The sequence below is a fragment of the Mycobacterium sp. NGS41 genome (genome assembly GCF_059812725.1).
Genome location: NZ_JCALDF010000001.1, coordinates 57,672 through 480,695, shown reverse-complemented (window position 1 = coordinate 480,695; position 423,024 = coordinate 57,672). Strand labels below are relative to the sequence as shown.

At 65.4% G+C, this 423,024-nt stretch carries 365 protein-coding genes, 2 tRNA genes, 3 rRNA genes, 9 pseudogenes and 1 riboswitch (1 of these 380 cut by a window edge); of the genes and pseudogenes, 169 read left to right on the top strand and 210 right to left on the bottom strand.

Annotated features, from left to right (window positions below; genetic code table 11):
• The coding region (locus AC5Y21_RS02165; protein WP_499908964.1) for a hypothetical protein at positions 1-207 on the bottom strand (207 nt) is incomplete at its 3' end.
• Between AC5Y21_RS02165 and AC5Y21_RS02160 the strand changes: the two genes are divergently transcribed.
• The 3 genes from AC5Y21_RS02160 (at position 143) to AC5Y21_RS02150 (ending at position 3,161) form a co-directional block, all read left to right on the top strand.
• Positions 143-370 (top strand): hypothetical protein, encoded by a 228-nt coding sequence (locus AC5Y21_RS02160; protein ID WP_499908966.1) that lies wholly within the window; start codon positions 143-145, stop codon positions 368-370. The genes AC5Y21_RS02165 and AC5Y21_RS02160 overlap by 65 nt on opposite strands.
• A gap of 290 nt (positions 371-660) precedes the next feature.
• Complete coding sequence (locus tag AC5Y21_RS02155; protein ID WP_499908891.1) at positions 661-1,053, top strand: anti-sigma factor antagonist; 393 nt, start codon at positions 661-663, stop codon at positions 1,051-1,053.
• A 146-nt stretch (positions 1,054-1,199) separates the two neighbouring features.
• Positions 1,200-3,161 carry a SpoIIE family protein phosphatase gene (locus tag AC5Y21_RS02150; RefSeq protein ID WP_499908890.1) on the top strand — a complete coding sequence of 654 codons (1,962 nt, stop codon included), beginning with the start codon at positions 1,200-1,202 and terminating at the stop codon, positions 3,159-3,161.
• Between the two features lie 6 nt (positions 3,162-3,167).
• On the opposite strand, the gene AC5Y21_RS02145 is transcribed toward AC5Y21_RS02150, so the two are convergent.
• The 3 genes from AC5Y21_RS02145 to AC5Y21_RS02135 all read right to left on the bottom strand — a co-directional run bounded on the left by AC5Y21_RS02145 (position 3,168) and on the right by AC5Y21_RS02135 (position 6,736).
• Positions 3,168-4,406 carry an acyl-CoA dehydrogenase family protein gene (locus tag AC5Y21_RS02145; protein ID WP_499908888.1) on the bottom strand — a complete coding sequence of 413 codons (1,239 nt, stop codon included), beginning with the start codon at positions 4,404-4,406 and terminating at the stop codon, positions 3,168-3,170.
• Positions 4,403-5,554: an acyl-CoA dehydrogenase family protein gene (locus tag AC5Y21_RS02140; protein ID WP_499908886.1), complete on the bottom strand. Its 1,152-nt coding sequence runs from the start codon at positions 5,552-5,554 to the stop codon at positions 4,403-4,405. Before AC5Y21_RS02140 ends, AC5Y21_RS02145 begins: the two co-directional genes overlap by 4 nt.
• Positions 5,555-5,776: 222 nt before the next feature.
• On the bottom strand, positions 5,777-6,736 hold the full coding sequence (locus tag AC5Y21_RS02135) for an alpha/beta hydrolase (RefSeq protein ID WP_499908884.1): 960 nt from the start codon (positions 6,734-6,736) through the stop codon (positions 5,777-5,779).
• A 279-nt stretch (positions 6,737-7,015) separates the two neighbouring features.
• On the opposite strand from AC5Y21_RS02135, the gene AC5Y21_RS02130 reads away from it, so the two are divergent.
• Together AC5Y21_RS02130 and AC5Y21_RS02125 are read left to right on the top strand one after the other, a co-directional pair.
• A complete protein-coding gene (locus tag AC5Y21_RS02130) occupies positions 7,016-8,251 on the top strand; it encodes a cytochrome P450 (RefSeq protein ID WP_499908882.1) in 1,236 nt (411 codons plus the stop codon).
• On the top strand, positions 8,248-9,405 hold the full coding sequence (locus tag AC5Y21_RS02125; protein ID WP_499908880.1) for a Zn-dependent alcohol dehydrogenase: 1,158 nt from the start codon (positions 8,248-8,250) through the stop codon (positions 9,403-9,405). Before AC5Y21_RS02130 ends, AC5Y21_RS02125 begins: the two co-directional genes overlap by 4 nt.
• A 2-nt stretch (positions 9,406-9,407) precedes the next feature.
• Here the strand turns inward: AC5Y21_RS02125 and AC5Y21_RS02120 are convergent, their stop codons facing one another.
• The 3 genes from AC5Y21_RS02120 to AC5Y21_RS02110 form a co-directional block, all read right to left on the bottom strand.
• A complete protein-coding gene (locus AC5Y21_RS02120) occupies positions 9,408-10,235 on the bottom strand; it encodes an SDR family NAD(P)-dependent oxidoreductase (protein WP_499908962.1) in 828 nt (275 codons plus the stop codon).
• Positions 10,236-10,320: 85 nt separating this feature from the next.
• Entirely contained in the window at positions 10,321-11,556 is a 1,236-nt protein-coding gene (locus AC5Y21_RS02115) for a cytochrome P450 (protein WP_499908878.1), read from the bottom strand.
• Positions 11,553-12,575, bottom strand: coding sequence for an LLM class F420-dependent oxidoreductase (locus tag AC5Y21_RS02110; protein ID WP_499908960.1), 1,023 nt, complete (start codon positions 12,573-12,575; stop codon positions 11,553-11,555). The genes AC5Y21_RS02115 and AC5Y21_RS02110 overlap by 4 nt, the downstream gene beginning before the upstream one ends.
• A 169-nt stretch (positions 12,576-12,744) precedes the next feature.
• Between AC5Y21_RS02110 and AC5Y21_RS02105 the strand changes: the two genes are divergently transcribed.
• Positions 12,745-14,253, top strand: a complete 1,509-nt coding sequence (locus AC5Y21_RS02105) for an acyl-CoA carboxylase subunit beta (protein ID WP_499908876.1) — start codon at positions 12,745-12,747, stop codon at positions 14,251-14,253.
• A gap of 85 nt (positions 14,254-14,338) precedes the next feature.
• On the opposite strand, the gene AC5Y21_RS02100 is transcribed toward AC5Y21_RS02105, so the two are convergent.
• The 4 genes from AC5Y21_RS02100 to AC5Y21_RS02085 are packed head-to-tail and all read right to left on the bottom strand — an operon-like array spanning position 14,339 to position 18,547.
• A complete protein-coding gene (locus AC5Y21_RS02100; protein ID WP_499908874.1) occupies positions 14,339-15,382 on the bottom strand; it encodes a TIGR03857 family LLM class F420-dependent oxidoreductase in 1,044 nt (347 codons plus the stop codon).
• A complete protein-coding gene (locus tag AC5Y21_RS02095; RefSeq protein WP_499908873.1) occupies positions 15,379-15,759 on the bottom strand; it encodes a nuclear transport factor 2 family protein in 381 nt (126 codons plus the stop codon). Before AC5Y21_RS02095 ends, AC5Y21_RS02100 begins: the two co-directional genes overlap by 4 nt.
• Positions 15,759-16,898 (bottom strand): alpha/beta hydrolase, encoded by a 1,140-nt coding sequence (locus AC5Y21_RS02090; RefSeq protein WP_499908871.1) that lies wholly within the window; start codon positions 16,896-16,898, stop codon positions 15,759-15,761. The genes AC5Y21_RS02095 and AC5Y21_RS02090 overlap by 1 nt, the downstream gene beginning before the upstream one ends.
• A 20-nt stretch (positions 16,899-16,918) precedes the next feature.
• Positions 16,919-18,547 carry a flavin-containing monooxygenase gene (locus AC5Y21_RS02085; RefSeq protein WP_499908869.1) on the bottom strand — a complete coding sequence of 543 codons (1,629 nt, stop codon included), beginning with the start codon at positions 18,545-18,547 and terminating at the stop codon, positions 16,919-16,921.
• A 187-nt stretch (positions 18,548-18,734) separates the two neighbouring features.
• On the opposite strand from AC5Y21_RS02085, the gene AC5Y21_RS02080 reads away from it, so the two are divergent.
• From AC5Y21_RS02080 to AC5Y21_RS02050, 7 genes are all read left to right on the top strand, one after another.
• Entirely contained in the window at positions 18,735-19,754 is a 1,020-nt protein-coding gene (locus tag AC5Y21_RS02080; protein WP_499908867.1) for a Rieske 2Fe-2S domain-containing protein, read from the top strand.
• Positions 19,751-20,371 carry a cysteine hydrolase family protein gene (locus AC5Y21_RS02075; RefSeq protein ID WP_499908865.1) on the top strand — a complete coding sequence of 207 codons (621 nt, stop codon included), beginning with the start codon at positions 19,751-19,753 and terminating at the stop codon, positions 20,369-20,371. The genes AC5Y21_RS02080 and AC5Y21_RS02075 overlap by 4 nt, the downstream gene beginning before the upstream one ends.
• Complete coding sequence (locus AC5Y21_RS02070; RefSeq protein ID WP_499908863.1) at positions 20,368-20,985, top strand: PaaI family thioesterase; 618 nt, start codon at positions 20,368-20,370, stop codon at positions 20,983-20,985. The genes AC5Y21_RS02075 and AC5Y21_RS02070 overlap by 4 nt, the downstream gene beginning before the upstream one ends.
• A 94-nt stretch (positions 20,986-21,079) precedes the next feature.
• Positions 21,080-22,726, top strand: coding sequence for an acyl-CoA synthetase (locus tag AC5Y21_RS02065; protein WP_499908861.1), 1,647 nt, complete (start codon positions 21,080-21,082; stop codon positions 22,724-22,726).
• Positions 22,727-22,986: 260 nt separating this feature from the next.
• Positions 22,987-24,195 (top strand): cytochrome P450, encoded by a 1,209-nt coding sequence (locus AC5Y21_RS02060; protein ID WP_499908859.1) that lies wholly within the window; start codon positions 22,987-22,989, stop codon positions 24,193-24,195.
• Positions 24,196-24,220: 25 nt separating this feature from the next.
• Entirely contained in the window at positions 24,221-25,435 is a 1,215-nt protein-coding gene (locus AC5Y21_RS02055) for a CaiB/BaiF CoA transferase family protein (RefSeq protein WP_499908958.1), read from the top strand.
• Positions 25,432-26,577, top strand: coding sequence for a thiolase family protein (locus AC5Y21_RS02050; protein ID WP_499908857.1), 1,146 nt, complete (start codon positions 25,432-25,434; stop codon positions 26,575-26,577). The genes AC5Y21_RS02055 and AC5Y21_RS02050 overlap by 4 nt, the downstream gene beginning before the upstream one ends.
• 22 nt (positions 26,578-26,599) lie before the next feature.
• On the opposite strand, the gene AC5Y21_RS02045 is transcribed toward AC5Y21_RS02050, so the two are convergent.
• From AC5Y21_RS02045 to AC5Y21_RS02010, 8 genes and pseudogenes are all read right to left on the bottom strand, one after another.
• Entirely contained in the window at positions 26,600-27,781 is a 1,182-nt protein-coding gene (locus AC5Y21_RS02045) for an acyl-CoA dehydrogenase family protein (protein WP_499908855.1), read from the bottom strand.
• Between the two features lie 15 nt (positions 27,782-27,796).
• A complete protein-coding gene (locus AC5Y21_RS02040) occupies positions 27,797-28,861 on the bottom strand; it encodes an acyl-CoA dehydrogenase family protein (RefSeq protein ID WP_499908853.1) in 1,065 nt (354 codons plus the stop codon).
• A 2-nt stretch (positions 28,862-28,863) separates the two neighbouring features.
• The gene (locus AC5Y21_RS02035) at positions 28,864-29,694 is read right to left on the bottom strand and encodes an amidohydrolase family protein (protein WP_499908851.1); all 831 of its coding nucleotides are present in this window, start codon (positions 29,692-29,694) and stop codon (positions 28,864-28,866) included.
• Positions 29,691-31,310 carry an acyl-CoA synthetase gene (locus tag AC5Y21_RS02030; RefSeq protein WP_499908849.1) on the bottom strand — a complete coding sequence of 540 codons (1,620 nt, stop codon included), beginning with the start codon at positions 31,308-31,310 and terminating at the stop codon, positions 29,691-29,693. Before AC5Y21_RS02030 ends, AC5Y21_RS02035 begins: the two co-directional genes overlap by 4 nt.
• Before the next feature lie 12 nt (positions 31,311-31,322).
• Complete coding sequence (locus AC5Y21_RS02025) at positions 31,323-32,525, bottom strand: amidohydrolase family protein (RefSeq protein ID WP_499908847.1); 1,203 nt, start codon at positions 32,523-32,525, stop codon at positions 31,323-31,325.
• Positions 32,526-32,546: 21 nt separating this feature from the next.
• Entirely contained in the window at positions 32,547-33,401 is an 855-nt protein-coding gene (locus AC5Y21_RS02020; protein WP_499908845.1) for an enoyl-CoA hydratase, read from the bottom strand.
• 173 nt (positions 33,402-33,574) lie between these two features.
• Positions 33,575-34,579: a dihydrodipicolinate synthase family protein gene (locus AC5Y21_RS02015; protein WP_499908843.1), complete on the bottom strand. Its 1,005-nt coding sequence runs from the start codon at positions 34,577-34,579 to the stop codon at positions 33,575-33,577.
• A 49-nt stretch (positions 34,580-34,628) separates the two neighbouring features.
• Positions 34,629-34,833: pseudogene (locus tag AC5Y21_RS02010) on the bottom strand (SDR family oxidoreductase); the annotation flags it as partial.
• Between the two features lie 177 nt (positions 34,834-35,010).
• Here AC5Y21_RS02010 and AC5Y21_RS02005 point away from each other — a divergent pair.
• Entirely contained in the window at positions 35,011-35,817 is an 807-nt protein-coding gene (locus AC5Y21_RS02005) for a TetR/AcrR family transcriptional regulator (RefSeq protein WP_499908841.1), read from the top strand.
• Positions 35,818-36,027: 210 nt separating this feature from the next.
• Here the strand turns inward: AC5Y21_RS02005 and AC5Y21_RS02000 are convergent, their stop codons facing one another.
• Entirely contained in the window at positions 36,028-36,930 is a 903-nt protein-coding gene (locus AC5Y21_RS02000) for an enoyl-CoA hydratase/isomerase family protein (RefSeq protein ID WP_499908839.1), read from the bottom strand.
• Positions 36,927-37,598: a hypothetical protein gene (locus AC5Y21_RS01995; protein WP_499908837.1), complete on the bottom strand. Its 672-nt coding sequence runs from the start codon at positions 37,596-37,598 to the stop codon at positions 36,927-36,929. The genes AC5Y21_RS02000 and AC5Y21_RS01995 overlap by 4 nt, the downstream gene beginning before the upstream one ends.
• 135 nt (positions 37,599-37,733) lie before the next feature.
• Between AC5Y21_RS01995 and AC5Y21_RS01990 the strand changes: the two genes are divergently transcribed.
• From AC5Y21_RS01990 to AC5Y21_RS01965, 6 genes are read left to right on the top strand one after another with little or no spacing between them, the layout of a single operon-like run.
• Positions 37,734-38,555, top strand: a complete 822-nt coding sequence (locus tag AC5Y21_RS01990; protein ID WP_499908835.1) for an enoyl-CoA hydratase/isomerase family protein — start codon at positions 37,734-37,736, stop codon at positions 38,553-38,555.
• A gap of 21 nt (positions 38,556-38,576) precedes the next feature.
• Complete coding sequence (locus AC5Y21_RS01985; protein ID WP_499908833.1) at positions 38,577-39,389, top strand: enoyl-CoA hydratase/isomerase family protein; 813 nt, start codon at positions 38,577-38,579, stop codon at positions 39,387-39,389.
• Between the two features lie 20 nt (positions 39,390-39,409).
• Positions 39,410-40,204: an enoyl-CoA hydratase/isomerase family protein gene (locus tag AC5Y21_RS01980; RefSeq protein WP_499908831.1), complete on the top strand. Its 795-nt coding sequence runs from the start codon at positions 39,410-39,412 to the stop codon at positions 40,202-40,204.
• A complete protein-coding gene (locus AC5Y21_RS01975) occupies positions 40,201-41,682 on the top strand; it encodes a class I adenylate-forming enzyme family protein (RefSeq protein WP_499908829.1) in 1,482 nt (493 codons plus the stop codon). The genes AC5Y21_RS01980 and AC5Y21_RS01975 overlap by 4 nt, the downstream gene beginning before the upstream one ends.
• Positions 41,672-43,237 (top strand): class I adenylate-forming enzyme family protein, encoded by a 1,566-nt coding sequence (locus AC5Y21_RS01970; RefSeq protein ID WP_499908827.1) that lies wholly within the window; start codon positions 41,672-41,674, stop codon positions 43,235-43,237. The genes AC5Y21_RS01975 and AC5Y21_RS01970 overlap by 11 nt, the downstream gene beginning before the upstream one ends.
• Complete coding sequence (locus tag AC5Y21_RS01965) at positions 43,230-44,756, top strand: class I adenylate-forming enzyme family protein (RefSeq protein ID WP_499908825.1); 1,527 nt, start codon at positions 43,230-43,232, stop codon at positions 44,754-44,756. The genes AC5Y21_RS01970 and AC5Y21_RS01965 overlap by 8 nt, the downstream gene beginning before the upstream one ends.
• 40 nt (positions 44,757-44,796) lie before the next feature.
• Here AC5Y21_RS01965 and AC5Y21_RS01960 read toward each other — a convergent pair whose 3' ends face one another.
• The 6 genes from AC5Y21_RS01960 to fabG form a co-directional block, all read right to left on the bottom strand.
• Positions 44,797-45,363 (bottom strand): hypothetical protein, encoded by a 567-nt coding sequence (locus AC5Y21_RS01960; RefSeq protein WP_499908823.1) that lies wholly within the window; start codon positions 45,361-45,363, stop codon positions 44,797-44,799.
• Between the two features lie 100 nt (positions 45,364-45,463).
• Positions 45,464-46,168 carry a GntR family transcriptional regulator gene (locus AC5Y21_RS01955; RefSeq protein ID WP_499908821.1) on the bottom strand — a complete coding sequence of 235 codons (705 nt, stop codon included), beginning with the start codon at positions 46,166-46,168 and terminating at the stop codon, positions 45,464-45,466.
• 4 nt (positions 46,169-46,172) lie between these two features.
• Entirely contained in the window at positions 46,173-47,366 is a 1,194-nt protein-coding gene (locus AC5Y21_RS01950; RefSeq protein ID WP_499908819.1) for an acyl-CoA dehydrogenase family protein, read from the bottom strand.
• On the bottom strand, positions 47,363-48,559 hold the full coding sequence (locus AC5Y21_RS01945) for a CoA transferase (protein WP_499908817.1): 1,197 nt from the start codon (positions 48,557-48,559) through the stop codon (positions 47,363-47,365). The genes AC5Y21_RS01950 and AC5Y21_RS01945 overlap by 4 nt, the downstream gene beginning before the upstream one ends.
• A complete protein-coding gene (locus AC5Y21_RS01940) occupies positions 48,556-49,773 on the bottom strand; it encodes an acetyl-CoA C-acetyltransferase (protein WP_499908815.1) in 1,218 nt (405 codons plus the stop codon). The genes AC5Y21_RS01945 and AC5Y21_RS01940 overlap by 4 nt, the downstream gene beginning before the upstream one ends.
• A gap of 87 nt (positions 49,774-49,860) precedes the next feature.
• A complete protein-coding gene (fabG, locus tag AC5Y21_RS01935) occupies positions 49,861-50,601 on the bottom strand; it encodes a 3-oxoacyl-ACP reductase FabG (protein WP_499908813.1) in 741 nt (246 codons plus the stop codon).
• A 114-nt stretch (positions 50,602-50,715) separates the two neighbouring features.
• Here fabG and AC5Y21_RS01930 point away from each other — a divergent pair, with 114 nt between their 5' ends.
• Together AC5Y21_RS01930 and AC5Y21_RS01925 are read left to right on the top strand one after the other, a co-directional pair.
• Positions 50,716-51,888: an acyl-CoA dehydrogenase family protein gene (locus tag AC5Y21_RS01930; protein WP_499908811.1), complete on the top strand. Its 1,173-nt coding sequence runs from the start codon at positions 50,716-50,718 to the stop codon at positions 51,886-51,888.
• A 101-nt stretch (positions 51,889-51,989) separates the two neighbouring features.
• Positions 51,990-55,240, top strand: a pseudogene (locus AC5Y21_RS01925) (helix-turn-helix transcriptional regulator).
• A gap of 2 nt (positions 55,241-55,242) precedes the next feature.
• Here the strand turns inward: AC5Y21_RS01925 and AC5Y21_RS01920 are convergent.
• The 3 genes from AC5Y21_RS01920 to AC5Y21_RS01910 all read right to left on the bottom strand — a co-directional run bounded on the left by AC5Y21_RS01920 (position 55,243) and on the right by AC5Y21_RS01910 (position 57,537).
• Complete coding sequence (locus AC5Y21_RS01920; RefSeq protein WP_499908809.1) at positions 55,243-56,304, bottom strand: phosphotransferase family protein; 1,062 nt, start codon at positions 56,302-56,304, stop codon at positions 55,243-55,245.
• A gap of 547 nt (positions 56,305-56,851) precedes the next feature.
• Positions 56,852-57,208 carry a hypothetical protein gene (locus tag AC5Y21_RS01915; protein WP_499908807.1) on the bottom strand — a complete coding sequence of 119 codons (357 nt, stop codon included), beginning with the start codon at positions 57,206-57,208 and terminating at the stop codon, positions 56,852-56,854.
• A 245-nt stretch (positions 57,209-57,453) separates the two neighbouring features.
• A tRNA-Leu gene (locus AC5Y21_RS01910) sits at positions 57,454-57,537 on the bottom strand.
• A 61-nt stretch (positions 57,538-57,598) separates the two neighbouring features.
• On the opposite strand from AC5Y21_RS01910, the gene AC5Y21_RS01905 reads away from it, so the two are divergent.
• Both AC5Y21_RS01905 and AC5Y21_RS01900 read left to right on the top strand, forming a co-directional pair.
• Positions 57,599-57,979, top strand: a complete 381-nt coding sequence (locus AC5Y21_RS01905) for a hypothetical protein (RefSeq protein ID WP_499908805.1) — start codon at positions 57,599-57,601, stop codon at positions 57,977-57,979.
• Positions 57,976-58,326 (top strand): DUF3817 domain-containing protein, encoded by a 351-nt coding sequence (locus tag AC5Y21_RS01900; RefSeq protein WP_499908803.1) that lies wholly within the window; start codon positions 57,976-57,978, stop codon positions 58,324-58,326. The genes AC5Y21_RS01905 and AC5Y21_RS01900 overlap by 4 nt, the downstream gene beginning before the upstream one ends.
• A 182-nt stretch (positions 58,327-58,508) precedes the next feature.
• Here AC5Y21_RS01900 and rdgB read toward each other — a convergent pair whose 3' ends face one another.
• The 8 genes from rdgB to clpS form a co-directional block, all read right to left on the bottom strand.
• Positions 58,509-59,120, bottom strand: coding sequence for an RdgB/HAM1 family non-canonical purine NTP pyrophosphatase (gene rdgB, locus AC5Y21_RS01895; protein WP_499908956.1), 612 nt, complete (start codon positions 59,118-59,120; stop codon positions 58,509-58,511).
• Positions 59,117-59,896: a ribonuclease PH gene (gene rph / locus AC5Y21_RS01890; protein WP_499908801.1), complete on the bottom strand. Its 780-nt coding sequence runs from the start codon at positions 59,894-59,896 to the stop codon at positions 59,117-59,119. The genes rdgB and rph overlap by 4 nt, the downstream gene beginning before the upstream one ends.
• A 60-nt stretch (positions 59,897-59,956) precedes the next feature.
• Positions 59,957-60,733 carry a cyclic nucleotide-degrading phosphodiesterase gene (locus tag AC5Y21_RS01885; protein ID WP_499908799.1) on the bottom strand — a complete coding sequence of 259 codons (777 nt, stop codon included), beginning with the start codon at positions 60,731-60,733 and terminating at the stop codon, positions 59,957-59,959.
• Positions 60,734-60,805: 72 nt separating this feature from the next.
• Entirely contained in the window at positions 60,806-61,621 is an 816-nt protein-coding gene (gene murI, locus AC5Y21_RS01880; RefSeq protein WP_499908797.1) for a glutamate racemase, read from the bottom strand.
• On the bottom strand, positions 61,618-62,274 hold the full coding sequence (locus tag AC5Y21_RS01875) for a rhomboid family intramembrane serine protease (RefSeq protein WP_499908954.1): 657 nt from the start codon (positions 62,272-62,274) through the stop codon (positions 61,618-61,620). The genes murI and AC5Y21_RS01875 overlap by 4 nt, the downstream gene beginning before the upstream one ends.
• Positions 62,275-62,342: 68 nt before the next feature.
• Positions 62,343-63,365 carry a P1 family peptidase gene (locus AC5Y21_RS01870; protein WP_499908795.1) on the bottom strand — a complete coding sequence of 341 codons (1,023 nt, stop codon included), beginning with the start codon at positions 63,363-63,365 and terminating at the stop codon, positions 62,343-62,345.
• Positions 63,362-63,949: an oxidative stress transcriptional regulator AosR gene (gene aosR / locus AC5Y21_RS01865; protein WP_499908793.1), complete on the bottom strand. Its 588-nt coding sequence runs from the start codon at positions 63,947-63,949 to the stop codon at positions 63,362-63,364. Before aosR ends, AC5Y21_RS01870 begins: the two co-directional genes overlap by 4 nt.
• A gap of 25 nt (positions 63,950-63,974) precedes the next feature.
• A complete protein-coding gene (gene clpS / locus AC5Y21_RS01860) occupies positions 63,975-64,280 on the bottom strand; it encodes an ATP-dependent Clp protease adapter ClpS (RefSeq protein WP_499908791.1) in 306 nt (101 codons plus the stop codon).
• Between the two features lie 66 nt (positions 64,281-64,346).
• Between clpS and AC5Y21_RS01855 the strand changes: the two genes are divergently transcribed.
• Together AC5Y21_RS01855 and AC5Y21_RS01850 are read left to right on the top strand one after the other, a co-directional pair.
• Complete coding sequence (locus AC5Y21_RS01855) at positions 64,347-65,645, top strand: nicotinate phosphoribosyltransferase (RefSeq protein WP_499908789.1); 1,299 nt, start codon at positions 64,347-64,349, stop codon at positions 65,643-65,645.
• Positions 65,646-65,664: 19 nt separating this feature from the next.
• Positions 65,665-67,650: an ATP-dependent DNA helicase gene (locus tag AC5Y21_RS01850; RefSeq protein WP_499908787.1), complete on the top strand. Its 1,986-nt coding sequence runs from the start codon at positions 65,665-65,667 to the stop codon at positions 67,648-67,650.
• Between the two features lie 14 nt (positions 67,651-67,664).
• On the opposite strand, the gene AC5Y21_RS01845 is transcribed toward AC5Y21_RS01850, so the two are convergent.
• Together AC5Y21_RS01845 and glgP are read right to left on the bottom strand one after the other, a co-directional pair.
• On the bottom strand, positions 67,665-68,249 hold the full coding sequence (locus tag AC5Y21_RS01845; RefSeq protein ID WP_499908785.1) for a TetR/AcrR family transcriptional regulator: 585 nt from the start codon (positions 68,247-68,249) through the stop codon (positions 67,665-67,667).
• A gap of 457 nt (positions 68,250-68,706) precedes the next feature.
• The gene (gene glgP / locus AC5Y21_RS01840) at positions 68,707-71,319 is read right to left on the bottom strand and encodes an alpha-glucan family phosphorylase (RefSeq protein ID WP_499908783.1); all 2,613 of its coding nucleotides are present in this window, start codon (positions 71,317-71,319) and stop codon (positions 68,707-68,709) included.
• 188 nt (positions 71,320-71,507) lie between these two features.
• Between glgP and AC5Y21_RS01835 the strand changes: the two genes are divergently transcribed.
• On the top strand, positions 71,508-73,595 hold the full coding sequence (locus AC5Y21_RS01835; protein ID WP_499908781.1) for an alpha-1,4-glucan--maltose-1-phosphate maltosyltransferase: 2,088 nt from the start codon (positions 71,508-71,510) through the stop codon (positions 73,593-73,595).
• 6 nt (positions 73,596-73,601) lie between these two features.
• Positions 73,602-75,797, top strand: a complete 2,196-nt coding sequence (gene glgB, locus AC5Y21_RS01830; protein WP_499908779.1) for a 1,4-alpha-glucan branching protein GlgB — start codon at positions 73,602-73,604, stop codon at positions 75,795-75,797.
• Positions 75,798-75,859: 62 nt separating this feature from the next.
• Here the strand turns inward: glgB and AC5Y21_RS01825 are convergent, their stop codons facing one another.
• Positions 75,860-76,783 carry a tetratricopeptide repeat protein gene (locus AC5Y21_RS01825; RefSeq protein ID WP_499908777.1) on the bottom strand — a complete coding sequence of 308 codons (924 nt, stop codon included), beginning with the start codon at positions 76,781-76,783 and terminating at the stop codon, positions 75,860-75,862.
• Positions 76,784-76,965: 182 nt separating this feature from the next.
• Positions 76,966-78,147 carry an acetyl-CoA C-acetyltransferase gene (locus AC5Y21_RS01820; RefSeq protein ID WP_499908775.1) on the bottom strand — a complete coding sequence of 394 codons (1,182 nt, stop codon included), beginning with the start codon at positions 78,145-78,147 and terminating at the stop codon, positions 76,966-76,968.
• Between the two features lie 78 nt (positions 78,148-78,225).
• Between AC5Y21_RS01820 and mce the strand changes: the two genes are divergently transcribed.
• Positions 78,226-78,684 (top strand): methylmalonyl-CoA epimerase, encoded by a 459-nt coding sequence (gene mce / locus AC5Y21_RS01815; RefSeq protein WP_499908773.1) that lies wholly within the window; start codon positions 78,226-78,228, stop codon positions 78,682-78,684.
• Here the strand turns inward: mce and AC5Y21_RS01810 are convergent.
• Positions 78,681-78,971 (bottom strand): Rv1322 family protein, encoded by a 291-nt coding sequence (locus tag AC5Y21_RS01810; RefSeq protein ID WP_499908771.1) that lies wholly within the window; start codon positions 78,969-78,971, stop codon positions 78,681-78,683. The genes mce and AC5Y21_RS01810 overlap by 4 nt on opposite strands.
• A 24-nt stretch (positions 78,972-78,995) precedes the next feature.
• Positions 78,996-79,667 carry an endonuclease NucS gene (gene nucS / locus AC5Y21_RS01805; protein ID WP_499908769.1) on the bottom strand — a complete coding sequence of 224 codons (672 nt, stop codon included), beginning with the start codon at positions 79,665-79,667 and terminating at the stop codon, positions 78,996-78,998.
• 45 nt (positions 79,668-79,712) lie between these two features.
• Between nucS and AC5Y21_RS01800 the strand changes: the two genes are divergently transcribed.
• The 3 genes from AC5Y21_RS01800 (at position 79,713) to AC5Y21_RS01790 (ending at position 82,293) form a co-directional block, all read left to right on the top strand.
• Complete coding sequence (locus AC5Y21_RS01800; RefSeq protein WP_499908767.1) at positions 79,713-81,350, top strand: adenylate/guanylate cyclase domain-containing protein; 1,638 nt, start codon at positions 79,713-79,715, stop codon at positions 81,348-81,350.
• 187 nt (positions 81,351-81,537) lie between these two features.
• Positions 81,538-82,029: a SpoIIAA family protein gene (locus tag AC5Y21_RS01795; protein WP_499908765.1), complete on the top strand. Its 492-nt coding sequence runs from the start codon at positions 81,538-81,540 to the stop codon at positions 82,027-82,029.
• A 57-nt stretch (positions 82,030-82,086) separates the two neighbouring features.
• Complete coding sequence (locus AC5Y21_RS01790; RefSeq protein WP_499908763.1) at positions 82,087-82,293, top strand: FAD-dependent oxidoreductase; 207 nt, start codon at positions 82,087-82,089, stop codon at positions 82,291-82,293.
• 18 nt (positions 82,294-82,311) lie between these two features.
• On the opposite strand, the gene AC5Y21_RS01785 is transcribed toward AC5Y21_RS01790, so the two are convergent.
• Both AC5Y21_RS01785 and AC5Y21_RS01780 read right to left on the bottom strand, forming a co-directional pair.
• On the bottom strand, positions 82,312-83,466 hold the full coding sequence (locus AC5Y21_RS01785; RefSeq protein WP_499908761.1) for an acyl-CoA dehydrogenase family protein: 1,155 nt from the start codon (positions 83,464-83,466) through the stop codon (positions 82,312-82,314).
• The gene (locus AC5Y21_RS01780) at positions 83,463-84,956 is read right to left on the bottom strand and encodes a carotenoid oxygenase family protein (protein ID WP_499908759.1); all 1,494 of its coding nucleotides are present in this window, start codon (positions 84,954-84,956) and stop codon (positions 83,463-83,465) included. The genes AC5Y21_RS01785 and AC5Y21_RS01780 overlap by 4 nt, the downstream gene beginning before the upstream one ends.
• A 23-nt stretch (positions 84,957-84,979) precedes the next feature.
• On the opposite strand from AC5Y21_RS01780, the gene AC5Y21_RS01775 reads away from it, so the two are divergent.
• The 3 genes from AC5Y21_RS01775 to AC5Y21_RS01765 all read left to right on the top strand — a co-directional run bounded on the left by AC5Y21_RS01775 (position 84,980) and on the right by AC5Y21_RS01765 (position 87,830).
• Positions 84,980-85,717: a FadR/GntR family transcriptional regulator gene (locus AC5Y21_RS01775; protein WP_499908757.1), complete on the top strand. Its 738-nt coding sequence runs from the start codon at positions 84,980-84,982 to the stop codon at positions 85,715-85,717.
• 102 nt (positions 85,718-85,819) lie between these two features.
• The gene (locus AC5Y21_RS01770; RefSeq protein ID WP_499908755.1) at positions 85,820-87,313 is read left to right on the top strand and encodes an AlkA N-terminal domain-containing protein; all 1,494 of its coding nucleotides are present in this window, start codon (positions 85,820-85,822) and stop codon (positions 87,311-87,313) included.
• A gap of 19 nt (positions 87,314-87,332) precedes the next feature.
• Positions 87,333-87,830, top strand: coding sequence for a methylated-DNA--[protein]-cysteine S-methyltransferase (locus AC5Y21_RS01765; protein WP_499908753.1), 498 nt, complete (start codon positions 87,333-87,335; stop codon positions 87,828-87,830).
• A gap of 81 nt (positions 87,831-87,911) precedes the next feature.
• Here AC5Y21_RS01765 and rrf read toward each other — a convergent pair.
• From rrf to murA, 4 genes are all read right to left on the bottom strand, one after another.
• A 5S ribosomal RNA gene (rrf, locus tag AC5Y21_RS01760) occupies positions 87,912-88,025 on the bottom strand.
• Positions 88,026-88,120: 95 nt separating this feature from the next.
• Positions 88,121-91,224: ribosomal RNA gene (locus AC5Y21_RS01755) — 23S ribosomal RNA — on the bottom strand.
• A 268-nt stretch (positions 91,225-91,492) separates the two neighbouring features.
• Positions 91,493-93,012 (bottom strand): 16S ribosomal RNA (locus tag AC5Y21_RS01750).
• Together the 16S, 23S and 5S rRNA genes form the textbook arrangement of a ribosomal RNA operon.
• 299 nt (positions 93,013-93,311) lie before the next feature.
• Positions 93,312-94,565: a UDP-N-acetylglucosamine 1-carboxyvinyltransferase gene (murA, locus tag AC5Y21_RS01745; RefSeq protein WP_499908751.1), complete on the bottom strand. Its 1,254-nt coding sequence runs from the start codon at positions 94,563-94,565 to the stop codon at positions 93,312-93,314.
• A gap of 70 nt (positions 94,566-94,635) precedes the next feature.
• Between murA and AC5Y21_RS01740 the strand changes: the two genes are divergently transcribed.
• Entirely contained in the window at positions 94,636-95,208 is a 573-nt protein-coding gene (locus AC5Y21_RS01740) for a cob(I)yrinic acid a,c-diamide adenosyltransferase (RefSeq protein ID WP_499908749.1), read from the top strand.
• Positions 95,209-95,277: 69 nt separating this feature from the next.
• Here the strand turns inward: AC5Y21_RS01740 and AC5Y21_RS01735 are convergent, their stop codons facing one another.
• The 22 genes from AC5Y21_RS01735 to argS form a co-directional block, all read right to left on the bottom strand.
• Complete coding sequence (locus tag AC5Y21_RS01735; protein ID WP_499908747.1) at positions 95,278-95,721, bottom strand: DUF2550 domain-containing protein; 444 nt, start codon at positions 95,719-95,721, stop codon at positions 95,278-95,280.
• 17 nt (positions 95,722-95,738) lie between these two features.
• A complete protein-coding gene (locus AC5Y21_RS01730; protein ID WP_499908745.1) occupies positions 95,739-96,104 on the bottom strand; it encodes a F0F1 ATP synthase subunit epsilon in 366 nt (121 codons plus the stop codon).
• Positions 96,105-96,140: 36 nt separating this feature from the next.
• The gene (atpD, locus tag AC5Y21_RS01725; RefSeq protein WP_499908743.1) at positions 96,141-97,610 is read right to left on the bottom strand and encodes a F0F1 ATP synthase subunit beta; all 1,470 of its coding nucleotides are present in this window, start codon (positions 97,608-97,610) and stop codon (positions 96,141-96,143) included.
• Positions 97,611-97,633: 23 nt separating this feature from the next.
• On the bottom strand, positions 97,634-98,557 hold the full coding sequence (locus AC5Y21_RS01720; RefSeq protein WP_499908741.1) for a F0F1 ATP synthase subunit gamma: 924 nt from the start codon (positions 98,555-98,557) through the stop codon (positions 97,634-97,636).
• 6 nt (positions 98,558-98,563) lie between these two features.
• Positions 98,564-100,264, bottom strand: coding sequence for a F0F1 ATP synthase subunit alpha (atpA, locus tag AC5Y21_RS01715; protein ID WP_499908739.1), 1,701 nt, complete (start codon positions 100,262-100,264; stop codon positions 98,564-98,566).
• Between the two features lie 56 nt (positions 100,265-100,320).
• The gene (locus AC5Y21_RS01710) at positions 100,321-101,661 is read right to left on the bottom strand and encodes a F0F1 ATP synthase subunit B/delta (protein ID WP_499908737.1); all 1,341 of its coding nucleotides are present in this window, start codon (positions 101,659-101,661) and stop codon (positions 100,321-100,323) included.
• Positions 101,662-101,667: 6 nt separating this feature from the next.
• Positions 101,668-102,171, bottom strand: a complete 504-nt coding sequence (locus tag AC5Y21_RS01705) for a F0F1 ATP synthase subunit B (RefSeq protein WP_499908735.1) — start codon at positions 102,169-102,171, stop codon at positions 101,668-101,670.
• 20 nt (positions 102,172-102,191) lie between these two features.
• Positions 102,192-102,437, bottom strand: a complete 246-nt coding sequence (locus AC5Y21_RS01700; RefSeq protein WP_499908952.1) for a F0F1 ATP synthase subunit C — start codon at positions 102,435-102,437, stop codon at positions 102,192-102,194.
• Between the two features lie 93 nt (positions 102,438-102,530).
• Positions 102,531-103,289, bottom strand: coding sequence for a F0F1 ATP synthase subunit A (atpB, locus tag AC5Y21_RS01695; RefSeq protein WP_499908733.1), 759 nt, complete (start codon positions 103,287-103,289; stop codon positions 102,531-102,533).
• The gene (locus tag AC5Y21_RS01690; protein WP_499908731.1) at positions 103,282-103,743 is read right to left on the bottom strand and encodes an ATP synthase subunit I; all 462 of its coding nucleotides are present in this window, start codon (positions 103,741-103,743) and stop codon (positions 103,282-103,284) included. The genes atpB and AC5Y21_RS01690 overlap by 8 nt, the downstream gene beginning before the upstream one ends.
• Before the next feature lie 227 nt (positions 103,744-103,970).
• Positions 103,971-105,209 (bottom strand): UDP-N-acetylglucosamine--decaprenyl-phosphate N-acetylglucosaminephosphotransferase, encoded by a 1,239-nt coding sequence (gene rfe / locus AC5Y21_RS01685; RefSeq protein ID WP_499908729.1) that lies wholly within the window; start codon positions 105,207-105,209, stop codon positions 103,971-103,973.
• Between the two features lie 22 nt (positions 105,210-105,231).
• Positions 105,232-105,885, bottom strand: a complete 654-nt coding sequence (locus tag AC5Y21_RS01680) for an L-threonylcarbamoyladenylate synthase (protein WP_499908728.1) — start codon at positions 105,883-105,885, stop codon at positions 105,232-105,234.
• Complete coding sequence (prmC, locus tag AC5Y21_RS01675; protein ID WP_499908727.1) at positions 105,878-106,747, bottom strand: peptide chain release factor N(5)-glutamine methyltransferase; 870 nt, start codon at positions 106,745-106,747, stop codon at positions 105,878-105,880. The genes AC5Y21_RS01680 and prmC overlap by 8 nt, the downstream gene beginning before the upstream one ends.
• On the bottom strand, positions 106,744-107,820 hold the full coding sequence (gene prfA, locus AC5Y21_RS01670) for a peptide chain release factor 1 (protein WP_499908726.1): 1,077 nt from the start codon (positions 107,818-107,820) through the stop codon (positions 106,744-106,746). Before prfA ends, prmC begins: the two co-directional genes overlap by 4 nt.
• Positions 107,821-107,906: 86 nt before the next feature.
• Positions 107,907-108,143, bottom strand: coding sequence for a 50S ribosomal protein L31 (rpmE, locus tag AC5Y21_RS01665; RefSeq protein WP_499908725.1), 237 nt, complete (start codon positions 108,141-108,143; stop codon positions 107,907-107,909).
• Between the two features lie 165 nt (positions 108,144-108,308).
• Complete coding sequence (gene fadD1 / locus AC5Y21_RS01660) at positions 108,309-109,883, bottom strand: fatty-acid--CoA ligase FadD1 (RefSeq protein ID WP_499908723.1); 1,575 nt, start codon at positions 109,881-109,883, stop codon at positions 108,309-108,311.
• Positions 109,884-109,903: 20 nt separating this feature from the next.
• Complete coding sequence (gene rho, locus AC5Y21_RS01655) at positions 109,904-111,748, bottom strand: transcription termination factor Rho (RefSeq protein WP_499908721.1); 1,845 nt, start codon at positions 111,746-111,748, stop codon at positions 109,904-109,906.
• Positions 111,749-112,015: 267 nt separating this feature from the next.
• Positions 112,016-112,948 carry a homoserine kinase gene (gene thrB, locus AC5Y21_RS01650; RefSeq protein WP_499908950.1) on the bottom strand — a complete coding sequence of 311 codons (933 nt, stop codon included), beginning with the start codon at positions 112,946-112,948 and terminating at the stop codon, positions 112,016-112,018.
• Positions 112,949-113,193: 245 nt separating this feature from the next.
• Complete coding sequence (gene thrC / locus AC5Y21_RS01645; RefSeq protein ID WP_499908719.1) at positions 113,194-114,285, bottom strand: threonine synthase; 1,092 nt, start codon at positions 114,283-114,285, stop codon at positions 113,194-113,196.
• Positions 114,282-115,607: a homoserine dehydrogenase gene (locus tag AC5Y21_RS01640; protein WP_499908718.1), complete on the bottom strand. Its 1,326-nt coding sequence runs from the start codon at positions 115,605-115,607 to the stop codon at positions 114,282-114,284. Before AC5Y21_RS01640 ends, thrC begins: the two co-directional genes overlap by 4 nt.
• Positions 115,608-115,610: 3 nt before the next feature.
• Positions 115,611-117,029 (bottom strand): diaminopimelate decarboxylase, encoded by a 1,419-nt coding sequence (gene lysA, locus AC5Y21_RS01635; protein ID WP_499908716.1) that lies wholly within the window; start codon positions 117,027-117,029, stop codon positions 115,611-115,613.
• Positions 117,026-118,678 carry an arginine--tRNA ligase gene (argS, locus tag AC5Y21_RS01630; RefSeq protein WP_499908714.1) on the bottom strand — a complete coding sequence of 551 codons (1,653 nt, stop codon included), beginning with the start codon at positions 118,676-118,678 and terminating at the stop codon, positions 117,026-117,028. The genes lysA and argS overlap by 4 nt, the downstream gene beginning before the upstream one ends.
• Positions 118,679-118,792: 114 nt before the next feature.
• On the opposite strand from argS, the gene AC5Y21_RS01625 reads away from it, so the two are divergent.
• Positions 118,793-118,865, top strand: a tRNA-Arg gene (locus tag AC5Y21_RS01625).
• A gap of 392 nt (positions 118,866-119,257) precedes the next feature.
• Here AC5Y21_RS01625 and AC5Y21_RS01620 read toward each other — a convergent pair.
• A complete protein-coding gene (locus AC5Y21_RS01620; RefSeq protein WP_499908712.1) occupies positions 119,258-119,437 on the bottom strand; it encodes a hypothetical protein in 180 nt (59 codons plus the stop codon).
• A gap of 653 nt (positions 119,438-120,090) precedes the next feature.
• Positions 120,091-121,059 carry a 2-hydroxyacid dehydrogenase gene (locus AC5Y21_RS01615; RefSeq protein WP_499908710.1) on the bottom strand — a complete coding sequence of 323 codons (969 nt, stop codon included), beginning with the start codon at positions 121,057-121,059 and terminating at the stop codon, positions 120,091-120,093.
• A gap of 80 nt (positions 121,060-121,139) precedes the next feature.
• Between AC5Y21_RS01615 and AC5Y21_RS01610 the strand changes: the two genes are divergently transcribed.
• Positions 121,140-121,493 carry a VOC family protein gene (locus AC5Y21_RS01610; RefSeq protein ID WP_499908708.1) on the top strand — a complete coding sequence of 118 codons (354 nt, stop codon included), beginning with the start codon at positions 121,140-121,142 and terminating at the stop codon, positions 121,491-121,493.
• A gap of 23 nt (positions 121,494-121,516) precedes the next feature.
• On the opposite strand, the gene AC5Y21_RS01605 is transcribed toward AC5Y21_RS01610, so the two are convergent.
• The gene (locus tag AC5Y21_RS01605; RefSeq protein WP_499908706.1) at positions 121,517-122,323 is read right to left on the bottom strand and encodes an alpha/beta hydrolase; all 807 of its coding nucleotides are present in this window, start codon (positions 122,321-122,323) and stop codon (positions 121,517-121,519) included.
• Between the two features lie 196 nt (positions 122,324-122,519).
• On the opposite strand from AC5Y21_RS01605, the gene AC5Y21_RS01600 reads away from it, so the two are divergent.
• The 4 genes from AC5Y21_RS01600 to AC5Y21_RS01585 all read left to right on the top strand — a co-directional run bounded on the left by AC5Y21_RS01600 (position 122,520) and on the right by AC5Y21_RS01585 (position 129,673).
• The gene (locus AC5Y21_RS01600) at positions 122,520-124,334 is read left to right on the top strand and encodes a fatty acyl-AMP ligase (protein WP_499908704.1); all 1,815 of its coding nucleotides are present in this window, start codon (positions 122,520-122,522) and stop codon (positions 124,332-124,334) included.
• A gap of 23 nt (positions 124,335-124,357) precedes the next feature.
• Positions 124,358-124,630, top strand: a complete 273-nt coding sequence (locus AC5Y21_RS01595) for an acyl carrier protein (protein ID WP_499908702.1) — start codon at positions 124,358-124,360, stop codon at positions 124,628-124,630.
• The gene (locus AC5Y21_RS01590; RefSeq protein WP_499908700.1) at positions 124,627-128,895 is read left to right on the top strand and encodes a type I polyketide synthase; all 4,269 of its coding nucleotides are present in this window, start codon (positions 124,627-124,629) and stop codon (positions 128,893-128,895) included. The genes AC5Y21_RS01595 and AC5Y21_RS01590 overlap by 4 nt, the downstream gene beginning before the upstream one ends.
• Before the next feature lie 97 nt (positions 128,896-128,992).
• Entirely contained in the window at positions 128,993-129,673 is a 681-nt protein-coding gene (locus AC5Y21_RS01585) for a thioesterase II family protein (RefSeq protein ID WP_499908698.1), read from the top strand.
• A gap of 159 nt (positions 129,674-129,832) precedes the next feature.
• On the opposite strand, the gene AC5Y21_RS01580 is transcribed toward AC5Y21_RS01585, so the two are convergent.
• Both AC5Y21_RS01580 and AC5Y21_RS01575 read right to left on the bottom strand, forming a co-directional pair.
• Complete coding sequence (locus AC5Y21_RS01580; RefSeq protein ID WP_499908948.1) at positions 129,833-130,315, bottom strand: Rv2253 family sensor-like surface protein; 483 nt, start codon at positions 130,313-130,315, stop codon at positions 129,833-129,835.
• An 83-nt stretch (positions 130,316-130,398) separates the two neighbouring features.
• The gene (locus AC5Y21_RS01575; protein ID WP_499908696.1) at positions 130,399-130,929 is read right to left on the bottom strand and encodes a pyridoxamine 5'-phosphate oxidase family protein; all 531 of its coding nucleotides are present in this window, start codon (positions 130,927-130,929) and stop codon (positions 130,399-130,401) included.
• A gap of 178 nt (positions 130,930-131,107) precedes the next feature.
• Between AC5Y21_RS01575 and AC5Y21_RS01570 the strand changes: the two genes are divergently transcribed.
• Positions 131,108-132,811, top strand: a complete 1,704-nt coding sequence (locus tag AC5Y21_RS01570) for an NAD-binding protein (protein WP_499908694.1) — start codon at positions 131,108-131,110, stop codon at positions 132,809-132,811.
• Here AC5Y21_RS01570 and AC5Y21_RS01565 read toward each other — a convergent pair.
• The gene (locus AC5Y21_RS01565) at positions 132,808-133,686 is read right to left on the bottom strand and encodes an LLM class flavin-dependent oxidoreductase (protein WP_499908946.1); all 879 of its coding nucleotides are present in this window, start codon (positions 133,684-133,686) and stop codon (positions 132,808-132,810) included. The two genes, AC5Y21_RS01570 and AC5Y21_RS01565, sit on opposite strands and share 4 nt — an antisense overlap.
• Before the next feature lie 38 nt (positions 133,687-133,724).
• Between AC5Y21_RS01565 and AC5Y21_RS01560 the strand changes: the two genes are divergently transcribed.
• Together AC5Y21_RS01560 and AC5Y21_RS01555 are read left to right on the top strand one after the other, a co-directional pair.
• Positions 133,725-134,138 (top strand): VOC family protein, encoded by a 414-nt coding sequence (locus AC5Y21_RS01560; RefSeq protein ID WP_499908692.1) that lies wholly within the window; start codon positions 133,725-133,727, stop codon positions 134,136-134,138.
• Positions 134,139-134,225: 87 nt separating this feature from the next.
• Positions 134,226-134,615, top strand: coding sequence for a VOC family protein (locus AC5Y21_RS01555; RefSeq protein WP_499908690.1), 390 nt, complete (start codon positions 134,226-134,228; stop codon positions 134,613-134,615).
• A 95-nt stretch (positions 134,616-134,710) separates the two neighbouring features.
• Here the strand turns inward: AC5Y21_RS01555 and AC5Y21_RS01550 are convergent, their stop codons facing one another.
• The 4 genes and pseudogenes from AC5Y21_RS01550 to cysD (AC5Y21_RS01535) all read right to left on the bottom strand — a co-directional run bounded on the left by AC5Y21_RS01550 (position 134,711) and on the right by cysD (AC5Y21_RS01535) (position 138,819).
• Positions 134,711-135,196 (bottom strand): Rrf2 family transcriptional regulator, encoded by a 486-nt coding sequence (locus AC5Y21_RS01550; RefSeq protein ID WP_499908688.1) that lies wholly within the window; start codon positions 135,194-135,196, stop codon positions 134,711-134,713.
• Positions 135,197-135,213: 17 nt separating this feature from the next.
• Positions 135,214-135,942 carry a 3'(2'),5'-bisphosphate nucleotidase CysQ gene (locus AC5Y21_RS01545; protein ID WP_499908686.1) on the bottom strand — a complete coding sequence of 243 codons (729 nt, stop codon included), beginning with the start codon at positions 135,940-135,942 and terminating at the stop codon, positions 135,214-135,216.
• Positions 135,939-137,792, bottom strand: a complete 1,854-nt coding sequence (gene cysN / locus AC5Y21_RS01540; RefSeq protein ID WP_499908684.1) for a sulfate adenylyltransferase subunit CysN — start codon at positions 137,790-137,792, stop codon at positions 135,939-135,941. The genes AC5Y21_RS01545 and cysN overlap by 4 nt, the downstream gene beginning before the upstream one ends.
• Positions 137,792-138,819, bottom strand: a pseudogene (cysD, locus tag AC5Y21_RS01535) (sulfate adenylyltransferase subunit CysD). The gene cysN and the pseudogene cysD (AC5Y21_RS01535) overlap by 1 nt, the downstream one beginning before the upstream one ends.
• 133 nt (positions 138,820-138,952) lie before the next feature.
• Here cysD (AC5Y21_RS01535) and AC5Y21_RS01530 point away from each other — a divergent pair.
• Positions 138,953-139,366: a PaaI family thioesterase gene (locus AC5Y21_RS01530; RefSeq protein WP_499908682.1), complete on the top strand. Its 414-nt coding sequence runs from the start codon at positions 138,953-138,955 to the stop codon at positions 139,364-139,366.
• An 89-nt stretch (positions 139,367-139,455) separates the two neighbouring features.
• Here the strand turns inward: AC5Y21_RS01530 and AC5Y21_RS01525 are convergent, their stop codons facing one another.
• Positions 139,456-139,947 (bottom strand): beta-class carbonic anhydrase, encoded by a 492-nt coding sequence (locus AC5Y21_RS01525; RefSeq protein ID WP_499908680.1) that lies wholly within the window; start codon positions 139,945-139,947, stop codon positions 139,456-139,458.
• Positions 139,948-140,074: 127 nt separating this feature from the next.
• Here AC5Y21_RS01525 and AC5Y21_RS01520 point away from each other — a divergent pair.
• The 5 genes and pseudogenes from AC5Y21_RS01520 to AC5Y21_RS01500 all read left to right on the top strand — a co-directional run.
• A pseudogene (locus AC5Y21_RS01520) lies at positions 140,075-140,174 on the top strand (hypothetical protein); the annotation flags it as partial.
• 149 nt (positions 140,175-140,323) lie between these two features.
• A complete protein-coding gene (locus AC5Y21_RS01515; RefSeq protein WP_499908678.1) occupies positions 140,324-141,301 on the top strand; it encodes an ABC transporter permease in 978 nt (325 codons plus the stop codon).
• Positions 141,298-142,224 carry an ABC transporter permease gene (locus AC5Y21_RS01510; protein ID WP_499908676.1) on the top strand — a complete coding sequence of 309 codons (927 nt, stop codon included), beginning with the start codon at positions 141,298-141,300 and terminating at the stop codon, positions 142,222-142,224. Before AC5Y21_RS01515 ends, AC5Y21_RS01510 begins: the two co-directional genes overlap by 4 nt.
• Complete coding sequence (locus tag AC5Y21_RS01505; protein WP_499908674.1) at positions 142,221-144,071, top strand: dipeptide ABC transporter ATP-binding protein; 1,851 nt, start codon at positions 142,221-142,223, stop codon at positions 144,069-144,071. The genes AC5Y21_RS01510 and AC5Y21_RS01505 overlap by 4 nt, the downstream gene beginning before the upstream one ends.
• Before the next feature lie 10 nt (positions 144,072-144,081).
• Positions 144,082-145,746 carry an ABC transporter family substrate-binding protein gene (locus AC5Y21_RS01500; RefSeq protein WP_499908672.1) on the top strand — a complete coding sequence of 555 codons (1,665 nt, stop codon included), beginning with the start codon at positions 144,082-144,084 and terminating at the stop codon, positions 145,744-145,746.
• A 26-nt stretch (positions 145,747-145,772) separates the two neighbouring features.
• Here AC5Y21_RS01500 and AC5Y21_RS01495 read toward each other — a convergent pair whose 3' ends face one another.
• From AC5Y21_RS01495 to AC5Y21_RS01480, 4 genes are all read right to left on the bottom strand, one after another.
• On the bottom strand, positions 145,773-147,032 hold the full coding sequence (locus tag AC5Y21_RS01495; RefSeq protein ID WP_499908670.1) for an alpha/beta fold hydrolase: 1,260 nt from the start codon (positions 147,030-147,032) through the stop codon (positions 145,773-145,775).
• A gap of 85 nt (positions 147,033-147,117) precedes the next feature.
• Positions 147,118-148,707, bottom strand: a complete 1,590-nt coding sequence (locus AC5Y21_RS01490; RefSeq protein ID WP_499908668.1) for a GMC family oxidoreductase — start codon at positions 148,705-148,707, stop codon at positions 147,118-147,120.
• A 53-nt stretch (positions 148,708-148,760) separates the two neighbouring features.
• Positions 148,761-151,388: an AAA family ATPase gene (locus AC5Y21_RS01485; protein ID WP_499908666.1), complete on the bottom strand. Its 2,628-nt coding sequence runs from the start codon at positions 151,386-151,388 to the stop codon at positions 148,761-148,763.
• Positions 151,385-152,530 (bottom strand): metallophosphoesterase family protein, encoded by a 1,146-nt coding sequence (locus AC5Y21_RS01480; RefSeq protein ID WP_499908664.1) that lies wholly within the window; start codon positions 152,528-152,530, stop codon positions 151,385-151,387. The genes AC5Y21_RS01485 and AC5Y21_RS01480 overlap by 4 nt, the downstream gene beginning before the upstream one ends.
• A 267-nt stretch (positions 152,531-152,797) precedes the next feature.
• Between AC5Y21_RS01480 and AC5Y21_RS01475 the strand changes: the two genes are divergently transcribed.
• Positions 152,798-154,165: a 13E12 repeat family protein gene (locus tag AC5Y21_RS01475; RefSeq protein ID WP_499908662.1), complete on the top strand. Its 1,368-nt coding sequence runs from the start codon at positions 152,798-152,800 to the stop codon at positions 154,163-154,165.
• Positions 154,166-154,199: 34 nt separating this feature from the next.
• Complete coding sequence (locus AC5Y21_RS01470; protein ID WP_499908944.1) at positions 154,200-154,706, top strand: SixA phosphatase family protein; 507 nt, start codon at positions 154,200-154,202, stop codon at positions 154,704-154,706.
• On the opposite strand, the gene AC5Y21_RS01465 is transcribed toward AC5Y21_RS01470, so the two are convergent.
• Both AC5Y21_RS01465 and AC5Y21_RS01460 read right to left on the bottom strand, forming a co-directional pair.
• Positions 154,703-155,275: a DUF3558 domain-containing protein gene (locus AC5Y21_RS01465; protein ID WP_499908660.1), complete on the bottom strand. Its 573-nt coding sequence runs from the start codon at positions 155,273-155,275 to the stop codon at positions 154,703-154,705. The two genes, AC5Y21_RS01470 and AC5Y21_RS01465, sit on opposite strands and share 4 nt — an antisense overlap.
• Positions 155,275-155,829 (bottom strand): DUF3558 domain-containing protein, encoded by a 555-nt coding sequence (locus AC5Y21_RS01460; protein ID WP_499908658.1) that lies wholly within the window; start codon positions 155,827-155,829, stop codon positions 155,275-155,277. Before AC5Y21_RS01460 ends, AC5Y21_RS01465 begins: the two co-directional genes overlap by 1 nt.
• 196 nt (positions 155,830-156,025) lie before the next feature.
• Here AC5Y21_RS01460 and AC5Y21_RS01455 point away from each other — a divergent pair, with 196 nt between their 5' ends.
• From AC5Y21_RS01455 to AC5Y21_RS01405, 11 genes are all read left to right on the top strand, one after another.
• A complete protein-coding gene (locus tag AC5Y21_RS01455) occupies positions 156,026-157,813 on the top strand; it encodes an ABC transporter ATP-binding protein (protein WP_499908656.1) in 1,788 nt (595 codons plus the stop codon).
• On the top strand, positions 157,810-159,726 hold the full coding sequence (locus AC5Y21_RS01450; protein WP_499908654.1) for an ABC transporter ATP-binding protein: 1,917 nt from the start codon (positions 157,810-157,812) through the stop codon (positions 159,724-159,726). Before AC5Y21_RS01455 ends, AC5Y21_RS01450 begins: the two co-directional genes overlap by 4 nt.
• Before the next feature lie 140 nt (positions 159,727-159,866).
• The gene (locus AC5Y21_RS01445; RefSeq protein ID WP_499908652.1) at positions 159,867-160,601 is read left to right on the top strand and encodes an LppX_LprAFG lipoprotein; all 735 of its coding nucleotides are present in this window, start codon (positions 159,867-159,869) and stop codon (positions 160,599-160,601) included.
• A 78-nt stretch (positions 160,602-160,679) separates the two neighbouring features.
• Entirely contained in the window at positions 160,680-161,057 is a 378-nt protein-coding gene (locus AC5Y21_RS01440) for a DUF4189 domain-containing protein (protein ID WP_499908650.1), read from the top strand.
• A gap of 292 nt (positions 161,058-161,349) precedes the next feature.
• On the top strand, positions 161,350-162,057 hold the full coding sequence (locus AC5Y21_RS01435; RefSeq protein WP_499908648.1) for a C39 family peptidase: 708 nt from the start codon (positions 161,350-161,352) through the stop codon (positions 162,055-162,057).
• Between the two features lie 419 nt (positions 162,058-162,476).
• Entirely contained in the window at positions 162,477-163,646 is a 1,170-nt protein-coding gene (gene embR / locus AC5Y21_RS01430) for an ATPase/transcriptional regulator EmbR (RefSeq protein ID WP_499908646.1), read from the top strand.
• A gap of 178 nt (positions 163,647-163,824) precedes the next feature.
• Positions 163,825-165,588, top strand: a complete 1,764-nt coding sequence (locus AC5Y21_RS01425) for a serine/threonine-protein kinase (RefSeq protein ID WP_499908644.1) — start codon at positions 163,825-163,827, stop codon at positions 165,586-165,588.
• A gap of 191 nt (positions 165,589-165,779) precedes the next feature.
• A complete protein-coding gene (locus tag AC5Y21_RS01420) occupies positions 165,780-167,537 on the top strand; it encodes a serine/threonine-protein kinase (RefSeq protein WP_499908642.1) in 1,758 nt (585 codons plus the stop codon).
• Between the two features lie 42 nt (positions 167,538-167,579).
• The gene (locus AC5Y21_RS01415) at positions 167,580-170,252 is read left to right on the top strand and encodes an FHA domain-containing protein (RefSeq protein ID WP_499908640.1); all 2,673 of its coding nucleotides are present in this window, start codon (positions 167,580-167,582) and stop codon (positions 170,250-170,252) included.
• 14 nt (positions 170,253-170,266) lie between these two features.
• Positions 170,267-170,695, top strand: a complete 429-nt coding sequence (locus AC5Y21_RS01410) for a DUF6636 domain-containing protein (RefSeq protein ID WP_499908638.1) — start codon at positions 170,267-170,269, stop codon at positions 170,693-170,695.
• Positions 170,696-170,827: 132 nt separating this feature from the next.
• Positions 170,828-172,780, top strand: coding sequence for a serine/threonine-protein kinase PknH/PknJ (locus AC5Y21_RS01405; RefSeq protein WP_499908636.1), 1,953 nt, complete (start codon positions 170,828-170,830; stop codon positions 172,778-172,780).
• Between the two features lie 11 nt (positions 172,781-172,791).
• Here the strand turns inward: AC5Y21_RS01405 and abmR are convergent, their stop codons facing one another.
• From abmR to AC5Y21_RS01385, 4 genes and pseudogenes are all read right to left on the bottom strand, one after another.
• Entirely contained in the window at positions 172,792-173,364 is a 573-nt protein-coding gene (abmR, locus tag AC5Y21_RS01400) for an ATP-binding transcription factor AbmR (protein WP_499908634.1), read from the bottom strand.
• Positions 173,365-173,442: 78 nt separating this feature from the next.
• Positions 173,443-174,576, bottom strand: coding sequence for an adenylate/guanylate cyclase domain-containing protein (locus AC5Y21_RS01395; RefSeq protein ID WP_499908632.1), 1,134 nt, complete (start codon positions 174,574-174,576; stop codon positions 173,443-173,445).
• A 29-nt stretch (positions 174,577-174,605) separates the two neighbouring features.
• A pseudogene (locus AC5Y21_RS01390) lies at positions 174,606-176,918 on the bottom strand (GH92 family glycosyl hydrolase); the annotation flags it as partial.
• A 30-nt stretch (positions 176,919-176,948) separates the two neighbouring features.
• Positions 176,949-178,631, bottom strand: a complete 1,683-nt coding sequence (locus AC5Y21_RS01385) for a sulfatase-like hydrolase/transferase (RefSeq protein ID WP_499908630.1) — start codon at positions 178,629-178,631, stop codon at positions 176,949-176,951.
• An 80-nt stretch (positions 178,632-178,711) separates the two neighbouring features.
• On the opposite strand from AC5Y21_RS01385, the gene AC5Y21_RS01380 reads away from it, so the two are divergent.
• Together AC5Y21_RS01380 and AC5Y21_RS01375 are read left to right on the top strand one after the other, a co-directional pair.
• Positions 178,712-180,460, top strand: coding sequence for an ABC transporter ATP-binding protein (locus tag AC5Y21_RS01380; RefSeq protein ID WP_499908628.1), 1,749 nt, complete (start codon positions 178,712-178,714; stop codon positions 180,458-180,460).
• On the top strand, positions 180,457-182,421 hold the full coding sequence (locus AC5Y21_RS01375) for an ABC transporter ATP-binding protein (RefSeq protein ID WP_499908626.1): 1,965 nt from the start codon (positions 180,457-180,459) through the stop codon (positions 182,419-182,421). The genes AC5Y21_RS01380 and AC5Y21_RS01375 overlap by 4 nt, the downstream gene beginning before the upstream one ends.
• 18 nt (positions 182,422-182,439) lie before the next feature.
• Here the strand turns inward: AC5Y21_RS01375 and AC5Y21_RS01370 are convergent, their stop codons facing one another.
• A complete protein-coding gene (locus tag AC5Y21_RS01370; RefSeq protein ID WP_499908624.1) occupies positions 182,440-182,970 on the bottom strand; it encodes a hypothetical protein in 531 nt (176 codons plus the stop codon).
• A 52-nt stretch (positions 182,971-183,022) separates the two neighbouring features.
• Between AC5Y21_RS01370 and AC5Y21_RS01365 the strand changes: the two genes are divergently transcribed.
• The gene (locus tag AC5Y21_RS01365) at positions 183,023-183,523 is read left to right on the top strand and encodes a DNA-deoxyinosine glycosylase (RefSeq protein ID WP_499908622.1); all 501 of its coding nucleotides are present in this window, start codon (positions 183,023-183,025) and stop codon (positions 183,521-183,523) included.
• On the opposite strand, the gene AC5Y21_RS01360 is transcribed toward AC5Y21_RS01365, so the two are convergent.
• Positions 183,518-184,906: an amidase gene (locus AC5Y21_RS01360; RefSeq protein ID WP_499908620.1), complete on the bottom strand. Its 1,389-nt coding sequence runs from the start codon at positions 184,904-184,906 to the stop codon at positions 183,518-183,520. The genes AC5Y21_RS01365 and AC5Y21_RS01360 overlap by 6 nt on opposite strands.
• A gap of 72 nt (positions 184,907-184,978) precedes the next feature.
• On the opposite strand from AC5Y21_RS01360, the gene AC5Y21_RS01355 reads away from it, so the two are divergent.
• The 3 genes and pseudogenes from AC5Y21_RS01355 to AC5Y21_RS01345 all read left to right on the top strand — a co-directional run bounded on the left by AC5Y21_RS01355 (position 184,979) and on the right by AC5Y21_RS01345 (position 189,983).
• Positions 184,979-185,395, top strand: coding sequence for an HIT family protein (locus AC5Y21_RS01355; RefSeq protein WP_499908618.1), 417 nt, complete (start codon positions 184,979-184,981; stop codon positions 185,393-185,395).
• A gap of 21 nt (positions 185,396-185,416) precedes the next feature.
• Positions 185,417-185,863 carry a nitroreductase family deazaflavin-dependent oxidoreductase gene (locus AC5Y21_RS01350; protein ID WP_499908616.1) on the top strand — a complete coding sequence of 149 codons (447 nt, stop codon included), beginning with the start codon at positions 185,417-185,419 and terminating at the stop codon, positions 185,861-185,863.
• A 164-nt stretch (positions 185,864-186,027) separates the two neighbouring features.
• Positions 186,028-189,983 (top strand): annotated as a pseudogene (locus AC5Y21_RS01345) (diguanylate cyclase domain-containing protein).
• Here AC5Y21_RS01345 and AC5Y21_RS01340 read toward each other — a convergent pair.
• The 3 genes from AC5Y21_RS01340 to AC5Y21_RS01330 all read right to left on the bottom strand — a co-directional run bounded on the left by AC5Y21_RS01340 (position 189,960) and on the right by AC5Y21_RS01330 (position 193,257).
• A complete protein-coding gene (locus tag AC5Y21_RS01340; RefSeq protein ID WP_499908943.1) occupies positions 189,960-190,991 on the bottom strand; it encodes an LLM class flavin-dependent oxidoreductase in 1,032 nt (343 codons plus the stop codon). The pseudogene AC5Y21_RS01345 and the gene AC5Y21_RS01340 overlap by 24 nt on opposite strands.
• Positions 190,992-191,282: 291 nt before the next feature.
• A complete protein-coding gene (locus AC5Y21_RS01335) occupies positions 191,283-192,422 on the bottom strand; it encodes an FAD-binding protein (protein ID WP_499908614.1) in 1,140 nt (379 codons plus the stop codon).
• Between the two features lie 7 nt (positions 192,423-192,429).
• Positions 192,430-193,257 (bottom strand): uracil-DNA glycosylase, encoded by an 828-nt coding sequence (locus AC5Y21_RS01330; RefSeq protein WP_499908612.1) that lies wholly within the window; start codon positions 193,255-193,257, stop codon positions 192,430-192,432.
• Positions 193,258-193,328: 71 nt separating this feature from the next.
• Here AC5Y21_RS01330 and tap point away from each other — a divergent pair.
• The 4 genes and pseudogenes from tap to AC5Y21_RS01310 all read left to right on the top strand — a co-directional run.
• Positions 193,329-194,587 (top strand): annotated as a pseudogene (tap, locus tag AC5Y21_RS01325) (multidrug efflux MFS transporter Tap); the annotation flags it as partial.
• Between the two features lie 40 nt (positions 194,588-194,627).
• A complete protein-coding gene (locus AC5Y21_RS01320; RefSeq protein ID WP_499908941.1) occupies positions 194,628-195,947 on the top strand; it encodes an FAD-binding oxidoreductase in 1,320 nt (439 codons plus the stop codon).
• Between the two features lie 253 nt (positions 195,948-196,200).
• Complete coding sequence (locus AC5Y21_RS01315; RefSeq protein ID WP_499908610.1) at positions 196,201-197,442, top strand: cytochrome P450; 1,242 nt, start codon at positions 196,201-196,203, stop codon at positions 197,440-197,442.
• On the top strand, positions 197,442-198,023 hold the full coding sequence (locus tag AC5Y21_RS01310; RefSeq protein ID WP_499908608.1) for a TetR/AcrR family transcriptional regulator: 582 nt from the start codon (positions 197,442-197,444) through the stop codon (positions 198,021-198,023). Before AC5Y21_RS01315 ends, AC5Y21_RS01310 begins: the two co-directional genes overlap by 1 nt.
• Positions 198,024-198,034: 11 nt before the next feature.
• Here AC5Y21_RS01310 and AC5Y21_RS01305 read toward each other — a convergent pair whose 3' ends face one another.
• The 3 genes from AC5Y21_RS01305 to AC5Y21_RS01295 form a co-directional block, all read right to left on the bottom strand.
• Positions 198,035-198,751: a siderophore-interacting protein gene (locus tag AC5Y21_RS01305; RefSeq protein WP_499908606.1), complete on the bottom strand. Its 717-nt coding sequence runs from the start codon at positions 198,749-198,751 to the stop codon at positions 198,035-198,037.
• Positions 198,752-198,824: 73 nt separating this feature from the next.
• Positions 198,825-199,976, bottom strand: a complete 1,152-nt coding sequence (locus AC5Y21_RS01300) for an acyltransferase family protein (RefSeq protein WP_499908604.1) — start codon at positions 199,974-199,976, stop codon at positions 198,825-198,827.
• Positions 199,973-201,697, bottom strand: a complete 1,725-nt coding sequence (locus tag AC5Y21_RS01295) for a DEAD/DEAH box helicase (protein ID WP_499908602.1) — start codon at positions 201,695-201,697, stop codon at positions 199,973-199,975. Before AC5Y21_RS01295 ends, AC5Y21_RS01300 begins: the two co-directional genes overlap by 4 nt.
• Before the next feature lie 135 nt (positions 201,698-201,832).
• Here AC5Y21_RS01295 and AC5Y21_RS01290 point away from each other — a divergent pair, with 135 nt between their 5' ends.
• Positions 201,833-202,429: an LppP/LprE family lipoprotein gene (locus tag AC5Y21_RS01290; RefSeq protein ID WP_499908600.1), complete on the top strand. Its 597-nt coding sequence runs from the start codon at positions 201,833-201,835 to the stop codon at positions 202,427-202,429.
• A gap of 65 nt (positions 202,430-202,494) precedes the next feature.
• Positions 202,495-205,905, top strand: coding sequence for a TM0106 family RecB-like putative nuclease (locus tag AC5Y21_RS01285; RefSeq protein WP_499908939.1), 3,411 nt, complete (start codon positions 202,495-202,497; stop codon positions 205,903-205,905).
• Between the two features lie 17 nt (positions 205,906-205,922).
• On the opposite strand, the gene AC5Y21_RS01280 is transcribed toward AC5Y21_RS01285, so the two are convergent.
• Positions 205,923-207,626, bottom strand: coding sequence for an MFS transporter (locus AC5Y21_RS01280; RefSeq protein WP_499908937.1), 1,704 nt, complete (start codon positions 207,624-207,626; stop codon positions 205,923-205,925).
• A gap of 358 nt (positions 207,627-207,984) precedes the next feature.
• Between AC5Y21_RS01280 and AC5Y21_RS01275 the strand changes: the two genes are divergently transcribed.
• From AC5Y21_RS01275 to AC5Y21_RS01265, 3 genes are all read left to right on the top strand, one after another.
• Positions 207,985-208,740, top strand: a complete 756-nt coding sequence (locus AC5Y21_RS01275) for a hypothetical protein (protein WP_499908598.1) — start codon at positions 207,985-207,987, stop codon at positions 208,738-208,740.
• A gap of 175 nt (positions 208,741-208,915) precedes the next feature.
• Positions 208,916-212,683: a multifunctional oxoglutarate decarboxylase/oxoglutarate dehydrogenase thiamine pyrophosphate-binding subunit/dihydrolipoyllysine-residue succinyltransferase subunit gene (locus AC5Y21_RS01270; RefSeq protein WP_499908596.1), complete on the top strand. Its 3,768-nt coding sequence runs from the start codon at positions 208,916-208,918 to the stop codon at positions 212,681-212,683.
• A gap of 90 nt (positions 212,684-212,773) precedes the next feature.
• Positions 212,774-213,613, top strand: a complete 840-nt coding sequence (locus tag AC5Y21_RS01265) for an SDR family NAD(P)-dependent oxidoreductase (protein ID WP_499908595.1) — start codon at positions 212,774-212,776, stop codon at positions 213,611-213,613.
• Between the two features lie 95 nt (positions 213,614-213,708).
• On the opposite strand, the gene AC5Y21_RS01260 is transcribed toward AC5Y21_RS01265, so the two are convergent.
• From AC5Y21_RS01260 to AC5Y21_RS01250, 3 genes are read right to left on the bottom strand one after another with little or no spacing between them, the layout of a single operon-like run.
• Positions 213,709-214,563 carry a glycine betaine ABC transporter substrate-binding protein gene (locus AC5Y21_RS01260; RefSeq protein ID WP_499908593.1) on the bottom strand — a complete coding sequence of 285 codons (855 nt, stop codon included), beginning with the start codon at positions 214,561-214,563 and terminating at the stop codon, positions 213,709-213,711.
• A gap of 11 nt (positions 214,564-214,574) precedes the next feature.
• Positions 214,575-215,753, bottom strand: coding sequence for an NAD(P)-dependent malic enzyme (locus AC5Y21_RS01255; protein WP_499908591.1), 1,179 nt, complete (start codon positions 215,751-215,753; stop codon positions 214,575-214,577).
• A 43-nt stretch (positions 215,754-215,796) separates the two neighbouring features.
• Positions 215,797-216,786: a malate dehydrogenase gene (locus AC5Y21_RS01250; RefSeq protein ID WP_499908589.1), complete on the bottom strand. Its 990-nt coding sequence runs from the start codon at positions 216,784-216,786 to the stop codon at positions 215,797-215,799.
• Between the two features lie 186 nt (positions 216,787-216,972).
• On the opposite strand from AC5Y21_RS01250, the gene corA reads away from it, so the two are divergent.
• Complete coding sequence (gene corA / locus AC5Y21_RS01245) at positions 216,973-218,073, top strand: magnesium/cobalt transporter CorA (protein WP_499908587.1); 1,101 nt, start codon at positions 216,973-216,975, stop codon at positions 218,071-218,073.
• Positions 218,074-218,113: 40 nt separating this feature from the next.
• Here the strand turns inward: corA and AC5Y21_RS01240 are convergent, their stop codons facing one another.
• The 5 genes from AC5Y21_RS01240 to AC5Y21_RS01220 are packed head-to-tail and all read right to left on the bottom strand — an operon-like array spanning position 218,114 to position 222,968.
• A complete protein-coding gene (locus AC5Y21_RS01240) occupies positions 218,114-219,304 on the bottom strand; it encodes an ABC transporter ATP-binding protein (RefSeq protein WP_499908585.1) in 1,191 nt (396 codons plus the stop codon).
• Positions 219,305-219,308: 4 nt separating this feature from the next.
• Positions 219,309-220,133, bottom strand: coding sequence for a carbohydrate ABC transporter permease (locus AC5Y21_RS01235; protein ID WP_499908935.1), 825 nt, complete (start codon positions 220,131-220,133; stop codon positions 219,309-219,311).
• Positions 220,134-220,148: 15 nt separating this feature from the next.
• Positions 220,149-221,045: a carbohydrate ABC transporter permease gene (locus AC5Y21_RS01230; protein ID WP_499908583.1), complete on the bottom strand. Its 897-nt coding sequence runs from the start codon at positions 221,043-221,045 to the stop codon at positions 220,149-220,151.
• Positions 221,042-222,439: an extracellular solute-binding protein gene (locus AC5Y21_RS01225; protein WP_499908581.1), complete on the bottom strand. Its 1,398-nt coding sequence runs from the start codon at positions 222,437-222,439 to the stop codon at positions 221,042-221,044. Before AC5Y21_RS01225 ends, AC5Y21_RS01230 begins: the two co-directional genes overlap by 4 nt.
• A 1-nt stretch (position 222,440) precedes the next feature.
• Positions 222,441-222,968, bottom strand: a complete 528-nt coding sequence (locus tag AC5Y21_RS01220; RefSeq protein WP_499908579.1) for a YflT domain-containing protein — start codon at positions 222,966-222,968, stop codon at positions 222,441-222,443.
• 177 nt (positions 222,969-223,145) lie between these two features.
• On the opposite strand from AC5Y21_RS01220, the gene AC5Y21_RS01215 reads away from it, so the two are divergent.
• The 5 genes from AC5Y21_RS01215 (at position 223,146) to AC5Y21_RS01195 (ending at position 228,434) form a co-directional block, all read left to right on the top strand.
• Positions 223,146-223,679, top strand: a complete 534-nt coding sequence (locus AC5Y21_RS01215; RefSeq protein WP_499908577.1) for a DUF4190 domain-containing protein — start codon at positions 223,146-223,148, stop codon at positions 223,677-223,679.
• 59 nt (positions 223,680-223,738) lie between these two features.
• Positions 223,739-225,061 (top strand): magnesium transporter MgtE N-terminal domain-containing protein, encoded by a 1,323-nt coding sequence (locus AC5Y21_RS01210; RefSeq protein WP_499908575.1) that lies wholly within the window; start codon positions 223,739-223,741, stop codon positions 225,059-225,061.
• Entirely contained in the window at positions 225,058-225,594 is a 537-nt protein-coding gene (locus AC5Y21_RS01205; RefSeq protein WP_499908573.1) for a DUF1003 domain-containing protein, read from the top strand. Before AC5Y21_RS01210 ends, AC5Y21_RS01205 begins: the two co-directional genes overlap by 4 nt.
• A gap of 137 nt (positions 225,595-225,731) precedes the next feature.
• Positions 225,732-227,213 (top strand): lytic transglycosylase domain-containing protein, encoded by a 1,482-nt coding sequence (locus AC5Y21_RS01200; protein WP_499908571.1) that lies wholly within the window; start codon positions 225,732-225,734, stop codon positions 227,211-227,213.
• Between the two features lie 63 nt (positions 227,214-227,276).
• Positions 227,277-228,434: an Mrp/NBP35 family ATP-binding protein gene (locus AC5Y21_RS01195; protein WP_499908569.1), complete on the top strand. Its 1,158-nt coding sequence runs from the start codon at positions 227,277-227,279 to the stop codon at positions 228,432-228,434.
• A 259-nt stretch (positions 228,435-228,693) separates the two neighbouring features.
• Here AC5Y21_RS01195 and tatB read toward each other — a convergent pair whose 3' ends face one another.
• The 4 genes from tatB to sigE all read right to left on the bottom strand — a co-directional run bounded on the left by tatB (position 228,694) and on the right by sigE (position 232,130).
• Positions 228,694-229,089, bottom strand: coding sequence for a Sec-independent protein translocase protein TatB (gene tatB / locus AC5Y21_RS01190; RefSeq protein ID WP_499908567.1), 396 nt, complete (start codon positions 229,087-229,089; stop codon positions 228,694-228,696).
• Positions 229,090-230,604 carry a serine protease HtrA gene (gene htrA, locus AC5Y21_RS01185; protein WP_499908565.1) on the bottom strand — a complete coding sequence of 505 codons (1,515 nt, stop codon included), beginning with the start codon at positions 230,602-230,604 and terminating at the stop codon, positions 229,090-229,092.
• 185 nt (positions 230,605-230,789) lie between these two features.
• Positions 230,790-231,203 (bottom strand): anti-sigma E factor RseA, encoded by a 414-nt coding sequence (gene rseA / locus AC5Y21_RS01180; RefSeq protein ID WP_499908563.1) that lies wholly within the window; start codon positions 231,201-231,203, stop codon positions 230,790-230,792.
• Between the two features lie 141 nt (positions 231,204-231,344).
• Positions 231,345-232,130, bottom strand: coding sequence for an RNA polymerase sigma factor SigE (gene sigE, locus AC5Y21_RS01175; RefSeq protein ID WP_499908561.1), 786 nt, complete (start codon positions 232,128-232,130; stop codon positions 231,345-231,347).
• Positions 232,131-232,333: 203 nt separating this feature from the next.
• On the opposite strand from sigE, the gene AC5Y21_RS01170 reads away from it, so the two are divergent.
• The 10 genes and pseudogenes from AC5Y21_RS01170 (at position 232,334) to AC5Y21_RS01125 (ending at position 240,364) form a co-directional block, all read left to right on the top strand.
• A complete protein-coding gene (locus AC5Y21_RS01170; protein WP_499908559.1) occupies positions 232,334-233,008 on the top strand; it encodes an O-methyltransferase in 675 nt (224 codons plus the stop codon).
• Positions 233,009-233,094: 86 nt separating this feature from the next.
• Positions 233,095-233,826: pseudogene (locus tag AC5Y21_RS01165) on the top strand (BadF/BadG/BcrA/BcrD ATPase family protein); the annotation flags it as partial.
• Between the two features lie 102 nt (positions 233,827-233,928).
• Positions 233,929-234,804: an N-acetylmuramic acid 6-phosphate etherase gene (locus AC5Y21_RS01160; RefSeq protein WP_499908933.1), complete on the top strand. Its 876-nt coding sequence runs from the start codon at positions 233,929-233,931 to the stop codon at positions 234,802-234,804.
• Between the two features lie 42 nt (positions 234,805-234,846).
• Complete coding sequence (locus AC5Y21_RS01155; RefSeq protein WP_499908557.1) at positions 234,847-235,107, top strand: type II toxin-antitoxin system Phd/YefM family antitoxin; 261 nt, start codon at positions 234,847-234,849, stop codon at positions 235,105-235,107.
• Positions 235,104-235,502: a type II toxin-antitoxin system VapC family toxin gene (locus tag AC5Y21_RS01150; RefSeq protein WP_499908555.1), complete on the top strand. Its 399-nt coding sequence runs from the start codon at positions 235,104-235,106 to the stop codon at positions 235,500-235,502. The genes AC5Y21_RS01155 and AC5Y21_RS01150 overlap by 4 nt, the downstream gene beginning before the upstream one ends.
• Positions 235,503-235,712: 210 nt before the next feature.
• A complete protein-coding gene (locus AC5Y21_RS01145; RefSeq protein WP_499908553.1) occupies positions 235,713-236,351 on the top strand; it encodes a TetR/AcrR family transcriptional regulator in 639 nt (212 codons plus the stop codon).
• Positions 236,341-237,270 carry an ABC transporter ATP-binding protein gene (locus AC5Y21_RS01140; RefSeq protein WP_499908551.1) on the top strand — a complete coding sequence of 310 codons (930 nt, stop codon included), beginning with the start codon at positions 236,341-236,343 and terminating at the stop codon, positions 237,268-237,270. The genes AC5Y21_RS01145 and AC5Y21_RS01140 overlap by 11 nt, the downstream gene beginning before the upstream one ends.
• Positions 237,267-238,910, top strand: coding sequence for an ABC transporter permease (locus AC5Y21_RS01135; RefSeq protein ID WP_499908549.1), 1,644 nt, complete (start codon positions 237,267-237,269; stop codon positions 238,908-238,910). Before AC5Y21_RS01140 ends, AC5Y21_RS01135 begins: the two co-directional genes overlap by 4 nt.
• A gap of 87 nt (positions 238,911-238,997) precedes the next feature.
• Positions 238,998-239,672, top strand: coding sequence for a methyltransferase family protein (locus AC5Y21_RS01130; protein ID WP_499908547.1), 675 nt, complete (start codon positions 238,998-239,000; stop codon positions 239,670-239,672).
• Positions 239,673-239,689: 17 nt separating this feature from the next.
• Positions 239,690-240,364 carry a methyltransferase family protein gene (locus AC5Y21_RS01125; RefSeq protein WP_499908545.1) on the top strand — a complete coding sequence of 225 codons (675 nt, stop codon included), beginning with the start codon at positions 239,690-239,692 and terminating at the stop codon, positions 240,362-240,364.
• A 34-nt stretch (positions 240,365-240,398) separates the two neighbouring features.
• Here AC5Y21_RS01125 and glgC read toward each other — a convergent pair whose 3' ends face one another.
• A complete protein-coding gene (gene glgC / locus AC5Y21_RS01120) occupies positions 240,399-241,613 on the bottom strand; it encodes a glucose-1-phosphate adenylyltransferase (protein WP_499908543.1) in 1,215 nt (404 codons plus the stop codon).
• A 301-nt stretch (positions 241,614-241,914) separates the two neighbouring features.
• On the opposite strand from glgC, the gene glgA reads away from it, so the two are divergent.
• Positions 241,915-243,078 (top strand): glycogen synthase, encoded by a 1,164-nt coding sequence (gene glgA / locus AC5Y21_RS01115; protein WP_499908541.1) that lies wholly within the window; start codon positions 241,915-241,917, stop codon positions 243,076-243,078.
• Positions 243,079-243,105: 27 nt separating this feature from the next.
• Here the strand turns inward: glgA and AC5Y21_RS01110 are convergent, their stop codons facing one another.
• The 7 genes from AC5Y21_RS01110 to log form a co-directional block, all read right to left on the bottom strand.
• The gene (locus AC5Y21_RS01110; RefSeq protein ID WP_003406247.1) at positions 243,106-243,273 is read right to left on the bottom strand and encodes a DUF3117 domain-containing protein; all 168 of its coding nucleotides are present in this window, start codon (positions 243,271-243,273) and stop codon (positions 243,106-243,108) included.
• Between the two features lie 166 nt (positions 243,274-243,439).
• Complete coding sequence (locus AC5Y21_RS01105; RefSeq protein ID WP_499908931.1) at positions 243,440-244,021, bottom strand: DNA-3-methyladenine glycosylase I; 582 nt, start codon at positions 244,019-244,021, stop codon at positions 243,440-243,442.
• 5 nt (positions 244,022-244,026) lie between these two features.
• On the bottom strand, positions 244,027-244,407 hold the full coding sequence (locus tag AC5Y21_RS01100) for a DivIVA domain-containing protein (RefSeq protein WP_499908539.1): 381 nt from the start codon (positions 244,405-244,407) through the stop codon (positions 244,027-244,029).
• A 70-nt stretch (positions 244,408-244,477) separates the two neighbouring features.
• Entirely contained in the window at positions 244,478-245,500 is a 1,023-nt protein-coding gene (locus AC5Y21_RS01095; protein WP_499908537.1) for a glucosyl-3-phosphoglycerate synthase, read from the bottom strand.
• Positions 245,497-246,321, bottom strand: a complete 825-nt coding sequence (gene folP / locus AC5Y21_RS01090; protein WP_499908929.1) for a dihydropteroate synthase — start codon at positions 246,319-246,321, stop codon at positions 245,497-245,499. Before folP ends, AC5Y21_RS01095 begins: the two co-directional genes overlap by 4 nt.
• Before the next feature lie 244 nt (positions 246,322-246,565).
• Entirely contained in the window at positions 246,566-248,359 is a 1,794-nt protein-coding gene (gene fadD6 / locus AC5Y21_RS01085; RefSeq protein WP_499908535.1) for a long-chain-acyl-CoA synthetase FadD6, read from the bottom strand.
• Between the two features lie 35 nt (positions 248,360-248,394).
• Complete coding sequence (log, locus tag AC5Y21_RS01080; RefSeq protein WP_499908533.1) at positions 248,395-248,967, bottom strand: cytokinin riboside 5'-monophosphate phosphoribohydrolase; 573 nt, start codon at positions 248,965-248,967, stop codon at positions 248,395-248,397.
• 153 nt (positions 248,968-249,120) lie between these two features.
• Here log and AC5Y21_RS01075 point away from each other — a divergent pair, with 153 nt between their 5' ends.
• Positions 249,121-251,304, top strand: coding sequence for an ATP-binding protein (locus tag AC5Y21_RS01075; RefSeq protein WP_499908531.1), 2,184 nt, complete (start codon positions 249,121-249,123; stop codon positions 251,302-251,304).
• Positions 251,305-251,331: 27 nt separating this feature from the next.
• Here the strand turns inward: AC5Y21_RS01075 and dapE are convergent, their stop codons facing one another.
• A complete protein-coding gene (dapE, locus tag AC5Y21_RS01070; RefSeq protein WP_499908529.1) occupies positions 251,332-252,396 on the bottom strand; it encodes a succinyl-diaminopimelate desuccinylase in 1,065 nt (354 codons plus the stop codon).
• Positions 252,397-252,476: 80 nt separating this feature from the next.
• On the opposite strand from dapE, the gene dapD reads away from it, so the two are divergent.
• A complete protein-coding gene (gene dapD, locus AC5Y21_RS01065; RefSeq protein ID WP_499908927.1) occupies positions 252,477-253,460 on the top strand; it encodes a 2,3,4,5-tetrahydropyridine-2,6-dicarboxylate N-succinyltransferase in 984 nt (327 codons plus the stop codon).
• A 7-nt stretch (positions 253,461-253,467) separates the two neighbouring features.
• Here the strand turns inward: dapD and AC5Y21_RS01060 are convergent, their stop codons facing one another.
• From AC5Y21_RS01060 to AC5Y21_RS01035, 6 genes are all read right to left on the bottom strand, one after another.
• Positions 253,468-254,733 carry an MFS transporter gene (locus AC5Y21_RS01060; protein WP_499908926.1) on the bottom strand — a complete coding sequence of 422 codons (1,266 nt, stop codon included), beginning with the start codon at positions 254,731-254,733 and terminating at the stop codon, positions 253,468-253,470.
• Between the two features lie 150 nt (positions 254,734-254,883).
• On the bottom strand, positions 254,884-256,287 hold the full coding sequence (locus AC5Y21_RS01055; RefSeq protein ID WP_499908528.1) for an acyl-CoA synthetase: 1,404 nt from the start codon (positions 256,285-256,287) through the stop codon (positions 254,884-254,886).
• Positions 256,288-256,592: 305 nt separating this feature from the next.
• Positions 256,593-257,426 carry an esterase/lipase family protein gene (locus AC5Y21_RS01050; protein ID WP_499908526.1) on the bottom strand — a complete coding sequence of 278 codons (834 nt, stop codon included), beginning with the start codon at positions 257,424-257,426 and terminating at the stop codon, positions 256,593-256,595.
• 40 nt (positions 257,427-257,466) lie between these two features.
• The gene (locus AC5Y21_RS01045) at positions 257,467-258,375 is read right to left on the bottom strand and encodes an alpha/beta fold hydrolase (RefSeq protein ID WP_499908525.1); all 909 of its coding nucleotides are present in this window, start codon (positions 258,373-258,375) and stop codon (positions 257,467-257,469) included.
• 99 nt (positions 258,376-258,474) lie between these two features.
• Complete coding sequence (locus AC5Y21_RS01040) at positions 258,475-260,757, bottom strand: CaiB/BaiF CoA transferase family protein (RefSeq protein WP_499908523.1); 2,283 nt, start codon at positions 260,755-260,757, stop codon at positions 258,475-258,477.
• A complete protein-coding gene (locus AC5Y21_RS01035; protein WP_499908925.1) occupies positions 260,754-262,241 on the bottom strand; it encodes an aldehyde dehydrogenase family protein in 1,488 nt (495 codons plus the stop codon). The genes AC5Y21_RS01040 and AC5Y21_RS01035 overlap by 4 nt, the downstream gene beginning before the upstream one ends.
• A 202-nt stretch (positions 262,242-262,443) precedes the next feature.
• Between AC5Y21_RS01035 and AC5Y21_RS01030 the strand changes: the two genes are divergently transcribed.
• The 11 genes and pseudogenes from AC5Y21_RS01030 (at position 262,444) to AC5Y21_RS00980 (ending at position 272,308) form a co-directional block, all read left to right on the top strand.
• Entirely contained in the window at positions 262,444-263,619 is a 1,176-nt protein-coding gene (locus tag AC5Y21_RS01030; RefSeq protein WP_499908521.1) for a cytochrome P450, read from the top strand.
• A 3-nt stretch (positions 263,620-263,622) separates the two neighbouring features.
• Positions 263,623-264,819 carry an acyl-CoA dehydrogenase family protein gene (locus AC5Y21_RS01025; RefSeq protein WP_499908520.1) on the top strand — a complete coding sequence of 399 codons (1,197 nt, stop codon included), beginning with the start codon at positions 263,623-263,625 and terminating at the stop codon, positions 264,817-264,819.
• 29 nt (positions 264,820-264,848) lie between these two features.
• Complete coding sequence (locus AC5Y21_RS01020) at positions 264,849-265,394, top strand: FAS1-like dehydratase domain-containing protein (protein WP_499908518.1); 546 nt, start codon at positions 264,849-264,851, stop codon at positions 265,392-265,394.
• Complete coding sequence (locus tag AC5Y21_RS01015; protein WP_499908516.1) at positions 265,394-265,804, top strand: Zn-ribbon domain-containing OB-fold protein; 411 nt, start codon at positions 265,394-265,396, stop codon at positions 265,802-265,804. The genes AC5Y21_RS01020 and AC5Y21_RS01015 overlap by 1 nt, the downstream gene beginning before the upstream one ends.
• 6 nt (positions 265,805-265,810) lie before the next feature.
• A complete protein-coding gene (locus AC5Y21_RS01010) occupies positions 265,811-266,929 on the top strand; it encodes an acyl-CoA dehydrogenase family protein (protein ID WP_499908514.1) in 1,119 nt (372 codons plus the stop codon).
• Complete coding sequence (locus AC5Y21_RS01005) at positions 266,926-267,405, top strand: MaoC family dehydratase (protein ID WP_499908512.1); 480 nt, start codon at positions 266,926-266,928, stop codon at positions 267,403-267,405. The genes AC5Y21_RS01010 and AC5Y21_RS01005 overlap by 4 nt, the downstream gene beginning before the upstream one ends.
• Positions 267,402-268,571, top strand: a complete 1,170-nt coding sequence (locus AC5Y21_RS01000; RefSeq protein WP_499908510.1) for a lipid-transfer protein — start codon at positions 267,402-267,404, stop codon at positions 268,569-268,571. The genes AC5Y21_RS01005 and AC5Y21_RS01000 overlap by 4 nt, the downstream gene beginning before the upstream one ends.
• Before the next feature lie 10 nt (positions 268,572-268,581).
• The gene (locus AC5Y21_RS00995; protein WP_499908508.1) at positions 268,582-269,652 is read left to right on the top strand and encodes a zinc-binding dehydrogenase; all 1,071 of its coding nucleotides are present in this window, start codon (positions 268,582-268,584) and stop codon (positions 269,650-269,652) included.
• On the top strand, positions 269,652-270,257 hold the full coding sequence (locus tag AC5Y21_RS00990; RefSeq protein ID WP_499908506.1) for a TetR/AcrR family transcriptional regulator: 606 nt from the start codon (positions 269,652-269,654) through the stop codon (positions 270,255-270,257). Before AC5Y21_RS00995 ends, AC5Y21_RS00990 begins: the two co-directional genes overlap by 1 nt.
• Positions 270,254-270,766: a GNAT family N-acetyltransferase gene (locus AC5Y21_RS00985; protein ID WP_499908504.1), complete on the top strand. Its 513-nt coding sequence runs from the start codon at positions 270,254-270,256 to the stop codon at positions 270,764-270,766. Before AC5Y21_RS00990 ends, AC5Y21_RS00985 begins: the two co-directional genes overlap by 4 nt.
• A 181-nt stretch (positions 270,767-270,947) precedes the next feature.
• Positions 270,948-272,308, top strand: a pseudogene (locus tag AC5Y21_RS00980) (HNH endonuclease signature motif containing protein).
• 15 nt (positions 272,309-272,323) lie between these two features.
• Here the strand turns inward: AC5Y21_RS00980 and AC5Y21_RS00975 are convergent.
• Together AC5Y21_RS00975 and pruA are read right to left on the bottom strand one after the other, a co-directional pair.
• Positions 272,324-273,286 (bottom strand): proline dehydrogenase family protein, encoded by a 963-nt coding sequence (locus AC5Y21_RS00975; protein WP_499908502.1) that lies wholly within the window; start codon positions 273,284-273,286, stop codon positions 272,324-272,326.
• Positions 273,286-274,926 carry an L-glutamate gamma-semialdehyde dehydrogenase gene (gene pruA, locus AC5Y21_RS00970; RefSeq protein WP_499908500.1) on the bottom strand — a complete coding sequence of 547 codons (1,641 nt, stop codon included), beginning with the start codon at positions 274,924-274,926 and terminating at the stop codon, positions 273,286-273,288. The genes AC5Y21_RS00975 and pruA overlap by 1 nt, the downstream gene beginning before the upstream one ends.
• An 84-nt stretch (positions 274,927-275,010) precedes the next feature.
• Here pruA and AC5Y21_RS00965 point away from each other — a divergent pair, with 84 nt between their 5' ends.
• The 8 genes from AC5Y21_RS00965 to cysC all read left to right on the top strand — a co-directional run bounded on the left by AC5Y21_RS00965 (position 275,011) and on the right by cysC (position 286,909).
• Complete coding sequence (locus AC5Y21_RS00965) at positions 275,011-276,609, top strand: PucR family transcriptional regulator (RefSeq protein WP_499908498.1); 1,599 nt, start codon at positions 275,011-275,013, stop codon at positions 276,607-276,609.
• 90 nt (positions 276,610-276,699) lie between these two features.
• Positions 276,700-278,685, top strand: a complete 1,986-nt coding sequence (locus AC5Y21_RS00960) for a serine/threonine-protein kinase (protein ID WP_499908496.1) — start codon at positions 276,700-276,702, stop codon at positions 278,683-278,685.
• A 74-nt stretch (positions 278,686-278,759) separates the two neighbouring features.
• Positions 278,760-280,304: an adenylate/guanylate cyclase domain-containing protein gene (locus AC5Y21_RS00955; protein WP_499908494.1), complete on the top strand. Its 1,545-nt coding sequence runs from the start codon at positions 278,760-278,762 to the stop codon at positions 280,302-280,304.
• Between the two features lie 65 nt (positions 280,305-280,369).
• Positions 280,370-281,131 (top strand): class I SAM-dependent methyltransferase, encoded by a 762-nt coding sequence (locus AC5Y21_RS00950; protein ID WP_499908492.1) that lies wholly within the window; start codon positions 280,370-280,372, stop codon positions 281,129-281,131.
• A 70-nt stretch (positions 281,132-281,201) separates the two neighbouring features.
• Entirely contained in the window at positions 281,202-283,127 is a 1,926-nt protein-coding gene (locus AC5Y21_RS00945) for a protein kinase domain-containing protein (RefSeq protein ID WP_499908490.1), read from the top strand.
• A 118-nt stretch (positions 283,128-283,245) separates the two neighbouring features.
• Positions 283,246-284,058, top strand: coding sequence for a trehalose 2-sulfotransferase (gene stf0, locus AC5Y21_RS00940; protein ID WP_499908489.1), 813 nt, complete (start codon positions 283,246-283,248; stop codon positions 284,056-284,058).
• Positions 284,055-284,978: a sulfate adenylyltransferase subunit CysD gene (cysD, locus tag AC5Y21_RS00935; protein ID WP_499908487.1), complete on the top strand. Its 924-nt coding sequence runs from the start codon at positions 284,055-284,057 to the stop codon at positions 284,976-284,978. Before stf0 ends, cysD (AC5Y21_RS00935) begins: the two co-directional genes overlap by 4 nt.
• Positions 284,979-285,001: 23 nt before the next feature.
• A complete protein-coding gene (gene cysC / locus AC5Y21_RS00930; protein WP_499908923.1) occupies positions 285,002-286,909 on the top strand; it encodes an adenylyl-sulfate kinase in 1,908 nt (635 codons plus the stop codon).
• Positions 286,910-286,931: 22 nt separating this feature from the next.
• Here the strand turns inward: cysC and AC5Y21_RS00925 are convergent, their stop codons facing one another.
• The 4 genes from AC5Y21_RS00925 to fdxA form a co-directional block, all read right to left on the bottom strand.
• A complete protein-coding gene (locus tag AC5Y21_RS00925; protein WP_499908485.1) occupies positions 286,932-288,194 on the bottom strand; it encodes an alpha/beta hydrolase fold domain-containing protein in 1,263 nt (420 codons plus the stop codon).
• A 73-nt stretch (positions 288,195-288,267) separates the two neighbouring features.
• Positions 288,268-290,655 (bottom strand): amino acid permease, encoded by a 2,388-nt coding sequence (locus tag AC5Y21_RS00920; protein ID WP_499908921.1) that lies wholly within the window; start codon positions 290,653-290,655, stop codon positions 288,268-288,270.
• 73 nt (positions 290,656-290,728) lie between these two features.
• Positions 290,729-291,823, bottom strand: coding sequence for a succinyldiaminopimelate transaminase (gene dapC, locus AC5Y21_RS00915; RefSeq protein WP_499908919.1), 1,095 nt, complete (start codon positions 291,821-291,823; stop codon positions 290,729-290,731).
• A 41-nt stretch (positions 291,824-291,864) separates the two neighbouring features.
• Positions 291,865-292,191 carry a ferredoxin gene (fdxA, locus tag AC5Y21_RS00910; RefSeq protein WP_067257596.1) on the bottom strand — a complete coding sequence of 109 codons (327 nt, stop codon included), beginning with the start codon at positions 292,189-292,191 and terminating at the stop codon, positions 291,865-291,867.
• Positions 292,192-292,411: 220 nt separating this feature from the next.
• On the opposite strand from fdxA, the gene AC5Y21_RS00905 reads away from it, so the two are divergent.
• From AC5Y21_RS00905 to AC5Y21_RS00895, 3 genes are all read left to right on the top strand, one after another.
• A complete protein-coding gene (locus AC5Y21_RS00905; protein WP_499908483.1) occupies positions 292,412-292,981 on the top strand; it encodes a PadR family transcriptional regulator in 570 nt (189 codons plus the stop codon).
• Positions 292,978-294,999, top strand: a complete 2,022-nt coding sequence (locus AC5Y21_RS00900) for an FAD-dependent oxidoreductase (protein WP_499908481.1) — start codon at positions 292,978-292,980, stop codon at positions 294,997-294,999. The genes AC5Y21_RS00905 and AC5Y21_RS00900 overlap by 4 nt, the downstream gene beginning before the upstream one ends.
• A gap of 204 nt (positions 295,000-295,203) precedes the next feature.
• Positions 295,204-295,521, top strand: a complete 318-nt coding sequence (locus AC5Y21_RS00895; RefSeq protein ID WP_499908917.1) for a hemophore-related protein — start codon at positions 295,204-295,206, stop codon at positions 295,519-295,521.
• A 4-nt stretch (positions 295,522-295,525) separates the two neighbouring features.
• On the opposite strand, the gene AC5Y21_RS00890 is transcribed toward AC5Y21_RS00895, so the two are convergent.
• From AC5Y21_RS00890 to mshB, 4 genes are all read right to left on the bottom strand, one after another.
• Entirely contained in the window at positions 295,526-296,284 is a 759-nt protein-coding gene (locus AC5Y21_RS00890; protein WP_499908479.1) for a maleylpyruvate isomerase N-terminal domain-containing protein, read from the bottom strand.
• A gap of 98 nt (positions 296,285-296,382) precedes the next feature.
• Complete coding sequence (locus AC5Y21_RS00885) at positions 296,383-298,968, bottom strand: bifunctional FO biosynthesis protein CofGH (protein ID WP_499908477.1); 2,586 nt, start codon at positions 298,966-298,968, stop codon at positions 296,383-296,385.
• A gap of 81 nt (positions 298,969-299,049) precedes the next feature.
• Positions 299,050-299,511 carry a hypothetical protein gene (locus AC5Y21_RS00880; protein WP_499908475.1) on the bottom strand — a complete coding sequence of 154 codons (462 nt, stop codon included), beginning with the start codon at positions 299,509-299,511 and terminating at the stop codon, positions 299,050-299,052.
• A 113-nt stretch (positions 299,512-299,624) separates the two neighbouring features.
• The gene (gene mshB, locus AC5Y21_RS00875) at positions 299,625-300,530 is read right to left on the bottom strand and encodes an N-acetyl-1-D-myo-inositol-2-amino-2-deoxy-alpha-D-glucopyranoside deacetylase (protein WP_499908473.1); all 906 of its coding nucleotides are present in this window, start codon (positions 300,528-300,530) and stop codon (positions 299,625-299,627) included.
• Positions 300,531-300,596: 66 nt separating this feature from the next.
• On the opposite strand from mshB, the gene AC5Y21_RS00870 reads away from it, so the two are divergent.
• Entirely contained in the window at positions 300,597-301,211 is a 615-nt protein-coding gene (locus tag AC5Y21_RS00870) for a TetR/AcrR family transcriptional regulator (protein ID WP_499908471.1), read from the top strand.
• Between the two features lie 6 nt (positions 301,212-301,217).
• Here the strand turns inward: AC5Y21_RS00870 and AC5Y21_RS00865 are convergent, their stop codons facing one another.
• The 8 genes from AC5Y21_RS00865 to AC5Y21_RS00830 form a co-directional block, all read right to left on the bottom strand.
• Positions 301,218-303,101 (bottom strand): ABC transporter family substrate-binding protein, encoded by a 1,884-nt coding sequence (locus AC5Y21_RS00865; protein ID WP_499908915.1) that lies wholly within the window; start codon positions 303,099-303,101, stop codon positions 301,218-301,220.
• 50 nt (positions 303,102-303,151) lie between these two features.
• On the bottom strand, positions 303,152-305,038 hold the full coding sequence (typA, locus tag AC5Y21_RS00860; protein WP_499908469.1) for a translational GTPase TypA: 1,887 nt from the start codon (positions 305,036-305,038) through the stop codon (positions 303,152-303,154).
• Between the two features lie 152 nt (positions 305,039-305,190).
• Positions 305,191-305,919: a respiratory nitrate reductase subunit gamma gene (gene narI, locus AC5Y21_RS00855; RefSeq protein WP_499908467.1), complete on the bottom strand. Its 729-nt coding sequence runs from the start codon at positions 305,917-305,919 to the stop codon at positions 305,191-305,193.
• Between the two features lie 23 nt (positions 305,920-305,942).
• Entirely contained in the window at positions 305,943-306,608 is a 666-nt protein-coding gene (narJ, locus tag AC5Y21_RS00850; protein ID WP_499908465.1) for a nitrate reductase molybdenum cofactor assembly chaperone, read from the bottom strand.
• The gene (gene narH, locus AC5Y21_RS00845; RefSeq protein WP_499908463.1) at positions 306,605-308,284 is read right to left on the bottom strand and encodes a nitrate reductase subunit beta; all 1,680 of its coding nucleotides are present in this window, start codon (positions 308,282-308,284) and stop codon (positions 306,605-306,607) included. The genes narJ and narH overlap by 4 nt, the downstream gene beginning before the upstream one ends.
• Before the next feature lie 38 nt (positions 308,285-308,322).
• The gene (locus AC5Y21_RS00840; protein ID WP_499908461.1) at positions 308,323-312,018 is read right to left on the bottom strand and encodes a nitrate reductase subunit alpha; all 3,696 of its coding nucleotides are present in this window, start codon (positions 312,016-312,018) and stop codon (positions 308,323-308,325) included.
• 291 nt (positions 312,019-312,309) lie between these two features.
• Positions 312,310-312,702, bottom strand: a complete 393-nt coding sequence (locus AC5Y21_RS00835; protein ID WP_499908459.1) for a (deoxy)nucleoside triphosphate pyrophosphohydrolase — start codon at positions 312,700-312,702, stop codon at positions 312,310-312,312.
• A 45-nt stretch (positions 312,703-312,747) separates the two neighbouring features.
• The gene (locus tag AC5Y21_RS00830) at positions 312,748-315,915 is read right to left on the bottom strand and encodes an adenylate/guanylate cyclase domain-containing protein (RefSeq protein ID WP_499908457.1); all 3,168 of its coding nucleotides are present in this window, start codon (positions 315,913-315,915) and stop codon (positions 312,748-312,750) included.
• Between the two features lie 131 nt (positions 315,916-316,046).
• Here AC5Y21_RS00830 and AC5Y21_RS00825 point away from each other — a divergent pair, with 131 nt between their 5' ends.
• Positions 316,047-316,331: a 4a-hydroxytetrahydrobiopterin dehydratase gene (locus AC5Y21_RS00825; protein ID WP_499908456.1), complete on the top strand. Its 285-nt coding sequence runs from the start codon at positions 316,047-316,049 to the stop codon at positions 316,329-316,331.
• Here the strand turns inward: AC5Y21_RS00825 and AC5Y21_RS00820 are convergent.
• Positions 316,328-317,638 carry a mannosyltransferase gene (locus AC5Y21_RS00820; protein WP_499908454.1) on the bottom strand — a complete coding sequence of 437 codons (1,311 nt, stop codon included), beginning with the start codon at positions 317,636-317,638 and terminating at the stop codon, positions 316,328-316,330. The genes AC5Y21_RS00825 and AC5Y21_RS00820 overlap by 4 nt on opposite strands.
• Positions 317,639-317,815: 177 nt before the next feature.
• On the opposite strand from AC5Y21_RS00820, the gene AC5Y21_RS00815 reads away from it, so the two are divergent.
• Positions 317,816-318,601 carry a hypothetical protein gene (locus AC5Y21_RS00815; protein ID WP_499908453.1) on the top strand — a complete coding sequence of 262 codons (786 nt, stop codon included), beginning with the start codon at positions 317,816-317,818 and terminating at the stop codon, positions 318,599-318,601.
• A gap of 7 nt (positions 318,602-318,608) precedes the next feature.
• Positions 318,609-319,766 (top strand): Rv1157c family protein, encoded by a 1,158-nt coding sequence (locus AC5Y21_RS00810; RefSeq protein ID WP_499908451.1) that lies wholly within the window; start codon positions 318,609-318,611, stop codon positions 319,764-319,766.
• Between the two features lie 53 nt (positions 319,767-319,819).
• On the opposite strand, the gene AC5Y21_RS00805 is transcribed toward AC5Y21_RS00810, so the two are convergent.
• The 5 genes from AC5Y21_RS00805 to AC5Y21_RS00785 form a co-directional block, all read right to left on the bottom strand.
• Complete coding sequence (locus AC5Y21_RS00805) at positions 319,820-319,966, bottom strand: DUF1059 domain-containing protein (RefSeq protein WP_499908449.1); 147 nt, start codon at positions 319,964-319,966, stop codon at positions 319,820-319,822.
• A gap of 51 nt (positions 319,967-320,017) precedes the next feature.
• Positions 320,018-320,602 (bottom strand): HhH-GPD-type base excision DNA repair protein, encoded by a 585-nt coding sequence (locus AC5Y21_RS00800; RefSeq protein WP_499908447.1) that lies wholly within the window; start codon positions 320,600-320,602, stop codon positions 320,018-320,020.
• 503 nt (positions 320,603-321,105) lie between these two features.
• The gene (locus tag AC5Y21_RS00795) at positions 321,106-321,432 is read right to left on the bottom strand and encodes a hypothetical protein (RefSeq protein WP_499908445.1); all 327 of its coding nucleotides are present in this window, start codon (positions 321,430-321,432) and stop codon (positions 321,106-321,108) included.
• 208 nt (positions 321,433-321,640) lie between these two features.
• Entirely contained in the window at positions 321,641-321,814 is a 174-nt protein-coding gene (locus AC5Y21_RS00790) for a DUF5302 domain-containing protein (RefSeq protein ID WP_499908443.1), read from the bottom strand.
• A gap of 22 nt (positions 321,815-321,836) precedes the next feature.
• A complete protein-coding gene (locus tag AC5Y21_RS00785) occupies positions 321,837-322,280 on the bottom strand; it encodes a PPOX class F420-dependent oxidoreductase (protein WP_499908441.1) in 444 nt (147 codons plus the stop codon).
• A 55-nt stretch (positions 322,281-322,335) separates the two neighbouring features.
• On the opposite strand from AC5Y21_RS00785, the gene AC5Y21_RS00780 reads away from it, so the two are divergent.
• Both AC5Y21_RS00780 and AC5Y21_RS00775 read left to right on the top strand, forming a co-directional pair.
• On the top strand, positions 322,336-322,860 hold the full coding sequence (locus AC5Y21_RS00780; RefSeq protein WP_499908440.1) for a DUF1697 domain-containing protein: 525 nt from the start codon (positions 322,336-322,338) through the stop codon (positions 322,858-322,860).
• Positions 322,857-323,690 (top strand): class I SAM-dependent methyltransferase, encoded by an 834-nt coding sequence (locus tag AC5Y21_RS00775; RefSeq protein ID WP_499908438.1) that lies wholly within the window; start codon positions 322,857-322,859, stop codon positions 323,688-323,690. Before AC5Y21_RS00780 ends, AC5Y21_RS00775 begins: the two co-directional genes overlap by 4 nt.
• Positions 323,691-323,698: 8 nt before the next feature.
• Here the strand turns inward: AC5Y21_RS00775 and AC5Y21_RS00770 are convergent, their stop codons facing one another.
• Positions 323,699-324,064 (bottom strand): Rv1152 family transcriptional regulator, encoded by a 366-nt coding sequence (locus tag AC5Y21_RS00770; RefSeq protein WP_499908437.1) that lies wholly within the window; start codon positions 324,062-324,064, stop codon positions 323,699-323,701.
• A gap of 37 nt (positions 324,065-324,101) precedes the next feature.
• On the opposite strand from AC5Y21_RS00770, the gene AC5Y21_RS00765 reads away from it, so the two are divergent.
• Positions 324,102-324,815 (top strand): SIR2 family NAD-dependent protein deacylase, encoded by a 714-nt coding sequence (locus AC5Y21_RS00765; RefSeq protein WP_499908435.1) that lies wholly within the window; start codon positions 324,102-324,104, stop codon positions 324,813-324,815.
• Between the two features lie 36 nt (positions 324,816-324,851).
• Here AC5Y21_RS00765 and AC5Y21_RS00760 read toward each other — a convergent pair whose 3' ends face one another.
• Together AC5Y21_RS00760 and AC5Y21_RS00755 are read right to left on the bottom strand one after the other, a co-directional pair.
• On the bottom strand, positions 324,852-325,493 hold the full coding sequence (locus tag AC5Y21_RS00760) for a class I SAM-dependent methyltransferase (RefSeq protein ID WP_499908434.1): 642 nt from the start codon (positions 325,491-325,493) through the stop codon (positions 324,852-324,854).
• A gap of 38 nt (positions 325,494-325,531) precedes the next feature.
• Positions 325,532-327,895 carry an MMPL family transporter gene (locus tag AC5Y21_RS00755; RefSeq protein ID WP_499908432.1) on the bottom strand — a complete coding sequence of 788 codons (2,364 nt, stop codon included), beginning with the start codon at positions 327,893-327,895 and terminating at the stop codon, positions 325,532-325,534.
• Between the two features lie 248 nt (positions 327,896-328,143).
• On the opposite strand from AC5Y21_RS00755, the gene AC5Y21_RS00750 reads away from it, so the two are divergent.
• Positions 328,144-328,275, top strand: coding sequence for a hypothetical protein (locus tag AC5Y21_RS00750; RefSeq protein WP_499908430.1), 132 nt, complete (start codon positions 328,144-328,146; stop codon positions 328,273-328,275).
• Positions 328,276-328,420: 145 nt separating this feature from the next.
• On the opposite strand, the gene AC5Y21_RS00745 is transcribed toward AC5Y21_RS00750, so the two are convergent.
• Complete coding sequence (locus AC5Y21_RS00745; protein WP_499908428.1) at positions 328,421-329,173, bottom strand: 3-hydroxyacyl-CoA dehydrogenase; 753 nt, start codon at positions 329,171-329,173, stop codon at positions 328,421-328,423.
• 65 nt (positions 329,174-329,238) lie between these two features.
• Entirely contained in the window at positions 329,239-330,324 is a 1,086-nt protein-coding gene (locus tag AC5Y21_RS00740; protein ID WP_499908427.1) for a CaiB/BaiF CoA transferase family protein, read from the bottom strand.
• Between the two features lie 124 nt (positions 330,325-330,448).
• Here AC5Y21_RS00740 and AC5Y21_RS00735 point away from each other — a divergent pair, with 124 nt between their 5' ends.
• Positions 330,449-331,261 carry an enoyl-CoA hydratase gene (locus AC5Y21_RS00735; RefSeq protein WP_499908425.1) on the top strand — a complete coding sequence of 271 codons (813 nt, stop codon included), beginning with the start codon at positions 330,449-330,451 and terminating at the stop codon, positions 331,259-331,261.
• 76 nt (positions 331,262-331,337) lie between these two features.
• Positions 331,338-332,714, top strand: a complete 1,377-nt coding sequence (locus AC5Y21_RS00730; protein WP_499908423.1) for a DUF2867 domain-containing protein — start codon at positions 331,338-331,340, stop codon at positions 332,712-332,714.
• Here the strand turns inward: AC5Y21_RS00730 and AC5Y21_RS00725 are convergent, their stop codons facing one another.
• Positions 332,715-333,437, bottom strand: coding sequence for a CPBP family intramembrane glutamic endopeptidase (locus tag AC5Y21_RS00725; RefSeq protein ID WP_499908421.1), 723 nt, complete (start codon positions 333,435-333,437; stop codon positions 332,715-332,717). It lies immediately after the preceding gene.
• Entirely contained in the window at positions 333,434-334,579 is a 1,146-nt protein-coding gene (locus AC5Y21_RS00720) for an NAD(P)H-binding protein (RefSeq protein WP_499908419.1), read from the bottom strand. Before AC5Y21_RS00720 ends, AC5Y21_RS00725 begins: the two co-directional genes overlap by 4 nt.
• Positions 334,580-334,765: 186 nt before the next feature.
• Between AC5Y21_RS00720 and AC5Y21_RS00715 the strand changes: the two genes are divergently transcribed.
• Positions 334,766-335,266, top strand: coding sequence for an isoprenylcysteine carboxyl methyltransferase family protein (locus AC5Y21_RS00715; protein ID WP_499908417.1), 501 nt, complete (start codon positions 334,766-334,768; stop codon positions 335,264-335,266).
• Positions 335,263-336,276 carry an NAD(P)/FAD-dependent oxidoreductase gene (locus AC5Y21_RS00710; RefSeq protein WP_499908415.1) on the top strand — a complete coding sequence of 338 codons (1,014 nt, stop codon included), beginning with the start codon at positions 335,263-335,265 and terminating at the stop codon, positions 336,274-336,276. Before AC5Y21_RS00715 ends, AC5Y21_RS00710 begins: the two co-directional genes overlap by 4 nt.
• Positions 336,277-336,306: 30 nt before the next feature.
• On the opposite strand, the gene AC5Y21_RS00705 is transcribed toward AC5Y21_RS00710, so the two are convergent.
• From AC5Y21_RS00705 to AC5Y21_RS00665, 9 genes are all read right to left on the bottom strand, one after another.
• Complete coding sequence (locus AC5Y21_RS00705; protein WP_499908413.1) at positions 336,307-337,101, bottom strand: crotonase/enoyl-CoA hydratase family protein; 795 nt, start codon at positions 337,099-337,101, stop codon at positions 336,307-336,309.
• A complete protein-coding gene (locus AC5Y21_RS00700; protein ID WP_499908411.1) occupies positions 337,098-338,246 on the bottom strand; it encodes a thiolase family protein in 1,149 nt (382 codons plus the stop codon). Before AC5Y21_RS00700 ends, AC5Y21_RS00705 begins: the two co-directional genes overlap by 4 nt.
• Before the next feature lie 116 nt (positions 338,247-338,362).
• Positions 338,363-339,847 (bottom strand): aldehyde dehydrogenase family protein, encoded by a 1,485-nt coding sequence (locus AC5Y21_RS00695; protein WP_499908409.1) that lies wholly within the window; start codon positions 339,845-339,847, stop codon positions 338,363-338,365.
• A 143-nt stretch (positions 339,848-339,990) separates the two neighbouring features.
• Positions 339,991-341,208: a cytochrome P450 gene (locus tag AC5Y21_RS00690; RefSeq protein ID WP_499908407.1), complete on the bottom strand. Its 1,218-nt coding sequence runs from the start codon at positions 341,206-341,208 to the stop codon at positions 339,991-339,993.
• A 10-nt stretch (positions 341,209-341,218) separates the two neighbouring features.
• Positions 341,219-342,190: an SDR family oxidoreductase gene (locus AC5Y21_RS00685; RefSeq protein WP_499908405.1), complete on the bottom strand. Its 972-nt coding sequence runs from the start codon at positions 342,188-342,190 to the stop codon at positions 341,219-341,221.
• A complete protein-coding gene (locus AC5Y21_RS00680; RefSeq protein ID WP_499908403.1) occupies positions 342,183-343,325 on the bottom strand; it encodes a spirocyclase AveC family protein in 1,143 nt (380 codons plus the stop codon). Before AC5Y21_RS00680 ends, AC5Y21_RS00685 begins: the two co-directional genes overlap by 8 nt.
• A 3-nt stretch (positions 343,326-343,328) precedes the next feature.
• Positions 343,329-344,447 carry an ABC transporter substrate-binding protein gene (locus AC5Y21_RS00675; protein WP_499908401.1) on the bottom strand — a complete coding sequence of 373 codons (1,119 nt, stop codon included), beginning with the start codon at positions 344,445-344,447 and terminating at the stop codon, positions 343,329-343,331.
• A gap of 59 nt (positions 344,448-344,506) precedes the next feature.
• On the bottom strand, positions 344,507-345,361 hold the full coding sequence (locus AC5Y21_RS00670) for a CbbQ/NirQ/NorQ/GpvN family protein (protein ID WP_499908399.1): 855 nt from the start codon (positions 345,359-345,361) through the stop codon (positions 344,507-344,509).
• A gap of 152 nt (positions 345,362-345,513) precedes the next feature.
• On the bottom strand, positions 345,514-347,214 hold the full coding sequence (locus AC5Y21_RS00665; protein ID WP_499908397.1) for a nitric oxide reductase activation protein NorD: 1,701 nt from the start codon (positions 347,212-347,214) through the stop codon (positions 345,514-345,516).
• Between the two features lie 94 nt (positions 347,215-347,308).
• On the opposite strand from AC5Y21_RS00665, the gene AC5Y21_RS00660 reads away from it, so the two are divergent.
• The 7 genes from AC5Y21_RS00660 (at position 347,309) to AC5Y21_RS00630 (ending at position 354,153) form a co-directional block, all read left to right on the top strand.
• On the top strand, positions 347,309-348,451 hold the full coding sequence (locus AC5Y21_RS00660; protein WP_499908395.1) for an acyl-CoA dehydrogenase family protein: 1,143 nt from the start codon (positions 347,309-347,311) through the stop codon (positions 348,449-348,451).
• Positions 348,448-349,557, top strand: a complete 1,110-nt coding sequence (locus AC5Y21_RS00655) for an acyl-CoA dehydrogenase family protein (protein ID WP_499908394.1) — start codon at positions 348,448-348,450, stop codon at positions 349,555-349,557. The genes AC5Y21_RS00660 and AC5Y21_RS00655 overlap by 4 nt, the downstream gene beginning before the upstream one ends.
• Entirely contained in the window at positions 349,554-350,483 is a 930-nt protein-coding gene (locus AC5Y21_RS00650; protein WP_499908392.1) for an SDR family NAD(P)-dependent oxidoreductase, read from the top strand. The genes AC5Y21_RS00655 and AC5Y21_RS00650 overlap by 4 nt, the downstream gene beginning before the upstream one ends.
• A 2-nt stretch (positions 350,484-350,485) precedes the next feature.
• On the top strand, positions 350,486-351,133 hold the full coding sequence (locus tag AC5Y21_RS00645) for a nitroreductase family protein (RefSeq protein WP_499908390.1): 648 nt from the start codon (positions 350,486-350,488) through the stop codon (positions 351,131-351,133).
• 137 nt (positions 351,134-351,270) lie between these two features.
• A complete protein-coding gene (locus AC5Y21_RS00640) occupies positions 351,271-352,548 on the top strand; it encodes a TetR/AcrR family transcriptional regulator (RefSeq protein WP_499908388.1) in 1,278 nt (425 codons plus the stop codon).
• Between the two features lie 111 nt (positions 352,549-352,659).
• Entirely contained in the window at positions 352,660-353,499 is an 840-nt protein-coding gene (locus AC5Y21_RS00635) for an SDR family oxidoreductase (protein WP_499908386.1), read from the top strand.
• A gap of 24 nt (positions 353,500-353,523) precedes the next feature.
• Positions 353,524-354,153, top strand: a complete 630-nt coding sequence (locus AC5Y21_RS00630) for an SDR family oxidoreductase (protein ID WP_499908913.1) — start codon at positions 353,524-353,526, stop codon at positions 354,151-354,153.
• Here the strand turns inward: AC5Y21_RS00630 and AC5Y21_RS00625 are convergent.
• A complete protein-coding gene (locus AC5Y21_RS00625) occupies positions 354,142-354,975 on the bottom strand; it encodes an alpha/beta fold hydrolase (protein ID WP_499908384.1) in 834 nt (277 codons plus the stop codon). The genes AC5Y21_RS00630 and AC5Y21_RS00625 overlap by 12 nt on opposite strands.
• Positions 354,976-355,085: 110 nt before the next feature.
• Positions 355,086-355,291: riboswitch (cobalamin riboswitch) on the top strand.
• A gap of 143 nt (positions 355,292-355,434) precedes the next feature.
• On the opposite strand from AC5Y21_RS00625, the gene metE reads away from it, so the two are divergent.
• A complete protein-coding gene (gene metE / locus AC5Y21_RS00620; RefSeq protein ID WP_499908382.1) occupies positions 355,435-357,705 on the top strand; it encodes a 5-methyltetrahydropteroyltriglutamate--homocysteine S-methyltransferase in 2,271 nt (756 codons plus the stop codon).
• A 16-nt stretch (positions 357,706-357,721) separates the two neighbouring features.
• On the opposite strand, the gene AC5Y21_RS00615 is transcribed toward metE, so the two are convergent.
• Positions 357,722-359,449 (bottom strand): DUF3556 domain-containing protein, encoded by a 1,728-nt coding sequence (locus AC5Y21_RS00615; RefSeq protein WP_499908380.1) that lies wholly within the window; start codon positions 359,447-359,449, stop codon positions 357,722-357,724.
• A 79-nt stretch (positions 359,450-359,528) separates the two neighbouring features.
• Between AC5Y21_RS00615 and AC5Y21_RS00610 the strand changes: the two genes are divergently transcribed.
• Positions 359,529-359,747, top strand: a complete 219-nt coding sequence (locus AC5Y21_RS00610; RefSeq protein ID WP_499908378.1) for a hypothetical protein — start codon at positions 359,529-359,531, stop codon at positions 359,745-359,747.
• Between the two features lie 14 nt (positions 359,748-359,761).
• Here the strand turns inward: AC5Y21_RS00610 and AC5Y21_RS00605 are convergent, their stop codons facing one another.
• The 3 genes from AC5Y21_RS00605 to prpD are packed head-to-tail and all read right to left on the bottom strand — an operon-like array spanning position 359,762 to position 363,314.
• On the bottom strand, positions 359,762-360,895 hold the full coding sequence (locus AC5Y21_RS00605; RefSeq protein ID WP_499908376.1) for a bifunctional 2-methylcitrate synthase/citrate synthase: 1,134 nt from the start codon (positions 360,893-360,895) through the stop codon (positions 359,762-359,764).
• Positions 360,892-361,809 (bottom strand): methylisocitrate lyase, encoded by a 918-nt coding sequence (gene prpB / locus AC5Y21_RS00600; protein WP_499908374.1) that lies wholly within the window; start codon positions 361,807-361,809, stop codon positions 360,892-360,894. The genes AC5Y21_RS00605 and prpB overlap by 4 nt, the downstream gene beginning before the upstream one ends.
• Positions 361,809-363,314, bottom strand: a complete 1,506-nt coding sequence (gene prpD / locus AC5Y21_RS00595; RefSeq protein ID WP_499908372.1) for a 2-methylcitrate dehydratase PrpD — start codon at positions 363,312-363,314, stop codon at positions 361,809-361,811. Before prpD ends, prpB begins: the two co-directional genes overlap by 1 nt.
• Positions 363,315-363,424: 110 nt before the next feature.
• Between prpD and AC5Y21_RS00590 the strand changes: the two genes are divergently transcribed.
• Positions 363,425-364,882 carry a short-chain fatty acyl-CoA regulator family protein gene (locus AC5Y21_RS00590; protein WP_499908370.1) on the top strand — a complete coding sequence of 486 codons (1,458 nt, stop codon included), beginning with the start codon at positions 363,425-363,427 and terminating at the stop codon, positions 364,880-364,882.
• 376 nt (positions 364,883-365,258) lie between these two features.
• On the opposite strand, the gene AC5Y21_RS00585 is transcribed toward AC5Y21_RS00590, so the two are convergent.
• Genes AC5Y21_RS00585 through AC5Y21_RS00575 form a run of 3 tightly spaced genes read right to left on the bottom strand, consistent with a single transcriptional unit; the run spans position 365,259 to position 367,980 of the window.
• The gene (locus AC5Y21_RS00585) at positions 365,259-365,783 is read right to left on the bottom strand and encodes a DoxX family protein (protein ID WP_499908368.1); all 525 of its coding nucleotides are present in this window, start codon (positions 365,781-365,783) and stop codon (positions 365,259-365,261) included.
• A 15-nt stretch (positions 365,784-365,798) separates the two neighbouring features.
• Complete coding sequence (locus AC5Y21_RS00580; protein ID WP_499908366.1) at positions 365,799-367,043, bottom strand: WS/DGAT domain-containing protein; 1,245 nt, start codon at positions 367,041-367,043, stop codon at positions 365,799-365,801.
• Between the two features lie 28 nt (positions 367,044-367,071).
• A complete protein-coding gene (locus tag AC5Y21_RS00575; protein ID WP_499908364.1) occupies positions 367,072-367,980 on the bottom strand; it encodes an alpha/beta fold hydrolase in 909 nt (302 codons plus the stop codon).
• A 106-nt stretch (positions 367,981-368,086) separates the two neighbouring features.
• On the opposite strand from AC5Y21_RS00575, the gene AC5Y21_RS00570 reads away from it, so the two are divergent.
• Positions 368,087-368,677 carry a TetR/AcrR family transcriptional regulator gene (locus tag AC5Y21_RS00570; protein WP_499908362.1) on the top strand — a complete coding sequence of 197 codons (591 nt, stop codon included), beginning with the start codon at positions 368,087-368,089 and terminating at the stop codon, positions 368,675-368,677.
• Here the strand turns inward: AC5Y21_RS00570 and AC5Y21_RS00565 are convergent.
• Positions 368,667-369,143 (bottom strand): VOC family protein, encoded by a 477-nt coding sequence (locus tag AC5Y21_RS00565; RefSeq protein ID WP_499908360.1) that lies wholly within the window; start codon positions 369,141-369,143, stop codon positions 368,667-368,669. The two genes, AC5Y21_RS00570 and AC5Y21_RS00565, sit on opposite strands and share 11 nt — an antisense overlap.
• Positions 369,144-369,263: 120 nt before the next feature.
• Here AC5Y21_RS00565 and AC5Y21_RS00560 point away from each other — a divergent pair, with 120 nt between their 5' ends.
• Together AC5Y21_RS00560 and AC5Y21_RS00555 are read left to right on the top strand one after the other, a co-directional pair.
• On the top strand, positions 369,264-370,397 hold the full coding sequence (locus AC5Y21_RS00560) for an amidohydrolase family protein (RefSeq protein ID WP_499908358.1): 1,134 nt from the start codon (positions 369,264-369,266) through the stop codon (positions 370,395-370,397).
• 22 nt (positions 370,398-370,419) lie between these two features.
• Complete coding sequence (locus AC5Y21_RS00555; protein WP_499908357.1) at positions 370,420-371,292, top strand: alpha/beta fold hydrolase; 873 nt, start codon at positions 370,420-370,422, stop codon at positions 371,290-371,292.
• A gap of 22 nt (positions 371,293-371,314) precedes the next feature.
• Here AC5Y21_RS00555 and gnd read toward each other — a convergent pair whose 3' ends face one another.
• Both gnd and AC5Y21_RS00545 read right to left on the bottom strand, forming a co-directional pair.
• Positions 371,315-372,337: a phosphogluconate dehydrogenase (NAD(+)-dependent, decarboxylating) gene (gnd, locus tag AC5Y21_RS00550; protein WP_499908355.1), complete on the bottom strand. Its 1,023-nt coding sequence runs from the start codon at positions 372,335-372,337 to the stop codon at positions 371,315-371,317.
• Positions 372,338-372,351: 14 nt separating this feature from the next.
• A complete protein-coding gene (locus tag AC5Y21_RS00545; protein ID WP_499908353.1) occupies positions 372,352-373,761 on the bottom strand; it encodes a glucose-6-phosphate dehydrogenase in 1,410 nt (469 codons plus the stop codon).
• A 129-nt stretch (positions 373,762-373,890) separates the two neighbouring features.
• On the opposite strand from AC5Y21_RS00545, the gene AC5Y21_RS00540 reads away from it, so the two are divergent.
• Positions 373,891-374,733: an adenylate/guanylate cyclase domain-containing protein gene (locus AC5Y21_RS00540; RefSeq protein ID WP_499908351.1), complete on the top strand. Its 843-nt coding sequence runs from the start codon at positions 373,891-373,893 to the stop codon at positions 374,731-374,733.
• Between the two features lies 1 nt (position 374,734).
• Here the strand turns inward: AC5Y21_RS00540 and AC5Y21_RS00535 are convergent, their stop codons facing one another.
• Positions 374,735-374,908: a hypothetical protein gene (locus AC5Y21_RS00535; protein WP_499908349.1), complete on the bottom strand. Its 174-nt coding sequence runs from the start codon at positions 374,906-374,908 to the stop codon at positions 374,735-374,737.
• A 66-nt stretch (positions 374,909-374,974) separates the two neighbouring features.
• Between AC5Y21_RS00535 and AC5Y21_RS00530 the strand changes: the two genes are divergently transcribed.
• The 3 genes from AC5Y21_RS00530 to AC5Y21_RS00520 are packed head-to-tail and all read left to right on the top strand — an operon-like array spanning position 374,975 to position 376,866.
• Positions 374,975-375,772, top strand: coding sequence for an SDR family oxidoreductase (locus AC5Y21_RS00530; protein ID WP_499908347.1), 798 nt, complete (start codon positions 374,975-374,977; stop codon positions 375,770-375,772).
• A gap of 23 nt (positions 375,773-375,795) precedes the next feature.
• Complete coding sequence (locus AC5Y21_RS00525; protein WP_499908345.1) at positions 375,796-376,164, top strand: carboxymuconolactone decarboxylase family protein; 369 nt, start codon at positions 375,796-375,798, stop codon at positions 376,162-376,164.
• Positions 376,165-376,170: 6 nt separating this feature from the next.
• Positions 376,171-376,866, top strand: a complete 696-nt coding sequence (locus AC5Y21_RS00520; RefSeq protein ID WP_499908343.1) for a guanylate cyclase — start codon at positions 376,171-376,173, stop codon at positions 376,864-376,866.
• Here the strand turns inward: AC5Y21_RS00520 and AC5Y21_RS00515 are convergent.
• The 5 genes from AC5Y21_RS00515 to AC5Y21_RS00495 form a co-directional block, all read right to left on the bottom strand.
• Entirely contained in the window at positions 376,863-377,186 is a 324-nt protein-coding gene (locus tag AC5Y21_RS00515) for a putative quinol monooxygenase (protein WP_499908341.1), read from the bottom strand. The two genes, AC5Y21_RS00520 and AC5Y21_RS00515, sit on opposite strands and share 4 nt — an antisense overlap.
• 20 nt (positions 377,187-377,206) lie before the next feature.
• Positions 377,207-377,728 carry an OsmC family protein gene (locus AC5Y21_RS00510; protein WP_499908339.1) on the bottom strand — a complete coding sequence of 174 codons (522 nt, stop codon included), beginning with the start codon at positions 377,726-377,728 and terminating at the stop codon, positions 377,207-377,209.
• A gap of 326 nt (positions 377,729-378,054) precedes the next feature.
• Positions 378,055-378,669, bottom strand: a complete 615-nt coding sequence (locus AC5Y21_RS00505; protein WP_499908911.1) for a peptidoglycan endopeptidase — start codon at positions 378,667-378,669, stop codon at positions 378,055-378,057.
• 79 nt (positions 378,670-378,748) lie between these two features.
• A complete protein-coding gene (locus AC5Y21_RS00500; protein WP_499908338.1) occupies positions 378,749-379,147 on the bottom strand; it encodes a VOC family protein in 399 nt (132 codons plus the stop codon).
• A gap of 26 nt (positions 379,148-379,173) precedes the next feature.
• Complete coding sequence (locus AC5Y21_RS00495; protein WP_499908336.1) at positions 379,174-379,809, bottom strand: TIGR03086 family metal-binding protein; 636 nt, start codon at positions 379,807-379,809, stop codon at positions 379,174-379,176.
• A 51-nt stretch (positions 379,810-379,860) separates the two neighbouring features.
• Between AC5Y21_RS00495 and AC5Y21_RS00490 the strand changes: the two genes are divergently transcribed.
• Complete coding sequence (locus AC5Y21_RS00490; RefSeq protein ID WP_499908334.1) at positions 379,861-380,286, top strand: MarR family winged helix-turn-helix transcriptional regulator; 426 nt, start codon at positions 379,861-379,863, stop codon at positions 380,284-380,286.
• Here the strand turns inward: AC5Y21_RS00490 and AC5Y21_RS00485 are convergent.
• The 4 genes from AC5Y21_RS00485 to ychF all read right to left on the bottom strand — a co-directional run bounded on the left by AC5Y21_RS00485 (position 380,283) and on the right by ychF (position 382,795).
• Positions 380,283-380,669, bottom strand: a complete 387-nt coding sequence (locus AC5Y21_RS00485) for an Mtp family mycobacterial-type pilin (RefSeq protein WP_499908332.1) — start codon at positions 380,667-380,669, stop codon at positions 380,283-380,285. The genes AC5Y21_RS00490 and AC5Y21_RS00485 overlap by 4 nt on opposite strands.
• A gap of 162 nt (positions 380,670-380,831) precedes the next feature.
• Positions 380,832-381,248, bottom strand: coding sequence for a limonene-1,2-epoxide hydrolase family protein (locus AC5Y21_RS00480; RefSeq protein ID WP_499908330.1), 417 nt, complete (start codon positions 381,246-381,248; stop codon positions 380,832-380,834).
• 126 nt (positions 381,249-381,374) lie between these two features.
• Entirely contained in the window at positions 381,375-381,572 is a 198-nt protein-coding gene (locus AC5Y21_RS00475; RefSeq protein WP_499908909.1) for a type II toxin-antitoxin system VapB family antitoxin, read from the bottom strand.
• 131 nt (positions 381,573-381,703) lie between these two features.
• Positions 381,704-382,795 (bottom strand): redox-regulated ATPase YchF, encoded by a 1,092-nt coding sequence (ychF, locus tag AC5Y21_RS00470; protein ID WP_499908328.1) that lies wholly within the window; start codon positions 382,793-382,795, stop codon positions 381,704-381,706.
• Positions 382,796-382,923: 128 nt separating this feature from the next.
• On the opposite strand from ychF, the gene AC5Y21_RS00465 reads away from it, so the two are divergent.
• The gene (locus tag AC5Y21_RS00465; RefSeq protein ID WP_499908326.1) at positions 382,924-383,991 is read left to right on the top strand and encodes a DUF6542 domain-containing protein; all 1,068 of its coding nucleotides are present in this window, start codon (positions 382,924-382,926) and stop codon (positions 383,989-383,991) included.
• Position 383,992: 1 nt separating this feature from the next.
• On the opposite strand, the gene AC5Y21_RS00460 is transcribed toward AC5Y21_RS00465, so the two are convergent.
• Positions 383,993-384,991 carry a 4-hydroxy-3-methylbut-2-enyl diphosphate reductase gene (locus AC5Y21_RS00460; RefSeq protein ID WP_499908324.1) on the bottom strand — a complete coding sequence of 333 codons (999 nt, stop codon included), beginning with the start codon at positions 384,989-384,991 and terminating at the stop codon, positions 383,993-383,995.
• A gap of 71 nt (positions 384,992-385,062) precedes the next feature.
• Between AC5Y21_RS00460 and AC5Y21_RS00455 the strand changes: the two genes are divergently transcribed.
• The 5 genes from AC5Y21_RS00455 to AC5Y21_RS00435 all read left to right on the top strand — a co-directional run bounded on the left by AC5Y21_RS00455 (position 385,063) and on the right by AC5Y21_RS00435 (position 389,884).
• Positions 385,063-386,577: an HNH endonuclease signature motif containing protein gene (locus AC5Y21_RS00455; RefSeq protein ID WP_499908322.1), complete on the top strand. Its 1,515-nt coding sequence runs from the start codon at positions 385,063-385,065 to the stop codon at positions 386,575-386,577.
• 64 nt (positions 386,578-386,641) lie between these two features.
• Positions 386,642-387,241 carry a lipid droplet-associated protein gene (locus tag AC5Y21_RS00450; protein WP_499908320.1) on the top strand — a complete coding sequence of 200 codons (600 nt, stop codon included), beginning with the start codon at positions 386,642-386,644 and terminating at the stop codon, positions 387,239-387,241.
• Complete coding sequence (gene xseA / locus AC5Y21_RS00445) at positions 387,238-388,470, top strand: exodeoxyribonuclease VII large subunit (RefSeq protein WP_499908318.1); 1,233 nt, start codon at positions 387,238-387,240, stop codon at positions 388,468-388,470. The genes AC5Y21_RS00450 and xseA overlap by 4 nt, the downstream gene beginning before the upstream one ends.
• Entirely contained in the window at positions 388,463-388,708 is a 246-nt protein-coding gene (locus AC5Y21_RS00440; RefSeq protein ID WP_499908316.1) for an exodeoxyribonuclease VII small subunit, read from the top strand. Before xseA ends, AC5Y21_RS00440 begins: the two co-directional genes overlap by 8 nt.
• A gap of 66 nt (positions 388,709-388,774) precedes the next feature.
• The gene (locus AC5Y21_RS00435) at positions 388,775-389,884 is read left to right on the top strand and encodes a 3-beta-hydroxysteroid dehydrogenase (RefSeq protein ID WP_499908314.1); all 1,110 of its coding nucleotides are present in this window, start codon (positions 388,775-388,777) and stop codon (positions 389,882-389,884) included.
• Between the two features lie 7 nt (positions 389,885-389,891).
• On the opposite strand, the gene AC5Y21_RS00430 is transcribed toward AC5Y21_RS00435, so the two are convergent.
• Both AC5Y21_RS00430 and AC5Y21_RS00425 read right to left on the bottom strand, forming a co-directional pair.
• Positions 389,892-390,689, bottom strand: a complete 798-nt coding sequence (locus AC5Y21_RS00430) for a dienelactone hydrolase family protein (protein WP_499908312.1) — start codon at positions 390,687-390,689, stop codon at positions 389,892-389,894.
• A gap of 13 nt (positions 390,690-390,702) precedes the next feature.
• Positions 390,703-391,365 (bottom strand): DUF4245 domain-containing protein, encoded by a 663-nt coding sequence (locus tag AC5Y21_RS00425; protein WP_499908310.1) that lies wholly within the window; start codon positions 391,363-391,365, stop codon positions 390,703-390,705.
• 75 nt (positions 391,366-391,440) lie between these two features.
• On the opposite strand from AC5Y21_RS00425, the gene glpX reads away from it, so the two are divergent.
• Genes glpX through AC5Y21_RS00410 form a run of 3 tightly spaced genes read left to right on the top strand, consistent with a single transcriptional unit; the run spans position 391,441 to position 394,982 of the window.
• Positions 391,441-392,544, top strand: a complete 1,104-nt coding sequence (glpX, locus tag AC5Y21_RS00420) for a class II fructose-bisphosphatase (protein WP_499908308.1) — start codon at positions 391,441-391,443, stop codon at positions 392,542-392,544.
• 33 nt (positions 392,545-392,577) lie between these two features.
• Positions 392,578-393,978, top strand: coding sequence for a class II fumarate hydratase (locus tag AC5Y21_RS00415; RefSeq protein ID WP_499908306.1), 1,401 nt, complete (start codon positions 392,578-392,580; stop codon positions 393,976-393,978).
• A 29-nt stretch (positions 393,979-394,007) separates the two neighbouring features.
• Positions 394,008-394,982 (top strand): hypothetical protein, encoded by a 975-nt coding sequence (locus tag AC5Y21_RS00410; protein ID WP_499908304.1) that lies wholly within the window; start codon positions 394,008-394,010, stop codon positions 394,980-394,982.
• Between the two features lie 14 nt (positions 394,983-394,996).
• Here AC5Y21_RS00410 and AC5Y21_RS00405 read toward each other — a convergent pair whose 3' ends face one another.
• The 5 genes from AC5Y21_RS00405 to glyA form a co-directional block, all read right to left on the bottom strand.
• On the bottom strand, positions 394,997-396,433 hold the full coding sequence (locus AC5Y21_RS00405) for an adenylate/guanylate cyclase domain-containing protein (protein WP_499908907.1): 1,437 nt from the start codon (positions 396,431-396,433) through the stop codon (positions 394,997-394,999).
• 103 nt (positions 396,434-396,536) lie between these two features.
• Complete coding sequence (locus AC5Y21_RS00400) at positions 396,537-397,412, bottom strand: polysaccharide deacetylase family protein (RefSeq protein WP_499908303.1); 876 nt, start codon at positions 397,410-397,412, stop codon at positions 396,537-396,539.
• Positions 397,413-397,653: 241 nt separating this feature from the next.
• Positions 397,654-398,955, bottom strand: coding sequence for an RNA 5'-3' helicase PhoH2 (phoH2, locus tag AC5Y21_RS00395; RefSeq protein ID WP_499908301.1), 1,302 nt, complete (start codon positions 398,953-398,955; stop codon positions 397,654-397,656).
• Between the two features lie 188 nt (positions 398,956-399,143).
• Positions 399,144-399,971, bottom strand: coding sequence for an acyl-ACP desaturase (locus tag AC5Y21_RS00390; protein WP_499908299.1), 828 nt, complete (start codon positions 399,969-399,971; stop codon positions 399,144-399,146).
• A gap of 77 nt (positions 399,972-400,048) precedes the next feature.
• Positions 400,049-401,326: a serine hydroxymethyltransferase gene (gene glyA / locus AC5Y21_RS00385; protein WP_499908905.1), complete on the bottom strand. Its 1,278-nt coding sequence runs from the start codon at positions 401,324-401,326 to the stop codon at positions 400,049-400,051.
• A 173-nt stretch (positions 401,327-401,499) separates the two neighbouring features.
• Here glyA and coaA point away from each other — a divergent pair, with 173 nt between their 5' ends.
• Positions 401,500-402,438, top strand: a complete 939-nt coding sequence (gene coaA / locus AC5Y21_RS00380; protein ID WP_499908298.1) for a type I pantothenate kinase — start codon at positions 401,500-401,502, stop codon at positions 402,436-402,438.
• Between the two features lie 78 nt (positions 402,439-402,516).
• Here coaA and AC5Y21_RS00375 read toward each other — a convergent pair whose 3' ends face one another.
• The 3 genes from AC5Y21_RS00375 to AC5Y21_RS00365 form a co-directional block, all read right to left on the bottom strand.
• Positions 402,517-402,924: a hypothetical protein gene (locus tag AC5Y21_RS00375; protein ID WP_499908296.1), complete on the bottom strand. Its 408-nt coding sequence runs from the start codon at positions 402,922-402,924 to the stop codon at positions 402,517-402,519.
• A gap of 176 nt (positions 402,925-403,100) precedes the next feature.
• Positions 403,101-404,465: a hypothetical protein gene (locus AC5Y21_RS00370; protein ID WP_499908294.1), complete on the bottom strand. Its 1,365-nt coding sequence runs from the start codon at positions 404,463-404,465 to the stop codon at positions 403,101-403,103.
• 46 nt (positions 404,466-404,511) lie between these two features.
• Positions 404,512-405,300 (bottom strand): (2Z,6E)-farnesyl diphosphate synthase, encoded by a 789-nt coding sequence (locus AC5Y21_RS00365; RefSeq protein WP_499908292.1) that lies wholly within the window; start codon positions 405,298-405,300, stop codon positions 404,512-404,514.
• Positions 405,301-405,316: 16 nt separating this feature from the next.
• Between AC5Y21_RS00365 and trhA the strand changes: the two genes are divergently transcribed.
• Positions 405,317-406,096 (top strand): PAQR family membrane homeostasis protein TrhA, encoded by a 780-nt coding sequence (gene trhA / locus AC5Y21_RS00360; RefSeq protein WP_499908291.1) that lies wholly within the window; start codon positions 405,317-405,319, stop codon positions 406,094-406,096.
• On the opposite strand, the gene AC5Y21_RS00355 is transcribed toward trhA, so the two are convergent.
• The 3 genes from AC5Y21_RS00355 to mca are packed head-to-tail and all read right to left on the bottom strand — an operon-like array spanning position 406,093 to position 409,242.
• Positions 406,093-408,099, bottom strand: a complete 2,007-nt coding sequence (locus AC5Y21_RS00355) for a thioredoxin domain-containing protein (RefSeq protein WP_499908289.1) — start codon at positions 408,097-408,099, stop codon at positions 406,093-406,095. The genes trhA and AC5Y21_RS00355 overlap by 4 nt on opposite strands.
• Entirely contained in the window at positions 408,086-408,373 is a 288-nt protein-coding gene (locus AC5Y21_RS00350) for a hypothetical protein (protein WP_499908287.1), read from the bottom strand. Before AC5Y21_RS00350 ends, AC5Y21_RS00355 begins: the two co-directional genes overlap by 14 nt.
• Complete coding sequence (gene mca, locus AC5Y21_RS00345; protein WP_499908285.1) at positions 408,370-409,242, bottom strand: mycothiol conjugate amidase Mca; 873 nt, start codon at positions 409,240-409,242, stop codon at positions 408,370-408,372. The genes AC5Y21_RS00350 and mca overlap by 4 nt, the downstream gene beginning before the upstream one ends.
• Positions 409,243-409,319: 77 nt before the next feature.
• Here mca and AC5Y21_RS00340 point away from each other — a divergent pair, with 77 nt between their 5' ends.
• Together AC5Y21_RS00340 and greA are read left to right on the top strand one after the other, a co-directional pair.
• Positions 409,320-409,778: a DUF4307 domain-containing protein gene (locus AC5Y21_RS00340; RefSeq protein ID WP_499908284.1), complete on the top strand. Its 459-nt coding sequence runs from the start codon at positions 409,320-409,322 to the stop codon at positions 409,776-409,778.
• A gap of 237 nt (positions 409,779-410,015) precedes the next feature.
• Positions 410,016-410,510: a transcription elongation factor GreA gene (gene greA / locus AC5Y21_RS00335; RefSeq protein ID WP_499908282.1), complete on the top strand. Its 495-nt coding sequence runs from the start codon at positions 410,016-410,018 to the stop codon at positions 410,508-410,510.
• 6 nt (positions 410,511-410,516) lie between these two features.
• On the opposite strand, the gene AC5Y21_RS00330 is transcribed toward greA, so the two are convergent.
• The 4 genes from AC5Y21_RS00330 to AC5Y21_RS00315 all read right to left on the bottom strand — a co-directional run bounded on the left by AC5Y21_RS00330 (position 410,517) and on the right by AC5Y21_RS00315 (position 414,919).
• Positions 410,517-411,674, bottom strand: a complete 1,158-nt coding sequence (locus AC5Y21_RS00330; protein ID WP_499908280.1) for a cystathionine gamma-synthase — start codon at positions 411,672-411,674, stop codon at positions 410,517-410,519.
• Positions 411,675-411,682: 8 nt separating this feature from the next.
• A complete protein-coding gene (locus tag AC5Y21_RS00325) occupies positions 411,683-412,294 on the bottom strand; it encodes an RDD family protein (RefSeq protein ID WP_499908278.1) in 612 nt (203 codons plus the stop codon).
• An 87-nt stretch (positions 412,295-412,381) separates the two neighbouring features.
• Complete coding sequence (locus tag AC5Y21_RS00320) at positions 412,382-413,776, bottom strand: cystathionine beta-synthase (RefSeq protein ID WP_499908277.1); 1,395 nt, start codon at positions 413,774-413,776, stop codon at positions 412,382-412,384.
• Between the two features lie 75 nt (positions 413,777-413,851).
• The gene (locus AC5Y21_RS00315) at positions 413,852-414,919 is read right to left on the bottom strand and encodes an alpha/beta hydrolase (RefSeq protein WP_499908276.1); all 1,068 of its coding nucleotides are present in this window, start codon (positions 414,917-414,919) and stop codon (positions 413,852-413,854) included.
• 245 nt (positions 414,920-415,164) lie between these two features.
• On the opposite strand from AC5Y21_RS00315, the gene AC5Y21_RS00310 reads away from it, so the two are divergent.
• The 3 genes from AC5Y21_RS00310 (at position 415,165) to AC5Y21_RS00300 (ending at position 418,219) form a co-directional block, all read left to right on the top strand.
• A complete protein-coding gene (locus tag AC5Y21_RS00310; RefSeq protein WP_499908903.1) occupies positions 415,165-416,142 on the top strand; it encodes an SGNH/GDSL hydrolase family protein in 978 nt (325 codons plus the stop codon).
• Positions 416,143-416,196: 54 nt separating this feature from the next.
• The gene (locus tag AC5Y21_RS00305) at positions 416,197-417,414 is read left to right on the top strand and encodes an acetyl-CoA C-acetyltransferase (RefSeq protein ID WP_499908274.1); all 1,218 of its coding nucleotides are present in this window, start codon (positions 416,197-416,199) and stop codon (positions 417,412-417,414) included.
• Positions 417,415-417,481: 67 nt separating this feature from the next.
• Complete coding sequence (locus AC5Y21_RS00300) at positions 417,482-418,219, top strand: class I SAM-dependent methyltransferase (RefSeq protein WP_499908901.1); 738 nt, start codon at positions 417,482-417,484, stop codon at positions 418,217-418,219.
• Positions 418,220-418,278: 59 nt separating this feature from the next.
• On the opposite strand, the gene AC5Y21_RS00295 is transcribed toward AC5Y21_RS00300, so the two are convergent.
• Positions 418,279-419,127 carry a Bax inhibitor-1/YccA family protein gene (locus tag AC5Y21_RS00295; protein ID WP_499908273.1) on the bottom strand — a complete coding sequence of 283 codons (849 nt, stop codon included), beginning with the start codon at positions 419,125-419,127 and terminating at the stop codon, positions 418,279-418,281.
• Positions 419,128-419,353: 226 nt separating this feature from the next.
• Between AC5Y21_RS00295 and AC5Y21_RS00290 the strand changes: the two genes are divergently transcribed.
• The 3 genes from AC5Y21_RS00290 to AC5Y21_RS00280 are packed head-to-tail and all read left to right on the top strand — an operon-like array spanning position 419,354 to position 422,943.
• On the top strand, positions 419,354-420,400 hold the full coding sequence (locus AC5Y21_RS00290; RefSeq protein WP_499908899.1) for an enoyl-CoA hydratase/isomerase family protein: 1,047 nt from the start codon (positions 419,354-419,356) through the stop codon (positions 420,398-420,400).
• A 3-nt stretch (positions 420,401-420,403) separates the two neighbouring features.
• Complete coding sequence (locus AC5Y21_RS00285; RefSeq protein ID WP_499908271.1) at positions 420,404-421,177, top strand: enoyl-CoA hydratase; 774 nt, start codon at positions 420,404-420,406, stop codon at positions 421,175-421,177.
• The gene (locus AC5Y21_RS00280) at positions 421,174-422,943 is read left to right on the top strand and encodes an alpha/beta hydrolase (protein WP_499908270.1); all 1,770 of its coding nucleotides are present in this window, start codon (positions 421,174-421,176) and stop codon (positions 422,941-422,943) included. Before AC5Y21_RS00285 ends, AC5Y21_RS00280 begins: the two co-directional genes overlap by 4 nt.
• Here the strand turns inward: AC5Y21_RS00280 and AC5Y21_RS00275 are convergent.
• On the bottom strand, positions 422,905-423,024 hold the 3' portion of the coding sequence (locus AC5Y21_RS00275) for a rhodanese-like domain-containing protein (RefSeq protein WP_499908268.1). It continues 291 nt past the right edge of the window; 120 of the gene's 411 nt are visible here — the last part of the coding sequence; the start codon falls outside the window, past its right edge — the gene reads right to left on this strand; it ends in the stop codon at positions 422,905-422,907. The genes AC5Y21_RS00280 and AC5Y21_RS00275 overlap by 39 nt on opposite strands.

Sequence of the window (423,024 nt, the reverse complement as noted above, 5' to 3'; positions counted from 1 at the left end):
GTGTGCCAGTGCTGCACCGACTCCGGCTTCTGCGACAATTACGCGAGAACGCGCTTGAGTTGTCCGCGGTCTTGCCGTTCTTATCCGGTGTCTTGTCGTCTTTTTCGGAAGTGGGACGTCCTGGTGCGGGAGCGGGTTGCTGGTGCCCTGCAACACCGTGGCGGCCAACCGGATCGCCGGAGTGGCCGTGGCCCAGCTCGGCGGCACCGATAACGCCCCCACCGTGCCCGCATTCCCGACACCCGCCGATATCGCGGACCCCTCTGCCGCCAATACGCCCGTCTCGCCGCTGAGTGATGTTGCCTGGTCGTTTATGGTCCGTGCGGCTGCCACTAAGCCCAAGGCGGGGAGTTTCCGTGCCGATACATGAATTCCGCATAAAGCTGCGACGGATTTGGGCGCTCTGGCTTCGCCATGCGCGGACTTCCGAGGAAAGCGCCGGCTGCGAAGGCGGCCAGCACTGCGTTGGAGACGGAACCAGGCTGGTCGAAAGCCTGGCCTGGGGCGCCGCGGCATGCTAAAAGAAGAGGCATTCGCTACGGCGAAAATGCGTCTTCAAATATGCAGGACAGGCATCCATCGCTGCCTCAGACAGCAAGACGGGAGTGCGTCATCGACCTGGCTTCAGTGCAGCATTCCCATCCAGCTCCCCTCCCGGTGATGTTGAGTACCCGGCTGATCTCGGAGCTAGGCGATCCGCACAGCACCTTGCGGGCTACCACGCAGCGCAGCGGCCCGGCGGTGATAGTTCGCGCGGGCGGCGAGATCGATGCTGCCAATGAGCACACCTGGCTGCAGCTGGTCAGCGAAGCGTCGGCGGTCGCCACCCCACCGGGTCCATTTGTCGTCGACGTCAACGACGTTGCCTTCATGGGTTGCTGCGCGTTCGCGGTCTTGGCCGACGAGGCGGAGCGGTGTCACGGTCGCGGCGTTGCACTGCGCCTGGTGAGCGGAAACCCTGGCATTGCCCGGATCGTCGAAGCGTGTGGGCTAGATGGCGTGCTGCCGGTCCATCCGACTACCGACTCCGCCCTGGCGGAGGCGGTGGCCTAAGTTCGCCGCAGCACAGAAGACACGCGGTTTCCCCTGGAGAACTGGTGCCTCGAACAGCTCACATGCGTTGCTAATCTGGAAACGGCGCGAGCCAGATTGTCGCTGCGCCTGAAGTTCGGCCCGGCGAGGCTTCGCAGGAAGGATAAATGGCGGCCGAGAAAGACTGGGACAGAGCGGTCGGGAAGGCCGATGATGCACGACGCATCTTCGAGAGCATCCCGGCGATGGTGGTTGGCCTGGAGGGGCCAGACCATCGTTTCATCGCGGCCAATGCGGCTTACCGTGCGCTGAGCCCCGACCGCTACCCGGTGGGGCTGTCGGCGCGAGACGTCTATCCCGAGCTGGAGAGCCAGCAGATTTACGAGATGTTCGATCGGGTGTACCAAACCGGTGACCCGCAATCGGGAGCCGAGTGGCGGCTGCAGATTGATTTCGGTTCGGGCCTTGAGGAGCGGTTCTTCGACTTCACGGTCACCCCGAGGCGTCGCGCAGACGGATCCATCGAGGGCGTGCAGCTCCTCTTCGAGGACGTCACCGGCCGGGTGCAGGCCCGGATGGCCGCCGAAGCGCGGTTGGAGGAGTTGTCTGAGCGGTACCGCAACGTCCGCGATTCGGCCACCGTTATGCAGCAGGCGTTACTCGCCCCCTGTGTTCCCGTCGTCCCAGGAGCCGACATCACGGCCGAGTACCTGGTCGCCACGGAGGACACCGCAGCCGGCGGGGACTGGTTCGATGCGATGCCGCTCGGGAATCGGCTGGTGCTCATTGTCGGTGACGTCGTCGGTCATGGCGTCAAAGCCGCCGCCGTGATGTCGCAATTGCGCACCGCGGTGAGGATGCAGATCTCAGGCGGCCACAGCATCGCCGAAACTCTCGAGGCGGTGGACCGGTTCCATGAAGAGGTGCCCGGATCGAAGTCGGCCACCATCTGCATCGGCTCGCTCGACTTCGCCACGGGTGAATTCCAGTACTGCACCGCAGGACACCCACCGCCGCTGCTGGTAACCGCCGACGGGCACTCGCGGTACGTAGAACCATCGGGCGCGGGGCCGCTGGGAAGCGGCGCCGGATTTCCGCTGCGCACAGAGGTGCTCGACATCGGGGACTCGATCCTGCTGTACACCGACGGGCTGATCGAACGCCCGGGCCGGCCGGTGCAGGCGAGCACAGCGGAATTCGCCGAGCTGGCCGCGAACATCGTCAGTGGCGGCAAGGGCTTCGTCATCGAAACCCCGGGGCGGCCCATCGACCGACTCTGCTCTCAGACACTCGAATTTCTGCTCCGGTCGACCGGCTACAGCGACGACGTCACAATGCTTGCCGCGCAACGACGTACGCCCACCGCGCCGCTACACTTAACGCTCGATGCGACGGTCCACGCGGCGCGCACGGTCCGCGCCCGGCTTCGGGAATGGCTGGTCGACATCGGCGCCGGTTCCTCCGACATCTGCGATCTGGTACACGCGATTTCCGAGTTTGTCGAGAATGCGGTCGAACACGGTTACGCCACCGAGGTTTCCGACGGCATCGCCGTGGAGGCGACGCTGCACGGCGATGGCTACCTCCGCGCATCGGTGATCGACCGTGGCCAGTGGAAGGACTACCACGAGGGCGAGCAGGGCCGCGGGCGCGGACTCGCGATGGCCGAAGCACTGGTGTCGCACACTCACGTCGCGCACGACGAGAGCGGCACCACCGCCACGGTGACGCATTGCCTTTCGCGGCCGGCCAATTTCGTCACCGACTCGATGGTCAGCCGGGCAACCTACCGGCGGGCGATCGACAGCGAATTCGCCTCCCTTGTCCACGACACCGGGTGGATCGTCGTCAGCGGTGATGTCGACTCGATTACGGCGTCCACCCTAGATCGCCAGATAGCAGTCGAAAGCCGTTCCGGTATAGCGCCTTTGACGATTGACCTGAGCGCGGTCACCCACCTCGGATCGGCCGGTGTCAGCGCGCTGGCCGCCGCCCGTGACCGGGCGCGCCAACAGGGCGGCGACTGTGTGCTGGTCGCACCGCCGGGCAGCACCGCGCACCACGTGCTGACGCTGGTACAGCTACCGGTTGTCAGTGGCGAACCAGAGGCCGCTTTCGTCGCGGAGTAGTTCGGGTCAACGGGCTTGACCGTGCCGCACCTGATTGAACGGCACCCCACGGTCGGCGACGTATTCGCGGGGAAAGTTCAGCACCCGCTCCCCTATGACGTTGCGCGCCATCTCCGTGGTGCCGCCGCCGATGGCGACCGACTGCCGCGACAGGTACCGGAACCCGGTCTGCAAACCCTGACCCGCTTCCCCGACGACACCCGCTGCTCCAGCAATCGACAGCGCGGTGTCGATCTCCAGGCTCACGGTCTCGGCGTGGAAGAGTCTGATCAGCGTTCCGCCGGCCGGTGGCAAAATGCCGTCCCGGACACTGCGATAGACGTGGTCATTCAGCTGCTCGGCTACCGCACGGTGCACCAATGCCCGCCCGGCCCGCTCTTGCACCCGATCGCTGTCAGCCTGACCGGTCTTGCGGGCGAGGTCGGCGTAGTCGACCGGCATGGTGTGGCCGCCCTCGCTGCCACTGCCGCTCGAGAACTCCGAGCCCTGGCCGACCGCGCGGCGTTCGTGATACAGCTGCCGGGATGCCACCGCCCAGCCCTTGTCGACCTCGCCGACCACGGCGTCGTCGCCGACGTCCACGCCGTCGAGGAACTCCTCGCAGAACTCGGATCCCCCGTTGACCTGAGTGATGCGCCGCAACGTGATCCCCGGATGGTCGATGGGCACCAGGAACATGGTCAGGCCGTCGTGCTTGGGCACATCCCAGTTGGTGCGCGCCAGGCATAGTCCGTAGTCGGCGGCGAAAGCGCTGGTGCTCCACGTCTTTGCGCCATTGAGTACCCAGCGGTCGCCCTGTCGTTCGGCGCGGGTGATCACGCCGGCCAGATCCGATCCGCCACTTGGTTCAGACAACAGCTGCACCAATATCTCGTCGCCACGCAGCGCGGCGGCGATGTGCTGCTTCTGTTCCTCGCTGCCGAGGTCGAGCAATGTGGCGCAACAGATTGTGAATGTGGGGACGTTGAGAATCAACGGCATCTCGTAGCACAGCGATTCCTCGTCGAACGCCCGCTGGTATTCGTAGTCCAGGCCCAGACCGCCGTACTCGCGAGGAAAGCAGATACCCGCGAAACCGCCTTCGTAGAGCCGCTTTTGCAATTCCTTGGCCCGTTGCCAGCTCCGTTCATCGTCGCGGGGAGCGGCCGGCGGCGACTGCGGGTCGATGAGCGGCATGTTGTCGGCCAGCCATGCCCGGGCCCGGGCGGCGAACTCGGCGACGGATTCGGTTGTCTCAGTTTTCATCGGGCTGTTTTCGCGCTGGCATGCCGGGCGTACACCCAGCGGTTGTGTTCCTCCGGCGTGCCGAACATGGCGCGGTACAACGTAACTCGCCTCAGGTAGAGGTGCAGGTCGTGTTCCCAGGTGACCCCGATACCACCGTGCATCTGCACACAACCCTGGACGATCTGGCCGGCCATCTCCCCGACATACGACTTGGCGATGCTGGCCGACAGGCCCGCTTCCGGTGAGCCGGCGGCGACGTCGGCGACCGCCGCAGACGTGGTCGCCCGGCAGGCCTCCAACCACATCTTCATATCGGCGAACGCGTGTTTGAGCGCCTGATACGACGCCAGCGGACGACCGAACGTGTACCGGTCCAGCGCCCATTGGACGGTGAAGTCGAACACCGTTTGCAGGATGCCAACTACCTCGGCACATTGCAGCAGCTGGGCGATCTGACTCTGCCGGTCGATCAGCGCGGCGGTCTCGGCGGTGCTGCCGACGGCCGCGGACGGCTCCACCAGCGCACCGTCGAAGTCCACTCGCGCGTATTGCTTGACCAAATCAATTGACTGCTGGGGCGTAATCCGCACGCCGGGCGCGTCCGTCGGGACCAGGAACTGGCGTACCTCGTCGGCACTTCCGCCGCAACGGGCCACCACCAGCAGCACATCACTCTGGGCGGCGGCCTCGACGCGATCCTTGGTGCCGTCGATGCGGTAGCCACCCTCGGTCGGCGTAGCCGTCACCGAAGGATCCTGCGGCGCCCAGCCCCGTCCCGGTTCGGAAACCGCCCACGCTGCCACCGTCTCACCGGACATCAGCGATTCGATGGTGGAGGCGTGGGCCTGCCACTCGGCGCAGTGGACCAGTCCGGTGAGCACGGTGCTTACCGGATATAGGGGTCCGGGCGCCACCGTCTTACCGAGCTGTTCGGCGACCATCGCCAGATCGGCGATTCCGTTGCCCGAGACGCTGCCACCGCCAAGCTCTTCCGGAACCAGCAGAGCCGCCCACCCCAGCTCGGCGGCCCGTCGCCACCATGCCGGGTCGAAGGACACACCCGCGGCATGCAGCTCCCGAACGTAGCGCAGCGGTGCTTCCTTTTGCAGGAATGCTTGGGTGGTCGAGGTGAAGAGTGCCTTTTCGGGAGAGTCGACTGCGGTCATGATGCCGACACGTGGTGGGGAAAGTATGGGTGGATGATCATCCGCCTGATCGGTCCTAGTGGGAATTCGCGGGCGACTCCGATGGTAGCAATGGGCAATACAGTAAGAGATACCGGAGTTCACTCGACAAGGATCTCGCCCCCGCCAAGTCGCATCTCAGCGGCGATATTCCCGTCGTAGCAACTGGCTGGTCACCAAGTTCAGCCGGGTTGAGCCGTGCTGTTACATAGCGAACGCCCGACGCAGGCTCTGCGCGTGCAGAGCCCGGTTTTCTTGGGAGACAACCCAACCCGGGACCACTGAATCGAAGCCGTTGAATGTCGCTGCGACAACGTGTAACTCGGTATGGACGTAGGCATGCAGCAACCGATTCGCATAGTCGATGGCCTCGTCTCGGCACGGATCGATCTCCGAGCAGCTGACCAAAGTGGGCGGCAGCCCCTCGAAGTTCGCCCGGTGTGCGGGCACATGATGACCGCTCGCCGTGGCGTGCCCCAGGTAGTGCCCCCAAGCCCGACTCACCGCCGGGCCGTTGAGACCCGGGGTGCGCTGGAATTCGCGCCGCGACGGCGTCGCATCCGAGTCGAGCATCGGCTGGTGCAGGATCTGCATCAGAATCGACGGGCCCTCGTTGTCGAACATCCGTTGGGCCAGACACGCGACCAGCGCCGCACCCGCATCGCGACCCATCAACGCGACCCGGCCGGCATCTACGTTCCATTCCGCGCTGTTCTCAACGACGTGGCGCAGGGCGCGTTCGATGTCGTCCAGGGCGGCGGGACACGGATCTTCGGGAGCGAGGCGGTAGTCAACCGACACGATCAGACATCCCGCAGCACGGGCCAACTCGACGCACTCCGCATGATCGGTATCCAGGTTCCCGGTCACGAACCCGCCCCCATGGGCGTACAGCACCAGCGGGGCCGCTGACCCAGCCAGGCCCCGATAGATCCGAAGGTTCAGCTGTCCTCCATCCGGGCCTGCGATTGAGCGTGACTCGACGTCGACGCCGGCGGTGTCCACCGCCGCGGCCCGTTCGGCGGCCGCCCGGTTGGCGTTCTCGCGCTCGGCCGGCAGCGTCTCGACGCGGAATTCGGCCACGCCCAGCCCGGCCGCAGCGTCGCGCAGCGCCGGGTCGATACGGCTAAGGCCTTGTGGCCGCGTGAGATTCGTTTGCGTCATGCTCTCTTATCTTCCGGCTCATGGACAAAGCTTTCTTCAAGGTAGACCTGTGACTCTATGTGGTGGTAGATGCAGTACTTCCCACCACGTGCCGCGAGCAGCCCGGATACCCAGGCGCGACGGCGCCGACGTCCGCGTGAAGCGGCTTGGCCATCTTCGTCCCACTGCCACCGGACTAGATACTGTGTCCGTTACGGTAACCGCAACAAGCCGTTGGGCCTTCGTTGCTATCTATATTATGATAGCGATATTCCACGGTTGCTCAGGAGGGAGCGCTGAATGACGCTCAGCACCGAACACGCCGACTCTGGGGGCCAGCCCGTCACCCTCGATCTCACCGGTGAAACCAGTCCGTATCCGTTCTTCGAGTACATGAGGCGTACCGACCCGGTCTGGCACGGCACCCTTTCGGACCCGTCTCAGCTGCCCGAAGAGCTGCGACCGAACGACGAATGGGTCTTGTTCGGGTACGACGAGGTGTTCCAGGCTTTCCGCGACGACCGGGTGTTCACGTCGGCTGCCTACGACAAAACCATCGGCTTGGTGATGGGCCACACCATCCTGGCGATGGGCGGCAAAGAACACCACGACCATCGCAACTTGGTGGCCAAAGCCTTCCGTGCCACCGCGCTGGAACGCTGGGAACCTTCGGTCATCGGGCCCGTCTGCGATCAACTCGTCGACGAAATCAAGAACGACGGTCACGCCGACCTGGTCAAGGCAGTGACATTCGAGTTCCCGACCCGGATCATCTCCACGCTGCTTGGACTGCCCCCGGAGGATCTCGACTTGTTCCGGCGACTGTCCCTCGACCTCATCTCGATCCCGACCGACATCATGGCGGGGTTGACCGCGGCGGCAGAGTTGCACGGCTACTTCCTCAACCAGGTCGAACAGCGGCGCCGCAAACCCACCGACGACATCATCGGCGACCTGGTCTCCGCCGAGATCGATGGCGAGCGGCTCAGCGACGAGGCCATCATCGCGTTCTTGCGCCTGCTGCTGCCCGCCGGGCTGGAGACGACCTATCGTTCGTCGGGCAATCTGCTCTACCTGCTGCTGACCCACCCGGAGCAACTCGCGATGGTCCACCAGGACCGTTCGCTGTTGCCGATGGCGATCGAAGAGGGCCTGCGGTTCGAAACCCCGCTGACCATGGTCACGCGGACTACCACCGAAGAAGTCGAAATAGGCGGCAAGACAATCCCTCCCGACGCACAGATCGACATGTGTATGGGTTCGGCCAACCGCGACGAGAGTCGCTGGACCGACCCCAAAACGTTCGACATCCGACGGCCGCGCCAGGCCCACATCGCCTTCGCCGGCGGCATCCACATGTGCCTCGGCATGCATCTGGCCCGGATGGAAACACGAGTGATGCTGAACAGCCTGTTCGACCGCGTCAGCAATTTGGCGTTCGTCGCCGACGACGGCACCGGTGAGGAATCCAGAATCGTCGGCCTCACCTTCCGCTCACCCAACAAACTCCCCGTCACCTTCAGCCCGGCCGCATGAGAAGCCGCGCTGCGATCCTGCACGACGTCGGCGGGCCGTGGTCGGTCGAGGAATTCGAACTCGACGCGCCACGCGCGGGCGAGGCTCTGGTCCAAGTGGCAGCCGCCGGGCTGTGCCACTCCGACGACCACATCCTCAAGGGCGACATGTCGGCGCCCAACGAGGTGTTGCAGTCCCTCGGGCTACCCACCATGTTCCCGATGGTCGGCGGACACGAGGGGTCGGGGATCATTCGTGAAGTCGGCGACGGTGTCACCGATTTCGCCGTCGGTGACCACGTGGTGATGACGTTTGTCGCCGTGTGCGGCCAGTGCCGATGGTGCGCCACCGGTATGGAGTACCTCTGCGACAAGGGCATCGGTACCTTGACCCCGGGAATGCCGACCGACGGAACATTCCGTCATCACACCGTCGACGGTCGGCCGCTGGGCCATCTGGCCAAGGTCGGGGCATTCGCCGAACACACTGTGGTATCGGTGGATTCGCTCATCAAGATCGAGCCCCAACTGCCGCTGGTGCCGAGCGCGCTACTGTCCTGCGCCATTCCGACCGGTTATGGTTCGGCCGCGAATCGGGCCGGTGTGCGCGGCGGAGACGTCGTCGTGGTCATAGGTGCCGGCGGCATCGGCACCGGCGCAATCCAGGGCGCCCGGATCAACGGCGCCGCACAGATCGTCGCCGTCGACCCGGTGGACTTCAAACAAAAGTCGGCCCGGCTCTTCGGCGCAACGCACAGTGTCGCATCGGTGGCCGAAGCGCTGGACCTGGTTCGCGACCTCACCTATGGCGTCATGGCCGACGCCGTGGTGGTCTCCCCTTCGCTGATCACTGCCGACGATGTCCACGACGCGTTGCAACTCACCCGCAAGGGCGGCACCTGTGTGCTGACCGGCATGACGTCGCAGCTGACCCGATCGGTCAATGTCGACCTGCAGGACTTCATCCTGATGAACAAGACGTTGGCGGGCACCATCTTTGGCTCGTGCAACGCCAAGGCCGACATCTCCCGGCTGGTCAGGCTCTACCAGGCCGGACAACTACATCTCGAAGAGATGATCACCAGGCGTTATCGCCTCGACGAAATCAACGACGCCTACGCCGACCTACTCAACGGCGAAATCATCAGAGGTGTAATCGATTACGGAATCGCCTGAAACTAGGTCGTGATCCTCGCCAGCGTGCTCTCCCACAACTCGCGGGCAAGCCGAGCGTTCTTGGCCAAGCGGTTGGATCTCGCGATCTTGTGTCGCGAATAGTATTCGCCGGACGTCCAATCCACGCCGGACTTGCTTGATGCCAGCCAGACCAGCTGCTCGGCACCCTCCTGCGAGCTTGCCGTAAATCGTCCTATCGGTGTGTATTTATTCATGAGCTCCAAAGACCGCCATCCCGACGCGGGCCCGAAGTTGGAATCGACATAGCCGGGGTGCACCGTCGCGACCGAGAGGCCGTCCCCGTGGAATCGCCGATGTAATTCTTTGGTGAACAAGACGATAGCCAGCTTGGACAGAGCGTAGGCGGTGGCGGGACTGCGGCTGACGGTGTTCTGCAGATCGTTGACGCCGGCCCGGAAGATCAGCAGGTGCGACGAGCTGGTCGTGTTGACGATGGTGGCGCGAGACTCCACCAGCAGATCAATCAACTGGGTAGTGAGCAGAAACGGCGCCAGATAGTTGACCTGATACGTGTGTTCGTAGCCGTCGGGTGTCAGGTGAATCTTGGTGCTCATGCCGCCGGCGTTGTTGAGCAGTACGTCGATGTGCGGATACTGCGAACTGAGTTTCTGCGCCAATGCCCGCACCTGCGACAGGTCCGCGAAATCGACAACGAAATGGTCGGCGTCGAGTTCCGCGGCCACCGCCGCCGTCTTATTGGCCGACCGGCCGATCACGACAACGTCGTGGCCGCGCTGGTGCAACCGCCGCGCCGCCGCGGCGCCGATGCCGTCACTGGCGCCGGTAATGACAATCGTCTTACGCGTCATATCGATGATGTCCTCCACGGGGAGTGTATCGACCCCGTCCAGATCGGTTGCCCGACTGGTGACTGGGCCACGCAGCACCCATGGCTCAGATGAATGAGTAGCGCACCGGCAGGTGTTTGAGGCCGCCCACGAATGTCGTGGCAGTGAATTGCGGGTCACCCGTCAGCTCGATGGATTTCAGCCGGGGCAGCAGTTCGGAGAAGAAGCTGTTCACCTCCATGCGGGCCAGCGCGGCACCCATGCAGAAATGCACGCCATAGCCGAACGCCAGATGTTTGTTGGGATCGCGCCCGACATCGAAGCGAAACGGGTCGTCGAAGACGTCCTCGTCGCGGTTGGCGGAAACATACGACAGCAGAACGGATTCGCCTGCGGCGATGGGCGTTCCGCGCACGACGGTGTCTTCGGCAGCGGTGCGCATGAACTGTTTGACGGGGGTGACCCAGCGGATCATCTCTTCGGTGGCCCGCGGCATCAGGCCCAGATCGTCGCGCAGCCGGGTCATTTGGTCCGGATTCTCGATGAGCGCGTGCAGCCCGCCGGAGATGGTGGCGCTGGTGGTGTCGTGACCTGCCGTGGCCACGATCAGGTAGTAGGACACGGTGTCGATGTCGGACAGCGGCTCGCCGTCGACGCGTGCGTTGGCGATCGCCGAGGCGAGATCCTCGGTCGGATGTTCGCGACGTGACGCGGTCACCGCGTTGAAATACTGAAACATGTCGAGCAGCGCCGGCAGCTGTTCTTCGGTGGTGGCGCCGCGCTTGAATTCGGTGTCGTCGCTGCCGAACAACTCCTGGGTCAGCTTGAGCATGCGCGGAAAGTCGTCTTCCGGCAGGCCCAGCAGCGACAGGATCACATACAGCGGGTAATTCACCGCGACCTGCTGGGCGAAGTCGCACTCGGGCCCGGCGGCCATCATCTTGTCGACATAGATCTTGGCCAGCTCGTCGACACGAACCTTCAACGCCCGCATCGCCTTAGGGCGAAACCAGTCGGCGCCAATGGCGCGCACCACCCGGTGCTGCGGGTCGTCGAGGTGGATCAGCGTGCGTACTCCGATGGCGGCCGCCTGATCGTCACCCTCGGCGGTGGTCAGGACCGGGCGCGGCCAGTTGGTGAACAGCATGTTGTTGCGTTCGATGTCCATGATGTCTGCGTGTTTGGTGATCGCCCAGAACGGACGGTAATTCGGCACTTCGACCCACGACACCGGAGCGCTGGCTCGCAGGTGAGTCAGCGCGGCATGCAGCCGCGGCTCGTCGGTGTACGTCAACGGATCTGCCAATAGCCGGGCGGCTTCGTCCACCGTCGGTGCACTCATTGACGAAACTCCTTCAGTGCGGCGGTAATACAATCCTGAGAGGCAGCGTAAAAGATCGGTTGCACGCGGTCGACCAAGCCCACACAGCGATCGCGCAGTCCGGCGGCGACTTCCTCGACCGGGCCGACCACCGCGAAGGCCCGCAGCACCTCGTCGTCGACGAGCGAGGCCATGGTGTCCCACTCGCCTTCCTTGGAGAGCCGATTCAGGTCGGTATGCAGGTCGCCCCAACCGTGCAAGTCGAGGACCGTGCGATAGGCGGGGGTGGACCCGTAGAACGCGATCTGCTTGCGGGTGGCGGCAATTGCGGTGGCCAGATCGTCGTCGTCGGCACCGGTTGCCACCATCACCTCGGCCGACACCTCGAAGTCGCCGCGACCGCGACCGGAGCGCTGCAGACCGCGTAGCAGCACCGGCATCGTCACCTCGGACAGGTAGCGCTTCGAGATCATCGGATGACCGAGGTGGCCGTCGGCGACCTCGCCGCACATTTCCGTCATCGCCTCGCCCACGGCCGCCAGGAAAATCTTCGGAGCGGGGTAAGGCTGGGGTTCCGGCGTGAACATCGGCGTCATGATCTTGTGGGTGTAGAACTCGCCTTCGAAACGAAGTTTGGTGCCGTCCTGCCACGCGGACCAGATCGCATGCAGCGCAGCGACGAACTCGCGCATCCGGCGTGCGGGGTGGCTCCAAGGCATGCTGAATCGTTTCTCGATGTGGGGCTGAATCTGCGTTCCCAAACCAAGGAGGAAAAGGCCCTGTGAGTACGCCTGCAGGTCCCAACCGATATTGGCGACGATCATCGGATTGCGCGCAAACGCCACCGCGATGTTGGTGCCGAGTTCCAGTCGCGAAGTGTGTTCGGCGGCCAGCAGCAACGGCAGGAACGGGTCGTGACTGGTTTCGGCGGTCCAGCCGCCGTCATAGCCTTGGTTCTCCAGGGCTTTGGCCGCTTCGGCCGCCGTGGCGACTGTGTTGGGAATGTTGCGGTCGATCTTGAGACCGGAGGCGGCGCTCATCTGCGGGCGCTCCTGCGCAGCACTGGGCACCCACGCACCATGGGGGAAAACTTACAGTAAGCGATTCGGTAGGGTCAACGTCCGCGCCGGTGGTCGCCAGCCTGTCGCAGACGCTACAGTAAGCAATTCAGTATGTATCGACAGCCGGTGCCGAGTGAGGACGGAAGCAATGGCCAAACCCCCGGATTGGGAGGAAACGCTCGCGGATCTCGCCCGCCGCCGTCAGCACGCGCAGGGCATGGGCGGCCCCGAGCGGCTCGACAAACACCGCGGCAAGGGCAAGCTGGACGCCCGCGCGCGCATCGAACGGCTCCTCGATCCGGGCACGTTCCGCGAACTCGGCACACTCGTCGGCGGCGAGATCGCGGCCGATGCGATCGTCACCGGATCCGGCCGCATCAACGGAGTCCCGGTGATGGTGGGCGCCGAAGATTTCACGACCCTTGCGGGCAGCATCGGGCCGGGGGGCAACTCCAAGCGCTACCGCCTCGCCGAGCTGGCGGTGCGCGACAGAATTCCACTGGTGATGCTGCTCGACGGCGCCGGTTTTCGTCCGACGGGCGGGCACTATGGGCGCAGCCCAACCGATCTGCTCGCGCAGACACAATGCTCGGGGCGGGTCCCGACCGTTGCCGCGGTGCTCGGACCCTCGGCCGGACATGGCGCACTCGTCGCCCCGGTGTGCGACTTTCGAATCATGAGCGCGAACGGCACCATCTTCACCGCCGGGCCCCCCGTCGTGAAAGAGTCCACCGGCGAGGAGATCTCGAAAGAGGATCTGGGCGGGCCGGACGTCGCGATACCCAGCGGGGTGATCCACAATTTCGCTGAGGACGACGAAGCCGTACTCGACGACATCCGGCGCTATTTGTCTTATTTCCCGCCGAGCGCCTGGTCGTACCCGCCGTCGCGGCCCGCTTCCGGGCCCGCGGATGCGACGATCGGTCCGCGGCCGACGCCGGAGTTGCTGGAGATCGTCTCGCGCGACAACCGGCGCGTCTACGACATGCGCAGGGTGCTCGACGTGGTCTTCGACGATCCTGACTGGTTTGAGGTGCAGTCACGGTTCGGCAAGGCGATCATCTGCGCTCTGGCGCATCTGGGTGGGCATCCCGTCGCGGTGGTGGCCAACCAGCCGCAGGTGCTGGCCGGGTCCATCGACGCCGCCGCCGCTGACAAGGCGGCGCACTTCATCACGGTTGCCGACTCGTTCCACCTTCCGATCGTCTTTCTTGCCGACAACCCTGGCATGCTGCCCGGCAGCCGCTCCGAACGCGAAGGCGTATTGCGCAGCGGTGGACGGATGTTCGCCGCCCAGACCGCGGCCACGACGATCAAGCTGCATGTGACGCTGCGCAAGGCGTATGGCTTTGGCTCCATGGTCATGTCGCTGCTCGGGTTCGACCAGCAGACAGCGACGTTCGCTTACCCGGGCGCCACCATGGGGGCGATGAGTGCAGCGGCGCTCAGTCGCGCGTCGCACGCCGGTGAGGATCTCTCCGCCAAGCTGCGCAACGCCGAGCTGCAAGCGTCGTATCGATCGGCCGAGCACATGGGATTCGATGAGCTCATCGATCCCCGCGAAACACGTGATGCCCTGCTGGCTGCGCTGCAACGAGGCCTGTCCAGCCGGCAGGCCGCCGCCGAGCCGGTGACCCGCACCGTCATCATGCCGTGACGGGTCCTGCACCCCCCCCGCTCGCGAGCGCGCGTGTTTGTACACGACACGCCGCGATGATGCGTCAGTTTGCGCACGCTCGCGACTATCTGGTTGCGCGATATGCCGCCACAACGGGCTCGAGCTCATCCGGTGTCGCACCGTGCATGATCAATGCGTCGGCGCCGTAGTCGAATTCTTTGCGGATCCGCTCCACGCATTGCCGGGCCGATCCCGTCGCCGACGGCTCGAGCCACTCGTCGGGAATCAACGTCGCGATGTGCTCGATCTGCTCGGCCGTCGCCTTGTGATCGATCCCGCCGGCGATTGACGTCACCACCTGATCTTCCCGAAACCGTTGCAGGACAGCGGGATCCCAGTTATTGGTCTGCACCATCAGATCGCCATACCCCTGCAGATAGGTGGCCAGCCGCGCGACGGTCTTCTTCAGCCGCAACTGTTCGGGAAGATGATCGCCGACGGTGGCGAAACACGACCACACCCGCACGCTGTCCGGATCGCGGCCGGCTTTCTCCGCTGCGGTCTTGACGGTCTCGACGCAGCGCCGCAACGTCTCTGGAGTGAAGTAGGTGTGCAGTATCACGTCGTCGAACACCCGGCCGCCGAGCGCCAGCGTGTTGGGCCCGAAAGCCACCAGCGCCAACCGAATGTCTTCGTTGAAATCCCGATCCAGAAACAGGACCGGATATTTGCCCATCGGGCCGTCGTGATTGAAGATCACCTCGCCGTGCCACAGCCGGCGCATCACCTGGGCCCAATCCTCCATTTGCGCGGTCGTTACAGCAGGTATGCCGAACGCGCCATAAATCGCAGCGATGCCGCGGCCGATGCCCAGTGTGAACCGGCCGCCGGAGAGCCGGTGCATGGTGGTTGCCCACGATCCGGTGATCAGCGGATGGCGGGTGTTGTGATTGGTTGCGGCAGTGGCGATCTGCATTCGGCTGGTCACCGCGCAGGCGGCGCCGACGAGCGAGGATGCTTCCTTGACATTCCACCGCTCGGAGATGAATGCGGTACCGAAGCCCAATTCCTCGCCACGACGGGCCTCGTCCATCAAGGTCGCGGGGCCCTCTCCCCCGGCGCCGGCCAGCAGGTAGTACCCCAACTCGTCGAGCGTCCGATCACTCAATTCCAAACTCCTTGCTTGTAGCCGCAATTCCAGACCTCGGTGATCTTGCCGTCCACGACGCGGAACACCTCGATGCTGGCGACGTTGGTCTTACTGCCATCGCTGGTGGTCATCGTCGAGTCGTAGACGATCGCGACATGCTCGCCGTCGTCACCATCAACGACGATGTTCAGGTCGAAGCGCAATGCGTCGAAGAGTTGCCACACGTCCGCTATCCGTTGGACCGCCTGAGCGTGGGTCAGCGTGTGCGCCTCACCGACCTCATGCCGGATGACGGTGTCGGCGAACAACTCCCCGGCTAAATCCAGATTGCGCTCGTTCCACACCACGAGGTTGTAAAGTTCGACGACTTCGCGCGCTGTCCAGGTCGCTGTCATCACATCTCCGCTTCGTCCGCTTCCCGGGCGACCCGCCGCAGGAACCGCTCGGTGACCTTCTGCACACGGCGAGAGAACACGTGGCCGACATGGCCGCCGTCATACCAGTACAGCTCGCCGCCGATGCGGTCGTGCAACGCAATTGCCGGTTCCCGCATTGCCATCCGGTCATGCCACGCCCCGACGATCAGCCGGCGATGCGGCGGCGGAGCAGGGTCCACCTTCAGTGGGTCGATCACTGAGGTCAGCTGCGAAACCACCGAAGACTCCAGCAGTTCCCGGTACCCATAGCGTGACGTTCCCCAACGATCCAAGTGACGCGCAATCATCGCGTTAAGTCCCAGGATCGGCGTGTACAGGGCTACAGCGTCGACCTCACGCTCCAGGTGTGAAACCAGCGCGGCCACCGGGGTGCCCATCGAAATACCGGCTACCACAACGGCACTGGCCTGCGGCTGTGCCCATTGCACGACGGCGCGAACCTCCGACACCGCTCGCATCATGCCGGCGACATTGCCCAGCGGGTCCATGTCCGGATATCGCGGCCACTGCCCGCGCCGACTCCCGTGCCCGGGCTGTACCGGCATCGCGACGTTGTATCCCAGGACGCGATGCACCCGCCCGATTCGACTCAGCAGCAGGTCTTCTGGGCCGCCCTGACCGGCGCCATGCACCCATACCAGCCACGGCCGCGGCCCGTCGAGGTGCCGGCACAAGTGCACCACCGCCCGCGCCGGTCCACCAAGGCGTTCGGCTGACAGCGTTTCCGGCAGTGCCGGGTCATGCTCGAACGTCATCCGTTCGTATGCCAGCCCGCCGACCCGCCGCCGTCGTACCGAACGCACCCGCAGCGGCGCCGGACTGCCATGCGCGCCGTCGATGCCCAGCCTCGCAAGTTCCTCGGCCGCCGCGGCGCACTCGCTCAGCGGCCGCAACGCTGCGGGACGCCCACCCAGCACCGAAAAGCCGGTCAGGACAAGCTCGTCCAGCATGACCTCGCCGAACTGCCGAACCCCGCGCGGCGACACCGGAGCCCAGCCGGTCGATTCGTTGAGGCCGGCCAGCGTGCGCGGCACCACTCGGCTCATCTCGCGGCTCAGATCGCGCGCGATGTCCGGAGCCCTTGTCACCCATGACATGTCACCCTCCTTCGAGACCCCTACGCGAGCTTGAAGCCGGTGTAGCCGCCGGCGGCGATTTCATCGCAGCGGCGCCGGTATTCCGGGATTCCACCGACATAACCCATGTACATCCGTTTCTTGCCGGGCACATTGCCACCGTTGTACCAAGAGTTGCAGGTCGGATGAACCAGCACCGTCTGCGCTACGAGCTCGGCGGCGTGGTCGATCCACTCCTGTTGAGCGGTTGCCAGCGCTTCAATAGTGCGGATTCCGTTGTCACGCAGATACACGATGCAGTCGGCGATCCACTCCACATGCTGCTCGAGTGCGGCGATGAAGTTGGTCGCGGCGCTGGGGCTGCCGGGGCCCTGGATCGTGAACAGGTTCGGAAAGCCGGCGACCGCCAACCCGAGATAGGACAGTGGTCCTTCGCCGGCCCAGAACTCGCTGAGCGACATAGCGTCACGGCCGCGGATATCGATGCGGCTCAACGCGCCCGTCATCGCATCGAACCCGGTGGCGTAGACGATGACGTCGAGATCGTAGAAGTCGCGCTCCGTGCGGATGCCTGCCGATGTCACCTCACGGATCGGCGCCTTACGCAGGTCGACGAGCGTGACGTTGTCGCGGTTGAAAGTGTCGTAGTAGCCCTGGTCGATGATGGGACGCTTGCACGCGAAGGGATGATCGGGCACCAAAGCCGCCGCCGTCTCGGGGTCTTTGACGATGCGGGCCACTGCCTCGCCATACAGCTTGGCGGCCATCCGATTGGCCTCTATGTCGAAGAAGACGTCACTCCAGTTCAGCGCACCGAGCACCCCGTTGTCCTCGATGGCACGCAACTGTTCATCGCGCGTCGTCGACTTCAGCGCCGGCCTGCCGAGCATCTCCAGCATTACCGAGAAGGCGCTCAACCGCGCAGCGCCGATCGGGTGTGCACGCTGAGCGGCTCGGATTTCGGAGTAACGGGCCTTCATCTCGTCCAGCTCGCCGGGCTCGAACGCCCGCACGCGCCAAGGCAGCGTGTATGCGGGCGAACGCTGGAACACATAGAGCTGCAACGCTTCCCGAGCCACGACGGGTATGAGCTGGACTCCGGTGGAGCCGGTTCCGATGACGCCGATCCGCTTTCCGGTGAGGTCTGAAATCCCGCCGCCCCGCTTCGGCCAGCGGCTGGTGAACAACGACGTTCCGGCGAAGGTGGCCATTCCGCGTATGTCGGGTTCCAGCGGCACGGACAGGATTCCCGACGCGGCGACCACGAACGACGCCGTCAATGTCAGACCCGATTCGGTGCGCACCAGCCACCGGACGGCATCCTCGTCGAAGCTCATGGCGACGACCTTGGCACCGAACTCGATGTCGCGGCGAAGGTCGAGCCGGTCGGCGACGAAGTTCAGGTAAGCCTCGATCTCGGGCTGGGCGGGCACCGTCTCCGTCCAAACCCACTCCTGCTGAATCTCTTCGGAAAAGCTGTAGGAGTACTCGATGCTTTCGATATCGCAGCGGGCGCCTGGGTAGCGGTTGAACAGCCAGGTACCGCCGACGTTTTCAGCCATCTCGAGCACTCGGGCCCGCAGTCCGAGCTGCCGCAACCGATGCAGCATGTACAGGCCGGAGAATCCGGCGCCTACTACCAGAACATCGAAGTCCGCTTCAGGAGCCACCGCTCACCTTCAGGATGGTGCGGGTCAGATGTACGCCCGGCATCTCACGTCCGTCGCCGAAGATGAGCAGCTCCTCGGCCGCCCGCACATCGTCCCCGGTCATAGAACTCCCTGCGGTAAGGTGGATGGCCAGCTGAAATCTATACTGTAACGGATTTAGTATCAGCCTAACGATGGAGGCGCCGGCGTGAAAGTCCCGTTCACCTGGAAGGTCACCGGGTGGTTCATGGTCGGATGGTCGCCGGAGTTTCCAGTCGGCGAGGTCCGCCCTCTGCGGTACTTCGGCGAAGACCTGGTCGCCTACCGCGACGAGTCCGGCGCACTGCACGTCCTGGAGGCGCACTGCAAGCACCTCGGTGCGCACATCGGCCACGGCGGCAAGGTCGTCGGCGACTGCGTCGAATGCCCGTTCCACGGTTGGCGCTGGGGCCCCGACGGCACTAACCGGTACATCCCTTACCAGCCGGACCGGCCCAACCGCGCCCTGACGCTGCGGGTATTCCCGGTCCGCGAGCAGTACGACTGCGTGTTCATCTGGCATCAGCCGGACGGCGCGGAGCCGCAGTGGGAGATGCCCGACATCTTTCACAAATTTCCGCAGTTCGAGACCGATCCGGCGGCCTACTACCGGGCTTATCCGGAGTTCTCCCGGCGAGCGGAGCGCGAACCGGTGCATCCACAGATCGTGGCGGAGAACGCGCCCGACAGCGCCCATTTCGAGTACGTGCATCACGCCACGGTGACGCCGAGGGTGCTGGACTGGAAGATCGTTGACCACGAATGGCAGTTCATCGCCGGTTGGCCGGACGCAGGTAGCGACAACCCCGACGATCTCGCGTTGCGGTTCCACAGCCACTTGTTCGGTCTCGGCGGAGCGATCAGCGTTTTCGAGGGCGCGCAGAATCATCGACTGATTTTCACTTGCACGCCGGTCGACGATGAGTGTTCGGACCTGTTCTACTCGATCTGGTGGCCACGAACCCCGGGCGACACCTCCGACGTGCCCAGCGGCAAGCTGCGCGAGCTCATCGAAAGGCAGTTTCTGTCCACCGTCTTCGACGACCTGGAAATCTGGCGCTACCAGAAGTATGTGGAACGCCCTCCGCTATCCAAGGTGGACGCGAAAGGGTATATGGCGCTGCGTAAATGGGCCACGCAGTTTTACGATGTCCCGCCCGAAGCAGTATTGGTCTCCGGGTCCGCATGAGGACATCACTCGCCGACCTGGCCGCGCCCGAACACACCGCGATCGTCACCCAGGAATGCCAGGGCGCTGTTATCGGACCGCATGCCGGGCTGGCACTGCTGGCCGAAGAGGCACGCCGCACAGCCCTGCCCAACATCGCGCGGCTGCTGCCGGTGGCGCGAGCAGCAGGGGTGCGGATTGTGCACTGCTTGGTGCAGCGACGACCCGATGGGCTCGGGTCCAACCACAATGCCAAGATCTTCGCCCTCGGACGCGGTGATGTCGACATCGCCCCCGGCACGCCCGGCGCGGCCCTGCTGCCCGAATTGGGTCCTGAGCCAACCGATCTGGTGCTGAGCAGATGGCACGGGGTCGGGCCGATGGGGGGTACCGACCTTGATGCGGTGCTGCGGAACCTCGGGGTGTCCACCGTTGTCGTGGTGGGTGTTTCGCTGAATATTGCGATCCCGAATTTCGTGATGGACGCGGTCAATGCGGCCTATCGCGTGATCGTGCCCCAAGACGCCGTTGCCGGCATACCGGCAGAGTACGGTGCTGCGGTGATCGCCAATACGCTGTCGCTGCTGGCCACCATCACCACTACCGACGATCTGCTTCAGGTATGGAAGGCGCCATGACCGACACAGCACGCGACATCCCCGGCGGGTTCCCACTAATCGAACCCATGGCGGCACCCCCCGAGCTGGGCCGGTTCGTTGCGGCCATGCGCCGGTTGCAGGATCTGACCGTCTCCACCAACCCGGACGGCTCGATCTGGGCTACCGCCGCCCGCCACATCGAAGACGCATGCGCGTTACTCGACGGCCACCAGGTTCCGGATATCCAGGTGCCCGCCGGCCGGGTCCTCGACATGCCCGGGCTGGGTCATCCCCTGCTGCCGCCGTGGACCGTCACCGATTCCGGGCCCGACGGCGTGACGATGCACGGACACTTCACCCGATCCCACGTGGGCGGCAACCACGCGGTACATGGCGGAATGATCCCCCTGTTCTACGACTGGCTCTTCGGCATGGTGGTTTCCAGTGCGGACATTCGGCCCACCCGCACGGCGTACCTGCATGTCGACTATCGCAGCATTACCCCGATCGACGAGCCGCTCACCGCGCGGGGCAACATCACCAAGATCGACGGCCGGAAGATCTTCATCGACGCGGCCATGACCGCGGCCGACGGCACGCTGCTCACCGAAGCCAATGGCCTGATGGTCCGCCTGCTACCCCACCAACCGTAATGTGGCCGGCAGACGCAGAATCGCACTGCGCGAGTCGTGCAGGTGCGATTCTGTGTCTGCTCGCCGGCAAGTAGGGCGACTCGAAAGGAAAACTGTGCCTGAGAACGAATTCACGGTCCCTGCTGTGGCTTCGGCTATTGCGGCCAAGATCGGCGACCGGGAACTGGTGATCCAGGGTGAACGACGCTTCAGTTATGCGCAGATCCTGGAGCGCTCTAACCGTCTCGCTGCGTACCTGCGTTCGCGTGGGCTTGGCTGCCACACCGAGCGGTCCGATCTTGCCGGCCACGAGGTGGGCCAGGACCTGCTCGGCCTTTATGCCTACAACGGAAACGAATTCGTGGAGGCGCTGCTCGGTGCCTTCGGCGCACGCGTTGCCCCGTTCAACGTCAACTTCCGCTACGTCAAGAACGAACTGCAATATCTGCTGGCGGATTCCGGCGCGACCGCACTGATTTACCACGCGGCGTTCGCGCCGCGAGTGGCCGAAGTACTGCCGGATCTTCCGCGACTGCGCGTGCTGATTCAGATCGCCGACGACTCGGGCAACGACTTGGTCTACGGCGCCGTCGATTACGAGACCGCGCTGGCTTCCCGCTCACCGGCACCGCCGCTAGCGCAGCACTCACCCGATGACTTGTATGTCCTCTACACCGGCGGCACGACGGGGATGCCCAAGGGCGTGCTGTGGCGCCAGCACGACATCTTCATGACGTCTTTCGGTGGCCGCAACCTCTATACGGGCGAGCCCGCGGGCTCTCTCGACGAGATTGTGGCGGCGGCAGCGTCGGGGCCCGGCACCAAGTTGATGGTGCTGCCGCCGCTGATCCACGGTGCGGCCCAGTGGGCGGTGATGACCGGACTGACGACAGGCCAGTCCATCGTATTTCCCTCGGTCGTCGATCATCTGGATGCCGACGAGGTGGTGCGCACCATCGAGCGTGAGCGGGTGATGGCGGTGACGGTGGTCGGAGATGCGATGGCGCGTCCCCTGGTCGCGGCAGTCGAGAAAGGTATCGCCGACCTGTCGTCGCTGGCGGTGGTTGCCAACGGTGGGGCCCCGCTGACCCCGTACGTCAAGCAACGCTTGATCGAAGTCCTACCGCACGCCGTCGTCGCCGATGGCGTGGGATCTTCGGAAACGGGGGCACAGATGCACCACCTGTCGACGTCAGGGGCAGTGTCGACCGGAACGTTCAACGCCGGCCCGGACACCTTCGTCGCCAGCGAGGATCTGACCTCGATCCTGCCGCCGGGTCACGACGGCAACGGCTGGCTGGCTCAACGCGGCTATGTCCCACTCGGGTACAAGGGCGACGCAGTCAAGACCGCCGCCACCTTCCCGGTCGTCGACGGCGTGCGGTACGCCATCCCCGGCGACCGGGCGCGTCACCTGGCGGACGGTCGCGTCGAGTTGCTGGGCCGCGACTCGGTGACCATCAACTCCGGCGGGGAGAAGATCTTCGCCGAAGAGGTCGAAAGCGCACTGGCGTCACATCCCGCCGTCGCCGATGTCGTGGTCGCCGGACGACCGAGCGAGCGTTGGGGGCAGGAAGTCGTCGCCGTCGTCGCGCTCGCCGACGGTGCAGACGCCGAGGCTGACGAGTTGGTCGCCCATGCGGCAAAGTCGTTGGCTCGCTATAAGCTTCCCAAAGCGGTGGTGTTCCGTACGGTCATCGAGCGCAGCCCGTCGGGTAAGGCCGACTACCGGTGGGCACGCGAACAGGCGGTGAATGGCTAGCAATTCTGCTGGGCTTGCCGCTTCCACTCGTCTCCATCGCGTTCCTCGAGTCGCAGCCCGACCGCATACCAGTTGCGCAGCACTCCTTGGTTTTTCGTGTACACCGCGGCCAGTCGTTCACACCAGATCAGAGTGCCAAGTTGCGGTCTGGGCTGTAGCGACGCCTGGGCTGCGAGCCTTGTCCAACGTCTATCATTGCCAATGTTGCCTACTGTAAGAATTACAGTACGATCTTACGCAACGACTGCCCTGGAGATTTGGTGACGACCCACGCTCATATCACCGCCGACACCGGCGACCAGCCCGTTAGCCTGCGTGATCCCTACCCGTTCTTTGCCCACAAACGCCGCAAGTCCGGTGTGTTCGAGGGCACCGTCATGGACTATTCCAAGACGCCGGAGAACTTTCGGCCCAGGTGCGAATTCTCGGCGATGTCGTTCGATGCGGTCAACACGGTGTTTCGCAACAACCGGGTGTTCACCTCCAAGCTCTACGACAAGACGATCGGGCTGTTCATGGGGCCGACCATTCTCGCGATGGACGGAAAGGAGCATCGCGAACATCGCAACCTGGTGTCCGCGGCGTTCAAGTCCAAGGCACTGGCGCTATGGGAACCCACGATTGTCCGCCCCACCTGCAATGCATTGATCGACGAATTCATCGAGTCGGGCCGGGCCGACCTGGTGCGGGATTTCACCTTCGAATTCCCCACCCGGATCATTGCCCAGCTGCTGGGTCTGCCGGCTGAAGACCTCCCGATGTTTCGCAAGCGCGCGGTAGAGGTGATCAGCTACCACGTCAACTACGAACGCGCCTTCGAGGCCTCGGCAGCGCTGAAGGACTACTTCCTCGAACAGATCGAGAAGCGCAAATCCAGGCCCACTGAGGACATCATCGGCGATCTGGTCGCCGCGGAGATCGACGGCGAAAAGCTCAGCGACGAAGCGATCTATTCCTTCCTGCGGTTGCTGCTGCCCGCAGGCCTGGAAACCACCTACCGGTCCTCGGGCAATCTGCTGTTTCTGCTTCTCACCCATCCCGACCAGTTCGCGGCGCTGCAGGCCGACCGCGGCCTGATCGGCCAGGCGATCGAAGAGGGGCTGCGCTTCGAAACCCCGCTGACCACCGTGCAGCGGTACACCACCGAAGACACCGAGTTGGAAGGGGTTGCGATTCCGGCGCGCGCAATGATCAGCGTGTGCATTGGCTCGGCGAATCGCGACGAGCGGCGTTGGGAACGTTCAGAAGAATTCGACATCTTCCGCGCCCACATGCCGCACATCTCCTTTGCCGCCGGCGAACATACCTGTCTCGGTCTCCACCTGGCGCGGCTGGAAACCCGCGTCGCGCTTGAGTGCCTGCTGAATCGGTTGACCGACATCGAGTTGATTACCGATGACGACCCGCACATCCACGGTCAGCCGTTCCGCTCCCCGACCGCGATTCCGGTGACCTTCGCCGCCAAATAGCTAGGGTCTTGAAATGGTCAAAGTAATGACGGGCTTTCGGGTCCTGGAGGTTGCGCAGTTCACCTTTGTCCCTGCGGCGGGAGCCATCCTCGCCGACTGGGGCGCCGACGTCATCAAGGTCGAGCATCCACTGCGCGGTGACACCCAACGAGGTTTCCTCAACATGGGTGGCATCCAGGTCGATCCGCAGCGGCATCCACTCATGGAGCATCCCAATCGGGGCAAGCGCAGCATCGGGATCGACGTCTCCACGCCGGGCGGCCAGGAAGTCCTCTATGAACTGGCCAAGTCTTCCGACGTGTTCCTCACCAACTACATGCCCGCCCAGCGGCAGAAGAACAAGTTCGACGTGGAACACATCCGGGCGGTCAACCCCAAAATCGTTTACGCCCGCGGTACGGCGTACGGCGACAAGGGCGCCGAACGCGACGTCGGTGGCTATGACGGGACGGCATTCTGGACGCGCAGCGGCATAGGCTACGCGTTGACGCCCGAAGAGCTGGGTGGTGCACTGACACAAGGCATTCCCGCCTTCGGTGACTCCATCGGCGGCATGAACATCGCCGGCGGCATCTCGGCCGCGCTGCTACATCGCGAGCGGACCGGCGAAGCCCTCGAGGTCGACGTGTCGTTACTGAGCACGGCCTGGTGGGCGGCGGGCGCCAGCGTAACGCAGGGCATGGAGAGCGGCGAGGTCATGCGCGTCGGGATGCCGGGATCGGCTGAGCCGTCGGTCAATCCATTCATGGGTAACTACCAAACCTCTGACGGCGGCACCATCAACCTGTGCATCATCAGCCCGACGGGCCTTATCCGCGACACCTTCGAACACCTCGGAATCCCCGAGGCGGCGGACGATCCGCGCTTCGCCGAGGTGCTGCCGTTGATACGGAATGCCGATGCGGCGGTCGAGTTGATCGCGAAGGCCTTCGCCGGCAAGCCGTTTGACTACTGGCGTCAGCACTTAAAGACGATGAAAGGCCAGTGGGCACCGTTTCAGAGTCTTCTGGACCTCGCCGGCGACCAACAGGCCATTGCCAACGACATGGTTGCCGAAGTCGAGCTCGCAACCGGCGGCGAGCCGTTTCGCGTCGTGCGCGGGCCGGTCCAGTTCAACCATGAGCCACTGGTAACAAGCAGAGCGCCGCAGGCCTCTGAGCACACCGAAATTGTTCTGATGGAACTCGGCATGGATTGGGACCGCATCGCCGAACTGAAGGAGTCGGGAGCCATAGCATGAATGACGTTGCCATCATCGGCGTGGGTCTGCATCCGTTCGGCCGCTTCGAGGGTAAGTCGGCGATGGAGATGGCCGCCGACGCCATCCACCTCGCCCTCGGCGACGCCGGCATCGAATGGAAGGACATCCAGTTCGCGGTCGGCGGCAGTTGGACGGTGGCGAACCCGGATGCGATCGTCGGCATGGTGGGGCTCACCGGTATCCCGTTCACCGATGTGTTCAACGCCTGTGCGACGGCGGCCAGCGCGACCAAGTTGTGCGCCGACGGTATCCGGTTGGGCGACTACGACATTGGCATCGCAGTGGGCATGGACAAGCACCCCCGCGGGGCCTTCACGGAAGACCCTGCGCTGGTTGGAATGCCGAGCTGGTACGCGGAGAACGGGCAATACCTCACCACCAAATTCTTCGGCATGAAGGCCAACCGGTACCTGCACGAGCATGGCGTCTCAGTCGGCACGCTGGCCAAGGTCGCTGCCAAGAACTTCCGCAACGGGTCGTTGAACCCCAATGCCTTTCGCCGCAAGCCGATGTCCGAGGAGGCGATCCTCAACTCGCCGGTGTTGAACTATCCGCTGACGCAGTACATGTTCTGTGCGCCGGACGAAGGCGCGGCCGCGGCAATCATGTGCCGTGCCGACATCGCCCACCGATTCACTGCCAAACCCGTGTACGTACGCGCGGTCGAGGTCCGCACCCGCCGCTACGGCGCCTACGAGGTGAACACCACCTACGCGCCGGTCGAGGAGGACGTATCGCCGACTGTCTATGCGGCCAAGGCCGCATTCGAGAAGGCCGGCATCGCACCGGAAGACGTCGGCGTCATCCAGCTACAGGACACGGACGCGGGCGCGGAGCTGATTCACATGGCCGAGGCCGGATTCTGCGCCGACGGGGAGCAGGAGAAGCTGTTGGCCGACGGGGCCACCGAGATCACCGGAGCGATGCCGGTCAACACCGACGGCGGGTTGATCGCCAACGGCGAACCGATCGGGGCGTCCGGCCTGCGGCAGGTACACGAGCTGGTGCGCCAGTTGCGTGGCCAGTCGGGTGACCGTCAGGTTCCGGGAAGTCCGCGTGCCGGATTCGCACAGGTTTACGGGGCGCCAGGGACCGCCGCCGCGACGATCCTGACGACCTGACCCTGCCGAGCAGACGCGCTACTTACTTCGGCGGTGAATAGTTGGGCTTGCCGAGACCGAGCGAGTACTGGCCGATCATGTTGCGGAACACTTCCAGCGTTCCGCCGTAGATCCCGACCAACGGGGCGAACCGATAGGCGTACTCGGCGCTGCCGTCATCGGCTGCCCCATCGGTCCCGTAGGGAAGAGTTGATGCGGCTCCGAGTAAATCCATGAGGTCGAGGGAGATGTCTCGCATCGTCTGCGCGATAGCCACCCGGCCGAATATGTTCGGGGCCGATAACGCCGCTTCCAGCCTCGCCACGCTGCGCCCCAGTCGATACGCGACCGACTGATCGTCGAGCAGGCGACGCCCGCTGAAGTCCGGCCGCGTCACCTGCTCCGCAGCCTTGTCCACCGCTGCTGCCATCGATCCCGCTTGGTGCATCATGATCGAGTTGTCCTGCAAGCCATCTGGCGCGGCTGCGACCGCGCCGTGCTCGGCGTTGAGCGGCTCGCGCAGCACTGTCCAGCCGGCGTTTACCTCACCCAGGCGGTACTTGTCGTCGACCCGCACATCGCTGTAGTAGACGATGTTGGTCCGATCGCCGTCCACAGTCCGGATGCCTTGGATTTCGATGCCCGGCGAGTTCAGCGGAACCAGGAACATGGTCAGGCTCTTGTGTTTTGGCGCCTCAGGTGCCGTGTTGGTGATCAGGAATACGTACTGGCAATTGTGCGCACCGGTGGTGAACATCTTGGATCCGTTGATGACCCAGCCCTCACCGTCGCGCACCGCGCGCGTCTTGCAGGTCGCGACGTCGGAGCCGCCCTCAGGTTCGGTATAGCCGAGGCACAGCCTGATGTGGCCGCTGAACACTCCCGGCATCACCTCGTCCTGCAGTTCGGGTGAGCCGAACTTCACCACCGACCGCGCCACCATGGCGGTAGTCCCCCAGGTCACCCACGGCACATGCGCCCGCCGCTTCTCCAGCTCCCAGATGCGACGGCGCACCCGGCTGAAGCCGCCGTCGGCCGCCGGTTTCCACTCTCCGGCCAGATAGCCTGCGGCGCCGAACGCCAAGTGCAGGCCTTCGTCGAAGTTGTCGCCCGTCTCGCGGTCGCGCCGCCTGACCTCTTCGGTCATATGGGTGGCCAGAAAGCTTCGCGCCTCGTCGTAAAACATGTTGTCCTCGTCGGAAAGCTGGACACGGGAGAAATCCATTGTCTCGCTCCTGTCCTAGACTCGCGCGGCCTGCCGCGCACCGTCGCGGGCGGCCACCAGCTCGGCGACCCGCTGGGCAGTCGCGCCTGGATCGCCGGCCGCCAAGGGCCAGCCCCTGGCTCGCACCAGATACGCCGATGCGGCAGCTTCCGCCGAAACTCCAAGGCCGCCTTGGATGTGGACCGCCATCGTCGCCGCCTTTGCGGCTTCCTCCGCCATGAAGACAAATGCCGACGGCGCCAGCTCGGGTCGTTCGTCGGGTTCGTTGTCCATAAACCAGGCAGCTCGCCGGGCCAGGTTTCGTCCACCCTGGACGGTGATGGCCATGTTCGCCAGCGGATGCGAAATGCCCTGCAATGTAGAAATAGGCACGCCCAGCGTGTAGCGGGTCTTGGCGAACTCGGCCGCGATGGTCATCGTCTCGTCGACCAGACCCACCAGGGCCGCCGCGGTAAGCAATCGCCACTCATCCAGCGCCCGTTGGTAACTCGCCAGCGCATCGACCCCTTGGGCCACCACGGTACGGGTGTCGGCGGCGGCCGGATCCACCCAGGCCATCGGTAGCCGGCCGATGTTGTCGACCTTCGCCGGCCGGGTGCCGAAGGTCAGGCGCACAATATCTTCGCCGTCACGGACGAGGATGTGATCGGCAACCGAGCCCGTCGGAATCAGCCGGGGCCCCTGCCCGCTGTCGAGTCGCGGATCGAGGGCAGCGAGTTGTTCTCCCTCGGCAATCCCGGCTGTTTCGGCGCCCAGTGCGCCGAGGCGTGCCAAGAGGCGCGCCGCGCAGACATGATCGATCCACGGAACCGGCGCCAGCACCCGCCCGATCTCTTCGGCCACCAGGGTGAGATCGACCAGCGTCGCACCGTCACCTCCGCAGGACTCGGGTAGCGCCATTGTCGATGCGCCCATCGCGCACAACCGCTCCCACAGATTCTTGTCGAAGCCGGAAGGCTCTGCAGCGCGGACGGTTTCGATTGAACAGTGGGTCTTGAAGAACTGCTTGTAGGCAGTTTGCAGATCGACGTGGTGTTCGGACAGGCTGTAGTCCTGCCTGCGCAGTTCGAAGCGATCCATCGTCAGTGCTCCTGTCCGAAGAAGAATTCCTGGGCGTTGTTGTAGAGATAGTTGTCGAGAACCTCGGCGGGTAGATCCAGCGCACGGGCTTCAGGTATCACCCGTCGCATCCGCAGTACCGGCCAGTCCGAGGCGAAAATCACCTTGTGCGGACCGCGCGTCCGCATGTAGTGCAGCAGGCTTTCCGGCAGCCGCTTGGGCGACCACGCCGACGTCATCAGACGCAGGTTCGCGTATTTGAGCATTAACCGGATCGCGACGTCCCACCACGGATCGGCTCCGTGGATCATGCACAGTCGCAGCTCGGGAAACCGGACACATACCCGGTCGAGATGCATGGGGTGTTGCACCTCACCGGGGATCGGCGGTCCGGGGATACCGGTGTTGATGCACAGCGGGAGGTCCAGTTCCGCACACTTGGCGTAGAGCGGATAGTAAACGGCATCGCTGGGCGGATACTGCCCGTCACCCCAAAAGCTCGGTCCCACTACGGCATACGCGACCGGCAGGTCACGCACGATCGCGCCCAGTTCCCGCAGCGGCCGCACCGGGCGCAGCAGGTTGAACCCGCCCATCGCCAGTGCGAACCGGTCCGGCTTGGCATCGACGAACTTTCGCGCCGTGGTGGACGGGCTGACAAGCGAGTCCATCAGGATCGCCTTCTGCACACCCTGTTCGTCCATCTCCTCGAGCAGTCCGGACAGGTCGACTGGCGCGAACATCGACTCCGGGCCCTTGAAGTAGTCGTCGCGGACCTTGAGCATCCAGCTGGGCTGCGACTCGGCTTCGCCGAAGTGCACGTTGATCAGGCAGTCAATCGCTTTTCCCGTCATACCGGAATCTCCTGTACGGCAGCTTGTTTAGCCCACCGGTAGTTCGGCTTGCCATTGCCGAGTCGCTGAATCTGCTCAACGAAGAGAATCGCCTTGGGCGCTTTGAAGTGGGCCAGCTCCGACTTGCAGAGGGTGGCGAGTTCGGCTCCCTCGACGACGCCCGAGCCGGGTAGCAGCGCGACCAGCGCGACGACTTCTTGGCCCCACCGCTCACTGGGTCGTCCGACGACCAATGCATCCGCGACGCCGGGGTGGGTACGCAGTACTTCTTCGACCTCCTCGACGAAGACCTTTTCGCCGCCGGTGTTCACCACCAACGAATCTCGTCCGTACAGGCGCAGGGTGCCATCCTTTTCGATGCTTGCGCGGTCACCGGGCATCACCACCCGCCTCCCGTCGATCTCCGGAAAGGTGCGTTGAGTGGCGTCGGCGTCGTCGAAGTAGCCCAGCGGAATCCGGCCGCTTCTGGCCACCCAGCCGATCTCGGTATCGCCAGGCTGCAGGAACCTGCTGCGATCTTCCGAAACCACCGCACCTCCTTCGCGGAGTTGGAAGGTCTCGCTCTGCTTGCCGCGTTGACTGTGCCCGAACCCCATGTTCCCGGACTCCGACGAGCCGTACCCGTCGATGATCGTGACCCGCGGGAGCTTTTCCATCAGTGCGCGCTTGAACTTCGGATTGGTTGCGGCCCCGCCGGTCCCGATCGCGTTCAAGGACGACAAATCGTACGAACCTCGTTGCAACTCGGCGACCAACGGGCCGGCATACGCGTCACCCACCATCGTCATCAGGCCGACCTTTTCACGCTCGGCGGTTTCCCACACCGAGCGCACGTCCAGCTTGCCGCGCCCGTCATAGAGCACCACCGTCAACCCGTGCATGATCGCCGAGAAGGCGGTCCACATCCCCGCGGCATGCATCAGCGGCGAGACCGCGAACCACGGCTGTCCCCCGCCGCGCACCTTGGCGTGGATCTCGTCGACGCTTGCGTGGTCGGCACCGACCATCGACGCCACGTACATGTCGCTTTGACGCCACAGCACTCCCTTGGGACGGCCGGTCGTGCCGCCGGTGCACATCATGATCAAGTCGTCCGGCGAACCCTGCTTCGGATTACCGGAACTACCCTGTGCCAGCGCTTCATCCAGTGACACCGCGCCCGGCAGTTCGGCGGCGCCACTGCCATCGTCGATCGAGATCAGCAGCTCTGCACCACCCGTCGGCAGCACCTCGGCGAAACGCGCACCGAGCGACCGGTGATAAACAATGCCGCGCGGCCGGATGTAGGCGAGCAACTCGGCAATCTCCCGCGGCGAGTAACTATAGTTCACGTTGACCGGCACTGTTCGCGCCTTGAGGCACCCGATCACCGCATCGGGGTACAGGTCGTTGTACATGATGAGGGCGATCCGGTCCTGACCGCATTCCCAGCGGTTCAGCGTGTTCCGCTCGCGGTGTGCCCCTAAGCCATTGACGTTCAAGAAGTTTGCCAACCGGGCGGTTCGCAGCGCGGATTCCCCGAACGTGCTGCGCCGGTCTCCGCATACTGTCATAAGCCGGTCGGGAATGACATCGGCGATGGCATCGAGCACCGACCCGACGGTCCATTCGGTCACGGTCCGGGCCGCCTAGGCTGACACTGTGGCTTTGACGCCGAGGAGATCCAAAGCGTTGTCGCGCATAATCTTACGAATGTCCGCTTCGCTGAACTCCGTGAGTTCCTCGGTGAACGACACCGGCGACTCGAGCCCCTCTCCGTGCGGCCAGTCCGAACCGAACAAGATCTTGTCGACGCCGATGACATCGGCCAGCGCGCGCAAATCGTCCTCGTAGTATGGGGCGATCCACACGTTGTTGCGGAGTTGTTCCACCGGATCCTCGGGGAACAGCCGCGGGTGGTTGTTGGCAGCCTTCTTCAGACGCTTGACCAGTCGGTAGACGAAGTACGAACCGTTTTCGATGCTGACCGCCTTGAGTTTCGGATGGCGAGTGAACACCCCATGCGCGATCATCGACGCCATCGTGTCGTGGATCGCGCGGTCGTCGACCAGGATCTGGTCCAACGGATCCGATCCGCCGAACGCCTCGAAAGTCGACTTGCCGCCCCACATCCCCGCCACCTGCAGGTAGCCGCTGTCGCTCAGATGGAATCCCACCGGCACGCCGGCTTCTGCCAACCGGGCCCAGACCGGATCGTGGCTCGGATCGCCGAGCGAGCGCGGCTTGACGGCGCCCGGCACCGGCGCCGGGCGCACCAGAACAAGTCTGGCGCCGTGTCCCAACGCGTACTCGAGCTCGTCGACGGCCTTGGCCGGATCGGCCAACGAGATGATCGGCGCGGCGATGATTCGGTGATCCGGACGGTCGAACCCCCAGTCCTCGTCCAGCCACAGGTTGAACGCGTGCACCGAGGCCATCGTCGCGTCGATATCGAGCTTGAGGGCTTCCTCGACACCGCAGCCGAAGGTCGGCAACATGAATACGGTCTCGATGCCCTGGGTGTCCATCACCCGCACGCGGGCGTCTCGGTCCTGATACTCCGGGTGCTCCCCCAACCGCTCCACCTTCATCAGGGAAGCCGGATCGACGCCCTCGGGAATCTCGCCGCGGAACAGCAAGTCCAGACAGCCCGGAACGATGATCGGATCGAAAGTCGGGTTGGGGATGAATCGGTTGACCCGGTCGCCGATGATCGCCTGGGTGTGCTTACCGTCGCTGTACATCTGGACGCCACGCCTGCGAAACTTCTTGTCCAGATGCCGGGTAAAGGCGTCCAACGGTTCGTAGTAGTGGTTGTCGACGTCGATGGCCTGGTAGCTCAAGTCACTCATGATGGTCCTTTCTGATACCCACTATGCGTCCGAGGGGGTGAGCGACGGAAACTGCGGCGGTCGCTTCTGCAGGAAACTCGTGATCCCCTCGATGACATCCGGCCGCGGCATGGCCTCGTGCAGCAAGACTTCGGCACGCGAAGTCGCTTGCCCGACATCGTGATTGGCGTCGGCATAGACCTGCTGCTTGATCACCGCCAGCGAGGCCGGCGAGCAGTTTTGAGCGATGTCCTCCGCATACTCCAGGGCACGCTTCATTAGGTTTTCGGGCGGCACGACTTCCTTGACCACGCCTAGGCCGGCAGCCTCCTCGGCGAGAAACGTGCGGCCGCTGAGCAACAGGTCGAGCGCGACGCCCCAACTGGTGAGCCGCGGAAGGATCCACGAAATGCCGAACTCGGCGATCAGTCCGCGACGCGCGAACACCGCGGCGAACTTGGCCCCGGCAGCGGCGAACCGGACATCGCACATCAGCGCCTGGGTAAGACCAATTCCGACGCAGGACCCGTTGATGGCCGCGATGATGGGCTTGCGCAATGTGGTCACAAAGTGGGGCGGACGTTCGCCGACCAAGTCGGACAGGTTCGTCTGCTCCGCTTTCTCCATGGTCTCGCCGAGCTTGCCTGCCGAGTCAGGCGCGCCCAGATACGCACCCGCGCAAAATCCCTTGCCCCGCCCGGTCAGCACGATCACCCGGATGTCGGGGTCTTGTTCGGCACGGTCAATACCGGCATAAAAGCCGGCGGCGATGTCGGGGCCCCAAGCGTTGAGGCGCTCCGGACGATTGAGCGTGAGGATTGCGACACCGGTGGGCGTGGCTTCGTAGCGCACGGCGTCTTCGGAAGCGCCGTCCGATGAGCCTTGGCTGCCGGACATCTGCTACGCCGCCTCCTCACCCGCGACTACCGGATCCAGGTTACTTTGTACGCATACTGTATACCTATCGGTACAGCATTCCACAACTGCCGTCTAAGGCCCGCGGAGCAGGGCAAACCGCTGGATTTCCAGGCCTCGAACCGGCGCTTCAAATGACCTGGGCGACCGGCGCGCTAGGCGTCGATCAGACCCAGCCGGCGATAGGCGTTCTCGATCTGCAGCTTGGCCTCGGGCGGCAACTCCGCTTGCGGCGGCCGGGAGTGCGGATACGCCCCTATCGGCAGGCCCAGCAGCGAGGCCGCGTACTTGAACGCACCACCCCAGTGCGTGAAGTAATCCGCGCGCCCCGGGTAGCAGGTCCACCAAGATCCGATGTCGAGGTCGAACTGGTCCAGCCCCGAGTCTCGCCCGTAGTCCATCGCCTCGAGCAACTTGTCGCCCAGCACCAGATCCCAGTACCCGGAGAACAGCCGCCGCTGCGGTGTCTCGAAAAGGTACCCGGCCGTGCCCAATTGCGCCGGACAGACGATTCCTGCACGCAGCCATCCGGCGCGGTACACCGTACGGTCGCACTCCCACAGCACCAAGCCCGGAGCCAATTCGTGCAACCGCCGGCTGCTCTCCGGCCGGAAGGCACCCTCCTTGGTAGCGCACACCGCGGGCACCTCGTCGTAGATCCGCGCGCTTTCAGCCGCGGTCAGCACGTAGCCCGAGGACGGGGAATTGAACATACCCAGCGCGATGTCGGTGCGCGCCGCGATGTACTTGAAGAATCTCAGCACTCCTTCCCCGCCGTGCACCTCCATCATCGGCGTCTGGATGTAGGCGATGTCGGCGCCCACCTCCTGGGCGTGCAGCGTCAGATCTAAGCAGTCCTTGGCCGTGATGGCCGAGGTGCACGCCTGTATGACGACATCGGGATTGGCGCTTCGCGCCTCCTCGATTGCCAACTCTAGCAAGCGCTTTCGCTCCTCCAGGGTCAGCGACCAGAACTCGGCGATGCCGCTGGTGCACCACAGCATCGGGTGGCCGAGATCGCGGACGCAGTAGCGCACCAGCGTGCGGTAGGCGTCCCAGTCGATGTCGTCGCCGTCCTCGCCGCAGAACGGCGTGTAGAGGGAGTCGCCAATTCCCCGTAGCGCGCCGCGTGCCCAGCTACGCGCTTCACTGGCCTTCATAGTTCACCGCCATCGTCTACTCCTCTTGCCAGCCAACTTATTTCAAGAATCAGGTGAAGTCCGACCCGCCGTCGACGTTGATGTTGGCTCCGGTCATGTAGGAGTTGCGCTGCGACGCAAGGAACGCGACGACGGGCCCGATTTGCTTCCGGTAGCCCGGCTCGCGGCATGTGCGCCGGATGTCCGAAATGCTTGGCGATGGCTTCCATCAGGCGATGGGGGTCGTTGCCGTCGACACCGACCGGCCAGACCCATACCGCTGTGGCATTTGCCAGCCCTAGATCCATGCTTCACCCGACGGCTCCAGCCGGTTCGTCCGTCCAGCTGTATTTACCAAAATGCCTACGATAGGTATTACAGTAGCAGACAGACAAACGCACGAATCGCTGTCGGCGGCAAAGGCGCGGACGGCATACGCAGGACAAAACTTGATGGAGGTGCCCGTAGTGGCGAAGCAGGCAACCGCCGACAAGCGTCAGCGACGTGAACGGGGATCCATCAATCCCGACGACATCATCAGCGGTGCATTCGAACTGGCGGAGCAGGTATCGATCGACAACCTCAGCATGCCCCTGCTTGGCAAACACCTTGGCGTGGGTGTCACCAGCATCTACTGGTACTTCCGCAAGAAGGACGATCTGCTCAACGCGATGACCGACCGCGCCTTGAGCAAGTACGTGTTCGCCACCCCTTATGTGGAAGCCAGCGACTGGCGCGAGACATTGCGCAACCATGCGCGGTTGATGCGTAAGACGTTCATGGGCAATCCAATTCTGTGCGACCTGATTCTGATTCGCGCCGCGCTCAGTCCCAAAGCGGCTCGGCTGGGCGCGCAGGAGATGGAGCGCGCAATCGCCAATCTGGTGGAGGCAGGCCTGTCGCCCGAGGACGCCTTCGACACCTACTCGGCGGTTTCGCTGCACGTCCGCGGATCGGTCGTGTTGCAGCGGCTCTACGAAAAGAACCAGACCCCGGACAGTGGACCGCGCTCCATCGAAGACGCGGTGGCCATCGATCCGCAGACCACCCCGCTCATCGCTCAAGTGACCGGGAAGGGGCATCGCATCGGGGCGCCCGACGAAACGAATTTCGAGTACGGGCTCGATTGCATACTGGACCACGCGGGCCGGTTGATCGAAGAATCCCAAAAGTTCGCGAAGTCGCCACCATCTCGGCAGCGCAAGTCAGCCAAGCCGGCGGCCACCCGGTCGCGGACCAAGACAACCGCAGCGCGCTGAATCCCGAAGAAATGCTGTAATTTCAGAGGGCCGCTGACGATGTCGTCACATCCGCCACTCGCGCATCAAAAAGGCTGGCCATGTTGTGGCTGATAACGCGGTAGCGCCGGCGATATCAAGTTGCAGAATCACTGGCCAAGCTTCGTAGGGATGGCTGTGGCCGGTGTGATGTGCTTTGAGCCAAGTTAAGGCGACTGCGCGCGAAACCTATTATGGGGCTTGCGGTTCCGGTGGCTCCGGCACATGGAAGTGCTCATCGCGCAGCCGGAACGCTTCCTTCGTTCCATGTTGGGCGCGAGTTTTGACAAAGTTGAACTCGCCCGCCGCGAACTGCAGGTTGGTGCCGAAAGCATGGAACAGGTAACTCGCAACTTCCTCACCGTGGTATGCCTGAGTCTGCTCGACAAGGCGGAAGGCTTCCTTGGCGATGACGACTCCGTCGGCGGGCATCTTCGCGGCCTTCTCGGCCCAGTACCGGGCGCGTGCCGCAACCGAACCCGGATCGCATGTATCGGTGAAGATTCCTAGGTGTTCGATCGCGCCGGCTTCGACGACGTCACCGGTCAGCAGCAGGCGCCGGGCCAGCACCGGCCCCAGCCGATGGAAGAACAGGTGCAGGCTGCCGAGTGCGGGCCCGAGGAAACGTGTTGCCGGCATGCCGATTTTCGTGTCGCGCGCAATGACCGAGATGTCGGTCATCAGCGCCATCTCGAAGCCACCGCCGAGGGCGAAGCCGGCGATCTCCCCCACCGTCACCTTGGGGAAGCCCATGAAGTTGTGGTAGAAGCTAAATGACTTGCGGTCCACCGTAAGTCGCCGGCGCTGGCTGGGTCGCCGGTTGGCCTCTCGCTCCTCGGCACCGGACGGACCGTACCAGCCATAGGCGTTGTTCATATCGGCGCCGGTGGAGAAAACTCCGCCGGCGCCGCGCAGCAGAACCACGGTGAGATCGTCGTCTTCGGCAACGCGATCCAGGCAGCGTGCGACGTCGTCGCGCATCGCGGCGTCGTAGGAGTTGCGTTGCTTCGCGTTGTTGAGCGTGATGGTGGCGATTCGCTTGTCGGGATCCACGTCGAAAAGCACGCGATCATCAGAAGCGCCGGGGGCGGTCATGCGCTGGACTCCTTTCGCCGCCTGGCGAACTTGAATGCGGACAGCTTCTCCGGCGGAGACGACAGCGTGCTGACCTCGCCCGTGCACAGCACCTCGCCGTCGAGCAGCAGCCGCGCTGTAGAGGTGATGCCGCGGTCGATTTGCGTCCGCGCGATGTCGAAACGCAGCTCGGTCAATAGCGGCGTCGGACGACGGAATGTCACGACCAGTGAACGGGTCTTGCCGGACAAGCCCGTGACGCAACTGTGATGCTGGATGATGCAGTCGAAGAACACGCCGAGGAAACCGCCGTGCACCAGCCCCGGCGGCCCTTCGTAGACCAGCGGGAACACTACCCGGCCGCCGGCTTTCTCAGCATCGAGCTGATCGAACCGGTACTCGGGGAAGCAGGGATTGTAGGCACCGATGTCGGTGGCGTGGTTGAGATAGATCCGCCGGGAATCGCCGGGAATCTCACCGATTCTGGGCGCACTGTCACGCGGCGCCACGCCGGCCAGCTCGCTTTCCCACTCAGCGAACTTCGCGATCATCGTGTCCACCGTCGGGTGTTCGTGTTCCAGCGAAAGCAACAAGGACCCCAGGCGGCGCAGGGCGCCTGCGGCGGCCACGGTTTGGGCAAGGGGCGCCTCGCCGAATCTGGCGTCACCTGAAGTTGTGCCCTGGCCCATTAGGCGACACTCCTCGTTCGCCGGGTTTCACCCGGTTGTTCCGTCACCAGCGTTTCCTTGCTAACTTATACAGCGTAGCAATCGTATTGCCTACTGTATGGGTAACCGTATCGGCGAGAAAGGCCGGGTTCGACCGTGAGTCACGAGGCCGACGCCGCCGATGCCGAAGGTTCGGTGACGGCATCCCGGGACGGTGCGGTGTTGCGGATCACGCTCGACCGCCCGAACCGGCGTAATTCGTTGACTCGGTTGATGATCGAGCAGCTGATCGGTGCATTGACCGATGCCGCCACCGACGACGCATTGCGCGCGATTCACATCCGTAGTAGCGGAGACGACTTCTGCGCCGGCGCCGACTGGGTAGCCACCAACAGCGCCGGCGGGCAGCGTCCCCGGACCGGCGACCTCGTTCGGCGGGTACCGCACGCCGCCCATCGCGTGATCGGGCTTGTGCACAGCATCCAGCTGCCGGTGGTCTGTTCCGTGCAGGGGCGGGCCGTCGGCATTGGCTGCAATCTCGCGCTGGCTGCCGACTTCACCGTGGCCGCCGACGACGCGGTGTTCTGGGAGCCATTCATGGAGCGTGGGTTCAGCCCCGATTCGGGCGCCAGCTGGCTACTGCCCCGGCTGATCGGTGTGGCGCGCGCCAAGCGGATGCTGCTGCTGGGTGAGAAAGTGAACGCATCGGATGCGGCCGAGTGGGGACTGATTCATCAGGCAGTGAACGGGTCCGAGCTCGACAAGTCGGTCGAGGACCTGCTGGCACGGCTGGCTTCGGGCCCGACGGTGGCGATTGGGCTGGCCAAGCAGGCACTGAGCTTCAGCCAGCACGCGACGCTGGATCAGGCCATGACTCAAGAGCTCTACAACTTGGAACTATCCTGTCGAACAAGCGATTTCAAAGAGGGCCTGGAAGCCTTCCGGCAGCGCCGAGCGCCGAAGTTCAATGGCCGATGACCCGCTACGAAGGGAACCCGGATGGCTACTGACTCGTTCGACACGATCAACTACGAAGTCGACGGGCATACCGCCACCATCACGCTGAACCGTCCGGATGCCCTCAACGCCCTTAGCCCGCACATGATCGCCGAGCTCCGGGCCGCCTACGACGAAGCCGAGAGCGACGACAAAGTCTGGCTGCTCATCGTCACCGGCACCGGTCGGGCGTTCTGCACCGGCGCCGACGTCAAGGCCATTCCCGAAGACGGCAAGGTAATCTACGAACGGCCGTACCTCTCGACGTACGAGCAGTGGGAGGCGCCGCAGGAAGGCACGCCGCCGTTTCGCGCCATGGCCAAGCCGGTGCTGACCGCCGTCAACGGACTGTGCTGTGGCGCCGGCCTGGATTGGGTGACCACGACGGACATCGTCATCGCTTCCGACCAGGCAACTTTCTTCGATCCACACGTCAGCATCGGACTGGTGGCCGGACGCGAGTTGGTGCGGGTATCCAGGGTGCTGCCCCGCTCGATCGCGCTGCGGATGGCCTTGATGGGCAAGCACGAGCGGATGAGCGCCCAACGCGCCTACGATCTCGGCTTGGTCAGCGAGATAGTCGAGCACGACCGACTATTGGACCGGGCCCGCGAGATCGCCGACATCGTCAACTCCAATGCGCCGCTCGCCGTCCGGGGAACCCGGCTGGCCATCCTCAAGGGCCTGAATGTGCCGCTGCACGAAGCGGAGATCCTCGCCGAAACATTCCGCGAACGCGTGCTGCGCACAGAGGATGCGCAGGAAGGCCCCAGGGCCTTTGTCGAGAAACGCCAACCGAATTGGCAATGCAGATGACGAGGCTTTGAGTATCCGAGATGAGCGTCACCTTCGAAACCATCCTGCTCGAGGTCGATCCCGCGGACCACGTCGCGACCATCACGCTGAATCGGCCCGAGCAGCTCAATACGTTCAACCGCACCATGTGCGAGGAGATGGCGCGGGCCTGGCGCATAGTCAAACTCGACGAGTCGGTACATGCGGTGGTGCTGCGGGCGGCCGGCACCCGGGCATTCAGCGCCGGATTGGATATCAAGACGCCATACGGTCAGCCCGAAAATGTCTGGAACCACGAGGATCCTGGCGAGGCACTCAGCCCTAAATGGCAGAAGATGTGGAAGCCGGTGGTGTGCGCGGTTCAGGGCATCTGCACAGCCGGCGCGTTCTACTTCGTCAACGAATCCGATGTCGTTGTCTGTTCAACGGACGCAACATTTTTCGACTCACATGTCTCCGCGGGCCTAGTCTGCGCGCTGGAGCCGGTGGGACTGATGCGGCGCATCGGGTTGGGCGAGACGTTGCGGATGGCACTGATGGGCAACGACGAACGCGTCAGCGCCGATACCGCGCTGCGGATCGGGCTGGTCTCCGAGGTGATGGAACCGGACCAGCTGTGGAGCCGGGCTCATGAGATCGCGGCGGCGATTGCGGCCAAGCCACCCTCGGCGACTCAGGGTACGGTGAAGGCGATCTGGGAGTCGCTGGACAAGCCCTACCGCGCCGCCTTGGAGCAGGGGCTGATCTACACCCGGCTGGGTAACCCGCTGGGTAAGGCCGAGCTGGCCGCCCAGGATAGAGCCGGGGGCGTCCGGAAGGAGCCGAAAATCCGGTGACGGCCGATCACCCGCTCAGTCGACGTATCGCGCAGGTGCTGGATCTGCAGCCCGATGCGCACGCGATCGAGTATGGCGGTCAATGGATCTCATGGCGGCAGGTCGGCGAAATGGCGCGACGCATCGCCGCATTGGTGGCCGAAGACCGTCCGATCGGGATGCTGCTGCGCAACCGGCCCGGTCAGGTTGCCGCGTTCCTCGGTGTGCTGTTGGGTGGCGGAACCGTGGTCACCATCAACCCGTCCCGCGGCGACGAACGGACCAGGGCTGACATCACCGCGCTGCGACTGCCGCTCGTCATCGGCGAGCCGCACGACTTGACCGCGCTCGTCACGGCGGCGCCCGGCACCACGACCGTTCCAATCCCGGCTATCCTCGACGAGCGCGTCGACCCGTCGATGCCGACCCTCGGCACTGGATCTCCTGTGCGGCCAGGCGTCGCGGTACGCATGCTGACGAGCGGCACGACCGGGCCGCCCAAACGCATCGACCTCAGCTACGACATGCTGGCGCACAGCGTGATGGGACGCGAGCCGCACCGCGCGCCGGCGCCCAGCGAGCTGCGACGTGGCGTGGCGATCGTCAACTCCCCGCTGGTCCATATCGGCGGTGTGTTCCGCGTGCTGCAATGCGTCGCCGAGGCGAGATCCTTTGTGCTGCTGGACCGGTTCGAACTCGACGCCTGGGCCGCGGCGGTGCGCAAACACCGCCCCCGCACGGTATCTCTGGTGCCGGCCGCGCTGCGGACAGTGTTGCACTCCGGCCTACCCCGTGCGGACCTGGAAAGCATCCGCGCCGTGACCTGCGGCACCGCTGCGCTGTCCGCCGACGATGCCGACGCCTTCACCGAGAAGTACGGCATCCCCGTCCTGACATCTTATGCCGCAACCGAATTCGGCGGTGGGGTAGCCGGTTGGACCCTGGCCGACTATCAGCGGCACTGGCAAGCCAAGCGCGGTAGTGTGGGCCGGGCGAACCCGGGGTTCGCGCTGCGGGTGGTCGACGAGCGCGGCACACCACTCGGACCCGATCAGGTCGGTCTGCTGGAGGTCAAGGCGGGCCAATTGGGGCCGTCGGCACGGTGGATGCGGACCACAGATTTGGCGCGTATCGATAAGGATGGCTTTGTCTGGATCGTCGGACGCGCCGATCAGGCCATCGTCCGCGGCGGATTCAAAGTAATGCCCGACGACGTGCGCATCGCGCTGGAGTGCCATCCCGCGGTGGCGGGCGCGGCCGTCGTCGCGCGATCAGACGACCGACTGGGACAGACGCCCGTCGCCATGGTGGAACTGCGCGCATCGATATCCACCGACGAGCTAGTGGAATTCCTGCGGAACCGATTGGCTCGCTATGAAATTCCCACCGACATCGCGATCGTCGACGCTATCCCGCGGACTCCGTCAGGCAAGGCCGACCTGAATGCGGTGCGCAGCTTTTTCAGTGATACCCCTGCCCGCAGCGACCATGGCCGGTGACTCGCCGACGGTCGGGGCGATCCTGCGACAGCAAGCGCGCTCGCGGCCAGATCACCCGTTGTTGGTTTGCGACGGCGAGCGCATCAGCTACAGCCAAGCCGACGACCGGTCGGCGCAGCTGGCCCGCGGCCTGATCGCGCTCAGCGCCGGCAAAGGAACGCATATCGGACTGCTGTACCCGAACGGCATCGAGTTCGTTGTCGGAATGCTGGCAGCGGCACGAATCGGCGCGGTCGTGGTCCCGTTTTCCACCTTCGCCACGGCCCGGGAGCTGCGTGAGCAGCTGGTCGACAGCGACGTCGGAATCCTCTTGAGTGCAGCATCTTTCCGCTCGCACGATTACACTCAACGGCTCGGCGAGGTGTTGTCGGACCCCGACTTCGATTCCGGCCAGCAGTTGTTTGCCACCACCGCAACGCAATTGCGGTACGTCGCGAACATCGGGCGGGTGGCTCAGCTCGGCGAGACCAGCGACCCCGCGCTGCTGTACGCGATCGAGGACGACGTGGACGGCTCAGATTCACTCGCCATCATCTACACGTCCGGCTCCACCAGCACCCCCAAGGGTGTGGTGCACACGCATGCGGCTCTGCTGGGACATCAACAGAACCTGAACGAGATCCGTGGCTTGACTACAGCGGACAAGCTGTTCTGCAATTCACCGTTCTTCTGGATCGGCGGGTTCGCGTTCGGTCTGCTTGCCACGTTGGTCGCCGGGTCGACACTGATGTGCTCCAACGCCGTCGATGCGGCGGAGACCCTCGACTTGCTGGAAACCGAAAAGCCCACCATGACCAACGGTTTCGCCGCCGCCGTCGCGCACCTGGCCGCCCACCCCAGCTTTCCCCGACGAGACCTGTCGTCTATACGAAGAGGTAATCTGTACCCGATCATGGCCCCCGACGCCCGGCCGGCAGACCCGGAGTTGCGGCACAACATGCTGGGGCTGACCGAAGCCGGCAGCGTCGTACTGATCAGCGGCGACGAATCCGACCAGGCCGAAGAGCGGCGCGGATCGTTCGGCAAGCCCGCACCCGGTTTTCAGGCAATGATCATCGAGCCTGACACGGGCCGGGTCTGCGGCGTCGGCGAGGTCGGCGAACTGCGCATCCGCGGACCGTATCTGATGCAGGGATACTACAAACGCAGTCGAGAAGAGTGCTTCGACGCCGACGGCTGGTTCCACACAGGCGATTTAGTGCGCGCCGACGCTGACGGATACATGTACTTCGTCGGCCGGCTCAGCGCGATGATCAAAACGGCGGGTGCCAACGTTTCGGCTAGCGAGGTGGAGAAGGCCATCGCCAAACTCGGCGTGGTGGCGCATGTCGTGGGTATTCCCGACGCCGAGCGCGGAGAGCTGGTGGCGGCGATCGTGGTCTTGCCGGACGGAGTCAGCGCTTTCGACCAAGTGGCACTGCGTGAGCAGCTCAAGGCGGAGCTGTCAGCCTACAAAATCCCCCAGCACTACCTCGCCGTATCCAGCGCGGACATACCGCTGCTGTCCAGTGGAAAGGTAGACACTCGGCGACTGAAGAAGCTGTTCAATGCCTGACACCATCGACCGATTGGTGCGGTTACGGGCAGCCCAGCACGGCTCGAAGCCGATGGTGATAGATCCCGCCGACCGCGTCACTTACGCCGAACTCGACGAAACCACAATGGATTTGGCCGCGTGCTTCGTTGACGCAGGCGTCGGCAAGGGCAGTCGGGTCGGGTTGATCATGCCAAACAGCGCTCGCTGGGTGCAGATCGCAATCGCGCTGACACGCATCGGTGCCGTACTGGTTCCGTTGAGCACCCTACTGCAGGCCGGCGAACTCATCGCCCAGCTACGGACGGCTGCCGTGCAATTCCTGGTAAGTGTCGAAGAATTCCGTGGGCACCGTTACCTGGATGACGTCGCGTCGGCCTCGAAGTCCGAACTGCCTGCCTTACGACATGTTTGGTCGCTCCAGCAGATTGCCCGCCTTACTGCCGGCGAGCGGGTACGCGGGATCGTCGACGCCATGACCCGGACGGTAACCCCAGCCGACCCGCTGGCCATCATGTTCACCTCGGGTAGCAGCGGAGCGCCCAAAGGCGTCCTGCATTCGCATGGCAACGCCTTGGGCGCCGTGCAATCGGGCCTCGCGGCACGCTGCATCACGGCGGATACCCGGCTGTACCTGCCGATGCCGTTCTTCTGGGTGGGCGGTTTCGGCAGTGGAATTCTGTCCACGCTGCTGGCCGGGGCTACCTTGGTGACCGAGGAGCTGCCGCGTCCCGAAACGACCCTGCAGCTACTGGAAACTGAGCGGGTCACCCTCTTTCGCGGCTGGCCGGATCAGGCCGAAACGCTCGCACGCCACGCGGGCAGTGCAGATCTCTCCACACTGGGGCCGGGCAGTCTGGAAGCTCTGCTACCGCCTGACCAACGCTCGCAGCCCGGAGCGCGAGCCAAACTGTTCGGCATGACGGAGGCGTTCGGGCCCTACTGCGGTTACGCCGCGGACACCGATATGCCGCGCACGGCGTGGGGTAGCTGCGGCAAACCGTTCCCCGGCATGGAAGTTCGCGTTGTCGACGATGACAACAGGCGCGTGCCGGCGGGAAGCGTTGGGATGATCCAGATCCGGGGACCCCACACCTTGCGCGGAATCTGCCGCCGCAGCCGGGAAGAACTTTTCACGGTCGACGGCTTCTACCCCACCGGTGACCTCGGACACCTCGACGAGCACGGATTCCTCTTCTACCACGGCAGATCCGACGACATGTTCAAAGTCAGCGGTGCGACCGTCTATCCAGGCGAGGTCGAACGCGCGTTGCGCGCGATCGACGGAGTCGACAATGCCTTTGTCACCAACGTGCCCGGCAATTCCGGCGACCGGGTGGGGGCAGCGGTTGTGTGCAGTGACTCGCTCACCGCCGAACAGTTACACGCTTCCGCCCGCAAGTTGCTGAGCGCCTTCAAAGTTCCGACGGTCTGGCTGCTGTTGCAGTCCGACGACGATGTCCCGCGCGGCGCCACCGGAAAGGTCGACATCCATCGGTTGCGCCAACTGCTGGTCGAGACGGCTGCGAGGCATATCTGATTAGCTACACGATCCAATATCGGCTGGACTCGCTGCGTTTCTATTGCCCGTATGCAATCAATTCGAAAGACTGGGTGGTCGACACAGGTGCTGAACCGTTTGGCGGAGTGACTGAGATATTGATTGTGTAAGTTCCCGGGATTTTGGGGTTTATCCATTCGCCACCGCCAGTCGACCCGCTGCATTGCGCGCTTCGTCGGCGTTCGTTGAAGTTCTGTGGACCGGTTACGGCAACGACGACCGTGCAACCGTCACCTTTCACGTCACCATTCTCGCCTTTCGACGTCCACGCGAGACTCAGTTCGATACCCGTATTCTTCAGGGTCTGTTGGAACTTGTCGGGTCCGACTTGCTTACCCACACAACAACTCAAGTGCTCGGTCACCGTGACCGACCCGATGGTGGCGGACGACGTGGTCGCCGATGTCGTCGTCGCGTTTGAACTGCTTGTGGGCGTGGCGGTAACGGTCGATATCGACGTTTCGGTGCGCGTCACAGTCACCGTGGACGGACTGCTCTTCATTCCGCCACCACAGGCCCCAAGTACGGCGGCCAACAAGACAATTGCGGCGATCCTCAGCCTGGTGACCGAGTGGCTGACCTTCACAGACCTCTCCTTATTAGAAACTAGACGACTGGGTGTCGATATGACTCGGACTACTCACCGGGAGAGCCGGATTTATGACCCCTCCCCAGCAGGGCAGACACTAACATTCATACTCACCCACATGTGGCCGGGCTGCTCCGGCAACCACCCCGCGCTGGACAAGATGATCGATCAACGGTGCCGCGCCGGCCGCCAGATGCTCCGACATCGCAACGCGGGCAAGCTTCTCGTCATGGCTCTCCAACGCGGACATGACCAGCCGATGGTCCTTGATCGACTGGTCAGGCCAACCCTCGATCGCCGGGAACACCGATTCGGGTGCATAGCGGGTGATTTGGGACATCAGCTGGGCCAGCTTGGGCGAATTCGCGGCAACGTTGATGGCCCGGTGAAACTCGTGGTTGAGCCGCACTGTCCGTTCGTCATCGCCCCCGGCGTAGGCATCCTCCAGCTGGGCTTGGATCTGTTTCAGGTCGCGCAGCTGGCCGTCGGTGATGTTGACGGCAGCCCGCGCGGCGAGCTCGCCGCCGACATGGGCCTGCACGTTGGCGACGTCGGCGAGGTCTTGCTCGGTGACCGGCAGCACCACAAAGCCCCGGTGTGGCTGTTGGTCGATCAAGCCTTCGGCACGCAGCGCGAACAACGCTTCGCGCACCGGCGTGACACTGATCCCCAATTCCGCGGCCAATTGGTCCAGCCGGATGTACTGTCCCGCACCATAGGTGCCGTCGAAGACCCGGTTGCGGACAAAGCGCGCCACGTCCTCGGAAAGTTGAGGCCGCGCAGCGAAATCCGGGGCAGTCATCGCCTCACACCCGATACTCGGCGAGCAAACGCTTGCTGATGATCTGCTTCTGGATTTCGCTGGTTCCCTCGCCGATGAGCAGGAACGGTGCGTCGCGCATCAGCCGCTCGATCTCGTACTCCTTGGAATAGCCGTACCCGCCGTGAATCCGGAAGCTCTGCTGGGTGACCTCCGAACAATATTCACTGGCAAGGTATTTGGCCATGCCGGCCGCGAGGTCGTTGCGTTCTCCCGAATCCTTCAGCCGCGCGGCGTTGACCATCATGAGGTGTGCCGCTTCGACTTTCGTCGCCATCTCGGCCAGCTGGAAGGCGATGGCCTGGTGCTCGGCGATCGGCTTGCCGAAGGTGTGGCGCTGCTGGGCGTAACGCACTGCGAGTTCGAAGGCGCGAATGCCGATCCCGCACGCTCTGGCCGACACGTTGACCCGGCCGACCTCGATACCGTCCATCATCTGGAAGAAGCCCTGACCCGGAACACCACCGAGGATATCGTCGGCGCCCGCCTGATAACCGTCGAAGATGAGTTCGGTGGTATCGATCCCCTTGTAGCCCAGCTTGTCGATCTTGCCGGGGATCAGCAGACCCGGTGCCACTTCGCCGAATCCCGTTGGCTTCTCGATGAGGAACGCGGTCAGGTTGCGATGCGGTTTGTCTGACCCTTCGTCGGTGCGCACCAGCACGGCCACCAACGTCGAACTGCCGCCGTTGGTCAGCCACATCTTCTGGCCGTTGATGGTGTAACTCCCGTCGGGGTTCCGTCCGGCGCGGGTCCGGATCGCCGCGACGTCGGAACCCAATTCCGGTTCCGACATCGAAAACGCCCCGCGGCATTCGCCGGTCGCCATCTGCGGCAGCAGGCGCTGCTTCTGGGCGTCGGTGCCGTGCTGGCGCAGCATGTACGCCACGATGAAGTGCGTGTTGATCACGCCGGAGATGCTCATCCAGCCGCGCGCCAGCTCCTCGACGCATAGGGCGTAGGTCAGCAGCGACTCCCCCAGGCCGCCGTACTCCTGGGGAATCATCAGTCCGAACAAGCCCATTTCCCGCATCTGATCCACGATGCCCTGCGGGTAGGTGTCGTGCCGTTCGAGCTCCGGCGCGTTGGGAATGACCTCCTTGTCGACGAATTGCCTTACCGTAGCGATGATCTCGGTTTGGAAGTCGGTCAGGCCAATTGTCTGGGCGAGTTTGGTCATGCGGTGCCGTTTCCTATCGTTCTTGCGCTGGCCAGGCGCTCGATGTCGGCGGCCGCCAAACCCAGATGCTCTGTCAGGACGTCAGCGGTGTCTTGCCCCAGAGCAGGCGCGGGTGCGCCCGCGGGGTGAACGCCGTCGAAGGCGGTCGGCATGCCGGGTGCCAGGTACTCGCCGATGCCGGGTTGATGCAGTCGGGAGAAAAGCGGATTGGCGGTCACCCGAGGGTCTTCCGCGACCTGAGCAAAAGTGCGATACCGCTCGAACAGGACAGTGGTGTTGGACAGTGCCGCAGTGATCTCGTCCGCTGTGTGATCGGCGAACCACGTCGCGAACAAACCGGAAAGCACGTCGCGGTACCGGTAGCGGTCGCCCTCGGTGCCGAAGTCCACGCCCAGCGCCTCCGCGAGGGCCGACACCGCCGCCCCGGTTCCGGTCACCTCGACCAGATCCCGAAAGTGCCTGCTTGTCAACGTGACAACCATGAACGCGACTCCATCGCGACTACTGAAGTCCTGGCCGTACTGGCCGTAGATGGAGTTTCCCAGCCGTTCGCGTTGCGTCCCGTTGACCTGAGGCTCGGTCAGCAAGCCCAGGTTTCCCGCGGTGGCCAACGCGACGTCCTCCAGGGCCAGGCTGACGCACGCCCCCGCCCCGGTCTGGTCGCGGCGGCGAACGGCCGCGACGACGGCCAGCGCGGCATACAGGCCGCAGCACACATCCCAAGCCGGCAACACATGGTTGATCGGCCCGGCGTGGTTGGCCGGTCCGGTGACAAGTGGATACCCGGTGCCCGCGTTGACGGTGTAGTCCACCCCGGTGGACCCGTCGCCGCGGCCGAGCAACTGCACGTGGATGACGTCGGAACGCTTGGCGGCCAGCAGATCATGGCTCAGCCACGGCAGGACGGCATTGGTCACCACGATGCCGTCACCTTCGACGATCAGCCGCTGAACCAGCTCCTGCCCTTCGAGGGAGCGCAAATTGATGGTGGCCGACCGCTTTCCCTTGTTCAGGCCGGTCCAGTAGATCGAGGTGCCGGTTGCCGACAAAGGCCAACGCTGTACGTCGGAGGCCCCCCCGATCGGGTCGATGCGGAGCACCTGGGCACCGAGTTGGCTCAGGGTCATGCCGCACAGCGGCGCGGCGACGAAGCTGGATACCTCGACGACACTGATGCCGGCCAGCGGGTTCATGACGATGAGACTCGTTCGAAGACTGCGGCGAGACCCTGGCCGCCGCCGATGCACATGGTTTCCAAGCCGTACCGCGCCTGGCGGCGATCGAGCTCTCGGGCCAACGTGGCGAGCATCCTGCCCCCGGTCGCCCCCACCGGATGCCCCAGCGAGATTCCCGAGCCGTGCACGTTGGTTCGGTCATGGTCGCCCGCGCCGAAGTTCCATTCCCGCATCACCGCAAGCGCTTGAGCGGCAAAGGCTTCGTTGAGTTCGATCAGATCGATGTCGCTTAACCGCAGACCCGCTTTGGCGAGGGCGACCTCGGTGGCGGGCACCGGGCCGATGCCCATGATGTTGGGCGCTACCCCAGCCGATCCCCACGAGACCATGCGGACCAGCGGCTTCAGGCCGTGCTGGTCGGCCGTCTCCGGCGTGGTCACCACGCACATCGATGCCGCGTCGTTCTGTCCGCTGGCATTGCCGGCGGTGACCGTCGCCTCCGGATCCTGGGCCAGCAGAACTGGTTTGAGCTTGCTCAGTGACTCCACCGACGTATCGGCGCGCGGATGCTCGTCGGTGTCGACGATCTCCTCGCCCTGCTTGGTGTGCAGCGTGACAGCGACGATTTCCTGGGCCAGGATGCCGTCCTTTTGCGCGGCCACCGCACGCTGATGCGACCGCACTGCGAGCTCGTCTTGCTCGAGCCGTGAAATGCCGTACTGGCGGCGCAGATTCTCGGCCGTCTCCAGCATTCCGCCCGGCACCGGGTAGTTGCGACCGCCGGCGGTGGTCCGTCCACGAGCCAGACCGTCGTGCACGCGGACACCGGAACGGGCTCCGCCCCACCGCATGTCGGTGGAGTAGAACGTCACGTTGCTCATGCTTTCGCAGCCGCCGGCGACGACCAAGTCGTTGTTGCCGGTGCTTACCTGCAAGCAGGCTTGGATCACTGCCTGCAGGCCCGAGCCGCAGCGTCGGTCGACCTGCATGCCGGGCACCGTCACCGGCAGACCGGCGTCCAGCGCGACCACGCGCCCGATCGCCGGCGCCTCACTGCTCGGGTAGCAGTGCCCGAGAATCACATCCTGCACCGCATCCGGCGCCAGACCGGTCCGTTCCAGCAGCCCCTTCAAGGCCGCGACGCCGAGGTCGACGGCAGTCTGCGACTTGAACATTCCGCCATAGCGGCCGATCGGCGTCCGTACGGGTTCACAGATGACGGCTTCACGCATGGCGACTCCCGTTTCGATGCCGACAAGACGCAAAAGCACCCCAATTCGGCCCGAATTGGGTGCTTCTGCGTCTGCTCGCGCTGGTGCTCATATGTGTCGGCCGCCGGTGACATCCATGACGGTGCCCGTCATGTACGAAGACAGGTCTGATGCCAAAAACAAGGCGACACTGGCGACTTCGCTGGGTTCGCCGGCTCGGCCCATCGGCACCTCTGCGACCTTAGAGTCCCAAATGCGTTGCGGCATAGCTTCTGTCATCGCGGATCGAATCAGGCCCGGCGCAATCGCATTCACCCGCACACCCAGATAGGCAAGCTCTTTGGCGGCGGCTTTGGTCATGCCGACAATTCCAGCTTTGGCTGCCGAATAGTTGGTCTGACCGACCATGCCGACCTTGCCCGACACCGACGACATATTCACGATCGCGCCACGCTTGTTTTCCCGCATGATCGCGGCGGCCAGCCGGGTGCCGTTCCACGTCCCCTTCAGGTGGACGTCGATGACCTGGTCGAATTGCTCTTCGGTCATCTTGCGCATCGTCGCGTCGCGGGTGATTCCGGCGTTGTTGACCATGATGTCCAGGCTTCCGAAACGATCGATAGCGGTCTTGATCAGAGCGTCGACCTCGTCGGCTTTGGTCACATCGCATCGAACGGCGACGGCGACGTCGTCACCGCCCAGTTGCTTCGCGGCGACCTCAGTCGCCTCGAGATTCACGTCGCCGAGCACCACCCGCGCGCCCTCGGCGATGAACCGCTCCGCGATGGCATAGCCCAGTCCTTGCGCTCCACCTGTGACCACCGCGGTCTGACCGCTCAATAACGACATCTGGATCCGCACCCCTAACTGTCTTGGTTCCCGGCGGGCACCCTCAGTTCGAATATCGTATTTGATATACGATCCTGAACGGCAACCGCCTGCCGAAGTCTGGAGCATCTGCGAATGGACACTGCCGAACGCCCCGAAGTATCCGATGAAGATTTCCAGGAGATCCTGGCTCAAACTCGTCACTTCGTCCGGGACGTCGTAGTCCCGCGTGAGCAGGAGATCCTGGCCGACGATCGGGTGCCCGACGATCTGCGCGACCACGCAAAGCAGATGGGTTTGTTCGGCTACGCGATTCCACAGCGGTGGGGCGGCCTGGGCCTGAATCTCATGCAAGACGTCGAGCTCGCGATGGAGTTGGGTTACACCTCGCTGGCGCTGCGCTCGATGTTCGGTACCAACAACGGCATCGCCGGGCAGGTTCTCGTCGGGTTCGGCACTGACGAGCAGAAAAGCCGTTGGCTGGAGCGCATAGCCTCGGGCGATGTCGTCGCCTCCTTCGCGCTGACCGAGCCGGGCGCGGGGTCGAACCCAGCTGGGTTGCGTACCAAAGCTGTTCGTGATCAAGACGATTGGGTGATCTCCGGACAGAAACGCTTTATCACCAATGCGCCCGTCGCGGGACTGTTCGTGGTCTTCGCCCGCACCCGGCCCGCCGACGACCGGGGTTCCGGCATCGCGGTTTTCCTGGTACCCGGCGAAGCCGAGGGCGTCGCGGTAGCTGCCAAAGACGCCAAGATGGGCCAAGAGGGCGCCTGGACCGCCGACGTCAGTTTCGACGATGTACGGGTCGGAAACGACGCGCTTATCGGCGGCAGCGAAGACATCGGTTACCGAGCGGCGATGACCGCGTTGGCGCGCGGCCGAGCCCACATCGCCGCGATCGCGGTGGGCGCCGCCCAGCGCGCGCTCGACGAGTCGGTGACCTACGCCGCCACCGCGACACAGGGTGGCTCTCCGATCGGAAGTTTCCAGTTGGTCCAGGCCATGCTGGCTGATCAGCAGACCGGCGTGCTGGCCGGCCGCGCGCTCGTCCGTGACGTCGCGCGGAAGTGGGTTACCGGCGAGGATCGCCGGATCGCGCCGTCGGCGGCCAAGCTCTTCTGCACCGAGATGGCCGGAAAGGTCGCAGACCTCGCGGTGCAGATCCACGGTGGAAGTGGCTACATGCGTGGGGTGCCCGTGGAGCGCATATATCGCGACGTTCGTCTACTGCGGCTGTATGAGGGCACCAGCGAGATACAGCGGCTGATCATCGGGTCGAACCTCATCAGGGGCCAGAGCGCGTAGCAATCTACGCGCAAACGCCGATGTTTTCCGGTAGTGGCCGCCGCATGCTGGCTAACATGAGCGAGATCGATCCACGGGCCTTCGACTGGAGCGACGCGGCGATGAACGAGCCCCTGCCCACCGGGACTGTGACATTGCTGTTGGCTGACGTTCAAGGTTCGACGCAACTGTGGAATTCGCGACCCGAAGAGATGACAGCGGCGATCGCGAACCTGGACCGAATACTGGCCGATTTGGTCAGCACCCACGACGGGGTCCGCCCAGTCGAGCAGGGTGAAGGCGATAGCTTCGTCGTCGCGTTCACCCGGGCGTCCAATGCGGTGGCGTGCGCGCTCGCGTTACAGCGAGCGCCGTTGGCGCCGTTGAGCTTGCGCATTGGACTGCATACCGGCGAGGTGCAGCTGCGCGACGAGAATAACTACGTCGGACCGGCCATCAACCGGACTGCACGACTACGCGAGCTCGCCCATGGCGGCCAGACCGTACTTTCTGGCACCACAAGCGATTTGGTTGCCGACACGTTGCCCGATGACACGTGGCTGACCGACCTGGGCATCCATCAGCTGCGGGATCTGCCCCGACCGGAACGGGTGGTGCAGCTATGTCATTCCGATCTGCGCAATGACTTCCCGCCCCTTCGCGAGCGCGAATACCTTGTCGGCCAGCACCTTCCGGCGCAGCTCACCAGCTTCGTGGGTCGCGGCGCGGAGATGGCCGAGGTGCGTGACCTGCTTGCTGAGAACCGGCTGGTGACGTTGACCGGTGCCGGAGGTGTGGGGAAGACGCGGCTGGCCGTGCACGTCGCGGTGGCCGTCGCCGAAAGCTACGGTGACGGAGCATGGTACGTCGACCTGGCGCCGATTACCGACCCGGACCTGGTACCGATCACCGTGGCCCGGGCACTCGGCCTGCCCGATCAGCCGGGACGTTCGCCGCAAGGCGCCCTGCTGCAGTTCATTGGGGCACGGCAAATGCTGCTGGTGCTAGACAATTGCGAGCACCTGCTGGACGCCAGTGCCGAGGTGATCGCGGCGCTGTTAGGTGCCTGCCCCCGGCTGACTTTGTTGGCGACCAGTCGCGAGCCGATCGGGGTGGCCGGGGAGGTGACATGGCGGGTCCCATCGCTGTCGCTGGCCGGTGACGCTGTGCGGCTGTTCGGTGACCGCGCAGGCAATGCCCGGCCGGGCTTCACCATCGACGACAACGCCTCCGCGGTAGAGGAGATCTGCCGTCGCCTCGACGGCATGCCATTGGCGATCGAGCTGGCGGCGGCACGGGTGCGCGCATTGTCACCACAGGAGATTCTCGCCGGCCTGCAGGACCGCTTCCGATTGCTGACGGGCGGGTCACGGACCGCGGTGCGTCGTCAGCAGACGTTGCAGGCGTCGGTGGATTGGTCTCATGCATTGCTGACCGAGCCGGAGCGAATCCTGTTCCGCCGGCTGGGGGTATTCGTCGGCGGATTCGATCTGAAAGCCTGCCAAACGGTGGCCTGCTACGAGGACTTAGCGCACCACCAGGTGCTTGACGTATTAGCCCTGCTCGTCGACAAATCGTTGGTGATAGCCGAAACAGCTGGGGGCGCAACGCGATACCTGCTACTGGAGACGATTCGCCAGTATGCGCAGGAAAAGCTCGGCGAAGCCGCTGATGCCATCGCCGTACGAGACCGGCATCGTGACTACTACACCGCCATGGCAGTGGCACTGGACGCCACGACGAACAGCGACATGGAGTTGCTGCTCGACCGGGCAGAGAACGAAATCGACAATCTGCGTGCCGCATTCGCATGGAGCCGAGAAAACCACGATACTGACAACGCATTGCGGCTCGCCGCTTCGCTGCGGCTGTGGCTGACGCGCGGCCTCCTCAAAGAAGGATCGGACTGGCTCGACCTGGCATTGGCCGACGCCGAGCTCGCGGATGCAGATGTGACGCCGACGGCGCTGGCGCAGGCCTTGGCCGACAAAGCATTCGTGGACAACATGCGTTCACCGGAAAGCTTGCCGCGAGCACAACGTTCACTGGAAATCGCGCGCGAACTCGACGATCCCGCACTGCTGACGCGGACTCTGATCGCCTGCGGCCGGGTCGCCGGCTGGGACGCCAAACTCGCCCGACTCTACCTATCGGAGGCGACCGACTTGGCCCGGGCTTTGGGCGATCGGTGGAGGCTGACCCAGGTCCTCTACACCCAGGCATTCTCCGCATGGGTCGGCGCCGGCGACATCGACGCCGTAGTTGCGGCCGGAACGGAGGGCCACGACCTCGCTGAGGAGATCGGCGATCGGTTGTTCGGGTGGGGGTGCCGCTGGTGTCTGAATGGGGCCCGATGGGTGACCGGGGATCTCCCTGCGGCCGAAGCGCAGGGCCGCGAATTGATCACCGAGGTGGACGCGGCACACGCTCTGATCTGGCAGGTGAGCACTCGAACCGGCCTGTGTCTGGTGCTGGCCCACCACGGACAAGCCGACGCAGGACGCACGATTGCCCTCGAGGCGCTCGATGGCGCCGCTGAGATCGGCCAGTATATGGAAGGCACGGTGTATGCGGTGCTGGCTTTCGCGGAGCTGGCCGGTGGCGATGTCGACGCGGCCTTCAAAGCCAGCGAGACGGCGCGCGAGCGATTCGCCGACTTGGGGCGCATGCTGGCGACCACGACGACCAAGCCTGCGGCCCAAGTCGCGCTCGCCCGTGGTGATCTGAACTCGGCACGTCGCCTAGCAGACGAGGACGTTGCGGTCGCGAAGGGCTGGTTCACGGTGCAGGCGCAGCTGACCCGCTCGCGAGTAGCTCTGGCGCAGAACGAGATCGGGCAAGCAGAACGTGATGCGCACGAGGCGCTCATGCGTGCTGCCGAGATGAAGGCGCACCTCTTCGTACCAGACCTTTTGGAATGTCTTGCGTGTTTGGCCGGTGACGCGGGCAACCACTTGGAGGCGGCGCGGCTATTCGGAGCGGCGCAGGCAGTCCGACAGCGCACCGGCGTAGTCCGCTTCAAGGTCTACGACGCCGACTACGAGGATTTGGTAGAGCTCGTTCGTAAGGCATTGGGAGATGCCGAGTTGACGCCGCATGGCAGGCTGGCCTGGAGCTGTCCACCGACGATGCGATCGCCTACGCCCAGCGGGGCCGCGGCGAACGCAAAAGGCCATCCAGCGGCTGGGACTCGTTGACTCCCACCGAGATTGACGTCGTTCGTCTGGTCAGCGAGGGTCTCGGCAACAAAGACATCGGTGCCCGGCTGTTCATCTCTCCGCGTACCGTGCAGACGCATCTCACTCACGTTTACGCGAAACTAGGCCTCGCCTCGCGCGTGCAGTTGGTTCACGAAGCGGCCCGTCGCGATTGAACTCATCCGATCAGCTCCAGCGTCCCCAGATCGCGGATCGCCTGGCAGCCCCGCGCGAGCATGGTCAGCACCATATCGTCGCCGCGCTCGGTGGCAGCGGCGAAGGCGAATCCCAGCGCCGAGATGAGGACGGTCTGCGGCATCCCGAGTCGGTAATCGCGCCAACAAGTTTCACGGTCATAGTCGGTGACGCCGTAGCCGATCAGCGCTTGATGATAGGCGTCGACGAGGTCTTCTTCAATCGTCAGGCGCAGTTCTGAATTCAGACTTGTCGCGGTGAAGTAGGCGAGGTCGCGTGCGGGCAGGCCGGTACCGAGCGTCTGCCAATCGACCACGGCGACACGGGTGCGTTCGGGGTCGAACAACAGGTTGTCAAGACGATAATCGCCATGCAGCAGCGCGAACCTGTCCGGCGCTTCAAGAAGCCAGGGTGTCACCAAACCCATTGCCGCAGTGAATGTCTCGCGATCTTCGCCGCTCATTCGGCCACCGAGCTTGTCCAGCGTGATGTCGGCGCTCAACTTCGCCACATCTCCAAGGCCCTTGGCCGCGGCCTCATCCGGACGGGGAAACGCGACACCGGGCAGGTCAAGCCAGAAAGGATCAGACCAGCTGGGGCCGTGCAATCCTGCCAACGCGGTGACGGCCAGCCGCGCCTCCTGCTCGCCACAGCCCGCGATCTGATCCCCCTGCACAGCGGGTGCCTGATCGGCCAGCAACAGAGCGAATTCGAAAGCGTCTTCGCTGATCTGGCAGTGGAAGCATCGCGGTGTGGGCACCTGCACGCGAGCGGCCACGGTGCTGTAGAACGCGCATTCGCTGCGATAACCGATGACGACCCGGTCGCGCACGGTGTCGTCCTGGGCCGGCAGTTTGATGACGAAGGTCTGCGGCAAATCGCCCGGATCTGCGGCATATTTGGCCGACACCCGATACGTCGCTCCGGTCTGTCCGGTGCCGATCGCGACGACTTCGACATCGGACACGTCGATGCTGAGTGCCGCTGACAGCCACTCAGGCGTGACATCGCCGGGGTATCGCGGAATCGCCACCGTCGTGGACAACGTGCCTCCCAGTCTTGATCCGACGGACGATCAGGTCCGACTGACTGGTCAACTGTAAGGCATACGGCAACCGCCGCCGCTTAGTGCTTGGCGTCGCAATTGAAGCCCGCGGGAAAGTCACCGCACAGGGGCCGGTTCACGTCGACCCAGCCCTGGTTTGTGCAAATCGTGTAGGTCCCGTCGTCATGAGGGCCGATGGTTGCCAGACGGGCACATTCTCCGTGCGGCTTAAGTGGCTCGTCGACGTGAACCCACCCAGCCCCCGTACAGAGCGAATAGCCGGCGGCTTCCGGCACCACCGTGCCCACCGAACCCCTTTCGCATGGTCCCGAAGGCGTCGCACCTGCCGACGGTGAAGCGACGAAGGCAGCCGCGATGAAGAGTGGTGCCAGTGCGACGGTTCGTAGCGTGATGCTCGGCATTACGTACTCCCTGGTCAGCAACAAACGGACGTTTGCTGTTGAAAGTACGTCGTTAGCCGAAGCCGCGTCATTACATTGATGCGTGCGGAGGCACTCGACCCCTATCCAGGTTGTCCGTGCACGGATTAGTCGTCGTCGGGAAGTCGCTCCGTGGCGGCAATTTCACGCTCGACTTCGGCATCTTCCCGCCGGTCACCGGCTTTAAGACGCTCCACGTGTTGGTCTGCGCGTTGCACTCGCTCGCGCTCTCGCTCTTCAGCCGTACCCTCGCGTGCGTCTGCCCGCAGCTCTCGTTCGTCTGCCAACTCCTCGCGGGCGTTTGCGATTCGGTCCCGCTCATCAGCGACCCGGTCTCGTTCGTCGGCGAGCCACTCCCGTCGGTCCAACTCGGCCTCGCGATGCGTGAGAGCGTTCTCGTGCCCATCGAACGCCGCTGCCCGGCGATTAGGCTCACCGGGAGTTGTTGTCGGGGTCTCAGGCACCACGGCTCATCTTACAGCTACGACAGGGTAGACATCGCCCCACGGATGCTGACACTTTTGGCGAAGCCGCCCCCGGCGTCGACGCGCGTACAGACGTCGTGCTGTCATTGCCGCTCTCAATATCGTTGTGCTTCAACCAAATTAAGGCGTAGACTTCGCGTGAACCTTGAGTGAAGTGTGTTGTAGGGCAGCCCGCGGTGGCTTTGAGACGGGCGCACGGTCTAGGCGTGCCCTACCAGCAAAGGTGCGGGCGGAGGGACTCGAACCCTCAAGCTCGTAAGAGCACCGGCACCTAAAGCCGGCATGTTTGCCAATTTCATCACGCCCGCGGCGTTGCCGATCGTACCGCTCTGCGCACTGACGAACTTCCCCAGGCGGTACGGTCGTGAAGTGTCCACTATCCACCGTCGCAGGCCCGCAATGATCGCTTTGGTGATCGTCGCGGCCTGCGGCTGCCTGGCGCTGGGCTGGTGGCAGTGGACCAGATATCAGTCGGCCTCGGGCACCTTCCAGAACCTCGGCTACGCGCTGCAGTGGCCGCTATTTGCCTGGTTTTGCGTTTACGCGTACCGCAAGTTCGTTCGCTACGAAGAGGTGGCTCCGGAACCAGGGAAGCCTGGCGCCGTCACCGAAATACCTGCCGGACTCCTGCCCGAACGTCCGAAGCCGATGCAACCACCCATCGACGATCCCGCCCTGCGGGAGTACAACGCCTACCTGGCCGAGCTCGCGAAGAACGACGCCGAAAAGCAGAACAGGACCACCGCATGACCACGCCGGAGACACCGGAATCGCAAGCGCCCGCTTTCCCCGCCGACAAGATTCGTCCCGCGCTGCTCGGTTACCGAATCATGGCGTGGACGACGGGTATCTGGCTGATCGCACTGTGCTACGAAATCGTCTCGCACCTGGTTTTCCACCACGAAATCCGGTGGATCGAAGTGGTGCACGGGTGGGTCTATTTCGTCTACGTATTGGCCGCCTTCAACCTCGCGATCAAGGTCAGATGGCCGATCGGCAAGACCATTGGTGTGCTGCTCGCCGGCACCATTCCGCTGCTGGGCATCATCGTCGAGCATTTCCAGACCAGGAGCGTCAAGGCGCGCTTCGGCCTGTAGAGCGTCACGCCCCGTCGTCACATCCGCCACACGAGCCGCTAGAGGCGGCAGCGCACTTTTTGTCCAGCTTCGAGCGACAATTCGGTTGTGAGATAACAGTTTTGGCGGCACCAGCCGAACTGTCGCTCGGAGCCGGACAGACCGACCGGCGCCTCTGAGAGAGGCCAGTGTGGCTGGTGTGATTAGGCTTCGACACCGGCCAGAGCGCGCAGCGCCGGCAGCAGCAGCGCCAGTGCCCGACCCCGATGCGATATCGAATCCTTCTCCGCCGGACTCAGCTGCGCGGCCGTGCAGTCGTAGCCCTCCGGAATGAAAACGGGGTCATATCCGAACCCCCCGTCGCCCGACGCCTCCCGGGCAATCGACCCCGGCCACTCCCCGCGCACCACGACCTCGCCGGACCCCGAAACCAGCGCGCAGGCCGACACAAACGCCGCACCGCGCCGCGAGTCGGGCACATCGCGCAACTGCGCCAACAGCAACTCGGTGTTGCGTAAGTCGTCGCCGTGGTGACCCGACCAGCGGGCCGAAAGCACGCCGGGCATGCCGTTCAAAGCGGCCACCGCCAAACCGGAATCGTCGGCCACGCTTGCCAAGCCCGTCGCGGCGAATGCGTCACGCGCCTTGGCCCGCGCGTTGTCCTCAAAGGTCGCACCAATTTCCGGCGCTTCGTCGAAGGGCTCCACATCGCTGAGTGACACCAGCGTCAACCCCGACAGGCCCGCAGCGTCGAGCACCCGGCGTAACTCAGCCAGCTTCTTGATGTTGCGGCTGGCGACCAGCAGGCGGGTCAGGTTCCGAACGCCTTCGGCGGTGGCGGTCCCTCCGGCAGCGCACCCGGGTAGGGCAGCTCCAAGGCCTCGCGCTGTGCGGCGAACAACTTGTCGCAGGCACCCAACGCCATGTCGAGCATCTTGTCCAGAGTCGACCGCGGAAACGTCGCGCCCTCACCGGTTCCCTGGATCTCCACCAAGGTCCCGGTGTCGGTGGCGACGACGTTCATGTCGACCTCGGCACGCGAATCCTCTTCGTAGGGCAGGTCGACGCGAATCCGGCCGTCGACCACACCGACGCTGACCGCCGCGATGGCGCACGACAGCGGCCTGGGATCGGACAGCTTGCCGGCCGCCGACAGGTAGGTCACCGCGTCGGACAACGCTACATAGGCGCCCGTGATGGCGGCGGTGCGAGTGCCGCCGTCAGCCTGCAGCACGTCGCAGTCGACGGCGACCGTGTTCTCTCCCAGCGCCGCCAGGTCGATGCACGCCCGCAGCGACCGGCCGACCAGCCGGCTGATCTCCTGGGTGCGACCGCTCACCCGGCCTTTCACCGATTCGCGGTCTGAGCGGGTGTGGGTGGCCGACGGGAGCATTGCGTACTCCGCGGTCAGCCACCCCAATCCCGACCCCTTGCGCCAGCGCGGCACTCCCTCGGTGACGCTGGCGGTGCACATGACCTTGGTGTGACCAAATTCGACCAGTACCGAACCCGCCGGATGATGGGTGAAACCACGCGTGATGACCACGGGGCGAAGCTCGTCGTCAAGCCGCCCATCTTCTCGTTTGGACACGACGCCAACCCTAGCTGTCGAAGGAACCCATTCTTAGGGCGCGCAAACTCTGGACGCCTATCAAATACGGGGGATATCGAACGTCTCGCCGCACACCACAGCGTGCACCGGACCGTCGAACTCGGCCTTGGCCTCGCTGATCACGTCCTCCCGCGAAGTCCACGGCGGGATGTGCGTCAGCAGCAGCTCGCCAACGCCCGCCTCCGCGGCGGCCCGGCCCGCCTCAGTGCCCGACAGATGCAGCGCGGGCGGGCGATCGTTCGGTGCGTGCGTCCAGGATGCCTCGCACAGGAAAACGTCTGCGCCACGCGCTAATTCGACGATCTGCTGGCACGCGCCGGTGTCGCCGCTGTAGACGAACGATGCGCCGCTGGGATCGGTGATCCGCAAACCGTACGACTCAGTCGGGTGAGCCACCACCCGCGGTACTACCGTCAGGGCCCCCAGGGCCACCGGCTCACCGTCCACCCAGTGGTGAATCTCGAAGATGTCCGAGCAATCGTCGATCTCACCGCCGTAGGGTGAGGACGCGGCGCCCAGTCGCGACCAGGTGTCGCTCGGGCCATACAGCAACGCCTTGCCGACCGGCTTCGACGGGTGGTAGCGACGCCACACGAACAGCCCCGGCATATCCAAACAGTGGTCGGCGTGTAGGTGGGTCAACAGCACATGTACCGACCCCGGGTCGGTATACCGTTGCAGCGCACCGAGCACTCCCCCGCCGAAGTCGAGCACAAACGGAGGCGTGTCCGGTGCCCTGACCAGATATCCCGACGCAGGCGAATCCGGACCGACGACGCTACCCGAGCAGCCCAGCACGGTTATTCGCACGGTCACTACTGTGCCATGCCCGATACCAGGATGAGGAATACATCGCCCATTCGGTGGTCAGAATCTGTCCGCATCGGCTCAGCGAACGCGTACGTGGTGAACAGGTTGCACACCCGTCACGGCGGGACCCAGGAATCGCGCCGCCAGTTTGGTGAACGCCTCGGGATCACCCGTGGCTTCGAACACCCGGGTGGCGGGCGGCGCGTCATGCGGACGCAGTAAATCCCGCTCGGTGAGAACCCGAAGCACTTCCTTGGCGGTCTCCTCGGCGCTGGAGACCAGCGTGACGTTGTCGCCCATCGCCAGTTGAATCAATCCGGACAGCAGCGGGTAGTGCGTGCAACCCAGCACCAGCGTGTCGACCTCGGCACGCTGCAGGGGCTCCAGATAACCCTCGGCCAGCCCGAGGACCTGCCGCCCGCTGGTAACCCCGCGCTCCACGAAGTCGACGAACCGCGCGCAGGCCACCGCGGTGATCTCGGTGTCGCGGGCCGCGGCGAACGCGTCCTGGTAGGCGTGCGAGGTGATCGTGGCCCGCGTGCCGATCACGCCGATGCGGCCGTTGCGGGTAGCGGCGACCGCACGGCGCACCGCCGGCAGGATCACTTCGACGACGGGCACGTCGTAACGTTCACGCGCGTCCCGCAGACAGGCGGCCGACGCCGAGTTGCACGCGATCACCAGCGCCTTGACACCGCGGCTGACCAGATCGTCGCCGATGGCCAGCGCGTGCGCACGGATCTCGGGAATGGTGAGCGGCCCGTAGGGCCCGTTGCCGGTGTCGCCGACGTAGACGATGTCCTCGTCGGGCAGTTGATCGATGATCGCCCGCGCGACCGTCAATCCTCCCACGCCGGAGTCGAAGATCCCGACGGGCGCTAACGGCGAACTCAACGGCCGGCCTTTTTCTGGGCGCGGGCCTTACGTTCCGGAGCGGACAACAGATACGCCGCGACGACGCCGGCGATCGCCCCGCACAGATGGCCCTGCCACGACACTCCGGGAGTGCCGGGCAGCACGCCGAGCAGGACGCCGCCATAGATGAACAACACGATGATGCCGACGACGACCTGCCACAGCTTGCGGGTAAAGAACCCGAACACGATCAGGAACGCCAGCCAACCGAAGATGAGGCCCGACGCGCCGATGTGGTTGGTCTCGCAGCGCACGCCGACGTACGGGCAGTGCGCACCGACATTGCCGATCAGCCACGTGCCGAAGCCACCGAGAATCCAGACGATGGCGGTGGCGAAGATAAACCGTGACAAACCCGCGAGCGTCATCAGGAAACCGAGCACCAGCGCCGGAACGGTGTTGGCGATCAGGTGATCCCAGTTCGCGTGGAGCAGCGGCGCGACGAGGATGCCCCAGAGCCCGTCGGTCTCAAGCGGCCGGATGCCGTTGGAGTCCAGGCGATGATTGGTCAGGTTGTCCCATAGCTCGACGAGCCACAGCAGCACGACGAAGCTGACGATCGTGGTCCCGCCGACAACCCATTGGGGCCGCCTCTGATCCTGCTTCACCGGCAAGTTGCCCGATCGCTTCATATGGCGCCGCTCCTTCTCATCGCTGCGCCCTGCATCCATCCAGGTTACCGGCATGGACGCAGCCGGAGTCAGATCCCAAACGCTCCCGGCAGCACACCGCGATAGGTCGGTATTCCGGCTACCGACTCGGCGGCCAGCACACCGGCCAGCACAGCGCGGGCCAGACAATCGGCCGCCGCCGCGCCGACCGCGGTAACCAGCGCGGTCTCCGGCGACAGTGCAGCGGGCGTGTCGGCCGCGGGCGGCACCTCGATCGCGCCGGTGGCCAGCGCGAACACCGTGTCGCCGTCCAGCGGGGTGTGCGCCGGCCGAATGGCTCGGGCCAGGCCGTCGTGGGCGGCGATGGCGACGCGCCGGCAGGCCGCCGGGCTCAGGGCGGCATCTGTGGCAACAACCGCGATCGTGGTGTTGAGCGGGCTCAACGGGGACGGCAGCTCGGCGAAGGCCGCGATCTGCTGGGCAGGCGGCGGCGTCAGCCCGAATTCGCCGGTCAGGTCTGCCATCCAGGGCAGACCGGTGGTGCGGTCGGCGACATCGCCCGCCGCGTTCGCCACCGCGATCGCGCCGACCGTCACACCCGACGACAGAGTTGTCGAGGCCGTTCCCACGCCGCCCTTCAATACACCGGCCCGCGCACCCACCCCCGCGCCGACGGTCCCGACGGCCACGGTCTCAGCGGCAGCCTGCGCGGCGGCGTAACCGAAGTCAGCCGTCGGCCTGCAGTCCCAGCCGCCGACCGGCAGGTCGAAAACCACCGCACCCGGCACGATAGGCACCACACCGGCACCCATGGCCACGCCCCGCTGGTGTTCCTCGAGCCAGCGCATGACGCCGTCGGCTGCCGCCAGGCCGTAGGCGCTGCCACCGGCAAGCAGCACCGCGTCGACGTAGCGCACGGTGTTGACCGGATCCAAGAGATCGGTCTCCCGGGTCCCTGGCGCACCGCCCCGGCAATCGACCGCACCGACCGTGCCCGGCGGTGTCAGAACGACGGTGGCGCCGCACGCCCAACCCGTGCCGAGCGACGCGTCCGGATCCAGCTTCTGGTAGTGACCGACCTGGATGCCCCCGACGTCGGTAATGGCGTTCATCGGGCCGGCTTCCCCATCAGGACCAGAACCAGGTACTCCTGCAAGACCGTCAGCCATTGGTAAACGTCGAGGTGCCCGGCCAGCGGATGGTCGTCCGGCAGCTGCTCCGGTCCCTGCGGGCCGATCTCGAGCAGGACGCCCAGCGTCAGCCGAAGGTCGTTGACCGCGGCGATCCAGGCATTCGCGACCTCCTCAGTCAGCTCCAGCCGGCCGCCGTTGTCCGGAACAGTATCCAACAACTTTTGTGCCGCAACGCGTTTAGCGTCGATGATCTCCGGCTCATGCAAACTGCGCAGCGCGGCGTTGAGGCTGTCGCAGTTATCGGGCTCCGAGGAGTCCGCGTCATCTCGCTTGTAAAAATCCGGCAGCAACCGGCGCAGCATCGGGTCCGGTGGACGCTCTGCATTGCCGGTCTTGATGCCGGTGATCTCCTGCAGTTCGTCTGAGGGCGAGGACGACTCACGCTCGTCGAGCAGGTCGATCATCGCCGTGACGAGGTTCTTGAGCAGCGCCGCCTCGTGCAGGTCCAAGGCGGACCGAAAACGGGGACCGTCGGCGGTCTCGACGCGCTTCCATTTGCGCACAGGGAATCCCGAATACCCTCGAAACTCACCGGTCGTGCTGCATCGTCGCCCACAAACCGGCAGCATGCAGCTTGGACACGTCGACTTCCATGGACTCTCGACTACCCGCCGAAACCACAGCCTTGCCTTCGTTGTGCACCTGCAGCATCAGCTTGGTGGCATGCGGCTCGCTGTAGCCGAACAACTTCTGGAACACATACGTCACATAGGTCATCAGGTTGACCGGGTCGTCCCACACGATCGTGACCCATGGGCTGTCGGTGACGGCTACCGGCGAGGACTCGCGTTGTCCGGTAGTGCCCGGCTTGGTGGGAGCTGAGGCAGCAACCATGGCCCCTAGGATACCGAGACGCCGGACGTGAGGACGCGAGCCGATACCCCCGGATAACGTTGCCCTGTGAATGAGCCGCCCTTGGCCGGCCTGCTGACCGACAAGTATGAGCTGACCATGCTGGCCGCGGCGCTGCGTGACGGGACTGCCGATCGTCGGACCACGTTCGAAGTGTTCGCCCGCCGCCTGCCCGCCGGCCGCCGGTACGGGGTGGTCGCCGGGACCGGCCGCCTGCTGGAAATCTTGCCGCAGTTCAGGTTCGACGACGACGCGTGTCAGCTGCTGGCGCAATTCCTCGATCCGGACACAGTGCGCTACCTGCGTGATTTCCGGTTCAGCGGCGATATCGACGGCTACGCCGAGGGCGAGCTGTACTTCCCCGGCTCTCCCGTGCTTTCGGTGCATGGCAGCTTCGCCGAGTGCGTGGTGCTCGAAACACTGGTGCTGTCGATCTTCAATCACGACACCGCGATCGCGTCCGCGGCGGCGCGCATGGTCAGCGCCGCAGCAGAACGCCCGCTGATCGAGATGGGATCCCGGCGAACGCATGAGCGTGCCGCGGCGGCCGCCGCGCGGGCGGCCTACATCGCCGGCTTCACCGCGTCATCGAACCTGGAGGCCCAGCGCCGATACGGAATACCCGCCGAGGGCACCGCCGCGCACGCCTTCACCATGCTGCACACCAGCAATGACGGACCGGACGAGCTTGGCGCGTTTCGCGCCCAGGTCGACGCGCTGGGCACCGGGACGACGCTGCTGGTGGACACCTATGACGTGACGACCGGCGTGGCCAATGCCGTGGCCGCGGCCGGAGCCACGCTCGGTGCGGTGCGCATCGACTCCGGCGAGCTGGGAGTGCTGGCCCGGCAGGTGCGTCAGCAGCTCGACCAGTTGGGGGCCACCCATACCCGCATCATCGTGTCCGGCGATCTTGACGAGTTCTCCATCGCGGCATTACAAGCCGCGCCGGTGGACAGCTACGGTGTCGGGACGTCGCTGGTCACCGGCTCGGGCGCGCCGACCGCGAATATGGTCTACAAACTGGTCGAGGTCGACGGCATTCCGGTGCAAAAGCGCAGCAGCCACAAGCAATCCCCCGGCGGCGGCAAGGAGGCGCTGCGGTTGTCCCGCGCGACGGGCACGGTGACCGAGGAGATCGTGTATCCGGCGGGACGGCTGCCGGCCAGCGCCGAGCCGTGCCGGGTGTTGACGACAGCGCTGGTCCGCGGCGGGCACGTGGTGGCCGATACCGACCTGGACTCGGCACGTCAGCTGGTGGCATCCGGACTGCGCAGCCTGCCGTGGGAGGGGCTGAAATTGGCGCCCGGCGAGCCGGCGATTCCGACGACGACGATCACGGCCTGACTCGGCTACGGTCGACGACGTGACTAGGTCCGCGTCCCGGTCCGTGGCCGAGCTGCTGGCCATCGCGGTGGCCGCGCTCGGTGGGAGCGAGCGCAGCGGCCAGCAGCAGATGGCCACCGCGGTCGCACAGGCCTTCGAGACCGGTGAGCACCTCGTCGTGCAGGCCGGAACGGGTACCGGCAAGTCGCTGGCGTATCTAATTCCCGCGATCGTCCGCGCCGTCAAGGACGACAAACCGGTGGTGGTGTCGACGGCGACAATCGCACTGCAACGCCAACTCGTGGATCGCGACCTGCCCCGGCTGGCCGACTCGCTCGCCGATGCGCTGCCGCGCCGCCCCCAGTTCGCGTTGCTCAAAGGGCGCCGAAATTACTTGTGCCTGAACAAGGTTCACGGTGGCGGGGCGGCCGCTGAAGACGACGGGCCGCAGGAAGAACTTTTCGACCCCATAGCGGTCAGCGCGCTGGGGCGCGATGTGCAACGGCTCACGACATGGGCATCGACCACCGAGTCCGGTGACCGCGACGACCTCAAGCCCGGTGTGCCGGACCGATCCTGGTCTCAGGTCAGCGTTTCCGCGCGGGAATGCATCGGCGTCGCCCGGTGCCCGTTCGGCTCGGAGTGCTTTTCCGAGCGGGCGCGCAGCCGCGCCGGCCGGGTCGACGTCGTTGTCACCAACCACGCGCTGCTGGCCATCGACGCCGTTACCGAATCGGCGGTGCTGCCGGAACACGCGCTGTTGGTGGTCGACGAAGCACACGAGCTTGTCGACCGGGTGACGTCGGTGGCCACCGCGGAGCTGACGTCGGCAACGCTCGGTGCGGCCTCGCGACGGATCACCCGATTGGTCGGCCCGGAACTGCTCCAGCGGCTGGAGGCGGCGTCGACGAATTTCGCCGCGGCCATTCACGACGGGACACCGGGCCGCATTGATTACCTCGACGAAGAGATGGCGACCTATCTTTCCGCGCTGCGTGACGCAGCCAGTGCGGCACAGTCGGCCATCGACACCACCAGCGACGCCAAGGCGGCATCGGCACGCGCCGAAGCTGCCGCTGCGCTGAGCGAGATCTCCGATACCGCGTCGCGGATCCTCACATCGTTCACCCCCGCTATCCCCGATCGCACCGACGTGGTCTGGCTGGAGCACGAGGACAACCGGGGCGTGGCGCGCGCCGTTATGCGGGTCGCGCCGCTGGGGGTGGCGGACCTGCTTGCCACGCAAGTGTTCTCCCGTTCGACAACGGTGTTGACGTCGGCGACGCTGACGGTCGGCGGTTCCTTCGACGCGATGGCGACCGCGTGGGGACTGGCAGATGGGTGGCGTGGCCTGGACGTCGGATCGCCTTTCCACCACGCCAAAGCCGGGATACTTTACATCGCCGCCCATCTGCCGCCGCCGGGCCGCGACGGCACCGGGTCGGCCGAGCAGCTGACCGAAATCGCCGAACTCATCACCGCGGCCGGCGGACGCACGCTGGGGCTGTTCTCGTCGATGCGGGCCGCGCGGGCGGCCGCCGAGGCCATGCGCGACCGGCTGTCGACGCCGGTGTTGTGTCAGGGCGACGACAGCACCTCGACGCTGGTCGAGCAGTTCAGCGCCGATGCGGCGACGTCGTTGTTCGGCACGCTGTCGCTGTGGCAGGGCGTCGACGTGCCAGGACCGTCGCTGTCCTTGGTGCTGATCGATCGCATCCCGTTCCCCCGGCCGGACGATCCGATGTTAAGCGCCCGGCAGCGGGCGGTGGCCGCGCGCGGCGGGAATGGTTTCATGGCCGTCGCCGCCAGCCACGCCGCGTTGCTGCTGGCGCAGGGATCCGGCCGGTTGCTGCGCCGCGTCACCGACCGCGGTGTTATCGCGTTGCTGGACTCCCGGATGGTCACCGCACGCTATAGCGACTACCTGCTGGCGTCGCTGCCACCGTTCTGGCGGACGACCAACGCCGCTCAGGTCCGGGCGGCGCTGGAGCGGCTGTGCGGTCCACCCGACAGTCTTTCCGCCTGAAGATCCCGGAAGCGTCAGCTTTTCTTGCGGAGGGCCCGGCCCATCACTTGATCGAAGGTTTCGGCGAGGCGCGCGCTTATCCGCTCGGGCAGTCGATCATCGTGCAGCGGGTCGTAGTTAGCCGGCAAATACTGGCGGTCGATGTAGAGGCCGGCCGCGATCGCCGACCACATTTTGACGGCGCGCTGCACCCGCCGGCTCTGCGGATCGATTCGCATACGTTCAGCGAGCGCGCGTGCCAGTACCTGCTTGCGGGCAGCCGATGCCTGCTGTTGCAAATCCCGATTTGAGGTGACGATGCAGGCCATCGCCAGCATTCGGTCACTCGTCATGACGCCGCAGCCGTTGGTGATGGCGGTCAGCATCTCCGTGGTCGCGATCGACAGCGCCTCGGTCGGGTCGATGTCTGTCTCAACATGGGCAAGTGCGACGACGGTGGCATGCAGCACGTCTTCGACGAGCGACATGATCACCGCATTCTTGGACGCGAAGTAACGCGTGAAGTCACGTGGCGATACGCCGGCGGCAGCGGCGATCTGGTCGACGGTCGTGCGGTCATACCCCTGCCGGACACAAAGATTCACCGTCGCGATGATCAACCATTCGCGGCAGCGCCGTTCCTCGGTCGACAACTCGTCCCACTGGCTCGCCTGACCCTCAGAACCCGCGATGTCGCACTGTCCGCCTGGGGCGATTTCCCGACGGCCGAAGCCGCCCTTCTCGGGCCGCACTGATACAGAACTGTTTGCAGCCACGGGTTCCCCTTTTCTCGCACTGACCCACCCGATGCGAGGAGCCGTACCCTTTGCTGGCAGCAAATATTATGCCATGATCGACGAGAAGTCGATACCCCTCTAGCCGTATTCGTCATGTGACTAGTTATCCCAGGTAGTTGACTCCAGTCGTTAGCTGCAGCCGCTGATTTCGCTCGGTACTACGTGGGCGTCAATGCGACCCCAGCAAACATCGCTCACCTGCTTCTGAGGCGGTGCGAATATGTCGGTGGGCATTGGCCGTGCCAGCAGTCCGCTGTATAGCCCGTTATCGTCGCGGTGACTAAGCCAGCGTGACCAGGCCGAGCTCGTTGCTGTTGGCAAGCATCGGATGGTTCGGCAGCACCCGCACTGTGTACCCGACCGCCCCGGCTACCGGCAGCGGCGTTGTCGTCGAGAAGACCTGGCTGCCTCCTTCGGCGCTGCCGGTGTACGACATCTCGACGGTGATCGGATCCACCAGCGCGTCGCCGGCATCCACCGTGCCCAACACCGCCTGCACCGTCACCTCGTCGGGAGCCAGGCCGGCCAGCTGCACCGTGGCGGTCAGGGTCAGCTTGGACCCCAGCAGCGGAGTGTCCGGCAGGCCGGTGCTGTCGACATCGGTGATGTTGATCTTCGGCCACGCTTCCTGCGCCCGCCGGCGATAGGCGGCGAGCTCTCGAGCCTCGGCGAACTCGGGTTCCCCTGCTTCGGCGCCGTCAGCGCCAAAAACCGTCCGGCGCAACGACTGCGCCGCCGGCAGATAGTAATGCTCGACGTAGTCGCGAACCATGCGCGACGCCAACACTTTTGGCCCAAGCGTCTGCAGGGTGTGCCGCACCATCTCGATCCATCGAGGCGGCACGCCGTCGTCGTCGCGTTCGTAGAACTTCGGCACCACCGCGTGTTCGAGTAGGTCGTACAGCGCGCTGGACTCCAGGTCGTCGCGACGCGTCTCGTCGACCACGCCGTTGGCAGACGGTATCTCCCAACCGTTTTCACCGTCGTACCACTCATCCCACCAGCCGTCGCGGATGGACAGGTTCAGCCCGCCGTTGAGCGCGCTCTTCATCCCCGAGGTGCCGCACGCTTCCAGCGGCCGCAGCGGGTTGTTCAGCCAGACGTCGCAGCCCCAATACAACAGCCGGGCCATCGACATGTCGTAGTTAGGCAGAAAGGCGATGCGGTGGCGCACCTGCGGCCGGTCGGCGAAGCGGACTATCTGCTGGATCAGCGCCTTGCCGCCGTCGTCGGCGGGATGGGACTTCCCCGCAACGATCAGCTGGATCGGCATGTCGTCGTTGAGCAGCAGCCGTTCCAGTCGATCCGGATCACGCAGCATCAGCGTCAGCCGCTTGTACGTCGGCACCCGCCGAGCGAATCCGACGGTGAGCACATTCGGATCGAATGCCGTTGCGATCCAACCCAGTTCGGCGTCCGACGCGCCCCGCTCCAGCCAAGACTGGCGCAGCCGCACCCGCACGTCGTCAACCAGCAGCGCGCGCAGCTGCGAGCGGATCCCCCACAGGTGACCGGGGTCGACCTGTTGCAACCGCAGCCAGACGCCGGGCTCAGCAAACGAGTCCGACCCCGCCAGTTCCCGACCCAGCTGCAACCACTGCGGCGCCGCCCAGGTGCGCGCATGTACGCCGTTGGTGATCGATCCGATCGGCACCTCGCCGGGGTCGAATCCCGCCCACAGCTCGCTGAACATGACCCGGCTGACGCGACCGTGCAGCAACGACACACCGTTGGCCCGCTGCGCCAGCCGCAGACCCATGTGGGCCATGTTGAATTTGGTCAGGTCGTCCTCCGACCCCAGGGCAAGGATTCGATCCGTTGACACCCCCGGCAACAGCGTGGGCGCGCCGTTACCGTCGTCGTCGAAGTAGCGCTGCACCATCTCGAGTGGGAACCGGTCGATGCCGGCGGGCACCGGTGTGTGAGTGGTGAACAGAGTGCTGGACCGGACGACCGTCAACGCGGTGTCGAAGTCCAATCCCGCCTCGGTGATCAGCTCACGGATCCGCTCCGCTCCAAGGAATCCGGCGTGGCCCTCGTTCATGTGGAATACCTCGGGCGCGGGCAGTCCTTCCAGGGCGGTGTAGGCGCGGATGGCCCGCACCCCACCGATACCGGCCAGAATCTCCTGCCGAATGCGATGCTCCTGGTCGCCGCCGTATAACCGGTCGGTGACGCTGCGCAGGTCGTGCTCGTTTTCCGGCACGTCGGAATCCAGCAGTAGCAAAGGCACGCGACCTACTTGCGCGACCCACACCCGGGCGCGCAGTTGCGCGTCGTCCGGCAGGCTCAGCTCGACCAGAACCGGATCGCCGCCGGCGTCGGTGAGCAGCCGCAGCGGGAGTCCTTGCGGGTCCAGCGCCGGGTAGGTCTCCTGTTGCCAACCATCCGCAGTCAGTGACTGCCGGAAGTACCCGGAGCGGTAGTAGAGACCTACCGCAATCAGCGGGACCCCCAAATCGGACGCGGACTTCAGGTGGTCGCCGGCCAAAATCCCAAGGCCGCCTGAGTAATTCGGCAACACCTCGGCAACGCCGAACTCCATCGAGAAGTACGCAATGCCCGTCGGCAGGGGTGACCCGGTTCCGCCATCCGCCTGCTGCTGATACCACAACGGACAGTTCAGGTAGTCGTCTAATTCGGCCGCCAGCGCGTCGAGCCGGCCGAGGAAGCCCTCGTCGAGCGCCAATTCGTCGAGCCGCGCGGGTTTGACCGCGCCCAGCAGCGCCACCGGATCGTGGCCGCAATTCAGCCACAGCTTCGAGTCGATGGTCGCGAACAGGTCCTGCGTCGGCTTGTCCCAAGACCATCGGAGGTTGGTGGACAACTGTTCGAGGGCAGCGAGCCGCTCGGGTAGGTGAGCACGGACCGTAAACCGGCGGAGGGCTTTCACCGTCATTAGCTTACTGAGAATCGACGCGTGTGCAGCGCGACTAAGCCACCATTTACCTGGGGGTGTGTGGCCGAACACTAGGGTGGGTATCGGGTAGGTATTGGGGCGCAACGAAGCTTCCCGGTGCAAGCAAATTCCCTGATGAGGGGAAATTCCCAACGACGCCCGACAGGCGAACGGAGTGATGGGTGCCCGGTCGTGTCGAGATCGATAACGTCCAGCCCGTCGTCTCGTGTGGCGCGTACCCCGCCAAGGCGGTGGTCGGCGAGGTGGTCCCGGTCAGCGCCGCGGTATGGCGGGAAGGTCACGAGGCGGTAGCGGCGACGCTGGTCGTGCGCTACCACGGGTTGCGCTATCCGCAAGGGGCCGAAGTGCGCCGGATCAAGGCGGTGCAGGCTCCCGAGGCAAGTGTTGAAGCCACCGCCACCGCGACGCCGCGGGTCAAGCCGCTGCTGATTCCCATGACCATGGGACAGGAGCCCTACGTGTTCCACGGTCAGTTCACTCCCGACAGCGTCGGCTTGTGGACTTTCCGGGTCGACGGCTGGGGTGACCCGATCCACACCTGGCGCCATGGTCTGGTGGCCAAGCTGGAAGCCGGCCAAGGCGAAAAGGAGCTGTCCAACGACCTGCTGATCGGTGCCGCGCTGTTCGAGCGTGCTGCGACCGGTGTGCCGCGCGCGCAGCGCTGGCCGCTGATGGAAGCCGCGGCGGCATTGCGGAAGCCCGGGGATCCGGTGACCCGCTCGGCGCCGGCGCTGGCATCCGACGTCGAGGAGATCCTGACCGACTATCCGCTGCGTGACCTGGTCACCCGAGGCGAGCAGTTCGGCGTCTGGGTGGATCGCCCGGCGGCCCGGTTCGGCGCGTGGTACGAGATTTTTCCCCGTTCGACGGGCGGGTGGGACGCCGACGGCAAACCGGTGCACGGTACCTTCGCCACCGCGGCCGCCGCGCTGCCCCGCATCGCCGAGATGGGTTTCGACGTGGTGTATCTGCCGCCAATCCATCCCATCGGCAAGGTGCACCGCAAGGGACGCAACAACAACCCCACCGCCGAGCCGGGAGACGTCGGATCGCCGTGGGCCATCGGTAGCGACGAGGGTGGGCACGACGCCGTTCATCCGGATCTGGGCACCATCGACGACTTCGACGACTTCGTCGCCGCAGCCCGCGACCTGGGTATGGAGGTGGCCCTGGACCTGGCCCTGCAATGCGCACCCGACCATCCCTGGGCCCGGGAGCACCGGCACTGGTTCACCGAGTTACCCGACGGCACCATCGCCTACGCCGAGAACCCACCGAAGAAATACCAGGACATCTACCCGCTCAATTTCGACAACGATCCCGCGGGCCTCTACGACGAAGTCCTACGCGTGGTTCGACACTGGGTTGACCACGGCGTCAAGTTCTTTCGCGTCGACAACCCGCACACCAAGCCGCCCGACTTCTGGGCCTGGCTGATCGGTCAGGTGAAAGCCACCGATCCCGATGTGCTCTTTCTGTCCGAAGCCTTCACGCCGCCGGCGCGCCAGTACGGGCTGGCCAAGCTCGGCTTCACGCAGTCCTACAGCTACTTCACCTGGCGGACCGCCAAATGGGAGCTCACCGAATTCGGCAACGACATCGCCGCGCTGGCCGACTACCGCCGGCCGAATCTGTTCGTCAACACCCCCGACATTCTGCACGCCGTGCTTCAGCACAACGGCCCGGGCATGTTCGCCATCCGTGCGGTGCTGGCGGCGACCATGAGTCCGGCGTGGGGAGTGTATTCCGGCTATGAACTCTTCGAACACCGCGCGGTGCGCGAAGGCAGCGAGGAATACCTGGACTCGGAGAAGTACGAACTACGCCCCCGCGATTTTGCCGGCGCGCTGGCCGAAGGCAAGTCGCTGGAGCCATTTATCAGTAGGCTCAACGCAATTCGCCGACTACATCCGGCACTGCAGCAGTTGCGCACCATCCACTTCCACGGCGTGGACAATGATGCATTGCTGGCTTACAGCAAGTTCGATCCGGTCACCGGCGACTGCGTGCTAGTGGTCGTGACCCTGAATTCTTTCGGGCCCGAAGAAGCGACGCTGTGGTTAGACATGGTGGCATTGGGTATGGAGCCCTACGACCGGTTCTGGGTGCGCGACGAGATAACCGGCGAGGAATACCAATGGGGACAGGCAAATTACATTCGTATCGACCCTGGGCGGGCAGTCGCCCACATCATCAACATGCCATCGGTTCCCGACGAATCCCGAGTCACGCTGCTGCGCAGGAGGTGAGGGAGCATGAGCAGGACTGACCAACTCCCCGGAACGCACCTGGCCCCCGAGCCGGCCGACCTGGCGCGGCTGGTGGCAGGCGCCCACCACAACCCGCATGGCATTCTGGGCGCCCACGAGTACGGCGACCACACCGTCATCCGGGCTTACCGACCGCACGCGGCCGACGTCGTCGCTGTCGTCGGTGACGACCGATTCCCGTTGCAGCACATCGAATCCGGCCTGTTCGCCGTGGCGCTGCCGTTCGTCGACCTCATCGACTACCGACTCGAAGTGCGCTATAGCGACTCCGACGTCTACACGATCGCCGATGCCTACCGCTTTCTGCCCACCCTGGGCGAGATCGACCTCCATCTGTTCGCCGAGGGCCGCCACGAACGCCTCTGGGAAGTTCTCGGCGCCCACCCCCGCTCGTTCAAGACGGCCGACGGCGTGGTCGACGGCGTCTCGTTCGCAGTGTGGGCGCCCAACGCCAAGGGCGTCAGCCTGGTTGGCGACTTCAACGGCTGGACCGGCAACGACGCGCCCATGCGGGTGCTGGGCTCATCCGGAGTCTGGGAGTTGTTCTGGCCCGGGTTCCCTGTCGGCGGCCTTTACAAGTTCCGGGTACACGGCGCCGACGGCGTCATCACCGATCGGGCCGATCCGTTCGCCTTCGGCACCGAGGTACCGCCGCAGACGGCATCGCGGGTGACGTCGAGCGACTACACCTGGGCCGACAACGACTGGATGGTGCGGCGCGCGCAACTCAATGCGGTGTTCGAGCCGATGAGCACCTACGAAGTCCACCTCGGCTCGTGGCGCCCCGGTCTCAGCTACCGCCAGCTTGCCCGCGAGCTGACCGAATATGTTGTGGCGCATCGGTTTACCCATGTCGAGCTGCTACCCGTCGCCGAACATCCGTTTGCCGGATCGTGGGGATATCAGGTCACCTCCTACTATGCGCCGACGTCGCGGTTCGGCACACCCGACGACTTCCGCGCGCTTGTCGACGCCCTGCATCAGGCCGGCATCGGCGTCATCGTGGATTGGGTGCCGGCACACTTTCCGAAGGACGCATGGGCGCTGGGCCGCTTCGACGGCACCCCGCTGTATGAGCACTCTGATCCCAAGCGCGGCGAGCAATTGGACTGGGGCACTTACGTGTTCGACTTCGGTCGACCGGAGGTGCGCAACTTCTTGGTGGCCAACGCCTTGTACTGGCTGGAAGAGTTTCACATCGACGGTCTGCGGGTGGATGCGGTGGCGTCGATGCTTTATCTCGACTACTCGCGGCCCGCGGACGGCTGGACCCCCAACGTCTACGGCGGGCGGGAGAACCTGGAAGCGGTGCAATTCCTGCAGGAGATGAACGCGACCGCCCACAAGGCGGCGCCGGGCATTGTTACCATCGCCGAGGAGTCAACGTCGTGGCCCGGGGTTACGCGCCCGACCAGCCTTGGCGGCCTTGGCTTCTCGATGAAGTGGAACATGGGCTGGATGCACGACACGCTGAACTACGTCAGCCACGACCCGGTGTACCGCAGTTACCACCACCACGAGATGACGTTCTCGATGCTGTACGCATTCAGCGAGAACTATGTGCTGCCACTCAGTCACGACGAGGTGGTGCACGGCAAAGGCACGCTGTGGGGGCGGATGCCGGGCAACAACCACGCCAAGGCGGCCGGTTTGCGCAGCCTGCTGGCCTACCAGTGGGCGCACCCCGGCAAGCAATTGCTGTTCATGGGCCAGGAATTCGGCCAGCGCGCCGAGTGGTCCGAACAGGGTGGTCTGGACTGGTGGCAACTCGACGAGCAGGGCTTCTCCAACGGTGTTCTGCGTCTGGTGCGCGACATCAACGACATCTACCGCGGCCACCCGGCGCTGTGGAGTCAGGACACCACCCCCGAGGGCTACTCCTGGATCGACGCCAACGATTCCGCCAACAACGTGCTGAGCTTCCTCCGATACGGCAGCGACAGCTCGGTGATGGCGTGCGTATTCAATTTCGCGGGTTCAGAGCACAGCGGCTACCGGCTCGGCCTGCCGCTCGCCGGCCGTTGGCGCGAGGTGCTCAACACCGACGCGACCGTGTACAACGGCTCCGGGATCGGAAACCTCGGCGGTGTCGAGGCCACCGACGACCCGTGGCATGGCCGTCCGGCATCGGCGGTACTGGTGCTGCCCCCGACGTCGGCTTTGTGGCTGGAGCCTGAGTAGCGCGAGCAGACGCAAAAGCCCCCTAAAACCATAGGTTTTGGGGGCTTTTGCGTCTGCTCACCCTAATAAAGTGCGTTGGCCAGGTTGCGGCGCCCGACGACGACTTCAGGGTCCGCGGGATCGAACAGCTCGAACAGCTCGATCAGCCGGGTCCGGACGACGGTCCGATCATCTCCAGATGTGCTGCGCACCAAGGTAATCAAACGATCGAACGCCGCGCTCACATCCTGATTGAGGATCTGTACGTCGGCCGCAGCTAGCGCGGATTCGACGTCGTTCGGCGCGGCGTCCGCGACCGCGACGGCGTCTGGACGTTGTTTGGTTGCGCGCGTAAGGAATTCGATCTGCCGGATCGCGGCCTTCGCTTCGACGCTGCCCGGATTGACATCGAGGATGGCCTGATATGACTGTCGGGCGGCTTCGAAGTCGCCGGCCTCAAGCTGTTGGCGGGCCTGCGCAACCTGCGGGTCGACTTCCGGTGCCTCCCCGGAACCACTTGCTCCCCTGAGCTTTCCGGCTGTCGCCGAGAGCAGAGAATCCAGCCAGCGCCGTAACTGATCGGCGGGCTGCGAACCCTGGAAACTTGAGACGGGCTGCCCAGCGGCCAACGCCACCACGGTCGGCACCGCCTCAATGCCGAATATCCGGGCCACCCTGGGTGCCACGTCGACGTTGACCGTCGCCAGTGACCACGTGCCATTGTCCTCAGCGGCCAGGCCGGACAACGCGTCAACCAGCTCTATGCACACATCGCTGCGCGGTGACCACAGCACCACCACAACCGGAACTTCGTCCGACCGGACCAGCACTTCGTCTTCGAAATTGGCTTCGGTGACCTCAGTGGTCTGCGGACCACCCGGTTGCGCTGACGATGCGCGGCCCGCAGGGCCAGTTGCCGAAGCGTTCTGTTGGGCTCGCTGCTTGAGACCCGACAGATCGACCGCACCGGCCATCGCAGGTCCGATAGAGGGTCGGGGACGCGTCACGTCATCAAGTTTGGCACGCCGCTTCGGTCATCGATCGATCCGGTCGCACCGACGACCGTACGGGACCAGGACCGGCACGAAATCGCTGCTTAACGGTGCTCGCGATCCACCAGCTATGACAGAAATCACACAGATTCCCGCGCGCTTAGCTGCAGCAAAGTTACCGGTCAGTTGTGGATTGTTTATCCGGCCCGCAGAATCAGCGCGTCACCTTGGCCACCGGCACCACACAGGGCCGCGACGCCGTAGCCCGATCCGCGCCGTGCCAACTCGAGCGCCACGTGCAGCGTGATTCTGGCCCCCGACATGCCGATCGGATGACCCACGGCAATTGCGCCGCCGTTGACGTTGACGATTTCGGGATCCACACCGAGTTCGCGCGTGGAGGCCAGCGCGACCGCCGCGAAGGCCTCGTTGATCTCCACGACATCGAGCTGCTCAACCGAGATTCCTTCGCGGTCGAGCGCCTTCTTTATCGCGTTGGCCGGCTGAGACTGCAGCGTCGAATCCGGTCCGGCGACTACGCCGTGTGAACCAATTTCGACGAGCCACTTCAGCCCCATTTCCTGGGCTTTTTCCTTGTTCATCACCACAACGGCGGCCGCCCCGTCGGAGATCTGGGAGGCCGAGCCGGCGGTGATGGTGCCGTCCTTGCGGAACGCGGGCTTGAGACCGGCCAACGACTCGGCGGTGGTGTTGGCGCGAATTCCCTCGTCTTCGGTGAACTGCAGCGGATCGCCCTTGCGCTGCGGGATATCCACCGGCACCACCTCGTCGTTGAAGACGCCGTCCTTCCACGCCGCGGCCGCTTTCTGGTGCGACCCGGCAGCGTATTCGTCCTGCTCCTGCCGGGTGAACTTGTCGACGTCGTTGCGCTGTTCGGTAAGCGCGCCCATCGGCTGGTCGGTGAACACGTCGTGTAGCCCGTCGTAGGCCATGTGATCCAAAACCGTGACGTCGCCGTACTTGTAGCCCGAGCGACTGTCCATCAACAGGTGCGGCGCCTTGGTCATGGACTCCTGGCCGCCGGCGACCACCACATCGAACTCTCCGGCGCGAATGAGCTGGTCAGCAAGCGCGATCGAGTCGATCCCGGACAGGCACATCTTGTTGATGGTCAGGGCCGGTACATCCCAGCCGATACCGGCCGCAACCGCTGCCTGCCGGGCCGGCATCTGACCGGCCCCGGCGGTCAAGACCTGGCCCATGATCACGTACTCCACCGCAGCGGCCGGCACCCGGGCCTTTTCCACCGCCGCGGCGATCGCGATGGCGCCCAGATCGCTGGCGCTGAAATCCTTCAGGGAGCCCATCAATTTCCCTATCGGGGTGCGGGCTCCAGCAACGATCACCGACGTCGTCATTAGTACCTCCTAAAGGGCCTGGGAAGCCCGATTCGACCTACCGGAGAAGCGCAATCTCAATCGCCAGGTTACCGTTGTGTGATGACGACCGATCAAGTTGACGCCCGTCAGGTATTGGCCGCCTCGTTGGTGACAGGCCTCGATCATGTCGGCATCGCGGTCGCCGACCTGGACGCTTCGATCGAGTGGTACAACGACCACCTCGGCATGATCCTGGTCCATGAGGAAGTCAACGACGACCAGGGCATCCGCGAGGCGATGCTGTCGGTGCCCGGCACCACGGCGCAAATCCAGTTGATGGCCCCGCTCAACGAGTCGTCGGTGATAGCAAAGTTCTTGGACAAGCGCGGACCGGGCATCCAGCAGCTGGCTTGCCGGGTCAGCGATCTGGACGCGCTGTGCGGGCGACTGCGGTCCCAGGGCGTACGGCTGGTCTACGAATCGGCCAGGCGCGGTACGGCGAATTCACGGATCAACTTCATCCATCCCAAAGACGCCGGCGGGGTGCTGATCGAGTTGGTCGAGCCGGCGAGCTAAGACCACTTTCGGGTAGGGCCGCGGTTGGCGCGGTTCTTCCAGCACGGGGTGTGCCAGTGCCGCCGATCCTCGGCTCCGGCCACCACTGAGTCAGTCGGCCACACCACCACATGCGCAGTGCCGGAACGAATCTCATGATCGCATCCGGGACACCGATAGGTCTTGACGGCACGGGCCGCGGCGATCGGTCGCACTTCGTACTCGTAGCCGTCGGGACCGGTTTCCACTCGGCGCAGCCCAGCCGATAGCGGTGGCTGCCCGCGTGGCGGTTTACGGCGCCGGGCCATTCGGCCAGCTTAGTCGCACAAACGTCAGAACAGCCGGTACTCGTCGCTGTCCATTCCGCGCATCTGATCGTAATCCAGTGTCAGGCAACGGATCCCGCGGTCAACAGCCAGAGTGCGAGCCTGCGGCTTGATCTGCTGGGCGGCGAACACCCCCTTGACCGGCGCGAGAACACTGTCGCGATTGAGCAATTCGAGATACCGGGTGAGCTGCTCGACGCCGTCAATCTCGCCGCGCCGCTTGATCTCGACTGCGACACAGCCACCGTGCTCGTCGCGGCACAACAGGTCGACGGGCCCGATCGCGGTCATGTATTCCCGGCGGACCAGCGTGTATCCCTCGCCCAGCAGGTGCACGTGCTCGGCCAGCAACGCTTGCAGGTGGGCTTCCACGCCGTCTTTGACCAGTCCCGGGTCCACACCCAGGTCGTGGCTGGAATCATGCTCGATCTGCTCGACGGTGATCCGCAGCTGCTCGCCCGCCTTGTTGGTGACTACCCACACCGGCGCGGCCTCGCCGGGCTCTTCGGTCACCCAGCACGGCGGGCTCATCCAGTTCAACGGCTTATAGGCGCGGTCGTCGGCGTGCACGCTGACCGACCCGTCGGCCTTGAACAGCAACAACCTGCGGGCTGAGGGCAGGTGCGCGGTGAGCCGGCCAACGTAGTCGACGGTGCATTGAGCGATCACTAGACGCACCCGACTCACCTTAGAGCGTGGTCAACGAATTAGGCTGGCGCCACCATGTCCGGCAAGAAGGCCACCAACAAAAGCGTTGGGCAACGCTTGGGCCGGGTGCTCGAGACGCTGACTCGGCAGAGCGGCCGACTGCCCGATACCCCTGCGTACGGCTCTTGGCTGCTCGGGCGGGTGTCAGAGAGCCAACAGCGCCGGCGGGTACGCATCCAGGTCATCATGACCGTCCTCATCGTGGCGGCAAATCTCATTGGTATCGCCGCCAACATCCTGTTGGTGACGGTCGCCATTCCCCAACCGAGCGTGTTCCACGACGCACCCAAGTGGCTCACGTTCGGCGTCGTGCCGGGCTACATCACCTTTGCGTTGGCGGTGGGCGCGTATTGGATTACCCGACGAACGGTGATTGCGCTGCGCTGGGCGATCGAAGAACGCACACCGACCCACGACGACGAGCTCAACACCTTCGTGGCCGCGTGGCGTGTTGCGCTCGGCGACCTCGTCTTGTGGGGCATTGGCGCAGTGCTGCTGACCACGCTCTACGGAACGATCAATCACCAGTTCATCCCACGGTTCCTGATCACGGTCGCGTTCTGCGGCCTGATGGTCTCCACCGGCAGCTACCTGCTCACCGAGTTCGCGTTGCGCCCAGTGGCCGCCCAGGCGCTGCAGGCGGGGCCACCGCCTCGGCGCCTGGAGCAGGGCATCATGGGCCGAACCATGATGGTGTGGCTGATGGGTTCGGGCGTTCCCACCGTCGGCATTGCCCTGCTCGCCATTTTCCAGATCACGATGCGGAATCTGACCGAGACCGAGTTCGCGGTCGGAGTGCTGATCGTGGCCGCGGCGACATTGATATTCGGCTTCATCCTGATGTGGATCATGGCCTGGCTGACGGCGACCCCGGTGCGGGTGGTCCGTGCGGCGCTCCGGCGCGTCGAGCGCGGCGATCTCCGCGGGGACCTGGTGGTATTCGACGGGACCGAGCTCGGCGAGCTGCAGCGCGGCTTCAACGCGATGGTCGACGGCCTGCGCGAACGCGAACGCGTGCGCGACCTGTTCGGCCGGCACGTCGGGCGAGAGGTCGCCGCCGCCGCCGAACGCGAGCGACCGAAACTGGGTGGCGAAGAACGTCACGTCGCGGTGGTATTCATCGACATCATCGGCTCCACCAAGCTGGTGACCAGCCAACCTCCAGGCGATGTGGTCAAGCTGCTGAATCGGTTCTTCACGATCATCGTCGAAGAGGTCGACCGCCATTGTGGTCTGGTCAACAAATTCGAAGGCGACGCCTCACTGGCCATCTTCGGCGCGCCGAATACGCTGGACAGCCCCGAAGATGCGGCACTGGCCGCCGCACGCGCCATGGCCAACCGATTGTGCGAGGAAATGCCCGACTGCCAGGCCGGCATCGGCGTGGCGGCCGGACAGGTCGTCGCCGGCAATGTGGGGACCAAAGAGCGGTTTGAGTACACCGTGATCGGGGAGCCGGTCAACGAGGCGGCCCGGTTGTGCGAACTGGCCAAATCGCGCCCCGGCAAATTGCTGGCTTCGTCGCAGACGCTGGAGGGCGCGAGCGAAAGTGAGTGCGAGCATTGGTCGTTGGGCAGGCATGTGAAGCTTCGGGGCCACGATCAGCGCACCCAGCTGGCGTCGCCCATCGAGCCGGCCAAGCCACGCAAATAGCCGAGGGTCTGCGGCCGTAGGTCCGGATCGTCGTGCGGGTACGTGGCCCGATCGCGCCGACTCGACTACCATAGCCCTATGCAATAGTTGCCTTAGGAAGTGGAGATAGGGTCGTCCATTTCTGCGGCCGCGACGTGCTGAGAACGGAAAGGTACGTCGATGTCACCATCGGTATTGGAGAAGCGTTGTGCTGAAAGAACTTATGGGCTTGCCAGTCGACATTCAGGCCCTCGAAGCCGTGGGGACGGTAACGACAGACGATTACGAGCGCGCCTTCGCGCCGCTGGTGTATCAGGCGCGACGAACAGGAAGCCGACTGCGGCTGCTTTACCAATTCGGTCCGGGCTTCGAACGCATCACTGCGGGTGCGCTGTGGGCGGATGCCCGACTTGGAGCGGGTTACGTGCGGTTGCTCGATGGCTGCGCTGTCGTGAGTGACATCGCGTGGATCCGCGAGACCACCCGCGGCATCGGCGCGTGGATGCCCTGTCCGGTGCGCGTGTATCACAACGACGAACGTGACGACGCCATCGCGTGGCTCAGAGGCGTGCCCCAAGGTGTTGACGTGTCAGCCCGGGACATCACCAAGGCTTACGTCGGTGGATCAGCCGCCGCGGTCGGAACCCTAGGTCGCCTTGTCGTCTCCAAGGGCACGGCGAACTGGCACAAGACTGGCTGATCGAGGCTATCTGCTGGATCGCAACGGCTCACACGGGTCTGGGGAGGGAAGGGGCAAATGAAGGCGTACCGCCTGACCTGCGGCACATACGCGCATCTGCCACCGAGCCGATTCACCCAGTTCCGCCGATCGTTGCCACACCGTCATGGCCGTGTGCACTTCGCCGGCGCCGAACGCAGCAGCTGGCCAATCCACATGGAAGGCGCCGTGGAAAGCGGCGAACAAGCAGCACCGTCCGTCTCCGCAACCGGACGACTCAACTGACCACGGGCGCCGCAGCTCTCAGTATGACCTGGGCAGTCCGAGGCTGTGTTGGGCGATGTGATTGAGAACCATTGCGCGTGTGATCGGCACGGTCTTGAACAGCCGCACGAACTCATACATGTTGGCCAGAGCCACTTCTCGGGTGAATCCGCTACCTCCATGGACCTCGATTGCCTGGTCGACGCAACGTGTCGCGGCCTCTGCCGCCAAGAATTTCGCCATATTGCTCGCCTCTGCGGCATCTGCGCCGGAGTCGACACCGGCCGCAGCGTGCCGCGTCATCAGCCGGGCGGCTTCGAGCGCGATCTTGGCTTCGGCCAATGGATGCGCGACACCCTGGTGGGCGCCGATCGGCACCGTCCACACGCATCGTTCACGCGCGTACGCGACGGCCTTGTCCATCGCGTATCGGGCGACGCCATTGCAGATCGACGCGATGATCACCCGCTCAGGGTTCATCCCGTCGAATGCGACGCGAAGGCCGTTGCCCTCACCGCCGATGATGCGATCGCGGCTCACCGCAACGTTGTCGAAGAAGACGGTGAACGACTTGTCGGTGATCTCGAAGGTCATCGGAATGCGGTGCATGTCAATGCCGGGTGCCTCGCGATCTACCATTAATAACGAAAGCTGCGCTCTGCCTTGGGAATCGGTGCCGGTGCGAGCGACCACGAGCACCGCGTCAGCTTGGTCGATCGCGGTGATGAAGGTCTTCTGTCCGGTGATGTAGTACGTGTCACCGTCGCGTCTGGCGGTGGTGGTGATGTGATGGGAGTTCGACCCCGCGTCGGGTTCGGTAATCGCAAAAGCGATCTTGCACGTTCCGGCCGCCATGGGCCGCAGCCAGCGCTCCTTCTGCTCATCGGTGGCGTGGCGGGCCAGCAGACTGCCGACGATTCCCGGGGAGATCATCAGCATGATCTCCGGGCACCCTGCCGCGGCCGCTTCCTCGGCGACGATGCTCAAGGCGGTCAATCCCATTCCGCCGCCGCCGTATTCCTCGGCCAGGTTCACTCCGACAAATCCGCCGGCGGCCAGCGCGTTCCACAGTTCGGTGGGATGCTCCAGTGTCTCGCTGCAGCGAGTGAAGTAGTCGTTGCCGAACTTCGCCACGATTCCATATACCGATGTGCGCAGCTCGGCCTCTTCGGCTGCGCTAAGCGCCGCGGTCATCGAAAGTCCATCCAGTGTCCATGCGGAGTGAAACCCAGCAGGAACGGGATTTCGATGCGGCACACCGGCCCGGCAGTGATGTCGTAGGTGTCGAATATTACATATTCGCCGAGGTTTTCGGTCCAGCGCGACACCGGCACCATCAGGTACCCGTCACCTTCTGCAGCGTCCGGTGTTCGTGGCACGAAGGTCGGTTCCATAACCAGCGAAGGGCGCTCGTGACGCAGGCGGTAGTCCTGCTCACTGCCCGTGTCCAGGTCCCGCACGACCAGGCTGTGCATCCGCATTCCGTTGCCTTTGGCGTCGCCACCGATCAGGTATCCCCAGCGGTGGCCCCGGCCGTAATACCGTTCGTCGACCTTCGGCAGCTCGCACGGACGGTCGCTGAGCAACTCGGACTTCACTGCTCCGGTGTTCAGGTCCACCGTCCAGCGGCCAAGCGTGCTGCGGGCCAGGTTGAAGAACAGCGCGACATCGTCGCCCTCGAATCGGTCGATGTCCAGCGGGAATGGTGGACGCTCAAAGACCGGTGCGTCGAGCGTGAGCGTGTCGCCGGCAGCACCGGCCGACAGGGTATGCATGACGTATTGCGGCTCAATTTCAGCGGTGATCCAGCGGATTTCACCGTCGGCGATGTCGTCGCGCGGAACCAGCGCGAGCATGATCGGAAGTTCAGGATTCCAACCCTGCACCGATTGGCCACCTGCGACACGGTTGGGATCGAACGCAAAGCCCTGGAACGGCAACACAATCCAGTCCGGCGTTAACCACATGTCGTGCACTTCGGAGCAATACGGCGCGTCGGACAGCGCGCGAGACAGCACAGCCCCGTCGGGCCGCACAACATGGATGGTCACGTAGGGGGCGCGGTTCGCATACGACCAGCCATACAACGTTCCGGTCGCGGTGTCCCACTTGGGATGTGCGGTAAACGCCGCGTCGCCGAAGCCGGCTGGTTCGAAGATGCCGCGCGACAATTGTGGCGACCAGCCCACGATGCCGCGGGTTTCAAGCGTCATCGGGTCCAATGCCACCGGCGGGCTGCCCTGCTCGCCGGAGGCCAGAATCTCCCCACCGAACGGAAAGCAGTTGATGTTGTTGGTGCCCTGGGGCACTCCACGGGTCAACTCGTCGTGCAGCGCCGGACCGAATCCGATGTTGCGCCAATCGGTCCACTGACCGTCGGCCCAGCAGAACATGGCGCGCCCGTGTCGTTCCTCGAGCAGAAACTTCGGAGTGCGAATCCAGCGGTTTCGGAAATCTGCCCGGCCGTTGTCGAACGTGAGCCCCTGAACCATCCCGTCCATGGCCAGCAGGCCGTTGCCGCCTTGCCGCGTAGGGCGTTTGAATGTCGGCCCAACGCGATAAAACCCGCCGGACAGCTCTGGCGGGATCTCACCGAACGTCGTCACGCAGTCCTCGACGGTCGCTTCGAAACGCATCGGCCGGAAAGCGCCGCTCAGAACCGCGGCGGGCGGAATGGTCACCATGCGGACATAGTATACTAAGTATTATGACGACCGCCAGGCCCGCCCGGGCGCCCGAAATCGTGGCCGGCGCTCTGCGCCGAAGAATCCTGAGCGGCGAACTGGCGGCGGGAGAATCGTTGCCCGCCGAAGCCGACCTCATCGCCCAGCTCGGCGTCAGCCGCGAAACGGTACGTCTGGCGCTGCGGCTCCTTGGCGCCGAAGGTCTGACCGAAACCAGTCAAGGTCGCAGCGGTGTGCGCATCCGCCATCCAGAACCCGAACGGGTGGCCCGGTCGCTGGTGCAGCTGCTCACGCTGACCGGCGCAACCTGGGGCGACTTGTTGGAGTTCCGGCGCATGCTCGAACCCGCCGCCGTCGCGCATGTTGCCCAACGTGCCAGCGCAGCAGAGCGGACGGCGATCGCCACCGTCGCGCAAGGCGGTATAGCGCCCGACGGGGCCGGGTATCACGAATTCCACGACATGGTCGCGCGGGCGAGCGGCAACCCCATCCTGATCACTGTTCTCGCCGCCATCGAGCAGGCGGTGCGGTGGGCGGCGGCCACACAGGACATCAGCCAATACGACCGGGAGGAGGCCGCAAAATCGCATCGTGCGATCGCCACGGCCATCACCGAACGAAATCCACGCCAGGCCGAGCAGCGGATGCGACGGCACCTGGACGCCGCCCTGCGCCACGTCGAAGCATCCGGGTTGCGCTGCGAGCCGATGATTCCACCGTCGCGCTGGAGAGGCGGGGACACCGACCTGCCATGGCGCTAACGCCGGCAGCTACGACTTCACAGCTGCGACGGTTACCACCGGCCCGACATTGATGTCGTTTTTCCGCCAGTTTTGTCGGTGGGTGGGTGTAACTGTGGAAGCGTGCATGAAGATTTCGAACGCTGCTACCGGGCCGTCCAGTCCAAGGACGCACGGTTCGACGGTTGGTTTGTCATCGCCGTGCTGACGACCCGGATCTACTGCCGTCCCAGTTGCCCGGTGCGGCCGCCGTTCGCCCGCAATGTACGGTTCCTGCCGACCGCGGCGGCCGCGCAACGGGAGGGCTTCCGGGCCTGCAAGCGGTGCCGTCCCGACGCATCGCCGGGTTCGCCCGAATGGAACGTGCGCGGCGACGTGGTTGCGCGGGCGATGCGGCTCATCGCCGACGGCACGGTAGACCGCGAGGGCGTCGGCGGCCTCGCGACCCGCGTCGGCTACACCACGCGCCAGCTGGAGCGGCTTCTGCAGGCCGAGGTCGGTGCCGGCCCGCTCGCGCTGGCCCGTGCACAACGGACGCAGACCGCCCGGGTATTGATCGAGACCACCGACCTGGCGTTCGGCGACGTCGCATTCGCCGCTGGGTTTTCCAGCATCCGGCAGTTCAACGACACGGTGCGTCTGGTCTTCGAAAACACGCCGTCGGCGTTGCGCAAGCGCGCTGCCACCAGTTTCGGGACTTTGAAAGCCGGAGCCGCGTCGCCGGGAGCCCTGTCGGTTCGACTGCCGGTGCGCACCCCGTTCGCCTATGACGGCGTCTTCGGTCACCTGGCCGCCGGCGCCGTGCCCGGTTGCGAGGAGGTCCGCGACGGTGCTTACCGGCGCAGCCTGCGGCTTCCCTGCGGCAACGCGGTGGTCACCCTGACCCCGGCCGTCGATCATGTCGGCTGCCAGCTGGTGCTCGACGACTTCCGCGACCTCACCACCGCGATTGCCCGGTGCCGACGACTGCTGGACCTCGACGCCGACCCCGAAGCGGTCGTCGAAGCGCTCAGCGCTGACCTGGACCTGGCTCCTGTGGTGGCCAAGGCGCCCGGACAACGCATCCCCCGCACCGTCGACGAGACGGAACTCGCCCTGCGTGCGGTGCTGGGGCAGCAGGTGTCGACCAAAGCCGCGCGAACCCACCTGGCCAGACTGGTCGCCGCCTACGGGCAGCCGGTCCACGATCCCGCGGGCACGTTGACCCATACCTTCCCGTCGGTCGAACAGCTTGCCGACATCGATCCCGTCCATCTGGCCGTCCCCAAGGCCCGGCAACGAACGGTGAGCGCCCTGGTCGCCGGACTTGCCGATGGAAGCGTCGTCGTGGACGCCGGGTGCGACTGGGACAGGGCACGGGAGCAACTGCTGAACCTTCCGGGCGTCGGGCCCTGGACGGCGGAGGTGATCGCGATGCGCGGCCTGGGCGACCCAGACGCCTTCCCGGCCGGCGACCTCGGCCTTAAGCTGGCGGCCGAGCAGTTGGGCCTGCCCACCGCGCAACGAACGCTGATCGAGCACAGCGCGCGCTGGCGGCCCTGGCGCTCCTACGCCGCCCAGCATCTGTGGACCACCCTCGAGCATCCGGTAAACCGATGGCCAGTAGAAGGCCACTGAAACCCCAAGGGGAAATTGCATGATTCACTACCGCACCATCGAGAGCCCAATCGGGCCGTTGACCCTGGCCGGCCGTGGCTCTGTACTGACGAATCTGAGGATGGTCGACCAGACCTATGAACCGAGCCGCGCCGACTGGGCGCTCGATCATGGCGCGTTCGCGGAAGCGGTCGAGCAACTCGAGGCCTATTTCGCCGGCGAGCTCACCGAATTCGATATCGAAATGGACATGCGCGGCAGCGAATTCCAGCGTCGGGTCTGGCAGGCGCTGATGACCATCCCGTACGGCCAGACGCGCTCCTACGGAGCAATCGCCACGCAGATCGGCGCACCCGGTGCCGCACGCGCGGTCGGACTGGCCAACGGCCACAATCCCATCGCGATTATCGTTCCGTGCCATCGGGTAATCGGCGCCAGCGGAAAACTCACCGGCTACGGCGGCGGGCTCGACCGGAAGCAGACACTGCTGGACTTGGAGAAGAGCCGGGCGCCGGCGGAACTGACGCTGTTCGAGTAGGCATACGCCGCGAGCGCCACGCTCGCGATGCCTACAATTAAAAGCAAAAACACCCCCTTTGCAGGGGGTGTTTTTGTATATGTTCGGCGGTGTCCTACTTTTCCACCCGAATTGGGCAGTATCATCGGCGCTGACAGGCTTAGCTTCCGGGTTCGGGATGGGACCGGGCGTTTCCCTATCGCTGTGGCCGCCGTAACTCTATTACTTTACCTCTATTGTGTTGGTTGTATTGATGGGGGGTGTGGTGCCGCGACAATTGTCGTGGGTACCGATTAGTGGTTGCGATGTGTGTTGGTAAGTTTTCGGCCGGTTAGTGCCAGTTCCCTGCACCCATTGCTGAGCTTCCAGGTCTGGCCTATCGATCCCGTGTTCTGCGGGGGGCCTTATCCCACCAAGTGGGTGAGAAGCCTGATCTTGGAGAAGGTTTCCCGCTTAGATGCTTTCAGCGGTTATCCTGTCCGAACGTAGCTATCCAGCGGTGCCCCTGGTGGGACAACTGGTGCACTAGAGGTTCGTCCGTCCCGGTCCTCTCGTACTAGGGACAGGTTTCCTCAAGCTTCTGACGCGCGCGGCGGATAGAGACCGAACTGTCTCACGACGTTCTAAACCCAGCTCGCGTGCCGCTTTAATGGGCGAACAGCCCAACCCTTGGGACCTGCTCCAGCCCCAGGATGCGACGAGCCGACATCGAGGTGCCAAACCATCCCGTCGATATGGACTCTTGGGGAAGATCAGCCTGTTATCCCCGGGGTACCTTTTATCCGTTGAGCGACACCCCTTCCACTCGGGGGTGCCGGATCACTAATCCCGACTTTCGTCCCTGCTTGACGTGTAGGTCTCGCAGTCAAGCTCCCTTGTGCATTTACACTCGCCACCTGATTGCCGTCCAGGTTGAGGGAACCTTTGGGCGCCTCCGTTACATTTTAGGAGGCAACCGCCCCAGTTAAACTACCCGCCAGGCACTGTCCGTGAACCGGATATACGGTTCGACGTTAGGTATCCAATACGATCAGAGTGGTATTTCAACAACGACTCCACCTCAACTAGCGTCGAAGCTTCACAGTCTCCCACCTATCCTACACAAACCGTACCGAACACCAATACCAAGTTGTAGTGAAGGTCCCGGGGTCTTTTCGTCCTGCCGCGCGTAACGAGCATCTTTACTCGTAATGCAATTTCGCCGAGTCTATGGTTGAGACAGTTGAGAAGTCGTTACGCCATTCGTGCAGGTCGGAACTTACCCGACAAGGAATTTCGCTACCTTAGGATGGTTATAGTTACCACCGCCGTTTACTGGGGCTTAAATTCTCCGCTTCACCCTTACGAGTTAACGGGTCCTCTTAACCTTCCAGCACCGGGCAGGCGTCAGTCCGTATACATCGTCTTGCGACTTCGCACGGACCTGTGTTTTTAGTAAACAGTCGCTTCTCACTGGTTTCTGCGACCGGATCCCGCTCCCACCGCAGGGTGTTCACGGTATTCCGGTCCCCCTTCTCCCGAAGTTACGGGGGCATTTTGCCGAGTTCCTTAACCATAGTTATCTCGTACGCCTTGGTATGCTCTACCTGACCACCTGTGTCGGTTTGGGGTACGGGCCGTGTATGTGCTCGCTAGAGGCTTTTCTTGGCAGCAGAGGCTCACCGAATTCGCCTCAATCGGCTATGCATCACCTCTCGGGATTAATGAGCGACGGATTTGCCTATCGCTCTCCCTACAGGCTTGCCCCAGTATTACCACTGACTGGTACGGCTACCTTCCTGCGTCACCCCATCGCTTGACTACTACCAGCGAAGTTTCCACGCAGCCCCGAAACTCCACGCCCCCGAAGGGGAATGATCGATCCGGTTTTGGGTGGTTAGTACCGCTGATTCATCACGGGCGCTCATACACGGGTACGGGAATATCAACCCGTTGTCCATCGACTACGCCTGTCGGCCTCGCCTTAGGTCCCGACTCACCCTGGGCGGACTGGCCTGGCCCAGGAACCCTTGGTCTTACGGCGGGCAAGGTTCTCACTTGCCTTATCGCTACTCATGCCTGCATTCTCACTCCCCCATCCTCCACCACCGGTCACCCGGTGGCTTCGCGGAATGAGGGACGCTCCCCTACCCAACCTTGCGGTTGCCGCGGCTTCGGCGGTGTGCTTGAGCCCCGCTACATTATCGGCGCACAATCACTTGACCAGTGAGCTATTACGCACTCTTTCAAGGGTGGCTGCTTCTAAGCCAACCTCCTGGTTGTCTTTGCGACTGCACATCCTTTTCCACTTAGCACACGCTTAGGGGCCTTAGCCGGCGATCTGGGCTGTTTCCCTTTCGACGTACGGAGCTTATCCCCCGCCGTCTCACTGCCACGCTATACACCACGGCATTCGGAGTTTGGCTGACGTCAGTAACCTAGTAGGGCCCATCGGCCATCCAGTAGCTCTACCTCCGTGGTGAAACACGTAACGCTGCACCTAAATGCATTTCGGGGAGAACCAGCTATCACGGAGTTTGATTGGCCTTTCACCCCTACCCACAACTCATCCCCTCAGTCTTCAACCTAAGTGGGTTCGGGCCTCCACGCGGTCTTACCCGCGCTTCACCCTGGCCATGGGTAGATCACTCCGCTTCGGGTCCAGAACACGCCACTACACCCCAAAAGGGGATACGCCCTATTCAGACTCGCTTTCGCTGCGGCTACCCCACACGGGTTAACCTCGCGACATGTCCCTGACTCGCAGGCTCATTCTTCAAAAGGCACGCCATCACCCCACGAAGAGGCTCTGACGGATTGTAGGCACACGGTTTCAGGTACTCTTTCACTCCCCTCCCGGGGTACTTTTCACCATTCCCTCACGGTACTAATCCGCTATCGGTCATCGAGTAGTATTTAGGCTTACCGGGTGGTCCCGGCAGATTCACAGCAGATTCCACGGGCCCGCTGCTACTCGGGAGTTGATACAAGGTAGGTGTCGGGTTTTCGCGTACCGGGCTCTCACCGTCTACGGCAGACCATCCCAGGCCACTTCCGCTAACTACGACACTTTCTGACTACCCCTCAGCCAGGTAGAGCTGAGACGTATCAATCCCACAACCCCGCACACACAACCCCTACCCGGTTACCCATGCGTGCGGTTTAGCCATGTTCCGCGTTCGCTCGCCACTACTAGCGGAATCACAATTGTTTTCTTCTCCTACGGGTACTGAGATGTTTCACTTCCCCGCGTTCCCTCTCGCACCCTATATATTCAGATGCGAGTAACACGACATCACTCGTGCTGGGTTTCCCCATTCGGAAATCCTCGGATCAAAGCTCGGTTGACAGCTCCCCGAGGCATATCGCAGCCTCCCACGTCCTTCATCGGCTCTCGATGCCAAGGCATCCACCATGCGCCCTTAGTCACTTACTTACACACAAAAAACCAAAGAAGAAATTACATTTATGAACACGCCACCATTAGGGCAGCGCATCCATTAGATGCTCGCAACCACTATCCAATACTCAAACACCACACCCCACCACCAAGATGGTGGGACAACACCTGAGTGTTGCCTCAGGACCCAATAGTGTGTCTGGCAGTCGTTTGCTGTTGTGCACCCGGCCCTCGCCCACTACAGGCGAGAACCCCTCACGGCTCACACTCCACCAATTGGAGTGTTTTTCGTGGTGCTCCTTAGAAAGGAGGTGATCCAGCCGCACCTTCCGGTACGGCTACCTTGTTACGACTTCGTCCCAATCGCCGATCCCACCTTCGACAGCTCCCTCCCAAAGGGTTAGGCCACTGGCTTCGGGTGTTACCGACTTTCATGACGTGACGGGCGGTGTGTACAAGGCCCGGGAACGTATTCACCGCAGCGTTGCTGATCTGCGATTACTAGCGACTCCGACTTCACGGGGTCGAGTTGCAGACCCCGATCCGAACTGAGACCGGCTTTGAAAGGATTCGCTTAACCTTGCGGTATCGCAGCCCTTTGTACCGGCCATTGTAGCATGTGTGAAGCCCTGGACATAAGGGGCATGATGACTTGACGTCATCCCCACCTTCCTCCGAGTTGACCCCGGCAGTCTCTCACGAGTCCCCGGCATTACCCGCTGGCAACATGAGACAAGGGTTGCGCTCGTTGCGGGACTTAACCCAACATCTCACGACACGAGCTGACGACAGCCATGCACCACCTGCACACAGGCCACAAGGGAACGCCTATCTCTAGACGCGTCCTGTGCATGTCAAACCCAGGTAAGGTTCTTCGCGTTGCATCGAATTAATCCACATGCTCCGCCGCTTGTGCGGGCCCCCGTCAATTCCTTTGAGTTTTAGCCTTGCGGCCGTACTCCCCAGGCGGGGTACTTAATGCGTTAGCTACGGCACGGATCCCAAGGAAGGAAACCCACACCTAGTACCCACCGTTTACGGCGTGGACTACCAGGGTATCTAATCCTGTTCGCTCCCCACGCTTTCGCTCCTCAGCGTCAGTTACTGCCCAGAGACCCGCCTTCGCCACCGGTGTTCCTCCTGATATCTGCGCATTCCACCGCTACACCAGGAATTCCAGTCTCCCCTGCAGTACTCCAGTCTGCCCGTATCGCCCGCACGCTCACAGTTAAGCCGTGAGATTTCACGAACAACGCGACAAACCACCTACGAGCTCTTTACGCCCAGTAATTCCGGACAACGCTCGCACCCTACGTATTACCGCGGCTGCTGGCACGTAGTTGGCCGGTGCTTCTTCTGCAGGTACCGTCACTTGCGCTTCGTCCCTGCTGAAAGAGGTTTACAACCCGAAGGCCGTCATCCCCCACGCGGCGTCGCTGCATCAGGCTTGCGCCCATTGTGCAATATTCCCCACTGCTGCCTCCCGTAGGAGTCTGGGCCGTATCTCAGTCCCAGTGTGGCCGGACACCCTCTCAGGCCGGCTACCCGTCGTCGCCTTGGTAGGCCGTCACCCCACCAACAAGCTGATAGGCCGCGGGCCCATCCCACACCGCAAAAGCTTTCCACCACAAGACATGCGTCCCGTGGTCATATTCGGTATTAGACCCAGTTTCCCAGGCTTATCCCGATGTGCAGGGCAGATTACCCACGTGTTACTCACCCGTTCGCCACTCGAGTATCTCCGAAGAGACCTTTCCGTTCGACTTGCATGTGTTAAGCACGCCGCCAGCGTTCGTCCTGAGCCAGGATCAAACTCTCCAAACAAAAACTCCTCGATAAAACGAGGTGAATTCACAATCAGAGAAAATCTGACCTAACAAAAAGACACCAAATCAACTGGCATCAAAAGACGACCATACCCACACACGGGGGGTGCAAGATATGGTCAAAAAAACAACAACAAAAATATGAAACCACCAAACACACTATTGAGTTCTCAAACAACACTCTTGCTTGTTTTGCCCGATTCCGGGCAACCCTGCCAGCTTAATACAGCTCTGGTAGAGGAGTCAAGCCCCGGTTTTCGGCCATCCTGGGCGGCGACCGAGCCTGTCGGGCGGTATCTACTCTACCCTCTCGATCTCAGCACCCAAACTCGCCAGGTTCTCCACGAATAGCGGGTAGCCGCGATCGATGTGGAAGACGTCGTGGACCTCGGTGTCTCCGTCGGCGACCAGGCCCGCCAGCACCAAACCGGCGCCGGCCCGGATGTCGGAGCACCAGACCGGCGCGCTCGAGAGCTGCGGAAGACCCCGCACGACGGCGTGGTGGCCGTCCGTGCGGGCATCGGCGCCGAGCCGGATCATCTCCTCAACGAACCGGAACCGTGCCTCGAACACGTTTTCCGTGATCATCGACGTGCCGTCGGCTATCGACGCCAGCGCGATCGCCATCGGCTGCAGGTCGGTCGGAAAGCCGGGAAACGGCAACGTCGCGACATTGACGGCCTTGGGCCGCTCGTACTGGCCCACCCGGAAACTGTCGTCCGTCTGGGTGACGGTGGCACCCGCGTCGTGCAACTTGTGCAGCACCAGCTGAAGGTGCGCGGGATCGACGCCGGACACCGTGATGTCACCGCGGGTCATGGCCGCTGCGATGCCCCACGTGGCGGCCACGATGCGATCGCCGATGACGCGGTGTTCGGTCGGATACAGCCGCGGGACGCCGGTGATCGTCATGGTCGGTGAACCCGCGCCTTCGACCTGCGCGCCCATCTGGTTCAACATCGTGCACAGGTCGACCACGTCGGGCTCCCGCGCGGCGTTGTGGATTGTGGTGACGCCCTCAGCCAGGACGGCTGCCATCAGGATGTTCTCGGTAGCTCCCACAGAGGGGAATTCCAACTGAATCTCTGCGCCGCGCAACGTTTCTGCTTGAGCAACCACGCAGCCGTGCTCGATGTTGCAGCGCGCGCCCAGCTGTCGGAGACCGGCCTGGTGCATATCCAGCGGGCGCGATCCGATCGCGTCACCACCCGGAAGCGCAACCCTGGCCCGCTTGCACCGGCCGACCAGCGGGCCCAGCACACAGACCGAGGCCCGGAACTGCCGAACCGCGGCGAAGTCGGCGTCGTACTTGGGTTCGTCGGGCGAGGTGATCCGGGCGACGTCGCCGTCGAGCTCGACGGTGGCACCCAGGCCGCGCAGCACCTCCGCCATCAGCGGCACATCGAGAATGTCCGGACAGTTGGTGATGGTGCTGGTGCCTTCGGCCAGCAATGTCGCGGCCATGAGCTTGAGCACGCTGTTCTTGGCGCCGCCGACTGTGACCCGGCCGGACAACCGGTTACCGCCGGTCACCACGAAACGCTCAGCCACCCGGGTCAGTCTAGTGAAGCCGTATCGGCTTGTCAGTCAGCTAAGACGTCAGCCCGGTACCGTTTTGGCTATGGCAGTACACCTCACCCGCATCTACACGCGAACCGGCGACGACGGGACCACGGGACTGAGCGATTTCTCGCGGGTCTCGAAGAATGACGCCCGTCTGGTGGCATATGCGGATTGCGACGAGGCCAACTCCGCGATCGGTGTCGCAATCGCGGCGGGGCGGCCTGAACCGGAAATCGCGGACGTGCTGCGTCAGATTCAAAACGACTTGTTCGACGCGGGCGCGGATCTGTCGACCCCTGTGGTGGAAAACCCCAAGCACCCGCCGCTACGAGTCAGCCAACCGTACATCGATCGCCTCGAAGGTTGGTGCGACCGCTACAACGAGAACCTGCCGGCGCTGAATTCCTTTGTGCTGCCCGGTGGTTCGCCGTTGTCTGCGCTATTGCACGTCGCCCGTACGGTGGTTCGTCGCGCAGAGCGGTCGGCATGGGCCGCGATCGATGCGCACCCGGACGGTGTCAGCGTGCTGCCGGCGAAATACCTCAACCGGCTGTCGGATCTGCTCTTCATCCTGTCGCGGGTGGCCAACGCGGGCGACGACGTGCTGTGGCGACCGGGCGGCGGCAGCTAACGCGAGCAGACGCAGAATCGCCCAAAATAAGGGCATTTTGGGCGATTCTGCGGCTGCTCGCCACGTAAGTCACACGCTGCGGCGGCGGGCACGCGGTGAAGGCCGGGACTCCAGCCAGGACAAGAACGCCGTCAATGCACCCTGGTCGAGTGCGAGCTCGTAGCCCGAGCGGCGGTCCTGTGTGGTGTCGCGCAGTTCGAGCACGACGATCTCGTCGGTCATGATGTCGTACTCGTCGCCGCGCGGCCCGCGCCTGGCGATGATCTCCACGCCGCGCCGGCTGAGCCGCCGATCCGGCCACAGGCGCAAACTGGACAACCGGTAGAACGCGGCTTCGCCACCGCGGTAACGGATTACGCCATGCCGCCACCCGTGGCCGCCGATGGCGGGGATATCCCGCATGATCCCCGCTGTTCCGCCCTGCCGCAGCTTCCACAACCGATAGCTCAGCGCGAGGACCGCCACTCCCAACACGACGACGAGCACGGCCATGCCGATCATGGGCGCGCTCATCTTCTTGCCCGAGGCGGCTAGTCGATCGCGCCGACGGCACGCAATCTGGCGCGCCCCCTGGCCGCGATCTTCGGATCGTCGGACTCGGAATCCTGCTTGGCAGCGCTTTCGTCGATGTCCTTCTCGAACTCGGCTGTTTCGGCGAGGATGATGACCCCCTCCTCGGTCACCGACAGGAAACCGCCGTCCACCGCTATCCGCAGGTCGCCGTCGCCTTCCCGCTCCACACGCACCATGGCGTCGTCGACCAACTGCGCTACCAACGGGATGTGGTGGGGCAGGATGCCGATCTCGCCGACGGTAGTGCGGGTGAACAGGAACGTGGCCTCGCCCGACCAGATCTTTCGGTCGACCGCGACGATCTCAACGTTCATTTCCGCCATGCCACACCACCTTTCGCCACAGTCGCAAGCCTTCGATCACAGCTTGACGTCGTAGCTCTCGGCCTTCTTGGCCAGGTCATCGAGTCCACCGATCAGGAAAAAGGCTTGCTCGGGCACGTGGTCGAAGTCGCCCTTCGCCAGCTTGTCGAATGCCTCGATGGTTTCCTTCACCGGTACCGTCGACCCAGGCTGACCGGTGAACTGCTCGGCCGCCATCATGTTCTGCGAGAGGAAGCGCTCAATGCGCCTGGCGCGGTTCACCAACTGCTTGTCCTCTTCAGACAGCTCGTCGATACCCAGAATCGCGATGATGTCCTGAAGGTCCTTGTACCGCTGCAGGATTCGGATGACTTCCTGGGCCACGCGGTAGTGCTCGTCGCCGACGACGCTGGGGTCCAGAATGGTCGAGCTCGACGCCAGCGGGTCCACCGCGGGGAAGATGCCCTTCGAGAACACCGAACGCGACAGCTCGGTCGTGGCGTCCAGGTGCGCGAACGTCGTCGCGGGGGCCGGGTCGGTGTAGTCGTCGGCGGGCACGTAGACCGCCTGCATCGAGGTAATCGACCGGCCGCGCGTCGAGGTGATGCGCTCCTGCAGCTCACCCATCTCGTCGGCCAGCGTTGGTTGGTACCCCACCGCGGACGGCATCCGGCCGAGCAGCGTCGACACCTCCGAGCCGGCCTGGGTGAACCGGAAGATGTTGTCGATGAACAACAGTACGTCCTGGCCAGCCTCGTCACGGAACCATTCCGCCATTGTCAGCGCGGACAGCGCCACGCGCATACGGGTGCCGGGCGGCTCGTCCATCTGACCGAATACCAGCGCGGTGTCCTTGAGCACGTCGGCTTCCTTGAGCTCGACCCACAGGTCGTTGCCCTCGCGAGTGCGCTCGCCGACGCCGGCGAACACCGAGGTACCGCCGAAGTTGCGGGCGATGCGGTTGATCATCTCCTGGATGAGTACCGTCTTACCCACGCCGGCACCGCCGAACAGGGCGATCTTGCCGCCACGCACGTACGGGGTCAGCAGGTCGACGACCTTGAGGCCGGTTTCCAGCATCTCGGTGCGGGGTTCGAGGTCCTCGAACGCCGGCGGCTTACGGTGAATCGACCAGTGGTCGAAATCTTCTCCGTATCCCGGCTCGTCCAGGCAGTACCCCAGCGCGTTGAAGACATGGCCCTTGACCTCTTCACCTACCGGCACCGAGATCGACTTACCGGTGTCGGTCACCTCGACGCCGCGCACCAGGCCGTCGGTGGGCTGCAACGAGATCGTGCGCACCAGGTTGTCGCCGAGGTGCTGGGCAACCTCCAACGTCAGGGTCTTGGCGAGCGACTCGAAGCCGATCTCGGCGTGCAGGGCGTTGAACAGCTCCGGGACGGAGCCCCGCGGGAACTCGACGTCGACGACCGGCCCGGTCACCCGTACCACGCGGCCGCTGGTATCGGAGTTCCCTGACTTTTCGGACTTGTCGGTCTTTGTAGTCGTTCCCGATGTAGCGCTCATATCCTTTTCGCTTCCTTGTGGGGCTAGTTGGCGGCCGCGTCGGCGAGCGCGTTTGCGCCACCGACGATTTCGCTGATTTCCTGGGTGATCTCGGCCTGCCGCTGGCGGTTGGCCTCCAAAGTGAGCTCTTTGATGAGGTCGTCGGCGTTGTCGGTCGCCGACTTCATTGCCCGCTGGCGCGACGCCAGTTCCGACGCCGCCGATTCCAGCAGCGCCGCGTACACGCGGGTGGTCAGGTACCGGGGCAGCAGCGCATCGAACAGTGTCGTCGCGTCCGGCTCGAAGGAGTACAGGGTGTGTAGTCCCTCGTCTTCCTCGACGTACTCCACCACCAGCGGAGCGATGCGGTGAGCCACCGCGGTTTGCGACATCATCGACTTGAACTCCGAGTAGACGATGTGCAGTTCGTCGACGCTCTGCTCGTCTTCAGACTGCTCGTCCTCGTCGTCGCCGGTGCCCTTCATGAACGCATCGACCAAGGTCGAACCGATCTCTGCGGCGTTTTCGTATTGGGGTTGCTCGGAAAAGCCCGTCCACGATTCGGCGATGTCCCAGTTGCGGAACTTGAAGTAGTTCAGCGCCTTACGGCCCACCGTAAACAGAACCGGCTGCTTTCCTTCGTCTCTCAGCAGCGAGAACAGCTCCTCGGAGCGGCGGAAGATGCTGGAGTTGTACGCGCCGCACAAACCACGGTCAGAAGAGACCACCAGGACACCGGCCCGCTTCGGTTCCGTGCGCTCGACGAGCAGCGGATGGTCCAGAGCGGCTTCGGCGGACAGGGTGAGCAGCATAGACGTGATCTGGAATGCGTAGGGCCGCGCGGATTCCAGCCGGGCCTGTGCCTTTCCGATGCGCGATGTGGCAATCAGCTCCTGGGCCTTGGTGATCTTTTTGATCGACCCGGCCGAACGGATCCTCCCGCGCAATTCGCGAAGTGTGGCAGCCATCGTTAGCTACTTCTTGTCCTTCTTAACGGATTCCTTCTTGCCGGAGTCCTTCTTGGAGTCCTTCTGCTCCTTGGGTTTTTCCTTCTTGACTTGCACCGACTCCTTTTCGAGGTCCTCTTCGTCCATCGCGTCGACGTGCTCGTCGGGTACCACCGATCCGCCGCCCGTGGCCGCGAAGCCCTTCTTGAAGTGCTTGATGATCTCGGTCAGCTGGTCTTCTTCTTCCTCGCTGATCTTCTGACTGGAGCGGATGCCTTCGAGGAACTTCTCCTCCGACGCCCGCATGTGATCCAGAAGTTCGGCCTCGAACCGCTTGACGTCCTCCACCGGCACCGAGTCCAGGTGGCCGCCGGTGCCCAGGAAGATCGAAACCACTTGCTCCTCAACGGGCATCGGCTGGAACTGCGGCTGCTTGAGCAACTCGACCAGCCGCTCGCCGCGCTCCAACTGCGCCTTCGAGGTGGCGTCCAGGTCAGACGCGAAGGCGGCGAAGGCTTCCAACTCGCGGTACTGCGACAAGTCCAGGCGGAGGCTTCCTGCCACTTCTTTCATCGCCTTGATCTGTGCCGCGCCGCCGACTCGCGACACCGAGACACCGACGTTGATGGCCGGGCGGACACCCTGGTTGAACAGGTCGGTCTCCAGGAAGCACTGGCCGTCGGTGATCGAGATGACGTTGGTGGGGATGTAGGCCGAGATGTCGTTGGCCTTGGTCTCGATGATCGGCAGACCTGTCAGCGAACCGCCACCGCGGTCGTCGGACAATTTGGCGCAGCGCTCAAGAAGTCGCGAGTGCAGATAGAACACGTCGCCGGGGTAGGCCTCGCGACCGGGCGGGCGGCGCAGCAGCAGCGAGATGGCGCGGTATGCCTCGGCCTGCTTGGTCAGGTCGTCGAAGACGATCAGCACATGCTTGCCTTGGTACATCCAGTGCTGGGCGATCGCCGAACCCGTATACGGCGCAAGCCATTTGAAGCCGGCGGAGTCTGAAGCCGGAGCCGCAACGATGGTGGTGTAGTCCATCGCGCCGCCCTCTTCCAGCGCGCGACGGACAGAGGCGATCGTGGTGCCCTTCTGTCCGATGGCCACGTAGACGCACCGCACCTGCTTCTGCTCGTCGTCGCTTTCCCAGTTCTGCCGCTGGTTGAGGATGGTGTCGACGCAGACGGCCGTCTTGCCCGTCTTACGGTCACCGATGATCAGCTGGCGCTGACCGCGGCCGATCGGGGTCATCGCGTCGATAGCCTTGATGCCGGTCTGCAGCGGCTCCTTCACTCCTTGCCGCTCCACCACCGACGGCGCCTGCAGCTCCAGCGCGCGCCGGTCGTCGGTCTCGATGTCTCCTTGCCCGTCGATCGGCTGGCCGAGCGGGTTGACAACCCGCCCCAGGAACGCGTCGCCGACGGGAACCGACAGGACATCGCCGGTGCGCTTGACCTGTTGACCTTCTTCGATCTTGTCGAAGTCACCGAGGATCACGGTTCCGACGCTGTGCTCGTCCAAGTTGAGTGCGACGCCGAGGATTCCGCCGGGAAACTCGAGCAGCTCCTGGGTCATGACCGACGGCAGCCCTTCGACGTGCGCGATGCCGTCCCCGGCATCCACGACGGTCCCGACTTCCTCGCGTGAGGTGTCGGCGGTGAAGGAACTTACGTACTCCTCGATCGCGCTCTGGATGTCATCAGCGGAAATTGTCAAGTCGGCCATGGCTTTTCGTCTTCCTACTTGTTTCGTCTTGCACGTGGGTGATGACTAGTTGGTGTTCAGTCCGGTAGCTGAGCCCGCGCCGCGGTCAGGCGAGACGAGAGCGTACCGTCGATCACCTCGTCGCCCACGGAAATCAAGAGCCCACCTAACAATTCGGCATCGATCTGCAGTTGCACCGTCACCGAATGACCGTAGATCCGGCTCAGCACTTCGGTGAGACGCGTGCGTTGGGCATCGCTGAGCTCGGCGGCCGCACCGACTTGCGCGACGATTTCGCCACGGCGCGCGACTGCTACTTGGCTCAAAAACGTCACTGCTTCTTCGGCCGCCTGGCCCCGCAACAGCTCGACGGTCTGGGACAGCAGTGCGGTCGTGATCCGGTATACCCGGCCGCTCGCGCTGTCGAGCACCTTGCGCAGCAACCTGATACGGTCTTCGGCCGGTGCAGCGTAGTCGCCCAAGAGGATGGCAAGCCGGGGCTGCGCGTCGAGCACCCGGGAAAACCGAAACAATTGGTCTTCGAGTTCGCCGACCTTGTCCTCGCGTTCGGCGACGGTCAGCAACGCTTGCCGCGACACGTGTTCGATGGCATCGACCAAGTCGGAGTTGGTCGACCACCGCTGCGACACGGCTGCCCGCAGTACCTCCAGCGCGGGATCCCCGACTTTGTCGGATACCAGCCGCTCGATCAACCGGACCCGGGGCGCCGCGTCTTCTGAGGGCACGGTCAGATACCTGGTCACGACGAGTTCGCGGTCCAGCATCTTGGCCACCGACACCAGCTCGCCGGCGAGCTTGGACAGGCCTTGATCGCTGAGATCCTTTGCGATGGTGTCGAACCGGTCCACCAGGTCGCTCATCGCCTGTCGGCTGGCCGAGCGCATCTTTGCCATCAGGGGATACTCGACATCGGCCGTCTCCGGCGCCATCGCATCGAGCTCGTCCAGGAAGCGATCCACGGTGGCCGACTGCTGCTTCGGATCGCTCACGTAGTTGCGCACCAATTCCCCTGCCTGGCGCACTGATTCGTGGCCGAGCTCGAGGCGAAGCTGACGGGTCAGCTGGGCCCGCAGGAGCTCGGCCTGGCGGGCGCCTTGTGTTCTGATGCGCTCCGCGTCGACCTCGGACTGGGCCCGCAACTGTTCCGCAATGCGTTCGGAGTCTTCTTTGGCCTCTTCGACGACCCGCTTGGCCTCCTCCTTAGCGGATTCCACTGCCTTGGTATGGGCGGTGGACGATTCGCTGAGGCGTTCGGCGGCCGCGAGGGAGTCTTTGAGTTGCTGGCGGACCGTCTCCTGCCGGGCAGTCATCAAGCGGCGCACCGGCGGCACGGCAAAACGCACCACTATGAACACGATGACCGCGAACCCGATCAGTTGCGAAACGAAAGTCAGCATCGGTAATTACCTCGTCGCGGTTGAGGGAGTGACGTCGACGCCCAGAATTCGACTCGCCAGGGTCGCCGACATGTTTGCGACATTGGTTCGCAAATCCAACTCCACGGTGTCCCTCTCCCGCTTCAGTTGCTCGTTGGCCAGCGCTAACGTCGATGCCACTTCCTGTTCGGCACCCGCGCGGGCCTCGTCGACGGCCTTACGACCCTGGGCCCGGGCATCGTCGCGCAACGACGACGCCTTAATTCGCGCATCCTTCATGGCTTCTTCGTAGTCGGACTGGGCAGCGGCGAATTGCTCGGATGCCTTCTTGTTGTCGGACATGGTCTTGTGAACCATGGCATCGCGGTCCCGCAACACCTTAAGGATCGGCGGCACCACCCAAGTGCCGATGACACCAAGCACCACCAGGAAGATCGCCAGCACAAAGAAAAAGGTGCCGTTGGGAACGAGGAAGTTGTTACCTCCCTCGGCCTGGTTTGCGGCCAGAGCAGTAAGAGTCACGTCACTCATTACCCCCATCACCAGCGGTGTTACTTGACGGGGGTTGCGAAGACGAACAAGGCCATGAACGCCAGGTTGATGAAGTAGGCCGCCTCAACCAGACCGACGGTGATGAAGAACGGAGTGAACAGCCGTCCCTGCGCCTCGGGCTGCCGGGCGATGCCCGAAACCAGTGCGTTACCCGCAATACCGTCACCAATACCGGCGCCGATCGCGCCGCCGGCCATGATCAGTCCGCCGCCGATGAGTGCACCGGCAGCGATTTGGGGATCCATTGGCATTCTTTTCCTCCTTTATCGGATGGCTATCTGTTAGCGATCTACGCGGCTTCTGTAATGGCTTGTGAGTCGGGCCAATTGATGGCGGATTCAGTCATGATCCTCCTCGAGCTCCATCGCTTGGCTGAAGTACAAGATGGTCAGGATAGAGAAAATGAACGCCTGGATGGCGCCGACAAATAAGTCGAATGACTTCCAGATCGCGTTTGGCACCCACATGATGTAAACCGGGATGAGCGCGGCGATCAGGGTCACCAAAATGCCACCGGCGAAGATATTCCCAAAAAGTCGGAGCGACAACGAGATCGGCTTGGCGAGCTCCTCGACCAAGTTGATCGGCGCCAAGAAGACCACGTGCCCCTTGAGCAACTTGACCGGGTGTCCGATGATGCCACGGCGCCAGATCCCCGCGCCGTGATAGCAGACAAATACGAAAAGGGCCAGTGCCAGAACATAGTTGATGTCACCGGCCGCCGACTTGAGCAATTCGCTGGCGTGCCCGCTTTTGTTTTTGTATTGCAGCGGGAGGACCGACAGCCAGTTGGAGATCAGGATGAAGACGAAGATGGTGACCGCCAGCGGCAGCACGAACGGCGCGATCCGCATACCGATGGCAGCCTCGATCTGGCCGCGCATCTGGATGGTGATTGCCTCCCAGAAAAGTTGCACGCCACCAGGAACGCCCGTCGAAGTCACCTTGGAGCGCAGATAGAAGGCCAGCGCGATCACGATCACCGCGGCGATCGCGGTCGAAAGCACCGTGTCGACGTTGACGGTCAGCCCAAGCCACTTCGCCTTGTCGTGGTCCCCGACCTCGATTTGGGCTTCGGCCAGAAACGTCTCAATCATCGCTGGAAGTCCTCCCCTCGGTCGCGTCCGAAGTCATGGCCGAATCCCCGGCGCGCAGCTTCTTCACGATCGGCAGCGCGGTCGAAAACACCAGTAGTACCTGGAAAAGGGCCAGCCCAAACACGGCGCCCAGTCCATCAGGCCGGACGAGGGCCGCGACAATGAGGGCAAGCACGGTGATGATCGCCAGTCGTGCTGCTGAGTTGACCGCCATCGATCGTTTCAGCGGATGCTCTTGGGCGGTGATCGCTCCGACCGAACGCCGCACCAGCAGGGCGTTGAGCAAACCCAGGAGCAGTCCAACACCGAAGTAAACGCCAAGCATCAAGTGACCGATATAAGCGGCCGCCAACGTCGCACCGGCGGCGAGCACAACGCAGATGACGAAAAGGCGAATCGGGCGGAAAGCAACAGCGGGAAACACCAACGGCGCGTCCTGCGCTGGTGTCGTCACTGCAGCACCTCAATCCAGGGTTGGTGGAGCCGGTACCTGCCGACCGACCGATCGGTGGCCCGCAGAGCGTATCGCAGTCGTCCTGCTGGAAACACCCATGGGGTACCTCCTGGTGTCGGTCGTGAATCGGCTCGATCGGATTAGCACCCGATAGGCCGGGTGGCCGGCGACCCGCGAGGTGCATTTCGGGCCTCTAGCTGCACCGTACCATAAAGCGGAGCCACCTACTACTCCGTGTCGTAGTCTCCGCGGCGGTCGTCGTCGTAGTCGTCGTAATCGTCGCGGCGGCGCAGCAGTGGTATCACCGTCGCGATGCCGGCGACGACGATCGCGCCCAGCATTACCGCCGCGGTGTGGCGGGGGTTGAAGAAGATCGTGCTCGCGGCGCCGAAGGCAACGATGCCGACCCAGAGATAGATCAGCAGCACCACGCGCCGATGTGAATGACCGATCTGCAGCAGCCGGTGGTGCAGGTGCATCTTGTCGGGGCTGAACGCGCTGCGGCCCGCGCGGGTGCGGCGGACGATCGCCAACAGAAGGTCGAGCATCGGCACGAACATCACCGCGACCACCAGCAGGAAGGGTGACAGCAGAGCAAACACGTCGCGAGCACCGTAAGCGTTCTGCGAGATGGGTCCGGCGGCGGTCGTGGAGGCCGCGGCGAGCATCAGGCCGATCAGCATCGAACCCGAGTCGCCCATGAAGATCCTGGCCCGGTGGAAGTTGTGCGGCAGAAAGCCCAGACAAGCCCCCGCAAGAACCACAGATATCACGGCGGGCGGATAGAACAGCACGTCACCGCCGTGGTCGCGGAGCAAACCAACCGAGAAGATGCAGATGGCCAACGCCGTGATGAGTCCCAACCCGGCTGCCAACCCGTCGAGGCCGTCGACGAAGTTCATCGCGTTGACGATCGACACCGTCAGCGCCAGGGTGAGCAGGATCGACGAAGCCTGGTCCAAGACGATGGTGCCGACACCGCCGATCGGGATGTACAGCACGCTCCAGGCGACACCCATGGTGACCAGCACGCTTGCCGCGGTGATCTGACCGGCGAACTTCGTCAGCGCGTCCAGGCCCCAGCGGTCGTCGATCAGCCCGATACCCATGATCACCGCCCCTGCCACCAGCACCGCGGGCATGCCGGTGGAGTAGACGAAGCCGCGGGTCAGCGCGGGAAGCTGAGAGGCCAGAAAGACCGCGGCGACGACGCCCAGAAACATCGCCAGTCCGCCCATCCGTGGGGTGGGCGTCACGTGCACGTCGCGTTCGCGCGGATAGGCGACGGCGCCCAATCGGGTGGCCAGCACCCGGACCGGCCCGGTCGCGAAGTAGGTGATGATCGCTGCGGTCAGGCCGACCAGCGCTAGCTCGCGCAGCGGGACACCGGCGCCGCGATCGGCCAGGGCGAGCAAACCACCGGCAAGGCTGGTTACATCGCTGGACACCTCGAGACCGTACTGCACCAACCTGAGACCTGCGCTTCGGCTAGACGGTCAGGGTTGCGGGATCCACGCCTAAAACCTCGGCGATCCGCTCGGTGCTCACCGGCCCCGGTCGCAGGACGCGAGGCGTGTCGCCGGTCAGGTCGACGATCGTCGACGCAGCCTGCTGCGCCGACGGACCCGCGTCCAGGTAGACGTGGACCAGATCGCCGAGCTGGTTGCGCGCGTCGTCGGCGTCGACGGCGGGTGCGCGGCCAGAGACGTTGGCACTCGACACCGCCATCGGCCCGACCTCGCGGAGCAGCTCAATGGCGACCGGGTGCAACGGCATTCGCAGCATCACGGTGCCGCGGGCATCGCCCAGATCCCACTGCAACGACGGGGCTTGCGGCACCACCAGGCTTAGCGCGCCGGGCCAGAATGCGCGGATCAGTTCCCGGGCTCCGTCTGGCACGGAGTAGACCAGACCCTCGATCGTGTGCCACGAGCCGACCAGGACACCCACGGGCATATCGCGTCCACGGCCCTTCGCCGACAGCAGGGCGGCCACGGCATCGCGGTCGAAGGCGTCAGCGCCGATGCCGTAGACAGTGTCCGTCGGCATGACAACCAGTCGTCCGGCCTTGAGCGTTTCTACCGCCGAGGCGATTCCGCGCGCACGCTGGTCGGGGTCAGCACACTGGTAAATCTCAGGCATCGGCGCCAATCCTCCGGCCTGTCACGAATCTTGGCCGGCCGGCCAAATCCTTGCGGGCCACGATGTTATCGAACAGCCTTGTGTCCGACAATAATTCGACGGTCGGTGACGACGTGGTGTCGTCATGCTCGATGGCCAGCAGACCACCGGGACGCAGCCAGCGTCCAGCGTGGTCAACGACGGCGGCTATCACCGCCATCCCGTCCGGCCCGCCGAACACCGCGTGCGGCGGATCATGCTGGGCTACTTCGGGTTCCAGCGTCACGTGATCGGGAACGTAAGGCGGGTTGGCCACCACCAGATCCACCCGCCCGTCGAGTTCGGAAAGCAGGCGCGGTTGAGCAAAAGACTCAGTGATGTCGGCGTGCACGAGCTCAACCGCGGTGCCTTCGACATTGCGGCGCGCGTACTCGAGAGCTGCCTCGGAGTCGTCGATGCCGATCACCCGTGCTGCGGGCCAGCGCTGGGCCAGTGCGACAGCCAGTGCGCCGGATCCCGTACACAGGTCAACGATCACGGGGCGTGTTCCAAGCCGCTGCGCGACGGCCCACTCCACTATGCACTCGGTCTCTGGGCGCGGTATGAACACTCCCGGCCCCACCTGCAGTTCAACCGACCCGAACGCGACCGTCCCGATGATGTGCTGCAAGGGAATTCGGCGCGAACGGGCGGTGACGACGTCGTGGTACCGCCCGAAGAACTCCTCGTCGGGCAGCTCGAGCAACGGTAGCCGGCCGCGATCGGTGCCGGCCAGGTGAGCGGCCAACAGTTCGGCGTCGTAACGGGCCGAGTCGATGCCCGCGTCGGCCAGTAGTGCCGCAGCGGAGTCGATCGCGCGCCGCAGCTTGGACTGGACTGTCATGACGGTTGCTGCAGCCGGGACTGCTTGTCAGCGGCGCTCAGCGCGTCGAACATCGCATCCAGATCTCCGTCGAGCACCTGATCGAGATTGTGTGACTTGTAACCGATTCGGTGATCGGTGATGCGGTTCTCCGGGAAGTTGTAGGTGCGGATCCGTTCGCTGCGGTCCACGGTGCGGATCTGGCTGGCTCGGTCCGCAGACGCGTCGGCCAGCGCTTGTTCCTCGGCGAGCGCTTGCAGTCGTGCCGCCAGCACCTGCAATGCTCGCGTCTTGTTCTGCAGCTGCGACCGTTCGTTTTGGCAGGTGACCACGATCCCGGTGGGCAGATGAGTGATCCGCACCGCCGAGTCGGTGGTGTTCACACCTTGGCCGCCCTTCCCGGAGGAGCGGTAGACGTCGACACGCAGATCCGACTCGTCGATCTGGACCTCGCCGACTTCTTCCGGTTCCGGATACACCAGCACGCCGGCCGCCGAAGTATGCACTCGCCCTTGGGATTCCGTCACCGGGACGCGCTGGACCCGATGCACGCCGCCCTCGAACTTCAGCCGCGACCAGACGCCGTCGGCGGTGTCGCCTTTACTCGCGATGGCCAGCGTGGCGTCCTTGTAACCGCCCAGATCCGAAGTGGTTTCGTCCAGCACCGACACGTTCCAGCCGTGCCGCTCGGCATAGCGGATGTACATACGGGCCAAGTCGGCGGCGAACAAGGCGGACTCTTCGCCTCCCTCACCGGATTTGACCTCGAGCAGGATGTCGTCGGCGTCGTGCGGGTCGCGCGGTGCCAGCATGTCGGTGAGTTGGGTGTCCAGCTCGGCCACCCGCGATTCCAATTCGGTGACCTCTTCGGCGAATGACTCGTCATCGGCGGACAGCTCGCGTGCGGTCTCCAGGTCGTCGCGCGCGGCCACCAGCTTGCGGTGAGTGGCGACGATCGGGGCGAGTCGGGCGAACCGGCGTCCGGCCTTGCGCGCCTCATCGGGCTTGCTGTGCAGTTCGGGGTTTGCCAGCGCACGCTCGAGCTCGGCGTGCTCGGCGAGCAGCACATCAATCGCCTGTACCGGCTGCGTCATCTCTCACCTCCTTGCACAACCACCGCAAACGCGAACCGACGCCCGGCCTGTGCTATTTCCACACAGTTCGGGCGTCGGTGAGCCAGCTATTTGTCGGTTGAAGCAGCGTCGCCCTTGGCGCGCTTGCCGTAGCGCTTTTCGAAGCGGGCCACCCGGCCGCCGCTGTCCAGGATCTTCTGCTTTCCGGTGTAAAACGGGTGGCACTGCGCGCAAACTTCGACGACGATGCGGCCCCCGGGCTTGGTGCTGCGTGTCTCGAAGGTGTTGCCACATCCGCAGACGACCGTGGTCGCCTCGTAGGCCGGATGAATGTCTGATTTCATGCTGTCCTCTTCGATCGTTGGCCGCCCGGCGCCGTCGTGTTCGATCGGCGATCGGGCTCGAACTCCGCCGAACCTGAGCTGGTTCTGGGGTGGTCGACCGTCGATTATGCCAGGTCAACCGTTATCAGCCCAAACACCGAGAAGCGGCCGCGCATTCCCGGCGGACTAGCAGCGGGTGTACGTCTTACTTTTCCCCTCGCGCGTCCAGAGCACACCGCCATCGGGCCGCGCGCCGCGCGCGGAGAGCTCCCGTTTGAGGACCTTGTTGGTCGCCGTGGCGGGCAGGCGATCGGTGAGCCAGACGCGTCGGGGCCATGCCTTGGGCGACAGGTCGGGCTGGCCGGCCAGGAATTCGCCGAACTCGTCGGGCGTCAGATCGGCGTCGTCGGCCAACACGATCGCGGCCATGACCTGGTCGCCGACGTGTTCGTCGGGCACCGCGTACACCGCGACCTGGCTGATCGGCGTCAACCGCTGCAGGATCCGCTCTATCGGCGCCGTTGTCATGTTCTCTCCGTCGACGCGCAGCCAGTCACCGCTGCGCCCGGCGAAGTAGATCCAACCGTTGGCGTCCCGATAGGCGAGGTCTCCAGACCAGTACATGCCGTTTCGAAGTCGCGCACTGGTGGCGTCCGGATCGTTGTAGTAACCGGAGAACAGCCCGGCACCTGTGGTGTTGACCAACTCCCCGATCGCCTCGTCGGCGTTGGTCAGGGCACCGTCGGCGCCGAACACAGCCGGTGGGCACTCGGCGAGCGTCTCGGGATCGTAGATGGCGACACCTGGAAAACCCCGACCGAGCGACCCCGGTGGGCAGCCGTCTTCCCGGGTGATGATGATGGCGCCCTCGGTGGCGCCGAAGCCGTCCCACACCGTGCAGTCGAACCTTCGACTGAACTCGGCGATATCGCGCTCGCTTGCCTCGTTCCCGAACGCGACCCGCAGCGGGTTGTCGTGGTCGTCGGGTTGCTCGGGCGTGGCCAGGACGTAGGCGAGCGGCTTGCCCACGTAGTTCAAGTACGTGACTCCGTATCGCCGCAGGTCGGACAGCAGGCCGGACGCCGAAAACGCCGCGGGAACCATGGCCGAGCCGGAACCGACCGCCACGCTCCAGCCGGCCAGCAGCGCGTTGGAGTGAAACAGCGGCATCGACAGATAGCAGACGTCGGAGTCAGCGATGTCGAACCGCCCTATCAGGTTCATTCCGGCAAACAGCACGGTCAGATGGGCTATTTGCACAGCCTTCGGCTCACCACTGGTCCCCGAGGTGAAGATCATCATGAACGTATCGGTGGCTGCGACCTCGCGATACGGGTCCAGCTTTCCTGCATCGGCCAGCCGGGCCGCCCAGGACTCGCCGGTGACGTCGATTACCTGCACGCCGGGCAGGTCGAGACCGTCCAGTAGCTGTCGATGCACCGGATCGGTGAGCAGGATCTGGCAGTCGGCACGCGCGATATCTCTGACCAGCGCGGCGCCGCGGCGCGTGCCGTTGATCCCGCACAGGACGTATCCGCCAAGCGCGGCCGATGCCATGGCGGTGAGCATCTCCGGGGTGTTGCCCAGCAAGGCGCCGACATGCAGCGGCCGGTCGGGATCGGCGGCGCGAATCAGGGCCGCGGCGGTGGAGCTGGCGTCGGCGAGATGTTCGCGCCAGGTCCACACCCGCTCGCCGTATTTGAGCGCCGGCGTGTCCTGGTCGAGCCGTTCACGAAGCAGTTGCTGAAGCGTCTCCGCCACGGCTCAGGAGGATAGTCGTGTTAGTCGTTGTCCATTGATCCCGGTGTCGTCTTGGACACCTGAACCAGAAACTCGTAGTTGGTCTTCGTCTTCCGCAACTGCGACATCAGCAGGTCGATGGCCTGATGGGAGTCCAGACCCGACAACACGCGGCGCAGCTTGTGCACGATGCCGAACTCGTCGGGTGACAGCAACAGCTCGTCCTTGCGGGTACCCGAAGGGTTCACGTCGACCGCGGGGAAGACCCGGCGCTCAGAGATCTTGCGGTCCAGCTTGAGTTCGGCGTTACCGGTGCCCTTGAACTCTTCGAAGATGACCGTGTCACCGGTGGAACCGGTCTCGACCATCGCGGTGGCGATGATGGTCAGCGATCCGCCTTCTTCGATGTTGCGGGCGGCGCCGAGGAACCGCTTGGGCGGATAGAGCGCGGTGGAGTCGACACCACCCGAGAGGATGCGCCCTGACGCCGGCGACGCGTTGTTGTAGGCGCGACCCAGACGGGTGATCGAGTCGAGCAGCACCACGACGTCCTTGCCCTGCTCAACGAGCCGCTTGGCGCGCTCGATGGCCAACTCGGCGACCGAGGTGTGATCTGACGGCGGCCGGTCGAACGTCGAGGCGATGACCTCGCCTTTGACCGAACGAGTCATGTCGGTGACCTCTTCAGGCCGCTCGTCGACAAGCACGACCATGAGGTGGCATTCGGGGTTGTTCCTGGTGATCGCGTTGGCGATGTCCTGCAGGATTGTCGTCTTGCCCGCCTTGGGCGGCGACACGATCAGTGCGCGCTGCCCCTTACCGATCGGCATGATCAGGTCGATGACCCGCGTGGTCAGCCGATCCGGGGTGGTTTCCAGACGCAGCCGCTGGTTGGGATACAGGGGCGTCAGCTTGGAGAAATCGGGCCGCTTCTTGGCGTCTTCGACCGATCCGCCGTTGATGGTGTCGAGGCGCACCAGCGGGTTGAACTTCTGCCGCTGGTTGGGCTGCTCACCTTCCTTCGGCACCCGAACCGCGCCAGTCACCGCGTCACCGCGGCGCAAGCCGTTCTTGCGCACCATATTCATCGACACGTAGACGTCGTGCGGACCGGCCAGATAACCCGAGGTGCGCACGAACGCGTAGTTGTCGAGAACATCGAGGATGCCGGCGACCGGTTGGACGACATCGTCCTCACGCAGCTCGGTGTCGCCGCCTTCGCCTGAGCGTTCGCCGCGGCGCCTGCGATCCCGGAACCGGCGTCCCCTCCGGCCCTGACGGCCCTCACCGTCGTCATCTTGCTGATTCGAGCCGCGAGCCTGCTGCCCACCCGAGCTTTGCTGGTCTCCGCTTTGGTCGCTACCGGTTTCCGATCCGCTGTCCTCCGACTTGGTATCCCGCCGGCCGTCCCGGCGCTTGTCATCCTCGTCGGTGGTGGTGCTTTCGCGATCCTGTTGTGCGCCAGTGCGAGAAGCCGATCCAGGCTCACGAGAGGCGTTGCGGCGCTCGCGGCGCGGCCCCTCGGCCGATGAATCGCTCTGTTGGTCTTGGGCGGCTGGAGCCTCGGCTTTGGCCTCCGGCTCAGCAGTCCCGGAAGTGCCGCTGTCTTCCGTCGACGGGGTTGACGGGGCTGACGGGCCGGCGGATGCCCCGTTGGCCTTTCCCCTACTTTCCTTGATCGCGGCGATGAGTTCGTTCTTACGCATACCCGACGTCCCCTTGACGCCGGCTTGATTAGCCAGCGCGCGCAATTCGGGCAGCACCATGGTGGATAGGGAGCCGGCCGACGCAGCGGTCTTGACGTCTGAAGTATCTGTGGTCACGGCATTCGACGGCGTGTCACCGTCGGTGCTTTCGCCAGCCGTGATGAGGTCCGTATCAGTCACGGATTTCCTTTCTTCCCCCGCCGATCAGTTTTGTGCGGGGGTTCCATGCATTCAGCTAAATTGCCGAGTGCGCCCAATCATCGACTCTGCAACGGTGATCGCCAGGATTGGCGGTTGAGACGGCGAACCTCGTTCACGAGAAGAATTGGTAGTTGTCCTAGCGGCAAGGCAGTTTTTTGCAGATGCAGATGCTGCGATTGCTGGACGGCTCCGAGGATAGCCCGCTTCCCTGCCTGAAGCAAGCAAACCCACCGGCAAGTGTCTGGATCAACTGGTGACTGTAACCCCCGGGCTCCAGCGAACTCCTTCGCCGGCGCTCATCTTGGTGATGCGAAATCCATTTGCAGAGCCATACTGCAACGCTTCGGCCGGCAACTGGGGTTCCGTACTCAGTGCGATGACCGCAGGTCCCGCGCCAGAAAGCGTCGCTGCCACGTTATGACGCCGCAGCAGCCTGAGATATTCCGCGGAAGCCGGCATCGCCGGCGCGCGTTGCGGCTGATGCAGTACGTCTTCGGTAGCCGCTATCAGCAGGTCGGGCCGTTCGGTTAACGCCACTACCAGCAATGCAGCACGGCTGAGATTGAACCGCGCGTCCTCGTGGCTGACCTGTTCCGGCAGCAGCACCCGGGTCTCCGCGGTCGACGAGCGCTCCTGCGGAATCGCCAGGAAAAGTTGGATGTCGGGGTGCAGCCGCAGGTGCACCGCCGAGTAGACGGGCTCCACACCGGTGCGGTCGATCCACGACACCACCGCACCGCCCATTACGGCAGCCCCGGCGTTGTCCGGATGACCCTCGAACTCTGAGGCCAGTTGGATCAGCTGGGTTTCGCTCAACGGTGCCGAATCTAGTTGTGCGACAAGACCGTTTACCGCCGCCAGCCCGCCCACCACGGCAGCCGCGGACGAGCCGAGACCGCGCGAGTGCGGGATTGCGTTGCGGCAGCGCACTGCCAGGCCGGCGGCGCTGGCGCCCATCGCCTGCAGTCCACGAGTGACGGCGCGCACCACCAGGTGATCGGGACCCAACGGGACCTGGTCGGAGCCCTCGCCCTCGACCTGCACAACTAAGCCGGAATCCGTTGTCTCGACTACGATCTCGTCGCACAGGTTCAATGCCAAGCCAAGGCTGTCGAAGCCCGGGCCGAGGTTGGCGCTGGACGCCGAAACCACGGCGCTTCCGACCAGCCCGGCCGGCAGTGCGAGGCCCGCCGCGCGGCGACCCGACGCGTGGCGACCCGCCGCGCCCGACTCCGCCGCGCTTGCGATCGCCACGGGGTCAAATGGGCGGCGACCCGCCGCGCCCGACTCCGCCGCGCTTGCGATCGCCACGGGGTCAAATGGGCGGCGACCCGCCGCGCCCGACTCCGCGGCGCTTGCGATCGCCACGGGGTCAAATGGGCGGCGACCCGCCGCGCCCGGCTCCGCCGCGCTTGCGATCGCCACTAGACCAGCCCTAACTGCTCGACGACGGCCACGGAATCTACCGGCAGCGGCGACACACTCGGCATATCCTTCAGCGCCGTGTCGGGATCCTTCAGACCATTGCCGGTCACCGTGCACACCACCGTCGACCCGCGGGCCACCCAACCGTCGTCGACGGCTTTGAGCAGGCCAGCGATGCTGGCCGCCGACGCGGGTTCCACGAAGACGCCCTCGGTACCGGCGACCAGGTGGTATGCGGCCAGGATCTCCTCGTCGGTAGCGGCCAGGAAGCGTCCGTTGGACTGCTGTTGAGCCGCTACGGCCGCGGTCCACGACGCCGGTGCGCCGATGCGGATCGCCGTCGCGATGGTCTCCGGATGGCGCACCGGTTCGCCGAGCACCAGGGGCGCCGCGCCTGCGGCCTGGGTGCCCAGCATTCGCGGCAACTTGTCGATCACACCGTCGCGGTGATACTCGGTGTAGCCCTTCCAGTACGCAGTGATGTTCCCCGCGTTGCCGACCGGAAGAGCATGCACGTCCGGCGCGGTGCCCAGCGCGTCCACGATCTCGAACGCCGCCGTTTTCTGACCCTCGATTCGCACCGGGTTGACCGAGTTGACCAAGGAGATCGTCGGAAAGTCGGTAGCCAGCTTGCGGGCCAACTCCAGGCAGTCGTCGAAGTTGCCGTCGATCTGGATGATCTTGGCGCCGTGCATAACCGCCTGCGCAAGCTTGCCCATCGCGATCTTGCCCTGCGGTATCAACACCGCGCACGTGATGCCGGCGCGGGCAGCATATGCGGCCGCCGAGGCCGAGGTGTTTCCGGTCGATGCGCACAGCACGACCTGCTGCCCGCGGGCAACCGCATCGGTGACTGCCATCGTCATGCCCCGGTCTTTGAAGGAACCGGTGGGGTTGAGGCCCTCGACCTTGAGATGGACGGTGCAGCCGGTCTTTTCGGAGAGCCGGGTGGCGGCGATCAGTGGGGTGCCACCCTCGAGCAGCGTCACTGGCGCCCAATCATCGCCAACCGGTAGCCGGTCGCGGTACGCCGCGATCACCCCCAGCCAGGGTTGGTGAGTGGCCGTCTGGGTTATCCGGGGCGCGCTCATAGGCTGGTTCCTTCCAATCGCAGCACGCTTGCGACACTCTGCACGACGTCCAAGTCCGCCAGCGCCTCGACGGTTTCGGAGAGCGCAGCCTCGGTCGCGTGGTGGGTGACGACCACGATGCGGGCTCCCACCCGTCGTCCACCCTCGTCCACCACACCTTCCTGGCGGACCTCGGCAATGCTCACCTCGCGTTTGGCGAATTCCGCTGCCACCGACGACAAGACACCGGTTTTGTCGGCGACATTCATGCTCACGTAGTACCGCGTAGAGATGAAACCCATTGGCGCGACCGGAAGTTGAGCATACCTGGACTCGCGCGGCGCGCGGCTGCCCAGCACCCGGTTGCGTGCGGCCATCACCAGGTCACCGGTCACCGCCGAGGCGGTGGGCGCGCCGCCGGCGCCCTGGCCGTAGAACATCAGCCGACCCGCTGCCTCGGCCTCGACCACCACCGCGTTGAACGCTCCGTTGACGGAGGCGAGCGGATGCGACAACGGAACCAGTGCCGGATAGACCCGAGCCGAAAGCCGTTGCTGGTCTTCGTCTGTGGTGATGCGTTCGCAGATCGACAGCAGCTTGATGGTGCACCCCAGCGCCCGTGCGGACACGAAGTCGGCTGGGCTGATCTTGGTGATGCCCTCGCGATACACGTCGGCTGCGGTCACCCGGGTGTGGAAAGCGATGGAGGCCAAGATCGCGGCCTTCGCGGCGGCGTCGTAGCCTTCGACGTCGGCAGTAGGGTCGGCCTCGGCGTAACCCAGTGCGCTGGCGTCGGCCAGCGCACTGTCGTAGTCGGCGCCGGTGCTGTCCATCGCCGAGAGGATGTAGTTGGTGGTGCCGTTGACGATGCCGGCCACCCGCAGCACGGTGTCTCCGGCCAGAGACTGGGTCAGCGGACGGATGACCGGGATGGCGCCCGCGACAGCCGCCTCGAAATACAGGTCGACATGCGCGTTTTCAGCGGCTTGCGCCAATTCGCCGGTGGATATCGACAGCAACGCCTTGTTCGCCGTGACGACAGACTTGCCGTGCTCCATCGCGCCCAGGATGGCCCTGCGGGCAGGTTCTAACGGCCCCATCAGTTCGACGACGATGTCGACGTCGTCGCGCGAGACGAGTTCGTCGATGTCGTCGGTGAGCATGCTGACCGGCACTCCGCGGTCGGCGGCGACGCGGCGCACACCGATACCGCGCAGCACCAATGGGGCACCGACGCGGGCTGCGAGATCGTCAGCGCTGTCCTCGATGATGCGGACAACTTCGCTGCCCACATTCCCAAACCCGAGTACCGCTACACCGACGGGCTTTTGGTCACCGGGCACGGTTCACCTCACTTCCAGACTCAGCAGATCGTCGACCGTCTCGCGGCGCAGGATAAGGCGGGCTTGTCCAGCGCGCACCGCCACCACAGCGGGCCGACTGATCATGTTGTAACGGCTCGACAACGAATAACAGTAAGCACCGGTTGCCGCGACCCCAAGCAGGTCACCGGGCTGTAGGTCATCGGGCACCCACGTGTCGCGCACAACGATATCGCCGCTCTCACAGTGCTTTCCAACAATGCGCGCCGGCGCCGATGGCGCTTCGCTGAGCCGCGAGACCAACCGGGCGTCGTACTGTGCGTCATACAGCGCGGTGCGGATGTTGTCGCTCATGCCGCCGTCGACGCTGATGTAGCGGCGGTTGGCCGTGGCGCTGACGTCGACGTCCTTGACGGTGCCGACTTCATACAGCGTGATGGTGCCGGGTCCGGCGATTGCGCGGCCAGGCTCGACCACCAGCTTGGGTGCCGGCAACGCGACGGCCGCTGATTCCTTGCTCACGATGGCGCTGAGCTTGGCGGCCAGCTCGGCTATCGGCGGCGGATCATCGGCGGGCAGATACGAGATACCCAGGCCGCCACCGAGATCGACCGTCGACAGCTGCGCGGTCTTTTCGGGCCCGAATTCGCCCACCACCTCGCGCAGCAGGCCGATGACTCGATGTGCGGCGAGCTCAAAGCCGGCGACGTCGAAGATCTGCGAGCCGATATGGCTGTGCAGACCGACCAGTCGCAGGTGGTCGGTGGCGAACACGCGTCGGACTGCCGCCATGGCAGCGCCGCCGGCGACCGACAGCCCGAACTTCTGGTCTTCGTGCGCGGTCGAGATGAACTCGTGGGTATGCGCTTCCACGCCGACGGTGAGACGCACCAGCACATCCTGGACGATGCCCGCCTCACCCGCGATGGTGTCGAGACGTTCGATCTCGATCATCGAGTCCAAAACGACATGGCCGACACCGGCTTTGACAGCCGCGGTCAACTCCGCGACCGACTTGTTGTTGCCGTGCAGTGTGATCCGCTCGGGCGGAAAGCCGGCGTGCAGCGCGACGGCCAGCTCGCCGCCGGTGCACACGTCGAGCGACAGACCCTCTTCGTCGATCCATCGCGCTATCTCGCTGCACAGGAAGGCTTTTGCGGCATAGTGCACATTGGCTCCGCCGCCGAATGCCGCGGCGATCTCTTGACAGCGAGAGCGGAAGTCGTCCTCGTCGATGACGAACAGCGGAGTCCCGTACTCGGCCGCGAGGTCGGTCAGTCTGATCCCTGCGATGCGGGCCACTCCGGTCTCGTCGCGAGTGGTGTTGCGCGGCCAGACGTTCGGAGCCAGCCGCAGCAGCTCGTCGGCCGACTGGGGCCGCGGCGGGCCGCTGGCCGGACGGGTTTCTTCGGCGTGCCGGGGACCGGCGGGATGGACGTTCACATGCGCTCCGGAGCGGTGACGCCGAGTATCGCCAACCCGTTGGCAATGACCTGGCGGGTGGCCTGGCACAGCGCCAGGCGCGCGGTATGCAGGTCGGTAGGCTGCTCGTCGCCCTGGGGCAGCACGCGACACGAGTCATAGAACCGGTGATAGTCGCCGGCGAGGTCTTCCAGGTAGCGGCATATCCGGTGTGGTTCCCGCAGGGACGCAGCGGTTTCGAGCACCCGGGGGAATTCGCCGAGGGTGCGCAGCAGCGTGCCCTCTTTGTCGTGATTGAGCAGTTCGAGGTGTCCGGTGTCGGGAATCAGACCGAGTTCGGCGGCATTGCGGGCCAGCGCCGACAACCGGGCATGCGCGTATTGCACGTAATACACCGGGTTTTCATTGGACGCCGAGGACCACAGCGCCAAATCGATGTCTATCGGGGTGTCCACCGACGAGCGAATCAAGCTGTAACGTGCGGCGTCGACGCCGATTGCCTCGACCAGGTCGTCGAGCGTGATCACGGTGCCGGCCCTCTTGCTCATCCGAACCGGCTGGCCGTCGCGGACCAGGTTGACCATCTGTCCGATCAGCACTTCGACGGTGTCGGGATCGTCGCCGAATGCGGCGGCCGCGGCCTTGAGTCGGGCGATGTATCCGTGGTGGTCGGCACCGAACATGTAGATGCACAAGTCGAAGCCGCGTTCCCGCTTGTCGAGGTAGTAGGCGAGGTCGCCGGCGACGTAGGCCGGCTTGCCGTCGCTCTTGATCACGACCCGGTCCTTATCGTCACCAAAAGCGCTGCTGCGCAACCAGGTTGCGCCGTCTTTTTCGTAGATGTTCCCGGTTTCGCGAAGCTTCGCGATGGCATGCTCGACGCGGCCGCTGGTGTGCATCGAGTCTTCGTGAGTGTAAACGTCGAAATCGGTGCCGAATTCGTGCAAGGACTCTTTGATGTGGGCGAACATCAGGTCGACACCGATTTCACGGAAGGTTTCCCGCATCTTGGGGTCGGGCATGCTCAGCGCGTCGGGCGCCTTCTGCACCACCTGCTCGGCGATGTCGCCGATATAGGTGCCCGCGTAGCCATCCACAGGAGCGGGCTCGCCTTTAGCGGCTGCGACCAGAGAGGCGGCGAATCGGTCGATCTGGGCACCGTGATCGTTGAAGTAGTACTCGCGCACCACCTCGGCGCCCTGCGTCGACAACAGCCGGCCCAGAGCATCACCCACCGCTGCCCAGCGGGTGCCCCCGATGTGGATCGGTCCGGTCGGGTTGGCCGAGACGAATTCGAGGTTGATCTTGCGCCCGCCCAAGACATCGGAGTGGCCGTACGCCGAGGCGGCGTCGATGACGTCATTGACTATCTTGGCTTGCGCAGACGTTTCGAGGCGCAGGTTGATGAACCCCGGTCCGGCTACTTCGGCGGAGGCGATGCCGTCGACCTGGGTCAGCGCGTCGGCAAGCCAACCGGCCAGGTCGCGCGGGTTTGCCCCGACTTTCTTGGCGAGCTGAAGTGCCAGGTTGCTGGCGTAATCGCCGTGCTCGGGGTTGCGTGGCCGTTCCACCGTCACCGTTTGCGGTAACACGGACACATCGAGGGCATGCTCGGCCAGCACCGCGGCGGCGGTGATTTTGAGCAGCTCAGCGAGGTCAGCGGGGGTCACGAAGGTCCATCCTATGGTCTGAGGTGCTTGCGCCCCGAATCGATTGCGGTGGGCAGGTGGTCATTCCGATGCGTTAGTCTGTTCGAGCCCAATGGTGCAGCCTGGTGTTGGTGCGCCCCCGTAGCTCAGGGGATAGAGCGTCTGCCTCCGGAGCAGAAGGCCGCAGGTTCGAATCCTGCCGGGGGCACCGTCTGACCTGTACTAATCGTAATCTCGGTAGCACCCAAACAATTCGAACGGCCAACGTCTGGCAGAAACTTTACGTCCGCTCACCGGCCGCGATTGCCCGCTATCGTTGTGATATGCCGGACTCAGCACGCGATCGCGAGGCCGCAAGTGATCGGGCAGCGCAACTGAACGAGCAGGTGGCTGAGGGTCACGAGTGGGCCGCGCGGGCAAAGCCCAGCGGTAGCCCCGAATTGCATAGCGACGCTGCCATTCAAAAGCGGCGGACCGCCGGAAAGGGTCGCTCCAAAGCCGAAGCGGCCAGGAATGAAGCGGATGAGCAAACGGACTAAGGCTCACCGGATTTTCTCTTAACCTCCGGCCGTGGTCGTGGTACTTGCGGCGGTCGGTCGACTACAGGGGCAACGGTGCGGCCGATGTGGGTGGAACTGTCGGCCGCGGCGGCTGATCCACCCGTGGCTGATCGGTCAAGACCATGGCCAGCGCAATCATGGCAACGAGCACCATGCACGCCGCGATAATGGTCGCGACGGTGGTCACGGCCGCTATATAGACGTCGCGGCGCTTACCCATCACTTCAGATCCGTCGGGTCGGGCAGGGGGCTGATTCCGGAGGGCACTTCGCAATCTCCTCCTTCTTGGGGTGCCTGGCTGCGCAGTTTGCGCGTGCTTCAGCCGGACATCCCTGGCGGCTGCATCTACCAGCTGGAAACGCTGTCGGTAGCCGCTTCATGACTACTCAGAGCTAGACCTCGCGAGCAGTGCCGGACTGCCGCGCCTGATACACCGCCTACCCGTCTCCATTCCAGCGAAACTGGGAACATCATGGCGCTGGAAAGCCGTACTCGGACCGTTGACGTTCACGTACCGCTGCTGAACCTATGCGTTGCTTCGCAGTTCACGCACCGGAATGTGCGCTCGCCGCGGAACGCGCGACAGCGAGGGTGCGTGTCGACCACGAAACGCGCAGTCAGCGTCTAAGGCGATACCTCAGCTCACCGCTGTCGGAGTCAACGACGCGCCCGCCATCGCGAATGCGAAACAGTAGCTGGGTCCTGTCGGCATCAACAATCCGGCTCTCATCGCGAATACGAAAGGCTAACTGGCTGGTCTTGACGTCAACAATCCGCGGACCGCGTACTCGAAAGACGATCTGCCGAGAGCTCGCATCGACCATGCGGTAGCCGTCGTACCGTCCGTCGTTCACGGCTCCAAGCCTAAGGCCGCTAGCGGCTGATAATCGGCAATACGGGTGTCACCAGCTCACCGGTGCTGAGATAACTGTCGAGGTTGCGGATCGCCAGCAGCGCCATCGCGCGGCGGGTCCGGGTCGTTGCGCTGCCAATATGCGGAAACAGCACGACGTTGTCCATGGTGAACAGCTCGGCGGGCACATTCGGCTCATCGGCAAAGACATCCAGCCCCGCTCCGCCCAGTCCGCCGCCGGCCAGCAACTCCATTAGTGCGTCCTGGTCGACGACGCTGCCGCGCGCAATGTTGATCAGGTAACCCTCGGGGCCCAGTGCCTCGAGCACTGCGCGGTCGACGAGTTTGCGCGTCCCGTGGTCGCCGGTCGTCGCAACGACCAGGACATCGACCGACTCAGCCAACTCGACGGGCGACTCCGCATATCGGTATGGCGACCCCTCGATGCGGTGACGGTTGTGATAGGCGATGGCACAGTCGAATCCGAGCAGTCGGGTCGCGATAGCCGAACCGATACGCCCCAAACCCAGAATCCCGACCTGCAGGCCGCTGACATCCCGGGCGTAAGGAAACGGCCCATCGCGCAGCCAGTTACCCGCCCGCACGTAACGATCGGCGGCGCCGAAACGGCGCAGCGTCATCAGGATCAGCCCCAGCGCGGTATCGGCAACGGTGTCCGACAACACGTCCGGAGTGTTGCTGACGCCGATACCGCGGCGCTTCGCCGCCTGCAGATCGATTGCATCCACGCCGGCGCCGTTGTTGACGATCACTTCCAGGTTGGGCAGCGCTGCGATCGTTTCCGCGTCGACCCCGGGACGGCCCCACGTCACCACTACGCGAACGTCGGCTGCGTGTTCCGTCAGAAACTCGGACCGTTGCGGACCGTCTGGAAGTCTCGGAATTTCGTAGCGCGCCGACAGTTCGGCATCGAATATCGGCTCGAACTCGCCGATGCGCAGCACGTCGTTGGTCTTCTTCACTGTCACGCTGCCATCATCTCCCACGCCCCGCGACGAGGTGGCTGGCTGCTATTACCGTTGGATGCAAGCGATCCACGGAGGCACCAATGAGCGAGCATGACGTACGGATGATCGTTTTATCGACCGACGACCTGGAAGAATCGATCCGGTTCTACAGCGAGGCACTGGGGATGTCGCTGAAGTTCCGCGACGGAGCCCATTTCGCCGCCCTCGATGGCGGGTCGCTCACTCTCGCACTCGCGACCGCGGTGGACCATCCCATACCCGGGCAGGTAGTCGTCGGCATCAAGACCTCTGACGTCGACGCCGCGGCGAAGGCAGTCGAGGCCAGCGGTGGTGGCATCGTGAAAGGCCCGTACGACGATGCGCACGAGCGCCGCGCCGTAGTCTACGACAACCAAGGCAACGGCTTGGTCTTCTACAGCCCGCTGACACGCTGAAAGACGCACCGGCACACCAAGTCTCAGGTGAGTAGTCGGCGGTCGTAAGCCTTGGCTTTCAGCCAGCTTTCCATTCGTTCGGCCACTGCCTGCCATCCCGGCTCAAGCATCATGTCGTGGGCCATGTCAGCGAAGATTTCCACCTCGGCGCCGTATACCGCAGCCGTGCGGCGGATTTGGCGCTGCGTGACGATCGTGTCGTGTTCGGCGCCCAGTACCAGCATCGGGACGCGGTTCACGCGTTTGGTCCGGACCAGATCAAAGGCGACCATGTCGAGATAGGCCCGAAATGACTCGTCTTGGAGTCGCTGTTGATAAGAGTTGACCTGCGAATCCGGCATTGACGCGGAGAAGAACAGATCTCGCGCCAGTTCAGGAGTGGCAACAGCCGGCGCCAGGCTCATAGTCACATTGGCTTTGACAAGTACCCGAGGATAATGGCGCGCGAAATAGCCGGTCACGCGGAGTGCACCGTTAGGCGGAATGGGTGCGACGAGAATGGCGCCGGCCGTAGTGCGGCGTGCCAGGTATTGCTGAACTATGAAGCCACCCATCGAATGCCCAACCAGCACCGGCAGAGACGGTAGTTGCGCCACTATCGCGGCGACGTCGTCGACATAGTCCTGAATGCGTGTCCAGCGCAAACGCTCTGCGCCGGAACTTTGCCCATGACCACGCAGGCTCAACGCGACGACGCGGTGTCCACGGGCGGCGAAGAAATCGAGGAAATGCTCATCCCAGCACCATGCAGCATGCCAAGAACCGTGAACAAAAAGCAGCGGCACCGGGTTCTCGTCGGTGCAACGGCCTTTGTCAATCACTTCCAGCATGCGACTTCTCCTTCGATCCCGAGATCAGCGCTAGCCATTTTCGCAGCTAACACGCCGGAACGTTCTCGAATTTGTGGTTTCGGAGGCCCATGTCAGACGTCCGGTGCCGAGCGCTCCAAGAATCCTTTGAGAATCCAGAAAGGGCGCCGGGTGATGGTCATAAGCGCCACCAACCCACACGGATTCGGACAGACGGATGACCGCCCTACCAGCCGACACCCGCACGATCGACGCGACGCCCCAGTTTGCCCACGAAAACCTCGTTGCACACCTTCGGTCGCAGTTCGAGGTCTACGGCGACACCCGGAGCTACACCTACCTCCGCGAATTCGGACGTGGACTCGTCGAGGAAGTGACCTCATTCCGCGACCTGGACCGCGGTGCCCGCGAGGTCGCCGCTTGGCTCAGCTCACAGCCACGAACCAACAGACCTGTGGTGCTCTTGTTCGATCCCGGCATTGAATTCTGGCGAGCCTTCCTCGGCTGCCTGTATGCCGGGGTCATCGCTGTGCCGGCGCCGCTCCCCCACGATCAGCGCAGCTTGAAGCGCGTCGCCGGAATCCTGCGCGACGCCGGCAGCCGGCTGGTGCTGACCAGCACCAATCTGTTCGACACCATCGCCGCGGGCATCCAGGGACTCAGCCTGGCGCAGCCGGTCGAGTGCGTCTCGGCCAATGTTGCGCACGCCGACGCAGCCTGGTGGACGATGCCCCACCTCACCGCCAAGACCATCGCCTTTCTGCAGTACACCTCGGGATCGACAGGCGACCCCAAAGGCGTCGCCGTGACCCACGGCAATATGCTGCACAACGAATTCGCGATTACGCAGTTTCTCGACTTCGACGACAACTCGAAACTGGTCGGCTGGATTCCGCACTTTCACGACATGGGATTGATCAGCCAGATCACGTGCTTCTACGCCGGCATGGACATGGTGATCATGTCGCCGCTGGCCTTTTTGAAGCAGCCGATCCGCCTGCTTCAAGCAATCAGCACGTACCAGGCCACGGTAACCGCGGCACCCAACTTCTCCTACGACCTGATCGCTCGTCGCGTATCGCCGGAGCAGCTGGACGGACTCGACCTGTCCTCAGTGCGGGTCGCCTTCAATGGCGCGGAGCCGATCCGCCGCCGCACCATCGAGGCGATCAACGACCTCCTGGGGCCGGCCGGCTTTCGTCCCTCCGCCATGCGACCCGCTTACGGGATGGCCGAGGTAACCCTGTTCGCGACGGCTACCCCGGAAGCGGCGGCCTTTGTCTGCTTGGACGCCGACGCCGCCGCGCTCGAGCGCAACGAATTCGCGCCGCCGGTGGACCGGGCGGTCAGCCTGGTCAGCTCGGGAATTCCCGGTCCCGGCATCGACGTCCGCATCGTCGACCCGGAGAGCCGCCAGCCGTTGGCCGACGGCCAGGTCGGCGAGATATGGCTGCGCGGCGCCAGTGTCGCCAGCGGCTACTACAACCGCGCAGCGGAAAGCGAGGAGCGCTTCGGCGGTCAGACGGCCGACGGCGAGGACGTTGAGGGCCCTTTCCTGCGTACCGGCGACCTGGGACTGATCAAGGATCGGCACCTCTTCGTGACCGGCCGCCGCAAAGACCTCCTTATCGTCAACGGCCGCAATCTGTACCCGCAGGACATCGAGGAGCTCGTGCAGGACGTACACCCGGCCTTCGCCGCGCGCGGTGTCGCGGTCGCTGTCGACGGACAGGACAGCGAACGTCTCGTCGTCATCCAGACCGTCAAGACCGACATGCTCGACGGAACGTCGCTCGCGCAGCTCGCGAGCGCAATCAAAGTGACCGTAGCTCGCGGCTTCGAGATTCCCGCCCCGAGCGTGGTGCTGGTGGGCCGCCGCGGAATTCACCTCACCACCAGCGGGAAGGTGCAGCGCGCTTCGATGCGGGCGGCTTTCCTGCAGCAGGAACTCAGCGACGTCCTCCACGAGAGCGTCGACCCGGCCGTCGCCACGGCTCGCCCTGGCCAACTCGCACTATTCGAAATCGCGTAATCCACAAGGAACAAGGAGCTTTCATGCACGCGCACCGATCGGCCCGCAATGTGCTCGGCTGGCTTACCTCCCGGCTAGCCTGCCACCTCGAGGTTTCGTCGCACGCCATCGACCCGACGCTGCCGCTCGCCGAAATGGGTGTCGACTCGGTCCGCGCGCTCGGCCTCGTCGGCGATATCGAGGCGCACTGGGACATCGACGTCGACCCGACGTTGGTCTTCGACTACCCGACCCTCACGCATATCGCGGACTTCATCTCCGACGCCGTCGGCCCTCGGGAACTGGTGACGGCATGACCTCTAGCGACATCGCCATCGTCGGGATCGACTGCCGGTTCCCGAAGGCGCCCGACGCGGCGGCTTTATGGGATCTGCTGATGAGCGGCGACGAAGGGATCGCCGAGGTGCCCGAGGACCGGTGGGACGCCGCGCAGTTCTACGACGCTGCCGGTAAACCAGGCGCGATCAATCACCGCACCGGCGGATTCATCAGTGACGCAGACGCTTTCGACCACGAGTTCTTCGGCATCACGCCGCGCGAGGCGCAGACCATGGACCCGCAGCAACGCCTGCTGCTGCAGGCGGCGTGGCGCGCGCTCGAGGACGCCACCCTCGACCCGCGATCACAGGCGGGCACGAACACCGGCGTCTTCGTCGGCGTGATGGCCAACGAATGGGCGCATCAGCACATGCGCGACTTCTCGCAGATCACGGCGCAGGCAGGCTCGGGCAACGGCTATTTCATGACGGCCAACCGGTTGTCCTACCAGCTCGACCTCAAGGGCCCCAGCCTCGCCGTCGACACCGCCTGCTCGTCGTCGCTGGTCGCCGTGCACGTCGCGGCGGCCGCGCTGCGTGCCGGGGAATGCGACCAGGCGCTGGCCGCGGGTGTGAACATCATCATCACCCCGGCGCTGAACGTGTTCTACACCCAAGCCGGCCTCTCCGCGCCCGACGGCCGGTGCAAGCCGTTCAGCGGGTCGGCGGACGGCATCGGCCGCGGCGAAGGTGTCGCCGTCGTCGTACTACGACGACTGGACGACGCCCTGGCCGACGGGCTTCCCGTGTACGCGGTGATCAAAGGCAGCGCCGTCAACAACGACGGGCGCAGCAACGGCATCACCGCGCCGAACCGCTGGGCTCAGGAAAAAGTCGTGGAAACCGCGAACCGGGTGGCCGGCCTCGCACCGGAGCAGATCGACTTTCTCGAAGCGCACGGCACCGGAACACTTCTCGGCGACATGATCGAGGTGAAGGCTTTGGCCTCCGCCCACCGCCGCCGGCGAGGCGAGCCCTGCGCGGTCGGGTCGATCAAAGGCAACCTCGGCCACACCGAAGGTGCCGCGGGCGTCGCGGGTCTCATCAAGGCCGTGCTGAGCCTGCACCACCGCGTCGTCCCGCCGTCGCGTTTCGCCGATCAGGAGAATCCACAGCTGCGACTGGCCGCGAGTGGTCTGCGCTTGGTCACCGAACCGATGCCCCTTTCCGCGGAGACCGCGTACGCGGGTGTATCCAGCTTCGGGATCGGCGGCACCAACTGCCACGTCGTGCTGGCGAGTGCTCCGGCGCGTGAAGATGCTCCCGTCGTATCGGGCGGCGGCGTACTCACCCTGTCGTCGAACAGCCGCGAAGGCCTGTACCTCAACGCATCCCGCCTGGCGGACGACATCGCCTGCAGCTCAGCGCCTCTCGCGCAGCTGTGTTGGTCGAGCAATCGAATCAAGTCCACCGGCAAGGCGAGGCTGGCGATCTCCGTCCACGACCGCGACGAGGCGGTGAAGCGTCTGCGCATGCTGGCGCACCCCGCGGGCGGCCTTGCGGCCGTGTCGGGTACCGCGCAGGGCATTGCGGCGGGATGGCTGTTCAGCGGGCAAGGCACGCAGTATCCGGGGATGTCGCGTCGCCTGCATGACAGCAGCGACGCCTACCGTGCCGCGCTTTCCGCTGTGGAAGCTGCCCTGCTGCCCTACCTCGGCCAGCCCATTCGTGACGTCCTGTTCGGCGCGGACGACCGGATCAATCGCACCGAATTCGCCCAACCGGCAATCTTTTCCGTGCAGTACGCGCTCGCCAGCGCACTGATGGAGCTGGGCGCTGAGCCGGCCTGGGTGCTAGGACACAGCATCGGCGAATTCGCCGCCGCTGTGATCGCCGGCGTCGTCAGCCTCGACGATGCGTGCCGGCTGGTCGCCGCGCGTGGCCGGCTGATGCAGCGACTGCCGCATGCCGGCAAAATGCTCGCCGTTCGCGCAACGGCCGACGACGTCGCGGAATTGGTCGAGGCAGATCCGTCGCTCGCCATCGCGGCGGTGAACGGGCCCAGTGAACTGGTGCTGTCCGGCGCCGCCGACTCGATCGACCGGGCCGCCGTCGCACTGCACGAGATCGGTGCGTCCGTCCGCGAACTCACCGTCTCGCACGCATTCCATTCGCCGCTCATGGAGCCGATGCTCGAAGAATTCGCGGCCGTGGCGGCCACGTGCACGTTCGCCCAGCCAAGTATTCCGGTCTATTCCACGCTGCGCGGCCGGTTGCTCGAAGACAGCGAGTCGATGGACGCCGCCTACTGGGTGGCCCACGCCGCTGGAACCGTCCGGTTCGCCGACGCGGCATCCGCGGCGCTGCAAGCCGAACCAACCCATCTCGTCGAGCTCGGTCCGAAGCGCACACTCACTCCGATGATCGCGCGGGCACACTCGGAGACGGTATTCAAAGCGCTGACACCGCTTCCCGGTCCGGACGCCAGTGGTTTGGAGCTCACCGAAACCGTCGCTGCACTCTATCGGGACGGCCTCAACCCCAAGTGGGACAACCTTTATCCGCAGCACGCGCGAGTCCCCCAGCGGCTCAGCGGCTATCGCTTCGTGACGACGCACCGCTCCTGGATCAAACCGGTCGAGCCGGTCATCGCGCCGCTCCCGGAGACCGCAGAGCCTATTCCCTTGACGGGGGAACCGCCGATGGTCAAGCACGAAACAACGATGGACAATCTCATTGCATTGTTTCGGGAGCAGGCCGAGGTACTTGCCTCGCTTGCGGAGGGGGGCGCGGCCACCCCGCAGCCCGCGGATCGTGCAGTCGACGATGTCGCGTCCGTCGTGCGTGCCGAAGTGGCCCGGGTCAGTGGCTTCCCCGAAAGTTCGTTGCGCCAAGCCCAAACCATCGCCGGAGACCTCGGTTTCGACTCGATCATGGTCACCGACCTGTTCAGCGGAATGGCCCGCAAGCTGCCCGGGCTGGTGGCCGATCCGGGCTGGTTCGGGCCTACGACGACGATCGGCGACGTCATCGCTCACGTCGGCGGCACGCCGGTGGCTGACGTCGACGCGACCACGGACACGTCGGTGCCGGCGGTACCGCCGGAGTACCGGATCGCCCAATTTCCGGAGGTCGTCGCCTTCGCCGAACGGCTGAAGCTCCCCGCCGAACTGGGCGTCGACAATCCGTTCTTCGTGGTCAACGACGGGATAACGAGGGACACCTCGATCGTGAATGGCGAACCGGTAGTTAACTTCTCGAGCTTCAACTACCTCGGCATGTCCGGACACCCGGGCGTTGCCACCGCGGTCTTGAATGCCGTCGTGCGTTACGGCAGCTCGTCGTCGGCCTCACGGCTGCTCTCGGGCGAAAAGCCTGTGCACCTCGAACTCGAGCGCGAGTTGGCTGACCTGATCGGCACCGAGGACGCGATGGTTCTCAACAGCGGTCACGCGACGAACGTCACGGTGATAGGTCACCTGCTCGGCGAAGGTGACCTGGTCATCCACGACAGTCTCGCCCACGACAGTATTGTCCAGGGTTGCAAGCTATCTGGCGCGACGAGGCGACCGTTTCCGCACAACGATCACGCGGCACTGGACGACATCCTCACCACTGTTCGCCACCAGTACCGTCGGGTGCTCGTCGTTATCGAGGGCGTCTACAGCCAGGACGGCGACATCCCCGACCTGCCCGCGTTCATCGCCGTGAAGACGAAGCACCAAGCGCTGCTGATGATCGACGAGGCCCACAGCATCGGCGTTCTCGGCCAGAACGGTGGCGGCATCGGAGAACACTTCGGCGTCAACCGCGACGACGTGGAACTGTGGGCCGGCACCGTTTCCAAGGCCCTCGCCGGCTGCGGCGGCTACGTCGCCGGAACCCGTGAGGTTATCCAGTACCTGAAATACACCACTCCGGGGTTCATCTTCAGCGCCGGCATGCCACCGCCAGTGGCTGCGGCGTCCGTGGCGGCGATCCGGCTGATGCGGTCACAGCCCGAACACCTGCGTCGGCTGCGCGAAAACGCCGAGCTGTTCTTAAGTCTGGCGCGAGAAGCCGGCATCGACACCGGCGACAGCGCGGGCACCCCCGTGATCCCGTGCATCGTCGGCAGCTCAACCAAGGCGCTGAAACTGTCGGATGCCTTGATGCGGCTCGGTATCAATGCCAACCCGATCCTGTATCCGGCTGTGCCGGAAGACAAAGCGCGGCTGCGGTTCTTCGTCACCAGTTGCCACTCAGAGGAACAGATCCGATTCACGGTCAAGGTGCTGGCCAAGGAGCTGGAACTGCTCCGCTGATACCTGCCGCCGCACGAATCCCCAAGAATCTTCCAAGGATCCGTCAAGTGGCTTACGCGATGGTGAATGCAAGTCACTGAGAGAAAGGCGACGGACCGTGCGGCTGTTCTGCTTCCACCACGCCGGGGGCGGCGGGTTGGCGTTCAAATCCTGGAACAGGGCGCTGAAGCCGGCGTTCGAGGTGATTCCGGTTGAAATTGCCAACCGTGAGCGGTTCGCCACGCTGCGGCACCTTGTTGACGAGGTGAACGAAGAGTTGCGCGCCAGCCTCGACGACCCACACATGTTTTTCGGCCACAGTTTCGGGGCCCTCCTGGCATACCGCTTAGCGTGTGCACGGGCCGCCGAGGGCTCTCCGCTGCCACGAGCGGTATTCCTGTCCGCCTATGCGCCACCGCATCTTCCGCCGCCACTGCACGCCGTGGACATGCTAGACGACAAGCAGCTCGCGACGCTGCTGTCCGATCTGGGCGGGCTGCCTTCGGAACTGACGAGATGGCCCACGTTGCACGAGCGCGCCGTCACGGTCACTCGGCACGACTTGCGGCTCTGCATGACAGATGAGGAAGCCGACACAGCGGAACTGCCATGCCCGATCCATGTCTTCGGCGGCAGCGAGGATCCGATTGTCAGTGAGTCCGACTTGCACGAATGGCGTTCGCGGACAACGGCGGACTTCTCGGTGCAGATCCTTCGGGGTGGCCACTTCTATCTTCGCGACCGGCAACCGCTGTTCGAAACGCTTCGGCCGCTGATGTCGACGATCGCTGCGGCATAACAGCATTCGCGCCGTAAGTCCCACTCGTCACAACTTTAACCGGTGCACGCCAAGCCATTTGTCGCTCGGAGATCCCATTAGGCGGACTAAACGTCACATCCTTCCTTTCTGGAGACTGGAGTGACAAACGGGACTGGCATCGCGTGACGCCGGTCAGGATCATGGATTTCTCGAAGGAAACGCCGCCACCGGCATTTCGACGGTTCCACGGCACGGTCCGCTGCTGATGTCGGTGTGCCAGGTACCACGCATTGTCCCATCGGGTCCAGGCGTGTAGTACGCCCACGAACTCGCCGGTGCCCACACTTTCGGCACGCCTTCTCCCATATAGCAATCCCACTGAAAGTCGAAACGCTCAACCCATTTGGCTCCGTCCCAGCTGTAGTGAGACGGCTGGGGCAGCGTCGGGTTCTTGGGAATAGGGCCGTCGGTGGCCGTGGCGACGCACTTGCCTGCCGAACAGGCCGTCACGAAGACGTAGTCGGCGCTGAAGGTGGGTTCGGCCTGTTTGGCGGCCACGCTGGTCCCGGACTTGTCGACGGCGTACCTCACCAGCGAATACTTACCGTTCCACGATGGCGTTGCCGCATGCGCCGGAACAGCCGGGACACCGCATATCGCGATTGCGATGGCGGCGAGCATTGCGAATCTCGGCTTTGGGCGCACCGGATCAATCCTCTCGGATCGATAACGCGAGGAGATATCGGCATGGACACGATGCGTGCTCAGTCCAGCTCAAATTTGGCGGCGCCGAACGGTTCCGACGTGCCGAGCGCGAACACCGTCGAGGGCGTCACGCGATAGACATACCAGGGCGCGGGCCCGGCCGACGGGGCGCTGTACTCCGCGGTGAATGCGTCACCTTCGACTTCGGCCTCCCATCCGTTAGCCGCGAAAGCCTGGGCCGCCGCATGCAATTCGTCCGCATCGGTGACCCGCGCGGCGATTCCTTCGACGACGAGGTCAAACGGTTCGGTGGCCACACTGAGCACGCATCTTTGGTCGCGCGCCAGGTTGCGCGACTTACGAGTCGTCGGCCCAGAGGTGAAATACCAACTACCCGTGCACCGCATCACCCCCACAGGCATTACGTGCGGGCTGCCGTCAGGGTTGATCGTGGTGAGCCAGGCCGTGTGGCGCTGCGGGCCGCCGGTTCCCGGCGCCTGCGGCAGCTGGCTATCCAGCACGGCGTAGACGCGGGCCCACTCGACTGGCGGTGCCCCATATCCGTCGAGGTTGCGCTGTGTGATCGTCATGTTGGTATTGACCGCCGGCGGCCGCAGAACTCATCGCCGCGCCGCCGCAACGAATTCTGCTTGTTGGCGGCACACTAGGGCTTTCACAGCGCAAATCCGGACGTCGTCTGATAGTCATAGAGACGGACAGAAGCCAATGTCACCAGAAGTGGGTGTCTATGCGAATGCTACGAAACGCATGAGCATGCACGGTCACATCATCGTCAGCGGTGAGGACCCGCTGGCGACCACGATAATCGACGAGCTGAACAACGCCGGTGCGCGCATTGTCAAAATCGGCGACGCGGCCGAGCTTGCCGATGCCGGAGTGACGCGAGCGGCCGCTGTCGTCTGCGCAGGCGACGACGACGCGACCAACCTCGAAATCGCGCTGCTGGCAAGGAAAGCCAACCCGGATGTGCGCGTGGTTGCGCGCCTGGCCAACGACGTGCTGCGGGAAGCGGTGGCCGACGATAACGGGCCCGGCGCGATCCTCGATGTCGCCGACCTCACCGCGCCGTCGGTCGTCGAGGCATCGCTGGCGCACAACGTGCACCCGTTCGAAGCAGCCGGCATCAATTTCGTCGTCTCGACCACCGAGGCGCCCCGGGACGCGACGCTGCGCGAGCTATACGGTGACCTGGCCCCGGTGGCGGTGATTCAGGGCGAGAATTCCCCCACCCCCGGCGAGATTGTCGCCTGCCCCGGCCGCGACCTGCGGGTGCACGCCGGTGACTGGACGGCGATGATCGGCACCACTGACGAATTGGCCGCCCGCAACATCAAGGTCCCTCGGCTGACCAGCACGCGCACCCGGCGGCCGCTGCTGCGGCGAGTCCTCGACGCCGCGCGCACCGCACGCGATGACGTCAACCCGACATTCTTCCCCGCATTGGCGGTCATGCTGACCCTGCTGATCAGCTCAACGATCCTGTTGCGCTTCACCTACCAGCGACCGCCAGGGATGACCTGGCTCGACGCGCTGTACTTCAGCACCGAGACCATCGCCACCGTGGGCTACGGCGACTTCAGCTTCGTCCAACAGCCTGCCTGGCTTCGAATTTTCAGCATCGGCTTGATGTTCGTCGGCGTGACCACCACGGCGATCCTTGTGGCGTTCGTCGCCGACCTGCTGCTTTCTCGTCGTTTCACACATTCAGCCGGACGTCGGCGGGTGAGCCACCTGCGCGACCACGTGATCGTCGTCGGACTGGGCTCGCTCGGCATCAAGGTCGTCTGCGATCTGACCGCCGCCGGATACGACGTGGCAGTCATCGAGAACGACGACGACAACCGCTTCCTGTCGTTGGCGGCCGACCTCGACGTGCCGGTGATCTTCGGGGACGCGACGCTGCGCCAGACGCTGGAGTCGGCCCGTGTCGACCGTGCCCGCGGCGTGGCCGTGCTGACCGAGGATGACATGGTCAACATTGAGATCGGCATTGTGCTCGTCGAAATGCTGGTGCCCAGGGTGACGCCCGAGATCACCCGGACCGACGTTCCGCTTGTACTGCGCGTATACGACCGCGCGCTGGGTTTCGCGGTGGCGCAGCGGTTCGGTTTCGAAAACGTCCGATCGACCGTCGAGCTCGCCGCACCGTGGTTCATCGGCGCCGCGATGGGCCTGCAGGTGCTGGGGACGTTTTCGGTCGGACAGAGCTCCTTCGTGTTGGGTGCCATGCACGTAGAAGCCGGCAGCGAACTCGATGGGATGCGGATGTTCGAAATATCCACCCAGACGCGCGTCATCGCGATCACCCGGCAGGGCGCACGGGTCCGGTTGCACCCGCGCCGCGACGCTTTGCTCAGGGCCGGCGACACGGCCTACCTCGTCGGCCCATACCGCGAGCTGTTGGGCACACTGCGCAAAGTACAGCCGCCTCCGGGCGAGGCGCCGGCCTAGAGGTCGGACACCACGTCCGCGACGCGACGCAGCTGCCCGACATCCGAGCTGGTCGGGATGAGCTGAACTTCGTCGGTGCCGATCGCCGCGAATTTCCGCAGCACCGCGACCAGCTCGTCCTCACTGCCGGCCCACCCGGTCATCGGCGCCATCGCGTCGACATACTCGGCCGGTATCCAGTTCATGTAGCGCCGCAGATGACGATGTACCTGGGCACGGGCCTGCTCAGGCGACCCGAATGCGAACCAGAACGACGTAGCCAGGTGGGGTTCGGGTTTGCCCGCCGCAGCCCATGCAGCCCGCGCAACGTCGAACAGTTCGTTCTGCTTGCCGACGTCAAGGTCCAAGGTGGTGCCGGCCAACCCGTCGGCCCAGCCAGCCGCGCTGCGGACGGTCTTTGGCCCGATGCTGCCGACGAACAGCGGCGGGCCCCCGACCTGGACCGGCCGCGGCCCGACCGGCAGCACCGATTCGGTGATCTTCTCGCCGGCCCAGACTCGCTTCATCACCGCCACCCGTTCGGCCATGCCACGCATCGTCTGCGTCGCGGGATCGGCACCCACGGCGTGGTAGTCCTCGTGCCTGCCGCCCACGCCGACGCCCACCGTCAGCCGGCCACCACACAGCATGTCGCCGGTGGCCAATCCCTTGGCCAGCATCACCGGGTCATGCAACTGCGGCACGATGACCGTCGTCAACAGCCGCACTCGATCGGTCCAGGCGGCTAACGCACCAAGCAGCGTCAGGTTGTCGGGGTTGTCGAACGCGATGCGTTCGCCCCAGCAGAGCGACGAAAACGGGCCTTCATCGATGGCGCGCGCCCAGCTCTTCAACAGGGGCGCGTCCAGGTCCGGCTCCATCACCGGCATGGTCATTGCTATCTGCACGTATGCGATTCTGGCAGCATGGGTCGATGGGCTTAGCCAGCACTTCCATCGCGCACGTCCGCCTCACGGTCACCGACATCGAGCGATCCCGGCAGTTCTACGAGAGCGTCTTCGGTTGGCCGGTGTTGCTCGAGGTTCCCGAGAACGCCGACGAGACAACGCGGCGCCAGCTGGGCTTCCTGTTCGGCGGTGTCATTTACGACCTGGGCGGCACACTACTCGGGCTGCGGCCGGTGGCCACAGATCGCTTCGACGAAGATCGCGCCGGCTTGGACCACATCGCCTTCCGCATGAGCAGCAGAGCCGAATTAGACTCCGCGGCTGCGCATCTCGACCAACTCAACATTCGGCACGAGCCGGTGAAAGACATTGGGCCGTCCTACATTCTGGAGTTTCGCGACCCCGACAACATAGCCTTGGAACTCACCGCGCCGAAGTGAGCGCCGCGACGAGCGTGCGCAGATGTACGGCGAATGCGGCGTGTCGGCGGGCAAACACGCACGCTCGCGGGCCAGAGAGGAAGAGAAATGTCTATCAGCTTCAACCACACCATTGTCCGGTCACGCGACAAGCGCGCGTCCGCAGAGTTTCTTGCCGAACTGTTCGGCCTGCCCAGCCCAAAGCCGTTCGGCCCCTTCATGGTTGTCGCACTCGAACATGGCGCCAGCCTCGACTACGCGGATGTCGGCGAGGGCGAGGAAATTCCCCGTCAGCACTACGCCTTCCTCGTTTCTGAGGAAGAGTTCGACGCCATCTACGGCAAGATCCAGTCGCGGGGCCTCAAGCATTGGGCGGACCCGGGCGCCAACCGGCCAGGCGAGATCAACCGAAGAGACGGTGGCCGCGGGGTGTACTTCCCGGACCCGTCCGGGCACTCGATGGAGATTCTCACCCGTCCCTACGGCTCGGGCGGCTGAGTCCCCGAGCGCGAGCGTGCGCATATTGACAGCCCGAACGGCGTGTCGTTGTACATACGCGCACACTCGCGGCCAAAACGAAGAGCGCATCAGGCTCAGTCGGCCGTCCGCGGTGCCCCGTGCCGCTGGCTCTCCTGGACGCGGTACTCGTCAGCGAGTTGCGCGACGTGCTCGGGCAGAGCGTCGGACGCGACGTCGGCCAGGGTTGTTTCTTCCAGCACCGACCGCATGCTGGCGCGCAGCGCCCGCCAGACGTCGGTCAGCGCGGTCGTCGGCCCCGAGTAGGGCAGGTCCCCGAGGCCGATGTCGCGGACGCTCGCCAACGGTCCGTCGATGCAGCGCAGTACGTCGGCAATGCTGATCTGGCTTCCCGGACGAGCCAGTTCGTAACCGCCGTCGCGACCGCGGTGGCTCCGCACCAGGCGGTCGGTGCGCAGGTTGGTCAGGATGTCGACGAGAAATTGCGGCGGTATGCCCTGCGCCTGAGCTAAGTCCTCGGTCTTGACCAGTGTGCCGCTGGTGGCCGTGGCAAGTTGGACCATCGCCCGGACCGCGTATTCCGCTTTGGCCGACATCCGCATTTCGAGAATTCTGCCAGTCAGTCGGTCACGCTGAGCACCGCGTCGGCGTACTCCGGTCGGCACACCATGAGATCAGGTAACAGCGGGTCGGGCCGGTTGTACTGCAGCGCAGAGCCGTCTAGGCGCGAGGTGTGCAAGCCGGCCGCGCGTGCGACCGCGACCGGAGCCGCGGAGTCCCACTCATACTGACCGCCGCCGTGTACGTATACATCGGCCAATCCCTGGATGACCGCCGCGACCTTGGCCCCCGCCGATCCCATCGGCACCAGGATGCCGTCCAGACGTTCGCGCACCTGTAGCGCGATGGCCGGCGGGCGGGTGCGCGACACCACGATCCGGGGCGGGCCCGAATAGGCCGACGGCGGAGTCACGTGTGGTGTGGCCAGCGTAATGCCCTGCGCCGGAAGGGCTACCGCGCCGGCGACGAGTTCACCGGACTCCCACAACGCCACGTGTACCGCCCAGTCGTGGCGGCCGAGTTCGGAGAATTCGCGCGTGCCGTCCAGCGGGTCGACGATCCAGACACGCTCGGATCGCAGGCGCACCGGGTCGTCGGCACCTTCTTCGGACAGCACCGCGTCATCCGGCCGGTGCCGCTGTAGAGCACCCATCAAGAAATCATGCGATCGCTTGTCCCCCGCTGCTTTTCGCTCGGACTCCGTCGCTTCGGCCAGCTCGTCGCGCACAGCGAGGAGCAGTTCTCCGGCCTGGGTCGCCAGCTGCCCGGCCAGCTCGTGGTCGGTCAAGATCGTGACTCGATCAGGTCGATGACTTGCTGCGCCAACTCGTCGAGCGTGTGATCCGAAGTGAGCCTCAGGTCGGGCTTCTTCGGCCGCTGATACGGACTGTCGATGCCGGTGAAATGCGTAATCTCACCCGCACGCGCTTTTGCATAAAGTCCCTTCGGGTCACGGCGCTCGCAGTCTTCCAGCGGGGTATCGCAAAACACCTCGAAGAAGTCGAATCCGGCGTCGGCGTGCACTTTACGGGCCAGCGCACGATGCTCGGCCAGCGGGCTGATCGCCGGCACCAACACGATTTGGCCGGAATCGGCGAGCAGCGTTGCCACGTGCGCCAGCCGCCGCAGGTTCTCCGCTCGGTCGGCCATGCTGAAGCCCAGGTCTGCGTTTAAACCGTGCCGCAGGTTATCGCCGTCGAGAACATAAGCGGGAATGCCTTTTTCGAGCAGCTTCTGTTCCACCAGCATCGCCACCGACGACTTGCCGGAGCCGGACAGACCGGTAAACCACACCGTCCTGCCCTGGCTCGCCCTGTCCTCGGCCGTCGCCAGTGACTTGTGCCGCACGGTGTTCGGGCTTGCGGTTTGCGCTGACACGTCGCGCAAAACCATGCCCGCCGCCACGGTGCCATTGGTGTCGGGGTCGATCAGGATGAACGATCCGGTACTGGCGTTGCGTGTATATTCGTCGAGCAGCAGAGGTACCTGCGTGCGCAACGAGATACGGCCAAGTTCGTTGAGCTGCAACGCTATTGCGGACTTATCACGATGCAGGGTGTTGACGTCGAGCCGATAGTCGAGTTCGGTGACGCGGGCACGCGTGGTCCGTGTGGTGTGCTTGATGAGATAGTCGCGGCCGGGTTCGAGCACCGCGGAATCGGCCATCCAGCACACGGTCGCATCGAACTGCTGCGCAATCCTCGGCTGATTGTTTGTCCGCGCGATCATGTCCCCACGCGAGATGTCGATCTCGTCGGCGAGGGTCAACGACACCGCCATCGGCGGAAATGCTTCGTCCACAGGACCGTTCGGTCCGCTGATCGCCTTGATCCGGCTCGTCTTGCCGAGAGGTAGCACGACCACTTCATCTCCGGGCCGCATAACCCCGCTGGCCACGGTGCCCGCATAGCTGCGGTGGTCTTGGTGGTCGAGGGTGTGGGGCCGGATGACGTACTGAACCGGGAACCGCACGTCGACCAGGTTACGGTCACCGGCGATGTAGACCTCTTCGAGGTGCGACAGCAGCGCCGGGCCCTCGTACCACGGCGTCTGGTCCGACTTGGTGACCACGTTGTCGCCGTGCAGCGCCGAGATCGGGATGGTGGCCACGTCCTGCACATCCAGACGCGCGGCGAAGGCGTGGAACTCGTCGCGAATCGCCTCGAACTTCTCTTTGTCCCAGCCGATCAGATCCATCTTGTTGACCGCGAGCACCAAATGTTGGATGCCCAGCAGCGACGCCAGGAACGCGTGCCGACGGGACTGCTCCAGCAGACCGTGCCGAGCATCGACGAGCACGATCACCAGTTGGGCGGTGGACGCGCCGGTGACCATGTTGCGGGTGTACTGGATGTGTCCGGGCGTGTCGGCGATGATGAATTTCCGCTTGGGAGTTGCGAAGTAGCGGTAGGCAACGTCGATGGTGATGCCTTGCTCACGCTCGGCCCGCAGACCGTCGGTCACCAGTGCGAGGTCGGTGTAGTCGTGGCCGCGCTCTTTGGACGTCTGCTGCACAGAAGCCCATTGGTCCTCCATCACAGCCTTGGAGTCGTAGAGCAACCGCCCGATCAGTGTGGACTTACCGTCGTCGACGGATCCGGCGGTAGCGAGCCTCAGGAGTGTGGCGGGTGCGGCCATCAGAAGTAACCCTGCCGTTTGCGGTCTTCCATGCCGGCTTCCGAGATCCGGTCATCGGCCCTCGTCGCGCCGCGTTCAGTCAGCCGGGCCACTGCCGTCTCGGCAATGACCTCGGACACGGTGGCGGCCGTCGATTCCACACAGCCGGTACAGGTGACGTCGCCGACGGTGCGGAATCGCACGGTCGCCTCGAACACCCGCTCGTCGGCGCGCGGCTGCATGTGCCGGTGCACCGCCAGCAACATGCCGTCGCGCCGGAAGACCTTGCGCCGGTGCGCAAAATAAATGGGCGGCAACTTCACGTTCTGGGCGCCTTCAGCGCCTATGTATGACCAGATGTCGAACTCGGTCCAGTTGGACAGCGGGAAGACCCGGATGTGCTCGCCTTTGTGGTGTCGTCCGTTGTAGAGGTTCCACAATTCCGGCCGTTGCGCCTTGGGGTCCCATTGGCCGAACTCGTCGCGGAAACTGAACACCCGCTCCTTGGCGCGTGCCTTCTCTTCGTCGCGTCGCGCGCCGCCGAATGCCGCGTCAAACTTGTTCTCCCGGATGGCGCGCAGCAGCGTCACGGTCTGGATGGGATTGCGCGACGGGATCGTTTCGACGACTCGGCCGGCATCGATGTCGTCCTGCACGGAGGCGACCACCAGGCGCACGCCATGTTCGGCAACCAACTCATCGCGGGTGGTGATGACCTCGTCGAAGTTGTGACCGGTGTCGACATGCATGACCGGGAACGGCAGCCGCCCCGGACGAAAAGCCTTGAGCGCCAAGTGCAGCATGACGATGGAGTCCTTGCCGCCTGAGAACAGCAGCACCGGCCGCTCGAATTCGGCTGCGACCTCCCGAATGACGTGGATTGCCTCTGCTTCCAGCGAGCGCAGGTGGCTCAGTTCATATTGCCCGGCGACCGGGCGGTGGTCGGTTTGCCCGGCTGCGGGGCCAGCATCTGCGTCGACGGTCACGGTACCCCTAGGGTCTTCCTGGTAATTCTGGTTGAATTGACCATGTTTGTGCTTATTGCCATATATAGAAGCAGTCCGTTGCCACAGCTGTCAACGGCGAGTTGCACAGCTGTGCAACGGCGAGCAGACGCCAAAAGCGCCTAATTCGGGCTCGATTAGGGCGCTTTTCCGTCTGCTCGGCAACACTATGGACCCATGACAAACCCAAGCGGCCGCGATGTCATCGCGCAGTTCCTCCCCCAGTCGCCGTTCGTCGCCAAACTAGGCATCAGCGCCGAGCAGCTCCGAGACGACGAAGTCAGGTTGCGGCTGCCGTGGGATCCCTCCAACACCACCCTCGGCGACATGGTCCATGGCGGCGCCATCGCCACGCTTGCCGACCTCACCGTCATGGCGGCGGCCTGGTGCGGCGCCGAGGCGCCGCCCGAACTACGGGGAGTGACGGTGTCGATGACGCTCGACTTCATGGCGCCGGCACGCAGCACCGACGTGATAGGAGTGGGCCGGGTGCTGCGGCGCGGCCGGTCGCTGGTCAACTGCGAGGCCGAAATCGTCGATCCTTCGGGCAAGCTGCTCGCCAAGGCGCTGGCCACCTACAAGGTGGGCTAGTAGCGCGAGATTCGGCACTACGGCGAGCAGACGCAAAAGCCCCAGATTCGACCACGAATCAGGGGCTTTGCGTCTGCTGGGCAGCCTCGCTACAGCGTGACCTCGTTGAGCTTGCCGGTGGCGACGTCGAAGACAAACCCGCGCAGCGACACGTGCTTGGTGACGAACGGACTGTTCTCGATGCGGCGCAGCGACTGCTTGACGTCCTCCGCGGCATCCGGGAAGGCCTCGGCCGCCCACGGTGGTTTAACCCCGGTCTCGCTTTGGATGTCGCGCTTGAAGTCGTCGTCGGTAAAGGTGAGCATCCCGCAGTCGGTGTGGTGGATCAGGATGATCTCTCGGGTCCCCAGCAACCGCTGGCTGATGGCCAGTGAGCGGATAGCGTCGTCGGTGGCTACCCCGCCGGCGTTGCGGATGACGTGGGACTCCCCTTCGTTGATACCCAGCAGACGGTAGACATCGAGCCGGGCGTCCATGCAAGCGAGCACCGCGACGTGTTTGCTGGGCGGCATGGGTAGCGGCCCGCTGAAGTTGCTCGCGTATTGGGCATTGTTGGCCAGGTAGTCCTCGGTAACCGTCACGCAAGTCTCCTCGGGTATCACGGGATGGAATTTGCTGTACAGATCGGTGCCGGGGTGGATCTTAACAACCGGCCGACTGGATTTCACCGGTCCGGATCAACCGGATCGCAATGGTTCGACGCCAGTCGTGGCGATCGCGAGCGCGGCGCAGCCGGGCGAAGCGGGTCGGCACCATCACGTTCGTGGCGATCGCGAGCGCGGCGCAGCCGGGCGAAGCGGGTCGGCACCATCACGTTCGTGGCGATCGCGAGCGCGGCGCAGCCGGGCGAAGCGGGTCGGCACCATCAAGTTCGTGGCTGCCGGGCCACGTTGCTCGCGCTAACCGCGGCCGCATCTCTTAACCTGTCCCAATGCGACGCACGCGGGGCGGTCAGGCATGATCCGCTTTCTTGTGCGTCGGCTCATCAATTACATCGTGCTGCTGGTGCTGGCGTCGTTCTTCGCCTTCTGCCTGGCCTCCGTGGCGTTTGAACCGCTGGAGAGTTTTATTCAGCGGCACCCGAAGCCGCCGGCAGAGGCCATCCATGCCAAGGAGGTACAGCTTGGCTTGGACAAGCCCATACCGATCCGATATGGGCAATGGATTTCCGGCGTGGCCTGCGGTGACTTCGGTAAGACCGTGACGGGTCACCCCGTCTCCGCTGAACTGTGGCATCGGATCGGCGTCAGCCTGCGACTCGTGGTGACCGGCTCAGTGGTGGGCACGGTGATAGGGGTCATCGTCGGAGCCTGGGGAGCCATCCGTCAGTACCGGCTCAGCGACCGTGTCATCACCGTGCTGTCGCTCATCATCCTGAGCATTCCGACATTCGTGCTGGCGAGCCTGCTCATCCTGGCTGCGGTGCGAGTGAACACGTTCACCGGCGTCCGGATGTTCCTCTACACCGGTGAGACCTCACCGATCCCGCCCAGCGGAATGGGGGGCCGATTCGTCGACCGCCTGCAACACCTTGTATTGCCGACGCTCACCCTGGCCTTGATCCAGATCGCGAGCTTCAGCCGCTACCAGCGCAACGCGATGCTGGACGTGCTGAGCGAGGATTTCATCCGTACCGCCCGCGCTAAAGGCCTGACCCGCCGCCGTGCGCTATTCAAACACGGTCTGCGTACCGCGCTGATTCCACTCGCCACACTGTTCGCCTACGGGATCAGCGGCCTGGTCGTGGGTGCGATTTTCGTCGAGAAGATCTTCGGCTGGCACGGCATGGGCGAATGGGTGGTGCTCGGTATCGCAACTCAGGACACCAACGTCGTCGCGGCGATCACGTTGTTTTCCGGGGCGGCGGTCCTGCTCGGCGGCCTGCTGTCCGACGTCCTCTATGCGGTACTAGATCCACGGGTGCGCGTGTCATGACCCAAGAGGCCGCTACGGAAACCCGATCCGGTATCCACCCGGCGGCGTTCACTTCGCGGCGAAACCTGTTGGTCCGCCGGTTCATCCGCAACAAGCCGGCAGTGGTGGCGTTGATTCTGCTATTGGTGGCCTTCATCGGTTGCTACGGACTGCCGTCGCTACTCCCTTACGACTACAACCATCTCGACTACGACGCGCTGCTGCAACCGCCGTCACTCAAACACTGGTTCGGCACCAATGCCCTCGGCCAGGACCTGCTGGCCCGGACCCTGCGCGGCATGCAGAAGTCGATGCTGATCGGGTTTTGTGTGGCACTGATCTCGACCACTATCGCAGCCACCGTCGGATCGGTCGCCGGCTACTTCGGCGGCTGGCGCGACCAATCCCTGATGTCGCTGGTGGACCTGCTGCTTGTGGTGCCGAGCTTCCTGCTGATCGCCATCGTCACTCCGCGTCTCAAAGGGTCGAGCAACATTTTCTGGCTCATCGTGTTGCTGGCGGCCTTCGGCTGGATGGTCAGCTCGCGAATGGTACGCGGCTTGACCATAAGCCTGCGTGAACGCGAATTCATCCGTGCCGCAAGATATATGGGTATCTCGAGCCGTCGGGTCATCGTACATCACATCGTGCCGAACGTCGCCTCGATCCTCATCATCGACGCCACACTCAACGTCGGCATCGCGATCCTTTCCGAAACGGGTTTGAGTTTCCTGGGATTCGGTGTCCAGCCGCCCGACGTGTCGCTCGGCACGCTGATCGCCGACGGCACTTCTTCGGCCACCACGTTCCCCTGGGTGTTCCTGTTTCCGGCCGGAGCACTGATATTGATCGTGTTCTGCGCCAACCTCGCCGGCGATGGTCTGCGGGATGCGTTCGATCCCCGCAGCCGGCCCCCGCGCCGCAAGAAACGTGGCCCGAAATGACGGCCCTACTAGAGGTGACAGATCTGAACGTCACCTTCGAGACTGGCGACATTACGGTTTCCGCTGTCCGCGGCATGACGTACCACATCGACCCGGGGGAAGTGCTGGCAATCGTCGGCGAATCCGGTTGCGGCAAAAGCACTGCCGCGATGGCGGTAATCGGATTGCTACCCGAGTACGCGGACGTGGCGGGATCGGTGCGCTTGCACGGCGAGGAGCTGCTCGGGCTATCCGACCAGGAGATGTCACGGATCCGCGGCAAGTCTATCGGGACCATATTTCAAGACCCGATGTCGGCGCTGACCCCCGTCTACACCATCGGCGACCAGATAGCCGAAGCCATCGAGGTGCACGACCGCGGCATCAGCCGCGCGGACGCCCGCAAGCGCGCCCTGGAGCTGCTCGAGCTGGTCGGCATTTCCCAACCGCAAGCCCGGGCAAGGGCTTTCCCGCACGAGCTGTCCGGTGGCGAGCGCCAGCGGGTGGTGATCGCGATCGCGATCGCGAACGACCCGGACCTGCTGATTTGTGACGAGCCGACCACCGCGCTGGACGTCACCGTGCAAGCCCAAATCCTCGACGTACTCAGAACCGCGCGCGACGTCACCGGCGCCGGCGTGTTGATCATCACCCACGACCTGGGTGTGGTGTCGGAATTCGCCGACCGGGCAATGGTCATGTACGCCGGACGCGGGGTCGAGATCGCCGCCGTCGAAAACCTTCACCGCGACCGCCGGATGCCCTACACCGTCGGATTGCTGGGTTCGGTGCCGCGGCTGGACGCACCACAGGGCACCCGGCTGATTCCGATCCCCGGTACGCCGCCGACGATGTCGTCGCTGTCACCAGGCGTCTGTCCCTTTCATCCCCGCTGTCCGCTGGCGATCGACGAATGCCGTTCGGCGGAGCCCGATCTCGTTGCCGTCGGGGACAGCCACTGGGCGGCGTGTATCCGCACCGACGAGGTCGCTGGACGCAGTGCTGCCGAAATCTTCGGCGTGTCAACCCAACCGGCTGCAATCGAGGACGCACCCGGCGAGCCACCTGTGGTGCTGCGGGTAACCGACCTCGCCAAGACCTACTCACTCACCAAGGGCGTGGTATTCCGCAGGCGAGTGGGTGAGGTACGGGCGGTCGACGGCGTCAGCTTCACGTTGGAGCAGGGACGCACGCTAGGCATCGTCGGCGAATCTGGTTCGGGCAAATCGACCACGCTCAGCCAGATTCTGGAACTCAACACACCGCAGGCCGGTTCCATCGAGGTACTCGGTACCGACGTCTCCGCGCTCGACAAAGCAGCGCGTCGTAAGCTGCAGACCGAACTGCAGGTGGTATTTCAGGACCCGGTGGCGTCTTTGGACCCCCGCCTTCCGGTGTTCGACATCGTTGCTGAACCGTTGGGCGCCAACGGGTTCGACCGAAGGCGAAGCGAGGAACGCGTCGCCGAGCTACTGGCGATCGTCGGACTGGACCGCGCCGACGCCAGCCGCTATCCCGCCGAGTTCTCTGGCGGGCAGAAGCAGCGGATCGGCATTGCGCGGGCACTTGCGCTGCAGCCGAAGATCCTTGCGCTCGACGAGCCGGTGTCGGCGCTCGACGTGTCGATCCAGGCCGGCATCATCAACCTGCTGCTGGATTTACAAGCACAATTCGGGTTGTCGTATTTGTTTGTGTCCCATGACCTTTCCGTTGTCAAGCACCTGGCGCACCGGGTAGCGGTGATGTACCGGGGCACGATCGTGGAACAGGGCGGCGGGGACCAGGTGTTCGCCAACCCACAGCACGAGTACACCCAGCGATTGCTGGCTGCGGTTCCGCGGGCCCACTCCGATGTCGCCGGCGGTTAACATCGTGCGCGTGACGCACCCGCCGACGGTTCGCAGGCTTGCACTGCTGGCGCTGGTAGTTGTTCTGATCGTCAGCGGCTGCTCAGACGGGTATCGCGACCTCCCGAAGGCCTCGACAGCGCGAGTTGGCGCCACGGTCGACATCAACCCCCGGGACCCGGCGTCCCTGCGCGACGGCGGCAACCTTCGGCTCTCGCTCACCTCATTCCCGGACAACTTCAACGTGTCCAACATCGACGGCAACACGGCCGACACCGGTTTGGTTCTCAGTCCGACGCTGCCAGGGACCTTTATTACCAGCGCGGACGGGACGCAAAGACTCAACACGGACTACTTCACCGCTGCCGAACTGACCGGCACCAGCCCGCAGGTAATCACCTACACCATCAACCCGAAAGCTGTCTGGAGCGATGGCACCCCAATAACCTGGAAAGACCTCGAATCGCTGTTCAACGCGTGCAGCGGCCGCGACCCGCGCTTCTTGATCGCCAGCAGAGCCGGCTACGAACGGATCAAGTCGGTGACTCGGGGCGTTGACGACCGTCAGGCGGTGGTTACCTTCGACAAGCCCTACGCGGAATGGCGCGGGTTGTTCGGCGGCCTGCAACCCAGCCGCCTGACCGCTGACCCGGCCGTCTTCAACACCGGCCAACTCGATGCCCCCGGCCCGTCAGCCGGACCGTTCATCGTGTCCAAGGTTGACCGGACCGCACAGCGCATCGTGCTGACCCGAAATCCACGATGGTGGGGTCGCAAGCCGCGACTCGACTCCATCACATTCCTGGTGCTCGACCCCCTAGGCGTGATCCCCGCCCTGCAGAACAATGCCATCGACGCAGCGGACGTGGGTTCTCTCGACGACATGGTCACCGCGCAGCGCACGCGCGGTATCACGATCCGGAGTGCACCGGCCCTGCTCTGGTACCACATCACCTTCAACGGCGCGGCCGGATCGATCATGGAGGATCCAAGGCTCCGGTTGGCGATCGCCAAAGGCATAGACCGCCAGGCCATTGCCAACGTGGTCCTGCACGGCCTGACCGGCCATCCGGTGCCGCTGAACAACCACATTTTTGTTGACGGCCAGGTGGGCTACCAGGACAACACCGGCCCTGTTACCTACAACCCTGACCAGGCCCGCCGAGACCTCGATGCGCTGGGCTGGAAGCTCAACGGAACGGTCCGGGAGAAGAACGGAAAGCAACTGGTGATCCGTGACCCGTTCTTCGATCAGCAATTCCGGCGTCAGATCGGACTGGTCGCACAGCAGAACCTGGCGCAGATCGGCGTCAAGCTGGTGCTCGACCCCAAGCCGGGCACGGGATTCTTCAGCCAGTACGTCGGAACCGGCGACTTCGATGTTGTCGAATTCGGTTGGCAGGGCGGTGGTTATCCGCTGTCTGCCATGCCACAGATATTCCGTTCCGACGGCGAAAGCAACTACGGCAAGATCGGCAGCCCGGAGATCGACGCCAAGATCGATCAGACGCTGTCCGAGTTGAACCAAGACAAGGCGCGGGTGCTCGCCAACGAGATCGACAGGATGCTGTGGCAGGAAGTATTCAGCCTGCCGCTCTTCCAGTCGCCCGGAAATGTAGCGGTTCGCGAAGATCTGGCCAACTTTGGCGCTTTCGGACTTGCCGACGTGGATTGGACGACAGTCGGGTTCACTTGATTAGTGCCCAGCAGACGCAAAAGCTCCTAATTCGGGCCCGAATTAGGGGCTTTTGCGTCTTTTCGCCGTACTGCTGGCAGCGCCCGCTCGACCATGGTCGCCACCTCGATCGCCTTCCAGAGCACCCGCATAACCGTGCGGTCCGGCAGCGCGTCCAGCACCGACGCGCGGTCGGCAAGCCCCTCGAGTTCGCCGCGGCACACCGCGCCGGCAATCGCCAGCGCGGCAGCCTCACGAAAGTCCAACGCGCCGTGCGACATCGTCGGTAGGCTCAGCAATACCGCATTCGGCACTAGCGATGCGATGCGCTCAGCCACCGCCGGTGGCGTGATGAGATCGCGGCCACCGGAAATCACCACGGTGGGCCACCCGAATTTCGGCATCTCGGCCGCCAGGTCATATGGCTCGGCCTCGAAAGCCGCGTTCTCCGGCATCATTTCACGTATCGCGACGGCAGGGTCGAGCGGAAGTCCGTCAGGCTCGGGGGCGTAGTCGAGTTCGCGGAACGCGATCCGGCTCACCAAGTCGGTCTCAAAGCGGTACGGCGCTTTGCGGTTGAGAATGGCGCCGAACCGAAGCATGCTCTGCCACAACAGGAATCGGCCGTCGAGCAGCAGGTCGAGCTGGCGGTCGAGCAGCTTAGTCCCGCCGTAGCCGTAAAACCTCGCCGCGACCTGACCGCCCGATGCGGTCATCACACCCTTGTCGACAAGCCGACGAACTTTGGGTGCCAGCGCGGCGGTTTCCGGATCGTCGCCCTTGAGCAGCAGCCGCCGAATGGCGTCGCGTACATCGACGATGTCATCCCTGGACAGCAGCGGCGAATCGAGGATCATCGCACGTACCCGGCCGGGATGACGGACGCCGACTCCGGCCGCGATGTAGCTGCCGTACGACGTGCCGTAGATGACGGCCGAATCCGCGTAGGCGTCATCGAGCACCGCGGCGACGTCGTCGACCACCTGATCGACGGTGAGCGCTTCCGGCGGAAGGTCGGCGCCGGAGTCGTCGTGGCGCGACATGCCCACGCCCCGGTGCTCGATCATGATGACATCCAGACCCGCGGCCGCGAAGCGCCGGCGCAATCCCTTGTACAGCCGCATGGACGCCACTCCCGGGCCCCCGAGAAGGATTACCAGAGGGTGTGGGGAGTTGCGGCCAGTGCGCACGTAGTACAGATCGAATTCTTCAACGCTGTCCGGCGACAGCGGTCGGCGCACCGCCCGCACTCCCGGCATTCCCGCAAGTTTGTCGTGCACCCGCCGTCGTTTGGCGTTCATCGTCATCGGTTGCCACCAGCCACTAGCCCATTGTGCCGAGGCCACCTGGAGTGCTTAGCGCGCGGCCCGTTGCGCCGTCAGGAACGCGCGGTCAGGCACGAATGAGATCGGCCGCTTTCTCCCCGATCAGAATCGACGGCGCATGGGTGTGCCCACGCACCGTGCTGGGCATCACCGAGGCATCGGCGACCCGAAGCCCGTCGACCCCCCGGACCCGCAGTTGCGGATCCACCACGCTCGCCTCGTCGCTGCCCATCCGGCAGGTGCCCATCGGGTGATACAGGGTGTGCGAACAGGTGGCCAGGGTCTTTTCCAGGGTGTCCTCGTTCAACTCCGTGCAATTACGCGGCCGCGCGATCGGGCCGAGCAGGCCGTTCAGCGGAGCGGCTGACGCGATCCGGGCGCACATCCGCAGGCCTTCCATCATCGCGGCGCGGTCCACCCCGCCGGGGTCCGAGAGATACCGCGGTTCGATGACCGGTTTGACATGCGGGTCAGCGGACCGCAGCGTGATCTGGCCGCGGCTTTCGGGCGCGACCAGGATGGGCCCGAACACCACGCCGTGCCCCGGCGACTCGGTAAGAAGGCCCTCGTCGTAGAACGGAGCCGGAGCGAAGATCAGCTCGACATCCGGCAGTTGCAGCTCGGGCCGGCTGCGGACGAATCCATACGCCTCACCGACGTTGGAGGTGAGCATGCCGCGATGCCGCAACAAGTAGTTGATCAGCTGTTTGGGCTTTTCGGCGTCGGCCAGGCTGTCGCCGTCGACCTCGAACCCCAGCACTGTCACCAGATGATCGATCAGGTTCTGGCCCACCTCGGGTGCGTGGTGGACGGTCTCGATTTCATGTTCGGCGAGGTGGTCGCGGTCGCCGATACCGGAGAGCATCAGCAGCTGCGGGCTGTTGACGGCGCCGGCACACAGCACCACCTCGCGTCGGGCATGGGCGACGCATGTTTGACCGTTCTGTTCGTATTCCACACCAACCGCCCGGTTGCCGTCGATGACGACACGGATGGCCGTGGCGCCGGTGAGCACGTTGAGGTTCTTACGACGCTTCGCCGGCTTCAGATAGGCGTCGGCAGTACTGAACCGAGCACCCCGGCGCTGCGTGACGACGGTTTCGCAGAACCCCTCCGGCGCAGCGGAATTCGGTTGCACCATGGGGAATCCGCATTCGCGCACCGCGGTCAGCCAGGCCGCGGTCGCGGCTCGCGGGCTGCGCTGACGGGATATGTGCAACGGGCCGGTCACTCCACTGTCCTCACCGCTGACGAAGTGCCAGGCATCGGTGACGTTCTCGATGCGACGGAAGTAGCTGACCGCTTCGTCGTATGACCAATCCGGACCGGCGCGCACGGCCCATTCGTCATAATCCGCGGCGAATCCGCGCACCCACATCATCGCGTTCATCGACGAGGAGCCGCCGAGTACCTTGCCTCGCGGCCAATAGATCTGGCGATCGGCGAGTCCCGGTTGCGGTTCGGTCAGGTAGTCCCAGTCGATCTCGCTGCGAAACAGCTTGGAAAACGCCGCCGGGATCCCGATGAATCGGTTCTTGTCCGGCGGTCCCGCTTCCAATGCCGCCACCGCGGTGCCTGAATCCGCGCTAAGCCGGTTAGCCACGACCGCACCGGCTGAGCCGGTACCGACCACGACGTAGTCGCATTGAATGTCCATCGCACATCCCCGTTTTCGAGTGAGTGTATGACGTGCGGCTCAGCAGCGGACCACTAAACGTCGAGATCGATGCGGTGCGCCCCCTCGACGCCCTCGTAGCGGTCGGGACTACACGTCAATACGATCACCTGTCCGTGGGTGGCCACGGTATCGAACACCTTCCCCATCTTGACCAGCCGATCCGGATCGGTGAATCCCAGCGCGTCGTCGATCACCACCGGAACGCTGTCCTCCTTGGCGACCAGTGCCGATCCGGCCAGCCGGGCCAGGATGCCGAGCTGCTCTTTCGCGCCACCCGACAACGATTCGAAGGGCACCGTGCGGCCGTCCAAGGTACGGCTGCGGATGCACAGGTCGCTGTCGATGTCGACCTCGAATGAGGATCCGAACACCCGACGACCGAGCCGTTGCAGTTCATCGCGATATGGCTGCACATAGCGCAGCCGGGTGGTGTCGCGGTGGCGGGCCATCACCGACCGCAACAGCTGCGCGGCGCGGGCCCTGCCGCCAATCCGGACATGCTGGCTGAGCGCGTGCTCACGCTCGGTCGCGGCGGTGTCGAGTTTGCCTTGGCGACCCTCGCCGCCGAACACCGAGAGTTCGATGCTGACTTCGCGCAGCGCACGGTTGGCCGCCTCGTAGCGATCGTGTAGCGACTCGGCCGCCGCGGCGGCGTCGGCCAATTCGGCGGCCACCGCATCTGGTTCGGCCGCGGTCAGCTCCGCGACCAGCTCGGCGACCCGCACCTCCGAGGCTTGCGCCGCCCCCATCGCGGCGTCTGCCGCCGACGCCAGGTCTTCGTCACTGACCGACGCCCGTTCCTGTGCCAACCGCTCGGTGACGGCATCCAGCTCGGCGCGTTGAGTCGCCACTTTCTCCTGTAAGGCCGTTGCGCGCGTCGATGTCTCGGCAATCCGGCAGCCGGCGGCAGCCGCGGCGCGACGTTTGGTCTCGCAGTCGGCTTCCGCGGCCTTGTGAGCTGCCTCGGCCGCGTCGAGCTCGGTACGTGCCGCTTCGGCCTCCACCGCTGAGTCAACGCCGGCGGTTTGTTCGGCACGTAACTGGGCCAGACGCGAGCGGAGTTGGTCTATCTGGTCATCGGCGCACAGTCCGGTCAAGATGGCGGTCAATCGGTCACGGCTGCTGCGCAGTTCGCGGCGGTGCTGGTCGGCGGCCCGCGCCGCGTGCAGGTCGGTGACATCGGCGGCAGCTAGCGCGTCCGCCAACTCCCGTTGTGCTGCAGCGTATCTGGCTTGAATGTCCAGTGCGGTAGCCCCGGGTGTGACGCGCGCGGTCAGTACACCGGGAAGCTCGATCTCGGTCGGTTCGGTCGCAGTGATCGACCAACTCTCACCCACCGACAACGACACCCGTTGTTCGCCGGTCACCAGCTCAAGGTCAGCGGCAGCGGTGAATTGCACCGTGGCTGAGATCATCGCCAGCTGGCCGCCGATTTGATCGACTGCGGTCGCGGCGTTCTCGATTCGCCGCAGCAGCTCCTCCGTCATGCCGACCCGCGACAGCTCCTCGCCGAGCCGGCCGCGGTCGCGCTGGAATTCGTCGATCTTGGCCAGTCGGGCGCTCAGGCGGTCCGCCTCCTCTCTGGCAGCGAGCTGGTCGACGGCACACCGGGCCGATTGGACGCGTTCCTGAGCGGCCGTCAGCGCCAGGTTGGCCACCTCCACGGCCGCATCCGCGGCTTCGGCATCGGCACGAGCCGTCGCCAGCGCATCTACGGCTACTTGCGCTTCACCCTGCGCCTCAGTGAGATTTGTTGCGCGAGTGTCGATTTCAGTCAGCAGACGAAGCCGCCCGCTGTGGGCGGCCGTCGACGCCGCGCTGTTCGCTGCCGCGGCGGCCGCGACGAGTTCGGCTTCACGCGCCTGGCCGGTGAGTGCGGCGATCTTGTCTGCGGCAGCCGCAGCGGCTGTGAGCCGTGGACCGGTAGCGAGCCGCTGCTGGGCAAGCTCCGCGACCTGCTCGGTGAGAACCGAGTGGCGACGCATCCGCTCATCGACCTCCGCGACGGCCGCCGTGCACTCCACCACCGCGGCGTCGGCGTCGGACAGCCGCGCAATGGCGGCGGCCCACTCCCCGGTCGGACGTCCGGTCGGGGTGAAGTAGCGCGCATACTCGCTGTCGATTCGTTCGATGAGTAACGGTTCACTGCCCGACAACGCTGCATCGGTGTCGGATTGCGCCGCGGCGACATCGAGCGCACGCGAAAGCGCATCACAGCCCGACAGGTTCACCGCCGCCGTCGACCCGGTTTGCAGGACCCGCTGGGCGTGCCACAGATCGTTGTCCACCGTCTCGGCAAGCATCGCGCGGACCCGATCGTGGGCTTCGTCGCCGGTCAGCTGTTCGCGGCGCGGTGCCAGGATCGTCAGCTCGGTCTCGCACTTCTTGTGGAAGCGCTTGCGATAGATGAAACGGTAAGGGCCGCTGCTGATCTCGGCGGCAACCTCGGAGCCGACGTCGGTGTGAGTCGGTTTGACCTGTTTGACTTCCTTTTTCGTCGAACGGTCTTTGGATTCCAGTAGCAGGTCCAACGCCTCGATCATCGATGACTTACCGACCTCGTTGGCGCCGCACACCACTACCACACCGTGGTCGGGGAACTCGATCTCGCGGTGGGTGATGCCCCGATAGTTCGTCAGGATGAGCCGGTGCAGTTTCACGCCGCACCCCGATCTGCGAGCCGCAGCAACAACGCCAGAGCCGCCTGGGCGTCGGCGGCGGACTCCGCGTCGTCCGCCCGGGCCGTCGCAACCAGTTCTTCGACAGCCGCGGCGGCAAACCCGCCGATGCCGAGGTCGGTGAACTCACCGTCAGCGGGTATCACCGCCAGGTCGGTGTGGCGCTCCCAAAGACCCAGCCAGGCGAACAGTCGCGCGTACTTGTCCAGGCAAGCGTCCAGAGCGGCACGGTCGGTGACCGTCAACGAACCGGTCAATGCCAGTCGAACTACGGTGCGGTCCTTATCGGTCAACTGGTCCAAATTCACGTCCAAATCGGCGATGTCACGGTTGGAGTCCACCTGACGGCGCAAGGTGATAAACCGCCACCGGCCGATATGCCGGGTTGTCACCGTGGCGGCGCGCCCCGGGTCGGTTTCGTCGATATCGACGATCAGCACATGACCGGGGTCGGATTCGATGTCGTCGAAATTGGTGACCTCCGGTGAGCCGGAGTACCACACTCTCTCGGCAACCTTGGTGACCGAATGCTTATCACCAAGGGCCACATAGTGAATCGCCCCGCGGGCCAGCGCGGCGTCGACCGCAGCCAGCCGGATCACCGACGGCTTGTCCCGATCAGGGTCGAGCAGGTCGACGCCACCGTGCGCCACCAGCACACGGGTGACCGAATCCGCCGGCAGTCCCTCGAGGACCTCGGCCACCAGGTCGGTGGTCGGAACCTTGGACCGCCACGGCGCCGCGACGATCTCCAGCCCGGGCCGCACCTGATGGATGCCGCTTTGATTCAGCACCACGACGTTGTCGGGGCATTCCGCGGTGAAAAGTTTGCCGGTGTACACCGATGTGGCGTCCAGCGGATCGTGGTTGCCCGGGAGCAGATACACGGGAATCCCGATGGCGCGCATGGCCTCCAGTGACTGGCCGATGACTTCCGGGGCGAGCTGATTGTGTTCGAAGACGTCACCGGCCACCACGACGAACTCTGCGTCCACCTCAGCCGCCAGCGCGCGCAACCCGGCCACCGCATCGCGTCGGGCCGCGGAATACCGTGGCTGGGCATCACCGGCAAGGAAGTGCCGGGTCATGCCCAGCTGCCAGTCGGCAGTGTGCAGGAATCGCATCCGGTCCCTCCTGAATACGTGACTATCGAGGCACCGCGAGTGTAGGTCGGCGCACCGACAAGACGCGGGACCTCGCTCGGCAGGTTAGGTGCGAGCGTGAAAAACGGCCCAACGACGTACCCAAATCAGTTGTGTGCCTCCAATTTCAGTGCGTTGCTGGGCGGGTCGGGGATAGCCCTGGTCACATTTGTGCACAGTCGGCGGTTTATCCACAGGGGCGGCTTTTCGGCTGGCCGACCCCAATGCAGTCGGCATAGTATTTCGAACATGTGTTCGGATAGCCGCGAGGAGATCGCTGAGGCGTTCGAGGCGCTACACGCCGCGCGGTCGCGGGTATCCGAGTTGAACTTTGGTGCCCTGACCACCCCCGAACGGCTGGCCTACTTGGAGCAGCTCGAACGAGATGCGCGTCGAGCGCCGGTGGCCGGACATGCGTTGATCAATCAGGTCGCCGAGCAGGCCGATGAGAAAAGTTTGGGCGGGCGCCTGCCGACGGTTTTGGCCGCTCGGCTACGGATCAGCCGCAGCGAAGCCCGCCGGCGGGTGGCCGAGGCCGCCGACCTTGGGCCGCGGCAGGCGTTGACGGGCCAACCGTTGCCGCCCCTGCTGACTGCCACCGCCCAAGCGCAACGCGAGGGACGCATCGGGGCCGAACACATCAAAATCATCCGCGGGTTCTTGCACCGGCTGCCCGGCTTTGTCGATCTGGCCACCCGCGAACACGCCCACGCCAACCTGGCGGAAAAGGCCGCCCACTTCACGCCCGAAGATTTGTCCCAACTGGCCGACCACATCATGGACTGCCTGCACCCGGACGGCGACTTCACAGACGCCGACCGCGCCCGCCGGCGCGGGCTGAGCCTGGGTACGCAGGGCCCCGACGGGATGTCGCGACTGACCGGCTACCTGACGCCGGAGGCTCGGGCCACGATGGAAGCCGTCTGGGCCAAGTTGGCAGCCCCGGGGATGTGCAACCCCGATGATGGGACAACGGTCGTTGACGGCCACGCACCCGACGACCATGCTCGTCGCGATATGCGCTCGCAAAACCAACGCAACCACGATGCGCTCAACGCCGGGCTGCGCGCGTTGTTGGCCAGCGGAGAACTGGGCCAGCACAACGGCTTACCGGCCTCCATCATCGTGACGGCACGTCTCAGAGATTTGGAAGCCGCCGCGGGTACCGGACTGACCGGCGGGGGCACCCTGCTACCGATGAGCGATGTGATCCGCCTGGCCCGTCATGCCCACCATTACCTGGCAATCTTCGACCAAGGCAAGGCGCTGGCGCTGTATCATACAAGGCGTTTAGCTTCACCGGCCCAACGAATTGTCCTCTACGCCAAGGATCGTGGCTGCACCCGGCCGAACTGCACTGTATCGGGTTATAAATGCGAAGTCCACCACACCGAGGAATGGGCTAAGACGCATCACACCGATGTCAATGCACTTACCTTCGCTTGCGGAGCAGACCATCCACTCGTCGAACCCGACGGCTGGAGCACTCACAAACGCAAAAACGGTGATACCGAATGGGTTCCACCCGCACACCTCGATCACGGACAACCACGAACCAACGCTTACCACCACCCTGAGAAACTGCTCCGCGAACAAGACGATGACGAGGGCCCGTAGCGGTCCGGACGCCACACTCACTAACGTGAGTCCGATGAAAGAGCAGCACCGCACTCTCGTGCTGATGCGCCACGCGAAGTCGGCATACCCCGATGGCGTCGCCGACCATGACCGGCCATTGGCATCGCGAGGCATTCGAGAGGCCGGGCTGGCCGGTGACTGGCTGCGCACCAATCTGACGGCGTTCGACAGAGTGCTGTGTTCGACCGCGACCCGTGCCCGGGAGACGTTGGCCGCCACCGGTATTGACGCGTCGGTACGCTACGTCGAACGGCTCTACGGTGCCGCCCCCGGCACGGTGATCGAGGAGATCAACCAGGTCACGGACGATGTCAACACCCTGCTGATTGTCGGACACGAGCCGACAACCTCCGCGGCCGCGATCATCCTGGCGGGCGCTAATGGCACCGACTTCGACGCGGTGCAACGTATTTCGGCGAAATTCCCGACCTCAGCGTTCGCCGTGCTACAGGTGGCCGATGGCTGGGACCAACTCGGTCCCGGCGGCGCCGCTCTCGTCGGCTTCCACGTGCCCCGCTAGGAGTTGGTTGCCAGCGTCAGTTCCATGAGCTTGATTGCCTGCCCACACGCATCGATACCGGGGGCCTGGGGGTTGACCCACCAGCCGACGACGCCGCCCGCATCGCTGGCCACGCCGCACGCGCCGTTCGCGTCGTCGGGTCGCATGACAATCGAATTCACGCCCTGAATCGTTCGCGTCTCGATCTTGTACTTCAAGCCTTCAGCGGTTTTGCGCTCGTTGTTCAAGCTGCCCTGCTCGAACCAGAACCGGGTGATGTCGATATAACCGGCCGGGTTGGCCGCCTGCCAGCGGCAGATTGCTCCGACGAACGTGCTCTGAATATCGAGCGGGTCGGCGCCCACGGTCTTGGCCAGGATGTCGGAGGTCAACACCTCACACTCTTTGAGCAGGTTGGGATACTGCTGTTCGGATTTGTTGTTGCGCGGGGTACCCGCCCCACCGGCTTTGACGGGCGTGCCCGATATCGACCGCGCACACCCTGTCAGCACCATCAGTGCCGCAATCAGCACCGCTACACAGGCAACGAAGCCTCTTCTGCCGCGCCCGCCGTATCGCACCCAGCCCATCATTTCGAGTTCGCAATCGACTGACGGGCCAGTTCTTTGGCTATATCGCAGGGCGGTGGGAACGGCTTCTGACTGAAGCTGATCGACCATTCGATGAAATCGTCCTGGAACTGGATTCCGACTTCGCAGAGCGAGTCGCCCAGGTTCGGCTCGTTGCCGACCGCGATGAAGCCGCCGTGACCGTTGATATTGATGTCTTCGACGCTGGCCCGCGACAGCTCCTCGGTTTTGCGTTCGCGCCCGATCGGGCTACCCCGGTACCAGGAAAAAGAGAAATGCGGACCGCTGATGCCGCCGCCCGCCAGCCATTGGCAGCCCACCGAATTTCGGGCAGTGTTGACCAGCCCAGTCACCCGGGTCTGCTCAGCCACCGTCTGATCACTGATCCCGCCGCATTGCGGGAAAAACGGGCCATGCTTGCCCTCACTGCTGCCTGGTCCCGACGGCGTCGACGCTCCCGGTTTGTTGTCGGAGCCGGAGCACCCGGCGATCGTCGGGATCAAGATCGCCAAGGCCGATGCCGTCGCCGCCAGTGCCGTCACGTTACGCCGCACCGCTACCTCTTCTGCTGGTGGATCTGCTGCCAGAGCTGCTGCTGGTCACACGATGCACTGTAGCGTCAGCCCAAGGGGTCAACCACCGACACGCTACCTGATCAGGCATTTCGCTCTCCATCGCCGGTGCGGCGCGGACAGGTAACCATCCGGCGGTGCGGGCCTCGAACCCGTCGGAGTGTGCGACAGTTACCAAATGCTCCTGGCACTGCTGCGCCAGTACATTCGGCCGTACCGCCGGCTCGTCGCGGCGCTCATGGCGCTGCAGCTGATCAGCACCCTGGCGTCGTTGTACCTTCCAACGGTCAATGCCGCGATCATCGACGACGGCGTCGCCAAGGGCGACACCGCCACCATCGTCAGGCTTGGCGTGCTGATGCTCGGCGTCACCGGCGTGCAGGTGCTCTGCTCGGTCGGGGCGATCTACTTTGGCTCGCGGACCGGCATGGGCTTTGGCCGCGACCTGCGCTCCGCAATGTTCCACCACGTCACCACCTTCTCCGAACACGAGACGGCGCGATTCGGTGCACCGTCGTTGCTGACCCGCACCACCAACGACGTCAGGCAGATCCAATTTCTGGTGCAGATCACCTGCTCGGTGCTGATCACCGCACCGATCATGTCAATCGGTGGAATCGCCATGGCCATCCATCAGAACGCCGGGTTGTCGTGGCTGTTGCTGGTCAGCGTGCCCATATTGGCTGGGGCCAACTACTTGATCATCTCGCGCATGCTGCCGATGTTCCGCGCCATGCAAAGCCTGATCGACGGCATCAATCGGGTTCTGCGCGACCAGCTTTCCGGCATTCGGGTGGTCCGCGCCTTTGCCCGCGAAGGCTTCGAGCGGGACAGGTTCGCGCGGGCCAACCTCTCGCTGTCGGACACCGCAGTGAGCGCGGGCAACTGGCAGGCGCTGACGTTGCCGGTCACCACCCTGACCATCAACGTGTCCAGCGTCGCTTTAATCTGGTTCGGCGGGCTGCGAATCAACAACGGCCAGATGCAGGTCGGTTCGCTGCTCGCCTTTCTGGCTTACTTCACCCAAATCTTGATGGCAGTCCTGATGGCCACGATGACAGTGGCGGTGCTGCCGCGGGCGACCGTGTGCGCCCAGCGGATCACCGAGGTGCTTTCCACCCGCACTGCCGTCAACAACCCACAGCACCCCAAGTCCCCTCGCGTGAGCGCGCTTGGTGTGAGGGGCACGGTGCGGCTGGATGCCGCGACCTTCCGCTATCCGGGAGCCGACCGCCCGGTACTGCAGGACGTCTCACTGACCGCGCTGCCGGGAACCACCACCGCAATCGTGGGCAGCACCGGCTCGGGCAAGTCGACGCTGATATCGCTGATCTGCCGGTTCTACGACGTCACCGGCGGCGCCGTCCTGGTCGACGGGGTCGATGTGCGCGACTACGACATCGGGCAGCTGTGGTCGGGCATCGGCTTGGTGCCTCAGCGCGGTTACTTGTTCTCCGGCAGCCTCGCCGACAATCTGCGCTATGGCGCGGCCCCCAGCCAGGTAGTGACCGAGGACGAGATGTGGGAAGCATTGCGGGTGGCCGCGGCCGACGAGTTCGTCCGAGCGCAGAACCTGGCCGGAGACGGGTTGCAGATGCGCGTCGCACAAGGCGGCATCAACTTCTCCGGCGGCCAGCGGCAGCGCCTGGCGATCGCCCGGGCCGTGATCCGCCGCCCCGCCATCTACCTGTTCGACGACGCGTTCTCGGCACTGGACGTGCACACCGAGGCACGGGTGCGCGCGTCGTTACGGGAGATTTCCGGGGATGCCACGACTATCGTTGTCACACAGCGAATTTCGACAGCGTCCGCGGCCGACCAGGTGATCGTCGTCGACGACGGGAAGCTGGTCGGCGCGGGCACGCACGAGTCGCTGTTGGTGGACTGTCCCACCTATACCGAGTTCGCGGACTCACAGTCGCTGCTTTCCGGGGTTTCCGAACAGCACCACCGGGGCCAACGATGAGCGCCCCGGCCGCCACACCGCAGAGTCGCGCGACACCGGCGCCCGCCGGACGCTCGCGCAACTTCACGGAATCGTTGATCCGCCTGGTCAAACGGCTGGCACCACAGCGCCGCCTGGTCGCCGCGGTGATCATGTTGGGTATCACCGGAACCGCGATTGGCGTGGTAGTTCCGCGGATCCTGGGTCATGCGACCGATCTGCTGTTCAACGGCGTGGTCGGACGCGGGCTGCCCGCCGGTATCACCAAGGCGCAGGCCGTCGCTGCCGCCCGGCAGCGCGGTGACACCGCATTCGCCGACCTACTGTCCGGCATGAATGTGGTGCCTGGCCGAGGTGTGGACTTCGATGCGGTGGGCCGCACGCTGGGCCTGGCGTTGACACTGTATCTGCTTGCCGCGCTGATGCTTTGGGCCCAGGCTCGGCTGCTGAACGTGACGCTGCAACGAACCATGGCTGGGCTGCGCTCCGACATCGAGGACAAGGTGCACCGGCTGCCGCTGGCCTACTTCGATGGACGGCAGCGCGGAGAGCTGCTGAGCCGGGTCACCAACGACGTCGACAATCTGCAGACGTCGCTGTCGATGACGATCAGCCAGTTGCTGACCCTGGTACTCACCGTGGTGGCGGTGCTGGCGATGATGGTGTCGATCTCGCCGTCGCTGACGTTGATCACGCTGCTGACCGTGCCGCTGTCGCTGCTGGCCACGCGGGCCATCGCGCGTCGCTCCAAGCGCTTGTTCGTGGCCCAGTGGACCAGGACCGGACGGCTCAACGCCCATATCGAGGAGACCTACAGCGGGTTCACCTTGGTCAAGACGTTCGGCCACCAGGCGGCGGCGCAGGCACAATTCCGCGAGTTGAACGACGACGTCTATCAAGCCAGCTTCGGCGCCCAGTTCGTCTCCGGTCTGGTGTCACCGGCGACGACGTTCATTGGCAACCTCGGCTACGTCGCGGTGGCCGTGGTGGGTGGACTGCAGATAGCCGCCGGACAGATCACGCTCGGCAGCATTCAGGCGTTCATTCAATATGTCCGGCAGTTCAATACGCCGGTCAACCAGGTGGCCGGGATGTACAACACCCTGCAGTCCGGGATGGCCAGCGCCGAGCGGGTGTTCGGCCTGCTCGACGAACCCGAAGAAACCCCTGACATTCAGGTCGCTGCGCTGACCGCCTCGCCCAACGGCCAGGCACCGACCGGACGCGTCGAGTTCGAACACGTGAGCTTCGCATACCGTGCCGGCACGCCGGTGATCGAAGACCTGTCGCTGGTGGCCGAGCCGGGCAGCACAGTTGCGCTCGTCGGCCCGACCGGAGCGGGCAAGACCACGCTGGTGAACCTGCTCATGCGGTTCTACGACGTGGATTCCGGCCGGATACTCGTCGACGGGACCGACATCACCACCATGAAAAGGCAGACGCTCAGATCGCGAATTGGCATGGTGCTGCAGGACACCTGGCTGTTCGAGGGGACGATCGCCGAAAACATTGCCTACGGCCGGCCCGAGGCCAGTGCAGAAGAGGTGATGCAGGCCGCCGAAGCGGCCTATGTCGACCTGTTTGTACGCAGGCTGCCTTCCGGCTACCAGACTCGGGTCAGCGACGACGCCGCCAATATCAGCGCCGGCGAGAAACAGCTCATCACCATCGCACGCGCATTTCTCTCCAAGCCGCAGCTGCTGATCCTGGACGAGGCGACCAGCTCGGTCGACACGCGCACCGAGGCCGTGATTCAGCGCGCCATGTGCGAACTTCGCCACGATCGGACGAGTTTCATTATCGCGCACCGCCTTTCGACGATCCGAGACGCCGATCGCATTCTGGTGATGGAAGCCGGAAAGATCGTCGAACAAGGCAGCCACGCCGAACTCATGGCTGCGCGCGGTGAGTACTACAACATGACCCAGGCGTGATCGAGGCGTGCCCGCACCCAGCCTCACAAAAAGGCATTCCGGCCACTTGTCTGCGGTATAAGCTCTGCTTCGGCTGTTAACTTTGCTGCACAGGATTTCTCTGCGGACAAACAGAAGTGAGCCAACCGAAGGAGATGTCGATGAAGTTTCCGCATCGGACCGTAGTCGCCGTCATGGCCGCAATTCTCGCCATGGTATTCGCGATCAGTGGCTGCTCAACCTCAAACAAGTCCACTGGCGGCGGCGGATCGTCGCCCGCGCCGAATGTCGACGCGGCGAATGTCGTCAAGCAAGCCGCCGACGCGATGCGTCAGGTCACCGGAATGCACCTGAACGTCGAGGTGCAGGGCAACGTGCCCAACCTCTCGCTGACCAAGCTCAGCGGCGACGTGTCCAAGAATCCGCAGTCGGCCACGGGCGACGCGACGTTGACCGTGGGCCAGAAGCCGCAGGACTCGAAGTTCGTCTTCGTCGACGGCCACCTGTACGCCGAACTGGGCGGTACAGACGGCAAGTACGTCGATTACGGCGACGGCGTGTCGATCTATGACGTGGGCACGCTGCTTGACCCCGACAAGGGTCTGGCCAGAATTCTGACCAACCTCAAAAACCCGAAAGTGGCCGGAACCGAGCAGGTGAACGGCATCGCAACCACCAAGATCACGGGCACGTCGTCATCCAACGACGTAGCCACGCTGGCGGGACGCCGTATTGGCCCAGAGACCGAAACGCAGGACCCCACCACCGTCTGGATCGCGTCCGACGGATCCCACCACCTCGTCAAGCTCCAGTTCGTTCCGGTCGAGAACAGCACGATCACGCTGACCATGTCCGATTGGGGCAAGCAGGTCACCGCCACCAAACCGCCGGTATAGGCGATATCGGATACGACCACCATGCATCCCAAACCGTTTTCAACTCCACCAGATCGTCGGTCCGGGAAAGGAACCATCATGGAAATGCGCGCTTTTCAGCGACGAGCTGCGGTCGTGGTCGGCAGCATGGCAATGGTGACCGCGATGTCCGCCGCACTGATCCCGACAGCAAGCGCCGACGACCAAGTCGGGGCGATCGCCATCTCCGATGCTCACAAGGTGTACGGCAGAACGTTGCACGCCTCGACGGTCGCCGCCGCGAAGAGCGCCGCGATAAGTGCCTGCGGCTACTCCGACTGCACCGTGTTGGTTACTTTCAGCGCCTGCGGCGCCGTCGCTGAGAACGCCGTCAAGTACACGGGCGGCACCGGCCCCACGCTGACCGCCGCAGAGGTTGACGCCGTGAAGAACCTCGGCGGCGGGCCCGGGTCGATCGTCGCCTGGGGCTGCAACTAACAGATCTGTTAACGCTGTTCTAAGGGCGGCCAACACGAATTGGCGGCCCAATCGCGTGACCAAAACGTGTCCGGTGGCCCCGCAGAACACCTTCGCCAGGTCCGACGGCGCCCACCCGCGGGCGTCTTCGAAGACCCCCTGAACGCGCTCTGAGCAGCGCGTATACCGAAATCTTGCAGCTCTTCATAGCGGTGCGAGGTCTCTTCAAGGATTCGTAGAGATTACGAAGAGGTCAACGCTCGAACCTTTTCTCAAGCCACTCCGCCGAAGCGGAACGAGAAAAGGACCCACCATGAAAACCCCGAAGACCATCAAGATCTCCAGATTCGCCAAGACCGCTACGTTCGCCGCGGTTGCCACTGTCCTCTCGCTGGGTCTGGCCACCGGCACAGCCGAAGCCGCCGGCGGCACGATGTACGGCGACCCGGCCGCCGCCGCCCAGTGGTGGCGCCACCAGAACTACGACGACTGCGCCATCATGGCCAGTGCCGACGTGGTCGGACAGGTGACCCACAAGGAGCCCTCGGAGCGAGCCATCATCAAGGTGGCCCAGTCCACCCCGAGCACCGTGCACGCCGGCTCGATTTACATCAAGCCCGCCAAAGGCGACGCGACTTCGGGCGCGGGCACCTCGATGATGGATCTGCCGGAACTGTTGAAGCAGTACGGCGTCAAGGCCGTCGCCAGCGACAAGGAGAGCTCTGCCAAGACCGGCGTACCCGCGGGCATCGAGGGCCTCGAGCAGCTCCTGGGCAGCGGCCACAAGCTGATCGTCGCGCTCAACGCCGAAATGATCTGGCACGAGCCGATCAAGAACAAGGACCGCAGCGGCAACCCGCGATCCGACCACGCAGTGGTGGTGACCGGTATCGACACCGCCAACAACGTCGTGCACCTCAACGACAGCGGCATCAAGACGGGCAAGGACGAGCAGGTTCCCCTGGCGTTGTTCATGAAAGCGTGGGACACCAGCGGCGAGTTCGTCATCACGACGACCTAGTTTGAGAGCTGATCTCGGCTAATCCGTTAATCGCGACGGCGGGCAGCCACCCGATGCACACGCACCGGGCCGGCTGCCCGCCGATCGCTGTTATCAGGTACGCCAAGGTAATTCGTGCGATAAAGTCATGATCGCATTGCAAACACAAGCATTTCAGTCGTTCCTTAGACGGGCGCTGGCGGCCGAGAGCATTGGCGGCAAGCCGACATCCGGCGATCGCACCACCAGTGCGCGGACAAATGCAGACACGTCAACATCCGGGGGGGACCCGAGAGAACACGCAAATGCCGAGTGCGCCATTGTTTCCGAATTCGCGGACTTCGTATCACAATGACACGTGATACGGCGCCACGTAATGCGACACTATTGGCAGGCTGGCACGTGACGTCGCAGAGCACCCGGAAGGGCTGGTAAGCGCGATGGTGGACATACGTCTCGAATTCGGTCTGCTCGGACCGTTGGAGATGAGTGTCGACGGCACCCTGGTGCCGTTGGGCACGCCCAAGCAGCGGGCGGTGCTGGCCATGCTGCTGATGAACCGCAACAGCCCGGTTGGGGTGGACCGGCTGATCACGGCCGTGTGGGAGGGATGGCCTCCGTCCGGGGCGAGGGCCAGCATTCACTCCTACGTGTCCAACCTTCGCAAACTGCTCAGCGGCGTCGGTGTCGACCCACGAGGGGTGCTCGCCGCAGCGCCGCCGGGCTACCGGCTGAGCATTCCCGAAAACACTTGCGATCTGGGGCGGTTCATCACCGAGAAGAACGCGGGCGTACACGCCGCGGCGTCCGGTCGGTTCGAGCAGGCCAGCAGGCACCTGTCTGCCGCGTTGGCGGAATGGCGTGGACCGGTGCTCGAGGATCTGCGCGATTTTCAGTTCGTCGACACCTTTGCCACCGCCCTCGTCGAGGACAAGGTCGTCGCCCACACGGCAAAGGCAGAAGCTGAAATCGCTTGCGGACGTGCCTCCGCCGTGATCACCGAACTCGAAGCTCTCACCAACGAGCACCCTTACCGCGAACCGCTGTGGGCCCAGCTGATCACGGCCTATTACCTCACCGACCGCCAGTCCGACGCCTTGGCCGCCTATCGCCGGGTGAAAACGATGCTGGCCGATGACCTCGGCATCGACCCGGGTCAGACTCTCCGCGATTTGAACGACAAGGTCCTGCGACAGGAACCGCTGGACGCCAAGAAGAACGCCAAGACCACCGCGGTAGGCACGGTCACCGTGCTCGACCAGCGCACCAGCGTCAGTGGCCAGAAAGTAGTCGCCTATCTATACGCGGCGTCGGGTGAGCGCTACCCGCTGAAATCGGCGGCGACGCGAATCGGGCGTCTGCATGACAACGACATCGTCCTGGAAAGCGCCAATGTCAGCCGCCACCACGCGGTTATCGTCGACACCGGCACCAACTACATCATCAACGACCTCCGGTCATCCAACGGAGTGCATGTGCAGTACCAGCGGATTCGCACCACCGCCACACTCAACGACGGAGACCACATCCGTATCTGCGACCACGAATTCACGTTCCGGGTCGCCGCGGACAATCAAACGCCGACCGTTGGTTTTTCGGCGATCGACTAAGTCATCTTGGACGGCACGCGCCGCCACCGGACGCCGTCAGATGTTGCGGATGTCATGCGGCCAGGCAGGTAACCGCTTACGGTCATGATTGCCGGGTCGGCGATTTTGTGGCCGGCGATTTAGTCGGACGCGGTTGATATGGTCGGCGGCATCGCGGGGTTGGTTCGAAGGAGCAGCGATGAGCGACGAGCAGGGCTCGCGGGCGGGGTCGATGTTTGGGCCCTATCGGCTCAAACGGCTGCTGGGTCGCGGTGGGATGGGCGAGGTCTATGAGGCCGAGCACACCGTCAAGGAGTGGACCGTCGCGGTCAAGGTGATGACCGCCGAGTTCAGCAAGGACCCGGTGTTTCGCGAGCGGATGAAACGCGAAGCCCGCATCACCGGGCGACTGGGCGAGCCGCACGTCGTACCCATTCACGACTACGGCGAAATCGACGGTCAGCTCTATTTGGAGATGCGCCTGATCGAGGGCACCGACCTCGACAGCGTGCTCAAACGATTCGGCCCGCTGACCCCGCCGCGTGCGGTGGCCATCATCAGCCAGATCGCCTCGGCGTTGGATGCCGCGCATGCCGCCGGGGTGATGCATCGCGACGTCAAACCACCCAACATCCTGATCACCCGCGACGACTTCGCCTATTTAGTGGATTTCGGCATCGCCAGTGCGACCACCGACGAGAAACTCACCCAGTTGGGTACGGCGGTGGGCACCTGGAAATACATGGCGCCCGAACGGTTTTCCAACGACGAAGTGACTTACCGCGCCGACATCTATGCGCTGGCATGCGTGCTCTACGAGTGCCTGACCGGTGCCCCACCGTATCGGTCCGACAGCGCCAGCCTGCTGGTTACCGCCCACTTGATGGATCCCATCCCGCAGCCCAGCGCCAGCCGCTCGGGTATCCCGCGAGCGTTGGATGCGGTGATCGCACGTGGCATGGCCAAAAAACCCAACGAACGCTATGCCAGCGCGGGTGATCTGGCACAGGCCGCCCGCGAAGCGCTCAGCCATCCCGATCAAGACCACGCCGACAACATCGTGCGCCGCAGCCGGGAAGCCACCGTACTGACGCGCGGCAACGTCACCCCGCCGGCGACCTTGGCCGGCACTGGCGTGGCCGCCCCCTCGACACCCGGCCAGAACTTCACCGCACCGCCGCCGGCACACGCCCAGCAATCGTCGTACCCCGGCCCCGCCAGCTCCGGACCAGTGCCCAACCCGCAGTACTTCCAACCCTCTTCCAGCAGCTGGGGCGGCCAGCCACCGAACGTGCCCCCGTCGCAACAGCCCGGCGGACCGACCCCCTGGTCCCCGGCCCCACCAACGGCCAAACGCAGTAACCCCTGGCCCATCGTCGCCGGTGTGGCGGCCCTGGTGCTCGTCCTGGTTATTGCTGCCGTGGGGATCTTCGTGGCCACCAGGAAATCGGGCGACCACCCGAAGGCGGATCGCACCACCTCGGTCGTCCCGACCAGCTCGAGCACCTATCCGTCGACCCCGCTGACCAGCGAACCGACGAGCAAGCTGGAAGGCTTGCTGCCCAAGGGCTACCCCGCGGGTACCTGCACGACGACCACCCCATCGGCCAACAGCATCTGGCAGGGCTCGGTGGCCATGATGAAGTGCGGACAAAACACCAGCACGGGAGGCCCGACCAAGGCCATCTATGGGCTGTTCCCTAATCTCAACGCGCTGAAGAAGGCCTTCAACGACGACATCGCGGCCGTACAGCTGACGAACTGTCCCGGCGAGGGGCCGTCACCGGATGGGTGGCACTACAAGAACAGCCCGACGGTAACGGCGGGCATGGTCGCCTGCGGAACCTACAAGAACCAGCCGAACGTGATATGGAGCAACGAGGGCAAGTTGATGCTCAGCGACGTATTCGGTGGAACCGCTAACATCGACGAACTGCACAAGTGGTGGGGCAAGAACGGCTGACCTGCGCAAACCGCGACGCGTAAATACGCGTAAGTAGATGCCGCGCGTGGGCGTTCTGCGATGACCCGCGCAATGGCAGTTTTGTCCCGTTAGCGTGGTGATCAAGGGACCCGGGTTTTCCGGCTCACGGGTCTGTCCGGCGCTGTTGATATTGTCGGCGGGGTTGCGGGGTTGGTTTGGAGGGGTCACCGATGAGCGACGGGCAGGGCTCGCGCGCGGGGTCGATGTTTGGGCCCTACCAGCTGAAACGCGCCCTGGGCCACGGCGGAATGGGCGAGGTCTACGAAGCCGAACACACCGTCAAAGGGTGGACGGTAGCGCTCAAGCTGATGTCGGAAGCGGTCAGCAAAGACCCGGTGTTTCGGGAAAGGATGAAACGCGAAGCCCGCCACACCGGCCGGCTGCAGGAACCGCACGTCGTGCCCATCCACGACTACGGCGAAATCGACGGCCAGCTCTATTTGGAGATGCGCCTGATCGAAGGCACCGACCTGGAGACCCTGCTCAAGCGATCCGGCCCGTTGACGCCGCCGCGCGCGGTGGCCATCATCAGCCAGATCGCCTCGGCGCTGGATGCCGCGCACGCCGCCGGGGTGATGCACCGCGACGTCAAGCCACCCAACATCCTGGTCACCCGCGACGACTTCGCCTACCTGGTCGACTTCGGGATCGCCAGCGCGACCACCGACGAAAAACTTACCCAGCTCGGAACCGCGGTCGGCACCTGGAAATACATGGCGCCCGAACGCTTTTCCACCGGCGAAGTCAACCACCGCGCCGACATCTACGCCCTGGCCTGCGTGCTGTACGAGTGCCTGACGGGCATCCCGCCGTACGCCTCCGACAGCGCCGGGGTGCTGGTGACGGCGCACATGATGGAACCCATCCCGCAGCCCAGCATCAAGCGCGCTGGTATCCCACGGTCTCTGGACGCGGTGATCGCACGCGGTATGGCCAAACGGCCCGACGACCGCTATGCCACGGCCGGCGAGCTGGCAAAGGCCGCCCACCGAGCGCTCACCGATCCCGATCAGGACCAGGCCGTCGACATCCTGCGCCGCAGCACCGAGGCCACCCTGCCGCACAAGGCGGCCGCGCAGCAGATCGTCCAGCATCTGTCGGCCGGTTATGCCGCCCCTGCGAGCGCCGGGCCGCGGCCTTCCTCGACCGCTCCGCCTTCTTGGGCACCCAGCAACGCCCCCGCATCGGTGTCGGGCCGGCCCGTACCCCAGTACCAGACCGCCGGCGGCTGGGGCGGTCCGCCACAAGCGCCCCCGCCCAGTGCTCCGCAACAGTTCGCCGGCCCTGCACCGTGGCATCAAACTCCGCCGCGGCGCGGCCGCAACCCCTGGCCCATCGTCGGCGGGGTTGCTGCCCTGGTCGTCGTCCTGGTGATAGTCGCCATAGTCATCGCGATGTCATTGCAAGACTCCGACGACCACCACAGCGCACAGATGTCCACGACGGTGACCACGACCACGACCATCCCCACCACCACCCGAACGACCACTACCGCATCCGCGGATCTGCAGCGACTGCTAAACGCTTTGCCGGCGGGTTATCCCAGCGGCACCTGTACGCGCGACGCCCAACCGATGCCGGGAGCACTGGTCTCGGTGAAGTGCGGTCCCAACAGCGACACCGATGGACCGACAGTCGGGGCCTACGGTCTTTTCCCGAGCGTTCAATCGGTGCAGGACGCCTTCACAAGCTTCTCCAAGACGTTCACGATCCAGAGCTGCCCGGGCAACAAGGCGTCACCGGGCACCTGGTGGCACAACCGCGATCCGAACACCATCCTCGGCCAGATCGCCTGTGGCAACTACAAAGGCAACGAGCCGCAGGTGATGTGGAGCAACCAGCAGACCATGGTCTTTGCGCTGGTCGGCGGAAAGCTCCAAGGACCCGACCTCGATCAGCTATACAAGTGGTGGGCTTCTCACTCCTGAGTCTGCGCTCGAGAAGCCAGGTAGAGGCACCGGAGGCCACGCATGGACGAGAAGACCGATATCGTCACCGCCAATCCGCGCCACATGGAGCTGCACGCCTGCGGACGCACCTGGAAGGCCACACCCGGACGCGCCTGGACCATTGGTCGCGCAAACGAAGCCGACGTCCGCCTGGAAAATCCCAGGGTGTCGCGAGACCACGCCGTGCTGCTGCCGATGCCCGACGGTTGGGTTTTGGTCAACCACAGCAAAAACGGCATGTTCGTGAACGGGCAGCGGGTGGAGAGGTTAACGATAGGTCAACCCATCACCGTGATGCTGGGTTCGGCGTCCTCCGGCGAGTTGATGCAACTCCATCCGATCAGCGCAACACCGCCCCCTCCCACCAGGCCGGAAACCCCGAGCATCCCGAAAAACCCTGTGCCATCACGGCTTACAGCCGATACGGCCGTCATCACCAAACCACACGTTCCGACCACCAAGCCGGAAACCCCGTCCGCCCCGAACACCCCGCCGACCCCGAAAAGCCCGGTCTCGTCACGACTTACGGCCGACACCGTCATCACCAAACCGCCACACGTCCCTCCCGCCCCGAAAAGCCCAGTCCCGCCACGATCTGAGGCCGACACGACTATCGTCACCAAACCACCACACCTCCCCCCCAACAAGCCGGAAACCGCAGAAAGTCCGAAAAGCCCTGTCCCGCCTCGATCTCGGGGCGATACGAACATCACCCGCCCGCCGACCGCGGTGCACCACATCGACCAGTTGGTCGTCACGATCGGCCGCGCCCCGGAAAACAACGTGGTCCTGGACGACTTGCTGGTGTCCCGGCGCCACGCCGCATTGCGCCGCTCCGGCGACACGTGGGAGCTTGTCGACAACAACAGCGCCAACGGAACCTACGTCAACGGCAACCGGATCGAGCGCGCGGTCATCGGACCCGACGACATCGTCGGTATCGGCCACCAGCTGCTGCACCTCGCGGGCGGCCGGCTCGTGGAATACGTCGACACCGGGGACGTGTCCTACGAGGCGTCAAACCTGCGGGTCGTCACCGGCAAGGGCAAAGTGCTGTTGGCCGACGTCAGCTTCGCCCTGCCAGAACGCTGCTTCATGGCGGTGGTCGGACCAAGCGGGGCCGGCAAATCGACGTTGCTGAGCGCGCTGACCGGGTTCCGTCCGGCCAGCACCGGCGAGGTGCGCTACGACGACCGCAACCTCTACCAGAACTACGCCGAGCTCAGGCACCGCATCGGGTTCGTACCGCAGGACGACATCCTGCACACACCGCTGACCGTTCGGCGAGCGCTGAATTACGCTGCCCGGCTGCGGTTCCCGCAGGACGTCTCCGCCGCGGAACGCGAGCACCGCATCGAAGAGGTGCTGTCCGAGCTGGGGCTGACGGCGCACGCCAACCAACGCATCGACAGTCTGTCCGGCGGTCAGCGCAAGCGCACCAGCGTCGCGCTGGAGCTGCTGACCAAGCCATCGCTGTTGTTCCTCGACGAACCCACGTCGGGCCTGGACCCGGGGTACGAGAAGTCAGTCATGCAGACTCTTCGCGGGCTGGCCAACGACGGACGATCGGTGGTGGTCGTCACTCACAACATCGCCCAGCTGAACATGTGTGACCGGTTGCTCATCTTGGCGCCCGGCGGTCGCCTGGCCTACTTCGGGCCGCCGCAACAGGCGCTGCGCTACTTCGACTGCGCTGACTTCGCCGACATGTTCAACCTTCTCGAACACGACACCTCCACCGACTGGACCGACCGGTTCAACAGCTCGGCCCTCAAGCAGGCCCTCTCCGGACCACACCCGCTTCCTAGGCCGCAGCGCCCGAGCGCTGAGCGTCCTTCCAAGCCGGTCGCTCAGCAGAGCGCGTTCGCCCAGTTCGCCACCCTGTGCCGACGGTATCTGGCGGTGATCGCCGCCGATCGCCAGTATTCGGTGACCTTGCTGCTGCTGCCGGTGCTGCTGAGTCTGTGCGCGTACGCACCGCCGGGCAAGGCCGGGCTATCGGTTCCCACGGCCATGACCCTGAAGTCGAGCCAACCCAGTCAGATATTGACGCTGCTGATCATCGGCGGCGGCCTGATGGGATGCGCCGCATCGGTCCGCGAAATCGTCAAGGAACGGGCCATATATCAGCGCGAACATGGCATCGGCCTGTCCAGCGGCGCCTACCTGGCTTCCAAGTTGGTGGTTCTCACCGCACTGACCACAATCCAGGCGCTGATCCTGGGATTCCTCGGAACAGCATTCCGACCTCCGCCGGACCAGTTTGTGCTAATTCCTTGGCCCAGACTCGAATTGGCGCTGGCCATCGTCGCCGTCACCGTAGTCTCGATGCTGGTCGGACTGCTGATTTCGGCGATGATCGGCAATGCCGACCGCGGCATGCCGATGTTGGTGCTGGTGGTCATGGCCGAGCTCGTGCTGTGTGGCGGGATATTCGGGGTTAATGGCCGAATACCGTTGGAACAACTGGCGTGGCTGTCGCCGTCCCGGTGGGCGTTCGCGATGGGCGCGTCGACGAGCGATCTCAACGACCTGTTCCGGCAGGCGGGTAAAGAAATCGATCCGTTATGGAACTACTCGAAAAATAGTTGGCTGCTCGCTGTGACGGCGTGCGCTGTGCAAGCGCTGGTGCTGGTGCTCCTGCTCGCCATCCGGCTCAAGCGACTCGACCCGCACCGCAACGTGGTCAAGTGAACGCCGGCCCAGTGATGCGCAAGGTCCTGGGGATTCTTGTGCTCAACGCGCTCGCGGTGGTGGTGAACCCTGCTTCGGCACGAGCCGACACGTATTACCAGTTCCAGTCGCCGTCGGACAACATCGCCTGCATGATGGGCTCGCTGGGCAACAAAGCCTTTGCCAGCTGTGAAATCCCCGACCACACCTGGTTGGCGCCGCCGCGTCCGGACCGCTGCGAGGGCGAATGGGGTGATCGCTTCGATTTGCAACAGGGCACCGCACCCCAATTCGTCTGCAGCTCGGATACTTTGCGCGGCAGCAATTTACCGACGCTCACTTACGGCAGCACATGGTCGCTGAACCCCCTCACCTGCGACAGCGAGCCAGCCGGCATGACTTGCACCGACCGCAGCACCGGGCATTACTTCCGGGTGTCGCGCGATTCCTACGAGTTGCACTAATGCAGTAGGCCCTCGACGGAGGGACACTGGGACAGGCTCATGCGGAAGCCTGACCCCGGCGAATCGCGCCTCGGGTACTGGGGTGGTTGATATTGTCGGCGGGGGTTGCGCGGTTGGTTTGAAGGAGCAGCGATGAGCGACGAGCAGGGCTCGCGGGTGGGGTCGATGTTTGGGCCCTATCGGTTCAAACGGCTGCTGGGTCGCGGTGGGATGGGCGAGGTCTATGAGGCCGAGCACACCGTCAAGGAGTGGACCGTCGCGGTCAAGGTGATGACCGCCGAGTTCAGCAAGGATCCGGTGTTTCGCGAGCGGATGAAACGCGAAGCCCGCATCGCCGGCCGGTTGCAAGAGCCGCACGTCGTACCCATTCACGACTACGGGGAGATCGAGGGCCAGCTCTATTTGGAGATGCGCCTGATCGAGGGCACCGACCTGGACAGCGTGCTCAAGCGGTTCGGACCGCTGACCCCGCCGCGTGCGGTGGCCATCATCAGCCAGATCGCCTCGGCGTTGGATGCCGCGCACGCGGCCGGGGTGATGCACCGCGACGTCAAGCCACCCAACATCCTGATCACCCGCGACGACTTCGCCTATTTAGTGGATTTCGGGATTGCCAGTGCGACCACCGACGAGAAGCTCACCCAGTTGGGTACGGCGGTGGGCACCTGGAAATACATGGCGCCCGAACGATTTTCCAACGACGAGGTCACCTACCGCGCCGACATCTATGCGCTGGCGTGCGTGCTCTATGAGTGCCTGACCGGTGCCCCGCCGTATCGGTCCGACAGTGCGGGCACGTTGGTCACCGCCCACATGCTGGATCCCATCCCGCAGCCCAGCGCCAGCCGCTCGGGGATCCCGCGGGCGTTGGATGCGGTGATCGCACGTGGCATGGCCAAAAAACCCCACGAACGCTATGCCAGCGCGGGTGATCTGGCGCTGGCCGCCCACGAAGCGCTCAGCCATCCCGATCAAGACCACGCCGCCAACATCGTGCGCCGCAGCCAGGAAGCCACCGTACTGACGCGCGGCAAGGTCGCCCCGCCACCCACGATTGCCGCCACCGGAACAACTCCGCCGCCCGCCGCGCCGCCACGTCCGGGGCCTCCGACTCCGGCGCACCGCCAGAACTTCACCAGCCCGCCGCCCACGCCCTATCAGCAACCGGCTTACGGCGGCCCGGGCAATTCCGGACCCACGCCGCGGCCGGCACCGACAGGCCAGCCAAGTTGGGCCCCCAGCAGTGGCCCGGTGCCCACGCCCAACAACCCGCCCCCCGGCGGTCAGTACTACCAATCCGGCGGCAACTGGGTCGGCCAGCCACCGGGCCAACCCCTGCAGCAACACCCTGGGGGCCCGGCCCCATGGAACCAGGCCCCGCAACCGTCCAAACGCAGCAACCCCTGGCCCATCATCGCCGCGGTCGCCGTGGTGCTCGTTCTCATCGTCGGTGGGGTGGGCGCCTACCTGGTGCTCAAGCCGAAACCAAAGCCGCCGCCCCCGCCGATAGCGGCCGATCGTCTGAGTTCACTGCTGCTGAGTAGCTCGGAAATCAACGCGATCATGGGCGCCACAAACATGACCCCCGGCGACGCCATTACGACGATGTCGAAGTCCACCTTGACGCTGTCCGACCCGTCCTGCCTGGGGGTGCTCTACGCCGCCCAGGACCCGACGTATTCGGGCACTGGCTACACCGGGGTGAACGGGAACGTGTCCTCTGAGTCGGGGGACAACTTCGACCACTGGGCCCACCAAGCCGTGGTGACCTTCCCGACGGCCGACAAAGCCAAAGATTTCCTGGAGACCTCTGAGGGTAAATGGAAAGGCTGCGCCGGCAAGACGATAACCGTCACGAACACGTCCAAAAACAAGGTGTATCGGTGGACCGTTTCCGACGTGCAGGGCCAGTCGCCCAGGATCACGCTGGTGAACACGCAGGAAGCCGCCAAAGGCTGGCAGTGCCAGCGTTCGATGAGCGTGGCCAACAACGTGATCGTCGACGTCAACGCCTGCGCGTACAAGCTCAACGATCAAGCCGGCCAGATCTCCGACAAGATCATCGACAAGATCAACAACCAGTAATCCCCGGCGCCTCAGGCCTGCAGGTCGGGTCCCTCGGCACGCAGATCGTCGACCGCCGACATGGCGTCGCGTAGCTTGGCCAGCCACTCCTCGGTGTGCTCGCCGACCAGTTTGACCGACCATGCCAGTGCGTCGGCTCGGGACCGCGCGACGCCGGCGTCGACGAGGGTGTCGAGCACCTGACGTTCCGGTTGCTTCAAGCGGGTCATCACCGGTACCGCGATGTGAGTGAACAAGATTCGCTCGCCGTTGACTTCTACGCCCCAGGAAACCTTGCGTCCGTAGCGATTCTGGGCTTCGTCGGCGATGTTCATCCGCTCTGGGCGAGTCGCTTCGCGGAATCGGGAGGTCCGGCCTTCGGCGCGATCGCCGCTCTCGTCAGGGCCGGAGGTCTCGACGTCCGGCAGTTTGCCGATGACGGTGATCTCCTCGCGGTCGACGATCACCGTCGGATCACCGTCGAACCAGTCGTCGGGCAAGCGCCCCGCGAACCATTCCGCAGCGCCGCTGGCATCGGGTTGCTGGGCTTGCTGCCAACCCCCGGGGCGGCCATAGCGACGCCCGTGCATGTGGTGGTGTTTCATGATTACATGATTACATCGTTACAGTAATTACGGAATAGCGTTCACCCCCAGCGAACGGGTGGAAATGGCGCTAGCGCGTCAGTCCTCGGCAGCGGGGCCGGCACCCCGCCGCGCCCGGAAGAGCGGCACGTCGTTCTTGATGCCTTTGAGGCGGCGCGCGCCGGCGAACGACCAGTCGAATCCGGCGGCATCGCCTACGGCATCGCGCACCGAATCCGCAACCAGCACCGTTCCGGGTCGCGCTACCCCGGTGACCCGGCTCGCCACGTTCACCGGACTGCCGAACCAGTCGCCGGCCCGGCTCACCGCCATACCGGAGGCAACTCCGGCCCGCAGTCGGGGGAAGTCGTTGTCGGTGTCGATGACGTCGACGAGCTTCAGGATGGTGTCCAACAACGGCTCGGGTTCAGGACAGACGAACATCGCCGCGTCGCCGATCGTCTTGATGAACCGCACGGGCGGAGCGGTCAAGTCACGCGCCAGGCTGGCCAGCCGGCCGGCGAGTTGCCCTAGCATTTCGGCCGACACCACCTCACCCAGTCGCGTGAAGCCGACCAGATCGGCGAAGGCGACGGTGACCTGGCGCGCTCCGGGCAGCGGCTTGCCGGCGGCGCGCTCGCCGGCATTGACCGCTTCGGTCTCCATCATGTGCCGCAATTGCATGAACAGCATGTCCTGGATCATTGGGCCGAGCATCGGCGCGATCTGGCTCACCAGCGCCTTGGAGGCCTTGGCGACCTGCAGCTCGGTTGCTCCGGGCCGCATGATCGCCGCCAGCGCCGCGTAGCGCATGACCTCGGCCGTGTGCGACAATCCCTCGGCCAGCACACGGACCACGAGGACGACTTGATCGGGGTTGAGCCCCAGCTCGACGAACCGCTGCGCATACGCGGCGGCTTCACCGTCAGCGCGCATATGGACGACGGCGTCGGGGTCGTCCACCCTGGCCAATCCGATGGCACGCTGCACCCGCTGCAGCAGGTCCAGGTCGACGCCGTAGGTCTCGCTGATCTCCCGAGTGGATACGTAGGTGCCGTCGTCGCCGATGAGGTGCCGGGTGGCCAGCAGCAGCGGCGGGTTGGTGGCGCGGATCTCGTCGGGCGTGATGCCTTGCTTGAGCAACCACTCCACCAGCTCGGTCCGCTCGGCGCGCGCGGTGCCCTCGAGGCCGGCGAGCAGATCCTCGTCGACGTGATCGGACTGATCGGCCATGTTCGTCAACGTATAACGCCGCGGTCGCGCCCGGTATCGAACGACGGCGGCGCCGACGGCTCGGCGGTGCCCCACACCATGTTAGGGACGCCGGACAGTGCGAACGTCAGGTCGCCACCCGTGCGAATGATCGGTTCCGGAAGAAAAGTCCGATCGGTGCGTTGACCATCGATGCTGAGGCCGTTGATGTACTTCAGCCCGTTCGATGCGCCGGGGGCGGAAATCCGGATGGATCGTCCTGCGGGAAGCGTGATTACGGCGCGGTCGAACAGCGGTGTGGTCACGGTGAGGATCGGCGTTCCCGGGGTGCTCGGATAGAGGCCCAGAGCGGCCCAGACGTACCAGCTGGACATCGCGCCCAGGTCGTCGTTGCCCGGTTCGCCGCCGGGGCTCGGGCTGAACAGTTCGCTGCGCATCCGGTCGACCAGGCTCTGGGTCTGCCACGGTTGACCGATGTAGTTGTAAAGCCATGGCACCCCGAAGTCCGGCTCGTTACCAAACCAGAGATAAGGCTCGTTGGGGCCCGCGTTGAGCTGCGCGGTGAAGCGGTCGAGCCGGTCGGCCACCGCTTGGCGGCCGCCCAGAGCGGTCACCAGCCCGGCGACGTTGTGCGGCACCATCCAGACGTATTGCTCCGCGTTGCCCTCGTCGAATCCGCTCTGGCCGAAGCCGCTGAGGGGTTTCACGAACCCGGGACCGATGGGGAAGAACCCTTCAGGGCTGCGCGGCGAGAGGTAACCGGTAGCCGGATTGAGCAGGTTCTGCCAGTACTGCGCCCGGTCCCGGAATTGCGCGGCGAGCGCGCTGTCCCCCAGCGATTCGGCGAATCGGGAGATGGCGAAGTCATCGATCGACCACTCCAGCGTGACCGAGGCGCCCACTAGCCCGTTGCTGCCACGGAACTCCTCCGTATTAGGTGCATAGCCGTGCTCCAGGTAGGTGGTGATGCCCGGCCGCTCGATGTACTCGTCGCGGCCGGCGCCCCCCGTGGTCGCCCCGCTCACCATATAGCGCAGGGCGGTCTTCGTATCAAAATCCCTTGCGCCAAAGGAATAAAGGCTCACGATGAGCGGTACCACGCTGTCCCCGGTCATCACCCCGGTCGCGGAATTGGCCAGCGCCCAACGCGGCAGCGACCCACTCTGCTCGGCGTCGTTCACCAACGATTGGGCCATGTCGCTGGCCCGCGCGGGAAACAGCAGCGCCTGCAAGGCCGCGAGACACCGGTAGGTATCCCAATCCGAGAAGTTGGCGTACTGGGTGTGCCCGGCCGGCAGGGTGTGCACGACTCCGTCGAATCCGATGTAGCGGCCGTCCGCGTCGTTGAAGGTGTTGGGGTGCAACAGTGAGCGGTAGAGCGCGGTGTAGAAGGTCTGCACGTCACGGTCGGTGCCGGCCACGGCGATGCGCGACAGCATGGTGTTCCATTGGCCCACCGCGGCGGCTCGCACCTCCTCGAAGCTGCCTCCGCCCTCGGCGGCCAGGTTGGCTCGCGCGCCGTCGACGCTGACATAGGACAGCGCGGTCCGGACTTCCAGCACCGAGCCGGCCGGGAACTGCACATAGCCGCCGCTGTGACCGGAGTTGGCGCTGCGGGCGCCGGGGTATACCGAGTCGCCGTCCCAGGTGCCGTACGACGTGAACGGCCGGTTGAACTTCATCGCGAAGTACACGGTGTAGACGTTGTCCATGCCGCAGAATCCGCCGGTGGTCGCCGATCCGGTGACCGTGATGTTGTCCGCACCGATCTGGACGTCCGCCGTCGTGTTGCCCGCCAGCGATCCGCCGGTGCGCACGTGGAACAGGGCGGGCTGACCGTTGTCAGGGAAGGTGAACCGGCCCACGCCGGTACGGGTGGTGGCGGTCAGTTCCGCGACAACCCCGGTGTTCGGGAACCGCACCTTGTAGTAGCCGGGCACGCCGAGCTCGGTGTCGTCGTGGGCGATGGTTTCCCACGCGCTCCACGGTTGCGAGCCGATCGGCGTGGTGGTCGGCAGCATCGGAATGTCGCCGAACGCCGCGCAGCCCACTGAGGCGTGGGTCATGCTGAATCCGGTCGAGCGCTCGTTGTCGTGGTCGTAGCCGGCGTAGGTGTCGGTGGTGTCCGGGGAGTACTGCACCATGCCGAACGGCACCGACGCGCCGGGAAAATTGTTGATCTCCCCCGCGTCCTCGCCACCGTTTGCGGTGCCGATGAGCGTGTTCACGTGGGTGACCGGATTCGCCACCAACACGGGCACATCGGCGCAAGCTCTAGGCGGAGCGGCGATCAGCATCAGACAGAGAACAGCTGCCAGCGTGGCGACGACCCTCAGGGTCGAGGGTGGACCGCCAGCCTTCATGCCCTCCCCCGCCGTCACCGCGCCATCGTGTCAGAGCCGGCGCTGGGCGTCGAGCTTGCGCATGTCGGCGAGGCCCTGTTCCCGCGCGTCGTTGAGAAAGGCGGGCAACGGCGCGTGAACTTCGGGCATCACCTCGTGGTCGATGAGCGCCTGCAATGTCGCTTCCATGCCGTTACGGCCGGCTTGGTTGTCGATCTCCTGACGACCCAAAGGTGTTGAGTAGTCGTACAGTTCACGCTCGATCGGCCGTGTCGTGTCGGTGTCCATGCTGCCGGGCTTCCAATACGAGTACATCGCCAGCTTGGCGTTCGGCGTACGCACGGCCACGATGTGGCTGGGTGCCGACGTGAGGATGTTGGTCGGCACCTCGGTCGGTCCGGACTCGGCCGACGGCATGGACTTCATCAGCATGGTCATCAGTTCGACGGACATGTCGTCGGTGACATGTGCGATCCAGGGCCGGCCCAGCGCCGCGGCGCTTCCCGCGATGGCGAACAGATCCGCACGACGCGCCAGATACGAGTACCGGGTTTCGGCACGCCACCCGTTTCCGCCATGCCCGATGGTCAGCAGCAGCGCAGCCAGGTCGACGCTCGAGGTGAGCTGGTCCCGAGTGTCTCCCGGCTTCGGCGTGAGGACCCCGTGCGGGTCACGAATGTACAGCGGCACCCTGATCGCCTCGTCGTATGCGGCCGAGCCCTTGCCGCGCAAGCCATGTGAGCCGGCGTATTCACCGTGATCGGACGTGAACACGACTACGGTGTTGCGTTCGACCTCGGGTCGAGACGCCAGTTTGTCCAGCACCCTGCCGATTTGGATGTCGACCTGCTGCTGCAACCACAGGTACATGTCCAGGCAGCGGACCCACTGCTCGGCCGGCTTCGGTCCCGAACGTGACGCCGGGCCGGCAATCAGCGGCGCGGTGAAGTGGACGAAGTCGATCTGCAGCTGCGGCTTGCCATGCCGCGACAGGTCGTCCAAGGTTTCGAAGTTGGCCGCTGCGGAGTTGAAGAAATGCGGAACATCCTCGGGCAACGGGCTTTCCGGCCACCAGTTGATGTCGTGCGGATTGACCAGGGAGACGGTCGTGCACCACGGTCCCTTGCCGGCGTTGTCGTCGAACCATGCGGCGAACTGGTCCACAATGCCCGAATCCTTCTGCAGCCCTTGGTTGGGCCCGCCGTTCGGCGACGGAAAGGTGCCGCCGGAAAAGCCATGTGCTTCGAGACCCTCAGCCGTTGCGTCACTCGACTGCCCGAGATGCCACTTGCCCCACCACCAGGACCGGTAGCCCTGTTGTCGCAACAGGGTGCCCCAGGTCGGGAACTTGGGTGCCAGGCTCGACTCAGTGGGCCCATCCCCGGTGAACAAACAGCCGGTCTGATGTGAGTACAGGCCGGTGGTCATCACGCCGCGCGATGGCGTGCAGTTGTTCGACGCGGTGTAGTGCGACTGGAATGAGACGCTGCTGCGTTGCAGCCGAGCGAGATTGGGCAGCAGGGCGTCGAGCTGCTGTCGTTCCGGAAACCACTGTGGTGTACGCATCTGGTCCACGATGATCACCAGGATGTTGGGCTTGTTGCCGCCGGCCATCGCCGACTCGCCGGGACCCGGCAGGTGCAGTAGGTCGTATCCCACCGAACCACCAGCTAAGGCAGCTCCCGCCGCGGTCGCCGCGCCTGTCAGCATCGTCCGCCGGCTGATCGCAACCATGGCTCAGTCTAAAACCACGCCGGCGTCGGACTCGCCGTGATCAACCCGCGGATCCGCCGGGGAGGTGCAAAGGTAGGGGGATGCTCGCCAGGTTGCTGCGGCGTTTTGTGCGCCCGTACCGACGGTTGATTGCCGTCGTCGTAGGGCTGCAGCTGATCAGCGCCATGGCGTTGCTGTTGATTCCGGCCATCGACGCGGCGATCATCGACGACGGCGTGGCCAAAGGCGACACGACGACAATCGTGCGGCTCGGCGGGGTGATGCTCGCGGTCTGCGGGGTGCAAGTGCTGTGCGCGGTGGGCGCGGTCAACTTCGGGTCGCGTACCGGCATGGGCTTCGGCCGCGACCTGCGGTCGGCAATGTTTCACCACGTCACCGGCCTCTCGACGCCAGATATCACGCGCTTCGGGGCGGCGTCGTTGCTGACCCGCACCACCAACGACGTGCACCAAATCCAGGCACTGGTGCAGATGACCTGCGCCGTGCTGATCACCGCTCCCATCGTCTGCATCGGCGGCGTCTTCATGGCGGCCCACCAGGACGCGACGTTGTCGTGGCTGCTGCTGGTCAGCGTTCCGGTGCTGGCGCTGGCCGTCTACTGGATCGCATTGCGTCTGTTGCCGATTTCCCGCCGCATGCAAGGGCTGGTCGACGGCATCAACGGGGTTATGCGTGAACAGCTGTGGGGCATCAGGGTGATCCGCGCGTTCACGCGGGAGCGTTTCGAGCGTCAGCGCTTCGGGGAGACCAACCGCGCGCTGTCGCAGACTGCGCTCGAGGGCGGGCGCTGGCAGGCGTTGGTGTTGCCGGTCGCCACGCTGGTGGTCAACGTCTCCAGCGTCGCGCTGATCTGGTTCGGCGGGGTGCGTATCGACGCAGGCCAGATGCAGGTGGGGTCGCTGATCGCGTTGCTGTCCTACGTGATGCAGATCCTGTGGACGGTGCTGCGGGCGACGTCCGTCCTGATCATGGTGCCGCGGGCCGCGGTGTGTGCCGAGCGGATCGGCGAGGTGCTGTCGACCGACGCGGCCATCAAAAGTCCGCAGCGCCCGGTGCGCCCACGAACGGTGAATGGCGAGGTCCGCCTGCAAGGCGCGACGTTTTACTATCCAGGGGCGGACCGTGCTGTGCTGCAGGGGGTTTCGTTCACCGCGTGGCCGGGCACCACAACCGCGATCGTCGGCTCGACGGGCTCCGGGAAGTCGACGTTGGTGTCGATGATCTGCCGGCTCTGCGACGTCACCGACGGCTCGGTGTCCATCGACGGCGTCGATGTGCGTGACTATGACCTCGAGCAGTTGTGGTCGACGATAGGACTGGTCCCACAGCAGGCATACCTGTTTTCGGGCACCGTCGCGGACAACCTCCGGTATGCGGCCACTTCGGAACAGGTCGTCACCGACGCCGAGATCTGGGAGGCGCTGCGCGTCGCATCGGCCGACGGGTTCGTCGGCATGCACCCCGACGGCCTGGACATGCCGGTAGCGCAGGGCGGAATGAACTTTTCCGGCGGACAGCGACAACGGTTGGCGATCGCACGTGCGGTGGTCCGACGGCCCAAGGTGTACCTGTTCGACGATGCGTTCTCGGCGCTGGACGTGCACACCGACGCCAGGGTGCGCGCCGCATTGCGTGAGGTATCCACCGACGCGACGGTCCTGGTTGTCTCGCAACGCATCTCGACGATGATCGAAGCCGACCAGGTGATCGTCCTGGACGACGGAGTCGTCGTGGGTTGCGGCACCCATGCATCGCTACTGGCTGGATGCCCGACCTACGCCGAGTTCGTCGACTCGCAGGCTGTGGTCGCGGCCGGGAGCTCGCAATGACGCGTCCGGTGCAGCCGATGGCGCCGGAGGTGCATGGCCCGGCCCAGCGGTCACGAGACTTCGGCGGCACAGGTCTGCGGATGGTCAAACGGCTCACTCCTCAGCGGTGGCTGACCGCGGCGGTCATCGCTCTCGGCGTCGCGGGGGTGGCTCTTGCGGTGATCGGTCCCCGAGTCCTCGGGCATGCCACCGACCTGCTGTTCAGCGGAGTGATGGGCCGACGTCTTCCGGCCGGGATCACCAAAGAGCAGGCGATCGCCGCGGCCCGGGCCCGCGGTGACAACATCTACGCCGACCTGCTGTCCCGCATGGACGTCAAGCCGGGCGCCGGGGTGGATTTCGCTGCGGTCGGCCGGACACTGCTGCTCGCGGGGGGCCTGTTCCTGATTGGCGCCGTGCTGTTGTGGGCGCAGACCAGGCTGCTGAACATCACGATGCAGCGCACCATGATGGCGTTGCGCTCCGACGTCGAGGACAAGCTGCACCGGATGCCGTTGTCATACGTCGATTCCCGGCAACGTGGGGAGCTGCTCAGCCGGGTGACCAACGACATCGACAATGTCCAGGCGTCGCTGTCGATGACGATCAGCCAGCTGATCAACGCGGTGCTGACCATGGTGGCGGTGCCGGTGATGATGCTGACGATGGCGCCGCTGTTGGCGGTTATCACGTTGTCGACCGTGCCGCTGTCACTGCTGGCGACCCGGAGCATCGCGCGGCGCTCACACCGACTGTTCGTGGCGCAGTGGGGCAATACCGGTCGGCTCAGCGCGCACGTCGAAGAGACCTACAGCGGCTTCGCGCTGGTCAAAACGTTCGGTCAGCGAGCGCGGGCCGAGGAGCAGTTCCGCGATGTCAATGCCGGCGTGTACCGCGCAAGCTTCGGCGCCCAGTTCCTGTCTGGTCTGGTGCCGCCGGTCACGATGTTCATCAGCAACCTCAGCTATATCGCCGTCATGGTCGTCGGCGGACTTCAAGTGGCGACCGGCCAGATCACGTTGGGCAGCTTGCAGGCGTTCACCCAGTACGTCCGCCAGTTCAACCAGCCGCTCACCGAGGTGTCGGCGATGTACAACACGCTTCAGTCCGGGATGGCAAGCGCTGAGCGGGTTTTCGACTTTCTGGACGAGCCGGAGCAAACGCCCGACCCGCCGGTCGTATTGCCGTCATCCAACGGGGAGGCGCCGCGCGGCGATGATGCGGGCCAAGGATTGGCCCGAGGAGGAGCCGGGCAATTCAGACCCAGCGGACGGGTCGAATTCCGCCACGTCGGCTTCAGCTACCGGCCCGGCATCCCCGTGATGCAGGATTTGTCGCTGGTGGCCGAGCCGGGCAGCGCGGTGGCGATCGTGGGACCGACGGGCGCAGGCAAGACGACGCTGGTGAACCTGTTGATGCGGTTCTACGATGCCGACTCCGGGCAGATCCTGATCGACGGGGTGGACATCGCGACGGTGAGCCGGGAGTCGGTGCGATCGCGTATCGGGATGGTGTTGCAGGACACGTGGTTATTCGGCGGCACGATCGCGGACAACATCGCGTACGGCCGCCCGGAAGCCAGTCGCGACGAGATCGTCGCGGCGGCCACGAGCGCCTACGTCGACCGGTTTGTGCACGCCCTGCCCGACGGCTACGACACGTGGGTCAGCGACGACGGTGACAACATCAGCGCCGGCGAGAAACAGCTGATCACCATTGCGCGCGCGTTTCTCGCTCGCCCGCAATTGCTGATCCTCGACGAAGCCACCAGCTCGGTGGACAGCCGCACCGAGGTGCTGATTCAGTATGCCATGCGCCGACTGCGCCACGAGCGGACGAGCTTCATTATCGCGCACCGACTTTCGACGATCCGCGATGCCGACGTGATCCTGGTGATGGAGGCCGGCCAGATCGTCGAGCAGGGCAGTCACGCCGAGCTGATGGCCCGCCGCGGCGCCTACTACGCAATGACCCGGGCCTGACAGCGTTCCGCTGCGCCGTTACGGACAGACCCCCCGGGTGGGGCTATCGACGCACTTTTGGACTGTGAGCGAGTGTGTGTTGGTCGGCTGTGTCGGGTCGCCGCATCCGCCCACTGCCTTTGTCGCTGTGACCGATCCGGCCAGGTTGGCCGGGGCGAACGAATAGACCAGGTCTGCAGGCGCCGTGCTGCCGTCGCCGCACTTCCAGGCGGCGGGGTCGGTGCGGCTGATGGTCCACGAGCCGCCCGGGGCCTTATTGATCGCCGCACCCCACGTTTTCGGAGTCGATACCCAACCGGAGCAGTTGCCCGCGGGATCGCAGTTGGAATTGACCATCAAAATCGTGCTCAGCGGATTGGTGCGCGAGCCATCGACGATGGCTTGGTAGTGACCGTTGAGGCTGTCGTCGGCCAGCACCGGACCCGCCAAAATGATTGCGCAGCCGCCAAAGGCGGCGGCGATCGCGGACGGGAGTAACCGAACGATGTGCATGGCGTCCTCGGTGTAGTCGGTCTTCAGGAATGAGACCTCGGGCTCTGATTCTGACATGAACGCCGTGATCGTGATGATATCCGCGCAACCCGAGCAATGATGTGAAGCGATGACGACACCGCTTCTGCAGGGATTACCGCCGGTCGTGGATGACCGGGCCAAGGTGCTGATACTGGGTTCATTCCCGAGCGCCCAATCACTGGCGGCGCAGCAGTACTACGCCAACCCGCGCAATGCGTTCTGGCGAATCGCCGGTGAGCTGTTCGGCTTCGACATGACCGCACCCTACGACGAGCGTTTGACCGCCCTGCTTTCCCATCAAGTGGCGCTGTGGGATGTGCTGCGGGCATGCCGCCGACGCGGCAGCGCGGATGCCGCGATCGACCCGAAAAGCTTGGTGGTCAATGACTTTGCCGAGTTGTTCGCCGACCATCCGGCCATTACGCGGGTGTACTTCAATGGCGCGAAGGCCGCTGCGCTGTTCGGCAAACTGGCTGGCGCGCCCGAACGGATCTACTGTCAGCGACTGCCGTCGACCAGCCCGGCGCACGCCGTGCGACCGGAAGCCAAGCTGGCTGCCTGGCGGATCCTTCGTCATGAGGCGTCATGACACCGGCGGTCGTCGGTGCGCCCAGGGTCTGGCGGCTTCGATCTGCGCGGATAGCGACAGCAGCGTCGCCTCGTCGTATGGCCGGCCGACGAGCTGGACCGATATCGGCAGGCCGTCCTCGTCGAAGTCCCACGGCACGGCCGCGGCGGGCTGACCGGTCAGGTTCCAGATCTGTTGATAGGGAACGCGTTGCCCGGCCAATAGCAGCGTCGACAGCCCGCCACGGCGGCGGTAGGCACCGATGCGGTGCGGGCCGGTCGCGTTCCCCGGCGTGACGACGACGTCGACGTCGTCGAAGATCGACTGGATCCGGTTGCTCAGCGCGGCCTCGGCGGCACGGATCGCCTCCATCCGCCGGTCGGAGAAGAACGAACCCAAGCGCGCCAGGGTGCGGGTGCGCGGTTCCAGCCGTTCCGGATGGGCCTGCGCATCGGCGTCGTCGCTGATGCCACGCAGGTAGCGCGGGAAGTAGTTCGCATAGAGCGCCGGCGGATATTCGGGGTCGCGCACGACGACGTCGTGGCCCAATTCGCGAAGCAATGCCCCGGCGTGCTCCACGGCGGCCAGCTGTTGCTGCCCGACCCTGACCGGCAGCGGCGTTGGCACTTTGGTGCTCAACGCAATTCGCAGCTTGCCGGGAGCACGCGTCGCCGCGGAGACGAACTCGCCTTCGGGCCCGGGCAGCGTAGAGGTCACATCCAGAAACAGCGCCGCGTCCACCACTGTCCGGGCGATCGGCCCATTGACGCTCAGCCCGTACCACGCGTCGTCGTGCGGCTCGAGTGAGATGCGGTCGCGTTGCGGCTTCAGGCCGAAGACGCCGCACCAGGTGGCCGGGATGCGAATCGAGCCGCCGCCGTCGGAGCCCAGTGCCAGCGGAGTCAGCCCGGCGGCCACCGCGGCCGCGCTACCGCCGCTGCTGCCGCCCGGCGAGCGTCCCGGGTTCCACGGGTTGCGGGTTGCCCCGAACGTCAGCGATTCGGTGTAGGGCATCATCATCAGCTCCGGCACATTGGTCTTGCCGATGATCACCGCGCCGGCCGCCCGCAGCCGCCGGACCACCTCCGCGTCGGCGATCACTGCCGGACGGTGCCCGCCGCTGCCGAAGGTCGTCACCTCTCCGGCGACGTCGACGTCGTCTTTGATCGCGATCGGCACGCCGAGCAGCGGCAGCCGCTCACCGGCGTCCAGGCGGTCTTGCGCCAGATAGGCGTCATCGCGGGCACTGTCGACCAGCACCACGCGATAACAGCGCAGCTCGCTGTCCAGACGCGCAATCCGCTCCAGATATATCTCGAGCAGCTCGGGCGCGGTGAGCTCAGCGTCAGCCAGCATTCGTGCTTGTGCGGCCGCACCGGCGAAGGCCAGATCGCTAGCGTCCACTGCGGCAGCGTATCCCGGCTCCGCGTCGGGTGGACGCCGGGCTGGGCCAGTACCCCCGGGTACCGTGGCGAGATGTCCTGTGTGTTCTGTACGGTCATCGCCGGGGAAGCCCCGTCCATCCGGATTTACGAAGACGACGACTACCTCGCGATCCTCGACATCCGCCCGTTCACCCGCGGCCACACCCTGGTGCTGCCGAAACGCCACACAGTAGACCTCACCGACACGCCGCCGGAGACGCTGGCCGGCATGATCACCATTGGTCAGCGGATCGCGCGGGCCGCTCGTGCGACGGAGTTGGCCGACGCGACCAACATCGGGATCAACGACGGCCGCGCCGCGTTCCAGACCGTGCCCCACATTCACCTGCACGTGCTGCCGCGCCGCAACGGCGACAAGTTGTCGGTGGCCAAGGGGTTGGTGCTGCGCCGCGACCCGGACCGCGAGGACACCGGACAGATCCTGCGGGACGCGCTGGCACGCATCTAGCCAGTCAGTAAGACTGGGTCAATGAGCAAGACCACGCCGGTGGAACGACTGCTCTTATCGCTGCTGCGGTTCCACGACACGGTCTACCAGAAGACCGACGGCCGGATTGGACATCAGATTCCGGGGATGCCGCCCAGTCTGTTGTTGCATACGACCGGCGCCAAGACCGGCCAACCGCGCACGACGACGCTGACCTACGCACGAGAGGGCGACTCGTACCTGGTTGTCGCGTCCAACGCCGGCGCCGACAGGTATCCCGGCTGGTACCACAACCTGCGCAAACAGCCCAACTGCGAAATCAATGTCGGCCCGAAGCGATTCCCTGTGACAGCGCGGAAGATCAGCCCGGGCGACCCCGACTACTCGAGGTTCTGGGCGATCGTCAACAAAAACAACGGGAACCGGTACCGCGGCTACCAAACCCGCACGTCACGGCCAATCTCGATCTTCGCGCTGACGCCTAGTTAACAGCAGCACCACGCAATCCGGCGGCGGGGCGCGCTGCAGTCTATTCTGCTAGGGCGCGCGGTGAAGCTCTCTTACTTGGGCCGCACATGCGCGTTGTCAGTCTGGAGCGGGGCCTGGAGCAGGAAATGAAGCGCTGGACGGGACTGCCGTGCCCGTTCACCGGTATGACCATGGGTGCTAGCTGCGCCGTCGTGGCCGGATATGGCCTCGCGGCGGCGCTGGTCGCGGCCGCGTCGATAGGGGGGTGGCACGGCTCCTACGCGGCCCGGCAGGTCGACAGCGTCGTCTCGGTCCTGTGCCTGCTGTTCACGGCGGCGTGTGCCGGCTGGGCTGCTCGCGCCTCGGCCGGGCACCGCAGAGTCGGATGGCTGGCGCTGGCGACCGGCCTGGTGGGCTGGGCGATCGGCCAGGTCATCTGGGCGGTCTATGACGTGCGCCCCGAACTCGACCACGCCATTCACCCGGCAGCGGGTGAAATCATCCTCCTGCTGTACCCAGCCGGCGCCATCGTGACGCTGGTGCTGCTGCCTGGTCGCCCAGACCGAAATCTTTGGCGATCGGTGCTGGACGGCGTCATCGTGGCGAGTTCGCTGTTCGTGATCTCGTGGGTATTCGTCATCGCAAAACTGATCCGCGAGGACAGTAACTCATGGCTCACGACGCTGGTGCACATCGGCACCGATGTCGTGGTGGTGACGACCGCGATCGTGGTGCTGTCGCGGGCTCGTCCCGATGGCCGGCACAGCCTGGGCCTGCTGGCGGCCGGGATCACGACGATCGGTGTCGCCGACATCCTGGTCGTGTTCACGACCGGAATCGGCAGCTACCACACCGGCGATCTGGTTGACCTGACCCGGGTGGCGGGATTGGGAATGCTGGCACTGGCGGCACTGTCCAGCATCAACGAACCCCCACCGGCGGCTTTGGCGCCCGAGGTTACGTCTCGCGTCAGGCTGTGGTTGCCGTATCTGCCGCTGCTGGTGGCTGCGGCGGTTGGATTGGGCCACGCCGTCCACCGGATGGAACACGGGCCGATGCTGCTCGCCATGGCGATTCTGGTGGTCGCGGTGCTGATCCGGCAGCTGGTCGTCCTCGTCGAAAACCAGGGGCTGTTGACCGAAGTGTCGCAAGAGGCTTTTCGTGACAGCCTGACCGGACTGGCGAACCGGGCTCACTTCCGCCATCGACTGGAACAGCGGTGGACCGCCGGCGCCGGGATGCCGCATCGATTGCGGTCTTGTGTCTCGATCTGGACAACTTCAAGGCCGTCAACGACGCTCTGGGGCACCCGGCCGGCGACGAGCTGCTGATCCGGGTCGCGGGGCGGCTCACCACGGCCCTGGGCGAAACCGGCACAGCGGCCCGGATCGGCGGTGACGAATTCGCGGTGCTCATCGAAGGTTCGGTCGAAGAGTCACAAGCGGCAGCGCACCGGGTCCTGGAATCGTTCGGCACCGCGATCGTGATCGACGGCGTTCCGCTCATGGTGCGTCCGAGCATCGGGTTCACCGTGGCTACGGCCGGTTGCACCGTCGACGAGCTGCTCCGCCACGCCGACCTGGCCATGTATGCGGCCAAACGCGAAGGCGGCCAATGTATTCGCAGTTTCGTGCCGGACCTGCCGTTCCCCTACGCCGTGCCGCAGTTCACCGGTGCGGCGACACCGGGACCGCACGTCAACCACGGCAAACGAGGGGCTGCCAGGACTCAGAGCCCCCAGGGCGCGAGCACGGTGGCACGGACGCTCAGAACGTTGGCGCCGGTTGCGGTGTCCACCCGCGAACCATCGGGCGAAGCGCCGCACGGTATCCGGTGGCCACCGTTGGCGATCCGAATTGCCTTGGCGATCTTGGCGATCGGGGTTCTCGCGTTCGCCGCGTCGAGCCTCCTTGCCCGGACCGGCCGTCATGACGTGTTGATCGCCGATTACCTGTACGCGGCGTTGAACCTGTTTGCGGCTTTTCTGATCGCTGTGCGCGCATACCGCGTTGCAGCCGACCGCCTGGCCTGGACCGTGATCGCAGCGGGCATGGCCTGTTCCGCGCTGGGCGACGTGGTGTACGCCCTGTGGGTGCCGCCGGCTCAGTCGCCATCGCTGGCCGATCCGCTGTATCTCGCGTTCTATCCGTTGGTCTATGCGGGACTGTTGCTGCTGATGAGATCCCGCCTCAAGCGGGTGCCCGTTCCGATTCGGCTGGATTCTCTGGTCTGCGGACTGGCCATGGCCGCGGTCGCCGCGACACTGGCGGCCGGACCCATCCATACCGCCGCAACCCGCACACCGGCGACCGTGCTGGTGGGCCTGGTGTACCCATGGGGTGACCTGGTGCTGTTGGCTCTGGCGACGGGCATGCTGCCAATCCTGGGCTGGCGCAAAGAGTTTCGCTGGGGCCTGCTCGCTGCCGGGTTCATCTTGTTTGCGGTCTGCGACACGGTGTATCTGTTCGAGACCTCGGCTGGCTCGTATCGGGTCGGCACCTTGCTCGACGCCGGCTGGCCGGTGTCGTCATTGCTGGTGGCGATGGCCAGTTGGGCGTCGTGGTCATCGGCCGCGCCGTTACCGAGACGCGGTCTCGGGTCCTATGCCGCGCCGGTGGCGTGCACCGTGGTGGGGCTTATGGTCGCCATCCTGGGCCACGACTCACGACTTGCGTCGACGCTCGCCGCGCTGAGCCTGATCGCGGTCGCTGCGAGGTTTTCGGTGACCTTCCGCGACGTCAGCATCATGGCCGAAAGCCACAAGCTCGCAATGACCGACGAGTTGACTACGCTGCCCAACCGGCGCTCGCTGGCAACGGTCCTGACCGAGGCGTCGGGGATGTCTCCCGGCGCACGCTCCGTGTTGTCGGGCTCCTCGCCGGCGACGAGGGGCGCGTCGCGACGGGCGTTGCTATTGCTGGACCTCTGTGAATTCCACGAGATCAACGACTCGGTCGGTAACCGGTTCGGTGATGAACTGTTGTGCCACATCGCGAATCGACTGTCGAACAATGTGCGCCGCGAGGATCTGCTGGCGCGGGTTGGCGACGACGAGTTCGCGATTTTGCTGGGTGACGGGGCCGATCTGATCGCCGCGCGCGCCCAGGCGGGGCGTTTGCTGGAGGCCTTGAGCGAACCCGTCTCGCTGGATCCGATCACGGTGCAGGTCGGCGCCCGCATCGCGATCGCGCTGTGTCCCGACCATTGCGACCACCCGCAGCAGCTGCTGAATCGCGCCGAGACGGCCATGCCGCACGCCAAAACCGCACCGAGCAATATCGTCGTATACGACCCGACGTTCGAGCTGTACCGCGACAACGATCCCAACCTCATCGAGGAACTGCGCGCGGCGTTGGTCGGCGGCGACGAGCTGACTTGTCATTACCAGCCGAAGATCAACGCCAGCGACGGCAGCGTGCACAGCGTCGAGGCGCTGTTGCGCTGGCACCACCCTAGCGGCGGTTTGCTGCTACCAGAGGAGTTCCTGCCCGCCGCCGAGCGGGCCGGGCTGATGCGCAGGGTGGCCAACCGAACGGTCAACCTCGCCCTCGAGCAGATCCAGACCTGGCGGGGGCAGGGTCTGCCGTTGACCGTCGCGGTGAATCTCTCCACGACCAACCTGCTCGACCTTGACCTGGTAGGCACTATCGAGCGGCTGCTGCAAACCCATGGATTGCCCCCCGATGCCCTCATCATCGAGATCACCGAAAGCACCCTCGTCGACTCGGTGCGGTCCCGTAACACGGTCGCCGCGCTGCAACGGCTGGGTGTGCGCATCTCGCTCGACGACTACGGCACCGGATGGTCGTCGCTGGCGCGCCTGCAGGATGTCTCGGTCGACGAGCTGAAACTCGACCGGGTGTTCGTGGCCCGCCTCGCCCAGGACCCACGATCGGTAGCCATCGTGCGGTCCACGGTTGCGTTGGCACGCAGCCTGGGCGCCGACCTTGTCGCCGAGGGGGTCGAGGACGAAGTCACCTTGAGCGCGGTTCGACGGTACGGCTGCACCATCACGCAGGGCTTCGTGCACACGCCGCCGCTGCCGGCCGGTGACATCCGTGACTGGATCGCCAGCCACACGCCCGATCCCGCTTCGAGTCAGTCTCAGCAGGCGGGCCTAGAACAGCTCCTTGGCGAGTAGCTCCAGCGTTGCGACCCGGGCCGGTGCGGTGGCGGGATCGGTGCCGCGGTACGCCGAGGCGACGGGGTGCACCATCACCTCGTCCACGTCGAACCGTTTCGCTAGTGCCCGCAGCTGTTCGGCGGCCTCCGTCGGCGAGCCGACGACGGCCCGTTTGAGGCCGCTGTCCACGATGCGTTGCTGTTCTGGGGTCAGCTCCGCTACTTGGGCCTCCTCGACCAGCGGCACCGGACCGAGCGGCTGCCCGGTGCGCAGCCGTGCCATCGTCTGGAGATTGGGCAGTATCAATGCCGTTGCCTGGTCACGTGTTTCGGCCACTGAGGCGTTGACGGTCAGAAACGTCACGGGCTCGGCGGCCAGGTCGCTGGGCCGGAACCGGGAGCGGTAGAGTTCGAGCGCCTCTTCGGTACCTTTGCCGGAGAAGTGATGCGCGAACACATACGGCAGCCCCTTGGCGGCAGCCAAATGCGCCGAGTACATCGACGATCCCAGCAACCACAATTGCGGTTCGGTGACCGCGGCCGGGGTGGCCTTCAGTGTGTAGTCTCCGGAGCGCAGCGGCACCCGCACGCCGCGGGCGCTCATCAATGCCGCCACGTTGTCCAGGTAGGCGGGGAAGTTCTCGATGTCGCGATCGTCAGCGCCACCGCGCAGCGCGTACGACGTCACCGGATCAGATCCGGGCGCCCGGCCGATGCCCAGGTCGATGCGGCCGGGGGCGGCGGCCTCCAACAGGGCGAATTGTTCGGCTACCGCCAGCGGGGCGTGGTTGGGCAGCATCACCCCACCCGATCCGAGGCGCAGCTGCGACGTCTGCGCGGCCAGGTAAGCGATCAGCACCGGCGGGCTGGTCGCGCCCACCGACGGCATGTTGTGGTGTTCGGCGACCCAGTAGCGAGTGAACCCCAGCCGGTCCGCGGACTGCGCCAGCTGCACGGTGGCCGCCAGCGCATCCTTGGTGGACTGGTCGGTGCGCACCGGGACGAGATCAAGAACGGAAAGACGCACGATGTCGTCAACGCCATTAGTCGCGTGAACGTTCCCGGTGGCGCGAACCCGCGTCGGGTGTGTACTCACGGCGTCGGGCGTGTACTCAGGGCGTCGAGTGTGTACTCAGGGCTTTGCGCGTGAGCTCACGGCTTTGAGTGTGAACTCACGGCTTTGCGCGTGAAAGAGGGGCGGGCTAACGTCGATTTTTCCGCCCAGGTTTCACAGCGGAAGCCCTAAATTCACGATCAAAGCCAACGCTTCACAATCAAAGCCGACGCTGCACAGTCAACGGCCGACAGCGCCCGTCGGTCAGTAGTTCTTGAGTTCGATCGAACGCACGATCCGCTCGAAAACCTCCTGCGGGATCGGTGCACCCCCCGGGATGTTGTCGACGACCAGCCATTGGTTGCGCAGGACGTAGTCGTGGAACTCGTCGTAATAGTTGGCATAGCCGCGCTCATGGTCGACCACAGCGTCCTCCTCGGCGGCCTTGAGCTCGCCGGCCAGAACATAGGCGCCCAGCAGCGCAACGCTGGTCCCCTGACCTGACAGCGGCGAACAGCAGTAGCCGGCGTCACCGACCAGCGCTACCCTGCCCTTCGACCAGCGGTCCATCTTGATCTGCGACATTTCGTCGAAGTAGAAGTCCGGCGCCGACCGCATGTACTCCAGCAGCTGCGGGCGGACCCAACCGTCGTCGGCCATCCGCCGCTCCAACTCGGCGAACTGGGCTTCGGTGTCGCGGTAGTCGATGCGCAGGTCGGTGTCCATGAAGCCGAGCATGGCCCGGGCCTCGGTGTTATTCCGGGCGCTGTAAACCCCGGCCATGCTGGAATCGCCGTAGTGCCAGGTCTGCCAGTAGTCCAGGTCCAGGAAGTTGGGCACGGTGAAAATTGCCGCGTGCGTGCCCAGCCTCTCGATGAACTGTTCCTCCGGGCCGAACACCAGGCTGCGCACGTGGGAGTGCAGACCGTCGGCCCCGATCACGAGGTCGAAGCTGCGGGCGCCGGCCTGCTCGAAGGTGACCGCCACCTTGGCACCGCCCGTGCCGTCGTCCTGTAGCGCCGCGATGCTATCGTCGAATAGGTATTCGACGTTGAGTTTGGTTGCGTCGTAGAGCAATTCGATCAGGTCGTCGCGCAGCAGCTCGATGTCGGGGCTGGCGATGGGACCACCGGTGGGCGTCGATTCGGTGTCTTGGGACAGCTCGTTACCGTCGCGGTCGACGATCGATGCGCCGCGAATGCGCGTCCTGAGATAGTCGGCAGCGGCCCGCAGCGACATCCGTTCCAGCACCGACAACGCGGGACCTCGCACGTCGATCGCCTGACCGCCGCGGCGCAGCCCTGGGCAGCGCTCCACAACTGTCACCGAAAAGCCGTGCTGCGCAAGCCAATACGCGGCCGTCATACCGGCGACGCTGGCGCCGGAAACCAGAACTTCAGTCACTTGATGCCTACTTGATCCCTGCCGCCTCGCGGGCCTCGCTAAAAATGTCATCGAGCATCGCCGGAGTCAACCTACCGGTGAACATGTTCTGCTGGCTCGGGTGGTAGCAGCCGAGCAAACGCATACCGGACTGCAGCTCGGCGACGGCGCCGTGGCCGAATCGCGGTTTGGGCGATGGGGGCGCACCGGGCAGGCGCAGCGCGATCTGCCACGCGAACCCGCCTAACGCGACGATCACCCGGACGTCGTCGGACACCAACCGCCATTCCGCGTCCAGCCAGGGCGAGCAGGTTGTCCGTTCAGCCGGCGTCGGGGCGTTGCCGGGTGGCGCACACCGCACCGGCGCGACAATGCGAATCTGGTTGGCCCGCAGGCCGTCTGCGGCATCGACGCTGGTCGGTTGGTTCACCAGACCGGATCGGTGCAGCGCCGCGTACAGCTGATCGCCGGAGCGGTCGCCGGTGAACATTCGGCCGGTCCGGTTGGCACCGTTCGCTGCGGGCGCCAAGCCGACGATCAGCAACCGCGGCCGCTCAGATCCCCAGCCCGGCACCGGCCGTCCCCAATAAGGCTGGTCGGCGAAGGCGCGTCGTTTGACGACGGCAACGTCCTCGCGCCAGCGGACCAGCCGTGGACAGGCCCGGCACACGCTGATCGCCGCGTCCAGTTCGGCTATCGTGCCCGCCCGTTGCGCAAGAGTCACGACCTGGGCGGCGTCGCCGGCCACCGGAGTCTGCGGCGTGGCGGGATCGCCCGGCCAGCCGCTACCGGGAGCAACGGGAGAGGTAAACGCCTGACCGGTATTCGGGTGGAGGAGCACACGAACATCCTGCATTCCGGCGGCAAGCCTCCGATAATTCGGTGGCCTTCGCTACCGCATCGGCGCTACATTCAGCCGCGATATCCATGAGAAACAGCAGCCGTGGCCCGGCATTCCTGCTCCTTTTCGCCACGTTGATGGCGTGTGCGGGAAACGGCATCTCGCTGGTCGCATTCCCCTGGCTGGTGCTGCAGCGCGAGGGCAGCGCGGGCCAGGCGTCGATCGTGGCCGGCGCGACGACGTTGCCGCTGCTGTTCTCCACGCTGGTCGCCGGCACCGCGGTCGACTACTTCGGACGCCGCCGGGTGTCGATGATCTCCGACGCGCTGTCCGGAGCGGCGGTAGCTGCCGTCCCTTTGGTGGCGTCGGCCTTCGGCACGCATGTGGTCAACGTGGCGGTGCTCGCGGCGCTGGGTGCCTGCACCGCCGCCTTCGACCCGGCCGGGATCACGGCCCGCCAGTCGATGCTGCCGGAGGCCGCCGCCCGGGCCGGCTGGTCGCTGGACCGGGTCAACAGCAGCTACGAGGCGATTCTCAACCTGGCCTTCATCGTGGGTCCGGGCATCGGCGGCTTGATGATCGCAACGGTCGGCGGCATCGCCACGATGTGGATCACCGCCGGCGCCTTCGGGTTGTCTCTGCTGGCGATCTCGGGTTTGCGGCTCGAGGGCGCGGGTAAGCCGCACGTCGCGAGCCGGCCCGAAGGTCTGGTAGCCGGGGTATCCCAAGGCCTGCGTTTCGTGTGGAGCCTGCGGGTACTGCGCGCGCTGGCGCTGATCGACCTGACCGTCACCGCGCTGTATCTGCCGATGGAGAGCGTGCTGTTTCCGAAGTACTTCAGCGACCATCACCGGCCTGGGCAGCTGGGTTCGGTGTTGATGGCGCTGTCCATCGGCAGCTTGGTCGGCGCGCTGGGCTACCCGCTGCTGTCGAACCACGCGTCGCGGCGAACGATCGTGCTGACCGCGACGCTCACTCTCGGCGTGGCGACCGCGGTGATCGCGGTCCTGCCGCCGTTGCCGGTCATCCTGGTGTTGTGCGCGCTGATCGGCTTGGTGTACGGGCCTATCCAGCCGATCTACAACTACGTGATGCAGACCCGGGCGCCACACTATCTGCGTGGCCGGGTGGTCGGAGTCATGACGTCGCTGGCCTATGCCGCTGGTCCGTTGGGATTGCTGCTGGCCGGTCCGCTGACCGACGCGGCCGGGCTGAAGGTGACGTTCTTTGCGCTCTCGCTGCCGATATTGGTCACCGGGTTGATCTGTACCCGGCTGCCGTCGCTGCGTGAACTGGACCGCGCACCCGAGTTCGCGTCCGATTCCGGGCCGTAGGATCGGGCCGTGGATGTACTGGCGGGCCTGATCGCCGAGCTGCCCGAGGGGATGGTGGTCACCGACCCCACCGTGACCGAGGGCTACCGGCAAGACCGCGCGCTGGACCCGGCAGCGGGCAAGCCACTGGCCGTGGTCCGGCCGCGGCGTACCGAGGAGGTGCAGACCGTCCTGCGCTGGGCTTCGGCTCACGGGGTGCCGGTGGTGACCCGGGGAGCCGGCAGCGGTCTCTCGGGTGGGGCGACCGCGCTGGACGACGGGATCGTGCTGTCGACGGAAAAGATGCGCGACATCACCGTCGATCCTGTGACCCGCACCGCGGTATGCCAGCCCGGACTGTTCAACGCCGAGGTGAAGAAGGCTGTCGCCGAGCATGGGCTGTGGTATCCGCCCGACCCGTCGTCGTTCGAGATCTGCAGCATCGGCGGCAACATCGCGACCAATGCCGGCGGACTGTGCTGTGTGAAATACGGCGTCACGACGGACTACGTGCTGGGCATGCAGGTGGTGCTGGCCGATGGAACCGCGGTGCGGCTAGGCGGCCCGCGCTTGAAGGATGTGGCGGGCCTGAGCCTGACCAAGCTGTTCGTCGGGAGCGAAGGCACGCTGGGCGTCGTCACGGAGGTGACGCTGCGGCTGCTGCCGGCGCCGAACACGTCGAGCATCGTGGTGGCCAGCTTCGGCTCCGTCGAGTCGGCGGTCGACGCCGTGCTCGGGGTCGCCGCGCGGCTTCGCCCGTCGATGCTGGAGTTCATGGATCAGGTCGCGATCAACGCCGTCGAGGACACCCTGCGGATGGACCTGGACCGTTCGGCGGCGGCCATGCTGGTGGCCGGCTCCGACGAGCGGGGGCGCGCCGGCGCCGAGGACGCCGAGCTGATGTCCGCCGTGTTCGCCGAAAACGGCGCGAAAGAAGTGTTTTCGACCGACGACCCCGACGAGGGTGAGGCGTTTGTCGCGGCCCGGCGGTTCTGCATCCCGGCAGTCGAAGCCAAGGGATCGCTGTTGCTGGAAGACGTCGGGGTGCCGTTGCCGGCCCTGGGCCAGCTGGTCACCGGAATTGCGCGGATCGCCGACGAGCGTGACTTGATGATCTCGGTGATCGCGCATGCCGGTGACGGCAATACCCATCCGCTGCTGGTGTATGACCCCGCGGACGCCGCGGTTGTCGAACGCGCCCACCTCGCCTACGGCGAAATCATGGACCTGGCCGTCGGGCTGGGCGGCACGATCACCGGAGAGCACGGCGTCGGACGCCTGAAGCGGCCGTGGCTGGCCGGCTATCTGGGGCCTGACGTGATGGACCTCAACCGGCGCATCAAGCAGGCTCTGGACCCGTTGGGCATTCTGAACCCCGGCTCGGGAATCTGACCTTCGCGTTGGGTGTGAGGTCAGGGCGTCGGGCGTGAACGTAGGGCGTTGCGGGTGAACGTAGGGCGTTGCGGGTGAACTCACGGCGTTGCGGGTGAACGTAGGGCGGGATCCCGTCCAGTTTTACGCCCAGGCTTCACCGCCAACGCCCAGGCTTCACCGCCAACGCCCAGGCTTCACCGCCAACGTCCAGACTTCACACCCGACGACAGCGCTGGTTGACACCGCGCACCCTATGTCGTATGAATTAGACATGTCAGCAACTTTGTCTCAGGACGCGACGGTGAAGTTCGAGCTCGCCACCGCCGAAACCTGGCCAAACCCCTGGCCGATGTACCGCGCGCTGCGAGACCACGACCCGGTCCACCACGTCGTCCCCCCGAAACACCCCGAAGACGATTACTACGTGCTGTCCCGACACGCCGACGTGTGGTCGGCGGCGCGCGACCACGAGACGTTTTCTTCGGCAAGGGGGTTGACGGTTAACTATGGCGATCTGGAAATGATTGGGCTGCAAGACAATCCACCGATGGTAATGCAGGATCCGCCGGTGCACACCGAGTTCCGCAAGCTGGTGTCGCGAGGTTTCACTCCGCGACAGGTCGAGGCGGTGGAGCCAAAGGTACGCGAGTTCGTCGTCGACCGGATCGAGAAGCTGCGTGCCGACGGCGGCGGCGACATCGTCACACAACTGTTCAAACCGCTGCCGTCGATGGTTGTTGCGCACTATCTCGGTGTGCCCGAAGAGGATCGGGCGCAGTTCGACGGCTGGACCCAGGCCATTGTCGCGGCCAACACAGCCGACGGCGGCATCGCCAGTGCGCTGGAAACGGTCGGTGATGCGGTCGGGTCGATGATGTCCTACTTCACCGCGCTGATCGAGCGGCGCCGGACCGAACCCGAAGATGACACGATTTCACATTTGGTCGCCGCTGGGGTAGGCGCCGACGGCGACATCGCGGGCACGCTCTCGATACTCGCGTTCACGTTCACCATGGTCACCGGCGGCAACGACACCGTCACCGGAATGCTGGGCGGCTCAATGCCATTGCTGCACGAGCGGCCCGACCAGCGTCAGCTGTTGGTGGACAACCCGGACCTGATTCCCGACGCCGTTGAGGAACTGCTCCGTCTCACCTCCCCGGCGCAGGGCCTGGCTCGTACGGTCACTCGCGACGTGACAATCGAAGACACCACCATCCCGGCCGGTCGACGGGTCCTACTGCTGTACGGGTCGGCCAACCGCGACGAACGCCAATACGGACCGGACGCAGGCGAACTCGACGTGACCCGTTGCCCGCGCAACATCCTGACCTTCAGCCACGGCGCGCACCACTGCCTGGGTGCCGCCGCGGCCCGGATGCAATCGCGGGTCGCACTGACCGAACTGCTGGCACGCTGCCCGGACTTCGAGATCGACGAGTCCCGAATCGTGTGGTCCGGCGGCAGCTATGTTCGGCGCCCGTTGTCGGTGCCGATCCGAGTGAAGTCCTGATGCCGGGCGGAGATTGGCTGGCCGAACGCCGTACCGAGGTAGCCGCGGACCGGATACTCGACGCCGCCGAGCAGCTCTTCACCGAGCGCGACCCCGCTTCCATCGGCATGAACGAGATCGCCAGGGCCGCAGGCTGTTCCAGAGCAACACTGTACCGGTACTTCGAGAGCCGGGAGGCGCTGCGCACCGCGTACGTGCACCGCGAGACCCGTCGGCTCGGGCGCGAGATCATGCAGCGGATCGACAGCATCGAGGATCCGCGCGAACGGCTCGTCGCCAGCGTCATCACCGCCCTGCGGATGGTTCGCGAGAACCCGGCTCTGGCGGCGTGGTTCGGCTCCACCCGGCTACCGCTCGGCGGCGCATTGGCCGGACAATCCGAGGTGATCACCGCCCTGGCCGCCGGATTACTGAGCTCACTGGGTCCGGACGATCCGGACACCGTCGAACGACGCGCCCGCTGGTCGGTGCGAGTGATCATCTCGCTGCTGATGTTCCCGGGCCACGACGAAGCCGACGAGCGGGCGATGATCGAGGAATTCGTCGTGCCGATCCTGACGCCGATCACTACCCACCGATAGCTCGGCCTGCTTTAGGCGACCCAATAAGCCTGTGCCTTAATGGATTTCTTCGGTATTCCGAAGTCCTCGCGCAATACCTTGGCAACGGATCGTGTAGTGCGGGTATTGCAGGCGACCCAGCCGAAGTGGTCGCCGGCGTCGAATGCCGCTGAGCGCACCGCCTCGAGCAGTGAGTCGCCGCCGTCGTGATTGTCCACCCAAACCACATCTATTTTGGGGCTAGGTCGCGTCACGGGCAGGCCTTTGTCTTCGTCGCAGCCGGCTTCCAAAAAGACCTGTGCAGGGGCGTCGCCGATCGCCTCGAGAAGCGAGTTAATCGCCGGCAGTGAGGCCGTGTCGCCCACGATGACATACCCGTTGGGGGCCGGGTCCGGGATAGCGAATTTGCTGCCCAGCACCGTCGCCTCAATGGTGTCGCCGGGTTGCGCTGCGCGCGCCCAGTCCGACGCGCAGCCGTCGTGCAGCGCGAATTCGATGTCGAAGGTGTCGGCCGCGGGATCCGGGTCCACCAGCGTATAACCGCGCTGATGCCCGTCGGCGAACCAAATCCGGATCCACATCGTCGGATGCACGGAATGCTGGGCGAGCATGCCGCCGGCATCGAAGCTCAGTCTCAGGTAGCGCGGGGTGATCTCGCGCCGGCCGGTCACGGTGAGTCGGTATTCCCCGGCCCGCAGCAGCTTCAGCACCGCGCCCTGCCAACCCCGTGACGCTTTAACTTCGGTCATATGCCCTGACATCCTCCATCGCAACGACGGCAACTTAGGAAAGGGTAACCTACCTCGCGATTCGGATGGACGCTCAGTCCCGTACCCGGGTGAAGCGATGTAGCAGCCAGGCGAAGGGGATCGTCACCGCCACCGTGGCGATGAACAGGTACAGCATCGAACCGGTGTAGACGTGCGCCCGAACTATGTAGTCCATCGCGAACTCCATGGTCACCAGGTGGATCAGGAAGATCTCGTAGGAGATCTCACCCAGCCACACCATGGGACGGCTGGCCAACAGCCTCGAGTACCAGCCGCGCAATGGAGCTTCGCCGTGCAGCGCCAGGGGTGCTACCGCCAGCGCCGCGATCGCGGCGTAGAAAACCGTCTTGACCAGTGCCTCCCCCAGCGACACCGGCGAGGTCGTCGGCGCGCCGGCGATCGGAGTGGAGGCGATGAAGTAGCTGATGATCGCCAGCGGTATGGCCGCGAACGCATAGCAACGCACACCCATCGCCTGCAGCACGGTCAGCGCCATTCCGGCCAGGAACCAGGCCAGGTAGGTGGGCGGCCACAGCCGGGCGGCGAGCGGAAACCACTGGTCGGTGTGCACCAGGATCAGCCAGGCGGGACTGATCAGTGACAGTCCTGCCAGTGCGGCCAACAGCAATTTCGGTTGCCAACGGCGCTGACTGAGCACCACCAGCAACAGGTACGCCAACAGCGGTAAGACGACGTAGAAAGCGGCTTCGACGGAAAGGCTCCACATCTGCGTGAGGCCCTGATGGAAATACTTGCTCAGGTAGTCACCGCTGTAGATCTGCGTCAGCGTGAGGTTGCGGAACAGCCCCACCCAGTTGTGCCCGGGATTGGGTTCCGCTTCGTGGTAGTGGTACAGCACGTAGGCGAACAGCACGGTGACGACGTAGGCGGGCATGATGCGCCGAACCCGGTGCCTTGCATAGCGGCTCAGCGACGGTGACGGGCCGCCGGTGGCTGCTGATTTCACCCACGGGCGGAACAGCAGGAAACCGGACAGCACGAAGAAAATCGGCACGCCGATCTCCATTCGGGAACCGACCAGGCCCCAATACCCTTGGCCGTACTTGCCGGTGGTGTAGGCCGCGTGGGTGCCGACGACCAGCAGCGCGGCGACTGCGCGGATACCGGTCAGCGACGCGACCCGATCCACGTGGGCGGTCTGCTCGAGTCCGCCCTGGGCGTCTCGTTCCTCGGAGAGTGTCATCCGGCGCGTTTCGGGCGTGGCTTGCCGCTGTCGCGGTTGCGGGTCTTGTCGGTTTTGCCGGACGAACGCTCCGGCCGCAGGTTGATCAGCACGCCTGAGATACGGGTTTGCTCAAGCCTTTTCAGCGTCGCTTTGGGCAGCTTGGCGGGAAGCTCCACGAGTGAGAAGTCGGGCCCGATGGCGATGTGACCGAAGTCGCTGCGGTGCAGACCTCCCTCGTTGGCGATGGCGCCGACGATCGCACCCGGTCCGATCTTGTGCCGCTTACCGACCGAGACCCGGTAGGTACCGAAATCTCTTGTACGCCGCGGCTTCTCGGTGCGTTCCTCACGGCTGTGTTTAGGCCGCCGCGGACGTTCCTCGGGCGGCGGCTCGGGCGCCATGAGGAAGGCGTCGCCGTCGCGGGACTGCAATGCCAGCGCCGCGGCGATATCGGCCATCGGGACATCGTGCTCACGTTCGTAGTCCTCGACAAGCTTGCGGAACAACTCGATGCCCGCAGCGCCGAGCGCGTCGGTGATGGAATCGGAGAACTTCACCACCCGCTGCGCGTTGACATCGTCGACGGTGGGAAGTTCGGCCTCGGTGAGCGTTTGGCGCGTCGCCTTTTCGATGGACTTGAGCAGGTGACGCTCCCGCGGGGAGACGAACAGCAGTGCGGTTCCCGAACGCCCCGCCCGCCCGGTGCGCCCGATCCGGTGCACGTAGGACTCGGTGTCGTGCGGGATGTCGTAGTTGAGGACATGCGATATCCGCTCCACGTCAAGGCCCCTGGCCGCCACGTCGGTGGCCACCAGGATGTCGATGCCTTTGGTACCACCGTCTTTCAGGGCGGCTATGGTCCGCTCCCGCTGCGCCTGCGGGATATCGCCGTTGATCGCGGCCGCGGAAAACCCTCGGGCACGCAGCTTTTCGGCGACTTCTTCGGTGGCTTGCTTGGTACGTACGAAGACGATCATCGCCTCGAACGGTTCGACTTCGAGCACCCGCGTCAGTGCGTCCATCTTGCGCGGCCCGGCGACCTGCATATATCGCTGCGAAATGTTCTCTGCCGTCGGGGTTTTGGCTTTGAATGTGACTTCGAACGGATCGTGCAGGTACTTGGCGGTGATTTTGCGGATCGCCGGCGGCATGGTCGCCGAAAACAGAGCCACCTGTTTGTATTCCGGGGTTTCGGACAGAATGCGCTCGACGTCTTCGGCGAAGCCCATCGCGAGCATCTCGTCGGCCTCGTCGAGAACCAGGTAATCGACCCGCGACAGGTCCAGGGTCCCGCGTTCGAGGTGGTCGATGACCCGGCCCGGGGTGCCGACCACTACCTGCGCGCCACGTTTCAGCCCGGCAAGTTGCACACCGTACGAGGATCCGCCGTAGACCGGCAGCACGTTGATCTGCGGCAGATGGGCGCCGTAGCGGCTGAATGCCTCGGCCACCTGCAGAGCCAGCTCGCGCGTCGGCGCCAGCACCAGTGCCTGGGTTGCCTTGCTGGTGACGTCGATTTTGGACAGGATCGGTATCGCGAAGGCCGCCGTCTTTCCGGTGCCCGTCTGCGCCAGTCCCACTACGTCGGAGCCCGCCATCAGCGCCGGAATTGTCGCGGCCTGGATGGCCGTGGGCGACTCGTAGCCGACGTCGGCGATCGCCTGCAACACCGACGAGTGAATCTGCAGGTCGGCGAACGTCGCAGGGGACGACACAGGCGAATTATCCAGAGATGCCATTTGAACTCGCAGTCTACGATGCCGAACGGTAGGTGTGGCGAGCGCGCGTACCGGGTAAGGCGACACGCCGTATCGGCCCTACATGCTCGGCTGCCCGGCCACGCCTGCCACATCTGCGGCCCCGATGGCGGTACGGTGCGCCATGTGTGGTCGTTGCCTTGCCGCGCAGAATTGTTGACGGGCCTTACCGCTGCCCTATTTCTCGCCCCGACATTGACCGGCTGCGGTTCGGGAGACTCCACCGTCGCCAAGACGCCGCATGCGACGAGCCCGTCGGCCGCCTCGATCACCGCCCCCGCTACACCGTCGTCCGGGACTGCCGCTCCGTCCAGCGCCGCTCCGCCGCCCGACCCGTGCGCGGTCAACCTCGCTGCGCCGACGATCGCGAGGGTGGTCTCCGAGCTGCCGCGTGATCCGCGCAGTCATCAGTCGTGGAGTCCGGAGCCCTTGGCCGGTAATTACAACGAGTGCGCCCAGCTGTCGGCGGTGGTGATCAAGGCCAACACGAACGGCGACCATCCGACCACCCGGGCGGTGATGTTCCATCTCGGCAAGTACATACCGCAGGGAGTGCCCGACACCTACGGGTTCAATGGGATTGACACGTCGCAGTGCACCGGCGACACGGTGGCGCTGACGTATCCCAGCGGTGTCAGCGGCTTGAGCACGCGGGTGAAGTTCCGATGGAACGGCAACGGGGTCGAGCTCATCGCCAACACCCCCGGGGCCTGAACCGACGCCCGAGCAGAACCGGCTAGTTGTCGGTCCCCTCACCTACAGTTGCTGCTGTGTTCGTCATCGACAGCCCCGCAGAAGCGGTCGTCTACAGCGCGTCCGATCTGGCCGCCGCTGCTCGGTGCGAGTACGCCCTGCTGCGGGATTTCGACGCAAAACTGGGCTGGGGCCCCGCCGTTCCCCTAGCGGACGAACTGTTGGCGCGGACCGCCGCTCTGGGTAACGAGCATGAGCGACGCCGGCTGGACCGACTGCGCGACGAGTTCGGTGGTGACGTGGCGATCATCGGCCGTCCGGCGTACACCTTCGCAGGGCTGACGGCCGCCGCCGAGGCGACTCGGCGCGCGATCGACGACGGTGCCCCGGTCGTGTACCAGGCGGCCATGTTCGACGGGCGTTTCGTCGGGTTCGCCGACTTCCTGGTGCGCGACGGCGGCCGATACCGGGTGGTCGACACCAAGCTGGCCCGCTCCGCCAAGGTCACGGCGTTGCTGCAGCTGGCGGCCTACGCCGACGCGCTAGCCGCCTCGGGCGTCGCGGTGGCACCGGAAGCCGAGCTGGAACTCGGCGACGGCACCGTGACACGGCACCGCGTCTGCGACCTGAACCCGGTTTACCGAGCCCAGCGCGCGCGAGTGCAGCGCCTACTCGACGACCACTATGCGGCCGGTAAACCGGTGAGCTGGAACGACGAGGAGGTGGGGGCCTGCCTGCGCTGTGACCTGTGTGCCGAGCAGCTGCGCGCGGCCGACGATCTGTTACTGGTCGCCGGGATGCGAATAAGCCAGCGCGAGAAGCTCATTGACGCCGGAATCACCAGCCTGACCGACCTGGCCGACCACTGCGGCCCGGTGCCCAACCTGGCGGCCAGCGCGCTCGGCAACCTGACCGCGCAGGCCAAGCTGCAAGTCCTGCAGCGCGACACCGGCAAACCGCAGTATGAGATCGTCGACCCGCAGCCGCTGACGCTACTGCCGAACCCCGATTCCGGTGACCTGTTCTTCGACTTCGAGGGCGATCCGCTGTGGACGGCCGACGGCCACGAATGGGGACTGGAATACCTGTTCGGCGTCTTGGAAGCCGGACCGGGTGGCTCGTTTCGCCCGCTCTGGGCGCATAACCGGGTGGACGAGCGCCAGGCGCTGATCGATTTCCTGGCGCTGGTGGCCAAGCGCCGCAGGCGCCGCCCGAACATGCACATCTACCACTACGCGCCCTACGAGAAGACGGCGCTGCTGCGGCTGGCCGGACGGTACGGTGTCGGCGAGGACGAGGTCGACGACCTGCTGCGCAACGGTGTATTGGTCGACCTTTACCCGTTGGTGCGCAAGAGCATTCGCGTCGGAGCGGAGTCGTGCAGCCTGAAGGCGCTGGAGCCGCTGTACATGGGCGGCCAGTTGCGATCCGGTGAGGTCACCACCGCCGCCGACTCCATCACCGGCTATGCGCGCTACTGCGATTTGCGCGCCGAAGGCCGCCTCGACGAGGCTGCGACGTTGCTCAAGGAAATCGAGGACTACAACCACTACGACTGCCGGTCCACTCGCGGACTGCGCGATTGGCTCCTGCTGCGCGCCTGGGAAGCCGGTGTCATACCGGTTGGGGCCCAACCGGTTCCCGATGGCACCCGCATCGAAGACCACGATCGACTGGCGTCGGCGCTGGCGGCCTTCACCGGAGACGCCGCCGTCGCCGACCGTACGCCCGAGCAGACCGCGGTCGCGCTGGTCGCCGCCGCCCGCGGCTACCACCGCCGGGAGGACAAACCCTTCTGGTGGGCGCACTTCGACCGGCTGAACTTCCCCATCGACGAATGGGCGGACAATACAGACGTTTTCGTGGCAAGCGAAGCCGAGGTCGCCGTCGATTGGCACACGCCCCCACGAGCCCGCAAGCCGCAGCGACGGGTACGGTTGCGCGGCGAGCTGTCACGGGGGGACCTCAAGTCGCAGGTGTTCGCGCTATACGAGCCGCCGGCCCCGGCCCCCATCAGCGACGACCCCGACCGTCGGGCCGCGAGCCACGCCGAAGTAGTCGAAGCGGACGACCCGACCGTGCCCACCGAAGTGGTGATTTTGCAGCGGACGGGCAGTGACGGCGACACCTATCCCCAGCTGCCGTTCGCGCTGACCCCCGGGCCACCCGTGCCGACGACGGCGTTGCGGGCTTCGATCGATTCGACGGCCGCGGCGGTCGCGGCCGGGTTACCGCAACTCCCCCGCACCGCGCTGTTCGACGTGCTGCTGCGCCGGCCGCCCCGCAGCCGCAGCGGCGCCGGCCTGCCGCGCGGCCACGACCCCGTCGCCGACATCACCGCGGCGGTACTCGACCTGGACGCGTCATACCTGGCCGTGCACGGACCGCCGGGGACCGGCAAGACGCACACCGCGGCACAGGTGATCAAGCAGTTGGTAGCCCAACGCGCTTGGCGCATAGGCGTTGTCGCGCAATCACACGCCGCGGTGGAGAACGTGCTCGCCTGTGTGATCGATACCGGCCTGGATCCGCAGCGGGTTGCCAAGAAACCGTACGACCACCGTGCCGCCCGCTGGCAGCAAATCGACAGCGACCACTACGCCGCGTTCATTGCCGACAACGCCGGCTGCGTGATCGGTGGGACCGCATGGGATTTCGCCAACCCCAACAGGGTCCAGCCGGGCAGCCTCGATCTGCTGGTGATCGACGAGGCAGGCCAGTTCTGTTTGGCCAACACCATCGCCGTGGCGCCAGCGGCCGCGAATCTGCTGCTGCTCGGCGACCCGCAGCAGCTGCCCCAGGTCAGCCAGGGCACGCATCCCGAACCGGTCGACAGATCAGCTCTGGATTGGCTGGTCGACGGTCAGTACACGCTGCCCGACGAACTCGGCTACTTCCTGGATCGCTCGTACCGAATGCATCCGGCGGTTTGCGCCGCCGTCTCCAGGCTGTCGTACGAGGACAGACTGCATTCTTACGCCGAACGCACCGCCGCGCGCCGCCTCGACGGGCATGAGCCCGGCGTGCACATAGTGTCCGTTCCACACCAAGGCAATTCGGTCGACAGCCCAGAGGAGGCCGAGGCCATCACCGCCCATATCAAGCGCCTGCTCGGCGCCGTGTGGACCGACGAGCAAGGTACTCGGCCGTTGGCCGCCTCCGACGTGCTGGTGCTCGCGCCGTACAACGCACAGGTGGCGCTGCTGCGTCAGCGATTGGCGACGGCAGGCCTCGGCGACGTCCGCGTCGGAACAGTGGACAAGTTTCAGGGCGGCCAGGCGCCTGTGGTCTTTGTGTCGATGACGGCGTCGTCCATCGCCGACGTGCCGCGCGGGATCTCGTTTCTGCTCAACAGGAATCGGCTCAACGTAGCCGTCAGCCGGGCGCAGTACGCGGCGGTGATCGTGCGCTCGGAGATGCTGACGGAGTATCTGCCCGCCACGCCCGCCGGTTTGATGGACTTGGGCGCGTTCCTGGCACTCGCCGAACCACCCTAGGTACGGCTGGCGCCATTTCAGCTACCGCGCGAACCGGGACCGTCTGGGCGGGGACGCGGGCTTTGCCGAGCCTCGTTTTCGGCGCGCCGATACGGCGACGAACCGGCCGGACGGGTTCGCCGCTCCGCATCGACGCGAGAACCGTTGTGAGCGAACCCAACCGGTTGTGCGGGCGGGTGCCGGCCGGCGGGCGGGCGGGAGCGCGACACCACGGGCCGACTGTTCTGCTGGTCCTCGACGTCCGGTTCCCGAACAAGGATGTACTCGACGTAGGGATCGTCGTCGTAGTCCTCGTCGACGACCCTATTGTCGACGTCGTCCTCGGGTAGGTGAGTCGCCGCGCGCCGGAAGTCGACCAGGAATAGAGCCGCGACGACACCGAGCAACGCGATGAACGCCGGCAACAGCACCGACTGCGACATCGCCGCCGAGAAAGGCTCGTGCACGAACTCGGGCAGGTGCACACCGCGCCGTCCGGCCGCCGACGTGCGGGAAGGCAGCTCGGCGCTGATCCGCGACGTCATGAACGCTGCCATGCCGGCACTTCCGAGCACCGCTCCGAGCTGCCGGACCGCGTTGTACACCCCGGAGCTCGCTCCGGCCAGGTGCGGCGGCAGGTTGCGTGTCGCAGTGGCGGTCAGCGGAGACCACACGAACGCCATCCCGACACCGATGCCGGTGAACGGCAGCAGCAACCGCCAGATCGGCGTGTCCGGAGCCATCTCGACGGAAAGCCACGTCAGTGAGATCGCCAGGGCCGAAAAACCGAAGCCCAGCACGGGAAGCGGGTGGTAATTGTCGACGATGCGGCCGGCAAACGGCGCCAGCACACCGTTGGCGATTGCCATCGGCGCGATCAGCAGGGCCGATCGTGTCGGCGACAGCCCGCAAACCCCCTGCGCATAGAAGGCCACCGGCAGCATCATCGCCGTCGTCGCGAACGCGACAAGGCCCACCCCGACACTGGACACGCTGAAGTCGCGGTCGAAGAAGATGCCCAGCGGGATCAGCGGTTCGCCGGTGTGCACCGACTGCCAGTACACGAACGCCACCATGAACCCGACTCCGGCGACGATCACTGCCCAGATCCACAGGTCCCAGTGCGCGGCCTGGCCCTGCTGCAGCCCAAAGACGATCAGGAACATGCCCGCGCCGGACAACGCCACCCCGAGCAGGTCGAACTGGTGCTTGTGGATGGGCAGCACCGGCACCAACCACACCGCCAACGCCAGCCCGACAATCCCGATCGGCACGTTGACGAAGAAGATCCATTCCCAGCCCAGCCCGTCGACCAGCAGCCCGCCGGCCAGCGGCCCCACCAGGCTGGCGACGCCCGCTGTCGCGCCCCACAGGCTGGCTGCGACGCCGCGGCGCTGCGGCGGGAAGATCCGCGTGATCGTCGACAAGGTCTGCGGGGTCAGCACCCCGGCACCGACTCCTTGCACCACTCGCGCGGCGATGAGCATGGCGAAACTGCCCGACAAGCCGCACCATATCGAAGCGGCGGTGAACACGGCCAGGCCGATCAGGTAGAGGTTCTTGGGGCCGAACCGGTCACCGAGCCGGCCGGCGACCAGCAACACCACCGCATACCCGAGCAGGTAGGCGCTGGTCACCCACACCACGGCGTCGTACCCGGTGTGCAGGTCGGCCATGATGGTCGGGTTCGCGATGGCGACGATGGTCGAGTCGACCATGATCATGAAGAAGCCGATCATCATCGCCCACAGGGTGTTCCACGGGTTCTTCGATGGGCTGGTGGGACGACTGAGCCCCGCGCGGCCCCCGAATTCACGGGACCAGCGTGCCCATGCCGTCGTCATGGATCCACCTCGTTCGTTCGCGATTCATTTGCGGTTACCGAGCAGCGACTGTCCGTCGGCAGGCACCGACCCAGACGGGGCAGGCCGCAACCCCAAAATGTGGCCGATAAACGGCCCGCGTAGTCATTGACCTTATATCGGGCCGGCATCGTCCCGGGTGGGCAGATGGCCCGCCGGCGACAACGCGGTTCCGGCGGGCACTCAGTTGGTCAAATGCGCGTTAGCCTAGGGAAGACCCATACCCAGGAGAGGCAATATGAGCGCCCGACGGAGCAGGTCCAAGCCGGACCAGGTGCCGGCCACCACCGACGGCCGGCCCAAAGCGTCTGCGCGCGCATTGGCGCAGGTCATCGAACGGAGCACGCGGGTACAGGGCCCGGCCGCGCAGGCGTATGTGGCTCGGCTGCGCCGGGCTCACCCGGCCGCCGGCCCCGCCGAGATCGCTTACAAGCTGGAAAAGCGCTATCTGGCGGCTTTGACCGCGAGCGGCGCGGCGGTGGGTTCGGCCGCGACGTTCCCCGGGGTCGGGACCTTGGCAGCACTCTCCGCGGGTGCCGGGGAGACGGTGTTCTTCCTGGAAGCCACCGCGCTGTTCGTGTTGGCGACGGCCGAGGTGTACGGCATCCCGCTCGATCACCGGGAGCGGCGCCGCGCGCTGGTGCTGGCCGTCCTGGTCGGGGACGACAGCAAGCGTGCCATCGGCGAGTTGATCGGCCCGGGGCGCACCAACGGCGGCTGGCTGGCCGAGGGCATGGCCTCCCTGCCGATGTCGACGTTGGCGCGGCTGAACACCCGGATGCTGAAGTACGCCGTCAAGCGGTACGCGGTGAAACGCGGCGCCCTGATGTTCGGCAAGATGCTGCCGGTCGGCGTCGGTGCCGCGATCGGCGGCGCCGGCAACCGCATCGTGGGCAAGAAGATCGTCAACAACTCTCGCCAGGCGTTCGGCGTCCCGCCGGCCCGCTGGCCGGTCACCCTGCACCTGTTGCCGGCGGTCAACGAGGCCGGTTAAAGCGCGGTTTTCCGGTCTCTCTCGCGAATTGCGGCAACGCGTTAGCCTTTAGAAGGCGGCCTGGCCGCCGCGGGTGTTGAGGTATCCCGCCAATCGGGGTGCCATAGATGGCAGGCGTCGCGCAATGGCGCTTGCAGGACCTTGCCGGATAGAGGAATCGAGGCGAACAGCGGCCGTGAGCAACACTGGTTCACCATTCGGGCAAAACGAATGGCTGGTCGAGGAGATGTACCGCAAGTTCCGCGACGACCCTTCTTCGGTCGATCCGAGCTGGCACGAATTCCTGGTCGATTACAACCCCGAAGCGCCGCCGGAACCGGCTTCCGCGGCCGACGGGCGGCCGGCCCCCGCCGAGTCGAAGCCCGCCGAGTCGAAGCCCGCCGCGGCCGAGCCGGCCAAGCCCGCCGCCGCCCAACCCAATCGGGCCACCCCGGCTGCTCCGGCGACACCAACCCCCAAAGCCGCCCCGGCCGCTCCGGCCGGAGGCAACGGCGCCCCCGCGCGGACCGCCAAAGCCGCCACGGCGCCCGCTCCGACGCCGGCAGAGGGTGACGAATTCCAGGTGCTGCGCGGTGCCGCCGCGGCCGTGGTGAAGAACATGTCCGCATCGCTCGATGTGCCGACCGCGACCAGCGTCCGGGCGATTCCGGCCAAGCTGATGATCGACAACCGGATCGTCATCAACAACCAGCTCAAGCGCAACCGCGGCGGCAAGATCTCGTTCACGCATTTGCTGGGCTACGCGCTGGTGCAGGCCGTCAAGAAGTTCCCGAACATGAACCGGCACTACGCCGAGAACGACGGCAAGCCCGCTGCGGTGACGCCGGCTCACACCAATCTCGGCCTGGCGATCGATCTGCCCGGCAAAGACGGAAAGCGTGCCTTGGTGGTGGCCGGCATCAAGCGCGCCGAGACCATGCGATTCGCCGAATTCGTCTCCGCCTACGAAGACATCGTGCGCCGCGCCCGCGACGGCAAGCTGGCCGCCGAAGACTTTGCCGGAGTGACGATTTCGCTGACAAACCCCGGCACTATCGGCACCGTGCACTCGGTGCCGCGACTGATGGCCGGCCAGGGCGCGATCATCGGCGTCGGCGCGATGGAGTATCCGGCCGAATTCCAGGGCGCCAGCGATGCCCGCATCGCCGAGCTGGGTATCGGCAAGCTGATCACCCTGACCTCGACCTACGACCACCGCATCATCCAGGGTGCGGAATCGGGCGACTTCCTGCGCACCATCCACGAAATGCTGCTCTCGGACGCCTTCTGGGACGAGATCTTCCGCGAGCTCAGCATCCCGTACCTGCCGGTGCGCTGGAGCAAAGACAATCCGGACTCGATCGTCGACAAGAACGCCCGGGTGATGGAGCTGATCGCGGCCTACCGCAACCGCGGGCATCTGATGGCCGACATCGACCCGCTGCGCTTGGACGGGACCAGGTTCCGCAGCCACCCCGACCTGGAAGTGCTCACGCACGGCCTGACGCTGTGGGACCTCGATCGGGTGTTCAAGGTCAACGGCTTTGCCGGCGCCGAATACAAGAAACTGCGCGACGTGCTGGGCTTGCTGCGCGACGCCTACTGCCGCCACATCGGCGTGGAGTACACCCACATCCTCGATCCCGAACAGCAGGAGTGGCTGGAACAACGGGTAGAGACCAAGCACGTCAAACCGACTGTGGCCCAACAGAAATACATCCTGAGCAAGCTCAACGCTGCCGAGGCGTTCGAGACCTTCCTGCAGACCAAGTACGTCGGGCAGAAGCGGTTCTCGCTGGAAGGCGCCGAGAGCGTGATCCCGATGATGGACGCGGCGATCGACCAGTGCGCCGAACACGGCCTGGACGAAGTGGTCATCGGGATGCCGCACCGCGGCCGGCTCAACGTGCTGGCCAACATCGTCGGTAAGCCCTACTCGCAGATCTTCACCGAGTTCGAGGGCAATCTGAACCCGTCGCAGGCGCACGGCTCCGGCGACGTGAAGTACCACCTCGGCGCCACCGGCGTATACCTGCAGATGTTCGGCGACAACGACATTCAGGTGTCGCTGACCGCCAACCCGTCGCACCTGGAGGCCGTCGACCCGGTGCTGGAAGGCCTGGTACGCGCCAAGCAGGACCTGCTGGACCACGGAGCCAGCGACAGCGACGGCGAAAAGGCGTTCTCGGTGGTGCCGCTGATGCTGCACGGCGACGCCGCCTTCGCCGGCCAAGGAGTAGTGGCCGAGACGCTGAACCTGACCAACCTGCCCGGCTACCGCGTCGGCGGCACCATCCACATCATCGCCAACAACCAGATCGGCTTCACCACGGCGCCGGAGTTCTCCAGGTCCAGCGAGTACTGCACCGACGTCGCCAAGATGATCGGGGCACCGATCTTCCACGTCAACGGCGACGACCCGGAGGCGTGCGACTGGGTGGCGCGGCTGGCCGTGGACTTCCGGCAGCGGTTCCACAAAGACGTCGTCATCGACATGCTGTGCTACCGCAAGCGCGGGCACAACGAGGGCGACGACCCGTCGATGACCAACCCCTATATGTACGACGTCGTCGACACCAAGCGCGGCGCCCGCAAGAGCTACACCGAATCCCTGATCGGCCGCGGCGACATCTCGATCAAGGAGGCCGAGGACGCGCTGCGCGATTACCAGGGCCAGCTGGAGCGGGTGTTCAACGAGGTTCGCGACCTGGAAAAGCACGGCGCCAAGCCGAGCCTGTCGGTCGAGTCCGACCAGATGATCCCCGCGGGGCTGTCCACCGCGGTGGACAAGTCACTGCTGGCCCGCATCGGTGACGCTTTCCTGGCTTTGCCGGAGGGGTTCACCGCCCACCCGCGCGTCCAGCCGGTGCTGGAGAAGCGCCGGGAGATGGCCTATGAAGGCAAGATCGACTGGGCGTTCGGCGAACTGCTGGCCCTGGGTTCGCTGGTGGCCGAAGGGAAGCTGGTGCGGCTGTCGGGCCAGGACACCAAGCGCGGCACCTTCTCCCAGCGGCACTCGGTGATCATCGACCGCAACACCGGCGAGGAGTTCACCCCGCTGCGGCTGCTGACGACCAACAAAGACGGCACCCCCACCGGCGGCAAATTCCTCGTCTACGACTCGCCGCTGTCGGAGTACGCTGCGGTCGGCTTCGAGTACGGCTACACGGTGGGCAACCCGGACGCTGTCGTGCTGTGGGAGGCGCAGTTCGGCGACTTCGTCAACGGCGCGCAGTCGATCATCGACGAGTTCATCAGCTCGGGCGAGGCCAAGTGGGGCCAGCTGTCCACGGTGGTGCTGCTGCTGCCGCACGGACACGAGGGGCAGGGGCCCGACCACACGTCCGGCCGGATCGAACGCTTCCTGCAGCTCTGGGCAGAGGGGTCCATGACGATCGCGGTGCCGTCGACCCCGTCCAACTACTTCCACCTGCTGCGGCGGCACGCCCTGGACGGGGTACGGCGTCCGCTGATCGTGTTCACGCCGAAGTCCATGCTGCGCAACAAGGCCGCGGTCAGCGACATCAAGGACTTCACCGAGATCAAGTTCCGCTCGGTGCTCGAGGAGCCCACCTACGAGGACGGCATCGGCGACCGCAGCAAGGTCACCCGGATCCTGCTGACCAGCGGCAAGATCTACTACGAGTTGGCCGCCCGCAAGGCCAAGGACAGCCGCGACGACATCGCGATCGTGCGTATCGAGCAGCTTGCTCCGCTGCCCAAGCGGCGGCTCGGCGAGACACTGGACCGCTACGAGAACGCCAAGCAGTTCTTCTGGGTGCAGGAAGAGCCGGCCAACCAGGGCGCGTGGCCGCGGTTCGGCCTGGAGCTGCCCGAGCTGTTGCCCGACAAGCTCAGCGGGATCAAGCGCATCTCGCGGCGGGCGATGTCGGCGCCGTCGTCGGGTTCGTCGAAGGTGCATGCCGTGGAGCAGCAGGAGATCCTCGACACTGCCTTCGGCTAGCCCGCCCGCGAGCGTGCGTAAAGTGTCAGCGATATCGGCGTGTCGGCGTACAAACGCGCACGCTCGCGCAGCGAGGAAGTGAGGGCATACATGCAAGGGTTCGCCGGGAAAGTCGCCGTGGTTACCGGCGCGGGCTCGGGTATCGGCCAAGCGCTGGCCATCGAACTGGCCCGTTCCGGCGCCAAAGTCGCCATCAGCGACGTCAACACCGAAGGACTGGCGCAGACCGAGGAACAGCTGAAGTCAATCGGCGCGTCGTATAAGTCAGACCGGCTCGACGTCACCGAGCGCGAGGCCTTCCTGCTGTACGCCGACGCGGTGAAGGAGCACTTCGGCAAGGTGAACCAGATCTACAACAACGCCGGCATCGCCTTCACCGGGGACGTCGAGGTCACCCCGTTCAAGGACATCGAGCGGGTGATGGACGTCGACTTCTGGGGCGTCGTGAACGGCACCAAGGCTTTTCTTCCACACCTGATCGCCTCAGGCGACGGACACGTCGTCAACGTCTCCAGCGTTTTCGGGTTGTTCGCGGTACCAGGGCAGGCGGCGTACAACTCCGCGAAGTTCGCGGTGCGCGGCTTCACCGAGGCACTGCGGCAGGAGATGGCCGCAGCAGGTCACCCGGTGAAAGTGACCACGGTGCACCCGGGCGGCATCAAGACCGCGATCGCCCGCAACGCCACCGCCGTCGAGGGCTTCGATCCGAAAGAGCTGGCCAGCCTGTTCGACAAGCGGCTGGCCCGGACCAGCCCCAAGGCGGCCGCCCGGGTCATCTTGGACGCGGTACGCAAGAACCGGGCCAGGGTGCTGGTCGGCGTGGACGCCAAAATCCTGGACGCACTGGTGCGGGTGACGGGTTCTGGATATCAACGGCTGTTCGGACCCGTGCTGGGACGACTGATGCCGGTACCCACCTTGCCGCGTTAAGGCGGTTCCTGTTGCGCCGCGAAGGTGCGCAGTTGTACGTCCCGCGCGGCGTGTTGGCGTACAGACACGCACGCTCGTGGTAGAAGGACAGACTGCTAGCTGCGCCCCAGCGGGTGTTCGCTCAGCCACGCATCGGCCACCGCCTGCCCGTCGGCGCCGCCGGCCACTTGGCGGCGCATCTCGGTCAGCGCCGCGGTGTCCAGCACACCGGCCACTTCATTGAGCGCCAGCAGTTGCCGATCGGCCAGCGCGTTGCGCCGATACAGCGGCACCACGTTCTCGGCCGGTATCCACGGCGGTTTGACGTCGGCCAGCATCACCAGATCGGCGGGAATGGCGGGGTTGGCGGTGGTGGTCCAGGCCGCGGTCAGCTGCCCTGCGGCCAGCGCAGCGAACATCGCTGTGCCGTCGAGGAATTCGCGCGGGGCGGGCATTCGGCACGAGCCCACCCACTCGGGAATATGAGCCCCCGCGACGGCCCCGGTCACCAGCCCGTCGCAATGGCCTGCCAAAGCGCCGAGGTCGCGGCCGCCCCACGCCGTGGCGGTGGCTTGCGTGACGACCAGCGCGGGTTTGTCCTCGGCCGACGTCGTGTAGTCGCCGGCGAGGATGCCCTCGGGCAGCATCGAGATCATCACCCGGTAGACCTGACTGTCAGCCGTCACCGCGACGCCGGGCTTCAGCCGTTGCAACACCCGCCCGGTGAAGGCGGGCACCACCGTGAATGCGCCCGAGTCCAATTTCGACATCGGGTCGGCGGCGGTTTCGGTGCGCGCCGGAAAGCCGTAACCCCGCAGTGCCGACACGTAGATGTCGGCCAGCAGCCTCGACTCGGAATCGGGCTCAGAACCGACCACCACCTCGGAAACGGGATGGTGCTCGCCGGCACCGCAACCGGCGACCGAAAGCGCCGCGGCCAACAGCAGCGCGGCCAGTCTGCCGATTCTCACACCCGGGCGCCTCAGGCGTCTGAGGTCGCTGCGGCACCGGCCACCGCGCCGGCAACCGCTTCCCCGACGCGCAGGTCCAGGGGGCTCGGGACGATCCGGTCGGGTGCGAGGTCGTCGCTGACCACGGAGAAGATCGCCTCGGCCGCGGCCACCATCATCTTTTCGGTGATCTTTCGCGCCCCGGCATCCAGCGCCCCGCGGAACACCCCGGGGAAGGACAACACGTTGTTGATCTGGTTCGGAAAATCGCTGCGGCCGGTGGCCACCACGGCCGCGTGCCTGGCCGCGACGTCGGGATGAATTTCGGGGTCGGGGTTGGACAGGGCGAACACCACCGCGTCCGGCGCCATGGTGGCGATCAGCTCCTCGGGGACCACGCCGGCCGACACGCCCAGGAACACGTCGGCCCCTTTGAGGGCTTCCACCATGCCACCGGTGAGATTGCGGGGATTGCTGCTTCGCGCCAAGTCGATCTTCACCGTGTTCATGTCGTCGCGCCCGCGGTGCAGAATGCCGCGCGAGTCCAGCACTGTGATATCCGAAACCCCCATTCCGAGAAGAAGTTTCGAGCAGGCAACGCCCGCCGCCCCGGCGCCGGAGACCACCACCCGCAGTGACGCCATGTCACGGCCGAGCAGCTTGCTGGCGCCCATCAGCGCCGCGAGCACCACGATTGCCGTGCCGTGCTGGTCGTCGTGCATCACCGGACAGTCCAGCGCCTCGATGACTCGTCGTTCGATCTCGAAGCAGCGCGGCGCCGAGATGTCCTCGAGGTTGACGGCGCCAAACGTCGGCCGCAGCCGCACCAGGGTTTCGACGATCTCGTCGGGATCCGTGGTGTCCAGCACGATCGGGATCGCATCCAGTCCGGCGAACTCCTTGAACAGCGCGCATTTGCCCTCCATCACCGGCAACGCGGCCGCAGGCCCGATATCGCCAAGGCCGAGCACGGCGCTGCCGTCACTGACGACGGCCACCAGCCGATTGGCCCAGGTGTAGCGCGTCGCCAGGGTGTGGTCGGCGGCGATCGCACGGCAGACTTGCGCGACGCCCGGGGTGTAAGCGATCGACAAGGCGCGCTGGGTGTTCAGCGGAGTAGCCAGGCCTACCGAGAGCTTCCCACCTACGTGTGCCTCGAAGATCTCCTCGTCGGTGATGACGACATGGGAATTTGCTGGCTGCTCCGACACGGCCCCCAGAATACTCAGCCGGGCTACCAATCCCGGAATCGCGTCAGATCAGCCCGAGGTCGGTGACCGCGCTGCGCTCGTCGGCAAGCTCGGCGGTGGAGGCGTCGATGCGGCCTCGGGAGAAGTCGTCGATCTCCAGCCCCTGCACGATCGTCCAGTTGCCGTCCTTGGTGGTCACCGGGAACGACGAAATCAGGCCCTCCGGAACGCCGTAGGACCCGTCCGACACCACAGCCATCGAGACCCAGTTGCCCTCCGGGGTACCAAGCAGCCAGTCGCGGGCCGCATCGGTGGTCGCCGACGCGGCCGAGGCCGCGGACGAGGCGCCGCGGGCGTCGATGATCGCCGCGCCGCGCTTGGCGACCGTCGGGATGAAGTCGTTCTCGATCCAGGACTGGTCGTTGACGACTTCGGCGGCGTTCTTGCCACCGACCTCGGCGTGGAAGATGTCGGGGTACTGGGTGGCCGAGTGGTTGCCCCAGATCGTCATCTTCTTGATATCGGTGACCTTGGCGCCGGTCTTGCGGGCCAGCTGGCTGATGGCCCGGTTGTGGTCCAGGCGGGTGAGCGCGGTGAACCGCTCCTTGGGGATGTCGGGCGCGTTGGTCATCGCGATCAGCGCGTTGGTGTTGGCCGGGTTGCCGGTCACGCCGATGCGGACATCGTCGGCGGCGACCGAGTTGAGTGCCTTGCCCTGCGCGGTGAAGATCGCGCCGTTGGCCTCGAGCAGGTCGCCGCGCTCCATGCCCTTGGTGCGTGGCCGCGCACCGACGAGCAGGGCCAGGTTCACGCCGTCGAAGATCTTGTTCGCGTCGGCGCCGATCTCGACGCCGGCCAGCAGCGGGAACGCGCAGTCGTCGAGCTCCATGACGACACCCTCGAGCGCCTTCAGCGCGGGCTCGATCTCGAGCAGCCGCAGCTCGACCGGGCGCTCCGGGCCCAGCAGCGACCCGCTGGCCAGGCGGAACAACAGGCTGTAGCCGATCTGGCCGGCGGCGCCGGTGACGGCGACCTTGAGTGGACTTGCGCTCACGTCGGTGTGCTCCTTGTTGGCGAGGGTCTCCTAGGTGGAGAGAGTTTGGTCGGGTCGAAACTAGCGCACAACCGGCGGCCAATTCCCCGCAGGATCCGTCCGGCAACTATTCACAGGGTTTACCCCGGCAGGACGCGTACCATAAAGCACCGCCCGGTCAGACCCACGTAACGATCGGAGGTTGATGTGTTCCCAGGCTTTGACGCGTTGCCGGAAGCGCTGAGACCGATCGTACGATCCCGGCCCGCGCACATACACCCGGTTGTGCAGGCGCCCGCCGAGCCGCTGGTCGACTGCGGCGTCTATGTCGACGGCCAGCGACAGCCCGGTAAGTACACCTACGCCGACGCGCTGAGCACGGCACGCGAGATCCAGCAGACCGGCCGGGCGGCATTCGTCTGGATCGGGCTGCACGAGCCCGACGAGGGCCACATGCAGGAGGTGGCCGACGTATTCGGGCTGCACCCCTTGGCGGTCGAGGATGCGGTGCACGCCCATCAGCGACCCAAGCTGGAGCGATACGACGAGACGCTGTTTCTGGTCCTGAAAACCGTCAATTACGTGCCGCACGAATCGGTGGTGCTGGCCCGCGAAATCGTCGCAACCGGCGAGATCATGATCTTCGTCGGCAAGGACTTCGTGATCACCGTCCGTCATGGCGAACACGGCGGACTGGCCGACGTACGCAAGCGGATGGACAACGACCCCGAGCACCTGCGGCTGGGCCCCTATGCCGTAATGCACGCCATCGCCGACTACGTGGTGGATCACTATCTGGGCGTGACCAGCCTGATGGAAAGCGACATCGACGCCATCGAGGAGGTGGCGTTTTCGTCGGGCCGCAACGTCGACGTCGAGCCGATTTATCTGCTCAAGCGCGAGGTCGTCGAATTGCGCCGGTGCGTGAGCCCGCTGTCGGCGGCGTTTGCCCGAATGCAGACTGAGAACAAGGACCTGATCTCCAAGGAAGTGCGGCGTTACCTGCGTGACGTCGCCGACCACCAGACGGAGGCCGCCGACCAGGTCTCCAGTTACGACGAGATGCTCAATTCGCTGGTTCAGGCCGCGCTGGCGCGGGTGGGCATGCAGCAGAACAGCGATATGCGCAAGATCTCGGCCTGGGCCGGCATCATCGCCGTTCCCACCCTGGTCGCCGGAATCTACGGCATGAATTTCCGCTTCATGCCCGAGCTGGATGAGAGGTGGGGCTACCCGACAGTGGTCGGCGGGATGGTCCTGGTCTGCGTGTTCCTCTACCTCAGCTTCCGCAAGCGCGACTGGCTCTAACACTGCCGAGAAGACGCAAAAGCCTGCAATCCGTGCGGATTTAGGGGGCTTTTGCGTCTTCTCGCGCAGATCGGGTGAGGTTCACCCCAGAGCCGGCGTCGAAAATGGCGAGCTTGGTGGGGTCGAACGCCAATTCGGCCGTCTGCCCGATAGCAGCCTGTGATTCAGCGGGAACCCTTGCCACGAAATGGTTTTCGTGAACTTCTCCCTCCGCCTCTCCCAGCTCATCCAACTGGGCCGCGTGCACGGCGGGCCCCGAATTGGTGAAGTACACGTACTTGTCGGCGCCCAAAGATTCGACCAGGTCGACATTCACCTCGAACGTCACGGCCCGGATGCGCTGGTAGCCGTCGATCAACGCCGCATCCTGAATGTGCTCAGGTCGCACCCCGACGATGATCTGCTCCGGCTTCGGATGTCCGGCGATCGCCTGCTGCGTTTCCGCCGCCAGCGGCACCTCGCCGAACGGCAACGTCAGCCCCATCGGCGTCAGCGTGGCGGGAAAGAAGTTCATCGCCGGCGAACCGATGAACCCCGCGACGAACAGGTTGGCGGGATGCTCGTAAAGCTCGGCAGGCGTACCGATCTGCTGTGCCACACCCCCGTGCATCACCACCACACGGTCGCCCAGCGTCATGGCTTCGGTCTGGTCATGAGTGACGTAGACGGTGGTCGTGCCCAGTCGCTTCTGCAGACGAGCGATCTCGCCACGCATCTGCACCCGCAGTTTGGCGTCCAGGTTGGACAGCGGCTCGTCCATCAGAAACGCCTTGGGGTGGCGCACGATTGCCCGGCCCATCGCGACCCGCTGTCGCTGTCCGCCCGACAACTGCGAGGGCTTACGATCCAAAAGCGCGGTCAGGTCAAGGACTTTGGCCGTCTCCTCGACCTTCTGCGCAATCTCGGCTTTCTTCATCTTCGCCAGCGTCAACGGAAACGCGATGTTCTGCCGAACCGTCATATGCGGGTAGAGCGCGTAGGACTGGAAGACCATCGCGATATCGCGGTCCTTGGGCGCCTTGTCGTTGACCCGCTCACCGCCGATGCGCAGTTCTCCCGACGAGATATCCTCAAGCCCGGCAATCATATTCAGCGTGGTGGTCTTACCACAGCCGGACGGCCCAACCAGGATCAGGAATTCGCCGTCGGCGATGGTGATGTTGAGGTCGTGCACTGCCGTGTGACCGTCAGGGTAACTCTTGTTGACGTGTTCCAGCACAATCTCGGCCATCGCGCTATCCCTTCACAGCGCCAGAGGTCAACCCGGCGACAATTCGTCGTTGAAAGATTAAAACAAACACGATGATCGGGACGGTGATCACCATCGCGCCGGCTGCGATCGATCCCGTCGGCTCCTCGAATTGCGAACTGCCAGTGAAGTTCGCGATCGCCACCGGGGCGGTGATCGCCGCCTTGGTGGCCGTCAAAGACAGCGCCAGCAGTAGGTCGTTCCACGCGAAGATGAACACCAGGATCGCCGCGGTCACCAGTCCGGGTGCGGCCAACGGCACGATCACCTTGCGGAAAGCCTGACCCGCGGTGGCGCCGTCCATCTTGGCGGCCTTCTCCAGATCCCAGGGGATCTCCCTGAAGAAGGCCGACAGAGAGTAAATGGCAAGCGGCAGAGCAAAAGTGATGTAGGGCAGGATCAATCCCGGCCAGGTGTCGAAGAGGCCAAGAAAGCGTTCGATGTTGAACAACGGCGTCACCAACGAGATCGCCGGAAACATGGTGATCAGCAGCGTCGCACCGATGAACAGCCGTTTGCCCGGAAACTCGAGGCGGGCGATCGCATAGGCCGCCATCGCGCCCAGGCCCACCGCGATCGCGGTGGTGGTCAACCCGATTCCGACGGAGTTCACCAACGCCGAGCTGAAGAACTCGCCGCGGAAGATGCCACGGTAGTTGTCGAATGTCACCGATGACGGAATCAGCCTGCCGTCCTTGACCGTTGACGTCGGCTTAAGCGACAGGCTCAGAATCCACAGCACCGGCAGCAGCGCATACACCACGACCAAACTGTCGACGACGGCCCAGAAGGCGGCCCGCCGCGCGCCCACTCGTTCGCTGCTCATTTAGGACCCACCGCCGGCCGCCGACGCCAGTTGATGAGCGCCGAAGAGCTTGACGAAGGCGAGCGCGATGATGCCCACGCATAAGAAGATCAGCACACTGATCGCTGAGCCCAGGCCCACGTTGAAACCCTTGAACAGGTTGTCGTAGCCCAGGATTGACACCGACCCGGTGTTGTTCTGGCCCGAGGTGAGCACATAGATGTTGTCGAAGATACGAAAGGCGTCCAGCGTCCGGAACAACAGCGCGACCAGCACCGCCGGCTTGATGATCGGCATGGTGATCCTCGTCAGCCGCCGCCAGGCACCGGCGCCGTCGACCTGTGCGGCTTTCAGCAGGTCCTCGGGCACCAGCGCCAGCCCGGCCAGCAGCAGCAGCGACATGAACGGGGTGGTCTTCCAGACCTCGGCGAGGACCACGATGCCCAGCGACGGGATCTGCTCGGTCAACGGCGCTTGGGGGAAGAACGAGCCGTGCGGCAGCAGGTTGGCCAGATACCCGGTGCCCGGCGTCCAGGCGTAGTACCAGCTGTACGACGCGGCCACCGTCACGATCCCGTACGGGATGAGCACCGCGGTGCGCACCAGGCCCTTGCCGACCAGCGTGCGGTGCATCACCAGCGCCAGCGCCAGGCCCACCACGAACTCGATCGACACCGACACCACCGTGATCGCCAGCGTCACCGCAAGCGCTGTCCACCAATAGCGGTCGGTCAGGATCTCTTGGTAGTTGCCCAGGCCGATGAACGCGGTGTCGTTGGGGGTGGTCAGGTTGTTGCGCTGCAGGCTCAGCCACATGGCGTAGCCGATCGGATACGCCGTCACCGCCAGCATCAGCGTCGCCGCCGGCGCGAGCAGGAGGAACGCCAGCCGCCGTTCGCCACTGCGGGGGGCGCTCACGGCAGCAGGCCCTTTCCGTCGATCACTTTCTGCACTTCCACGGCAAGTTCGTCGGCGGTCCGCTGCGGCTCGATCGCGGTAATGGGGCTCAGCGCCGACGAAAGCCGGATGGACACCGCCTGGTAGACGGGCGTCACCGGCCGGACTGCCGCGTCGGTGAGCTGCCGGCGTATGACGTCGTACATCGGGTACTTCGCCTGGAACTGCGGGTCGGAGTACAGCGAGGCCCGTACCGCCGGCAGACCACCTTCGATCGAGACGTACTTCTGATTGGCCACGCTGCGCAGGCATCTGACGGCTTCGAAGGCTTCGGCCTTATGCCGGGTGGTGCGCGCCACCGCCAGGTTCAACCCGCCGATCGTCACCTTGGCGGACTCGCTCGGCTGCACGCCCGGGTAGGGCGCGAACCCGAACACCTTGCGGCTGGCCTCATATGCGACGCGGAGCTGCTCGCCCGACGGCATGAATGTCCCGGCCTGGTCGATGCTGCCGGCCAGCTCCGGCAGCCGGTTGAGCGGCAGAAACGGCACACCACCCTTCACCGCGTTCTCCAGCATGGACGCCAGCACGTACGGCCAGTTGACCTCGAGCGCGGCCCTGCCCTGCTCGACCGCCAACCGTGCGGTGCCGCCGTCTGTGCGGGTGATCGACGGGTCGGCCCCGGGCGCGGTGGCCACCGACTTCAGGATCCGCAATGCGGCGACGGTGGCGGCACGGTGCTCGGGAGTGTCGGTCAGGGTGACGCGGCGGCCGTCTTCGGACAGGACCCGACCGCCGGCGCTGGCCAGCAGCGTGTTGAACCACACCACCAGACCCTCGTCCTGATTGGCTTGCACGCCGATCCAGCTGGGCTGGCCGGCGGCATGCAACCGAGCGGCCTCGGCCACCATCTCGTTCCAGTCCTGCGGCGGCTGGTCAATCAAATCCGCTCGGTACCAGAGCAATTGGGTATTGGTAGTCACCGGTGCGCCGTACAGCCGGTGCTTCCAGCGGGCGGTCGCAAGCGGTCCGGGCAGGGTGTCGACCGTCGCGTCGGCCTCGGCCCGGCCGGCCGGGTCGTCGGCCAGCGACAACGCCCACCCCGCCTCGGCGAACTCCGCGGTCCACACCACGTCCATCGCTATCACGTCCAGCGTGCGGTCGTTGGCGGTCAGCCGCCGGGCCAGTTGCAATCGTTGCTGATCGGGGCCTCTGGGCAGGCTGACGTGCTGAATGGCGAAACGGCCGCCGAACTGCTCGTTGCAGCGCTGAGCAACCGCGGTGAAGGTGGCGCCGTCGGTGGCCGGCGTGTAGAAGCTGATCACCAGCCCCGACCTGCCCGACCCGCAGCCCGACACCAGCGCCGTGACGGCCAGCGTCGTCAGGACGGCGGCCCCAAACCGCCTGCGACTCACTTCAGATCGCCAGGCGCGCCAGCAGGTCGCGGGCCTTCTCCGCGTTCTGTGGATCGCAGAGGACGTCGTAACGTCCCGCCACCAACTGCATCGTCGAACTGAAATCCCTTGTGCCCCGCGCCATTGCGTACGGAACCGCGGACGTGATCAAGCCGAAGAACACCCCCGCCACCAGGCCGGTGCCCAGCGCGGCCCACGGATTGGGGCTGAAGAAGCCGAGGATCAAACCGATGAACAAGCCGAGCCAGGCGCCGCTGAGTACACCGCCGCCGAGCACTTTGGGCCACGTCAACCGGCCGGTGACCCGTTCCACCTGCATCAGGTCTACGCCGACGATGGTCACCTGCTGGACCGGAAAGTCCTGCTCGGACAGGTAGTCGACAGCGCGTTGCGCCTCGGCGTAGGTGGGATACGACCCGACCGGCCAGCCCTTGGGTGGGGTCGGCAACCCCGGCACGCTGTGCCGTCCCGCAGCAGCGCCGCCGGGCGCCGCACCGGGAACCTGTCCGGGCTGGAATGGGCTAGTCATCGGTCCACATTCTCCTCTGCTGCCAATTTCCTCCGGCCATCGTTTCACCTCCTACGAGTTCACGCTAACGAGGCGACCGCACCGTCGGGCGGACTGCGCGGGAAGGTTCGGCCGATCAGTCAGACGGGCCTTGCTCAACGGCGTCCTCGTCCCGGTCACATGAGCTAGGTTGATCACATGACAGGTCCCGGCGGCGCATACGGCCAGAGCGGGCACGACAACCAGGACGACCAGGCCACCCGGGCTGCGCAGCCGTCCCCGGGCGCTCCCTGGGAGCCACCGCCGGTCGACTACCCCCACACGGATTATCCGCCGCCCAACTACCCCGGCTACCCGGCCGGTCCGCCCGGATACCAGCAGCCGGGGTACCAGCAGCCGGGGTACGGCGGCGCGCCCTATCCGCCGCTCGGGCCACCGCCGCAACAGCCATACATCGCGCCGTCCGCCAGCGTTTACGCCGGCGGCTATTACGCGCCGGTGGGAACCAACGGGATGGCGATCGGGTCACTGGTCACCGCGATCTTCAGCTTGCTGTGCTGTCAGCTCATCGGGATCGTGGCCGTCGCGCTCGGGATCGTCGCGCTCAACCAGATCAAGCAGACCAACCAGGACGGCCACGGCCTGGCCATCGCCGGCATCGTGATCGGCGGAATCGACATCGCGCTCATGGTGGTGATCTTCGTCCTGTACGTGGCAGCACGTACGACTTAGCGGTCCCGGCAGACCCACCGCGGCTGCCCTCCGGCCATCGGCTGCTTAGGCTTTCAACCATGGGATCGGTCAACAGGGTGTATGTCGCGCGGCTGGCGCGGATGTTGGTGCTGGGTCCACTCGGCGAGTCCTTCGGACGGGTCCGCGACGTCGTGATCAGCATCAGCATTGTTCATCAGCAGCCACGCGTCCTGGGGCTGGTCGTCGATTTGGTAACCCGTCGCAGTATTTTCATACCGATCCTCCGGGTCGCCGCGATCGAGCCCAACGCGGTGACACTCACCACTGGCAACGTGTCGCTGCGCCGCTTCGAACAGCGGCCCGGCGAGGCGCTGGCGATGGGCCAGATCCTGGACACCCCGGTCAAGGTCGACGACCCCGACCTACCGGAATTGGCAAAAGCCTCCCAAGGTCAAGTGGTGATCACCGACCTCGGCATCGAGCAAACCCGAACACGCGACTGGATGGTGACTAGGGTCGCCGTGCGCAGCCACCGTCGGCTGGGGCGGCGCGGCCCCGTGCACGTCGTCGACTGGCACAACGTGCAGGGCTTGACGCCGTCGGCGCTGGCCATGCCGGATCAGGGAGTGGCGGAGCTGCTGAACCAGTTCGAGGGACGCAAGGCCGTCGATGTGGCCGACACCATCCGTGGGCTTCCGCCGAAGCGGCGCTACGAGGTGTTCCGAGCGCTCGACGACGAACGGTTGGCCGACATACTTCAGGAGCTGCCCGAGCTGGATCAGGCCGAGGTGTTGTCGCACCTGGGCACCGACCGCTCCGCCGACGTGCTCGAGGCGATGGACCCCGACGATGCCGCCGACCTGCTCGGCGTGCTCACCCCGACCGACGCCGAGATGCTGCTGACCAGGATGGACCCCGACGAGTCCGACCCGGTGCGACGGCTGCTGACCCACTCCCCCGACACCGCCGGCGGCCTGATGACCTCCGATCCGGTCGTGCTGACCCCCGACACCGCGGTCGCCGAGGCGCTGGCGCGGGTCCGCGACCCCGACCTCACGCCCGCGCTGGCATCGATGGTGTTCGTGGCGCGACCGCCGACTGCCACCCCTACCGGTCGCTACCTGGGCTGTGTGCCGCTACAGCAGCTGCTCCGCGAAGCGCCCGCCGAGCTGATCGGCGGAATCGTCGACACCGACCTGCTCACCTTGACGCCGGAGACCCCGCTGGCGTCGGTGACCCGCTATTTCGCCGCCTACAACCTGGTCTGCGGTCCGGTGGTCGACGACCAGAACCACCTGTTGGGTGCGGTCACGGTGGACGACCTGCTCGATCACCTGCTGCCGCATGACTGGCGGGTGGACGCGCAGCAGCTCGAAGTCAACGGCACGGTCGGCATCGGAAGATCCGGAGCAGCGCAGTGAGCAAATCCACGGCACCGCGACGGCTGTACACCCCGCGCACCTCGCGCGGGTTCTCGCTGCAGGTGGACCCCGAGGCCGTCGGTCAGATCACCGAGTCCATCGCCCGCTTCTTCGGCACCGGCCGTTACCTGCTGCTGCAGACAATTCTGGTGCTGGTGTGGATATCGGTGAACCTGTTCGCCGTTCACTGGCGATGGGACCCCTACCCGTTCATCCTGCTCAACCTGGCTTTCTCCACCCAGGCCGCCTACGCCGCACCGCTGATCCTGCTGGCCCAGAACCGGCAGGAGAACCGCGACCGGGTGGCGTTGAAGGAGGACCGCCGTCGCGCCGCGCAGACCAAGGCCGACACCGAGTATCTGGCCCGCGAACTGGCCGCATTGCGGCTGGCCGTCGGCGAGGTCGCGACGCGCGACTACCTGCGCCACGAGCTGGAAAACCTGCGCGCGGCGCTGGCCGACCTGCAGCCGGCGGACCCGGACAAACAGCCGGCACGGACGGCTGACACTGTGGAGCGGCGGGTGAAGAAGTAGGGAAGAACCAATTCCCCCATTGCGCCACTCCCGTAACAAGAGTTATGTATGGTGATCTAGTTCACGAAGCTAAGAAGAAAACGTAACTAACAGGAAACGGTTTCCCGACGGCCCACACACAATTGAAGGACGGTCGAGTGCGCATAGGGGGACGCTGGGATGCACGCCCGGCCGTCGCGGCGGTGGGGCAGCGGGCGCGTCAGGTGACGCAGACACCCGCTTTCGGCATCGCCGTCATCACGCCTTTGGTTTTCGCGGCTGCGGTGGGGGGCGCGCCCGCTCCGCTGCCCGGAAAGATCCCGGCGGTTCGCGCCGCCGTCACGCCGGTTGCCGCGGTCTCGGCTGCCGGCCGTAATCTCCGCGCCAACCCGTCCGGCCCGGGTGTGGTCGCCATCGCGCATGGGCCGGTCAAATTCCACGTCGCGGCGGCCACCATATCGGCCCCGCCACCCCCGATGGTCGTGAATGCGCCTGGGACGCTGGGCATTCCGAAGTCGGCACTGGCTGCCTACCGCAATGCCGAACTGAAGATGGCCGCTGCCGCCCCGGGGTGTGGCGTCAGCTGGAACTTGCTGGCCGGCATCGGCCGCATCGAGTCGGGCCATGCCGCCGGCGGTGCCGTTGACGCGCGGGGCACCGCGATCAACCCGATCTACGGTCCCACGCTGGATGGGACGCTGCCCGGCAATGAAGTCATCGTCCAGAGCAATGTCGGCAACCGCGTCACCTACGCCCGCGCGATGGGGCCCATGCAGTTCCTGCCCGGCACCTGGGCGCGCTACGCCACCGACGGCGACGGCGACGGCATAGCCGATCCGCAGAACCTGTACGACGCCACCCTCGCCGCGGCGCGGTACCTGTGCAGCGGCGGCCTCAACCTGCGTGATCCCGGACAAGTCATGGCGGCGATCCTGCGCTACAACAACTCGGTGGCCTATGCCCAGAACGTGCTGGGTTGGGCCGCGGCGTACGCCACCGGCGTAGTTCCGGTCGACCTGCCCCCGATCACCGGCCCGCCACCGCCGATCGGCGACGGCTTTTTGGAGCATCCGGAAGGGCTCGGGCCGAACATGCCGCTGAACCACACCGGGCTGCCGCTCACCGACCCGTTTGCGGGCCGGACACCGCTGATCGACTTGGGCGGCGGTCAACCGCAACTCGTCAGCACCACACCGATGTTCCCGTGGATGACGCCGACGACGCCGCAGGGGCCGGCACCGCTGACGCTTGCCCCGGGCTGCACGCTGATCTGCATCGGCTCGCAAAGCCCGGGCCCCGGGCCGGGTCCAGTGCCGGCCGGTGGACTGCAGCCGCCCAACGTCGTCGCACCCTCCGGACCGGCGCCGCAGGCGGGCATGCCGCCGCTCGGGCAGGCACCGCCGCCGGCTGACGCACCGCCGTTGGGCCAGGCACCTCCCGCCGAAGCTCCTCCGGCAGGTCCGCCCGCCGGCGTGCCTCCGGCTGGTGCACCGGCCAACCCGGCCACCGGAGCGCCCAAGGCCTCACCGGCGCCTAAGCCGGCGGCGCCGGCTGTGCCCAACGCGCCGGCTGGTCCCAATGCGCCGGTTGTCCCCAACGCGCCGGCCCCGGCCGAGCCGCCGCCGGGTCCGCCCGCCTGACAGTCCCGCCTGCTAGTCGGCTGGTCCACCCGCCGAAAGCCGAGCCGCCTACACTCGGCGGTGATGTCCCGTCATGACGCTCCCCAGCCGAACGCCGACCTGAACGCGGCTATCCGCGCCGCCCTGGGCAAGGTGATCGACCCCGAATTGCGGCGGCCCATCACCGAACTCGGGATGGTCAAGAGCGTCGACGTCGAGCCCGACGGCGGCGTGCACGTAGCGATTTACCTGACCACGGCGGCCTGTCCGAAGAAGACCGAGATCAGCGAGCGCGTCGGCCAAGCGGTCGCCGACGTGCCCGGCACCGGCGCGGTAAAGGTCAGCCTGGACGTGATGAGCGACGAGCAGCGCACCGAGCTGCGCAAGCAGTTGCGGGGTGACGCTCGCGAACCCGTCATCCCGTTCGCCCAGCCCAACTCGCTGACCCGGGTATACGCCGTCGCCTCCGGCAAGGGCGGGGTGGGAAAGTCCAGCGTTACGGTCAACCTGGCCGCCGCGATGGCCGCGCGAGGCTTGTCGGTCGGCGTGCTCGACGCCGATATCCACGGCCATTCCATTCCGCGGATGATGGGCACCACCGACCGGCCTACCCAGGTCGAGTCGATGATCCTGCCGCCGATCGCCCACGACGTGAAGGTGATCTCGATCGCCCAGTTCACCCAGGGCAACACCCCGGTGGTGTGGCGCGGGCCGATGCTGCACCGCGCCCTGCAGCAGTTCCTGGCCGACGTGTACTGGGGCGATCTGGACGTGCTACTGCTCGATCTACCGCCCGGAACCGGGGACATCGCCATTTCGGTGGCCCAGCTGATCCCGAACGCGGAGATCCTGGTGGTGACCACGCCACAGCTGGCCGCCGCCGAAGTCGCCGAACGGGCCGGCAGCATCGCGATACAGACCCGCCAGCGCATCGTCGGTGTCGTGGAGAACATGTCTGGGCTGCTGCTGCCGGACGGCTCGACGATGCAGGTCTTCGGCGAAGGCGGGGGGCAGCAGGTGGCTGAGCGGTTGTCGCGTGCGGTCGGCGCCGACGTTCCGCTGCTGGGTCAGATCCCGCTGGACCCCGCGCTGGTGACCGCCGGCGACGACGGCGTCCCGATTGTGCTGAGCGCGCCCGACTCACCAGTGGGCAAGGAGTTGCGCAGCATCGCCGACAGCTTGTCGTCGCGACGGCGCGGACTGGCAGGGGTGTCGCTGGGCCTCGACCCCACGCGCCGTTAACGCCGAGCAGACGCAAAAGCCCCCGTTACGTGCCGAAGTGGGGTGCTTTTTCGTCTGCTCAGCGTAGAGCGGGGGCCTTCGGCGTCGGGTGTGAACCGTGGGCGTTGAGTGTGAACCGTGGGCGTTGAGCGTTAAGCCTGGGCGGGAAAATCGCCGGGACCCCGCCCTGAGTTCACTCCGAAAGCCCTAGGTTCACATCGAAAGCCCTGAGTTCACTCCGAAAGCCCTGGGGTCCACGCCGAAGCCGCCTCAAGCCACCTCAGGTCGCGTCGGTGTCGAAGGGGGTGCGCCCAGGTTCGACGGGTTCAGCGCGCTCCAGCGGCTGCGCGGTAGGAGGAGCGGAAGCCCCGTTGTCCGGCGCGTCGAAGTTCCCAGTGAACAGGGAGTCGTCGCCGTCGAGCAGATGCTTGGTGAGCGCCGCGCGGGGTGTCATGCCGCGCAGCTTCTGCAGCTCGCCGAGCTGCCCGCGTAGGTCGTCGAACTCCGGTCCGATGTCCTCGCGCAGCTGGTTTGTCACGCCGCTGAGGTAGTCGCGGGCCTGCCGCAACGCTCCCGCCGTCCATCGGATGGCGCCGGGAAGGCGCTCCGGGCCGAGAACAAGCAATCCGACCACCAGGAGCACCAGCATTTCCCCCCAGCCGACGTTGGCGAACATCTAGCTGGTATCGGCGTCTGGTTTGACGGTCAGGGTGACGTGCCGGCCTTCGCGGACCACTTCTACCTGGGCGTCTTGCCCGATGGTCAGCTGTCGCACCGCGACGACGAATTCGTCGGCGTCGGCCACCTTGCGGTTGCCGACCTTGACGATCACGTCGTTTTCCAGGATCCCGCCCTTCTGCGCGGGACTTCCGGCCTTCACGTTGGCGACCTGCGCGCCCGAGGCGATCGCGTTGCTCACCGAGCGGGTGCTGATCCCCAGCGTCGGGTGCACGATCTTTCCGTCTTTGATCAGCGTCTGCGCGACCAATTTCATCTCGTTGACCGGAATCGCAAAGCCCAGCCCACTGGCGCTGTCCGACAGCGACTTGCCGGCGGTGTTGATGCCGATCACCTGGGAATCCATATCGATCAGCGGACCACCGGAGTTGCCGTGGTTGATCGAGGCGTCGGTCTGCAGGGCGTCGACCACGGTGTCGGTGTCCGAGCCCTCCCCGGACAACGGCACGGGGCGGTGCAACGCGCTGATGATGCCGTGGGTGACGGTGCTGCGCAGACCCAGCGGCGCACCCGCCGCGAGGACTTCATCGCCGACCCGAACCTTGTCGGAGTCACCGAGCCGCGCCACGCTCAGATTGTTGACGTTGTCGACCTTGAGCACGGCCAGGTCGGTTTTGGGATCGCGGCCCACCAGGGTGGCCGGCACTTCCTTACCGTCGTTGAATATCACCTTGGTCTTGAACTGGCTGGGGTTGTTGGCCGCTTCGGAGATCACGTGGTTGTTGGTGACGATGTAGCCGCGACCGTCGATGATGACGCCGGAGCCCTGCATGCCCTCCTGGTCACTTTTGGACTCGATGGTCACCACCGAATCGGCTACCGCCGCAGCTACTTTGGTGAAGCGACCGGCTGGCTCTTCTTTGTTGCCGCTGGTCGACAACGTCACCTTCGAGGTGGTGAACGCGCCGACGACCTCGGCCGTCTTGCGACCGATCACACCGCCGATCGCGCCGATCACCAGCGCGATCAGCAACAGCACGACCAGGGCCAGGTAGGACACCTTGCCGCCGAACAACACATCGCGCACGCCCAGCTTGCCGGTCTGACCGAGCGCGGTGCGGCGCACCGGCGCGGTTTCCGCCGGGGTGCCCAGAGCCGCCGGGGCGCCCGGGTCCCGCCAGGGGTCCTCGCCCTCGTCCTGGTCCGCGCCGTCCTTCTCGGCGGCCAGCGCAGCGGCATCGATCGGGTGGCGCTGCAGTGACTCGGAGCCCGGGAAGGGCCGGCCGAACGCCTCCTCCAAGACCGGGTCGGCCTCCTGGTCGTGGGGCCGAAATTCGGTTTCTTCCCGGTACTTCCGCGGACGCACGCGCTCCGCCAGGAAGGACCCCCGGATTCCCTGGGGACGACCGAACGCCTGACGCGATGCCGGGTCGACCGGAGGCCGGGATACCGGGCGCGGCGCCAGACGGCTGTCGCCGTCTTGACCGCTGGTGTTGCCTTGGTCAGAACTCACATTGACCTCTTCTGAGCCCTCTTCCGGGTCCGCTGCTGGATGCTGCTGTGAATGCTCGAGACACGTCGTTGACGCGGCGATATACAGGCACCCGCGTTGTCCGTGTCTACCCTAGTATCCACGGTCCAGGATCGGTCGGCATGAGTGCGCGCCGGGACGCCCCAGGTGTACGAGCAGCCGCCAAGCTACCGGCGCTTACGCTGGTCGCGCGTGTCGCCGTCGGCGAAACGGTCGGGTAGCGGTCCGGAAAGTGAGGTCGTGTCGTCGGGCTCGCAGTGCGGGATCTCCGACAGCAGGCCCAGCAGTGTGCTGGGGATTCGGATCGGGTGGGAGTCGCGCAGCGCGGCACGCGCCCGGCCCTGGTCTTCCACTTCGGCCGCGCACTGAGCACACAACGAAAGGTGATGAGCGGCCCGCAGGTGTGCGTTCATCCGCAGCTCACCGTCGACGAACGCCGCGATCGCCTCGATGGACAGGTGCTCGGTCGAGCCGAATTGCCGCGGCGCGCCGACGGGCGCTTCACTCTGCGAGGCGAACTGCGCCGGCAGCCAGGAGAACGCCCGGCGGAACACATGTCCCACGTTTCCGGGGTAGGCCATTGCTGGCTCCTTTCGCTGCCACGCTTATGTCGAATGTAGCGCGGCGGACCGCGTATCCCCAGCACGATCCGGTAAAACCCCAGGATCACCGGACCAGATGGGCGCTGACGCGGGTGTTCGCGTGGTTAGCCGGCGTGCGAGTTAGGCGGACTTGGCGTGCGGTGCGTCGACGCGCATGTCATGTTCAGGATGTGCGGCCAGGTAGTCGCGCAAGGCCTGACGGCCTCGGTGTATACGGCTGCGCACGGTGCCCAGCTTCACCCCGAGGGTCGCACCGATCTCCTCGTAGGAAAGACCTTCGATGTCACAGAGCACCACCGCGGCGCGAAACTCCGGCGGCAGCGAATCCAGGGCGGCCTGCAGGTCAGGACCCAGCCGCGAATCGTGGTAGATCTGCTCGGGGTTGGGCTCGTCGGCGGGGACCCGGTCGTAGTCCTCGGGCAGTGCTTCCATCCGGATGCGCGCGCGGCGGCGGACCATGTCCAGGAACAGGTTCGTGGTGATGCGGTGCAGCCAGCCTTCGAACGTTCCGGGCTGGTAGTTCTGGACCGACCGGAAAACCCTGATGAAGGTCTCCTGGGTCAAGTCCTCGGCGTCCTGCTGGTTGCCGGACAGCCGGTAGGCCAGGCGGTACACCCGGTCGGCATGCTGGCGCACCAGCTCGTCCCATGACGGCATGGTCGCCTTGTCCCCGGTCGCGTCGAAAACCGCGGTGCCGTGTGGCTGGTCAAGTGGTTCCGCCCACTCGTCGTCACGGATCACCTGCGGGTGAGACATCGTGGTCGGGTTCAAGATGGTGATAATCAAATCCTCCGAGTTTGCCTTGCCGTCGGGGTTGGGCAGTTCGACACCGGCAACGCGATGCTGCGACTGGGTATTCCCGGTATTCCCGGGTGTATTCCCCGCCCAGCGACCTCCGCGTTCCATACGGATACCGTCGCGTACCGGGGTGTGGACCATATAAAAGCAATCTGAGGGTTGGCTGAGAAACCATATCGTTACCCGCGTTACGCAGCGCATATTCAGTGAAAGTGACGTACGTCGCCTTTCAGGTGTTTCGGCGTGTCGCGCAGCCCGGCTCAGGCGCGCCTGCACCCGACCCCGGATAGACATGACATACGCTGCGGAGCATGGACGGTACCGATAGCAGCTCGGTCACCCCCGGCCAGGCGGCCCCCAGCCGAGCCGAAGCACTCTCCGCGCACGCCGAGGGGTCGATATCGGAAGACCAGATCCTGGCGGCTGCCCGCGAGCGTGCGGTGGACATCGGCGCCGGGGCGGTGACGCCGGCGGTTGGAGCGCTGCTGAGCCTGCTGACCAAGCTCAGCGGCGGCAAGGCCGTCGCCGAGGTGGGCACCGGTGCGGGCGTCAGCGGCCTCTGGCTGTTGTCGGGCATGAGCGACGACGGTGTCTTGACCACGATCGACATCGAGCCCGAATACCTGCGGCTGGCCAAACAAGCCTTCTCCGAGGCGGGCATCGGGCCGTCGCGGACCAGGCTGATCAGCGGTCGCGCGCAAGAGGTGCTGACCCGGCTCGCCGACGACTCCTATGACCTGGTGTTCATCGACGCCGACCCGATCGACCAGCCAGAATACGTCGTCGAGGGCGTGCGGCTGTTGCGGTCCGGCGGAGTCATCGTCGTGCACCGGGCGGCCCTGGGCGGGCGGGCCGGCGATCCCGCGGCACGCGACGACGAAGTGGTTGCGGTGCGTGAGGCGGCCCGGCTCATCGCCGAGGACGAGCGGCTGACGCCCGCTCTGATACCGCTCGGCGACGGCTTGCTGGCCGCGGTCCGCGACTAGTTCCGCCGAGCAGACGCAAAATCGCCCAAAACTCGTCGTTTTGAGGCGATTTTGCGTCTGCTCGCGGGTAGGGCTGCCGTGAAACGATGGGCGCGGTGATCCTCGCAATCGATCTGGGCAAGACGTCCTGCCGGGCCGCGGTGCCCGGCCGCAGGGTAGAGGGAGCGGGCGCACCTGGGCTCGCGGAGCCGGGCGGCGTACGCGCTGCGGAGACGGCGATCTTGACTCTCGCGCGCGAGCTCGGCCCGGTCGACGAGGTGATCGTAGGCGCCGCCGGCGCACTGGCAGCCCCAGACGCTGCGGGTGCGCTGGGCAATGCGCTCCTGGTCTCGCTGCGGGCTCAGCGTGTCGCGGTGACGAGCGACGCCGTACTCGCGCACGCGGGCGCGCTGAACGGGAAGCCGGGTGTCGTACTGATCGCGGGCACCGGCGTCGCCGCGATCGCGCTCGACGCGGATGGCACACTGCGGACCGCCGATGGCTGGGGGCCATGGCTGGGTGACGAGGGCGGTGGCGCGTGGATCGGCGCGGCCGGGTTGCGCGCGGCATTGCGCGCCTACGACGGTCGCGGCCCGTCGACCACCCTGTTGGAGGCCGCCCGCGCCCGTTTCGGCGCGCCGGAGAGCTGGCCCGTGCAGTTCACCAGCGCCGCCGCTGTCGCGTCGTTCGCGCCCGACGTCTTCGCGGCGCAGGATGACGCCGCGGCGGTATCGATCGTCAGTGCCGCCGCCGAGGCGCTCGCCGCGACTGCCCGCGCGGCCGGGCATGGCCCGGTGGCGATGGTCGGCGGACTGGCGGGCGTCGAGGCGCTGCGCAGGCAGCTCGATCTGGTTCCGGCTGCCGGCGATGCTCTCGACGGCGCGCTGCGGCTCACGGCGATCCACGAGCCGCACGTCATCCGTCTGCAATCGACTGCGACCGTGCACGGGCTCGACGCGCTCGCTACCGAGGCCGTGCGGCCAGCCTTGGACGACCTCGACATCCGGCCGATCGGCGAGGTCGTCGCGCTGCTTGTCGCCGCCGAGGGTGAGGCGCATGGTGCGGTCGTGGCGGCGGTCCGCCAGATCACCGCGGCGGCCGAGGCGATCGCCGCACGGCTGGAGGGCGGCGGCCGCCTGATCTACGCCGGCGCCGGGACGCCCGGGCGGCTCGGCGTGCTCGACGCGGCCGAGTGCGGGCCGACGTTCGGCACCGATTTGGTGCGCGCCGTGATCGCCGGCGGGCCTGCGGCATTGACCGAGGCCATCGAGGGCGCGGAAGACACGTTTGATCCCGCCGATCTCACCGATCTGACCGCCGCGGATGCGCTCGTCGGGATCACGGCCTCGGGCCGCACGCCCTACGTGCTGGGCGCGCTCGCGCACGCGCGTGCGGTCGGTGCGCTGACCGTCGCGATCGTCAACAATCCGGGCAGCGAGGCGACCGCCGACGTGGTGATCGAACTGCTGACCGGACCCGAGGTGCTGGCCGGTTCCACCCGGCTGACCGCGGGAACCGCCCAGAAGATCGTGTTGAATGCGCTGTCGACGAGCGTGATGATCGCGCTCGGCAAGGCCTACGGCCCGCGGATGGTCGACGTGCGGCTGACCAACTCGAAGGTGCGCCGCCGCGTGGTGCGGATTGTCTGCGAGGCGGCCGGCGTCGACGAGGAGGCCGCGACCGCCGCGCTCGCCGCCGCCGATGGTCACGCCAAGACCGCGATCGTCGCGCTGCTCGCGGGGGTCGACGTGGCCGAGGCCGCCAGCCGGCTCGAGCGGGCGCGGGGACGCGTTCGGGACGCGCTCGGCGAGGCCTGAGAGCGACGAGGTCGACGGCTACAGCTGTGCTACGTTCGTAGCATGTCCGAAGTTGCCTCCCGGGAACTACGTAATGACACTGCAGGGCTGCTACGGCGCGTGCAGGCGGGTGAAGATATCACCGTCACCGTCAAAGGCAAGGCGGTGGCACTTCTCACCGCCTTGCGGCCCACCCGGAACAGATGGCTGAGCCGAGACGAACTACTGCGCAGGCTTGACCGCGCCCAAGCCGATCCGGGCTTGCGTCAGCAGCTCGCCGAGCTGGCCGGGGACACCACCGACGACCTCGGTCCACTGCTGTGACTTCCGCCGGCGTGCTCGATACGTCGATGTTCATCGCAGCGGAGAATGGCCGCAGACTGAATATGTCGCTGGTTCCAGACGAAGTGGCGACCACCGTAGTCACGGTGGCAGAGCTCAATCTCGGCGTACTCGCGGCAGTCTCGACGGATATTCGGGCGCAACGATTGGCAACGCTTGATGCGATCTCTGACATGGTCGCCTTACCAGTCGACGATGACGCAGCGCGCATGTGGGCGCGACTTCGAATCCACTTGGCAGAGAACCGTCGTCGGGTCCGCATCAACGATCTTTGGATCGCGGCCATTGCCGCTTCGCGAGGGCTGCCCGTTGTGACGCAAGACGGTGGCTTTGATCCGCTCGACGGCGTCGCCGGATTGACCATCGTTCGCGTCTAGCTCTTGCCCAGCAAGCGAGTCGATCGGCACGCCTACGGCCCTGCATCTCGCTCGCGGCCTTCGCCGCCGCGTCATCGTTGGGGAAGCTGGATCACTCTCGACACGCAACAGACAACTCGCAGCCAGTGACCACGCGGCGCCGAAACCTTTACGGAATCTTGACGCGCGTCGCCTTGACACTCGGCTGAACGCACGTTTAGCGTGCTGAACATGCGTTCAACCGACCTGACCGCTACCGCTCGAATCCGCGACGCGGCCATCGAGCAGTGGGGGCAGTACGGCTTCAGCGTGGGGCTACGCACCATCGCCGAAGCCGCGGGAGTGAGCGCCGCGCTGGTGATCCACCACTTCGGCTCCAAGGAGGGGCTGCGGAAAGCTTGTGACGACTTCATCGCCGAAGAGATCCGCACCGGGAAGTCGGAAGCGATGCAGTCCACGGACCCTGCCACCTGGTTTGCCGCAATGGCCGAGATCGAGGACTACGCGCCGCTGATGGCCTACCTGGTACGCAGTATGCAAACCGGCGGCGAGTTGGCAACGACGCTGTGGCAGAAGATGATCGACGATGCCGAGGCGTACCTGGATGAGGGGGTGCGGACGGGACTGCTCAGGCCCAGCCGCAACCCGCGCGCCAGAGCCAGGTATCTGTCGATAACCGGTGGCGGCGGCTTCCTGCTGTACCTGCAGATGCATGAAACCCCAACGGATCTGCGGGCGGTCCTGCGCGACTACGCCCGCGACATGGTACTGCCCGCACTGGAGCTCTACACCGACGGCTTGATGACCGACCGCACCATGTACGACGCGTTCCTTGCCGCAGAGGATGAAGGAGAATCGCATGTCAGTTGACAATTGCCCGCCTATCGAAATCCGGGGTCTGACAAAGAACTTCGGTGCGGTTCGGGCGCTCGACGGACTCGACCTAACGGTGCGCCAAGGCGAAGTTCACGGCTTTCTCGGACCCAACGGCGCCGGCAAATCCACCACCATCCGCATACTGCTGGGTCTGGTGCGAGCCGACGGCGGCAGCGTCCGGTTGCTGGGCGGTGATCCGTGGACCGACGCGGTCGAGCTGCACCGCGACATCGCCTACGTGCCAGGCGATGTCACGCTGTGGCCGTCGCTGACCGGCGGTGAAACCATCGACCTGCTGGCCCGCATGCGCGGCGGCATCGACGAAAAGCGCCGCACCGAACTGATCGAGCGTTTCGACCTGGACCCGCACAAGAAGGCGCGCACCTATTCGAAGGGCAACCGCCAGAAGGTCTCCCTGATCTCAGCCTTCTCGTCACACGCCGGCCTGCTGCTGCTCGACGAGCCGAGCAGCGGATTGGACCCGTTGATGGAGAACATATTTCAGCAGTGCGTCGGCGAAGCCCGCGACCGCGGCGTGACGGTGCTGCTGTCCAGCCACATCCTGGCCGAGACCGAGGCGCTGTGCGAACGGGTGACCATCATCCGGGCCGGCAAGACCGTCGAAAGCGGCACGCTGGACTCGATGCGTCATCTCAGCCGCACCTCGATCAAGGCCGAAATGATCGGCGACCCGGGCGATATCAGGCGGATCGGCGGCGTCGAGGACGTCAGCATCGACGGCAACACGCTACGCGCCCAAGTCGACAGTGAAAGCCTCGGCGAACTCATCCGGGTACTCGGCGACGCCGGGGTGCGCAGCCTGGTCAGCCAGCCCCCGACACTCGAGGAGCTGTTCCTGCGCCATTACGACACCGCCAATGGTCAACACGAAAAGAAGGTGGCAACGCTATGAGCACCGCCGTCTTGGATCGACCACATCGTCCGGCACACCCGGCGCGCCCAACCGGCTCGAACTTCGCTGGAACACTCGCGATGTTGCGGCTCTATCTGCGGCGTGACCGAATCTCGTTGCCGCTGTGGGTATTGCTGCTGTCGGTGCCGCTGGCGACTGTCTACATCGGCAGCATCGAGAAGATCTACCCCACCGAGGCCGGCCGCGCCGGGTTCGCGGCCACCATCATGGCCAGCCCGGCGCAGCGCGCGCTCTACGGCCAGATCTACAACAACAGCCTAGGGGCCGTCGGGATCTGGAAAGCCGGGATGTTCCACACCCTGATCGCGGTAGCGGTCATCCTCACGGTCATCCGTCACACCCGCGCCGACGAGGAGTCCGGCCGCACCGAACTACTGGACTCGACCGCGGTCGGGCGCTACGCCAGCCTCACCGCGGCGCTGCTGCTGTCGTTCGGTGCGTCGATCACCACGGGTCTGATCGGGGCCGTCGGACTACTCAAGGCCGATGTCCCAGCCGCTGGGTCGCTGGCTTTCGGTGCGGCGCTGGCCTGCTCGGGATTGGTGTTCACCGCGGTGGCAGCGGTGACCGCGCAGCTGTCGCCGAGCGCGCGGTTCGCTCGCGGTACGGCGTTCGCGGTATTGGGGGCCGCCTTCACGTTGCGAGCTATCGGAGATGCGGGTTCGGGCACGCTGTCCTGGCTCTCGCCACTGGGGTGGTCACTACAGGTCAGGCCGTATGCGGGCGATCGCTGGTGGATTATGTTGCTGCACTTGGCAACGACGGTCGCGCTGACCGTGGTGGCCTACCGGCTGCTCGCCGGCCGCGATGTCGGCGCTGGACTGATCGCTGAGCGCGCCGGTCCGGGCACCGCCGCGGCGGGGCTGCGGAATGCCACCGGGCTCACCTGGCGGCTGGACCGCGGCGCGCTGCTGCTGTGGACCGTCGGCCTGTGCCTGTACGGCGTGGTGATGGGCAGCGTGGTGCACGGCATCGGCGACGAGCTGGGTGACAGCGCCGCGATCCGCGACATCGTCGCGCGGATGGGCGGCACCAGCGCGCTGGAGCGAGCTTTCATCGCGGTGGCGTTCACGATGCTGGCCATGGTGGCCGCCGCATTCGCCGTCTCGCTGACCTTGCGACTGCACCAGGAAGAGTCCGGCCAACGAGCCGAGCCGATGCTGGCCGGAGCCGTCTCCCGGACCCGCTGGCTGGCAACGCATTTAGGGGCGGCACTGATCGGGTCGGCGCTGGCGATGCTGGTCGCGGCGGTCGCAGCGGGGCTCATCTACGGCATTGCGGCCGACGACGTCGGCGGCAAGCTGGGCATCGTGGTGGGCACCGCGCTCGCGCAGCTGCCCGCCGTGTGGCTGCTGTCCGCCGTGACGGTTGCGTTGTTCGGTCTGGCGCCGAGGTTCACCCCTGTCGTATGGGGCGTGCTGATCGCATTCATCGCTTTGTATCTGATTGGTTCGTTGGCTGGCTTCCCGCAGTGGCTGCTCGACCTCGAACCCTTCGCTCACAGCCCGCGAGTGGGCGGAGGCGATTTCACCGTAGTGCCGCTGCTGTGGTTGCTCGCCATCGATGCCGTGCTGATTGCGTTGGGGGCCATGGCGTTTCGCAGGCGAGATGTGAGGTAGTTGGGCGAGCAGATGCAAAAGCCCCTGTTTCGGGGCCGAAATGGGGGATTTTGCGTCTGCTCGCGGTAGAAAAGTGAGGAGGCAGACATGAAAACCCTTGCACGGATGGCCGTTTCAGCTGCTCTGGGGTTCGCCACATTCGGCTTGATGTTGTTCTTGCCGGCCGGCACATTGCACTACTGGCAGGCGTGGCTGTTCCTCGTCGTATTCACCTTGACCACTTGGATTCCCAGCATCTACTTGATGCGCACGAACCCTGCCGCCCTGGATCGGCGCATGCGAGCCGGTCCCCTCGCGGAAGCCAGAACAGTACAGCGGATCGTCATCTCGATCGCATTGCTATCCCTGGTGGCCATGATCGTGGTCAGCGCCTTTGACCATCGCTTCGGCTGGTCGTCGGTGCCGACGACGGTGTGCTTGGTCGGCGACGTCCTGGTGGCGATCGGACTCGGACTCGCAATGATGGTGGTAGTCCAGAACAGCTACGCGGCGGCCAACGTCACCGTCGAAACGGGGCAGAAGGTCATCGCCACCGGACTGTATGGGCTTGTGCGGCACCCGATGTACACGGGAAACGTCATCATGATGGTCGGCATCCCGCTCGCACTCGGCTCGTATTGGGGGCTGATCTTCGTCGTCCCCGGGCTGTTCGTGCTCGCCGCTCGTATCCGCGATGAAGAAACACTGCTCGGGCAGGAACTGGACGGATACAACGAGTACACCCAACGGGTTCACTACCGGCTCGTCCCCTACGTCTGGTAACCGGAAAGAAGTCGATCATGAAGACCACCCTGCAAGCCCTGAGTTACGGATTTGTCGTCGTGGTCGTATTCGGCCTGCTGTTGTTCTGGCCGGCAGGCACTTTCGACTACTGGCAGGCATGGGCGTTCCTGGGGATCTATGTCGTCGCGGCGGTCGCCGCCAGCATCTACTGGGGCGTCACGAACCCCGCCGTCCTGCAGCGGCGGATGCGCGGCGGCCCGGTGGCTGAAACTCGTACCGCGCAAAAGCTCGCCAGCACAGGCATATTCGTGGCGTTTGCCGCTCTGATGGTGGTCAGTGCGCTGGATCATCGGTTCGGGTGGTCGTCAGTGCCAGTGGCCGTGTGCCTGATCGGCGAAGTTTTGGTCGCCGTTGGGTTGGGTCTGGGCATCATGACCGTCGTCCAGAACAGTTACGCCGCCGCCAACATCACTGTCGAGGCGGAGCAGCGGGTGATTTCCACCGGCCTGTACGGGTTGGTCCGCCATCCGATGTACTTCTCCGCCGTGATCATGATGACCGGCATTCCGTTGGCGCTCGGTTCCTACTGGGGGCTGGCGGGCACGGTTTTCGGTGGGCTCATGCTCAAGCTTCGCATTGACGACGAGGAGAACATGCTCGAGCGCGAGTTGGCGGGGTACGCGGAGTACAAGCAGAAAGTGCATTCGCGGGTGGTGCCATTCGTCTGGTGATCGGGCGCGCAGACGCGAAAGCCCGCACCTCGCGTTAAAGCCAGGTGCCCTTGCCCACGGCGACCACGCCACCCGCGCTGATCGCAAAGCGTTCGCGGTCCTTCTCCAGATCCACTCCGACCATCTCGCCGGGTCCCACGACGACGTTCTTGTCCAGAATCGCGTGGCGTACCACCGCGCCGCGGCCGACGCGGGCGCCGGGCATGATGACACTTCCCTCGACGATCGCACCGTCGTCGACCACGACGTTGGACGACAGGACGGAATTGCGCACCGACGCCGCCGAGATGATGCTGCCCGCACCCACCACCGACTCCTGAGCAGAGCCGCCATTGACGAACTTCGCCGGCGCCAGGTTCTCCGACTCGCCGCGAATCGGCCAGCGCTTGTTGTACAGGTTGAAGACGGGATGCACAGACACCAGGTCCATATGCGCGTCGTAGAACGCATCCAGCGTCCCCACGTCACGCCAGTAGCCGCGGTCGCGGTCGGTGGCGCCGGGCACGTCGTTGTGGTCGAAGTCGTACACCGCGGCCATTCCGTCGGCTACCAGACGCGGGATGATGTCGCCACCCATGTCGTGATCGGAGTGATCGTCGTCGGCGTCGGCGCGAATCGCGTCTATGAGCACCTTGGTGGTGAAGATGTAGTTGCCCATCGAGACGAACGTGGTGTCGGGGTCGTCGGGCGTCCCGGGCGGTTCCAGCGGCTTCTCCAGGAAGCCCCGGATACGCCCGGACTCGTCGGCGTCGATACAACCGAACGCGCTGGCTTCGGCACGCGCGACCCGGATGCCGGCTACCGTCGCACCGGCCCCGCTGTCGATGTGGAACCGGACCATCTGCTCGGGATCCATCCGGTACACGTGATCGGCGCCGAAAACCACGATGTAGTCGGGGTCTTCGTCGTAGATCAGATTGAGCGATTGATAGATCGCGTCGGCCGAGCCGGTGTACCAGCGTGGGCCCAGGCGCTGCTGGGCCGGCACCGGGGTGATGTACTCCCCGGCCAAGCCGGACAATCGCCAATTCTGCGAAATGTGGCGGTCCAGCGAATGCGACTTGTATTGGGTGAGAACGCAGATCCTCAGGTAACGGGCGTTGACGAGATTCGAAAGCACGAAATCGATCAGCCGGTAGGCGCCGCCGAAGGGAACCGCGGGTTTCGCGCGATCCGCGGTCAGCGGATACAGCCGCTTGCCCTCACCGCCGGCCAGGACAATCCCCAGCACGTGTGGTGCTTCCCTCATGGCCTCAAACCTATCGGCAGCTGCTAACCCCTGCCAGTGGGAACTGTCGGTTTTGCCTGTTCTGACCGGCTCTGAAGCAAGGTGTTTAGCCCATCTCGACGAGCTGCATTCCAGACCACCCGACCCAATTGTCCGGCTCCTCCTCAGCCCGCATAGCGGGCTGCATCGTCTCCACCCGACCCAATTGTCCGGCTCCTCCTCAGCCCGCATAGCGGGCTGCATCGTCTCCACCCGACCCAATTGTCCGGCTCCTCCTCAGCCCGCATAGCGGGCTGCATCGTCTCCGAACTACGGTGCGGGTATGCGCGTGGCGATGATGACCCGGGAGTACCCTCCCGAGGTCTACGGCGGAGCCGGGGTGCATGTCACCGAACTGGTCGCCCATCTGCGCCGTCTTTGCGCTGTCGACGTGCACTGCATGGGCGCATCGCGCCCGGCCGCGTTCGCCCATCAGCCGGATCCGCGGCTGCGGGGCGCCAACGCGGCACTGTCCACCCTGTCCTCCGACCTGGTGATGGCCAACGCCGCATCGGCGGCCACCGTCGTGCATTCACACACCTGGTATGCGAACCTGGCCGGGCATCTGGCCGGGTTGCTGAACGACATCCCGCATGTGATGACCGCGCATTCGCTCGAGCCGATGCGGCCATGGAAAGCCGAGCAACTCGGCGGCGGTTACCGGGTGTCGTCATGGGTGGAGCACACCGCCGTGCTGGCCGCCGACGCCGTCATCGCGGTCAGCTCGGGCATGCGCGAGGACATGCTGCGCGTCTACCCCACCCTGGACCCGAGCCTGGTGCACGTCATCCGCAATGGCATCGATACCGGAATGTGGTACCCCGCCGAGCCGACGCGCGACGGCTCGTTGCTGGCCGAACTCGGCGTCGACACCAGCCGCCCCATCGTGGCGTTCGTCGGGCGCATCACCCGGCAGAAGGGGGTTGCCCACCTGGTGGCCGCCGCGCACCGATTCAGCGCCGACGTGCAGCTGGTGCTGTGCGCCGGCGCTCCCGACACCCCGGAGATAGCCAACGAGGTACGGTCCGCGGTGGCCAAACTGGCCCACAACCGCACCGGCGTGTTCTGGATCCGCGAAATCCTTCCAATCCGAAAGCTTCGCGAAATACTCTCGGCGGCAACTGTTTTCGTATGCCCTTCGGTTTACGAGCCATTGGGCATCGTGAACCTGGAGGCGATGGCCTGCGGCACGCCGGTGGTGGCCTCCGACGTCGGCGGGATACCGGAAGTGGTGGCCGACGGAATCACCGGGTCGCTGGTGCCCTACGACGCCCACGACATATCGGGTTACGAGACCAAATTGGCCGAAGCGGTCAACGAGCTCGTCGCCGACCCCGAACGAGCCGAAAGCTACGGAAATGCAGGACGTCAGCGCTGCATCGAGGAATTCTCCTGGACCCGCGTCGCCGAGCAGACACTGGACATCTACCGGAAGGTGTGCGAGTAACGCCGAGGAGTTAGCCGGGCGGGCAGGCTAGCTGGTAACGCCCTTGAGTTCGTCACCCAGCGCGGCGGCTTCGTCGGGCGTCAGCTCGACGACGAGTCGGCCACCGCCCTCGAGTGGTACCCGCATAACGATGCCGCGCCCCTCTTTGGTTGCTTCCAGGGGACCGTCTCCGGTCCGGGGCTTCATCGCCGCCATCGAGTGCTCCCTCCAGATCCGAGCTGGTCCGCGGTCGCGAACCTGGCCGGCGCCGAGCATGCCCCGCCAGTGGATTTCCAGTCATACCCGACATTGAACTGCCAAATCACCCCTCCATTGTTCCCTATGCGGGTGACCAAGTGCACAAGACCCGGCTCTCAGGCCCTCACGGGCGCAGCGGGGCCACCCAGCAACTGCGGATATGGTCGTCGACCATGCCGGTTGCCTGCATCAGCGCATAGGCGGTGGTGGGCCCGACGAACCGGAACCCGCGCCGTTTCAGCTCGCGCGCCATGGCCTTCGATTCCGCACTGGCCGAGGGAATTTCGGCGAGATCGACGGGCCGCGGGCGGGGCGGCGGCGCGAACGACCACAGCAACTCGGACAGCTCTTCGGGAGATCCCAGTTCAGCGGCCGCGCGCGCGTTGGCGATGGTCGCCTCGATCTTTGCCCGGTTGCGCACGATTCCGACATCGGCCAGCAACCGCTGCACATCGGCATCGGTGTAGCGCGCGACCTTCTCGATGTCGAACCCGGAGAACGCGCGCCGGAAGTTCTCCCGCTTGCGCAGGATGATCAGCCACGACAGCCCACTCTGAAAGGCCTCCAGGCTCATCCGCTCGAACAAAGCCACGCCACCGCGCAGCGGACGGCCCCATTCCTGGTCGTGATATTTCCGGTACAAATCGAAGTCAGGCCCGGGCCGCGCGATCGCCCAGCCGCAGCGAACCAGCCCGTCTTCGCTCAAGTCGCTCACGGCGGGTCCGGACGGTCTGGAACGACGGCCTCGCCGTCCGCGACGTCCGACTCATCCGTCTCAGCATCGTGCGGCGGCGGCTTGGCGTCGGCGGCGGCGTGGACCGCGGCCAACTGGCCGCGCAGCGCCTCCAGCTCACGACCCAGCCGGTCCAGTACCCAGTCGACCTCGCTGGTCTTGTATCCCCGCAGCACCTGGGTGAACTTGACGGCGTCGACATCGGCGCCGGTGACCCCGAATGCGGGCAACACAGTCACCGTCGTCCCTCGCGGCAGGGGCGGCAGCTGCTCGCCCCGGCCGAACAGCAGACTGGCAGCGCCGAATAAAACCACCGCCACCAGGACCAGCACCACCAGATACAGCAATACCAACGCCACGTCGTCGATCTTGCCCTACGGTTCCGACAACCTGTTTTTCAGCCGAGCCGTTTTTCGGCCGAGCCGTCGATCAGCGTGGCCGCAACACATTCATCGGCGGTCGGTCCAGCAGCGACACCGCGGTGGTGTGCTGGGTGGCAAGGGAATAGCCAAAACCGTCGGGGCCGTCGGCGAAGAACTGGGTCAACCCTGCCCCCGAGTCAGGGATCCCGCAGCGCGAGAAGAGGGTCGCTATGACCTGACGGCTCATTGCGCCCAGTTCGGTCAGCGGCCGGTTGCGGTGCGCCCGAACACCCAGGTTGACTTGCGCGATCGCATCCAGACCCAACCGGTCGAAGGTGTCCACCAGCAGGCCGATCTCCACGCCGTAGCCCGGCGCGAACGGCAGCGACGTCAACAGTTCCCGGCTGGCCGCGTACTCGCCTCCCAGCGGCTGCAGCACGCAGCCCAGCTCCGGCCGCAGCGCGGCCAACAGCGGCCGGGCCACCAGCTCGGTGACCCGCCCGCCCCCCGTCGACGCTTCAGCCGACTCAGTCGCGTCACCGTCGCGTGCCCCGCCGATCTTTAACGGCCGCCGGTAGAAGCCCTTGACCAAGTGAATGCCGTCGCCGGTGAGCAGCGGGCCGACCAGCCAGGGCACGAACATCGGGTGCGGGTTGATCAGGTCGGAATCGACGAAAACCACGATGTCGCCGCTGGTAGCCGCGAGTGAGCGCCACAGCGCCTCACCCTTACCGGGCCGCGTCGGAACCTCGGGTAGAGCTTGTTCACGGCTGACGACGCGGGCGCCGGCCGCGATCGCGCGGATCTCGGTGTCGTCTGTTGAGCCGGAGTCCAGCACAATCAGCTCGTCGACCAGGCCGCAACGGCCTTGGAGGCCCCTGACCAGCGGCGAGATGCTGTCGATCACCGATTCGACGGTTTGTTCCTCGTTGAGCGCGGGCAGCACCACCGAGATCGTCCGCCCGGCCTTCGCGGCTTCCAATTCGCCGACCGTCCAGCGGGGACGGTTCCAGCTTCGCTCAGCCAGCCAAGTGTCTTTCGGCCCCGCGCCATCGCTGGTGAGGTCGCCGATCAGCTCCGATGCAGTCATGCGAGTCCCCTCACGGTGCGCGCCGGCGCGCGCGTCCCCTGGATCGACGCCACCATCTCCAGCACCCGCCGGGTAGCGGCGACCTGATGCACCCGGAACATCCGCGCTCCAGCGGCCGCCGCCAGTGCGGTGGCTGCCAATGTTCCCTCGAGCCGTTCGGTCAATTCCACGCCCAGAGTCTCCCCGACGAAGTCCTTATTGCTCAAAGCCATGAGCACGGGCCATCCGGTCATAACAAGATCGGCCACGTGGCGCAACAGGAGCAAGCTGTGGAAGGTGTTCTTGCCGAAATCGTGCGTCGGGTCGATCAGCACCCTGTCACGGGCTACACCGGCCGCGACCGCCCGCTCGGCGGCGGCGGTGACCTGCCGGATCACGTCGTCCACCACACCGCGGGTAGTCGTACCGTAGCTCACCCGGAAGGGCCGTGTGCGTGGCTGTGCGCCGCCGGTGTGCGAACACACCAGGCCGGCGCCGAACTCGGCGGCCACCTCGGGCAGGGCCGGGTCGATGCCGCCCCAGGTGTCGTTGATGATGTCCGCGCCCGCCGCGCAGGCCACCCTGGCCACTTCTGAGCGCCAGGTGTCGACGCTGATCAGCTGGTCCGGGTAGGTGTCACGGATCCACTCGATGTAGGGCACCAGCCGGGCGATCTCCGTGTCCGTATCGACGTCCTGGCCGGGGCCCGCTTTGACACCGCCGACGTCGATGACATCGGCGCCGTCGGCGACGGCCTGGTGTGCGGCGGCCCTGGCAGCCTCGTCGGTGAAATTCGAGCCCCGGTCGTAGAAGGAATCCGGGGTGCGGTTGACGATCGCCATGATCAGCGCCCGATCCCCTGCGACCGGACGGCCGCACAGCGTCGATAGGCCGGCGGGCGCCGGCGGTGTCGAACAGCCAACCGGCTCAGTTGCACGCACCCGTCCATAGTGCCTGGTCACCGGGAAGAGCCCGGTCCGGGGATGGATCGAGCCTGCATCCAGGGCTGGCGACCGGGCCCGTTGCGGGCCCTGAGCGCAGTTTCGGCGCCACCGACGCAGACTCGCCGACAGGCGACCTGCGGTGCTAGCCCTGCGGTCGCTTACCGGCCGAAACCTCGTCGGGGTACTCGGCGTAGAACGGCACGTAGCCCTCGTCGCGGCCGGCCAGCACGTAAAGGGGGTCTTTGACGTCGGCGCCGTATGCCTGATCGCGCAGCTCCACTTTGCGGCTCTTGAATGTCGACGTGTGCTCCATCGTCTCCACCACCCGCACGAACAACGGCAGCGCGTAGGCCGGCAACTGGTCATAGACCACCCGGGCCAGGGACTTGCCGTCGAGCTCGGCGCCGTCGCGCAGCTGGACCGCCGCCATGCCGGCACGGCCACCGGTGCGCGGAATCTCGACGCCGTAGACCGTGCACTCCTCGACGGCGGCGTCGGACCCCACGGCCGCCTCGACCTGCGTGGTGGCCACGTTCTCGCCCTTCCAGCGGAAGGTGTCGCCGAGCCGGTCGACGAAGGCGGCATGAGCCATTCCCTGCGGGCTCAGCACGTCACCGGTGTTGAACCAGCAGTCGCCCTCCTTGAAAGCGTTGCGCACCAGCTTCTTTTCGCTGGACTCCTTGTCGGTGTATCCGTCGAACGGCGCCAGCCTGTTGACCGGGCTGAGCGCCAGGCCCGGTTGACCGGAAGGCACCCGGCGCACCCGGCCGCTGTCGTCACGCAGCGGCGCGCCGGTGTCGGGGTCGTACTCCACGTAGGCCAACGGCGTCGGGCAGATCCCCGTGGTCTTGGGCACGTTGAAGATGTTGATGAAGGCCATGTTGCCCTCGCTGGCCGCGTAGAACTCGCACACCCGCGCGATGCCGAACCGTTCGGTGAACTCTTCCCAGATCTCTGGCCGCAGCCCGTTGCCGCCGATCACGCGCACTTTGTGCCCGCGGTCGGTCGGCTTCGGCGGCTGGTTGAGCAGATATCGGCAGAGCTCGCCGATGTAGATGAACGCCGTGGCCTGGCTGGCGATCACCTCGTCCCAGAATCGCGACGCCGAAAACGACTTGCCCAGCGCCAGCGTCGAACCCGAGTTGATGACGGACGACACCGCGACCGTCAGCGCGTTGTTGTGGTACAGCGGCAGGCAGCTGTACAACGTGTCGGAACCCTTGAGCCGCAGCCCGAGACCGCCGAAGCCGGCCAATGCGGCCAGCCACCGTCGATGCGTCATCACACTGGCCTTGGGGAAGCCCGTGGTGCCCGAGGTGAAGATGTAGAACGCGGTGTCCTTTGCCAGCACCGCCGACGCCGACGCCGGGTTGGTGGCGGGAGCGCTCACCGCGAATCGCTCCAAGTCCTCGACGGTCAGCGTCTCAGTGCCGCCCGCGCCACCGGCCTCGGTGACGGCGCTGACCAGGTCGGTCTCCGCGACCAGCACCTTGGCGTCCAGCAGGCCCAGGCTGTGCGCCAGCACCTCGCCACGCTGGTGGTAGTTGAGCATGCCCGCGACCGCGCCGCACTTGACGGCGGCCAGCATCGTCAGCACCGCGTTGGGCGAGTTGCGCAGCATGATGGCCACCACGTCACCGTGACCCACACCGCGCGCGGCCAGGACCGCGGCGTACCGGTTGGCAGTCGCGTTGGCTTCGCCGTAGGTCAGCTGCTGGCCGCCGAACTTCAAAAAGACTCGGTCGGCGTATCGCGCTGCCCGGTCCTGGAACACCGTGCCAATCGACTTCTTGGAGTTCGGCTGGGCCGACAGCCCGGTCACCGCACCGCGCAGGATCACCGGCAGGTCGGCCAGCACCCCGGGTACCCGGGCCGCGATGTCGGTCAATTTGACCCGGCGGTCCCGCGTGCGCGCTCCCTGATTGTGATCGGACACGGTGATCCCTCCCTTAAGGCAGTGGCCGATCGACCTCAGGCGGATCCGTCGGGCCGGCACTCCTCGATTGCGGCACCCACCTTATCGACCAGCACCAGCCGATCCATCGCTAGCTGCGAGATGTATCCGTTGTCGAGCAGTCCGTTCAGCCACATCCACAAGTCTTCATAGTGCCCCCAGGGATCCAACATCACTATCGGCTTGTCGTGCAGACCGAGAACGCCCGAAGTCCACGCGTCGAACAATTCGTCGACGGTCCCGATCCCGCCCGGCAGCGTGATGAACGCATCGGCACGGTCTTCCATGATCTGCTTCCGCTCACTCATGGTGTCGGTGACGATCAGCTCGTCGGCGTTGGTGTCGGCGACCTCGCGGCGCATCAAGGTTTGCGGGATGACGCCGACGGTCCGGCCACCGCGTGCCCGGGCCGCGCTGGCCAGCGCACCCATCGCCGACACGCGCCCGCCGCCCCACACCAGCGTCCAGCCCCGCTCTGCGATCGCCTCGCCCAAGTCGGCGGCGAGCTCGAGCAATTCGGGGTGCGTGGGCGTGGCCGCACAGAACACACAAACCGCCCACTCGCTGGAGGAATCGCGTTTCGGGCGCATATCCGCCAAAGGTAAACCAAGATCCGAAGCACCCACCGTCGGGGCCAGTGACGATCGCAAGCGCGGCGTAGCCGGGCGCAGCGGGTCGTCACCATCGGAGCCAGGGCCGTGCACCCATGCCATCGGTTCGCCACACGCCATAAGATTCGGCAGGTGCCGATTCGGTGGAACGTCCCGGAACACGAAGCCGCCTTGGAGCGGCTGAAGGGCAGCCTGGAAGGCACGGCGCAGGCTGCAGGCGGCGCTGAATTGCCCGGCGCGGTCGTACTCGGACCCGACGGCATCGGCAAATCCACGTTGGCCCGACTGGCCGCCGAACATTTCACCCGCGACCACCCGGCCACAGTCCCCCGCTGGGTCACCGGCACTCCGACCGAACGCGTGGTCCCGTTCGGCGCCTTCAGCCACCTGGTCGAGATCGCCGACATCGGTAAGCCGGCCGCGCTGCTGCGGGCGGCCCGGGCTTCGCTGGTGCGTGACGGTCGCGAACGTGACCTGCTGCTCGTCGTCGACGACGCACACCATCTCGACGTCCTATCGGCCACCCTGGTGTATCAGTTGGCGCTGGCCGGCGTGGCCCGCATGATCGTCACGGCCCGCGCTGACGCCGCTCCCGATGCCATCGAGGCACTGTGGACGGACAGCCTGCTGAGTCGGATCGACATCGAGCCAAGCGGGGCCACCAAGGCATTGGTGTCATCGAGGTGGTCCGGGCCCGCCGAGCGGAACCAGGTCGACGAGTTCCTCGCCGAGCTACCGGCGGCGGCACGGTCGGTGCTGGACTACTTGGCCGTCGCGGAGCCGCTGTCGCTCGCCGATCTGACTGCCCTGGCGGGCGACGGCGCGGTGGCCCAGGCCGAAGACTTGGGCGCGGCGGAAACTCGCGTTCCGGGCGGACGCTCCGTCGACCCGATGGTGTACACGGCGCACCCGCTCTTCGCCGAGCGAGCGCTTGCCGCGCTCGGCAAGGACGGCGCGCGCCGACGACGCACCGCCTTGGTCACGCTGCTGTCGCAGCACCCGCCGGACCACCTCAGCGACCGGCTGCGACTGGCGTCACTGGCCGTCGACAGCGATGCCCCGCAACCGGTGGCCGAGGTTATCGAGGCAGCTCAGCAGGCGCTGCGGTTGGGCGACATGGTGCTCGCCGAGCGGTTCGGGCGGGCGGCATTGGATCGGTCGGGCGGACTGGCGGCGCGGCTGCCGCTGGCCTACGCGTTGAGCTGGCAGGGCCGCGGTCGCGAGGCCGGCGCGGTGCTCGCGGCGGTCGATCCCGCCGAATTGTCGGAGACGGAGCTGATGGCCTGGGCGGTGCCGCGAGCGGCGAACCAGTTCTGGATGCTCAGCGAGCCCGAGCGGGCCACGGCCTTCCTGCAGACCACCCGCAACCGAGTCACCGAGCCGGCGGCACGCAGCAGCCTGGACGCGCTGACCGCCACCTTTGCGATGAACTCCGGAAACCTCAAGCGCGCCATCACATTAACCACCGAGGTGTTGTCCGGACCGCCCGCCGGCGATATGGCTGTCGCCTGGGCGGCCAGCGCAGGCGCGTTGTGCTCCGCGCGGATGGGCCGGCTCGACGATGTCAACCGGCTTGCCGAGCAGGCGTCGACGGCCGAACATCCCGGACTGCTGCGGTTCACCGTCGGGCTGGGTCAGATCACGGCCTTGCTGATGGCCGGTGAGACCTCCCAGGCGCGGACACTGGCACAGCGGTTCACCGACTTCGCCGAGCTGCAGCAGCCCGGCCGGGCCATCGGCGAAGTGCTACTGGCGCACGTGTTGATTGTCAGCGGCGAATTCGGCTCGGCGGCATCTCTTTTGGAGCCCGCTGCGGCCACGCTGGAGCGCACCGGGTACTCCTGGGGTCCGCTGTCACTGATGCTGTTGGCGACCGCGCTGGCGCAGCAGGGCGACATACCCGCGTCGGCAAAGGCGTTGCGGCGCGCCGAGACTCGGCACGGAACCAAGTCGGCGTTGTTCGCGCCCGAGCTCGGACTGGCGCGGGCGTGGACCCGTGCGACGGCCCGCGACGCCACGGGTGCGATCACCGCGGCGCGCGAAGCGGCCCGGACGGCGGAGCGGGCCGGGCAGTCGGCGGTGGCGTTATCCGCCTGGCACGACGCCGTCCGGCTGGGCGACATCCGCGCCGTCGATCCTCTCGTCCGGCTGTCCGACGAGATCGACTGTGTCGCGGGCCGTATCGCGTGCGCGCATGCCCGGGCGTTGGCCGCCGGTGACGGCGCCGGGCTGCGCGCGGTGTCGGGCGATCTTGCGGGGCTCGGGATGCAAGCGGCGGCCGCCGATGCCGCCGCGCAGGCCCAGCGGGTGGGGTGATTCCGCTCGGCGGGCCAATTCAAACGTTCAGCGGCTCAGATAGCCGCGCAGCATTGTCACCGCGTCGGTGATCTTGGCGACCGGCACCCGCTCGTCGCGCCGGTGCGCCAAATTGGGGTCGCCCGGCCCGTAATTGACCGCCGGTATGCCCAGCGCGGCGAATCGGGACACGTCGGTCCAGCCGTATTTCGCCCGAACCTGCCCGCCGGCAGCTTCCACCAAAGCCTTGGCCGCGGGCTCGGACAGGCCGGGCAGCGCGCCCGCCGCGGCGTCGGTCTGCTCGATCCGCAGGTCAAGCCCGTCGAAGACGTCATGCACGTGTTGCAGCGCCTCGGCCACCGACCGGTCGGGGGCAAAGCGGAAATTGACGGTCACCGAGGCCGCATCGGGAATCACGTTGCCGGCAACGCCGCCGTCGACGCGCACAGCCGACAGGCCCTCGCGGTACATGCAACCGTCGATGTCGACGCTGCGCGCCCGGTAGCCGGCCAGCCGGTCCAGCACCGCGCCCAGCTTGTGGATTGCGTTGTCGCCCAACCAGGAACGCGCCGAATGCGCGCGGGTGCCGGTCGCGCTGATCACGACCCGCAGTGTGCCCTGGCAGCCGGCCTCGATGTAGCCGGCGGTCGGCTCACCCAAAATGGCCACGTCGGCCGTCAACCAGTCCGGCAGCTCACGCTCGATGCGGCCCAAACCGTTTGCCGCCGAATCGATTTCCTCGCAGTCATACATCACTAGTGTCAGGTCGTGGGCGGGTTTGGCCACGGTGGCGGCCAGATGCAGGAAGACCGCGTCACCGGATTTCATGTCCGCGGTGCCGCAGCCGTGCAGCTCGTCGTTCGCCAGCCGGCTGGGCAGGTTGTCCGCAATCGGCACGGTGTCCAGGTGCCCGGCCAGCAGCACCCGGGTCGGCCGGTTCAATGCGGTGCGGGCCAGCACGGCGTTGCCGTTGCGGATGACTTCGAAGCCGGAGGTCTGGGCGCGCAGCGCGGCCTCCACTTCGTCGGCGATGCGCGTTTCGTCGCGTGACTCGCTGGGGATGTCGACCAGCGCTGCGGTCAGCTCGATCGGATCCCCGCGCAAGTCCAGCACAGCGCCAACCCTACTTCGCCGAACAGACACAGAATCGCGCTACGGGAGGCTCCGGGACGCGATTCTGTGTCTGCTCGGCGATCCAAGTACCCTTATCGACCGTGACTGGAGCTGCAGGCGCGGCAGGTATTGGAGTGGCGACGCTCGCCTCCGACGGATCGATCCTCGACACCTGGTTTCCCGCACCGGAACTCACCGAGCCCGCCGCTGGGGCAACCACAGCCACCACGCGGCTGGCGGTTTCCGACGTTCCGCCCGAACTGGCCGCACTGGTCGGCCGCGACGACGACCGTGGCGTCGAGGTCATCGCGGTCCGCACTGTCATCGGCGCGCTGGACGATGTCGCCGCCGACGCGTACGACGCCTACCTGCGGTTACATCTACTCTCTCACCGGCTGGTGGCGCCGCACGGGCTGAACGCCGGCGGCTTGTTCGGGGTATTGACCAACGTGGTCTGGACTAATCACGGGCCCTGCGCGGTCGACGGATTCGAGGCGGTGCGGGGCCGGCTGCGCCGCAACGGACCGGTGACCGTATACGGCGTCGACAAGTTTCCCCGGATGGTCGACTACGTCATGCCCACCGGGGTCCGCATCGCCGACGCCGACCGGGTGCGGCTGGGTGCCCACCTGGCGACGGGCACCACCGTGATGCACGAAGGCTTCGTCAACTACAACGCGGGCACCCTGGGTGCGTCGATGGTCGAGGGCCGCATCTCGGCGGGCGTGGTCGTCGGCGACGGCTCGGACATCGGCGGCGGTGCGTCGATCATGGGGACGCTGTCCGGCGGCGGCACGGAGGTGATTTCTGTCGGCAAGCGATGCCTGCTGGGCGCCAACGCCGGGCTGGGTATCTCGCTGGGCGACGACTGCGTCGTGGAGGCCGGGCTGTATGTCACCGCGGGCACGAAAGTCGCTATGCCCGACGGCAATTCGGTCAAGGCCCGGGAGCTTTCCGGCGGCAGCAACTTGCTGTTCCGGCGCAATTCACTGAGCGGGGCGGTCGAGGTGGTGGCTCGCGACGGGCAGGGCATCGCGCTCAACGAGGATCTGCACGCCAACTAAACCCCAACTAGCCGACACCGAGCGCGGTTCCGTTGGTTTCCGGGAGTAGATAGGTACACACCAGGCTGACCGCCACCAGCACGGCCAGCATCAGGCCGATCGCCCAGCTGCCATAGGTTGCCAACAGCGTTCCGGCGATCAACGGCGGCATTGCACTGCCGACGATGCCGGCGAGGTTCTGCGCCAGCGCCGAGCCGCTGTAGCGGTAGCGGGTGGCGAACAGCTCCGGGATGAACGCCGCCGTAGGTCCGGAGCCGGTCGCCGCGGCAGCGCACATGCCGACGATCGCCACCGCGTACCAAACGGGTTTGCCGGTGTCCAGCAGCGGCATCACCACAAACGACCACGGCAGACAAACTGCCCAACCGATCAGCATCATCCGCCGGCGGCCGACCCGGTCGCACAGAATGGCCGAGAGCGCCATGAAGGTCATGCTCGCGAACCCGCCCAGCGCACCGACGGACCAGATGAAGTTGCGCGAATACCCCAGGTGGGAGTGGGCGTAGACGGCCAGATAGGTGTTGGCCATGTAGATGAACCCCAACGCGCCGACGATGCTGCCAGCGACCAGCACGATCTCCCGACGTTGCAGCCGCAGCAGCTCCGCGATCGGTGCAGCGGGTATCAGGTTGCGGGCTTTCTCCTCGGCGAACACCGGCGTCTCGTTGATGTTGAGCCGCACGTACAGCGCGAGCACGATCAGCACCCCGCTGATCAGGAACGGCACCCGCCATCCCCATTGCAGGAAGGCGGAGCTGTATTCGCCGATGGTGAGGTTCACCCCCAGAAAGGTCGCGCTGCTCAGCACCGCCGCGGTACCGCCGCCGATCAAGGTGAACATGCCGTATAGCCCGCGCTTGTCGGGCGGCGCGTACTCGGCGCTCAGCAACGCCGACCCGGCCCACTCGCCGCCGACGGCGAAGCCCTGCAGCAGCCGCAGCGCGACCAGGATCAGCGGCGCCGCGGCACCAATGGTCCCGCCGCTGGGAACCAAGCCGACGCCCACGGTCGACACGGCCATGATCAGCAGGGTGGCGATCAGCGTCTTCTTGCGCCCCAGCCGGTCCCCGAAGTACCCGAAGACGGCCGCGCCGAGCGGACGGGACAGGAAGGCCGTCGCGAACGTGCCCATCGAGGCGATGGTGGCGAGCCCAGGCCGTAGGTGCGGGAAGAACACCGCGGGAAACACCAGCGCCGCCGCGGTTCCGTAGATGAGGAAGTCGTAGAACTCGATCGCCGAGCCGACCAGGCAGGCAGCCGCCACCCGTCGCATCGGGGTGACCTTGGGACTGGCGGAGACCGTCACAGCGGAGTCATCTATTCGTTGGCCGGCTGGGTCTTGCACACCACGACGGTATGCGACGGGCTGGTGTGGTTCCATAACCCGCTGGTCGCGAGCGTGCCGGCGCGCCCATGACCAAACTCAGCCGTCGGACAGCAGCTGCTTCTTGAGGACCTTGCCCATCGCGTTGCGCGGCAACGCGTCCACCATCCGCACCTCGCGCGGCCGCTTGTGCGCCGAGAGTTGGTGTGCGACGAAGTCGATGAGCCGTTCTGGCTCGGCCGAGCCGACCACGAAGGCGACGATCCGCTGACCCAGGTCCTCGTCGGGCAGACCGACGACGGCCACTTCCTCGACCTCGGGATGTCCCAGCAGCGCCGTCTCTATTTCGCCTGCGCCGATGCGATATCCGCCCGACTTGATCAAGTCCACCGACTCACGCCCGACGATGCGGTGCATGCCGCTGTCGTCGACGACCGCGACGTCCCCGGTCCGATACCAGCCGTCGACGTCGAACGCCTCGGCGGTGGCCTCCGGACGATTCAGGTAGCCGTTGAACATCGTCGGGCCGCGAACCTGAAGCTTGCCTACGGTTTCGCCGTCGTGCGGCGACTGGCCGCCGTCGTCGTCGACCAACCTGGTCTGCACCCCAGCCAACGGCAGCCCCACCCAACCGGCGCGCCGTTCACCGTCGGCCCGGGTGGACAGCGTGATCAGCGACTCGGTGCAGCCGTAGCGTTCAACCGGCTGGTGGCCGGTGAGCTCGGCCAACTGGTCGAACACCGGCACCGGCAGCGGTGCACTTCCGGACACCAGCAGGCGCGCCGGCCGCAGCGCCTCGGCCGCGGCCCGGTCGGCCACCACCCGCGACCACACCGTGGGGACTCCGAAATAGAGTGTGCCGCCGGCACTCGCATACCCGGCCGGTGTTGGCTTACCGGTGTGCACGAAGCGATTTCCCACCCGCAGCGACCCGAGCAGGCCCAGCACCAGCCCGTGCACGTGAAAAAGCGGCAACCCGTGCACCAGCACGTCGTCGGCCGTCCACTGCCAGGCGGCGGCCAGCGCGTCCAGGTCGGCGGCGATCGCCCGCCTGCTCAGTTGCACGCCTTTGGGCAGCCCAGTGGTGCCCGAGGTGTAGATGACCATGGCGCTGGCATCCGGCGGCGGCTCGGGATAGCGATGCCAGGAGCGGGCGTGCAACCGCACCGGGACGTGCGGCAGGCCCTCCGGCTGCTCGGGTACCGGGCCGAGCCAGGCTTGCGCACCGGAGTCGGTGAGCATGTGCCGGCGTTCGGCAACGCCGACGTCGGCGGGCACCGGGACGACGGGTACGCCGGCGATCAGGCAGCCGATGATCGCGAGCACCGTCGACGCGGTCGGCGTGGCCAGCACCGCGACCCGATGCGCCCCAGCGACCCGCTCGGCCACCGAAGTCGCGGCGCCGACCAAGTCGCTGCGGCTCAATGCGACGCCGTCGATGCTGACCGCATCACCGATGTCGGTGGCGGCGACGGCCGCGGGATCCAGCGAGGCTAACAGCACGTCAGCGAGGCTACCCGTGGCGCACCGCCCGCCCCCACGGACTTTTCGTTGTGTACTGAGGGCTTTGAATGTGCACTGGTGGCGTTCGGTGTGAGTGGAGGGTGAAAATCGGCGCGGCGTTTCGCCCAGGGTGCACACCGGAATCCACGATTCACACCCAAAGCCGAGGATTCACGCGGAACGCCCGAGACAGCGAAATGGCGCGGCCTTTTGTCCACCCGTAGCCGGACAACAAGACACAGCTCAACTCGCCGTGACGCGTGTGACTCATGGGGAACGCCCGACAAGCCAGCCGCAAACAGCCCCTATTTCGCCAGGCGCAGCCGCGAGCCGCCGGCCCGGCGTTCGGGTGGCGCGTCCGGGCGGGGAAACAGCGGCCGCAGCACCGTCGGCGGCCGGAACGGCGCCCATTGGCCGCGCGGCTGTGCGAGCCGGTCCGCGATGGCCCAGACCACGGCCGCATTGTGGCCGTAGCCGATGTGGCTGGCCAGCACCGCGATGTTCTCCGCGCGCGCCGACGGCGTCTCGAGACACGTCTGCCAGGCGACCATGCCGTCGTAGCGCGAATAGATCGAGGTCGCCGGCACCGGCAACGGCTCGGCTTCGGACTCCAGCGGCAAGGCGGGACGCTCGACGTGCAGGTGTGCATAGCGATTGAAGCTTCGCGTGGCGCGCGACTGGCTTTCGTCTTCCATCCGGAACGGGCTGCCGAGCGTGATCACCTGACGCACTGACGACGGCTCACGGCGGGCCAGGGCACGAGCGAAGATACCGCCCAGGCTCCACCCGATCAGGCTGATCGGAGCGTCGTATCGGGTATGCAGCTCGTGGAACCGATCGGCCATTCCGGCCACCGTTTTGGCCGTCGGGCCGAAGTTGCGCCCCAGCCCCCAACCGTGCACCCGGTATCCGAGGCGGCGCAGGATGCGGCGCAGCGTCCAGGTGGAGCCGTCCGCGGCCAGAAAACCGGGCAGCACCAACACCGGATGACCGTCGCCGGTGGGCAGTGCCCGATGCAGCGGCAACGCCGTCACCAGCGCCCCGTACTCGGCCATCGCACGGGGTACATCGCTGAGGTAGAGGCCCAGTGAGGGCACCTCGACGAAGCGGGTAGCAGACTTGGAAAAGGGCACTGCCATAGCTACGAGAGTGACACAACACACAGCCTTCAGCAGCAGTTCAAACTCGCTCGTCCCAGATCTTCATCAGGGTGGACAGGATTTCTTCGCCGCGGCCCAGCCCGGCCAGATGACTTTCCTCCGGCAAGTGGAAGAGCTCGGCGTCCGGCAGCCGGGCAACCACGTGCTCACCGTGGGAGAACGGGATGATGTGGTCGTGGTCGCCGTGCCACCACCGGACCGGCACCTTCACCTCGTCGAGCCGGAATCCCCAGTCCCGCGCGAACAGCATGACGTCGTTGAACGGCGCAGCCAGTTGCTTCCGGCTGCCGTTGAGCAGGTCGTCGAGGAACATCGCTTTGAACTCCGGACGGGTCAGCAGGTGCCGGTCGGCCTCCGGCGAAAGCAGGGCATACACGATGAGCGCGGGGGACGCTACCGGCCGGATCGACTGGACCAGCAAGCTCGCGCCGATCCGCAACGGGTTGCCGCCGAATCTCAGCAGCGGCGCGACCCGCAGCCCAAGGGTCATCGCACCACCACTGATCGCGTCGGGACCGCGCGTCGGCGCTACGCCACCGAGCACTCCGGCCACCACCACCCGGTCGGACAGCCCCGCGGCGCACGCCAGCGCGTAGGGCCCGCCGCCGGACAGGCCGATGACGGCCATTTTGTCGATTCCGAGTGTGTCGGCGATGGATCGCAGGTCGTCGGCGAACGCGGAGATGGTCTCGTACCGATGTGGTGTTGACGCGCCGATGCCGGGCCGATCAAGTCCGATGAGGCGGATGTTATTGCGTTCGGCGTAAACCCGGGCCTCGGTCGGGATCTGCCGGCGCGCGCCCGGCGTGCCGTGCAGCCAGAAGACGGGACGCCCCTGCGGGGCACCGAACTCGGCGAAGCCGATCTGCCGGTCTTCGCCGACGGCGATGTTTCCTTCGAGCTTCGGGCGGGCTATCGCGACGGTCATGCCGAGCAGCTTCGCATGCAGCCTCGGTGGCGGTAAAGCTGCTCGCTCGATGGTGGTGACCCGCTTCGCCCGGCGTGACCGCCGCGCTGGCGATCACCACTAGCCGTTCAGCAGCCGCTCGCCGATGACGCGTTGCTCACGCAGGGCGGCAATCTCCTGCTCGGAATGTCCCAGAGCGCGCAAAATCTCGTCGTTGTGCTGGCCGAGGGTGGGCGGGGCCGTGCGGTGGTGTCGCGCCGGCCCGGCGGCGATGCGAAATGGCCAGCCCGGATAGCGGCGCACTCCGGTGACCGGGTGCTCGAACTCCTCGTAAAACCCGCGGGCGTCGAGTTGCTCGATCTCATACATCTGATCGGACGTGACCAGCTGCTCGACCGGGATTCCTTGTGCCCGAAGGGTTTTTATGATCACAGCCGGAGACTGCGTTCGGGTCCAGGCGGTGACCAGCTCGTCGAACACGTCGTGTTCCACCAGCTGATCGTCGGGCAGCGACAGCGCCACCCAGCAATCCTCGACGCTGGTGGGATAGACGCCCTGCAGATAGCCGCGCCGACGGTTCCCCTCCCGGGGCCGGACGACACCGGTCATCGAGTACTCGATCACCGGTTCGGCAGCCAGGCAGGCGGCGACCTCGATCTGCGCGATCTCGATCAATTGCCCTTCGCCGGTGCGCTTGCGGTGCTCCAGTGCCGCCAGCAATGCGACGGCCGCGTGCACGCCGACGACGGGATCCGCCGGCCCTTGCAGGTTGCACGGCGGCCCGTCGGGGTAACCGGTTGCGGCCGACATGCCGGAGGTCTGCTCGATGTTCAGCGCCCAGCCGACGTAGTCGCGCCACGGGCCCTGCAGACCGAACCCCGGCATTCGCACCATGATCACGTCCGGCTTAAGCGCTACCAGCGAGTCGTAGTCCAGGCCGAACTGCTCCACTACCCGCGGCGAAAAGTTCTCCACCACAACGTCGGCCTGCGTGGCCAACTCGCGGACGATCTCGCGGCCGCGTTGCGACGTCAGGTCGAGCGTGAGATCCCGCTTGTTGAGGTTGGTGGCCTGCCAGAGGGCGCTGCGCTCGTACCAGTCGTCACCCTCGAAGGGAAATGCCCCCGAGTAGCGGTGCCCGTCGGGCCGTTGGATGGACTCGACTTTGACGATATCGGCGCCGAACGCGCCGAGGTAGCAGGTCAGATACGCGCCGGCCCAAAAGGTAGACAGGTCCAGCACCCGCAGTCCGTCGAAAGGCACAGAACCCGCTGCGGTGCAGGGTGATTCGGCCCGGGTGGTCCACGGTTCCGACGGCTTTCCCAGCCGCGGTGCCGGGCGGGGCTGTGCGACTGGTGTTTTGGAGAATCGGAACGGCGCTCCGGGGCGCCGAAAGCCCGCCTGCTCCACGAAGAACCCGCGCTGGGCGTACTGCGGACAATCCAGCACAGTAGCGCCGTCGTTGACCGGGGCGGCCGGAATGCGCATCGCCTGGCTGAGTTCGACAATTTCTGCGACGGTCCGTTCGGCCAGCAGCGGTTCGGCTGTGGCGAAAAACTCGGCACGCTCCGGGCCGCCCAGCATGATCGCGATCTGGTGCTCAGCGTACTCGGGCAGTCCAAGCATCGCGCACACGTCGAGCCAGTGCTGTCCGGTCAGGCAGTTGATCCCCACCCAGCCGTCGGCGGCCCGGACCACGCCGAGCATGGGTGCCGAACGACGGTTGGGCGGCAGGCCGAGGCTTCGCATCCGCTGTGCCATCAGCATCGGATACGGCAGCGTCGACAGCAGCGACTCCAATTCGGACACGTCTACTACCCGCACCTGTCCCGCCGGCTGCAACCGCAGCGCGGTCAGCGCACCCAGCGCGCCGTAGGCGCCCGCGACGTACTCGGCGATCCGGGCGCCGGCCTGTACCGGCGGACGCTCGGGGTCCCGGACACTGATCCAGCCCGACGCCGCCTGCACGGTCAGCGGCGTGACCGGTCGGTCACGCCAGGGTCCACACTGCCCGAACGCAGAGATGCTCAGCAGCACCAGGTTTGGGTTCACGCGTTGCAGTGTGTCGAGGTCCAGCCCCCAGCATTCCAGCATTCCGGGCGGGTGATTCTCGACCAGCACGTGCGCTCCGGCGATGAGTTCACACGCGGCCGACAGGGCGTGAGGTTGTTCGAGATCGAGTGTTGCGCTGTGCTTGCCGGCGTTGAGGTATTCGAAAAGGCCACCGCGTTTCGAATCCTCGACGCCATTAGGAAACGGGCCCCACTGGCGCAACGGGTCTCCGGCGGGCGCCTCGATCTTGGTGACCTCGGCGCCGAGGTCGACGAAAAGCTTTGCGGCGTAGGGACCTGAGATCTCTTCGGCGATTTCGACGACACGGAGCCTGGTGAGGGGTCCCCTCACGCGGGGACCCCGATGGCCTTCTTCTCCATGTACTGGTGCAGTCCGCCGATGCCGCCACCCTCGCGACCTAGCCCGCTCAGCTTGAATCCGCCGAACGGCGCGTCACCGGGGCTGACGCCGTTGACCGCGATCTGGCCGGTGCGGACGCGTCGCGCCACGCCTACGGCGCGGTCGGTGTCGGTGCCCCACACCGCACCGGACAGCCCGTACCGCGAGTTGTTCGCGATCGCAACCGCGTCGTCGTCGTCTCGGTAGCGCAGCACCGTCAACACGGGCCCGAAGACTTCCTCCTGGGCGATCGTCGAATCCGGGCCGACGTCGGTGAGAATCGTTGGCTCGAAGTAGAATCCGACGTCCAGGCCGGCCGGCCGCCCACCGCCGGTCACCAGCTTCGCTCCGTCGCTGACCGCGCGGTCGACGTGCGCCTGGACCCGATCCCGTTGCGCCGCACTGATCACCGGTCCCATCTGCACATCGGGATCAGTGGGGTCGCCGACCTTCACTTGGCGGGCCAGCGCAACAAGCCGGTCGACGACGTCGTCGTGCAGCGAATCGGGCAGCAGCAGCCGGCTGTGCAGGATGCAGGCCTGCCCGGCGTGCATCGAGCAGCAGTCGAACAGCATCTGCTGCAGCATTTCGTCGGTGACCACCATGTCGTCGAGGATGATGCTCGCCGACTTGCCACCCAACTCCAGCAAGATCCGCTTCATGGTGGCGCCTGCGGCGGACATGACTTGGCAGCCGACCGCCGAGCTTCCGGTGAAGCTGATCATGTCGATGCGCGGATCGGTGGTGAGCAGCTTGGCGGCCTCGATGCCCGACGGGGTGACCACGTTGACCACGCCCGGCGGGATATCGGTGTGCTCGTCGATGATCCGGGCAAGTGCGAGCCCGGCCAGCGGTGTCAGCGGCGAGGGCTTCAACACCACGGTATTGCCCGCTGCCAGAGCATTATTCAGCTTCATGACGTTCAGACAGTGCGGGAAGTTCCACGGCGTCAGGATCGCAACGACGCCGAGCGGCTCGTGCCGCAGCAACGTGGTGCCCGCGCCGATACCGGTGACCTCCTGGTCAGCCAGCTGAGTGGCGAGCTGGGCCGCGTGCATGGACATGAACGCGGCGCCATCAACCTGCATCATCCGCTCGTTCGCGAGGCATCCCCACTCCACCTGGGACAGCGCGAAGAACTCGTCGGCGTTCTTCATCAGCGCGTCCCCGAGCTGATTGAGACAGCCGGCACGCTCCTGATGGCTCATGGTGCCCCACGGCCCGCTGTCGAAAGCCCGCCGCGCGGCGCCGATCGCCTCACCGGCCTGGGCGATGCTCGCGTCGGGCGCGGTGGCGATGGTCTGCTCAGTGGCCGGCGAGACGTCGTCGTAGCGACCGTCTTCCGGCTCGACCCAGCGACCGTCGATGTAGAGCTGGTAGCTGTCGACCAGTTTCGGCAGTGCCTTTGGACAAAACTCAGTCGCTTGCTCGGTCATCTGGTTCCTCACAAAAGCGTCGGTCATCTAATCACCTGGTGTACACCCGCTGGGCTACGACGTCAATCATCGGTGACCTGAATTCCCGGCCATATCAAGATGTTGTGTCTGTATTGACAGCTGAGGCCGGTGCAGAGTAGACACATTTCGCAGGACAGATTGCACCAATCTGTCGGATCCATGTCCTGGCGAGAGGCCGCCCGTGCGCACGCAAATTCCGCTGCACTCCCCCGATTTCTACGCAGGCGACCCATACCCCGCCTACCGCGAGCTGCGCGAAACGGAGCCGGTGTCCTGGAACGACGTCACCAACTTCTGGGCGCTGCTGAAATACGAAGACGTCCGCTTCGTGTCGAGCAATCCGGCCCTGTTCTCCTCGACGAAGGGCATCACCATCCCAGACCCGGCGATGCCCAACCCAGTGCAGGAGGGCGGCCTGATCTTCACCGACCCGCCGCGGCACCGGCAGATGCGCAAGCTGATCAACTCGGGCTTCACCCGCCGCCGCGTTGCCGTGCTGGAACCCAAAATCCGTGAGATCGTGCGGGGCATCCTGGACCGCGTCGAACCCGATTCAGTGCATGAATTCGCCGAGGAAATCGCGGCTCCGCTGCCGACCCGCATGATCGCCGAGCTGATCGGCGCGCCACCCGACGACTGGGAGCAATTCCGGGCCTGGTCGGATGCGGCCACCGGCACCGCCGACCCCGAGATCGAGCTCGATCCTTTCGTGGCGGCGGGCCAGCTCTTCGCGTACTTCCAGAAACTGATCGCCGCCCGGCGGGCGGAACCGCGCGACGACCTGTTGTCGGTCTTGGCCGAGGCGGAGATCGACGAGCACCGGCTCACCGACGAAGACCTGCTCAACTTCGCGTTTCTGTTGCTGGTTGCCGGCAACGAGACCACCCGAAATCTCATCGCGTTGGGCACGCTGGCGCTGATAAAACACCCCGACCAGTGCCGCCTGCTGGTCGACGATCCCGCCCTGGTCCCGGGCGCGGTCGAGGAAATGCTGCGATGGAACAGCCCGGTGGTCCACATGGCCCGCACGGCGACGGCCGACGTCGAGATTCGCGGTCGGTCGATCCGCAAAGACGATGTGGTGGTGATGCTCTACGGGTCAGCCAACCGTGATGAGGAGATATTCGGCCCCGACGCCGAAGAATTCAAGGTGACCCGCCATCCCAACCCGCACATCGCGTTCGGGTGCGGCGAGCATTCCTGCGTGGGAGCGCAATTGGCCCGTCTGGAGGCGACCGTGTTTTTCGACGAACTGCTGCGCCGCTTTCCCAGGCTTGAGCTGGTTGGCGCGGTGGACCGGATGAGGGCCACCATGGTGCCCGGCGTGAAGCGCATGCCGGTACGGCTGGGAGGCTGACGGGTGCATCTCGAATACTCACCCGAACAGGAGCAGTTGCGCGCCGAGATCCGGGCCACGCTCGACCAGGTGATGACGCCGGAACGAATCGCCGCGATCGGCGATCGCATCGAGGGTGGTCCCGAGGTGCGTGAGTGTGTACGCGCTCTGGCGGCGGCCAACCTGCTCGGCGTCGGATGGCCGAAAGAATATGGGGGACGCGGGTTCTCGGCGATCGAGCAGTTCATCTTCGCCGAGGAGGCGCGACGGGTCAATGCACCGATCCCACTGGTGACGCTCAACACGGTGGGGCCGACCCTCATGCAGTACGGCTCCGAAGAGCAGAAGCAGAAGTTTCTGCCGGCGATCCTGGACGGCAGCGTGGAGTTCTCGATCGGTTACTCCGAGCCGGAGGCGGGAAGCGACTTGGCGTCGCTGCGTACCACCGCGGTGCGCGATGGTGACGACTACCTGATCAACGGCCAGAAGATGTTCACCAGCGGAGCCGCGTACGCAGACTACATCTGGCTGGCGGCACGCACCGATCCGAACGTCAAGAAGCACAAAGGGATCTCGATCTTCATCGTGCCCACATCTTCGCCCGGCTTCTCCTGGCAGCCGCTGCACACCATGCCGGGCATATCCACGTTCTATACGTTCTACGACGACGTGCGTGTGCCCGCGAGTGCGATCGTGGCCGGAGAGAACCTCGGCTGGCAGCTGATCACCACACAACTGAACTTCGAACGCGCTGCCCTGGGCAATCTCGGCGCACTCGAACCACTCTTCGAGAAGACGCTGGAATGGGCTATCGCCACTGAGCTCGACGGGGGACGCGTCATCGACCAGCCCTGGGTGCACCTGGCCCTGGCCCGTGTCGAGGCTCAGGTGGCCGCCTACAAGCTCGTCAATCTGCGAGTGAACGCGGCGATGACGAAGGACTCAGGGGGCGTGCTCGGCATGGGTGAGGCGTCGGCCGCCAAGGTGTTCGGCACCGAGCTGACCCAGCAGGTGGCGCGCGAGCTGCTGGAAGTGCTGGACTGCAACGGGATACGCCGCGGCAGCGACGCTCCCCTGCGCGGGGCACTGGAGTCCGCGTACCGGATGGCGGTCATCAATACGTTCGGCGGCGGCGCCAACGAACTCCAGCGAGACATCATTGCGATGGCAGGATTATCTATGCCGCGGGCACCTCGCGACCTTCGGGCCGCTAAAACATGATCAGCACGTTAGTCAGGAGGCAGTACCACGTGACCGATACCGAAACCGTCACCGCCAAGGTGCGGGCACTCGTCGGCCAGCCCACCGGCGGCACCGGAAAGCCGTCGGTGGCACCGGATCCGGTCAATCAGCCGATGATCCGGCACTGGGCCTACGCGCTGGCCGACATGAACCCCGTCTACCTCGACCCCGATTTCGCGGCCGCGTCGCGGTTCGGCGGCATCGTGTCGCCGCCGGTCATGCTGCAAACCTGGACGATGCCGTCGCCGCTACTCGAAGGGATCGGCGACCGCGGCGGCGCGCCCGTCGAAATCAAGTCCAACCCAACGGCATTCCTCGACGAAGCCGGATACACCAGCACCGTGGCGACCAACTCGGAGTTCGAGATTGAACGCTACCCGCGGCTCGGCGACGTCATCAGCGCAACGACGGTCTACGAGTCGGTCTCCGACGAGAAGAAAACGGCGCTGGGCACCGGCTTCTTCCTGACCTGGCTGACCACCTACACCGACCAGAACGGCGAGGTGCTGGGTCGGCAGCGATTCCGGGTGTTGCGATTCAGGCCGGAACGCTGATGGCGACCCGACTGGCGCCGACGATCAGCCCGGATACCGAATTCTTCTGGAATGGGTTGCGGGAGAACAAGCTCCTGATCCAGCGCTGTGGCGGATGCGGGCAGCTGCGCCATCCGTCCCGCCCGATGTGCCCCAACTGCCGCTCCCTGGACTGGAAAGCGGTCGAGTCGTCGGGCCGGGGCACCGTCTACAGCTTCGTGATGCCGCACCAGCCGCGGTTCCCGTTTTTCGACTATCCCTACGTCGTGGTGCTGGTGGAACTCGAGGAAGGCGTGCGGCTGGTGTCCAACCTGACCGACATCGACCCGGCCGATGTGACGGTCGGAATGCCCGTGGAGGTCTACTACCAAACCTTCGACGGGGCCGACGGCGACCTTGTGCTGCACCAGTTCCGGCCGGCGGGTGGGTAACTGCGCATGGATTTTACCTTCACCGAAGAGCAGGAGACCATCGCGAAACTCGCCCGCGAGCTGTTCGAGCGCCGGGCCACACCGGATCACTTGACCGAAGTCGAAGCCGGCGACATCCGCTACGACGAGGCGCTGTGGAAGGAACTCGCAGCACTCGACCTACTGGGCACCGCCTTGCCCCAGTCGGTGGGCGGCAACGGCTTTGGCTTTGTGGAACTCGGGGTGCTGTTGGCCGAGGTCGGGTGGAGCGTGGCCCCGGTACCTGTCTACCCGACGCTGTTGCTGGGCGCCGACCCGATCGCCCAGTACGGCAATGCCGAGCAACAGCAACGGTTCCTGCCCGGTGTCGTCGCGGGAACCCGCATACTGACTGCTGGACTGGCCGAGCCGGGGCGCTCAGATCCTTGCGCGCCTTCAACAACAGCTCGGCGCGACGGATCGCGCTGGCGGCTCGACGGCGCCAAAGAACTGGTGCCCGCCGCCCAACTTGCTGACACTGTGCTGATTCCGGCCTCGATACGCGACGGCGGCGGGGGCTTGTTTCTGGTTGCCACCGAGGCGAGCGGAGTCGAGGTTCGACCGGTGAGAACCACCAGTGGCGAGCCGCACGCCGACGTATTCCTGGACGGCGCAACCGTTTCCAGCGAAGACTGGCTCGGCACCCACGGCGAGCGGCTGATCGATTCGCTGCACACCCGCGCCCTGGTCGGGCTTTGCGCGATCCAGCTGGGCGTGGCGGAGCGGGCCTTGCGGATGGCTGCTGCATACACCACGCAACGCGAGCAATTCGGCCGCCCGATCGGCAGTTTCCAGGCGGTGCAGCAGCGGATGGCCGACGCCTTCATCGACGTCGAGGCGATCCGGTGGACCACCTGGCATGCGGCATGGCTGATCGCGCACGGGCGGCCGGCGGACCGGGCAGCTCGCATCGCGAAATTCTGGGCCGCCGAGGCGGGCGCCCGTGTCGCCGCCACCACCCAACAGGTACACGGCGGCATCGGAATTGACACCAGCTATCCCCTACACCGCTACTTCCTGTGGGCCAAACACAACGAACTCGCCCTCGGCCCGGCTGTTGTCCAGTTGGCCGGCCTTGGCGCAACATATTCGGAAGGACACGCATGACGACTGTGCAGACCCACACTGTGAAATGGGCCGACATCTCGGTCGGCGACGAAGTGAATCCACTCGAAATCCCGATCACCACAACGATGATCGTTGCTGGCGCGATCGCCTCCCGCGACTTCATGCCGGTGCACCACGACCGTGACTACGCCAACAAGCAGGGCTCGCCCAACCTGTTCATGAACATCCTGACCACCAACGGGTACTGCGTGCGTTTCCTCACCGACTGGGCCGGACCCGAGGCGATGGTCAAGAACCTGTCGATTCGCCTTGGCGTGCCGTGCTTTCCGGACGACCCGCTGCGATTCACCGGCAGCGTGACCGGTAAGACCGAAGGCGCTGCCGGAGAGAACTTCGTCGAGGTAACGTTCCAGGGCGCCAACAGTCTGGGCAATCACGTCTCCGGCACCGCGGTGCTCAGCCTGCTCGACGTGGCGGCCCGGCGTCGCCACCATCAAGGCGGAGCTGGCGCATGACTAACACGCTGCCCGGCGCCGCGGCGATCGTGGGGATCGGCCAAACCGAGTTCTCCAAGGAATCCGGCCGTAGCGAGCTGCAATTGGCTTGCGAGGCGGTCAGCGCCGCTTTGGATGATGCCGGTCTGGAGCCCGCCGACGTCGACGGCATGGTGACGTTCACCATGGACGCCAGCGACGAGATCGACATCGCCCGCAACGTGGGAATCGGAGACCTGAGCTTCTTCAGCCGCGTCCACCATGGCGGGGGCGCCGCGGCCGGCACTGTCGTGCACGCGGCAATGGCGGTCGCCACAGGTGTCGCCGACGTGGTGGTGTGCTGGCGCGCGTTCAACGAACGTTCCGGCTTCCGATTCGGCGGCAGCGGCCGTACCAGCGCGGAGACCCCGCTGTTCATGGCGCACTACGCGCCGTTCGGATTGCTCACTCCCGCGGCCTGGGTCGCGCTGCACGCCCAGCGCTACATGTCGACGTACGGGGTCACCAACGAGGACTTCGGCAGGGTCGCCGTCGTCGACCGAGCGCACGCGGCGAAGAACCCCGATGCGTGGTTCTACCAGCGTCCGATAACTCTGGAAGACCACCAGAATTCGCGCTGGATCGTCGAACCCGTGCTGCGGCTGCTGGATTGCTGCCAGGAGAGCGACGGCGGTGTCGCGCTCGTCGTTACCAGTGCGGAGCGCGCACGCGACCTGCGCCAGCCGCCGGCAATCATCACCGCGGCAGCACAGGGCGCGGCCTCCGACGGCGAGATGATGACCAGCTATTACCGTGAGGACATCACCGGCCTTCCCGAGATGGGGGTGGTGGCCCAGCAACTGTGGCGCGATTCGGGCCTGAAGCCTCAGGACATTCAAACCGCGTTTATCTACGACCATTTCACGCCGTTCGTGTTCACCCAGCTCGAGGAGCTCGGTTTCTGCGGGCGCGGCGAGGCGAAGGATTTCGCAACCGTCGAGAACCTGTCGCTGGGCGGCGCGCTGCCGATCAATACCAACGGTGGGCTGCTCGGCGAAGCGTACATCCATGGCATGAACGGCATCACCGAAGGCGTGCGTCAGGTGCGCGGCACGTCGTACAACCAGGTCGACAACGTCGAACACGTGCTGGTCACCTCGGGCACAGGTGTGCCGACCAGCGGGCTGATCCTCGCGCGGGCTAACTAGGGGGAGCCATATGCCTAAACTCGCGGTGCTGACCGCACATGGCGGGCCGATCGAGCTGGCCGACTTCCCGCTCACCACACCGGCTCCCGGAACCGCGGCGCTCAAACTGCGAATGGCCGGCATCTGCGGATCCGACTTACACATCTTCCGCGGCGAGCTGCCGCTGCCATGTCCGTTTGCCATGGGGCACGAAATGGTGTGCGAAATAGCCGAACTGGGCGAAGGGCTGACCCACGATGCCGCCGGCAAACCATTAGGCGTAGGCGATCGTGTTGTTACACCATACTTTTGGACCTGTGGGCAATGTCATGCGTGTGCGCGCGGCAGGTCGTATGCGTGCCAAAACCTTATGGCCGGCGAATACCGCACCCACGTCCAGGAGCCGCATTTCGTCGCCGCATATGGCGAGTACTACTACACCACCCGGCGCCAGCCGCTGTACAAAGTACCCGAGGATCTACCCGATGAAGCCGTCGCGCCACTGAATTGCGCGCTGGCCCAGGTGTTGTTCGCGCTACGCGACGTCCGGCTGGGCGACACCGTCGTCATCCAGGGCGCCGGCGGCCTGGGCATCAACGCCGCCGCCGTGGCCCGCACCGCCGGTGCCGCGTCGGTGATTGTCATCGACAAGATCGCCGGGCGCCTGGATGTCGCAGCGGATTTCGGCGCCACCCACTGCATCGACGCCAGCGGAATGTCCACGGCTGAGGTCACTGAACAGGTGCAGCGACATACCGACGGCATCGGCGCCGACTGGGTGCTCGAGGTGGTCGGCGTCCCGGGTGTCATCCCCGACGGCGTCGGATTCCTCCACAACGGCGGCACGCTGCTCGAGGTCGGCAACATCGGGATGGGCCGTACTTTCGAGCTCGATCCCAGCGCGCTGGTCTACGGCAACAAGTCGGTGCGCGGCGTGATGCTCTACGATCCGGTCACGCTCGCGATCGGCCTGTCCTTCCTTCAGCACACCAGCTTTCCGTTCGGCCGGCTGATGCCCGAGCCGTTCCACCTCGCCGACGTAAACGACGCTTTCGCCTCAGCCGATGCCGGTTTGGTGCCCCGAGGAGCTCTGGTGCCCTGATGACTCATACGACCGAGACGGATACCCGCGACCTCATCATCGAGTCCGCGTACGCCTGTTTCCGCAAGCACGGCCTGCTGAAGACGACGATCGTCGATATCGCCAAGGAGGCGAACGTCTCCCGCAGCACGATCTACGAGTACTTCCGCGACAAGGGCGCCATCCTGGAAGCCTGCGCCGAGCACGCCTCCGAGCAGTTCTACCGCGAGATGTCCAGGGCGATGGGCCGCGGCACCTCGCTGGAGGAAAAGCTCTCCTGCGCAGCCGTATTCGTGACTCAGGCGCGGCGGGCGATCGCCTCCGAGGAGTACTTTGACGAAGATGCGATCAGCCTGCTGCTGACCAAAGACGCCGCGGTGCTGTTGCGCGAATGTGTCGACTTTTTTGCGCCCTATCTTTCGGCCGCCAAGCTCACCGGCGAGGTCCGTAAAGACCTCGACATCGAGTCCGCCGGTGAATGGTTCGCGCGCATACTGTTTTCGCTGTTCAGCACGGCATCACCGATCCGCGATATGGACAATCCCGAAGTAGTTGCCGAGTTCGTCAGCGCACATGTGGTACGCGGGTTCGCCAGCGATCGCCCGCGGCCCAGGCGTCAAGGGTGACGAAGATTCGGCAGGCGCTGCCAGACGATGCGTTGGCTGTAGCCCGCGTGCACATCCGCGCCTGGCAGGTGGCTTACCGAGGACTGATCGCCCAGGCCTACCTGGACAGTCTCAAGCCTGAAGTCTGGGCCACTAAGTACGCTTTTCAGCGAACCGGCCCTGACCTGCCGACGACGTTGGTCGCGGTCGACGACGAAACTATCTGCGGCCTGGTGATGTTCGGTCCCTATCGAGGTGAAGACATGCCTCCGAATTTCGTTGAGCTGCTGGCGATCTACGTCGAACCTGGCTGTTGGGATAGTGGCACGGGTCGACTGCTGATCGGCGCCGCCCGAGAGCAGATGCGGCTTGCTGGTTACACCGACGCCGCGCTGTGGGTGCTGGACGGGAATCTGCGCGCGCGGCGGTTCTATGAATGCGACGGCTGGACGCTGGACGGTGCGCGGCAGACGAAGACCATTGCGGGTGCGGAAATGGACGAAGTGCGGTACCGACGTACACTCGACTGATTTCTTGTGTCCGCGAGCAGGCGCGGCGCTCATGGTGAGTAGACGCAAAATCATTCAAACTTGGCCGGATTCAAGTGCTTTTGCGTCTGCACGCGAAAGCGTGCAAATCCCTTGTGTCACTGTGGTTTCAGTAGTCCCAACGCGGCGATTCTTGTCGGTGGTCGTTCGTAAACTTTGGGGCATGGGTGCGAGCAGTCGTGAAGAGATCGTCGAGGTCTTCGACGCGCTCGATGCCGACGCTGAACGATTGTGCGAGTTGTCCTTTGACGTGTTGACCACTCCAGAGCGATTGCGGGCATTAGAGCGCCTGGAGCGGGTGACCCACCAGCTTCGGGCACCCCAGCATACGTTGATCAATCAGGTCGGCGAGCAGGCCGGCGACCAAGAACTGGGCGGCACATTGCCCACGGCGCTGGCCAACCGGCTACGCATCACCAAAGCCGAGGCCAGCCGACGCATCGCCGAAGCCGAAGATCTGGGTCAGCGTCGCGCGCTGACCGGCGAGGCGCTGCCGCCACAGCTGAGCGCAACCGCAGCCGCCCAGCGCCAGGGACTGATCGGTGACGCGCATGTGAAGGTGGTCCGCAGCTTCTTTGCCCACCTGCCTGCCGAGGTGGACCTGCCTACCCGTGAAGCCGCCGACGCCGACCTGGCCGCCAAGGCCAGCCACTACCGCCCGGACGAGTTGGCCAAATACGCCCAGCGGGTGATGGACTGGCTTAACCCCGATGGCGAACTAAACGATCAGGAGCGCGCCCGCAAGCGCGGCATCACGCTCGGTAAGCAGGAATACGACGGCATGTCGCGCATCAGCGGCTACCTGACCCCCGAGGCCAGGGCCACGTTCGAACCGGTGTTGGCCAAACTGGCCGCCCCCGGCGCCTGCAACCCCGAGGACCAAACACCGGTCATCGACGATGTACCCGATGAGGACGCGGTCCGCCGCGACACCCGATCTCAAGCCCAACGCAATCATGACGGCTTGCTGGCCGGACTGCGGGCGCTGCTGGCCTCAGGGGATTTGGGTCAGCACAACGGCCTGCCGGTGTCGATCGTCATCATCGCCACACTCCAAGAACTCGAAGCCGCCATCGGCAAAGCCCTCACCGGCGGCGGCTCGCAGCTACCGATGTCGGATGTGATCCGAATGGCCAGCCACGCCCATCACTACCTGGCGCTATTCGACAACGGCAAACCTTTGGCTTTGTTCACACCAAGCGCTTCGCCTCGCCAGCGCAGCGAATCATGTTGTACGCCAGGGATCGTGGGTGTACAAAGCCCGGCTGTCCTGCGCCGGCCTACCACAGTGAGGCCCACCACATGCAAGGCTGGACCACCACCCGCCGCACCGACATCGACGACCTCACCCTGGCCTGCGGCCCGGATAACCGGCTCGTCGAAACAGGCTGGACCACACGCATTAACGCCCGCGGCGACACCGAATGGATACCACCGCCACACCTCGACCATGGACAACCAAGAACGAACGCGTTCCACCACCCCGAACGATTCCTCCGCGACGACGACGACGAACCCGCTTGACGCCGAGACATACCCTCAGTGGCCCGAACGTTCGGCCAGTGCCCGCACGAAGAACGTCAGATTCGCCGGACGTTCGGCCAATCGGCGCATGAAATAGCCGTACCACTGAGTGCCGTACGGCACGTACACCCGTACCTGATTACCAGCATCGACCAGCCTCCGCTGCTCGTCGTCGCGGATGCCGAACAGCATCTGGTATTCGAAATCGCTAACGTCACGCCCTGATTCGCGAGCCAACGCGGGGACCGCGGTGATGATCTGCGGGTCGTGGGACGCCACCATCGGATAACCGGTGCCGGCCATCAGCACCTGCAGACACCGCAGATACGAGTCGGTGACGTCGTCGCGGTCCCGGTAAGCCACCGATACGGGCTCGTCGTACGCGCCCTTGCACAACCGCACCCGCGCCCCGACGGTAGCCAGCTCCCGGCAATCGTCCAACGTGCGGTGCAGATAGGCCTGCAAAACCGTTCCCAGCCAGGGAAAGTCGACGCGCAGGTCACCGGAGATCGACAACGTCGAATCCGTGGTGCGGTGATCTTCGGCGTCGACCGTGACCCAGACACCCACCTGCTGGGCCCGCGCGCAGATAATGCGGGCGTTGTCCAAGGCGATCTTCTGGCCGTCGTGCTCGAGCGCCTGCCCCAGTGCCGAAAGCTTGACCGACACCTCCAGCGGCCGCACGCGATCGGCACTGTCGCTGCGCAGCACATCGAGCAGACGCAGGTACGCCTGCACGGTGGCCTTCGCATCGTCGACGTCGCGCACGTCCTCGCCCAGATAGTCGATGCTGACGAAGCGACCCGACTCCCGCAGTACGGCAACACTATTCACCACAGAGTGGAGGGTCTCCCCCGGCACGAACCGGTGCACCACACTGCGGGTGACGGGCAGACGTTCGGCGGCACGCCGCAGGCCTTTCCTGTGGCTCGCGGCCAGTATCGCCGGACGAAGTGTGTTGGCGAACAGTCCGGACACTAGTCCGATCCCATGTGCGGGTAGAGGTGATCGGTGGCGGGTACGAACGTCTCCTTGATGGTGCGTGCCGAGGTCCAGCGCAACAGATTCAGCGGGGAGCCCGCCTTGTCGTTGGTTCCCGAGCCGCGTGAACCGCCGAACGGCTGCCGTCCGACCACGGCTCCGGTTGGCTTGTCGTTGACATAGAAGTTGCCGGCCGCGAACCGCAACCGGTTCTGTGCGGCCAGCACGGCCTGCCGGTCTTCGGCGATGACCGCGCCGGTCAGCGCGTAACGGGATCCCGTGTCGATGACGTCGAGGATTCGCTCGTACTGATCGTCGGGGTAGACGTGGACCGACAGCAGCGGACCGAAGTACTCGGTCGAGAAAGACTCATCAGTAGGGTCGTCGGACAGCAACACGGTCGGACGCACGAAATAGCCTTCGCTGTCGTCGTATTCGCCACCGACGGCGATGGTGACCCCAGGTGCGCCTTTCGCCCGCTCGATAGCGTCGACATTCTTGATAAAGGCGCGTCGGTCGATCAGCGCGCCACCGTAGTTGGTCATGTCGGTGATGTCTCCAAAGCGCAGATCCTCGGTCGCGCTCAGAAAACTGTCTCCCATCCGCTGCCATACCGAATGCGCGATGAACGCTCGCGACGCCGCCGAGCACTTCTGGCCCTGGTAGTCGAAGGCGCCGCGAATCAGCGCGGTGCGCAGCACATCCGGGTGCGCCGACGCATGGGCGAGGATGAAGTCCTTGCCGCCGGTCTCGCCGATCAACCGCGGATAGCTGTGGTAGCGACTGATATTGGTGCCCACGTGGTACCACAGCCGCTGGAACGTTGCCGTCGATCCGGTGAAGTGGATGCCGGCCAGCCGCCGATCAGCCAGCGCCACATCAGAAACCGCGAAGCCGTCGCCGGTGACCATGTTGATCACCCCCGGCGGCAGTCCGGCGACCTCGAGCAGTTTCATCAGCAGGTACGCGGACAGGGTCTGGGTGATCGACGGCTTCCACACCACGGTGTTGCCCATCAGCGCCGGTGCGGTCGGCAAATTACCGGCGATCGAGGTGAAGTTGAATGGTGTGATCGCATAGACGAAGCCGTCCAGCGGGCGGTAGTCGCTGCGGTTCCACTCCCCTGGCCCGCTGATCGGTTGCTGCGTCAAAATCTCCTGCGCGAATGCGACATTGAAGCGCCAGAAGTCGATCAGCTCGCAGGGTGCGTCGATCTCGGCCTGGTACACCGACTTCGATTGGCCGAGCATCGTTGCGGCGGCGATCTTTTCCCGCCACGGCCCGGCCAGCAGATCGGCAGCGCGCAGGAACACCGCAGCGCGTTCGTCGAACGGCAACGCTGCCCAGGCCTCTCTGGCAGTCGTGGCCGCATCGATGGCCGCAGCTGCATCGGCGTGCACGGCATTGGTCAAGGTACCCAGCTTCGCGGCGTGGCGGTGCGGCTGGACGACGCCGATCCGTTCACCGTCGCCCATCCGGTGTCTGCCGCCGATGACATGCGGGAGGTCGATCGGTTGGTCAGCCAATGCGGCCAGCTCCGCTTGGAGTCGAGTGCGTTCCGGGGAATGCGGGGCGTAGTCGTGGACCGGCTCGTTGGCCGGTGGGGGCACGTGCGAAATCCCAGTGATCGCGTCCATGCTTGCCAGGATCCCCGCCGAAACGGCTCAACTGGTTGGCTGATCAGACAACGATTCGCCCATGAGCTAGTACGATCGGACAACATGGGAGCGGCGGGTGTCGGCTTGGGCCAATTGCTGCTGGCGCTGGACGCGACCCTGGTCAGCCTGGTCGAGGCGCCGCGGGGCCTGGACCTTCCAGTGGCGACGGCAGCGCTGATCGATTCCGATGATGTCCGGCTCGGTATGGCCGCGGGCGCAGGGTCTGCCGACCTTTTCTTCCTGCTGGGCGTCACCGTGGAGAACCAAGCCGAGGCGTTGCGCTGGCTCGACCGTCAGGTACGGCACGCGCCGGTGGCGATCCTGGTCAAGGAGCCGTCGGACGCCTTGGTGACCAAGGCCGTCGCAGCCGGCTCAGCGGTCGTCGCCGTCGAGCCGCAGGCCCGCTGGGAGCGGTTGTACCGGCTGGTCGATCACGTCTTACAGCATCACGGGGACCGCGCGGACCCGACGGACGACTCTGGCACCGACCTGTTCGGTCTGGCGCAGTCGCTGGCCGACCGGATCCACGGCATGGTCAGCATCGAAGACGTCCAATCGCATGTACTGGCCTATTCCGCCTCCAACGACGAAGCCGACGAGCTGCGGCGGCTGTCCATCCTGGGCCGGGCCGGCCCTCCTGAGCATCTCGAATGGATCGGCCAGTGGGGCATTTTCGACGCGCTGCGCGCCGGCAGCGACGTGGTGCGGGTTGCCGAGAGGCCGGAACTTGGCCTGCGTCCGCGGCTGGCGATCGGGATCCACCACCCATCGGCCGGGGGACCGCGACCGCCGGTATTCGCCGGCGCCATCTGGGTGCAGCAAGGGTCGCAACCATTGGCCGACGACGCCGAGGAGATGCTGCGTGGCGCATCAGTGCTTGCCGCCCGGATCATTTCGCGGCTGGCCGCCCGGCCATCCACTCACGCGCGACGGGTGCAGCAACTGCTCGGCCTGAACGACGGGGAGCCCGTCGAGGTGGCCGATATCGCGCGCGAGCTCGGCCTGGCCGCCGACGGAAACGCCTCGCTGATCGGCTTCGACATCGTTGAGACCGGGCCCCAGAATCCGCGGTTGGCCGACGTTTTGGCGTTGAGCGCCAGCGCCTTTCGGCACGACGCCCAGGTCGCGTCATACGGGTCGCGGATGTATGTGCTGCTGCCTGCGATCGCGACGGCCAGGTCGGTCACCTCGTGGGTCCGCGGCACGATCGGCGCCCTGCGCACCGAGCTTGGGCTACAGCTGCGGGCCGCCATTGCCGCACCGCTACCTGGCTTGGCCGCGGTCGTCTCCGCGCGCGGCGAGGTGGATCGGGTACTGGAAAGCGCTGCGCGGCATCCGGTTTTGGGACCCGTGATTTCACTGACCGAAGCACGCACCACGGTGCTGCTCGACGAGATCGTCACATTCGTCGGCAGCGAGCCGCGGCTCGTCGACCCCCGGGTACGCGACCTGTGCGCGCAGGATCCGGTGTTGGCCGAGACGCTGCGCGCTTACCTGGACAGCTTCGGCGACATCGCTGCCGCGGCGCAATTACTGCAGGTGCATCCCAACACCGTTCGCTACCGGGTGCGGCGGGTCGAGAAGCTGCTGTCGACCTCATTGGCCGATCCCGATGTGCGGCTACTGTTTTCGCTAGGGCTGCGGGCCTTGGAGCGGCCCTAACTCCCCGTGTGTGCAAACTCGTAGTGGCTGCGCGATACCGTTTCGGGGACTTATGGTGTCGCTGTACCGAACGTTGCGAGGGAGGCTGACGTGGACGGGACGCCGTTCGGACGCTATCGATTGATCGAGTTGCTGGGTCGCGGCGGCATGGGCGAGGTGTGGCGTGCTTTCGACACCATGACCGAGCGGGTCGTCGCCCTCAAAGTCCTGCCCGAACGCTCCGCCGACGATTTGGTCTTCCAGACGCGATTCCGGCGCGAAGCCCGTTCAGCCGCCGGGCTCAACGAGCCCCACGTGGTGCCGATCCACGACTTCGGCGAAATCGACGGCCGGCTGTACGTCACGATGCGGCTCATCGAGGGCCGCGACCTGCAATCCATCCTGGCCGACGGGCCGCTCGAACCAGCCCGCGCTGTGTACATCGTCGACCAGGTGGCCTCGGCACTTAACGCCGCACACCGCATCAACTTGGTCCATCGCGACGTCAAACCGTCCAATATCTTGGTCGCCGACGAGGATTTCGCCTACCTGATCGATTTCGGCATCGCGCGCGCCACCGGCGAAACTTCGCTGACCCACACCGGAAACGTCTTGGGCACCTTTGCCTATCTTGCCCCCGAGCGAATAACCAGCGAACACACCGACCATCGTGTGGACGTCTATGCCCTTGCCTGCGTTCTGCACGAGTGCCTTACCGGCAGTCAACCATTTCCCGGCGACAGCCTGGAACAACAGCTCGGCGGCCACTTGACGCAACCTCCACCACGCCCGTCGAGCCTCCGCCACGACCTCCCCCCAGGGCTGGACGGGGTCATCGCCAAGGGGCTGGCCAAGAATCCCGACGAGCGCTACGCGAACACCAAGGAGCTCGCCAGCGCGGCACGCGCCGCGGTGAATGCACCGGTCAGCGGCCCCCAACCGGTGTGGCCGACACCGCACACCCAACACCGCCAGGACGGCGCCTGGCCGGCGGCTCCCACCCAATTCGGCCCAGCCGCGAACGCCACTCAGTTCGGCCCCACCCAGTTCGGCCCGACGCCCGGCCCGCCCCGATTCGGTCCCAGCTTTCCGCCACCGAATCTCGGTCCGCCGCACGGCAACCAACGAACCTCACGACGACGAAACCGGATCGTGCTGGCGGGTGGCGCCGCGGTGGTGGCCCTGATCGTCGCAGTCGTCCTGGTTGTGGTGTTCACCAAAGGCGGCAGTAGCAGCAAACACCAGGCTGGACCGGCGAACACGCCGAGCAGCGGACCCTTCACCGGCGTCTACCGCGCCAACTTCAGCGCGTCGAGCACCCATGGGGCGACGGATAAAGACGGGACGCCGTCATCCGGGCAGTGGTCCGTCCGTTCGTCATGCCGGTCCACCGGCTGTGTGGCAACAGCGCGCGCTACGGACGCTCCTACCCTGCAGCCGGCATTCGTGTTCGACGACTTCGGCGGCCAGTGGCATGCGGTCGCCGTGACCTCAGTGAGTTCCGCGCCGCCGGGCGTCTCGGGCTTCAGCGGCTGCACATTCCCCGCCGATTTCTGGACCGTTATCACGCTGGAACCACGACCGGCCGGAACACTGGTCGGCAAATACTTCGCAATCAGCACAGACGGAAACTGCGTCACCGAGCGAACCGTCACCTTCACTCGGGTCGGAGACGTCGACGCGAGCAGCCTCCCGGACCCAGACGGTCAGGCGGCGCGGGTTCCCTCCCCGGCCGCAGGGTTGCACGGCCACTACCACGCGACAATGACGCCGAAAACGAACCGCAAGCCGGTCGAATGGGATGCCAATTTGCAGACCGAATGTCTTCGAACCGGCGAACGCTGCATCAGTTATGCGTATAAGGCCTACGACTTCTTGGTGTTCGCGGACGGAAAGTGGACTTACAACTTCGACGGCAAGAAGACATGCCCCGGTTACGGGTCCCCGCAAACGAAAATCAATTGGGACCTTCCGCTTCCACAACCGCCGGAAAACCCCATCACGTTGTTAACCGGCCATGGACACCGGGACGTCATCGACACTGGTTGCGCCGGCTCGTGGGACGAAGACGTGAAATACGAACGAACGAGCGACTGAATGGTTTGGTGACCGCGTAACCAACCAGCGCGGATACCGTACGGCTAGCGTCCGCCGTCGCTATGCTCAATGCCGTGGCGGAAACGTCGTACGCTTCGTGCGGCGAGCTCAGCCTTGCATATCAGGTGTTCGGCGACGGGTCGGTCGAGCTGGTCTTCACGGGGCCCTTCGTCAGCCATCTCGACCTGTTTTGGACGGTGCCCGAGTTCAAGTCCTTCTTCGACCAGCTGGCCACCTTCTGTCGCATCGTCGTGTTCGACAAGGCCGGGGTCGGGCTGTCAGATCCGGTCCCGCGCGTTCGCACGCTGGAGGATCGGGCGACTGAGATCGAGGCCGTCATGGACGCCGCCGGCTTCACAAGTGCCGCCATATTCGGTGGGAGCGACGGCGGCCCGGCCGCCATGCTGTTCGCGGCAACACGGCCGGAGCGAACGCGGGCGTTGATCCTTTGTTGCACATACTCGTTTCAAGCAGGCGGGTGGGACGCATTGGACCGCGACCCGGCCGAAGTGTGGGAGCGCCACCTTCCCGAGCTGGGTGCGGACTATATGCCGTCGCTGGAGCAGATCGCCCGTATTCAGGCAATCGGCCGCGCGGTCCGCTCCGGGTGGGGTACCGGAGCGGCGTTCAGCATCAGCTTTCCGTCGGCGTCCGGTCGATTGCGCCAGCTCGCAATGTCGGAGCGCATGTGTGCCAGCCCGGGGATGGCGCGCGCGTCGCTCGAAGCGTCATTTCAGCTCGACGTACGACCGATTCTTCCGACGATCACCGCGCCCATACTGGTCATCCATGCCCGCGAGGACCACGTCGTTCCGGTGCAGTGCGGCCGCTACCTCGCCGACCACCTCCCGGGCGCGGAGTACCTCGAGGTCGACGGTACGGACCACTTGCCCTGGTTCACGGAGCCCGACAAGGTCCTAGTCGGGATCGAGGAGTTCCTCACCGGCACCCATGCGGCCCCGTCACAGGCGCATCGGGCGCTGCGCACCGTGTTGTTCACCGACATCGTCGCCTCGACGCAACACGCCGCGGCGGCGGGTGACGAGCGGTGGCGCGCGGTGCTGCAGCGCTTTGGTGAGATCACCGCCGACCTCGCGGAGCGTTACGGCGGCACCGTGGTCAAGAGCACCGGCGACGGTCACTTGGCCACGTTCGACGGGCCGACCCAGGCGATCCGCTGCGCCGAGGCCTTACGCACTGAGGCGGAGATGCTGGGCATCCAGGTCCGCGCCGCCATTCACACCGGCGAGTGCGAACTGCTGGATGCCGACATCGGGGGGATCGCGGTTCACATCGCGGCGCGCATCCTCGGCCACGCCGGTGCCGGGGAAATCCTGGTCTCGAGCACCGTGCGCGATTTGGTCGTCGGCTCGGGCACGGGCTTTGAGGACCGCGGCAGCGTCGAGCTGCGTGGTGTGCCCGGCAGCTGGCAACTGCTGGCGGTCGATCGTCGCGGGCCCCGGGCGGGATCACCTGAGGCGCAACTGGTTTCACTGCCCACCCCCGGCGCTCGGACCGCAATGCGCCGCTCGGACCGCGCTGTGGCCGTGATGGCGAAGCGGGCACCGTGGATCCTGCGCGGGATGGCCCGCATCGCGCCGGCCACCGGCCGCAAATGACCAGAGCCGCGACGCGGTTTCAGGTCTCGGTGCACGCCTGACGGCGGGGTGGCGATGATGGGGGGATGACAGCGACGTTTGACGAACTAGTCGCCGAGGCGGACTCGGTCGCAGTGGAGGGCTGGGACTTCTCCTGGCTGGACGACCGAGCCACCGAAGAACGCCCGACCTGGGGATACCAGCGGCTGCTGCGCGATCGCCTCGCGACCGTAACGTCCGCTCTGGACATCCAAACCGGCGGAGGCGAGGTTCTGGCGGGGGCCGGTCCATTTCCGCCGACGATCGTCGCCACCGAGTCGTGGCCGCCGAATCTGACCCTGGCCACCCGATTGCTGCATCCCCTGGGCGTGGTCGTCGTCGCATGTGACGAACGTCCGATGCCGTTCGCCGACGCCGCATTCGACCTGGTGACCAGTCGGCACCCGGTCGACCTGTGGTGGGATGAAATCGCCCGCCTCCTCAAACCCGGCGCCAGCTATTTCGCCCAACACGTCGGCCCGGCGTCTATGCGGGAATTGATCGACTATTTCGTGGGTCCGCAGCCGGAGGTCCTGGGCCACGGACAGTTGAGCCCCGAGGCGGTCAGAGACGACGCCGCCGCGGCCGGACTCGAGGTGGTCGATCTGCGGCTGGAACGGCTGCGGGTGGAGTTCTTCGACGTGGGGGCGGTGATCTACTTTCTGCGCAAAGTGGTGTGGGCGATTCCCGGCTTCACCGTCGACGCGCATCGCGACACGCTGCTGCGGCTGCATCAGCAGATCGAGGCAGACGGGCCATTCGTCACCTCCACCTCGCGAGTGCTGATCGACGCCCGCAAGCCCGCCTGACCGGCGACAGGGTCGACGGATCGACCATCTGGCTGGTCGACCATAAGCTGAGAACCGGGAGGTGCTGGTGGTGCATGAGCCGCCGAACGGGGATACCACCGCGGAGTGGGGTGACGCGTCGCGGTTCGGCCACTATCTGCTGAATAAGGTGCTGGGTCGCGGCGGATTCGGCGAGGTGTACGAGGCATACGACACGAGGAAGAACCGGACCGTCGCCCTCAAGCTGCTCCCGACGTCGTACTCGGGTAACCCGGTGTTCCGCCGACGGCTCTTTCGGGAGGCCTCCACCGCGGGCCGGCTCAACGAGCCCCATGTGGTTCCAATCCACGACTACGGCGAAATCGACGGGCAGCTGTATATCGACATGCGGTTGATTCGCGGCTCCGACCTGCGGGTGGTGCTGGACGACAGCGGACCGCTGGACCCGGCGCGGGCGGTGGGGATCGTCGGCCAGATCGCCGCGGCGCTGGACGCGGCGCACGCCGAACAGATCGTCCACCGCGACGTCAAACCTGCCAATATCCTGCTCACGCCCGAGGATTTCGCCTGCCTGGTCGACTTCGGGCTGGCCAATGCTGCCACCGACGCCAAACTCACCACCGACGGCAACACGGTCGGAACATTCGCCTATATGGCTCCCGAACGGCTCGCCAACGAGGAGATCGACCACCGCACCGACATCTACGCCCTGGCCTGCGTGCTCTACGAGTGCTTGACGGGTACCGCGCCCTATCCGACCGGCGACCTGGCCGCGCTGATCGCCGCACATCTCACCGCGCCCATCCCCCGTCCAAGCCGCCAACGCCCCGATATCCCGTCCACCTTGGACAAGGTCATCGCCAATGGCATGGCCAAGACTCGGGACAAGCGGTACTCGAGTGCCGGGGAGCTGGCCGCCGAGGCAAGACAGGCGCTGGCCCGCGCGCCCCAGGCACGCTACGACACACCTGCCGGCCGACCGCGCACCAAACGCCGCCGCAAGATCGCCCTGGTCGCAGCGACCGCCGCAGTCCTCCTGGCCACTGCGGCAACCATCAGCCTCGGGGCCAGCCACCGACGCGACACGGCTTCCGGCGCCCACAGCCCCGGCGCCAGGGCGACGGCGTCCCTGGTGCCCGGCACCGTGATCGACGCCATCCCCGTCGGCAGACACCCGGAAGGAATCGCGGTCGACCCGACCACCCACTTCGCCTACACCGCGAACTTCAGCGACAGCACCGTCTCGGTCATCGACACCGCCACCCGGACCGTCACCGCTACCATCCCCGTCGGCAAAGGCCCGGAGGGAATAGCCGTCGACCCCGCCGCCGGCATCGCCTGCACGGCCGACAACCGCGACGACACCGTTTCGGTAATCGACCTCGCTAACCGGCGACTCGTGGCCACCATTGCCGTGGGCAGCCAACCATGGGGTGTGGCAATCGATCCCGTCAGCCACACCGCCTATTCCACCAACATGTGGGACGGCAACGTGTCGGTGATCGACCTCGTCAGGCGCAGCGTCACCACCACCATCACCGTCGGCAAAAATCCGTTCGGGGTAGCCGTCGACCCCGATAGCCACACCGCCTTTACCGCCAATGGCGACAACACCGTAGCGGTGATCGACACCGCTAACCGGACTGTCACCGCGACCGTCACCGTCGGCAACGACCCGCGGGGCGTGGCGGTCGACCCCGCCACGCATACCGCCTTCACCACCAACGAAGCCGAGGGAACGGTGTCGGTCATCGACCTGACCAACCACACTGTCGCCGCTACCGTTCCGGTCGGCAAACACCCGTATGGTGTCACCGCTGACCCGACCACCCACACCGCATACGTCGCCAACGAAGCCGACAACACCGTGTCTTTGATCGACCTCACCCGACACACGGTCACCGGGACCATCAGGCTCGGCAAAGACCCCTGGGGAATAGCCGCCGACGTCAGCACCCGACAGATTTACACCACCAACCACGACAACACCGTCTCGGTGATCGCACTCATCCGCTGAGCAGCTCTGACAGCCGGTGCTTCACTTTGTGCACAACTGCACCACGCGCAATGGTTATCTTCAGCGTGAAGGTAATTCCCTGTGTTGCACCAACTTTCCTTGCCGCTAGGCTGCCAGGGTGGCAGACACCCCGTCGTCATACCTGGTCCTGGCGTCCCAGCGCAGTGGCAGCACGCTGCTGGTCGAATCCCTGCGCGCCACCGGCGTGGCCGGCGAACCCCAGGAGTTCTTCCAATATCTACCCGCGACCAGCCAGGCCCCCCAGCCGCGGGAGTGGTTTGCCGGCGTCCAGGACGAGTCGGTACTGCGCCTGCTGGACCCGCTGGACGTTGGGACGCCCGACCTGGCACCGGCCGAGATCTGGCGCGATTACATCCGCACGGTCGGAAGAACACCGAACGGGGTGTGGGGCGGCAAGCTGATGTGGAACCAAACCCCGCTACTGTTGGACCGCGCGCGCCAACTGCCCAATCGATCCGGCCCGTCCGACAGCAGCCTGCTGGCCGCGATCCGCGACGTCGTCGGCGAGGAGCCACTGCTGATCCATATCCACCGGCCCGACGTGGTGTCGCAGGCGGTGTCATTCTGGCGGGCGGTGCAGACCCGGGTCTGGCGCGGCCGACCCGATCCGGTCCGCGATGCGCGCGCCACCTATCACGCCGGAGCGATTGCACACACTGTTGCCATGCTGCGCGCCCAGGAGAAAGGCTGGCAAAGCTGGTTCGCCGACGAAGGCGTCGAACCGATGGAGATCGCCTATCCGGTGTTGTGGCGCAATCTGACTCAGGTGGTTGGCGACGTCCTCGAGGCGTTGGGGCTTGACCGGCGACTGGCGCCCGAGCCGGTACTGGAGCGACAGGCCGACCAGCGTTCCGACGAGTGGGTGGACCGCTACCGCGCGGACGCCGAAAGAGAGGGACTACCAACATGACTGCGACTATCACCACAGAAACCCGAAGAGTCGACGAGCTCAGGCTGCTGGAAGCCGAGGCGGTACATATCATCCGCGAAGTGGTGGCCGAACTCGAGCGGCCGGTGCTGCTGTTCTCCGCCGGCAAGGACTCCATTGTGCTACTCCGCCTGGCGGAGAAGGCATTTCGTCCGCTACCGCTGCCGTTTCCGGTTATGCACGTGGACACCGGCCACAATTTTCCCGAGGTCATCGAATTCCGGGACCGCCGGGTCACCGGCCGTGGACACAAACTGATCGTCGCCTCGGTGCAGGAATCCATCGACAACGGACGCGTAGCCGACCCCGGCCACGGGGCTTCGCGCAACCGGGCGCAGACCCGGACGCTTCTTGACGCGCTGGATGCGGGCGGCTTCGATGCGGCGTTCGGGGGCGCCCGCCGCGACGAGGAACGAGCCCGCGCCAAGGAACGAATCCTGAGCTTCCGCGACGAGTTCGGCCAATGGGATCCGCGGGCGCAGCGCCCCGAGCCGTGGACGCTCTACAACGGCCGGATCAAGAAAGGCGAACAAGTGCGGGTGTTCCCGCTGAGCAACTGGACCGAGCTCGACGTGTGGCGCTACATCCAGCTGGAAGACCTCGAGCTGCCGCCGATTTACTTCGCCCACGAACGTGAGGTGTTCGAACGGGACGGCATCCTGCTGGCGGTGTCGGAATACGCCAGCCCGCAGACCGGTGAAGCCTCCGCCCGGGAGTGGGTGCGCTACCGCACCGTCGGCGACCTGACCATCACCGGCGCGGTACGCTCCACCGCCACCGACATCGTCCGGGTCATCGCCGAGATCTCCGCGGCGACGGTCTCTGAGCGCGGCGAGACCCGCGCCGACGACCGCACCTCGGCCGCCGCGATGGAAGACCGCAAGCGCGAAGGGTACTTCTGATGACTGCCAAGATGACTGCCAAGATGACTGCCGACAAGACTGCCGACAGGCCTGCCACCGTCACCCGGCAGCTGCTCCGCATCGCCACCGCGGGTTCGGTGGACGACGGCAAGAGCACCCTGATCGGCCGGCTCATGCACGACACCGACAGCCTGCCGCTGGATCACCTCGAGGCCGTCACCGACGCAGAGGGTGTCGCCGACCTGGCCGCGCTGTCCGATGGCCTGCGCGCCGAACGCGAGCAGGGCATCACGATCGACGTCGCCTACCGGTTCTTCTCCACCGAAACCCGCAGCTACATCCTCGCCGACACGCCCGGCCATGAGCGCTACACCCGCAACATGTTCACCGGCGCCTCCAACGCACACGTGGCGATCCTGTTGGTCGACGCACGAGCCGGGGTGCTGCGGCAGACCCGCCGGCATGCCCGGATCGCGAGCCTGCTGGGCATCAGGCACTTCGTCGCGACGGTGAACAAGATCGACCTGGTCGATTTCGACGAGGCCCGGTTCGCCGAAGTCGAAGCCGAGCTGCGCCAGATGACGGCACGGCTGGGCAGCACGGACATCACCGTGATCCCGATCGCGGCCAAGCACGGGGACAACGTGGTGCACCGCTCCGATCGCACACCGTGGTACGGCGGCCCCACGCTGCTGGAGTACCTGGAGGGCATCGAGTTGACCGCGCCGCAGGCCGAGGCGTCGCGCCTGCGGCTGCCGGTGCAGTGGGTGTCGCGGCCCACCGCCGAGATGCGCCGCCGCTACACCGGGCGCCTCGCGGCCGGCACCCTCAGCGTCGGCGATCCGGTGGTGTCGCTGCCCGCCGGCACCCGCTCGACGGTGACCGCGCTGGACACTCTCGACGACGACCGCACCACGGCCGTCACACCCCTGTCGGTTTCGGTGGAACTGGCCGACGACATCGACGTGGGCCGCGGCGATGTGCTGATCAGCGGTGCCGACGACGCCACCGCGCCGGTACTGGCCCGCGAAATCGACGCAACGGTGTGCTGGTTCATCGATTCCCCGCTGCGCGCCGGCGACCGGCTCGCGCTCAAACAGACCACCAAGACCGTGCGGGCCACCGTGCAGGCGCTGCACTCGCGGCTGGACCCCGAGACGCTCGACGAACTCGACGGGCCAGTTGAGTTGGCGCTCAACGACATCGGCACCGTCACCCTGCGGACCAGTTCCGTCGTCGTCGCCGACAGCTACGACGACAGCCGTGGCATGGGCGCGTTCATCCTCATCGACGAGTCCACCAACGACACCGTCGGCGCCGGCACGATTATCGAAGCCCGGGAGGTCAAGCCGGGCACTCATGCGCGCACCGACATCCGTTGGCATCCGTCGTCGCTGGACCGCGGCTACCGCTGGGGCGCCACCGGACAAACCGGCGCCACCATTTGGTTCACCGGTCTCCCGGCATCCGGCAAGTCGACGATCGCGGTGGCCGTGGAGCGCGCGCTCGTGGAATCCGGGCGGGTGGCCTACCTGCTCGACGGCGACAACCTGCGCCACGGCCTGTCCGACGATCTGGGCTTCTCACCCGGCGACCGCACCGAAAACATCAGGCGGGTCGGGCATTTGACCCGCCTGCTTGCCGACGCCGGAGTGGTCGCGCTGGCTTCGCTGGTGTCGCCGCTGAAGTCGGACCGCGAGATCGCCCGCGACCTCAACGCGGCCGCCAAGCTGCCCTTTATAGAGGTATACGTCGCCACGTCATTGGCCGAGTGCGAGAAGCGTGACCCCAAAGGCCTGTACGCGCGTGCGCGCAGCGGCCAACTCAACGGCCTGACCGGTGTCGACGCACCCTACGAGGCGCCGGAGGACCCCGACCTCACGCTCGACACCACCAATGCCGACATCGATGAACTCGCCGCTCAGGTCATTGCGCTGCTCGACCAGCGCAGTCCGCGCCCGCCCGCTTAGCTACAGAAACGGCGTGACAAAGTCACCCGTACGCGGGCCGCTCGACGCTTTGCCGATCTGACACGTAGACCTCGGCAAGAAACTGCTCGACCGCCACCGCGGCGTGCGCCGCACGGGCCGACCCGAAGATGTCGAAAGCGTGCTGCGCGCAAGGTAACTCGGCGTAGACGACGGGATTTCGGCTGACCTCACGCAGCCGCGCCGTGAACCTGCGCGCCTGCTCGACCGGAATCAGCGAATCGTTGCGGCCGTGCAGCACGAAGAAGGGGGGTACGTCCGCAGAAACGTGCGTGAGCGGCGAGGCAATCCGAAATGGCTCCGCGGTCTCGGTCCGGCTCACCTTGAATACGTTCTTCGCCACCACCGGCGTCAGCAACGGATGCATCGAGTTGTCGGATTGGGTGAAATCGTAGACACCGTAGAACGGGACAGCCGCCTGCACCCGCGTGTCGGCAGCTTCGAACCCCGGCTGGAACTGGGGATCGTTGGGGGTGACGGCAGCCAGCGACGACAGATGCCCGCCGGCCGAGCCGCCCGTGATCGCGATCCAGTCCGGGTCGCCGCCGTACTCGGCGATGTTCTCCTTGACCCAAGCGATCGCCCGCTTGACGTCGACAATGTGGTCGGGCCAGGTGGAGCGCGGGCTGAGCCGGTAGTTGATGGCCACGCACACCCAGCCCAGCTCGGCCAGGTGGCTCATCAACGGATGTGCCTGCCCGCGCTTGTTCCCCACCATCCAGGCGCCGCCGGGAACCTGCAGCAACACCGGAGCACGTCCGCCGCGGTCCAGGTCGGGCCGGCGCCAGATGTCGAGATGATTCCGGGAGCCGAACTCTCCGTAACTGATGTCCCCGTCGTGCGCATAGTCACGGTAGATACGCATCATGCGCACGACGCCGGGTTTCTTCGCGGTGGCTCCCCCGGGCGCCGGGCGCTGCCACAAATCGCCCGACTCGGTGCGACGGTTCGGGCCCAGCCCTTGGTCGAGCGCAGCGGTCAACGGTTCGTTGGCCCTGCGCCCGCAGTACTGCAGACCGAGCAGCCCCAGCCACGACACTGCCGACACCGCCCAACTGAACAGGCGCACCCGCGGAGACAGCCGGCGCGACACCGCAGCCAGCGCCGTCAGCTGCGCAGCGAGCGTCGGCACCGGAAGCTCCGACGCGAACAGGCCGTAGCCGAATGCATACAGCGACCCGTAGCCGCGCTTGGTCAGCGGCCGGTAGCCGTTGGCGGTAAACCCCAAACTCAGAACGGACACCAACACCGCCAACACTCGCTTCACCGCTGATCTCTCCCCTCGGATTCCTTGCACAGTGTTCCCCTCGGTTACCACGGGTTCCCACTGGTAACCGAATCTAACTGCCTTCGGAATCCGCACGTTGTCCGGTGTCTTCGGTGTTCCCCGGATCCTCGATGACGTGATATGCCGGATCGACCATCGTGATCGGCCGATTACCGCTCTGGCGGGGCTTGCCGATGATCCGCAGCAGCTGGCCGGGCTGGATGTCGGCGCCCCCATTGCCGGGGCGGAAAGAGATGCTGATCTCGCCCGTGTCGTCGCCGACCACTATCCAGCGAAACGTGCGCCTTCCCTTGGCGATGTCCTCGACTTGACTGACCCGGCCTTCGAAGGTGGCGCGCTGTCCGGGAATCAGACCGGCCACGGTGATCACCGACGACGGCCGTTCGGAATGTTCGGGATGCTCATACGCTTCGACGTCCTGGCTTTCGCCCTGCGAAACCCAGGCTTCCAGCTTGTCGAGCTCGCGGGCCACCCGTTGCTCGAAGCGTTCGGGATATGCCTCCTGGACCCGCGATTGCACGTCGTAGGGCACGATCGTCGCGGCCGCATTCGGCAGGAGGCTGACGGCGCGGGCGATCTTGTCGGCGGTGCGGTCATGCAGCAGCCGGCCCAGCAGCGGCGCATAGGTACGACGTGGCAGCAACACCGTCACGTTGGTGTCTGGATGTTCCTTGCCCGCCTTGGCAACCAGCAGCTGCGCGGCGCGGGTGACCCGCCGGTCCGGACAGTCGACGACACGCAGCCGGGTATCGAGGTCGAACTGCTCCCAACGCTTTCGCAATTGCGCGGCATGAGTCGCGTCGACCATGAAGTGCACCGCGATCAGCTCGTCGGCCCGTAATCCCTTGCCGTACCGCAGCGCTTCGATCACCGCGAGGTCGAGCGAGTTCACGAAAATGAACACCCGGTGCCTGGCGTACTTCACCAACTCGGGGCGGTCGGTGCGGAACATCTCGAGAATGGCGGCCTCGGCCCGATATTCCTTATTGAGTCGTATCAACACGAACACCAGCACGGGGAAGACGACCACCACCAGCCAGGCGCCCTCGGTGAACTTCGCCACCGCGAAGATGCCGACCACCACCGTCGACAGGATCGCCGCGGAAAGGTTGATCGCCAGCCGGCGTCGCCACCCGCGTTCCCGACGAGTCAGATGGTGTTTGGTCATCCCGTAGCCGGCCATCGAGAATCCGGTGAACACGCCGATCGCGTAGAACGGGACCAGCGCGTTGACTGAGCCGCCGGTGATCACCAGCAGCGCCACCGACAGCGCGGTGAGCATGATGATGCCGTTCGAAAACACCAGGCGGTGACCGCGTTTGGTCAGTTGCCGCGGCAGGAAGCGGTCTTCGGCGACGAAGCTGGCCAGTGCCGGGAACCCGTTGAAGCTGGTATTGGCACCGGTGAACAGGATGGCGGCCGTTGCGGCTTGGACGAGGAAGAAGAAGATATCGCCGATCACTCCCTTGCCGAAGACGGCTTGGCCGATTTGCGAAAGAACCGAAGGGTATTCACTTTTGTACGGCGTGGCGTGGGTGGCGTATGCGAGATAGGCCACGCCTGCCAGCAGGAATCCGAGAACACAGGCCATGGCCGTGAGCACCCGACGTGCATTGCGGCCCTCAGGCTTTCGGAACACGTCGACGGTATTGGAGATCGCCTCGACACCCGTCAGCGACGAACCGCCATTGGCGAACGCGCGCAGCAGCACCAGAATCGTTGCGCCCATGACCAATCCGCTGCCCTGATGCACCGGAACAGTTCCGGCGATATGCTGGGGCTCGTATTTCGGTAAGCCCCAGAATATTTCGCGGATCACACCGACGACGATCGTCAAGCCGATCATGACGATGAAGGAGTACGTCGCCACGGCGAACGGCATTCCCGCTTCCTTCAGGCCGCGTAGGTTCGCGTAGCAGATGGCGATCACCACGCCGACGGTGATTTCCAGGCTGTAGGGACCCAACACCGGAATCGCCGACACCACCGCGACCGTCCCAGCCGCCGACTGCACGGCCACCGTGACCACGTAGTCGATCAGCAGTGCCGCGGCGGCGACCTGGGCCACCCGGGGTCCGAAATTCTCCCGCGCGACGATGTAGGACCCACCCGCTCGGGTATAGGCCATGACGACCTGCCGGTAGGACGCGGTGACCAGCACCAGAATCAGCAAGATGACGCCGGTGACGGGAAGCAGCAACGCGAACGCCGCCAGCCCAGCGTGCGGCAGCAGTTCGATCAGGATCTGTTCGGGGCCATAGGCGGTCGACGAGATCGCGTCCGGCGAAAGTGCGCCGAGCGCAACCCCATTGGGTAGCTTCTCGGCGTTGAGATCTTCGGTGATCAGCGGCTTGCCCAGAAAGACGCGTCTGGCGATATCCCCGATCGACACCGGGATACGCGGCTTGGCAGCCGAACCTGTGTTAGATGCCACGCCCAATTCCACCGCGAGCAGACGCAAAATCGCACCGACTCGCCGGAATTTTTGCGATTTTGCGTCTCCTCGCGGGTGGTTAGCCGAGCCGGCTGACCGCTGCGGCGATTCGTTCGTCGGTGGCGGTCAGTGCGACTCGCACATGCTGCGCGCCGCCGGGGCCGTAGAAATCGCCGGGCGCCACCAGGATGCCGCGCGCGGCCAGCCACCTGACGGTGTCCTGACATGACTCACCACGAGTAGCCCACAGATACAGCCCGGCCTCCGAATGATCGATGGCAAAACCCGCCGCGCAGAGCGCCGGTGCCAGGGCGGCCCGTCGCCGCGAGTAGCGCTCCTGCTGCAGCGTCTCGTGGTCGTCGTCGTCCAGGGCCGCCACCATGGCGGCCTGCACCGGCGTCGGGACCATCATCCCGGCGTGCTTGCGCACCGCCAGCAGTTCCGCGACCAGGCCGGGATCTCCGGCCACGAAACCGGCGCGGTACCCGGCCAGCGACGAACTCTTCGACAACGAGTGCACGGCCAGCAGGCCGGTGTGGTCACCGTCGCAGACGGAGGGATGCAGCACCGACAGCAGTCCTGGCGCCTCGGCGTCCCAGCCCAAGCCCAGGTAGCACTCGTCCGACGCCACGACGGTACCTCTGTCACGCGCCCACCCCACGACCTTTCGCAGGTGGTCGGCACCCAGTACCCGCCCGGTCGGGTTGCTCGGCGAGTTGATGTAGATGAGTGCGGGCGACAGCGGGCCAATCTGGGTCAGCGAGTCCGCACGCAGCACCTGTGCGTTGGCCAGGCGGGCGCCCACCTCGTAGGTCGGATACGCCAGCTCCGGCACCACGATCACGTCGGCCGGGCCCAGCCCGAGCAGAGTCGGCAACCAGGCAATGAGCTCCTTGGTGCCGATCACCGGCAGCACCGCCGACTCGGCCAGCCCGGTGATGCCGAACCGGCGGGCCAGCGCGACCACCGCCGATTCGCGCAGCCGCGCGGTGCCCGCGGTGGCGGGATACCCGGGTGCCGAAGCGGCCGCCGCCAGCGCTTCCTGGATCAGCGGCGCGACCGGATCGACGGGCGTTCCGACGGACAGGTCGACGATGCCGTCCGGATGGGCTTCAGCCAGCGCTTTCGCGTCGGTCAGGGTGTCCCAGGGGAACACCGGCAGGGACGCCGACACGGCAGCCCGGCCCATCACAGGCTCACGCCGCAACGGCTCGCTCAGTCGCCTTCGCCCTGCGGCGGCAGGTCCTTGACCACCTGCGGGTCGTTCTCGGTCATGCCGACCTTGGCCGCCCCGCCAGGCGATCCCAGCTCGACGAAGAAATCGGCGTTGATCTGCGTGTACTGGCTCCACTGGTCCGGCACATCGTCTTCGTAGTAGATCGCTTCGACAGGACAGACCGGTTCACAGGCCCCGCAGTCGACGCATTCGTCGGGATGGATGTAGAGCATCCGGGCACCCTCGTAAATGCAGTCGACCGGGCACTCCTCAATGCATGCCTTGTCCTTGATGTCGACGCAGGGTTCGGCGATCGTGTACGTCACGGACGTCTCCTCAACGTGTCCTCTATGTACTGCTCGGTGTGGGCTGCTATTCGCAACGCCCGGGCCGTCGTAGCCCTAGTAGGCGGAGCGTTTCGGTTACTGATACTAGACGTTGCACATACACCTCAACCACTGGGCACGCCCGCAAATATGTCCAGCCGTATGCACTGAGTTGCATAGCGGTGCAGAGCGGCGCAGGCGAGGCATTTATGCTGCCCGGGTGGCGCTACCCCACGCGATCCTGGTGTCGCTGTGCGAACAGGCCGGCTCGGGGTACGAGTTGGCCCGGCGATTCGACCGGTCCATCGGATACTTCTGGGCCGCAAGCCATCAGCAGATCTACCGGACCTTGCGGGTGATGGAGGACGACGGGTGGGTGCACTCGACGACCGTGGCCCAGCATGGCCGGCCGGACAAGAAGGTGTACACCGTCACCGAGAGCGGCCGGGCCGAACTGGCCCGCTGGATCGCCGAGCCACTGAGCGCGGCCCGGCCCGGTCGAGGCAGCGCGCTCAGCGACAGCAGCACTCGCGAGATAGCCGTCAAGCTGCGCGGCGCCGTCTTCGGTGACGTCGGCGCACTTCGCGCTCAGATCGCCGCGCTGAGCGCCGAACGCGCCGACTCGCTGAACACCTACCGCGGACTGGAGAAGCGGGCATTCCCCGATCCGTCCGTGTTGCGCGGCAGCGCGCTGCACCAATACCTGGTGCTGCGCGGCGGCATGCGGGCCGAAGAAAGTGCCATCGACTGGCTCGACGAGGTGGTCCAAGCGCTGCGGGAGCACCGGTGAATCCCTACCCGAACCTGTTGTCTCCGTTAGACCTTGGTTTCACCACTTTGCGCAACCGGGTGGTGATGGGTTCCATGCACACCGGACTGGAAGACCGGGCCGGCCACATCGATCGACTGGCCGAGTATTTCGCCGAACGCGCCCGCGGCGGCGTCGGACTGATCATCACCGGCGGCTACGCACCCAACCGCACCGGCTGGCTGCTGCCGTTCGCCTCGGAAATGGTCTCCTCGACGCAAGCGCGAAGGCATCGGCGCATCACCAGCGCGGTCCATGACTCGGGCGCCAAGATTCTGCTGCAGATCCTGCACGCCGGACGCTACGCATACCACCCGCTTTCGGTGAGCGCGTCGTCGATCAAGGCGCCGATCAACCCGTTTCGGCCGCGATCGCTGACGTCGCGCGGTGTCGAAGCGACCATCGCAGACTTCGTCCGCTGCGCGCAGCTGGCCCGCGACGCCGGCTACGACGGGGTCGAAATCATGGGCAGCGAAGGATATCTGCTCAATCAATTCCTGGCGCCGCGCACCAACAAGCGCACCGATTCCTGGGGCGGCACCCCCGCCAATCGCCGCCGCTTCCCGGTCGAGATCGTGCGTCGCATCCGTGCGGCCGTCGGACCCGATTTCATCATCTGCTACCGAATGTCGCTGGCCGACTACGTCGAGGGAGGCCAGAGCTGGGACGAAATCGTCTCGCTGGCAACCGAACTGGAGGCCGCGGGCGTCACCATCGTCAACTCCGGCTTCGGTTGGCACGAAGCGCGGGTGCCGACGATCGTCACCTCGGTGCCCAACGCCGCGTTCGTCGACATCAGCAACGCCGTCGCCGAACACGTCGATGTCCCCGTGGTGGCCTCGAACCGGATCAACATGCCCCAGGCCGCCGAACAGATCCTGGCCGACACGCAGGTGCAATTGATATCGATGGCCCGGCCGCTGTTGAGCGACCCCGAGTGGGTGCTCAAGGCGCAATCCGATCGGGCCGACGAGATCAATACCTGCATCGCATGCAACCAGGCCTGTCTGGACCACGCCTTCGTCAAGAAGACGGTGTCATGTCTGCTCAATCCGAGGGCCGGGCACGAGACCAAGTTGGTCTTGTCCCCGACGCGACGGGCCCGCGCGGTTGCCGTCGTCGGAGCCGGCCCGGCGGGGCTGGCGGCCGCGGTCAACGCCGCCCAGCGGGGTCATCGCGTGACCCTCTTCGAAGCCAACGACTTCATCGGCGGCCAGTTCGACATGGCCCGCCGCATCCCGGGCAAAGAGGAATTCAACGAGACGGTCCGGTATTTCTCGACGATGCTAGCCAAGCACGACGTCTCGGTCCGGCTGGGTGCCCGCGTCTCGGCCGGCGAGTTGACCGACTACGACGTCGTCGTACTGGCTACCGGGGTGGTGCCGCGCATTCCGGCCATCCCCGGCATCGACCACCCCACGGTGCTGACCTATGCCGAGGCGATCACCGGCGCCAAACCGGTCGGGAAAACGGTGGCCGTGATCGGCGCCGGCGGCATCGGCTTCGACGTGAGCGAACTCCTGGTCACCGAGCATTCCCCGACCCTGAACGTCAAAGACTGGAAAGCCGAGTGGGGTGTCGTCGACCCGCAAGAAGCCCGCGGAGCCTTGACCACTCCCATTCCGGCACCGCCCGCCCGTGAGGTGTACCTGTTGCAGCGCACCGAAGGTCCGCAGGGCAAGCGACTGGGCAAGACCAGCGGATGGGTGCACCGGGCATCGCTGAAGGCCAAAGGCGTCCATCAGCTCTCCGGGGTGAACTACGAGCGCATCGACGACGACGGCCTGCACATCAGCTTCGGCAAGGCTCGTCGGAGACCGCAGGTGCTCGCGGTGGACAGCATCGTGGTCTGCGCCGGCCAGGAGCCGGTACGCGACCTGGAGACCGAATTGCGGCGCATCGGCATCGACCCGCACATCATCGGCGGTGCGGCGTTCGCCGCGGAGCTGGATGCCAAGCGAGCCATCAAGCAGGGCACCGAGCTGGCCGCGCAACTCTAATGGTCTACCTAGCATTTTCACAGCAAGGCCCAGATGGGAATGCTGACCTGCGGAAAGTAAGACTCCGAGCGGGTTTTGCGATACCTTTCCCGATGGAAGCAGACCCAGGAGGGCTGGTAGCCTCGACGACAGACGGCAACCCGCTGGGCAGCTGTGATCGCCGTCTTTTGCGACGGTACAAATAATGGGAGAGGTCCACAAATGGTGAGGTTGTCACTGACCAAACTGGCCGCCGGATTCGGTGGTCTTGCGTTCGCGTTGAGCGCCGCGACCGGCGTCGCTTCCGCGGATCCGGATGCACTCAACACGACGTGCGACTACGGGCAGGTGATCAGGGCCCTCAACGCGACCGACCCGGCAACGGCCGCCCAGTTCAACAGAAGCACTGCTGTGCAGGGCTATTTGAACAACTTCCTGGCCGCGCCACCGGGTTCGCCGGAGCGGCAGCAGATGTTAGCGCAGCTACCTCCGAAATACCAGGGAACCGTCCAGCGGGTCGCGGCGGTCTGTAACAACTACTGAGCAATCAGTAGCCGCAGAGCAGGCGGCGCACTCGGCCCAGGGTTTCCGGTCCGGCGCGGCTACAGATCCGCGCCGGGTCGCCGGGTCGACGTCCCCACAGCAGCAAGACTCGTGCGGCGGCGTCGGTTTCCAGAGTGGCATCGCCGTCGGATTCGGTGAGCTCGATGGTGGTGTGATCGGCGTCGGCGCTTACTAAAACATCGTCGGTGCCCGGGACCCGCAGCCGGGCCTCTATTTTTTCGCGCAGTCCTTTGGCGCCTTTGGCGAGTAGCGGGCGTCCCACCGCGACCACGCTGTGCGTCGTCATCCAGGGCTCGGCAAGTCGGGCCTGGGCGGCCGGGTCGTCGCCGGTGATATCCCAGCCGTGCAAGACGAGCTCTTCACGCATGTGCTCGGCGAACCATGGCACCTTCATGGTGCGACCTGTCCAGGCGACGTCGGTGTCAGCCGGGACTTCATCCGCCGCCTCGGCGACGACGTTCAGGGTCGCCATCCGCTCGTGCAGCGCTTCCCACAGGTCGGCATCATTCATGTCGCGCAGCGGACCCTCGCGTTCTTCGAAACCGCGCGTGCCGACGGGTTCGCCTTCCAGGTGGGCGCGCAGGACGCGGGCCAGTTCTTCGGCGTTTCCCGCCTGGTGGAGCACGAGGTCGCGGACCGTCCAAGCCTCACACCAGGTGCCGGCGTCGGGGCGCCGCTGTTGCACTGCGTCCAGGAATGGCTGCCATTCGGGAAAGCGCTCGCTGTCGATCCGATGCCGCACGGGGTGCGTATACCCGTTTCTTCCCGTCGCGAGCGTGCGCAGAATGCCACATTTACCGGCGTGTCGCTGTACAAACACGCACCCTCGCGGCCAAAGGGCTAAGCCGCGTAGGTGGTGGTCCGCTGACGCGCGGGGCGGCCAATGCCCTCCGCGATCGCGGTCAGCTCGGCTACCGTCTTGGCCGACCCGTGTTCGGAGCCGGCCATCCGCGAGATGGTTTCCTCCATCAGCGTGCCGCCCAGGTCGTTGGCGCCGCCGTTGAGCATGATCTGAGTCCGCTGCTCGCCGAGCTTCACCCAACTGGTCTGAATGTGAGAGATGCGGCCGTGCAACATGATCCGCGCCAGCGCATGCACCGCGCGGTTGTCGCGATGGGTGGGCCCGGGGCGGGCGGCGCCGGCCAGATACAGCGGCGAACTCTGGTGCACGAACGGCAGCGGAACGAATTCGGTGAAGCCGCCGGTACGGTCCTGGATGTCACGCAGCACATTCAGGTGAGCTACCCAGTGGCGTGGACTGTCGACGTGTCCGTACATCATCGTCGACGACGACCGCAGGCCCACCTCGTGCGCGGCAGTGACGATTTCGATCCACAGCGACGTCGGCAGCTTGCCCTTGGTAAGCACCCAGCGCACCTCGTCGTCCAGAATTTCGGCGGCCGTGCCGGGGATGGTGTCCAGACCGGCCTCGCGCAGGCTGGTCAGCCACTCGCGAATGCTGGTGCCGCTCTTGGTAACTCCGTTGGCGATCTCCATCGGGGAGAACGCGTGCACATGCATCGACGGGACCCTGGCCTTGACCGCCCGAACAAGATCGGCGTAGCCGGTCACGGGTAGTTCGGGGTCGATTCCGCCCTGCATGCATACCTCGGTGGCACCCGCGACGTGGGCCTCCCACGCGCGGTCGGCGACCTCGTCGGTCGACAGCGAGTAGGCGTCGGCGTCGCCCTTGCGCTGAGCGAATGCGCAGAACCGGCAGCCCGTGTAGCAGATGTTGGTGAAGTTGATGTTGCGGTTGACCACGAAGGTCACATAGTCGCCGACGACGTCGCGACGTAACGAGTCAGCCAGTGCCGCAACAGCTTCCAGCGCGGGGCCGTCGGCGGTGGCCAACGCCAGGTACTCGTCGTCGGTGCAGCCGGCCGGATCCCGTTCCGCCGACCGCAGCGCCGCGAGCACGTCGGAGTTGACGCGTTCAGGGGCACGGGCCGCGAGCTCGTGCACGTGCGTCCGGATCGATTCCCAGTCGCCGAAGGCGCTGTCGAGGTCAGAGCGGGCATCGGCGTTGCGGCCGTCGGTGTCGATGGCCGCATACAGGTCAATGCGGCCGGAGGATGCCACGTCGTCGGGTTCCTGCCAGGGCATGCCCACCGGATTGACGTCGCGAGCCAGGCCAGTCGCCGCGTCGGCCAGCGCCACGACGTGGCCGCGCACCCGCGGGTCGATCCACGCGGCCCCCGCCTGCACGTACCTGGGCTGGGCGGTCAACCGCTGCATCAGGTCGTAACCGGCTTCCGCGGTGACGGCGGCAAGTTCGTCCAAAGCCGGCCAGGGCCGTTCCGGGTTGACGTGGTCGGGTGTCAGCGGCGAAACCCCGCCCCAGTCGTCGACACCCGCACCGACGAGGGCCAGGCACTCGTCGCGGGACACCAGGTTCGGCGGCGCCTGGATGCGCATCGCGGGACCGAGCACCAGCCGCGCGACCGCGACCGTGGCCAGGTAGTCGTCGATCCCGGCGTCGGGCACCGCGGCCATCGCGGTGTGTTCCTTGGCCCGGAAGTTCTGCACGATCACTTCCTGGATGTGCCCGAATTCCTTGTGCGACTTCCGAATCGCGTGCAGGGTATCGGCACGCTCGGTCAACGTCTCGCCGATGCCGACCAGCAAGCCGGTAGTGAACGGAATGGACAGCCGGCCCGCATCGGTCAGGACGCGCAACCGAACCGCCGGGTCTTTGTCGGGGCTGCCGTAGTGCGCCATTCCCTTGGTTTCGAACAGCCGGCGCGACGTCGTCTCGAGCATCATGCCCATCGACGGCGCAACAGGTTTCAGCCGCGCCATCTCCGACCAGCTCATCACTCCGGGGTTCAAATGAGGCAACAGCCCGGTCTCCTCGAGCACGCGGATTGCCATCGCCCGCACATAGGACAGGGTGGAGTCGTAGCCCCGCTCATCGAGCCACTCACGCGCCTCGGGCCAGCGATCCTCGGGCCGGTCACCGAGCGTGAATAGTGCTTCCTTGCAACCGAGTTCGCCGCCGCGACGGGCGATGTTGAGAATCTCGTCGGGCTCCAGATACATGCCGGCGCCTTGGGCGCGCAGCTTGCCCGGCACGGTGACGAAGGTGCAGTAGTGGCAGTTGTCGCGGCACAGATGGGTGACCGGGATGAACACCTTGCGCGAGTAGGTGATCGGCAATCGTCCTTCGGGACCGCGGCGTCCGGCTGACTCCAGACCCGCGTCGCGCACGCGCGCCGCGCTCGCGCACAGGTCGGCCAGGTCGTCGCCGCGCGCGGTCATCGCGACCGATGCCTCATCGATGTTCAGCGCCACACCGTCTCGTGCCCGCCGCAATACCCGCCGCAGCGCCGAAGCACTGGCTTTCGATGAGACCTTCGATGAGGCCCCAGCCGGAACGACGGGGCTGGGCAGAGCGATGGGCTCGTCGCCCGGAGTCAGCAGCACGTTGGTGTAACTTCCCCACGATCGATTTTCATCCGCAACAGTAGCGGCAGGTCGTGGCGGCCCCGCGGTCGACCACACCCGTCAGTGCCGGCGGCTGGTCCGCCAGAGCACAACCGCCGGGGGTGTGACTCCCAACAGAATCAGCAGCGGAGCCGCGTAGGCCATCAACCCGTAGCCGCCCAAGATCACGTCGTCGCCGGGACCGCCCAGGCTCATCGCTGCAACGGTCAACAACCACGTCCACAACGGCAGGGCGGCCAGCCGGGGCGAGCTGGTCCATCGCCCCGCGGCCCACACCAGGGCCGCATTGACCAATCCGCTGATCAGCCCGCTGATAGGAATGGGAACAGAGCCGACGTAGGAGGGCAGCAGCAGGGCCCCGGCCAGTGCGGACAAGACGCCGTCGACGGCCAACAGTGCCAGGACAACCACTCGACTAGCGGAATCCGCCCCGCCGCTGTCTTCGACCGACGCGGCGAGTGGCTTGGTATCGGTCAGGTCGGGACGCTGTCGATATTCGAGAGTATCGAACCGATCACCCACTGAAGGCTGTCCAGCCTGTCCTGCCAGTGCTGCAGGTTGGGGTCCAGGTCGGGGTCCATACGAAATCCCTCTCAAGTCCTTGTGAGCCTATTCAAGACGGCCTGTTTGGCAGCCTACCGCCTATCAGAATCATTGAGACCTAGTCCCGCGAGCAGATCTGTTTCCCACCCACGCTGGTCGCGGTCCCCCGCGGAGCCGGCGGCGAGGACATAGTGCTCCTGCGCGAGGATCGGCAGCGCGATGTTGTTCGACAGGGCGCAGGCGCGGCCGGTTGGGCCGACGGTGAGTTGGGTCGCGTGCGCGCTTAGCGCAGCGATCTTGGCCCCGCGGGCGTCGGCACCCGCCTCGACCACCGCGTCGATGTCCTCGTCTGCATATCCGAAGTCGAATTCTTCGGGCGGCGGGATCGTCCACTCGGGCCGCAGATCGTCGCGCCCGAGCGCGCGCCAACCCTCGGTGAATGCGCGTTCGGCAAGGACCGTCCAGTAGAACTTCGGCACCGTCCACGGATTTCCCGGATACCACGCGGTGCTGCCGGCCGCCGTGATGGCCGCCGCGGTGACGGTGTGCGCGTGGACATGGTCGGGATGGCCATAGCCACCGTTGGGGTCATAGGTCACGACGACGTGCGGCCGCTGCTCCCGAATGATTGCGACCAGCGCGCCCACGACCTCATGTTCGTCGGCGTCGATGAACCTCTCCCGGCGCCGTGGCGCGGTGCCGCGCATTCCCGAGTCGCGCCAGCGCCCTGCTCCGCCGAGATAGCTGGGTGCGCCGGCGCCCAGCACGCGCAAGGCCTCGGTGAGTTCGCTGATTCGGTAACCGCCGAGCTGGTCCGCCTGGTCGACGGCTAGGGCCGCCCAGCGGTCGACGACGACCTCGCCCTCCTCGCCGAGGGTGCAGGTGACGACGCGGACGTCCGCCCCGCCGGCGGCATAATGCGCGATGGTGGCGCCGGTGCTGAGGCTTTCGTCGTCGGGATGTGCATGCACGAACAACAGCCGCGGCGTCTCTGGCATGGACGCACCCTACCCGCAGCGCGCCGCAACTCACCTTGAGTAGTCGTGGTCGTCTACTATCGTCGAATGGCGCAGCTGACCCGAACCACGCCCACGGCCGGCCGGAGCCGCCGACGAGGCGAAGTGCTCGAACGTGCGCTCTATCAGGCCACCTTGGCCGAACTGGCTGAAGTCGGTTACGGCAGGCTGACGATGGAAGGAATCGCGGCGCGCGCCCACACCGGCAAGGCGGCGTTGTACCGGCGCTGGACCAGCAAGCATGATCTGGTCCGTGCCGCCCTGCTGCAGGCCTTGCCGCCGTTGACCGAGCCGCGCGCCGGCCGATCGCCCAGGGAAAGCCTGCTGGCGGTGTTCACTGCCCACCGCGATGTCCTGGCCGGAAAGACTGCATTTCCCGGCCTGGGCATTATCGGCCAACTGATTCACGAACCCGAGTTGCGGGCGATCTTCGCCGAGGCCGTGGTGGGCCCGCGCCTGATCATTGTGGAGTCGATCCTGGCAGCCGCAGTCCGCGACGGCGACATCGACCCGGCCACGCTGACACCCATGACCGCGCGGGTCGGACCCGCTTTGATCAACCAGCACTTCCTGCTCACCGGATCGCCGCCGAGCCGACGGGAGCTGTCGCTGATCGTCGATACGGTGATTCCGCCGAAAACGTCTGCTGCGCGGGGTGACTGAACCCGGTCAGGGTCCGGTTTTGATCCATTGACCGGCATCGCCGACGATGCCGACCGGTACCGCGCCAGACAGGCTGACGTGCTGCACACTCGGACCGGCCGCAACGATCGTGGTGTCCTGCAAGATCGGCAGCACGGTCGACATGTTCCACAATCGCGGTTCAACCGCGGTGATCACATCGCTGATGTTCTTGGTGCCGTTCAGAGCGGCATCGATGTTCGACTGGATGCTGCGATCGCAGATGCCGGTGAGGTTCGACGGCGCTCGGACCAGCGCGCCGGGGTCGGTTGGCCGGCTGGTCGGCTCCGGGGTGGGAGTGGTGGCGGGCGCGCCGGACGGCGTCACACCCACCGGAGTCGTCGTCGGCGCATTGGATGCCGGTAGCTGGCTCGTCTGCAATGCGGGGCAACCGTAGCGCGAGGCCAGCAGCGTCGGCAGATTCCCGCCAGCCTGATGCCAACCGACTATGGCGTCCACCCGGTTGTCGTTCAGCGCGTCGCGGTACAGCGTCACCGGGTCCAGCGCCATTACGGTCGCGGCCATACCGACGCTGCGTAGCTGGTCGGCGGCGGTGTTAGCCACGGCCACCGACGTCGGATCGTTGGCCGCCACGCCGATGACCAGCGACAACTGTTGACCGTCCTTGCTGATCCGGCCATGGATGACTTCCGTCGGCCCGGTGCTTGTCGGCGTTCCGGAAGGCGTAGCGGGCGTGGCCGACGTGTTGCTCTCGATCTGGTACCCGGCCGCGGTCAGCAAATCCAGCGCCGCCTGTTTGGACAGCGCGGGCGGCGCCGTCGGCTCGTAGCCCGGGTCGCTCGGCGACCGGATCTGGGCTTGGGCCAGGGTGACCGTGTTGTCGCTGCCGGCGCCCACCGCGGCCAGCAGGTCAACGTCGAGCAATCCCAGAATCGCCTTGCGAACCTGGCTGTCGGCCAGCTTGGGCTTGTTCGCGCGCAGCGTGAGCTGCATGACCCGCGGCGTGACAATCCGGGCGGTGCGGACATCGGGGATCGCGGACAGCTGCGCGAAAGCCGCCGAGCCGCCGTGCACTTGGGCCACTTGGGTGTCCCCGTTGCGCACCGAATCGGCCAGCGCGGCCGGTGCCCCGGCGCGGCGGAACAAGATCAGCGCGGGTTTGGCCGGCGGCCCCCAGTAGCGGTCGTTGCGGGCGAGCAGGATCTCGTCGCGCTGCGGGTCGATGTTCTCCACGCGGAACTGCCCGCCTGTGACGGGCAGGGACCGGGCCAGCCCGGCCGCGAAACCGCCCGGCACGTCCTTGACGATATGCGCGGGCAGGATGTTGCTGAACAATTCCCGCCACGCCGGATACGGCTGCGCGAAAGTGACCACGGCCTGCTTGCCGCCCTCGAGCGACTGCACGCCCGTGATGAGGTCATAGCCGGCCGGATCGACGACGCCCGGCTGGCTGACCATCTGCCGCCACAGGTACCAGAAGTCGTCGGCACCGATCGGGGCGTTATCCGTCCATTGCGCCTCGGGCCGGATCTTGTAGGTCACGGTGAATGGGTTCTGACTGGTCACGTCGGCGGATACCAGCAGGGTCGGGTCCATCTCCCAGCGCGAACCCGTCGGCGTGCTGTGGTCGGACACCGGCCGAAACGCGCTCGGCAACACCAGCGCGCTGATCGCCGCGTTTACCGCCGACAGGTCCGACAACAGATGCGGATTGAACCCGGCGCCGATCGAGTCGATGCCCATGATGATCTGAATCGGGCGCTGCGGCGGCGGCGCCGAGTTGTGCGGCGTATCGGTACTTTGTGGGGCCGGCGGCGGGTTGACCGTGCAGGCCGCGAGACCCAGGCCCACCATCGAGACCAGCACGCCGACCATCACGAGAAGGTGGCGGGCTCGGTGCAGCACGCCCATCAGGGTATCGAGCGCCTGCCCAGCAGCCTGGCTAATCGCGCGGCGCACTGCTAACCCCGGGCCTTGGCCCGTGCCCGGCTGCGGGCCCGGCCGGTGGCATCCAACTCGACCTTGCGGACCCGCACGACCTGCGGCGTCACCTCGACGCATTCGTCAGGCGAGCAGAACTCCATGGCCCGCTCCAGGTCGAGTTCGAGCGGCTTGGCCAGCGTCTCGATGACATCGGCGGTCGACGACCGCATGTTGGTGAGCTTCTTCTCGCGAGTGACGTTGATGTCGAGATCCTCTGGGCGCGGGTTGATTCCGACGACCATGCCCTCGTAGGTGTCCTGACCGGGCTCGACGAAGAATTGGCCCCGATCCGCGAGCTGCAGCAGAGCGAACGGGGTGATGGTGCCGGACCGGTCGGATACCAGTGATCCGGTGTGACGGGCGCGGATCTCCCCCGCCCACGGGCGGTAGCCGTCGAACACGGCGTTGGCGATGCCGGTGCCGCGAGTCAGGGTGAGGAAATCGGTGCGAAAGCCGATCAAGCCGCGGCTGGGCACGATGAAATCCATCCGGACCCAACCGGCGGCGTGGTTCTTCATCTCTTCCATGCGGCCTTTGCGGCCGGCCATCAACTGGGTGATGACCCCGACAAATTCCTCGGGGCAGTCGATCGTCATCGCCTCGAACGGCTCGTGCAGCTGACCGTCGATCGTTTTGGTGACCACCTGCGGCTTGCCGACCGTGAGTTCGAAACCCTCCCGCCGCATCGTCTCGACCAGTACCGCCAGCGCCAGCTCGCCGCGGCCTTGCACCTCCCACGCATCGGGCCGGCCGATGTCGACAACGCGGATCGAGACGTTGCCGACCAGCTCAGTGTCCAGGCGGCTGCGGACCATGCGTGCCGTCAGCTTGTGCCCCGAAACCTTGCCCGCCAGCGGCGAGGTGTTGGTGCCGATCGTCACCGAGATGGCCGGCTCGTCGACGGTGATGCGCGGCAGAGCATGGGCATGATCGGGGTCGGCCAGCGTGTCGCCGATCATGATCTCGGGCAGCCCCGCCACCGCCACAATGTCTCCGGCGACAGCCTCGTCGGTGGCGCTGCGCTCGACGCCCTCGGTGGCAAGCAACTCGGTGATCTTGGCGCTGGTGATCACCGGCACTCCGTCCACCTCGCGCATCCACGCCACCTGCTGGCCCTTGCGAAGTTTGCCGTTGTAAATGCGGACCAGGGCAAGCCGGCCGAGGAACGGAGATGCGTCGAGGTTGGTGACGAGGGCCTGCAGCGGCGCCCCGGGGTCGCCCTTCGGCGGCGGTACGTGCTCCAAAAGAACCTCGAACAGCGGGTCCAGGTTGGTGCCGTCGGGAATATCGCCGTCTGCCGGTTGGGTGGTGCTCACCACGCCGGCACGCCCGGACGCGTACAGCGTCGGCAGGCCGAGTGCATGTTCGGCGGCCTTGGCGGCTTCGTCGTCGAGGTCGGACGCGACGTCGAGCAGCAGGTCGTGGCTGGCGTCCACCACCTCGGCTATCCGCGCGTCGGGCCGATCTGTCTTGTTGACTACGAGAATCACCGGCAGATGCGCGGCCAGGGCCTTGCGCAGCACGAAGCGCGTCTGCGGCAGCGGGCCCTCAGAAGCGTCGACCAGCAACAACACCCCGTCCACCATGGACAGGCCGCGCTCCACCTCGCCGCCGAAATCGGCGTGGCCAGGGGTGTCGATGACATTTATTACCGTCACCGTGCCGTCCGGGTGGTGGCGGTGCACGGCGGTGTTCTTGGCCAGGATCGTGATGCCCTTCTCACGTTCCAGGTCGCCGGTGTCCATCACGCGTTCCTGCACCTCACCGCGTTCGTGCAGGGCGCCGGACTGCCGCAACATCGCGTCGACCAGCGTGGTCTTGCCGTGGTCGACGTGCGCGACGATGGCGACATTGCGGAATGGCACGTCGGTGATTGTGGCAGCGAGGGCCTCAGATAGCGAACTTGACAGGACAGCTCGCGCGCCTTCATTCTGCGCTGACAGCGCGCCGTACTCGCTTTTTTGCGCCGTGGACGCAGGATCGATGCCCTGACCGCAGGGTCACCCAGACCGCGCCTTTACCAGCCACGCCGTCGCGGCGCTGAACCCACCAATTGCTTCCCCGCCACATCGCGGCTGCGGTAGACGATGTACGGCCGGAATAGGTAGCCGAACGGCGCGCTGAACGCGTGTACCAGCCGAGTGAACGGCCACAGGGCGAACAGTGCCAGCGCGATCACCACATGTATCTGGTAGTAGAACGCCGCATGCGCCATCAGATCGCCACGCGGATCGAGCATCCAGATCGACCTGAACCAGATCGACACCTTCTGCCGGTAGTCGTGCAGCTCGCCGAAGTGGGTGGCGCCCGCCAGGGTGCAGCACATGCCCGCCACCAGCGCGCACGTCAGCACCACATACATCAGCTTGTCGTTGCGGGTGGTGGCCAGACGCACCGCATCGCTGGTGCGCCGCCGATAGATCAGCAACCCGATACCAAGCAGGGTGGCCACACCGGCAGGGACGCCCAGCAGCAGCGCCTGCAGGTGATACAGGTGATCGGTCAAACCGATTTTCCGAGTGAACCATTCGGGAACGAACAGCCCCATGATGTGGCCCATGATGACCGCCACGCTGCCGAAGTGAAACAACGGGTTGGCGATCGACAACAAGCGTGACTCGTAGATCTGCGACGAACGGGTGGTCCAGCCGAACTTGTCGTAGCGGTACCGCCACCAGGTGCCGACGACCGCGATCGCCAGCACGACGTAGGGCACGTCGTCCCAGAAGATCTCGAGCAGCTTCATGTGGACATGGGTTTGGACCAACGTCAGTCCCCCTCGGTGCGCTTGGGCGGGACTGTCAAGGTAAACGGTTGCAACCCAACGGCTTCCGCGGGCGGGCCGGCCTGAGCGAGGCGCTGCGCGCGGCGCACGTCCTGATCCGTCGCGGCGGGCAGCGTCGCGCAGACCGCTGCCACGGTGTGCTCGTACGGCGACTTGGCGTCGGCCAGCGCTTGCCGCAAGATGTCGATCGGGATCCGGTGCTCGATCAGCAGCCGACGCCCGGCCTCGGGGTGGACGGTCGCGGCGAATTCCAGCACGACGGGCAAGTGATCCGGCGCCTCGGTGCGCGGCGGCTCGACACCCGCGTCCCGGTAGGTGGAGGCGAAAACCAGCATTTCCCGGCCCCGGTTGCGAGTGTCTCCCGCGGTCCAGTACGTCAGATACATGGTGGCGCGCCGGCGCATGTCGAAGGTCTCGACATAGTCGACCGCGGCGGCCATCGGATCGCGGCTTCGCAGCTCGGCGAGCGTCCGTTCGAGCAGCCCCGCCGCGGGCCGGCTGATATGACCCAACAGCTCATCGACGATGTCGAGCCGCGCGGCGTGATCGTCGTCCGGGTAGGCCAGCAGCAGCGAGGCGGCCTGCCACACCAGTCGGTCGTGCACCGCCCGGGTACCCGAGCGGTCCAATACGGCCGACAAGAATTTCATCGTCTGGACTCCGGGAACATTCCTTCGGGCGCGCCATGGCCATCCCAGTTGAGCAGGTTCACCCGGGAGCGACCGCCCCCGCCACGCCCGGTTGCCACCGGCTCACCGACCTCACCGACCTGTCGCTGCTGCAGGGCGTGGAACGTCTCCACTGCGACCGGCACCGGAGCGCCGCTGCCGACGCCGAACGGACCGGACTCATACATTCCGGGCCCGCCGTCGAAGGACAACGAGCAACCGAGCTCTTCGGGCCCCGAAATGCCGGCCGCTGCAGGCAGATCGGCCACGTAAGCCGTCGGAATGACGTAGCGCTCGTCGTATTTCGCGACGGCCAGCAGCCGGTACATGTTGTAGATCTCTTCTTCGGTCATGCCGACGGACTGCGGGATGTGCGGTTGGGTTTCGCGGCCCAGGTTGATATCGCGCATGTAGGACCGCATCGCCGCCAGTCGCCGCAGCACATTTGCGACCACCTCGGTGTCACCTGCGGTGAACAGCTCGGCCAGGTACTGGATCGGAATACGCAGCGCCTCAAGGGCGCCGAACAGATTACCCAGTTCCTCCCCGTCGCCCCCGTCGTGACTGATCGCGTCGACCACCGGCGACAGCGGCGGGATGTACCAGACCATCGGCATGGTCCGATACTCCGGATGCAGTGGCAGCGCAACCCGATAGGTGTTGATCAGCGCGTAGACCGGTGATCGCTGGGCGGCCTCGATCCACTCGTCGGAAATGCCTTCCGCCCGTGCGCCGGCGATCACCTCGGGATCGTTGGGGTCCAACAGGATCTGGCGCTGCGCCTCGTAGAGGTCGGTGTCGTTTTCCACCGACGCCGCCTCGAGCACCCGCTCGACGTCGTAGAGCACCAGCCCCAAATAACGCAGCCGTCCCACGCAGGTTTCCGAGCACACCGTGGGCAGACCGACCTCGATGCGCGGGTAGCACAGGGTGCACTTTTCGGCCTTGCCGGTCTTGTGGTTGAAATACACCTTCTTGTAAGGACATCCGGACACACACATGCGCCAGCCGCGGCAGCGGTCCTGGTCGACGAGCACGATGCCGTCCTCGGTGCGCTTGTACATCGCGCCCGACGGGCAGGACGCCACGCACGACGGGTTCAGGCAGTGTTCGCAGATCCGCGGCAGGTAGAACATGAAGGTCTCTTCGAGCCTCAGCTTCACCTGCTCGCTGACCTTCTTCAGGATCGGGTCGTGGGGCACGATTTCCGTTGAGCCGGCCAGGTTGTCGTCCCAGTTGGGCCCCCACGACACCTTCATCGGCTCGCCGCTGATCTGACTTCGCGGCGCGGCGGTGGGAAAGGTGTCACCCGCCGGTGCCGTCGTCAGATTTTCGTAGTCGTAGGTCCACGGCTCGTAGTAGTCGTTGATGGTCGGCAACCGGGGGTTGGCGAAAATCCGCAGCAGCTTTTCGAATCGGCCGCCGTCGCGTAGCCGAAGCCGGCCTTTCTTGTCACGCACCCATCCGCCGCGCCAGCGCTCCTGGTCCTCGTAGGTGCTCGGATAGCCGACGCCCGGGCGGGTTTCGACGTTGTTGAACCACACGTACTCGGTTCCCGAGCGATTGGTCCAGGCCTGCTTACAGGTCACCGAACAGGTGTGGCAGCCAATGCATTTGTCGAGGTTCATCACCATCGCCATCTGCGCCATTACTTTCATCGTCTTGCTCCGCAAGCGTCGCTCGGGCCGTTCATTGGTCAGTACCTCACGTCCTGGTTGCGACGGCGCACCACAGTCACTTCGTCGCGCTGGTTGCCGGTGGGGCCCAGGTAGTTGAACCCGAATGAGTGCTGCCCGTAGCCACCGGCCAAGTGGCTGGGCTTGATTCGCACTCGGGTCAGCGCGTTGTGGTTGCCGCCGCGTTTGTTGTTGGTCTGGGTACGGGGCGTGTCCACCGTGCGTTCCTGTACGTGGTAGACGAACACCACGCCGTCCGGCATGCGGTGCGAGATGATGGCCCGGCCCACGTAGATGCCGTTGGCGTTGACCGCCTCGATCCAATCGTTGTCGCGCACATTGATTTTCGCTGCGTCTCCTGGGCTCATCCACATGGTGGGGCCACCGCGGGACAACGACAACATGTACAGGTTGTCCTGGTAGGTGGAGTGGAACGACCACTTCGAGTGCGGCGTCAGATACCGCACGGCGAGCCCGATGCCGTCACCACCGTCCTTGGTCGAGCCGAGCTCGGGCTGGTTGAACAGCCGCGCCATGTCCAACGGCGGCCGGTATACGGGTAGCTGTTCGCCGAGCTCCTCGATCCAGTCGTGGGCGAGGTAGAAGTGCATGCGTCCGGTGAGGGTGTGGAACGGCTTGAGGTGCTCGATGTTGATGGTGAACGGCGCGTAGCGACGCCCACCGGTCTCGCTGCCCGACCATTCCGGGCTGGTGACCACCGGGACCGGGCGCGCCTGGGTGTCGGCGTAGGTGATGCGTTTTTCCTCACTGCCCTCGGCCAGCTGTGCCAGCCGCTGTCCGGTGCGCTTCTCCAGCTCGAGGAATCCCTCGACGGCCAGCCGGCCGTTGCAGGTTCCGGACAGGGTGAGTATCACGTCGGCCATCCGCGCGGCGGTGGTGATCGCCGGGCGCCCTGCGGCGGGACCGGAATTCATCACCCCGAACTTGGCGGCCAACTCGCTGACTTCACGGAAAGGATGCACGGTGACACCCTTGACGGTCATCCCGAACTGGTCGACGAGTGGTCCGAGCGTCACCCATTTGTCGTAGATCGCCGCATAGTCGCGCTCCACCACGGTGACCTTGCTCATCGTGCGGCCAGGTACCGGCACCTCGTCATTGTGAAGCCAATCCCGTTCGGTGCCATCGGGATAGGCCATGGCGTCAGCGGTGTCATGCTGCAGCGCCGTCAGGACGACGTCGTTGCGGGTACCGAGATGACGTCTGGCCATTGCGCTGAAGGCGCGGGCGATGGTGCCGAATGCCTCGAAGTCCGTACGGGTTTCCCACGGTGGATCGGTCGCCGGGCTGAACGCGTGCACATACGGGTGCATGTCGGTGCTGGAGAGGTCTTCCTTCTCGTACCAGGTAGCCGCGGGCAGCACCACGTCGGATACCAGAGTCGTCGACGTCATCCTGAAGTCGATGGACATCAACAAGTCGAGCTTTCCTTCGGGAATCTCGACGTCTCTGGCCACGTCACTGGGCAACACACCGGTGACGCGGGGTTTGGCCAAGACATTGGAATCGGTGCCGAGCAGATGCTTGAGGAAGAACTCGCCGCCCTTGCCGGACGACCCGATCAGGTTGGACCGCCAAACACTGAGCACCCGTGGCCAGTTGGCGGGGTTGTCGGGGTCGGTGACCGCGAGCTTGAGCTTGCGCTGAGCGAGTTGCTCGGCGACGTACTCGCCGACATCAAGGCCGGCCTCCTGCGCTTCGTCGGCGACGTCGAGGCTGGACCGGTCGAACTGCGGATAGAACGGACTCCAGCCCATCGCCGTCGCCGAGGCCAGCACGTCGACCGTGTGCCTACCGTCGAACCTGCCGCGGCCCAACGGGCTGGTCAGCTTGGCGGCGCCGTAGGAGTCGTAGCGCCACTGGTTGGTGTGCACGTACCAGTACGAGGCGCCCGGTACCTGCCGCGGCGGACGCGACCAGTCGTTGGCATTCGACATCGTCTGCCACCCCGTCAGCGGACGCACCTTCTCCTGGCCGACGTAGTGCGCCCAGCCGCCGCCGTTGCGTCCCATCGATCCGGTCAACAGCAGCAGCGACAGCACCGAGCGGTACATCACGTCGCTGTGGAACCAGTGGCAGATGCCGCCGCCCATGATGACCATGGACCGCCCGCCGGATTCCTCCGCGTTGCGCGCGAATTCCTTGGCGACGCGGATAGCTTGCGCCGCAGGCACTCCGGTGATCGATTCCTGCCAGGCCGGGGTGTTCTGCTGGCTGGCGTCGTCGTAACCGCTCGGCCATTCGCCGGGCAACCCTTCACGCGGCACGGCGTAGTGCGCCAGCATCAGGTCGAACACCGTACAGACCAGATGCTGGCCGACTCGGCGCACCGGCACGCCACGCGTCACGGATTCGCCGTGGCCGTCGATGGTGTCAAAGCTGGGCAGCTCAACGAGTTTCGCGTCGCCACCTTGTCCACCCTGGACACTGAGGGCCGGCACGATTGCGCCCAGGTCCAGGTTCCACTTGCCGACGCCGTCATCGCCGTAGCGGAATCCGAGGGAGCCGTGCGGGACGACGACCTCGTCGGTGACCTCGTCCAGCAGTGCGGGCTTGAAGGCCGCATTCTCGACTTCCTCGCCAATGTCGGCCGCGGTCAAGAACTTTCCGGGTACCAGCGCGTCGCCGCGCTGTTCCAGCTTGATCAGGAACGGCAGATCGGTGAAGCGGCGGACGTAGTCGACGAAGAATGGGACCGGCTTGCGCACATAGCATTCCGAGAGGATCACGTGCCCCATTGACATGGCCAGCGCGGCGTCGGTACCGGCCGCACACCGCATCCACTCGTCGGCGAACTTGGTGTTGTCCGCGTAATCGGGGCTGACCACAACGACTTTGGTGCCGCGATAGCGGGCCTCTGCCATCCAGTGCGCATCGGGCGTGCGGGTGATCGGGACGTTGGAACCCCACATGACCAGATAGGACGCGTCCCACCAGTCCCCGGATTCGGGCACATCGGTCTGGTCTCCGAAGACCTGTGGCGAGGCCACCGGCAGGTCGGCATACCAGTCGTAGAACGACGTCATCACGCCGCCGATCAGCGAGACGAAACGGGAACCCGTGGCGTGGCTGACCATCGACATCGCGGGAATCGGCGAAAAGCCGGCGACCCGATCGGGCCCGTATGTCTTGATGGTGTGCACATGAGCGGCGGCGATCATTTCGCTGGCTTCAGCCCACGTCACTCGGATCAGGCCGCCCTTGCCGCGCGCCCGCTGGTAGCGGCGACGGCGCTCGGGGTCGGCTTGGATATCGGCCCACGCCAGCACCGGGTCGCCCAGGCGGGCCTTGGCCTCGCGGAACATCTCGACCAGCACTCCGCGGGCATAGGGATAGCGCACCCGGGTGGGCGAATAGCTGTACCACGAGAACGACGCGCCGCGGGGACACCCGCGCGGCTCATACTCCGGCCGGTCCGGGCCCACCGACGGATAGTCGGTCTGCTGGGTTTCCCAGGTGATGATCCCGTCCTTGACGTAGATCTTCCACGAACACGACCCGGTGCAGTTGACGCCATGGGTGGAACGGACCACCTTGTCGTGGCTCCACCGGTCGCGGTAGAACACGTCGCCTTCGCGGCCGCCCTGCCGGGTGACGGTGCGCAGATCGGATGAGAATTCGCCCGGCGTAAAGAACCGCCCGCTGCGCTCGAGCAGCTCCTCGATCACTCCGCCAACGTGAGGTGTGACGGTCAACGCGTAGCCCCCCTACTTGTTACTGAATCCCCCCGTGGCCCGATTCGAGTGCACGATCCGGCAAACATCGACCTTATAGCCCGCGTGGCGGCCACAGCCGGGGGCTTCGGTGTGGAAACGCGCCAATACGCGGCGTGGCAGACGCCGCCGGAGAAAGCCATCGGGATCACTACCGGCAATCCAAGTCCAGGTCAAGTGTTTGTATGGCGTACTGTTCCATTTTGCCACTCGCCGCCGGCATCCGCGCTGTGGACAGGCTGCGGAGAAGCTGTGGAGTTGTTTCGAGGTTCCTCAGAGCGCTTGGGCCAAGTCTCCCAGCCAGCCGCGGTCGGCGGGCACCCAGTCGACAGCGTGGAGTTCGGCCGCGGTCACCCAGCGCAGCGCCCGGTGGTCATGCGCATGCGGTTCACCGCGAATCAGTCGCACACGATACGCCCGCAGCGTCGTCGTTTCATTGAGCGGAATGTCGTCGCCGAGGCGGTCACCGACCGCGACGTCGCCGACCTCGACACCCAACTCCTCGGATAGCTCGCGGGCCAGCGCGTCGCGCTCGTCTTCGCCGGGCGCAACCTTGCCGCCGGGCAGTTCCCAGCGGCCCGCCAACTCCGGCGGCCGCATGCGTTGGGCGACCAGGACCGTCGACCCGCAAATGACGGCTCCGGCGACAACGATCTGGGTCGGCATGGCCTGTCACGGTATACGGCCGGCGCGCGAGCGCCCCGCAGTGGCTCACATCGTCGCGGCCAGTGCCGTGTGCGCTTGGAAGCCGAACGAATCTGCCATGTCGCGATAGCGGGTAACGAGATCGCGGTAGCTCGCATGGTCGCCGATGGCGCGCGCGAGCAATGCCCGTGCCCGCAGCAGCAGAATGTCGCGAGCCACGTAGTCGCTGTCGAACTGGATGGCAGCCATCCTCTCGATCGCGAGCTCGGCTTCCTGAATATCGGTAGCGGCGCTGCGCAGCAACAGGTTTTCCACCAGAACACCGGTGGCAAGCGCGCACCACGCGAACTGCCCCGCCCGAAACAGGTCTTCCACACCGGCGCGTATCCGCGCGATGGCACCATCGCGATCTCCATGCCGGGCGCTGTCAGCGGCGACATAGACGTCGATAACGGCCCGTTGGCTGGTATTGAAGCGATTCTCCAAGCACATCTCACGAAGCTGTGCCAGCACTTCGAGTCCGCGTTCGCGGTCGGTCTGGGAGTCTCGGTGGACCAGCGCCAGGCCCAATGCCATTCGTGCGGTACCTACCGTCATATCGTCACCCGATCGCTCGGCGATCTGCAGCGCCTCGTCGATGTCGCGTAGTGCCGTGTCGTCGGCCAGCAGCAGCCCCCACGTAATGGCCGGACTGTATATCACGTTGACCGCAAACGCATGTGACATCGGATCGGACCTCCGCCCGATGTCGACGGCCCGGTTGAAATCCTCGCGCCACCCATCACGACCCTGGGCCCATCGAGCCAGACCGCGATATGCCAGTGCCACGGCCAACGGTGAACCAATGATGATGTTTCCTCTGGTGGGGTCGCCGTCAGCCAAATCGACGACCCGCTGCGACCACCGCAGCACGTCGCCCACCTCGCCGGTCTCGCACTTGGCGAGGGTGGTGGCAAAGGACAGTCCGACGATCAAGACCGGATCGCCGATCGACTCGATAAGTGCCATGCACTCGGATGCCAGACGCGCTCCGTCCCGCACCCGGCCACGCATCATGTGCTCGTTCACCAGCCCTGCCATACCGATGGCCAGCGATGCCTGGTCCCCTGCCAGAGCGCAGAGCTGCCGAAGTTCCTCGAATCGATCGGGGGAGATATTGGCATGGATCCGCCAGCTGTTGCCGCACAGCAGGGTGCGGGGGGCGATGCACATCTCGGTGTGGTTTGTGCCGTCAGCGGGCAATGCGTCAGCGATTTGTCGGGCGCGCTCCCAGTGCACCCGCGCCGCGACGATATCGCGCGCGGCCGACCACGGACCTGCGCGCATGTGCCACGAGTACGCGGCACACACGTCGCCCGCCGCCTCCAGATGCTCGGCAATGATCGCGGCGTTCTCGTCTGCCGATGCAGGATCATTCGCCTCGATCGACGCTGCGAGGCGTGCATGCAAAGCCGCGCGATCCGACTTCAGCTGTGACTCGTAGGCCACCGTGCGGATCAGCGGATGCCGAAATACAAACTCGGCACGCGGGGCGAACTTCACCTCATCGATCAGTTCAGCCGTCACGAGGTCGTTCAAGACCGGATCGATGCCCAGTTTGCTCAGCAGCTCGCTGCTGAAACGCGATCCGATCACGGAGGCGGCACTCAAGGCCTTTTTGGCCAGTGGAGCTAGTCGGTCGATGCGCGCGGAGATGGCAGCCTGCAATGTGGCGGGCACGTTGACCTCGGCGAGGTCGACGCGGCACACGTAGGCGCCCCGGTCGCCGTCGAGGACTCCACGCTCGCTGAGATCTCGCACCATCTCCTGTGCGAAAAACGGATTACCGGCGGCCCTCTCGGCGACGAGCGCTGCGACGCCACGGACGGACGGGTCAGGGCCCAACAACTCGCCCGTCAGCGCTGAGGTTTCCGAATCACTCAGTGGCGCAAGCGTTATGGTTTCGATGCCGGGCAACTGCAGCAGCGCCCCGCGATACTCCGGTCGCGACGTGATCAGCACCATGGCTGCGTTTCGCGGGACCATGGCGACGAAGTCGGACAGCATCGATTCGCTCACCTCGTCGATCCAGTGCACATCTTCGGCGATGTAGAGGGCCGGCCTGGTGCGATCCGTCGACATTGTTTCGATCAGAGCTGTCAGACGGCGCCGTCGGGCATCCGGATCGATCTTCGGAAGCTGCTCGTCGGCATCGCGAATGCCCAGCAAATCATCGAGCAACACCAGGTCCTGCGGATCTGCGGCTGACAGCTGCGCCCGCACCCGAGCCCGCGCGGCCTGCTGGTCGAGTCCGACTACTCCGACCACCGCCCGCAGCAGCCGCGCGATCGCGTAGAACGGAATGTCACCCGCGTGCGACTCGCAGAACGTCGAAAACACCTCGACACTACTTTGGAGCGCAATCTCTGCGGTCTCCCGAACAAGCCTGGTCTTGCCGATTCCCGCTGGCGCCGACACGCTGATCACGCACCCATGTCCACTGATCGATCGGCGCAAAGCGCCCGCGACAGTGTCGATTTCCCGCTGCCGCCCAACCAAAGTCGAGTCGGGACGACCGAGCCGATGATGCTGCTCCGCGATGGCAAGCAGGCCACGCGCGGACACCGGGTGGTCGGCGCCTTTGATGGTCACCATCTCCGATTCACCTAGCACGGTGACGTGGCGAACCAGTCGCGCGGTCGATTCGCTGAGCAGCACTCCACCGGGCGGCGCCGCCGACTCCATCCGCTGCGCGATGCCGACCTGCTCTCCGATCGCGGTGTAACCCCAAGCGCGTGAGCCGACGTCACCGGCGACCACCCGACCGGAATTCAGGCCGATTCGTAGTTGGAGCACGACCCCGTCGCGGCGCTCAACCAAAATGGCCAGCCGCTTCACCTCCTCCTGAATGTCCAGAGCAGCCCGGCAAGCGCGAAAAGCATGATCTTCCAGCGCGAGTGGTGCTCCAAACACCGCCATCAGTCCGTCGCCGGTGAACTTGTCGATCGTGCCGCCGAACCGCTGCACCACCACGCCGGCACGGTCGACCATTTCGGACATGATTTCGCGCAACCGCTCCTCACCGACGGCGGCCGCGATTTCCATGGAACGCACGACGTCGGCGAACAGCACCGTCACTTGCTTGTACTCAGCTGGTCTGGCGGCTCGCTCGATCGGCGCGCCGCACGAGTGACAAAATCGCGCGTTCGCCACCAACTCGCTACCGCACGACTCGCAGCCATGCGGTGCTGTCATGCGACCCTCCGCCGATACGAACCCGGATGCTCCGACGAGCCCAGGATAGGGCGCAAGGCCACAGGTCGTGCTGTATCCGGAAGATCGGCTAGCGCGAAAACCCTAATCAGAGAAGGGAGTATGTTCGGAATATGGCTGTGTTATCGGATGAGGAAGTAGACGCAGCGCTGCCCGGCCTCAACGGCTGGAAGCATGCCGACGGCGCCCTGCGCCGGTCGATCAAGTTTCCGACGTTTCTCGACGGCATCGAGGCTGTCCGTCGCGTGGCCGACCACGCCGAAAGCAAGGATCATCACCCGGATATCGATATCCGTTGGCGGACGGTGACTTTCGCGCTGGTCACCCATTCCGCGGGCGGCATCACCAAGAATGACGTGGACATGGCGCGCGATATCGACGGGATCGTCGGGGACTAGCCCGCGGCGGCCTGAGCCGCGGGACGTTCCGCAGCTGGACGATCTGGGGTGACGGCCTTCCGCCCGGCTATCGCGATCCAGCCGAAGGTCGCCAGCGCCGCCACGGTGTAGACCAGTCCCGCCCACGCCAGATACCAGGGCCGGCTGATCACCCAGATGGTCGGTTGAGCAAAGCTCAGCAACCACGGCACGCCGATGATGGCAAGCGCCAACCAGCCCCATCCGACGATCGGCGCGCCGGGACGGGCGCGCAGCGGACCGTGAATCAGCCAGATCATCAGCGGCACCAGCCACACCCAGTGGTGGCTCCACGAAATCGGCGACAACAGCAGCCCGAACAACTCGACCACCAGCAGCTTGCCGAGTCGGTCGTCCCGGTCCAGCGCCCGCCAGGCCAAGATGGCCAGCACCGCGGTGACGCCGATCGCCGCCAGAACCAGCGGGCCGAAACCGGCGTCGTACCCAAGGATGCGCGAGATGCCGCCGCGCCACGATTGATTGAACGAGGTGCCGATGGGTCCGACCCGGTGGGCGTCGCCCATCAGGTGGGTGAAGTAGTACCGAGCCTGATCGCCGACGACAAGCAGCGACACGCCGACGGTGGCAAGGAACACCACCACCGAGAACGCTGCCGCACCCCATCGCCGGACGCCGACGAAATAGACGTCGGCTATTGCCGGCGTCAATTTGATTCCCGCCGCAACGCCCACGAGCAGACCTGACAGCCACCATCGCGTGGTGTAGACGGCCCACAGCACGCCCAGCATCAGGAACACGTTGACCTGGCCGTAGTCGAAAGTGTTGCGCATCGGCTCGATCCACATGGTGACCGCTGTCCACAGCATCGCGGCGCGGTGGCCCGTGCCTTTCGGGCCTGCCGCGTCGCCCAGCAACCGCTGACTGATCCGGACCGCGCCGTACAGCGCGGCTATCGTCGCGATCTGCCACAGGAAGCCGGCCAGGCCGAACGGCAACAGGTGCAGCGGATAGAACACGATTGCCGCGAACGCGGGATAGGTGAACGGCAGCGGGAAGTCCGGCGTCTGATCCGCGTACACGTAGCTGTAGAGGGTGCCGGGGTGGTTGAGAGCGGCCGCACCGCCGAGGTAGACGTGCAGGTCGACGAAGTTGGCGCCGTTGGGCGACAGGTATGTCCAGGCCAGCCTCGCCGCGATGCTCACCACCAACAGCAGCGGCGCGGCGACGCTCAACCGAGTTGCCAGCCGCCGGGTGATGGTTGCCGCCGGGGCGGCCGAAGTGGTGTCTACAGCTATCGACTGTAGCGATCGCACCGGCTGCAGCGGCATTCTCCGTCGTCACCGGTCCGCGAAAGTGGTCCCCGGCTTTGCCGCTGCACGGGTGGCTGGTCACTGCCGCCGCACGTCTGGATAACGATCGAGTAAATGCCACACGTGTCACTTGAGTCACTTCCGTATCAAAGTAACTTCGGCGCCGGGACCAGTCATCGACAACCAGGGAGAGTCATGCCAACCATCTGGACCATCGTGCGCGCAACCGCAGTCGTAGTGGGTTCGTCCGCAGCTCTGCTGACCGGCGGCATCGCCCACGCCGACCCCGCGCCGGCGCCCGCGCCGCCAATTCCGAACATTCCGCAACAGCTGATCAGCTCGGCAGCCAACGCGCCGCAAATCCTGCAGAACCTCGCGACGGCGCTCGGCGCCACCCCACCGGTCGCGCCGCCGTCCGCTCCCGGCATCACCGCCACACTTCCGGGGGTTCCGCCGGCCGCGGCAACGGCGCCCGCGAATACTCCGACCCTTCCGGGAGTGAACGCCCCGATTCCGGGGATAACGTCACCGGCAGCCGCCGCACCGACCACCGCGCCCGCCGCGGCCCCGAGCATTCCCGGGGTCAACGCTCCGATCCCTGGGCTGCCGTCACCGGCTGCACCCGCAGCACCGTCGGCTCCGGCGGCTCCCGCTGCAGCTCCGACGGCGGCTCCGACGGCACCGGCGGCGGCAATGCCGTCGATCCCCGGATTGCCCTCCATCCCCGGCCTCACCAGCCCGGTCCAACCGGTATCCGCCGCGGTGCCGACGGCAGCCCCGGGGGTGCCACAGGCGAAGGTTGACATGCCGGCGCTGCCGTCGTACCTGCCCGTGAGCGTGCCGCCGCAGATCTCGCTGCCGGCCGACCTTCCAGCGCTCACCACGGGCGCCGTTCCGGGTACGCAGCCCGCCGCGGTACCGGGACCCGCGGCAGTCGTTCCGCCGCTCTCGGCTCCATCGCTGCTTTCGGCCCTGCCCTGAGCAGTTTGTGAGACGGCTAACCCACCAACGACGACCGGAGGACACCATGTCACGCACTTGGAATCTGTCCAAAGGTTTGGCCGTAGTCGTCACGGCGTCGGCTGCCGCGTTCGGGCTCTGCCCGAGCGCGGCGGCCGACCCGGCGCCGCCGCCGAACCCCGCCCAACAGCTACCGGGCCTGCCGGCCCTATCGGAGTTGAGTCCGATAATCCAGCAAGCGGCCAGCAACCCGGGGCAGGCGACACAGCTGCTCATGGCGGCCGCACAGGCTTTCACCCACAACCCTTCCGCGCCCACCGAGTCGAAGAACGTGGCCGCGTCGGTGAACCAGTTCGTGCAACAGCCGAACGGTCCCGCGGCACCGCCGGCACCGGCGGCACCGGCAGCACTTGCCCAGCCTGACGCTCCCCACCTGCCACCGGCAGGTATCGAGCCCGGCGTGCCGGCACATTTGCCCACGGGTATCGACCCAACCCACGCGGCAGGCCCCGCGCCCGCCGCGGCACCGGCGCCGGTCCCGCCGGCGGGGCAGGCTGCAGCTCCCGGGGCGGTCCCACCAGCTCCGGGAGCCGTCGTGCCCGCCGGGGCGCCCGTGCCCGAGGTGCATGCACCGGCAACGGCACCCGTCGCAGCGCCACCCGCGCCGGGACCGGCTGCGGCGCCGGCGCCAGGGCCTGCACCGGCCGCCGCAGCACCGACTGCTCCCGCCGCGCCACCAGCGGCCCCCGCCGCAGCGGCCCCGGGTTTCGGCCCTGACGCGCCACCGACGCAGGACTTCATGTATCCGTCGATCGGCACCAATTGCCTTGGGGACGGGACCAATTCGATCGCGACCGCGCTGTCGGTCGCGGGTCCGGCCAAGATTCCTACACCCGGCCCCGGCCCCGGCCAGACCGCCTACGTGTTCACCGCTGTAGGCACGCCGGGACCGGCCGAGGTGCAGAAGCTGCCGTTGAACGTCACGTGGGTAAACCTGACCACCGGCAAGTCCGGGAGCGCCACACTGAAGCCGCGCTCAGACATCAACCCGGACGGGCCGACGACGTTGACAGTGATCGCCGATACCGGTTCCGGCAGCATCATGTCGACGATCTTCGGACAGGTCACCACCAAGGAACGGCAGTGCCAGTTCATGCCCACCATCGGGTCGACGGTAGTCCCGTAACGACCCTCCCCCGCCGCGAGCGTCCGCGTTAACCCGGGCGCTCGCGGCGCATATTAGTAGGCCATGAACAGAATTGCGTCGCGGTCGTAATCCAGACCCGGGTGAACGTCAGCAAGGTGAGCCTGTGTCTTTTCCACCAGGTCGTCCTCGTCCTTGCCGACCAGCGCTTCTCCGCACGGACACGTCAGATGTGTCTTCACGTTGCCGCCTTTCTTTGACTTCCTAGTGCTTTCCTAGTGCCTACCGACTGCTTACGTACTGGGTTTAGCCGCCTTCGCCGCCGCCTTCATCTGCTTCTTGTATGACCGCACCTTGCCCAGTGACTGGGCATCGACGATATCGGCGACGGATAGGTGGGTGCCCGCCTTGCCGAACTCACCGGCGGCCGTTCGCCAGCCTTTCGGCGTCACGCCGTACTGCTTGCCAAGCAGCGCCAGGAAGATCCGCGCCTTCTGCTCACCGAAGCCGGGTAACTCCTTGAGCCGGCGCAGCAGCTCGTTGCCGTCGGGATCACCGCTCATCCACAGTGAGGCGGCGTTGCCGTCGTAGCGATCCATGATGATCTGCGCGAGGGCCTGGATGCGCTTGGCCATCGAACCCGGAAAGCGATGTATTGCAGGTCTTTCCGAGCACAGCGCGGCAAACTTCTCCGGGTCGTAGTCGGCGATTTCGGCGGCGTCGAAGCCGCCCATCCGGTCCGCGATCTTCTTCGGTCCCGCGAAAGCGGTTTCGAGAGGAATCTGTTGGTCGAGAACCATCCCGACCAGCAGAGCGAAGGGGCTTTCCGACAGGAGTTCGTCGGCCTCTCGCTCTTGGGCGAGGCAGAGTCTCGTCACGGGGCTGTCCAACCTTTCGAGGCGCAACGGAGCAGTAGCAGATGGAAGACAATCTATCCCCCGCCGAGTGGCTGTCGACGCTGCGACGTTCTTCTGGGCCCCAGACCATGAGGAGAGAGCCCGCCGTGACCACACCGGCCACCAAGCCCAGGCCGCGAGAGCTGCGGTAGGCCGGTGACGATGCCAGAGCGACTTGCAGGAAGCAGCTCGCTCGGTCGGCATCGCCGACGAGCAATGGCGAGCGATTAAAGACCACCGACCCCACAAGTCTTGAGACCGCAAGCTTCGCCCCCACAGTCAAGGCTCCCCGTATGCGCCATGACAACGGACGGCCGAAACGTAGAACCCCTGGGCCGGTGACCTAGGGGGTCTTTCCGTCTTCGGCCTTGGCTCTAGCCCGCCTAATGGCCATTCCGGGGCAGATGCCGACGCGGCCACCAAGTCGCCACCGCGGCGACACCCAACTCCTCATTGGTCGGGACAGTTCTGGGTCTAGTGGCGGATCAGTGGGTAAGTACTGCCGTGGACCCGTCGGGTGCTCCTTGGAAGGTCACTCCGTCGGTCGTCCACCCATTCGGACCCTGCCACTGGTTGCTCGCCGGGTCGAAGTGATACTGCTTACTGCCCAGTGAGAAGCAGCTGTCACCGCAGTAGTAGACATGCATCGGCATGGACTTGGGTGGCTGGCCGGGGACAGTGACGGTCAGCGTGTATTCCCCCTCGGGAATGGGCGGTGTCTGGGCCGAGGCCATCGGGGCCAGAGTGAGCGCGGCTACTCCGGCAATGCCCAGCGTCGCCAGGGTTTTCTTGAATGTGTTCAAGGATGTCACCCCCGTATTGTGATTGTCGTTCGCTCCCCGATGCTTGCCAATTTACGGCCAGCAAACAGCAGTGTCCTGGGTTCAGCAAAATCGCCGTCGATCATGACTTCTTCGTACGAGCCCCGTAGGTGAGCTCGTCTCGCTGGACAAATACGGCAATCGAGCGTTTCTATAGCGCCGGAGCACTAATCTTGCACTGCAGCAATAGTTTTGACGGCTAACCGCTCTTGCGCCGGAATTCCCGGCGGCTCTCCAGCGGACCGTGCGCCCGCGACTGTTTGCCGCCGCCATCCTTGTGATCCGACCCGTCCGTGGACTTCGCCCTCTTGCGGTCGAGGGCTTCACGAAACTTGCGCTTGGTCTCGTCCTCCGGCGGCTTCGATTCAGGCATACCGGCAGCCTATCGTCACCGACTACCGCATGCCCGGCGGAAGGCCGTATACATGCGAGATCGGCAGTGTCAGCAACACGCGCCGGTCGGTGACCATCGCCTGCCGATAGTCGTCCCAGTCCGGATGTTCACCGGCGATGTTGCGATACAACGCAATCAGGGCCTCGACGGTGGCATCCTCGGGCGCAGCGGCCGGCGGCGTAAGTTCTGCCGTGCCCTCGGCGACGGCATACGACCATCCGTCGTCGGCGTCGACCAGGAGCGAGGCGCGCGGGTCGCGGCGCAGATTCCGGGTCTTGGCGCGTGGCTCGGTGATCGACACTTGCACCGCCACCCGGCGCGCATCGAAGTGGTACTGCACGTTCGACAGCTGGGGACGACCGTCTCGCTTGATGGTGGCCAGCACCCCTAACGAGTTCCCACTGATCACGGCCAGCAGCTTGTCGTCGAAGACTTGGCGTCCCATGCCGAAAGCCTACGTGCCGTTGCGTGATTCTCGGGGGCCCTGATGGAATCGGAGCATGACCACCTACGCGGCATTCCTGCGGGGCGTCAATGTCGGCGGCGTCAACCTTAAAATGGCCGAGGTGGCAGCCGCCCTGACCGACGCCGGATTCTCCGATGTGCGCACCATCCTGGCCAGCGGCAACGTGCTGCTGAAGTCGTCCGCCGGTGTTGCGGCGGTCCGCAAGCAGGCCGAAGCCGCATTGCGTGAGAGGTTCGGCTACGACGCCTGGGTGCTGGCCTATGACATTGATACCGTGCGCGCCATCGACGAGGCGTATCCCTTCGAGCGCGAGGTGGACGGATATCAGTCCTACGTCACGTTCGTCACCGACGCCGCCGTTCTCGACGAGCTCGCCGAACTGACGGCCGGGCGGAAGGAAAAGATCAGCCGCGGCCCCGATCCCCTGGGCGTCATCTACTGGCAGGTCCCCAAAGGCAGCACGCTGGACAGCGCCATCGGCAAGACGATGGGCAAGCCGCGCTACAAGTCGTCGACCACGACCCGCAACCTGCGCACGCTGGCCAAGATCCTGCGATGAGCGCCCCGGAGCCCGCAAAGGAGTCGGTCAGCCTCACGGGGGTGTCCGAGACCGCGCTGTTGACCCTGAACGCGCGGGCCGCGGAAGCACGCCGCCGCAACCCGATCATCGACGATCCGATGGCGGTAACCCTAGTCGACTCGATCCACTTCGACTTCGCCAAGTTCGGTCCGACGCGTCAGGACATCGCATTGCGCGCGCGGGCCTTCGACAACCAGGCCCTCGCCTATCTCAGGGAACACCCGTCGGCCACGGTGGTCGCGTTGGCCGAGGGCCTGCAGACCAGCTTCTGGCGCGTGGACGCCGCGCTTCCTGAGGGCGAATTCCGTTGGCTGACAGTCGATCTGCCGCCGATCATCGATATCCGGACGCGGTTGCTCCCGTCGTCGCCGCGGATCGCGGTCTCCGCCCAGTCCGCGCTCGACTACACCTGGATGGACTCCGTTGACGCATCTGACGGCGTGTTCATCACCGCTGAGGGATTGCTGATGTATCTGCAGCCCGAGCAGGCGCTGGGGCTGATCGGGCAGTGCGCCAAGAGGTTTCCCGGCGGACGGCTGCTCTTCGACCTGCCACCGCCATTCGTGAGCATGTGGAGCCGGTTGGGGATACGAACCTCGCTGCGCTATCGCATTCCGCCGATGCCGTTCAACATGTCGGTTGCCCAAGCGGCCGACCTGGCGAATACGGTGCCGGGTGTGCGCGCGGTTCACGATCTGCGGGTGAGCCGGGGCCGCGGCCTGTTGTTCGGCACGGCGCTGCCAGCGATTTATCGCTTGCCCGTACTTGGCGTGTTGCGTCCGTGCTTGACCCTGCTGGAGTTCGGTTGACGCAGGCTTCAGTCGTCGGGCACGTTCGTCAGGTAGCGCATCGCGTCGGATTTGGTCAGGCCGAGGGCTTTGGCCACTTCCACGTATTCTTTCGCGGCGGCCGCCATGGCCGCATCGGTCGGATCGAAGCGGGAGATGAAAGTGCCGAAGCGTCCGCGAGTTTCGACGATCGCCGCGGACTCCAGCTCACGGTAGGCGCGGGCCACGGTATTGGCCGCCACGCCAAATTGTCCGGCCAGGTCGCGCACGGTCGGCAGCCGGGTGCCGGGCGGCAACGCGCCCTCCCGGACTCCGTCGATGACCTGGGTTCTGAGTTGGTCGAACAGCGGCTTGCCCGCCTTCACGTCCACCCGTAACAAATCCCGCAGTTCCACATGTCCAGTATCTACCAGGCCCGGCTATCTTTGTGGGATGCGAGTGGCGGTGCTCAGCGGCGCGGGGATCTCCGCGGAAAGCGGGGTCCCGACATTCCGCGACGACAAGAACGGATTGTGGGCCCGCTTCGACCCTTACGAACTCTCCAGTACCCGAGGGTGGCGCAGCAACCCCGAGCGGGTGTGGGGGTGGTACTTGTGGCGCCACTACCTGGTGGGCAATGTCGAACCGAACGACGGGCACCGCGCCATCGCGGCCTGGCAGGACCATGCCGAGGTAAGCGTCATCACCCAGAATGTCGATGATCTGCACGAACGCGCGGGCAGCGCGCCGGTACACCACCTGCATGGCAGTCTTTTCGAATTCCGTTGCGAGCGTTGCGGTTTGGCATACACCGAGGCGCTGCCCGAGATGCCCGAGCCGACCATCGAGGTGGAGCCGCCGGTCTGCCGCTGCGGCGGCCTGATTCGGCCCGACATCGTGTGGTTCGGTGAGGCCTTACCCCAAGGGCCGTGGCAAGCCGCGGTCGATGCGACCGAGGCCGCCGACGTGATGGTGGTGGTGGGAACGTCAGCGATCGTCTATCCGGCGGCCGGACTACCGGAGCTGGCGCTGGCCCGCGGCACGGCCGTCATCGAGGTCAATCCGGAGCCCACGCCGTTGACCAGCAACGCCACCATCAGCATTCGCGAGTCGGCGAGTCGGGCGTTGCCCGGGTTGTTAGAACGGCTGCCCGCACTGCTTAAGTAGTTTGGTGCGTCGAGTCTGCGGTAGTGCCCCGCGCGACTAGGGCCGCCGGGCCCGACCCACGACCAATTCCGACACCGGCGCCGGCGCCCAGGGCGGCAAGGTCCACTCCCGCTTGGAGCTATCCACCTCGAAGCCGGCGTTCACGATCGATCGCTCGGTGTCGCGATGTGTGTGGCAATTGCCCAGCAGCTTGGGCCAGAACGTCGCGTCGACAAACCGCTGCAATCGTCCCCGCGCGCCGCCACTGGCGATGTGCTCGAGATACCGCAGCTCCCCGCCCGGCCGCAGGAAGGAATGCAGACGCCGCAACACCTTGTCGGGGTCGCCCACCGAGCAGAGCACCAGCGAGCACACCACGGCGTCGAACGGCTCCTCGCCGCTGAACTCCTCCACCGTCTGGCCCAGCACCACAACCGGAACGGACGCGCTTGCCGCTGCCGCGCGGGCCTGGCCGACGAGCCGGCGCTCTGGCTCGACGGCGACCACCTCGTCCACGGTCTGCGGATAGAGGGCGAAGTTCGTTCCGATACCCGCACCGACCTCGAGCACCCGGCCCGCCAAACCGGCCAGATTCTCCCGCCGCAGGACCCGCACCGGCTCGGCCTCGTGCGTAGCGACGAATGGCCAGATCCTGGCGAAGAATCGATTATCGACCGCCGAGGCCACAGTCGCCGTCATACCGATAGCTCCTTTGATGGTGTGGGCTCATCGACACCCTAACGGGTCAAAGAGGCGTGCACGGGCCGCCCGTTGTGCCGCGTCGCCACATCCGCCGGCTCCGGGGTTTGCCGCTGTTGAGCAGCAACGAAGTCGGCGCCCGCCTCGCTGATGCCGAACCGCTCATGTATCCACACCAGCGGCTTGGGTGCCCACCAATTCCACCGGCCCATCGCATGCATGAACGCCGGGACCAACACCATCCGGATCAGGGTGGCATCCGCAAGGACGGCAAGCGTCAGGCCCAGGCCGAACATCCGCATGAACGACACGTGAGCCGCGATCAGGGCCGCGAACGACATCGACATCACCAAGGCAGCCGCGGTAATCACGCGGCCGGTACGAGCCACGCCCAGCGCCACACTCTCGTCGTTGGCGACGTAGGCCTCAGCCGGGCTCGGCTTTGCCGGTCGCGCGGCTCCGGAAACCAACCAGTACTCCCGGATCCTGGAGACCAGGAACACCTCGTAGTCCATGGACAACCCGAACGCGATACAGAACAACAGGACCGGCATGTTGGCCACCAGCGTCCCGCTCGGCGTCGTTCCCAAAGCGCCCAGATGACCGTCCTGGAAGACCCAAACCAGCGCGCCGAATGCCGCGGTCAGCGACAGCACGTTGCACACCAGGGCCTTTGCCGGCAGCACCACACTGCCGGTGAGCAGGAACAGCAGCGCGAAAGTGATGGCGGCCATCAGCCCCAACACCGCTGGAAGTCGATTAGTCACAGCGTCGACGCTGTCGCGGTTGACCTGCGCGACACCGGCCATCTCGACGTGTCGGCCACCCGGCCCGGGCACCGCGTGTAGGCGTCTGAGCTGGCTGTCCGAGGCTTGCGAAAACCCAGGGGCCGCGCTGCTGACGGTCAGGAATGCGCTGCCGTCGACCAACCCGGCGGCCCCGGCCGGTGGCCCCCTGCGCTGGCCGGCCACAAATGTTCCAGTCGGGCTGGTCACTGACGCCACTTCGGGGACCCGTGACAGATCAGCGGCATACCGGTCCAGCTCCGCCGGGCTCAAGTCGCGGGCGTCAGGGACGACAGGCACCACTATGGGTACCGTCATCGCGGGATCGTGCGCGAAGTTGGTGCGCAACTGGTCACCGACCTGGTGCGACGACGCGGAAGCCGGCAACACCCGGTCGTCCGGGAAACCCCACTTCACCGAGAAGAACGGCAGTCCGAGCAGCAGCAGCACCGCAACGACGGCAAAACCGACCGGCAGCCAGCGGCGCATCACGAACTTGCTCGACCGGTACCAGAACATCTGCTCGACCGGTTTGTGCAGCCGGTCGGGACGGCTCAGCGCTCGCCGCAACAGCCGGCGCACGTCCAATGTGTCGAGCCGCGGACCGAGGAGCACGATCGCGGCCGGGGTGATCACGATGGCGGCCGTCGCAACGAAGGCCACCGTGGCCACACCGGCATACGCAAACGACTTGAGAAAGTACATCGGGAACAGCGCGGTCGCCGACATCGACAACGCCACGGTGGTCGCCGAGAACAACACCGTGCGACCCGCAGTGGCCATGGTCCGGATCAGCGCTTCGTCTCGGTCACTGCCCTCGGCCAACTCGTCACGGTAGCGACTGATGATCAGCAGCGTGTAGTCGATGGCCAGCGCCAGGCCCAGCGCCGTGCTCAGGTTGAGCGCGAAGACCGACACCTCGGTGGTGAAGGTGACGAGCCGCAACACCGACATGGACCCGACGACCGCCAGTGCGCCCAGAGCCATCGGCAACGCCGCCGCCAGCAGCCCGCCGAAGACCCACACCAGCACCAGGAAGCTCATCGGCAGCGCGATCATCTCCATCACCAGTAGGTCGTCCTGGTTCTGCTGGTTGATCTGCGCGTACTGCATTGCCGCGCCACCGGCCAGGACGGTGACGCCGTCTCGGTCGTGGACGAACTGGTCGGCCAGTTTTTGGGCGTTTACCTGGGCGTTGTTCTCGCCGCCCTTGATGTTGATCACGATCAGACCCGACCTGCCGTCCTTGCTCACCAGATCGGCGGCAGCCTCGGGCGGCGCCGACGCGGGCATGGTCCACGGCGAAGACACGTCGTAGACCAGCGGCGACCGCTTCAGATTCGCGACGATGTCGGTGCCCCCCCGGCGGGCCCGGTCGGTGTTTACACCCCCGGGTGCGGTCACCAAGATCAGCATCTGCTGACCGCTCTGACGGAACTTGTCGCTCAACAGCTGGATGGCACGCGCGGACTCGGAGTTCGGATCTTGAAAACCGCCGGGAGACAGGCTCTTGGCGACCGGGATGCCGAACACCGCGGCGGCGATGAAAACGAGGACCGCGATCGCAATGATTCGTCGTGGGGCCGCGATGGCCAGTCTTGCGATCCTCTGCAGCATGTTCACGTCCTTCGCTGCGGTGCCGGAAGTTTTCTGCGCTAACTGACAGGTGTCGAACAACACCTGCACTAGGTACGACTGGGGATGCTCGGAAGGTTCAACCCGACGCAGATATCGGCCAGAGCGATCGCCAAACGCCGGTCGTCGACGCTCTTGGGCGGCATTACCCTACCGGTCGGTAATAATTGCCACCATTTTCCGAATCGTGACTCAACGATTCCTTAATAGCGACTCATACGCTCATGGTCATGTGGATCGATGACACCAACGCCGACGTCATCAAGGCTGACTTCGAAGCTCTCTACCATGGCGACATGCTGGTGGAAGGCGAGACCTCGGAGCAGGTTGACGACTGGCACCCGCTGCCAACAGCAAGCTGAGGACTCCGATGGGTATCTTTGCGCGGCTACTTATAGCCAATCCCCGAGCTCAGCAGTGGTTCCGTCGATAATTTCGTCCGTGGTTGCCGCGTGAGGCCCCCCGCGGTGCGGGGGGCTTTCCTTTTCCTGTCGGCATTTCCCGTCGCTAGCGGGGCGCCATCCGGATGGCGCCGTCCAAACGGATGACTTCGCCGTTGAGCATCGGGTTTTCGATGATGTGAACGGCGAGGGCTCCGTACTCATCCGGGTTGCCCAGCCGCGACGGGTGCGGCACCTGCTTGCCCAGCGACTCCCGGGCCGGTTCCGGCAGGCCAGCCAGCAGAGGCGTGTCGAACAGGCCGGGTGCGATCGTGACCACGCGGATGTTCTTGCTGGCGAGGTCGCGCGCGATCGGCAGGGTCATGCCGACGACGCCGCCTTTGGACGCCGAGTAGGCGGCCTGCCCGATCTGACCGTCAAATGCCGCGACCGAGGCGGTGTTGACGATGACGCCGCGTTCTTCACCGACGAGTTCGGTCTTGGCGATCCGCTCCGCGCTCAGCCGCAGCACGTTGAAGGTGCCCACCAGGTTGATGTCGACGATCTTGCGAAACGCATCCAACGGGAAGACGCCGTCCTTGCTGAGCACCCGGATGGCGTTGCCGGTGCCGGCGCAGTTGACCACGATGCGCAGGGTGCCCATCGACTCGGCTGTGTCGAGTGCGCTGGCCACGGCGGCCTCGTCGGTGACGTCGGCCTTCGCGAAACGCGCACGATCGCCGAGTTCGGCAACCGCGTCTTCGCCCCTGAGGTCCAGCACGACCACCTGCGCACCCGCGTCCAATAGCCGCTTGGTGGTGGCCAGGCCCAGACCTGATGCACCTCCAGTGACGACGGCGACGGCGTCCCTGATTTCCATGTGAGCTGTTCTCCTAATCCTTGCGGGGTCGTGCCGGAGCCTATCAACCTACTGGTTGGTTGGGACTATACCCAGTCGCGGAGGACCTCTTCGATGTCGGTCACCGGTGCCGCAGGCGGGCGCGGCTGCTGCGGCGGCGTCCGCGAGAACCGCGGGGCCGGCATCGGCTGCGGACCGCCGTCGGCGTCGTAAAAAGTGTTCCGCTCGGTGACGTGCGGTTCGGTGTGCGCCTCCCCGAACGCCAGCACCGGCGTCACGCAGGCGTCCGAATCGGCGAACACCTTGGCCCAGTGGTCGCGGTCGTGGCTGGCAAAGGCCTCCGTCAGCAGCGCGCGCAATTCGGGCCAACGGGTGACGTCGTTCTGCGGCGGCAGGTTGGCGGCATCCAGCCCAAGTCCGGCGATCATGGCCGCGTAAAACTGCGGCTCGATGGCGCCGACGGCGACATAGCGGCCGTCAGCGCACTCGTAGGTGTCGTAGTAGGGCGCACCGCCGTCGAGCATGTTGGTGCCCCGGACGTCGGTCCACATCCCCGTCGCCCGCATGGCCCACATCATCTGGATCAGGACGCTGGAGCCGTCGATCATGGCCGCGTCGATGACCTGCCCCTTGCCGGAGTTTTGCCGCTCCCACAACGCGGAAAGAATGCCGACCAGCAGGAACATTGAGCCGCCACCGAAGTCGCCGACCAGGTTCAGCGGCGGTACCGGACGCTCGTTGACCCGGCCGATCGAGTGCAGGATGCCGTTCAGCGAGATGTAGTTGATGTCGTGGCCGGCCTGCTGGCTGCGTGGGCCGGTCTGGCCCCAGCCGGTCATCCGGGCGTAGATCAGCCTGTCGTTGATCTTGGCGCAGTCCTCCGGCCCCAGGCCGAGCCGCTCTGTGACGCCTGGACGGAAACCTTCGATCAGCACATCCGCCTTGGCAACCAGCTTGAGCACAAACTCGCGGCCCTCGTCCGACTTGAGGTTCGCAGCGACGACACGGCGGTTGCGCAACATCGCGTCTTTGGCGGGCCCGCCGGGACCGGCTGAGGGGCGGTCGACGCGCACCACGTCGGCGCCGAGGTCCCCGAGGATCATTGCGGCGTGCGGGCCCGGCCCGATCCCCGCCAGTTCGACAACACGCAGCCCGCTCAGAGGTCCCGCCATGGTTTACCGACCTTTCGTCAGCTTCGACGTTTGCGAAGCCCGGCTGCCGATCGAACAACCGGTTGTTCGCATCTTCGCAGCCGCCGTGGAAGGCCCTGCATCCCGGTCACCTAGTGTGAGGCCCATGCCGGATTCAGAAATCACCACCCTCACTCCCGTCGCAGGTCTCGACGTCAGGCTGACCGACGGCGTTCTGTCGGTGACCATCGACCGACCTGACAGCCTCAACTCGCTGACCGTTCCGGTGATCACCGGAATGGCCGACGCGATGGAACGCGCGGCCACCGATCCGGGAGTCAAGGTGGTGCGCCTGGGCGGAACCGGCCGTGGCTTCAGCTCCGGAGCGGGCATCAGCGCCGACGACGTGTCCGACGGCGCCGGAGTCCCGCCGGACGAGATCATCCTCGAAATCAATCGGCTGATCCGGGCCATCGTCGCGCTGCCGCACCCGGTGGTCGCCGTCGTGCAGGGGCCGGCCGCCGGCGTCGGCGTTTCCATCGCGCTGGCTTGTGATGTCGTATTGGCTTCAGACAAAGCATTTTTCATGCTTGCCTTCACCAAGATCGGACTGATGCCCGACGGCGGCGCGTCGGCGCTGGTCGCCGCCGCGATCGGCCGCACGCGTGCGATGCGGATGGCCTTGCTCCCCGAGCGGTTGCCGGCAACCGAGGCCCTGTCCTGGGGACTGGTGAGCGCGGTCTATCCGGCCGACGACTTCGACGCCGAAGTGGACAAGGTAATCGCCAGGTTGGTGACCGGCCCCGCGGTGGCGCTCGCAAAGACCAAGGGCGCGATCAACGCGGCCACGCTGACGGAGTTGGACGCGGCGCTCGAGCGTGAATTTGACGGACAGTCCGGCCTGTTGCAGGCGCCTGACTTCAAAGAGGGCACCAAGGCGTTCCAGGAGCGTCGAGACCCCAACTTCACCGACACCTGATCTTTAAGCCCCGAACCGGCAATCCTTCCTCGCGTCGGCTCCGAATAACCGGCAAGCGAGAACAGAACGGAGACCCGTGTCGGCTGAAGAGATTTCCTGCCTTGTCACCGGCGCCACCGGGTACATCGGCACCCGACTGGTGTCGCGACTGCTCGACGAGGGTCACCGGGTTCGCGCGCTGGCCCGCACACCGGCGAAGTTGGCCGACGTGCCATGGCGCTCGCGGGCCGAAGTCGTGCAGGGCGACCTGGGTGACGTCGACTCGTTGATCGCGGCCTTCAGCGGGATCGACGTCGTCTACTACCTGGTCCATTCGATGGGTACGTCGAAGGACTTCGCCGCCGAGGAGATCCGCGCCGTGCACCACGTCGTGATGGCCGCGCGTCGCAGTGGAGTGCGGCGCATCGTGTATCTCAGCGGTTTGCATCCAGAGCGGACCAAGCTCTCGCCGCATCTCGAATCGCGCAAAGCCGTAGGGGACGCACTTATCAACTCCGGCATCGAGACCGTGGTGCTGCAGGCCGGAGTTGTGATCGGTTCGGGATCCGCGTCGTTCGAAATGATCCGACATCTCACCGACCGGTTGCCGGTGATGACCACGCCCAAGTGGGTGCACAACAGAATTCAGCCGATCGCCGTGCGCGACGTGTTGCATTACCTGGTCGCAGCGGCAACCGCGGCGGTGCCGTCCTCGCGGGCGTGGGATATCGGCGGCCCCGACGTGCTGACTTACGGCGACATGATGCGGATCTACGCCGAGGTCGCAGGGCTGCACAAGCGCTATTTGATCGTGCTGCCGTTCCTGACGCCGACGATCGCCAGCCTGTGGGTCGGGACGGTGACTCCGATACCGCCTGGCCTGGCACGCCCGCTGATCGAATCACTGGAATGCGATGCCGTGATGCGCGACTTCGATATCGACACGATCATCGAGCCGCCACCTGACGGCTTGACCGGCTACCGCTGCGCGGTCGCGCTGGCACTCAACCAGGCGACGCGCGGTCGCGCCGACGCGACATGGGTCTCGCTGGATGCCGAGCCGGCCGAGCCGCTGCCCAGCGATCCGGGCTGGGCCGGCGATGCCGTCTACACCGACGTGCGGACCGCTGTGATCGCCGTTGAGCCCGACGAAGTCTGGAGAACGGCCGAGAAAGTCGCGAACGGCAGCCGATGGTTTCCCATCGCCCCGCGGCGCCACCGTTCCGTCAAGCGATGGCGCGTCGCAGAGCGCGGGCCGGGCAACAGGCTGCGGCTGCGGGCAGAAGTGCGCTCACCGGGTGAGGCGTGGCTGGAGATCACGGTGACCCCGCGACAAACCGGTGGCAGCAGATATCAGCAGCGGGCGATCCTTTTTCCCCGCGGCGTTCGGGGCCGCATGTACTGGTTTGTGTTGCGTCCCTTGCACGCTGCGGCGTTACGCGCGTTGGCGCGAAATGTCGTCACGGCCGGATAGTCAGACGCCGAACAGCGGCGGCAGCGCGAGCACCATGATCAGACCCCACACAAAGTGGGTCAGCATGGGCGCCAGCACCCCGCCGCTGGCCCGGCGTTCGAACGCGCACACGGTTCCGAGGATGATCCCGGCAAAGCCCAGCATCACGTTTCCGCTGGCCAGTGTGGCGATGACGTACAACACGGTCGAAATGAGGACCGGAGAACGGCGGCCCAACGCGGTGTAGAGCGCGCCGCGGAAGAAGACTTCCTCGGCAATGCCGTTGATCAAGGTGATCAGCACGATCAGCAGAAACGATCCCTGGTTGGCGTATTGCAACACCCGCGTGATCAAGTGCGCTACCGGCGCAATCTCTCTGGCGATGAGTCCGCCGACCACAAACGCGCCACCGAGCAACAGCCCGATGGTCGTTCCCGTGATGACCGGGCGCTGGTTGCGACCGCGCCAGCAGATACCGCCGAGATGCAGCGGCCCGGAGAGGAACGAACCGGAGAGCCACACGGCCGCCAGTGCCAGCGTGAGCCAGTAGAAACTCGTCTCACCCGGGTGTCGCCGCAGTGAAAACCCCAGCAGCACCGCACCGATCACCAGCGTGACAGCGACGACGACGCGCCTGCGCCGCACAACTCCAGGTGACTCATGGTGTGGCACAGCGACATTGGTGATCGCACGGCGCAACTCTGCGCCGACGCTGGTCCGGTACGGAGTGCTGGTCTCGCTCATGCAGGACGTACCTTCGGGGTCAGGGTGAGCAGCATGTCCAGTCCAGTCCGAAGCGCTCCGGCGAGCGGACCCGGAACCAAGTTGACCAGGCGCAGGGTGGGCCGCGCGATGGGTGGCGTCACCGCCCGGGCCAGCCGCCGGATGCGTAGTGCGTCACCGCCGGCCCAGATTGGATCGCTGTCGGCGAGGTGATGGGGGTCAGCCAGCTCGTTGACCGGCCGGGGGCGCTTGGACCGGTCCGCCAAAGCCAGCGCAATGGCGTCGTCGACACCGAGCAGGCCGCCGGGCGGATCGGGCACCCGCTCGCGCAGGCCGGCATCGGATGCCAGCATCGGGTGGTCCAGCGATTCGACCAGATCGCCGGCCAATCCCTGCGGCACCGGCAGCGCGAGGCCCGTGACCCGCGATGCCACCGCGGGGTGAACTCTGGGCACCCGCAGCGTCGCTTGCCATCTGCCGGAAATCCGCGAATACGCCCTGAGCAGATTCCGGTAGGAGGTGGTGTCGGGGCCGCAGATGTCATAAGCACCGGCAGGCACCCGGTCGGCGTCGGCCGCGGCCACAAGGTAGTGCAGCACGTCGCGGATGGAGATCGGGTCGATCGAATTCTCCATCCAGTCCGGTATCGGCATCAGCGGGAACCGGTCGCCGACGTAGCGCAGCATCTCGAACGACGTCGACCCGGCGCCGATGATCAGGGCGGCACCCAACCACACCAGTTCCGGACCGTCCTCGACGGTCAGGGCCTCGGCGACCTCTGCCCTGCTGGACAAATGCTCGGACAACGCTTCGTCGTCGGGCACGAAGCCGCCCAGGTAGACGATGCGTCGCACACCGGCATCTCTGGCCGCCGTCGCGACGGCGGTGGCGGCGGCCCGGTCGGCTTGCCGGAAGTCGGGTTGGCCGATGCCGTGCACCAGGTAATACACCACGTCGAACGGTCCTGCGGCCTGCATGGCGGCCCGCGCCGACGGAGGATCCGACGCGTCGAAAACGACCGGTGTTACGTCGTCAAACCAACCCAAACGGCTGAGTCGGTCGGGATCGCGGGTCGCGGCCAGCACCTGATGGCCGTCCGCGAGCAGGGCAGTGACCAGGCGCGATCCGATGTAGCCAGTGGCACCGGTGACGAGAATCCGCACAGACTCCAACCTAGCTCAGGCGGTTTTCCCGCGAGCGTGCGTGTTTGTACGAGGACACGCCGTCAGATGCGTACATTTGCGCACGCTCGAGCCCCAGACAGCCAAGTTGAACCACCGCGGGGGCTGCAACGTGAGTCACTGCATGGGGCGCAATGCCGGGTCTAGTCGAATGGTAGGGATAGATCCGTGTATTACCTGTTGATCCTGGCGGTCGTGATCGAACGACTTGTGGAGCTGGTGCTATCCACGCGCAATGCGCAATGGTCTTTTGCCCAGGGCGGCAGAGAAGTTGGGCGAGCCCATTACCCGGTGATGGTTGTCATCCACGCCGCGCTACTGCTCGGCTGCGTGGTCGAAACATGGGCCTTGCACCGGCCGTTCATCGGGTGGCTCGGCTGGCCGATGCTGGCCGTGGCGGCGCTCAGCCAGGGACTGCGCTGGTGGTGCATCGCGTCGCTGGGCCGACGGTGGAATACCCGGGTGATCGTCCTACCGGAAGCGCCTTTGGTGCGACGCGGCCCCTACAGGTGGCTGCATCACCCCAACTATGTTGCCGTGGTTGCCGAAGGATTCGCGTTGCCGCTGGTACATACCGCGTGGCTGACGGCGGCCACCTTCACGGTGGCCAATGCGATCCTGCTGACCGTGCGGATCCGAGTCGAGAATTCCGCGTTGGGCTACTCGTGACCTTCGACACCGACCTGCTGATCGTCGGCGGTGGCCCCGGCGGCCTCGCAACGGCGTTACACGCTCGTAGACAAGGGCTTTCGGTGATCGTGGCCGAGCCGCGGGACGGTCCCATCGACAAAGCCTGCGGCGAGGGGCTGATGCCCGGCGGCGTGGCCGAATTGACGTCGCTCGGCGTGGATCCGGCCGGTCTGCCCTTTCACGGGATCGCGTATGTCAGTGAACAGCGTCGGGCCGAGGCGCAATTTCGCAGCGGGCCGGGGCGGGGCGTGCGGCGCACCACGCTGCACGCGGCGCTGGCGTCGCGGGCCAAAGAGGAAGACGCGGACTGGATCCCGACGCGCGTGACCAGCGTCGAGCAGGACGCGCATGGCGTCACGGCCGCCGGTGTGCGGGCGAAATGGCTGGTGGCAGCCGATGGACTGCATTCGTCGGTGCGGCGCGCGGTGGGTATCAAAGTGACGGCCGGAACGCCGCGGCGCTATGGCATGCGCTGGCATTACCGGGTGCCGGCATGGTCGGAGTTCGTCGAGGTGCATTGGTCCCGTTGGGGCGAGGCGTATGTGACGCCGGTGGAACCGGACCTGGTCGGCGTGGCGATTCTGGCTCGCGAACGACCCGACCTGGCGTGGTTCCCGCGCTTGGCTCAGCAGCTGCGCGGCGCCGGCCGCGGACCGACGCGTGGCTGCGGCCCGCTGCGGCAGGTGGTGTCGCGGCGGGTTGCCGGACGCGTGCTGCTGGTCGGCGACGCGGCCGGATACGAGGATGCGCTGACCGGCGAGGGCATCAGCCTTGCCGTCAAGCAGGCCGGCGCCGCTGTCGCGGCGATCGTCAACGACGCACCGGCGTCGTACGAGGCTGCCTGGCAACGGCTTACGCGCAACTACCGGTGGCTCACCCGCGGCCTGGTGCTGGCCAGCGCGCCGCGCGCGGCGCGACGCGGCATCGTGCCGGCCTTCGCGCTGCTACCCGGCACGTTCGAGTACGGACTGAACGTCCTGGCGTCTTAGCGGATGGTGGCGCCGCGCTTGCGATCGCCACTAACGCGCCTTCCAGACCGGCTCCCGCTTCTCGGCGAATGCCAGCGGCCCCTCCCGGGCGTCCTCTGATCTGATCAGCGAACGCATCTCGCGCACGGTTCGGTCCCAGCCCGCTTCCTCGCCGGCGATGACGCCGTCGTCGACGCCGTAGGCGATGCGCTTGCTGGCCTGCACCGACAGCGGCGCGTTCACGGTCACCCGCGCGGCCAGCGCGAGTGCCGCGTCCAGCACCGAGTCCTTGACCACCTGGTTGATCAAACCCCATTCCAAGGCGTCGGCCGCGGTCATCGGCTCACCGGTCAACAGCAGTTCCATCGCCACTTTGCGCGGGAGCTGTTTCACGATCCGGAAAACGCCACCGGCAGCGGCGATCAGACCCCGTTTGACCTCCGGCAGCCCGAATTGGGCGCGCTCGTCGGCCACCACCAGGTCGCTGGCCAGCGCCAGTTCGGTGCCCCCACCCAGTGCGGTGCCGTTGACCGCCGCGATGGTGGGCTTGTCGATGAGATGGTGCACGTAACCGGCGAAGCCATATTCGGGATGATCGGGGTGGTACAGGTTCTCCCGGCGTGCGATCGCCTTGAGATCGGCTCCGGCGCAAAAGGATTTGTTACCAGCGCCGGTGATCACCACGGCCCGCACCTCGGGATCGTTTTGCGCCGCTTCGAGCGCATCCCCGACGGCGATGCTTACGGCCGCGTTAACCGCGTTGCGGGCTTCGGGCCGGTTGATCGTGATGACCATGACGTTGCCCCGGTGCTCGACGAGCGCACCGGGCTGCTCGCCATCGGTCACAGCAACTCGAGGATGGTCGCGTTGGCCTGGCCGCCGCCCTCACACATGGTCTGCAGACCGTAGCGAATTCCCTTGTCCCGCATGTGGTACAGCAGGGTGGTCATCAAGCGCGCGCCTGAACCGCCGAGCGGGTGACCGAGTGCGATCGCGCCGCCGTTGGGGTTGAGCTTCTTCTCGTCGGCCCCGATGTCACGCAGCCAAGCCAGCGGCACCGGAGCGAACGCCTCGTTGACCTCGTAGGCGCCGATGTCGTCGATGCTCAGCCCGGAGCGCTTCAGCACCTTCTGGGTCGCCGGGATAGGCGCGGTCAGCATGATCACCGGGTCGGCTCCGGCCAGTGTCGCGGTGTGCACCTTGGCAATTGGGTTCATTCCCAGCGACTTGGCCTTTTCGGCGGACATGAACAGCAGCGCGGCCGAGCCGTCGGAGATCTGTGAGGAGTTGCCGGCGTGGATCACGCCGTCTTCCTTGAACGCCGGCTTCAGCGAAGCCATCTTCTCCATCGGAGTACCGCGTCGAATGCCTTCGTCCTTAAGCACGACGTTGCCATCTTGGTCTTTGATGCCAACGATCTGGTCGTCAAAAGCACCGGAATCCTGAGCAGCAGCAGCCTTTTCGTGTGAAGCCAGAGAGAATTCGTCGAGGGCGACGCGGTCCAGTCCCCACTGCTCGGCGATCATCTCCGCGCCCAGCCCCTGGTTGGGAATCTTGCCCTCGTAGCGGGCCAAGAACGCCTCCGGGTACGGCCGTCCGCCGTTGGCCAGCGATGCGCCCATCGGGGTCCGCGACATTGACTCCACACCACCGGCGACGACGACGTCGTAGTGCCCGGCCACCACGCCGGCCGCGGCGAAGTGGACGGACTGCTGGCTGGACCCGCACTGCCGGTCGACGGTCACCCCTGGGACGGTCTCGGGCCAGCCGGCCGTCAGCAGGGCGGTACGGCCGATGTCGAGAGCCTGTTCACCCGCCTGCATGACGCAGCCCCAGATGACGTCGTCGACGATCTCGGGGTCGATGCCGGCCTTGGTGGCCAATCCGTTGAGGACCTGCGCGGATAGGTCGGCGGGGTGCACGCCGGACAGGCCCCCGTTGCGCTTGCCGATGGGCGAACGTACAGCCTCGACGATGACGGCTTCAGCCATGAGTGGACTCCTTTGACGCAGACTCAGCGAATCGTGATCTTCACTCGATTGTCAACCAACGCGTTGGACGGGCCGTGGCCGGGGTGGTTTGAGCGGGATTAGCGTGCGTTGCGCGCTTACCCGGCGGGGTACCCCACGGACTTGATCTCGGTGTACTGGTCGAAGCCGGCGATACCGTTCTGCCGGCCCACCCCGCTGTCCTTGTATCCGCCGAACGGTGTGTCGGCACCGTATGGTGCGCCGCCGTTGACGCCGATGAAGCCGGCCTTGATCCGACGGGCCACCGCCAGCGAACGCTCCAGCGAACCCGACATCACGTTGCCGGCCAAGCCGTACACGCTGTCGTTGGCGATCCGGATCGCGTCCTCCTCGTCGTCGAACGGGATGACCGACAGCACCGGGCCGAAGATCTCCTCCTGAGCGATGGTCATCTTGTTGTCGACGTCGGTGAAAAGTGTTGGGCGGACGAAGAATCCCTTGTCGAACCCGGTTTCGGCATCGGGTCCGCCGACCAGCGCCGTCGCGCCCTCTTCGACGCCCTTGCGGATGTAGCCCATGACTCGATCGCGCTGTTTCTCCGAAATCACCGGGCCGCAAAGGGTTCCGGCGTCTTGCGGGTCGCCGCAGGTGACGTTCTCGTAGATGCTCTTGAGGATCGCCACCCCCTCGTCGTAGCGGGACCGCGGCAGCAGCATCCGGGTCGGGTTGGCGCACCCCTGCCCAGCGTGCATGCACGGCGCGATGCCGATCGCGCAGGCCAGGCCGAAATCGGCGTCTTCCAACACAATCGTTGCCGACTTGCCGCCGAGCTCGAGGAACAGCCGCTTCATGGTCGCCGCGCCTTTTTCCATGATGCGTTTGCCGACCACCGTCGAGCCGGTGAACGAGATCAGGTCGACCTTCGGCGACAGCGTAAGCTCTTCGCCCACAAAGTGATCCGATGCGGTGACGACGTTGACGACGCCGGCGGGGATGTCGGTCTTTTCGGCGATCAGCCGACCCAACCGGGTCGCGTTGAACGGGGTATTGGGCGCCGGCTTGAGCACGACGGTGTTGCCGGTGCCCAGCGCCTGGCCGAGCTTGTTGAGGGTGACCTCGAAGGGGAAGTTCCAGGGCACGATCGCCCCGACGACGCCCACCGGCTCCCGCCAGACCTTGATGGTGGTGTTCGCGCCGGTGAGGCTGATCACTCGGTCGCCGAGGTCGGTCTCCCACGCGTACTCGTCGATCAGCCTGGCGGGGTACTTCAACCCGTCGGCCAGCGGCGCATCCAGTTGGGGGCCGAACGTGATCGCCCGCGGCGACCCGACCTCGAGGATGAGCTCCTCGCGCAGCTCTTCCTTCTCCTCCTCGATCGCGTCGTGCAGCTGCAACAGACAGCGCTTGCGCAACTCGCGGTTCGTCGACCAATCAGACTCGTCGAAGGCGCGCCGGGCGGCGTCGATGGCTCGGTGCATGTCCTCTTTGGACGCGTCGGCGACCTCGCCCAGCGCTTCCTCCGTCGCCGGGTTGATGTTGGTGAAGGTGCCGGCCTGACCGTCGACGAGCTTGCCGTCGATCATCATCTTCGGCTCGAACCGGACCTTTACAGTGTCAGCCATGTTTGTTCAGCTCTCTTTCGACAAGGCGCTGGTTGAGACGCCGGGACCTAAAAATACCTGCGCATGCCACCATCAGATGGGTCACCCTATAGTGAGCCTTACTGGAAACTAGCCGATTGGCAAGCTGCAAGTTGAAAGACCCCCTACTGGGGATCGAACAGCACCGGCACGGAAGTGGGCGAGCGGAAGACCTGCCCGCGGATGTGCGGGTCGTCCCCGTCGGGGTCCAGCCGAAGATTCGGCAGCCGGTCCAGCAGCAGGTTGATGGCGGTGCGCATTTCCAGCCGCGCCAGGTGCATGCCGAGGCAGACGTGCACGCCGTGGCCCCAGCCCAGGTGTGCGCGGGCCTGCCGGTGGATGTCAAACGTGTCTGGATCGGGGTAGCGATCTTCCTGCCGGTTCGCCGAACCCAGCATCGGCATCACCGTGGCCCCAGCCGGGATGGCCACGCCGCCGAGTTCGGTGTCGCGAGTCGCCACCCGAGTGATGGTCAACAACGGTGGTTCCCATCGCACGCCCTCTTCGATGGCTTGCGGAAGTAGCGACCGGTCGGCACGGATCGCGTCCAATTGCGGCGGATCCGACAACAGTGCCAAGAGCAGGCTGCCCAGCGACCGGTAGGTCGTCTCCACACCGGCCGGCAGCAGCAGGCGAAGGAACGAGAAGATCTCTTCATCCGCCAGCTTTTCCCCGTCGATCTCGGCCGCACCCAGCGCGCTGATCAGGTCCTCCTTCGGCTCGGCGCGGCGGGCTTCGAGGATCGGCGCGAAGTATTCGCACAGGGCGGCCGATGCCGCGAGCCCGCGTTCCGGGTTCATCAGCCAACTCAGCAGCGAAATCGACCAGCGCTGGAACTGTGGGTAGTCCTTTTCCGGCAAGCCCAACAGGCCCGCGATGATCTGGCTCGGATAGTCGAAGGTGAACTCCTTCACCAGGTCTGCCTTGCCGTTGGGTGCGAAGTTGTCGATCAAGCCATTTGCCACGCGCCCCACCAACTCGTCTTGCCAGCGCGCCAATGACTTCTGCGAGAACGCCTTCGATACCAGCGAACGCAGCCGGCCGTGGATCGGCTCGTCCATGCCGAGCATTACGCCTTCCCCCAGCACGGGACCGAACGCGGCGATGACGGCCGCCGACGAAAACGTCTCGTTGTCACGCAGCATCTGCTGGACATCCTCGTGGCGGTACACGATGAACATCGGCAGCGATTCCTCGTGCGGCAGCGCTCCCGACGTCTCAAGTCGCTGCACCGGTTCCTCGCGGCGCAGCCGCGCCAATTCGGTGTACGGGTCGCGGACGTCACCGGATATCGCGTCGTCGAAAGAGCCGAAATCCTCGAGGTCGTCAAATAACTGTTCCATAGGTGCTCCTCTAGTGCTTCTTCCCCCGGCTGGCCAAGCGCTGCAACAGTGGCTGTGGGATAACGCGCGCGGCCAACACCATCGCCTTCTGCCCCCAAGTTAGTGGCCAGGCCCCGCCCCGCATCGAGCCCTGCCGCGGTATGCCCAGCACGATCCGGGACATGTGATGCAGGCCGGAAGACGGCAGAATCCTGTTGGCAACCAGCAACATAGAGGCATCCGGGCCCACACCGCGACGGCAGAACGGCCTGCGGTCATCCAGCGTCTTGATGAGGCCATCGGTGAACCGCTCGGGCGGTCTGGCGAAACTGACCGCGAACCTGCCCCGGGTGTTCATCGTGTTGTGCAGTCGGGCATAGGGACCGTCGAACTTGCGATCGTCGATTGTGCCCGCGTCGGTGATGATGTCGGTGTCGTACGTGCCGGTCACCAAAACCGTCACGCCGAGACCGAACGGCGCGATCTCGCACGCCATCGACTCACCCCACCGCTCTAAGGCGCCCTTGGCCGCCGAGTACGGAGCGGTGCCCGGCTGACCGCGCACCCCGGCCGCGCTGGATATCAGCACAATGCGTCCCTCGCCCGCCGCCCGCATCGGGGGCAGCAGGGCCTGAGTGAGCGCGACGGGGCCCAGGACGTGAGTGGCGAACATCTTCTGCCACAGCGCCATATCGGTTTCCTCCACCATTCCGGCGGCGGAGATCCCCGCGTTGTGCACAAGCGCAAACGGTGCGCCGACGGCTTCTTCGATTGCCTTGGCCGCCGCAGTGATTGACGCCGGGTCCAACAGGTCGAGCTGTACACCGATCAGCCGGTCGTCAGTTTCGTCTGCACCGGTCTCCTGCCGCAGCAATGGAATTCCACGGTCGGGTGTCCGCATGGCCGCGACCACGCGCCACCCTTCGCGGTACAAGCGCACGGTCGAGGCGAATCCCAGTCCGCGCGACGCACCGGTGATGACAACGGTGCGCGGCTCAACCATTCTTGCTCGTGACCGCGCAGGCGCCCTGGCCCGGCGGCGGTGGGTCGACGTGCGGCCGGCCGTTCGGCTCGCCGCTAGCCCACGTTGACCAGATGCCCACGGAGTACGGACCTTGCGCTCCGGCTTTCTCGTAATAACCTTGCGGGTCATACACTTTGGCTTCCGGATACGGCCAGGGGCAGGCCACCGAAGTCGCGGCATGGCTGACTTTGATGATCCAGAACCATCCGCCGTAGGCGAAGTAGGACACGTTGATGATGGCGAACATCACCAGGAATGTGCCTAGCACCGGTCGCGTCGGGAACAGCTTCGCCTTGGCGGCGAGCTTTTCGGCCACCGACTTACCGGTGTCGTCGCGGTAGCAGAGGATTGCTGCCGGCACCATCACGAAGCACACCGAGAACGACTCCCAGATCAGCGGGAACTGGAATGTGGTACCGGTGAACACCGAGCCCCACGGAATCACCTGCGAGTAGATGTACATGCCCCAGTGGATGAGAATGTTCTCCAGGCACGCATCGAAAATAAAGCCGATCACCAGGGCGAGAAGGCCCAGGCTGACCAGCGGGTGGCGCGACACGAACGACGTAGGCCCGTATTTGGCCTGTAGCTTCCGCAGAATCCAGACCGCCGGGAAGTAAGGCCCGAAATAGAACATCACGTACCCGAACACCACGAACGGCTCGACGGTCGGCGACAGCGACACCAGCGGCCACGACTCCGGCCAGTGAATGAGGTCGGGGTTGTAGACCGCGAACGGCGACCAGTTCATGATCGGGTCCTGCCACACGATCAGCGTGGTGCATAGGAACATCAACATCACCGGGCTGCCCGGATTGCGCCGCCACCCCCTGATGAACACGAGCAGCAACACGATTAGTGCCACCACGGTGGCACTGTCCAGGAATGTGATGTAGTCCAGCCCGAACGTGAATTTCACCGGGCGCGGTCGGCCGTGCACATTCGGGTTGGCGACGCGCGGGTCGAGGGCCACGCGGCAGTTCGCGATGAAGAACAGCGTGAAGGCGGCCAGTGCGACACCGGCGATCCAGCCGCCCCAGCCACGCTTTTCGGCGCGCTCCGGGGATGCCGGCTTCTCATGCGCGGCAGGCGATGTGGACTGTTCCGTTGTCACGTGTCAGCCCTCCTCTCCGAAGCGATCGACCAAGTGCGAGTTGATGCCGTCGGCATCGAGGGTCCGCGCCACCAGATAGCCGGCACCCATCCAGGCCCGACGGGTCCATTTGCCGAACGACACTCGGGTGCCGGGCGCACCGGCGGCGGCAGGCATCATCTTCACCCGCTCCAACGCCTCTTTGACACCACGCGGGCTGAGCGGGTGCGCGTCTGTAAACGCACGCACAAGGGCGGCTGCGACATCATGGTTGACCACCGGCACGCAATACTCGGGACGTCTGCCGTCGTACTTTTCGGCGTAACGGTCCAGGAACTCCTGACCGAGCCGATTCTCCTCGTCGTACTGGTCGACCCCGGTCCAGCCCATGAACGCGTTCCACATGATCGGATTCACCCACGCATTCTGGAAAGCCGTCGTGGTGAACCGTGGCGGGTCCCAATCGACTGCTTGCAATGCCGGGTTGATGAACACAATCCCAAATCCGAAGCCCAGATGAACAATTGCTTCCGCTTTCGCATCGTGCAGCGTCCGGACGGCTTCGTTGATGTCCTGCGCGGTCTGCGCGATCGCTGCTTCCGCAACGATGCGAATACCCTTGCGCCGACAGGCACTTCGCAGATTCTTCAGGTAGCTCTCGCCGATCAGATTCTGCTCGACGAGAACGCCGATTTCGGTGAGCCCACGTTTGGCTACCAGGTCTGCGATGAAGATCGGCTCGTCGGTCATCGATCCTTGCGGGAACGAAAAGGTCCACTCCCCCAACCAGTCGTCGGTGCCGGTGACACTGATGGCCGGGACCTTGAACCGCTCTTCGATTGCTTCCCGGGTGGGCACGCAGTTGTCGGTGATGTGCGGCCCGAAGACCACCAAACAGCCTTCGTCGACGAGTTCGCCGAACGCGTCGATCACCGCCTTGACCGATCCTTTCGGCAGTCCCTCCACTTCGCGGTAAACCATTTGTACGGGACGGTCCATCAACCCGAGTTCAACGGCCTCTTCGAAGACGAGGTCGAAGCACCTGGTGAAATCCGCCTTCATCTCCTCGGGAAACATCGGTGGCAGCGTGAAGTCCATCAGATAGCCGACCTTGATCGGCTCTGCGCGGCTTTCGTAGGACATCTGACCTCCCGGGCCCGACCTAATATTTGTTCAGACCTTAACGGTGGCGATATGCAGCGTCAATCATCAGACCCGTCCGCCCCACCCAGGTAAATCCCGATCATTTCGTAAAGTGCCCTGCCCACTGCCACGTCGTCGGTGAGCGGTCCGGCGATCGCGGCCCGGGCTGCCTCTTGCATGGTCAGACCCTCTGCGATGAGCCGGCCCGCCGCGATCAGCACACGGGTCGACGCGACCTCACGCAGCCCCCCGGTTTCCAAGCGGCGGATGGCCTGCCCGAAGCGCACCAGCTCAGCTGCGGTGGCGGCGTCCACGCCCGCCTCGTGCGCAACGATCCCTTCTTCGACATCGGCTGCAGGAAAACCGAATTCGACGGCAACCATGCGCTGACGCGTCGAATCCTTGAGGTCCTTGAGCACGCTTTGATAGCCCGGGTTGTACGACACGACAAGGCCGAATCCGGGCGCCGCGTCCAGCGTCACACCCAGCCGCTCAATGGGCAGTTGCCGCCGGTGATCCGCGAGCGGATGCAGCACCACGGTCGTGTCCTGTCGGGCTTCCACGACTTCGTCCAAATAGCAGATCGCGCCCTCGCGGACCGCCCGGGTCAGCGGGCCGTCCACCCACACCGTCTCGTCGCCCCGCAGCAGATACCGACCGACCAGGTCTGCCGTGGTGAGGTCGTCATGGCAAGCGACCGTGATCAGCGGCCGGCCCAGGTCGTAGGCCATGGCCTCGACGAAACGGGTCTTGCCGCAGCCGGTCGGCCCCTTGAGGACGAGTGCCAGTCCCTGGCGGTAGGCCGCCTTGAAGATGGCCTCTTCACTGCCAACCGCTTTGTAGTAGGGCCGCACCGTCTCCGCCACCTCAGGGGCCGCGCCGTTCCGGTGGGCAATTCCGGACTCGTTGGCCATAACTTCCCTTCTGCCACCACGCTGATTGGAGCCTAGCCGGAACAGATGTTTGTTTCAAGTACGGATGGAGGCGAGCTTCATCCGCGACGCAGACGCGCCAACTGCGTGCTGCGACAGGCCATCAGGGCGAGATTTGTACGCTCGGGCATTCCCTATGACACCCTCCGGCGGACCTCCGCCGAGCGCAACGCGGACCGAAATAGCGGTCCGATCACTCCCGCTAATTGATCTGGGCGTCCGATGGTCGCATGTGCGGTGCTGCCGAACACCCTGCACAGCGACTGCACGTCGGTTCCCGCACCGATCGTCAGGCATACGCAACCGGTGCCCCGGCGGCGGGCTTCGGTCAGAGCACGTCGCGCGTCCGCGGCGCCGTAGGCCCGCTCATATCCGTGGTCATACGCCAGCCCGTCGGACAAGACCACCAGAAGCCGCCGCGACGTACCTCCGCGTGCTTCCAAGACCGCCGAGCCGTGCCGGATCGCCGCCCCGAGCCGCGAATACGCGCCGGGTTCCAAACTGTTGAGCCTTCTTATGACTCGGCTGTCGAGATGGTCGTCAAATCGTTTGACGGGCACCATGCTCACCGCGCGCCGGCCCTGTGAGTAGTACGCGTAGAGCGCAACTCGGTCCCCGAGGTCGTGCAGTGCAACCGTGAGGTTGGCGACGGCCGCACGCTGTTGTTCGTGCACCGTCCGCCCGACCGTCCCGGGCTCAGCCGCCGACCCTGACACATCGAGAAGGAGCAGCACCGACAGATCGCGCCGGCGCCGCAGGCTGTCGAGGTACACCGCCTCGTCGGGCACCGATCCGGCCAGCACTTCGACGCGGGCTTCAACCGCCGCGTCGATGTCGATGTCGTCGCCTTGCGCCTGACGATGGCGGCGGTGCAGTCCCATTCCGAGCCGTGACAGCGGGCGCCGCACGCCGATGGCGTCGTCGATTTCGGGGGTTGTCGATGGCTTGATCTTCGGTTCGACCTCGCGCACGGTGCACCACCCGGGGCGGTAACTTTTGCGCGCCGCGTCCCATTCCGGATACGTCGCGCCGTCCGCTATGGATCCTCGGTCCGAAATATCCGAGCCGTCATCGCTCGTGGTTGAAGCCAGCGACGACGCGGCATGCAAACCGCGGTTCGCAGCGTTCGTCCGGTGCGTCGGGGTATCCGCGCCGGGCGGTCCGCCGCCAGTACCGATCTTGCGTGTTGACGAAAGCATCTTCTTCAGCCACTTGCCGATGAAGCCGCCCCCGCCAACCGGGCTGGTGAACATGTCCGGATCGTCGGAATCATCGATCTCGCCGTCGTCCAGCTCCTCGAGTTCCCGCTTGCCCCGGCTGCGCGGGACGTGCTGCGGATTCGCCTCATCCTGTTGTTTGGCCGCTTTGGCGGACGTGGCCACGACCTTCGCCGCACGTATCACACCGAATTCCGGCGCCGGGTCGTCAATCGATACCCGGCCTTCGGCAATTCGCAGCGACGCGGCGGCCGAGTCGCTGCGGCTCGCGATGTCGCGGTCGCCCATCGACGCCAAAATGCTTGGTAGCAGGCCGCTGTTGGCGACCAGTGCGCGGTGAGCCTCGATTGCCAGATAGCGCCTGGCCAGCCGGGGGTGGCGGACCAGCGGGCGCACGACGTCGGGATCCAGGCTGCCGGCTGCGATCATCGATGCCTGTACGGCTATGACTTTGAGTGTGGTCCGGGCTTCCGTCGAAGCGTCGACGTAAATGGTCTGGCCGTCGGTCCACGGGGGTTCACCCGTGTGCAGTTGGGCAACGGCCACCGGCCGGCCGGCAAGTGCGGAGGCGAACATGCCGAGCGCCTGAAACTGGTCGCCAAGAGCGTCGTCTCCCACGCTCGACCTCCGAACCACGGCACATTGACCAAATATCTGTTCCAACGTAGAGTCCGGTCTGGCCGCAGTCAATCACGCGAGGTCGAGAGAGCACGTGGATTTCTCCTACCCGGCGGAAGTGGAACGCTTCCGCGCTGAACTGCGCGCCTGGCTGTCGGCAAACCTGACCGATGAACTGATCGCGGCCCGTCGGCCCACCGGCCGCGATGACGCGGCGTTCGAGAGGCTGCGCGAGTGGAACCGCGGCATGGCCGACGCCGGATGGGCGGCAGTCTCGTGGCCCGAAGAGTACGGCGGCCGGGGCGCGACGGTGCTGGAACAGCTGGTCTACACCGAGGAGACCACGCGCGCGCGAGCGCCGCTGCCGCTCAACGTTATTGGCATGAACAATATTGCGCCGGCCATCATGCAGTACGGCACCGAGATCCAGAAAAAGACCTTGCTTCCCCGTATGATGCGGGCCGACGACATTTGGTGCCAAGGCATGTCGGAGCCCGAAGCGGGCTCCGATCTGGCCGCGCTGCGCACCCGCGCGGTGCGTGACGACGGGTCGTTCGTCGTCAACGGCCAAAAGATCTGGACTTCGCTCGGACACCGGGCCGACTGGTGCCAACTCTATGTACGCACCGATCCCGATGCCCCCAAACACCAGGGGATCTCCTGCCTGATCGTCGACATGAGGTTGCCCGGTATCGAGGTCCGTCCGCTGGTCACGCTCAACGGCGACACCGACTTTGCCGAAGTGTTCCTCCACGATGTGCGCGTCGCGGAGGATGCCTTGCTCGGTCCGCTCAACGGAGGCTGGCAGGTCGCCACCACAACGCTGAGCCATGAACGCGCCGGAGCGGCACGGCTATACGCCGAGCTGCAGGTGCGGCTGGAGGAACTGGTGGCAGACTTTGCCGCCGCAGGCACCGGCGCGGATCCAGTCACGTTGCGACGGCTGGGCGAGATCGCGGTGCGCATCAAGTATCTGGAAGTGCTTTGCCAGCGTTCGATCTCGGCGACACTGCACGGCGGGGACGCTTTCGGGTCGGCAAGCCTGGCCAAGACGGTATGGGGTGAGATCGGGCAAGATCTGGCCGCGCTGGCCTTCGACGTGCTGGGCACGCGTGAAGGGGGAAGACGCTGGGCGGACTACCGCCTGACGTCACGCTCGCTGACCATTGCCGGCGGCACCACTCAGATCAACAAGAACATCACGGCCCAGCGCGTATTGGGGTTGCCGCGCAAATGAACCTCGAACTGACCGAAGAGCAAGTCGCACTGCGCGATACGGTGCGTCGTTTCCTCGCTGAGAAAGCCCCGATAGCCGGACACGTGCGGCCGTTGCTGGAGGATCCGTCCGGTATCGACGACGCGGTGTGGCAAGGATTGGCCGACCTCGGGACGACGGGTCTGCTGGTACCGGAAGAGTGCGGCGGCGCGGGCATGACCATGGTCGAGGCCGGCATCGTTGCCGAAGAACTCGGCGCCGCCCTGCATCCAGGGCCATGGCTGTCGACCGCGGTGGCCGCGACGCGCACGCTGACCCGAGTCGGTGTTGGCGACGCCGGTGCCGAGTTTCTAGCCGGCATCGCCGACGGCACCACCATCGCCACCGTCGCCGGACTGGGCGAGCTGGGGGCACTCCCCCGCAAGCGGGAGGTACCCCCACCCGCTAGCGCGGGACCGCCGTCGCTCATTGTGCCCGACGCCGCTGCCGCTGACGTCATACTGATGTTCGCTGAATCCGACGACGGTCCAGGGCTTTTCGCCGTGCACACCAACTCCAACGGCATCTCAATGACACCCGAGCACGGGATCGACCAGACTCGCAAGCGGTTTCGGGTCCGCTTCGATGACGCGACGGCGCAACTGCTCGCCACACCGTCTCCGGAAGCCATTGCGGCCGTCGTCGACGACGTGCTCATCGCCATGGCCGCCGACGCGCTCGGCGCCGCCCGCGCGATCATGCAGCTGGCCATCGAATACGCCAAGGTGCGGCGGCAATTCGGTCAGGTGATCGGATCGTTTCAAGCGATTCAGCACCTCTGCGTCGACATGTACGAGACCGTCGAGCTGGCCCGCAGCGGCGTCATCCACGCATTGTGGGCCGCCGACAACGGCACCCCGGACGAACGGCACCTGTCCGCGCTGCGGGCCAAGGCGTTCGCTGGCCAACTGGCCACGGTGGGCGATACCGCGATCCAGGTGTTCGGTGGGATCGGCTACACCTGGGAGCACGACGCTCATCTCTACCTCAAGCGTCTGCTCAGCTGGAGCGAATTTCAGGGTGGTCCCGACCGCTATCTCACCGAGCTCGGCGCCCAGCTTGCCCGATCGAAAGGCGCTGTCCCGTGATCGAATTCAACCGTCAGGTGGCAATAGTGACCGGCGCGGGCCGCGGGCTTGGCCGGTTGTACGCACTGGAGCTCGCCCGGCGCGGTGCATCGGTGATCGTCAACGACCTGGGCGGCACGATGCACGGCGAGGGTGCCGATGCCAGCGTCGCCGACCAGGTGGTCGCCGAGATCGCAAGCGCCGGAGGGGTTGCGGTGGCTTCACACGAGTCGGTGGCGAGCCCGCAGGGTGGGGAGGCCATCGTCGCGCTCGCACTCGAGCGTTTCGGTCCCCTCGACGCCGTAGTGAGCAATGCCGGCATTTTCAACAGCATTCCGTTCGACGAGCTGTCCGCGGAACAGTGGCGGCAGATGCTCAGCGTGCACCTGGACGGCGGATTCTATTTGAGCCAACCCGCATACCGGGTAATGAAAAAGCAGGGCTATGGCCGGTTCGTGTTCATCTCCTCCTCGGGCGGGATGTTCGGGCAGCCGATGGAAGCCCACTACGCGGCGGCGAAAGCCGGCCTGGTCGGGCTGTCGAACGTGATCGCGATCGAGGGCGCCGAACACGGCATCCTCGCCAACACCGTGCTGCCGTTCGGCTTTTCGCGAATGGTCACCGAAACCGTGGGTGACCCGAAAGCCCTTGAGGAAATTGGCTTTCTGAATGTGATCAAGCCCGAACTGGTGGTCCCCATCGTGGTATTCCTGGCGAGTCGGGCCTGCGAATTCAGCCACCAGAACTACTCGGCCTGCGCGGGACGTTTTGCCCGGGTCTTCGTCGGGCTCGGCGAGGGCTGGTTGGCGGAGCCCGACGACACCCCGACCGCCGATGACATTGCCGCCCACCTCTCCGAGGTGTCGGCGATCGAGCCGTTCACCGTGCCGGGCTCGATCTTCGAGGAAGTCTTCGCTGTGGCGGCCCAACGCGGCGTGACGACCTAGCCATGGACGTTTCATACCTGCTCAGCTCCACCCGTTCGGCGCGCAAGTCACTGGACCTCGACGCACCCGTCGACCTCGCCGATATCCGCGAGTGCCTGCGCATCGGCTTGCAGGCCGCCAACGGTTCCAATCAGCAGGCGTGGCGGTGGCTGGTCGTCGTCGACCCCGAACTGCGGTCACAGATCGCCGTGCTGTATCGCGAGGCCTATTTGCTCAGGGTCGGCGGGCAACTGCTGGCGCAGCTGATGCCGGAAGGCGCGCCGGAGAGCCGGCTCATGTCGTCCACGGAGTGGCTTGTCGAAAACATGGCCAACGTTCCGGCGCTGGTAATCCCTTGCTACCAGCCCTACCTCCCGCGCATCGCCGGTGACGAGTCGTTCCACCGGGCGACGCTGTACGGCTCGATCTTCCCCGCCGTCTGGAACTTTCAGCTGGCCCTGCACACCCGCGGGTACGGGACCTGTATCACGACTCTGCACCTGCACCGCGAACGTGAGGTCGCGAGACTGCTCGGAATACCGGAGAGCTATGAGCAGGGCTGCCTGCTACCGGTGGGCCGTCTCGGTGCCGGGCACCGGTTCCGGCCGGCCCGACGGCGGCCCGTCGACGAGGTGGTCGCAGTGGACCGTTGGGAGGGCCCGCCGCTCTAAGATTGCTCAGTAGCCCGCCGTCAGCAGCGCGTTTTCCCGTAGCCAGTCTGATAGCCTCTAACAAAGATTTGGTTCACCGGGAGGACAATGCGTATGCCCGCCAAGCCGCTGTCCGCCAGACTCGCGCACAGGTAGCCATGGCCAAGGCCGATGCATTGGATCACGCCGGCACCGCAGCCGACACCGGAACCCGCCGGACCGAGATCCTGCAGACCGCGGCGTCGCTGATCGCTTCGTCGGGACTGCGAACCTCGCTGCAGGAAATCGCCGATGCGGCAGGCATTCTCCCGGGTAGCTTGTACCACCACTTCGAATCCAAAGAAGCGATCCTGGTCGAGCTGACTCAGCGTTACCACGACGATCTGAACCGCATCGGACAGAACGCGCAGGCAAAGTTGGACGAGCCCGACGCGCGGTCCCCCGCCGAAAAAATCACCGAGCTGGGAACGGCGATCGCCAATTGTGCGGTGGAACATCAGGCGGCCCTGCAGATGTCCTTCTACGAGGGGCCGAGCGCAGATCCCAAACTGATGAAACGCGTGCAGCAGCCCACCGCGATTCATGAGGCGATGCTGCAGACGCTGCGCGCCGGCAGGTGGAGCGGCTACATCAAACCCGATGTCGACCTCCCGACGTTGGCCGACCGTATCTGCCAAACCATGCTGCAGGTGGGGCTCGACGTCATCCGCGACAAGGCGTCCGCCGATCAGGTGGCCGGGCTCATGTGCCGAATCATCTTGCAGGGGTTAGCCGCCCGGCCACCCACGGATGTGGCGCTGGATAGGTCCAAGGCGTTTGCCGCCGCCAGCGAGGTGATCGAGACGTGGGCCGACGACCGTGTCGCGGATCCGAGCGACAAAGCGGCGCAGCTGCGCGCGGTGGCACGAACGGAGTTCGGCCGAAAAGGTTATGAAGTCACCACCATCAGGGACATCGCATCGGCGGCCGGTCTGGGCACCGGCACCGTGTACCGGGTGATCGGATCCAAGGACGAACTGCTCGACTCGATCCTGCGCTCGTTCGGCAAGAAAGTTGAAGCCGGCTGGGTCAGCGTGCTGCGCTCGGATGCAGCGCCGATCGAGAAGCTCGACGCACTGAGCTGGGTCAACGTCAACGCGCTGGATCAGTTCTCCGACGAGTTCCGGATTCAGCTTGCGTGGATGCGGCAGTCTCCGCCGACCACCAACCCGGGCTGGTCGTATACCACACGGCTGCGGCAGATGAAATCGCTGCTCTCCGAGGGGATCCGGTCGGGCGACATTCGCATCGACACTCCGTCGACGGCCATGCTGGCGCGATGTGTCATCGGCATGCAGTGGATACCGGAGAACATTCTGCGGGCCGTGGGGACACGCGCGGCGCTGCTGCACGCCCGCGACACGGTTCTGCGCGGCGTCGCGGTTCCCAAGAAGTAAGTCCGACTGGCGGCCAGCAGGTGGGCCCCACGCGGGACCCCGGTGTTGAACCAAATAACTGTTCTATTTACAGTAGGGCAGTTAGTTGTAAAGGCCGCTGGAAGGAACTCCATGACTGTTATCGATCGGTTGCGTTACGACGGCAAGCGGGCGCTCGTCGTCGGCGGCGCAACGGGCATGGGCGCCGCGGCGGCCAAATCGGCGGGCGAACTCGGCGCCGAAGTGATCGTGCTGGACTACGCGCCGGTGGACTACGACGTTGCCAAGGCAATACAGGTGGATCTGCGAGACCCCGCCTCCATCGACTCCGCGCTCGAGCAGATCGGCGGACCGGTGCACGCCGTGTTCTCCGCCGCCGGTGTCGCCGACGGGCCGGACCTGATGAAAATCAACTTCATCGGCCACCGCTATCTGATCGAGCGGCTTCTCGAGAGCAACCAGCTTCCGTCCGGCTCGGCGATATGCTTCATCTCTTCGGTCGCCGGGATGGGGTGGGAGAACGACCTGGATCTGCTGACCGAGTTCCTGGCCACGCCCGATTTCGCAGCGGCCGATGCATGGTCCAAAGCTCGCGAGCCAGAAGGCATCATCCACTACGGCTTCAGCAAAAAGGTCGTCAACGCCTACGTGGCCACGCAGGGCTATCCCCTGCTGAAGAAGGGCATCCGCATCAACGCCATCTGCCCAGGGCCCACCGACACCCCGCTGGCTCAGGCCAACGCCGACCTGTGGCTGACCTTCGCGCAGGACTACCGCGACGAAACCGGCTCCAAAGTCCACACGCCGGAGCAGATGGGGGACGTCATGGCCTTCCTCAACAGCGCCGCTGCCTTCGGTATCAGCGGTATCACGCTGCTGGTGGACTACGGGCACACGATGGCGTCGCTGACCGGGGCATACCCACCCGGCAAGCCGATCATCGATCTGATCATGGGCCGCGTAAAGCTCTAGGGGACTGGCTTCTTGGCGCGCATCATCGTCATCGGCGGCCACGGCAAGATCGCCTTGCAGCTGGCGCGCATCCTGACCGACCGCGGCGACACGGTCAGTTCGGTCTTCCGCAACCCCGACCACGTCGACGACGTCGCCGGAACGGGTGCCAAACCCGTCACCGCCGACATCGAGCAGCTCGATACCAGTGGACTGGCCGAGCTGGTGGCCGGCCACGATGCGGTCGTCTTCTCCGCCGGGGCGGGCGGCGGTAATCCGGCGCGGACCTACGCTGTCGACCGGGACGCGGCGATTCGGGTGATCGACGCCGCCGTACAGGCCGGCGTCAAGCGGTTCGTGATGGTGTCCTATTTCGGCGCCGGCCCCGAGCACGGCGTTCCACCGGAGAATTCGTTCTTTCCGTACGCCGAAGCCAAGGCCGCCGCGGATGAGCATCTGCGGGCCAGCGAGCTGGATTGGACGGTGCTGGGACCGGGCCGGCTAACCCTCGAACCCGCCACCGGCCGGATCGTGATCGGCAAGGGTAAGGGCGAGGTGTCGCGAGGCGATGTCGCCCTCGTCGTCGCAGCCGCGCTGGCAGATGACTCGACCATCCACCGCACCATCGAATTCAACAACGGTGACGCCCCTATCGCGGAAGCGCTAGCTGGCTGACGAACTGGGGTCCAGATCGCGTATCTGTTTTGCCAGCCGCTGCGGACGCAGAAGTGGTGCGTTGTGGTCGAGCCCGGGTAGCACCACTGCGTGTGCGCCTCGCGTTGCGTCGGCGATAGCGCGTGCGGCGCCGCCGAAGGAGGCCGGACTCCGTTGGCCGGCAAGGACGTCCAAGCGCATCGATATGTCGCCGTAAGTCGATGCGGGTCCGTCCAATCCGAGCATCTCACGCCCTTCGGAAACGGTTGTCGGTATCAGATCCCGCTCTTGACGCCACACCGTGTTGAGCAAGGTCCGCGCTAAGGCAACCGCCACCGGCAGCGGGAGACGATCCCACCCGCCCAGTTCGCGCAGGAGTTCGGCCAGAGCGCGGGCATGTTTTCCTTCCTCCGCCAGGCGCGTCACCCGCGCGAAAAATGTCGGCAAGGAACCGTCGATTCCGACTCCCGCGTCGTAGGTCACCACCCAACGCAACTGTTCGGCGGTGGCCCGAATGGCCGTTTGCAGCGCAATAAGGCCGCCATAGCTATGACCGAACAATAGCCTCGAATGCGTGGCTGCCAGCGCGGCGAAGGTGTCCTCACACTCGCGGTCCATGCAATAGGCCCGGCCCTGGGGACCGCTGTCGCCCCGGCCCCGCCGATGCACGAGGTGAACGGTGTAGGAGGTTGCCAATCTTCGCGCGAAGCGCCGGTAGCGGACCGGCGGACTCAGTCCCCCCGTCAGGACGACCAGCCCAGGGCCGGAGCCGATGCTGTCGATGGCGATCGAGGTGCCATCCGCAGATGTGACGAACGATTGCGCGAAGCCGCGTCCCTTCATCCGCACTCCAACCCGTCGCCAGTGTGATGCGTCGCAGGGATTTTAGCTGCGACAGACCCGCACGGTAGCCTTAACGGCGCAGCTGGTCTGCTGTCGCCGCAACCGCGGCGCCGGCATCGAGCGAAGCGGGTTAGTAACGCATCGCGAGAGGGAACCCGGTGAGAGTCCGGGACTGTCCCGCAGCGGTATGCAGGAACGACCGCCGTCAAACAGCACTGGTCCGCAGGGTTTTGGGGACTGGGAAGCGACGGCCACTAGGAGCACCTCCGGGTGCGCGCCTGCGAGTCCGAAGACCTGCCAACTGTGCCGGGCGCGCCGCGTCCGGCGGCTCATCGCCTCGTGGAATGGGCGTTTGGCCTAGCTGGTTGCGGTTTATGTACTTAAGGTGCGAACCGCATCCGGATCGGCTGCACGTCCGCTGGCGGTGACCACCACGCCGATTGAAGGACGAACAAAATCGTGACCTCCGAACCTTTCACCGCAACTGTTGTCGGCTCGCCACGCATCGGCCCGAAACGCGAACTCAAACGCGCGACCGAAGGCTATTGGGCCGGACGTACCAGCCGATCGGAATTGGAAGACGTCGCCGCGACGCTGCGCCGCGACACCTGGAAGAGCCTCGTCGATGCCGGGCTGGACTCGGTGCCGGTGAACACCTTCTCCTACTACGACCAGATGCTCGACACGGCCGTTCTGTTGGGCGCGCTGCCGGCCCGGGCCGCGCAGGTCGCTGACGACCTGGACCGCTACTTCGCAGCGGCGCGCGGCAACAAGGACGTCGCGCCGCTGGAGATGACCAAGTGGTTCGACACCAACTACCACTACATCGTTCCCGAGATCGGGCCGTCGACGAAGTTCACGCTGAACCCGGACAAGGTGCTCTCCGAACTGAAAGAGGCTCTCGGGCAAAGTATTCCGGCGCGTCCAGTGGTCATCGGCCCGGTGACCTTCCTGCTGCTGAGCAAGGGTGTGGACGGCGGTGGCGCGCCGATCGAGCGGCTGCAGGAGCTGGTGCCGATCTACTCCGAGCTGTTGAGCCTGCTGGCCGACAACGGCGCGCAGTGGGTGCAGATCGACGAACCCGCGCTGGTCACCGACATCTCCCCCGACGCCCCCGCGCTGGCCGAGGCGGTCTACAACGCGCTCGGCAAGGTGACCAACCGGCCGGCCATCTACGTCGCCACCTACTTCGGTGACCCCGGCGCGTCGCTGGCGGGGCTGGCGCGCACACCCGTCGAGGCGATCGGCGTCGACCTGGTCTACGGCGCCGACACGGCGATCGCCGGGGCGCCCGGCTTAGCCAACAAGACGCTGGTGGCCGGCATCGTCGACGGACGCAACATCTGGCGCACCGACCTACAGGCGGCACTGAGCAAGCTGGCGAGCCTGCTGGGCTCGGCCGCCAGCGTCGCGGTCTCGACCTCGTGCTCCACGCTGCATGTCCCCTACTCGCTGGAGCCGGAGACCGACCTCGACGACGCGCTGCGCAGTTGGCTGGCGTTCGGTCAGGAGAAGGTCGCCGAGGTGGTGGCCCTGTCTCGTGCGCTTCACGAGGGCCGCGAGGCGGTCGTCAAGGAGATCGACGCCTCCAACGCGGCTGTCGCCTCCCGCAAGCGCGACCCACGCCTGCACAAGGACCAGGTCCGGGCCCGTATCGACTCGATCGTCGCATCCGGGGCGCACCGCGGCGACGCCGCACAACGCCGGGCCAGCCAGGACGCGCGCCTGCACCTGCCCCCGCTTCCGACCACCACGATCGGCTCGTACCCGCAGACCTCGGCGATCCGAAAGGCGCGCGCGGCCTTACGGTCCGGCGAGATCGACCAGGCCGAGTATGTCCGGCGGATGAAGCAGGAGATCGCCGACGTCATCAAGCTGCAGGAGCAACTCGGCCTGGACGTGCTGGTGCACGGCGAGCCGGAACGCAATGACATGGTGCAGTACTTCGCCGAGCAGTTGGAGGGCTTCTTCGCCACGCAGAACGGTTGGGTGCAGTCCTACGGCAGCCGCTGCGTACGTCCGCCGATCCTCTACGGCGACGTGGTCCGTACCCAGCCGATGACGGTGGAATGGATCACCTATGCGCAGTCGCTGACCGACAAACCAGTGAAGGGCATGCTGACCGGACCGGTTACCATTTTGGCCTGGTCATTCGTCCGCGACGACCAGCCTCTGGCCGACACCGCCAACCAGGTGGCGCTGGCCATTCGCGACGAGACCGTGGATCTGCAGTCCGCCGGTATCGCGGTAATCCAGGTCGACGAGCCCGCTTTGCGCGAGCTGCTGCCGCTGCGTCGCGCCGACCAGGACGACTACTTGCGTTGGGCGGTAGGGGCTTTCCGTCTGGCCACCTCCGGCGTCGCCGACTCGACACAGATCCACACCCATCTCTGCTACTCGGAGTTCGGTGAGGTTATCGGGGCCATCGCCGACCTGGACGCCGACGTCACGTCCATCGAGGCGGCCCGCTCACACATGGAGGTGCTGGACGACCTGAACGCGGTCGGGTTCGCCAACAGCGTGGGCCCGGGTGTCTACGACATCCACTCGCCGCGGGTGCCCAGCGCCAACGAGATGGCCGAGTCGCTGCGGGCGGCGTTGCGCGCCGTGCCGGCCGGTCGGCTGTGGGTCAATCCCGACTGCGGACTCAAGACTCGCAACGTCGACGAGGTGACCGCGTCGCTGCAGAACATGGTGACCGCGGCGCAGGAGGTGCGCACCGGCGTCTAGCTTTTCGCGAGCGCACCTACTCCGACTCCGACAGCACCTCGACCGGCACCTCGTCGTCCCAGGGCTGTCGGGTCACCATGTCGGCCACCCGGACGTAGCCACGCTCGAACTCACCGGTGGCGGCGTCCACTAGTCGATACTGCTGGGTTTGGCGATGGATGGGCTGAGCGTCGAGCAACACGATCCGCACCTCGCCGGGTGCGAACTTGCAACGCTGCTGCATGGCGGTGATCAGTTGCTCGTTGTGCATGTGGCCGTCGCCGAAATTCCACCCGATGGCGGTGCTGCAGATCCGCTCTCCATCGGTGAGGACGTAGTCGTCCTCGTCCTGTCCCGCCATCGCGCGGTGCGCCAAGGTGAACAGCGCCCGGCCGTGAGTGTTCATGGCACGAAACGCGTATCCGAGGTACATCGGGATCTGGGCGCGGTCCTTGCCGTAGAAGCGCTCCAGCTGAGCCTGCGGCATGCTGGCGATCGCCACGATGCCTCGGCCGATTTTTTCGCTTGCCGAGGGCTTGATGCACCACAGCGTGGTATCCCAGTTGCCGGCGTAGTAACGCATGCCGGGCAGAAATGAGATCTTGCGCGGAAACATGTTGCCCGCCAACACTGTTCCCGCGACCAGCGCGAACAGGAGCGCCACCGGCACCGGGTGTCTGACGTCGGCAAGCCCCAGCCGGGCGTGGCCGACGAACAACGACAGCACCCCGAAGATCATGAAGACGTTCCACTCCAGCGGAACCCCCATCGGAATGGCCGTCAGGATGCCCAGGTGGAAGCACACCATCACGATCGCCGCGACCGTGGTCGGCCACCCGCCGTGCGAAAAGAACAACACCAGCGGCACGCACATCTCGATGAAGGTGCTGAGGTGAGCGAAGAGTCGCGACAACAGGCCGGGCCGCAGGTCGTCGGGGAACTTCTCGAAGAACATCCGCTTGACGAACCGTGGCCGGAACAGGGGGTTGTTGGACATCATCGTGGAAATCACGAACGGGAAGTGCTTGTTGAGCTTCGACGTCGCGGCGCCCATCCAGATCACGAGGAATACCAGCTTGGCCGCCACGATCATGTCGACCGCGGCGAACAGAAAAGTCACCGTCAGCGTCGCATAGACCTCACCACGCGCGGCCAGAAAGATCACCTTGTCGCGCAGCCCGAGCACGCCAAGGATCAGCAGGATCGATGCGGGCTGCCACACCGGCAACAGCCCGGCCTTGATGCCCAGCTCTGGAATCGCCTCGGTGCCATTGGAAAACAGCGCGCCCAGTAGCAAAGCGATCAACAGCGCGTACAGCGCCACATCCACCGGCTTGCGGGCGGTGCCCTTCGTCAGCGGGACTCGATCCGGCCAGGGTGGCAGCCGGATGGTGCCGAACCGCATCCAATACAAGATTGAGCCCATCGGCGGGAAGAACCGGTTGTTCAGCGGCCCGAAACCACAGCCCAGCCCGACCACCTCGAACAGCATCGTGTACAGCACGACCTTCTCGAACACGATGGGCTCGGCGTACCAGGACTTGACGTCGGTGAATCCGTTGATGCCGCTGGTGGTCAACACGATCAGCCAGGCGAACAGTATGTGGAGCAGGATCTTGGCGACGTAGAACAGGTGCAGCGCGACCGGTGTTCCGAAGCCCACTTCGGCCCAGTGCCGTGCCATCGGGCGGATTTTCTCGCTGCGGGTGCCCTTGCTCCATTCGGCAATGTCGACCTGCGGCAGGTCGGGCTTCAGAAATCCCATGGCGGACAGATTAGAACGTGTTCTAAGCGGGCGCACGGTAGACCTGAGAAGCCGCCTGGTGGATGCTTACAAGATGTCAATGACAAGCAGACGCCGCTGCGCCATGTTGGCAGCGGCCGCATTAGCTGCCGGGGCCGCCGTATTGGGTCCCGCTGCCCACGCCGACGTCCCCGGACCGGGCGATTCGTGTGCGTCGTTGCATGCCACGACGCACGACGCCAACGGCCGGACGATGTGGTGCAACCCGACGATGACCGGGGCCCACAACCTGGTGTGGCAGTACGGCGGACCGGGCTAACCCACTCCGAGTCCTCAGCGAGTCGGCGTGAGCGCGCGTTGCGGGGGGCCCACGTACTCGCTCAGCGGGCGGATCAACGCGTTGGACGCGACCTGTTCCATGATGTGCGCCGTCCACCCGGTGATCCGGCTCATCACGAAGATCGGTGTGAAGCAGCCGATGTCAAAGCCCATCAGGTGGTATGCGGGTCCGGTCGGAAAGTCCAGATTGGGCTTGATGCCGTTGGCGGCCAACATATCTCGCTCCAGGATGTGGTAGATGTCCAGCCATCGCTGTCCGCCGCGAACGGCTGCGACCCGAGTCAGGGCCTGCTTCATCGTCGGAACCCGCGAGTCACCGTTTTTGTACACCCGGTGACCGAAGCCCATCACCTTGTCTTTGCGGGCCAGCTTGTCCTGTAACCACTCCGATGCCCTCGCGGGCGTACCGATTTCGAACATGTCATGCATCACGGCTTCGTTAGCGCCGCCGTGCAGCGGACCCTTCAGCGCACCGATGGCAGCGGTTACCGCACTGTAGATGTCGGACTGAGTGGAGGTGACCACCCGAGCGGCGAACGTGGAGGCGTTGAAGCTGTGTTCGGCATAGAGGATCATGGACTGCTCGAATGCGTCCACGATCACCTGCTCCGGGACATCGCCGAAGCACATGTGCAGGAAGTTCTGCGCGTAGCCCATGTGGCTATGTGGGGCAATGGGTTCCAGGCCGCGACGTCGGCGCATGTCGGCGGCGACGATGGTCGGCAGAACCGCGAACATCCGCAGCGACTTGGCGTAGTTCGCCTCCGGGCTGCTGTCGTCCTCGTCGGTGTCCTCGGCACCCAGGTAGCTGATCACGGTGCGCACCACGTCCATCGGGTGACAGGTGTCGGGTTGCTTCGCGATCAGCGACAGCATGGACCGGTTCAGCCTGCGGGCGGCGCGTTCTCGTTGGGTGAACAATGCCAGTTGTTGATCGTTGGGCAGTTCGCCATGCCACAGCAAGTAGGCCACCTGCTCGAAGCTGCAGTGTGCGGCCAGATCCTGAACCGCGTATCCCCGGTATGTCAGAGAGTTGGTCTCCGGGACGACCTTGGAGATCGCGGTGGTGTCGACGACGACACCGGCCAGGCCTTTGAAGATGCGCGGCTGGTCTCCGATAGGGCTCATGGCGTGGCTCCTTCAGGGGCGAAGTCGTAGATATCGGAATCGAATTGGCTGTATTCGGCGTAGCGCAGTAGCTCATAGAGGCGGCTGCGCTGCTGCATTCGATCTAAGAGCCCCGATTGCGTTCCGGTGTCGGCGATTTCGCGAAGGCCGGCCTCGACGGCGTGCATGGCCAATCGCAGGGTGGTCACCGGATAGATCACCACGTTGTAGCCGATGCCGGACAGTTGCTCGGCGGTCAGCAGCTGCGACTTACCGAACTCGGTCATGTTGGCCAACAAGGGCGTATCCACTGCGGCCCGGAATTTCTCGAATTCGGCAGGGGTGTGCAGAGCCTCGGTGAAGATCAGGTCGGCGCCGGCGTCCGCGTACGCCTTGGCCCGGTCGATCGCCGCGCGCACCCCCTCCGTCGCCGCGGCGTCGGTGCGGGCACAGACCACGAAATCGCCGTCGCGCCTGGCGGATACGGCGGCGCGCAGTCGTTGGACCATCTCGCTGGTGGGCACCACTGCCTTTCCGTCGAGGTGTCCACATCGCTTCGGGTTGGCCTGGTCCTCCAGGTGGCACCCCGCCAGCCCGGCGTCCTCGAGTACGGTCACGGTGCGCGCGGCGCTCATCGGCTCGCCGAAGCCGGTGTCGGCGTCGATCAGGGTGGGCAGGTCGGTTACTCCCGCGATCTGGGCACCCCTCGCGCTTACTTCCGTCAACGTGGTCAATCCGACGTCGGGCAAACCAAGATCGGCGGAAAGCACCGCACCGGACACATACACCCCGTCAAACCCGATCTCGGTCACCAGCTTGGCCACCAGCGGCGAATAGACTCCCGGAAACCGTTGCAGCCGACAGCTGTCCAACGCTGCGCGGAACCGCGCCCGCTTGTCGGCTGCGGGCACGGCGCTGCCGATGAGCCCGCTCATCAGAAAATCCCCGGCTGAATCGTCGGCGCCTTGTCCAGCACTTGCGGTGCGACGGTGATGTTGAGCGCGCCCAGCGTGCCGGCCTGCTGTTCAGCCAGGCCCTCGACCGCAGCCAGGAACCGCTGCTGTTCGGCGTCGTCGACCACACCTGCGGCCAGCTCGGTGAATTTCGCCACGTACTGCTTGCGCTCAAACGGCCTGGCGCCCAATGGATGAGCGTCGGCGACGGCGATCTCGTCGACGATCGTCTCACCGCTTTTCAGCGTGATCTCCGCGCGGGCACCGAACGCCTTCGCGGCCGGATCCCCGGAGTGATAGCGCCGGGTCCACTCTGGGTCTTCGACCGTGGAGATCTTGTGCCACAGCTCGACCGTGTCGGGCCGGTGCGCCCGCTCGGGGGCGTAGGACCGCTCGTGATGCCAGGTGCCGTCCTGTAGCGCGACCGCGAAGATGTACATCACCGAGTGGTCCAGCGTTTCGCGAGAGGCGTCCGGGTCGAACTTCTGCGGGTCGCTGGAGCCGGTGCCGATCACATAGTGGGTGTGGTGACTCGTGTGCAGCACGATCGTCGCGATCTGGTCGAGGTCGCCGATCCGGTCCCGCATCCGGCGCGCGAGGTCGATCAGTGCCTGGCTCTGGTATTCCGCCGAGTGCTCTTTGGTGTAGCTGTCCAGGATGGCCCGCTTGGGCTCACCCGGCTCGGGCAGCGGGACCTGGTAGGTGTGCTCCGGGCCCGACAACAGCCACGCGATCACCCCGTCCTCGCCCTCCCAGATGGGAGCGGGCGCCCCCTCTCCACGCATGGCGCGGTCAACGGCCTCGATGCCGACCTTGGCCGCCCATGCGGGCGCGTATGCCTTCCAGCTGGAGATCAGGCCCTTGCGTGACTGCCGCGTGGACGTCGTCAGGTGCAGCGCCTGGCCGATCGCCGAGTAGATCGTCTCCTCGTCGAGACGAAGCATCGTGCCCAGGCCGGCGGCCACCGACGGGCCCAGGTGCGCGACGTGATCGATCTTGTGCTCATGCAGGCAGATTCCCTTGACCAGGTCGATTTGGATCTCGTACGCGGTGGCCAGACCGCGGATCAGGTCGACTCCGCCGATCCCGAGGTGCTGGGCAACGGCGACCAGGGCGGGGATGTTGTCACCCGGATGGGAGTAGTCAGCGGCCAGAAAGGTGTCGTGGAAATCCAACTCGCGCACCGCAACGCCGTTGGCCCAAGCCGCCCATTCCGGAGAGTAGTTACCTTTGACGCCGAAAACCTTTGCGCCCCTGGTGGAGACGGGATGGGCGAGAGCTTGAGCGCGCGCGACGGCGACCGCACGGCGAATGACCGAGGCCGCGGAGACCGCGGCGTTGTCGATGATGCGGTTGACCACCATCGCTTCCGTCTCCGCTGGTACGGCGACCGGGTCCGCCGCCACCTCGGCAATCTTCCATGCGAGGTGCTCACTCCGCGGGAAGTCGTCGGCGCTGCGCCGGGTTCGAATGTCGTGGATGCGCATATGCCGCACAGTACGCAGCTATCGCTGTGGGGTAAATGCCCTATACAAGCGTAATTTTGTGTCCTTGAGCGGATGATTTTGCAAACTTTGTGAAAGAGGATGCGGGTACTGTGTCACGGGTGGCGAAGACGTTCGCCGGCGCGCGTCTACGGCGGCTACGAGAGGACCAGGGGCTGACCCAGGTGGCGCTGGCGCGCGCCCTGGGCCTGTCCACCAGCTACGTCAACCAGATGGAAAACGACCAGCGCCCCATCACGGTGTCGGTTCTACTGACCCTGACCGAACGGTTCGACCTGCCGACCCAGTACTTCGCGCCGGATTCCGATGCACGCTTGATCTCCGACCTGAGCGAAGTGCTCGCCGAGGGGCCCGCGACGGCCGCGCAGATCGAGGAACTCGTCGCACGGATGCCGGCGGTCGGTCAGACACTGGTCAACCTGCACCGCCGTTTGCACGACGCCACTGCCGAACTCGAGGCGCTGCACAGCCGGGCCAATGTCGAAAGTTCGACGACATCGCAGCAGCCGATGCCCTTCGAAGAAGTAAGGGACTTCTTCTATGACCGCAAGAATTACATCGCCGAGCTGGATCTCGCGGCGGAGGAGCTGTTCAACCAGAACCGGCTTCGGGTCGGCGGGCTCGACGGCCAGCTGGCGGAGTTGCTCAATGACAAACTGGGCGTCACCGTCGTCATCGATGACGGCGAAGCGCTGAATCCCAACTCCAAGCGCCTCTTTCACCCCGAGTCGAAGACGCTGTATGTGCCACGGTGGCTGCACCCCGGGCAACGCGCGTTCCAGCTCGCGACGCAGGTTGCTCTGCTCACCCAGGCCAAGCTGATCACCGGCATTATCGCCGGAGACGACCAACTCAGCGACGATGCGCGGGGGGTGGCGCGGATCGGCTTGGCCAACTACTTCGCCGGTGCCCTGCTGTTGCCGTACCAGATGTTTCTCGACGCCGCCGAGAGTGTGCGCTACGACATCGACCAACTGGCAAGACGATTCGAGGTGGGCTTCGAAACCATCTGCCATCGCCTGTCCACGCTGCAACGGCCGAACGCACGCGGCGTCCCGTTCATCTTCGTCCGCGCCGACAGCGCGGGAAACATCTCCAAGCGCCAGTCCGCCACGGCATTTCATTTCTCCCGCGTCGGCGGAAACTGCCCATTATGGGTGGTTCACCACGCCTTCTCCCGACCCGGTCAGTTCCTCACGCAGATAGCGCAGATGCCCGACGAGCGTACTTATTTCTGGATCGCAAGGACCACCACGACGGAAGCCAACCGCTACCTCGGGCCCAACAAGAGCTTTGCCATTGGGCTCGGATGCGACGTGGCCCATGCGGACAAGCTGGTCTACTCCGTCGGCGTCGACCTGGCTGACGACGAATCAATCGTGCCGATCGGTGCGGGCTGCAAGATCTGTGACCGGCCCGCCTGCCCACAACGCGCCTTCCCCTATCTCGGCCGTCCAGTGCGCGTCGATCCCCACGCCAGCACCGACCTGCCCTATCCGCCTGCGACTACTGGCCTGCCGGACCCTGGTCACGACGGAAAAACCTGGTGATTCGCTCGATGATCCTGCCGAGAGGACTTTCCGCCCGTTGGGAATCCTTGATCCTGTCGCGGGTTTCCTTTCCCTTGACGGCGTAGTCGTTGACCGTTTCGTCGCCTTCTTCAGCGCGCATGTCCAATCTCCCCTCTATCCTTCGGCCGGCGCCTGGCGTCCGGGCGGTTCCGCCGGCGTCAACCGTTCGGGCGGTTCCGCCGGAGTCAGTCGCTCGGGCGGCTCCGCCGGCGTCAACCGTTCAGGCGTTTCGCCTGGTGTTCCAGGTTCTGATGGCTGCGGATCCGACGCCTCGCGCATGATGACTCCCTTGAATTGTTCAAGGTTGCCTACCCGCACACGCGAAATATCAAAACGATCCGGAGATCGTCGAGGTCTACCCCGCCTGTTTGACCGGCGGCCGGTAGAAAATCACCAACTGGCCGATGGCCCCGGCGAGGCCAAGGCCGACCGCGACCAGCAAACCCTTCCAGCCGGTGAGCCAGAGGTTGTCGCCGAAGATGAGATAGTCCAGGCTGAGCCGCCCCGGGCCCAGCGTGGCGACAACGACCGCGCTGACCGCCAGCACCAGGTTGTACTCCCAGCCCTCCTTGACGATGAAGAAGCCGTTGGCGCGATGCACGGTCCAGGCCGCGACGAGCATCAGCGACACGAAACCCGCCGCCGGAATCGGCGTGAGCAGCCCCGCCGCCAGGCCCAGGCCGGCAGCCGTCTCGGTGCTAGCAGCGACGACGGCGTGAAACGTACCGGGCTTCATGCCGATGCTCGCGAACCAGCGCGCGGTACCCGGGATCCGGCCGCCGCCGAAGAACTTGTTCAGACCGTGCGCGGCGAGCGTCAGGCCCAGCACCAGCCGCAGAATCAGTAACCCGACCTCGGAGGCAGTCACGTAGGGAGTCATACGTGCAAACCTAGATCATCGATGTTCTGACATGAGCGCCGAATCCAGCAGCCGTAGGTAGGCGTCGACGTCGGGCACCGCCGATTCCGCGGCGTGCACACTGATCGCGACGGTATCGCCGATGCCGTGCACCCCGTGCGTCAGGCCCATCGACGGCGACAGCGCCGGATATCCGGCCGTCAGCACCACCGGTGCACCCCCGAAGCTCAGGTCGGCCGCTCCGCGGTGAACGCTGGACACGACGGTGTTGCCGGCCACCTGCGCCGGTCGGCGGGCGGGGTCAAACCGGGATACGCCCCAACGCAGTAAGGCCGCGGGTGTCGCCGCGAAGGCCCGATCGGCGCTGCGCGTAGCCGGATGCTCGAATCGGCGACGGCCATTGGCCAAATCGGTCGCGATGCGCTCGGCCCGGGCATCGCGGTCGAGTTCGGGGTAGAGCCCGACGACGACGTTGCCGAAGTGGTTATGCGCATGCCGCACACCGGGTTTGGCCATCGGCACCTCGGCACCCAGCGAATTGCCGGGATCGCCAAGCAGATCGGACAGTGCCTTGGACACCGCGGCCAGCACACCGACGGTCACCGTCGGTGTGCTGGCCAGTTGCGAGCGGTGCCGAACCAGCGTGCGCATCGAGCGGGCGCCGTCCGGGCGGGTGTTGGTAGCCAGTGGCGGTCGCGACCCCACCCCCGGCGCCAACAGTCCGGAGCGAACATCGCGAACCAGCTGGCGGTGGGTGCGCGCCGCCTCGACCGTCCGGCACGGCAAGAACCCCGCGGGTAACGCTGTCACCTCGGGCACCCGGTCCGCGCGGCCGAACAACCAGGCCGCCATCGCCGAACCACGAGCGCCGTCGGCCAGCGCATGCGGGACCTGCATGACCGCAACGGTGCCCGAACCGGTGACGCCCGGTATGCCCAGCACCGGCGTGAAAACATGTACACGCCAAGGAATCCGGCGAATGTCGAGTTGGTTCTCGGCGAGGCCGGCGACGGCGTCCAAACAGCCTTGCCAGCTGTCGTCGGCGAGTTCGTGGCGGACCAGCTGTGCGGACTCGACCGTCGTCGGGACCCACCGCGGATAGGTGAGAGCACAACCATCCTCGAGTCGCATGTTCAAGTCCGGACAGGCTCGCGCACGTCCGCGGACCCCCTCGATGGCGCCGTCCACATCGGCCGGTACGCCGGCGAACGCATACAGCAGGAACGCGTCGTTGGGGATTTTCGCTGACACCCAATAGAACTGCGCGTCGACGGCCGTCATCCTGTGCATGAAAGCCCTTGCCACGGCGTCAGCCTGGCGAACCGACAAACGCCAGAATCAGTTTGGCAACCTTGTCCGGCTGTTCGAGCTGCAGGAAATGCCCGGCGTGCTCGACGATGGCTATTTCGCTGCCGGCCGGCAGCACCCGTTCCGTCCAGTAGGCGAAAGCCGATGTCATACAACCGTCGTCGCGACCATGCAGGTACAGGCTGGGCAGGATAGGCGGCAGCATCCACAGCCGGTTCAGCTCGGCGTATTGCGCCGGCGGACGCGGCTTGCGAATGGTGGCCCGGTACGGTCCCAGCGCCGCCCTCCAACTCTCCGGTGTCCCGATCGCGGCGTCCACGTGGCGCAGATCCTCGTGCGCGTCGCGATAGCCCGGCGACCACCGCCGCCACAGCAGCGGCAGTATCCACGACGCGGAACGCTCAGGCAGCCAAGGCAATTGAAAAAAGAGGATGTACCAGCTGCGCAGCAGTTGACGGGACAGCTGCAGCGCCTGACGGCCGCGGTCGGCAGCCCGGGCCGGCGAACGAAACGCCGCCGAAGGCGGCACTGACATGATCACCGCTTTGGCGAACGGGCTGTCCGGCATTGCGGCCAGGCCGGTGGCCGCAATCGCACCCCAGTCGTGACCGATCACCACGTCGTGCTTGGTGCCGCCGGCGGCCTGGCGCACGCGCAAGGCATCGTCCATCAGCGCCCCGACATGAAAGCAGCCGTCTTCCGGAATGGCCGACGGAGCATAGCCGCGCATAAACGGTGCGACTACCCGCCAGCCCGACTCGACCAGCCGTGGAGCGACCTTGCGCCACCCGTAGGCCGTGTCGGGGAATCCGTGCAGACACAAGGCGATTGGGCCATCGGACCGCCCCCAGGTCAGGGCCTTCAGATCCGCGCCAGGGCCCGGGATGTCGATCCAGTGTGGCTCAGTCATGTGGAGGTACCTGTCCCATCAATGAGTCCCTTCCGGATCTCTTCGGCGTCATCACTGTGCCGACCTGCAGCTGCCCCCGTCCCATCTTGCCCGTTAACGTCTAAATATGACGACCTCGGCACAGGCTCGCCGCTGGGCCAAGACCGACGCCACCCAGCGACGGATCTTGGATGCGGCAACAGAGGTATTCGCGACTAGAGGATTCACCGTCGCGACGATGGCCGACGTGGTGGCGGCCTCCGGCGCCAGCATCGGCAGCATCTACCACCACTTCGGCGGAAAAGGCGAGCTGTTCTTGGCCATCTTCGAGCAAATGGCCGACGCCGTCGACCGTCGCATCGACGCGGCGATGCAGCAGGCCGGCGCCGGCGAGTCACAGGACCCGCAGCACGTGTTCGAGCTGCACGTGCGGGCCTATCTCGAGGCGATGTGGGAAAACCGTCGGCTGGCCAAGATGTTGTCGTCCGGAGATACACCGCCCGGCTTCCAAGTGGTCCGTCGCGACCGCATGCAAGCGGCATTCCGCAGCTGGATGGCTGTGCTGGAGCTGGACAAGTCGGTTCGTGGACAACTCCTGAGTCGGGTGCTGGTGGCGATCATGGCGGAATCGTCGCTGATGGTCACCGAATGCGATAACGACGACGTGCCGGCGATCACCGATGCGGCGATCGACTGCATCGGCCGCCTTATCGGGTGAGCCCCGCCGCCTGCTCCAGCTCAGCAACGACGATCTTGCGCATGCCGTACATCGCCTTGGTTGCCGCCGCCGCACGCTCCCGGTCCGGGTCGCCGATCAACTCGTACAGCCGATCCGGAACGATCTGCCAGCTCAGGCCGTAGCGGTCCTTGCACCAGCCGCACTGCGATTCCTCGCCGCCGTCGGTCAGCCGGTCCCAGTAGTAGTCGACCTCGTCCTGGTCTTTGCAGTGCACCGTGAAGGACACCGCCTCGGTGAAGGGGAACACCGGTCCCCCATTGATGCCGATGAACCGCGTGCCGTCCAGCACGAAAGTGCCACTCAATACCTTGCCTGGTTCGCCCGGTCCCGCCTCGGTGGTCCGGTTGAAACTCTCGATCCGCGAGTTGGGGAACACCGAGGTGTAGAACTGCGCCGCCTCTTCCAGGTTGTGGTCGAACCAGAGCGAGGGGGTGATCGATGGCATGCCGCCTCATTTTCGTCAGGGTCTCGTCAACAGTGATAGACCCGGGCGGCGGCCAGAACTCACCGCGCCCGCCACCGCGGATCGTTGACAGTTTTAGAATAGGATTCTAATTATTCCTGCATGCTCAAGTTGTGGGCCAATTCTGGCGACGCCCACTTCATCGAGCCTGAGGATCTGTGGCGGTCGCGACTGCCGAAGCGGCTGGCCGAGCTGGCACCACGCAGCGAGAAGGATCCCGACGGGCGATGGGAGTCCATCCACGTCGACGGGCAGGTGTTCCGGCGCCGGCTGCCGAGCATCGCCCAGGAGGAGTTTATCCAGGCCACCGTGGCCGCCGCGGGCACGCGTGACGTCACCCAACGGCTGGCCGATCTCGACGACGAAGGCATCTGGGCCGAACTGGTGTTCCCGTCGCTGGGCATGTGGTCCGGCTCATTTCGCACACCGGAGCTGTTCCGCGAGACGATGCGAGCCTCCAACGACTGGTGCAAAGACACCATCATGGACTACTCGCCGCGGATGATCCCGACGGCACAGGTGTCGACGCTGGATATCGACGACGCGGTCCACGAGCTGAACCGTTGCGCCACAATGGGATTCAAAGCCGTATTCCTTCCGGTTGCACCACATCCCGCGCAGCGCGACTACCACTACGACGACTGGGAGCCGTTCTGGGCCACCGCCGAGGACGTCGGCATGGTGATCGCCTTCCATATCGGCACCGAGCCAATCGATTTCGCCGCCGGAGGTTCGATCGGGGTCACATACCACGGTCCCGGCGGAGCGGTGCTCAACTACACCGAGACGTCGTTCGGCGGTCAGCGCGCGGTGGTGAAGCTCGTCGCATCCGGCGCCTTGGATCGGCATCCGAACCTCAAAGTTCTGATCGCCGAAGGGGGCGCAACCTGGGTGCCGTTCATCGCCGACCGGATGGAAGAGGGCTATCGCCAGCACGCGATGGTGGCGCGGCCGAGGCTCAAGCGAAGCCCGCGCGAGATCGTCTACTCGCAGGTGTACGCGTCGTTCCAGCACGACTCGTCGGCGATTGCGGCGATGACGGCAATGGGCTTCAACAACGTGCTGTGGGGCAGCGACTACCCACACCTGGAGGGCACCTTCGGCCACACCCAGGCCACCCTGCACCAGCTGTTCGACGGCGTCGATCAGGCGACCAGGGACCGCATCCTGTTCGGCAGCTTTGCCGAGCTGTTTCCCGACGCGCCGCCGCCACCACCCCCGGGGGCCGATGGTTAAACCACCTATGTAACGTCAAACCATGAGCGCCGTGAGCAGTAGCCCGCAAACTATTGAGTTTTCCGGCGTCGGTGGGATCACCTTGATCGGCGACGAATGGAACCGCGGTGTCGCCGCAGCCGACCGGCCGACGATCCTGATGTTGCACGGTGGTGGGCAAAACCGGTTCTCCTGGAAGAGCACCGGCCAGATCCTGGCCGACGAGGGATACCACGTGGTTGCGCTGGACAGCCGGGGGCACGGCGACAGCGACCGCGCGCCGGACGCGGACTATGCCGTCGAGACCTTGAGGGCCGACGTGTTGCACGTGCTGGATGCGTTTAGCCGCCAGGTTGTGCTGATCGGGGCCAGCATGGGCGGACTGACCGGCATCCTGGTCGCCGACGCCGCCGGTCCTGACCGGGTGACCGGCCTGGTCCTGGTCGATGTGGTGCCGCGCTACGAGAAAACGGGCAGTGCCCGGATCCGGGATTTCATGCTCACCAACATCAACGGTTTCGCCTCCCTTGACGAAGCCGCCGATGCCGTCGCCGCATACCTGCCGTACCGCGAGAAGCCGCGCAGTCCGGAAGGACTGAAGAAGAATCTGCGGCTGCGTGACGGACGGTGGTACTGGCATTGGGATCCGGCGTTCATGACGGCACCCGGGGACGACCCGGAGCTGCGGACCGAGGGGTTCGAAGAAGCCGCCGTCAACCTCAAGATCCCTATCCTGCTGATCCGCGGCAAGCTCTCCGATGTGGTCAGTCCCGAAGGCGTACGGCATTTCCTGGACACGATGCCGCGGGCCGAGTTCGTCGAACTGTCCAATGCCGGCCACACCGCCGCCGGCGACGACAACGACGCCTTCAGCGACGTCGTGGTGGACTTCGTCAGGCGCCACACGCACGCCTGACAGTGAGAGCGGTTGCGCCCCGCTAACTGGGTTTCTCGGCGTGTCCGCCGAACTGCTTGCGCATGGCCGACAGCGCCTTGTCGGCGAATTCGTCGAGGCGACGGGACGCGAATCGGGAGTACAGCGCTGACGTCAGCACCGGCGCGGGAACGCCCTCGTCGATCGCCGCGATGGCGGTCCACCTGCCCTCTCCGGAGTCGGAGACCCGTCCGGAGAATTCGGTGAGAGTCGGCGATTCGTGCAACGCGATCGCGGTCAGATCCAACAGCCACGACTCGATCACACTGCCGCGCCGCCATAGCTCGGTGACCTCGGGAATATCGATATCGTATTGGTAATACTCGGGATTCGTCAGCGGCGCGGTTTCGGCGTCGCCTTTTTCGATAATGCGTTTGCCGATGTCGGCGTTGCGGAGAATGTTCAGTCCCTCGGCGAGCGCGGCCATCATCCCGTACTCGATGCCGTTGTGCACCATCTTCACGAAGTGGCCCGCGCCGCACGGCCCACAATGCAGGTAGCCCTGCTCCGACTGTGCGATCTCGCCATCGCGGCCCGGTGTCCTCGGGGCCGCATCCACGCCGGGCGCGACGCTGGCGAAGATCGGCTCCGCCGTCTCGACCGCTTCTTTGTCGCCGCCGATCATCAGGCAGTACCCCCGGTCCCGCCCCCACACACCGCCGCTGGTTCCGCAGTCCAGCAGATGAATCCCCTTGTCGGACAGTGTTTTTGCATGCCGCACGTCATCGCGGTAGTAGGAGTTGCCCCCGTCGATCACGATGTCGTCGGCTTCCAGGGTGTTCGCCAGTTCGTCGATCACCCCGGTGGTGATATCGCCCGCGGGCACCATCACCCAGACCACCCGCGGCGCGGTCAGTTTGTCGCGCAGCTCGGACAGCGAGGACACCCCGGTCGTGTTGTCCTCATTGGCCATCGCCTTGACCGCGTCGGAGCTGTGGTCGTACACCACGCACTCGTGTCCATCCTTGACCAGGCGGCGCACTATGTTCGAACCCATCCGGCCCAGGCCAATCATCCCTAGCTGCATGTGCTTTCGTCTCCTTACTTTCCTCCGCCGGCACTGCGGGGCAGCCACGGCTGTTGCCAACTGCGGTGACCACGCAGCAACGACTGAGCAGCCTCGGGCCCCCAGGACCCGCGATCGTAGGGGTGGATCTCGCCCGGATTGTCCAGTAACGGTTGCACGATTCGCCACGTCTGTTCAATGCCGTCTTCCCGGGCGAAAAGCTGGCGATCGCCGGTCAATCCGGCGTAGAGGAGTCGCTCGTAGGGCCGCACCGGTTCACCGAGGTCCTCCGCGAATGTGGAGTCGAGGTGGACGTCACGCCATGAGTCGCCGTCGTGAGCAACCAACTGCAGCCGCATTCCCGGATCCGGGTCGATACGCAACACGATCTGGTTCGGCTCGGCCCGATGACGGTTGGGCATAAAGGCCAAGTTGGGCACGCGACGCATGAATAGCCGCACCTCGGTGACCTTGGCGGGGAGGCCCTTGCCGGTCCGCAGGAAGATCGGCACACCGGCCCAGCGCCAGTTGTCGATCTCGGTCCGCAGCGCGATAAATGTCTCGGTTTGCGAATTCTTGGCCACCCCGGCGACATCGGTGTAACCGCGGTACTGACCACGCACGCAACGCTCGGCATCCAGCTCCGGCATCGCGCGGAACACCTCGGCCTTCTTGTCGTTCAGGTCGTCGGCGCTGGAACCGACCGGGGGTTCCATCGCGACCAGGGCGAGCACCTGCAGCAAGTGGTTCTGCACGACGTCGCGCAAGGCGCCGACCGCGTCGTAAAACTTTCCCCGGTCCTCCACACCGAAGTCCTCGGCCATGGTGATGTGGATCTCCGAGATGCTGTCGCGGTCCCACACCTCGGCGAGTCCCCGATTGGCGAACCGCAGGTACTCCAGCTCGACGACGGGCTGCTTGCCCAGGAAGTGGTCCACCCGCAGGATCTGATCTTCGTCCAGCACCGCACGCAGCCGTGAGTTGAGTTCGAGAGCGGACGCCAGGTCGTGGCCGAAGGGCTTTTCCACTGCGACGCGGGCCCGCTCCAGCAGGTCCACTTTCGCGAGGTTCTCGACGATCGGCGCAAACAACGCGGGCGGCATTTCCAGGTAGTACAGCGGACGGTAGTCCGAACCGATCTCCTCAGCCAGCGAACTGTAGAGCTGGCCGTCGGTGACGTCTCCGCATCGGTAGGACAACCGGCCCGCCAGCCGGTCGAACACCGCATCGTCGATCTGCTCGCCGGCGTCGCCAATGGACTTTCGCGCCCGCTCGATCAACTTCTCGATAGGGATATCGTCGCTGGCCACACCGATGATGGGGCAGTCCAGCATTTCATTGCGCTCAAGGCGGTACAGCGCCCGGAAAGTCATCTTGCGGGCCAGGTCGCCGGTAATTCCGAAGATCACCAGCAGGTTGGAGGAATCATCATCGTCGTCGGACAAGACCGCACCTTCCAAAAGTCACCCACTCGACTTTATGAGATCACTACCCCCGGAGGCCGGAGTCAACACTGCAGATCACCTGTGAACCCGGCAAGCCGGGCCGACGCAGGCCCTGAAAGGATGGGCGGGATGCCAGGCACGGGTGATCTGCTGCATATCGCGCTGTACGTCCTCGCCGCAGTCGCTGTCATCGAGGCCGGCGGGCTCGTCGTGCTGTGGCGCTTACTTGTCCGCAGCCGTCAGGAGACCGAGGAATTGCGGCAGCGGGTGGATGCCCGCAAGTGGCTGCTGTCCGGTGGTCGGGAGGCCGTCAAAACGGTGTGGAACACCGCCAACCTGGTACGCAAGGAAGGCTTCGGTGCCGCGGTCCGCAGCTCGATCGAGGACCTGGCCGACTGGGCCGAGGTCGAACGCCCCGATTTGGCGCGGGTCACTCCCGACGGCCGGGTGGTGATTCTGTTCTCCGACATCGAGGATTCCACCTCCCTCAACGAGCGGATCGGCGACCGCGCGTGGGTCAAGCTGATCGGCGCGCACGACAAGCTCGTCCATCGTCTCGTACACCAGCGGGACGGACATGTGGTGAAAAGTCAGGGCGATGGATTCATGGTCGCTTTTGCGCGCGCCGAGCAGGCGGTGCTGTGCGGTATCGACGTCCAGGATGCGCTCTACGAAGACGGAAAGCGCAAGCGGCATCACGAGATCCGGGTTCGGATCGGCATTCACATGGGTCGCTCGGTGCGCCGCGGCGACGACCTGTTCGGACGCAATGTCGCAATGGCGGCTCGGGTCGCCGGACAGGCTGCGGGCGGGCAGATCCTGGTGAGCGAACCGGTCCGAGATGCCGTCCGCAAGTGCCGTGACGTTGAAGGTATCCGTTTCGACGATGGCCGCGACGTCGAGTTGAAAGGGTTCTCCGGCAGCTACCGCTTATTCGCGGTGGAAACGGATGCCGATCCCGAATCGGACTGACCTATTCGGATGGGACGGGCTCTGCCTCGGATTCGGCCAACCTCTGGTGCAACCTGGCCCGAACCTCGTCGGACGTGTACGCGCGACGCTTGCGCTGATCGCGCACTACCAATGCGCCTCCGGCGACGACGCCCGCGGCACCGGCCAGCCCGACCCACTTCCAAATGCTGCGCATGGTTGACAGGCTATTCTGCGGCCGGATACCCGTAGGTCCCAGTGCCGATATAGCGAGGAGGCGACCATGCACACCCTTCGCGACAAGGTCGCCGTCGTCACCGGAGCGGGCAGCGGCATCGGCCGCGCGATCGCCCGCGCACTGGCCGACCGTGGCGCACGGCTGGTTGCCGTCGACATCGACGACGCCGCTCTCGACGCGCTCGCCGGCGACCCGGGCGGCCCAGGGGCCGGCATGCTGACGCACCGCGCCGACGTCTCGGATCCTCAAGCGTTCGAAGGCATTCGGGATGCGGCGCTGCAGCGGTTCGACAGGGTCGATATCGTGGTCAACAACGTCGGCGTGCTGACCAACGGCTTGCCGCAAGACATCCCGGTCACCGAATGGCAGCGCATCCTCGACATCAATCTGATGTCGGTGGTGCGCAGCAATGCCGCCTTCCTGCCGCTGCTGCTCGCCCAGGGAAGCGGACATCTGGTCAACACCGCCTCCTTCGCGGGGCTCTTCACCTATTCCTACGACCGACTGCCGTATGCGGCCACCAAGGCCGCCATCGTGCAAATCAGCGAAGGACTGGCAATCTATCTGCGGCCCAAGAACATTGGCGTCACGCTGCTGTGCCCGGGCCCGGTACTGACCAATATCGCCGCTGCCGTACCGACTTTCGGCGGCGGTGCGCCGCTGCGGATCCCGGGCGACCAGTTCGGGCTGCTCGACCCCGCACCCGTCGGTGAGCTCGTCGCCGATGCGATCCTGCGCAACCGATTTTTCGTGCCCACCCATCCACACGTCGTCGACGAATTGCGCCGTCGTGTCGAGGATTGGGACACCTACATCGACTACCAGATATCCCGCGGACTTTAAAAGGCATAGAAAGGCGTACACCGATGGCTGACCCTCGCACCGAAGGTCTGGACGTGCTCAAGGACATGCTGCCCGGCTTGATCCCGGAAACTGTCACGACTTTGCGCGACGGCGGCGTAGCCGACGAACTCGGCGAGCTCAGCCTCGATCACGTCTTCGGTGCGTTGTGGACGCGGCCCGGCCTGGATCGTCGCTCGCGCAGCTTGGTGACGCTGGGCGCGCTCATTGCGCTGCGGGCAGAGCACGAACTGAAGCTCCATTTCCAGATCGCGCTGCGCAACGGGCTGACCATCGAGGAGATCGAAGAGGTGATCTATCACATGACGGGTTACGCCGGCTATCCGGCGGCCACCACCGCGCGAAATGCCGCACGCGAAGCTCTGGTCCGTTAGCCGAACATGCTGACTCTCGATCAAGCGCTCGAAGAAACCCGCACCGGCGACTTGTGGCTGTTCCGCGGCATCTCGGGACCCGACCGTGCCATCCAGACCCTGACGAACGCCCCGGTGAACCACGTCGGCATGACCGTCGCCATCGACGACTTGCCGCCGCTGATCTGGCACGCCGAGCTGGGCGACAAGCTCGTCGACGTGTGGACCGGCACCAATCACCGTGGCGGGCAGCTCAACGACGCCCGCCAAGTCGTGTTGCGGTGGACGGAGCGCTACCACCAGCGGTGCTGGCTGCGTCAGCTGACGCCGTACGCCACCCGCCAACAGGAGAACGAACTGCTGCGGGTGATCGCCCGGATGAACGGCACCGCCTTTCCGACCACCGCCCGGCTGACGGGCCGGTGGCTGCGTGGCCGGCTGCCGACCGTCAACGATTGGCTACGAGGAATCCCGTTGGTGGACAAGAAGGTTCGAGAGCAAACGCAGCGGCGCAAGGAGCAGCATCGCAAGATGGGCGTGGCGACGGCGTACTGCGCGGAGACGGTGGCAATCACCTACGAGGAAATGGGATTGCTGGTCACGGACAAGGACGCGAACTGGTTTGATCCGGGCAAGTTTTGGAGCGGTGACACGCTGCCGCTGGCGCCGGGCTACCAGCTGGGCAACGAAATCGTCGTCGACGTCGGTCAATCATCGAGTTAGTCGACCGACATCTCTCCCATTTCCGACCACCCCGTCGCGTCGACCGTCTGGCTGATGATCTTAGGAGTGGACTTCAGTGCCTTCGGCAGCTCCTGCATCGCCTGCTTGAAGTGATCGCTGTTGACGTGCACACCGCCCGCGTCACCGTCGCGGAAGGCTTCGACCAGAACGTACTCAGCCGGGTTGTCCAGGCTGCGCGACCACTCGAACCACAGGTTGCCCTCTTCGGCGCGGGTGGCGGCGGTGAACGGCGCGACCAGCTCCGGCCAGCGCTCGGCCCATTCAGGCTTGGTTTCGAACTTGACGACGATGAAGATCATTGCTGGTCAGATTACGTGGTTCAGCCGATCTCCACACGCGTGGTCACCGGAGTTCGGTTTCGGGTCAAATCCAGCACCGGACAGTGTGCGTCGACCGCCTCTTGCAGCTCGCGGTAACGCTCCAGGGTCTCAGGCCCGGCCACCTTCACCACCACCCGCACTTCCTGGAATCCGGGGCGAATCGCATCCCCAGAAGGTTGGAAACCGAAGAAACCCTGCACATCCAGATCGCCCTCGGCGTGGGCGGTGATCTCGTCGACCGCGATTCCCAACTTTTCAGCCCAGAACCGCCAGGTCACGATCTGGCAGGAGAGCAGGGAGGCCAAGTAGTACTCAACGGGGTTGGGGGCCTTGCCCTCGCCGCCAAGCACCGGCGGCTCATCGACCTCGACGCTATATTCGCCCAAGGTGACCGTGCTGGCCACGGCGTCGTGGGCGGTGGCCGAAGCCTGGAACAGGACCTGGGCTTTCGACTTGTCGGCGGCGACCACGGCTTCGGTGGCCGCAATGAGAGTGCCCAGGTGAGTCGTCGATGCTGTCACGGCTGTACTCCTTCTGTCGTGGCGATGATAGGGAGCGCCGCGGGCCAGGTCGACCCTCCCGCTCGAAGTGAACCGAACCCATCTCGCCGAGACAACCGCTCTCCCGCGATGGTTAGGCTATGAATGCGCATCTATGCCTACGAACAAATTGATCAGATGCGACACCAAAAAATTCAGCCAAAAAGCGGCTAAGCCGCCGCTTGCGAAGATAGTGATGTTCCCCACAAGCGGCGGCTTCCGCCAATTCGGCAACTATTCGGGGTAAATGTGACCTATATCGCAGAATGCATCCGTTAGGTAGATCACATACCCGTCAGTCGATTTGGTTACGTATTCGTGATTTGAGGATCCTCGACCGGTGCTGGTTCCTGTATTGGAGGCGGCATCGGAGCGTCCACCAGAGCGGGTGGCTCGTCAGGCGGAGGAGGAAGCTCGTCGGGTGCAGGAGCCGGCATCGCGACATCCACCAGCACGGGAGCCGGTTCGTTTATCGGAGGCGGGAAACCTTCGGGGTCATCCATCGGCAAAAACATGTGGTGGGTGAATCCGCGCTGGTAGGCGCCAGCACCACCGATGCGGACGCCACCGCCCTCACCGCTGGATACCGGGGTCCCATCGGGCAGCGTCACCGCGGTGTGGCCGCCATTCCAGCCGATCACCAGAGCGTTGGGAGCGGTTCCATATTGGAAGCCGCGCGACAACAAAGCCGATTCTTCATTCCCGGTGTTGAACCGACTGCCGAAAACCGGCCTGTCTGTGGCCGCATTCGAAACCCATGAAGCCAACCCTGAACAATCGGTCCCGGCGGGGGAATCTCCACCCGGAATATACGGAGTGCCGGACACTTGATTGATAAGCGCCAACAGCGTAGCTACAGCAATCATGGGCAGGGACGCTATCAATAACATGCATAGGTAACCAAAGTTTGTGGTGCTAATCACTTTTGAATTCGAAAATGGCCTGCGCCTTATTAGAGCAAAATCATCACGGAACAATTTAAATATTGAAACAAAAGTAACCCTATCGCCCGAACTTGGCGCGGGCTTCGTCGGTGACCGGAGTGAACAGGTTGACGAGGTTCCCGTCTGGATCCCGGAATAACAGTGCCCGGTTACCCCACGGCATGGTTGTCGGCTCTGTCACGACTTCGGCGACGCGCCCTCGGAGCCGCTCGTATTCTGCGTCCACGTCCTCGACGATGAACTCCACGATCGCACTCCGGTTGGCCGCTGGCTCAGCGGATCCGTGTCCGAACAGCGGTACGGTCTTGTCGCTGCCGATAGCCAACGTGCCGATCGGCGTCGGAATCTCAGCGAAAAGCTCGTTCCCCCAAACCGCGGAGATTTCGGTGACCATCTCGTAGAAATCGACGAGCCGCTTGACGTCGGCCGTGATGATGCGGGTCGAAATGAATTTCATGCAGCCCTCCTCTTGTGCAAGGCATGCTAGGCACCTCCTCCGACACCTTGCGGTTCCCACTCTGGCGAGCGACCGAGGTACGCCAAGACGCGATCGAGGTCGTTGGCCGGGTCGCGCGACTGGATCGCTGGGCCAAACGGCGCACCGTCAGCGGTGCGGAATTCTGCGTCGGGCACGGCGAGCGCGATCGGCAGCACGGCCGCCACCACCTCGCTTGGAAGCCCAAAGGGCTGACCCATCGCGCGGGCGACGTCCCAGCCGTGGACGACGTAGTCGACGAAGTGAAAGCCGATCGCCAGTGAACCCGGGAAGGTGGCGCCGGACCCAAACTCAGGTAGCGCGAACGCCGCGTCGAGCACGTCGGCACCGGCGAACGCATCGATCACGTCGACGGCGGCCGCGCGATAGCTGCCGGCGGGGTCGGCTGCCACCGCGTCGGCGACCGTCGCGGGTTGCCATACCGCCGGATCGGCGCCGTGGCCGCGCGCGGCGGCGGCAAAGCCACAGTGCTGGACGGTCATATGGGTGAGCAGCTCGGCGAGGTTCCAGTCGGCGCACGGCGTCAGCCTGGATAGGTCGTCGATCGTGACGGCCGAGACCACGTCAACCGAAGCCAGGACGGCGATCCTGTGTAATGGGCGGAGATCCAGATTAGTATACATGTGCTTATAGTAAGCGTTCGTATACGATATGCCTAGCATTATCATCACGGCATGGTGCGGAAGGTGACGCGTCCCGACCTCGCGGCGATGCTGGTGCGACTGGCTCGGGAAACTGTGGCAGCCGAGCAGCCGGTGCTGGCCGCCCACGGGCTATCAATGTGGGGCTACATCGTGCTGACTGCCCTGGACAATTCGTCGATCCGCACCCAAGCGGCGCTGGCCGAGTTGATTGGCGCCGATAAGACACGCATCATTCCCACCCTTGATGAGCTGCAGGAGCATGGCCACATCGAGCGGATTCCCGACCCCGACGACCGTCGCGCCCGCCTGCTTGCGATCACCGAGTCTGGCCGGTCTGTGAAAAACGCCGTCCAGGTTGACATTCAGCGCGGCGAAGAACGCTGGCTTGGCCAGCTCTCAGCCAAGGACCAAAGCGTCTTTTTGCGTGTGCTGCATCAGCTTTCGGCGATTGCTTAGATCGCGGTCCATATTCCGTTGTTCCAGAATCCCCAACCATTGACAGTGGGGTTCCACATCAAGTTGGCCCCGGGTGCCCACGACGGTTGAGGAGGCTGAGGCGACGCCCACGGCGGTGGAGGGCCCCAAGGGCCCCACCCCGCCGGACCAAACGGGCGTCCCGGATGTTGCCAGTCGTGGCAGCGATTCCAGTCCCAGTCCGAGACGTTGTTCCAGCCCGGGTCCCATTGATCACCTGGGCACCAGTGATAGCTCGGCGCAGGAGCCGGCGCCGGCCGAGCGATGCCGCCGGCCAATCCGAAAGCCGACAACGCCAACCCGCCCGCCAACAGCACGCTCGTAGATCGTCGAACCCACGATCTCGCTTGCCTTACAGCCGCCATCTCTCAAGGATTTCCCTAGACCGGGATCCAAGCAAGCCCATCTGCTCGGCTGACAGCGATGAGGCGCTTATCGCGCGTAAGCAGCTTCGCTGCTGGCACCAACGCGACCGAACCAAGGAGATGGACGTCGTCGCCGACTATCGGCACTACGACCACTAAGACCTACCGCGGGACGTCAAAGTAATCGCGCCAGGCGGTGATCTTGTCGCCCGTCACCTCGAAGGCACCCATGCAGCGTGCGGCGATTTGGTTCCCGTCGTAGATGAAACGATCGACACGCTCGGTCAAAACCACATTGCCGTTGACTGCGATGTTCACGAGCTCCAACTCGGCAGAGTCCATACGCTGAACGTAGCCTTCGACAGCCTCGCGGATTTCGGCGTGCCCGCGGTGCACCCCTAACGCAACGTTGTCCCAGACACCATCAGGATGGAAGTGGCCGACGATTTCGTCGACATCGAGGCCATGCCACGCAGTCAACTCAGCGCGTACTACATCTTCGGGCGTCACCGCACCTCCAAGTCCTGTCGAAGATGGAACGCCGTTCAGACTACGTAGCGGCGTCAGCGTGTGGCGCACTTTGAACAGGGTCGTATCGCGCCTTCACAGCACTCTTCCTGAAGCGGATCTTCGACGACAGGGTCTCGACGAACGCGGACTCCGCCGCGTGGAGATGGTCAATCCATACCGATGTGTCGACCAGGATCATGCGCTGTGGCTGCGCCGCCGCGGCGCCGCCGTCGCAGAAGGATCCGAACCTCCGAGCGCAGCGAGCCTGCGTGCGCTCTCGACACGGATCAACGTTTCGAGACCTTCGCGCACCAACGCAGACTTCTCCCGTATGCCGGTGAGATCAGACGCGCGATCGACGAGTGCGTCGTCGACTGTGATCGTTGCTCTCACCATGGCCTCACATCAAGTTGGTATTCAATTGATGACGTTTCTGATGCTATCCCCAAGTCTTGTGCGTGCGGCCTCATCCGCGGAGAGTTCGAGTGCCACAGTCTTTCGACCGCCGCTCGCTCCTTCGCCGCTCATTTCGACGACTTCGTTGTTGCTCCGTGGCGGAACTCGACGACGTCGCCGTCGGCCATCACATAGTCCTTGCCTTCCATGCGTACCTTGCCGGCCGCCTTGGCCGCGGCCATGGAGCCGGCGGCGATCAGCTCGTCGTAGGACACGATCTCGGCTTTGATGAAGCCCTTCTCGAAGTCGCTGTGGATCACCCCGGCCGCCTTTGGTGCGGTGTCGCCCTGGTGAATTGTCCACGCCCGCGCCTCTTTTGGGCCCGCGGTCAAAAACGTCTGCAGCTTCAAAGTGTGAAAACCCGCCCGCGCCAACGCATCCAGGCCCCGTTCGGTCTGCCCGATCGACTCGAGTAGCTCGGCGGCCGACTCGTCGTCGAGTTCGGAAAGTTCCGACTCGATGGCGGCGTCCAGGAACACCGCATCGGCGGGCGCAATCAGCTCGCGCAGCTCCGCGATGCGCGCGGCATCGGTCAGCACCGCCTCGTCGGCGTTGAAGACATACAGGAACGGCTTGGTGGTCAACAGGTTCAGCTCCCACAGCACCGAAGCGTCGATACCCGCGGCGGACAGCGTCGTCCCGCCGTTCAGCACCTCTTGCGCGGCCAGCGCCGCGTCGCAGACCGGCTTGCGCTCCTTGTTGGTGCGGGCTTCTTTCTCCAGCCTGGGCAGAGCACGCTCCAGGGTCTGCAGGTCGGCCAGGATCAGCTCGGTATCGATCACCTCGATATCGGATTTGGGATCCACCCGTCCGGTGACATGCGTCACGTCGTCGTCGGAGAACACCCGCACCACCTGGCAGATGGCGTCGCATTCGCGGATATGGGCCAGGAACTTGTTACCCAGTCCGGCGCCCTCGGACGCGCCTTTGACCAAGCCCGCGATGTCGACGAAGGTCACCGGGGCAGGGACTATCCGCTCCGAATGGAATAGCTCCGCCAGCTTGTCCAGCCGCGGATCGGGCAGCGAAACGACACCCTCGTTGGGTTCGATCGTTGCGAACGGATAGTTGGCGGCCACCACATTGTTGCGGGTCAGCGCGTTGAACAGCGTCGACTTGCCCACGTTCGGCAGACCCACGATTCCCAGGCTCAAGCTCACAGGGAATCAAGTCTAGGGGCCGGCGGCGAAGCCGGACGACACAGAGCTTGCACGGCCCATACATGCCACGCCCCGGACTTGACAAGGTATTTACGGGTCTTTGGACGCATTGCCGGTACGGTCAACATGTGTCAGCGCAGCGGGAAAGGTCGGCAGTAGACGCTGCCCACCGCTCGATCCTCCCCGATGTCGAAGGTGTGCCGTGGTGGGCAGCACTGCTCATCGCCGTGTCCGCGACGATCCTCGGGTATGTCATCGACGCCGGTCACAAGGAGCTGACCCACGTTTTCGCAGGCTGCTACATCGTTGGCTGTTTGATAGCCGTGCTGGCTGTGCGGCAGTCGGGCGTGTTCACCGCGGTCATCCAGCCGCCGCTGATTCTCTTCTGCGCTGTTCCCGGCGCGTATTGGTTATTCCACGGCGGCAAGATCAACAAGGTCAAAGACCTCCTGATCAACTGCGGCTACCCGCTCATCGAACGTTTCCCGCTGATGCTGGGTACCGCGGGCGTCGTGCTGCTGATCGGCCTGCTCAGGTGGTACTTCGGCTTGACGCAGCGGCCCGCTGCCGAGACGGAAAGCAAAACTCATACCCGCACGGAGTCGAAGCCCGTGCTCAGCGGCATCGTCGCGAAGCTAGCATCGTTCTTCAACGGCTCGGACGACGACGAGGACGGTGCCGACGAGGCTTCCTCGGCCCGCTCACGCGCCGCCCGCCGGACCGCTAGAACCGACCGGGCAGCGCGCGCTAACCGCTCCGCCCAGCGTCCGGCCCGCAACCGCTCCCGGCATTCTCACGGGGCTCGGGAAGACCAGAACGATCCGCCCCGACGCTCTCGACGCCCCCGGCCGCAGGGTGATCCGGACCCGCGTAGCCAGCCGCCCCGAGAAGGCCGTCGGGAACCTTACGGGCGCCGCAGTTCCTACGAACGACCGGCGAGCCGCAGCAGCCGCTTCGATCCGTACGAGCCGCCCTACGAGCGCTACGACTCCTACGAGCGCTATGAGCAGCCGCGCCGTCGCGCCACACCAGGTGGGCCTAAAAGCGCCAACCCGACGCATCATCCGATCTCGCAGGTCCGCTACCGAGGATCAGCGCCGCGGGACGAGGGCCCGGACGACCCCCGGGCCGGGCGCCGCGGCCAGCCGCGCGCACCGCGGCGTCACCGGGCTGACTCCTGGGAATACGACATCTAACTCAGAGGACTTTGCGAATCTCCCGCGGTAGCGCGAACACCAGCGTCTCGTTGGCCGTCGTCACCTGCTGGACCACTTCGAAACCGCACTCAGCCAGCCGCTCCAGCACGCCGCGCACCAGCACCTCGGGAACGGACGCACCCGACGTGACGCCCACCGTTGTGACGCCCTCGAACCACGCCGGGTCGATGTCGTCGGCCCAGTCGACTAAATGAGCCGCACGCGACCCGGCACCCAACGCCACTTCGACCAGGCGCACCGAGTTCGACGAATTACGCGAGCCGACGACAATGACCAGCTCACACTCGGGTGCCATCGCCTTGACCGCGACCTGCCTGTTCTGGGTCGCGTAGCAGATGTCGTCACTGGGCGGGTCCTGCAGCTTCGGGAATCGCTGTCGCAACCGCTCGACGATCTCCATGGTCTCGTCCACGGACAGCGTGGTCTGCGACAACCAGACGACCTTGTCCTCGTCACGCACCGTCACGTGTTTCACGGCCTCTACCCCGTCGACGAGCTGCACGTGATCGGGTGCCTCACCCGCGGTGCCGATGACCTCCTCGTGGCCTTCATGGCCGATCAGCAGGATGTCGTAGTCGTCGCGCGCGAACCGCCTGGCCTCGTTGTGCACCTTGGTAACCAGCGGGCAGGTGGCGTCGATGGTCTGCAGGTTCCGCTCAGCGGCCGCCGCGTAGACCGTCGGCGCGACGCCGTGCGCGGAGAACACCACGATGGCGCCCTCGGGGACCTCGTCGGTCTCCTCCACGAACACCGCGCCGGCGTTGGCCAGCGTGTCCACCACGTGGCGGTTGTGCACGATCTCGTGGCGCACATACACCGGCGGACCGTACTTTTCCAGCGCACGCTCGACCGTCTCGACTGCCCGATCCACGCCTGCGCAGTAGCCACGCGGTTCCGCCAGCAATACCCGTTTGCGGATTGGGCCGTCGACAACCGAGCTGCTAGCACCGGGAATCCCCATGTCGACAGTGGGCGGCATGACATTCAGGGTACTGACCGGCGCCCGCTCTATCAGAATCAATGTCGGCGGATCCTGGTACTCTCGAATGTATGTTCGAATTAACCGGTCGGGAGCCGGATCCAGCGGTGATCGCCCGCTCCGATGAGATCGCCGAGGAGGCCAAGGAGCGCTACCGGTTGCGGACGCCGACCGCGGAGTCGACGGGGTGGGTGGAGCGGATCTGTGCGTCCGCGCGGGCCGAGAACCGGGCGGCGGCCGCGCAGTTGGTGGGGATCGGCGAGTTGTTCGCCTACCGGCTCTCGCAATGCTCGGAGACCGAGGATTGGGCGATCGACACCATGGCGGCCGTCGCCGCCGAAGTGGCCGCGGGGTTGCGGATCAGCCAGGCTCTGGCCGAAAGCCGGGTCCACTATGCCCGAGTACTGCGTGAACGGCTGCCAGAGGTGGGTGCGGTATTCGCGGCCGGCGACATCGACTACCGGGCGTTTCAGACGATTGCGTACCGCACGGATCTGATCGAAGACGCCGACATTCTGGCCAATGTGGACCAGCGGGTGGCGGCTAATGTCGGCCGGTGGCCCTCGATGACCCGGGGCCGTTTGTCGGGCAAAATCGATCAGATCGTGGCGCGGGTCGATCCCGATGCGGTGCGCCGGCGCACCAAATCCCAGACCGAGCGCGAGGTCTGGATCGGCGGGGATTTGGAGGGCATTTCGCGCATCGAGGGCAGTCTGTTCACTGCGGACGCGAACGCCCTGGATGAGCGTCTGTCGGCGCTGGCGGCCACGGTGTGTGCCCACGATCCGCGCACCGCCGCGCAGCGCCGCGCCGACGCGTTGGGGGCGCTGGCCGCCGGGGCGGATCGGCTGGGATGTCGCTGCCGACGGGAGGACTGCGTGTCCTGGACCCGGCCGCCGGCCAGTCCGGTGACCATGCATGTCATCGCCGAGCGGACCACCCTTGATGGCCTCACTGACGCACCGGGTAGCGAGCTGAACGCCGACGGGCTGATCCCGCCCGAACTACTCAGAGAGCTCGCCGAGTCCGCGAAGCTGGTCCCGCTGCTGCATCCCGGCGATGCCGCACCCGAACCGAACTATGTGCCCTCCGCGGCGCTGGCGGCCTTTGTGCGCTGCCGGGACTTGACCTGCCGCTGGCCCGGGTGTGATCAGCCAGCGAGCGACTGCGATCTGGACCATACGATTCCGTTTGCCGAAGGTGGGCCCACCCATGCGGCCAACCTCAAATGCTATTGCCGTACCCATCATTTAGTGAAAACCTTCTGGGGCTGGCAGGACAAGCAGTTAGCTGACGGGACCCTGATCCTGACCTCACCGGCCGGACACACCTACGTCACCACGCCAGGCAGCGCGCTGCTGTTCCCCAGCCTGTGCCAGGCCGTCGGCGGCATGCCCGCTCCCGAAGCCGACCCTCCACCCTCCGACTACTGCGCCGACCGCACCGCGATGATGCCCAAACGCCGCCGCACTCGGGCCAAAAAGCGCTCCGACCGCGTCGCGGCCGAGCGTCAACACAACCGCGCGGCCCGCGAAGCCGCGTCAGCTACCGCGGCCGCCCCCGACCACGACCCCCCGCCTTTCTAGGCGGACGAGCCCAATGCGCAGGTCGGCTTGGCGTTAGCCGACCGCTTAAGGCAGGCTGGGGGCCATGGCTAGTGCACCGTATGGGGTTCGGCTTTTGGTCGGTGCGGCGACAGTCGCCGTCGAGGAGACGATCAGACTGCCGCGAACCATTTTCATGTACCCGATGACGCTGGCAAGTCAGGCGGCGCACTTGGTGATGCGTTTTCAGCAAAACCTGGCTGAGCTGGTGATCAAGGGCGACAGCACCCTCGAGAACTGGTTCCCGCCCAAGAACGAGCTGCCGGAGTGGGCGACGTTCGACGAGGATCTGCCCGAGGGTGAAGGGGCCGTCGCCGCGCTGTCCGATGGCGGCGACGGTGACCGCCGGGCCGAGGGACGCTTCGCGCTGTACTCGGTCTCCGATACGCCCGAGGCCGATCCCCCAACCCAGCCCATCTCCACCAAACAGAAGAAGGCGCCTAAGCCCAAGTCGACAATTCAGGCGCCGGCGGTGGCGACCGAACTGGACTATCCGGCACTGACGCTGGCCCAGTTGCGGGCCAGGCTGCAATCGCTGCATGTCGACGAACTCGAAGCCCTGCTGGCTTACGAACAGGCCACCAAGGCCCGCGCTCCGTTCCAGACGCTGCTCGCCAACAGGATCACCCGCGCGAACGCGAAGTGACCGCAGCGAACTCCGCCGAGAATCCGTTCCCGGTTCGCGCGGTGGCCATCCGTGTCGCGGGCTGGATCGACAAGCTGGGCACCGTCTGGGTTGAGGGGCAGCTGGCCCAGATCACGATGCGGCCGAACACCAATACGGTGTTCATGGTGCTGCGCGATCCCGCCGCCGACATGTCCCTCACCGTGACGTGCTCACGCGATTTGGTGCAGGGCGCACCGGTGAAGTTGGCCGAAGGCACCCAGGTGGTGGTCTGCGGCAAGCCCACGTTCTACACCGTACGTGGCACGTTTTCGTTGCGGCTCAGCCAGATTCGCGCTGTCGGCGTGGGAGAGCTGCTGGCCCGCATCGACCGGTTGCGCCGCCTGCTGGATGCCGAGGGGCTGTTCGATCCGCGGCTCAAGCGACCGATCCCATTCCTGCCCAACATGATTGGGCTGATCACCAGTCGGGACAGCCACGCCGAGCGTGATGTGACGACGGTGGCCGCCGCCCGTTGGCCCGCGGTGCGCTTCGCCATCCGTCACGCCGCCGTGCAGGGTGTTAACGCCGTCCCCCAGATCGTCGAGGCGCTGCGCGCACTCGATCACGACCAACATGTCGACGTGATCGTGCTGGCCCGTGGCGGCGGCAGCGTGGAGGACCTGCTGCCGTTCTCCGACGAGACGTTGTGCCGCGCGGTCGCGGCCTGTCGCACCCCGGTGATCAGCGCGGTCGGTCATGAGCCGGACAACCCGCTGTGCGATCTGGTCGCCGACGTGCGCGCTGCCACTCCGACCGATGCGGCCAAGAAAGTGGTCCCGGATACCGCCGCCGAGCAGCTGCTCATCGACGAGCTGCGCGGGCGCAGTGCCCAGGCGCTACGCAATTGGGTGGCCCGCGAACAGCGCACGCTGGCCCAATTGCGCAGTCGCCCGGTGTTGGCCGCGCCGCTGACGGCGCTGACGGCACGCGCCGACGAGATCCACCGTGCCCGATCGGCGATTCGTCGTGACGTCACGCGGTTGATCAGGGCCGAGACCGACCGTGTCGGTCATCTGAGCGCGCGGCTGGCCACCCTGGGCCCGGCGGCCACGTTGGCCCGTGGATACGCGGTGGTGCAGACGGTTCCCGCGGCAGGATCTGCGGCGGTGTTGCGGTCGGTCGACGACGCGCCGCCCGGAACTAGGCTGCGGGTTCGGGTTGCCGACGGCGCACTAACGGCAGTGAGCGAAGGGCGCAGCGATGACTGACGACGACGGCGTTGAGACGGCCTCAGTTACACCTATTAGTCAGCTTGGCTATGAAGATTGCCGTGACGAGCTGATCGAGGTCGTACGCCTGCTGGAACAGGGCGGGCTAGATCTCGATGCGTCGCTGAAACTGTGGGAAAGAGGCGAACAACTAGCCAAAAGGTGCGAAGAGCATCTAGCCGGCGCCCGTCAACGGGTGGCGGATGCGCTCGCGGGCGGCGAGGCCGACGAAGAGTGATCCCAGCCGCATAGGAAGAGAATTGCCTATCCAAACTGGAACACGTTTCAGTTATGCTTCGCCACTATGGGTGATGCATCGCTGACAACCGACCTCGGCAAGGTCCTGGTCACCGGCGGCTCCGGCTTCGTCGGCGCCAACCTGGTGACCACACTGCTCGACCGCGGCCACCAGGTACGTTCCTTCGACCGCGCGCCGTCGCCGCTACCCCAGCATCCGAAGCTGGAGGTGTTACAGGGCGACATCACCGATGAAGCCGTGTGCGCCGCGGCGGTGGACGGCATCGACACGATCTTCCACACCGCGGCGATCATCGAGCTGATGGGCGGCGGGTCGGTGACCGAGGAATACCGCAATCGCAGTTACTCGGTGAACGTCGGCGGAACCAAGAACCTGGTGCACGAAGGGCAGAAGGCCGGCGTGAAACGGTTCGTCTACACCGCATCCAACAGCGTGGTCATGGGCGGCCAGCGCATCTCCGGCGGCGACGAGACAATGCCCTATACCGATCGATTCGCCGACCTCTACACGGAAACCAAAGTGGTCGCCGAGAAATTCGTGCTGTCACAGAACGGTGTTGACGGCTTGCTGACCTGTTCCATCCGGCCCAGCGGCATTTGGGGTCGCGGCGACCAGACGATGTTCCGCAAGCTGTTCGAAAGCGTAGTAGCAGGCCATGTCAAGGTTCTCGTCGGCGGTAAGAACGCCAAATTAGATAATTCCTACGTGCACAACCTGATTCACGGATTCATCCTGGCCGCCGAGCATTTGGTGGACGGCGGCACCGCGCCCGGACAGGCCTACTTCATCAACGATGGTGAGCCGATCAACATGTTCGAGTTCGCGCGGCCGGTCGTCACGGCGTGTGGTCAGCCGTGGCCGAAGATGCGGGTGTCGGGTCGGCTGGTGCGCGACGTGATGAAGGTGTGGCAGTGGCTGCACTTCAAGTTCCGCCTGCCCAAGCCCCCACTGGAACCCCTTGCAGTGGAACGGCTTTACCTCGACAACTACTTCTCCATTGCCAAGGCGCAGCGTGATCTGGGCTACCAGCCGCTGTTCACCACCGAGCAGGCGATGGAGGAATGCCTGTCCTACTACATCGATCTCTTCCAGCAGGTCAAGGTGGCGGCCAAGCCGCACCTGGCTTCCGTCGTCTCCGCGCCCCCGCCCGAGTAGCCGATTCCTAACTAAGCCGCTGCGTCAGGAATTCGACTACACGTTTGCGGGCCTCGTAAGCGAGTTGCCCGTCGATTTCTCGGACCTCGTCGGTCAGCACCGAGTGCGCCATCTTGCCGAAACCGCCTTCATTGCCGGGGCCAGAATCGATCTCGATCACCTCGAAAGCGTCTCCGAGGCGCGCCTTGAGCGTCATGAACCGTTCGCCCGGCGCCGTCCTGTCCGCGCTGAACCGTAAACCCATGGCGCACAAGCCATCGTTGGCGCAGCGATCGGCAACGGTCGTCAGCTCGGATTCGCTGAGCCCGGGGTCACGACGCTGCGCACCGGTCAGCGGAAACGGGACCGACGGCTGACTGAGCACCGGAGCCAGGACACTGTCGTCGACCGCGGCGGCCAGCGCGAAGCCGCCGGTGAAGCATTGGCCGATCACGCCGACGCCCTTGCCCGGTGTCGAGGCATTGAGGTCGCGAGCCAGCGCGCGCAGGAACGACGACACCGGCCGTTGCTTGTTCAACGCGAACGCGGCGAATTCCCTTGCCACACAAGCCCGTGCGATGGCAGCGACGGCATAGCCGGCGGTCTTCGCCTTGCCCGGCTGACCGAACAGCGACGGGATCGCGACAGTGAATCCGTTGTCCACCAGGTGATTACCCAGCCCCAGCACGCCGGGATGGATTCCGGGGATCTCCGGAATCAGCACCACCCCGGGCCCGGCGCCCTTGCGGTAGACGTCGTGGGTATAGCCGCCACCGGTGAACGGCGCCGCCGACCATCCGGACAGGTCTGCTTCGGGTGCGGTCACTCGGTGTCCCCTTCTATCGGACCGGTAGCGGCGGCTGCGATTGCGTCGCCGACGCGAGCGTACGGAACTGATCGGTGCTGCCGGCACCGGTGATCGCGACCTGGGTGCGACCGCCCGGGCTGGTGAGCGCGGTGGTCCATACCGGCTCGGAGTCCGCCCCCTGGCCGCTGCCCTGATAGACCACCCAGTTGGTGCCGGCGACGTCGACCGCGCCGCTCGGGAACGCGGACTTATGCAACGAGCCGACCAGCTTGTCCTCGTCGGCGTTGCTCTGCGTCAGGCTCAGATACAGTCCGCTCGGAGTGATGTACCCGACGGTCGAAGTCGCCGCGTTCAGCCGCTGACTGTTCGCCGGGTCGGTTCGCCCGTTCTCGATACCGCCGCGGGTGCCAGAGTTGGGCCGCCAGCCCGCGGGCAGCTGAGGCAGCCGGATCGGGAAGCCCAGCGCGGCGGCGTCGGCCCGCAAGGCCGCCGCGGCGTCGTAGGACGGAATCCGTCCCTCGTTGGTGCGGCCCGGCTGAAACGAACACATCCCGACCAGCCCGGCCAGCAAGATGCACCCGATCACCAGCGGAACCAGCGACCAGAACATGTCGCGGCCGTCCTGCAGCAGCCGCGGTTTGGCCGGCCGCGCGACCGGCCCGAACTCTGGCGTCGGCGAAGGGTCCGCGGTCACGCCCCCGAGTATCCCAGCTGGATGGTCACGGCCCAGCTCCAGGCGACCGATCTGGCTCTGGGACAATCGGCAACCATGAGAGCTGAGGGCGACCACTCGTCTGGACCCGGTTCGCCAGGATCCCAGGCGACCGCCGTTACCGGACCGTCGCAGCCACGGCCGCGCGGTGAAGCTCCGGACCGCAACCTGGCGATGGAACTGGTACGGGTCACCGAGGCCGGGGCCATGGCCGCCGGTCGCTGGGTGGGGCGCGGCGACAAGGAGGGTGGCGACGGCGCGGCCGTCGACGCGATCCGCGAACTGGTGAACACCGTCTCGATGCGTGGCGTGGTGGTGATCGGCGAGGGTGAGAAAGACCACGCGCCGATGCTGTACAACGGCGAGGAAGTCGGCAACGGCGACGGCCCGGACTGCGACTTCGCCGTCGACCCGATCGACGGCACCACCCTGATGAGCAAAGGCATGCCCAACGCCATCTCGGTGCTGGCCGTGGCCGACCGGGGCGCCATGTTCGACCCGTCGGCGGTGTTCTATATGAACAAAATCGCCGTCGGGCCCGACGCCGCACACGTCCTGGACATCACCAAGCCGATCGCGGACAACATCCGGGCAGTCGCCAGAGTCAAGGAATTGTCGGTGCGCGACATGACGGTGTGCATCCTGGACCGGCCGCGGCACGCACAGCTGATCGACGACGTCCGCACCACCGGGGCCAGGATCCGGCTGATCACCGACGGCGACGTCGCCGGCGCGATCTCCGCCTGCCGTCCGGAGTCGGGCACCGACATGCTGGCCGGCATCGGCGGCACCCCGGAGGGCATCATCACCGCGGCAGCGATCCGCTGCATGGGCGGGGCGATCCAGGCTCAGCTGGCGCCCAAGGACGACGAGGAACGCCGCAAGGCGCTCGATGCCGGCTACGACCTGGAGCAGGTGCTGACCACCAAGGACCTGGTTTCCGGTGAGAACGTCTTCTTCTGCGCCACCGGGGTCACCGATGGCGACCTGCTCAAAGGCGTGCGCTACTACCCCGGCGGCTGCACCACTCAGTCGATCGTGATGCGGTCCAAGTCGGGAACGGTCCGGATGATCGAGGCCTACCACCGGCTCTCGAAGCTCAACGAATACTCCGCCATCGACTTCACCGGCGACAGCACCGCCGCCTATCCCCTGCCGTAACACCCCCAGAAACCCGAGAACAGGACACCATTCATGGCCGACGACGGCGAATACCGCATCGAGCACGACACCATGGGCGAGGTGCGGGTGCCGGCGAAAGCGCTGTGGCGCGCCCAGACCCAACGTGCGGTGGAGAACTTCCCGATCTCGGGCCGAGGCTTGGAGCGCACCCAGATCCGGGCCTTGGGCCTGCTGAAAGGCGCTTGCGCGCAGGTCAACAAAGATCTCGGGTTGCTGGCAGCCGACAAGGCCGACGCGATCGTCGCCGCGGCGGCCGAGATCGCCGACGGTCAGCACGACGACCAGTTCCCGATCGACGTCTTCCAAACCGGCTCGGGCACCAGCTCGAACATGAACACCAACGAGGTGATCGCGTCAATTGCGGCCGCCAACGGCGTGACGGTCCATCCCAACGACGACGTCAATATGTCACAGTCCTCCAACGACACCTTCCCGACCGCCACCCACATCGCGGCCACCGAGGCCGCCGTGCGTCATCTCATTCCGGCGCTCGAGGAACTGCATCAGGCGCTGGCGGCCAAGGCCCGCGAATGGCACACCGTGGTCAAGTCGGGCCGCACCCACCTGATGGACGCGGTTCCGGTGACCCTCGGTCAGGAGTTCAGCGGGTATGCCCGTCAGATCGAGGCCGGGATAGAAAGAGTGCGCGGGTGCCTTCCAAGGCTGGGTGAACTAGCGATCGGCGGCACTGCGGTGGGCACCGGCCTCAACGCCCCGGACGGCTTCGGCGCCAAGGTGGTGGAGACGCTGGTCGCTGAGACTGGTCTGACCGAATTGCGCACGGCGGCCAACTCTTTCGAGGCCCAAGCCGCCCGCGACGGATTGGTGGAGGCGTCGGGAGCGCTGCGCACCATCGCGGTGTCGTTGACCAAGATCGCCAACGACATCCGCTGGATGGGATCCGGCCCGCTGACCGGTCTGGCCGAAATCCAATTGCCGGACCTGCAGCCGGGCAGCTCGATCATGCCGGGCAAGGTGAATCCTGTTCTGCCGGAAGCCGTTACGCAGGTGGCTGCACAGGTGATCGGCAACGACGCCGCGGTGGCCTGGGGCGGGGGGAACGGCGCCTTCGAGCTCAACGTCTACATCCCGATGATGGCCCGCAACATCCTGGAGTCGTTCAAGCTGCTGACCAACGTGTCAAAGCTGTTCGCGCAGAGATGCATTACCGGCCTGAAAGCGAACGTCGAGCATCTGCGCGAGCTGGCCGAGTCCTCGCCGTCCATTGTGACGCCATTGAATTCGGCCATCGGCTACGAGGAAGCCGCCGCGGTGGCCAAACAAGCGCTCAAGGAGCGCAAGACCATCCGCCAAACCGTGATCGACCGCGGTCTGATCGGCGACAAGCTGTCGATCGAGGAATTGGACCGCCGGCTGGACGTATTGGCGATGGCCAAGGTGGCCGAGCAATAAAAGCGAAGGTAAGTGAGGGTGATTCGGCAATGACGGCTCCTCCGGGCGGTCCCTACGGTCAGGATCCCTACGGAACGAATCCGTATGGCCAAGACCCGTATTGGGGCGGCCAGCCGCCGCAGGGCGGCCCCTATCAACAGGGCGACCCGTATCAGCAGGGCAGCGCCTATCCGTACCCCCCGCCCGGCGGTGATCCCTCGGCCGCGGGCGGGTACCCGCCCCAGCAGTACCCGCAAGCCGGCCAACAGGTTCCGCCCGGTTGGTCGACGGGGTCCTACCCTCCCGGGCCGCCGCCGAAAGGGCCGGGCTCGAAGATGCCGTGGTTGATCGTCGCCGGCATCGCGCTGGTGGGCGTCATCGCGTTGGTGTTGATTTTGGTATTCGCCGGCGGCAACGACAACAAGTCGAACAACGCCACGACGCCGACCTCCCCCGCGACGACGGAGCCGAGCAATACCGAACAGACCGCGACCGGCTGCACCGACAATGTGTCCCCCGGCAGCGAGCCCAACGGCGACGTGATCAGTGCCGGCAAGCTGTCCTTCCCGGCCAGTGCGGCACCCGGCTGGAAGCCGTTCGCAGACGACCAGACGCCGAATCTCATTGGTGCGGCGGGCCTCAGCACCGAGGTGCCCGGGGCCACCCAATGGATAATGCAGGCCGAAGTCGGTGTCACCAACTTCGTTCCCAGCATGAACGTTGCTGCGCAGGCATCGAAGTTGATGCAGTGCTTGGTGGCCGGTCCCGGCTACGCGAACGTGTCGCCGACCCTGGGCCCGACGAAGTCGTCGTCCATCACGGTCGACGGGGTCACGGCCGAACGACTCGACGCCGACGTCACGATCGCCGACACCTCGCGCAACGTCAAGGGAGACACCGTCGTCATCATCGCGGTCGCAACCAAGCCGGTCACCATCTTCTTGGGCGCAACACCGATCGGCGACGCAGACTCGGCAGCCATCGTCAACGGGGTCATCGCGGCGCTGAAGGTGGCCAAGAGCTAGACGGCCGCAGTGGTTTAGTCGGGTCCTGCCGGCGCCGAGACGAGAGTAGCTTCAGAACGGCCGCGCAGCACCGTGGAATAACGCTCGCCCCACCGTCCGCGCTCGTCGCCATCGGCGCGGTCGATGGCTGCGGCTGAACACAGGATCCGCCTGTCGGAGGTTTTGGCGAGATCGGCCAGTCGCGCGGCCTCGTTGACCGCATCACCGATCACCGTGTATTCGTAACGGTTTTCGGCTCCGATGTTGCCGGCGAACACCCGCCCCGCCGAAACGCCGATGCCGAAGTCGACCACGGGTAGCCGGCGCAGCTCGGTGCCCAGCGTGCGCGCGGTCGCCAGCGCCGCCGACGCCGGGTCGCGCATCTTCAGCGGGGCCCCGAAGATGGCCAGCGCGGCGTCGCCTTCGAATTTGTTGATCAGCCCGTTGTGTTCGTCGACGGCTTCGACGACTATCCGGAAGAAGTCGTTGAGCACGCCGGCAACCTCTTGCGGCGGAAGGCTTTCCGTCAACGTCGTCGAGCCCACCAGGTCGATGAACAGGACAGCCGCCTCGACCACGTCGCCCGACAACGATGCGCCCTCTTCGAGGGCGCGTTGGGCTACGTCCGCTCCGACGTGGCGGCCGAAAAGATCGCGCAGCCTGTCGCGTTCGGCGAGCCCGGCGACCATCCGGTTGAAACCCGTTTGCAGGCGCCCGATTTGGGAGCGCTCGTAGGCGCCGACGTAGGTCTCGATGTGGCCGTGTTCGACCTCCGCCATCGCGTCGACGACCTCGCCGACCGGATCGGCAATGGATCGAGAGGTCAGGATCATGATCGGCAGTCCCAACACCACCGACGCCATCACCACCACCAACACGGGCACATCCACCGATGCGTCTTTCGGAATGATCCAGCCGTTCGAACGCAGAACGATCAGGGTAGCGATGATCGCGACCGGAAGTGCGGTGCACAAGAACCACATCAGGACCAGTCGCGCGAGTACGCCGGGTGTGGCCAGTCGAGGCTCGCAGCCGCGGGTGGCCGCGACCATGATCGGGCGCAGGGTGCGCTGCGCGAGCAACAGTCCAGTGCCCGCGGCAGCTATCCCGCCCAGGACCACGCCCAGCAGAATCGGCAACAGCAGCGAAGCCCCGGCGGTGCGGTTCACCAGCATCAGGATCGCTCCGCAAAGGCCCCATGTCGCCAGTAAGATCGCGGACTGACGACCGGCTAGCTTCATCGCGGCGGCCCGCTGGTCAGCTGTCGGTTGATCCCCGCCGACGTACCAGCGCAGGGTGGGCGCCAGGCTCACGACGCCGGCCACCACCACGATGATGACTCCCAGGGTGACCAGCACCACCACCAGTGCCGTGTTGTTCCGCGCGAAGTCGACATTCAACGCGCCCGAGGTGCGACTTCGCAGCGGAACCATGATCGCGGCCGCTCCGGTGACGGCGAATATGTAGGCCATCGCGAGGTCGCCCGCATACTGAATCGACAAGCCGCGGGCGGTCTTTCGGGACTCTCCGTCGGAGGCCGCGGTGCCATCGCGCGATCGTCGCGCGCCCGCCCGTCTAGCCACCGTTGTTCGGTCCGCCCGAGTTCTGGCCGGCAATGTCGGTGATCGGGAAGTTGGGCATCGGCTTGGGCGATGGCGTGTTGGGCAGCCCCGGGATGTCGCTGGGCGGAATATCGCGAAGTTGGTTGACGGGCGGCCCGTTTTCGCGTCCGCCGTAGCTGCTGCCGGGTGCCCGCGTCCCGAGCAGCTCGCTGACCGTCACCAGGCGGTAGCCGTTGGCCTTGAGCACCGGGATGAACTGGTACACCAGGTCGATGGTGCTCGAATAGGTGTCATGGAGCAACACCACCGAGCCCGGCTTGATCTGCCGCATCAGAATGGCTCGGCTCGCCGCCGTGTTCGAGTCGTTCACCCAGTCGAAAGGGATGACATCCCAGAGGATTTCGGCTAGGCCGAAGCGGCCGGCGGTCTGGCGCACCGCTTCGTTGGACAGTCCGCCGGCGGGACGATACAGCGTTGGCGTGCGGCCGGTTGCCTGGCTTATGACGTCGTTGGCCCTGGAAAACTGCGCGGCGATGTCTTCGGGCGGGATCGTCGTCATGTTGGGGTGTTCCCAGGTGTGGCTGCCGATCTCCATTCCGGCGTCCGCGATGCGCCTGGCTCCCCCCGGGTTGGCTGCCACCTTGTTGCCGATCAGGAAGAATGTGGCCTTGGCGTCGCTGTTCTTCAGGATTTGCAGCAGCCGGTCGGTGTACGGGGTCGGGCCGTCGTCGAAGGTCAGCGCGACGCACTTCACCGCCGAGCAGTTCAGATTGTCGGCGCGCGTCACGTGTCCGGTAAGGCCGCCGATGACCAGCACTGCCCCGGCCGCTACGACGCCAAAGACGGTCCGCCAGTAGCGCCAGGCCTGGGTGTCAGGTCGTTTCGGCACGATGGCAGCCTACCGGGCATTGGGTTTGTGATCTCGTCGTCGAGCGTGCGCACTCAGTGCTTTTAGTGTGAATCGAGGGCTTCGACAGTGAATCCTGGGCGAAAAAATCGTCTTCTTTCCACCGTGGCTACACAGCCAACGCCCACGTTTCACAGTGAAAACCCTGCCTTCACTGCGAACGCCGACGATGCACGGTCAACAGCATCATCGCCGCTGCACAGCCGACGCCGTGAACCCGCACTCAGTGCGGGCCGGTGATCTCCTCGAGCATCTCGGTGACCAGCGCGGCAATCGGCGAACGCTCGCTGCGCAGCAGGGTGATGTGGGCGAACAACGGATGGCCCTTGAGCTTCTCGATCACCGCCGCCACGCCGTCGTGGCGACCCACCCGCAAGTTGTCCCGCTGAGCGATGTCGTGCGTCAACACCACCCGGGAGCCCGTACCCAGCCTCGACAAAACGGTGAGCAGCACGTTGCGCTCCAGCGACTGCGCTTCGTCGACGATGACGAACGAGTCGTGCAACGACCGGCCGCGGATGTGGGTGAGCGGCAGCACCTCGAGCATGCCCCGGGAAAGCACTTCGTCGAGGACCGCCGGGCTGGCCAGGCCTTCGAGGGTGTCGAACACCGCTTGCGCCCACGGGCCCATCTTTTCGCTCTCGCTGCCCGGCAAGTAGCCCAGCTCCTGGCCGCCTACCGCATACAGCGGCCGGAACACCACCACCTTGCGGTGGGTGCGGCGCTCCAGCACCGCCTCCAGCCCGGCGCACAATGCCAGCGCCGACTTGCCGGTGCCGGCTTTGCCGCCCAGCGACACGATCCCCACGGATTCGTCGAGCAGCAGGTCGAGTGCTACCCGCTGCTCGGCGGAGCGGCCGCGCAGCCCGAACACCTCGCGGTCACCGCGCACCAGCTGAACCCGCTTGGCAGGTGTGACCCGGCCAAGCGCATGGGAGCTACCACCCAGCAGCCGAATCCCGGTGTGGCAGGGCAAATCCCGGGCCTCGGCCAGGTCTATCTCGCCGTCGGCGAACAATGCGTCGATGTCCTGGGCCGCGGTCTCGATCTCTGCCATCCCGGACCATCCGGAAACTATGACGTCCTGGGCGTGGTATTCGTCGGCGGCCAGGCCCACCGCGGCGGCCTTGACACGAAGGGGAATGTCCTTGCTGACCAAGGTGACTCGCTGGCCTTCGGCGGCGAGGTTGGCCGCGCAGCAAAGGATCCGGGAGTCGTTGCTGTCGGTGCGGAAACCCGCGGGCAGCACCGCCGGGTCGGTGTGATTGAGTTCGACGCGCAGCGAACCGCCTTGTGTGCCAACCGGAATGGGCTGGTCAAGTCGACCGTGTACGAGCCGAAGGTCGTCGAATAAGCGCAACGCCTGTCGGGCGAACCAGCCCAGCTCATGATGGTGGCGCTTGGCCTCCAACTCACTGATCACCACCAGGGGGACCACCACGTCGTGTTCGGCGAACCGGCTGCACGCCCACGGATCGGACAGCAGCACGGAGGTGTCGAGCACGTACGTCCGGATATCGGTCACGGAGCGCTCCTATGGACTTCAGCGGGGGCCACGGCACCAGGACCGGGGCCGGTCCTGCCTTCATGAAAACCGGAGCAGTAACCGGAGGTGCCGTCCTGGCAGCAGAGTATGTCGCTGACCATCGAGTGCGACGCTACTCCGGTGGCGACACGGCTGCAGGGCAGGCGCGCCGACGTCGGGAAATCTCCTTAGCCGGTGGCGAATTGCTTCAGTTGCGGCTCGTCGGCCAGCCCCCACGCGGTCACGCGGTCGGAGATCGCCTCTCGCAACTGCGCGGCGTCGAAAATGCCGGCTTCGGCGATCTTTTGCACCTTGCCCTGATAGGCGTCGATGTCGGCGCCGAGGACTTGGAGGTCGGCCGCGCGCGAAGCAATCGCCGCTATCGTCTCGTCGCGGGTGTACTCGAGGCAGTGCGCGACGAGGTTGGCGAAGAACTGCTCGTGACGCTCTTCGTCGCGGGCGATCCGGTCGATGAGCCCGGCCAGGATCGGCTCTTCGATCTGCGCTGCCAGGTTGCGGCAGAACACGGCGTAGCAGCGTTCCGAAAGTGCCATGTGGACCAGGGTCTCGACCTGGGAGAGCGTCTCGGCGCGGTAGCCCTTCATCACGTGCTGGACGCGGACCTCTTCGTTGGCGGTCGGATCGACCTCGCGGGTGACCACCAAATATTCGCGCAGTGCGATGGCGTGCAGGTGCTCCTCGGCGGTCCACCTGCCGAGCCAGCGACCCCAATAGTCCTCGAGGATGAAGTGCTCGACGAGTTCACGGTGAGGACTGGCCAGGTTGTCCTTGAGGATCAGCAGGATCTCACAGGCGTCCGTGACAGTTCGGGGCAGCGACGCCTGAGACGGATCCCAATCGCGGCCGCCGAGGAAGGCAAAGTTCTCGCCCCGGTCGAATGGCACGTAATCGTGCGCGAACCAGATTTCCTCGGTGTTCAGGTGGCGATCCCATTCCGCTTCCACCACAGGCTCAAGTTCGAGGATCAGCGCGTTAGGGACAGGTTTCTGTGCCATGCGGTAACTGTAACTTGCGTACACAGGTGCTTCAAATCGCGCGGCGCTGCGTGTCGCGCGGCAGGACCGGCTCGCCGTTATCGCGCCAGACTCCAGTCTTCGAGTCCCTCGTATAGCGGAAATTCCCTGGCCAACCGGGTCGCCCGCTGCCGCAGCCCGGCCAAATCGGCACTGTTGCCCGCGGCAAGGGCGGTCGCGATGATGTCAGCGACCTCGGTGAACTCGGCGTCGCCGAAGCCGCGAGTGGCCAGCGCCGGCGTCCCCACCCGCAGGCCCGAGGTCACCATCGGCGGCCTGGGGTCGTTGGGGACGGCGTTGCGGTTGACGGTGATGCCGACCTCGTGCAGCAGGTCTTCGGCGGCCTGGCCGTCGAGCGGGGAATTGCGCAGGTCCACCAGCACCAGATGGACGTCTGTGCCGCCGCTGACCACCGACACGCCGGCCTTGGCGACGTCGTCGGCCAGTAACCGGTCGGCGAGGATGCGGGCGCCGGACAGGGTGCGCTGCTGCCGCTCCGCGAACTCGGGCGTCGCGGCGATCTTCAGCGCGACCGCCTTGCCCGCGATGACGTGCATCAGCGGTCCGCCCTGCTGGCCGGGAAACACCGCGGAATTGACGGCCTTGGCGTACTCCTGCTTGCCCAGGATCATCCCCGAACGGCCGCCGCCGAGGGTCTTGTGGATGGTGGTCGACACCACGTCGGAGTCCGGCACCGGCGACGGATGCAAACCCGCGGCGACCAGGCCCGCGAAATGCGCCATGTCGACCCACAGCTTGGCGTCGACCTCGTCGGCGATCGACCGGAACGCGGCGAAGTCGAGAATCCGCGGGTAGGCCGACCAGCCGGCGATGATCACCTTCGGGCGGAACTCGAGCGCCTGCGCCCGTACCGCATCCATGTCGATCAGGTGCGTGGTCGGATCGACGCCATAGAAGCCGTTTTCGTAAAGCTTGCCCGAGAAGTTCAGCCGCATGCCGTGGGTCAGGTGTCCGCCGTTCGCCAGGTCGAGGCCCAGCAGCCGCTCCCCCGGCGACATCAGCGCAGCCAGCACGGCCGCGTTGGCCTGGGCACCCGAATGTGGCTGCACGTTGGCGAAATCCGCGCCGAACAACGCCTTGGCCCGGTCCCGGGCGATGTTTTCGACCACGTCGACGTATTCGCAACCGCCGTAGTAGCGCCGGCCGGGCAGACCCTCGGCGTACTTGTTGGTCAGCACGCTGCCCTGGGCCTGCAGCACAGCAAGCGGCACGAAGTTCTCCGAGGCGATCATCTCGAGGGTGTCGCGTTGCCTGCCGAGCTCTTTGCCCAGCAACTCGGCGATATCCGGGTCAACCTCGGCGAGCGGGGCGGACATCACCGAGGCTTCTCGAAGGGCAGCAGTGTGGGCGTCAGGCGCGGCAGTCACGAGGGCCAGTCTATCCAGCATGCCGTCGCGGCTTAGTGCCGAGCAGACGCAAAAGGCCCTTGATTGGCGCCGAATCAGGGGCCTTTGCGTCTGCTCGCGCGACCCCTGCAACACTGAGACCTATGCCGCGGCTTAGCGAGCCGAGCCCCTACGTGGAGTTCGACCGAAAGCAGTGGCGTGCGCTTCGCATGTCGACGCCACTGGCGCTGACCGAAGAGGAACTGATCGGCCTGCGCGGCTTGGGGGAGCAGATCGACCTGCTCGAGGTCGAAGAGGTCTATCTGCCGCTGGCCCGGTTGATCCACCTGCAGGTCGCCGCGCGGCAGCGGCTGTTCGCGGCCACCGCGGAGTTCCTCGGCGAGCCGCAGCAAAACCCGGACCGGCCGGTGCCGTTCATCATCGGCGTGGCCGGCAGCGTGGCGGTCGGCAAGTCGACCACCGCCCGTGTGCTGCAGGCGCTGCTGGCTCGCTGGGATCACCACCCACGCGTGGACCTGGTGACCACCGACGGCTTTCTCTACCCCAACGCCGAGCTGGACCGGCGAAACCTCATGCATCGCAAAGGTTTTCCGGAGAGCTACCACCGCCGGGCACTGCTGCGTTTCGTGACCTCGGTGAAATCCGGGTCCGACTACGCGTGCGCACCGGTGTATTCACATCTGAAATACGACATCATCCCCGGCGCCAAACACGTGGTCCGCCATCCCGACATCCTGATCCTGGAAGGCCTCAACGTATTGCAGACCGGCCCGACGCTGATGGTGTCGGACCTGTTCGACTTCTCGCTCTACGTGGACGCCCGGATTGAAGACATCGAGCAGTGGTACGTCTCGCGATTCCTGGCCATGCGCGGCACGGCGTTCGCCGACCCCGAATCACACTTCCACCACTACGCCGCCCTGTCCGACCCGCAGGCTGTCGTCGCCGCACGCGAGATCTGGCGGTCGATCAACCGGCCCAATCTGGTCGAGAACATCCTGCCGACTCGTCCCCGCGCCACGCTGGTGCTACGCAAGGACGCCGATCACTCCATCAATCGGCTGCGGCTGCGCAAGCTTTAGTGGCGATCGCAAAAGGCCGGCGCGGGGAGCACGCCGCGGGGGGTAGCGGCGGCGCCCCGCACCGGCGGGGAAGGGAAGCTACGCGCTGAGTCGGCGCACTCCCAGGTACTGCAGACCGGCGAAGATCGCCGTGTAGACACCGCTGGCCAGCGTCGCGGCGACGCCGAAGGCCGTCATCGGCACCAGCCCTGCGGCCACGATCGCGGCCAGCGTGTACACGATGTTGGCCGCGACGACGCCGATCCCGGCGCGACGCAGGTTGGGCAACGCCGCCAAGCTGAACACCGCGAGGCCGTAGAGCACGAAGAAAGCGCCCATGCTGTATTCCTGGATGGACGTCAGGCCGGTCAGCGACGACAACGGGTCAGCGACGAAGGCGGCGGCCAGACCCATCAGTCCCGTCAGCGTGGCGTCGGCGCGCATCGCGAACCGCAGCAGCGAGTCGGTCGAGTCGTAGAGGGGCCGGGTGGTCATTACAGCGGTCATGTGGTTTCTCCTTCAGGCTCCACGAGGGGACGGGTCGAACATGTTTGAGCGTGCCTTCGGAGCACTGCCATATCGACTCGTGGTACTGCCAACTACTGCCACGAGTAGAAAGACCAGGGAGTTCCGCCGGCTATTCCCACCGCCGGTGTAAAGATTTCGGAGCCGGCTCGCGCGGCTTAGTCGCTGGGTACCGTGACGCGCCCGCGCAGATCGGAGGCGATGAGCCGCGCCGCGGCGTTCTGCCAGTTGTGCAGCGACCGCTGCGGCACCTCGGTGACCAACCACTGCCAGGCTTGCCGGGCGGTGGGATCCAACCCGGCGGCGGTGGCGTTCTGTGCATAGGCGCGCACTCCGACGACATAGGGGAAATACAGCGAGTTGTAGTAGCGCCACTCCTCGCTGGTGCCGAAATCGCCGCCGTCGCGCGGCTTGAGCCGCCCAATGCCGTCGGCGAGGACGGCTTTGAGCTCGTTGGCCCGCTCCAGCGGGTGATCGGCTGCGCCGCGGGCGGCCAGTCGCTCGTCGATCACCGGCAACGCGGTCAGCGGGCTGGCGACCAGCTTGGTCAGGTCGGCGTAGTGGCCCAGCGCCCGGCGGGTGAGCCTGACGAAGGTGTCGTCGTCGACGTCGCTGAGCGGATCGGCGGAGCGCAGCGGCAACGCCGCGCCGGTGTGCCGCAGCGCGGCCCGGTCGGCGCGCAGCGCGGGCGACTTGGAGAACGCCAGCCGGTCCAGGATCCCGGCTAGTGGATCGGCCAGCACCTGCACCGTGATCGCGATCGCCAGGCTGGTGAACAGCAGCACGGTCAGCGCGGCCCGCGCAGCGGGCTCGTGATGCGTCGCCGCCAAGCCGATCAGCGCCTGACCGCCGAACAGCGCCGCCACCGCCGAACAGCCGGCGAACGAGCGCAGCATGTCGGCCCGTAGCGCCTGGCCCTCGTCGAAGGCATCCCAACGGGCTACCGCCATGCCGAGCACCAGCACGTCCACCCCCGTCGACGCCAGGGCCAACCAGCTGGGCAGCAGTCCCAGCGGAATGATCAGGATGGCGTTGGCCAGCGCGAAGAACAGCGTCGCGACAACCACTATGCCGGCGACCGGCTGCGCGGTCCGGCGCACCGCGGCGACCATCGCACCCAGGGTGGACGTCGAGATCACCGCGAACATCATCAGGTGGCCCGGCCGCAGCGGACCCTCGACGCTGCCCGCCATTATCGCCCCGAAAAGGGTCAGCGCGCCCACGCCTGCGACGAGCAATAACTCCCTGGTGCGCGCCCGCCAGCTATCGCACGGGCGGGACAGTTCGACGAGCACCGCAAACCACGCCACGCTGGGCACAGCCGCCAGGTAGATCTCGATCTGGCTGAGCAATTGAGCGTGCATAACACTGGCGGTGCGCACCGCGTCCAACGCCACTACCAGCGCGAAACCACACAGCCCGACTGCCGCTAACACGAGCACCGGCTTGCGCGGATCGCGGGCCAGCAGATACAACCCGAGCCACCCGCTCAGCGTGAACACCACCGCCGACAGCGCAGCCATGCATCCAGTTTGGCACGGGGTTCAATGGGTGCCGACCCGCGTGCGACTACTTGCCGTACCTCCGATGCCGCTGGCTGTAGTCACGCAGCGCGCGCAGGAAATCGACGCGGCGGAATGCGGGCCAGTGCGCCTCGGTGAACCACATCTCCGAGTACGCGCTCTGCCACAGCAGGAACCCCGACAGGCGTTGCTCCCCGGATGTGCGGATCACCAGGTCCGGGTCGGGTTGGCCAGAGGTGTAGAGGTTTTCCGAGATCGCCTCGGCGGTCACCGCGTCGACGAGCTCCTCGACGGTCGCTCCGTTGGCAATTTCCTTGTTCAACAACGCGCGCACCGCGCCGACGATCTCCTGACGGCCGCCGTAGCCCACCGCCACGTTGACGTGGAACGCCGCGGTGCCGGGCGTGGACTCCACCGCCCCCCGCAGCCGCCGGGCAGGTTCCTCGCCGAGCAGCTCGAGATCGCCAACGGTGCGCACACTCCAGCGGTTGGCCGGCGCGCAGATCTCCTCGACGACGTCGGTGATGATCTCGATGAGCGCGGCCAGCTCGTCGGGGTCGCGCTGCAGGTTTTCAGTGGACAACAGGTACACGGTGGTCATCTCGATGCCGGCTTCCTGGCACCACCGCAGCATCTCGGCGATCTTGGCGGCGCCCATCCGGTAGCCGTAGCTGACGTCGTCGTAGCCCGCGCTGCGCGCCCATCGCCGGTTCCCGTCACACAGCACCGCGATGTGGCGGGGCAGCTCGGGTTTCGAGGCGGCCAGGCCCTGCTTCAGCCGCAGCTCGTAGATGCGATACAACGGCTCCTTGAGCCGCGGCGGGATGATCTCCACGAGGATCCAGACTACTGTGACGGGCAACGATTTCCGGCAGAAAGGACCCGGCCAGGTGAGCGCGGTCACCAATGCGGAGCCCGAATCTCAGGCCCCTCCTCCGGACTCCACTTCGGGCACCGTCGCCGAGCAACTGGTCGAGGGCGTAGCCCGGGTACTGACCAAGCCACGCTTCCGGGGCTGGATCCACGTGTATGCCGCCGGCATCGCGGTTTTCGCGGGCGCGTCGCTGGTCGCGGTGTCGTGGGCGGTGGCATCCACCCGCGCCGGGCTGGCGACGCTTGGCTACACCGCGGCCACGGTGCTGATGTTCAGCGTCAGCGCCACCTATCACCGCGTCAAGTGGAAGACCGATAAAACCCGAAAATGGATGAAGCGGCTGGACCACTCGATGATCTTCGTGTTCATCGCCGGCAGCTACACGCCGTTCGCCCTACTGGCCATGCCTCCGAATCAGGGGCACCTGGTGTTGTGGATCGTGTGGGGCGGCGCACTGGCCGGGATCCTGCTGAAGATGTGCTGGCCGTCGGCGCCGCGCTGGGTGGGCGTCCCGTTGTATCTGCTGCTGGGGTGGGTTGCGGTGTGGTTCACCGCGACGATCCTGCACAACGCCGGAGTGGCCGCCATGGTGCTGCTGTTCGTCGGCGGCGCCTTGTACAGCATCGGCGGCATTCTCTACGCGCTGCGCTGGCCCGACCCGTGGCCGACGACGTTCGGCTACCACGAGTTCTTCCACGCCTGCACCGCGGTGGCGGCGATCTGCCACTACATCGCGATGTGGTTCGTGGTGTTCTAAGCTCGCAGCGCTGCGGCCAGCTCGGATGCGCCGATGACCGGCAGGTCGCACGTCCGTCCCCGGCATACGTAGGCGGCGTCGGCGCCGGCCACCCGGTCCCGGCCGATCAACAGCGCCGACGAGTCCACCTCGCCCCCGACGACGATGGCCCCGCCGGGCGCCAGCCGGCGCGCGTCGGCCAGCAGCGACGAGACGGACGGGTCGCAGGCCACCGCGATCTGCAGCGGTCCGCGCACGGCGGCCTCGGCGACGGCCAGCCAATGTCCGGCCGAGCGCGGCGCCCGCGCCAGCAGGACCGAACTCGTGCCCAGGGCGTCGGTCGCGGCCTGCAGATACCGCTCGGCGCGTTCGCCGTCGACGAGATGGGCGGCGGTCAATAAGGCCTCGGTGATCGACGACGCGCCCGACGGCGTTGCGCCGTCCAGCGGGTCGGCGGGCCGGAGCACAAGCTCCTCGGCATCGTCGGCGGTGTCGAACCAGCGGCCGGGCCGCTCCGGGTCGGCGAAATGCTGCAGCGCGATGTCCAACAGGTGGGTGGCCGCCGTCAGCCATGCCTCGTCGGCGCTCAGCTGGTATAGCGCCAACAACCCGGTGGCGAGCATCGCATGGTCCTCGAGGATTCCGGCGCTGTCGCCGACCACGCCGCCCAGGCTGGCCCGCCGCAGCCGGCCGTCGACGATGTGCAGATCCAGCAGCTTGGTCGCACACCGCTGCGCGGCCTGCGCCAACTCGGGCTCCGCTAGTGCGACGCTGGCCTCGGCCAACGCGGTGATCGCCAGCCCGTTCCACGCAGTGACAACCTTGTCGTCGCGTCCGGGCTGGACCCGGGTGAGGCGTGCGGCCCGCAGTTCCGTGCGGATTCGTTCGGCGCGCTGCGGGTCCTCCGGATCGACCGGCAGCTGCAGCACCGAGGCCCCGTGTTCGAAGGTGCCGGACTGGGTGACCGCGAAAAGCTCTGCCGCCCAATGTCCGTCGTCGTCGCCCAGTACCTCGGCGAGCTGGTCAGGCGTCCACACATAGGTCGAGCCCTCACGTCCGTCGGCGTCGGCGTCCAGCGACGAGATGAACATGTCGTTCGCGGCCAGCTCGTCGAGCAGAAATCGTGCGGTCTGCGCAGTGACCCTGCGCGCCAAGGGGTTTCCGGTGCGCCGCGCCCAGTGCGCATACGCGCGCAACAGTAATGCGTTGTCGTACAGCATCTTTTCGAAATGCGGCACCACCCAGGCGTTGTCGACGCTGTACCGGGCAAAGCCGCCGGCCAGTTGGTCGTATATGCCCCCGCGTGCCATTGCGTTGCCGGTTCTCGAGACGGCCTCCAGCGCCGCCCGCGACCCGGTGCGCTCATAGTTGCGCAGCAGCGCCTCCAGCAGCGCCGACGGCGGAAACTTGGGCGCTCCGCCGAATCCGCCGTGCACCGTGTCCTGATCGCGCAGCACCGCCGCGACGGCATGGCCACAAAGATCCGGGCCCACGTCCGGCCCAGCGGACGGCACACCACCAGCCATCGAGCGCAGCTCGCCGGCGATATGGTCGGAGGCTTCCTCAACCTCGCCGCGGCGCTGCCGCCAGGTCTCGGATACTGCCGAAAGCAATTGCAGGAAACCTGCTTTGGGATAGTAGGTGCCGCAGAAGAAGGGCCGGCCGTCGGGCGTGAGGAAACACGTCATCGGCCAGCCGCCCTGGCCGGTGAGCGCGACGGTGGCGTTCATATAGACCGCGTCGATGTCCGGCCGTTCCTCGCGGTCGACCTTGATGCAGACGAACCCCGCGTTCATGACGGCAGCAACGTCGTCGTCCTCGAATGATTCGTGAGCCATCACATGACACCAATGGCACGCCGCATAACCGATGGACAACAGGATCGGCACGTCGCGCTCGGCCGCCTCGGCCAGTGCTTGCGGGGTCCACTGCTGCCAGTGCACCGGGTTGTCGGCGTGCTGCCGCAGATACGGGCTGGTGGCCAGTCCGAGGGTATTGGTCTGCGACGCGTCAGCCGGGCTCATCGCCGGACCCCGGGCGGGGATCGTGCTCGACCTCGCCGACAGTGTCGGTGCCCTCGTCAGCGGCCTGGTCGAGTTCGGGGTTATCGCGGTCGAACGACTTGGGAACCTTCTTCAGTTGCCGGTTCATCGATCGCAGCAGGAACAACGTCGCGATCACCAGCAGCACGATGACCAGCAGCCCGAACGGGCTGGCCTTGCCGAAGTCGGGCCCGGTGTTGCGAGGCGGCCCCTCAGCGAGCACCTGGGTGCTCATCACGAGTAACAGTTGATTCACCCGTCTGGCTCGATTCCGGCGAACAGGTCGGTCTCGGGCGTCACGACCGGTACCCGCGAGCGAGCCAACTCGTATTCCTCGGTCGGCCATAGCCGCTGTTGCCAAGCGATGGGAGCCGCGAAAAATTCGGCATTCGGGTCGATCTGGGTGGCGTGCGCCCGCAATGCGTCGTCCCGGCGGCTGAAATACGCCGAGCACTCGACACGCGTCGTCACCCGGTCGGCGAACACGTCATGGCCGGGATCCCACAGCTCCAGCCATTTCTTGAACGGGCCTTCCTTGCCGTGCCTGACGAATTCGTCCTGCAGCACTTGCATCCGTTGCCGCAGGAAGCCGTGGATGTAGTAGAGCTTGGACACCGTCCACGGCTCACCCGCGTCCTGGAAGCGGCAGTAGTCGCCGGCTGCCTCGTAGGCGGCCACCGACACCTGGTGGCAACGGATGTGGTCCGGATGCGGGTAACCGCCGTTCTCGTCGTAGGTGAGCATCACGTGTGGCCGGAACTCGCGCACCACCCGCACCAGCGCCGCGGTCGACGCCTCCAGCGGGACCAGCGCGAAGCAATCCTGCGGCAGCGGCGGCGGAAGATCGCCTTTGGGCAGGCCAGAGTCGATGAAACCCAGCCAGGTGTGCTCCACGCCGAGAATTTCGGCCGCTTTGGCCATCTCGTCGCGCCGGATCTCGGCGATGTGTCCGTGCACGTCGGGCAGGTCCATCGCCGGGTTGAGGATTTCGCCGCGTTCGCCTCCGGTCAACGTCACCACCAGCACGCGGTGGCCGTCTTCGGCATAGCGGGCAAGGGTGGCGGCGCCCTTACTGGACTCGTCGTCGGGGTGGGCGTGCACCGCCATCAACCGCAGTTCGCTCACGTGCCCCCTTGTCGGTCCGGCTCGTAGCCCCGTAAAGCCTCTAGCGCCTATAGCTGACCCTATAATTTCAAATTCCGATGACTGCATCCTGTTCGCCCGCCCCCGGCGTGGACCCGCCGTCGCGTCCCGAGGCCCGCTATGGGCGTACGCGGCTTTCCGGCAAGTCCCGTCGCCGCATCGTCATCGCGCTTACGTTGCTGGTGTTAGCGGCCGGCACCGTCATCGCCATCATCGGCTACCACCGGCTCGGCACCAGCGCCGTCTCGGGCTCGCTGGCCGGCTATCAGGTGATCGACGACGAGACCGCCTCGGTGACGATCAGCGTGACACGCGCGGACCCGTCGCGACCGGTGGACTGCATCGTGCGGGTCCGGGCTAAAGACGGCAGTGAAACCGGCCGGCGCGAGGTGCTCGTCTCGCCGTCCACCCAGGGCACGGTGCAGGTGACAACGACGCTGAAATCCAGCAAGCCGCCGGTGATGGCAGACATCTACGGCTGCGGCACGAACGTACCCGGCTACCTGCGCTCGGCCTGACCGCCGGCTCGTTGGAGACCGCGAACGACGAACTGCGCCGATACGGTCATCGGCTCTTTGCGCGGTGGTAACATAGCCGGATGCACGGTTCCGGCTGGGGCCGTGTATTGCTGCATTAGTGGCCGTAAGCAGAACGGGGCGGCAGCACGCGGGGTGGGGACCCGGGTACTCTCCGGCAGTCCGGATCGAAAGCTTGCGCGGATACGCCGAGACCGAGAATACGAGGAGCGCGACGAGATGACGGATACTCAGGTGACCTGGTTGACCCAGGAGTCACATGACCGACTCAAGGCCGAGCTCGATCAGTTGATTGCGAATCGTCCGATCATCGCCGCGGAAATCAACGACCGCCGCGAGGAGGGCGACCTGCGGGAGAACGGCGGGTATCACGCCGCTCGCGAGGAGCAGGGCCAGCAGGAGGCCCGCATCCGCCAGCTGCAGGATCTGCTAAACAACGCCAAGGTCGGCGAAGCGCCCAAGCAGTCGGGCGTCGCGCTGCCGGGTTCGGTGGTGAAGGTCTACTACAACGGCGACGAGTCGGACAGCGAGACCTTCCTGATCGCCACCCGCCAGGAGGGCGTCAACGACGGCAAACTCGAAGTGTTCTCGCCGAACTCACCGCTCGGTGGCGCGTTGATCGACGCCAAGGTGGGCGAGACGCGCAGCTACACCGTGCCCAGCGGCAACACCGTCGAAGTCACGCTGGTCAGCGCGGAGCCGTACCACTCCTAGGGCCTTCTAGCCGAGCGCCTGCTCGAGGTCGGCCAGCAGGTCGGCGACGTCCTCGATACCGACCGAAAGCCGCACCAAATCGTCGGGTACTTCCAATTGCGAACCCGCCGTCGACGCGTGCGTCATGGCGCTGGGGTGTTCGATCAGCGACTCCACCCCGCCCAGCGACTCCGCAAGGATGAACACCCGCGTGCGCGCACACAGATCCTCAGCGGCTTGGCGCCCGGCCCGCATCCGCACCGAAACCATGCCGCCAAAGCCGCCCATCTGCCGCGCCGCGATCTCATGCCCCGGATGAGTGGCAAGACCCGGATACAGCACCTTGCTCACCGACGGATGTCCGGCCAGGAATTCCGCTACGGCAAGGGCGTTTTCACTATGCCGCTGCATCCGCAGCACCAGAGTCTTCAGCCCGCGCATCGTCAGGTAGGCGTCAAACGGGCCCGGCACCGCGCCCGCCCCGTTCTGCAGGAAGGCGAAAGCGGCGTCCAGCTCTTCGTCGTTGGTGACTAACGCGCCGCCCACCACATCGGAGTGGCCACCGATGTATTTGGTGGTCGAGTGCAGCACCACGTCGGCACCCAGTGTCAACGGCTGCTGTAGCGCGGGCGAGGCAAACGTGTTGTCCACCAAAACTTTTACGGAGCGTTCAGCACTCAGCTCGGCGATGCGCTTGATATCGGCAATGGACAACAAGGGATTGGTCGGCGTTTCCACCCAAATCAGCCGAGTTCGTGGCGTGAGCGCGGCTGCCACGGCGTCCAGATCGGCCAGCGCCACCGCGGTGTACTCGATGCCCCACTGGGTAAACACCTTGTCGATCAACCGAAATGTGCCGCCATAGGCGTCGTCCGGGATGACCACGTGATCCCCGGGCCGCAGCATTGCCCGCAGCGCACAGTCGGTCGCCGCCATCCCCGAACCGAAGGCCCGCCCGTAAGCACCGTCTTCGACCACGGCCAGCGCGGCCTCCAATGCGGCCCGGGTGGGGTTGCCGGTGCGGGCGTACTCGAAGCCGCCGCGCAGACCACCGACACCGTCCTGGGCGAACGTGCTGCTGGCGTAGATCGGGGTGTTCACCGCCCCGGTCGAAGGGTCGGGGCGGTAGCCGGCATGGATGGCTTTGGTGGCCAGTCCGTTGAAGGCGTTGGTGTTTTCGGTCATCGAGGCTGTCAGATCGGCAGACAAACCGTCGTCATGATCTTGTCCGCCAGCGTCTGACGCTTGGCGTCCCACAACGGCCACAGGAAACCGACGTAGCAGATAGCGGCGTCGACGGTGTGCGCCAGCAGTCGTAACACGGAGCTGCCGAAACCAAGCGGCTCGCCGGTGACCTCGCTGACCACCTTGAACTTCATCATCGACTTGCCGATGCTCGACCCGGTGGTGCCCTGGCGGTACCCGTTATTCCAGATCACGTAGGCCAAACCCACCAGCGCAAACAAGAAGAATCCCAACGGGCCGAGTACCGACGGTTCCGGGCAGCGCTGGGTGTAGCTGTATCCGGCGACTTCTTCGCTGCACGGGCCCGGTGCGGTGGCCACGAAGATCGCCCAACCGATCCCGAGCGCGACGGCGTACGGCGCGTAGTCGATAAGTGCGGCCAGCGCGCGGGTCGCCCACGGCGTGTAGTTCTCCGTCGGCTGGGCACGCACCACGGGACCGGGCGGGGGCGGCGCAACCGCTCCGGAGGACGGGGGCGGCGGCGGGTAGGACATGCCGTCGGGCAGCGGGGGTGGTGGCGGCGGCTGGTTGGAATCGCCGGGCGGCGGTTGTTCGGTCATGGGCAACCTTCCACTCCGAAGTGGCTGAACTAGGCCGCATTACAGTACCTGAGCGCCATGACGCGGCTGAGACCTCGACCTGGGCCGCTAGCGTCGGCGCGGCCCGTCGGACAGGAAACCCAACAAGTCGTACCGGGTGATGACACCGACCGGTTTGCCTTGCTCCACCACCATCAACGCGTCGAAGTCACGCAACGCTTTACCGGCCACGCTGATCAACTCGCCGGCACCGATCATCCGCAGTGGCGGACTCATATGCTCGGAAACCGCGTCGGCCAGGTTGGCCCGACCCTCGAAAACGGCGGATAGCAGCTCGCGTTCGGAGACGCTGCCGGCGACCTCGCCGGCCATCACCGGCGGTTCGGCGCCGACGACGGGCATCTGCGACACCCCGTACTCGCGCAGAATGCCGATGGCGTCGCGCACCGTCTCCGACGGATGGGTGTGCACCAGGGCCGGCAGCTCGCCGGACTTCCGGCGCAGCACGTCGCCGACGGTGAACTCGTCGGTCGACCCGTCGAGGCGGCTGCGCAGGAATCCGTAGGACGACATCCACGCGTCGTTGAAGATTTTCGACATGTAGCCGCGCCCGCCGTCGGGCAGCAGGACGACGACCAGCGAGTCCGGCCCCGCCTCCATGGCGACTTTCACCGCCGCCACCACGGCCATCCCGCAGGACCCGCCGACCAGCATGGCTTCTTCACGCGCCAACCGCCTGGTCATATTGAACGAGTCGGAGTCGGACACCGCGATGATCTGGTCGGGCACGGTCGGGTCATACGCCGCCGGCCAGAAGTCCTCACCAACCCCCTCGACCAGATACGGCCGCCCGGCGCCGCCCGAATACACCGACCCCTCGGGGTCGGCCCCGACGATGCGCACCGCACCGCCGGACACCTCTTTGAGGTAGCGGCCCGCACCGGTGATGGTTCCGCCGGTGCCGATGCCTGCGACGAAATGCGTGACCTTGCCGTCGGTGTCGGCCCAAACTTCCGGACCGGTGGTCTCGTAATGGCTGGCCGGCCCCTCGGGGTTGGCGTACTGGTCGGGTTTCCAGGCGCCGTCGATCTCCGTGACCAACCGGTCGGACACGCTGTAGTAGCTGTCCGGGTCGTCGGGTGGCACCGCCGTCGGGCAAACGACCACCTCGGCGCCGTAGGCGAGCAGCACATTGCGCTTGTCCTCGCTGACCTTGTCCGGGCAGACGAAGATGCACTTGTAGCCGCGGTGCTGGGCGACCAGCGCCAGCCCGACGCCGGTGTTGCCGGACGTGGGCTCGACGATGGTGCCGCCCGGCTTCAGCTGCCCGCTGGCCTCGGCGGCGTCGATCATTTTGGCTGCGATCCGGTCTTTGGAACTGCCTCCGGGATTGAGGTATTCGACCTTTGCCACCACAGCGCCGGCACCGGACGGGACGACGGAGTTCAGGCGAACCAGAGGCGTGCCCCCGATGAGGTCACTGATGTGCTGCGCAATCCGCATGCGTCCATCGTCTCAGGCGGTTTCGGGCCGCGAACACCCACTCCACCGGCTCGGCAGGGCCGGTCCGTCGGATCGCTAGCCGGTGGCCTCGCGGATGTACTCCCCGATCTGGCGCAGCGAACGGATCGCCTCGGGCACCAGCGGCGCGGCCAGTTGGAAGTCGTGAACCTGGCCAGGCCAGACCCTTACCTCGGCCGGCACCCCGACCGCCGCCAGCCTGCTGGCAGCCAACTGCGCGTCGTGCAGCAAGACCTCGGATCCGGAGACGTGGATCAGCGTCCGCGGCAGGCCGGGTTTGATGTGCTCCAAGGGCTCGTAGATCTCTTCTGGTTTGCCGTCCACGATGTGCTTGGCGGCGGCGCTAGCAACCAACTCGATGAGAGCGTCGAAGGCCTTCGCCGGGAACATCGCGTCGCACTTTATGTTGGGATGCGCTTGCTTGCATTCCTTTGCTAGCTGTAGCAGCGGCGAGATGGCCACGAGCCCGGCCGGCTCCTCGCATTCTTCCTGCAGACGCTGCGCGAGGGCCAGCGCGAGATAGCCGCCGGCGGAATCTCCGGCCAGCACAATTTGCTCCGGCTCGTAGCCGCGATGCCGCAGCCAGTCGTAGCCGTCGTAGCAGTCGTCGAGGGCCATTCCGATCGAATGCTTGGGCAGTAGGCGATAGTTGACGATCAGGACTGGCGCGTCAGCAAACTTCGACAGTGCTTCGACGAGCCTGCCGTGTGAGTTTGCCCCGCACGTCAGGAACGCGCCGCCGTGCAGGTAGAGGACCACCCGCCGAGTGCCGTCGGCGGGCAGCACCCCGGGCGCCCGCACCAGCTGAGCTGACGCGTTAGGCAAGGTCACCTCCGCCCGTACGGTCGCGGAAGTCGGAAGCAGCACCTTGGCGGTCATGTCGACGAGACCCCACGGCCAGGGCAGGTTAGGAACATAGCTGCCTACAGCCAGAACCGGCCGGATTGTCAGCCACGACGCCAGCGTGGCTAATCGCGCGGCGATGCTGGGCCCGGATTCCAGTACCTCGACGGGCGCGCCGTCGCTGATAGCGAATCTGCGGGTTTCTGCCCTACGAGCCCGCAGTACGTCACGCGGTCGAATGGCGTGACGGGGCGAGCCGGATACCTTATTAGGTGCGGTCATGCTCAACACTTCCTACGCCGTTGTAGTCCGATACAGCATGTGACGAAGTGGCTTGGTGTCTGGTTCAACTGCTTATCCCCAGGCTTGCAGCCAACCCCGCAAACTTAGCTTGACAGCCCTTTCTAGGTAGAACATGTGAAGAAGCTAATTCGATACCACATTTGATCCACAACGTGATCGCGAAGTTTTTCAGTGACTCACGCAAACTTCGCAGACGACCTAAACTTGATGCCGTGACCATACGGGTGCCGCGTCGCTCGACGATCGCTCTGGCCACAGCAGGTGCGCTTGCCTCGACAGGTACGGCCTACTTGGGGGCGCGCAATCTACTGGTTGGCCAGGCGACGCAGGCGCGCACCGTTATTCCCAAGTCTTGGGACGTCCCACCGCGCGCCGACGGCGTGTACACCCGAGGCGGCGGGCCCGTACAACGGTGGCAGCGCGGCATGACCGTCGACGTCCACCTGATGATGTTCGGTGACTCAACGGCCGCCGGGTACGGCTGCGCCGGCGGCGACGAGGTACCCGGCGTGCTGATCGCCCGCGGACTGGCCGAACGCACCGGCAAGCGGGTCCGGTTGAGCACCAAAGCCATCGTCGGCGCCACCTCGAAAGGTGTTCTGGGCCAGGTGGATGCGATGTTCGTGGCCGGACCACCGCCGGATGTGGCGATCATGATGCTCGGCGCCAACGACATCACCGGCCTCAACGGCATCAGCCAGTCAGCCGGGCGCCTGGGCATCGCGGTGCGCAAACTGCGCGCCCGCGGCGCGGTGGTGATCGTCGGCACCTGCCCGGACCTGGGCGTCATCACCGCCATCCCCCAGCCGCTGCGCTCAGTGGCGCACACCCGTGGCCTGCACCTCGCCCGCGCCCAGGCCGCCGCGGTCAAGGCGGCCGGCGGCGTGCCGGTTCCGCTGGGTCAGATCATGACACCCCATTTCCGGGCCACGCCGGAGCTGATGTTCTCCCGCGACGGCTACCACCCCGCCGCGCCCGCGTATGCGCTGGCGGCCGAACAGCTGCTGCTCGCACTCTGCGATGCGCTGGGCGAAAACATCGACAGGCCAACGCTTCAAGTGCCGTCGCGGCCCAGCACGCCGGTGCTCGGTCGTACCCACACGCGGCTCAGCGTCATGTCGCGCCTGTGGCAGCGCTCGTCGCCGGCCGCCTCATCGGCCGGCGTTGCCCCGTCGTCGTGCCAGCCGGTGGGCAGCGACTAGGCTGGCTGGGTCTTATTCGCGGCGAGCTCGCAGCCCAGATAACAAGGAGCCGTCATGCCGGAAGCCGTCATCGTCTCAACTGCCCGCTCCCCGATCGGTCGCGCCATGAAGGGGTCGCTGGTCAGCATCCGGCCTGACGACTTAGCCGTCCAGATGGTTCGCGCCGCGCTCGACAAGGTGCCCGCGCTGAACCCGCATCAGATCGACGACCTGATCCTCGGGTGCGGCCTGCCCGGCGGTGAGCAAGGCTTCAACATGGCGCGCGTGGTCGCGGTTGCACTTGGCTACGACTTCCTGCCCGGCACGACCGTCAACCGGTACTGCTCGTCGTCGCTGCAGACCACCCGGATGGCCTTCCACGCGATCAAGGCCGGTGAGGGCGACGCGTTCATCTCCGCGGGCGTCGAGACCGTGTCCCGATTCGGCAAGGGCAACTCCGACTCCTGGCCCGACACCAAGAACCCGCTGTTCGACACGGCCCAGGAACGCTCGGGCGCCGCGGCCGCGGGTGCCGACGAATGGCACGACCCGCGCGCCGACGGGAATGTGCCCGACGTGTACATCGCGATGGGCCAGACCGCTGAAAACGTCGCCATCATGACCGGCATCAGCCGCGAAGACCAGGACCATTGGGGTGTGCGCAGCCAGAACCGGGCCGAGGAGGCGATCAAGAGCGGGTTCTTCGAGCGCGAGATCGCCCCGGTCACCCTTCCCGACGGCAGCACCGTCAGCACCGACGATGGGCCACGGCCAGGCACCACCTACGAGAAGATCAGCGAGCTCAAGCCGGTCTTCCGGCCCAACGGCACCGTGACCGCGGGCAATGCCTGCCCACTCAACGACGGCGCTGCCGCGTTGGTGATCACCAGCGACACCAAGGCCAAGGAGCTTGGCCTGACTCCGCTGGCCCGCATCGTGTCCACCGGGGTCAGCGGCCTCTCGCCGGAGATCATGGGCCTGGGGCCGATCGAGGCGTCCAAACAGGCCCTGCAACGAGCCGGCATGTCGATCGGCGACATCGACTTGTTCGAGATCAACGAGGCCTTTGCGGTGCAGGTGCTGGGCTCGGCGCGCGAGTTGGGCATCGACGAGGACAAGCTGAACGTGTCGGGTGGAGCGATCGCGCTGGGCCACCCGTTCGGCATGACCGGCGCGCGCATCGCCACCACGCTGCTGAACAACCTGACGACCCACGACAAGACGTTCGGCCTGGAAACCATGTGTGTGGGCGGCGGCCAGGGTATGGCGATGGTGCTCGAGCGGCTGTCCTAATTTTTGGCGTTGACCCTGCGTGCGCGGCTTCGACCGGGTGGACAAAAACGCTTGCGACATCGTGAACATGCCCCGGGGCGGCTTCGACGCCTCGTGGCTGGACCGGCGGCTGCAGACCAATCGGCTGGAATATCTGGACCGCGACGATGTCGCTGATTTGAAGCACAAGGTCATGTGCTCGCTCGACCGCGCCGGGCGGCGACGATGGTTTGGTACCCACGAGAAGTTCGCCCGGATGGCACTCGATCAGGTGGCCGATAAAACCTCTCCGAAGATCCTCGAACTCGGGGCTGGCCTCGGCGGGCTATCGCGCAAGCTGCTGGAGAACCACCCCACTGCTCAAGTGACGGTCACCGATATCGACCCTACGTTTGTGGCCACCCTCGCCGCCGACGAGCTCGGCCGTCACCAACGCGCGACCGTGCGGGAAATGGACGCCACCGCAATCGAAGCACCGGACGGCCATTACGACCTCGCAGTGTTTGCGTTGTCATTGCATCATCTGTCGCCTGAGCTCGTCGCCCGAGCGTTCGCCGAAGGGACCAGGGCAGCGAATAAGTTGTTGATCATCGACCTTCGCAGGCCGCGGTCACCCCGCCACTTGATGTTGTTGGCGTTTCTGCTGCCGCTCACTCGGCTGATCCCGCTGGCGCACGATGGGTTCATCAGCACGCTGCGCGCCTATAGCCCGTCGGCGCTGCGTGCGATCGCCCACCATGCCGACCCGGCGATCACCGTCGAGTTCCGGACTCGACGGTTCGGCCCGATGGTTGCGGTTGCCAGTCGCGCCCGGCAATCGCCGTAGCGAGCAGACGCAAATGCCCCCGACTGTGTCGGGGGCATTTGCGTCTCGGCGAGCCGAGCCTAGTCGCTCTGGAAGTAACTCAGCAGGCGCAGGATCTCGAGGTACAGCCAGACCAAGGTGACGGTCAGGCCTAGCGCGATACCCCACGCAGCCTTCTCCGGCGCTCCGGCGCGGATCATCTGGTCGGCCGCATCGAAGTCGATCAGGAAGCTGAACGCCGCGATGCCGATGCACAACAGCGAGAAAACAATGGCGATCGGTCCGCCGTCCCGCAGTGGACCGGCAGCATGGGTGAACATGCCCATGATCAGGTTGCCGATCATCAGCACCAGCACACCGATCATGCCGGCGAACAGCATTCGGGTGAACTTCGGCGTAACGCGGATCGCGCCGGTCTTGTAGACGACGAGCATGCCGGCGAACACTCCGATAGTGCCGAGGACTGCCTCCGCGATCAGGCCGCCCGCGTTGGCATGGCTGTGTTGGCCGCCGACGGTGAAGTTGGCCATCAGGAATGAGACCGTACCGAGGAACATGCCCTCCAGCGCGGCATAGGACAGCACTATGGCCGGGTTGTCCTGCTTACGGCCGAAGGTCGCGACGAGCACCAAGATCAGCCCGCCGATCATGCCGACCATGGCCAGCGGCATCGCCAGGGCGAGGTTGGTCGCCGCGATGAAGTACGACACGACGGCGACCGCCGACAAGACGGCCAGCGTGATACCGGTCTTGGTGACGACGTCGTCAATGGTCATCGGCCGGGAGGTCTTGGCCTCCTGGTAGGGGGCGTAGCCATCCATGGGCGTGGCCTGATACGCCTGCATCTGGGCCGGGCCAGTGCCGAACTGCGCGTATCCGCCCCGCTGCTTGGGCAGCGAACGAAATACCGGGTTACTTGTCTCCCGCACCGTCGGATCCTCTCTTGTGGCTGTGGCTCGAGCCGTGCGAACACATGCTCAACGATCAGTGATCCTTCCCGGGTTCCCAGCGGAGCTGCTGATTTCTGGGCGAATCCGGGTTCGGATCAAATCGTCCGGACCAAGATAAACCTTAGCCCCGCGAATACCCCGCAGCGAGTCACGATCTAGATTGCTGGTCAAACCGGTGAGAGGGGACCAGCGCGTGACTGAGGCCGTGACGGGTGAATCCGACGAGGTCCTGACCAGGGTCGACAATGGCATCGGCTTTGTGACGCTCAATCGCCCCAAGGCGATCAACTCGCTGAACCAGACGATGGTCGAGCTGCTGAGCACGGTGCTCATCCGGTGGGAACGCGACGACGAGGTGCGCGCGGTGGTGCTCTCCGGAGCCGGCGAGCGCGGACTATGCGCCGGTGGCGACGTCGTCGCGGTCTACCACAGCGCCCGCAAGGACGGAGTCGAGGCGCGACGCTTCTGGCGCGACGAGTATCTGCTCAACGCCCAGATCGGCCGGTTTGCCAAGCCGTATGTGTCGGTTATGGACGGCATCGTGATGGGTGGCGGCGTCGGCGTCGGGGCGCACGGCAACACCCGAGTGGTCACCGACACCTCCAAGGTCGCGATGCCCGAAGTCGGCATCGGTTTCATCCCCGACGTCGGTGGGGCGTACTTGCTGTCCCGGGCGCCCGGCGGGCTGGGTCTGCACGCCGCGCTGACCGGCGCGCCGTTCTCCGGCCCCGACGCCATCGCAATGGGGTTCGCCGACCACTACGTCCCGCACAGCGAGATCGACGCGTTCACCCGCGCGATCGCCGTCGACGGCGTCGCGGGCGCACTGGCCGCTCATGCCGTCGAGCCGCCACCGAGTGAGCTCGCGGCACAACGCAGTTGGATCGACGAGTGCTATTCGGGTGACACCGTCTCGGATATCGTCGCCGCGCTGCGGGGACATGACGCCGGACCGGCTAACGACGCCGCGAACATGATCGCCACCCGCTCCCCCATCTCGCTATCGGTGACGTTGGAAGCGGTACGTCGCGCCGCCAAACTGGAAACGCTGGAAGATGTTCTCACACAGGACTATCGGGTTTCGTCCGCGTCGGTGCGCTCACACGATTTGGTGGAGGGCATCCGCGCGCAACTGATCGACAAAGATCGCAACCCGAAATGGTCGCCGGCGACCTTGGCCGAGGTCACCGTAAATGGCGTCGCCGAGTACTTCGCCCCGGTCGACGACGACTTGAGTTTCGAGGGAAGGTGAGACATGGGCTACGAAACCATCCTGGTCGAGCGTGATCAGCGGGTTGGCATCATCACGTTGAACCGGCCGCAGGCACTGAACGCGCTCAACAGCCAGGTGATGGACGAAGTAACTAGCGCCGCAACGGAACTGGACAACGATCCGGACATCGGGGCGATCATCATCACCGGTTCGGCGAAGGCTTTCGCGGCCGGCGCCGACATCAAGGAAATGTCCGGCCTGAGCTTCGCCGACGCGTTCGGTGCCGACTTCTTCGCCCAGTGGGGCAAACTGGCCGCCGTCCGCACTCCGACGATTGCCGCGGTGGCCGGACACGCGCTCGGCGGCGGCTGTGAGCTGGCGATGATGTGCGACCTGCTGATCGCTGCCGACACAGCGAAATTCGGCCAGCCGGAAATCAAACTTGGTGTGCTGCCTGGCATGGGCGGCTCGCAGCGACTGACCCGGGCCATCGGCAAAGCCAAAGCCATGGATCTCATTCTGACCGGGCGCACCATCGACGCCGCCGAAGCCGAACGCAGCGGCCTGGTTTCGCGGGTGGTACCGGCCGACGACTTGCTGGCCGAGGCCAAGGCCGTCGCCACCACCATCTCGCAGATGTCCCGCTCGGCCACCCGAATGGCCAAAGAGGCCGTCAACCGGGCGTTCGAATCCACGCTGTCCGAAGGACTTCTCTACGAGCGCAGGCTGTTTCACTCGACCTTCGCCACCGATGACCAGTCCGAGGGCATGGCGGCATTCATCGAAAAGCGCCCCCCGCACTTCATCCATCGATGAGCGAGAGTACTGCTCCGGCGACCGCCGAAGAACCGGCCGAAGAACCGGCCTCGGAACCGACCCAAGTACCGGCCGAAGCTGTACCCAGCCCCAAAAAACCTGAGTCACAACGGGTTCGCAAGCCCTGGTGGATTCGTCATTACACGTTCACCGGCACCGCGGTGGGGCTGATTTTCATCTGGTTCTCCCTGACGCCGTCGCTGCTGCCGCGCGGTCCGTTGTTTCAGGGAGTGGTCAGCGGCTGCTCCGGCGCCATCGGCTACGGCCTGGGGGTCTTCCTCGTCTGGCTGGTCCGCTTTATGCGCTCAAAAGGTTCCAGCCCGCCGGCGCCGAGGTGGGCATGGCTGCCGCTCATCGGGATCGGCGCCGTCGGCCAGGTCGCAATGGCGATCTGGTTCCATGTCTGGCAAGACAACGTGCGCGACCTGATGGGCGTCCAGCACCTGCACTGGTATGACTATCCGCTGTCCGGGGTCTTGTCGCTGGTCGTGCTGTTCACGCTGGTCGAAGTCGGCCAGTTTGTTCGTTGGCTGGTCAGTTTTCTGGTGGGGAAGGTCGACCGGATCGCACCGTTCCGCCTCTCGGCAACCATCGTGGTCGTCCTGCTCGTGACGCTGACCATCACAGTGCTCAACGGTGTGGTGCTCAAGTACGCGATGCGCAAGATGAACACCACGTTCGCTCAGGTCAACGACGAAACGAATCCCGATACCGTGGCACCGAAAACTCAACTGCGCTCAGGTGGTCCGGGATCGAAGGTGTCGTGGAAGTCGCTGGGGCATCAGGGCCGGATTTTCGTCGCGTCGGGCCCCACCGTCGAACAACTCACCGCGTTCAACGGAGTCTCTGCCATCCCGCCGATCCGGGCGTACGCCGGGCTGGACTCCGCGGCCGAGCCCGGCATCACGGCCACCGCGGAGCTCGCCGCGAAGGAGCTGGAGCGCACCGGCGGATTGCAGCGCGCCGTCGTCGCCGTCGCCACCACCACCGGGACGGGCTGGATCAACGCGGCCGAAGCCGACGCGCTGGAGTACATGTACAACGGCAACACCGCGATCGTGAGCATGCAGTACTCGTACCTGCCCAGCTGGCTGTCGTTTCTGGTGGACAAGGAGAATGCCCGCCACGCCGGGCAGGCGCTGTTCGAAGCCGTCGACAGACTGGTCCGGCAGATGCCCGAAGCGCAACGCCCCAAGCTGGTGGTGTTCGGCGAGAGCCTGGGATCCTTCGGCGGTGAGGCTCCGTTCATGAGCCTCAACAATGTCCTCGCCCGCACCGACGGCGCACTGTTCAGCGGACCGACATTCAACAACACCATCTGGAACGACCTGACTTCCACCCGCGATGCCGGCTCCCCGCAGTGGCTGCCCATCTACCACGACGGCGGCAACGTCCGGTTCGTCGCTCGGCCAAGCAATTTGCAGCGCCCGAACGCAGATTGGGGCCAGCCCCGGGTGGTGTATTTGCAGCATGCGTCCGACCCCATCGCCTGGTGGACGCCGGACCTGTTGTTCGCCAAACCGGACTGGTTGCGGGAAAAGCGGGGCTACGACGTGCTGCCCGAGACGCAGTGGATTCCGGTGGTGACGTTCCTGCAAGTCACGGCCGACATGGCGGTGGCCGTCGATGTGCCGGACGGCCACGGGCACAAGTACATCGCCGACGTCGCCGACGCCTGGGCCGCGGTGCTGTCGCCACCCGGCTGGGCGCAGGACAAGACCGAACGGCTAAGGCCGCTGCTGCATCCCAGCGCCGACGGCGGCTAGCTGGTCCAGCACCCCGGAACGCGCCAGCGCGTGGTAGCCCCCGATGACGTCGGTGGCGCGGTACAGGCCCAGGTCCAGCAG

Bases quoted from the DNA above. Each gene is read 5' to 3' on its own strand.
- AC5Y21_RS02155 (WP_499908891.1), top strand. From the start codon at position 661: ATGTTGAGTACCCGGCTGATCTCGGAGCTAGGCGATCCGCACAGCACC.
- AC5Y21_RS02150 (WP_499908890.1), top strand. From the start codon at position 1,200: ATGGCGGCCGAGAAAGACTGGGACAGAGCGGTCGGGAAGGCCGATGAT.
- AC5Y21_RS02145 (WP_499908888.1), bottom strand. From the start codon at position 4,406: ATGAAAACTGAGACAACCGAATCCGTCGCCGAGTTCGCCGCCCGGGCC.
- AC5Y21_RS02140 (WP_499908886.1), bottom strand. From the start codon at position 5,554: ATGACCGCAGTCGACTCTCCCGAAAAGGCACTCTTCACCTCGACCACC.
- AC5Y21_RS02135 (WP_499908884.1), bottom strand. From the start codon at position 6,736: ATGACGCAAACGAATCTCACGCGGCCACAAGGCCTTAGCCGTATCGAC.
- AC5Y21_RS02130 (WP_499908882.1), top strand. From the start codon at position 7,016: ATGACGCTCAGCACCGAACACGCCGACTCTGGGGGCCAGCCCGTCACC.
- AC5Y21_RS02125 (WP_499908880.1), top strand. From the start codon at position 8,248: ATGAGAAGCCGCGCTGCGATCCTGCACGACGTCGGCGGGCCGTGGTCG.
- AC5Y21_RS02120 (WP_499908962.1), bottom strand. From the start codon at position 10,235: ATGACGCGTAAGACGATTGTCATTACCGGCGCCAGTGACGGCATCGGC.
- AC5Y21_RS02115 (WP_499908878.1), bottom strand. From the start codon at position 11,556: ATGAGTGCACCGACGGTGGACGAAGCCGCCCGGCTATTGGCAGATCCG.
- AC5Y21_RS02110 (WP_499908960.1), bottom strand. From the start codon at position 12,575: ATGAGCGCCGCCTCCGGTCTCAAGATCGACCGCAACATTCCCAACACA.
- AC5Y21_RS02105 (WP_499908876.1), top strand. From the start codon at position 12,745: ATGGCCAAACCCCCGGATTGGGAGGAAACGCTCGCGGATCTCGCCCGC.
- AC5Y21_RS02095 (WP_499908873.1), bottom strand. From the start codon at position 15,759: ATGACAGCGACCTGGACAGCGCGCGAAGTCGTCGAACTTTACAACCTC.
- AC5Y21_RS02090 (WP_499908871.1), bottom strand. From the start codon at position 16,898: ATGTCATGGGTGACAAGGGCTCCGGACATCGCGCGCGATCTGAGCCGC.
- AC5Y21_RS02075 (WP_499908865.1), top strand. From the start codon at position 19,751: ATGAGGACATCACTCGCCGACCTGGCCGCGCCCGAACACACCGCGATC.
- AC5Y21_RS02070 (WP_499908863.1), top strand. From the start codon at position 20,368: ATGACCGACACAGCACGCGACATCCCCGGCGGGTTCCCACTAATCGAA.
- AC5Y21_RS02055 (WP_499908958.1), top strand. From the start codon at position 24,221: ATGACGGGCTTTCGGGTCCTGGAGGTTGCGCAGTTCACCTTTGTCCCT.
- AC5Y21_RS02050 (WP_499908857.1), top strand. From the start codon at position 25,432: ATGAATGACGTTGCCATCATCGGCGTGGGTCTGCATCCGTTCGGCCGC.
- AC5Y21_RS02045 (WP_499908855.1), bottom strand. From the start codon at position 27,781: ATGGATTTCTCCCGTGTCCAGCTTTCCGACGAGGACAACATGTTTTAC.
- AC5Y21_RS02040 (WP_499908853.1), bottom strand. From the start codon at position 28,861: ATGGATCGCTTCGAACTGCGCAGGCAGGACTACAGCCTGTCCGAACAC.
- AC5Y21_RS02035 (WP_499908851.1), bottom strand. From the start codon at position 29,694: ATGACGGGAAAAGCGATTGACTGCCTGATCAACGTGCACTTCGGCGAA.
- AC5Y21_RS02025 (WP_499908847.1), bottom strand. From the start codon at position 32,525: ATGAGTGACTTGAGCTACCAGGCCATCGACGTCGACAACCACTACTAC.
- AC5Y21_RS02020 (WP_499908845.1), bottom strand. From the start codon at position 33,401: ATGTCCGGCAGCCAAGGCTCATCGGACGGCGCTTCCGAAGACGCCGTG.
- AC5Y21_RS02015 (WP_499908843.1), bottom strand. From the start codon at position 34,579: ATGAAGGCCAGTGAAGCGCGTAGCTGGGCACGCGGCGCGCTACGGGGA.
- AC5Y21_RS02005 (WP_499908841.1), top strand. From the start codon at position 35,011: ATGGAGGTGCCCGTAGTGGCGAAGCAGGCAACCGCCGACAAGCGTCAG.
- AC5Y21_RS02000 (WP_499908839.1), bottom strand. From the start codon at position 36,930: ATGACCGCCCCCGGCGCTTCTGATGATCGCGTGCTTTTCGACGTGGAT.
- AC5Y21_RS01995 (WP_499908837.1), bottom strand. From the start codon at position 37,598: ATGGGCCAGGGCACAACTTCAGGTGACGCCAGATTCGGCGAGGCGCCC.
- AC5Y21_RS01985 (WP_499908833.1), top strand. From the start codon at position 38,577: ATGGCTACTGACTCGTTCGACACGATCAACTACGAAGTCGACGGGCAT.
- AC5Y21_RS01980 (WP_499908831.1), top strand. From the start codon at position 39,410: ATGAGCGTCACCTTCGAAACCATCCTGCTCGAGGTCGATCCCGCGGAC.
- AC5Y21_RS01970 (WP_499908827.1), top strand. From the start codon at position 41,672: ATGGCCGGTGACTCGCCGACGGTCGGGGCGATCCTGCGACAGCAAGCG.
- AC5Y21_RS01965 (WP_499908825.1), top strand. From the start codon at position 43,230: ATGCCTGACACCATCGACCGATTGGTGCGGTTACGGGCAGCCCAGCAC.
- AC5Y21_RS01955 (WP_499908821.1), bottom strand. From the start codon at position 46,168: ATGACTGCCCCGGATTTCGCTGCGCGGCCTCAACTTTCCGAGGACGTG.
- AC5Y21_RS01950 (WP_499908819.1), bottom strand. From the start codon at position 47,366: ATGACCAAACTCGCCCAGACAATTGGCCTGACCGACTTCCAAACCGAG.
- AC5Y21_RS01945 (WP_499908817.1), bottom strand. From the start codon at position 48,559: ATGAACCCGCTGGCCGGCATCAGTGTCGTCGAGGTATCCAGCTTCGTC.
- AC5Y21_RS01940 (WP_499908815.1), bottom strand. From the start codon at position 49,773: ATGCGTGAAGCCGTCATCTGTGAACCCGTACGGACGCCGATCGGCCGC.
- fabG (WP_499908813.1), bottom strand. From the start codon at position 50,601: ATGTCGTTATTGAGCGGTCAGACCGCGGTGGTCACAGGTGGAGCGCAA.
- AC5Y21_RS01930 (WP_499908811.1), top strand. From the start codon at position 50,716: ATGGACACTGCCGAACGCCCCGAAGTATCCGATGAAGATTTCCAGGAG.
- AC5Y21_RS01900 (WP_499908803.1), top strand. From the start codon at position 57,976: ATGACCACGCCGGAGACACCGGAATCGCAAGCGCCCGCTTTCCCCGCC.
- AC5Y21_RS01875 (WP_499908954.1), bottom strand. From the start codon at position 62,274: ATGAAGCGATCGGGCAACTTGCCGGTGAAGCAGGATCAGAGGCGGCCC.
- AC5Y21_RS01870 (WP_499908795.1), bottom strand. From the start codon at position 63,365: ATGAACGCCATTACCGACGTCGGGGGCATCCAGGTCGGTCACTACCAG.
- clpS (WP_499908791.1), bottom strand. From the start codon at position 64,280: ATGGTTGCTGCCTCAGCTCCCACCAAGCCGGGCACTACCGGACAACGC.
- glgB (WP_499908779.1), top strand. From the start codon at position 73,602: ATGAGCAGGACTGACCAACTCCCCGGAACGCACCTGGCCCCCGAGCCG.
- AC5Y21_RS01820 (WP_499908775.1), bottom strand. From the start codon at position 78,147: ATGACGACGTCGGTGATCGTTGCTGGAGCCCGCACCCCGATAGGGAAA.
- AC5Y21_RS01810 (WP_499908771.1), bottom strand. From the start codon at position 78,971: ATGGCCCGGCGCCGTAAACCGCCACGCGGGCAGCCACCGCTATCGGCT.
- AC5Y21_RS01800 (WP_499908767.1), top strand. From the start codon at position 79,713: ATGTCCGGCAAGAAGGCCACCAACAAAAGCGTTGGGCAACGCTTGGGC.
- AC5Y21_RS01790 (WP_499908763.1), top strand. From the start codon at position 82,087: ATGAAGGCGTACCGCCTGACCTGCGGCACATACGCGCATCTGCCACCG.
- AC5Y21_RS01785 (WP_499908761.1), bottom strand. From the start codon at position 83,466: ATGACCGCGGCGCTTAGCGCAGCCGAAGAGGCCGAGCTGCGCACATCG.
- AC5Y21_RS01780 (WP_499908759.1), bottom strand. From the start codon at position 84,956: ATGGTGACCATTCCGCCCGCCGCGGTTCTGAGCGGCGCTTTCCGGCCG.
- AC5Y21_RS01775 (WP_499908757.1), top strand. From the start codon at position 84,980: ATGACGACCGCCAGGCCCGCCCGGGCGCCCGAAATCGTGGCCGGCGCT.
- AC5Y21_RS01765 (WP_499908753.1), top strand. From the start codon at position 87,333: ATGATTCACTACCGCACCATCGAGAGCCCAATCGGGCCGTTGACCCTG.
- AC5Y21_RS01740 (WP_499908749.1), top strand. From the start codon at position 94,636: ATGGCAGTACACCTCACCCGCATCTACACGCGAACCGGCGACGACGGG.
- AC5Y21_RS01735 (WP_499908747.1), bottom strand. From the start codon at position 95,721: ATGAGCGCGCCCATGATCGGCATGGCCGTGCTCGTCGTCGTGTTGGGA.
- AC5Y21_RS01730 (WP_499908745.1), bottom strand. From the start codon at position 96,104: ATGGCGGAAATGAACGTTGAGATCGTCGCGGTCGACCGAAAGATCTGG.
- atpD (WP_499908743.1), bottom strand. From the start codon at position 97,610: ATGAGCGCTACATCGGGAACGACTACAAAGACCGACAAGTCCGAAAAG.
- AC5Y21_RS01720 (WP_499908741.1), bottom strand. From the start codon at position 98,557: ATGGCTGCCACACTTCGCGAATTGCGCGGGAGGATCCGTTCGGCCGGG.
- atpA (WP_499908739.1), bottom strand. From the start codon at position 100,264: ATGGCCGACTTGACAATTTCCGCTGATGACATCCAGAGCGCGATCGAG.
- AC5Y21_RS01710 (WP_499908737.1), bottom strand. From the start codon at position 101,661: ATGCTGACTTTCGTTTCGCAACTGATCGGGTTCGCGGTCATCGTGTTC.
- AC5Y21_RS01705 (WP_499908735.1), bottom strand. From the start codon at position 102,171: ATGAGTGACGTGACTCTTACTGCTCTGGCCGCAAACCAGGCCGAGGGA.
- AC5Y21_RS01700 (WP_499908952.1), bottom strand. From the start codon at position 102,437: ATGGATCCCCAAATCGCTGCCGGTGCACTCATCGGCGGCGGACTGATC.
- atpB (WP_499908733.1), bottom strand. From the start codon at position 103,289: ATGATTGAGACGTTTCTGGCCGAAGCCCAAATCGAGGTCGGGGACCAC.
- AC5Y21_RS01680 (WP_499908728.1), bottom strand. From the start codon at position 105,885: ATGCCTGAGATTTACCAGTGTGCTGACCCCGACCAGCGTGCGCGCGGA.
- prmC (WP_499908727.1), bottom strand. From the start codon at position 106,747: ATGACAGTCCAGTCCAAGCTGCGGCGCGCGATCGACTCCGCTGCGGCA.
- prfA (WP_499908726.1), bottom strand. From the start codon at position 107,820: ATGACGCAGCCGGTACAGGCGATTGATGTGCTGCTCGCCGAGCACGCC.
- rpmE (WP_499908725.1), bottom strand. From the start codon at position 108,143: ATGAAATCAGACATTCATCCGGCCTACGAGGCGACCACGGTCGTCTGC.
- thrC (WP_499908719.1), bottom strand. From the start codon at position 114,285: ATGAGCGCGCCCCGGATAACCCAGACGGCCACTCACCAACCCTGGCTG.
- AC5Y21_RS01620 (WP_499908712.1), bottom strand. From the start codon at position 119,437: ATGGGTAAGCGCCGCGACGTCTATATAGCGGCCGTGACCACCGTCGCG.
- AC5Y21_RS01610 (WP_499908708.1), top strand. From the start codon at position 121,140: ATGAGCGAGCATGACGTACGGATGATCGTTTTATCGACCGACGACCTG.
- AC5Y21_RS01605 (WP_499908706.1), bottom strand. From the start codon at position 122,323: ATGCTGGAAGTGATTGACAAAGGCCGTTGCACCGACGAGAACCCGGTG.
- AC5Y21_RS01600 (WP_499908704.1), top strand. From the start codon at position 122,520: ATGACCGCCCTACCAGCCGACACCCGCACGATCGACGCGACGCCCCAG.
- AC5Y21_RS01595 (WP_499908702.1), top strand. From the start codon at position 124,358: ATGCACGCGCACCGATCGGCCCGCAATGTGCTCGGCTGGCTTACCTCC.
- AC5Y21_RS01590 (WP_499908700.1), top strand. From the start codon at position 124,627: ATGACCTCTAGCGACATCGCCATCGTCGGGATCGACTGCCGGTTCCCG.
- AC5Y21_RS01580 (WP_499908948.1), bottom strand. From the start codon at position 130,315: ATGCTCGCCGCCATCGCAATCGCGATATGCGGTGTCCCGGCTGTTCCG.
- AC5Y21_RS01575 (WP_499908696.1), bottom strand. From the start codon at position 130,929: ATGACGATCACACAGCGCAACCTCGACGGATATGGGGCACCGCCAGTC.
- AC5Y21_RS01570 (WP_499908694.1), top strand. From the start codon at position 131,108: ATGAGCATGCACGGTCACATCATCGTCAGCGGTGAGGACCCGCTGGCG.
- AC5Y21_RS01565 (WP_499908946.1), bottom strand. From the start codon at position 133,686: ATGACCATGCCGGTGATGGAGCCGGACCTGGACGCGCCCCTGTTGAAG.
- AC5Y21_RS01560 (WP_499908692.1), top strand. From the start codon at position 133,725: ATGGGCTTAGCCAGCACTTCCATCGCGCACGTCCGCCTCACGGTCACC.
- AC5Y21_RS01555 (WP_499908690.1), top strand. From the start codon at position 134,226: ATGTCTATCAGCTTCAACCACACCATTGTCCGGTCACGCGACAAGCGC.
- AC5Y21_RS01550 (WP_499908688.1), bottom strand. From the start codon at position 135,196: ATGCGGATGTCGGCCAAAGCGGAATACGCGGTCCGGGCGATGGTCCAA.
- cysN (WP_499908684.1), bottom strand. From the start codon at position 137,792: ATGGCCGCACCCGCCACACTCCTGAGGCTCGCTACCGCCGGATCCGTC.
- AC5Y21_RS01530 (WP_499908682.1), top strand. From the start codon at position 138,953: ATGACAAACCCAAGCGGCCGCGATGTCATCGCGCAGTTCCTCCCCCAG.
- AC5Y21_RS01515 (WP_499908678.1), top strand. From the start codon at position 140,324: ATGATCCGCTTTCTTGTGCGTCGGCTCATCAATTACATCGTGCTGCTG.
- AC5Y21_RS01510 (WP_499908676.1), top strand. From the start codon at position 141,298: ATGACCCAAGAGGCCGCTACGGAAACCCGATCCGGTATCCACCCGGCG.
- AC5Y21_RS01505 (WP_499908674.1), top strand. From the start codon at position 142,221: ATGACGGCCCTACTAGAGGTGACAGATCTGAACGTCACCTTCGAGACT.
- AC5Y21_RS01495 (WP_499908670.1), bottom strand. From the start codon at position 147,032: ATGACGATGAACGCCAAACGACGGCGGGTGCACGACAAACTTGCGGGA.
- AC5Y21_RS01490 (WP_499908668.1), bottom strand. From the start codon at position 148,707: ATGGACATTCAATGCGACTACGTCGTGGTCGGTACCGGCTCAGCCGGT.
- AC5Y21_RS01480 (WP_499908664.1), bottom strand. From the start codon at position 152,530: ATGCGATTCCTGCACACTGCCGACTGGCAGCTGGGCATGACCCGGCAC.
- AC5Y21_RS01475 (WP_499908662.1), top strand. From the start codon at position 152,798: ATGTGTTCGGATAGCCGCGAGGAGATCGCTGAGGCGTTCGAGGCGCTA.
- AC5Y21_RS01470 (WP_499908944.1), top strand. From the start codon at position 154,200: ATGAAAGAGCAGCACCGCACTCTCGTGCTGATGCGCCACGCGAAGTCG.
- AC5Y21_RS01465 (WP_499908660.1), bottom strand. From the start codon at position 155,275: ATGGGCTGGGTGCGATACGGCGGGCGCGGCAGAAGAGGCTTCGTTGCC.
- AC5Y21_RS01455 (WP_499908656.1), top strand. From the start codon at position 156,026: ATGCTCCTGGCACTGCTGCGCCAGTACATTCGGCCGTACCGCCGGCTC.
- AC5Y21_RS01450 (WP_499908654.1), top strand. From the start codon at position 157,810: ATGAGCGCCCCGGCCGCCACACCGCAGAGTCGCGCGACACCGGCGCCC.
- AC5Y21_RS01445 (WP_499908652.1), top strand. From the start codon at position 159,867: ATGAAGTTTCCGCATCGGACCGTAGTCGCCGTCATGGCCGCAATTCTC.
- AC5Y21_RS01440 (WP_499908650.1), top strand. From the start codon at position 160,680: ATGGAAATGCGCGCTTTTCAGCGACGAGCTGCGGTCGTGGTCGGCAGC.
- AC5Y21_RS01435 (WP_499908648.1), top strand. From the start codon at position 161,350: ATGAAAACCCCGAAGACCATCAAGATCTCCAGATTCGCCAAGACCGCT.
- embR (WP_499908646.1), top strand. From the start codon at position 162,477: ATGGTGGACATACGTCTCGAATTCGGTCTGCTCGGACCGTTGGAGATG.
- AC5Y21_RS01425 (WP_499908644.1), top strand. From the start codon at position 163,825: ATGAGCGACGAGCAGGGCTCGCGGGCGGGGTCGATGTTTGGGCCCTAT.
- AC5Y21_RS01420 (WP_499908642.1), top strand. From the start codon at position 165,780: ATGAGCGACGGGCAGGGCTCGCGCGCGGGGTCGATGTTTGGGCCCTAC.
- AC5Y21_RS01415 (WP_499908640.1), top strand. From the start codon at position 167,580: ATGGACGAGAAGACCGATATCGTCACCGCCAATCCGCGCCACATGGAG.
- AC5Y21_RS01410 (WP_499908638.1), top strand. From the start codon at position 170,267: ATGCGCAAGGTCCTGGGGATTCTTGTGCTCAACGCGCTCGCGGTGGTG.
- AC5Y21_RS01405 (WP_499908636.1), top strand. From the start codon at position 170,828: ATGAGCGACGAGCAGGGCTCGCGGGTGGGGTCGATGTTTGGGCCCTAT.
- abmR (WP_499908634.1), bottom strand. From the start codon at position 173,364: ATGAAACACCACCACATGCACGGGCGTCGCTATGGCCGCCCCGGGGGT.
- AC5Y21_RS01395 (WP_499908632.1), bottom strand. From the start codon at position 174,576: ATGGCCGATCAGTCCGATCACGTCGACGAGGATCTGCTCGCCGGCCTC.
- AC5Y21_RS01385 (WP_499908630.1), bottom strand. From the start codon at position 178,631: ATGGTTGCGATCAGCCGGCGGACGATGCTGACAGGCGCGGCGACCGCG.
- AC5Y21_RS01380 (WP_499908628.1), top strand. From the start codon at position 178,712: ATGCTCGCCAGGTTGCTGCGGCGTTTTGTGCGCCCGTACCGACGGTTG.
- AC5Y21_RS01375 (WP_499908626.1), top strand. From the start codon at position 180,457: ATGACGCGTCCGGTGCAGCCGATGGCGCCGGAGGTGCATGGCCCGGCC.
- AC5Y21_RS01370 (WP_499908624.1), bottom strand. From the start codon at position 182,970: ATGTCAGAATCAGAGCCCGAGGTCTCATTCCTGAAGACCGACTACACC.
- AC5Y21_RS01365 (WP_499908622.1), top strand. From the start codon at position 183,023: ATGACGACACCGCTTCTGCAGGGATTACCGCCGGTCGTGGATGACCGG.
- AC5Y21_RS01355 (WP_499908618.1), top strand. From the start codon at position 184,979: ATGTCCTGTGTGTTCTGTACGGTCATCGCCGGGGAAGCCCCGTCCATC.
- AC5Y21_RS01350 (WP_499908616.1), top strand. From the start codon at position 185,417: ATGAGCAAGACCACGCCGGTGGAACGACTGCTCTTATCGCTGCTGCGG.
- AC5Y21_RS01330 (WP_499908612.1), bottom strand. From the start codon at position 193,257: ATGCAGGATGTTCGTGTGCTCCTCCACCCGAATACCGGTCAGGCGTTT.
- AC5Y21_RS01320 (WP_499908941.1), top strand. From the start codon at position 194,628: ATGGTGGTCACCGACCCCACCGTGACCGAGGGCTACCGGCAAGACCGC.
- AC5Y21_RS01315 (WP_499908610.1), top strand. From the start codon at position 196,201: ATGTCAGCAACTTTGTCTCAGGACGCGACGGTGAAGTTCGAGCTCGCC.
- AC5Y21_RS01310 (WP_499908608.1), top strand. From the start codon at position 197,442: ATGCCGGGCGGAGATTGGCTGGCCGAACGCCGTACCGAGGTAGCCGCG.
- AC5Y21_RS01305 (WP_499908606.1), bottom strand. From the start codon at position 198,751: ATGACCGAAGTTAAAGCGTCACGGGGTTGGCAGGGCGCGGTGCTGAAG.
- AC5Y21_RS01300 (WP_499908604.1), bottom strand. From the start codon at position 199,976: ATGACACTCTCCGAGGAACGAGACGCCCAGGGCGGACTCGAGCAGACC.
- AC5Y21_RS01295 (WP_499908602.1), bottom strand. From the start codon at position 201,697: ATGGCATCTCTGGATAATTCGCCTGTGTCGTCCCCTGCGACGTTCGCC.
- AC5Y21_RS01280 (WP_499908937.1), bottom strand. From the start codon at position 207,626: ATGATGATCGGCTTCTTCATGATCATGGTCGACTCGACCATCGTCGCC.
- AC5Y21_RS01275 (WP_499908598.1), top strand. From the start codon at position 207,985: ATGAGCGCCCGACGGAGCAGGTCCAAGCCGGACCAGGTGCCGGCCACC.
- AC5Y21_RS01265 (WP_499908595.1), top strand. From the start codon at position 212,774: ATGCAAGGGTTCGCCGGGAAAGTCGCCGTGGTTACCGGCGCGGGCTCG.
- AC5Y21_RS01240 (WP_499908585.1), bottom strand. From the start codon at position 219,304: ATGGCCGAGATTGTGCTGGAACACGTCAACAAGAGTTACCCTGACGGT.
- AC5Y21_RS01220 (WP_499908579.1), bottom strand. From the start codon at position 222,968: ATGACTAGCCCATTCCAGCCCGGACAGGTTCCCGGTGCGGCGCCCGGC.
- AC5Y21_RS01215 (WP_499908577.1), top strand. From the start codon at position 223,146: ATGACAGGTCCCGGCGGCGCATACGGCCAGAGCGGGCACGACAACCAG.
- AC5Y21_RS01210 (WP_499908575.1), top strand. From the start codon at position 223,739: ATGGGATCGGTCAACAGGGTGTATGTCGCGCGGCTGGCGCGGATGTTG.
- AC5Y21_RS01195 (WP_499908569.1), top strand. From the start codon at position 227,277: ATGTCCCGTCATGACGCTCCCCAGCCGAACGCCGACCTGAACGCGGCT.
- tatB (WP_499908567.1), bottom strand. From the start codon at position 229,089: ATGTTCGCCAACGTCGGCTGGGGGGAAATGCTGGTGCTCCTGGTGGTC.
- rseA (WP_499908563.1), bottom strand. From the start codon at position 231,203: ATGGCCTACCCCGGAAACGTGGGACATGTGTTCCGCCGGGCGTTCTCC.
- sigE (WP_499908561.1), bottom strand. From the start codon at position 232,130: ATGGAACGCGGAGGTCGCTGGGCGGGGAATACACCCGGGAATACCGGG.
- AC5Y21_RS01170 (WP_499908559.1), top strand. From the start codon at position 232,334: ATGGACGGTACCGATAGCAGCTCGGTCACCCCCGGCCAGGCGGCCCCC.
- AC5Y21_RS01155 (WP_499908557.1), top strand. From the start codon at position 234,847: ATGTCCGAAGTTGCCTCCCGGGAACTACGTAATGACACTGCAGGGCTG.
- AC5Y21_RS01145 (WP_499908553.1), top strand. From the start codon at position 235,713: ATGCGTTCAACCGACCTGACCGCTACCGCTCGAATCCGCGACGCGGCC.
- AC5Y21_RS01140 (WP_499908551.1), top strand. From the start codon at position 236,341: ATGTCAGTTGACAATTGCCCGCCTATCGAAATCCGGGGTCTGACAAAG.
- AC5Y21_RS01135 (WP_499908549.1), top strand. From the start codon at position 237,267: ATGAGCACCGCCGTCTTGGATCGACCACATCGTCCGGCACACCCGGCG.
- AC5Y21_RS01130 (WP_499908547.1), top strand. From the start codon at position 238,998: ATGAAAACCCTTGCACGGATGGCCGTTTCAGCTGCTCTGGGGTTCGCC.
- AC5Y21_RS01125 (WP_499908545.1), top strand. From the start codon at position 239,690: ATGAAGACCACCCTGCAAGCCCTGAGTTACGGATTTGTCGTCGTGGTC.
- glgC (WP_499908543.1), bottom strand. From the start codon at position 241,613: ATGAGGGAAGCACCACACGTGCTGGGGATTGTCCTGGCCGGCGGTGAG.
- glgA (WP_499908541.1), top strand. From the start codon at position 241,915: ATGCGCGTGGCGATGATGACCCGGGAGTACCCTCCCGAGGTCTACGGC.
- AC5Y21_RS01110 (WP_003406247.1), bottom strand. From the start codon at position 243,273: ATGGCGGCGATGAAGCCCCGGACCGGAGACGGTCCCCTGGAAGCAACC.
- AC5Y21_RS01095 (WP_499908537.1), bottom strand. From the start codon at position 245,500: ATGACTGCATCGGAGCTGATCGGCGACCTCACCAGCGATGGCGCGGGG.
- folP (WP_499908929.1), bottom strand. From the start codon at position 246,321: ATGGCGATCGTCAACCGCACCCCGGATTCCTTCTACGACCGGGGCTCG.
- log (WP_499908533.1), bottom strand. From the start codon at position 248,967: ATGCGCCCGAAACGCGATTCCTCCAGCGAGTGGGCGGTTTGTGTGTTC.
- AC5Y21_RS01060 (WP_499908926.1), bottom strand. From the start codon at position 254,733: ATGCGACGGGTGGCGGCTGCCTGCCTGGTCGGCTCGGCGATCGAGTTC.
- AC5Y21_RS01050 (WP_499908526.1), bottom strand. From the start codon at position 257,426: ATGGCAGTGCCCTTTTCCAAGTCTGCTACCCGCTTCGTCGAGGTGCCC.
- AC5Y21_RS01045 (WP_499908525.1), bottom strand. From the start codon at position 258,375: ATGACCGTCGCGATAGCCCGCCCGAAGCTCGAAGGAAACATCGCCGTC.
- AC5Y21_RS01035 (WP_499908925.1), bottom strand. From the start codon at position 262,241: ATGACCGAGCAAGCGACTGAGTTTTGTCCAAAGGCACTGCCGAAACTG.
- AC5Y21_RS01015 (WP_499908516.1), top strand. From the start codon at position 265,394: ATGGCGACCCGACTGGCGCCGACGATCAGCCCGGATACCGAATTCTTC.
- AC5Y21_RS01010 (WP_499908514.1), top strand. From the start codon at position 265,811: ATGGATTTTACCTTCACCGAAGAGCAGGAGACCATCGCGAAACTCGCC.
- AC5Y21_RS01005 (WP_499908512.1), top strand. From the start codon at position 266,926: ATGACGACTGTGCAGACCCACACTGTGAAATGGGCCGACATCTCGGTC.
- AC5Y21_RS01000 (WP_499908510.1), top strand. From the start codon at position 267,402: ATGACTAACACGCTGCCCGGCGCCGCGGCGATCGTGGGGATCGGCCAA.
- AC5Y21_RS00995 (WP_499908508.1), top strand. From the start codon at position 268,582: ATGCCTAAACTCGCGGTGCTGACCGCACATGGCGGGCCGATCGAGCTG.
- AC5Y21_RS00990 (WP_499908506.1), top strand. From the start codon at position 269,652: ATGACTCATACGACCGAGACGGATACCCGCGACCTCATCATCGAGTCC.
- pruA (WP_499908500.1), bottom strand. From the start codon at position 274,926: ATGGACGCGATCACTGGGATTTCGCACGTGCCCCCACCGGCCAACGAG.
- AC5Y21_RS00965 (WP_499908498.1), top strand. From the start codon at position 275,011: ATGGGAGCGGCGGGTGTCGGCTTGGGCCAATTGCTGCTGGCGCTGGAC.
- AC5Y21_RS00950 (WP_499908492.1), top strand. From the start codon at position 280,370: ATGACAGCGACGTTTGACGAACTAGTCGCCGAGGCGGACTCGGTCGCA.
- cysD (WP_499908487.1), top strand. From the start codon at position 284,055: ATGACTGCGACTATCACCACAGAAACCCGAAGAGTCGACGAGCTCAGG.
- cysC (WP_499908923.1), top strand. From the start codon at position 285,002: ATGACTGCCGACAAGACTGCCGACAGGCCTGCCACCGTCACCCGGCAG.
- mshB (WP_499908473.1), bottom strand. From the start codon at position 300,530: ATGCCAGAGACGCCGCGGCTGTTGTTCGTGCATGCACATCCCGACGAC.
- AC5Y21_RS00870 (WP_499908471.1), top strand. From the start codon at position 300,597: ATGGCGCAGCTGACCCGAACCACGCCCACGGCCGGCCGGAGCCGCCGA.
- AC5Y21_RS00865 (WP_499908915.1), bottom strand. From the start codon at position 303,101: ATGGGCGTGCTGCACCGAGCCCGCCACCTTCTCGTGATGGTCGGCGTG.
- narI (WP_499908467.1), bottom strand. From the start codon at position 305,919: ATGAAGCTGCTCGAGATCTTCTGGGACGACGTGCCCTACGTCGTGCTG.
- narJ (WP_499908465.1), bottom strand. From the start codon at position 306,608: ATGAAATTCTTGTCGGCCGTATTGGACCGCTCGGGTACCCGGGCGGTG.
- narH (WP_499908463.1), bottom strand. From the start codon at position 308,284: ATGAAAGTAATGGCGCAGATGGCGATGGTGATGAACCTCGACAAATGC.
- AC5Y21_RS00835 (WP_499908459.1), bottom strand. From the start codon at position 312,702: ATGCCGACCCAGATCGTTGTCGCCGGAGCCGTCATTTGCGGGTCGACG.
- AC5Y21_RS00830 (WP_499908457.1), bottom strand. From the start codon at position 315,915: ATGACAGCACCGCATGGCTGCGAGTCGTGCGGTAGCGAGTTGGTGGCG.
- AC5Y21_RS00825 (WP_499908456.1), top strand. From the start codon at position 316,047: ATGGCTGTGTTATCGGATGAGGAAGTAGACGCAGCGCTGCCCGGCCTC.
- AC5Y21_RS00820 (WP_499908454.1), bottom strand. From the start codon at position 317,638: ATGCCGCTGCAGCCGGTGCGATCGCTACAGTCGATAGCTGTAGACACC.
- AC5Y21_RS00815 (WP_499908453.1), top strand. From the start codon at position 317,816: ATGCCAACCATCTGGACCATCGTGCGCGCAACCGCAGTCGTAGTGGGT.
- AC5Y21_RS00790 (WP_499908443.1), bottom strand. From the start codon at position 321,814: ATGCCTGAATCGAAGCCGCCGGAGGACGAGACCAAGCGCAAGTTTCGT.
- AC5Y21_RS00785 (WP_499908441.1), bottom strand. From the start codon at position 322,280: ATGGGACGCCAAGTCTTCGACGACAAGCTGCTGGCCGTGATCAGTGGG.
- AC5Y21_RS00780 (WP_499908440.1), top strand. From the start codon at position 322,336: ATGACCACCTACGCGGCATTCCTGCGGGGCGTCAATGTCGGCGGCGTC.
- AC5Y21_RS00775 (WP_499908438.1), top strand. From the start codon at position 322,857: ATGAGCGCCCCGGAGCCCGCAAAGGAGTCGGTCAGCCTCACGGGGGTG.
- AC5Y21_RS00765 (WP_499908435.1), top strand. From the start codon at position 324,102: ATGCGAGTGGCGGTGCTCAGCGGCGCGGGGATCTCCGCGGAAAGCGGG.
- AC5Y21_RS00760 (WP_499908434.1), bottom strand. From the start codon at position 325,493: ATGACGGCGACTGTGGCCTCGGCGGTCGATAATCGATTCTTCGCCAGG.
- AC5Y21_RS00755 (WP_499908432.1), bottom strand. From the start codon at position 327,895: ATGCTGCAGAGGATCGCAAGACTGGCCATCGCGGCCCCACGACGAATC.
- AC5Y21_RS00750 (WP_499908430.1), top strand. From the start codon at position 328,144: ATGTGGATCGATGACACCAACGCCGACGTCATCAAGGCTGACTTCGAA.
- AC5Y21_RS00745 (WP_499908428.1), bottom strand. From the start codon at position 329,173: ATGGAAATCAGGGACGCCGTCGCCGTCGTCACTGGAGGTGCATCAGGT.
- AC5Y21_RS00740 (WP_499908427.1), bottom strand. From the start codon at position 330,324: ATGGCGGGACCTCTGAGCGGGCTGCGTGTTGTCGAACTGGCGGGGATC.
- AC5Y21_RS00735 (WP_499908425.1), top strand. From the start codon at position 330,449: ATGCCGGATTCAGAAATCACCACCCTCACTCCCGTCGCAGGTCTCGAC.
- AC5Y21_RS00725 (WP_499908421.1), bottom strand. From the start codon at position 333,437: ATGAGCGAGACCAGCACTCCGTACCGGACCAGCGTCGGCGCAGAGTTG.
- AC5Y21_RS00700 (WP_499908411.1), bottom strand. From the start codon at position 338,246: ATGGCTGAAGCCGTCATCGTCGAGGCTGTACGTTCGCCCATCGGCAAG.
- AC5Y21_RS00695 (WP_499908409.1), bottom strand. From the start codon at position 339,847: ATGGCTGACACTGTAAAGGTCCGGTTCGAGCCGAAGATGATGATCGAC.
- AC5Y21_RS00690 (WP_499908407.1), bottom strand. From the start codon at position 341,208: ATGGAACAGTTATTTGACGACCTCGAGGATTTCGGCTCTTTCGACGAC.
- AC5Y21_RS00685 (WP_499908405.1), bottom strand. From the start codon at position 342,190: ATGGTTGAGCCGCGCACCGTTGTCATCACCGGTGCGTCGCGCGGACTG.
- AC5Y21_RS00675 (WP_499908401.1), bottom strand. From the start codon at position 344,447: ATGTCCTACGAAAGCCGCGCAGAGCCGATCAAGGTCGGCTATCTGATG.
- AC5Y21_RS00670 (WP_499908399.1), bottom strand. From the start codon at position 345,361: ATGGCCAACGAGTCCGGAATTGCCCACCGGAACGGCGCGGCCCCTGAG.
- AC5Y21_RS00655 (WP_499908394.1), top strand. From the start codon at position 348,448: ATGAACCTCGAACTGACCGAAGAGCAAGTCGCACTGCGCGATACGGTG.
- AC5Y21_RS00645 (WP_499908390.1), top strand. From the start codon at position 350,486: ATGGACGTTTCATACCTGCTCAGCTCCACCCGTTCGGCGCGCAAGTCA.
- AC5Y21_RS00640 (WP_499908388.1), top strand. From the start codon at position 351,271: ATGGCCAAGGCCGATGCATTGGATCACGCCGGCACCGCAGCCGACACC.
- AC5Y21_RS00635 (WP_499908386.1), top strand. From the start codon at position 352,660: ATGACTGTTATCGATCGGTTGCGTTACGACGGCAAGCGGGCGCTCGTC.
- AC5Y21_RS00625 (WP_499908384.1), bottom strand. From the start codon at position 354,975: ATGAAGGGACGCGGCTTCGCGCAATCGTTCGTCACATCTGCGGATGGC.
- AC5Y21_RS00615 (WP_499908380.1), bottom strand. From the start codon at position 359,449: ATGGGATTTCTGAAGCCCGACCTGCCGCAGGTCGACATTGCCGAATGG.
- AC5Y21_RS00610 (WP_499908378.1), top strand. From the start codon at position 359,529: ATGACAAGCAGACGCCGCTGCGCCATGTTGGCAGCGGCCGCATTAGCT.
- AC5Y21_RS00605 (WP_499908376.1), bottom strand. From the start codon at position 360,895: ATGAGCCCTATCGGAGACCAGCCGCGCATCTTCAAAGGCCTGGCCGGT.
- prpB (WP_499908374.1), bottom strand. From the start codon at position 361,809: ATGAGCGGGCTCATCGGCAGCGCCGTGCCCGCAGCCGACAAGCGGGCG.
- prpD (WP_499908372.1), bottom strand. From the start codon at position 363,314: ATGCGCATCCACGACATTCGAACCCGGCGCAGCGCCGACGACTTCCCG.
- AC5Y21_RS00585 (WP_499908368.1), bottom strand. From the start codon at position 365,783: ATGACTCCCTACGTGACTGCCTCCGAGGTCGGGTTACTGATTCTGCGG.
- AC5Y21_RS00580 (WP_499908366.1), bottom strand. From the start codon at position 367,043: ATGACGGCCGTCGACGCGCAGTTCTATTGGGTGTCAGCGAAAATCCCC.
- AC5Y21_RS00575 (WP_499908364.1), bottom strand. From the start codon at position 367,980: ATGACTGAGCCACACTGGATCGACATCCCGGGCCCTGGCGCGGATCTG.
- AC5Y21_RS00570 (WP_499908362.1), top strand. From the start codon at position 368,087: ATGACGACCTCGGCACAGGCTCGCCGCTGGGCCAAGACCGACGCCACC.
- AC5Y21_RS00565 (WP_499908360.1), bottom strand. From the start codon at position 369,143: ATGCCATCGATCACCCCCTCGCTCTGGTTCGACCACAACCTGGAAGAG.
- AC5Y21_RS00560 (WP_499908358.1), top strand. From the start codon at position 369,264: ATGCTCAAGTTGTGGGCCAATTCTGGCGACGCCCACTTCATCGAGCCT.
- AC5Y21_RS00555 (WP_499908357.1), top strand. From the start codon at position 370,420: ATGAGCGCCGTGAGCAGTAGCCCGCAAACTATTGAGTTTTCCGGCGTC.
- gnd (WP_499908355.1), bottom strand. From the start codon at position 372,337: ATGCAGCTAGGGATGATTGGCCTGGGCCGGATGGGTTCGAACATAGTG.
- AC5Y21_RS00540 (WP_499908351.1), top strand. From the start codon at position 373,891: ATGCCAGGCACGGGTGATCTGCTGCATATCGCGCTGTACGTCCTCGCC.
- AC5Y21_RS00535 (WP_499908349.1), bottom strand. From the start codon at position 374,908: ATGCGCAGCATTTGGAAGTGGGTCGGGCTGGCCGGTGCCGCGGGCGTC.
- AC5Y21_RS00530 (WP_499908347.1), top strand. From the start codon at position 374,975: ATGCACACCCTTCGCGACAAGGTCGCCGTCGTCACCGGAGCGGGCAGC.
- AC5Y21_RS00525 (WP_499908345.1), top strand. From the start codon at position 375,796: ATGGCTGACCCTCGCACCGAAGGTCTGGACGTGCTCAAGGACATGCTG.
- AC5Y21_RS00520 (WP_499908343.1), top strand. From the start codon at position 376,171: ATGCTGACTCTCGATCAAGCGCTCGAAGAAACCCGCACCGGCGACTTG.
- AC5Y21_RS00515 (WP_499908341.1), bottom strand. From the start codon at position 377,186: ATGATCTTCATCGTCGTCAAGTTCGAAACCAAGCCTGAATGGGCCGAG.
- AC5Y21_RS00500 (WP_499908338.1), bottom strand. From the start codon at position 379,147: ATGAAATTCATTTCGACCCGCATCATCACGGCCGACGTCAAGCGGCTC.
- AC5Y21_RS00495 (WP_499908336.1), bottom strand. From the start codon at position 379,809: ATGTATACTAATCTGGATCTCCGCCCATTACACAGGATCGCCGTCCTG.
- AC5Y21_RS00490 (WP_499908334.1), top strand. From the start codon at position 379,861: ATGGTGCGGAAGGTGACGCGTCCCGACCTCGCGGCGATGCTGGTGCGA.
- AC5Y21_RS00485 (WP_499908332.1), bottom strand. From the start codon at position 380,669: ATGGCGGCTGTAAGGCAAGCGAGATCGTGGGTTCGACGATCTACGAGC.
- AC5Y21_RS00460 (WP_499908324.1), bottom strand. From the start codon at position 384,991: ATGCCGCCCACTGTCGACATGGGGATTCCCGGTGCTAGCAGCTCGGTT.
- AC5Y21_RS00455 (WP_499908322.1), top strand. From the start codon at position 385,063: ATGTTCGAATTAACCGGTCGGGAGCCGGATCCAGCGGTGATCGCCCGC.
- AC5Y21_RS00450 (WP_499908320.1), top strand. From the start codon at position 386,642: ATGGCTAGTGCACCGTATGGGGTTCGGCTTTTGGTCGGTGCGGCGACA.
- AC5Y21_RS00440 (WP_499908316.1), top strand. From the start codon at position 388,463: ATGACTGACGACGACGGCGTTGAGACGGCCTCAGTTACACCTATTAGT.
- AC5Y21_RS00435 (WP_499908314.1), top strand. From the start codon at position 388,775: ATGGGTGATGCATCGCTGACAACCGACCTCGGCAAGGTCCTGGTCACC.
- glpX (WP_499908308.1), top strand. From the start codon at position 391,441: ATGAGAGCTGAGGGCGACCACTCGTCTGGACCCGGTTCGCCAGGATCC.
- AC5Y21_RS00415 (WP_499908306.1), top strand. From the start codon at position 392,578: ATGGCCGACGACGGCGAATACCGCATCGAGCACGACACCATGGGCGAG.
- AC5Y21_RS00410 (WP_499908304.1), top strand. From the start codon at position 394,008: ATGACGGCTCCTCCGGGCGGTCCCTACGGTCAGGATCCCTACGGAACG.
- AC5Y21_RS00405 (WP_499908907.1), bottom strand. From the start codon at position 396,433: ATGGCCTACATATTCGCCGTCACCGGAGCGGCCGCGATCATGGTTCCG.
- AC5Y21_RS00390 (WP_499908299.1), bottom strand. From the start codon at position 399,971: ATGGCACAGAAACCTGTCCCTAACGCGCTGATCCTCGAACTTGAGCCT.
- glyA (WP_499908905.1), bottom strand. From the start codon at position 401,326: ATGTCCGCCCCGCTCGCCGAGGTTGACCCGGATATCGCCGAGTTGCTG.
- coaA (WP_499908298.1), top strand. From the start codon at position 401,500: ATGCCGCGGCTTAGCGAGCCGAGCCCCTACGTGGAGTTCGACCGAAAG.
- AC5Y21_RS00375 (WP_499908296.1), bottom strand. From the start codon at position 402,924: ATGACCGCTGTAATGACCACCCGGCCCCTCTACGACTCGACCGACTCG.
- AC5Y21_RS00370 (WP_499908294.1), bottom strand. From the start codon at position 404,465: ATGGCTGCGCTGTCGGCGGTGGTGTTCACGCTGAGCGGGTGGCTCGGG.
- AC5Y21_RS00355 (WP_499908289.1), bottom strand. From the start codon at position 408,099: ATGAGCCCGGCTGACGCGTCGCAGACCAATACCCTCGGACTGGCCACC.
- AC5Y21_RS00340 (WP_499908284.1), top strand. From the start codon at position 409,320: ATGACTGCATCCTGTTCGCCCGCCCCCGGCGTGGACCCGCCGTCGCGT.
- greA (WP_499908282.1), top strand. From the start codon at position 410,016: ATGACGGATACTCAGGTGACCTGGTTGACCCAGGAGTCACATGACCGA.
- AC5Y21_RS00330 (WP_499908280.1), bottom strand. From the start codon at position 411,674: ATGACCGAAAACACCAACGCCTTCAACGGACTGGCCACCAAAGCCATC.
- AC5Y21_RS00325 (WP_499908278.1), bottom strand. From the start codon at position 412,294: ATGACCGAACAACCGCCGCCCGGCGATTCCAACCAGCCGCCGCCACCA.
- AC5Y21_RS00320 (WP_499908277.1), bottom strand. From the start codon at position 413,776: ATGCGGATTGCGCAGCACATCAGTGACCTCATCGGGGGCACGCCTCTG.
- AC5Y21_RS00315 (WP_499908276.1), bottom strand. From the start codon at position 414,919: ATGACCGCACCTAATAAGGTATCCGGCTCGCCCCGTCACGCCATTCGA.
- AC5Y21_RS00305 (WP_499908274.1), top strand. From the start codon at position 416,197: ATGCCGGAAGCCGTCATCGTCTCAACTGCCCGCTCCCCGATCGGTCGC.
- AC5Y21_RS00300 (WP_499908901.1), top strand. From the start codon at position 417,482: ATGCCCCGGGGCGGCTTCGACGCCTCGTGGCTGGACCGGCGGCTGCAG.
- AC5Y21_RS00285 (WP_499908271.1), top strand. From the start codon at position 420,404: ATGGGCTACGAAACCATCCTGGTCGAGCGTGATCAGCGGGTTGGCATC.
- AC5Y21_RS00280 (WP_499908270.1), top strand. From the start codon at position 421,174: ATGAGCGAGAGTACTGCTCCGGCGACCGCCGAAGAACCGGCCGAAGAA.